This is a genomic window from Vibrio azureus (assembly GCF_002849855.1).
Lineage (GTDB): Bacteria > Pseudomonadota > Gammaproteobacteria > Enterobacterales > Vibrionaceae > Vibrio > Vibrio azureus.
Genome location: NZ_CP018616.1, coordinates 2,189,822 through 2,651,194, shown reverse-complemented (window position 1 = coordinate 2,651,194; position 461,373 = coordinate 2,189,822). Strand labels below are relative to the sequence as shown.

At 43.5% G+C, this 461,373-nt stretch carries 381 protein-coding genes, 27 tRNA genes, 4 rRNA genes, 1 other RNA gene and 6 pseudogenes (1 of these 419 running past the window's edge); 261 read left to right on the top strand and 158 right to left on the bottom strand.

The genetic code is table 11. The features are described 5' to 3' along the window. Nucleotides 1-780: 780 nt before the first annotated feature. On the top strand, nucleotides 781-1,197 hold the full coding sequence (gene rraB, locus BS333_RS12055; RefSeq protein ID WP_021709319.1) for a ribonuclease E inhibitor RraB: 417 nt from the start codon (nucleotides 781-783) through the stop codon (nucleotides 1,195-1,197). Between the two features lie 260 nt (nucleotides 1,198-1,457). Further along, a complete protein-coding gene (locus BS333_RS12050; protein WP_021709320.1) occupies nucleotides 1,458-2,261 on the top strand; it encodes a glycosyl hydrolase 2 galactose-binding domain-containing protein in 804 nt (267 codons plus the stop codon). Between the two features lie 15 nt (nucleotides 2,262-2,276). Here BS333_RS12050 and BS333_RS12045 read toward each other — a convergent pair whose 3' ends face one another. The 5 genes from BS333_RS12045 to pepA all read right to left on the bottom strand — a co-directional run bounded on the left by BS333_RS12045 (nucleotide 2,277) and on the right by pepA (nucleotide 8,978). Further along, the gene (locus tag BS333_RS12045; protein WP_021709321.1) at nucleotides 2,277-3,182 is read right to left on the bottom strand and encodes a bifunctional helix-turn-helix transcriptional regulator/GNAT family N-acetyltransferase; all 906 of its coding nucleotides are present in this window, start codon (nucleotides 3,180-3,182) and stop codon (nucleotides 2,277-2,279) included. 165 nt (nucleotides 3,183-3,347) lie between these two features. Further along, a complete protein-coding gene (locus tag BS333_RS12040; protein WP_021709322.1) occupies nucleotides 3,348-3,746 on the bottom strand; it encodes a DUF2061 domain-containing protein in 399 nt (132 codons plus the stop codon). A 209-nt stretch (nucleotides 3,747-3,955) separates the two neighbouring features. Beyond that, nucleotides 3,956-6,844 (bottom strand): valine--tRNA ligase, encoded by a 2,889-nt coding sequence (locus BS333_RS12035; RefSeq protein ID WP_021709323.1) that lies wholly within the window; start codon nucleotides 6,842-6,844, stop codon nucleotides 3,956-3,958. Between the two features lie 94 nt (nucleotides 6,845-6,938). Next, complete coding sequence (locus tag BS333_RS12030) at nucleotides 6,939-7,388, bottom strand: DNA polymerase III subunit chi (protein WP_033003604.1); 450 nt, start codon at nucleotides 7,386-7,388, stop codon at nucleotides 6,939-6,941. A gap of 81 nt (nucleotides 7,389-7,469) precedes the next feature. Beyond that, nucleotides 7,470-8,978, bottom strand: coding sequence for a leucyl aminopeptidase (pepA, locus tag BS333_RS12025; protein WP_021709325.1), 1,509 nt, complete (start codon nucleotides 8,976-8,978; stop codon nucleotides 7,470-7,472). 200 nt (nucleotides 8,979-9,178) lie between these two features. Between pepA and lptF the strand changes: the two genes are divergently transcribed. Together lptF and lptG are read left to right on the top strand one after the other, a co-directional pair. Beyond that, nucleotides 9,179-10,279 carry an LPS export ABC transporter permease LptF gene (gene lptF / locus BS333_RS12020; RefSeq protein ID WP_033003605.1) on the top strand — a complete coding sequence of 367 codons (1,101 nt, stop codon included), beginning with the start codon at nucleotides 9,179-9,181 and terminating at the stop codon, nucleotides 10,277-10,279. A 3-nt stretch (nucleotides 10,280-10,282) separates the two neighbouring features. Next, nucleotides 10,283-11,353, top strand: coding sequence for an LPS export ABC transporter permease LptG (gene lptG / locus BS333_RS12015; protein WP_021709327.1), 1,071 nt, complete (start codon nucleotides 10,283-10,285; stop codon nucleotides 11,351-11,353). A 79-nt stretch (nucleotides 11,354-11,432) separates the two neighbouring features. Here lptG and BS333_RS12010 read toward each other — a convergent pair whose 3' ends face one another. Then, nucleotides 11,433-11,909, bottom strand: a complete 477-nt coding sequence (locus BS333_RS12010; protein WP_021709328.1) for an RDD family protein — start codon at nucleotides 11,907-11,909, stop codon at nucleotides 11,433-11,435. A gap of 299 nt (nucleotides 11,910-12,208) precedes the next feature. Between BS333_RS12010 and BS333_RS12005 the strand changes: the two genes are divergently transcribed. Beyond that, nucleotides 12,209-12,293: transfer RNA gene (locus BS333_RS12005), tRNA-Leu, on the top strand. A 128-nt stretch (nucleotides 12,294-12,421) separates the two neighbouring features. Here BS333_RS12005 and BS333_RS12000 read toward each other — a convergent pair. Then, nucleotides 12,422-12,892: a TetR/AcrR family transcriptional regulator gene (locus tag BS333_RS12000; RefSeq protein ID WP_021709329.1), complete on the bottom strand. Its 471-nt coding sequence runs from the start codon at nucleotides 12,890-12,892 to the stop codon at nucleotides 12,422-12,424. A gap of 428 nt (nucleotides 12,893-13,320) precedes the next feature. Here BS333_RS12000 and BS333_RS11995 point away from each other — a divergent pair, with 428 nt between their 5' ends. From BS333_RS11995 to BS333_RS11940, 12 genes are all read left to right on the top strand, one after another. Further along, entirely contained in the window at nucleotides 13,321-13,815 is a 495-nt protein-coding gene (locus tag BS333_RS11995; protein WP_021709331.1) for a hypothetical protein, read from the top strand. 247 nt (nucleotides 13,816-14,062) lie between these two features. Then, nucleotides 14,063-14,452, top strand: a complete 390-nt coding sequence (locus BS333_RS11990) for a hypothetical protein (protein ID WP_021711938.1) — start codon at nucleotides 14,063-14,065, stop codon at nucleotides 14,450-14,452. Beyond that, entirely contained in the window at nucleotides 14,449-14,838 is a 390-nt protein-coding gene (locus BS333_RS11985) for a hypothetical protein (RefSeq protein WP_021711939.1), read from the top strand. Before BS333_RS11990 ends, BS333_RS11985 begins: the two co-directional genes overlap by 4 nt. 580 nt (nucleotides 14,839-15,418) lie before the next feature. Beyond that, nucleotides 15,419-16,986 (top strand): 16S ribosomal RNA (locus BS333_RS11980). Between the two features lie 104 nt (nucleotides 16,987-17,090). Next, a tRNA-Ile gene (locus tag BS333_RS11975) sits at nucleotides 17,091-17,167 on the top strand. Nucleotides 17,168-17,209: 42 nt separating this feature from the next. After that, nucleotides 17,210-17,285, top strand: a tRNA-Ala gene (locus BS333_RS11970). 336 nt (nucleotides 17,286-17,621) lie between these two features. After that, nucleotides 17,622-20,512 (top strand): 23S ribosomal RNA (locus BS333_RS11965). A 110-nt stretch (nucleotides 20,513-20,622) separates the two neighbouring features. Next, nucleotides 20,623-20,739, top strand: a 5S ribosomal RNA gene (gene rrf / locus BS333_RS11960). Nucleotides 20,740-20,825: 86 nt separating this feature from the next. Further along, nucleotides 20,826-20,901: transfer RNA gene (locus BS333_RS11955), tRNA-Thr, on the top strand. Nucleotides 20,902-20,957: 56 nt separating this feature from the next. Next, nucleotides 20,958-21,074: ribosomal RNA gene (gene rrf / locus BS333_RS11950) — 5S ribosomal RNA — on the top strand. Together the 16S, 23S and 5S rRNA genes with 4 tRNA genes alongside form the textbook arrangement of a ribosomal RNA operon. A gap of 67 nt (nucleotides 21,075-21,141) precedes the next feature. Then, a tRNA-Asp gene (locus tag BS333_RS11945) sits at nucleotides 21,142-21,218 on the top strand. Between the two features lie 583 nt (nucleotides 21,219-21,801). Next, entirely contained in the window at nucleotides 21,802-23,244 is a 1,443-nt protein-coding gene (locus tag BS333_RS11940; protein WP_021711367.1) for an NAD-dependent succinate-semialdehyde dehydrogenase, read from the top strand. Nucleotides 23,245-23,339: 95 nt separating this feature from the next. On the opposite strand, the gene BS333_RS11935 is transcribed toward BS333_RS11940, so the two are convergent. The 16 genes from BS333_RS11935 to mutY all read right to left on the bottom strand — a co-directional run bounded on the left by BS333_RS11935 (nucleotide 23,340) and on the right by mutY (nucleotide 29,436). Then, nucleotides 23,340-23,415, bottom strand: a tRNA-Asn gene (locus BS333_RS11935). Between the two features lie 11 nt (nucleotides 23,416-23,426). Continuing rightward, nucleotides 23,427-23,502: transfer RNA gene (locus BS333_RS11930), tRNA-Thr, on the bottom strand. Nucleotides 23,503-23,540: 38 nt separating this feature from the next. Next, a tRNA-Asn gene (locus BS333_RS11925) sits at nucleotides 23,541-23,616 on the bottom strand. Between the two features lie 20 nt (nucleotides 23,617-23,636). Then, nucleotides 23,637-23,712, bottom strand: a tRNA-Thr gene (locus tag BS333_RS11920). 57 nt (nucleotides 23,713-23,769) lie between these two features. Next, a tRNA-Phe gene (locus BS333_RS11915) sits at nucleotides 23,770-23,845 on the bottom strand. 247 nt (nucleotides 23,846-24,092) lie between these two features. Next, nucleotides 24,093-25,718, bottom strand: coding sequence for a methyl-accepting chemotaxis protein (locus tag BS333_RS11910; RefSeq protein WP_021711368.1), 1,626 nt, complete (start codon nucleotides 25,716-25,718; stop codon nucleotides 24,093-24,095). A gap of 279 nt (nucleotides 25,719-25,997) precedes the next feature. Continuing rightward, nucleotides 25,998-26,073 (bottom strand) — tRNA-Asn (locus tag BS333_RS11905). A gap of 41 nt (nucleotides 26,074-26,114) precedes the next feature. Then, nucleotides 26,115-26,190: transfer RNA gene (locus BS333_RS11900), tRNA-Phe, on the bottom strand. 7 nt (nucleotides 26,191-26,197) lie between these two features. Then, nucleotides 26,198-26,273: transfer RNA gene (locus tag BS333_RS11895), tRNA-Thr, on the bottom strand. 64 nt (nucleotides 26,274-26,337) lie between these two features. Continuing rightward, a tRNA-Asn gene (locus BS333_RS11890) sits at nucleotides 26,338-26,413 on the bottom strand. Nucleotides 26,414-26,454: 41 nt separating this feature from the next. Beyond that, nucleotides 26,455-26,530 (bottom strand) — tRNA-Phe (locus BS333_RS11885). A 7-nt stretch (nucleotides 26,531-26,537) separates the two neighbouring features. Continuing rightward, nucleotides 26,538-26,613 (bottom strand) — tRNA-Thr (locus BS333_RS11880). A 58-nt stretch (nucleotides 26,614-26,671) separates the two neighbouring features. Beyond that, nucleotides 26,672-26,747: transfer RNA gene (locus BS333_RS11875), tRNA-Phe, on the bottom strand. A gap of 109 nt (nucleotides 26,748-26,856) precedes the next feature. After that, nucleotides 26,857-27,987: a membrane-bound lytic murein transglycosylase MltC gene (gene mltC, locus BS333_RS11870; RefSeq protein ID WP_021711369.1), complete on the bottom strand. Its 1,131-nt coding sequence runs from the start codon at nucleotides 27,985-27,987 to the stop codon at nucleotides 26,857-26,859. Nucleotides 27,988-28,067: 80 nt separating this feature from the next. Beyond that, nucleotides 28,068-28,340: an oxidative damage protection protein gene (locus tag BS333_RS11865; protein WP_021711370.1), complete on the bottom strand. Its 273-nt coding sequence runs from the start codon at nucleotides 28,338-28,340 to the stop codon at nucleotides 28,068-28,070. A 19-nt stretch (nucleotides 28,341-28,359) separates the two neighbouring features. Beyond that, nucleotides 28,360-29,436, bottom strand: coding sequence for an A/G-specific adenine glycosylase (mutY, locus tag BS333_RS11860; protein ID WP_021711371.1), 1,077 nt, complete (start codon nucleotides 29,434-29,436; stop codon nucleotides 28,360-28,362). A gap of 208 nt (nucleotides 29,437-29,644) precedes the next feature. Here mutY and trmB point away from each other — a divergent pair, with 208 nt between their 5' ends. The 3 genes from trmB to glsB all read left to right on the top strand — a co-directional run bounded on the left by trmB (nucleotide 29,645) and on the right by glsB (nucleotide 32,414). After that, the gene (trmB, locus tag BS333_RS11855) at nucleotides 29,645-30,364 is read left to right on the top strand and encodes a tRNA (guanosine(46)-N7)-methyltransferase TrmB (RefSeq protein ID WP_021711372.1); all 720 of its coding nucleotides are present in this window, start codon (nucleotides 29,645-29,647) and stop codon (nucleotides 30,362-30,364) included. A gap of 11 nt (nucleotides 30,365-30,375) precedes the next feature. Further along, on the top strand, nucleotides 30,376-31,404 hold the full coding sequence (locus BS333_RS11850; protein ID WP_021711373.1) for a TRM11 family SAM-dependent methyltransferase: 1,029 nt from the start codon (nucleotides 30,376-30,378) through the stop codon (nucleotides 31,402-31,404). An 89-nt stretch (nucleotides 31,405-31,493) separates the two neighbouring features. Further along, complete coding sequence (gene glsB / locus BS333_RS11845) at nucleotides 31,494-32,414, top strand: glutaminase B (RefSeq protein WP_021711374.1); 921 nt, start codon at nucleotides 31,494-31,496, stop codon at nucleotides 32,412-32,414. 34 nt (nucleotides 32,415-32,448) lie between these two features. Here the strand turns inward: glsB and hemW are convergent, their stop codons facing one another. From hemW to BS333_RS11815, 6 genes are all read right to left on the bottom strand, one after another. Further along, nucleotides 32,449-33,624, bottom strand: a complete 1,176-nt coding sequence (hemW, locus tag BS333_RS11840) for a radical SAM family heme chaperone HemW (protein ID WP_033004382.1) — start codon at nucleotides 33,622-33,624, stop codon at nucleotides 32,449-32,451. Between the two features lie 17 nt (nucleotides 33,625-33,641). Further along, a complete protein-coding gene (locus tag BS333_RS11835; protein WP_021711376.1) occupies nucleotides 33,642-34,244 on the bottom strand; it encodes an XTP/dITP diphosphatase in 603 nt (200 codons plus the stop codon). Between the two features lie 152 nt (nucleotides 34,245-34,396). Next, entirely contained in the window at nucleotides 34,397-34,828 is a 432-nt protein-coding gene (locus tag BS333_RS11830; protein WP_021711377.1) for a DUF4426 domain-containing protein, read from the bottom strand. Nucleotides 34,829-34,850: 22 nt separating this feature from the next. Continuing rightward, complete coding sequence (locus BS333_RS11825) at nucleotides 34,851-35,408, bottom strand: YggT family protein (RefSeq protein ID WP_021711378.1); 558 nt, start codon at nucleotides 35,406-35,408, stop codon at nucleotides 34,851-34,853. Between the two features lie 167 nt (nucleotides 35,409-35,575). After that, a complete protein-coding gene (gene proC / locus BS333_RS11820; protein ID WP_033004383.1) occupies nucleotides 35,576-36,394 on the bottom strand; it encodes a pyrroline-5-carboxylate reductase in 819 nt (272 codons plus the stop codon). Between the two features lie 92 nt (nucleotides 36,395-36,486). Further along, on the bottom strand, nucleotides 36,487-37,200 hold the full coding sequence (locus BS333_RS11815) for a YggS family pyridoxal phosphate-dependent enzyme (RefSeq protein ID WP_021711380.1): 714 nt from the start codon (nucleotides 37,198-37,200) through the stop codon (nucleotides 36,487-36,489). A gap of 28 nt (nucleotides 37,201-37,228) precedes the next feature. Here BS333_RS11815 and BS333_RS11810 point away from each other — a divergent pair, with 28 nt between their 5' ends. After that, on the top strand, nucleotides 37,229-38,269 hold the full coding sequence (locus tag BS333_RS11810) for a type IV pilus twitching motility protein PilT (protein ID WP_021711381.1): 1,041 nt from the start codon (nucleotides 37,229-37,231) through the stop codon (nucleotides 38,267-38,269). A gap of 19 nt (nucleotides 38,270-38,288) precedes the next feature. Further along, nucleotides 38,289-39,395 carry a PilT/PilU family type 4a pilus ATPase gene (locus BS333_RS11805; protein ID WP_021711382.1) on the top strand — a complete coding sequence of 369 codons (1,107 nt, stop codon included), beginning with the start codon at nucleotides 38,289-38,291 and terminating at the stop codon, nucleotides 39,393-39,395. 92 nt (nucleotides 39,396-39,487) lie between these two features. Here the strand turns inward: BS333_RS11805 and ruvX are convergent, their stop codons facing one another. The 8 genes from ruvX to metK all read right to left on the bottom strand — a co-directional run bounded on the left by ruvX (nucleotide 39,488) and on the right by metK (nucleotide 46,418). After that, nucleotides 39,488-39,913, bottom strand: coding sequence for a Holliday junction resolvase RuvX (gene ruvX / locus BS333_RS11800; protein ID WP_021711383.1), 426 nt, complete (start codon nucleotides 39,911-39,913; stop codon nucleotides 39,488-39,490). Nucleotides 39,914-39,966: 53 nt separating this feature from the next. Continuing rightward, complete coding sequence (locus BS333_RS11795; RefSeq protein ID WP_021711384.1) at nucleotides 39,967-40,530, bottom strand: YqgE/AlgH family protein; 564 nt, start codon at nucleotides 40,528-40,530, stop codon at nucleotides 39,967-39,969. Nucleotides 40,531-40,630: 100 nt separating this feature from the next. Then, nucleotides 40,631-41,596, bottom strand: coding sequence for a glutathione synthase (gene gshB, locus BS333_RS11790; RefSeq protein WP_021711385.1), 966 nt, complete (start codon nucleotides 41,594-41,596; stop codon nucleotides 40,631-40,633). Between the two features lie 13 nt (nucleotides 41,597-41,609). Further along, the gene (gene rsmE, locus BS333_RS11785; protein ID WP_021711386.1) at nucleotides 41,610-42,341 is read right to left on the bottom strand and encodes a 16S rRNA (uracil(1498)-N(3))-methyltransferase; all 732 of its coding nucleotides are present in this window, start codon (nucleotides 42,339-42,341) and stop codon (nucleotides 41,610-41,612) included. A gap of 178 nt (nucleotides 42,342-42,519) precedes the next feature. Beyond that, a complete protein-coding gene (locus tag BS333_RS11780) occupies nucleotides 42,520-43,218 on the bottom strand; it encodes an endonuclease (protein ID WP_021711387.1) in 699 nt (232 codons plus the stop codon). A 256-nt stretch (nucleotides 43,219-43,474) separates the two neighbouring features. Beyond that, nucleotides 43,475-43,972 carry a SprT family zinc-dependent metalloprotease gene (locus BS333_RS11775; RefSeq protein WP_021711388.1) on the bottom strand — a complete coding sequence of 166 codons (498 nt, stop codon included), beginning with the start codon at nucleotides 43,970-43,972 and terminating at the stop codon, nucleotides 43,475-43,477. Between the two features lie 67 nt (nucleotides 43,973-44,039). After that, complete coding sequence (locus BS333_RS11770; protein ID WP_021711389.1) at nucleotides 44,040-44,837, bottom strand: DUF2189 domain-containing protein; 798 nt, start codon at nucleotides 44,835-44,837, stop codon at nucleotides 44,040-44,042. Between the two features lie 426 nt (nucleotides 44,838-45,263). Then, nucleotides 45,264-46,418, bottom strand: coding sequence for a methionine adenosyltransferase (gene metK, locus BS333_RS11765; protein ID WP_021711390.1), 1,155 nt, complete (start codon nucleotides 46,416-46,418; stop codon nucleotides 45,264-45,266). Nucleotides 46,419-46,862: 444 nt separating this feature from the next. On the opposite strand from metK, the gene tkt reads away from it, so the two are divergent. The 5 genes from tkt to mscS all read left to right on the top strand — a co-directional run bounded on the left by tkt (nucleotide 46,863) and on the right by mscS (nucleotide 53,988). Then, nucleotides 46,863-48,872 (top strand): transketolase, encoded by a 2,010-nt coding sequence (tkt, locus tag BS333_RS11755; RefSeq protein ID WP_101903898.1) that lies wholly within the window; start codon nucleotides 46,863-46,865, stop codon nucleotides 48,870-48,872. Between the two features lie 206 nt (nucleotides 48,873-49,078). Next, entirely contained in the window at nucleotides 49,079-50,131 is a 1,053-nt protein-coding gene (epd, locus tag BS333_RS11750; protein WP_021710279.1) for an erythrose-4-phosphate dehydrogenase, read from the top strand. 154 nt (nucleotides 50,132-50,285) lie between these two features. Continuing rightward, nucleotides 50,286-51,446, top strand: a complete 1,161-nt coding sequence (locus tag BS333_RS11745; RefSeq protein ID WP_021710280.1) for a phosphoglycerate kinase — start codon at nucleotides 50,286-50,288, stop codon at nucleotides 51,444-51,446. Nucleotides 51,447-51,600: 154 nt separating this feature from the next. Beyond that, nucleotides 51,601-52,677 carry a class II fructose-bisphosphate aldolase gene (fbaA, locus tag BS333_RS11740; RefSeq protein WP_021710281.1) on the top strand — a complete coding sequence of 359 codons (1,077 nt, stop codon included), beginning with the start codon at nucleotides 51,601-51,603 and terminating at the stop codon, nucleotides 52,675-52,677. A 444-nt stretch (nucleotides 52,678-53,121) separates the two neighbouring features. Next, complete coding sequence (gene mscS / locus BS333_RS11735) at nucleotides 53,122-53,988, top strand: small-conductance mechanosensitive channel MscS (RefSeq protein ID WP_021710282.1); 867 nt, start codon at nucleotides 53,122-53,124, stop codon at nucleotides 53,986-53,988. A 148-nt stretch (nucleotides 53,989-54,136) separates the two neighbouring features. Here the strand turns inward: mscS and BS333_RS11730 are convergent, their stop codons facing one another. After that, the gene (locus tag BS333_RS11730; RefSeq protein WP_021710283.1) at nucleotides 54,137-54,766 is read right to left on the bottom strand and encodes a LysE/ArgO family amino acid transporter; all 630 of its coding nucleotides are present in this window, start codon (nucleotides 54,764-54,766) and stop codon (nucleotides 54,137-54,139) included. A 210-nt stretch (nucleotides 54,767-54,976) separates the two neighbouring features. Between BS333_RS11730 and BS333_RS11725 the strand changes: the two genes are divergently transcribed. Further along, nucleotides 54,977-55,873 (top strand): LysR family transcriptional regulator ArgP, encoded by an 897-nt coding sequence (locus tag BS333_RS11725; protein ID WP_021710284.1) that lies wholly within the window; start codon nucleotides 54,977-54,979, stop codon nucleotides 55,871-55,873. Between the two features lie 340 nt (nucleotides 55,874-56,213). Then, nucleotides 56,214-56,909, top strand: coding sequence for an oxidative stress defense protein (locus tag BS333_RS11720; protein WP_021710285.1), 696 nt, complete (start codon nucleotides 56,214-56,216; stop codon nucleotides 56,907-56,909). Between the two features lie 62 nt (nucleotides 56,910-56,971). On the opposite strand, the gene serA is transcribed toward BS333_RS11720, so the two are convergent. The 5 genes from serA to BS333_RS11695 form a co-directional block, all read right to left on the bottom strand. Beyond that, nucleotides 56,972-58,201: a phosphoglycerate dehydrogenase gene (gene serA, locus BS333_RS11715; protein WP_021710286.1), complete on the bottom strand. Its 1,230-nt coding sequence runs from the start codon at nucleotides 58,199-58,201 to the stop codon at nucleotides 56,972-56,974. A 353-nt stretch (nucleotides 58,202-58,554) separates the two neighbouring features. Then, nucleotides 58,555-59,211, bottom strand: coding sequence for a ribose-5-phosphate isomerase RpiA (gene rpiA, locus BS333_RS11710; protein ID WP_021710287.1), 657 nt, complete (start codon nucleotides 59,209-59,211; stop codon nucleotides 58,555-58,557). Nucleotides 59,212-59,269: 58 nt separating this feature from the next. Next, complete coding sequence (locus BS333_RS11705) at nucleotides 59,270-59,863, bottom strand: 5-formyltetrahydrofolate cyclo-ligase (protein ID WP_021710288.1); 594 nt, start codon at nucleotides 59,861-59,863, stop codon at nucleotides 59,270-59,272. A gap of 5 nt (nucleotides 59,864-59,868) precedes the next feature. Further along, nucleotides 59,869-60,053, bottom strand: a non-coding RNA gene (gene ssrS, locus BS333_RS11700) — 6S RNA. An 8-nt stretch (nucleotides 60,054-60,061) separates the two neighbouring features. After that, nucleotides 60,062-60,370, bottom strand: a complete 309-nt coding sequence (locus BS333_RS11695; protein ID WP_021710289.1) for a cell division protein ZapA — start codon at nucleotides 60,368-60,370, stop codon at nucleotides 60,062-60,064. A 238-nt stretch (nucleotides 60,371-60,608) separates the two neighbouring features. On the opposite strand from BS333_RS11695, the gene BS333_RS11690 reads away from it, so the two are divergent. From BS333_RS11690 to BS333_RS11680, 3 genes are read left to right on the top strand one after another with little or no spacing between them, the layout of a single operon-like run. Then, entirely contained in the window at nucleotides 60,609-61,187 is a 579-nt protein-coding gene (locus BS333_RS11690) for a YecA/YgfB family protein (protein WP_033003973.1), read from the top strand. 24 nt (nucleotides 61,188-61,211) lie between these two features. Beyond that, nucleotides 61,212-62,390: a 2-octaprenyl-6-methoxyphenyl hydroxylase gene (ubiH, locus tag BS333_RS11685; protein WP_021710291.1), complete on the top strand. Its 1,179-nt coding sequence runs from the start codon at nucleotides 61,212-61,214 to the stop codon at nucleotides 62,388-62,390. A gap of 29 nt (nucleotides 62,391-62,419) precedes the next feature. Next, entirely contained in the window at nucleotides 62,420-63,631 is a 1,212-nt protein-coding gene (locus tag BS333_RS11680; protein ID WP_021710292.1) for an FAD-dependent 2-octaprenylphenol hydroxylase, read from the top strand. Between the two features lie 46 nt (nucleotides 63,632-63,677). Here BS333_RS11680 and BS333_RS11675 read toward each other — a convergent pair whose 3' ends face one another. The 3 genes from BS333_RS11675 to ygfZ form a co-directional block, all read right to left on the bottom strand. After that, nucleotides 63,678-63,884, bottom strand: coding sequence for a DUF1107 domain-containing protein (locus tag BS333_RS11675; protein ID WP_021710293.1), 207 nt, complete (start codon nucleotides 63,882-63,884; stop codon nucleotides 63,678-63,680). A gap of 699 nt (nucleotides 63,885-64,583) precedes the next feature. Next, nucleotides 64,584-65,063: an aminoacyl-tRNA deacylase gene (locus BS333_RS11670; protein ID WP_033003970.1), complete on the bottom strand. Its 480-nt coding sequence runs from the start codon at nucleotides 65,061-65,063 to the stop codon at nucleotides 64,584-64,586. Then, nucleotides 65,056-66,021, bottom strand: coding sequence for a tRNA-modifying protein YgfZ (gene ygfZ / locus BS333_RS11665; protein ID WP_021710295.1), 966 nt, complete (start codon nucleotides 66,019-66,021; stop codon nucleotides 65,056-65,058). The genes BS333_RS11670 and ygfZ overlap by 8 nt, the downstream gene beginning before the upstream one ends. A 156-nt stretch (nucleotides 66,022-66,177) precedes the next feature. Here ygfZ and BS333_RS11660 point away from each other — a divergent pair, with 156 nt between their 5' ends. Both BS333_RS11660 and BS333_RS22295 read left to right on the top strand, forming a co-directional pair. Continuing rightward, a complete protein-coding gene (locus BS333_RS11660) occupies nucleotides 66,178-66,438 on the top strand; it encodes an FAD assembly factor SdhE (protein ID WP_021710296.1) in 261 nt (86 codons plus the stop codon). Next, nucleotides 66,407-66,832, top strand: a complete 426-nt coding sequence (locus tag BS333_RS22295; RefSeq protein ID WP_227739119.1) for a protein YgfX — start codon at nucleotides 66,407-66,409, stop codon at nucleotides 66,830-66,832. The genes BS333_RS11660 and BS333_RS22295 overlap by 32 nt, the downstream gene beginning before the upstream one ends. Before the next feature lie 51 nt (nucleotides 66,833-66,883). Here BS333_RS22295 and nadB read toward each other — a convergent pair whose 3' ends face one another. Further along, nucleotides 66,884-68,491, bottom strand: coding sequence for an L-aspartate oxidase (gene nadB, locus BS333_RS11650; RefSeq protein WP_021710297.1), 1,608 nt, complete (start codon nucleotides 68,489-68,491; stop codon nucleotides 66,884-66,886). 498 nt (nucleotides 68,492-68,989) lie between these two features. Here nadB and rpoE point away from each other — a divergent pair, with 498 nt between their 5' ends. The 11 genes from rpoE to acpS all read left to right on the top strand — a co-directional run bounded on the left by rpoE (nucleotide 68,990) and on the right by acpS (nucleotide 78,167). Then, the gene (gene rpoE, locus BS333_RS11645; protein WP_021710298.1) at nucleotides 68,990-69,568 is read left to right on the top strand and encodes an RNA polymerase sigma factor RpoE; all 579 of its coding nucleotides are present in this window, start codon (nucleotides 68,990-68,992) and stop codon (nucleotides 69,566-69,568) included. A 26-nt stretch (nucleotides 69,569-69,594) separates the two neighbouring features. Continuing rightward, on the top strand, nucleotides 69,595-70,218 hold the full coding sequence (locus BS333_RS11640) for a sigma-E factor negative regulatory protein (RefSeq protein WP_033003972.1): 624 nt from the start codon (nucleotides 69,595-69,597) through the stop codon (nucleotides 70,216-70,218). Then, nucleotides 70,215-71,180: a sigma-E factor regulatory protein RseB gene (gene rseB, locus BS333_RS11635; protein ID WP_021710300.1), complete on the top strand. Its 966-nt coding sequence runs from the start codon at nucleotides 70,215-70,217 to the stop codon at nucleotides 71,178-71,180. Before BS333_RS11640 ends, rseB begins: the two co-directional genes overlap by 4 nt. Continuing rightward, nucleotides 71,177-71,647, top strand: a complete 471-nt coding sequence (locus BS333_RS11630) for a SoxR reducing system RseC family protein (RefSeq protein WP_021710301.1) — start codon at nucleotides 71,177-71,179, stop codon at nucleotides 71,645-71,647. The genes rseB and BS333_RS11630 overlap by 4 nt, the downstream gene beginning before the upstream one ends. Nucleotides 71,648-71,773: 126 nt before the next feature. Next, nucleotides 71,774-73,567: a translation elongation factor 4 gene (gene lepA / locus BS333_RS11625; RefSeq protein ID WP_021710302.1), complete on the top strand. Its 1,794-nt coding sequence runs from the start codon at nucleotides 71,774-71,776 to the stop codon at nucleotides 73,565-73,567. Between the two features lie 105 nt (nucleotides 73,568-73,672). Next, nucleotides 73,673-74,575: a signal peptidase I gene (lepB, locus tag BS333_RS11620; protein ID WP_021710303.1), complete on the top strand. Its 903-nt coding sequence runs from the start codon at nucleotides 73,673-73,675 to the stop codon at nucleotides 74,573-74,575. A 20-nt stretch (nucleotides 74,576-74,595) separates the two neighbouring features. Further along, nucleotides 74,596-75,273 (top strand): ribonuclease III, encoded by a 678-nt coding sequence (gene rnc / locus BS333_RS11615; protein ID WP_021710304.1) that lies wholly within the window; start codon nucleotides 74,596-74,598, stop codon nucleotides 75,271-75,273. Beyond that, the gene (gene era / locus BS333_RS11610) at nucleotides 75,266-76,228 is read left to right on the top strand and encodes a GTPase Era (protein WP_021710305.1); all 963 of its coding nucleotides are present in this window, start codon (nucleotides 75,266-75,268) and stop codon (nucleotides 76,226-76,228) included. Before rnc ends, era begins: the two co-directional genes overlap by 8 nt. 92 nt (nucleotides 76,229-76,320) lie before the next feature. Next, on the top strand, nucleotides 76,321-77,046 hold the full coding sequence (recO, locus tag BS333_RS11605) for a DNA repair protein RecO (protein ID WP_021710306.1): 726 nt from the start codon (nucleotides 76,321-76,323) through the stop codon (nucleotides 77,044-77,046). Continuing rightward, a complete protein-coding gene (gene pdxJ / locus BS333_RS11600; RefSeq protein WP_021710307.1) occupies nucleotides 77,043-77,774 on the top strand; it encodes a pyridoxine 5'-phosphate synthase in 732 nt (243 codons plus the stop codon). Before recO ends, pdxJ begins: the two co-directional genes overlap by 4 nt. Before the next feature lie 12 nt (nucleotides 77,775-77,786). Continuing rightward, nucleotides 77,787-78,167: a holo-ACP synthase gene (gene acpS, locus BS333_RS11595; protein WP_021710308.1), complete on the top strand. Its 381-nt coding sequence runs from the start codon at nucleotides 77,787-77,789 to the stop codon at nucleotides 78,165-78,167. A 120-nt stretch (nucleotides 78,168-78,287) separates the two neighbouring features. Here acpS and barA read toward each other — a convergent pair whose 3' ends face one another. Then, nucleotides 78,288-81,077, bottom strand: coding sequence for a two-component sensor histidine kinase BarA (gene barA, locus BS333_RS11590; RefSeq protein WP_021710309.1), 2,790 nt, complete (start codon nucleotides 81,075-81,077; stop codon nucleotides 78,288-78,290). Between the two features lie 190 nt (nucleotides 81,078-81,267). Here barA and rlmD point away from each other — a divergent pair, with 190 nt between their 5' ends. The 14 genes and pseudogenes from rlmD to rpoS all read left to right on the top strand — a co-directional run bounded on the left by rlmD (nucleotide 81,268) and on the right by rpoS (nucleotide 95,270). Continuing rightward, complete coding sequence (rlmD, locus tag BS333_RS11585) at nucleotides 81,268-82,590, top strand: 23S rRNA (uracil(1939)-C(5))-methyltransferase RlmD (RefSeq protein WP_021710310.1); 1,323 nt, start codon at nucleotides 81,268-81,270, stop codon at nucleotides 82,588-82,590. A 117-nt stretch (nucleotides 82,591-82,707) separates the two neighbouring features. Next, nucleotides 82,708-84,927, top strand: coding sequence for a GTP diphosphokinase (relA, locus tag BS333_RS11580; protein ID WP_021710311.1), 2,220 nt, complete (start codon nucleotides 82,708-82,710; stop codon nucleotides 84,925-84,927). A gap of 171 nt (nucleotides 84,928-85,098) precedes the next feature. Further along, entirely contained in the window at nucleotides 85,099-85,902 is an 804-nt protein-coding gene (gene mazG, locus BS333_RS11575; RefSeq protein WP_021710312.1) for a nucleoside triphosphate pyrophosphohydrolase, read from the top strand. Between the two features lie 143 nt (nucleotides 85,903-86,045). After that, a complete protein-coding gene (locus BS333_RS11570; protein ID WP_033003975.1) occupies nucleotides 86,046-87,686 on the top strand; it encodes a CTP synthase in 1,641 nt (546 codons plus the stop codon). Nucleotides 87,687-87,764: 78 nt separating this feature from the next. Then, entirely contained in the window at nucleotides 87,765-89,066 is a 1,302-nt protein-coding gene (gene eno / locus BS333_RS11565; RefSeq protein WP_021710314.1) for a phosphopyruvate hydratase, read from the top strand. A gap of 240 nt (nucleotides 89,067-89,306) precedes the next feature. Beyond that, nucleotides 89,307-89,588 (top strand): cell division protein FtsB, encoded by a 282-nt coding sequence (gene ftsB / locus BS333_RS11560; protein ID WP_021710315.1) that lies wholly within the window; start codon nucleotides 89,307-89,309, stop codon nucleotides 89,586-89,588. Next, nucleotides 89,589-90,296 carry a 2-C-methyl-D-erythritol 4-phosphate cytidylyltransferase gene (gene ispD, locus BS333_RS11555; RefSeq protein ID WP_021710316.1) on the top strand — a complete coding sequence of 236 codons (708 nt, stop codon included), beginning with the start codon at nucleotides 89,589-89,591 and terminating at the stop codon, nucleotides 90,294-90,296. It abuts the gene before it with no gap. Nucleotides 90,297-90,309: 13 nt separating this feature from the next. Beyond that, nucleotides 90,310-90,786, top strand: a complete 477-nt coding sequence (gene ispF, locus BS333_RS11550; RefSeq protein WP_021710317.1) for a 2-C-methyl-D-erythritol 2,4-cyclodiphosphate synthase — start codon at nucleotides 90,310-90,312, stop codon at nucleotides 90,784-90,786. Nucleotides 90,787-90,828: 42 nt separating this feature from the next. Then, nucleotides 90,829-91,872: a tRNA pseudouridine(13) synthase TruD gene (gene truD, locus BS333_RS11545; protein ID WP_021710318.1), complete on the top strand. Its 1,044-nt coding sequence runs from the start codon at nucleotides 90,829-90,831 to the stop codon at nucleotides 91,870-91,872. After that, on the top strand, nucleotides 91,872-92,648 hold the full coding sequence (gene surE, locus BS333_RS11540; RefSeq protein ID WP_021710319.1) for a 5'/3'-nucleotidase SurE: 777 nt from the start codon (nucleotides 91,872-91,874) through the stop codon (nucleotides 92,646-92,648). Before truD ends, surE begins: the two co-directional genes overlap by 1 nt. Beyond that, nucleotides 92,648-93,274, top strand: coding sequence for a protein-L-isoaspartate(D-aspartate) O-methyltransferase (locus tag BS333_RS11535; RefSeq protein WP_021710320.1), 627 nt, complete (start codon nucleotides 92,648-92,650; stop codon nucleotides 93,272-93,274). The genes surE and BS333_RS11535 overlap by 1 nt, the downstream gene beginning before the upstream one ends. Before the next feature lie 14 nt (nucleotides 93,275-93,288). After that, nucleotides 93,289-93,622, top strand: a pseudogene (locus BS333_RS22620) (LysM peptidoglycan-binding domain-containing protein); the annotation flags it as partial. A 110-nt stretch (nucleotides 93,623-93,732) separates the two neighbouring features. Then, nucleotides 93,733-94,212, top strand: a pseudogene (locus tag BS333_RS22615) (peptidoglycan DD-metalloendopeptidase family protein); the annotation flags it as partial. A gap of 74 nt (nucleotides 94,213-94,286) precedes the next feature. Further along, the gene (rpoS, locus tag BS333_RS11525; protein WP_101903896.1) at nucleotides 94,287-95,270 is read left to right on the top strand and encodes an RNA polymerase sigma factor RpoS; all 984 of its coding nucleotides are present in this window, start codon (nucleotides 94,287-94,289) and stop codon (nucleotides 95,268-95,270) included. Between the two features lie 141 nt (nucleotides 95,271-95,411). On the opposite strand, the gene mutS is transcribed toward rpoS, so the two are convergent. Further along, a complete protein-coding gene (mutS, locus tag BS333_RS11520) occupies nucleotides 95,412-98,003 on the bottom strand; it encodes a DNA mismatch repair protein MutS (RefSeq protein ID WP_050567990.1) in 2,592 nt (863 codons plus the stop codon). 795 nt (nucleotides 98,004-98,798) lie between these two features. Between mutS and BS333_RS11510 the strand changes: the two genes are divergently transcribed. The 27 genes from BS333_RS11510 to luxS all read left to right on the top strand — a co-directional run bounded on the left by BS333_RS11510 (nucleotide 98,799) and on the right by luxS (nucleotide 127,095). Further along, nucleotides 98,799-99,416, top strand: a complete 618-nt coding sequence (locus BS333_RS11510) for a hypothetical protein (protein WP_021710325.1) — start codon at nucleotides 98,799-98,801, stop codon at nucleotides 99,414-99,416. Between the two features lie 29 nt (nucleotides 99,417-99,445). Beyond that, nucleotides 99,446-101,599: a hypothetical protein gene (locus tag BS333_RS11505; protein ID WP_021710326.1), complete on the top strand. Its 2,154-nt coding sequence runs from the start codon at nucleotides 99,446-99,448 to the stop codon at nucleotides 101,597-101,599. Between the two features lie 67 nt (nucleotides 101,600-101,666). Beyond that, nucleotides 101,667-106,547: a DNA repair ATPase gene (locus BS333_RS11500; protein WP_021710327.1), complete on the top strand. Its 4,881-nt coding sequence runs from the start codon at nucleotides 101,667-101,669 to the stop codon at nucleotides 106,545-106,547. Next, on the top strand, nucleotides 106,540-107,595 hold the full coding sequence (locus tag BS333_RS11495) for a toxic anion resistance protein (protein WP_021710328.1): 1,056 nt from the start codon (nucleotides 106,540-106,542) through the stop codon (nucleotides 107,593-107,595). Before BS333_RS11500 ends, BS333_RS11495 begins: the two co-directional genes overlap by 8 nt. Nucleotides 107,596-107,671: 76 nt before the next feature. Then, nucleotides 107,672-108,169, top strand: coding sequence for a CinA family protein (locus BS333_RS11490; RefSeq protein WP_418369071.1), 498 nt, complete (start codon nucleotides 107,672-107,674; stop codon nucleotides 108,167-108,169). Nucleotides 108,170-108,398: 229 nt separating this feature from the next. Beyond that, a complete protein-coding gene (recA, locus tag BS333_RS11485; protein ID WP_021710330.1) occupies nucleotides 108,399-109,442 on the top strand; it encodes a recombinase RecA in 1,044 nt (347 codons plus the stop codon). Between the two features lie 444 nt (nucleotides 109,443-109,886). Next, nucleotides 109,887-110,351 carry a recombination regulator RecX gene (gene recX / locus BS333_RS11475; RefSeq protein WP_021711900.1) on the top strand — a complete coding sequence of 155 codons (465 nt, stop codon included), beginning with the start codon at nucleotides 109,887-109,889 and terminating at the stop codon, nucleotides 110,349-110,351. A gap of 138 nt (nucleotides 110,352-110,489) precedes the next feature. After that, entirely contained in the window at nucleotides 110,490-113,087 is a 2,598-nt protein-coding gene (gene alaS, locus BS333_RS11470; protein ID WP_021711901.1) for an alanine--tRNA ligase, read from the top strand. A gap of 372 nt (nucleotides 113,088-113,459) precedes the next feature. Next, nucleotides 113,460-114,647 (top strand): aspartate kinase, encoded by a 1,188-nt coding sequence (locus tag BS333_RS11465; protein WP_021711902.1) that lies wholly within the window; start codon nucleotides 113,460-113,462, stop codon nucleotides 114,645-114,647. 93 nt (nucleotides 114,648-114,740) lie between these two features. Continuing rightward, nucleotides 114,741-114,938, top strand: a complete 198-nt coding sequence (gene csrA / locus BS333_RS11460; RefSeq protein WP_004415691.1) for a carbon storage regulator CsrA — start codon at nucleotides 114,741-114,743, stop codon at nucleotides 114,936-114,938. A gap of 241 nt (nucleotides 114,939-115,179) precedes the next feature. Continuing rightward, nucleotides 115,180-115,271, top strand: a tRNA-Ser gene (locus BS333_RS11455). 32 nt (nucleotides 115,272-115,303) lie between these two features. Continuing rightward, nucleotides 115,304-115,380, top strand: a tRNA-Arg gene (locus BS333_RS11450). A gap of 26 nt (nucleotides 115,381-115,406) precedes the next feature. After that, nucleotides 115,407-115,498: transfer RNA gene (locus BS333_RS11445), tRNA-Ser, on the top strand. A gap of 84 nt (nucleotides 115,499-115,582) precedes the next feature. Beyond that, nucleotides 115,583-115,659 (top strand) — tRNA-Arg (locus tag BS333_RS11440). A gap of 57 nt (nucleotides 115,660-115,716) precedes the next feature. After that, nucleotides 115,717-115,793, top strand: a tRNA-Arg gene (locus BS333_RS11435). 64 nt (nucleotides 115,794-115,857) lie between these two features. After that, nucleotides 115,858-115,934, top strand: a tRNA-Arg gene (locus tag BS333_RS11430). 64 nt (nucleotides 115,935-115,998) lie between these two features. Continuing rightward, nucleotides 115,999-116,075, top strand: a tRNA-Arg gene (locus tag BS333_RS11425). Between the two features lie 64 nt (nucleotides 116,076-116,139). Continuing rightward, nucleotides 116,140-116,216: transfer RNA gene (locus tag BS333_RS11420), tRNA-Arg, on the top strand. Between the two features lie 304 nt (nucleotides 116,217-116,520). Then, nucleotides 116,521-116,772, top strand: coding sequence for an oxaloacetate decarboxylase subunit gamma (locus BS333_RS11415; protein ID WP_021711261.1), 252 nt, complete (start codon nucleotides 116,521-116,523; stop codon nucleotides 116,770-116,772). A gap of 32 nt (nucleotides 116,773-116,804) precedes the next feature. Then, nucleotides 116,805-118,595, top strand: a complete 1,791-nt coding sequence (gene oadA / locus BS333_RS11410) for a sodium-extruding oxaloacetate decarboxylase subunit alpha (protein WP_021711262.1) — start codon at nucleotides 116,805-116,807, stop codon at nucleotides 118,593-118,595. A gap of 9 nt (nucleotides 118,596-118,604) precedes the next feature. Then, nucleotides 118,605-119,735 carry a sodium ion-translocating decarboxylase subunit beta gene (locus tag BS333_RS11405; protein WP_021711263.1) on the top strand — a complete coding sequence of 377 codons (1,131 nt, stop codon included), beginning with the start codon at nucleotides 118,605-118,607 and terminating at the stop codon, nucleotides 119,733-119,735. A 147-nt stretch (nucleotides 119,736-119,882) separates the two neighbouring features. After that, complete coding sequence (locus BS333_RS11400; RefSeq protein ID WP_021711264.1) at nucleotides 119,883-120,833, top strand: NADP-dependent oxidoreductase; 951 nt, start codon at nucleotides 119,883-119,885, stop codon at nucleotides 120,831-120,833. Beyond that, nucleotides 120,827-121,288 carry a YqaA family protein gene (locus tag BS333_RS11395; RefSeq protein ID WP_021711265.1) on the top strand — a complete coding sequence of 154 codons (462 nt, stop codon included), beginning with the start codon at nucleotides 120,827-120,829 and terminating at the stop codon, nucleotides 121,286-121,288. The genes BS333_RS11400 and BS333_RS11395 overlap by 7 nt, the downstream gene beginning before the upstream one ends. A 10-nt stretch (nucleotides 121,289-121,298) precedes the next feature. Then, the gene (locus BS333_RS11390) at nucleotides 121,299-124,139 is read left to right on the top strand and encodes a M16 family metallopeptidase (protein ID WP_021711266.1); all 2,841 of its coding nucleotides are present in this window, start codon (nucleotides 121,299-121,301) and stop codon (nucleotides 124,137-124,139) included. 155 nt (nucleotides 124,140-124,294) lie between these two features. Next, the gene (gene gshA, locus BS333_RS11385; RefSeq protein WP_021711267.1) at nucleotides 124,295-125,860 is read left to right on the top strand and encodes a glutamate--cysteine ligase; all 1,566 of its coding nucleotides are present in this window, start codon (nucleotides 124,295-124,297) and stop codon (nucleotides 125,858-125,860) included. Between the two features lie 45 nt (nucleotides 125,861-125,905). Then, a complete protein-coding gene (locus BS333_RS11380; protein ID WP_033004336.1) occupies nucleotides 125,906-126,490 on the top strand; it encodes a transglycosylase SLT domain-containing protein in 585 nt (194 codons plus the stop codon). Nucleotides 126,491-126,576: 86 nt separating this feature from the next. Then, nucleotides 126,577-127,095 (top strand): S-ribosylhomocysteine lyase, encoded by a 519-nt coding sequence (luxS, locus tag BS333_RS11375; protein WP_021711269.1) that lies wholly within the window; start codon nucleotides 126,577-126,579, stop codon nucleotides 127,093-127,095. Nucleotides 127,096-127,226: 131 nt separating this feature from the next. Here the strand turns inward: luxS and BS333_RS11370 are convergent, their stop codons facing one another. Together BS333_RS11370 and BS333_RS11365 are read right to left on the bottom strand one after the other, a co-directional pair. Continuing rightward, nucleotides 127,227-128,501, bottom strand: a complete 1,275-nt coding sequence (locus BS333_RS11370; RefSeq protein ID WP_021711270.1) for an HlyC/CorC family transporter — start codon at nucleotides 128,499-128,501, stop codon at nucleotides 127,227-127,229. Between the two features lie 318 nt (nucleotides 128,502-128,819). Beyond that, complete coding sequence (locus BS333_RS11365) at nucleotides 128,820-129,617, bottom strand: cytochrome C assembly family protein (RefSeq protein WP_021711271.1); 798 nt, start codon at nucleotides 129,615-129,617, stop codon at nucleotides 128,820-128,822. Nucleotides 129,618-129,831: 214 nt separating this feature from the next. Here BS333_RS11365 and ffh point away from each other — a divergent pair, with 214 nt between their 5' ends. The 5 genes from ffh (at nucleotide 129,832) to rplS (ending at nucleotide 133,408) form a co-directional block, all read left to right on the top strand. Further along, entirely contained in the window at nucleotides 129,832-131,211 is a 1,380-nt protein-coding gene (ffh, locus tag BS333_RS11360) for a signal recognition particle protein (protein WP_021711272.1), read from the top strand. Between the two features lie 208 nt (nucleotides 131,212-131,419). After that, complete coding sequence (gene rpsP, locus BS333_RS11355; protein WP_005438039.1) at nucleotides 131,420-131,668, top strand: 30S ribosomal protein S16; 249 nt, start codon at nucleotides 131,420-131,422, stop codon at nucleotides 131,666-131,668. Between the two features lie 26 nt (nucleotides 131,669-131,694). Continuing rightward, nucleotides 131,695-132,243: a ribosome maturation factor RimM gene (gene rimM / locus BS333_RS11350; RefSeq protein ID WP_021711273.1), complete on the top strand. Its 549-nt coding sequence runs from the start codon at nucleotides 131,695-131,697 to the stop codon at nucleotides 132,241-132,243. A gap of 26 nt (nucleotides 132,244-132,269) precedes the next feature. Next, nucleotides 132,270-133,013, top strand: coding sequence for a tRNA (guanosine(37)-N1)-methyltransferase TrmD (trmD, locus tag BS333_RS11345; RefSeq protein WP_021711274.1), 744 nt, complete (start codon nucleotides 132,270-132,272; stop codon nucleotides 133,011-133,013). 41 nt (nucleotides 133,014-133,054) lie between these two features. Beyond that, nucleotides 133,055-133,408: a 50S ribosomal protein L19 gene (gene rplS, locus BS333_RS11340; RefSeq protein WP_021711275.1), complete on the top strand. Its 354-nt coding sequence runs from the start codon at nucleotides 133,055-133,057 to the stop codon at nucleotides 133,406-133,408. Nucleotides 133,409-133,559: 151 nt separating this feature from the next. Here the strand turns inward: rplS and yacG are convergent, their stop codons facing one another. The 9 genes and pseudogenes from yacG to nadC all read right to left on the bottom strand — a co-directional run bounded on the left by yacG (nucleotide 133,560) and on the right by nadC (nucleotide 140,724). Continuing rightward, nucleotides 133,560-133,754 (bottom strand): DNA gyrase inhibitor YacG, encoded by a 195-nt coding sequence (yacG, locus tag BS333_RS11335; protein WP_021711276.1) that lies wholly within the window; start codon nucleotides 133,752-133,754, stop codon nucleotides 133,560-133,562. 143 nt (nucleotides 133,755-133,897) lie between these two features. Further along, on the bottom strand, nucleotides 133,898-134,638 hold the full coding sequence (zapD, locus tag BS333_RS11330; protein WP_021711277.1) for a cell division protein ZapD: 741 nt from the start codon (nucleotides 134,636-134,638) through the stop codon (nucleotides 133,898-133,900). Nucleotides 134,639-134,659: 21 nt separating this feature from the next. Next, the gene (gene coaE, locus BS333_RS11325; protein WP_021711278.1) at nucleotides 134,660-135,280 is read right to left on the bottom strand and encodes a dephospho-CoA kinase; all 621 of its coding nucleotides are present in this window, start codon (nucleotides 135,278-135,280) and stop codon (nucleotides 134,660-134,662) included. Continuing rightward, complete coding sequence (locus BS333_RS11320; RefSeq protein ID WP_021711279.1) at nucleotides 135,281-136,150, bottom strand: prepilin peptidase; 870 nt, start codon at nucleotides 136,148-136,150, stop codon at nucleotides 135,281-135,283. Nucleotides 136,151-136,209: 59 nt separating this feature from the next. After that, nucleotides 136,210-136,659: pseudogene (locus tag BS333_RS22610) on the bottom strand (type II secretion system F family protein); the annotation flags it as partial. A 104-nt stretch (nucleotides 136,660-136,763) separates the two neighbouring features. Further along, nucleotides 136,764-137,433, bottom strand: a pseudogene (locus tag BS333_RS22605) (type II secretion system F family protein); the annotation flags it as partial. Between the two features lie 26 nt (nucleotides 137,434-137,459). Then, a complete protein-coding gene (pilB, locus tag BS333_RS11310; protein WP_021711281.1) occupies nucleotides 137,460-139,148 on the bottom strand; it encodes a type IV-A pilus assembly ATPase PilB in 1,689 nt (562 codons plus the stop codon). After that, nucleotides 139,145-139,591, bottom strand: coding sequence for a pilin (locus BS333_RS11305; protein WP_021711282.1), 447 nt, complete (start codon nucleotides 139,589-139,591; stop codon nucleotides 139,145-139,147). Before BS333_RS11305 ends, pilB begins: the two co-directional genes overlap by 4 nt. A 245-nt stretch (nucleotides 139,592-139,836) precedes the next feature. Next, complete coding sequence (nadC, locus tag BS333_RS11300; protein WP_021711283.1) at nucleotides 139,837-140,724, bottom strand: carboxylating nicotinate-nucleotide diphosphorylase; 888 nt, start codon at nucleotides 140,722-140,724, stop codon at nucleotides 139,837-139,839. Between the two features lie 92 nt (nucleotides 140,725-140,816). On the opposite strand from nadC, the gene ampD reads away from it, so the two are divergent. The 5 genes from ampD to lpdA all read left to right on the top strand — a co-directional run bounded on the left by ampD (nucleotide 140,817) and on the right by lpdA (nucleotide 148,902). Then, entirely contained in the window at nucleotides 140,817-141,365 is a 549-nt protein-coding gene (ampD, locus tag BS333_RS11295; RefSeq protein ID WP_021711284.1) for a 1,6-anhydro-N-acetylmuramyl-L-alanine amidase AmpD, read from the top strand. Nucleotides 141,366-141,794: 429 nt separating this feature from the next. After that, nucleotides 141,795-142,562, top strand: coding sequence for a pyruvate dehydrogenase complex transcriptional repressor PdhR (gene pdhR, locus BS333_RS11290; protein WP_021711285.1), 768 nt, complete (start codon nucleotides 141,795-141,797; stop codon nucleotides 142,560-142,562). Nucleotides 142,563-142,617: 55 nt separating this feature from the next. After that, nucleotides 142,618-145,281: a pyruvate dehydrogenase (acetyl-transferring), homodimeric type gene (gene aceE, locus BS333_RS11285; protein ID WP_021711286.1), complete on the top strand. Its 2,664-nt coding sequence runs from the start codon at nucleotides 142,618-142,620 to the stop codon at nucleotides 145,279-145,281. A gap of 30 nt (nucleotides 145,282-145,311) precedes the next feature. After that, nucleotides 145,312-147,216 (top strand): pyruvate dehydrogenase complex dihydrolipoyllysine-residue acetyltransferase, encoded by a 1,905-nt coding sequence (gene aceF, locus BS333_RS11280; RefSeq protein WP_021711287.1) that lies wholly within the window; start codon nucleotides 145,312-145,314, stop codon nucleotides 147,214-147,216. 255 nt (nucleotides 147,217-147,471) lie between these two features. Further along, nucleotides 147,472-148,902 (top strand): dihydrolipoyl dehydrogenase, encoded by a 1,431-nt coding sequence (lpdA, locus tag BS333_RS11275; RefSeq protein WP_021711288.1) that lies wholly within the window; start codon nucleotides 147,472-147,474, stop codon nucleotides 148,900-148,902. Nucleotides 148,903-149,393: 491 nt separating this feature from the next. On the opposite strand, the gene BS333_RS11265 is transcribed toward lpdA, so the two are convergent. Continuing rightward, complete coding sequence (locus BS333_RS11265; protein WP_021711943.1) at nucleotides 149,394-150,005, bottom strand: LuxR/HapR/OpaR family quorum-sensing transcriptional regulator; 612 nt, start codon at nucleotides 150,003-150,005, stop codon at nucleotides 149,394-149,396. A 322-nt stretch (nucleotides 150,006-150,327) separates the two neighbouring features. Between BS333_RS11265 and hpt the strand changes: the two genes are divergently transcribed. After that, the gene (hpt, locus tag BS333_RS11260; protein WP_021710582.1) at nucleotides 150,328-150,858 is read left to right on the top strand and encodes a hypoxanthine phosphoribosyltransferase; all 531 of its coding nucleotides are present in this window, start codon (nucleotides 150,328-150,330) and stop codon (nucleotides 150,856-150,858) included. Nucleotides 150,859-150,944: 86 nt separating this feature from the next. Here the strand turns inward: hpt and can are convergent, their stop codons facing one another. Beyond that, complete coding sequence (gene can, locus BS333_RS11255) at nucleotides 150,945-151,613, bottom strand: carbonate dehydratase (protein WP_021710583.1); 669 nt, start codon at nucleotides 151,611-151,613, stop codon at nucleotides 150,945-150,947. Nucleotides 151,614-151,939: 326 nt separating this feature from the next. On the opposite strand from can, the gene BS333_RS11250 reads away from it, so the two are divergent. The 3 genes from BS333_RS11250 (at nucleotide 151,940) to BS333_RS11240 (ending at nucleotide 155,576) form a co-directional block, all read left to right on the top strand. Further along, a complete protein-coding gene (locus BS333_RS11250; protein WP_021710584.1) occupies nucleotides 151,940-153,613 on the top strand; it encodes a SulP family inorganic anion transporter in 1,674 nt (557 codons plus the stop codon). 272 nt (nucleotides 153,614-153,885) lie between these two features. Further along, the gene (locus BS333_RS11245; RefSeq protein WP_021710585.1) at nucleotides 153,886-154,806 is read left to right on the top strand and encodes an ABC transporter ATP-binding protein; all 921 of its coding nucleotides are present in this window, start codon (nucleotides 153,886-153,888) and stop codon (nucleotides 154,804-154,806) included. Then, a complete protein-coding gene (locus BS333_RS11240; protein ID WP_021710586.1) occupies nucleotides 154,806-155,576 on the top strand; it encodes an ABC transporter permease in 771 nt (256 codons plus the stop codon). Before BS333_RS11245 ends, BS333_RS11240 begins: the two co-directional genes overlap by 1 nt. Before the next feature lie 69 nt (nucleotides 155,577-155,645). On the opposite strand, the gene panC is transcribed toward BS333_RS11240, so the two are convergent. The 7 genes from panC to sfsA form a co-directional block, all read right to left on the bottom strand. After that, complete coding sequence (gene panC, locus BS333_RS11235; protein WP_021710587.1) at nucleotides 155,646-156,551, bottom strand: pantoate--beta-alanine ligase; 906 nt, start codon at nucleotides 156,549-156,551, stop codon at nucleotides 155,646-155,648. 11 nt (nucleotides 156,552-156,562) lie between these two features. After that, nucleotides 156,563-157,357, bottom strand: a complete 795-nt coding sequence (gene panB, locus BS333_RS11230) for a 3-methyl-2-oxobutanoate hydroxymethyltransferase (RefSeq protein ID WP_021710588.1) — start codon at nucleotides 157,355-157,357, stop codon at nucleotides 156,563-156,565. A gap of 23 nt (nucleotides 157,358-157,380) precedes the next feature. After that, complete coding sequence (gene folK / locus BS333_RS11225; RefSeq protein WP_021710589.1) at nucleotides 157,381-157,866, bottom strand: 2-amino-4-hydroxy-6-hydroxymethyldihydropteridine diphosphokinase; 486 nt, start codon at nucleotides 157,864-157,866, stop codon at nucleotides 157,381-157,383. Next, a complete protein-coding gene (gene pcnB / locus BS333_RS11220) occupies nucleotides 157,863-159,230 on the bottom strand; it encodes a polynucleotide adenylyltransferase PcnB (protein ID WP_021710590.1) in 1,368 nt (455 codons plus the stop codon). Before pcnB ends, folK begins: the two co-directional genes overlap by 4 nt. 100 nt (nucleotides 159,231-159,330) lie before the next feature. Further along, complete coding sequence (gene gluQRS, locus BS333_RS11215; protein ID WP_021710591.1) at nucleotides 159,331-160,194, bottom strand: tRNA glutamyl-Q(34) synthetase GluQRS; 864 nt, start codon at nucleotides 160,192-160,194, stop codon at nucleotides 159,331-159,333. 78 nt (nucleotides 160,195-160,272) lie between these two features. Then, on the bottom strand, nucleotides 160,273-160,719 hold the full coding sequence (dksA, locus tag BS333_RS11210) for an RNA polymerase-binding protein DksA (protein WP_021710592.1): 447 nt from the start codon (nucleotides 160,717-160,719) through the stop codon (nucleotides 160,273-160,275). A 124-nt stretch (nucleotides 160,720-160,843) separates the two neighbouring features. Beyond that, nucleotides 160,844-161,572: a DNA/RNA nuclease SfsA gene (sfsA, locus tag BS333_RS11205; protein ID WP_021710593.1), complete on the bottom strand. Its 729-nt coding sequence runs from the start codon at nucleotides 161,570-161,572 to the stop codon at nucleotides 160,844-160,846. 66 nt (nucleotides 161,573-161,638) lie between these two features. On the opposite strand from sfsA, the gene hrpB reads away from it, so the two are divergent. The 10 genes from hrpB (at nucleotide 161,639) to BS333_RS11155 (ending at nucleotide 177,924) form a co-directional block, all read left to right on the top strand. Continuing rightward, nucleotides 161,639-164,107 carry an ATP-dependent helicase HrpB gene (hrpB, locus tag BS333_RS11200; protein WP_021710594.1) on the top strand — a complete coding sequence of 823 codons (2,469 nt, stop codon included), beginning with the start codon at nucleotides 161,639-161,641 and terminating at the stop codon, nucleotides 164,105-164,107. Further along, the gene (mrcB, locus tag BS333_RS11195; RefSeq protein ID WP_021710595.1) at nucleotides 164,100-166,481 is read left to right on the top strand and encodes a penicillin-binding protein 1B; all 2,382 of its coding nucleotides are present in this window, start codon (nucleotides 164,100-164,102) and stop codon (nucleotides 166,479-166,481) included. Before hrpB ends, mrcB begins: the two co-directional genes overlap by 8 nt. A gap of 96 nt (nucleotides 166,482-166,577) precedes the next feature. After that, a complete protein-coding gene (locus BS333_RS11190; protein WP_021710596.1) occupies nucleotides 166,578-168,890 on the top strand; it encodes a patatin-like phospholipase family protein in 2,313 nt (770 codons plus the stop codon). Between the two features lie 284 nt (nucleotides 168,891-169,174). Continuing rightward, the gene (acnB, locus tag BS333_RS11185) at nucleotides 169,175-171,763 is read left to right on the top strand and encodes a bifunctional aconitate hydratase 2/2-methylisocitrate dehydratase (protein ID WP_021710597.1); all 2,589 of its coding nucleotides are present in this window, start codon (nucleotides 169,175-169,177) and stop codon (nucleotides 171,761-171,763) included. Nucleotides 171,764-171,868: 105 nt separating this feature from the next. Beyond that, the gene (locus BS333_RS11180; protein ID WP_021710598.1) at nucleotides 171,869-172,237 is read left to right on the top strand and encodes a YacL family protein; all 369 of its coding nucleotides are present in this window, start codon (nucleotides 171,869-171,871) and stop codon (nucleotides 172,235-172,237) included. Between the two features lie 171 nt (nucleotides 172,238-172,408). Then, nucleotides 172,409-172,747 carry a P-II family nitrogen regulator gene (locus BS333_RS11175; protein ID WP_021710599.1) on the top strand — a complete coding sequence of 113 codons (339 nt, stop codon included), beginning with the start codon at nucleotides 172,409-172,411 and terminating at the stop codon, nucleotides 172,745-172,747. A 24-nt stretch (nucleotides 172,748-172,771) separates the two neighbouring features. Beyond that, nucleotides 172,772-174,001 carry an ammonium transporter gene (locus BS333_RS11170; RefSeq protein WP_021710600.1) on the top strand — a complete coding sequence of 410 codons (1,230 nt, stop codon included), beginning with the start codon at nucleotides 172,772-172,774 and terminating at the stop codon, nucleotides 173,999-174,001. A gap of 146 nt (nucleotides 174,002-174,147) precedes the next feature. Then, entirely contained in the window at nucleotides 174,148-175,161 is a 1,014-nt protein-coding gene (locus tag BS333_RS11165; RefSeq protein ID WP_021710601.1) for a Fe(3+) ABC transporter substrate-binding protein, read from the top strand. A gap of 100 nt (nucleotides 175,162-175,261) precedes the next feature. Then, entirely contained in the window at nucleotides 175,262-176,887 is a 1,626-nt protein-coding gene (locus BS333_RS11160; RefSeq protein WP_021710602.1) for an ABC transporter permease, read from the top strand. Continuing rightward, the gene (locus tag BS333_RS11155) at nucleotides 176,887-177,924 is read left to right on the top strand and encodes an ABC transporter ATP-binding protein (protein ID WP_021710603.1); all 1,038 of its coding nucleotides are present in this window, start codon (nucleotides 176,887-176,889) and stop codon (nucleotides 177,922-177,924) included. Before BS333_RS11160 ends, BS333_RS11155 begins: the two co-directional genes overlap by 1 nt. Before the next feature lie 148 nt (nucleotides 177,925-178,072). On the opposite strand, the gene BS333_RS11150 is transcribed toward BS333_RS11155, so the two are convergent. The 14 genes from BS333_RS11150 to hemL form a co-directional block, all read right to left on the bottom strand. Then, entirely contained in the window at nucleotides 178,073-179,488 is a 1,416-nt protein-coding gene (locus BS333_RS11150) for a phosphoglucomutase/phosphomannomutase family protein (protein ID WP_021710604.1), read from the bottom strand. 115 nt (nucleotides 179,489-179,603) lie between these two features. After that, on the bottom strand, nucleotides 179,604-182,012 hold the full coding sequence (locus tag BS333_RS11145) for a glycoside hydrolase family 94 protein (RefSeq protein ID WP_021710605.1): 2,409 nt from the start codon (nucleotides 182,010-182,012) through the stop codon (nucleotides 179,604-179,606). An 81-nt stretch (nucleotides 182,013-182,093) separates the two neighbouring features. Then, on the bottom strand, nucleotides 182,094-184,013 hold the full coding sequence (locus BS333_RS11140) for a beta-N-acetylhexosaminidase (protein ID WP_021710606.1): 1,920 nt from the start codon (nucleotides 184,011-184,013) through the stop codon (nucleotides 182,094-182,096). Nucleotides 184,014-184,015: 2 nt separating this feature from the next. Beyond that, nucleotides 184,016-184,912 (bottom strand): glucosamine kinase nucleotide-binding domain-containing protein, encoded by an 897-nt coding sequence (locus tag BS333_RS11135; protein ID WP_021710607.1) that lies wholly within the window; start codon nucleotides 184,910-184,912, stop codon nucleotides 184,016-184,018. Further along, nucleotides 184,909-186,654, bottom strand: coding sequence for a glycoside hydrolase family 9 protein (locus BS333_RS11130; RefSeq protein WP_021710608.1), 1,746 nt, complete (start codon nucleotides 186,652-186,654; stop codon nucleotides 184,909-184,911). Before BS333_RS11130 ends, BS333_RS11135 begins: the two co-directional genes overlap by 4 nt. Before the next feature lie 63 nt (nucleotides 186,655-186,717). Continuing rightward, on the bottom strand, nucleotides 186,718-187,713 hold the full coding sequence (locus BS333_RS11125; protein WP_021710609.1) for an ABC transporter ATP-binding protein: 996 nt from the start codon (nucleotides 187,711-187,713) through the stop codon (nucleotides 186,718-186,720). Between the two features lie 49 nt (nucleotides 187,714-187,762). After that, a complete protein-coding gene (locus BS333_RS11120) occupies nucleotides 187,763-188,746 on the bottom strand; it encodes an ABC transporter ATP-binding protein (protein ID WP_021710610.1) in 984 nt (327 codons plus the stop codon). Nucleotides 188,747-188,748: 2 nt separating this feature from the next. Further along, nucleotides 188,749-189,774 carry an ABC transporter permease gene (locus BS333_RS11115; protein ID WP_021710611.1) on the bottom strand — a complete coding sequence of 342 codons (1,026 nt, stop codon included), beginning with the start codon at nucleotides 189,772-189,774 and terminating at the stop codon, nucleotides 188,749-188,751. 2 nt (nucleotides 189,775-189,776) lie between these two features. Continuing rightward, nucleotides 189,777-190,763, bottom strand: coding sequence for an ABC transporter permease (locus BS333_RS11110; RefSeq protein ID WP_021710612.1), 987 nt, complete (start codon nucleotides 190,761-190,763; stop codon nucleotides 189,777-189,779). 163 nt (nucleotides 190,764-190,926) lie between these two features. Continuing rightward, nucleotides 190,927-192,609, bottom strand: a complete 1,683-nt coding sequence (locus BS333_RS11105; protein ID WP_021710613.1) for an ABC transporter substrate-binding protein — start codon at nucleotides 192,607-192,609, stop codon at nucleotides 190,927-190,929. A 659-nt stretch (nucleotides 192,610-193,268) separates the two neighbouring features. Beyond that, nucleotides 193,269-196,655, bottom strand: coding sequence for a hybrid sensor histidine kinase/response regulator (locus BS333_RS11100; protein ID WP_021710614.1), 3,387 nt, complete (start codon nucleotides 196,653-196,655; stop codon nucleotides 193,269-193,271). A 242-nt stretch (nucleotides 196,656-196,897) separates the two neighbouring features. Further along, the gene (gene rsmC, locus BS333_RS11095) at nucleotides 196,898-197,923 is read right to left on the bottom strand and encodes a 16S rRNA (guanine(1207)-N(2))-methyltransferase RsmC (protein WP_021710615.1); all 1,026 of its coding nucleotides are present in this window, start codon (nucleotides 197,921-197,923) and stop codon (nucleotides 196,898-196,900) included. A gap of 72 nt (nucleotides 197,924-197,995) precedes the next feature. Next, entirely contained in the window at nucleotides 197,996-199,081 is a 1,086-nt protein-coding gene (locus BS333_RS11090) for an AI-2E family transporter (RefSeq protein ID WP_021710616.1), read from the bottom strand. Between the two features lie 356 nt (nucleotides 199,082-199,437). Beyond that, nucleotides 199,438-200,733: a glutamate-1-semialdehyde 2,1-aminomutase gene (gene hemL / locus BS333_RS11085; protein WP_021710617.1), complete on the bottom strand. Its 1,296-nt coding sequence runs from the start codon at nucleotides 200,731-200,733 to the stop codon at nucleotides 199,438-199,440. Between the two features lie 375 nt (nucleotides 200,734-201,108). On the opposite strand from hemL, the gene erpA reads away from it, so the two are divergent. The 3 genes from erpA to BS333_RS11070 all read left to right on the top strand — a co-directional run bounded on the left by erpA (nucleotide 201,109) and on the right by BS333_RS11070 (nucleotide 205,820). Then, nucleotides 201,109-201,450 carry an iron-sulfur cluster insertion protein ErpA gene (gene erpA / locus BS333_RS11080; RefSeq protein WP_021710618.1) on the top strand — a complete coding sequence of 114 codons (342 nt, stop codon included), beginning with the start codon at nucleotides 201,109-201,111 and terminating at the stop codon, nucleotides 201,448-201,450. A 137-nt stretch (nucleotides 201,451-201,587) separates the two neighbouring features. Beyond that, on the top strand, nucleotides 201,588-202,703 hold the full coding sequence (locus BS333_RS11075; protein WP_021710619.1) for an efflux RND transporter periplasmic adaptor subunit: 1,116 nt from the start codon (nucleotides 201,588-201,590) through the stop codon (nucleotides 202,701-202,703). Nucleotides 202,704-202,712: 9 nt separating this feature from the next. Continuing rightward, nucleotides 202,713-205,820: an efflux RND transporter permease subunit gene (locus BS333_RS11070; protein ID WP_021710620.1), complete on the top strand. Its 3,108-nt coding sequence runs from the start codon at nucleotides 202,713-202,715 to the stop codon at nucleotides 205,818-205,820. A 410-nt stretch (nucleotides 205,821-206,230) separates the two neighbouring features. On the opposite strand, the gene BS333_RS11060 is transcribed toward BS333_RS11070, so the two are convergent. Continuing rightward, nucleotides 206,231-207,520: a peptidoglycan DD-metalloendopeptidase family protein gene (locus tag BS333_RS11060; RefSeq protein WP_021708128.1), complete on the bottom strand. Its 1,290-nt coding sequence runs from the start codon at nucleotides 207,518-207,520 to the stop codon at nucleotides 206,231-206,233. A 129-nt stretch (nucleotides 207,521-207,649) separates the two neighbouring features. Here BS333_RS11060 and tyrS point away from each other — a divergent pair, with 129 nt between their 5' ends. After that, a complete protein-coding gene (tyrS, locus tag BS333_RS11055; RefSeq protein ID WP_021708129.1) occupies nucleotides 207,650-208,837 on the top strand; it encodes a tyrosine--tRNA ligase in 1,188 nt (395 codons plus the stop codon). A gap of 144 nt (nucleotides 208,838-208,981) precedes the next feature. Here the strand turns inward: tyrS and dacB are convergent, their stop codons facing one another. Both dacB and BS333_RS11045 read right to left on the bottom strand, forming a co-directional pair. Further along, entirely contained in the window at nucleotides 208,982-210,406 is a 1,425-nt protein-coding gene (dacB, locus tag BS333_RS11050) for a serine-type D-Ala-D-Ala carboxypeptidase (RefSeq protein ID WP_021708130.1), read from the bottom strand. Between the two features lie 115 nt (nucleotides 210,407-210,521). Beyond that, entirely contained in the window at nucleotides 210,522-211,535 is a 1,014-nt protein-coding gene (locus BS333_RS11045; protein ID WP_021708131.1) for a porin, read from the bottom strand. Nucleotides 211,536-212,068: 533 nt separating this feature from the next. Here BS333_RS11045 and greA point away from each other — a divergent pair. After that, nucleotides 212,069-212,542 carry a transcription elongation factor GreA gene (gene greA, locus BS333_RS11040; protein WP_021708132.1) on the top strand — a complete coding sequence of 158 codons (474 nt, stop codon included), beginning with the start codon at nucleotides 212,069-212,071 and terminating at the stop codon, nucleotides 212,540-212,542. Between the two features lie 75 nt (nucleotides 212,543-212,617). On the opposite strand, the gene yhbY is transcribed toward greA, so the two are convergent. Beyond that, a complete protein-coding gene (gene yhbY, locus BS333_RS11035; protein WP_021708133.1) occupies nucleotides 212,618-212,914 on the bottom strand; it encodes a ribosome assembly RNA-binding protein YhbY in 297 nt (98 codons plus the stop codon). Between the two features lie 138 nt (nucleotides 212,915-213,052). Here yhbY and rlmE point away from each other — a divergent pair, with 138 nt between their 5' ends. From rlmE to BS333_RS10950, 17 genes are all read left to right on the top strand, one after another. Continuing rightward, entirely contained in the window at nucleotides 213,053-213,682 is a 630-nt protein-coding gene (gene rlmE, locus BS333_RS11030) for a 23S rRNA (uridine(2552)-2'-O)-methyltransferase RlmE (protein ID WP_021708134.1), read from the top strand. A 108-nt stretch (nucleotides 213,683-213,790) separates the two neighbouring features. Beyond that, nucleotides 213,791-215,737 carry an ATP-dependent zinc metalloprotease FtsH gene (ftsH, locus tag BS333_RS11025; protein WP_033003187.1) on the top strand — a complete coding sequence of 649 codons (1,947 nt, stop codon included), beginning with the start codon at nucleotides 213,791-213,793 and terminating at the stop codon, nucleotides 215,735-215,737. A 115-nt stretch (nucleotides 215,738-215,852) separates the two neighbouring features. Beyond that, on the top strand, nucleotides 215,853-216,692 hold the full coding sequence (gene folP / locus BS333_RS11020) for a dihydropteroate synthase (RefSeq protein ID WP_021708136.1): 840 nt from the start codon (nucleotides 215,853-215,855) through the stop codon (nucleotides 216,690-216,692). A 29-nt stretch (nucleotides 216,693-216,721) separates the two neighbouring features. Next, complete coding sequence (glmM, locus tag BS333_RS11015) at nucleotides 216,722-218,062, top strand: phosphoglucosamine mutase (RefSeq protein WP_021708137.1); 1,341 nt, start codon at nucleotides 216,722-216,724, stop codon at nucleotides 218,060-218,062. A gap of 197 nt (nucleotides 218,063-218,259) precedes the next feature. Next, nucleotides 218,260-218,598: a preprotein translocase subunit SecG gene (gene secG / locus BS333_RS11010; RefSeq protein ID WP_021708138.1), complete on the top strand. Its 339-nt coding sequence runs from the start codon at nucleotides 218,260-218,262 to the stop codon at nucleotides 218,596-218,598. 17 nt (nucleotides 218,599-218,615) lie between these two features. Continuing rightward, nucleotides 218,616-218,699, top strand: a tRNA-Leu gene (locus BS333_RS11005). A 56-nt stretch (nucleotides 218,700-218,755) separates the two neighbouring features. Then, nucleotides 218,756-218,832: transfer RNA gene (locus BS333_RS11000), tRNA-Met, on the top strand. A gap of 219 nt (nucleotides 218,833-219,051) precedes the next feature. Next, nucleotides 219,052-219,507, top strand: a complete 456-nt coding sequence (gene rimP, locus BS333_RS10995) for a ribosome maturation factor RimP (RefSeq protein WP_021708139.1) — start codon at nucleotides 219,052-219,054, stop codon at nucleotides 219,505-219,507. Nucleotides 219,508-219,543: 36 nt separating this feature from the next. Further along, on the top strand, nucleotides 219,544-221,031 hold the full coding sequence (gene nusA / locus BS333_RS10990; protein ID WP_021708140.1) for a transcription termination factor NusA: 1,488 nt from the start codon (nucleotides 219,544-219,546) through the stop codon (nucleotides 221,029-221,031). Between the two features lie 21 nt (nucleotides 221,032-221,052). Continuing rightward, on the top strand, nucleotides 221,053-223,740 hold the full coding sequence (infB, locus tag BS333_RS10985; RefSeq protein WP_021708141.1) for a translation initiation factor IF-2: 2,688 nt from the start codon (nucleotides 221,053-221,055) through the stop codon (nucleotides 223,738-223,740). A 109-nt stretch (nucleotides 223,741-223,849) separates the two neighbouring features. Further along, entirely contained in the window at nucleotides 223,850-224,257 is a 408-nt protein-coding gene (gene rbfA / locus BS333_RS10980) for a 30S ribosome-binding factor RbfA (RefSeq protein ID WP_021708142.1), read from the top strand. Next, nucleotides 224,257-225,201 (top strand): tRNA pseudouridine(55) synthase TruB, encoded by a 945-nt coding sequence (gene truB, locus BS333_RS10975; RefSeq protein ID WP_021708143.1) that lies wholly within the window; start codon nucleotides 224,257-224,259, stop codon nucleotides 225,199-225,201. Before rbfA ends, truB begins: the two co-directional genes overlap by 1 nt. Nucleotides 225,202-225,352: 151 nt before the next feature. Further along, the gene (rpsO, locus tag BS333_RS10970; protein WP_021708144.1) at nucleotides 225,353-225,622 is read left to right on the top strand and encodes a 30S ribosomal protein S15; all 270 of its coding nucleotides are present in this window, start codon (nucleotides 225,353-225,355) and stop codon (nucleotides 225,620-225,622) included. Nucleotides 225,623-225,940: 318 nt separating this feature from the next. After that, entirely contained in the window at nucleotides 225,941-228,049 is a 2,109-nt protein-coding gene (pnp, locus tag BS333_RS10965) for a polyribonucleotide nucleotidyltransferase (RefSeq protein ID WP_021708145.1), read from the top strand. A 173-nt stretch (nucleotides 228,050-228,222) separates the two neighbouring features. Beyond that, nucleotides 228,223-229,125 carry a lipoprotein NlpI gene (gene nlpI, locus BS333_RS10960; RefSeq protein WP_021708146.1) on the top strand — a complete coding sequence of 301 codons (903 nt, stop codon included), beginning with the start codon at nucleotides 228,223-228,225 and terminating at the stop codon, nucleotides 229,123-229,125. 74 nt (nucleotides 229,126-229,199) lie between these two features. Further along, complete coding sequence (locus tag BS333_RS10955) at nucleotides 229,200-229,613, top strand: MarR family winged helix-turn-helix transcriptional regulator (RefSeq protein WP_021708147.1); 414 nt, start codon at nucleotides 229,200-229,202, stop codon at nucleotides 229,611-229,613. A 57-nt stretch (nucleotides 229,614-229,670) separates the two neighbouring features. Continuing rightward, nucleotides 229,671-231,017 (top strand): MATE family efflux transporter, encoded by a 1,347-nt coding sequence (locus BS333_RS10950; protein ID WP_021708148.1) that lies wholly within the window; start codon nucleotides 229,671-229,673, stop codon nucleotides 231,015-231,017. A 122-nt stretch (nucleotides 231,018-231,139) separates the two neighbouring features. Here the strand turns inward: BS333_RS10950 and BS333_RS10945 are convergent, their stop codons facing one another. The 4 genes and pseudogenes from BS333_RS10945 to BS333_RS22600 all read right to left on the bottom strand — a co-directional run. Beyond that, a complete protein-coding gene (locus tag BS333_RS10945; protein ID WP_021708149.1) occupies nucleotides 231,140-232,015 on the bottom strand; it encodes a U32 family peptidase in 876 nt (291 codons plus the stop codon). Between the two features lie 14 nt (nucleotides 232,016-232,029). Beyond that, nucleotides 232,030-233,043 carry a ubiquinone anaerobic biosynthesis protein UbiU gene (ubiU, locus tag BS333_RS10940; protein ID WP_021708150.1) on the bottom strand — a complete coding sequence of 338 codons (1,014 nt, stop codon included), beginning with the start codon at nucleotides 233,041-233,043 and terminating at the stop codon, nucleotides 232,030-232,032. Between the two features lie 126 nt (nucleotides 233,044-233,169). Continuing rightward, nucleotides 233,170-234,672, bottom strand: a pseudogene (locus BS333_RS10935) (putative bifunctional diguanylate cyclase/phosphodiesterase); the annotation flags it as partial. 126 nt (nucleotides 234,673-234,798) lie between these two features. After that, a pseudogene (locus tag BS333_RS22600) lies at nucleotides 234,799-235,317 on the bottom strand (PAS domain-containing protein); the annotation flags it as partial. Between the two features lie 472 nt (nucleotides 235,318-235,789). Here BS333_RS22600 and ubiT point away from each other — a divergent pair. From ubiT to deoD, 12 genes are all read left to right on the top strand, one after another. Further along, a complete protein-coding gene (gene ubiT / locus BS333_RS10930) occupies nucleotides 235,790-236,317 on the top strand; it encodes a ubiquinone anaerobic biosynthesis accessory factor UbiT (protein ID WP_021708152.1) in 528 nt (175 codons plus the stop codon). Continuing rightward, complete coding sequence (locus tag BS333_RS10925) at nucleotides 236,301-236,804, top strand: GNAT family N-acetyltransferase (RefSeq protein WP_021708153.1); 504 nt, start codon at nucleotides 236,301-236,303, stop codon at nucleotides 236,802-236,804. Before ubiT ends, BS333_RS10925 begins: the two co-directional genes overlap by 17 nt. 195 nt (nucleotides 236,805-236,999) lie before the next feature. Then, the gene (locus BS333_RS10920) at nucleotides 237,000-237,419 is read left to right on the top strand and encodes a DNA polymerase III subunit psi (protein WP_021708154.1); all 420 of its coding nucleotides are present in this window, start codon (nucleotides 237,000-237,002) and stop codon (nucleotides 237,417-237,419) included. 11 nt (nucleotides 237,420-237,430) lie between these two features. Further along, the gene (gene rimI / locus BS333_RS10915) at nucleotides 237,431-237,889 is read left to right on the top strand and encodes a ribosomal protein S18-alanine N-acetyltransferase (RefSeq protein ID WP_021708155.1); all 459 of its coding nucleotides are present in this window, start codon (nucleotides 237,431-237,433) and stop codon (nucleotides 237,887-237,889) included. A 179-nt stretch (nucleotides 237,890-238,068) separates the two neighbouring features. Then, entirely contained in the window at nucleotides 238,069-239,658 is a 1,590-nt protein-coding gene (gene prfC / locus BS333_RS10910) for a peptide chain release factor 3 (protein ID WP_021708156.1), read from the top strand. 124 nt (nucleotides 239,659-239,782) lie between these two features. Then, nucleotides 239,783-239,950 (top strand): DUF5363 family protein, encoded by a 168-nt coding sequence (locus tag BS333_RS22055; RefSeq protein ID WP_021708157.1) that lies wholly within the window; start codon nucleotides 239,783-239,785, stop codon nucleotides 239,948-239,950. Next, on the top strand, nucleotides 239,937-240,716 hold the full coding sequence (locus BS333_RS10905) for a TatD family hydrolase (protein WP_021708158.1): 780 nt from the start codon (nucleotides 239,937-239,939) through the stop codon (nucleotides 240,714-240,716). The genes BS333_RS22055 and BS333_RS10905 overlap by 14 nt, the downstream gene beginning before the upstream one ends. Nucleotides 240,717-240,913: 197 nt before the next feature. After that, nucleotides 240,914-242,197, top strand: coding sequence for a NupC/NupG family nucleoside CNT transporter (locus BS333_RS10900; RefSeq protein ID WP_021708159.1), 1,284 nt, complete (start codon nucleotides 240,914-240,916; stop codon nucleotides 242,195-242,197). Nucleotides 242,198-242,729: 532 nt separating this feature from the next. Then, complete coding sequence (gene deoC, locus BS333_RS10890; protein ID WP_021708160.1) at nucleotides 242,730-243,506, top strand: deoxyribose-phosphate aldolase; 777 nt, start codon at nucleotides 242,730-242,732, stop codon at nucleotides 243,504-243,506. Nucleotides 243,507-243,597: 91 nt separating this feature from the next. Further along, the gene (deoA, locus tag BS333_RS10885) at nucleotides 243,598-244,926 is read left to right on the top strand and encodes a thymidine phosphorylase (RefSeq protein WP_021708161.1); all 1,329 of its coding nucleotides are present in this window, start codon (nucleotides 243,598-243,600) and stop codon (nucleotides 244,924-244,926) included. 67 nt (nucleotides 244,927-244,993) lie between these two features. Continuing rightward, nucleotides 244,994-246,214 (top strand): phosphopentomutase, encoded by a 1,221-nt coding sequence (locus BS333_RS10880; RefSeq protein WP_021708162.1) that lies wholly within the window; start codon nucleotides 244,994-244,996, stop codon nucleotides 246,212-246,214. 149 nt (nucleotides 246,215-246,363) lie between these two features. Beyond that, nucleotides 246,364-247,077, top strand: a complete 714-nt coding sequence (gene deoD, locus BS333_RS10875) for a purine-nucleoside phosphorylase (protein WP_021708163.1) — start codon at nucleotides 246,364-246,366, stop codon at nucleotides 247,075-247,077. Nucleotides 247,078-247,175: 98 nt separating this feature from the next. Here the strand turns inward: deoD and BS333_RS10870 are convergent, their stop codons facing one another. Beyond that, entirely contained in the window at nucleotides 247,176-247,781 is a 606-nt protein-coding gene (locus BS333_RS10870) for a YtjB family periplasmic protein (RefSeq protein WP_033003190.1), read from the bottom strand. Between the two features lie 90 nt (nucleotides 247,782-247,871). Between BS333_RS10870 and serB the strand changes: the two genes are divergently transcribed. Then, the gene (serB, locus tag BS333_RS10865) at nucleotides 247,872-248,855 is read left to right on the top strand and encodes a phosphoserine phosphatase (protein WP_021708165.1); all 984 of its coding nucleotides are present in this window, start codon (nucleotides 247,872-247,874) and stop codon (nucleotides 248,853-248,855) included. A 109-nt stretch (nucleotides 248,856-248,964) separates the two neighbouring features. On the opposite strand, the gene BS333_RS10860 is transcribed toward serB, so the two are convergent. Beyond that, complete coding sequence (locus tag BS333_RS10860) at nucleotides 248,965-251,307, bottom strand: PilZ domain-containing protein (protein WP_021708166.1); 2,343 nt, start codon at nucleotides 251,305-251,307, stop codon at nucleotides 248,965-248,967. A 127-nt stretch (nucleotides 251,308-251,434) separates the two neighbouring features. Here BS333_RS10860 and radA point away from each other — a divergent pair, with 127 nt between their 5' ends. Both radA and fusA read left to right on the top strand, forming a co-directional pair. Further along, complete coding sequence (radA, locus tag BS333_RS10855) at nucleotides 251,435-252,814, top strand: DNA repair protein RadA (RefSeq protein WP_021708167.1); 1,380 nt, start codon at nucleotides 251,435-251,437, stop codon at nucleotides 252,812-252,814. A 215-nt stretch (nucleotides 252,815-253,029) separates the two neighbouring features. After that, a complete protein-coding gene (fusA, locus tag BS333_RS10850) occupies nucleotides 253,030-255,117 on the top strand; it encodes an elongation factor G (RefSeq protein WP_021708168.1) in 2,088 nt (695 codons plus the stop codon). 97 nt (nucleotides 255,118-255,214) lie between these two features. On the opposite strand, the gene BS333_RS10845 is transcribed toward fusA, so the two are convergent. From BS333_RS10845 to BS333_RS10835, 3 genes are all read right to left on the bottom strand, one after another. Beyond that, a complete protein-coding gene (locus BS333_RS10845; RefSeq protein WP_021708169.1) occupies nucleotides 255,215-256,930 on the bottom strand; it encodes an AMP-binding protein in 1,716 nt (571 codons plus the stop codon). Between the two features lie 242 nt (nucleotides 256,931-257,172). Further along, complete coding sequence (locus BS333_RS10840) at nucleotides 257,173-257,511, bottom strand: helix-turn-helix domain-containing protein (RefSeq protein WP_101903891.1); 339 nt, start codon at nucleotides 257,509-257,511, stop codon at nucleotides 257,173-257,175. A 74-nt stretch (nucleotides 257,512-257,585) separates the two neighbouring features. Beyond that, nucleotides 257,586-257,918: a hypothetical protein gene (locus tag BS333_RS10835; RefSeq protein ID WP_101903890.1), complete on the bottom strand. Its 333-nt coding sequence runs from the start codon at nucleotides 257,916-257,918 to the stop codon at nucleotides 257,586-257,588. Nucleotides 257,919-258,343: 425 nt separating this feature from the next. Between BS333_RS10835 and BS333_RS22180 the strand changes: the two genes are divergently transcribed. From BS333_RS22180 to BS333_RS10770, 14 genes are read left to right on the top strand one after another with little or no spacing between them, the layout of a single operon-like run. After that, a complete protein-coding gene (locus BS333_RS22180; protein ID WP_021708171.1) occupies nucleotides 258,344-258,517 on the top strand; it encodes a Flp family type IVb pilin in 174 nt (57 codons plus the stop codon). An 8-nt stretch (nucleotides 258,518-258,525) separates the two neighbouring features. Beyond that, nucleotides 258,526-259,014 carry an A24 family peptidase gene (locus BS333_RS10830; protein ID WP_033003191.1) on the top strand — a complete coding sequence of 163 codons (489 nt, stop codon included), beginning with the start codon at nucleotides 258,526-258,528 and terminating at the stop codon, nucleotides 259,012-259,014. Between the two features lie 44 nt (nucleotides 259,015-259,058). Then, the gene (locus tag BS333_RS10825; protein ID WP_021708173.1) at nucleotides 259,059-260,384 is read left to right on the top strand and encodes an ATPase; all 1,326 of its coding nucleotides are present in this window, start codon (nucleotides 259,059-259,061) and stop codon (nucleotides 260,382-260,384) included. Further along, entirely contained in the window at nucleotides 260,381-261,136 is a 756-nt protein-coding gene (cpaB, locus tag BS333_RS10820; RefSeq protein ID WP_021708174.1) for a Flp pilus assembly protein CpaB, read from the top strand. Before BS333_RS10825 ends, cpaB begins: the two co-directional genes overlap by 4 nt. Nucleotides 261,137-261,141: 5 nt before the next feature. After that, nucleotides 261,142-262,614: a type II and III secretion system protein family protein gene (locus tag BS333_RS10815; protein WP_021708175.1), complete on the top strand. Its 1,473-nt coding sequence runs from the start codon at nucleotides 261,142-261,144 to the stop codon at nucleotides 262,612-262,614. 12 nt (nucleotides 262,615-262,626) lie between these two features. Beyond that, nucleotides 262,627-262,848, top strand: a complete 222-nt coding sequence (locus BS333_RS10810; protein WP_021708176.1) for a hypothetical protein — start codon at nucleotides 262,627-262,629, stop codon at nucleotides 262,846-262,848. Between the two features lie 21 nt (nucleotides 262,849-262,869). Next, on the top strand, nucleotides 262,870-264,114 hold the full coding sequence (locus BS333_RS10805; protein ID WP_021708177.1) for a TadE/TadG family type IV pilus assembly protein: 1,245 nt from the start codon (nucleotides 262,870-262,872) through the stop codon (nucleotides 264,112-264,114). Then, a complete protein-coding gene (locus BS333_RS10800; RefSeq protein ID WP_021708178.1) occupies nucleotides 264,115-264,564 on the top strand; it encodes a TadE/TadG family type IV pilus assembly protein in 450 nt (149 codons plus the stop codon). It begins immediately after the preceding gene. After that, nucleotides 264,561-265,109, top strand: a complete 549-nt coding sequence (locus BS333_RS10795; protein ID WP_021708179.1) for a TadE/TadG family type IV pilus assembly protein — start codon at nucleotides 264,561-264,563, stop codon at nucleotides 265,107-265,109. The genes BS333_RS10800 and BS333_RS10795 overlap by 4 nt, the downstream gene beginning before the upstream one ends. A gap of 15 nt (nucleotides 265,110-265,124) precedes the next feature. Then, nucleotides 265,125-266,330, top strand: coding sequence for a nucleotide-binding protein (locus BS333_RS10790; RefSeq protein ID WP_021708180.1), 1,206 nt, complete (start codon nucleotides 265,125-265,127; stop codon nucleotides 266,328-266,330). Nucleotides 266,331-266,348: 18 nt separating this feature from the next. Next, the gene (locus BS333_RS10785) at nucleotides 266,349-267,797 is read left to right on the top strand and encodes a CpaF family protein (RefSeq protein WP_021708181.1); all 1,449 of its coding nucleotides are present in this window, start codon (nucleotides 266,349-266,351) and stop codon (nucleotides 267,795-267,797) included. A gap of 11 nt (nucleotides 267,798-267,808) precedes the next feature. After that, nucleotides 267,809-268,777 (top strand): type II secretion system F family protein, encoded by a 969-nt coding sequence (locus tag BS333_RS10780; protein WP_021708182.1) that lies wholly within the window; start codon nucleotides 267,809-267,811, stop codon nucleotides 268,775-268,777. A gap of 42 nt (nucleotides 268,778-268,819) precedes the next feature. After that, a complete protein-coding gene (locus BS333_RS10775) occupies nucleotides 268,820-269,767 on the top strand; it encodes a type II secretion system F family protein (RefSeq protein ID WP_021708183.1) in 948 nt (315 codons plus the stop codon). A gap of 15 nt (nucleotides 269,768-269,782) precedes the next feature. Then, nucleotides 269,783-270,793, top strand: coding sequence for a tetratricopeptide repeat protein (locus tag BS333_RS10770; RefSeq protein WP_081638499.1), 1,011 nt, complete (start codon nucleotides 269,783-269,785; stop codon nucleotides 270,791-270,793). A 62-nt stretch (nucleotides 270,794-270,855) separates the two neighbouring features. Here the strand turns inward: BS333_RS10770 and chrA are convergent, their stop codons facing one another. Beyond that, a complete protein-coding gene (gene chrA / locus BS333_RS10765) occupies nucleotides 270,856-271,995 on the bottom strand; it encodes a chromate efflux transporter (RefSeq protein WP_021708185.1) in 1,140 nt (379 codons plus the stop codon). 181 nt (nucleotides 271,996-272,176) lie between these two features. Further along, nucleotides 272,177-274,090 carry a penicillin-binding protein 2 gene (mrdA, locus tag BS333_RS10760; RefSeq protein ID WP_021708186.1) on the bottom strand — a complete coding sequence of 638 codons (1,914 nt, stop codon included), beginning with the start codon at nucleotides 274,088-274,090 and terminating at the stop codon, nucleotides 272,177-272,179. Between the two features lie 426 nt (nucleotides 274,091-274,516). Here mrdA and BS333_RS10755 point away from each other — a divergent pair, with 426 nt between their 5' ends. Further along, nucleotides 274,517-275,701 (top strand): NnrS family protein, encoded by a 1,185-nt coding sequence (locus BS333_RS10755; RefSeq protein ID WP_021708187.1) that lies wholly within the window; start codon nucleotides 274,517-274,519, stop codon nucleotides 275,699-275,701. Nucleotides 275,702-275,783: 82 nt separating this feature from the next. After that, nucleotides 275,784-275,960: a hypothetical protein gene (locus BS333_RS22050; protein WP_021708188.1), complete on the top strand. Its 177-nt coding sequence runs from the start codon at nucleotides 275,784-275,786 to the stop codon at nucleotides 275,958-275,960. Nucleotides 275,961-276,030: 70 nt separating this feature from the next. Here the strand turns inward: BS333_RS22050 and glpD are convergent, their stop codons facing one another. From glpD to BS333_RS10735, 4 genes are all read right to left on the bottom strand, one after another. Further along, nucleotides 276,031-277,590, bottom strand: a complete 1,560-nt coding sequence (gene glpD, locus BS333_RS10750; RefSeq protein ID WP_021708189.1) for a glycerol-3-phosphate dehydrogenase — start codon at nucleotides 277,588-277,590, stop codon at nucleotides 276,031-276,033. Nucleotides 277,591-277,835: 245 nt separating this feature from the next. Beyond that, nucleotides 277,836-278,603 carry a DeoR/GlpR family transcriptional regulator gene (locus BS333_RS10745; RefSeq protein ID WP_021708190.1) on the bottom strand — a complete coding sequence of 256 codons (768 nt, stop codon included), beginning with the start codon at nucleotides 278,601-278,603 and terminating at the stop codon, nucleotides 277,836-277,838. 301 nt (nucleotides 278,604-278,904) lie between these two features. Then, a complete protein-coding gene (gene glpK, locus BS333_RS10740) occupies nucleotides 278,905-280,422 on the bottom strand; it encodes a glycerol kinase GlpK (protein WP_021708191.1) in 1,518 nt (505 codons plus the stop codon). A 48-nt stretch (nucleotides 280,423-280,470) separates the two neighbouring features. Beyond that, nucleotides 280,471-281,325 (bottom strand): MIP/aquaporin family protein, encoded by an 855-nt coding sequence (locus tag BS333_RS10735; protein ID WP_021708192.1) that lies wholly within the window; start codon nucleotides 281,323-281,325, stop codon nucleotides 280,471-280,473. A gap of 730 nt (nucleotides 281,326-282,055) precedes the next feature. Between BS333_RS10735 and glpT the strand changes: the two genes are divergently transcribed. Then, nucleotides 282,056-283,423: a glycerol-3-phosphate transporter gene (gene glpT, locus BS333_RS10730; protein WP_021708193.1), complete on the top strand. Its 1,368-nt coding sequence runs from the start codon at nucleotides 282,056-282,058 to the stop codon at nucleotides 283,421-283,423. A 52-nt stretch (nucleotides 283,424-283,475) separates the two neighbouring features. Next, nucleotides 283,476-284,534, top strand: a complete 1,059-nt coding sequence (gene glpQ, locus BS333_RS10725) for a glycerophosphodiester phosphodiesterase (RefSeq protein ID WP_021708194.1) — start codon at nucleotides 283,476-283,478, stop codon at nucleotides 284,532-284,534. Between the two features lie 160 nt (nucleotides 284,535-284,694). On the opposite strand, the gene dapD is transcribed toward glpQ, so the two are convergent. The 3 genes from dapD to BS333_RS10710 all read right to left on the bottom strand — a co-directional run bounded on the left by dapD (nucleotide 284,695) and on the right by BS333_RS10710 (nucleotide 287,374). After that, nucleotides 284,695-285,726 carry a 2,3,4,5-tetrahydropyridine-2,6-dicarboxylate N-succinyltransferase gene (gene dapD, locus BS333_RS10720; protein ID WP_021708195.1) on the bottom strand — a complete coding sequence of 344 codons (1,032 nt, stop codon included), beginning with the start codon at nucleotides 285,724-285,726 and terminating at the stop codon, nucleotides 284,695-284,697. Between the two features lie 294 nt (nucleotides 285,727-286,020). Next, a complete protein-coding gene (locus BS333_RS10715) occupies nucleotides 286,021-286,326 on the bottom strand; it encodes a YebG family protein (protein WP_021708196.1) in 306 nt (101 codons plus the stop codon). A gap of 163 nt (nucleotides 286,327-286,489) precedes the next feature. Continuing rightward, on the bottom strand, nucleotides 286,490-287,374 hold the full coding sequence (locus BS333_RS10710; RefSeq protein ID WP_021708197.1) for a LysR family transcriptional regulator: 885 nt from the start codon (nucleotides 287,372-287,374) through the stop codon (nucleotides 286,490-286,492). A 109-nt stretch (nucleotides 287,375-287,483) separates the two neighbouring features. Between BS333_RS10710 and BS333_RS10705 the strand changes: the two genes are divergently transcribed. Next, a complete protein-coding gene (locus BS333_RS10705; protein ID WP_021708198.1) occupies nucleotides 287,484-288,452 on the top strand; it encodes a TDT family transporter in 969 nt (322 codons plus the stop codon). Between the two features lie 68 nt (nucleotides 288,453-288,520). Here BS333_RS10705 and BS333_RS10700 read toward each other — a convergent pair whose 3' ends face one another. Continuing rightward, on the bottom strand, nucleotides 288,521-290,344 hold the full coding sequence (locus BS333_RS10700; protein ID WP_021708199.1) for a DUF3413 domain-containing protein: 1,824 nt from the start codon (nucleotides 290,342-290,344) through the stop codon (nucleotides 288,521-288,523). Between the two features lie 299 nt (nucleotides 290,345-290,643). On the opposite strand from BS333_RS10700, the gene recC reads away from it, so the two are divergent. The 3 genes from recC to recD all read left to right on the top strand — a co-directional run bounded on the left by recC (nucleotide 290,644) and on the right by recD (nucleotide 299,978). Next, nucleotides 290,644-294,129 carry an exodeoxyribonuclease V subunit gamma gene (gene recC, locus BS333_RS10695; protein ID WP_021708200.1) on the top strand — a complete coding sequence of 1,162 codons (3,486 nt, stop codon included), beginning with the start codon at nucleotides 290,644-290,646 and terminating at the stop codon, nucleotides 294,127-294,129. A gap of 69 nt (nucleotides 294,130-294,198) precedes the next feature. Next, nucleotides 294,199-297,837 (top strand): exodeoxyribonuclease V subunit beta, encoded by a 3,639-nt coding sequence (gene recB, locus BS333_RS10690; RefSeq protein WP_021708201.1) that lies wholly within the window; start codon nucleotides 294,199-294,201, stop codon nucleotides 297,835-297,837. Then, nucleotides 297,837-299,978, top strand: coding sequence for an exodeoxyribonuclease V subunit alpha (recD, locus tag BS333_RS10685; protein WP_021708202.1), 2,142 nt, complete (start codon nucleotides 297,837-297,839; stop codon nucleotides 299,976-299,978). The genes recB and recD overlap by 1 nt, the downstream gene beginning before the upstream one ends. Here the strand turns inward: recD and argA are convergent. Next, nucleotides 299,975-301,321, bottom strand: coding sequence for an amino-acid N-acetyltransferase (argA, locus tag BS333_RS10680; RefSeq protein ID WP_418369070.1), 1,347 nt, complete (start codon nucleotides 301,319-301,321; stop codon nucleotides 299,975-299,977). The genes recD and argA overlap by 4 nt on opposite strands. Nucleotides 301,322-301,573: 252 nt before the next feature. Here argA and BS333_RS10675 point away from each other — a divergent pair, with 252 nt between their 5' ends. The 5 genes from BS333_RS10675 to csdE all read left to right on the top strand — a co-directional run bounded on the left by BS333_RS10675 (nucleotide 301,574) and on the right by csdE (nucleotide 305,834). Next, nucleotides 301,574-302,386, top strand: a complete 813-nt coding sequence (locus tag BS333_RS10675) for a hypothetical protein (RefSeq protein ID WP_021708204.1) — start codon at nucleotides 301,574-301,576, stop codon at nucleotides 302,384-302,386. A 261-nt stretch (nucleotides 302,387-302,647) separates the two neighbouring features. Next, nucleotides 302,648-303,031, top strand: coding sequence for a DUF2850 domain-containing protein (locus BS333_RS10670; protein ID WP_418369078.1), 384 nt, complete (start codon nucleotides 302,648-302,650; stop codon nucleotides 303,029-303,031). A gap of 177 nt (nucleotides 303,032-303,208) precedes the next feature. Beyond that, nucleotides 303,209-304,327 carry a murein transglycosylase A gene (gene mltA, locus BS333_RS10665; RefSeq protein WP_021708206.1) on the top strand — a complete coding sequence of 373 codons (1,119 nt, stop codon included), beginning with the start codon at nucleotides 303,209-303,211 and terminating at the stop codon, nucleotides 304,325-304,327. Nucleotides 304,328-304,527: 200 nt separating this feature from the next. After that, a complete protein-coding gene (gene tcdA / locus BS333_RS10660) occupies nucleotides 304,528-305,337 on the top strand; it encodes a tRNA cyclic N6-threonylcarbamoyladenosine(37) synthase TcdA (protein ID WP_021708207.1) in 810 nt (269 codons plus the stop codon). Nucleotides 305,338-305,357: 20 nt separating this feature from the next. Continuing rightward, a complete protein-coding gene (gene csdE / locus BS333_RS10655; RefSeq protein ID WP_021708208.1) occupies nucleotides 305,358-305,834 on the top strand; it encodes a cysteine desulfurase sulfur acceptor subunit CsdE in 477 nt (158 codons plus the stop codon). A 241-nt stretch (nucleotides 305,835-306,075) separates the two neighbouring features. Here the strand turns inward: csdE and csdA are convergent, their stop codons facing one another. From csdA to BS333_RS10635, 4 genes are all read right to left on the bottom strand, one after another. Then, nucleotides 306,076-307,287: a cysteine desulfurase CsdA gene (gene csdA, locus BS333_RS10650; RefSeq protein ID WP_021708209.1), complete on the bottom strand. Its 1,212-nt coding sequence runs from the start codon at nucleotides 307,285-307,287 to the stop codon at nucleotides 306,076-306,078. After that, nucleotides 307,281-307,886, bottom strand: a complete 606-nt coding sequence (locus BS333_RS10645) for a DJ-1 family glyoxalase III (RefSeq protein ID WP_021708210.1) — start codon at nucleotides 307,884-307,886, stop codon at nucleotides 307,281-307,283. Before BS333_RS10645 ends, csdA begins: the two co-directional genes overlap by 7 nt. After that, nucleotides 307,879-308,772: a 2-dehydropantoate 2-reductase gene (gene panE / locus BS333_RS10640; RefSeq protein WP_021708211.1), complete on the bottom strand. Its 894-nt coding sequence runs from the start codon at nucleotides 308,770-308,772 to the stop codon at nucleotides 307,879-307,881. The genes BS333_RS10645 and panE overlap by 8 nt, the downstream gene beginning before the upstream one ends. 106 nt (nucleotides 308,773-308,878) lie before the next feature. Beyond that, nucleotides 308,879-309,673: a nucleoside-specific channel-forming Tsx family protein gene (locus tag BS333_RS10635; RefSeq protein ID WP_021708212.1), complete on the bottom strand. Its 795-nt coding sequence runs from the start codon at nucleotides 309,671-309,673 to the stop codon at nucleotides 308,879-308,881. Between the two features lie 320 nt (nucleotides 309,674-309,993). Between BS333_RS10635 and BS333_RS10630 the strand changes: the two genes are divergently transcribed. The 3 genes from BS333_RS10630 to BS333_RS10620 all read left to right on the top strand — a co-directional run bounded on the left by BS333_RS10630 (nucleotide 309,994) and on the right by BS333_RS10620 (nucleotide 312,043). Further along, nucleotides 309,994-310,578, top strand: coding sequence for an LON peptidase substrate-binding domain-containing protein (locus BS333_RS10630; RefSeq protein ID WP_021708213.1), 585 nt, complete (start codon nucleotides 309,994-309,996; stop codon nucleotides 310,576-310,578). A gap of 224 nt (nucleotides 310,579-310,802) precedes the next feature. Then, on the top strand, nucleotides 310,803-311,387 hold the full coding sequence (locus BS333_RS10625; protein ID WP_021708214.1) for an RNA polymerase sigma factor: 585 nt from the start codon (nucleotides 310,803-310,805) through the stop codon (nucleotides 311,385-311,387). Next, nucleotides 311,384-312,043 (top strand): ChrR family anti-sigma-E factor, encoded by a 660-nt coding sequence (locus BS333_RS10620; protein WP_021708215.1) that lies wholly within the window; start codon nucleotides 311,384-311,386, stop codon nucleotides 312,041-312,043. The genes BS333_RS10625 and BS333_RS10620 overlap by 4 nt, the downstream gene beginning before the upstream one ends. Nucleotides 312,044-312,141: 98 nt before the next feature. Here the strand turns inward: BS333_RS10620 and BS333_RS10615 are convergent, their stop codons facing one another. From BS333_RS10615 to BS333_RS10600, 4 genes are all read right to left on the bottom strand, one after another. Continuing rightward, complete coding sequence (locus BS333_RS10615; RefSeq protein WP_033003194.1) at nucleotides 312,142-313,494, bottom strand: AmpG family muropeptide MFS transporter; 1,353 nt, start codon at nucleotides 313,492-313,494, stop codon at nucleotides 312,142-312,144. A 157-nt stretch (nucleotides 313,495-313,651) separates the two neighbouring features. Continuing rightward, nucleotides 313,652-314,197 (bottom strand): peptidylprolyl isomerase, encoded by a 546-nt coding sequence (locus BS333_RS10610; protein ID WP_021708217.1) that lies wholly within the window; start codon nucleotides 314,195-314,197, stop codon nucleotides 313,652-313,654. Continuing rightward, the gene (locus tag BS333_RS10605) at nucleotides 314,197-314,766 is read right to left on the bottom strand and encodes a YajG family lipoprotein (protein WP_021708218.1); all 570 of its coding nucleotides are present in this window, start codon (nucleotides 314,764-314,766) and stop codon (nucleotides 314,197-314,199) included. The genes BS333_RS10610 and BS333_RS10605 overlap by 1 nt, the downstream gene beginning before the upstream one ends. 44 nt (nucleotides 314,767-314,810) lie before the next feature. After that, nucleotides 314,811-315,968, bottom strand: coding sequence for a methyltransferase (locus BS333_RS10600; protein WP_021708219.1), 1,158 nt, complete (start codon nucleotides 315,966-315,968; stop codon nucleotides 314,811-314,813). Nucleotides 315,969-316,241: 273 nt separating this feature from the next. Here BS333_RS10600 and bolA point away from each other — a divergent pair, with 273 nt between their 5' ends. The 13 genes from bolA to dinB all read left to right on the top strand — a co-directional run bounded on the left by bolA (nucleotide 316,242) and on the right by dinB (nucleotide 331,825). Further along, nucleotides 316,242-316,559 carry a transcriptional regulator BolA gene (gene bolA, locus BS333_RS10595; RefSeq protein ID WP_021708220.1) on the top strand — a complete coding sequence of 106 codons (318 nt, stop codon included), beginning with the start codon at nucleotides 316,242-316,244 and terminating at the stop codon, nucleotides 316,557-316,559. Nucleotides 316,560-317,024: 465 nt separating this feature from the next. Further along, nucleotides 317,025-318,365 (top strand): Na(+)-translocating NADH-quinone reductase subunit A, encoded by a 1,341-nt coding sequence (locus BS333_RS10590; protein ID WP_033003213.1) that lies wholly within the window; start codon nucleotides 317,025-317,027, stop codon nucleotides 318,363-318,365. Nucleotides 318,366-318,371: 6 nt separating this feature from the next. Next, the gene (locus BS333_RS10585) at nucleotides 318,372-319,619 is read left to right on the top strand and encodes an NADH:ubiquinone reductase (Na(+)-transporting) subunit B (protein ID WP_021708222.1); all 1,248 of its coding nucleotides are present in this window, start codon (nucleotides 318,372-318,374) and stop codon (nucleotides 319,617-319,619) included. After that, nucleotides 319,609-320,397 carry a Na(+)-translocating NADH-quinone reductase subunit C gene (locus tag BS333_RS10580; protein ID WP_021708223.1) on the top strand — a complete coding sequence of 263 codons (789 nt, stop codon included), beginning with the start codon at nucleotides 319,609-319,611 and terminating at the stop codon, nucleotides 320,395-320,397. The genes BS333_RS10585 and BS333_RS10580 overlap by 11 nt, the downstream gene beginning before the upstream one ends. Then, entirely contained in the window at nucleotides 320,397-321,029 is a 633-nt protein-coding gene (locus BS333_RS10575; RefSeq protein WP_021708224.1) for an NADH:ubiquinone reductase (Na(+)-transporting) subunit D, read from the top strand. The genes BS333_RS10580 and BS333_RS10575 overlap by 1 nt, the downstream gene beginning before the upstream one ends. A 7-nt stretch (nucleotides 321,030-321,036) precedes the next feature. Next, complete coding sequence (gene nqrE, locus BS333_RS10570; protein WP_021708225.1) at nucleotides 321,037-321,633, top strand: NADH:ubiquinone reductase (Na(+)-transporting) subunit E; 597 nt, start codon at nucleotides 321,037-321,039, stop codon at nucleotides 321,631-321,633. Nucleotides 321,634-321,668: 35 nt separating this feature from the next. Then, nucleotides 321,669-322,892, top strand: coding sequence for an NADH:ubiquinone reductase (Na(+)-transporting) subunit F (nqrF, locus tag BS333_RS10565; protein ID WP_021708226.1), 1,224 nt, complete (start codon nucleotides 321,669-321,671; stop codon nucleotides 322,890-322,892). A gap of 189 nt (nucleotides 322,893-323,081) precedes the next feature. After that, nucleotides 323,082-324,092: an FAD:protein FMN transferase gene (locus BS333_RS10560; RefSeq protein ID WP_021708227.1), complete on the top strand. Its 1,011-nt coding sequence runs from the start codon at nucleotides 323,082-323,084 to the stop codon at nucleotides 324,090-324,092. 13 nt (nucleotides 324,093-324,105) lie between these two features. Beyond that, nucleotides 324,106-324,339, top strand: coding sequence for a (Na+)-NQR maturation NqrM (gene nqrM / locus BS333_RS10555; RefSeq protein WP_021708228.1), 234 nt, complete (start codon nucleotides 324,106-324,108; stop codon nucleotides 324,337-324,339). Nucleotides 324,340-324,814: 475 nt separating this feature from the next. Further along, nucleotides 324,815-326,152, top strand: coding sequence for an MATE family efflux transporter (locus BS333_RS10550; protein WP_021708229.1), 1,338 nt, complete (start codon nucleotides 324,815-324,817; stop codon nucleotides 326,150-326,152). Between the two features lie 154 nt (nucleotides 326,153-326,306). After that, nucleotides 326,307-327,446 carry an efflux RND transporter periplasmic adaptor subunit gene (locus BS333_RS10545; RefSeq protein WP_033003198.1) on the top strand — a complete coding sequence of 380 codons (1,140 nt, stop codon included), beginning with the start codon at nucleotides 326,307-326,309 and terminating at the stop codon, nucleotides 327,444-327,446. Between the two features lie 9 nt (nucleotides 327,447-327,455). Further along, on the top strand, nucleotides 327,456-330,593 hold the full coding sequence (locus tag BS333_RS10540; RefSeq protein ID WP_021708231.1) for an efflux RND transporter permease subunit: 3,138 nt from the start codon (nucleotides 327,456-327,458) through the stop codon (nucleotides 330,591-330,593). A 167-nt stretch (nucleotides 330,594-330,760) separates the two neighbouring features. After that, on the top strand, nucleotides 330,761-331,825 hold the full coding sequence (gene dinB, locus BS333_RS10535) for a DNA polymerase IV (RefSeq protein WP_033003200.1): 1,065 nt from the start codon (nucleotides 330,761-330,763) through the stop codon (nucleotides 331,823-331,825). On the opposite strand, the gene BS333_RS10530 is transcribed toward dinB, so the two are convergent. Beyond that, nucleotides 331,822-333,747, bottom strand: coding sequence for a RecQ family ATP-dependent DNA helicase (locus BS333_RS10530; RefSeq protein ID WP_021708233.1), 1,926 nt, complete (start codon nucleotides 333,745-333,747; stop codon nucleotides 331,822-331,824). The genes dinB and BS333_RS10530 overlap by 4 nt on opposite strands. Nucleotides 333,748-333,823: 76 nt before the next feature. Between BS333_RS10530 and BS333_RS10525 the strand changes: the two genes are divergently transcribed. Beyond that, nucleotides 333,824-334,303: a GreA/GreB family elongation factor gene (locus tag BS333_RS10525; protein ID WP_021708234.1), complete on the top strand. Its 480-nt coding sequence runs from the start codon at nucleotides 333,824-333,826 to the stop codon at nucleotides 334,301-334,303. A 156-nt stretch (nucleotides 334,304-334,459) separates the two neighbouring features. Continuing rightward, on the top strand, nucleotides 334,460-335,203 hold the full coding sequence (locus BS333_RS10520) for a YggN family protein (protein WP_021708235.1): 744 nt from the start codon (nucleotides 334,460-334,462) through the stop codon (nucleotides 335,201-335,203). Nucleotides 335,204-335,373: 170 nt separating this feature from the next. On the opposite strand, the gene BS333_RS10515 is transcribed toward BS333_RS10520, so the two are convergent. Then, nucleotides 335,374-337,917, bottom strand: coding sequence for an Ig-like domain-containing protein (locus tag BS333_RS10515; protein WP_021708236.1), 2,544 nt, complete (start codon nucleotides 337,915-337,917; stop codon nucleotides 335,374-335,376). Between the two features lie 365 nt (nucleotides 337,918-338,282). On the opposite strand from BS333_RS10515, the gene BS333_RS10510 reads away from it, so the two are divergent. After that, nucleotides 338,283-339,647, top strand: a complete 1,365-nt coding sequence (locus BS333_RS10510) for a sodium-dependent transporter (RefSeq protein ID WP_033003218.1) — start codon at nucleotides 338,283-338,285, stop codon at nucleotides 339,645-339,647. 90 nt (nucleotides 339,648-339,737) lie between these two features. Here BS333_RS10510 and BS333_RS10505 read toward each other — a convergent pair whose 3' ends face one another. The 4 genes from BS333_RS10505 to tsaA all read right to left on the bottom strand — a co-directional run bounded on the left by BS333_RS10505 (nucleotide 339,738) and on the right by tsaA (nucleotide 342,840). Next, entirely contained in the window at nucleotides 339,738-339,929 is a 192-nt protein-coding gene (locus BS333_RS10505) for a DUF4250 domain-containing protein (RefSeq protein WP_033003203.1), read from the bottom strand. Further along, nucleotides 339,929-340,135, bottom strand: coding sequence for a YaeP family protein (locus tag BS333_RS10500; protein ID WP_033003205.1), 207 nt, complete (start codon nucleotides 340,133-340,135; stop codon nucleotides 339,929-339,931). The genes BS333_RS10505 and BS333_RS10500 overlap by 1 nt, the downstream gene beginning before the upstream one ends. Before the next feature lie 184 nt (nucleotides 340,136-340,319). Further along, on the bottom strand, nucleotides 340,320-342,035 hold the full coding sequence (locus BS333_RS10495) for a proline--tRNA ligase (protein WP_021708240.1): 1,716 nt from the start codon (nucleotides 342,033-342,035) through the stop codon (nucleotides 340,320-340,322). A 109-nt stretch (nucleotides 342,036-342,144) separates the two neighbouring features. Next, a complete protein-coding gene (gene tsaA, locus BS333_RS10490) occupies nucleotides 342,145-342,840 on the bottom strand; it encodes a tRNA (N6-threonylcarbamoyladenosine(37)-N6)-methyltransferase TrmO (RefSeq protein WP_021708241.1) in 696 nt (231 codons plus the stop codon). A gap of 379 nt (nucleotides 342,841-343,219) precedes the next feature. Here tsaA and BS333_RS10485 point away from each other — a divergent pair, with 379 nt between their 5' ends. Beyond that, the gene (locus tag BS333_RS10485) at nucleotides 343,220-344,812 is read left to right on the top strand and encodes an AbgT family transporter (protein WP_021708242.1); all 1,593 of its coding nucleotides are present in this window, start codon (nucleotides 343,220-343,222) and stop codon (nucleotides 344,810-344,812) included. A 216-nt stretch (nucleotides 344,813-345,028) separates the two neighbouring features. Here BS333_RS10485 and BS333_RS10480 read toward each other — a convergent pair whose 3' ends face one another. The 5 genes from BS333_RS10480 to BS333_RS10460 all read right to left on the bottom strand — a co-directional run bounded on the left by BS333_RS10480 (nucleotide 345,029) and on the right by BS333_RS10460 (nucleotide 349,165). Further along, the gene (locus tag BS333_RS10480) at nucleotides 345,029-346,384 is read right to left on the bottom strand and encodes a hypothetical protein (protein ID WP_021708243.1); all 1,356 of its coding nucleotides are present in this window, start codon (nucleotides 346,382-346,384) and stop codon (nucleotides 345,029-345,031) included. Nucleotides 346,385-346,927: 543 nt separating this feature from the next. Next, nucleotides 346,928-347,371 carry a YaiI/YqxD family protein gene (locus BS333_RS10475; protein WP_021708245.1) on the bottom strand — a complete coding sequence of 148 codons (444 nt, stop codon included), beginning with the start codon at nucleotides 347,369-347,371 and terminating at the stop codon, nucleotides 346,928-346,930. Beyond that, nucleotides 347,368-347,661 carry a hypothetical protein gene (locus BS333_RS10470; protein WP_021708246.1) on the bottom strand — a complete coding sequence of 98 codons (294 nt, stop codon included), beginning with the start codon at nucleotides 347,659-347,661 and terminating at the stop codon, nucleotides 347,368-347,370. Before BS333_RS10470 ends, BS333_RS10475 begins: the two co-directional genes overlap by 4 nt. A gap of 151 nt (nucleotides 347,662-347,812) precedes the next feature. Next, complete coding sequence (locus tag BS333_RS10465) at nucleotides 347,813-348,112, bottom strand: DUF3301 domain-containing protein (protein ID WP_021708247.1); 300 nt, start codon at nucleotides 348,110-348,112, stop codon at nucleotides 347,813-347,815. A gap of 15 nt (nucleotides 348,113-348,127) precedes the next feature. Beyond that, nucleotides 348,128-349,165, bottom strand: a complete 1,038-nt coding sequence (locus BS333_RS10460) for a DUF3549 family protein (RefSeq protein ID WP_021708248.1) — start codon at nucleotides 349,163-349,165, stop codon at nucleotides 348,128-348,130. Nucleotides 349,166-349,241: 76 nt separating this feature from the next. On the opposite strand from BS333_RS10460, the gene BS333_RS10455 reads away from it, so the two are divergent. Both BS333_RS10455 and truC read left to right on the top strand, forming a co-directional pair. Then, nucleotides 349,242-349,556 (top strand): YqcC family protein, encoded by a 315-nt coding sequence (locus tag BS333_RS10455; RefSeq protein ID WP_021708249.1) that lies wholly within the window; start codon nucleotides 349,242-349,244, stop codon nucleotides 349,554-349,556. Between the two features lie 10 nt (nucleotides 349,557-349,566). Beyond that, nucleotides 349,567-350,346, top strand: coding sequence for a tRNA pseudouridine(65) synthase TruC (truC, locus tag BS333_RS10450; RefSeq protein WP_021708250.1), 780 nt, complete (start codon nucleotides 349,567-349,569; stop codon nucleotides 350,344-350,346). Nucleotides 350,347-350,412: 66 nt separating this feature from the next. On the opposite strand, the gene glnD is transcribed toward truC, so the two are convergent. Both glnD and map read right to left on the bottom strand, forming a co-directional pair. Further along, the gene (glnD, locus tag BS333_RS10445; RefSeq protein WP_021708251.1) at nucleotides 350,413-353,028 is read right to left on the bottom strand and encodes a bifunctional uridylyltransferase/uridylyl-removing protein GlnD; all 2,616 of its coding nucleotides are present in this window, start codon (nucleotides 353,026-353,028) and stop codon (nucleotides 350,413-350,415) included. A gap of 99 nt (nucleotides 353,029-353,127) precedes the next feature. Further along, nucleotides 353,128-354,006 carry a type I methionyl aminopeptidase gene (gene map, locus BS333_RS10440; RefSeq protein WP_021708252.1) on the bottom strand — a complete coding sequence of 293 codons (879 nt, stop codon included), beginning with the start codon at nucleotides 354,004-354,006 and terminating at the stop codon, nucleotides 353,128-353,130. Between the two features lie 660 nt (nucleotides 354,007-354,666). Here map and rpsB point away from each other — a divergent pair. The 21 genes from rpsB (at nucleotide 354,667) to BS333_RS10335 (ending at nucleotide 377,469) form a co-directional block, all read left to right on the top strand. Continuing rightward, nucleotides 354,667-355,395 (top strand): 30S ribosomal protein S2, encoded by a 729-nt coding sequence (rpsB, locus tag BS333_RS10435; RefSeq protein ID WP_033003687.1) that lies wholly within the window; start codon nucleotides 354,667-354,669, stop codon nucleotides 355,393-355,395. Nucleotides 355,396-355,525: 130 nt separating this feature from the next. Then, nucleotides 355,526-356,368, top strand: coding sequence for a translation elongation factor Ts (tsf, locus tag BS333_RS10430; RefSeq protein WP_021709610.1), 843 nt, complete (start codon nucleotides 355,526-355,528; stop codon nucleotides 356,366-356,368). 150 nt (nucleotides 356,369-356,518) lie between these two features. Beyond that, nucleotides 356,519-357,250 carry a UMP kinase gene (gene pyrH, locus BS333_RS10425; protein WP_012128697.1) on the top strand — a complete coding sequence of 244 codons (732 nt, stop codon included), beginning with the start codon at nucleotides 356,519-356,521 and terminating at the stop codon, nucleotides 357,248-357,250. 98 nt (nucleotides 357,251-357,348) lie between these two features. Then, the gene (gene frr, locus BS333_RS10420; RefSeq protein WP_021709609.1) at nucleotides 357,349-357,906 is read left to right on the top strand and encodes a ribosome recycling factor; all 558 of its coding nucleotides are present in this window, start codon (nucleotides 357,349-357,351) and stop codon (nucleotides 357,904-357,906) included. Nucleotides 357,907-357,999: 93 nt separating this feature from the next. Beyond that, nucleotides 358,000-358,755 carry an isoprenyl transferase gene (locus BS333_RS10415; protein ID WP_021709608.1) on the top strand — a complete coding sequence of 252 codons (756 nt, stop codon included), beginning with the start codon at nucleotides 358,000-358,002 and terminating at the stop codon, nucleotides 358,753-358,755. Nucleotides 358,756-358,767: 12 nt separating this feature from the next. Continuing rightward, complete coding sequence (locus BS333_RS10410; RefSeq protein ID WP_021709607.1) at nucleotides 358,768-359,610, top strand: phosphatidate cytidylyltransferase; 843 nt, start codon at nucleotides 358,768-358,770, stop codon at nucleotides 359,608-359,610. A gap of 49 nt (nucleotides 359,611-359,659) precedes the next feature. Then, nucleotides 359,660-360,865: a 1-deoxy-D-xylulose-5-phosphate reductoisomerase gene (gene ispC, locus BS333_RS10405; protein ID WP_021709606.1), complete on the top strand. Its 1,206-nt coding sequence runs from the start codon at nucleotides 359,660-359,662 to the stop codon at nucleotides 360,863-360,865. Then, nucleotides 360,865-362,223 carry a sigma E protease regulator RseP gene (gene rseP / locus BS333_RS10400; protein ID WP_021709605.1) on the top strand — a complete coding sequence of 453 codons (1,359 nt, stop codon included), beginning with the start codon at nucleotides 360,865-360,867 and terminating at the stop codon, nucleotides 362,221-362,223. The genes ispC and rseP overlap by 1 nt, the downstream gene beginning before the upstream one ends. Nucleotides 362,224-362,266: 43 nt before the next feature. Beyond that, on the top strand, nucleotides 362,267-364,681 hold the full coding sequence (bamA, locus tag BS333_RS10395; protein WP_021709604.1) for an outer membrane protein assembly factor BamA: 2,415 nt from the start codon (nucleotides 362,267-362,269) through the stop codon (nucleotides 364,679-364,681). A gap of 13 nt (nucleotides 364,682-364,694) precedes the next feature. Further along, on the top strand, nucleotides 364,695-365,204 hold the full coding sequence (locus BS333_RS10390; RefSeq protein WP_021709603.1) for an OmpH family outer membrane protein: 510 nt from the start codon (nucleotides 364,695-364,697) through the stop codon (nucleotides 365,202-365,204). A gap of 5 nt (nucleotides 365,205-365,209) precedes the next feature. After that, nucleotides 365,210-366,241, top strand: a complete 1,032-nt coding sequence (lpxD, locus tag BS333_RS10385) for a UDP-3-O-(3-hydroxymyristoyl)glucosamine N-acyltransferase (protein ID WP_021709602.1) — start codon at nucleotides 365,210-365,212, stop codon at nucleotides 366,239-366,241. A gap of 160 nt (nucleotides 366,242-366,401) precedes the next feature. Further along, on the top strand, nucleotides 366,402-366,854 hold the full coding sequence (gene fabZ, locus BS333_RS10380) for a 3-hydroxyacyl-ACP dehydratase FabZ (RefSeq protein ID WP_021709601.1): 453 nt from the start codon (nucleotides 366,402-366,404) through the stop codon (nucleotides 366,852-366,854). Nucleotide 366,855: 1 nt separating this feature from the next. Then, entirely contained in the window at nucleotides 366,856-367,644 is a 789-nt protein-coding gene (gene lpxA / locus BS333_RS10375; RefSeq protein WP_021709600.1) for an acyl-ACP--UDP-N-acetylglucosamine O-acyltransferase, read from the top strand. A 207-nt stretch (nucleotides 367,645-367,851) separates the two neighbouring features. Continuing rightward, nucleotides 367,852-368,994, top strand: coding sequence for a lipid-A-disaccharide synthase (gene lpxB, locus BS333_RS10370; RefSeq protein WP_021709599.1), 1,143 nt, complete (start codon nucleotides 367,852-367,854; stop codon nucleotides 368,992-368,994). A 9-nt stretch (nucleotides 368,995-369,003) separates the two neighbouring features. Further along, on the top strand, nucleotides 369,004-369,654 hold the full coding sequence (gene rnhB / locus BS333_RS10365) for a ribonuclease HII (RefSeq protein WP_021709598.1): 651 nt from the start codon (nucleotides 369,004-369,006) through the stop codon (nucleotides 369,652-369,654). An 89-nt stretch (nucleotides 369,655-369,743) separates the two neighbouring features. Continuing rightward, nucleotides 369,744-373,223, top strand: a complete 3,480-nt coding sequence (gene dnaE / locus BS333_RS10360) for a DNA polymerase III subunit alpha (protein WP_021709597.1) — start codon at nucleotides 369,744-369,746, stop codon at nucleotides 373,221-373,223. Between the two features lie 44 nt (nucleotides 373,224-373,267). Beyond that, complete coding sequence (accA, locus tag BS333_RS10355) at nucleotides 373,268-374,227, top strand: acetyl-CoA carboxylase carboxyl transferase subunit alpha (protein ID WP_021709596.1); 960 nt, start codon at nucleotides 373,268-373,270, stop codon at nucleotides 374,225-374,227. 85 nt (nucleotides 374,228-374,312) lie between these two features. Next, complete coding sequence (gene tilS / locus BS333_RS10350; RefSeq protein WP_021709595.1) at nucleotides 374,313-375,671, top strand: tRNA lysidine(34) synthetase TilS; 1,359 nt, start codon at nucleotides 374,313-374,315, stop codon at nucleotides 375,669-375,671. A gap of 35 nt (nucleotides 375,672-375,706) precedes the next feature. Beyond that, on the top strand, nucleotides 375,707-376,021 hold the full coding sequence (locus BS333_RS10345; RefSeq protein WP_021709594.1) for a c-type cytochrome: 315 nt from the start codon (nucleotides 375,707-375,709) through the stop codon (nucleotides 376,019-376,021). A gap of 147 nt (nucleotides 376,022-376,168) precedes the next feature. Continuing rightward, complete coding sequence (gene glnB, locus BS333_RS10340; RefSeq protein WP_021709593.1) at nucleotides 376,169-376,507, top strand: nitrogen regulatory protein P-II; 339 nt, start codon at nucleotides 376,169-376,171, stop codon at nucleotides 376,505-376,507. Nucleotides 376,508-376,623: 116 nt separating this feature from the next. After that, complete coding sequence (locus BS333_RS10335; protein WP_021709592.1) at nucleotides 376,624-377,469, top strand: endonuclease/exonuclease/phosphatase family protein; 846 nt, start codon at nucleotides 376,624-376,626, stop codon at nucleotides 377,467-377,469. Between the two features lie 66 nt (nucleotides 377,470-377,535). Here BS333_RS10335 and BS333_RS10330 read toward each other — a convergent pair whose 3' ends face one another. From BS333_RS10330 to gloB, 3 genes are all read right to left on the bottom strand, one after another. Further along, nucleotides 377,536-378,231, bottom strand: coding sequence for a YIP1 family protein (locus BS333_RS10330; protein WP_021709591.1), 696 nt, complete (start codon nucleotides 378,229-378,231; stop codon nucleotides 377,536-377,538). Further along, nucleotides 378,228-379,808, bottom strand: coding sequence for a lytic transglycosylase (locus tag BS333_RS10325; RefSeq protein WP_021709590.1), 1,581 nt, complete (start codon nucleotides 379,806-379,808; stop codon nucleotides 378,228-378,230). Before BS333_RS10325 ends, BS333_RS10330 begins: the two co-directional genes overlap by 4 nt. Nucleotides 379,809-380,329: 521 nt before the next feature. Then, nucleotides 380,330-381,088, bottom strand: coding sequence for a hydroxyacylglutathione hydrolase (gloB, locus tag BS333_RS10320; protein ID WP_021709589.1), 759 nt, complete (start codon nucleotides 381,086-381,088; stop codon nucleotides 380,330-380,332). A 35-nt stretch (nucleotides 381,089-381,123) separates the two neighbouring features. Between gloB and BS333_RS10315 the strand changes: the two genes are divergently transcribed. Beyond that, the gene (locus BS333_RS10315) at nucleotides 381,124-381,879 is read left to right on the top strand and encodes a class I SAM-dependent methyltransferase (protein WP_021709588.1); all 756 of its coding nucleotides are present in this window, start codon (nucleotides 381,124-381,126) and stop codon (nucleotides 381,877-381,879) included. 87 nt (nucleotides 381,880-381,966) lie between these two features. Here BS333_RS10315 and rnhA read toward each other — a convergent pair whose 3' ends face one another. After that, nucleotides 381,967-382,431 (bottom strand): ribonuclease HI, encoded by a 465-nt coding sequence (rnhA, locus tag BS333_RS10310; protein WP_021709587.1) that lies wholly within the window; start codon nucleotides 382,429-382,431, stop codon nucleotides 381,967-381,969. 59 nt (nucleotides 382,432-382,490) lie between these two features. Between rnhA and dnaQ the strand changes: the two genes are divergently transcribed. The 3 genes from dnaQ to BS333_RS10295 all read left to right on the top strand — a co-directional run bounded on the left by dnaQ (nucleotide 382,491) and on the right by BS333_RS10295 (nucleotide 385,035). Further along, entirely contained in the window at nucleotides 382,491-383,210 is a 720-nt protein-coding gene (gene dnaQ / locus BS333_RS10305) for a DNA polymerase III subunit epsilon (RefSeq protein WP_021709586.1), read from the top strand. An 8-nt stretch (nucleotides 383,211-383,218) separates the two neighbouring features. Continuing rightward, nucleotides 383,219-384,472: a TIGR03503 family protein gene (locus BS333_RS10300; protein WP_021709585.1), complete on the top strand. Its 1,254-nt coding sequence runs from the start codon at nucleotides 383,219-383,221 to the stop codon at nucleotides 384,470-384,472. Nucleotides 384,473-384,618: 146 nt separating this feature from the next. Then, complete coding sequence (locus BS333_RS10295; RefSeq protein ID WP_033003696.1) at nucleotides 384,619-385,035, top strand: GNAT family N-acetyltransferase; 417 nt, start codon at nucleotides 384,619-384,621, stop codon at nucleotides 385,033-385,035. 79 nt (nucleotides 385,036-385,114) lie between these two features. On the opposite strand, the gene fadE is transcribed toward BS333_RS10295, so the two are convergent. Then, nucleotides 385,115-387,559, bottom strand: coding sequence for an acyl-CoA dehydrogenase FadE (gene fadE / locus BS333_RS10290; protein ID WP_021709583.1), 2,445 nt, complete (start codon nucleotides 387,557-387,559; stop codon nucleotides 385,115-385,117). 357 nt (nucleotides 387,560-387,916) lie between these two features. On the opposite strand from fadE, the gene lpcA reads away from it, so the two are divergent. From lpcA to BS333_RS10275, 3 genes are all read left to right on the top strand, one after another. After that, nucleotides 387,917-388,492: a D-sedoheptulose 7-phosphate isomerase gene (lpcA, locus tag BS333_RS10285; protein WP_021709582.1), complete on the top strand. Its 576-nt coding sequence runs from the start codon at nucleotides 387,917-387,919 to the stop codon at nucleotides 388,490-388,492. Between the two features lie 55 nt (nucleotides 388,493-388,547). Further along, on the top strand, nucleotides 388,548-389,393 hold the full coding sequence (locus BS333_RS10280; protein WP_021709581.1) for a class II glutamine amidotransferase: 846 nt from the start codon (nucleotides 388,548-388,550) through the stop codon (nucleotides 389,391-389,393). Between the two features lie 305 nt (nucleotides 389,394-389,698). Further along, on the top strand, nucleotides 389,699-390,583 hold the full coding sequence (locus BS333_RS10275; protein WP_021709580.1) for an AraC family transcriptional regulator: 885 nt from the start codon (nucleotides 389,699-389,701) through the stop codon (nucleotides 390,581-390,583). 74 nt (nucleotides 390,584-390,657) lie between these two features. Here BS333_RS10275 and BS333_RS10270 read toward each other — a convergent pair whose 3' ends face one another. From BS333_RS10270 to purM, 3 genes are all read right to left on the bottom strand, one after another. Continuing rightward, a complete protein-coding gene (locus tag BS333_RS10270) occupies nucleotides 390,658-391,812 on the bottom strand; it encodes a hypothetical protein (RefSeq protein WP_021709579.1) in 1,155 nt (384 codons plus the stop codon). Nucleotides 391,813-392,065: 253 nt separating this feature from the next. Next, a complete protein-coding gene (gene purN, locus BS333_RS10265) occupies nucleotides 392,066-392,710 on the bottom strand; it encodes a phosphoribosylglycinamide formyltransferase (protein ID WP_021709578.1) in 645 nt (214 codons plus the stop codon). Between the two features lie 193 nt (nucleotides 392,711-392,903). Continuing rightward, the gene (purM, locus tag BS333_RS10260; protein ID WP_021709577.1) at nucleotides 392,904-393,944 is read right to left on the bottom strand and encodes a phosphoribosylformylglycinamidine cyclo-ligase; all 1,041 of its coding nucleotides are present in this window, start codon (nucleotides 393,942-393,944) and stop codon (nucleotides 392,904-392,906) included. 180 nt (nucleotides 393,945-394,124) lie between these two features. Between purM and upp the strand changes: the two genes are divergently transcribed. Next, complete coding sequence (gene upp, locus BS333_RS10255; RefSeq protein ID WP_021709576.1) at nucleotides 394,125-394,751, top strand: uracil phosphoribosyltransferase; 627 nt, start codon at nucleotides 394,125-394,127, stop codon at nucleotides 394,749-394,751. A gap of 205 nt (nucleotides 394,752-394,956) precedes the next feature. Here the strand turns inward: upp and BS333_RS10250 are convergent, their stop codons facing one another. Then, nucleotides 394,957-396,198 carry a uracil-xanthine permease family protein gene (locus tag BS333_RS10250; protein ID WP_021709575.1) on the bottom strand — a complete coding sequence of 414 codons (1,242 nt, stop codon included), beginning with the start codon at nucleotides 396,196-396,198 and terminating at the stop codon, nucleotides 394,957-394,959. A 441-nt stretch (nucleotides 396,199-396,639) separates the two neighbouring features. Here BS333_RS10250 and BS333_RS10245 point away from each other — a divergent pair, with 441 nt between their 5' ends. After that, a complete protein-coding gene (locus tag BS333_RS10245; RefSeq protein ID WP_021709574.1) occupies nucleotides 396,640-397,806 on the top strand; it encodes a DUF2066 domain-containing protein in 1,167 nt (388 codons plus the stop codon). 196 nt (nucleotides 397,807-398,002) lie between these two features. Here BS333_RS10245 and BS333_RS10240 read toward each other — a convergent pair whose 3' ends face one another. Genes BS333_RS10240 through bepA form a run of 4 tightly spaced genes read right to left on the bottom strand, consistent with a single transcriptional unit; the run spans nucleotide 398,003 to nucleotide 400,854 of the window. Beyond that, entirely contained in the window at nucleotides 398,003-398,443 is a 441-nt protein-coding gene (locus tag BS333_RS10240) for a DUF2069 domain-containing protein (protein ID WP_021709573.1), read from the bottom strand. 25 nt (nucleotides 398,444-398,468) lie between these two features. Beyond that, complete coding sequence (wrbA, locus tag BS333_RS10235; protein WP_021709572.1) at nucleotides 398,469-399,035, bottom strand: NAD(P)H:quinone oxidoreductase; 567 nt, start codon at nucleotides 399,033-399,035, stop codon at nucleotides 398,469-398,471. Further along, the gene (arsC, locus tag BS333_RS10230; protein WP_021709571.1) at nucleotides 399,036-399,386 is read right to left on the bottom strand and encodes an arsenate reductase (glutaredoxin); all 351 of its coding nucleotides are present in this window, start codon (nucleotides 399,384-399,386) and stop codon (nucleotides 399,036-399,038) included. Between the two features lie 16 nt (nucleotides 399,387-399,402). Then, nucleotides 399,403-400,854, bottom strand: coding sequence for a beta-barrel assembly-enhancing protease (bepA, locus tag BS333_RS10225; RefSeq protein WP_021709570.1), 1,452 nt, complete (start codon nucleotides 400,852-400,854; stop codon nucleotides 399,403-399,405). 346 nt (nucleotides 400,855-401,200) lie between these two features. Between bepA and BS333_RS10220 the strand changes: the two genes are divergently transcribed. Further along, nucleotides 401,201-401,437, top strand: coding sequence for a sulfurtransferase TusA family protein (locus BS333_RS10220; protein ID WP_021709569.1), 237 nt, complete (start codon nucleotides 401,201-401,203; stop codon nucleotides 401,435-401,437). Continuing rightward, entirely contained in the window at nucleotides 401,437-402,510 is a 1,074-nt protein-coding gene (locus BS333_RS10215; protein WP_021709568.1) for an AI-2E family transporter, read from the top strand. The genes BS333_RS10220 and BS333_RS10215 overlap by 1 nt, the downstream gene beginning before the upstream one ends. Before the next feature lie 97 nt (nucleotides 402,511-402,607). Here the strand turns inward: BS333_RS10215 and BS333_RS10210 are convergent, their stop codons facing one another. The 8 genes from BS333_RS10210 to BS333_RS10175 all read right to left on the bottom strand — a co-directional run bounded on the left by BS333_RS10210 (nucleotide 402,608) and on the right by BS333_RS10175 (nucleotide 410,504). Beyond that, nucleotides 402,608-403,753, bottom strand: a complete 1,146-nt coding sequence (locus BS333_RS10210; protein ID WP_021709567.1) for a UDP-N-acetylglucosamine 4,6-dehydratase family protein — start codon at nucleotides 403,751-403,753, stop codon at nucleotides 402,608-402,610. Nucleotides 403,754-403,827: 74 nt separating this feature from the next. Further along, nucleotides 403,828-404,661 (bottom strand): glycosyltransferase, encoded by an 834-nt coding sequence (locus BS333_RS10205; protein ID WP_021709566.1) that lies wholly within the window; start codon nucleotides 404,659-404,661, stop codon nucleotides 403,828-403,830. 1 nt (nucleotide 404,662) lies between these two features. Beyond that, nucleotides 404,663-405,829: an MFS transporter gene (locus BS333_RS10200; RefSeq protein ID WP_021709565.1), complete on the bottom strand. Its 1,167-nt coding sequence runs from the start codon at nucleotides 405,827-405,829 to the stop codon at nucleotides 404,663-404,665. Nucleotides 405,830-405,843: 14 nt separating this feature from the next. Then, nucleotides 405,844-407,085 carry a DegT/DnrJ/EryC1/StrS family aminotransferase gene (locus BS333_RS10195; RefSeq protein ID WP_021709564.1) on the bottom strand — a complete coding sequence of 414 codons (1,242 nt, stop codon included), beginning with the start codon at nucleotides 407,083-407,085 and terminating at the stop codon, nucleotides 405,844-405,846. A 194-nt stretch (nucleotides 407,086-407,279) separates the two neighbouring features. After that, a complete protein-coding gene (locus BS333_RS10190) occupies nucleotides 407,280-408,266 on the bottom strand; it encodes a hypothetical protein (protein WP_021709563.1) in 987 nt (328 codons plus the stop codon). 6 nt (nucleotides 408,267-408,272) lie between these two features. Next, the gene (locus tag BS333_RS10185) at nucleotides 408,273-409,148 is read right to left on the bottom strand and encodes a phytanoyl-CoA dioxygenase family protein (RefSeq protein ID WP_021709562.1); all 876 of its coding nucleotides are present in this window, start codon (nucleotides 409,146-409,148) and stop codon (nucleotides 408,273-408,275) included. 330 nt (nucleotides 409,149-409,478) lie between these two features. Beyond that, nucleotides 409,479-409,946: a thioredoxin-dependent thiol peroxidase gene (gene bcp / locus BS333_RS10180; RefSeq protein ID WP_021709561.1), complete on the bottom strand. Its 468-nt coding sequence runs from the start codon at nucleotides 409,944-409,946 to the stop codon at nucleotides 409,479-409,481. Between the two features lie 15 nt (nucleotides 409,947-409,961). Then, nucleotides 409,962-410,504, bottom strand: a complete 543-nt coding sequence (locus tag BS333_RS10175) for a glycine cleavage system transcriptional repressor (RefSeq protein ID WP_021709560.1) — start codon at nucleotides 410,502-410,504, stop codon at nucleotides 409,962-409,964. 281 nt (nucleotides 410,505-410,785) lie between these two features. On the opposite strand from BS333_RS10175, the gene dapA reads away from it, so the two are divergent. Together dapA and bamC are read left to right on the top strand one after the other, a co-directional pair. After that, nucleotides 410,786-411,664 carry a 4-hydroxy-tetrahydrodipicolinate synthase gene (gene dapA, locus BS333_RS10170; RefSeq protein ID WP_021709559.1) on the top strand — a complete coding sequence of 293 codons (879 nt, stop codon included), beginning with the start codon at nucleotides 410,786-410,788 and terminating at the stop codon, nucleotides 411,662-411,664. A gap of 51 nt (nucleotides 411,665-411,715) precedes the next feature. After that, the gene (bamC, locus tag BS333_RS10165; protein ID WP_021709558.1) at nucleotides 411,716-412,735 is read left to right on the top strand and encodes an outer membrane protein assembly factor BamC; all 1,020 of its coding nucleotides are present in this window, start codon (nucleotides 411,716-411,718) and stop codon (nucleotides 412,733-412,735) included. An 87-nt stretch (nucleotides 412,736-412,822) separates the two neighbouring features. Here the strand turns inward: bamC and BS333_RS10160 are convergent, their stop codons facing one another. The 8 genes from BS333_RS10160 to BS333_RS10125 form a co-directional block, all read right to left on the bottom strand. Beyond that, nucleotides 412,823-414,127 (bottom strand): retron St85 family RNA-directed DNA polymerase, encoded by a 1,305-nt coding sequence (locus tag BS333_RS10160; RefSeq protein WP_021709557.1) that lies wholly within the window; start codon nucleotides 414,125-414,127, stop codon nucleotides 412,823-412,825. 5 nt (nucleotides 414,128-414,132) lie between these two features. After that, nucleotides 414,133-416,010, bottom strand: coding sequence for a hypothetical protein (locus BS333_RS10155; RefSeq protein ID WP_021709556.1), 1,878 nt, complete (start codon nucleotides 416,008-416,010; stop codon nucleotides 414,133-414,135). After that, complete coding sequence (locus tag BS333_RS10150) at nucleotides 416,007-422,285, bottom strand: HEAT repeat domain-containing protein (protein WP_021709555.1); 6,279 nt, start codon at nucleotides 422,283-422,285, stop codon at nucleotides 416,007-416,009. The genes BS333_RS10155 and BS333_RS10150 overlap by 4 nt, the downstream gene beginning before the upstream one ends. Next, on the bottom strand, nucleotides 422,285-425,335 hold the full coding sequence (locus tag BS333_RS10145) for a BRCT domain-containing protein (protein WP_021709554.1): 3,051 nt from the start codon (nucleotides 425,333-425,335) through the stop codon (nucleotides 422,285-422,287). The genes BS333_RS10150 and BS333_RS10145 overlap by 1 nt, the downstream gene beginning before the upstream one ends. 770 nt (nucleotides 425,336-426,105) lie before the next feature. Beyond that, nucleotides 426,106-426,303: a DUF2897 family protein gene (locus BS333_RS10140; RefSeq protein WP_021709553.1), complete on the bottom strand. Its 198-nt coding sequence runs from the start codon at nucleotides 426,301-426,303 to the stop codon at nucleotides 426,106-426,108. Next, nucleotides 426,300-426,998 (bottom strand): M15 family metallopeptidase, encoded by a 699-nt coding sequence (locus BS333_RS10135; protein ID WP_021709552.1) that lies wholly within the window; start codon nucleotides 426,996-426,998, stop codon nucleotides 426,300-426,302. The genes BS333_RS10140 and BS333_RS10135 overlap by 4 nt, the downstream gene beginning before the upstream one ends. A 151-nt stretch (nucleotides 426,999-427,149) precedes the next feature. After that, nucleotides 427,150-428,286: a succinyl-diaminopimelate desuccinylase gene (gene dapE / locus BS333_RS10130; RefSeq protein ID WP_021709551.1), complete on the bottom strand. Its 1,137-nt coding sequence runs from the start codon at nucleotides 428,284-428,286 to the stop codon at nucleotides 427,150-427,152. Between the two features lie 18 nt (nucleotides 428,287-428,304). Continuing rightward, on the bottom strand, nucleotides 428,305-428,652 hold the full coding sequence (locus BS333_RS10125) for an ArsC family reductase (protein WP_021709550.1): 348 nt from the start codon (nucleotides 428,650-428,652) through the stop codon (nucleotides 428,305-428,307). A 288-nt stretch (nucleotides 428,653-428,940) separates the two neighbouring features. Here BS333_RS10125 and BS333_RS10120 point away from each other — a divergent pair, with 288 nt between their 5' ends. Continuing rightward, entirely contained in the window at nucleotides 428,941-429,228 is a 288-nt protein-coding gene (locus BS333_RS10120) for a winged helix-turn-helix domain-containing protein (RefSeq protein ID WP_021709549.1), read from the top strand. Nucleotides 429,229-429,261: 33 nt separating this feature from the next. Here the strand turns inward: BS333_RS10120 and BS333_RS10115 are convergent, their stop codons facing one another. After that, nucleotides 429,262-429,618, bottom strand: a complete 357-nt coding sequence (locus tag BS333_RS10115) for a DUF2956 domain-containing protein (protein WP_021709548.1) — start codon at nucleotides 429,616-429,618, stop codon at nucleotides 429,262-429,264. A 255-nt stretch (nucleotides 429,619-429,873) separates the two neighbouring features. Here BS333_RS10115 and BS333_RS10110 point away from each other — a divergent pair, with 255 nt between their 5' ends. The 30 genes from BS333_RS10110 to BS333_RS09955 form a co-directional block, all read left to right on the top strand. After that, nucleotides 429,874-430,335 carry a DUF2919 domain-containing protein gene (locus tag BS333_RS10110; protein ID WP_021709547.1) on the top strand — a complete coding sequence of 154 codons (462 nt, stop codon included), beginning with the start codon at nucleotides 429,874-429,876 and terminating at the stop codon, nucleotides 430,333-430,335. A 125-nt stretch (nucleotides 430,336-430,460) separates the two neighbouring features. Continuing rightward, nucleotides 430,461-431,366 carry a Dyp-type peroxidase gene (locus BS333_RS10105; protein ID WP_021709546.1) on the top strand — a complete coding sequence of 302 codons (906 nt, stop codon included), beginning with the start codon at nucleotides 430,461-430,463 and terminating at the stop codon, nucleotides 431,364-431,366. A 224-nt stretch (nucleotides 431,367-431,590) separates the two neighbouring features. Next, nucleotides 431,591-432,724: a flagellin gene (locus tag BS333_RS10095; protein ID WP_021709545.1), complete on the top strand. Its 1,134-nt coding sequence runs from the start codon at nucleotides 431,591-431,593 to the stop codon at nucleotides 432,722-432,724. 408 nt (nucleotides 432,725-433,132) lie between these two features. Next, the gene (locus tag BS333_RS10090) at nucleotides 433,133-434,266 is read left to right on the top strand and encodes a flagellin (protein WP_101903858.1); all 1,134 of its coding nucleotides are present in this window, start codon (nucleotides 433,133-433,135) and stop codon (nucleotides 434,264-434,266) included. Nucleotides 434,267-434,760: 494 nt separating this feature from the next. Continuing rightward, the gene (locus BS333_RS10080) at nucleotides 434,761-435,894 is read left to right on the top strand and encodes a flagellin (RefSeq protein ID WP_021708899.1); all 1,134 of its coding nucleotides are present in this window, start codon (nucleotides 434,761-434,763) and stop codon (nucleotides 435,892-435,894) included. A 78-nt stretch (nucleotides 435,895-435,972) separates the two neighbouring features. Continuing rightward, complete coding sequence (flaG, locus tag BS333_RS10075) at nucleotides 435,973-436,383, top strand: flagellar protein FlaG (RefSeq protein WP_021708898.1); 411 nt, start codon at nucleotides 435,973-435,975, stop codon at nucleotides 436,381-436,383. 20 nt (nucleotides 436,384-436,403) lie between these two features. Then, complete coding sequence (gene fliD / locus BS333_RS10070; protein WP_021708897.1) at nucleotides 436,404-438,248, top strand: flagellar filament capping protein FliD; 1,845 nt, start codon at nucleotides 436,404-436,406, stop codon at nucleotides 438,246-438,248. Next, nucleotides 438,249-438,554 (top strand): flagellar protein FliT, encoded by a 306-nt coding sequence (locus BS333_RS10065; protein ID WP_021708896.1) that lies wholly within the window; start codon nucleotides 438,249-438,251, stop codon nucleotides 438,552-438,554. Between the two features lie 12 nt (nucleotides 438,555-438,566). Continuing rightward, a complete protein-coding gene (gene fliS, locus BS333_RS10060) occupies nucleotides 438,567-438,977 on the top strand; it encodes a flagellar export chaperone FliS (protein WP_021708895.1) in 411 nt (136 codons plus the stop codon). A gap of 286 nt (nucleotides 438,978-439,263) precedes the next feature. Then, nucleotides 439,264-440,730 (top strand): sigma-54 dependent transcriptional regulator, encoded by a 1,467-nt coding sequence (locus tag BS333_RS10055; RefSeq protein WP_021708894.1) that lies wholly within the window; start codon nucleotides 439,264-439,266, stop codon nucleotides 440,728-440,730. A gap of 198 nt (nucleotides 440,731-440,928) precedes the next feature. Further along, nucleotides 440,929-441,957 (top strand): sensor histidine kinase, encoded by a 1,029-nt coding sequence (locus tag BS333_RS10050; RefSeq protein ID WP_021708893.1) that lies wholly within the window; start codon nucleotides 440,929-440,931, stop codon nucleotides 441,955-441,957. 38 nt (nucleotides 441,958-441,995) lie between these two features. Beyond that, the gene (locus tag BS333_RS10045; RefSeq protein ID WP_021708892.1) at nucleotides 441,996-443,402 is read left to right on the top strand and encodes a sigma-54-dependent transcriptional regulator; all 1,407 of its coding nucleotides are present in this window, start codon (nucleotides 441,996-441,998) and stop codon (nucleotides 443,400-443,402) included. A 135-nt stretch (nucleotides 443,403-443,537) separates the two neighbouring features. Then, complete coding sequence (fliE, locus tag BS333_RS10040) at nucleotides 443,538-443,849, top strand: flagellar hook-basal body complex protein FliE (RefSeq protein WP_021708891.1); 312 nt, start codon at nucleotides 443,538-443,540, stop codon at nucleotides 443,847-443,849. A 15-nt stretch (nucleotides 443,850-443,864) separates the two neighbouring features. Beyond that, on the top strand, nucleotides 443,865-445,607 hold the full coding sequence (gene fliF, locus BS333_RS10035) for a flagellar basal-body MS-ring/collar protein FliF (RefSeq protein WP_021708890.1): 1,743 nt from the start codon (nucleotides 443,865-443,867) through the stop codon (nucleotides 445,605-445,607). After that, nucleotides 445,600-446,655, top strand: a complete 1,056-nt coding sequence (gene fliG, locus BS333_RS10030) for a flagellar motor switch protein FliG (protein ID WP_021708889.1) — start codon at nucleotides 445,600-445,602, stop codon at nucleotides 446,653-446,655. The genes fliF and fliG overlap by 8 nt, the downstream gene beginning before the upstream one ends. An 88-nt stretch (nucleotides 446,656-446,743) precedes the next feature. Further along, on the top strand, nucleotides 446,744-447,544 hold the full coding sequence (gene fliH, locus BS333_RS10025) for a flagellar assembly protein FliH (protein WP_021708888.1): 801 nt from the start codon (nucleotides 446,744-446,746) through the stop codon (nucleotides 447,542-447,544). 3 nt (nucleotides 447,545-447,547) lie between these two features. Further along, nucleotides 447,548-448,867, top strand: coding sequence for a flagellar protein export ATPase FliI (fliI, locus tag BS333_RS10020; RefSeq protein WP_021708887.1), 1,320 nt, complete (start codon nucleotides 447,548-447,550; stop codon nucleotides 448,865-448,867). Between the two features lie 24 nt (nucleotides 448,868-448,891). After that, nucleotides 448,892-449,320, top strand: a complete 429-nt coding sequence (gene fliJ / locus BS333_RS10015; protein ID WP_418369077.1) for a flagellar export protein FliJ — start codon at nucleotides 448,892-448,894, stop codon at nucleotides 449,318-449,320. A gap of 284 nt (nucleotides 449,321-449,604) precedes the next feature. Further along, nucleotides 449,605-451,395: a flagellar hook-length control protein FliK gene (locus BS333_RS10010; protein ID WP_021708885.1), complete on the top strand. Its 1,791-nt coding sequence runs from the start codon at nucleotides 449,605-449,607 to the stop codon at nucleotides 451,393-451,395. A 39-nt stretch (nucleotides 451,396-451,434) separates the two neighbouring features. Further along, complete coding sequence (gene fliL, locus BS333_RS10005) at nucleotides 451,435-451,923, top strand: flagellar basal body-associated protein FliL (protein ID WP_021708884.1); 489 nt, start codon at nucleotides 451,435-451,437, stop codon at nucleotides 451,921-451,923. A 7-nt stretch (nucleotides 451,924-451,930) separates the two neighbouring features. Beyond that, the gene (gene fliM / locus BS333_RS10000; protein ID WP_021708883.1) at nucleotides 451,931-452,977 is read left to right on the top strand and encodes a flagellar motor switch protein FliM; all 1,047 of its coding nucleotides are present in this window, start codon (nucleotides 451,931-451,933) and stop codon (nucleotides 452,975-452,977) included. 52 nt (nucleotides 452,978-453,029) lie between these two features. Further along, nucleotides 453,030-453,446, top strand: a complete 417-nt coding sequence (gene fliN / locus BS333_RS09995; RefSeq protein ID WP_021708882.1) for a flagellar motor switch protein FliN — start codon at nucleotides 453,030-453,032, stop codon at nucleotides 453,444-453,446. Between the two features lie 36 nt (nucleotides 453,447-453,482). Then, nucleotides 453,483-453,863 carry a flagellar biosynthetic protein FliO gene (gene fliO, locus BS333_RS09990; RefSeq protein WP_033003465.1) on the top strand — a complete coding sequence of 127 codons (381 nt, stop codon included), beginning with the start codon at nucleotides 453,483-453,485 and terminating at the stop codon, nucleotides 453,861-453,863. Continuing rightward, entirely contained in the window at nucleotides 453,850-454,713 is an 864-nt protein-coding gene (gene fliP / locus BS333_RS09985) for a flagellar type III secretion system pore protein FliP (protein WP_021708880.1), read from the top strand. Before fliO ends, fliP begins: the two co-directional genes overlap by 14 nt. A 27-nt stretch (nucleotides 454,714-454,740) precedes the next feature. Further along, a complete protein-coding gene (gene fliQ / locus BS333_RS09980) occupies nucleotides 454,741-455,010 on the top strand; it encodes a flagellar biosynthesis protein FliQ (protein ID WP_009842533.1) in 270 nt (89 codons plus the stop codon). Between the two features lie 8 nt (nucleotides 455,011-455,018). Beyond that, on the top strand, nucleotides 455,019-455,801 hold the full coding sequence (gene fliR, locus BS333_RS09975; RefSeq protein ID WP_021708879.1) for a flagellar biosynthetic protein FliR: 783 nt from the start codon (nucleotides 455,019-455,021) through the stop codon (nucleotides 455,799-455,801). 9 nt (nucleotides 455,802-455,810) lie between these two features. Then, the gene (flhB, locus tag BS333_RS09970) at nucleotides 455,811-456,941 is read left to right on the top strand and encodes a flagellar biosynthesis protein FlhB (RefSeq protein ID WP_021708878.1); all 1,131 of its coding nucleotides are present in this window, start codon (nucleotides 455,811-455,813) and stop codon (nucleotides 456,939-456,941) included. A 359-nt stretch (nucleotides 456,942-457,300) separates the two neighbouring features. Beyond that, nucleotides 457,301-459,400, top strand: coding sequence for a flagellar biosynthesis protein FlhA (gene flhA / locus BS333_RS09965; RefSeq protein WP_021708877.1), 2,100 nt, complete (start codon nucleotides 457,301-457,303; stop codon nucleotides 459,398-459,400). 29 nt (nucleotides 459,401-459,429) lie between these two features. Next, entirely contained in the window at nucleotides 459,430-460,947 is a 1,518-nt protein-coding gene (flhF, locus tag BS333_RS09960; RefSeq protein ID WP_021708876.1) for a flagellar biosynthesis protein FlhF, read from the top strand. Nucleotides 460,948-460,961: 14 nt separating this feature from the next. Further along, nucleotides 460,962-461,373, top strand: the 5' end (the start) of a protein-coding gene (locus BS333_RS09955; RefSeq protein WP_033003472.1) for a MinD/ParA family protein. Its footprint extends 476 nt past the window's final position; the window shows 412 of its 888 coding nt (coding positions 1-412); the start codon lies at nucleotides 460,962-460,964; its stop codon lies beyond the right edge, outside the window.

The window sequence follows — 461,373 nt, the reverse complement described above, 5'->3', positions numbered from 1 at the left end:
GTATTAGGTATATGTTGCTAATTTAGAAATTTTCAGATTAATATTCTGAATTTATGAGTTAATTATTTTTTATCTGAAGTTTTATTTTTCTTGTTTAGGCTTTTGAAAAATGCGTTTTTATTCTTTTTAGCCCTAATAAATAACATTGCATTCAAAGCGAGAGTCAATGAACATACCCAAGTGAGCTCTAGATGCTTGATTTAGAGCGAGGTCAGTGAGTCAAATTCAAGGAAGACAACAAAAGCGGAATCGTCCTCTATTTTTAGGCTGCCTGATACAAGAAGCTGGCTCAGTAACACGCCCCTAAAGGGCTGGCGTCCATAGCTTTTAGACTCTGTACACTCGGACTATGCTAACAATTCTTAGTGTGGAGCTACGATATCTCAGTATCGTTGTCGTCTCTATGTGCTAAGACTGTCTTGCAGCACACGGTACCTGAAGGTGATTTAGGTATATTTATTAATAACAATTACATAAATTCGTCATATTATGCGTTGTTGAGTGATTTAAGGTGGTTATCGCATTCATTATTAAATCATAAAAATGCACTCTCTTGCTTAATTCTGCTTGATATATTTTAGTTAGGATCTTCTGAATATTAACAGCTGTGACGTTTTGTTAAATTTTTGTGTTTCGCGGGGGTTTTTCATTTTTAGATAGCAATAATTACCCAGAATACTCGGGTCGATTGTGTTTGTATGTGGCTTTTTAATGCGATCCATGCCATATTTCATCGCATCAATAATGTTTCAATCAAGTCACTAATCTGGAGTTAAAAACATGTCTCACGAAGATGAATATCTATCAGTAGAAGAATTAATTGAGATTCAAAAGGAAGAGACTCGCGACATCATTGCAGCATTGCTTGAAGATGGTAGCGATCCAGATTCACTTTATGAAATTGAGCATCATTTATTTGCAGAAGACTTCGACACATTAGAGAAAGCCGTGGTTGAAGCTTTCAAAATGGGTTTTGAAGTTCTTGAAGCAGAAGAGACAGAAGATGAAGATGGCAACAAACTGCTTTGTTGTGATGCCACTATGGAGTCTGCATTAAAGGCTGAAGCGATTGATGCTCAAGTAGAAAAGCTGGTTCACCTTGCAGAGAAATATGACATCATTTACGACGGTTGGGGCACGTACTACGAAGGTGAAGATGCGCTTTATACTGACGAAGATGAAGACGAAGAAGCGTAATCTGCTGCGTTTGAGCGTTAAGCTTTATCGATTTTTTCTCAGATAATGTGCCACATTACGTGATGAATAGGCCTCAAATCATTGGGGCTTTTTTATTGCTAGCTTCTCTTTGTTGTCTGAAGGCCCATCAATTCATAATGGCTCCAGAGAGTTTAAATCGTCCCTCTTCCATTCTTATATCATGAGATGAAAACTTCTCATTGAAGTGGGAAGCCAAATCTTCCTATAATGAGTGAAAATCGTTCACATTCAAGGTTGTTATGCAATTCTCACTCGCCGGCTTATGGCAAGTTTCTCCACTGACTGACCTTTCTATTCCACAAGATGACATTATTTTTCCTGCGCCTTTGAGTCAGGTGTTGCCTGCTGAATTGACAGAAGAAAAGATTTGTCAGCAAGAATGGCATTTGATGCACGATATCGAGGTCGATGAGTCGATGATGGCATTTCCTGCGGTTGATCTGGTGTTAGGTGGTGTGGATTACCATGCTGAAGTGCGTTTAAACGGCGTCGCTTTATTTGATTGTGATGGAAAACAAGCGACATACAAGAAAGATATTCGCCCATACATGCAATTGGGGCGTAATCGCTTCGAAATTTTATTTGTCGCAGAAGAAGAGGAAGAGCTGCTCCTAGATGAAGATAAATCAGAGGAAGGCTTACCTGTACAAGTTCAATATCGTAAAAACGATCAACGATTAGGAATATGGCAAGAACCTTACCTACAATTTATCCGCAATGTGCGTTTAGAACGTGTAGTAACAGAACAGATCTGGCACCACGGTGGGGGATGTGAGTTTAAAGTCGATATGTATTATCAAACGGTAGCACCAGGTTTAGTATCAGCATCGGTGAGTTTTAATGCAATGACTTATTCCATTCCTATTGATGTACGTTCGGATCACGCCAGTGCGTTGTTTCAGATTGAAGCACCAAAGTATGCGGATCCTGATAGCCCCGCCCAAAAAGACCTTTACCAATTATCTATCGATCTCGATGGGCAACAGCAATCATTTTCGATCGCGTTAAATCAAACTCTTTGTATCAGTCATTCAGAACAATAATTTTTTGTTCGTTGCTTAGAGAGCTTTTATCATCACGATTTCACACGCATCATGCCCCGTATTTCCCAGTGGGGCATCTAAATAGTCAAAACCAAGCTTTTCATATAGGCTTACCGCTTCTTTAAGGCATGCAGTACTCTCCAAGTAACACTGTCGATAACCAAGCTGGCTGGCCAATTGTAAACTCAATGAAACGATACGTTTTGCAAAGCCATTCCCTCGAGCCTGAGGTAAAAAGTACATTTTTTGTAGCTCACATATGCTAGGTTCCCCCGCAAGTGGTGAAAAACCACCGCCACCGATTATCTCTCCTTGGTGCTCTATTACCCAATATGCGGCCCCTGGTTGATTATAAACAGAGTACATGTCATTCAGAGTCGGATCCGCAACGCCATAGCCCTTGTCTGCAGTTAAACCATATTCAGCAGAAACTTGGCGGATGACTTGCGCTATTTGTTGATTGTCGCTTTCGGTGAGAGGACGTAAGACTAATACATCTGCTTGACATACTTTGGTCAGTCCTTTTAGGTAATGCTCCATACCGCGTTTCAGTTGTTGCTGTTCTTCACTGGTTAACTGAGTAAGCAGTTTTTCAAAAAAGGCATTTTGTTGAAGATCGAGCTCAAGTAGGGTTGTTTGGCCTAATGGAGTGATCATGATGAGCTGGCTACGTTTATCTTTTGGATTTTCCAAGCTTTTGACCAAGCCTAATTTTGTTAGGCTAGTAATGGTGCGGCTCGCATTAGATTTATCGACATTAAGATGTTGAGCCAGTTGATTGATCGTCAAGGGTTGTAGCTTTATTTCCCCCAGCGCATGAGCTTGAACGGGTGTAAGGGCAATATCACCGCACTGTTTTTCCAACATTCCTAGTAGTCGAACAGCTTGGCGTGAGTAGTGACGAAGTTGACGAGCATTCATTATTGTTACCTCAAATAAAGTTGCGTAGCGCAATTAAATTAATTGCGCTACGCAACCTTGTCAAGGTTTTATCGTTTTAACAGTGTGTTGTTATAGCATGATTAGCTAGAACACAAACGTATGAATGTTTATTTAAGGCAAAACCATGGCATCAATTGGAAGAGTTTAAGCGTGATTATGGGCGCAAAATTTTGCTGAGATTGCCCCCGTTTTGCGCAGCCATACTTTTTCGTGAAAGTAATAAGCAATGGTATTCAAGCTCGGCTCTAGCATTGCCATAACGCCGCCAACAAATGCATTACCAGTTAGTAAGTAGACGACAGTAAAAGCGACACTAAAGTGAATCGTAGCAAAACTTGCTGTTTTTATTTTGGTTTTAGACTGGTGGGAACGAAGTGCTGGAATGACTGACCATGCTTTCTCATGAAAATAGAATGCGACTGTATTAACTGAAGGTTCAATCATAGCAATTAAGCTACCAATCAAAATATCACCAGTCAGTAAGTAAGCGACACTAAATGCGATAGTAAAATGGAGTGAGGCGAAAGTGAGTGTCTTTTTCATGGTTATACTCTCATGATTCAGTTTGATGCAATCATTATTGATAATCATTCTCATTTAATCAAGTAAAAAGTTAAGATTAATTTGATAGGTATTAACTATTAATCACAGGGCTAATGATGGAGCAGGGGTTGTTGGTAGGATTTGATAATAAAAAAGGTTGGCCATCAGGGCCAACCTTTGCATGTAGGAAGCTTTCTTTTTAAGCGAGTTTAGAGTGCAGCAATCGTTGTTTTCTGCTCTTCCAGCTTAACTAGCGTCTCTTTGTAGCCTTCAAGTTTCTCACGCTCTTTAGCAACAACGGCTTCAGGTGCTTTCGCTACGAAGCCTTCATTACCTAGTTTGCCTTCGATACGCTTGATTTCGCCATGAGTTTTCTTGATTTCACCATCTAGACGAGCAAGCTCTGCATTTTTGTCGATCAGACCTGCCATTGGGATCATCAGTTCAGATTGACCCACTAGCTTAGTCGCACATGCTGGAAGTTCTTTATGATCAAGAGCAGCGTCATCAGCAAGAACGGTTAGGCTGTCAAGTTTAGCAAGAGAGTTCAGAACTACCTTGTTCGCTTCGATACGCGCAGCGTCTTTCTCGTTAGCAACCTTGATCATTACTTCTAGACCTTTGCTCGGTGCAATGTCGTATTCTGCACGTAGGTTACGGATAGCAGTAATGAACGTCTTAACCCACTCGATGTCTTCTACGATCTCAGCGTTGAAGTTCTCTTCGTTAAACTGAGGAAGCGCTTGAAGCATGATAGTGTCACCTTCAACACCGTCTACTAACGGCTTAACGCTCTGCCAGATAGACTCAGTGATATAAGGCAGTACTGGGTGAGCAAGACGTAGCGTCTTCTCTAGTACTGTGATCAGCATGTAGCGAGTTGCTTGTTGCTGAGCTTCAGTACCTTTCCAAAGAACGGGCTTAGTTAGCTCTAGGTACCAGTCACAGAATTGGTTCCAGATGAATTCGTAAAGCGTGTTTGCTGCCATGTCTAGACGGAAGTTGTCTAGGTGAGCATTAAACTCTTTCGCTGCTAGCTCAAACTGAGATTCAATCCACTTATCCGCTAGAGAGAATTCCATGTTTGTACGCTCGGTTGCAGACAGTGACATACCACAATCGTGCTCTTCTGTGTTCATCAGTACGTAACGGCTTGCGTTCCATAGCTTGTTACAGAAGTTACGGTAACCTTCAAGACGCTTCATATCCCAGTTGATGTCACGGCCAGTAGAAGCCATAGCAGCAAGAGTGAAACGTAGTGCGTCAGTACCGTATGGTTCGATACCGTTTTCGAAAGTCTTACGTGTGTTCTTCTCGATCTTCTTCGCTAGCTGAGGCTGCATCATGTTGCCACAACGCTTCTCTACTAGAGACTCAAGGTCGATACCGTCGATCATGTCGATAGGGTCAAGTACATTACCTTTAGACTTAGACATCTTGTCGCCGTTTTCGTCACGGATGAGACCCGTTACGTAAACTGTCTTAAATGGTACTTGAGCTTTACCATTTTCATCTTTGTTGAAGTGCATGGTCATCATGATCATACGCGCAACCCAGAAGAAGATGATGTCGAAACCAGTTACTAGTACATCTGAAGGGTGGAATGTCTTCAGATCTTCTGTTTGCTCTGGCCAACCTTGAGTACCGAACGTCCAAAGCGCAGAAGAGAACCATGTATCAAGTACATCGTCGTCTTGGCGTAGAACAACGACTGGAGCAAGGTTGTTGTTTGCACGTACTTCTTCTTCAGTACGGCCTACATATACGTTGCCGTCGTTGTCGTACCATGCTGGGATACGGTGACCCCACCAAAGCTGACGAGAGATACACCAGTCTTGAATGTCACGCATCCAAGAGAAGTACATGTTTTCGTACTGCTTAGGAACGAACTGGATCTCGCCATCTTCAACTGCTTTCATAGCAGGTTCAGCAAGAGGTGCAGCGCGCACGTACCATTGGTCAGTTAGCATTGGTTCGATAACCACGCCACCACGGTCGCCGTAAGGTACCGTTAGGTCGTGATCTTTGATTTCATCAAGAAGACCGAGTTCTTCAAACTCAGCAACGATCGCTTTACGTGCAGCAAAACGCTCCATGCCGTGGTATTTAGCAGGTAGCTCAGTCGAGTAAACATCGCTAGCTTCACCGTTGGTAGTGAAGACTTCAGCCGCATCACGGATGTCTGCGTTGAAAGTTAGGATGTTGATCATTGGTAGGTTGTTACGCTTACCAACTTCGTAGTCATTGAAATCGTGCGCAGGCGTGATCTTCACACAACCTGTACCTTTTTCCATATCTGCGTGCTCATCGCCTACGAGAGGGATCAGACGGTTAACGATAGGAAGTAGGATTTCTTTACCGATAAGATCTTTGTAACGTGGATCTTCTGGGTTTACAGCAACACCAGTATCACCAAGCATTGTCTCAGGACGCGTCGTCGCAACAACAATGTAGTCTTTACCTTCAGCCGTTTTCACGCCATTTGCTAGCGGGTAGCGGAAGTGCCACATGTGGCCTTTTTTGTCTTTGTTTTCAACTTCAAGATCAGAAATTGCAGTGTGCAGTTTAGGATCCCAGTTTACTAGACGCTTACCGCGGTAGATTAAGTCTTCTTCATACAGGCGAACAAACACTTCTTGAACAGCGTTAGATAGGCCGTCATCCATTGTGAAACGCTCACGGTCCCAGTCAACAGATGCACCAAGGCGACGAAGCTGTTTAGTGATAGTACCGCCAGATTCGTTTTTCCATTCCCAGATTTTGTCGATGAAAGCATCACGACCGTAATCGTGCTTAGTTTTGCCTTCTTCTGCTGCGATCTTACGCTCAACAACCATCTGAGTTGCGATACCAGCGTGGTCAGTACCTACTTGCCAAAGAGTATTTTTACCCTTCATACGTTCAGCACGGATTAGAGTATCCATGATCGTATCTTGGAACGCGTGGCCCATATGTAGGCTACCAGTGACGTTCGGTGGCGGGATCATGATGCTGTATGATTCTTTAGTAGTGTCACCGTGTGGCTTAAAGTAGCCTTTCTCTTCCCAAGTCTGATACAGAGCTTGTTCAATTGAAGTTGGGTTGTATGTCTTTTCCATGGCGCTCTTTTAATGGATACGTTGATGGTTGAAACTTAAGTCAATCTTTATAAGTGAACTCTCTTAATAAGGAGAGCTTAACTATAAGGATTGACTACGGGTGTTGAATATCGACGGTTTGTAGTTGATAACCAGCCTGTCGATAAACTTTATATCTTTCTCTTGCGAGTTGCTTCGCTTTTTCCTCGCAAGGCACGAAGTCTACCACCTCTGCAAACTTATTCGCAAAGGTTGTCTCATTTTCCGCCAAATTAATTACCAGTTGACGGTTCCAATTAGGTTTAACTCCGGAAAAACCGATTTCAATGGGTGTTGCATACTTAGGCCCCTCGCCAACGAGATTATGAGCGATGAACTTATCTGCATCGACTTGCCAGAAAGCTTCTGCTAATTGCTCTGCATGAGATTTATCGTTGCAGTTCAGATAGACCTTAGCACCTTGACGGGCAAAATGCTGGGCAAGGAAGACAATGTAATCTTCAAAGCCTGTTTTATCGGCCTGAGGGCTGTCTGGTTTGACGATATAGAAAGTTGCTCTTTGCATCACGATCTTGGCCTTTGTTATCCTAAGCGATGTGATTACTAATAAAAAAGGGCCCTTAGGCCCTTTTTTATGATTCAGAATTTATTCTTCTGTCTCTTGGCCGCTACGGTTTAGCAGGAATTGGACCAGCATGGAGACCGGACGACCTGTTGAGCCTTTCGCTGCCCCTGACTTCCAGGCGGTGCCTGCAATATCAAGGTGCGCCCAGTTGTACTTTTTCGCAAACTTAGACAAGAAACAACCCGCTGTGATTGTGCCGCCTGGGCGACCACCGATGTTAGCCATATCTGCGAATGGGCTCTTCAGTTGTTCGTGGTACTCATCTGCCATTGGTAGACGCCAAGCACGATCACTTGCTTGCTCAGAGGCATTAATAAGCTCATGAGAAAGAGGATTGTGGTTAGAGATAACGCCGCTGATGTGGTGGCCTAATGCGATCACACAAGCACCAGTTAGCGTTGCAACGTCTACGACGCAGTCCGGTTCGAAACGCTCTACGTAAGTTAAGGCGTCACAAAGAACAAGACGACCTTCCGCATCCGTGTTCAGTACTTCTACAGTTTGACCTGACATGGTTGTTAGGATGTCACCTGGGCGGTAAGCGTTGCTGCCAGGCATGTTTTCACAGCCTGCTAGGACACCAATAACATTGATTGGTAGGTTTAGCTTCGCTAGCGCTTTCATTGTGCCGAACACAGATGCTGCGCCACACATGTCGTACTTCATCTCATCCATACCTTCGCCAGGTTTTAGAGAGATACCGCCTGAATCGAACGTCAGACCTTTACCAACGAGCACAATAGGCTTAGCTTCAGAGTCTGGGTTGCCTTTATATTCGATGACCGACATCATTGACTCATTTTTTGAGCCACGGCCTACAGCTAAGTAAGAAGTCATGCCTAGCTTTTGCATTTCTTCTTCGCCAATGATCTTAGTCGTCACTGTCTCGTAGTCATCGGCCAAGCGACGAGCTTGTGAAGCTAAATAGGCTGGATTAGCAATGTTTGGTGGCATGTTGCCTAGGTCTTTAGATGCTTTAACACCTGACGCGACAGCAAGGCCATGGGTGATTGCTTTCTCACCGAGGTTCAGTTCACGGCGTGTTGGTACGTTAAATACCAGCTTACGTAGAGGTCGGCGAGTTTCTGGTTTCACACTTTTGAACTGATCAAAGGTGTACAGGCCATCTTTGGTTGCTTCTACTGCCTGACGTACTTTCCAGTATGTGTCTCGACCTTTAACATGCAGCTCGGTTAAGAAGCAAACCGCTTCCATTGAGCCTGTTTCATTGAGTGTGCTGATCGTTTTTTGGATGATTTCTTTGTATTGACGTTCACCCAACTCACGTTCTTTGCCGCAGCCGACCAAAAGAACGCGTTCTGATAACACGCCTGGTACCTGATGCAATAGAAGCATCTGACCTGGCTTTCCTTCTAAGTCACCACGACGAAGTAGTGAACTGATGTAACCGTCACTGATTTTATCAAGTTGCTCGGCTACTGGAGAAAGGCGACGTGGTTCAAACACACCAACAACGATACATGCGCTACGCTGTTTCTCTGGACTGCCACTTTTTACACTAAACTCCATGCGTACTCCTACATCCTGAAGACAAATTGCTATAAATGTTAGATAATGCTTACTTGCTGTTGAATTTTAGCTCAGGTCTTGACAAAAGAGCTGATTTTAGCGCTAACATTTAGTTTATAATTTTGAAAAAAAATAAATGGTTCAACGGGAAACTATAGTGATTCGAGCAAAAAAACAAGTTTTGTATAGGTAATTTCAGCGTGATTATTGTTAGATATTTGATCCGCGAAACACTCAAGAGCCAATTTGCGATTTTCTTCGTGCTCTTTTTGGTCTTTATTAGCCAGACTTTTATCAGTGTTTTGGCGGATGCTTCGAACGGGGAGATACCGGCAGGGCTTATTTTCTCGATTGTTGCTTTAAACATGCCTTCAATGGGGCTGTTGATGCTGCCATTAAGTTTGTATATCAGTATTTTGATTACCTTTGGCCGTTTGTACGCAGAAAGTGAAATCGTGGTGATGAATGCTACGGGAATTGGGAATAAGTTCCTGATACAAGCAGCCCTGTGGTTAGCATTGCTGACTTCGGCTTTAGCTGCGTTTAATGCGTTTTGGCTGTCCCCTTGGGCACTGGATCGCGTAGAGCAGGTCTATGAGCAAGTTGCGGCTGATAGTAGTGTTGACTTATTAACACCCGGTAAATTTCAATCATCGCCAGATGGTTCCTCGGTTATCTTTATCGATAATGTTGAAGACAAACAGTTAGACAGTGTGTTTGTTGCTCAAATTCGCCCACGTGATTCTATTCTACCTAGCGTCATGTTTTCTTCATCAGGTGAAGTGCAAGAGTTATCGGATGGTCGCCAAGTGATCAAAATGCATGATGGATCTCGCTATGAAGGCGTGCCAACACGTGTTGAATATATGGTGACAAAATTTGAAGAATATGAGGGTGTTATAGGGCAACGCGACGTAAAACAAAAAGGCCGAGCTTGGGATGCCTATCCAACCTCTGCTCTAATTGGTAACCCTAATGTTGAAGCTCAAGCGGAGCTACAGTGGCGTATTTCATTGTTTGTGTGTATCCCATTATTGACCATGTTGGTCATTCCATTGTCGGCGGTGAATCCTCGTCAAGGTCGATTTGCCAAAATGGGGCCTGCGATTCTAATTTATCTCGCCTATTTCCTTGCAATCAGTGCGATGAAGTCGGCTTTAGAAGACGGTGATGTGCCTGCAGTTGTGGGGATGTGGCCAATTAATGCAATGCTATTTTTAGCGGCCATTATCGCTAATATGATGGACAGTGTTGCCGTCCGACGGATAAAAGATAAATTTCGTAAGAAGAGGCTCGTATAAACTGTGTTTAAGATTTTAGACCTCTACATTGGTAGAACCATTGTTTCTACTATCGCTCTGGTACTCGCGACACTTATTGGTTTGTCAGGGATCATTAAATATATTGATCAGCTTGGCAAAGTAGGGCGAGGAACCTTTGATTTAATGCAAGCGCTTTACTACGTCTTGCTGAGCATTCCCCGTGATCTGGAGATATTTTTTCCAATGGCGGTGCTGCTCGGCTCCCTTATCGGTTTAGGAATGTTGGCTTCAAGCTCAGAGCTGGTGGTTATGCAAGCGGCTGGCTTTTCAAAACTTGATATTGGTTTATCAGTACTAAAAACAGCGGTGCCTTTGATGGTATTAGTCATGATATTAGGCCAGTGGGGAGCGCCTCAAGCTCAAAAACTTGCGCGTGATATGAAAGCATTTGCCTTATCTGGGGGGAGCCTCGTTTCGGTTCAAGCGGGAGTTTGGGCAAGAGATGGCAACGACTTTATTTTTATTGGTAAAGCAGAAGAGGGCACGCTTTATGGTTTAAATGTTTGGCATTTTAATCAAGACAAGCAGCTTGAAACGGTCACGTTTGCTGAACAAGTTGATTATCAAAAAGAGAGCATGTGGCTGATGAAGCGTGTTCAGGTGACGGACTTAACGGATCCGAGCGTGATCACCAAGCGTGATGTTGAGAGTTTAGATTGGGAAACGTCTCTAACACCTGACAAACTTGCTGTGGTTGCGACAAGACCAGAAGAGCTGCCTCTAAGTGGTTTGTATGACTATCAACGCTATTTGAAAGAATCAGAGCAAGACGCATCCCGTTACGAGCTTGCTTTTTGGCGTAAGCTATTTCAGCCTGTTTCCATTGCCGTCATGATGTTGATGGCCTTGTCCTTTGTTTTTGGGCCGCTGCGAAGTGTAACAATGGGAGCAAGAGTGCTATCAGGGGTGATCGCGGGGTTTGTTTTTTATATATCGAGTGAATTCTTTGGCCCGCTTACACTGGTGTACAACATCCCGCCTGTTTTTGGAGCGCTTGCCCCAAGTTTAGTCTTCTTAGCTATTGCGATCATGTTATTGAGACGCAAACACTAGTCTTTAATCAATTGTTTGCCTTGCGAATGGGGCGACAAAAAACGAGCAAATCGAAGGAGGTTTGATACCTCCTTTGATTTTATTTGGCGACAGGTAGCACAACCACTTCCGTTTTCGCCAACATATCATGCAGACCGCGTTTTTTGGGATCGATGATAGCGGTCAAATTGGCGACGCCAAAACAGGAGACTAAGAGGCGTAAAAGTGCTTGTTGGATAGTAATCGTCTTTGCATCCTTTTGATTCCTAATTTGTATTTTCCACGCTCGCATTCCCAGAGTTTGCCCAGCTCGTGTCCAGAAGAAAACGAAAAAGTAGATAGCTATAGCAAGCAGATAAAAGCTAAATAGAGGGCTTAAAATAGGGTGTTTACTGAGCATCTCAGCAGCATCACGATAAAGGCCGTAATCAACAATGCCTGCTGCTTTGAGTGCAAAAACAATCGCGATGACAATTCCTGCAGCCATCATTTCAATCGCTAAGATAATTAAAGAGTCGTAGAACAGAGCCCCGCATCGTCGGAGAAAACCAGCGGGTGGAAGGGTAGTTGAAGTCATGAGCGCGCCATTACTGCTGATTAAATAGTAGTTTTCAGAATATCGATAACCGTTCGTGGTGAAAAGAGAGCGAACCCACAGTCTTTCATGTTGGTATCAATTTAGAGTCATTCACTCAACCTCGGAGCGTTCTAACCGTCTCAAGATGAAGGATTTGCGAGCTTTTTTTGTTCATGATGGCTTTAAATGCATTGCTTTGGTGAAAATATCGACAAACAGAAGTTATTTAAGGATTTTTTCTTGCGTAGACAAAAAGCATACGTATAATGCCAAGCATCAAAGGGATAACATCCCAAGATGCCGGTGTGGTGAAATTGGTATACACGACGGATTCAAAATCCGTTGCCTTCGGGCGTGGCGGTTCAAGTCCGCCCACCGGTACCATATTAAAACAAAAAAGCCTCGACTTACGTCGAGGCTTTTTTGTTTGTTGCAATATCAAAGCTGCTCACCGCGATATTGTGCTGGGAATCTGTGATTTAAGCACAAGGTCAGGCTGTTGTACTTTAGCGTTATTGTTGCATTTGTATATAAAGGGTTTCCCCTAAAACTATCTTGATAGTCTTACCTGCCTCTTCTTCGCCAATATTTTGAGCTAATAAATTTTGTAATCTCATTATGGCTTTCAGTGAGTGGGGGCTTGTGCTGCTTTTTATTATGTTATTCAGCAACATTTTTACTACTTCTTTAAATATATGACATTGTTCATCACTGTAGGCTGCTAACCAAGATTCAATGAATTGCTGTTTTGATTTGAAGTTGAGTTTTTGGATTACGATAGGAAAAATTCTACCTTGCAGGGCTGTAGCAAAAGCAATACTTTTGGGGTAGTAGGATTGGATACTACTCTTACGTAAGTTCAGCTCTTTTGCTAACCGATCGTAAGTGACAGCCTCCCAGCCTTCTGATAGAAAAAGTTGGAAGATCCGCTCATCCATCATCTTCTTTTTTTGTTCTTTTTCTTCAGTAGTAATTCTAGCCATGTGTTATTACGTCTTGTAAATTTATACTTAAGCTAACATTTTTACATAGCTGGGACTAGACGACTAGAGTAAATGCTATGGTTAGGTTGAAAGTGTTGTTTGAATGCTATTCATGATGTTTGTTATGTAAGGGATTGTAACAATCATCAATCAATTTAAATTCTTTTATTTCTTCAATATAATCAGTTGTTTATATGGGTTATCCTTGAGTATTTATGGCGTAAGGAGTCTCACGGGCATAAGCATTTTCATGATAGTTGATGATATTTTCTAATAAACCCTCTGATACACATTGCGTACCCAGTACGTAATGTGTATATTGTGCACGTCGATAAGGTTCATATTCGGCATTCAAAATAGTACGAGGGCAATCTGTTTCTCTTATTAGTACTAGTACTTAATAATGGGTAATCACTTAAGGGTAAAACATGAAACGCAATGTCATTTCATTTTTCGCGTTAGTCGCTTCATTTAATGCGATATCGGCATCAGAGACGAAGCTGCAATTTTCTGAAACTATTCCACTTACATGTGGCTTTGTAATGGAAAACGCCGACTTAGAAGGTTCTATTCGTTTCTCTGACGAAAAAAACTCACATTTCAATAATGAAGCGCCAGCAAAATTTAAGGTTATCAATAATGGAAACGATGGCTATGCGACGATAACTATGAGTGACTTTAGTGTTTGGGATGAACAAAACAATTTCGGCACCAGTGGTAACAAAACCGATGTTGAAGCCCGTTCAAGTTTTGACATTGATAACGGTCTTGTTGGGATACAGTCTGTTGAGCCGAATGATTCATTTCAAGTAGTTAGTGGTATTGATACCAATGTACGTTTGAATTTGGACATCCCATCATTTCGATTTGAAGCAGGTAGTACACTGCGTGTTACAACTATTTTGAATATAGATTGTGGCTAATTTCAATAGAGACTTTTTGCTAAAAAATATTGATAGTCAAAATTAATAGGGCACTTGTATACCCAAGTAACCTCAAGATGCTGCGTTCAGCGAGATGACCTTAACCCTCAGGCGCGGCAACGATTCGAAGATATAGTCGTTCTACATTGAGAATCGTTAACAAAGTCTGAGAGTTAAGGTCGCTCTGAATCAAGCACCTTGAAGTCACTTGGGTATAGAGTGCCCTCAAAAACTTTCTGAGAGCAATATGAAGTATATATCAATTACTCTAACGCTTCTTTCATCAATGTTTTATTCCACAATGTTATTTGCAGTTACTTCTCATTTTCAAATGCCTATTCGCTATGGTGGTGTAGATAATCTAGATGCTTGGAATCTAACTACGGAAGCTTTTGTCCCGATCACAGTTCGTCACTATGGTGAAGAAACGCGTTACTACATTGAGGTAAACAATAGACCAGTGAGTGACATTTTTTTAATGGAAGGTGATGAAGAGATAAGCATAGACGTACCCGTTGAATTAGAACACAAACATGGAGCACAAAATTTCAAGGTTTGTTCGGTTGCCTTACATGGAAGTATAGGCTCAAGGATTTGCACAGATGCTGAGTTATTTTTAATAGAGGCTATCAAATGAAATTTTTACTTGTAAGCACGATACTTTTTACTTTATGTCTTCAACATGTATCTGCAAATGAGATTCGATCTGCAAATAGTGCTTCCTGTGAACAGTCTGATTTCCAACCATGGGAAATTAGTACTGGGATAGGACAAGGACTCTACGAAGGCTTTCAAGCCAGTGATAGTATCGTAAATATTGATGAGGGTGATCAGACCCAATTTGGAGTCAGAATTACGTATCGCTTTGGTGGTGCTAGGCCTATAGATTGTTCACGCTTTCAGAATCTAGTAGAGAGAGAGCAAGCAGCGTATACGAAACAGTTAGAGTTGAAGGTAGCACAGCTTGAAGCAAAACTAGCTAAGCAACATTCTGTTGATACTATGCGGGTTAAATTTAAGTAATAATTGATATCACTTCCTTTGGAAAGTTGCATAAGCTCTAGAGGGTTATCCACAGTTTTTTGTGGGTAAATTGTGATAAAGCTGAGTGCGATTTGTTATTAAAATAGCATTTGAATGAGTTTTGGTCACTTAAGTACTTTTTTTAGATAAATAGTGTTTTTTTTCTTGCTAAAGATAAAGGACTCTCTATAATGCGCATCCACTGACACGGCAGAGGCAACAAGGCTTCAGTCGAGTTAGAGAGGGTAAGAAGTTCTAAAGAAAATAAATGAAAAAAGTGTTTGACACTTTCAATTATCTCGCTAGAATTCACCTCCGCTTTAAGAGAAAACTTCTCAAAAAGCCAAGCTCTTTAACAATATAGACCTATCAATCTGTGTGGGCACTCGTTGATGATAATCCAATTAGAAGCTTTAGCTTCAAATTAGGTTTCAGTGAACTGAGTGACCAAACGAGTCGAAAGACTTGGCACAGTCAATTCATTATCATTCTGTTGGAATGGTAATAGCTTTAAAATTACTTCTTACTTTTAAGTAAGGATGAGTTTTGAAGTCAGTATTCATTGAGCCGAAAAAACTTTAAATTGAAGAGTTTGATCATGGCTCAGATTGAACGCTGGCGGCAGGCCTAACACATGCAAGTCGAGCGGAAACGAGTTATCTGAACCTTCGGGGAATGATAACGGCGTCGAGCGGCGGACGGGTGAGTAATGCCTAGGAAATTGCCCTGATGTGGGGGATAACCATTGGAAACGATGGCTAATACCGCATAATGTCGTTTTCTATAAACGAAGGGGACCAAAGAGGGGGACCGCAAGGCCTCTCGCGTCAGGATATGCCTAGGTGGGATTAGCTAGTTGGTGAGGTAAGGGCTCACCAAGGCGACGATCCCTAGCTGGTCTGAGAGGATGATCAGCCACACTGGAACTGAGACACGGTCCAGACTCCTACGGGAGGCAGCAGTGGGGAATATTGCACAATGGGCGCAAGCCTGATGCAGCCATGCCGCGTGTGTGAAGAAGGCCTTCGGGTTGTAAAGCACTTTCAGTCGTGAGGAAGGCAGTATCGTTAATAGCGGTGTTGTTTGACGTTAGCGACAGAAGAAGCACCGGCTAACTCCGTGCCAGCAGCCGCGGTAATACGGAGGGTGCGAGCGTTAATCGGAATTACTGGGCGTAAAGCGCATGCAGGTGGTTTGTTAAGTCAGATGTGAAAGCCCGGGGCTCAACCTCGGAATAGCATTTGAAACTGGCAGACTAGAGTACTGTAGAGGGGGGTAGAATTTCAGGTGTAGCGGTGAAATGCGTAGAGATCTGAAGGAATACCGGTGGCGAAGGCGGCCCCCTGGACAGATACTGACACTCAGATGCGAAAGCGTGGGGAGCAAACAGGATTAGATACCCTGGTAGTCCACGCCGTAAACGATGTCTACTTGGAGGTTGTGGCCTTGAGCCGTGGCTTTCGGAGCTAACGCGTTAAGTAGACCGCCTGGGGAGTACGGTCGCAAGATTAAAACTCAAATGAATTGACGGGGGCCCGCACAAGCGGTGGAGCATGTGGTTTAATTCGATGCAACGCGAAGAACCTTACCTACTCTTGACATCCAGAGAACTTTTCAGAGATGAATTGGTGCCTTCGGGAACTCTGAGACAGGTGCTGCATGGCTGTCGTCAGCTCGTGTTGTGAAATGTTGGGTTAAGTCCCGCAACGAGCGCAACCCTTATCCTTGTTTGCCAGCGAGTAATGTCGGGAACTCCAGGGAGACTGCCGGTGATAAACCGGAGGAAGGTGGGGACGACGTCAAGTCATCATGGCCCTTACGAGTAGGGCTACACACGTGCTACAATGGCGCATACAGAGGGCAGCCAACTTGCGAAAGTGAGCGAATCCCAAAAAGTGCGTCGTAGTCCGGATTGGAGTCTGCAACTCGACTCCATGAAGTCGGAATCGCTAGTAATCGTGGATCAGAATGCCACGGTGAATACGTTCCCGGGCCTTGTACACACCGCCCGTCACACCATGGGAGTGGGCTGCAAAAGAAGTAGGTAGTTTAACCTTCGGGAGGACGCTTACCACTTTGTGGTTCATGACTGGGGTGAAGTCGTAACAAGGTAGCGCTAGGGGAACCTGGCGCTGGATCACCTCCTTATACGATACGGATAGTTTGCTTTCACTTTTTAAAAGTGAAGACAAATGAGTCACGACAAGTGTCCACACAGATTGATACGGTTTATAAGTAAAAGAGACGATACTGGGTCTGTAGCTCAGGTGGTTAGAGCGTTCGCCTGATAAGCGAGAGGTCGGTGGTTCGAGTCCACTCAGACCCACCAATTCTTCCCCAAAAGAATTGGCAAGAGTATCGACACCTTAATGGGGCTATAGCTCAGCTGGGAGAGCGCCTGCCTTGCACGCAGGAGGTCAGCAGTTCGATCCTGCTTAGCTCCACCATCTTTAAGCGTACTTTCTTGAAAAAGACGAGTGCTTTTAAAAATGGTTACTTTATCTTAAGTAATTAGCTCTTTAACAATTTGGAAAGCTGACAGATAACAATTTGATTGATTGTTATCTAATAAAAGTTCTCAAATCCTATGTCTTTTAAAGATGTAGGTACCAATACACATTCAAGTGTTCTTGGGTTTTACTTCGTTCTTAACGAATGGAGCAAAACATATTTGAGTCCGGCAAAATCGAACGCTATCTCGCTCATTCAAATAATGAGATAGCAAACTTTGGTTGTTTAAACAACAAACTCAAGATTTCTTCTGAAACTCTTTGGGGTTGTATGGTTAAGTGACTAAGCGTACACGGTGGATGCCTTGGCAGTCAGAGGCGATGAAAGACGTAGTAACTTGCGATAAGCCCAGATTAGGTAGTAACAACCATTTGAGTCTGGGATTTCTGAATGGGGAAACCCACGTGCATAAGCACGTATCGTTATGTGAATACATAGCATAACGAGGCGAACCGGGGGAACTGAAACATCTAAGTACCCCGAGGAAAAGAAATCAACCGAGATTCCGAAAGTAGCGGCGAGCGAAATTGGACTAGCCCTTAAGCTTTTTATGCGTTAGACGAACGGTCTGGAAAGTCCGGCGATACAGGGTGATAGCCCCGTAGTTGACAACGCACATTCAGTGAAATCGAGTAGGGCGGGACACGTGATATCCTGTCTGAATATGGGGGGACCATCCTCCAAGGCTAAATACTACTGACTGACCGATAGTGAACCAGTACCGTGAGGGAAAGGCGAAAAGAACCCCTGTGAGGGGAGTGAAATAGAACCTGAAACCGTGTACGTACAAGCAGTAGGAGCCCACTTTGTTGGGTGACTGCGTACCTTTTGTATAATGGGTCAGCGACTTATATTCAGTGGCAAGGTTAACCATCTAGGGGAGCCGTAGGGAAACCGAGTCTTAACTGGGCGCTCAGTCTCTGGATATAGACCCGAAACCAGGTGATCTAGCCATGGGCAGGTTGAAGGTTGAGTAACATCAACTGGAGGACCGAACCGACTAATGTTGAAAAATTAGCGGATGACTTGTGGCTAGGGGTGAAAGGCCAATCAAACCTGGAGATAGCTGGTTCTCCCCGAAAGCTATTTAGGTAGCGCCTCGGACGAATACTACTGGGGGTAGAGCACTGTTAAGGCTAGGGGGTCATCCCGACTTACCAACCCTTTGCAAACTCCGAATACCAGTAAGTACTATCCGGGAGACACACGGCGGGTGCTAACGTCCGTCGTGGAGAGGGAAACAACCCAGACCGCCAGCTAAGGTCCCAAATTACTACTAAGTGGGAAACGATGTGGGAAGGCTCAGACAGCCAGGATGTTGGCTTAGAAGCAGCCATCATTTAAAGAAAGCGTAATAGCTCACTGGTCGAGTCGGCCTGCGCGGAAGATGTAACGGGGCTAAGTAGTAAACCGAAGCTGCGGCAATGCACTTTTGTGCATTGGGTAGGGGAGCGTTCTGTAAGCCGTTGAAGGTGTGTTGTAAAGCATGCTGGAGGTATCAGAAGTGCGAATGCTGACATGAGTAACGATAAAGGGGGTGAAAAACCCCCTCGCCGGAAGACCAAGGGTTCCTGTCCAACGTTAATCGGGGCAGGGTAAGTCGACCCCTAAGGCGAGGCCGAAAGGCGTAGTCGATGGGAAACGGGTTAATATTCCCGTACTTCTTACAATTGCGATGGGGGGACGGAGAAGGCTAGGTGGGCCTGGCGACGGTTGTCCAGGTTCAAGTGCGTAGGCTGAAGAGTTAGGTAAATCCGGCTCTTCTTAAGGCTGAGACACGACGTCGAGCTACTACGGTAGTGAAGTCATTGATGCCATGCTTCCAGGAAAAGCCTCTAAGCTTCAGATTGTAAGGAATCGTACCCCAAACCGACACAGGTGGTCGGGTAGAGAATACCAAGGCGCTTGAGAGAACTCGGGTGAAGGAACTAGGCAAAATGGTACCGTAACTTCGGGAGAAGGTACGCTCTCGACGGTGAAGTCCCTCGCGGATGGAGCTATTGAGAGTCGCAGATACCAGGTGGCTGCAACTGTTTATTAAAAACACAGCACTGTGCAAAATCGTAAGATGACGTATACGGTGTGACGCCTGCCCGGTGCCGGAAGGTTAATTGATGGGGTTAGACTTCGGTCGAAGCTCTTGATCGAAGCCCCGGTAAACGGCGGCCGTAACTATAACGGTCCTAAGGTAGCGAAATTCCTTGTCGGGTAAGTTCCGACCTGCACGAATGGCGTAATGATGGCCACGCTGTCTCCACCCGAGACTCAGTGAAATTGAAATCGCTGTGAAGATGCAGTGTACCCGCGGCTAGACGGAAAGACCCCGTGAACCTTTACTACAGCTTGGCACTGAACATTGACCCTACATGTGTAGGATAGGTGGGAGGCTTTGAAACCAGCACGCCAGTGTTGGTGGAGCCGTCCTTGAAATACCACCCTTGTAGTGTTGATGTTCTAACGTCGACCCCTTATCGGGGTTGCGGACAGTGCCTGGTGGGTAGTTTGACTGGGGCGGTCTCCTCCCAAAGCGTAACGGAGGAGCACGAAGGTGGGCTAATCACGGTTGGACATCGTGAGGTTAGTGCAATGGCATAAGCCCGCTTGACTGCGAGAATGACAATTCGAGCAGGTGCGAAAGCAGGTCATAGTGATCCGGTGGTTCTGTATGGAAGGGCCATCGCTCAACGGATAAAAGGTACTCCGGGGATAACAGGCTGATACCGCCCAAGAGTTCATATCGACGGCGGTGTTTGGCACCTCGATGTCGGCTCATCACATCCTGGGGCTGAAGTCGGTCCCAAGGGTATGGCTGTTCGCCATTTAAAGTGGTACGCGAGCTGGGTTTAGAACGTCGTGAGACAGTTCGGTCCCTATCTGCCGTGGGCGTTGGAGAATTGAAAGGGGCTGCTCCTAGTACGAGAGGACCGGAGTGGACGAACCTCTGGTGTTCGGGTTGTGTCGCCAGACGCATTGCCCGGTAGCTAAGTTCGGGATCGATAACCGCTGAAAGCATCTAAGCGGGAAGCGAGCCTTGAGATGAGTTCTCCCTGATACATTAAGTATCCTAAAGGGTTGTCGGAGACTACGACGTTGATAGGTCAGGTGTGTAAGCGTTGTGAGGCGTTGAGCTAACTGATACTAATTGCCCGTGAGGCTTAACCATACAACACCCAAAGGGTTTTGATGGACTCAAAAAGAACATTGAATGTGTAAGAACTGAAACAGCTTTCCAGATTATTTAAATCCTGATAGCAGGATTTAAAACAGAATTTGCTTGGCGACCATAGCGATTTGGACCCACCTGATTTCCATCCCGAACTCAGAAGTGAAACGAATTAGCGCCGATGGTAGTGTGGGGCTTCCCCATGTGAGAGTAGGACATCGCCAGGCTTTAATTTATTTCTCTAGCAATACAAACGGAGAAATTTAAAGGCCTGCTCGAACAACGGGCTTTTAGTCCGAAAGGACACCTTGATGCTGATATAGCTCAGGTGGTAGAGCGCATCCTTGGTAAGGATGAGGTCCCCAGTTCGAGTCTGGGTATCAGCACCACTTAACACTTTGCTTTAAGTTTTTTCTAAGTTTAAAGCAAAGTGAAAAGAATTTTACTTGGCGACCATAGCGATTTGGACCCACCTGATTTCCATCCCGAACTCAGAAGTGAAACGAATTAGCGCCGATGGTAGTGTGGGGCTTCCCCATGTGAGAGTAGGACATTGCCAGGTTCATTTTATGTTCTCAGCATTAATAATGCTCAGAACAAAAAATTAGACTCAAGAGTCTAACCAGTGCGGAGCGGTAGTTCAGTTGGTTAGAATACCGGCCTGTCACGCCGGGGGTCGCGGGTTCGAGTCCCGTCCGCTCCGCCACTTATTCCAGACCTCAGCAGAAATGCTGAGGTCTTTTCGTATTTGCGATATTATTTTGGCCTATGACCAACGAGTCCCGGTTGCCCGCAACCCCGGCCGCTCCGCCATTTATTCCAGACCTCAGCAGAAATGCTGAGGTCTTTTCGTATTTGCGATATTATTTTGGTCTACGACCAACGAGTCCCGGTTGCCTGCAACCCCGGCCGCTCCGCCACTTATTCCAGACCTCAGCAGAAATGCTGAGGTCTTTTCGTATTTGCGATATTATTTTGGCCTATGACCAACGAGTCCCGCTTGCCCGCAACCCCGGAAGCTCCGCCACTTATTCCAGACCTCGGCAGAAATGCTGAGGTCTTTTCGTATATACGATGTTATCTTGGTCTATGACCAACGAGTCCCGCTTGTGTGGGAGTCTAATTGAGCGCAAGCTTAGCCATTTATTTTAAAGAAATAACCCGGCATGTGGGAGACCCTTAGTCTGGTCACGATTTCTTCCCTTCTTACTGAAGTTCACTTTGTTTTCGTTACAATGGCTTGTTAGAAAAATAGACTCAAATGAATTTCTTTTTAGGGGTGCGAATTAATGCTGCAACAGATACAAAGTGAAACGTTAAAAGCCTTATTTAAAAGACTGTCTTTTCTCGGTGGAAATGGAATCGCGATTACTAATCCTGCTACAGAGCAGGAGTTAATTCGCTTGAAACCGAGCACGCTAGGTGAACTCGACGCACAAATAGAAGCGTGTGAGGCTGCTCAAAAAGAATGGGCTAAATATAGTGCCAAAGCTCGTTCAGTATCTCTTAAGAAATGGTATCAATTACTTATGGAGTATATGGAGGACATTGCCCATATTATTACTTTAGAACAAGGAAAGCCCCTTGCTGAAAGCCGTAGTGAGGTCGCTTATGGAGCCTCATTTGTCGAGTGGTTTGCAGAGGAAGCTAAGCGAGCTTATGGGGAAGTGATTCCCACTCCTTCGTCGGATAGACGCCTTTCTACTATCAAGCAGCCCGTAGGTGTATGTGCGGCGATTACACCGTGGAACTTTCCTATGGCAATGATCACGAGAAAAGCAGCGCCTGCTTTAGCAGCTGGTTGTGGGATGATCATCAAACCTTCAGAACTAACACCTCTAACGGCTTTGGCAGTAGTGGAACTGGCTTACCAAGCAGGTATTCCAAAAGCGTTACTGTCTACCGTGGTGTCTGAACAGTCTGCAGAATTTGGTTTAGTGTTGAGCTCAGACTCTCGGATCAAGAAGATCTCCTTCACTGGTTCAACTCGTGTCGGCAAGATCTTAATGAAACAAGCAAGTGAGACGGTTAAAAATGTATCGATGGAGCTTGGTGGCAATGCACCATTTATTGTTTTTGATGATGCTGACCTGGAAGCTGCAGCTGATGGCTTAATTGCATCTAAATTTCGTAATACGGGGCAAACCTGTGTTTGTACTAATCGACTGTATGTTCATCGCGATGTAAAAGAAGCATTCCTAACAACGTTGTTAAACAAAACGAGACAGTTGAAAGTCGGTAATGGTCTTGACGCTGGGACATTGTTAGGCCCTTTAATTAATATGACTTCTAAGCAACGTCTGGAGTCTTTGATCGAACAAGCAACCCGAGATGGAGCGGTATTGCTTAATCAACCACAGAGCCTCTCTGGGCGCTTTATGGAGCCTGTTATCCTAGATAATGTCGAACAAAGTATGGCGATCGTTCAACAAGAATTATTCGGTCCAGTTTTACCCGTTATAAGTTTTGAAGACGATGATCAGGTTATTGAAATGGCTAATGATACCGAGTATGGTCTAGCGGGTTACTTTTATACCGATAGCTTAAAGCGCATCATTAAATTTAGTGAGTGTTTGGAGTATGGCATGGTTGGCATTAATGAAGGCATTATCTCTACAGAAGTGGCTCCATTTGGTGGAATGAAAGAGTCAGGCATTGGGCGAGAGGGAGCAAGGCAGGGGCTAAGTGAGTACTTAGAGTCTAAGTATATTTGCCTTGGTGGTATAGACTAAAGCCAAAGAGTTTACCCAAGCTATTTAAAATGCTTGGGTATATGAGCTTATTTTAGATAAAAAAAATCCACATCATGTGATGTGGATTTTTAATGTGGCTCCTCCTGCTGGGCTCGAACCAGCGACCTGCGGATTAACAGTCCGTCGCTCTACCAACTGAGCTAAGGAGGAATAAATTTTTATGGTGCCGACTACCGGAATCGAACTGGTGACCTACTGATTACAAGTCAGTTGCTCTACCTACTGAGCTAAGTCGGCTCACCTGATTGATAAGTATTTCTTATCAATGCCAAATATGGCTCCTCCTGCTGGGCTCGAACCAGCGACCTGCGGATTAACAGTCCGTCGCTCTACCAACTGAGCTAAGGAGGAATTGTTTTTTTAACAAAGAATGGTGCCGACTACCGGAATCGAACTGGTGACCTACTGATTACAAGTCAGTTGCTCTACCTACTGAGCTAAGTCGGCATGCCGAATATCTTTGTTTTATCATTGTTCGTGTTAGCACCAACAATTTAAATTTTGTGGTGCCCGGAGGCGGAATCGAACCACCGACACGAGGATTTTCAATCCTCTGCTCTACCGACTGAGCTATCCGGGCGACGAGGTGTATTAAAAGGCTTTTCGCTCTTTAGGTCAACAAGAAAATGAAAAAAAAATCCTGTTTGATGATTTTGTGTTCGGAGTGGGCTGTTTTTATACGTTTTTATCAGTGGAACTCGATTTTGTAAGTGTTGGGCTATTTATAAACAAGGCAAGTGAATAGGAAAAAAGCGCTTTAATAGCAAGAAAGCACGCTTAAAAACGTGCTTTCAATAGGGCAGCTTGGTTGAGCATATCGTCTTAGGCTAGTGTTTTATCGAAAATCGTTTGACCCAACTTTCAAGTTCATTAGCTAAAGAAGTCAAAGTTTGTGTGCTTGATTGGCTTTCAACCACTACATGGTTGAGCTGGCTACCACTTTCTTCAATGAGGTTTATTCGGTGAGAGATATCATCACTGACTTGTGTTTGTTCTGCGGCAGCGGTGGCGATTTGTTGGCTCATCGAAGTAATTGACTCTAATGCTGTAACAATTTGTCGTAGTGCTTCAGAGGCATTCATGGATTCAGTCACGGTACTTTCACTTGTTTGTGCACAAATCTCCATAGTGTGGATGGCGTTACGTGAGCCTTCTTGAAGTTTGGAGATCATTTGCTGGATCTCTTTCGTGCTATCTTGAGTGCGTCCTGCTAGATTGCGTACTTCGTCAGCGACGACAGCAAATCCACGACCTTGTTCACCCGCTCTGGCTGCTTCTATAGCGGCATTGAGTGCTAACAAGTTTGTTTGTTCCGCAATATCTCCAATGACATCAAGAACTTTGACAATACTATTGACTTCCAGATCAAGGTCAGCAACGGCCTGGCTAGCGGTATTAAGTTGGCTTGCTAGACCTTGAATATTGTCAACAGTGCTGTGAATTAGAGATTGAGTATGCTGACTTTGTTGGTCGGCTTTATCAGTATTATGGGCGGTGTCGCTAGCTGAACTTGCAACGTGATTGGCCGATGAAGCCATTTCTGTCATTGCAGTGGCGATCATCGCGGTTGATTGTTGTTGAGAGCATGCTAGGTCGGTCAGAGAATGAGAACGTGACTCTAGAGCGGAGAGTTCTGTGCGTAGTGCATTCATCGAATATTCAAGGTTATTGACCATTTGAGCAAGCGACAGGCTCATTTCTTGGACAGCTTTATAGATGCTGCCTTGCGATGCCGGTTGCTCGAAGCTGGCTTGAATACGCCCTTCAGCAATCGCTTGTACCGCTTCTCGCACATCTTTAGGTTCGCCACCCAATAGGTTTAAAATTTTGCGAATAGCTATGATGAGGCCACTAAGAATGGCACTTGCGATAATTAGGCATAAGGTTAATTGCCATTGAGCCGTTGACCAGAAACGGGCATTCACTTCATTTGAGCCGATTCCTGTTCCGACAACCCAGTTCCAATGAGGTGTTTTTTCTGCGATTGATTGTTTTTCTTCAATGGTTCCGTCTGGCAGTTTTTGTGTCCAAGAGTATTCCACCACTTGGCCTGTTTTATTGCCCAGGACATCTAAAATCAGTTGACCAACGCTGTCGCCATCACCATCACGAAAGTCGTGGAAGCTGGTGCCATGTAAATGTGGATCAAGAGGTGCAGCTATGAATTGCATGTTTTCATCAGCTACATAAACGTATTCATTGTCTTTATAGATATTATTACGTAAGAGACGGGTAGCGAGGGCTTTGGCTTCTGCTTCTGGTATCTTTCCTTCGACCGACATTTTTTCGACTTCAGTTAGAATACTGTAAGCACTATTGAATAACTCTGTGACTCTAGCTTTGTTGTCCAGATTGCTTGCGTGGCGAAGTGTCCAGAGGCCTGAAACAGTAAGAGCGAGTAGAGCAAGCAAAATAATTACGGCTAAGAAACTCGCTTGAGTTTTTAATTTCATAATAGGTGATGACTCGATTGAAGTGTTACATGATGCATAATATTTACGGTGTGCCGTATGATAATTTCATACCGTTAATTTTGTATATAGTTAGTTGATATACTCGAGTCGAAATTATGATTTAGATTAAGTTTCTTGACTGATGACCAGACAGCGCTATGGTTCAATTTGAGCTTAAATGGTGAGAAGGTTGGTTGGGGAGAAATTCGGAGTTTTCGCACTGAGTTCTAATGTGATTAGAAAAGAAAAAAGCCAAGTCATGTGACTTGGCTTTGAAAGTGGCTCCTCCTGCTGGGCTCGAACCAGCGACCTGCGGATTAACAGTCCGTCGCTCTACCAACTGAGCTAAGGAGGAACTATTCTGTTTGTGTCTTGCTATGCAAGTGCACCAAATTGTGGTGCCTCGAGGCGGAATCGAACCACCGACACGAGGATTTTCAATCCTCTGCTCTACCGACTGAGCTATCGAGGCAAAAGAATGGTGCCGACTACCGGAGTCGAACTGGTGACCTACTGATTACAAGTCAGTTGCTCTACCTACTGAGCTAAGTCGGCACATCTTATTCTGCTTGAAGACGTTACTCTTTGTTTTAGAGCCTTACATAAGACTCATAGAAAGTGGCTCCTCCTGCTGGGCTCGAACCAGCGACCTGCGGATTAACAGTCCGTCGCTCTACCAACTGAGCTAAGGAGGAACTATTCTGTTTGTGTTTTGCTAAGCAAATACACTAAATAATGGTGCCTCGAGGCGGAATCGAACCACCGACACGAGGATTTTCAATCCTCTGCTCTACCGACTGAGCTATCGAGGCAAAAGAATGGTGCCGACTACCGGAATCGAACTGGTGACCTACTGATTACAAGTCAGTTGCTCTACCTACTGAGCTAAGTCGGCACATCTTATTCTTTGCAATGGTTGCTCGTGAACATTTAACACCAACAACATTTAATTGTGGTGCCCGGAGGCGGAATCGAACCACCGACACGAGGATTTTCAATCCTCTGCTCTACCGACTGAGCTATCCGGGCAACGGAGCGCTATTAAACGGATTTTCCTGCATTGCGTCAACCACTTTTTTTAAATAATTTCAAAAAAGTGTTCGTTCGGATGCTTTTTATTCAACTGTCATGATGAAGTTTACTGAGCGTTAAATTCCTTTTTGAATTTTGTGACTTTTTCTAAGTAACGTCGAGATTCACTATTGGGATGTTTTTTGGTCAGAGCCCAGTAGACTTGATTCGGCTTGAGTGAATTTAAATCTCTCATCGCTCGTTGTCTATTGCTCGAATGAAATGTATTTAGAACACCGCCAGTGCCACCGTTGTAAGCTGAAATCATACTGTATTCTAGAGACGTTGGATTCTTCACCTCTTTTAGGTAGCGATTTTTTAGCAAGTAAAAGTAAGCCGTGCCAGTATCGATGTTGTTCTCTGGATTAAATAAATATTCAGGTGTTGGTTGGCCAGAACGTTTTTTGACTAATTTGAATACATCTCGCCCAGCTGTTTTAGGGACCACTTGCATTAATCCGTAAGCATTGGCCCAGCTCACAGCGTAAGGGTTAAAGCTGCTTTCAGTTTTGATGATGGCGTAGATAAGGTCTTCAGGTATGCCGTATTTTTTCGATGCTCTTTGCACTATATCTGCATACTGATAGCTGCGTTGAGAAAAATGGTCCTCAACCATTGGTATTTGAACGTAATAAGCTTTTTTAAAATCTACTTGCTTTGTTTTGATTTTATTTGCGATTAAGTAATCAGCGAAACGATTGGCTCGCCATGTCCATTGAATTGGCTTTTGGTCTTGATCCACGACTTGTTTATAGAGAAACGGCTGACCTTCCAGTTTGATTTCTTTTGAAGAAAATAAATCGACATTGGCGGGATCGTCCGGAGTTAATACGGTAGTGATGATCGCATTCTTTAGGTGTTTTTGAGGCTCTGTTGAAGAAACGGTTTCAATGGTGATTAATCCTTTTTGAAAATCGACTTCCGCACGACTTAAGTAATTATCAATGTACTTAACGTAGTTGCTTTTACCTGCAAACTTAATTTCACGTTGCCCCCAGCGTTTTTTGATATTTCCTGAAAAGCTGCTGATCAGGGTATCTAATGCTTCGGTATCTTTTTCGTATTGGCCGGGCAGTTCGGCAAGGTTGACCGCAAAACGGTTAGTTGGCTCGTAATTCACGTCATAGAGTTGTTCAACGAATTCTCGACTACAGCCAGTAAGAAGTAAAGTTGCAGCAATAAAAGCAATTCTTTTCATAGATCTTTTGGAGGGTCATAAAGGACGATGTGAGAAATGACGCCGTATCATCTACGGCGGCATCATGATGAGAAGGGGGGTTACTCACTCGGAGGTGTGTAGCCTTCAATATGAACTTCCTTGCCTTCAAAGAGGAAGTTCACCATTTCAGTTTCGAGAAGCTTGCGATGCTCTGGATCCATCATGTTGAGTTTCTTTTCATTAATCAACATGGTTTGCTTGTGTTGCCACTGGCCCCATGCTTCTTTTGAAATGTTATCAAAGATGCGTTTACCGAGTTCACCTGGGTAAAGTTGAAAGTCGAGGCCTTCAGCTTCTTTGTTTAGTCGAGCACAAAAAACAGTACGGCTCATAGTGATTCCTTATAAGTAATTAACGAAGCTCGTGAGGCAGGGCTTCCAGTAGTAATTTTACTGGTGCTGCTAAACCGATGGCTTCAGGTTTAGATAAGTTATACCAAAGACCAGAGTTACCTTCCATGACCATATTGGGTTGCTTGGATAATTCAATCAAAATGGGCGTGATTTCGAGGTGGTAATGGCTGAATGTATGACGAAAAGTAATCAATGTCTGCTGACGCTCAATATCGGCTTCTTTGATACCTCGTTGTTCAAGCAAGTGCTCGATATCACTCTCTTGCTCGACATGATCGGTTTGCGGGAAGCAAAATAACCCTCCCCAAATCCCCGTTTGTGGCCTTTGTTCTAGCCAAACCTCATCACCAGATTGGTCTTTATAATGCAGCATGACGAATCGGGTTTGCTTTATTGGTTTGTCTTTTTTGGGTTTTTTCCCTGGGTAATCGAGTACATTCCCCTGTTTATTTGCAGTACAAAGTGTGCTCACAGGGCATAGGGTGCACTTGGGTTTACTACGGGTACAGACCATTGCCCCCATGTCCATCATCGCTTGATTATATTTATCAACATCAATGTGCGGTGTATGTTGCTCAGCGATTTGCCACAATTGGTTTTCTACTTTTTTTTGTCCTGGCCACCCTTCGACAGCAAAACATCGGGCAAGAGTACGTTTGACATTGCCATCTAAAATCGCGTGCGGCTGTTTGTGCACAGAAGAGAGAATGGCAGCAGCAGTAGAACGACCAATACCAGGCAAAGCATTCATTTGCTCTATATCGAGAGGGAATTCTCCCTGGTGATTTTGCACGACTTCTTGAGCGGCTTTGTGAAGATTGCGTGCTCGAGCATAGTAGCCAAGCCCAGTCCACAGGTGCAGCACTTCATCTTGCTTGGCATTGGCAAGGTCGGCAACGGTTGGGAATCGTTCTAAAAAACGCTGATAGTATGGAATGACGGTAGCAACTTGAGTTTGCTGAAGCATAATTTCAGATAGCCAAACGCTATAAGCAGTTTTATTTTGCTGCCACGGAAGCGTTTTTCTGCCATAAGCGTCATACCATTTTAAGATGGCTTGAGTGAATGAGGTCACGACTTGCTCTGTATTCTATTCTTTATTGGTTAGGCGTAAAATTGCACCACAAATAGTAGTGTAAGTAAAACAGATAAACTGTAGGGATATTGATTCTCAATGGTGTGATTGTTTGACCGTTAATGGCGAATGACTAAACAAAAACTTGCACCTAAGTGAATTCTTTGGATAATCCCCGCTTTGATTAATCAATGTGCAGGCAAAATCAATGAGTGAAGTAACCACTAACGAGTACAACGAAGACGGTAAAATGATCCGAAAAATTCGCAGTTTCGTGCGTCGTGAAGGCCGTTTAACGAAAGGCCAAGAAAATGCGATGAATGAATGCTGGCCAACGATGGGAATCGATTACAAAACGGAACTTCTTGATTGGAAAGAAGTCTTTGGTAATGATAACCCAGTTGTGCTTGAGATCGGTTTTGGTATGGGTGCTTCATTGGTTGAGATGGCAAAGAATGCGCCAGAGAAAAATTTCATTGGTATCGAAGTGCATAGCCCAGGCGTTGGTGCTTGTTTGGCGGATGCTCGTGAGGCTGGCGTTACTAACCTACGGGTGATGTGTCACGACGCAGTGGAAGTTTTTGAGCATATGATTCCTGATGCGAGCCTAGCAACGCTGCAGTTGTTTTTCCCTGACCCTTGGCATAAAAAGCGTCACCACAAGCGTCGTATCGTACAGTTAGAGTTCGCTGAAATGGTTCGTCAGAAGCTTATCCTTAATGAAGGTATCTTCCACATGGCGACTGACTGGGAAAACTACGCTGAACACATGATTGAAATCATGAATCAAGCTCCAGGATTTGAAAATATTGCTTCAGAAGGTGATTTTATTCCTCGCCCTGAAGAGCGTCCATTGACCAAATTTGAAGCTCGCGGCCATCGTTTGGGTCATGGCGTGTGGGACATTAAGTTCAAAAGAACGGCGTAAGGAGTCAGTTGATGTACCATTACGCGATATTAGCGAATCCGGGGCATAACCGAATTTACTTTGATAGCGCTATGACCATTGCATGTTCTGAGCTAAAGGCAATATTAGTATCGGAAGGCGTGCAAGTTGAGGAGATCGGCAACAAAGATGTGGGGCTACCTGCGGCACTTGTGTTCTCTTGCAACACAGAGTTGAGTGAAGCTCAGGCTGGTAGGATTGCCGCATCGTCTATCTATTATGCGCTATTTGAAGTGTGTGCAGATGGCTTGCTACGTCCAATTAAGGCACCTGCATTCAATACTTTCCCTGAGAGCATGAGCCAGATCTTGCGTTATACGGGTAAAACAAACGAGCAGTTTACGCGTTTGATGGTGAACCTAGGCGTCAGTGCTGCTAACACGGGCAGTGCGCAATTAACGCTGATGGATCCTATGTGTGGTAAAGGTACAACACTGTTTGAAGGTTTGATCCACGGTTTGAATGTTGTGGGTGTTGAGATCAACCAGAAATGGGTTCAAGAAATCCAAACTTTCATCGTTAAGTTTATGAAAAATGGTCGCTTTAAACACAAGGTGAGCAAAGAAAAGCGCACTTCTGGTGGTAAAAAAGTCGCCGATGGTTTTGTCGTTGAGGCCGCTGCAGATAAGAACGATTACACCAAAGGTAATGTTCAGGTAATGAAGCTGTACTCGGCAGATACGCGTATTGCTGACCAAGTGGTTAAGAAAAACTCGGTTGATGTGATGGTGTCTGATTTGCCCTATGGTGTGCAACATGGCAGTAAAAATGCCAAAGACAGCAAATTAAATCGCAGCCCACTAGAGCTTTTGCAAGAAGCATTACCCGCATGGAAAGTGGTATTGAAGAAGCAAGGTTCGGTCGTATTATCCTTCAACGAATTTACCTTAAAGTGGAAAGATGTGGCGGCATTATTTGAAGAACAAGGGTGGCAGGTTTTGTCACAAGAGCCTTACATTGGTTATCTTCATCGAGTCGATCAGTCGATAAACCGAAATATTATTGTGGCCATCAAGGCATAACTAACCGTCGCCTGAATGACCGCAGAGTAAGCCAGCGTCCGCGTTGGCTTTTTTTTCCCCTCTGAACCTAAATGACAAGAAGATAGAAAATGAAACCGACAGCAAAAATTTTGACAGATATTCTGGCGGAAGTTCGTCCTTTGATTGGTCAAGGTAAAGTGGCCGATTACATTCCTGCTTTGAGTAAAGTGGCGAACACAAAGTTAGGTATCGCTGTTTATACAAACGACGGTGAGGTGATTCAAGCGGGAGATGCACAAGAGCCTTTCTCTATTCAATCTATCTCTAAAGCGCTAAGTTTGACTCTCGCAATGTGCTTATATAAACAAGAAGAGATTTGGTCTCGAGTAGGAAAAGAGCCATCAGGGCAAGCATTTAATTCATTAATCCAGTTGGAGATGGAGCAAGGTATTCCGCGTAACCCATTTATTAATGCTGGTGCCATTGTGGTGGCCGATTTACTGCAAAGCCGTTTATCAGCCCCGCGTCAACGCTTATTAGAATTTGCTCGTCAGCTTTCAGGTGATACTCATATTGTGTATGACAAAGTCGTTGCGGCATCGGAAATGATGCACGGTGATCGCAATGCTGCCATTGCTTACTTGATGCGCTCATTTGGTAATTTTGATAATGAAGTACTCCCTGTACTCCAAAATTATTTTCACGCCTGTGCACTTAAAATGAGCTGCGTGGATCTGGCTAAAACATTCAGCTATTTAGCCAACAAAGGCACATCTGTACATACGGGTAAACAAATAGTATCAGCAACGCAAACAAAGCAGCTGAATGCGTTATTGGCTACTTGTGGTTTGTACGATGGCGCCGGTGAATTTGCTTATCGTGTTGGTATGCCGGGGAAATCTGGCGTGGGTGGCGGGATTATTGCGATTGTCCCAGGTGAAATGACGATTGCCGTTTGGTCACCAGAGCTTGATCCTTCTGGTAACTCTCTTGCGGGCACAAAAGCACTGGAGTTACTTGCTGAACGTATTGGTCGTTCGATTTTTTAGAATAAGGGAGCCTGATGCTCCCTGTTCGATTCTTTTACTGCTCTTCTTCCACCATAAATGCTTCTAGAAGATCATTGAGAAACAGTTTGCCTTTCTCGGTAATCTTCCAATGATGGTCTGTTTCGCTTAGGTAACCCATTTCAATTGCCCAATTAATGGTGCTCTGAATGGAACTTAATGGTAGACCAGTTGTATCAACATAATCTTGCTTAGGACATGCTTCCATAAGTCGAAAGCGATTCATAAAAAATTCAAACGGACGATCTTCATCGGCGACCCATTGTTCGTTATCGAGATAGGGTTTTACCATATTCTGGTATGCCATGAGGTAGCCACGAGGGTGTTTGATCTTAGTGGTTCGAATAATACGACCATCAGCAAAGCTCAGTTTACCGTGAGAACCACAACCGATACCAAGGTAGTCGCCAAAACGCCAGTAGTTAAGGTTATGCTGACACTGATAACCAGGTTTACTGTATCCCGAGATCTCATATTGAACGTAACCGGCTGCTGCAAGTTTTTCATGACCTTGTTCGAAAATATCCCACAAGTCATCATCATCAGGAAGAGTCGGTGGTTTGTAGTAGAACATGGTGTTTGGTTCAATGGTGAGCTGATACCAAGATAGGTGTGGTGGATCCAACTCGATGGCTTTGTCTAAATCCGCCAGAGCCTGTTCAATACTTTGATCAGGTAGACCGTGCATTAAATCCAGATTAAAGCTGTTTAAACCAATCTTATGAGCTAAATGCGCGGCGTTCACGGCTTCATCTTGGCCATGAATTCGGCCTAATCGTTGCAGCTTTTGCGGTTCAAAACTTTGTACACCGATCGAGATGCGTGTTACCCCTGCTTTTTGATAGCCTGCAAAGCGCTCTGCTTCAATTGTACCTGGATTGGCTTCCATGGTGATTTCGATCTCAGGCTTGAATGGGATACGAGCTTCGATGCCTTTAAGCAGTCGTTCGATGCCTTCGGCTGAAATCAAACTGGGTGTCCCACCACCGATGAAGATCGAATGCAGTGGGCGGGGGGCATCATTGAGTTGATATTTATCAATGTCGCTGTCCAAATCTTCAAGAAGGGCATTGATGTAGGCCTCTTCAGGAATATCGGCTTTGAGCTCGTGAGAGTTAAAGTCGCAATAAGGGCACTTTTGTACACACCATGGAATGTGGACATATAAACTCAGTGCTGGTGGCATTAACATGATCGATTCACTCGTCATTACTGAAAGGTTTGTTCAGACAGTTGAGCAAACAACGACTTGAGGGCTTTACCGCGGTGAGACAATTGTTTCTTACGTGCAGGTTCAAGTTCGGCTGACGCGCAGTTGTCCTCTGGCACAAAAAAGATCGGGTCGTAGCCAAAGCCATTCTCGCCATGAGCCTCTGTCAGGATGCGACCTTCCCATTTACCATGGCAAACAATCGGTGTTGGATCGTTCTCGTGGCGCATTAAAACCAAAACGCAGTGAAAGCGGGCAGTCCGTTCTGTTTCAGGTACGCCTTCCATCGCTTGTAGGAGCTTTTCTAAATTCTCTCTATCTGAGGCTTGTTCACCAGCGTAACGTGCTGAGTAAATACCGGGTGCCCCCTTTAAATAATCCACTTCTAATCCAGAATCATCGGCAATAGCAGGTAGGCCTGTTTGCTGAGCTGCGTGGCGAGCTTTAATGATGGCATTTTCAATGAAGGTAGTGCCCGTTTCTGCAACTTCAGATACGTTAAATTCACTTTGCGCCAATACATCAAAGCCAAAGTTTGACAAAAGATCTGCCATTTCTCTCACTTTGCCCTGGTTGCCTGTTGCTAGCACTATCTTTTTCATGATTGTCTCTTTCTGTAGCGATTAGGGAAGAGCGTCTTGCTCTCCCTAGTTAAATAGGTTGGAGTGCTCCATAGCTTCTCAAGGTTAATGAGACTTTCGGATGCTAAATTGGGTTTTTGGAGATGCAACGCTTTTGACCTACTGCAACCCAATTACTCTTCGACATAAAAGGTTTGGGTGAATTTTAACTTCCCAGTGCCTTTATTACCTGCATTAATGTCGATATCGAAGGTAAACGTTTCTTCATTGGTAATCGGTAATTGTGCCAAGTAATAGATAGCTTTGCCTTCTTTCACGGTTTGGAACGTCAGTTTACGTGTTTGCCCAAGTAAGTTTTTGGCTTCTCCAGTGATACTGGCTTCGATCGCTGGTTTGTTCAACCCTTTATTATCCAGCACACTGATATTCACTACGGCATTGTAACCACTACGCTTAATATCATTGTTACGAGCGATCTCCGGCGTCAGAAAGGTTGAGTTAAATGCAATGTAGTGAACTTCAGCATCTTTGATGGTTTTGAATTGTTCAGCCATGCAGGATAAAGACAATAGGCTAAACACTAGGGCATTAATCCATTTACTCATCAGTATTTCCTCGCTTTTGACTTTATAGTTGCAGCCAAATTGGGCCAATTAGATCGCCCATTAGGAAGTTGGCAAACTGTAAGGCAATAAACAGCACAAGCACACTTAAATCAATGCCTCCCATTGCTGGGATGACACGACGGATGGGAGCAAGCATAGGCTCTGTGAGTTGATGAAAAACATATTCGATAGGACTACGGCCTTGGCTTACCCAACTTAGAATCGCACGGATGAGCAACACCCAAAAGATTAAACCACCGGCCGCTTTGATCAGAGACAGTAAGCCAAGGAAGATAAAACTGCTGCTGAAAGCGAAGGCCCCTTTTGATGCGATCAAACTCAGTGACACGAATTTTAGTAAACATAGAGCATAGGCAAATAAGACGGTTGCTAGGTCAATGCTGCCTAAAGGTGGAATGACACGTCGTAATGGGCCGACAACCGGTTGGGTTGCTTTGACAATAAATTGCGAGAATGGATTGTAGAAATCTGCTCGTGCAGCTTGCAACCAAATCCGCAAAATCACGACCATAATGTATAGGTCAAATAGGGTTGAGATGAGAAAACTCATTGAATTCATAAGGCAACCTTAACAAGTAATGATTAACACTAATCGGTCAGTACAACCCAATTAGCCAATAAAATCCATTAGTAATTAAACGAATAAGTAATGAAACGTGCCCGTAATTAGGCCAATTAATCCGTTACGACTTTTGCTGTTGAGACACGGTTTCATTGCTCTATGACTTAAAATAACTGCTCCATTTCTTCAGCACGTTTTACTGTAGCTTGCATGGCTTTAGCGACAATATCAGAGAGTTGGTGCTCATTAAAGGTGCGCAGTGCCTCTGCGGTCGTCCCCCCTTTTGAGGTGACATTTTCGCGTAAGGTAGCCAATTCAGTATTTGGGTTTTCAATCACCATGCTTGCAGCTCCGAGAGCCGATTGCTCAACCAGTAAACGAGCGGTGTCTTTATCAAACCCTTGAGCGATGGCTTCTGCTTGCATGGCCTCCATAAACAGGAAGAAGTAAGCTGGGGCGCTGCCAGCTGCTGCAATCACATTATTAATGCCAGACTCTTGTTCAACCCAGCATACCTTTCCTACCGCTTGCATGAGCTGAGTGGCAAAGTTTTTGTCTTGCTCTGACACACGATTAGGCGCATACAATCCGCTCATGCCTAAACCTAACTGAGAGGGGGTGTTTGGCATCACACGAACTAAATTGAGTTTTGTTGCCAGCATGTCATCTAAACGAGAACAACTGATGCCCGCAGCAATAGAAATAACAAGCTTGCCATCAAAGTTGACGGCTTGAAGTGGTTTACATACTTCGGCCATCATCTGGGGTTTGACCGATAAAACAACAATATCTGCCTCAGAGGCGGCCGCGAGATTATCACTGGTGGTACGGATACCAAAGGTGTGCTCTAAAGGCAAACGTCGAGTCTCTGAGGGGGCTGTTGCGGTTATATTTTGCGCTGGGTAGCCACCAGTAATCAGGCCAGAGACAATGGCTTTGACCATATTGCCCGCTCCGATAAAGGCTATTTTTTTATTTTCCATATACCTAATGTCCAAATCTCAATGGTTAATTATTGTTTTTATACCCAAGCATCTCGACAATACTGAGGCACACATGGCCTAGAGCTTACAGACTAAAGGCGCTTTTGGCTGTAGTCACGTTGGCCAAAAATGGCCGTGCCGATACGAACCATGGTACTTCCTGCTTCAATTGCAGCGGTCATGTCACCACTCATTCCCATTGAAAGCGTGTCGACATCTGGGTAGTGCTGGGCTAATTTTTGTTGTAGTTCTGCTAGCTGCTTAAATGCTTCAAGTTGTGCATGGTAGTCTGAGACGTTAGCAGGAATTGACATCAACCCTCTTAACGTGAGGTTGGGTAAGTGAGAAATCAACTCAGCTAACTCGAACAGTTCGTCGTGATTAACACCGGATTTGGAGGCTTCATTACTGGTATTGACTTGGATCAGGACTTGTAATGGTGCTTTATCAACGGGTCTTTGGTCATTAAGGCGAGTGGCTACTTTTGCGCGATCAATGGTGTGAACCCAATCGAAATGTTCGGCAATAGGGCGTGTTTTATTGGATTGAATTGGCCCGATAAAGTGCCATTCAATGCGATTGTTTGGATAATGGTCGGTAAAATACTGAATTTTATCGACGCCTTCTTGGACATAGTTTTCGCCAAATGCGATTTGTCCTGCTTGATATGCTTCGAGTAAAGCCTCTACTGGCTTTGTTTTACTGACGGCAAGAAGTTGGACAGACTCAGGAGCACGCTGGCATGCTTGCTCATCGTGACGGATTTGAGAGGTGATGTGCTCAATATTTTGTTGAATACTACTCATAACTGTACTTTAGATTTAAGGACTGTAAATGGATATCACTGAGTTACTGGATTTTAGTGTAAAACATAATGCTTCAGATCTACATCTTTCTGCAGGCGTATCTCCTATGGTACGCATTGATGGCGACGTTAGAAAGTTAGGTGTTCCTGCCCTAACACACCAAGAAGTTCATAGTTTGGTGTTTGAAATCATGAACGATGCTCAGCGTAACGAGTTTGAAGAGAAGCTGGAAGTCGACTTTTCATTTGAGTTACATAATGTTGGCCGTTTTCGTGTCAATGCTTTTAATCAATCTCGTGGTTGTGCTGCGGTCTTTCGTGCCATTCCAGGTACCATCCCCACATTAGAATCTTTAGATGCTCCGGACATTTTCAAAAAAATTGCCAATGCAGAAAAAGGGCTTGTTCTAGTAACTGGCCCCACAGGATCAGGTAAATCAACCACCTTAGCTGCTATTGTTGACTACATTAACCGCAATCACAACAAACATATTCTAACGATTGAAGATCCGATCGAATTTATCCATCCAAATATTAAATGCTTGATCAACCAGCGTGAAGTTCATCGAGATACTCGCAGTTTTGCCAATGCGTTACGCAGTGCGTTACGTGAGGATCCTGATGTGATTCTGTTAGGTGAGATGCGTGATAAAGAGACCATCAGTTTGGCATTGACGGCGGCTGAAACCGGGCACCTGGTACTTGGGACCTTACACACAAGCTCAGCGGCAAAAACCATTGATCGGATTATTGATGTGTTCCCCGGCAGCGATAAAGATATGGTGCGCTCGATGCTTTCAGAATCTTTGCGGTCGGTGATTGCACAAAAGCTTTTAAAACGTAACGGTGGCGGTCGAGTCGCCTGCCATGAAATTATGATGGGAACACCAGCGATACGTAATCTTGTTCGTGAAGATAAAATTGCTCAGATGTACTCAATCATTCAAACAGGGGCGGCTTACGGGATGCAAACGATGGAGCAACACGCACGTCAATTGCTGTCTCAAGGCATTGTGTCTCGAGAAGAGGTGGATCAAAAAGTCGAACTTGAAGCACAACACTTCTCATAACCTAAGGACAAAAGTATAAATGGACTTAGATATCTTTCTCGAAAGGATGCGAGATTTAAATGCGTCCGATCTCTATATCACGGTCGGCGCTCCCATATTATTTCGTGTGGATGGAGAACTGCGTCCACAAGGAGAGGCATTAACTCAGCCTGAAGTTGAATATCTCCTTGATAGTACGATGGACCCTGAACGTAGGGCTTCTTTTCGTCGTAGTTATGAATCAAATTTTGCCATCGTGCGAGAAAGTGGTCGTTTCCGAATCAGTGCTTTTTTTCAACGCGAATTACCAGGGGCGGTGATTCGCCGTATCGAAACTAAGATACCGACATTTGAACAACTGCAATTACCGGCTATTTTGCAAAATCTTGCGGTTGCCAAGCGGGGATTAGTCTTGGTGGTTGGGGCGACTGGCTCGGGTAAATCAACCACAATGGCGGCGATGACGGGGTATCGTAACAGCAATAAATCCGGGCATATTTTGACAGTGGAAGACCCTATCGAATTTGTCCATCAACACCAGCGCTGTATTGTCACCCAACGAGAAGTTGGCTTAGATACCGAAAGCTATGAGGTTGCGCTGAAAAACTCGTTACGCCAGGCACCTGATATGATCCTGATTGGAGAGATTCGTACACGGGAGACCATGGAGTATGCCATGACTTTTGCCGAAACGGGGCATTTGTGTATGGCAACGTTGCATGCAAACAATGCTAACCAAGCCTTAGAGCGTATTTTACATCTTGTACCCAGTGATCAAAAACAGCAGTTTCTATTCGATTTATCCATGAACTTAAAAGGGGTGGTGGGGCAGCAATTGATCCGCGATAAAAATGGTCACGGACGTCACGGTGTGTTTGAAATATTGTTAAATAGCCCACGGGTTGCAGAACTGATCCGGAGAGGGGATTTATATGAGCTCAAATCGACCATGGCTCACTCGAAAGAATTTGGTATGCAGACTTTCGACCAATCACTCTATAAGCTAGTTATGCAAGGAAAAATCAGTGAAGAAGATGCGTTGTACAGTGCTGACTCATCGAATGACTTACGTTTGATGCTAAAAACACAACGTGGAGACGGGATATCCTCGGGGTCGTTGACGAATGTTAAAATCACCATGGACTGAGAGAAGTGATACCCAAGCATTTTGAGGTTACTTGGGTATCAATATCTTTGGAATTTTTGGAATCTTTGGAAAGTTGATGACCCGGCAGATACTTATTCTGCCCAAAGGTTTTCAAACCAGCTTTCTAGAATGATGACGGCGGATTGGCAATCAACATTACCTTTTGATAGGGCTTTGTAGCCTCCCATATCAAAGAGTTCAGCGCGAGCTTCTGTGGTTGATAAACGCTCGTCATGCAGTTCAACAGGCAAACCAAAGCGACCTTGAAGGCGATTGGCAAACTTTTTTGCTCTGGGGGTGATTGTTTCAAGCGCTTTGCCGTGTAGGTCGGTGGGTAAGCCGACAACCAGTAAATTAGGCTGCCATTCCTTTATCTGTTTTTCGATATCATCCCAGTTTGGAATACCATCATTGGCTTTAAATGCTTTTAAAGGTGAAGCGGTACCGGTAATTTCTTGCCCGATAGCGCTACCGATACTTTTGGTGCCAAAATCAAAGGCCATAACTGTACGTGACATAGGGTGTTTCGAATCTCAATTAGGTGGAAAATGTAATCTGTTAAACAAACCTATTATGCATGACCTGCGTCTGAGGATAATTGGCTTGGGTTGATACCGAGCTTTTCGACGGCTTTTGTCCAACGTTCAGTAATTGGTGTATCGAAAATGATCTCTGGTGTTGCTTCAATCGTTAACCATGAGTTTTCTGCAAGTTCCATTTCGAGTTGGCCTGGGCTCCAACCAGAGTAACCCAGAGCAACCAGATAATCACTTGGCTCTGCTTCTGTTCCGAGCACAGAAAGAATATCGCGTGATGTGGTTACGGCTAACTCATCGGTCATTTGGATGCTTGATTCATAATAATCTTTCGGTTTGTGCAGGATAAAACCTCGATCTTCTGAAATCGGTCCGCCATTGTAAACGGGCTTATCTAAGCTGTCCTCAAAGAGACGTGGATGCACTGGCTGAACTTCGACCTGTTTAAGCATATTGCCGATCGTAATGTCGACAGGAGCGTTAATCATTAGACCCATTGCCCCTTCTTCATTGTGTTCGCACACATAAATGACTCTATGTTGAAAGTAAGGGTCTTTCATTCCGGGCATGGCAACTAAAAAATAGTTCTTTAGGTTCATTCCATTTCAGCCTTTTTGTTGTCACTCAAGCAAGCGCAGCACTTGTTAAGTTGTGATTACGCCAGCTTAAGCTAATTGATGGGCCTCTCTATTAACTGTACTACAATTTGGCGAGCTGTTCGCCTTTAATACGACGTTCAATCGCATCCATGAGTTTTCCAGTAATAGAAATATCAAAGGCGGCTTCGATTTCGCGAATGCAGGTTGGGCTGGTGACGTTGATTTCGGTCAGTTTATCACCGATTACGTCAAGACCGACAAAGATAAGTCCTTTCTCTTTCAGAGTCGGAGCAACAGCTTGTGCAATCTTCATATCCGTTTCACTAAGAGGTCGAGCTTCGCCTGTGCCGCCAGCGGCTAAATTACCGCGAGTCTCTCCTTTTGCAGGAATGCGTGCTAGACAATAAGGTATCGGCTCACCATCTACGACAAGGATACGTTTATCGCCATTGCTGATGTCCGGCACAAAAGTTTGCGCCATCGCGTAGTTTTGACCGTGGTTCGTCAGGGTTTCGATAATCACTGAGACGTTCGGATCGCCTTCTTTAACACGGAAAATGGATGCGCCACCCATACCATCGAGGGGTTTTAAAATTACATCGCCGTGTTCTTCACGGAAAGCTTTAATTTTTTCTGCTTTGCGAGTCACAATGGTGGTCGGTGTGAGCTCTGGGAACCAAGCAGTGAACAGCTTTTCGTTACAGTCACGTAGGCTCTGTGGTTTGTTGACAATCAGAACGCCTTGCTCTTCAGCTCGCTCAAGAATGTAGGTCGCATAGATGTATTCGGTGTCGAATGGAGGATCTTTACGCATGAGTACAGCATCAAGTTCAGAAAGTTCGATAGTCTGCTCTGATTTGAATTGGTACCAACCGTTGGGATCTTCTTGGAGTTCAACTATTTTGGTGTCGGCGATGGCTTTACCCTGGTCTAGGTGAAGGTCGCTCATTTCCATATAGTGAATTTCGTAGCCACGACGCTGTGCTTCAAGCATCATGGCAAAACTAGAATCTTTTTTGATATTAATGGACGAGATTGGGTCCATTACTATTCCGAGTTTAAGCATTGTATTTCTCCATTTAACCAAGGTCGCCAAAACGAACTTGTAAAGCGGTAATTGCGGTTAAAGCGGCCGTTTCAGTTCGAAGCACGCGAGGACCTAATAAGGTTTCTTCGAATTGATGCTCACGAGTCATTTCTATTTCGCCTGATGATAATCCACCCTCTGGACCGATTAAGAGGCGCACTTTTTCAATCGGAGTAGGCAGCGTGTTGATTGAGTATTTTGCTCGCGGATGTAAATTTAATCTCAAACCGTCGAATGACTCTTGGCACCATTGCTCTAGTGTCATGACAGGGCGGATTTCTGGGATACGGTTACGGCCACATTGTTCACAAGCGCTGATCGCAATTTTTTGCCATTGGGCGAGCTTTTTCTCAAAGCGTTTTTGATCGAGTTTTACACCGCAGCGTTCAGAAATAAGTGGGGTAATGCTGTTGACGCCAAGTTCTACCGATTTTTGGATGGTGAATTCCATTTTGTCACCTCGGGAGACGACTTGGCCAAGGTGCAGATCGAGCGGTGATTCAATGTTATGTTCTACACGCTCAGAGAGCTCAACCATTACACTTTTCTTTGTGACTTGGCTGATGACGGCTGGGAATTCCGCACCACTACCATCAAACAGAAGGACGGCTTGACCTTCTTTCATACGTAGCACTCGACCTATATGGCCAGCGGCATCTTCGCTTAAAGCGAGGGCTCCAAGTTGTTGAATGGTTTCTGGGTGATAAATTCGAGGGATACGCATCGTGTTGTTTTTTCCTGCATACGCGAGTATTGAGACACTAACATGGATGCTTTTTATCGAAAAAACAAGGGGCAGCTAAGGGCTTTCTCTTGAACAACTCGTCCCTTCCTCCATGTCATGGTGAAAGGGATTGGTCAATGTTCGACGTTATCGAAAGCCCTGAAAGAGATAACCGTGCTTAAAGAACCGTTTTGCAAGCGGCTTGTACGTATGGATTATGGTTACCTTGAATGTGTGCAATTCGCTGATCACGCTCGCATTCCCATTTATCAGCAGGATACGTTTTGTTCCAGGCACTCATCAATTGATTTTGTGATTTAGAAAGCTTGAAGCCGTAATGCTTACTCATATACAGGTATGTTCTAGCGATTGAACCACGAGCTCGATCGGGTGGCATGACTCTACGCTGTTTGAAGTTAACTTGCATGTCACAGCGGCCATAGCTTGCGCCATCTTTTCCTTTCCACTGACTGAAGTTGTAGTTAGAACGGTCACCATTCACTTCGCCAATTGCAGGGGTTAGGTTGTGCAAATCCGCTTCCATTAAACGAAATGTTTTGTCGCTACGAGAACAGTTCTTGCGTCCACCTTTTTGCCAACATTGACGTTGATGACCAAATTGCCAAGCTGGCACCACGTGTTCCCACTCTATGCGAGAGGCCCGTTTTTGTTGTTTGCGAATTTGGTATCCACAGGACGAAAGATCTGGAATCCCCTTTTTACCTTGCCATTGGATTTGGCAACCACAGTAAAAGCTGGTGGGATGATCTTGGTAAATTTTGACCGCTTCTCTTTTAGCGGCAGAAAAAGAACTGGGTGGAACGGCAAGAGTTGAGGTTGAGAAAACAAATAGTGATAAATAGAATAGATATTTCATAAGTAAAAGTACTAGAAAAGTATGAAGTTATCCATTCTAACACGCAAAAATCAAATTTTATGCTCGAGAGGGTTGACCTGTTGATATGATCGCTTTTTATAACCAAGTTTTTGGTTTGTTCAATAGGCAAAATACCAAAGGCTGCGTGTTATCAACAACGATTTACCATCAAAAGCGATGACTCATAAAATCTATGAGCCATTAGAGTGAGGGAATTTTTTGGGGGGCTTTAGAGGCCACTCTGGTGTTGCTTAAACTAGGAGAGCTGGACACCGGTAAATGCTAATAAGCAGCGACATTTTTGACAAGAATAAGTCGCTTGATTGCGTTGGACCTTATTATGGCGACGAATTGAAAGCGGGTAGGTCGTACAATGGCAACGGTATTCAAAGGTTTTACCTTGTACTGAAGCAACATCGAAGCTGTGAGTGGTTTTAGCGGGTACCTGAAACACATTCTCCATAATGTTTTGCCATTCTTTACCGTGTGGTTGAACACGACCGTAGATCTGATAAGTGATCAAGTGAGCGACTTCGTGAGGGATCACTTCTTTAAAGAAAGCCGTTGGGTTTTCGTCAAAAAGAATGGGGTTGAGGCGAATTTCATTGCGTTGTAAGTAGGCTTTTCCTGCTGCTTTACCACGAACATTGAAGTGACAAGAAGGCACTGGAAAAGTACGTTTAAATGCTTGCTCAGCTTTGATGACGCAATTGACGATCACTTGTCTGACTTTGTCACTTTGCTGATGTTTCACTCTGTACCTCATTAATCACAAAAAAAGCCCCCGCAGTTGCGAGGGCCCAAATCATACCATTTGTTATTTAAGGTGTGTGCTTTTTCTTAATCGTTGCATGGTAAGCGTGCCATGTTCCGTAGCCTAAGATAGGCATAGTAAACAGCATACCAATACCGTAGGTCGCAAAGCCAATGAGTATGCCCGCACAAATAATAATGGCCCAAACAATCATTGCGGGAATATTCGATTTAACAGCGTTAAAGCTTGTAAATACGGCGGTCATCATATCGACTCTTCTTTCCATCATTAAGGGGATCGAAAAGGCTGAGATGCTAAATACGACACAGGCCAAAACAAATCCAACCACAGAACCAATGGCTAAAAATGGTAAAAACTCACTCAAAGGTGCACCTTGTACAGCAGGGTATATTGCATGCAGAAGAGCAGCAATGCGCATCCAAAAGATCATGCTGATCGCCAACAGCACTGCAAATGCCCATTGTGATGTTGAATTTCGACTGATGGCTTTCATTGAATGCAGTAAACTTGGTCTGTGGCCACGTTCTCTCTCCCAACTCGCATCATAGAGCCCAAGAGCCAAGAAGGGGCCAATCAGCATATAGACAACCAAGCTGGGCATCACCACCAAGTGTGAGCCTTGCCACTCAACTAACAGAACGATGCCGACAGCTGCAGCCATAAAACACATGCCATAAAAGGCACTAATAAAGGGCATTCTAACGAAATCATGGCAGCCTAACGCTAGCCAGTGGAAGGGAGAGGTCACGGTGACTTTATTGCAGGGAATGGTTCTGGCGTAGTGTTGGTCAGACTGCGATTTGTGTTTATTTTGGATCTCAGATGGATTCACTGTTCGAGGCATAATTCCTCCTTGATTTATTCCATGATGTCGATCTGTACCAAACGAAACAAGCTGTAACCCATCTCATTATTTGTCTTACTTGTAGACTGAGTGTGTCGCTGTCATTCGTGTAAAGCGACATAAATGCTCATTCGTTTTTGTTTACGTAAAACCTTTCCAACTGCTCGCTGTGTTTGGTATCAAGCCGTAAATGAGTGCTGTATTAGTGAAGGTGATTCACCAATAGAACACAAAAATGCCCTCAGTGACAAAACGCCTTTGAGCATCATCTTTAACTATCGGTGGGGATGGTGAAATTTACAAATAATTGCTGTCTTTTTGTTCAATTTAAGTGTTCAAATTTAGGAGGAAGTAGTATTACACCAAAAATGAGAGGCATAAAAAAACCCTCGCAATAGCAAGGGTCTTTGTTGCTCCGTGCTGATGTTATTTGATACCAGCGAAGTCTCTTAGCAGATGTGCTTTGTCTGTGGCTTCCCAAGGGAACTCGTCACGACCAAAGTGGCCATATGCTGCTGTCTTCTTGTAGATTGGTTGCAGAAGGTTCAGCATTTCTTGTAGGCCGTATGGGCGTAGATCGAAGTGCTGACGTACAGCTTCAATGATGATGTCGTGTGATACTTTTTCTGTACCAAATGTTTCCACCATGATGGAGGTTGGATCAGCAACACCGATTGCGTAAGAAAGTTGGATTTCACAACGATCAGCCATGCCTGCAGCGACAATGTTTTTCGCTACGTAACGTGCTGCGTAAGCGGCAGAGCGGTCTACTTTCGATGGATCTTTACCAGAGAATGCACCACCACCGTGACGAGCAGCACCGCCGTACGTATCTACGATGATTTTACGGCCTGTTAGACCACAGTCACCCATAGGGCCACCGATTACGAAACGGCCAGTTGGGTTGATGAAGAAATTGGTTTCTTTGTTGATCCACTCAGAAGGCAATACTGGTTTAATGATCTCTTCCATTACCGCTTCGCGTAGATCTGGCGTAGAGATGGAATCACAGTGCTGAGTTGAAAGAACAACAGCATCAATACCAACAATTTTGCCTTGGTCGTACTGGAAGGTTACCTGAGATTTTGCATCTGGACGAAGGAAATCCAGTTTACCGCTCTTACGAACTTCAGCTTGCTTTTTCACTAGCAGGTGAGAGTAAGTGATTGGAGCAGGCATTAGGATCTCAGTTTCGTTGGTTGCGTAACCAAACATGATACCTTGGTCACCAGCACCTTGCTCTTTAGGATCTTCCTTATCAACACCTTGATTGATATCTGGAGACTGTTTACCAATGGTGTTTAGAACAGCACAAGAGTCTGCATCAAAACCCATGTCAGAATGAACGTAACCAATTTCACGAACGGTTTCACGAGTGATTTCCTCGATATCAACCCATGCAGAAGTGGTTACTTCACCGCCAACCATAACCATACCGGTTTTGACGTAAGTTTCACAAGCAACACGTGCCTTCGGGTCTTGCTCAAGAATTGCATCAAGAACGGCGTCAGAAATTTGGTCTGCGATTTTATCTGGATGGCCTTCTGAAACAGATTCAGAAGTGAACAGGTGCTTAGCCATGATAGCTCCAATCTTAAAGTTTACTCACAGTGCGCTTACATTAGCGGACTCTGAAAATACAATACGTTTTGTAGGTGTTTCTACATCTAGACGTCTATTTTAAATTTACACGTTCAAATTACAAGCTCTTTTTATAAAGGGATGAGCAGTTTTGATCTATTAATTGTTTGCTTGATAGTCATGAGCCAGAGTACATGCTGCTTGGCGGGTCAATGTCGCCATTGAGAGCAGAACAAAATATATTTTGGGCAGATAAATTCGTTTCACTGGTTTTTTGCTTCGGTATCGTTGAGAAAGCAAAAATTTGCAGCAAAATAATGCGTAAAACCCTTAAAAATCTGGAGTAAACGTTTGCAGTCATAATTTTGCTTTGAGAGAATGTCATGTGCACTCAATGTGCTTACATCTCTTTATCAATTTGCTTTCATGCACTCAGGAGCAGACATGTCTTCTCATAACCATCTTTCGAACAAACAGCTCGCTAATGCTATCCGTGCTCTCAGTATGGACGGTGTACAACAGGCCAATTCTGGTCACCCAGGTGCACCTATGGGCATGGCTGACATCGCTGAAGTTCTTTGGCGTTCTCACTTAAACCATAATCCAGCAAACCCTGAGTGGGCTGACCGTGACCGTTTTGTGCTTTCAAATGGTCATGGCTCTATGCTGATTTATTCGTTATTGCACCTAAGTGGTTATGAGTTGTCGATTGACGATTTAAAAAACTTCCGTCAACTGCATTCTAAAACCCCAGGCCATCCTGAATACGGATACGCACCTGGTGTGGAAACAACAACGGGTCCTCTCGGCCAAGGCATCACTAACGCTGTTGGTATGGCAATGGCTGAAAAAGCGCTAGCCGCTCAGTTCAACAAAGAAGGCCACGAGATTGTTAATCACTTTACTTATGCTTTCATGGGTGATGGCTGCTTGATGGAAGGTATTTCGCACGAGGCTTGCTCTCTTGCAGGTACACTAGGCCTTGGCAAACTGATCGCATTCTGGGATGACAACGGCATCTCTATCGACGGTCACGTTGAAGGTTGGTTCTCTGATGACACACCTAAACGTTTTGAAGCTTATGGTTGGCACGTCATTCCAGCGGTAGATGGTCACGATCCTGAAGCAATTAACGCTGCTATCATTGCTGCAAAAGCAGACCCACGACCTACGCTTATCTGTACTAAAACGATCATCGGTTTTGGTTCTCCAAACAAATCGGGTTCACACGACTGTCACGGTGCGCCACTCGGTGCTGAAGAAATTGCAGCGACACGTAAAGAACTAGGTTGGGAACACGGTCCTTTTGAAATTCCGCAGGAAGTCTACGCAGAATGGTCAGCAAAAGAAGCAGGCGCAGCTAAGGAAGCTTCGTGGAACGAGAAACTTGCAGCTTATGAAGCAGCGTACCCTGAGCTGGCCGCTGAATTCAAACGCCGCGTAAACGGTGAACTGCCTGCTGAATGGGAAGCAAAAGCAAACCAAATCATTGCTGACCTTCAAGCAAACCCTGCAAACATCGCATCACGTAAAGCTTCTCAAAACGCACTAGAAGCGTTTGGTCAAATGCTTCCGGAATTCATGGGCGGCTCTGCTGACCTAGCGCCGTCTAACCTAACCATGTGGTCTGGCTCTAAATCTCTAGAAGCAAACGACTTCTCTGGTAACTACATCCACTATGGTGTACGTGAATTCGGTATGACCGCGATCATGAACGGTATCGCGCTACACGGCGGTTTCGTGCCTTACGGCGCTACATTCCTAATGTTCATGGAGTACGCTCGTAATGCAATGCGCATGGCGGCTCTGATGAAAATTCAGAACATCCAGGTGTACACGCACGACTCTATCGGTCTTGGCGAAGATGGCCCAACTCACCAACCGGTTGAGCAAATGGCCTCTCTGCGTCTTACTCCAAACATGAGTACATGGCGTCCATGTGACCAAGTTGAGTCTGCAGTAGCATGGAAACTGGCGATTGAACGTAAAGACGCACCAACGGCACTGATTTTCTCTCGTCAAAACCTAGCGCAACAAGCACGTACAGCAGAGCAAGTCGCTGACATCGCGAAAGGTGCATACATCCTGAAAGACAGTGACGGCAAGCCAGAGCTGATCCTAATCGCGACAGGTTCTGAAGTTGAACTCGCAATGAAAGCAGCTGAGCAACTTACCGCTGAAGGTAAGAAAGTACGCGTTGTTTCAATGCCATCTACTGATGCATTCGACAAGCAAGATGCTGCTTACCGTGAATCTGTACTACCATCAGACGTCACCGCTCGTATCGCAATCGAAGCGGGTATCGCTGACTTCTGGTACAAGTACGTAGGCTTTGACGGTCGCATCATTGGTATGACGACATTTGGTGAATCTGCGCCGGCAAGTCAGCTGTTTGAAATGTTTGGCTTTACGGTAGAAAATGTCGTGAATACAGCAAACGAATTATTAGCGTAATTAAAGCCGATTAACACAGTAAACCGAGTCACATGGCTCGGTTTTTTGATCAGGTCTCCTGCCATTTTTTCTGCTGTGAAGCACGACGATTGATTTGGCAGAAGGCAGTGGCGTGTTTTGAAGCACGTATGAAACTAACTTAATGCGATTTATGTTGCTATCGGTTACTATCGTGTAACACGAAAATCATGTAAGGCGATGGAAGAATGCTAAGAGTTGCGATCAATGGATTTGGACGTATCGGTCGTAATGTACTGCGGGCAGTATATGAAAGTGGTAAGCAAAATCATATCAAGATTGTTGCTGTGAATGAATTGGCTAAGCCGGAAGCGATGGCACATTTGCTACAGTATGACTCTAGTCATGGCCGCTTTGAAAAAAAAGTGTCTCATGATCAGGGATACCTCTATATCCACCATGACTCCAGCACACAAAATAGTGAATCGTGTGATCGCATACGAATTCTGCAGTGTGAGGAGATTGCGCGGTTACCATGGCATGAACTTGAGATAGATATTGTACTGGATTGTACTGGAGTATTTGGTTCTCAGGCAGATGGTCAGGCTCACATTCGAGCCGGAGCCCAAAAAGTACTCTTCTCTCATCCCGGTGCTCATGATGTCGACAATACGATCATTTTTGGAGTCAATCACCAGACCCTAAAAGATGAACACCGTGTTGTGTCCAATGGTTCATGTACGACCAATTGTATTGTGCCAATTATAAAAGTTTTGGATGAGGCCTTTGGCATTGAATCGGGTACGATTACGACGATTCATTCTGCCATGCATGATCAACAAGTGATTGACGCATACCATGATGATTTGCGCCGAACCCGTTCTGCCAGCCAATCGATCATTCCTGTTGATACCAAACTTCATAAAGGTATTGAAAGGATTTTTCCGAAATTTTCCAACAAATTTGAGGCTATTTCGGTTCGAGTTCCGACCATAAATGTCACAGCAATGGATTTAAGTGTCACAATCTGTTCAAATGTGAAAGTTAATGACATAAATCAAACCATTGTTAAGGCATCTCAGTGTACATTACGTGACATTGTTGACTATACTGAAGCGCCGCTTGTTTCCATTGACTTTAATCATGACTCTCATAGTGCCATAGTGGATGGAACGCAAACCCGAGTGAGTAATGGGCACCTCGTGAAAATGTTGGTTTGGTGTGATAACGAATGGGGTTTTGCCAATCGTATGCTGGATACCGCTTTAGCCATGCAAGCGACTTCACATACGGCTCGTTAATCACGAAGCAGCGATGGAGAAAATCTTTATTTCAGGCCTTGAAATAAATAAGATGTATCTCCATATCTAAAACCAGTTTGAAGAATTAACAGGCTTGGCAGGATTGCCAAGTTTTCAAAAACTTTTAATGATTAAATAATTGAGAGGACACATCATGTCTGTAATCAAGATGACTGACCTGGATCTTGCAGGTAAACGTGTATTTATCCGTGCTGACCTAAACGTGCCAGTAAAAGACGGTAAAGTAACTTCAGATGCACGTATCATCGCATCTCTTCCAACTATCAAGCACTGTTTAGAAGCAGGCGCGAAAGTGATGGTTACATCTCACCTAGGTCGCCCAACTGAAGGTGAATACGCTGAAGAGTTCTCTCTACAACCTGTCGTTAACTACTTAAACGATGCTCTTGATTGTGAAGTTAAACTAGCGAAAGACTACTTAAACGGTCTAGAACTCAACACTGGTGAACTGGTTGTTCTTGAAAACGTTCGCTTTAATAAAGGCGAGAAGAAAAACGAAGAAGAACTATCTAAAGCATACGCTGCGCTATGTGACATCTTTGTAATGGACGCATTTGGAACGGCTCACCGTGCTCAAGCATCTACTCACGGTGTTGGTATGTTTGCTCCTATCGCTTGTGCTGGTCCTCTTCTTGCGGCTGAACTAGAAGCACTAGGTAAAGCAATGGATAACCCAGAGCGTCCACTAGTCGCTATCGTTGGCGGCTCTAAGGTATCGACGAAACTAACGGTGCTTGAGTCTCTATCTAAAATCGCTGACCAACTTGTTGTTGGGGGTGGTATTGCTAACACATTCATTGCAGCTGAAGGTCACAATGTAGGTAAGTCTCTATACGAAGCAGACCTAATTGAAACAGCTCAGAAACTAATGAAAGAGTGTGCTATTCCAGTAGCAACGGACGTGGCATGTGCGAAAGCATTCGACGAGAACGCAGAAGCTGAAATCAAGCACGTTTCCGAAGTTCAAGATGACGACATGATTTTCGACCTAGGTCCAGAGTCAACGGCTGCTCTAGCTGAAATCATTGGTAATGCAAAAACGATCCTTTGGAATGGTCCTGTTGGCGTATTCGAATTCAAAAACTTCGAAGCGGGTACGGCTGGTATCTCTAAAGCAATCGCTGAATCTGCAGGTTTCTCTGTAGCTGGTGGTGGTGACACGTTAGCCGCTATCGATAAGTTCGGTATCAAAGCCGATGTTTCATACATCTCTACGGGTGGCGGTGCTTTCCTTGAGTTCGTAGAAGGTAAAGTACTTCCTGCAGTAAAAATGCTAGAAGCACGCGCAAAATAATTGCTTATAAAGCGGGAGAGGATTCTCCCGCTTTCTGTTTGCTGCAACGAGAAACGAACTCTGATAAAATAGGGTATGTTGTGAGCAAACGTTTGCTAGATTGTTAATTTAATAAGTTTTGTTTAAAAAACGACAGATAAATAGGATGACCTCCATGTCTAAGATCTTCGACTTTGTAAAACCAGGTGTTATTTCTGGCGATGACGTACAGAAAGTATTTGAAGTAGCAAAAGAGAACAATTTTGCCCTTCCAGCTGTAAACGTAGTAGGTACTGACTCTGTAAACGCAGTACTGGAAGCTGCGGCAAAAGTGAAAGCGCCAGTTGTGATTCAATTCTCTAACGGCGGTGCGGCTTTCTTTGCTGGTAAAGGCGTAAAACTTGAAGGTCAAGGTCCTCAAATCCTTGGTGCTGTAGCAGGCGCTAAATACGTTCACGCGGTTGCTGAAGCTTACGGCGTACCTGTTATTCTTCATACTGACCACGCTGCAAAGAAGCTTCTTCCATGGATCGACGGTCTACTAGATGCGGGTGAAGAGTTCTTCGCTCAAACTGGTAAGCCTCTATTCTCTTCTCACATGCTAGACCTTTCTGAAGAGTCTCTAGAAGAGAACATCGAGACATGTGCTAAGTACCTAGAGCGCATGGCTAAAATGAACATGACAATCGAGATCGAACTAGGTTGTACTGGTGGTGAAGAAGACGGCGTAGATAACTCTGATATGGATGCATCTGAGCTTTACACTTCTCCAGAAGACGTTGCTTACGCATACGAAAAATTAAGCGCTGTGAGCCCACGCTTCACTATCGCTGCTTCTTTCGGAAACGTACACGGTGTTTACAAACCAGGTAACGTTGTACTAACGCCAACTATCCTACGTGATTCTCAAGCATACTGTGCTGAGAAGTTTGGTATTGCACCTAACGCTCTAAACTTCGTATTCCACGGTGGTTCTGGCTCAACTGAAGCTGAAATCCAAGAGTCTATCGGCTACGGTGTGATCAAAATGAACATCGATACTGATACACAGTGGGCAACATGGGATGGTATCCGCAAGTACGAAGCAGAGAACCACGATTACCTACAAGGTCAAATTGGTAACCCAACTGGCGAAGATGCGCCAAACAAGAAGTACTACGATCCACGTGTATGGCTACGTGCTGGTCAAACTTCAATGGTTGCTCGTCTAGAGAAAGCATTCGCAGACCTAAACGCAGTTGATGTACTGTAATCGTCTGATTCGAGATTAAAAGTTAGCCCGCTCTTTTGAGTGGGCTTTTTTTTATTGTTTTCAAGCTACTTTGGGGGGCCACTTGAACAGAATGTTTAATTGAATTTCGTAAGAAATTTTATTGCTAAGCTTTATTTATAATCTTATTACTTTTTTCTGCTTTCAATGTGCTAAGTCATCAATAAAGAAGAATAAAATTTAGTCAACTTGGTGGAAAAATGTAAAAGCATTGCATACCCTTTAACAGGACGGTGTCGGAACTATTGGATAACGCACTGTTTTGCCATTCTTTACTCACGCCTATGTACCAGAGCTCTGGCATAACAAGCGCCACAAAAAACAATGACCGTTCACCAATTTAAGCGAGGAGTAGTGGTAAAGAAAGAGCGAACAGGTTTTCCTTTATGGCTGCTCAATGATTGAGTTAATTTGAGGGTAGGAATTATGGCAGGAGATTCGACGGGGTTGGAAACCTCGATTTCCGGAGGGGTGGATAAAGCATCAGCTTGGCTGAATGATAACTCTGACCTTATCGTGCAGTATGGTGTGAATATTATTTCCGCAATACTGATTCTTTTTATCGGTAACATTATTGTCAAGGCTATTGCAGGCAGTGTTGCAAAAGTGCTTGAAAAGAAAAACATGGATAAGGCGGTTGTCGAATTCGTCCATGGTCTAGTTCGTTATCTTCTGTTTGTTATTGTGTTGATTGCAGCACTAGGGCGTTTAGGCGTTCAAACGGCTTCTGTTGTTGCGATTATTGGTGCTGCTGGTTTAGCTGTCGGTTTGGCTTTACAGGGGTCTCTATCGAACTTTGCCGCAGGGGTTCTTATTGTGGCTTTCCGTCCGTTTAAGTCTGGTGATTATGTTGAGGTCGGCGGAACCGCTGGTACGGTAGACTCGATCCAAATTTTCCAAACGGTTTTGAAAAGCCCAGACAATAAAATGATCGTTGTTCCTAATTCTGCTGTTATTGGTGGGGCGATCACGAACTACTCTCGCCATGATACACGCAGAGTTGATATGATGATTGGTGTTTCATACAACGCTGATTTACAGAAAACTCAACAAATTATTCGTGAAACGCTAGAAAAAGATCCTCGTATTCTTAAGGACCCGGATATGACGATAGGTGTTGTTGAACTCGCAGATTCTTCCGTTAATATTGTCGTGAGGCCATGGTGTAAAACCGGCGATTACTGGGGAGTTCATTTTGACTCGACTCAGGCGTTGAAAGAAGCATTAGATGCGGCAGGGATTGAAATACCATATCCACAGATGGATGTGCATGTAAATAAAGTGAATGCATAATTTTATCTAAGTATATTCATACATTGACTAAGCGAGGCAATAGCCTCGCTTATTGTTAGAGATAAATATATTTTTAGCCAAATACGTTTAGGCTCAATCAACGATGTGATTCAGTCGGTAACTTGAGAAGTCTGGATAAAATGCGAGACTAAATATTACTCTTAAGTAACTCGTTGACCAGCAGTGATGCGATCGTGAACATCATACAAGCAATCGCAATGTCCAAGCCTTTTTTCACCTTCGGTTTTGATAGAGTCGGTCCAAGTTTAGCTGCACTGATTGACAGAGTGTAAAACCAGACGAAAGAAGCCATGATAGTACCGATAGCGAAGGATAAACGCTCATCGCCTTCAAACTGGCCACCGATAGAGCCAAGTATAACTACAGTATCCAAATACAAGTGAGGGTTTAGAACTGTGACAGCTAAGGCACCTAAAATCACAGTCTTACGTCCTCGGGTAGCGATCTCTTGCTGCGAGGTTGCTGTTTGTGTGGAGCTAAAAGCATTTTTTAAAGACAGTAGCCCATAAGCAGTAAGAAAAAGGATTCCGCCGAGTGTGACTAAATTGAGTAGCATTTCATTTTGAGATAATAGCGCTCCACCGCCAAAGATCCCCAAAGATATAAACACGGTGTCAAGCAAACTACAAATGGTTGCCGTAGTAAGGTGATGGTGGCGTTTGATCCCTTGGTTCAGGACATAAGCATTTTGTGCACCGATCGGGATAATCATCGAAGCCCCTAAACCAAACCCTTGTAATAAAACGCCAAGACTCACTATGTTTACCTCAAATAATGATGTTTAAAATATATACCCAAATGATTTCAAGATGCTGTGTTCAGCGAGTTAAGGGCACTCGCTCTGAATCAAGTATCTTGAGGTCATTTGGGTACAAACTAGGGCGGTAAGGTAACGATTTTATTTGAATAAGTATAATTAATGATATTAATATTATATAAGTTTTGCTTATGAAGGGTTGGAGTTATTGTGCGAGGACTGGATTATAAATGGTTAGAAGCGCTTGATGCGGTGATCTATCAAGGCAGTTTTGAGAGAGCGGCTGAACACCTATTTGTCTCTCAGTCTGCGGTGTCCCAAAGAATTAAGCAGCTCGAAAAATACATTGCTCAATCGGTTTTAATTCGCGGGCAACCTCCTCAACCTACAGTCATTGGTAAAAAGTTACTTGGGCTATATCGAAGAGTACGTTTATTAGAAAATGATATTCTTCCGGAACTGAAAAATGACAGTGAAACTCGCCCTGTTCAACTTTCTTTAGCGACTAATGCAGATAGCTTGGCGACTTGGTTATTACCTGCTTTAGAGAATATTATGAAGCAAAGACAGGTTGAGCTGAAGATGACTATTTATGGTGAATCGCGGTCGCTTGAAAAATTAAAAAGTGGTGAGGTTGCTGGGGCTATTAGCCTTGAGCCACATGCCATTGCGGGCTGTCGTGCCGATTATCTTGGCCGTATGGACTACGTGTGTGTGGCAAGCTGCGATTTTTATCAACGTTTCTTCAGTCATGGTGTTAATAGGCAAACATTATCTCTGGCTCCAGCAGTCTCATATGATAAATACGATGATTTGCATAAAAAGTTTTTGACCGAGCATTTCGATGTAAGGTTAGACAGCATCATTCATCACAATATTAGTAACTCAGAAGCATTTTTAAAAATGGCTTTGGCTGGCGTTGCTTACTGTTTGATCCCGTTTATACAGGTTAAAGATGAATTAGAACAGGGCAGGCTGATAGATATTACCCCGGGGCTTGTGATGTCTTATCGAATTTACTGGCATCATTGGCAGCTTGAAACGGGAGTACTTCAGGAAATCTCTCAAGCAATCGTGCATTATGCACAAGATCATTTACCGCAGTAAGGTTGTTGGCTAAAGGTCTGCTTAAAGTCAGGATTGTGTCAAGTCTTGTGCGGGGGGCTTAGATCCTACAGATATATTCCTATAATAGCATATGCCTGAGTGGCCCCAAGATGCTCTTGAAAGTACTCTTCAGGCACTTAGGAGATAAGCTCAAGCTATGCGTAGTCTAAAGGTTGCCTAAACCGAGCAGTTTGGTGCCGTGTTTAGTTTCCTAGATAATTGAGAACGATGTAAAAAGCTCTTTTTATCCAAAAGGGTTATTCGGTCATTTTAGTCTAGTCTCAAGGTCAACTGACTCAGAGTTTGAGCTGTGAATATTTATTATGGATGGGTTTATTAAATGAAATGGTTTTCAAGTTTGTTGGTTACTACGTTAAGTATTTGCTGTGTTTCTGTTTACGCTGATGAAGGGCTTAACTTTCCTCATGTCACAACAACAGGTTATGGTGAAATTTCAGCAAAGCCCGATATGGCAACATTTTCGGTTAGAGTAGTCGAGACAACATTAACAGCGGAGCAGGCAAAACAAGCAGTAGATGGTGTTGTCGAGCGTTTCCTAAAAAGCTTAGAAGATATTGGTATTTCCAAAAGCAATATCAGCAGTTCAAATTTGTACATTTCACCTCAATATCATTATCCGAAATCGGGCAGCTCTGAACTTGTCGGTTACCGTGCATCACGAACGGTAGATGTTGTGGTTATGGATTTAGCCAAACTAAACCAATATCTTGATATGGCACTAAAATCGGGTATTAACCAAGTGGATAATATCCAATTGAAAGTTTCAGATCAGACGAAATATCAGCAAAAAGCACGTTTAGCCGCGATCCAAGACGCAAAAAGCAAAGCAGACTTTTTGGCGCAAGGTTTTGATAAAAAATTGGGTGATATTTGGTTGATTAATGATGATAGGGCTCCCTCTCAGCCTGTAATCATGCGTTCAATGATGATGGATACAGAGCAAAACTCGAATGGATATCAGGATTCCAACTTGATTATTCGTGATCAAGTGGATGTGATTTATAAGCTGAAGTAAAGCGAGAAGTGAGACAGCAGAGGGGATGCTATGATTCCCCCTGCTTTTTTATATGCTTACTTTTAGTGAAGGATGCGCGCTCGTATTGTGCCTTCAATTCCTTTTAATTTAACTAATGCTTCTTCTGAGCGATGTGTTTCAACATCAATGACCACATAACCAATCTCAGCTGCTGTTTGTAAGTACTGACCTGCGATGTTAATGCCTTCTTCAGCGAAGATAGTGTTGATTTGAGTTAGGATACCTGGGCGATTTTTGTGAATGTGTAATAAGCGAGAGCACTCACGATGCTCAGGCAAAGACACTTCTGGAAAATTAACACTGGATAACGTTGAACCATTATCTGAGTATTTGGCTAATTTTCCTGCCACTTCTACACCGATATTTTCTTGAGCTTCTTGTGTTGAGCCACCCACATGCGGAGTTAAGATGACATTATCAAATTGCTGCAGTGGAGACTCGAAACGATCGGCATTAGTTTTGGGTTCTACTGGAAAAACATCAATCGCAGCACCGGCAATATGGCCGGATTCTAAGCTGTGACATAGGGCTGGAATATCGACAACAGTGCCACGAGCTGCATTAATAAAAATGGCACCCGGCTTCATGCGGGCAAACTCTTCACTGCCCATCATATTTTTTGTTTCTGGTGTTTCGGGAACATGGAGAGAAATTACATCACATTTATTCAGTAAGTCACTCATGGTAAAGACTTGGGTTGCGTTACCAAGTGAGAGCTTATTCTCGATATCGTAGTAGTAAACACGCATACCTAAGTTTTCAGCGATGATACCCAACTGAGTACCGATATGACCGTAGCCGATAATACCCAGTCGTTTTCCACGTGCTTCGTAGGAATGGTCAGCACTTTTCTTCCAAACTCCTCGATGGGCTAAGGCATTTTTCTCTGGAATACCTCTTAATAGTAGAAGGATTTGGCCAAGGACGAGTTCTGCTACACTGCGAGTATTAGAAAAGGGCGCATTAAATACTGGAATTCCGCGATTGGCGGCAGCAGTGAGATCGACCTGATTGGTGCCAATACAAAAACACCCAATCGCAACAAGTTTATTGGCAGCGCTAATGACTTTTTCAGATAAATGAGTACGAGAACGGATACCGATAAAGTGGACATCTTTTACTGCTTTGAGCAACTCTTCTTCAGAGAGCGAGCCTTTATGATAATCAATATTGCTATAACCTGCCGCTTGGAGTACTTCAACAGAAGAAGGATGGAGGCCTTCGAGTAAGAGAATTTTTATTTTATCTTTTTCTAATGAAATTTTTGCCATTTTATCGTCCTTAACATGGGAAGTGAGCTAAATGAACGCAGGTGAGAAAAACGATTAAACGAATACGTTTATGAAGGAAGCAATCGTTTTCCTGTGCGATATCTATCAATAAAGTAACAAAAAAAATTGCTTTGGGTAAGAAAATTATGTTTTAAGGTATGCTTTTCTTGGTCGGTATAAAAAACGGTGCATTTCGGCACCGTTTATACCCAAATAACCTCAAGATGCTGCGTTCATCTTGAGGTTATTTGGGTATATATATTTTGTATATAGTATTTTGACACTGCTATACCCAAGTGACTTTGAGAGCGTCTCGCTGAACAAGGCACTTTACGGCTACTTGGGTAAAGTCATTACTCTTCTATATGGGCACCTTCTGGAGTGCCTGTGATAACAATATCGGCGCCACGGTGAGCAAACAAACCGACAGTTACTACACCAGCAATGGCGTTGATTTTGTCTTCTAATTCTTTTGGATTAGTAATTTGCATATTATGGACATCGAGAATGACGTTGCCGTTATCGGTGATAACACCTTCACGATATGCAGGATCTCCACCTAGTTTTACCAGTTCACGAGCAACGAAAGAGCGTGCCATTGGAATCACTTCAACAGGGAGTGGGAATTGGCCAAGTACATCGACAGCTTTGGTACCATCAACAATACATACGAATTTATCAGAGATGGCAGCAACGATCTTTTCACGAGTTAGGGCTGCACCGCCACCTTTGATCATGTCACGTGTTGCGTTAATTTCATCTGCACCATCGACATAGACATCTAATTTGATCACGTCGTTGCACTCAAAGACTTCAATACCGAGTTCTTTGAGGCGTTCAGTAGAAGCAACAGAGCTAGACACTGCACCTTTGATATCATCTTTGATACTGCCTAAGGCATCGATGAAGTGATTGACGGTCGAGCCGGTACCCACACCGACAATGCTGCCTTTCTCAACGTATTTGAGAGCTGCCCAACCAGCCGCTTTTTTCATTTCATCTTGGGTCATACCTATCTCCTGATTGAGGGTTCGTTGTTATTTTCGGCGTGATTATAACGAGTCAGCTTTATTTTTCCCATCGCCAGATTTTGCTGGGTGTCACGATCTTAGGCAGAGGGATGTCCCAAGCTTCGCTAGGAAGTTGTTCTACTTGCTGGCAGTCATACGCTAAGCCAATGGGCTTGGCACCTTCTCCGCTATTAAACCAACCGGAAAGTGTGCGGTCGTAATAGCCTCCACCCATACCAAGCCGCTGGCCATTATTATCGAATGCAACTAATGGGGTGAAAATGATGTCCAGTTCTTTTAGAGGCTTTAAGTCAGTAATGTCTAATTTGGGCTCTAAAATACCATATTGGTTTGGAACTAACGATTTTTGTTTGTCATAAAGGAGAAACAGTAAGTGGCCCGGAGAGAAAGGATGAAGGACAGGTAGGTAAACCGATTTATCTTGTTGCCATAACCAATCAATAAGTGGTGCTGTGTCAAGTTCACCATCTGCGGCAAGGTAAAGAGCAATATGTTGCGCGTGTTGGATTTCTGGCAACAGTGCACATTGCTTAACCAGTGTCTTACCCGCGTGAATTTGTTTTTCGCGCTCTAGAGATAAGCGCAGTTGTCGAATTGTTTTGCGTAGTGTTTGTCGAGATAAATCTGACATATTGAGGATACCCCAGGGTGCCGTTGAGGATTGTGGCCCTTGAACCAGCTGGTTCAAGGCGGATCAGCAATGATAACCGTAGGCTTCTCGGTGCATGCCAAGCTTGCTCAATAGTTATCAAGTACTAACCCTTAAGGATTGCTTATCGGCTCAGGGACTTAAATCCGTCTGACAAACACCCCAGGGTAAATTTGGTTCTTATTGCTGTCCTTGCATCGTCTTTGTCAGCGCTTGTTCTAGAGAGTTATTGAGCTTTTCCATTCGCTCGGTTATCTCTCGCTGCTGACCATTTGCTTCATAAGATTTTGTTTGCAGCTCGTGACAAATATTTAAAGCAGCAAAAGTCAGTAGTTGAATCTCATTGGTTACCTTAGTACGTTCAGCCATCTCTTTCAATCGTCGATCGAGATCTTTTGCTGCGGCGATCAGTGACTCTTCCTGTCCACTTGGACAGTTTACTCGTGTCATTTTGCCAAGGATTTCAACCTCAACCGCTTGATTACTCATAATGAATAGACTCTACACTCGCGATATCTAAGGCATTGCTCAATGCAACTACCGAGGAGGAAACTATAGGAAAACCGCCATTAAGATTCAAGCATTTCCCATAATAGAAATGGAAATGGTTGAGTGATCACACAGGAATTGGACAAATTGAGCAAATGGTGTTCAAAATTGGCAGGGATAGTCGTTTCAGACAAGTGGGCTTGATGATAGGATATAGCGATACATAATGATGCAAGAAATGAGTGAAATCATGCTTCCAGAATACCAATCTATTGCTAATGAATTAAAATCGGCCAATCTAGCTGTTACCCCTGCTGAACTGCATGGTTTATTGACGGGGATGCTCAGTGGTGGTATCGCAACAAGTGATAACACATGGCAACCGATTCTATTTGATTACACCAATGAAGGAATGGGCTGGCCGACAGCCGCTCTGGCGCTTGCTCAACAAGTGTTTAAAGTAACTGCTGATGAGTTAACAGGCACGTCAATGGAGCTCTCTTTATTGCTTATCGAGGAACCTGGAGATGAAGGCATCTTTACTTTAGCCGATAGCCTTTCTGATTTTGTAAATCACTTTATTTCAGGCTTAGGTTTGGCGGGCATTACTTTAAGTAAAGCGTCGGATGACGTCAAAGAGGCTTTGGCTGATCTTGAAGAAATTGCCAAATTGGGTATTGATGAGGAAGATGATCTTACTGAACAAGCGCAACTACTTGAACAAGTGATTGAGCATGTAAAAGCGTGTGTCCTGACCATTCATGCTGAACATGGCCACCGTCCTAACACCCCTCAAACCCCACCAACTATCCATTAATCTTAGGCAGCGTTTGAGGTAAATATGACTCAATATGATGTGGTTATTGCTGGTGGAGCGATGGCTGGAGCGACGCTGGCCCTAGCACTCGATCATTTGTCTGAGGGCAGCCTGACAATCGCGGTAGTCGAGCCTTTTAAAGCACAATCGGGCCAGCACCCTGGATTTGATTCTCGTTCAATTGCTTTGTCCTATGGCACGATTAATATCTTACGCCAACTCCAGCTTTGGTCTGAACTAGAACCTTATGCTACATCAATTGAACGTATTCATGTTTCGGATCGTACTCATGCGGGTATGACCGAAATAACTAAGCAAGAAGTTGGCGTTGAAGCATTAGGCTACGTTGTGGAATTGGCCGATGTTGGCAAGATTTACCAAAAGCTCTTAGCTGAGCGGAATAATATCTCTTTATTTTGTCCCGATTCGGTGATGAAAATTCACCGTGAACAGGATAACGTCAATATTGAGCTTGAAAGTGGAGAGTGCCTTGAAGCTAAGCTACTTGTTGCTGCGGATGGTGCAGTGTCGCAGTGTTGTCAGCAAATTGGAATGACATACACCGAACATGACTTTAACCAAATGGCAATCATTGCCAACGTTGTTACCAATGAAGCTCACTGTGGTCAGGCATTTGAACGCTTCACAGAGCATGGACCGATTGCTCTTTTGCCAATGAGCAATAACCGTATGTCTTTAGTATGGTGTCTTCGCCCTGATGAAGCTCGTTCTATCATCAAGTTATCCGATGCTGAGTTTTTACAGCGGTTGCAAAATGACTTTGGGTGGCGTTTAGGTCACATACATAAAATCGGCCAACGCGCGCATTATCCTCTGTTACTTCGTCATCGCCAGCAGAATATTTCCCATCGATTTGCAATTATTGGCAATGCAGCACAGACGCTTCACCCTATTGCTGGACAAGGGTTTAATTTAGGTATTCGTGATGTCGCTTCTTTGGCGGAAGAAATCATTAAACAGCGGCATGATGCTGGTTGCTTTAAAGGCTTAATGCGCTTTCACCAGCGTAGAGAAAAAGACCGAAATGATACGATTTGGTTAACCAGTTCTTTGGTGCATACTTTTTCTAATGACCTTCCTGCGATGCGAATTGGGCGTAATTTTGCTCTGGCTACAATGGATAACCTTTCTGTTTTTAAGCAGCCCCTTATACGCCAGACTTTAGGCGTAGTTACTCGATGAACGATACAAAAAATTAGGTACAGATACTCATGATGCAAAGCGTGGATATCGCTATTATTGGCGGTGGTATGGTTGGGTTAGCTCTTGCAGCTGCTTTTAAAGACAGCGACTTACGTGTTGCGGTGATTGAAGGTTCAGTTCCAGATAGTACGTTGGCCGATTTAGCAGACGTGCGTGTGTCGGCTTTAAGCCGTGCGAGTGAAATCATCCTACGTAATCTGGGAGCTTGGCAAGGCATTGAGCAGCGCCGCATGTTTCCTTACCATTCAATGGAAGTTTGGGAGCAAGATAGCTTTGCTAATATCGAGTTTGACGCCCAGAGTTTAGCTCAACCCAATCTTGGTTACATCGTGGAAAATCGTGTTATTCAGTTGGCTCTTCTTGAGCGAGTTCAGCAGCTGGAAAATATCATGCTATATATGCCTGCTCGTTGTACTCACTTAGCGGTTGGTGAACAAGAAAGTTGGTTGACCTTAGATAATGGGCAATCCATGACAGCTAAGTTAGTCGTTGGCGCTGATGGGGCTCAGTCATGGGTACGTAACCAAATGGAAATTCCGTTAACTCATTGGGATTATGGTCATCATGCTTTGGTCGCAAATGTGACAACTGCAGAAGAGCATGGTGGCGTCGCGCGACAAATCTTTACACCTCAGGGGCCGTTAGCCTTTTTACCTCTTTCTCAGCCTAATCAATGTTCTATTGTTTGGTCTACGGCACCAGAAAAGGCGGAACAGTTGCTAGCCATGAGTGAGCAAGACTTTAATAAATCGCTTACAAGTGAGTTTGATGGTCGACTTGGTCTTTGCAAAGTGATGAGTGAGCGAAGCGTGTTCCCATTAAAGATGCGCTATGCTCGCGATTTCGTCGTCGATCGGGTTGCGCTCGTTGGCGATGCTGCACACACCATTCATCCTTTGGCTGGGCAAGGCGTGAATTTAGGTTTACTTGATGCCGCGAGTTTAGCTCAGGAAGTGTTGTCTCTTTGGAAACAAGGACACGATATTGGTTCTAAACGTAATTTACGGAGTTATGAACGCTGGCGAAAAGCAGAAGCTGCGAAGATGATTGCAACCATGCAGGGATTTCGTGACCTATTTTCTGGTGCAAATCCAGCTAAAAAGCTGTTCCGAGGCGTTGGAATGAGTCTTGTCGGGGTCGTGCCTGGCGCTAAACATGAAGTGCTTAAGAGAGCTTTAGGCCTGAAAGGTAACTTGCCTGACCTTGCTCAGCAAAAGTAATGAATAGGCTGAGATTGTTCAGCCCATTCAGCATATTAATATTACATTAAGCATAGGCACATCTGAGCTTCATTATTTCTTGATTGATTTCTTTTACTGCTCGGAAGTGTCGCTTTTCAGCCTTCTCTGGCAAGATAAGTTTCCCGTTATCGAATTCGAATTTACCGACTCCGTAAATATAAATTCTACCTTTAAAAAGACGACTGATGTGTTTAGCAATCATACTGGGTGTATAGCGCTTAAACAGTCTCATGATTATTCTTCCTTATTTCATACTTCGCCAGGCCATATTATCTTCCTCACTCAAGCATTACTGTGACAAAAACAATATTCATTGAAGATGAAACTCTTGGCTATGAAAATTTGTGCTGCCAAGAACGTTTTTACCTGGCTTACACCAAAATGATGTGATTTTCCCCAAAAACAGCAACCTAAATTAAGTGGATCTCTACTTACTTATTTAGTTTTAAACTAACAATTTTAACAACTGTGTTACATAAGTAAGAATAGAAAAAGAAATGATAATTTGCTAATTATTTTACTAATATTTTTAAAAATTAATCCTAGTGCTAATGAAGCTAAATATCTGCTTTAGTTAGAATATACCTTATAGCTCATTGCCGTAGCAGAAAAGTAAAAAAAAGCCCGCTACCAGCGGGCAAATAGTCACAGATGCATTACACAAAAAGTAGCCAACTGACATTCGATTTGCTCATCTTTTCAGTTAAGGCTCTTTTCGTTGAGTACGCATTTTCCAAAAAAGCGTACCAACAAATTCAGCATATAGAAGCTTTCGATTCCTGACTATGTATGTTTGGTATTTGATTTAAAATACATTCATTCACTGTTGATAATACGAGTGATATCGCGAAAATATGAGATAAAATCACAAGTTGCATCAAACTTTTTGAAAGTATCAAGTCTTAGGTAACCTCAAGTACATCGAAGAACACTATTCTTCACGACATATATCAGCAATGGTTGGTTGGCAAAGCTGTATTAAATCATGAATGGATAAGGCAAGCCCAGCCATTCTGTCTCCACTACTTATTGTCACTTCTGACTCATTTAATAACAGAGGGTCTAAGACGATGGGCATGTAACGTTTAAGCATCAAAGGTGTTACGGTGCCTACCTTATAGCCAGTAATACTCTCTACTTCTGACTGATCTGCACAGGTCATACGCCGCCATTGGAGAGCTTGACGCACTTTTTTTGGGTCAATACTACGATCACCAGGAGCACAAGCAAGCGCATATTGTTTTCCCATATCACGTAAAAGCAGTGTTTTAACCATTTGTGATGGGCGGATACCGCGCTGTTCTGCAGCATCCTCAATGGTTGTTGCTGGCCTCTGATGTTCGAGCAAGCGAAACTCAATGTTTTGGGTGGTTAAAAACTGCATCAATGGGGTTTGCATCGTACTATTCATCGTCAAGAGTGTATGGCAAGGTCGTGATTTCCCATTCACATTCTGGTTGAGCAACCAGCCTTAGGCGAGTGTCCTCGTCTAGGTTATTTGGCAAGACGATTAATCCAATAGCATTCCCGTCACAAAATGAATAGTGAGTTAACAGAGAACCGACTGAGCGCCAATTTTCACCGACACTGCGTTCCAGCTCTATCACTTCTGGGAGAGATGACTTGAAAGGCCCTTTAACGATAAACATTGCACGTTTGTTGATGCCTCTATACTTTGCTCTCGCGACGGTTTCCTGTCCGGTGTAGCATCCTTTCGTAAAACTGATCCCGTTTAATGCTTGTAGATTAAGTGCTTGAGGAATAAATTCATTCTGTGTTGTCGCAGTGACGTACGGTAGGCCAGCTTCAACATCAAAACGTTTCCAAAGCTCGTGAGTAGTGAGAACGGCTTGGCTTTGGGCAACTAAGTTTTGGGCCACCTGCTCGGTTAATACAATCAGCCAGCGGTTGTCGTTGATTTTTATGGCAGTGCCACCGTCGACAGGGCGAACATCTCCTGTTTCTTGACTTAAACTTGAGATAAAGTGGTCAGCTTTCTCGCCTGACACCCCAAGAATGATATCGCTCGATTCCTCAATGGTGACTTTAGAAAATACCGCATATTTTTTGATTTCTTTTAATTCAACATCAATCGCAGATTTCGGTTGAATCATGGCGTAACTTTGGTGATGGTGGAAGAGGCGGAAGACACTCCAGACTTTACCTTTTGCATCACAATGGGCGCCAAGTGTCGAATGCGTGTCATCCAATGAGACAACATCACAGGTCACTTGGCCGTGTAGGTACGATTTTTTATCATCTCCTGTAACGGTGATCATTGCTAAGTCGTCTAGCAAAGAAAGAGACAGCTCTGGCAAAGCGTCTTGTGTCGATAACATGAGAGGAGAGAATTGAGTTTGCCATTCCATGATTACAGTGCCTTTTTAAGATATTTTTTGCTATGTTAATTCCAGAACTGGCATTTGTCAGCTTTCGCTGTCGGATTGTGAGCCACACACTAGTGGTGCAGCATATCCCTTGTTACACTTCTGGCTAACAATAAAAAATAAATTAAGGAATACCAAATGTACACTACGGAAGAAAAAGCACGTATTAAGTGGGCTTGTCGTCGAGGTATGCTTGAGCTTGACGTGGTGATTATGCCGTTTTTTGAGGAGTGCTTTGACACTCTGTTAGAGCAAGAGCAGTGCGACTTTGTCTCTTTACTTGAATGCGATGATCCTGATTTGTTTGCTTGGATCATGGGACATGGACGCAGTGAAAACCTGAGCCATGCGGCAATGGTAGATAAAGTTGTCGCACACAACCTCAGTAAGGTTCGTTAACCTAAAAGTTAAGACGTCACGCATCGCCCTAGCAATGAATCGCTTTCTTTTGTTGGTTTTTGCTTGGGCGCTTCTATTGTTTAATATTCCACTGATTCTGTCTGTATACCTCTTCTTATTACTGATTACACAATATCGTCGCGATGGTTTGGTTGAGGTTTCTTCTTGTGGCTATTGGTACATCCATCGAGATGGTGTGGTTCGTCATCAAGAGCGAACATCGCTTGTGGAACAGGTGGACTTATCGACAGCAGGCTTAAAAGTGTCTTTTCGATTAGGTCATGGACAACGGGTAACGATTTGGCGAGATAGCTGCGATGATAGGGAATATCGCCATTTATGCTTGGTGTTAAAGCAGTGGAAAAAGGGAGCAAGAGCCCCCTACACTACATGATCAATAATTTTGTTTGGCCAATAATTTTATATGCTCAACGACGTTATATGATCAGTGCTTTGGCGATAAGATCGTAGGCCCACTATTTTCTAATTGGTCTGGGTAATCCAGCGTATAGTGCAGTCCTCGACTTTCTTTTCTTTGCATCGCACATCGCACCATAAGCTCCGCTACTTGCAATAAATTACGTAATTCGAGCAAGTTGTTTGAGACTCGGAAATGGCTGTAATATTCATGGGTTTCTTGCTGGAGCAACTGAATCCGCCTCAAAGCTCGTTCTAAGCGTTTGTCTGTACGAACAATGCCCATATAGTCCCACATGAATAAACGTAACTCATGCCAGTTATGCTGAATAATAACTTCTTCATCACTGTGCGTGACTTGGCTTTCGTCCCAGCAAGGCACAGTCGGAGCGATCTCAACATTTTGATGATGCTGCAAAATATCCTTCGCTGCCGACCAAGCATAAACGACACACTCCAATAGTGAATTTGATGCCATACGGTTCGCGCCATGTAAACCGGTATAACTCACCTCACCAATGGCGTAGAGATTTTTTAAGTCAGTCTGGCCACTTTGATTGACCATCACACCACCACAAGTGTAATGGGCGGCAGGGACGACAGGAATCGGCTCTTGGGTCATATCGATACCCAGATCCATCAAACGTGAATAGATAGTAGGGAAGTGCTTGGTGATAAAATCTGCAGGCTTATGGCTAATATCAAGGTACATACAGTCTGCACCAAGGCGCTTCATTTCAAAGTCGATAGCACGAGCGACCACGTCTCGAGGGGCTAATTCTTTGCGCGGATCAAAGTCAGGCATGAAGCGAGTGCCATCAGGCCTACGTAGATAAGCCCCTTCTCCACGTAATGCTTCCGTAAGGAGGAAATTGCGTGCTTCGGGATGATATAAGCAAGTTGGGTGGAACTGATTAAATTCCATATTGGCCACTCGACAACCTGCACGCCAAGCAATGGCAATACCATCGCCTGATGACACGTCAGGGTTAGAGGTATATTGGTAAACTTTTGAAGCTCCTCCCGTTGCCAGAACAACAAACTTTGCCCTGACTGTCTCAACTTGCTCTTCATTGCGATTCCAAATATAAGCGCCGATGACTTTGTCTTTGGCACCACTTACTTTGTCTTCGGTAATCAAGTCTAGAGCGTTATGGCGCTCTAATACCTTAATATTTGGGTGATTATGAACGTTGTCTTGCAGTGATGTTTGCATCGCCATGCCAGTAGCATCAGCAGCGTGTAATATACGCCGACGACTGTGGCCACCTTCTCGAGTAAGATGGTATCGAGGCTCTTCATCGGAATCATCATCTTCGCGATCAAAAGGGACACCTCCATCAATAAGCCATTGGACGCACTCTTTTGAATTTTCCGCGATGAACTTGACGGTTTCTTCATTACAGATACCATCGCCAGCAATTTGAGTATCTTCAACATGAGACTCGATAGTATCTGATTCATCGAAAACAGCGGCGATTCCGCCTTGAGCATAGAAAGTCGCGCCTTCGCTTCGTTGGTCTTTACTTAACACAATGACATTACATTGTTTGGCAACTCGTAAGGCGAGCGAAAGACCAGCAGCGCCGCTCCCAATGACAAGTACATCACATTCGTGTTGACGATTTGTGTTCATTTTTATTTTACATTCCTGCTATACAGTGCTGAAAGCACCTTAACTGTATTTTTCAATTTGTACATCTATAAACAACGTTATACGGATGATCATGATAGGTTGCTTTTAATTAAATAGATGAAAGCATGAGCATTTTGTTGGGTAGTGGTCTGGCATTGACTGGTTTTGTGGCCTGCAAAGGAACAGTAATAGTTTGTCAATACCATTGCTTTTCTGCTTTCTACCCAGCACAATCTAAAAAAGTAACCGTGATTATACCTGTTTACCGACTACTATGCTCGTTTGTCGGCCGCAGACAATTTGTGAGTAAATAGTCGAGAGGTAGATCACATGATTCCGGGTAAACCAAAGATAAAAATCGATTGGATACGGAACTTTTTATGGCTATTGGAGTCACATTAAGTGCTCAAGTAAGCAGTGGTGTCAATACTACATTTTGCAGAAGTAGCTCTTTCCTGTACCAAGTTAAGGGCATAAGAAATAGGAGTATCCGCTCGAATGAACGAGCAACTGACCGATCAAGTATTGATTGAGCGTGTTCAGAATGGCGATAAGCAAGCATTTAATTTGTTGGTAACAAAATATCAAAACAAAGTATGTAACCTTATTTCCAGATACGTCAGTAATCCTGGTGATGTACCCGATGTAGCACAAGAAGCATTTATTAAAGCTTATCGAGCGATTCCCACCTTTCGTGGTGAGAGTGCTTTTTACACTTGGCTATATCGTATTGCCGTGAATACTGCGAAAAATCACATTGTTGCCCAAGGGCGTAGACCTCCAGCAACCGATGTTGATGCTGAAGAAGCTGAATTTTACGAAACTGGTAATGCGTTAAAAGAAATATCGAACCCTGAGAACTTAACGTTGTCAAAAGAATTACAACGGATAGTCTTCAGTGCCATTGAGGCGTTACCAGAAGATTTAAAAACGGCAATGACTTTGCGAGAGCTCGATGGCTTAAGCTATGAGGACATCGCTGAAGTGATGGATTGCCCTGTAGGAACGGTGCGTTCGCGTATCTTCCGTGCTCGTGAGGCGGTGGAAAAGAAAATCAAACCTCTTTTGCAACGCTAGTACAAGTAATAACTATGGTGAAAATAATGGCTGACAAAGAGAAACTTTCAGCGCTCATAGATGGAGAATTGGTCGATAAAGCGCTAATACAAGAATTAGAGCAAGATCGAGAAGGCCTGGAGTCCTGGCAGAACTACCACCTTATTGGTGATGTAATGAGGGGCGAGGCTGCGGCAAAACCAGAATGGAATATCGCTGAAAGCGTAGCGTTAGCATTAGAAAGTGAGCCTGCGCACCGCAAGGTGGATGTCAGCAGCGACAATGTAATCTCTATAAACCGTGTTGCTAAAGAGTCACAGCCTGAACCTTATCAAGCGAAACGTATGCTACCGAGTTGGTTGACTCAATTAGGTCAGGTGTCGGTCGCAGCATGTGTGTCTCTGGTTGTTATTTTAGGTGTTCAGCAATATGGTGGTGATTCGGCATCTTCGCCTGTTGAACAGTTGCCTGTTTTACAGACTGTTCCGTTCTCAGGTACTGCTGAGCCAGTAAGTTTGACTCGTGAGTCTGTTGAACGAGCGCCTAATGAAGTGAACATACAAGAGCAACGTAAACGAGTGCAAGCCATGTTAATGGATCATGAATTGCAGCTTAGAATCAACAAAGATGCTCATATACAAGAAGCCTCTTTGACTTCGGAAATTGAATGAAAAAACGTCTGTTCAGCGCTTGCGCTTTGCTCAGTTTGATGACTTCTCAGGCCTTTGCTGGTGATAAGCCAGCAGAGGCTTTGTTGCACCAAATGAGCCAAGCAAGTAAGAATTTGAGCTATGAACTCTCTTACATTCTGATCAAAAAGAGCAGTATCGAACCTTTGCTCTATCGTCATGCTAAACATGATCACTCTCAATATGCCCACTTAATGTATTTGAGTGGACCTGTGCGAGAAGTGATTCAGCGTGACAGTGAGGTCAGTTATATTGAGACAGGTACGGAGCCTTTTACTATTGAGTCCGGTAAAATGGTTGCACCGATTATGCCGATGCTTAATACCAATATCGATGAACTGAACTTGTATTATGACTATGTTAATGTAGGTCGAGCTCGAGAGGCAGGTGTCGCGACTCAAGTGTTACGTATTGTGCCAAAAGATGGTTTGCGTTATTCCTATGTTTTATGGGTTGATGAAAATACAAAACTGCCTTTACGTGCTGACTTAGTTGATCGGGATGGCGAGATAATTGAGCAATATCGAACTATTTCTTATTCGGTAACGCCAAAAATTGCAGATTTAATGAGTGCATTGCATGATGTCCAATTGCCCGAAGTCTTAACCATGCCAAAAACTGACATGGGTACGAGTCGTTGGGAGGTAAGTTGGGTTCCTGCTGGGTTTGAGCCTAATGAATTGAATCGTTACCGGATGGCTGTGACTGACCAACTTGTTGAAAGCCAGCTCTATTCTGACGGTCTATTCAGTTTTTCGGTCTATGTTGCTCACAAAGATGAAAACTCTTTGAAAGGCCAGCTCGTACGACAAGGTCGCCGAACTTTACACAGTGCTATCAGCGGTGATCATGAAATCTCGGTTGTGGGAGATATTCCACCCGCAACGGCCCAGCGTATTGTTCAATCTGTGCACTTTCATAACACCAAGAGTAATACACAATGATGACGGCTTTAGCGACGATTTCAGAGGTAAATCGTCGTGGTTCACAATACGAGGTTATGCTGAGTTGTGAGCAACAAACCAGTTGTAGTAGCTGTTCATCGCAAAAAAGTTGCGGCACTGGTGTTGTATCTAAGGCTTTAGGGAACAAGACGTTATTATGGCATTTAACGACAGCTCAACAAGTCAAAGTCGGCCAGAGCGTAGAAATTGGTTTTCCAGAATCAAGCCTGATTCAATCAGCAATGATTGTTTATCTTTTACCTTTGTTTGGTCTGATTTTAGGGGCGCTTGTTGGGCATTTGTTTTTTGCTCCCCTCTTTTCTGCCGGAGAAGGTGCCGTTATTATTGTTTCTGTCATTTTTGCTGGTGTGGGTATTTGGCTAGCGAAGCACCTTTCGCGCTTTCAAGAAGAAAAAACCAAGCATCAAGTAACATTAGTTCGAATCCTTGGCGAATCCATCCAATAGGCTGTACTCTTTAAATAAGGTGCGCCCGCCAATGAAATTGGGTAGAATCTGTCAACTTAATTGAAATGCTGTCACTGAACGGCTTTCTACTGTCCCTATTTTTAAAGAGTTAGTCACCCTAAATCTATGAAGCACATTCGTAACTTTTCGATTATCGCCCACATCGACCATGGTAAGTCGACCCTTTCAGACCGTCTGATCCAAGTTTGTGGCGGATTAAGCGACCGTGAAATGGCCGCACAGGTTCTCGATTCTATGGATCTTGAGCGTGAGCGTGGTATCACTATCAAATCTCAGAGTGTGACGCTGAATTACACGGCGAAAGACGGTGAAACTTATCAGATGAACTTCATCGATACGCCGGGGCACGTTGACTTTGCATACGAAGTATCGCGTTCTCTAGCTGCTTGTGAAGGCGCGTTGCTGGTGGTTGATGCTGGCCAAGGTGTAGAAGCTCAAACGCTTGCTAACTGCTATACCGCGATCGAAATGGACTTGGAAGTTGTTCCAATCCTAAACAAGATTGATTTGCCTGCGGCAGACCCTGAGCGTGTCGCGGAAGAAATTGAAGAGATCGTTGGTATTGATGCGATGGAAGCAACGCGTTGTTCAGCGAAAACAGGCATCGGTGTTGACGATGTCTTAGAGAACATCGTTTCCGCTATTCCGGCTCCAGAAGGTGATCCTGATGCACCATTGCAAGCGTTAATCATTGACTCGTGGTTTGATAACTACTTAGGCGTTGTTTCCTTGGTTCGAATTAAAAATGGTTCGCTCAAGAAAAACGACAAAATTAAAGTCATGAGTACAGGCCAAACTTGGGGTGTTGATCGTTTGGGTATCTTTACTCCAAAACAAGTGGATACTGACGTTTTACGTACTGGTGAAGTAGGTTGGGTTGTCTGTGGTATTAAAGATATTCTTGGCGCTCCTGTTGGTGATACGCTAACACTGGCTAAAAATGGCAGTGAAAAGCCGTTGCCAGGCTTTAAGAAAGTTAAGCCTCAGGTTTATGCTGGATTGTTCCCTGTTTCGTCAGATGATTACGAAAACTTCCGCGATGCTCTTGGTAAGTTGAGCTTAAATGATGCCTCTCTCTTCTATGAACCAGAGAACTCTGCAGCATTAGGATTTGGCTTCCGTTGTGGTTTCCTTGGTATGTTACACATGGAAATCATTCAAGAACGCCTTGAACGTGAATACGATCTTGACCTGATTACGACGGCCCCAACTGTAGTTTATGAAGTAGTGCAAACCGACGGCACTATGCTGTATGTCGATAGCCCTGCAAAACTACCAGCCGTTAATGATATTGAAGAGATTCGTGAACCGATTGCTCGCTGTAATATTCTGGTACCATCAGATTATCTCGGTAATGTCATTACACTTTGTGTTGAGAAACGTGGTACTCAAGTTGATATGGTGTACCATGGCAACCAAGTTGCCGTCACGTACGACATTCCAATGGCAGAGGTAGTACTAGACTTCTTTGACCGTTTGAAGTCGACTTCTCGTGGTTACGCGTCACTAGATTACAATTTCCAACGTTTTGAAGTATCGAATATGGTTCGTGTTGATGTTCTGTTGAATGGTGATAAAGTGGATGCATTAGCATTGATTACGCATAAAGATCAGTCGCAAATGCGTGGTCGCCAGCTAGTCGAGAAAATGAAAGAGTTCATTCCTCGTCAGATGTTTGATATTGCGATACAGGCTGCTATTGGTAACCATATTATTGCACGTTCTACTGTAAAACAGTTACGTAAGAACGTTATCGCTAAGTGTTACGGCGGTGACGTGAGTCGTAAGAAGAAACTTCTGAAGAAGCAGAAAGAAGGTAAGAAACGCATGAAACAGATCGGTAATGTCGAGCTGCCTCAGGAAGCGTTCCTAGCGATTCTTCACGTAGGTAAAGATTAGGGTTGAACTATTTCATACTCTTGTCTGTCGTAAAGATATTACACAGTTAAACAAGTGAAAGGGTTTCGGCTCTTTCACTTTCGTATTTTTAGATAAGGGAATTTAATGGCCGCTATATTTTCAAAATTATTGTTTTTTGCCACTTTAATCACGGGCATTGTCTGGCTACTAGAGAAGTTAGTTTTTGCTAAAAAACGCCAAGCAAAAGCAGACCAAATCGAAGCCCAAACAGAAAGCGGCCTTGATCCAGAGACATTGGAAAAAGTGACAAGACAGCCTTGGTGGATCGAAAACAGCGTATCCATTTTTCCGGTTATCGCATTTGTTTTAGTATTACGTTCTTTTATTTACGAACCTTTTCAAATTCCATCAGGCTCAATGATGCCAACATTGTTGGTGGGTGACTTTATTCTGGTTGAGAAGTACGCATACGGTTTGAAAGATCCGGTTTGGCGTACCGAATTGGTTGAAACAGGTAAGCCTGAGCGTGGCGATATTGTAGTCTTTAAGTATCCACCAAACCCAAGCATTGATTACATCAAACGTTTTGTAGGCTTACCTGGTGATACGATTCATTACTCACAAGACAAGCAATTATGTATTCAGCCAAAAGGCGAGTCATCTTGTACAAAAGTTGAATTGAGCAATGCGGAAAAAAGTGAATTCTTAACTAATATGGGTATCCCGCACATCCAAGTGGATGAAAAGTTAGGTGATGTGGAACACAAGATTTTGCTGAATGCACAGGCACCAAATCGAGTACAGGGTTATTTCCCTCGTCCTGGCACAACACAATGGGTGGTGCCACAGGGACAATACTTTGCTATGGGGGATAACCGTGACAACAGTTCAGATAGTCGTTTTTGGGGTTTTGTTCCTGAAGCGAACTTAGTCGGTAAAGCTGTTGCTATCTGGATCAGTTTTGAATTTGACCGCGATGCGGATAGTATTCTACCTTCATGGGTACCTACTGGTGTGCGTTTTGAACGCATCGGTGGTATTCAATAACCATTAAATATCGAGAGAGTATGAATTCTCCAATAGATAAATTAGAGAGAAAACTCGGCTACCAATTTCAGGATGCCGAGTTTATCCACTTGGCGCTGACACACCGCAGCGCCAACAGTAAACATAATGAACGTCTTGAGTTTCTGGGCGATTCAATTTTAAGTTTTGTCATCGCTGATGATCTTTACCATCGATTCCCTAAAGTGAACGAAGGTGATATGAGCCGTATGCGTGCGACTTTGGTCCGCGGGCACACATTAGCGGAGCTGGGTCGTGAATTTGGCCTCGGAGATTATTTAAAATTAGGTCCAGGTGAATTGAAAAGTGGCGGTTTTCGTCGCGACTCGATTTTGGCTGATGCAGTAGAAGCCATTATCGGTGCAATTTACCTTGATAGTGATATGGAAGTTGTCCGTGGCATCATACTTAGCTGGTATCGCTCTCGTCTTGATGCCATCCAGCCTGGCGTATCGCAAAAAGATCCTAAAACTCGCCTACAAGAGTTCTTACAAGGCAGAAGAAAACCTCTCCCTTTGTACACAGTGACTAATATTAAAGGTGAAGCACACAATCAAGAATTCACGGTTGAGTGTGACGTAGCAGGTGTGGATGAGCCTGTGATTGGTAAAGGTACCAGCCGCCGCAAGGCAGAGCAAGCGGCTGCGGAAATAGCACTTGAGCAACTGACACATGGCTGATAATGAATTCGACATTGATGCATTCTTTGCATCGCACGGTGAGGCAAGTTCTCCGGAAAACCAACATTGTGGTTTTATTGCCATTGTTGGTCGTCCAAACGTAGGTAAATCGACACTTCTAAACAAAATTCTGGGGCAGAAAATCTCGATCACATCACGTAAACCACAAACAACGCGTCACCGCATTATGGGCGTAGACACGGATGGAGATTATCAAGCAATCTATGTTGATACTCCAGGTTTACACATCGAAGAAAAACGTGCTATCAACCGTTTAATGAACCGTGCAGCTAATTCATCATTAAGTGATGTTAATTTAGTTTTCTTCTTGGTTGACGGCACTCATTGGACAAAAGATGATGAGATGGTTCTGACTAAGTTGCAAAAGTCGAACTTCCCGGTCGTACTTTGTGTTAATAAAGTCGATAATGTTCAAGATCGTAATGAAGTCATGATGCACATGGCGGATATGTCCAAGAAAATGGACTTTGTCGATGTTGTCCCAATTTCTGCCAAACAAGGTAAGAACATCGACGTATTACGTAAACACGTTAGAGATCACTTGCCAGCAGCAACCCATCATTTTCCAGAAGAGTACGTTACTGACCGCTCTCAGCGTTTCATGGCATCTGAGATTGTCCGTGAAAAGCTGATGCGCTTTACCGGTGAGGAACTGCCTTACTCGGTTACGGTTGAAATCGAACGCTTCGATTACAACCCTGATACAGATGGCTTCCACATCAACGCATTAATTCTTGTCGAACGTAACGGCCAGAAGAAAATGGTGATCGGTAAAGGTGGAGAGAAGATCAAAACCATTGGCCGCGAAGCACGTCTTGATATGGAAGAGTTGTTTGGCCGTAAAGTTTATTTAGAAACATGGGTGAAAGTAAAATCAGGCTGGGCTGATGATGAGCGAGCGCTTCGTTCATTGGGTTACATTGACGATCTATGATCGTGTTTCGCTGATTTTTCACAATATGTATCAATAAAAATAGGGAGCCAGCGGCTCCTTATTTTTTAATTCTACTGGTATGTTAACCGTTAATGAGCAACTTATCTTCTGAAGGTTTTCAACGCTGTTTTGTTTTACATCGGCGTCCTTATAGCGAATCGAGCCTCATTCTCGATGTGTTCAGTGAAGAATATGGGCGCATGACTCTGATGGCAAAGGGAGCTCGTGGTAAGCGCTCCAATTTGAAGGGGGCATTGCAAGCTTTTACCCCTTTACTTTTGAAGTGGTCTGGTAAAGGTGCGATGAAAACTTTGCGTCAAGCTGAGCCCATCAGTCTGGGGTTACCTCTGACTGGCATTAATCTTTATTCTGCTATGTACGTCAATGAACTTATTGGCCGAGTATTGATGTCAGAAGTGCCTATGCCTGCGCTATTTCATGATTATTTGCATGCATTAACCGAACTAGCACAGTGTGATAATCCAGAACCTGCCTTACGCCGTTTTGAGTTAGCGTTGCTATCTGCTATGGGGTATGGCGTTGATTTCCTTCACTGTGCAGGGACGGGCGAGCCTGTCGAGTCAGAAATGACCTATCGTTATCGAGAGCAAAAAGGGTTTATTGCATCAGTGAGGCGCGACAACCTTACTTTCTTGGGCAATGAGCTTATTGCAATCAGTGAACGGCGTTTCATCACTAAAGAACAGTTAAAAGCGGCAAAACGCTTTACACGACTAGCCCTAAAGCCGTATCTTGGCGGCAAACCTTTAAAAAGTCGAGAATTGTTCATTCAGACAGCACGGAGTAATGGAAAATGAGCTCAATTTATTTAGGCGTTAACATCGACCATATTGCTACTTTACGCAATGCGCGTGGTACCAAATACCCTGATCCTGTGCATGCAGCAGAAATTGCCGAGCGTGCTGGAGCTGACGGTATTACTATTCATTTACGTGAAGACCGACGTCATATCCTAGATCGTGATGTACGTATCCTTCGTGAAACGATTCAAACACGTATGAATCTTGAAATGGCAGTAACGGACGAGATGGTTGAGATCGCGCTAAAAACTCAGCCTGAATTTGTTTGTTTAGTACCAGAGAAACGTGAAGAATTAACCACAGAAGGCGGGTTAGATGTTGTAGGGCAATTAGACAAAGTCAAATCTGCAACACAAAAGTTGACTCAAGCTGGGATTAAGGTATCTCTCTTCATTGATGCTGATCGCCAGCAAATTGATGCGGCTCACGCTTGTGGTGCGCCCTATATTGAGCTTCATACTGGTCATTATGCTGATGCAGTAACAGAAGAAGAGCAGCAGGATGAATTAAAAAAGATCGCAGCAGGGGCAAGTTATGCTGATGACCTCGGGATCATCGTCAATGCTGGACATGGTTTGACTTACCATAATGTGGCTCCAATTGCAGCCTTACCAGAAATCTACGAACTGAATATTGGCCATTCCATTATTGGTCGAGCCGTTTTTGATGGTTTAGATAAAGCGGTTGCTGACATGAAAGCAATCATGCTAGCTGCGCGAAAGTAATCAGGTTTTGTTATGGCGATCTTAGGTTTGGGTACAGATATTGCGGAGATTGAACGCATTGAAACTGCGCTTGAACGCACAGGGGAAGCGTTTGCAAAACGTATTCTTTGCCCGCAAGAAATCGTGACATTCTCTAGTTTAAAGCAAAAAGGACGCTATTTAGCGAAGCGCTTTGCAGCTAAAGAAGCGGCGGCTAAAGCTTTGGGAACCGGGATTGCAAAAGGCGTGACTTTTCATGATTTTTGTATTGCTAATGATGAACTGGGGAAACCCATCTTGGTGCTATCAGGCAAAGCAAAAGAGCTTGCTTCTTCTAAAGGCGTTCAATCTACGCATCTTTCGATTTCTGATGAACGTCACTATGCCGTTGCAACGGTCATTTTTGAATCATAGCGCGACGATAAAAGGCACAGTTTGGGTGACTGTGCCTATTTCGTATCATGCTTTTTATACGAGTGCTGCTGTTTTCACGACTGGACTCCTAACCGCCGAAGCCTGAAGTATTACACCCTACTAGGGGTTAATGTAAAGCTGGGCCGCGGTGACTACTTTAGTCATTTCATCTTGAAGTTCGAACATTTCTGGTTCGATATCATCCAATTGAGCACCTGAGCGTAAGGCGTGTTCTAAAGTGGCGCATAAGGCTTTTAACCTAGGTACACCACAATAAGAACAACTACCGTGCAGTTTGTGTATCACATGCAATAATTCCTCAGATGAAGAGGAATCTTGCTCAAGTGTTTGAGAGACCACGCTCTCGACTTCAGGGATAAAGTCGACCAGCATGGCTAACATTTCTTGAGCTAACTCTTCTTTATTGGCACCTTGTTTTAAGGCTGTAGGCCAGTCGATAATGACTTCCTGAGGCTTATCTTTGTCTGAGGGTAACTCCTGTTCGACACTCACAGCGCTTGTGGGTGTAGGCAAGTCGACAGAGTTGGGCTTTTTACTCCAATGCAATAGAGTGTGTTGAAGGATGTGTTCTTCAATAGGTTTGGTTAAGTAATCATCCATTCCTAAATTGAGTAAGCGATCTCGTTCGCCAGCCATAGCATGAGCCGTGACGGCAATAACAGGAGTGTGATTATTCAGTGGTAATTCTTTGATGTGCTGACAAGCCGTGACGCCGTCCATTAAGGGCATTTGTATGTCCATAAAGATCAGGTCATATTTATTCAGCCTTGCTAGGTTCACGGCCTGTTGACCATTAGTACAAGCGGTGACATTCTCGACGTGCTCTTTTAATAAAGCCGATATCAGCTTCAAGTTGGCTGGATTGTCGTCAACAGCCAACACACTTAAAGGCAGGCGTTCATTCTCTATGACTTCGAGTAGCTTGGGTGTGATTTCAGGTGATTCTACATGTTCAGCGATCAAGCTTTGCAGTAATCGACGTCTTGAAAGAGGTTTGGTTAAACACTGGATATGATGATCGTGCATTACTTGATCGGCGAGGGCCAGCTCTGTACTTGGCGTACCTAAAATAACACTCGGAGCGAGGCGTTTGGCATGCTCAACCCAGTTGTTTACCATATCCAAGTCATAGTTTTTATTCGCAGTTAAGTTCAATAACACGTAATCATAATGCTCTTGGCTATCAGGTAAAGATGAGCGGTACGTAATCATGATGCCTTCTTGGCTTAGCACTTGCTGTGTCACCGAGGCTGCTTGCATATTGGGTTCAATTAGGAGTAGTTGCTTACCAGCGAGCAGATCAAGATCGAGCAATTCACCCATTGGCATTTCGGTTGAATCTAAGCGCAAGGTAAACCAGAACGTTGACCCTTGGTGCAAGCGACTGGTTAAGCTAATTTCGCCTCCCATTTGGCTGACCAGCTTTTGAGTAATGACAAGACCTAAGCCCGTTCCGCCATAGCGACGAGAAATGCTGGCATCGGCTTGACTGAAGGCTTGGAATAACTGTGCTTGCTGGCGTTCAGAGATACCTATACCAGTATCTCTGACCATGAATTGCAGTTCCACAGAATCGCTGGTTCGGGATCGCATCTCCACACTGATATCAATATTGCCATATTCTGTAAATTTGATTGAGTTGCCAACAAGGTTGGTGAGAATTTGTTGAATACGTAATGGGTCACCTACTAAGCCTTGTGGAATCTTTGGATCGATTTTAAGAGTGACTTCCAAGCCTTTTTCATGAGCAGTGGTGGCTTGTAAGTTGATGACTTCCTCAAGGTTTTCTCTGAATTCAAATGGAATGTTTTCCAGAGCCAGTTTACCCGCTTCAAGCTTTGAAAAATCCAGAATGTCATTAATGATGTTTAATAAGTTATTGGCTGATTTCTCAATAGTTTCTAAGTAGTCCGTCTGACTGTCAGATAAGTGTGTTTTGAGCATTTGACGGGTAAAGCCAATCACTCCATTTAATGGTGTGCGTAACTCATGAGACATGTTGGCTAGGAACTCAGACTTAACTCGTGCAGCTTCCTGCGCCCGCTTTTTGGCGATGTCTAATTCGACGTTTTGTATTTCAAGTTGCTCTAATGTTTCACGCAGGTCAGATGTTGCTTGGTCGATGCTGTGTTGCATCTCAACGTGATACTCAGAAAGGGAAACCGCCATGGCATTAATGCCGTGTTTTAATTGAGCTAACTCACCGTGCATTTTGCCTTCAATTCGAACATCAAGATGACCACGACGGATACGGTCAACGACATTTTTCATATGGGTAATGGGCTGAGTGACATCGTGGACTAATCGGGAAGCAAAGATGCTCGCTAGGCCTAAACCAAGCACTAGGACTAAGAAGGCTGAAAATACTTCTTGATATTGCTGTAATCGTAGCGAGGAGAGATCCAGCTCTACGGCCACATAACCTACCGCTTTTGTGCCTTGATTATCGATAGCAAGCTCAGATAGGTAGTGCCCTTCTGATAAAATAGGGACGCGCAGGATCAAGGTGTTTTCAAACACTTCAGAATTTCCCAATTGAGGGATAGGCTGATCTTTGGGAAACATTAATGTTTCAAAGTTGGGGTGGAAGTTTGACGTTACGAACAGCTCATGATTTTCACCAAAAACCGCGATGCTTCTCACCAGTTTAGAATTTTTTCGATGTGCGTAGCTGATCAAACGGCGCACCGCTTCGCGACTTTCTGCCAATAAGTGAGTTTCACTGGCGATCGCGAGGGGTTCAATAATACTATTACCAGTAGTGATAACTTGGGTTTCTAGGTCTTGGTAGCGGTTAAAAGAGAAAAAGCCGCTCAATAATAAGCCAATAATCAGTGTTGGGGCGAGGGTTAAGGCAATTACACGTGCTCGTAAGCCATATCTGGTCATGTTATCTAATTACATCGGGGTCGGGATATGGGAAAATAACGCCTTAGTACTCAAACTGACGACAAAGTCAGCGTAAAGGTGTGACGTTTCCGGATTTATCATAAGCATAATCAACTCACTCGAATCACACAACGACTGCGAGCAATATTAGTGAGCAGAAAGGCAATTAGACAAAAATCAGGCACAAAGCATGGCACGAATTTTTCAACCAAAAAAGAAAACACAATTGAATACTCGTCATCAAGCCGTTCAGGTTGAGCGTTTAGATCATCATGGTGCAGGGATCGCTTACCTCAATAAAAAACCATTATTTATTAATGGGGCGTTACCGGGTGAAGAAGTAGTGACTCAGCTGGTCGAAGAAAAGAGTAAATTTGCGCGTGGAAAACTGATTAAAGTACTGACACCAAGCGAGGCGAGAGTCGAACCATTTTGCCCGCATTATCAACAATGTGGAGGCTGTGACCTTCAACATATGAATTACGCGCAGCAACTGACCCATAAACAACAGACATTGCGCCAATTAATGCAAAAGTTTGCTGGACGTGATATCGAGCTCACACCGCCTATTCTTGGACTAGAACGTGACTACCGTCGTCGTGCTCGAGTGAGTGTGTTTGTCGACAAAAAAACGCGCCAGCTTCATTTTGGCTTTCGCCAAAAACAAAGTAAGCACATCACTCAAATCACAAACTGTCCAGTACTTGCGCCTGAACTTAACCAATTATTGCCCGAGATTTATGCACTATTAAAGACCTTTAAAAAGCCGGAACAATTGGGTCATGTTGAATTGGTATTAGGAGATAACGGTCCTTGTATTACGTTACGTCATATGGGCAAACTTTCTGCCAATGAACAGGGCAAGCTAGACGAATTAGCTAAAAGTCACCATGCGACTTTGTATTTGATGCCCGAGACTGATCAGTTGCTCCGAGTGGAAGGAGAGGTGCCATTCTATAAGGAAACCGGGGTTAAGGTACTGTTCGAACCAAACAACTTTATTCAGGTCAATCAAACCGTTAATCAGAAAATGGTTGAGCAAGCGATCGACTGGCTAGACTTACAAGCGAACGAGCGTGTGTTGGATTTATTTTGTGGTCTCGGTAACTTTAGCCTGCCTATCGCAAAACAGGTTATGTCGGTTGTTGGTGTTGAGGGTGTGCCGGAAATGGTGGTAAAAGCGGCGAACAATGCAACGCTAAATAACATTGATAATGCTCAGTTTTATCATGCTAATCTAGAGCAAGACTTTGCAGGACAAGTTTGGTCTAAGGAGCAATTTGATAAAGTATTGCTCGATCCTGCCCGCGCCGGAGCAAGTGGGATCATTGATCAAATTTCCTCTCTTGGCGTACAGCGTATAGTTTATGTTTCCTGTAATCCTGCTACCCTAGCGAGAGACAGTCAAAGCTTATTAGAACAAGGCTATCAATTAACTCGATTAGGGATGTTGGATATGTTCCCTCATACTAGCCATCTTGAGTCGATGGCATTATTTGAAAAATCTTTATAAGTGAACCATTAACCGAGCAATGCCATGAGCTATTGCTCGGATAAGAGTGTTGAGTTGAACTCACATGGGCGGTGTAGGTCCAACTAAACGAACAAATATAATAATTAGGATGATGAGATGGTTGCGGTAAGAAGCGCGCATTTGAACCAAGATGAACAGTTTGAACTTGAAAGTTGGGTGGCTAGCTTAGGACAAGAAACAGCGATTTCTCAACGTTTAATGGACGTCTATCGTGATTGCCAGGCACTTCTTGTTGATCATGAGCAAGCAGAACTTCTGCTATGGCGTGGGCGCGAAATGATCGAGATCTTGCTGACGCTTTCTATGGATGAAGCCACTTTAGTGGCAGCCCAACTGTTTCCTTTAGTTTCTAGCGGCGCTTTTGAACGAGAATTACTCGAAGAAAAGTACAGTAAAGAGATCATCAAATTGATTGATGGCGTTGAAGAAATGGCGGCCATTGGACAATTGAACCTGACAATGGAAGGCAGTGCCGCGTCTTCTCAAGTTGATAACGTACGTCGAATGCTATTGGCTATGGTCGATGACTTTCGTTGCGTCGTGATCAAACTTGCCGAACGTATTTGTAATTTAATTGAAGTAAAAAAAGCGCCAGATGAAGTGCGCCGAACTGCGGCCAAAGAGTGCGCAAATATTTATGCACCATTAGCTAACCGCTTAGGGATTGGTCAATTAAAGTGGGAAATTGAAGATTATGCCTTCCGTTACCAGCAGCCAGAAACCTACAAACAAATCGCAAAACAATTGGCTGAACGTCGGATTGTGCGTGAGCAATACATTAAAGATTTTGTTGATGACTTAACTCAAGAGATGTGTGTCTCTGATATTTGTGCTGAGGTCAGTGGTCGACCTAAACACATTTATAGTATTTGGCGCAAAATGCAGAAGAAAAGTTTGGCGTTCGATGAGCTTTTTGACGTTCGAGCGGTGCGCATTATCGCTGACAAGCTGCAAGATTGTTATGCCGCATTAGGACTTGTTCACACAAAATACAAGCATTTGCCTAATGAATTTGACGATTATGTTGCTAACCCGAAGCCAAATGGTTATCAGTCAATTCATACCGTTATTCTGGGGCCTGAAGGCAAGACGATTGAAATTCAGATTCGCACTAAGGAAATGCACGAAGATTCCGAGCTTGGTGTGGCCGCGCACTGGAAATATAAAGAAGGTGCCAGCAGCCGTAGTGGTTATGATGAAAAAATTACTTGGCTACGTAAACTGCTTGATTGGCAAGAAGAAATGTCTGATTCGGGTGAAATGCTTGATGAACTTCGTAGTCAGGTATTCGACGATCGTGTCTATGCGTTTACCCCGAGAGGTGATGTCGTTGATTTACCTATGGGTGCTACGCCATTGGACTTTGCTTACCATATCCACTCAGAGGTTGGTCATCGCTGTATTGGTGCCAAGGTCGCTGGACGCATCGTTCCTTTTACGCACAAGCTGCAAATGGGTGATCAGGTTGAGATCATTACCCAGAAAGAACCTAATCCCTCGCGTGATTGGCTCAATCCTTCTCTCGGATTCGTGACTTCTGGGCGAGCGCGAGCCAAGATCAATGCTTGGTTTAGAAAACAAAGCCGTGAGAAAAACTTAGAAGCTGGGCGTGAGATCTTAGAGCAAGAGTTGGCCAAGATTGGTGCGTCGCTGAAAGATGCGGATCAATACGCATTGAAACGCTTTAACATCAATACGACTGATGAACTTTACGTTGGGGTTGGCAGCGGTGATCTGCGAATTAATCAAATCATTAATCATATTAATGCACTGGTCAATAAACCAACGGCAGAAGAAGAAGATCAGCAGGCGCTCGAAAAACTTCAAGAGGCTGAAAACAGAGCCCCGGCACAAAGTCGACCGAAAAAAGATGCGGTGGTTGTTGAGGGCGTTGATAACCTGATGACACACTTGGCTCGTTGTTGTCAGCCAATCCCAGGCGATGAAATTTCTGGATACATCACTCAAGGCCGAGGGATTTCTGTGCACCGGAGTGATTGTGAGCAGTTAGAGGAACTTCGTCACCATGCTCCAGAGCGCATTATTGACACGGTTTGGGGAAGTGGCTTTGTTGGTTCTTACATTTTGACTGTTCGAGTTGAGGCGATGGAACGTGGTGGATTGCTTAAAGACATTACGACTTTGCTTGCGAACGAGAAAATCAAAGTGACCAGCATGAAGAGTCGAGTGGATTATCGTCGACAAATGTCGGTAATGGATTTTGATCTTGAAGTGACTAACTTGGAAGTCTTTGCCCGTGTGTCTAAGCGCGTTGAGCAAATAAAAGATGTGATGTCAGTCAAGCGATTAGGTTAATCAGTGGCCAGCGAATAGAGCTGACAACGAAAGCCTTAACAGAAAGTTAGAGAAGGTGAGCGCAGGTGTCGCTCACCTTTTTATTTACAGAACTTCAGGCAATGTTTAGACGAGGGCCTCAGCGGCTCTGCGCGCCAAATAATATTTTGTGCCGAATAAAAGGATAGAGAAATGAAACATCCGATTGAAAAACTCGAAAGCATCATGGCTCAGTTACGCGATCCCGAGGCGGGTTGTCCCTGGGACATCAAGCAAAACTTCGACACAATAGTGCCGCATACCATTGAAGAAACTTATGAAGTTGTGGACGCGATTCAACAGAGAGATTGGCCCAATTTACAAGAAGAATTAGGTGACCTCCTTTTTCAAGTCATTTTTTACAGCCAGCTTGCTAAAGAGCAGGGATTGTTTGACTTTTCTGATGTAGTGGAAGGCATCAATGGCAAGTTGACCCGACGTCATCCTCATGTTTTTTCGGATGAGCCCTTGCAATCAGAAGACGAAATAAATGCACGCTGGGAGCAAGAAAAAGCAAAAGAAAAAGCACAATCAGGCAAAGTAGAAAAAAGTGTTCTAGACTCAATACCGAATTCACTTCCGGCACTTTCTCGGGCAACAAAAATCCAGAAAAAGTGTGCTCAGTACGGCTTTGATTGGGACACATTAGGGCCTGTTGTTGATAAGGTGAAGGAAGAGATAGATGAAGTCATGGAAGAAGTATTGCAAGTGACACCTGATGAGGACAAGGTTGAACTCGAACTTGGTGATTTGCTGTTTGCCACTGTGAATCTGGTTCGGCATTTAGGTAAAGACCCAGAGGTTGCACTTGCAAAGGCCAATATTAAGTTCACCAAGCGTTTTAATGGAGTGGAAACTAAAGTTGCGCAGCACGGAAAAGGCTTAGCAGACTTTACTCTAGATGAACTCGATGCGTTTTGGGATCAAGTTAAACAAGAAGAGCGTGTAAAATCATAGGCAAACGCGACTTTGATTTGAAGCAAAAAATAAAAAATGGCAGTGTGATAGATTTCACGTTGTGGCGGTTAGGAGCTTCTGGTATATTTATGTCCCGTCCAGAAGAAATCCATTTCCCTCATTCAACCAATTTCAGGTTAAACATGACGACAAACTACATTTTTGTTACTGGCGGGGTCGTATCCTCTCTAGGTAAAGGTATTGCAGCTGCATCTCTTGCGGCTATTCTTGAAGCTCGTGGCCTTAAAGTCACGATGATGAAACTTGACCCATACATTAACGTTGACCCGGGTACAATGAGCCCAACTCAACACGGTGAAGTATTCGTTACAGAAGATGGCGCAGAAACTGACCTTGATCTTGGTCACTATGAGCGTTTCATCCGTACCAAGATGACAAAGCGCAACAATTTCACTGCTGGTCGTGTTTACGCTGATGTTCTACGCAAAGAGCGTCGTGGTGACTACCTAGGTGCAACGATTCAAGTTATCCCGCACATCACTAATGCCATCAAAGATCGTGTAATTGCAGGCTCTGAAGGCCACGATATCGCTATCGTTGAAGTGGGTGGCACTGTTGGTGATATTGAATCTCTACCGTTTATGGAAGCTATCCGTCAGCTAGCGGTTGAGCTAGGCCGTGAACGTGCAATGTTTATGCACCTAACGCTCGTTCCTTACCTAGCAGCCGCAGGTGAAGTGAAAACTAAGCCAACTCAGCACTCTGTAAAAGAGCTACTGTCTATCGGTATTCAGCCAGACATTCTTGTTTGCCGCTCTGATCGCATGATTCCTGCGAATGAGCGTAAGAAGATTGCCCTATTCTGTAACGTTCAAGAGAAAGCCGTTATTTCAATGAAGGACGTAGATTCAATCTACAAAATCCCTCAATTGATTAAAGCTCAAGGTCTTGATGATCTCGTCTGTTCACGCTTCGGTATCACAGCTAAAGAAGCGGATCTTTCTGAGTGGGAACAAGTTATCTACGAAGAAGCGAACCCAACAGGTGATGTCACGATTGGTATGGTCGGTAAATACATCGAACTACCTGACGCATACAAATCAGTGAATGAAGCGCTTAAACATGCAGGTTTGAAAAACCGCTTGAATGTCACAATCAAGTACGTCGACTCGCAAGATGTCGAGACAAAAGGCGTAGAAGTTCTTGAAGGTCTAGATGCAATCCTAGTACCTGGTGGCTTCGGTGACCGTGGCATCGAGGGTAAGATTCGCGCGGCACAGTTCGCTCGTGAAAACAAAGTCCCTTACCTAGGTATCTGTTTAGGTATGCAAGTCGCTCTCATTGAGTACGCGCGTAATGTAGCGGGTATGGAAGGTGCGCATTCAACCGAATTTAACAAAGAGACGAAGTACCCTGTTATTGGTTTGATTACCGAATGGGTAGACGGTGAAGGTAAAGTCGAAGAACGTACTGAAACATCTGATCTTGGCGGGACAATGCGTCTTGGTTCTCAGCTATGTCACTTAGAAAAAGGCACCAAAGCCCGTGAGCTTTACGGCAGTGCGACAATCCACGAACGTCACCGCCATCGTTACGAAGTGAACAACGTGCTTCGTCCGAAAATTGAAAAAGCAGGTCTGAAAGTATCAGGTCTGTCTTCTGATAAGAAGCTTGTGGAAATGATTGAAAACCCAGCGCACCCATGGTTCGTTGCGGCTCAGTTCCACCCAGAATTTACCTCGACACCTCGTGATGGTCACCCATTATTTGCAGGTTTCGTTAAAGCTGCGGGTCAAAATGCTCGCGGCGAATTTGAGAAGTAAAAGGATACGGGCGGTAGATTAAGTCTGTGCTACTGCCCTTTCAAATTGACATTTATATTTGAACGAGAGGAAACATCAATGTCTAAGATCGTTAAAGTTCTAGGTCGTGAAATCATCGATTCACGTGGTAACCCAACTGTAGAAGCTGAAGTACACCTAGAAGGCGGTTTCGTAGGTATGGCGGCAGCACCATCTGGCGCATCTACTGGTTCTCGCGAAGCTCTTGAGCTACGTGACGGTGACAAAGCACGTTTCCTAGGTAAAGGTGTTCTTAAAGCTGTTGAAGCTGTAAACGGTTCAATTGCTGAAGCTCTAATCGGTAAAGATGCAAAGAACCAAGCAGCTATCGATGCAGTGATGATCGACCTAGACGGTACTGAAAACAAGTCAAACTTCGGTGCGAATGCTATCCTAGCTGTTTCTCTAGCGAACGCTAAAGCAGCTGCAGCAGCAAAAGGTATGCCTCTATACGAGCACATTGCTGAGCTAAACGGCACAGCGGGTCAATTCTCAATGCCTCTACCAATGATGAACATCATCAACGGTGGTGAGCACGCAGACAACAACGTTGACATCCAAGAGTTCATGATCCAACCAGTTGGTGCTAAGACTCTTAAAGAAGGTCTACGTATCGGTGCGGAAGTATTCCACAACCTAGCTAAAGTTCTTAAGTCTAAAGGCTACAGCACAGCAGTGGGTGACGAAGGTGGTTTCGCTCCTAACCTTAAATCTAACGCTGAAGCTCTAGAAGTTATCGCAGAAGCGGTTGCAGTTGCTGGTTACGAGCTAGGTAAAGACGTTACTCTAGCTATGGACTGTGCTGCATCTGAGTTCTTCGACAAAGAAGCGGGCATCTACAACATGAAAGGTGAAGGTAAAACGTTCACTTCTGAAGAGTTCAACCATTACCTAGCGGCTCTCGCTGAGCAATTCCCAATCGTTTCTATCGAAGACGGTCTAGATGAGTCTGATTGGGCTGGCTTCAAGCACCAAACAGAACTACTAGGTAACAAGCTTCAACTCGTTGGTGACGACCTATTCGTTACTAACACTAAGATCCTTGCTGAAGGTATCGAGAAAGGCGTAGCTAACTCTATCTTAATCAAGTTCAACCAAATCGGTTCTCTAACTGAGACTCTAGCTGCAATCAAGATGGCTAAAGATGCAGGTTACACAGCAGTAATCTCTCACCGTTCTGGCGAAACTGAAGATGCAACTATCGCTGATCTAGCGGTAGGTACAGCTGCAGGTCAAATCAAGACGGGTTCTATGAGCCGTTCTGACCGTGTTGCTAAGTACAACCAACTGATCCGTATCGAGGAAGCGCTAGGTGAGCGTGCTCCTTTCAACGGTCTTAAAGAAGTGAAAGGTCAAGCTTAATTCTTGGTTGAATTGATCGCTTAGATTCATTTCTTATTTTAACGCCCCGCACTTGCGGGGCGTTTTATTTTTATCAGGATAAGTTTATATTCACTGTCATTTATTCTTTGTTATTGAATCTTTTGCACTTTTGTTAGCTTATGTACCGAGAGCCACGTTTATCCCCTAGAGGCAAACGTACATTTATGCTATATATGTCAACTTATCTATTCCCTTCTGGTACAGAATGTTAGCAATGATATGCGAATCTTTGTTTTAGCCCTCATGTTACTGTTTGCTTGGCTTCAATACACTCTATGGTTTGGTAAAAACGGAGTGTCAGATTTCTATGCAGTAAAAGATGAAATTGAAGCTCAGCAACAAGTAAACAGCAAATTGCAATCTCGTAACAATGAGATGTTTGCTGAAATCGATGATTTACGTCAAGGTCTGGATGCGATTGAAGAGCGGGCACGCCATGAGCTTGGTTTAGTCAAAGATGAAGAAACGTTTTACCGAATCGTTGGAGAGGAGTCGCATTAAATGTTAGAGCCGAACGAGTCGTTTATTGCCATTGTTCCAGCCGCTGGAGTGGGCAGTCGTATGAAGGCAGACCGACCTAAGCAATATCTATCGATTGGGGACAAAACGATTCTTGAACACACGGTAGAGAAGCTCCTTAGACACCCAAGAATTTCCAAGGTTGTGATTGCAGTAACGGAAGGGGACCCCTATTTTTCTGAACTGACGATTGCTCAGCACCCTGATGTTATTCGTGTTGCTGGCGGCAAAGAAAGAGCAGACTCTGTCTTATCGGGGCTAAAATATATAAGTCGTCACTTTGAAAGTGAGTGGGTTCTTGTTCATGATGCTGCTCGCCCTTGTCTACTTGCTGCAGATCTTGATCGTTTAATCGAGTCATGCCTTTCACAGCCGTGGGGAGGGCTACTTGCTTCGCCTGTACGAGATACGATGAAACGTTCTAATTCACAACAACAGATCGAGCATACCGTGGATAGACAGTCGTTATGGCATGCTTTAACACCGCAAATGTTCAAAACCCAGAGCCTGACAGATGCATTAGACGATGCCCTGAACCACAATATTGCCATCACCGATGAAGCATCAGCATTGGAATATGCAGGCAAACAAGTGGCGTTAGTTCAAGGCAGCGCCAGCAATATAAAAATTACTCAACCTGAAGATCTGCTTTTAGCTGAATTTTATCTTAGTCTTGAGTGCAGTGAGTAAATAAGGATACAAAATGATTCGAATTGGTCATGGCTTTGATGTGCATAAATTTGGTGGTGAAGGCCCAGTTATCATCGGTGGCGTCGCGATCCCTTACCAGCAAGGTTTGATTGCGCATTCTGACGGCGACGTGGCGCTGCATGCTCTTGCTGATGCGCTACTCGGTGCGATTGCTGCAGGCGATATTGGTAAGCACTTTCCTGATACGGATGAAAAATGGAAAGGGGCAGACAGCCGCGAATTACTCAAAGATGTTTATCGCCGAGTACAAGAGCAGGGTTATCGCCTAGGTAATGCCGATATTACTATCATTGCACAGGCACCAAAGATGGCCCCCTATATTGATGCGATGTGTGCGGCAATTGCTGAAGATTTAGCAACCGACATCAGCAACATTAATGTAAAAGCAACGACGACAGAGCGTCTTGGCTTTACAGGACGTAAAGAAGGCATTGCAACGGAAGCCGTTGTACTTCTGTTCAAACAATAACAAGTAATGTGCTTCCCTAAGCGGCAGCAGCGGAAAATAGACATGTCAGATATTTTATCCTCATTGGCTTACTTGACAGGTAAGCCAGTAGCCTCTGCAAAAATCAAAGTGCAACCCGAGCATTTTCAGGTACGCGAAGATTTAGGATTTGCCTTTACAGGTGAAGGTGAGCATTTAATGGTTCGAATCCGTAAGACGGGTGAGAACACCAGCTTTGTTGCTAACGAATTAGCAAAAGCTTGTGGCGTTAAGTCGAAAGACGTGAGCTGGGCAGGCCTTAAAGATCGTCATGCCGTAACTGAACAATGGTTAAGTGTTCACTTACCAAAAGGTGGCACCCCTGACTTTTCAGCATTTTTGGCTCAATACCCAAGTATCGAAATTCTAGCAACGGCTCGTCATAATAAAAAGCTGCGCCCAGGCGACTTAGTTGGGAACGAATTCGTTGTTACTTTGTCTGAAGTGACTGATTTAGAGGATGTTGAGCAACGTCTTCAGCAAGTGAAACATCTTGGTGTGCCAAATTACTATGGCAGCCAGCGCTTTGGCAACGATGGCAACAACCTTGAAGAAGCGCGTCGATGGGGACGCGAAAATGTTCGTACTCGTAATCAAAATAAGCGTAGCATGTATTTATCAGCCGCTCGCTCGTGGATCTTTAACCGTATTGTGTCAGCTCGTTTAGAGCAAGGTATCTTTGATAAGTTTATCGAGGGTGATATTGCCAAGAAAAGTACCGATCTTGAGTCAGTTGATATAAGCAATATTGCAAAACTGCAAGCGCAATTTGCTCAAGGCGAAGTGGCCATTACAGCAGCGCTTGCCGGTGATAATGCATTGCCCACTCAAGGGGATGCACTTAATTTAGAGCAGCCATTTTTAGATGATGAACCTGATTTGATGGCGCTTATTCGTGGTAACCGCATGCGGCATGAGCGTCGTAACATTGCATTGAAACCCAAAAATTTATCTTGGTCTATCGATGGCCAAAATATTACGCTAACGTTCTCACTGGATGCAGGGTCATTTGCGACTTCAATTGTTCGTGAGTTGGTCATAGAAGAAAAGGTAGAAAGAGAATATTAATGGAAATGGATTCACAAAACGCGAAGCCATTAAGAATACTGCTCAGTAATGATGATGGTGTTCATGCGCAGGGAATTCACGCGCTTGCTGAAGAGCTGAGAAGCATTGCTGAAATTATCATTGTTGCACCAGACAGAAATCGTTCTGGTGCTTCAAACTCTTTGACGTTAGAGCAACCGCTCCGAGTGAACGAGATCGCCCCAAATATATTTTCAGTGCAAGGGACCCCAACGGATTGTGTCCATTTTGCCCTGAATGAACTCATGAAAGATGCTTTGCCTGACCTTGTTCTATCTGGCATCAACCATGGTGCTAACCTTGGGGACGATGTCTTATACTCCGGTACGGTAGCGGCTGCAATGGAAGGGCATTTTTTAGGGGTGCAGTCTATCGCATTTTCCCTAGTTGGTACTCAACACTTTGCTTCTGCCGCGAAAATTGCTCGTCAACTTGTAGAGCAGCACTTACTTAACCCTATTCCAACCAACCGCTTATTAAATGTGAATGTGCCAGATCGCCCACTTGATCAACTAGGCCCAATCGAAGTCACACGTTTAGGCGCTCGTCACCATGCTGAAAACATGATTAAGCAGAAAGACCCACGAGGTCATGATATTTACTGGCTTGGTCCTCCGGGCAAAGAACAAGATGCTGGTGCTGGAACCGATTTTTATGCGATCGAGAATGGCCGAATTTCAATGACACCACTGCAAGTGGATCTCACGGCTCATGAATCACTTGGTGCAATGGATGGTTGGTTAAAGGAAGAGAAGTGATGAGTAACCCCCATGCAGATAGGTTGATCGAATTTCTTATCGCCAATGGTATCAAGGATCAGCGTGTTCTAGATGCGATTTACCATTTACCGCGCGAACATTTTGTATCGCAAGCCATGGTGCACCAAGCTTATGATAATAATGCGCTGCCAATAGGGCATGGACAAACGATTTCTCAGCCTTATATTGTGGCAAAAATGACCGCTTTACTGGAGTTGACGGCAGAGTGTCAAGTGTTAGAAATTGGTACTGGGTCAGGATATCAAACGGCAGTGCTCGCTCAAATGGTCGCTCATGTCTATTCCGTTGAAAGAATAAAATCTCTTCAATGGGAAGCAAAGCGTCGCCTCAAACAGCTGGACCTTTATAATGTGTCTACTAAACATGCTGATGGTTGGTTAGGCTGGAAAGCAAAAGGACCCTTTGATGCAATCATTGTTACGGCAGCGGCAGAAACGATTCCTCAAGCACTTCTAACCCAATTAAAAGTGGGAGGCAAAATGGTGATACCCGTCGGGGAGCAACAGCAGCAACTCATCAAAATAGTGCGAACCGAGGAGGGGTATCTCTCGAGTATTGTTGAGACGGTACGTTTTGTTCCATTGGTAGCAGGTAATTTAGCTTAAGGGTAACAAGTTTGGTGATTAGGTTATTGCAACGTCTGGGTATTATCTGTTTATTAGCTACGGGGTTGGTTGGCTGTGCGGCTCGTTCTCCTGCCCCTGTATCTAGCTTAAACAAGGATTACTCCTTGGTAGAAAGAGGCAGTTACAAAGGCAGTTACTACCAAGTTAGAAAAGGTGACACACTTTACTTTATAGCGTACGTCACAGATAAAGATGTAAATGACCTTATTCGTTACAATGATTTAAGCCTGCCTTATACGATTTATCCCGGTCAAAAGATCAAACTTTGGGCGCCAAAATATGTTGCCCCGAAATATGGCCATAAAGCGGAACCTGTTGTTTTAGCAGCCGTGGTGCCACCAGTTCCCCCTATTACGAAAACCGTGGTTCCTGCACCATCCACTAAACCGATTAGACCTTCTAAGCCTAAAGAAACAACAGTAAAACCTCACGAGATTAAAAAAGAACCACCCAAGAAGGTTGAACAATCGAAACCAAAGGAGTATGTTGGGACAAAAGGTAATCAGAATGTTAAACCGAAACCGCCAACACCACCTAAGCAAAATGACAAGGTCTCTAAGTGGTTATGGCCAACAAAAGGGAGAGTAATTAGGAATTTTTCTGCGGGTGAACAGGGAAATAAAGGCTTAGACATCGCAGGAAAGCGTGGTCAGCCAATCGTATCTACCGCAGCAGGCACCGTTGTTTATTCAGGTAATGCGCTACGAGGTTATGGCAACCTTATTATAGTGAAGCATAACGATAATTATTTAAGCGCATACGCACATAACGATAAACTGCTGGTGTCGGAAGGGCAAAGTGTGAAAAGCGGACAAAAAATCGCCACCATGGGCAGTTCCGGCACGAAATCCGTTAAGTTACATTTTGAAATTCGCTATCAAGGTAAATCGGTGAATCCAAAGCGCTATTTGCCTTAAATTAATATTACTTGCGACATATTTAGCGACATATAGAGTTGTCATGTCTTGCTAACTCGCCAGGGGGAGGCGTTATGAGTATCAGCAACACAGTCACCAAAATGGATGAATTTGACTATAATAAAGACCAAGATAACGGTTCTGACATTGAAGTCAATAAGACATCATCAGAAACCAAAGCCGACGCTCGAGAGGAATTCGATGCGAGTACGAAAAGCTTAGATGCTACCCAGCTTTATCTAGGCGAAATTGGTTTCTCTCCTTTACTTACCGCAGAAGAAGAAGTGCTTTACGCCCGTCGGGCTCTACGTGGAGACGAAGCGGCTCGTAAACGTATGATTGAAAGTAACCTACGTCTAGTGGTTAAGATTTCACGCCGATACAGTAACCGCGGTTTGGCCCTTCTTGATCTTATTGAAGAGGGTAATCTAGGTCTGATCCGTGCTGTAGAGAAATTTGATCCTGAGAGAGGTTTCCGCTTTTCAACTTATGCGACGTGGTGGATTCGTCAAACCATCGAACGAGCGCTAATGAATCAAACACGAACGATCCGTTTACCTATTCATGTCGTTAAAGAGCTGAACATTTACCTGCGAACGGCACGTGAACTTTCTCAGAAGCTTGACCACGAGCCAACCGCTGAAGAAATCGCATCGCAGCTGGATATTCCTGTTGAAGATGTGAGTAAAATGTTGCGTCTCAATGAGCGTATCAGTTCCGTTGATACACCGATTGGTGGTGATGGTGAAAAAGCACTTCTCGATATCATTCCAGATGCTAACCACTCTGATCCTGAAGTCTCCACACAGGATGACGATATTAAATCTTCTTTGATCCATTGGTTGGAAGAGCTTAATCCAAAGCAAAAAGAGGTCCTTGCGCGTCGTTTTGGTTTGCTAGGTTATGAACCATCAACACTTGAAGAAGTTGGTCGAGAAATTGGGTTAACACGTGAGCGAGTGCGTCAAATTCAGGTAGAAGGGCTGCGCCGCCTAAGAGAAATCTTAATTAAGCAAGGTTTGAACATGGAAAACCTGTTTAACGTAGAAGAAGATTAACTTTATTCAATCAGTGCTTAAATAGTCAATCATTGGTCATATAGCTTGCTGTTAAAAGCTATTTAATCACTACCTTACTTCTACTGCAAAAAGTATAAAGGCTATGGGTTTAACCATAGCCTTTGTTGTTTACGATGCTTACTAGAGCATACTCTTTAAGCGATAGAGTTCCTCTAACGCTTGACGCGGAGTCAACTCATCTGGAACCAGATTAGATAGCGCTTGTTCTACCTCACTCGGTTCAGGAATCAGACTCAACTGATTCGCAACATCAACACGATTCACTTTAGTAGAGTCTTGCCCCTGTCCAAGTTGTTCTAACTGAGAAAGTTTGTTACGAGCATTTTTTATGACAGCTTTAGGCACTCCAGCTAGGCCTGCGACGGCTAAACCATAGGATTTACTGGCCGCTCCCTCTTGGACAGCATGCATGAAGGCGATACTGTCGCCATGTTCGACCGCATCTAAATGAACATTGGCTAGGTTTGGCAGTTGATTCGGCAACTCAGTTAATTCAAAGTAATGCGTTGCGAAAAGCGTCATCGCTCCAATTTTTGTTGCAAGCCATTCTGCGCTAGCCCAAGCAAGAGACAAACCATCATACGTGCTGGTTCCTCTGCCGATCTCATCCATTAAGACTAAGCTATTTTTCGTTGCGTTATGCAGAATATTGGCTGTTTCTGTCATTTCAACCATGAACGTAGAACGCCCTGATGCCAGATCGTCAGAAGCACCGATACGAGTAAAGATACGATCAAGTGAGCCAATGTGAGCAGCCTCGGCAGGAACGTATGAGCCGATGTGTGCCATCAGTGCGATTAAGGCGGTTTGACGCATGTAAGTTGACTTACCACCCATGTTTGGACCCGTAATAATGAGCATTTTTCGTGTGGTACTCAGCTCGATTGGGTTCGCTATAAACGGGTCACTGGTCACTTGCTCAACGACAGGGTGACGACCCGCTTGAATTTTTATTCCGGCCTGCTTATCTAGAACAGGGCGGCAATAGTCGAGGGTGTCGGCGCGTTCTGCGAGGTTTTGTAACACATCCATCTGTGAAATCGCGGAAGCAAGGTTTTGCAGCTGTTCAAGGTGTGGTAATAACAGATCAAACAATCCTTCCCATAGCTTTTTCTCTAGAGCAAGCGCTTTTGATTTCGAGTTAAGTACTTTATCTTCATGCTCTTTTAGCTCAGGGATAATATAGCGTTCTGCATTTTTGAGCGTTTGACGACGGATATAATGTGGAGGCACAAGGTGGCTTTGACCACGGCTAACTTGAATATAAAATCCGTGAACATTGTTATAACCCACTTTTAGCGTATCGATACCATGACGATCACGTTCATCGGCTTCTAACTTATCAAGATACTCAGTGGCGCCATCGGCCAGCTTACGCCACTCATCGAGTTCGGTATCATAACCTTCAGCAATCACACCTCCATCACGAATAACAACGGGTGGATTCTCTTTAATTGCCCGTTCTAGTAAGTCACATAGTTCATCCATTGGAGAGGCATACTGCGCAAGCTTGACAAGATATGGGTGGTTTAAAGTAGCGGTCACCGAGGCTAACTCAGGCAATTGTTGCATCGCATGGCGAAGACGTGCCATGTCACGAGGTCGAGCAGAACGAAGCGCGAGTCGCGCCAAAATACGTTCAATATCGCCGATTTGTTTGAAAACAGGTTGAAGATCGATAAATAGGTTTTGCTCTTTTACTTCACTGATTGCATCTAAACGGTTGTTCAAAGTTTCAATACAGCGCATAGGCTGATGCAACCAACGTTTCAGCATACGGCTGCCCATTGGTGTGGCACAGTGATCTAAAACATCGGATAAAGTATTGTCTGTGCCGCCCGAAAGGTTTTGGGTAATTTCTAAATTACGACGCGTTGCAGCATCGAGAATCACCGAGTGATCTTGGCGATCGAACGTCAGAGAACGTATATGAGGGAGCGCGGTACGCTGCGTGTCTTTAACATATTGAATCAAACACCCTGCGGCACATAATCCTAAAGAAGCGTGTTCGACGCCAAAGCCAACCAAGTCACGAGTGCCAAACTGCTGATTCAATTGTTGCTTAGCGGTATCCAGTTCGAACTCCCATACCGGGCGACGACGATTACCGTTACGACTAGACATCAAATCTACGGGTTCAAAGTCCTCAGGGAACAGTAACTCTCGTGGTGCGGTACGTTGCAGTTCTGCCGCCATGGCCTCACTGGTTTCTGGTTCGGTCAGTTGGAAGCGTCCAGAAGTGATGTCTAAGGTTGCGTAACCAAACTTGCCATTGTGATGATAGATAGCAGCAATTAAATTATCGATGCGCTCAGAGAGTAATGCTTCGTCTGTGACTGTACCCGGCGTGATAATCCGGACGACCTTTCGTTCAACGGGACCTTTGCTGGTGGCTGGGTCACCAATTTGTTCACATAAAGCGACGGACTCTCCCAACTGAACGAGTTTTGCTAGGTAACCTTCTACTGCATGAAATGGAACACCTGCCATTGGAATAGGTTCACCTGCTGAAGCTCCTCGTTTAGTTAACGATATTTCCAGCAGTTGTGAAGCTCGCTTGGCATCATCGTAAAACAGCTCGTAAAAATCCCCCATCCGATAGAACAGCAAAATATCGGGGTTCTCAGCCTTAAGCTTGAGATATTGCTGCATCATTGGAGTATGTTTTTGCGTCAAGGTAGTGGAGGTCACGAGGTTTTCCTTGTTGTTCATTTTTATGCTTAAGAAGCCTTACAGCAGGGTATACCCAAGCAACCTCGCACTTTGGTTGCGGGTTACCGAATCAAGCGCCTTAAGGTCACTTGGGTATACAAGGTAGGGTGAATGATATTAATCAGGCCGCCAGAAAGCAACGATAGTTTTGTGTTGAAGGCAATGCCGCTTTGAATTAAAGGGCGAGCGGCTTTAACTCTAAGACTTTGTTAATGATTCTCAATGTATACCCAAGTGACTTCAAGATGCTTGATTCAGAGCGAGGTCACTGAATCGAATTCAAGGAAGACAACGAAGCGGAATAGCCGGCTCTTTCCAAGTTGTCTGACGCAAGAAGTCGGCTCAGTGACACGCTCCCAAAGGGCGAGCGGCCTTAACTCTCAGACTTTGTTAACGATTCTCAATGTAGAGCCACTATATCTTCGAATCGTTGCCGCGCCTGAGAGTTAAGGTCATCTCGCTGAACGCAGCATCTTGAGGTTACTTGGGTATAGAACCACTTTATCTTCGAATTGTTGCCGTGCCTAAGAGTTAAGGCTATCTCGCTGAGCAAAGCATCTTGAATTTACTTGGGTATATTGTGAAGTTAATGCACTTTGAAAGGCGGTTTGAATTTATTTTGTATGATTAATTTTGTATCCTAATCAAAAGCAAGTTTTTATCAGAACGCTAGGTTTTCTATAACGCGTCTCTTTTTATCTTTATTTGTAAAATAACAATCAAACGAAGCTGTCATGGCGGTGGCTTTGTCATTTCTTATTATTTATATAGTGCGATTTATAGTTGGACAAAAGTATGAGCTTAAGTGATTTCCTTTCCATTTTAATATCATTTCCTACAAATGTATTTTTTATTCCATTTGTTGTCTTTTTTATCATTATGCTAATTGACATGCTATTTGATATATTTGACGGCGTATTGGGTGAATTAGACGTCGTTGACCTAGATAATATGAATGGTGGCGTATTCATTTTGCCACCTATATTAACGAAAGTGCCTCTTCCTATAGCTTTGTGTGTCAGTTTCTTTTGGGCTACTATATTCGAATATTATTTGGATACTTATTTACTAAGCAATTTTACATCGACAATTGCTCTTGTTTCGGGAGTGGTCTCGTTACCTATCATTGCTTACTTAGCGCTGTTAGTCTCAGCGTTTCTGCTTAAGCCTTTGGCGCCTTTTTTCAATAAAGAGAACTCTTTTGCAACGATTGATTATGTTGGCTTAAGGGGAAAAGTGCTCAGTAGTACTGTCAATGCAGACACGGGCGGCGAAGTCACTGTCATTCACAATGGCAATGAAGTGCTTTTGGATGTGTTCTCTGAAGGAGAGCAAGAAATACACTATGGAGACGAAGTTGTTATCGTTTCTCAAATTAATGATTCGCAGCATTACCTTGTTGCAAAAATATAAAATAAATGAAGCCCTTTAAGGAGTTGGTTATGGTTTTCTCTCCCAGTCTGATATTCATTCTCGCTGGAATCGGTTTGTTTTTGTTGGTTCTTGTGTTTTTGACCAGTCGCTATAAAAAAGTGAGAGTAGAAGGTGAAGCTCTTATTGTGAATGGTGTGGATCGCACACGTGCATCATTGACAGGTACTTTTGTTTGGCCAATTGTCAATCGCTATGAATATATGGATATTACTCGTAAGAAAATTTCAGTTGTTCGTAGTGGAAGCAAAGATCAAGAAGGTGAAGAATATGAAGGCCTTCACTGCCGAGATAACATTCGTGCCGATTTAAAAGTAGATTTTTATATCGGTGTTAATCATGAAGAAGATGATATTGTTCGTGTAGCAAAACTGTTTACGGCTTTTGATGCTTCTAATATTGAACGTCTAAAAGAGCACTTCCAACCAAAATTTTCTGAAGCATTGAAAACGGCGGTGAAACAGTTTGACTTTGAAGAGCTGTTGACCAACCGTCGCGCATTTCGTGATGCAGTTGTGCAAGTTATTGGCAGTGAAATGGACGGTTTTAAAATTTATGATGTGGTAATTGATAAGATCGACCAAACCTCACTAGAAGCACATAACCCAGATAATATTCTGGATGTTGAAGGTATCCGTAAGATCTCATTAATCACAGCACAAAAAAATACGGAAACCAATGCGATTCGCCAAGATGAACGCACTACGATTAAAAAGAAAGATGTAGAAGCAGAAGCTAACCGTCTACAACTGGTAAAACAAGAAAAAGAGAGCATCGCTCGTATCAAGAGAGAAGTCGACATTATCGAAGCTCAGGAGCATGCTCTTTCTGAAGAAAAACGCCAAGAATACGAGCGAGTTGCATCCATTGCCAAATTAGACACTGAAGAAGAAGTCGCGAAAAAACGTGAAAGTGTTGAAATGGAAATAGAAATGACGCGTATTGCTAATCAGCGTCAAGTTGCGATTCAAGGTGAAGAGTTAAGCCGAGCTGTTGAAACAGAGAAGGTTCGTACTTCTTCAGAAGTCGCGCAACGCGAAATGGAAAAAGAAACCGTTGTTGAAGAAGCGCTAAAATCTGTCGCTGAAACTCGTTCTCAACGTGTGGAAATTGAACGTAAGATTGCTCGTGAAGAAGAAGAGACAGAAAACTTACGTGTTAACGAACAGGTTAACCGTAAAAAACGCGTTTCTATGGTTGAAGCAGAAGCCGTAGCCGAAGCGAAGCAACTAGAATTACTGGTTGCAGCAAGAGCAGAAAAAGAGGCGGCAAAAGAACAAGCTGAACGTTTGCTGATTGAAAAAGATGCTGAGCTTAAAGTGAAAACACGCGATGCTGAAAATGAATTAGCCGTGAAAACTCGAGAAGCGGAAGCGGCGCATATTGTCGTGACCAAGAAAGCGGATGCAGATAAAGTGGCTCGTCAACGTTATGCTGAAGCGGAACTTGAAGCCTCTTCGAAAGAAGCTGAAGCGCAATACCTGTTGAAAGAGCGTGAAGCGGCAGCAAAAGAGCGTATGGCTCAAGCTGAAAAAGAGCATATTAGTGCTACTGGCCTTGCTCAAGTTGAAGTAGACCGTGAGCGAGCACTTGCCATCAGAGAAACGGGTGAAGCCGAAGCTTACACGTTACAAAGCGCGGGTGAAGCCGAAGCTCAAGCATTACGTGCCAAAGGGTTGGCTGAAGCAGAAGCCCAGACAGCTCGTTTTGAAGCGGCTCAGCAATATGACGATCAAACCCGTGAACATGACAAGTGGGTTATGCAACTGCAACAAGAAAAAGAGCTTGATTTGGCACGTATTGATGCACAAAAAGCAGTGGCAGCAGAAAGTGCGAAAGCGTTGGCACAAGCACTCGCAGCGGCTGATATTAAACTCTTTGGTGGTGACGGTATGGAACAAATTCGTCGCACAGTTCTTGACTCAGCGACAATGGACGTGAAGTTTGAAGAGTCTAAAGTACTCAACCCACTGGTTTCTGAGTACGTTGATGGTAGTCGTAGCCTACCTCAAGACATCAAAGACATTCTTGAAAACACTGAATTAAAGAGCAGTGATTTAAGTAATGTTGCTTTGGCTGGCTTACTGAACTCACAAGGCGGAGCGGCAGAGCTTCTAAAGAAAATTCAACAGTCAGTTGGCAACGTGTCATCGACTGAATCTTAATTCTCTCCAATCTCGAGTCAAACACCCGCACTGACAGCCTGTTAGTGCGGGTTTTAAAGGTATAAGCATGTCAGAAAATACTCAGCAAGCTGTCACCGAGAGCGGTGCATACGAAGTTCTTAAATCCCGACTCTCACAGCAAGGCAATACTCTTAAAACCCTCTCACAGCAATTCAATCAGCAACGTCAATCTGTTTTTGGAGGACAGGAGCTTTCTCTAATCGGTAAGACCAATGTTCAAACCGAATCTCGCTGTATTCCTGTCGATATGGCGCAAGTGAATCAACAATTGTTGTTTGGCTATGAAGTGCGTGTGGGGATGAAAGCACAGCCGTCATTGGAAGATGTTTTCGGCCTTTATCAATTGCATGAAAACGATGGTTCGTTTCGTGTTGAGCCACTCGGTTTAGACAACAGCTTCCTTTCTGATGACTGGTTCTTACATGAATTCACGGAACTCTTTACTTACTACCATGATGCGAGATTGTCACAAATTTCGCGTAAGGAAAACACGCTCTACATTGCATTCCAAATTGGTATGCGAGCGGAAGATCGTAAGGTGTTTCGTTTTCAGATCAACAAAAATTCGATCGAGTATCTTGATTCATTAGGTCATCAGTCTCTTACATCTGCTAATCAGCATGATTTTGAATGGACGGAGACAACTCGAGAAGATCATGTGCTGGGTAAACACCCTCATGTGTCAATCCAAGATAAGTTATTTGTTGAATGTATTGGCGGTGACTTAACCATTAAAGTTGAAGACAATACTGAAGATGGCAAAGGCGTCTATCGAGAAGAAGTGGAAGATCCTCATCAAAGTGTTGCCGATGCAAAGATCTCGTATGCATTTATTGGTGAATTAATTGCATTACGTATTACTCCAAATCGAGAAAAAAACGCGCGCTACTTCTTGTATAACCCTTTGAATCAATCGGTGGCTCGGATTGCTGCTTTAGAAACGAGCGCGAAAACATTACCAGAGGACCATGGTGTTCTTTACTCTCATGGTTACGTTTTGGCCAATGGTGAAAAAAAAGAGTTTGATTTACCTTGGACTAACTTAAGGTTCTTTAAGAAAATCGTTTCACCAAATGGTGAAGACGTCATGTATTTCTTTTTTGATGTATTGAAAGGGTATTACGTTATCTACACCTACAATATGATCGAAAAATCGTTTTCTGCACCGATGGAAAGTCATGGCTATAGCTTGTATCCAGATGGTCGCATGTTAGTGTTTCAGTCGTCTGAAAACGAAGAGGCGTCAACAGTTCATCCGTTACGTATTTGGGAAACCCCTTTCTCTACAACAGAGTTCTACAGTCGTAATAATGCGAGCAATGATGCTTCTAGCCCACTATTTAACCTTGGTAATGCGGAATTAGTACGCGCGCTTTCTTCTGTTCTATCGATTTGTCATTTTGCTTCGACTGAAGAAGTGACTCAAGCGGCGTATGAAGCACTACTTAAACAGTGTCAAAGTACACTGGATCATTACCATTGGCTTGCTCATGATTATGCACTAGGACTCGGCGATGCAATTCAACAAGTCATGGGAACGGCTGATCATATCATTGATGAATTTGCCAAAGTACAGCAGTTGCAGTTACATGCACAACAAGCATTAGACGCTGAATCCAGTGAAGTTGCTGCTTTGATTAGCCAAGTTAAGCTTGCCGCTAAAGATCAAGCCGCCGCATTGCTTACTTTGTTAGCGAACGTCAAGGCCCAAGTTGGCAGGGTCATGGCTTTGCGTCAGCAGCATTATATGGACATCCCAAGAGTGGATGAGCTATGTGAACGCTTAGATCAACAACGGCAATATTTAAATCAGCAGTTGCTTGAATTATTGCAAGATGAAAAAGCCTATCTGCCATTTAAAAACCAGATCCAATTGGTCGAAGAACAGTTAGAAACCGTTGATAAAACATCGGTCATTCAAGAGTTGCAAGTTCAGATTGATTCCCTGAGAGAGGAATTACAATTAGTCACAGAAGAAGTGACAGATATTGAAACTGAAGATCCCACTCAATCGACAAGAATCCTTGATTTGACGACTGAAGTCTCTTCCATGCTGAATGCTGTAGCGGCAAAACTACGTAATAAAAATAGTGGGTTACGTAGCGATGAGGCCAAAGCTGAGTTTAGTGCGCAATTTAAATTGCTCGCACAGTCGGTTAACAGTGCAATGGAGCAGGCAACCACGCCGGATGAATGTGACAATCAATTAGCAAAACTGATTACTCAACTGGAAAAGTTGGAGTCACGCTTCGCAGACTTTGATGAATTTCTTGGCGAAATTTATACCAAGCGAGATGAAATACAGTCGACATTAGAGAACCATAAACAACAATTGGTGAGTGCACAGCAACGACGGATTCAAAACCTATTGCAAGCGGCCAATGTGACGTTCAGCAGCATCGAAAAGAGAGTGGCAAGGTTTGATGATGTCGCGGCGCTCAATAGTTATTTTGCAACGGATACGATGGTCCTGAAACTGCGTCAACTGTCTGACTCTATTCGGGATCTAGGTGATAGTGTTAAAGCAGATAGCCTCGATGCAAAATTAAAGTCTGTACAGGACCAAGCGTTACGTTCTCTACGCGATAACCAAGACATTTTTGAAGAGGGAGGGACGATTCTTCGCTTAGGTAAACATCGTTTTAGCGTTAACCAGCAAGCTCTCGATATTACTTTGGTTGAAAACAATAATGTATTAAGTACTCATATTTCAGGCACGGATTTTTATCAGCCGATTGATGACGAATCTTTCTTGGCCTTACAGAATATTTCCAAACTCGATATTGCCTCGGAAACGGAGACCCTGTATCGGGCTGAATATCTCGCCTACTTAATGCTGTATGCTGCAATGAATATGGTCGATGGCGTTGATATTCCGGCTTTATTACAAGCTAGAAAAAACGGCGAGCTACTTAGCCTCGTTCAGCGCTTTGCTGCACCAAGATACAAAGAAGGATATGTGAAAGGCATCCATGATCACGATGCAGAAAAAATCCTTAACCAGTTACTTCCGGTGTTTGAGCAAGCGGGTCTACTTCGCTTTAGTCAACAAGCTCGAGTGACGACATGGATTTGGCTCATGGTACAACCTAACGATGTATTAGAGCAGTGGAAGAATAAAGCCCATAATGCCCATTTACTCAAGTACCATCTGAAATCCACTGAAGCGTATCAGGCACTACAAACTCAATTAGAGCAATCTTTGCATGCGGTCGAAGGGAGTGCGCTATCTGAAGCCAGCGATTATTTGATTCAGCTTTTAGCCCAAACGGCTTACCAAATTGAAGTGAGCCGAGATGGCCTAGAGTTATGTGAAGAGTACCTTCAATTTAGGCGCAGTTTGGGGTGGAAAAGTGAATCCCTATCTCCTGCAGTGAGTTTAGCCGACCATTCTCAATGGTTAAGAGCCTATGTTGAACAAAATCAGTTAAGTCAGGCCTTTGTCATCGAAGCTGCGGCCATTGCAGTATGGAAAGAACAGCAAGAGGCATCACTGAGCCCTGTCGGCTTTTCACTCACCTGCCAAGTTGAAGGTTTATTAGGTGAGCACGCCAAGCTTGAAAAAGGAACGTTGAACTTAGTCTTAGATGATTTCTTGCAACGCTGTGAATATCACCGCAGTCAAACGATTCCACAATTTGAAGCTTACCTTGAACAGCGAGCATCTTTATTACAACAGGCCAAATCATCTTTTAGATTGAATGAGTTTAAGCCTCGACCACTGACCTCTTTTGTGCGAAATAAGTTGATCAGTGAAAGTTATTTACCTTTGATTGGCGATAACTTTGCAAAGCAAATGGGCACGGTTGGAGACAGTAAACGAACTGACTTGATGGGTATGCTATTACTGATCTCTCCACCTGGTTATGGTAAAACCACTTTAATTGAGTATGTGGCGCATAAACTCGGCCTTGTTTTCATGAAGATAAATGGCCCTTCTCTTGGCCATAATGTGACGTCTTTGGATCCAAAGGAAGCGCCTGATCAAAACGCAGCTCGAGAAGTCGAAAAAATCAACCTTGCTTTGGAAATGGGCAACAATGTTTTGCTCTACTTGGATGATATTCAGCATACTAACCCAGAGTTTTTGCAAAAGTTTATTTCGCTTTGTGATGGAACTCGACGTATTGAAGGTATCTGGAATGGGGAAACCAAAACCTATGACATGCGAGGTAAAAAGTTTGCCGTCGTAATGGCCGGAAACCCTTATACTGAATCTGGTGATATGTTCCGAATCCCAGATATGTTAGCTAACCGAGCTGATATTTATAACCTAGGCGATATGCTCTCTGATCAAAAAGAGGCATTTGAGTTGAGCTTTATAGAGAATGCTTTAACTTCACACCCTGCGCTTGCGCCTTTAGCTACTCGTGACCTTAATGATTTATATCGTTTTGTCCGCATGGCAAATGGTGAAGGATTACCGTTAAGCGATATGTCTCATTCTTATTCTGCGACAGAGTCTGCTGAAATTGTTTCAACGTTACAGAAATTACTTACAGTTCAGCAAACCGTGCTTAAGGTAAACCAACAATATATTGCTTCTGCAGCTACGGCCGACCAGTATCGTGTAGAGCCACCGTTTAAGTTACAAGGCTCTTATCGGAATATGAATAAACTGACCGAAAAAATTTCGTCAGTGATGACGCCTGAAGAGTTACAAACTTTACTTCAGGACCATTATCAAGGTGAAGCACAGACCCTCACCAATGGTACAGAAGAGAACTTACTCAAATTGGCACAACTTCGCGGCGAAATGACCGCTGAGCAGCAGGCTCGTTGGGGTGAAATTCGTGAAAGTTACCAGCGTAACCAACTGATGGGAGACTCAGAGGATAGAGCCGGTCAAGTGGTGCAGCAATTGGCAGCCCTGAATCAAACCATTAATCGAGTGACACAAAAATTTGGAGATAATCCCCATGACTGATCTGACCCAAACAAGTGAACTTGTTGAACCTGAACTTTCTCCACGTGTGATCGAGTTAGCTCAAAGCTTTGACCCATTTGATAGTGTAGCGACCATCACGTTCGGTAAGGAGGCTTTGCAAAATATTACGGCATTTTCTGATAATGTTCTGCAGCAGATTCGAGTGCGTGAAACGGGTGAAGCGGGAGAAATCTTACAATCTATGGTTACGGCCATGAGTCGTTCAGAGTTTAATTACTTAAAAGATAAAAGTTTCCTCGCCAGTTTGCCTTTAATTGGTGAACTGTTTGATTCATTCAAAACATTTGCAGAAAGCTTTGATTCTGTAAAGAAGAGCCTTGATAAACTGACCAGTCAGTTAGAAGCACAAGAGGCGGTATTAGCGCATGATATCCAGAGGCTGGATACGCTTTACGAAGAAAACCTGCAACTCTTGAATGGGTTGGATGATTTCATTGCGGCGGGTAAATTTAAGTTGCAGCAGATAGAGCAGCAAGTATTACCTGCTTTGCTCGAACAAGCAGAGCAGTCTCAGGATCCACTGGCTGCTCAGAAACATCGCGATGCTATCCAAGCGCAGGCTCGTTTAGAGAAACGCGTCCATAACCTTGAGTTGACACGTATGGCTGCGATCCAATCTGCGCCACAAATTCGCCTTTCTCAAGAAGGCAATAAAATGTTGATGGAAGATATTCAAGACATCGTGCATAACACTTTTCCACTTTGGAAACGTCAATTTTTAATTGCAATCTCAAACTATGAAAAAGAGAAAGCCTTAAAAGTCACTCGCGCTGTTAAAGACTATACCAACCAGCAATATGTGAAGAATGCAGAAAAACTGAAAGTGCTTGAAACACAAATTTCTGAAAACTATCAGCGTGGTATTCTCGATTTAGAATCTTTAGAGACGGTCAACAAACTGACGATAGAGACGCTCAACAGCACGTTATCTCGTGTCAAAGAAGGTCGAGAGCAAAGAGAACAGGCTCAAAAAGTGATCCAAAAAGCAGAACATGAGTTGAAAGAAGCGTTATCACAAACTCTTTAAAGTTAAGCCTTGTTGTTCTAATAGTAAAAGCTGAGAATGTATACATTCTTGGCTTTTTTATGGCGATGTATTGGACATGATGGAAGTAAATTCAAAATCAATCGGTCAAATAAGTGCTCTTTTAGGTGAAGCCTTAGGTAAAAAAGGCTTGAGTATGACGACGGCTGAGTCTTGTACAGGGGGAGGCGTTGCGAGCGCCATCACCGATATTGCCGGTAGCTCAGCATGGTTTGACCGGGCCTTTATTACCTATAGCAATCAAGCCAAAATGGAGATGCTTGACGTAAACTCAGTGGTTCTTGAGTCTCATGGAGCAGTCAGTGAACCTGTCGTGAAAGCGATGGTTGAGGGAGCATTGAGGCACTCTGATGCACATATCGGCGCTGCCATCAGTGGTATCGCTGGCCCTGGTGGAGGGAGCGTTGATAAACCCGTTGGTACGGTCTGCTTCGCCTTTGCTGACCAAGAGGGATGGCTAAAAACAGAAACGCTTCACTTTGATGGTGATCGTAGGCAAGTACGTCAACTGGCAATTCAGCATGTGTTGGTACGCTTATTAGAGCACCTTCGTTAATCTAAAGAAATCTTTGCTTCTTGTTTTTCTACTGAAAGTGATTGTATCTAATGAAAAAATTGAGTCAGAGATACAGGCGGTATGAGAACCTAAGCGAGTTTTTTTTCATACAGTGCTGGACACTGTATGAATCAACAGTATAATAATGATTATTGTTGAGTGGCTCTGCTACTCAAAAAATCTAAATGACTATTCGTCGCCCAAAGAGATGAATCAATCGGAGAAAGTAATGGACGATAACAAACAGAAAGCGCTCGCCGCTGCGCTAGGTCAAATTGAAAAGCAATTCGGTAAAGGCTCTATTATGCGTCTTGGTGATAACCGTGCGATGGACGTGGAAACAATTTCAACTGGCTCTCTTTCTCTTGATATCGCTTTGGGTGCTGGAGGTCTACCGATGGGCCGTATCGTAGAAATTTACGGTCCAGAATCTTCAGGTAAAACAACGTTAACTCTTGAGCTGATTGCTGCTGCACAACGTGAAGGTAAAACTTGTGCGTTTATCGATGCAGAGCACGCACTAGACCCAGTATACGCTAAGAAACTGGGTGTTGATATCGATGCACTATTAGTTTCTCAGCCAGACACTGGTGAGCAAGCACTCGAAATCTGTGATGCATTGGCACGCTCTGGTGCTATCGATGTTATGGTTGTCGATTCTGTCGCGGCACTGACTCCAAAAGCAGAAATTGAAGGTGAAATGGGCGATAGCCACATGGGTCTTCAAGCTCGTATGCTTTCACAAGCGATGCGTAAGCTAACAGGTAACTTAAAGCAGTCTAACTGTATGTGTATCTTCATTAACCAAATTCGTATGAAGATTGGGGTAATGTTTGGTAACCCTGAAACCACAACAGGTGGTAACGCACTGAAATTCTATGCTTCTGTTCGTCTTGATATTCGTCGTACTGGTGCGATCAAAGAAGGTGATGAAGTGGTGGGTAACGAGACTCGCATTAAAGTTGTGAAGAACAAGATTGCTGCACCATTTAGAGAAGCGAATACTCAAATCATGTATGGCCAAGGTTTTAACCGTGAAGGTGAATTGGTTGATTTAGGTGTAAAACACAAACTGGTTGAAAAAGCGGGTGCATGGTACAGCTACAACGGCGATAAAATTGGTCAAGGTAAAGCGAATGCCTGCAACTATCTCCGTGAACATCCAACTGCAGCGCAAGAAATCGATGCGAAATTGCGTGAAATGTTGCTTTCTCCAGCTAAGCCTGAAGAAGCTGAAGTGGGTGAAATGCCAGAGCAAGAAGAAGAGTTTTAACCTTCTCACTGATTACGTTTTAACAAAGCCCTGTTTCGCAGGGCTTTGTTATATCTGGTAAATGTTATATCTGGTAAATATTTTCAAGCGATATACCCAAGTGACCTCAAGATGCTTGATTCAGAGCGAGGTCACTGAGTCGAATTCAAGGAAGACAACGAAGCGGAATAGCAGGCTCTTTCCAAGTTGTCTGACGCAAGAAGTCGGCTCAGTGACACGCTCCCAAAGGGCGAGTGGCCTTAACTCTCAGGCTTTGTTAACGATTCTCAATGTAGAACGACTATATCTTCGAATCGTTGCCGCGCCTGAAAGTTAAGGTCATCTCGCTGAACACAGCATCTTGAGGTTACTTGGGTATATTATCTATTAGTTATAACGATAGATATAAATATAGCCATGGCATGATGGGCTATTACCCTGAGCAAAAGTAACTTTAGGACAACCATGTACCAAAAGCGCCAAACGCCTTCATTATCGAGTAAAGAAGCCGCAATTCATTTATTAAGCCGCCGTGATCATGGGCAATACGAGCTGTATCAAAAACTGGTACAGAAAGGCTATGAAGCCGCTGATGTAGAATCCGCGATTAATTTTTGTTTGGACCACAACTATCTGGATGATTTGCGTTACGCTAAAAGCCAGGTTCGTCAGCATGTTTATAAAGGTCATGGTGAACGTCGCATTCGACAAGAATTAAATTTAAAACGTATCTCTGAAGCTGTTATTGACCTTGCTCTACAACAAGAACCGCAAGATTGGTTTGAGTTAGCTAAAATGACTGCTGAGAAAAAATTTAAAGGGAGCAAAGCCAAAGATCAAAAAGAGTATGCTAAACAAGTCCGTTTTTTACAGTATCGAGGGTACAGTTTTGAGCAGATCAGTTATGCGCTAAACGACGAGAGCGAATAACTAAAATAAGTACCGGATATGAGTTTTACTGTTATTTTTCTCTTCTAAAGCCTCTTTTCTATAAGAAAACTAGTCGTAGCTGATTGCTTGATCTACAATACGGCAAAATTCTAACTCGACTATTTCAGGAAGAGCTGCATGTACATGAGCACTGATGAGGTTCGTAACGCGTTCCTTAAGTTCTTTGAAAGCAAAGGACACCAAATCGTAGAAAGTTCATCGTTAGTTCCACATAACGATCCAACCCTGTTATTTACTAACGCAGGCATGAACCAATTTAAAGATTGTTTCTTAGGCTTAGAAAAACGAGCCTACACCCGAGCGACTACGGCTCAACGCTGTGTACGTGCTGGTGGTAAACATAACGATTTGGAAAACGTCGGTTTTACTGCTCGCCATCATACCTTCTTTGAAATGCTGGGTAACTTCAGTTTTGGTGACTATTTCAAAGAAGACGCCATCGCTTTTGCTTGGGAGTTTTTAACTGAAACGCTTAAACTGCCAGCAGACCGTCTACTGGTTACCGTTTACGAAACTGACGATGAAGCATTTGATATCTGGAATAAGAAAGTAGGCGTTCCTGCCGATCGTATCGTGCGTATTGGTGATAAGAAAGGCGGTAAGCCATATGAGTCAGATAACTTCTGGCAAATGGGTGACACTGGTCCTTGTGGTCCATGTACAGAGATCTTCTATGATCACGGCGAACATATCTGGGGTGGCCGTCCTGGTACACCTGAAGAAGACGGTGACCGTTTCATCGAGATCTGGAACAACGTATTCATGCAGTTCAACCGTCACGCTGACGGCACAATGGAACCGCTACCTAAGCCATCGGTAGATACGGGTATGGGTATCGAGCGTATCTCTGCCATCATGCAGGGCGTGCACTCAAACTACGAAATCGATGTATTCCAAGCGCTTATCAAAGCTGCAGCAGAAGTGATCGGTTACCAAGACCTATCCAACCAATCGCTACGCGTGATTGCCGACCACATCCGTTCATGTTCATTCTTGATTGTAGATGGTGTTATGCCTTCAAACGAAGGTCGTGGTTATGTTCTACGTCGTATTATCCGTCGTGCCGTTCGCCACGGTAACAAGCTAGGCGCACAAGGTGCATTCTTCCACAAATTGGTTGGTGTACTAGCGGACATCATGGGTACGGCTGGCGAAGAGCTGAAGCGTCAACAAGCTGTGGTTGAAAAAGTATTGCGTATCGAAGAAGAAAACTTCGGTCGTACACTTGAGCGCGGTATGGCGATTCTAAACGAAGCGTTAGATAACATTTCTGCTCAAGGAGCGGATGGCAAAGTGCTCGATGGCGAAACAGTATTCAAACTTTACGATACTTACGGTTTCCCAGCTGACTTAACGAACGACGTTGCACGTGAGCGTGAGTTCGCTATCGACGAAGAAGGTTTCGAGAAAGCGATGGAAGAGCAGCGTCAACGTGCACGTGAAGCAGGTAACTTCGGTACTGACTATAACGCTGCAATCAAAGTTGATGCACAAACAGAATTCTGTGGTTACGCAGGTACTAAAGGTTCTAGCTCTGTAGCAGCGATGTTTGTTGAAGGTAACGAAGTCGATTCGCTATCTGCAGGCGACAAAGCAATCATCGTACTTGGAGAGACACCATTCTACGCTGAGTCAGGCGGTCAATGTGGTGATGCTGGTGAAATCCGCACTGAGTCTTGTGTATTCCGTGTTGAAGACACTCAGAAACTAGGCAACGCAATTGCGCACCACGGTGTAATGGCAGAAGGCGTGCTAGCGAAAGATGACGAAGTAGCAACGATTGTTGATGCAGAGCGTCGCGCAGCTATCTCTCTAAACCACTCAGCGACACACTTGCTGCATGCTGCACTGCGTCAAGTGCTTGGTGAGCATGTCACGCAGAAGGGCTCTCTAGTAAAAGCGGACAACCTTCGTTTTGACTTCTCACACCTCGAAGCGGTAACCGCAGCAGAACTGAAGGAAGTTGAGCGTTTAGTGAATGCACAAATTCGCCGTAACCACACGATTGAAACTAACGTCATGGACATTGAGTCTGCGAAGCAGAAAGGTGCAATGGCACTGTTCGGTGAGAAGTACGATGACGAAGTACGCGTACTTTCTATGGGCGATTTCTCGACAGAGCTTTGTGGTGGTATCCATGCTTCAAATACCGGTGATATCGGTCTATTCAAGATTACTTCTGAAGGTGGTATCGCAGCAGGTATCCGTCGTATCGAAGCGGTAACGGGCGAGGGTGCACTCGACGCAATCGAAGCTCAAGCAGCTAAGTACGAAGAAAAACTGGTTGAGTCAGCGCAAAAAGCGAAATCTCTAGAGAAAGAAATCCAAAAACTGAAAGACAAGATGGCAGCAGCAGAAAGCGCGAACATCATGGGTAAAGTACAGGATATCAACGGTACTAAAGTACTGATTGCAGCTCTAGAAGGTGCGGATAGCAAAAACCTACGTACTATGGTTGACGACATTAAAAACCAAGTTGGTAGCGGTGTTGTCCTACTTGCAAACGTAAATGATGACAAGATTGGTCTCATTGCTGGTGTGACTAAAGACCTTATTTCTAAAGTGAAAGCAGGTGACTTAGTTAAAATGGTAGCTGAGCAAGTCGGCGGTAAAGGCGGTGGTCGCCCAGATATGGCACAAGCTGGTGGCACCGATGTGGATGCACTACCTGAAGCCATAGCCTCTGTACAGCCTTGGCTTGAAGAACGTTTATAATAGTGAGCTACAATAACGCTCAATTCATATCATGTATTGAGCGTTATACTCTAATGACTTCAAGGTGCTTGATTTAGAGACAGATTCCAAAGGGCGACCATGTTTAGTGTTCAGACTGTGGTGGCGACCCTTAAGGTAGAATCGCTCTATCTGCATATCTTTGTTGCGCCTGAATGCTAAGGCTACCCTTGCTAAAGTGAGTATCTTGAGGTTACTGAAGTAGATTTTAATGTTAACCAAGTGGTTTAAGAACGAAGTCCATGGCTTGGTTGTTAAATTACTTGGTTTTTGTCGTAAATACCACTCACAAAGTGCAAGGTTTTGCATAAGAGTGGCTTGAAAGAGACTTTGGTCTTGGGAAGGTGAAGACTGGTGAAAAAGCCCCTTATCGTGCAAAAGTTTGGCGGAACATCAGTGGGTTCTATTGATAGAATTTATCAGGTGGCTGAACACATCATTAAGGCGAAAAATGATGGTAATCAAGTTGTTGTTGTTGTGTCTGCTATGTCGGGCGAAACAAACCGATTAATGGATCTGGCTCAACAAGTGGACAGTGTTCCAACTGCGCGAGAACTTGATGTTTTGCTCTCTGCTGGTGAGCAGGTGTCTATGGCACTTTTGGCAATGACACTCAATAAATTGGGTTATGCTTCCCGCTCACTTACCGGAGCACAAGCGAATATTGTGACTGATAATCAGCACAATGACGCTACGATTAAGCACATTGATACCACAACGATCTTTGAGATACTCAAACAAGATCAAATCGTGATTGTCGCAGGTTTTCAAGGTGTGAATGAAAATGGGGATATCACGACATTAGGCCGAGGTGGCTCAGATACCAGTGCTGTGACCCTAGCCGGGGCACTTAAAGCCAATGAATGTCAAATCTTTACCGATGTGGACGGCATCTATACCTGCGACCCACGTATCGTAAAAAAAGCTCAAAAGCTTGCCATTATTGACTTTCCTACGATGGCAGCAATGGCACGTCGAGGTGCTAAAGTACTGCATTTACCTTCGGTACAATTTGCGTGGCAACATCAGGTACCATTGAGGGTCTTATCTACCTTTGAGATCAATCAAGGCAGTCTAGTTAAAGGTGAAATTGGTACAAAAGCCATTTCTGGTATCGCTATTCAGCGAGAACTTGCCATAATTGAAGTTGATAATGAAAATTTATCTAGCATTAAGAAACAATGTCAGATGCTGGGCATCGATATTTGGAATGTGATCGAGGAAGCAGAACGTACAGGTATTGTGATAAAACAAGAAGCTTGTGCCAAGCTGGAACTGGTGTTCTGCGATGATATTCTTAAAAGTGAAATAGTCAGTTTATTGACTGTAGTTGGTGAAAAAGCCCATGGAATGGTTGAACATGCTTGTAAGTTGCTTGCTCAACACAAGATAGTGATCAATTTCTCCACTACAGACCCACTTGCTATGATGCTGGGTTTATCGTCAGAAAATGTTGAGGCTGCAGCAAATATTCTGCATGATGCTTACGTTATATCTAGTGAATCATTGCAAATTCAACAAAAACATGCCTTTTTAGGCTAATTTTCGATAACAAGGTAGTTTACGGAAATATAGCTTTTGTTGGATAATAGTTTTGTAAAAAATGAAATTTAGAAATTATTCAAGGAGCAAAGAATGCTAATTTTGACTCGTCGCGTAGGCGAAACACTAATGATTGGTGATGAAGTAACGGTAACCGTATTAGGTGTAAAAGGTAACCAAGTACGTATTGGTGTTAACGCTCCGAAAGAAGTTTCGGTTCACCGTGAAGAAATATACATGCGCATTCAAGCTGAAAAAGGTAATGGTAACGTTGCTTCTGGCAACTACTAACTCACTGCATTTTTTTGTGTGCTGTTTGAATGAAAAAGGCTAACTAAGGTTAGCCTTTTTGGTTTCTTAATTAATGTTATTTCAAACGATAACAACGTTTTTTTTCCTCCTAAGAGAATGATAAAGTTGCTTTAAGCAGCACTTTGATTAAATCCACACCAGTTAAGAGATTTTTGTGTTTTTTTTCAAAGAAAGTGTTTGACATATTTTTGGTAAAACGTAATATGTGCCTCCGCAAGACGGTGAGGTGGCCGAGAGGCTGAAGGCGCTCCCCTGCTAAGGGAGTATACGGTTTATCCCGTATCGAGGGTTCGAATCCCTCCTTCACCGCCATTTCTTGCAAAGTTGAGAAATCAACAAAATGTGCGTCCTTAGCTCAGCTGGATAGAGTACCTGGCTACGAACCAGGCGGTCGGAGGTTCGAATCCTCCAGGACGCGCCATCTCTTTTGAGATAAATAATGAAAACGGTGAGGTGGCCGAGAGGCTGAAGGCGCTCCCCTGCTAAGGGAGTATACGGTTTATCCCGTATCGAGGGTTCGAATCCCTCCTTCACCGCCATTCATTATCTGGCCCGGTGGCCTTTTTTTGTTTTGTATAAAACAAATGTGACCTTGTTCACAAACTCTTCTTTAGAAGAATCGCGCGTCCTTAGCTCAGCTGGATAGAGTACCTGGCTACGAACCAGGCGGTCGGAGGTTCGAATCCTCCAGGACGCGCCAATTATTCCAATAATCGATTGGATAAATCGGTTATTCAAAGTAAAATAGATTTATTGCGCGTCCTTAGCTCAGCTGGATAGAGTACCTGGCTACGAACCAGGCGGTCGGAGGTTCGAATCCTCCAGGACGCGCCACTCTTTAGGGTTTCTTGTTATAAACGGAAATCCAGATATTGGTTAACACTGATGTCAAAACTGCGCGTCCTTAGCTCAGCTGGATAGAGTACCTGGCTACGAACCAGGCGGTCGGAGGTTCGAATCCTCCAGGACGCGCCACTTTTCAGGGTTTCTTGTTATAAACGGAAATCCAGATATTAGTAAACACTGATGTCAAAACTGCGCGTCCTTAGCTCAGCTGGATAGAGTACCTGGCTACGAACCAGGCGGTCGGAGGTTCGAATCCTCCAGGACGCGCCACTTTTTAGGGTTTTTTGTTGTAAACGGAAATCCAGATATTAGTAAACACTGATATCAAAACTGCGCGTCCTTAGCTCAGCTGGATAGAGTACCTGGCTACGAACCAGGCGGTCGGAGGTTCGAATCCTCCAGGACGCGCCACTTTTATAAACCTCGCTTAGGCGAGGTTTTTTTATGGCTTTTATTTCTGTCTTAAGGTCTTCAAATCTCTCTTATCTCCACAAACCATTCTCTTTGCGCCGTGTATTGCTTCTGCTGTTCACCGAATAATTAAAACAATAATCTGTGATCTGCCTAGTGAATAAATCATCAATATAAGAGATTTTCTAAAAGCTGTATTCATCAAAATTGACAAATTTTAATCAATCGAGATAATCGATTGGTCGGGATTTGCGCGATTAACGCCCTGTACCGTGTCAGGATGACAATGAAAGGAAGCAATAAGATGAATATAGGAAGTTTACTCGGAGAAGCAGCTACCCTGATGATGACAGGGATGGTTGTTGTATTTATTTTCCTTACCATTCTCGTTTACCTCGTGCGGCTATTATCTAAATTAGTCCCTACAGAGAAGCCTGAGCCCATTGCGGCAACAACAAACACTAACACACCATCGACCTCTTCCACTGTTAGTCCACAAGTTGTGGCAGCGATCTCGGCAGCGATCCATAAACATCGCGCTTCTGTCGTCAAGTAGTCGAAAAGAGAATGAAAAAGGAGTTTAAGAGCATGTTTAAGCCGTTAGCTATTACTGATGTTGTCCTTCGTGACGCTCATCAATCCCTGTTTGCTACGCGTATGCGTATTGAGGATATGCTGCCGATTGCGTCTGAGTTGGATAAAGTCGGCTATTGGTCGTTAGAGACTTGGGGGGGAGCGACTTTTGATGCATGTATTCGTTTCCTTGGCGAAGACCCATGGGAGCGTTTGCGTGAGCTAAAAAAAGTCATGCCCAATACGCCGATGCAAATGCTACTAAGAGGGCAGAACTTGCTGGGCTACCGTCATTATGCTGATGACGTAGTCGAGAAATTTGTTGAACGTGCGCATATGAATGGGATGGATGTATTTCGTATCTTTGATGCGATGAATGATGTACGTAACTTTCATACTGCGGTGAAAGCGGCCATCGACGTTGGTGCTCATGCACAGGGAACCTTGTCCTATACAACCAGCCCTGTTCATAGTGCAGATGCTTGGGTGGATTTGGCAAAGCGTCTAGAGGATCTTGGTTGCCACTCTTTGTGTATTAAAGATATGTCAGGTTTACTCAAACCTTATGAGGCTGAAGAACTTATTACTCGTATCAAAGCGTCATGTGATGTGCCATTAGCATTGCACTGTCATGCGACGACAGGGCTCTCGATTGCAACGGCAGTGAAAGCTGCTGAAGCGGGGGTTGATATTCTTGATACGGCGATCTCTTCTATGAGTTGTACCTATGGCCACACACCAACAGAAACCGTGGTCGCAATGCTACAAGGTACCGAGCGCGATACTCAACTGAATCTTGCTCAGTTAGAACCTATTGCTGCGTATTTCCGTGAAGTACGTAAGAAATATGCGAAATGGGAAGGTCAGTTAAAAGGGGTCGATTCACGTATCTTGATTGCTCAAGTTCCAGGTGGAATGTTGACAAATATGGAAGGCCAACTCAAAGAGCAAGGTGCTTCTACACGTCTTGATGAAGTATTAGAAGAGATTCCTCGTGTGCGTGAAGATCTCGGTTTTATTCCATTAGTGACTCCAACGTCTCAGATTGTTGGTACTCAAGCGGTGATCAATGTCCTAACGGGAGAACGCTATAAGAGTGTTACCAAAGAAACCGCTGGCATTCTTAAAGGAGAATACGGCGCTACTCCTGCTTTAGTCAATGCTGAACTACAAGCGCAAGTGCTTGGTGGTCAGGAAGCGATTACCTGTCGTCCAGCAGACTTGCTTGAAGCCGAAATGGAGACACTGACCGTTGAACTTATGGAAAAAGCCCAGGATGAAGGCATTAAATTAGCCAGTGAACGGATTGATGATGTTCTGACTTATGCATTATTTCCGCAAGTAGGTCTGAAATTCCTGAAAAATCGTGGTAATCCTGATGCTTTTGAACCTGTTCCCAGCCTAGAAGCGGCAGAATCCAAACGTTCAGATGTTGTTCAAACACAGACAACGCAGGTTGAAACCTACAGCGTACGAGTTGAAGGGCAAGTATACGATGTTGAAGTTGGGCCGAAAGGTCAACTTACTTCAGTCACTTCAAGCAATGTTGTTGCCTCGGCTAAGCCCATTGCAACAGAGCCTGTAAACACTCACTCAGAGGAAATACCTGCACCACTGGCTGGTAATATTTTTAAGGTCAATGTGCAATTAGGCAGTGAAGTCTCTGAGGGTGACGTATTACTCATTCTTGAAGCGATGAAAATGGAAACTGAAGTAAGGGCAGCCCGCGGAGGCATTGTGCAGGTGTTAAATGTCAAAGAAGGCGATGCTGTAGCGGTGGGCTCACCATTGTTGAGCTTGTCGTAAGGAAAGATCATGGATGGATTATTGACCTTATGGTCTGAAACAGGGATTGCTAACTTTGAGTTTGGCCAAATCTGTATGATGTTGGTTGGTTGTATTTTACTTTTTTTAGCCATTTGTAAGGGGTTTGAACCGCTACTTTTACTCCCAATCGGGTTTGGTGCAATTTTGGCTAACATTCCCAATGCAGGGTTTACCGAGCCGGGAGGTTTGCTGTATTACGTTTATTACATTGGGATCGAATCTGGTGTCTTCCCACTACTGATCTTTTTAGGTGTCGGAGCAATGACGGATTTCGGCGCTCTGATCGCTAACCCTAAAACATTATGGCTTGGAGCCGCTGCACAATTTGGTATTTTCGCGACCTTATTTGGGGCGATATTACTTAATTATGTGCCAGGGATGGAGTTTTCCATGGCCGATGCTTCATCGATTGCGATCATCGGTGGTGCAGATGGGCCTACTGCTATCTTTTTAGCCAGTAAACTCTCTCCTGATTTACTTGGTGCGGTAGCGGTAGCGGCTTACAGCTATATGGCTCTGGTGCCGATTATTCAGCCACCCATCATGAAGGCACTTACAACACCGCAAGAACGACAGATCAAAATGGCACAGTTGCGTCATGTTGGTAAATGGGAAAAAGTTATTTTTCCATTAGTGGTGCTTTTGATGACGATTTTATTCCTCCCGTCTGCGACTCCTTTAGTTGGGATGTTCTGTTTGGGCAACCTAATGCGTGAAGCGGGTGTTGTTGATCGCTTATCCAAAACTGCTCAAAATGAGCTCATTAATATTGTGACGATTTTCCTAGGTTTAGGGGTGGGTTCTAAATTACAAGCCGAGCAGTTTTTGAATGTAGAAACGCTGGGCATATTGGGTTTAGGGGCCGTTGCTTTCAGTATTGGTACTGGTGCTGGGGTATTAATGGCTAAATTATTGAATAAGTTTTCTAAAGAGGACATTAACCCGCTTATCGGTGCCGCGGGAGTGTCGGCTGTTCCAATGGCGGCACGAGTGGTGAATAAAGTCGGCCTAGAAGCGAACTCACAAAACTTCTTGTTGATGCATGCCATGGGGCCTAATGTCGCTGGTGTTTTAGGTTCGGCGGTGGCTGCAGGTATTTTACTTGCTTTAGTTGGCTAATGGATGAAAATGCGCTTACTTACCGTCACACTTTATTCTATTTGACTCGTTTTAAACGCTGAAGAGCATAACTTAACCTTTGTAAAAAAAATGGTTTATAGTCACTGGGATGCATTCGCATCCCATTTTCTTATTTGGGGATAAAGTATGGAACACAAACGGATTGCAATAACGGATTTTGGCAGTGTGGATGTCATGGCATTACAAGTGGTCTCTACAAGTTTGCCGAAGGAAGGAGAGGTGTTGATTAAAGTTGCATTTGCTAGCGTGAATCCAATTGATGTTAAAACCAGAGCTGGGCTTGGTTGGGCAGCAGCACACAATATAGATCATTTACCTTGGGTGCCTGGCTATGATCTCTCTGGCCAAGTTGTTTCCTGTGGTGCCAATACCTCACGTTTTAAAGTGGGGGATAAAGTCGCGGGCTGTATTGGTTTCCCTTTTCGAGGTGGTAGCTATAGCCAATATGTTTGTGTACCAGAGACGGAAGTGATTCAGGTCCCCTCTTCGGTAAGTTTAGAATCTGCAGCCGTTTTACCATTGGCTGGCCTAACCGCATTGCAAGCGTTACAAAAAGCCCATTTAATCGCAGGAGAGCGAGTATTAATTCTTGGCGGTGCAGGGGGCGTTGGGCATTTCGCAACTCAAATTGCTGTTACTTATCAGGCCGAAGTCTTTGCAACGTGCCGTGCTCATAATATTGATTTCATAAACAGCCTAGGAGCCCGAGCTCTGAACTATCAATCTTCACCAGTGTCTGAATGTGTTAGAAACATTGATGTACTGATTGATCTTGTTGGTGGTGACACCGCGCTCGCAGCTTTGCCATGTTTAGCTCCTAATGCCAGAGTGATTACCTTACCAACGCTTTCTGCGGAGTTCGTGTGCGAGCATGCCAAGGAGTTGGGGTTTACTGCTCATGGTATGTTGGTAGAGCCTGAGCGGAAGCAGTTGCAACAGTTGCTCGATATGCTACAGCGAGGAGAGATGAAAACAGAAATACAACAAATCTATTCGATGTACGATGTGAGTTACGCTCATAAACAGGTTGAATCTGGCCGAACGAGAGGGAAAGTGTTGTTGGATATGGAATGCTAGAGTCGTTTTATTCATTTTTAGAACCCATTACCTCTTGGTTTTCTGACTCAGCATTATGGGTTCTCTTTTTTACGGGCTTTTTGAGTGCCACTCTATTGCCCGGGGGATCGGAAGCAGGGCTTATTGCCGCGCTTTCCCTTAATCAGTACTCAGTTATCTCCATCATCATAGTTGCTACTGTGGGTAATACACTAGGTGGAATGACTAACTTTTGGTTAGGGTTATGGATTCCAAATAAGTCTCAGCAAGAGAAACACAGCCATACGGCACTCAAATGGCTTGCTAAGTATGGTTATTGGGGGTTGCTTTTTAGTTGGCTGCCCATTATTGGCGATCCATTATGTTTGGCGGCAGGGTGGTTAAGGATGAAGTTCCTACCGTGCTTACTCTTGATTTTTTTAGGTAAAGCAGCAAGGTATAGTTTATTGACTGCTATTTATCTCGGTTTATTTTAAGGAAAAACACATGAGAATGTTTTGGCTAAGTACGTGCTCATTGATGGTGATTACAGGCTGCTCTTCCGTAGCACCAGTGCCACTACCAAAGGGTGTTAAGTTTATTGAGGCTTCACAAGCCGAAGAGGGAAAGGTCAAAATCCCTTACCAAAAATATCAACTCGATAATGGTCTAATGGTGATCTTGGCTCCTGAAGACTCTGATCCTCTGGTGCACGTTGATATGACATATCATGTTGGCTCTGCTCGAGAAGAAATCGGAAAATCTGGTTTTGCGCACTTTTTTGAGCACATGATGTTTCAAGGTTCTGAACACGTTGGCGATCAAGAGCATTTTAAAATCATTACCGAGGCGGGTGGTACTCTAAATGGCACCACGAACAAAGATAGAACGAATTACTTTGAAACCGTACCTGCTAATCAGCTTGAGAAAGTCCTTTGGTTAGAATCTGATCGTATGGGCTTTTTGTTGGATGCTGTCTCACAAAAGAAATTCGAAATTCAACGTTCGACGGTTAAAAATGAGCGAGCACAACGTTACGACAATCGACCTTATGGCTTGATCAGTGAACGCATGGGAGAGGCGCTTTATCCAGAGGGGCATCCATATTCTTGGCAAACTATTGGCTATGTAGAAGATCTCGACCGAGTCGATGTTAATGATCTCAAAGCATTTTTCCTACGTTGGTACGGGCCTAATAATGCAGTTTTGACCATCGGCGGTGACATCAATGTAGAACAGACGCTCAAATGGGTGAATCAATACTTCGGCTCAATACCTCGTGGCCCTGAAGTGGAAAATGCACCGAAGCAACCTGCGACACTGACAGAGAGCAAGTTCATCACTCTCGAAGATCGAATCAAGCAGCCAATGGTAATGATTGCTTGGCCAACCACTTATGATGGTGAAGCAAGCCAAGCATCCTTAGATACTCTAGCCAGTGTGTTAGGTGATGGCACCAACAGTGTGCTTTACCAAGATTTGGTGAAAACACAGCAAGCAGTACAAGCAAGCGCTTATCATGAATGCTCGGAGCTATCATGTAACTTTTATGTTTACGCGATGGGTGACTCTGGCGATAAAGGCGATTTAGCGAAGCTCTATGAGCAACTGATGAATTCATTGGAAAAATTCGCCCAAAAAGGTGTGACGCAAGAGCGACTTGCCCAGCTCAAAGGGCAAGCAGAAGCTGGGGCTATCTTCGCTTTGGAGAGCGTGCAAGGTAAAGTGACGCAACTGGCCTCTAACCAAACGTTTTTTGGTCAGCCGGACTTACTAGAGAAGCAACTGCAACAGATTCGTGCTGTGACACCACAATCAGTAGAGAAAGTTTACCGTGACTTTATTGAAGGGAAAAACAAAATTACGTTAAGTGTGGTGCCAAAAGGAAAAACTGAACTTGCAGTCAAACCTGCGACTTTTGTTACTCCAGAGCGTACTTTGCCTGAATATAAAAAAGTCACTGATGATACGTTGGCTTATCGTCGAGCCGTGGATAATTTTGAACGCTCGGTACAGCCTCCAGTGGGAGCGCCAGTAGAAGCCAATATCCCTGATCTATACAACATTCATTTCAACAATGGCTCTGAGCTACTGGGCACTATCAGTAGGGAAACGCCAACGGTCATGATGCAATTTAGTTTGCCTGCTGGGACTCGTTTTGTATCTAAGGGGCAAGAAGGATTAGCTCAATTAACCGCGGCCATGATGCAAGAAGGGACCACTAAGCATAGTGTAGAGTCGATTCAAGCAGAATTGGATAAACTGGGGAGCGTGATATCAATTGATGCTTCAAACTATACTACCAACATAAGTGTTTCTGCGCTTGAGAAAAACCTAGCACCAACATTGAAAATTGTTGAAGAAATGCTCTTGTTTCCAGCGTTTAAGCCGCAGGACTTTGAACGCGTGAAAAACCAAGCTTTGGAGTCACTCATTTATGAACATCAAAGGCCAAACTGGATGGCGATGCAAGCAACTCGCCAAGTATTGTTTGGTGAATCTGAGTTTGCTAGACCTAAAGATGGCACAAAAGAAAGCTTAAAGGCGCTAACCTTAAAGGATGTGAAACAATTCTATGCACAACATTATACGCCGCAGAGTGCACAAATTGTGGTTGTTGGTGATATCGACAAAGCGAATGTAGAGCAGCAGTTATCTTTTTGGATCAATTGGAAAGGAGCTGTAGCTCCTCAATACGCTGAATATCAATCTATGTCTTTGGGCTCGCAAAAGATTCACTTGGTTGATAAGCCTGGAGCACCACAAAGTGTGGTAATGATGGTTCGTCAAGGTATGCCATATGATGCAACGGGTGATTTTTATCTCAGCCAACTGGCCAACTTTAACTTATCCGGCAACTTTAATAGCCGTATCAATCAAAACCTACGTGAAGATAAGGGCTACACTTACGGTGCTTATGGTTATTTCTCTGGTAATAAAGAAATGGGCTCCGTCGTCTTTACTGCTCAAGTGCGTGCTGATTCAACGGTGGCCTCAATTACTGAAATGGAGAAAGAGCTGAGTAATTATGCTCGCCAAGGTATGACGGATGAGGAATTGGCGTTTATGCGCCAAGCAGTTGGTCAGAAAGATGCCCTAAAATACGAGACACCGACACAAAAAGGGGCGTTAATTCGTGATATCTTAAAGTATGATCTTGACCATGATTACTTACAACAACGTAATAAACTGGTTGAAAGTGTTGATAAGCAGGTCCTAAATGGTTTAGCCCAACAGTGGTTTAATCCAAAGGATTATCAAATTGTGGTAGTCGGTGATGCAAAGACTCTACGCCCTCAGTTCGAAAAGCTAGGAAAAGACGTAGAAATGCTTGAAATCATTCGATAGAGCACACATGTAATAGCGGAGGAATCACCCTCCGCTATTCGTTTCTAGTGACGCTGAATATCTATACAGAAAGAGCGACTTGATTCGTTGACCAATAACTTAGCTTCACTTGCTTTCATGCAAGTGCCTTGCTCTCAATAGAAGTGAATCTGATTTTGACTGAATTTGCTGCGCGACTAAAGCAAGTTGCATTACACCCTGAAGTATTTAAGCAGTTTGGACGCGGTGTAGAGCGTGAAACCTTACGCTACCGCCAAGATGGTTATATCGCGACAACCCCTCATCCGAAAGGTCTCGGTTCGGCGTTTACCAACCAATGGGTTACAACCGACTTTTCAGAATCGTTATTAGAGTTCATCACTCCTGTTTCCCATCAAATACCAGAATTAATGGGTCAACTTAAAGATATTCATCACTTTGCCCAGACTCAAATGGGTGAAGAGCGGATGTGGCCTTTATCAATGCCATGTTATGTCGGGCATCAAGACGACATTCAATTGGCTCAGTATGGTTCATCCAATGCAGGAAAAATGAAAACGCTCTACCGTGAAGGACTTAAGCGCCGTTATGGAAGCCTGATGCAGATTATTTCAGGTGTTCACTTCAACTTTTCTTTTCCTGAGTCTTTTTGGGATGCGCTGTATGGGGAACAAAATGAGTCAGAACGCCAAACGACAAAATCAGAGGCTTATTTTGCTTTAATTCGTAATTATTATCGTTTTGGTTGGATGATCCCTTATTTCTTTGGCGCTTCCCCCGCATTGTGTGGCTCTTTTATTCGCGGGCGTGAAACGGATCTGCCTTTTGAGAAAATAGGTGGTACTTTATTTTTGCCCAAAGCGACGTCATTACGCCTCAGTGATCTCGGATATACTAATAGTGCTCAAAGTGTGCTCAAGATTGGCTTCAACAGTTTAGAGCAATACCTCGACGGTGTCAGTGATGCTATCCGTCGTCCTTCAGAAGAGTTTGCCCAGATTGGGGTGAAAGTCGATGAAGAGTACCGTCAGCTTAATTCTAATATCCTGCAAATCGAGAACGAGCTGTATGCGCCTATTCGCCCTAAACGCGTGACGAAAAATGGAGAAAAACCATCAGAAGCTTTAAAACGCGGAGGGGTGGAATACATCGAAGTGCGTTCTTTAGATGTTAATCCATTTAGCTCTGTGGGCTTGACAGAGGATCAAATTCGCTTTTTAGATTTATTCCTAACTTGGTCGGTGCTCTCTGATTCGGAACCAATGGATAATTGTGAACTTGAGTGCTGGCGTGATAATTGGAATAAAGTCATTGTTGCAGGAAGAGAGAAAGGCTTACTTCTCACTATTGGTTGTCATGGCGAGCAATTATCCCTTCAGGAATGGGCTCATCAAGTTTTTGCTGATTTGCGAGCGATCGCAGTTGAAATGGATAAATCTGTGGGAGGTGATGCTTACCAGATGGTGTGCGACAAGCTAGAATCATGGATAGATGATCCGGAGTTAACCGTATCTGGCCAGCTGTTGGAGCAAACCAAATCTCATGGTGGACTGGGTAAACTGGGCTGTGCTTTAGGTGGACAGTACCGAGAGGAAAACTTAGCTCATCATTATCAACAATATACACAAGAGATGATGGAAGCCGAAGCAACGCAGTCGGTGGAAAAGCAAATCTTGGCAGAGCAAAGTGATACATTGTCATTTGATGAGTTTTTGGCAGACTATTTTGCTTATCTTAAATAAATCAATCATTTATTGAGGTGTTGTGTGGATTTTAAAGTATTCACCATGTCAATGATTTGGTGTATATTATTGACAGGTTGTGCAACAGCACCGCCAAAGCAACAAGAGAACATTTGCGAGATATTCCGAGAAAAATCCGATTGGTATGATGATGCCAAGGATATGGAGGAAGAATGGGGTACGCCGATTCACGTAGCAATGGCGATCGTAAAGCAAGAAAGTAGCTTTCGTCATGATGCTCGTCCACCAAAAGACTACTTACTCGGGTTTATTCCTTGGGGTAGGGTTAGCAGCGCTTATGGTTATGCTCAGGCTCAAGATCCGGCTTGGGAAGATTTCCAAAAGGCAACAAGTCAAGGTGGATCGCGCACGCAGTTTGATGACTCAATGATGTTTGTTGGTTGGTATACGCATGAAACACGTCGACAGCTAGGGATTTCTTTGTGGGACCCCTATAATCAATATTTGGCTTACCACGAAGGGAGAGGTGGCTATAAGCGTGGGACATATAAAGCGAAACCAAGCTTATTAAAAGTTGCAAGGCGGGTTGAGAAGACAGCAAAAAATTATGGCTGGCAGCTGAAGCAATGTCGTCAGGAACTGGAGGACAACAGCGGCTGGTTTTTTTAACCTTCTAGCTTGAGGGTTGAACAGCAATCAATCCTACTTGCAATATTTCAGGTATTGCATAGGTCGTTACAATAAGGAAATACGTAATGCCATTATTAGACAGTTTTACCGTTGATCATACTCGCATGAATGCACCAGCTGTGCGAGTTGCTAAAAAAATGCAAACTCCGAAAGGAGATACCATTACGGTATTTGATTTACGTTTTACTGCTCCAAATAAAGACATCCTTTCTGAACGTGGTATCCACACATTAGAGCATTTGTATGCGGGCTTTATGCGTAATCACTTAAATGCAGAAAATGTCGAAATTATCGATATTTCGCCAATGGGATGTCGTACTGGTTTCTATATGAGCCTCATCGGTACACCTTCAGAGCAGCAAGTCGCGGATGCATGGATTGCTGCAATGGAAGATGTGCTTAAAGTAGAAAACCAAAACAAAATACCGGAGTTGAATGAATATCAATGTGGCACAGCATCGATGCACTCGCTTGAAGAAGCGAAGCAAATTGCTAGGGATATTATTGAGGCCGGAGTTTCGGTTAACCACAATGATGAGCTTGCCTTGCCTGAATCAATGTTGAAAGAGTTGCGTATTGATTAATCGACAGCACTAATCAATAAGCCTTATACGAAAAGAGCCTGAACATGGTCAGGCTCTTTTTTCGGTCAGTTGACGCTGCTTTTTTGCAATAGCGTTAATAAGATGTTAGAAACTCGGTTCTTTAAAAGGCATCAATTGTTTTTCTTTAGCCTTGGATACACCTTGACGAGTTTGATCCGGTTCTCTTCCACTTGAATTATCTCCATCGGATGCCCTGATACCTGCACACTTAAATGGCTTTGAGGGATGTCTTCGAGGTGTTCAAGGATTAATCCATTTAATGTCCTTGGTCCATCTGTTGACAGTTTCCACTTCAAGCCTTTATTTATATCTCGAATATTAGCACTGCCTTCGATCAGGAAGCTTCCATCATCTTGTGGGGTAATTTCTTCTGACAAACTTGGAGCAATTGAAGTGGTGAATTCACCGACAATTTCTTCCAGAATATCTTCTAAGGTAACCAAACCATTGATGTCGCCATATTCGTCAACAATTAAGCCAATACGCTGTTTATTACGTTGAAATTTCAACATTTGTACATTAAGTGGCGTACCTTCTGGAATGTAATACACTTCATCGGCTGCTCGAAGTAGCGTCTCTTTATTAAATTCGTTTTTCTCTAACATTAAACGATAGGCTTCTCTTAAGCGAAGCATACCAACGACTTCATCGATCTGATCGCGATATAGCACGATACGGCCATGAGGAGAGTGCGTTAACTGGCGTACAATCGATTTCCAGTCATCATTGATGTCGATACCAGTAATTTCGTTACGTGGCACCATAATATCGTTCACCGTGACGTGTTCAAGATCCAAAATCGAAACCAGCATGTCCTGGTGGCGGCGAGGAATTAAAGCGCCAGCCTCATTAACGACGGTTCTCAGTTCTTCAGAACTTAAATGATCTTCGTTGGAATGGTCGGCTTTTACGCCGAGTAAACGAATAAACCCATTAGTGATGAAATTCACCAGCAATACAAGTGGTGACAAAATCTTCATTAAGAGAGTAAGAAGAATGCTGCTGGCGTAAGAAACTCGTTCAGGATAAAGGGAAGCAATGGTTTTGGGGGTAACTTCTGCAAAGACAAGTACAACGAGGGTGAGGGCACCGGTAGCAATAGCAACCCCTAAATCACCGTAGAGTCGCATACCCAAGATAGTCGCAATCGCTGAAGCAAGGATATTAACAAGGTTGTTACCGATAAGAATTAGGCCAATTAATCTATCTGGGCGATCGAGCAGTTTCTCTACTCGTTTGGCGCCCTTATGGCCGTTATTGGACAGGTGCTTTAAACGATAACGGTTTAAAGACATCATTCCTGTTTCTGAACCAGAAAAATAACCTGATATGACGATAAGACACGCGAGTAGCGCAAATAAGATACCCGTAGATATGTCGTCCAAAACGCTGCGATTCCTTTTTAAATGTTTTGTTAATTTATGGCTTAGCTTGACGCTTAAGTCAATTGAGCTCTACTTAGTCTATTTTATTTGATTGTTAATATAAAGGGTGGATGACATCAATTTATCATTCAAATTAGATGAACTCATTTCACTTCAGTTTATTAGATAAATATAAACATCAATGGTGGCTGGTTTGTCGCACTAAAATAAGTCTGAGTGATACCCAAAGAGTATTAAGGGCAGAATGTCGTTTCCAAAGTGGTGTCTGCTCCTAAGACCGAGCCGACACCAGTAATATAGAGTAAGCGGTATGGCTTATTAATGACTTAATATGATCTCTTTTACAAAGCGGCTACCGAAGTAAGCCAGGGTTAGTAATGTTGCACCTGCAACAGCAAACCATGTGACCTTTTTCCCTCGCCAACCTTGCTGGTAGTGTCCCCAGAGTAAAATCGAGTAGACGATCCATGCCATAAAGGACAGGATGGCTTTGTGGGCTTTTCCTTGGGCAAACATATCTTGCACAAAGAGGATGCCAGTAAGTAATGTTCCCGTTAAAAGCAGATTACCGATAAGGATAATATTAAATAGCTGTCTTTCGACTCTCATGAGAGGTGGGATATTAGGGTTAATGGCGACGGCTTTTTTAGCTTTTAACTTGTGGTCAAGCCACGCTAGCTGTAAGGCATATAATGCCCCAATGGTGAGTGTTGCATAGGAAAATAATGCTAAAGAAATATGGATCAGAACTTTAGGGTCATTTTCTAAATGTTTGATAAAAGTACTTGGTAAAAAGGTAGCAGCGGTTAAATTGAGTGCAGCAAAGCTATATACAACTGGAAGAAGGAACCAGAGACGGTTTTTAAGCATGGATAGACTCATGACCAAAGAAATAATAAAGCTGATCAGAGAGGCAACATTTAAGATGCTGAGGTTTTGTCCTGAACCATCAAAGATTAGATCACTCAGTAGCCAGGCATGAAACACTAACGCGCTAACAGCACAGCTAAAGACTGTTTTAACTTTGATTCCCGATTGCTGAGAGAGTCCTGGAACAATGGCCGCAATCGCCAAAAGATAAAAAATGGCGGCGGTGATGGCAATGAAGCTATCCATGAGTAATTAATCGTTTCTGTGCACAATATTGAAAATTATACCTTGCATTAGACTCTGGGGCTACGATTGATGCCGCACAATCGCAACCCTTTAGGTATTGAAAAAATGAATGTTGCCCTCGATATAGTAATAGACAGGTACAACGGGTATGACTGGGACGTTGGCTAAGGTATACTTACAGTAATGAATCGCCATTTTTAGCGAAGAGACAAAGATGTTTGAGAATTTAACGGATCGATTATCCAAAACGCTGAAAAATATCAGCGGAAAAGGTCGTCTTACCGAAGACAACATTAAAGAAACCCTACGTGAAGTACGTATGGCATTACTTGAGGCCGATGTTGCTCTGCCTGTTGTACGCGAGTTTGTTAAACGCGTCAAAGAAAATGCGGTGGGTGTAGAAGTTTCTAAATCTTTAACGCCAGGTCAAGAGTTTATCAAGATCGTTCAGGCTGAGCTTGAAGCGGTCATGGGTGAATCTAACGAAGCGCTCAACTTAGCGGCACAGCCGCCAGCTGTTTTATTAATGGCGGGTTTACAAGGTGCGGGTAAAACCACATCGGTAGGTAAGCTATCTAAGCTCCTTAAAGAGCGCGACAAAAAGAAAGTCTTGGTAGTGTCTGCAGACGTTTATCGTCCTGCGGCGATCAAGCAGCTTGAAACGTTAGCATCAGATATTGGTGTTGATTTCTTCCCATCATCCGCTGATCAAAAGCCGATTGATATCGCTAACGCAGCCATCGATCATGCAAAGAAGAAATTCTATGACGTTTTGATTGTTGACACCGCTGGTCGTTTGGCCATCGATGAAGAAATGATGGGTGAAATTAAAGATCTTCACTCAGCGATTAACCCGGTTGAGACGCTGTTCGTTGTTGATGCAATGACAGGTCAAGATGCGGCGAACACAGCAAAAGCATTCGGTGATGCGCTACCGCTAACTGGTGTGATTCTGACTAAAGTGGATGGTGATGCACGTGGTGGTGCGGCGCTATCGGTTCGCCATATCACGGGCAAACCGATCAAATTCCTCGGTGTGGGTGAAAAGACCGATGCACTAGAACCTTTCCATCCTGAGCGTGTCGCATCGCGTATTCTTGGAATGGGTGACGTTCTGTCATTGATCGAAGATTTGCAGCGTAATGTTGACCAAGAGAAAGCCGAAAAGCTTGCGAAGAAATTCAAAGAAAAGAAAGGTTTCGATCTTGAAGACTTCCGTGAACAGCTGGGGCAAATGCAAAATATGGGCGGCATGATGGGCATGTTAGACAAGCTACCAGGCATGTCTCAGCTACCGTCTGACGTGAAAGACAAAGTCGATGACAAGATGTTCAAGCAAATGGAAGCCATCATCAGTTCCATGACAATGAAAGAACGTCAGCGTCCTGAAATCATCAAAGGGTCACGCAAAAAGCGTATTGCAGCGGGCTCTGGCGTTCAAGTACAAGATGTTAACCGTCTGCTCAAACAGTTCACTCAGATGCAGAAAATGATGAAGAAAATGCAAAAAGGTGGCATGAAAGGCATGATGCGTAATATGCAGGGTATGATGGGCGGAATGGGTGGCGGCGGCTTCAACCCATTTGGCCGTTAGACGGTTTCCTAGACTTTATTTTCAGGGTGTTAGCCCCATCACATACTTAATTTTTAATTTATGTTGGTGAAAAAGTAGCTAAACCCCTTGCATTGCTTCGGGATAAGAGTAAAATTCCGGAGCTTTATTTTGGCACGAGACCCCAAGTTACTCCAATTAGAGGAACTACTGGGGTTAATTTTATTATTGAGAAAGCAAAGAGGACGACATGGTAACCATTCGTTTGGCACGTCACGGCGCTAAGAAGCGTCCATTCTATCAAATCGTAGTAGCGGACAGCCGCAACGCTGCAACTGGCCGTTTCATCGAGAAAGTTGGTTTCTTCAACCCAACTGCTAAAGGTCAAGAAGAAGGTCTACGTCTAGACCTAGACCGCGTTAACCACTGGGTTGGTCAAGGCGCGTCTCTATCTGACCGCGTTGCTAAGCTAGTTAAAGACGCTCAAAAAGCGGCTTAATTCTTTTAAGAAGAAGAAACTAGTTTATGTCGATGAAAGGTAAAGAAACAATGAGCAACGAAAAGATTGTTGTAGGCAAGTTTGGTGCTACTTACGGCATTCGTGGTTGGCTTAAAGTTTTTTCCTACACAGACAATGCTGAAAGCATTTTTGATTACAGCCCTTGGTTTATTAACCAGAAAGGCTCGTGGGTTGAGTTTAAAGTGGAAAGCTGGAAGCGCCATAACAAAGGTATGGTGGCTAAGCTGGAAGGTCTGGATATTCGTGAAGACGCGCATCTCATGACGAACTTTGAAATCGCAATTGACCCTGCGGTACTACCTGAATTGTCAGAAGATGAATTCTACTGGCGTGAATTGTTTGGTATGCAAGTGGTAACTAACAAAGGTTACGATCTAGGTGTTGTAAGTGACATTCTAGAAACAGGCTCAAATGATGTTCTGGTAGTGAAAGCAAATCTAAAAGATGCTTTTGGGCAAAAGGAACGATTAATCCCGTTTCTTGAAGAGCAAGTGATCATTAAAGTAGATCGCGAAGCTCAACGGATCGAAGTTGACTGGGATCCTGGATTCTAAACTCCATACTACAGAGCGAGATTAACATGTGGGTTGGCGTAATTAGCCTTTTTCCAGAAATGTTCCGTTCTGTTACTGATTATGGAGTAACAGGTCAAGCGGTTAAAAAAGGTCTTTTGTCGATAGAGACTTGGAATCCTCGAGATTTCACTCACGACAAACATCGCACTGTCGATGACCGACCTTACGGTGGTGGCCCTGGTATGTTAATGATGGTTCAGCCTTTGCGCGATGCCATTCATGCAGCCAAGAAAGCCTCACCGGGTAAGACGAAAGTGATTTACCTCTCTCCTCAAGGTCGTAAGCTCGACCAGACTGGAGTAGAAGAGCTGGCAACAAACGAGAACTTGCTTCTTATTTGTGGTCGTTATGAAGGGGTAGATGAGCGCATCATACAATCTGAAGTCGATGAAGAATGGTCGATTGGAGATTTTGTGATGACAGGTGGTGAAATACCAGCCATGACGTTGATTGACTCAGTCTCACGGTTTGTTCCGGGAGTACTTGGGGATTTCGCTTCAGCAGAAGAAGATTCTTTTGCTAATGGCTTGTTAGATTGCCCCCATTACACGCGTCCGGAAGTCTTAGATGATAAAGCTGTTCCGACAGTATTATTGTCAGGTAACCATAAGGACATTCGTCGTTGGCGACTCAAACAGTCGTTAGGCCGTACCTGGATAAGAAGACCAGAGCTCCTGGAAAACCTAGCTCTGACTGACGAACAGGAACAATTACTTGCCGAGTTCATTAATGATAGCAAGGCAAAGTAACCTAATTTATTTAGTATCAGTTTATTCTAGGAATTTATAAAATGAGTAACATCATCAAAGCTCTTGAAGAAGAGCAAATGAAACAAGACCTACCTAAATTTGCACCAGGTGACACTGTTGTAGTTCAGGTTAAAGTAAAAGAAGGTGAGCGTGAGCGTCTACAGGCTTTTGAAGGCGTTGTAATCGCTATCCGTAACCGTGGTCTTCACTCTGCTTTCACTGTACGTAAAATCTCGAACGGTGAAGGTGTTGAGCGTACGTTCCAAACGCACTCTCCAATCGTTGATAGCATCGAAGTTAAACGCCGTGGTGCAGTACGTCGTGCCAAGTTGTACTACCTACGTGAGCGTTCTGGTAAGTCTGCTCGTATCAAAGAGAAGCTTGCTAAGAAGTAATGCTATAACTAGCGTTCTCATAGTAAACGGAGTCCAATCGGGCTCCGTTTTTTTATTGACTATGTAAATAATCTTAAAGTGGTGCGTGCTGCGAGATAAGTTTGGTGATCAGGTAGGGTATTTTCTTTTGTTAGTCTTTTTCTTTTAGTACTTAGTACTGTTCTTCAGACCAGCCATCGCTATCGGACATATCGGGTGCACCTGCAATGGTATTTTCTTCATCGGCCCATTCACCAAAGTCAATCATTTGGCATTTTTTACTGCAGAACGGTCGATGTGGACTTTGCTCTCCCCATTCAACGTCGGCTCCGCATTGAGGGCATGGAACGATGGTTATTTTAGCCATGATGTCTGTCCTGTTTTATTTCAAGTGTTGTAACGAAAAGGTAAATTGGCTGCAAGGTCATATTGTTTGACGCTTTACGATTGAGAGCACTTTATTCTAAATTGCGTGGCTGTTTAATGAACAGAGTGAGCAAATATAGGTGATTAGCTACAAACCGCGAGTTTAAAATCGATATCTTGTATGCAAGCTTGACCACTTTCAAATGACATGAATTTAATCGCAAAGCGGTTTTTGTGGCCAGAAATCATCGGGTAGACACCGAACTCCATTGGAATATGTAAGCGCAGAATATTCGCTTCATCAGCATCACTTTGAAAGAACCCTGCACGAGCTATTTGATCTTTAAACTGGCCTGTCTCTCGAGTTAACTTCAGCCATAGCCCAAGAGCATCAGATAAAGGTTTTAAGCTTGCTTGCCATTTAGCTGCATCTTGCACTTTGCGTTGAATCGGAAGATGCAGCCAATAGTACAATGCAGGCAAATCAAAACAACATGCACCACCCGGTAAGTTGAAACGTTGACGAATCGAACTCAAAAAACGGTCTTCTTTTAATGCCTGGCCAAAGCGTTCAGCGGTCATGAGTTGGCCATGTACGAGATCAATCTCTTGCAACAGTGCTGTCAGGGCATTTTGATCTACACCATCGACATTAAACCAACTACGGTAAGCGAGACGCTGTTTTTCTAGATCTTTGGCAAGCTCACTTTTTAATTGGATCTGCTCGAAGATTTCCACCATATCAAACAAAGCACGGAAGAACAGCTGGTACTGATGATTATCGGTGAAACTTGAGGCTAAATTGGCTTGACGCAACAAAGACTCTATTCTGAGATAGATCCGCGTTTTTTCATTAAGTGGATGTTCAAATTTATGCGTGCTCATTAATATTAGCCTTTGAAAATATTAAGATGATTGTCGCAGATTTGCCTTAGCCATGGCTAGATACTTTTGATGTAAATCTGCAACTTGAAGTAAAAGATCGGGATCATCTGAATTGTTTTTGACCACATCATCGGCGATTTGAAGCCGCTCTTCCCTTGAGGCCTGAGACATAAGAATGGCTTGGACTTGTGATTCACTGACATTATCGCGTTTCGTCGCTCTAAAGATTTGTGTATCAGGGGCCGCGTCGACAACCAAAACACGCTGACACAGGCTATTTAGGTTGTTTTCGATCAAGAGTGGCACGACAAGTAATGCATAGTCGGAATTGACCTGTTGTAGGTCCTCTAGCATCTTTTCTCGTATTAAAGGGTGCAGTAAGGCATTCAACCAAGCTTTATCTTCTGGAATGGAAAAAATCCGTTCTCTAAGTTTGGCCCTATCTAACGTTTGATCCTGTTTCACAATATCTGGACCAAAACGCTTAATGATCGCTGTTAAACCTGCAGTTCCAGGCTCGACAACTTCACGTGCTACAATATCGGCATCGACAATATCAATATTAAAATGTTGTCTAAATAAATTTGCGACAGTGGTTTTTCCACTGGCTATACCGCCTGTAAGACCAATAACGAAAGCCATTTATGCTCCTAAGATCGAAGATAAGTACCAGTCTAAAATTCGGTTACCCCAGATGAGGCTTATCCACCCAGCTATTGCTAAATATGGTCCAAAAGGAAATGCCTTATTTATGCCTTTATTTTGCAGTCGCAGTTGAATAAGACCAAATAGGATTCCTACTATTGATGATAGCAAAATTATCATTGGCAGGGATTGCCAACCAAGCCAAGCTCCTAAAGCGGCCAGTAACTTGAAATCACCATATCCCATCCCTTCTTTACCAGTGACTAACTTGAATAGCCAATAAACGCTCCAAAGACATAAATATCCAGCCATGGCACCGATGATGGCGTCTTGTAAACTGACAGGGCTTATACCTGAAAGGGCTAAGATGATCCCTGACCACATGAGTGGTAACGTGAGTTGATCGGGTAATAGCATGGTATCAAGATCAATGAATGTGGCAGCGATCAAGACGAAAGTAAATAACACTAGAGAGATCGTGTAGATACTGAAGCCAAAGTGATAGGCGATAAATCCAGCGCAAGCGGCGGTAAGGCATTCAATCAGCGGATAGCGTGCTGAGATTGCTGTCTGGCAGAAGTGGCACTTACCCTTGAGCATTAACCAACTGATGACAGGAATGTTATCTCGGATACGAATTGGATTGTGACATTTGGGACATGAAGAGCGTGGAGTGCTTAACGTGAGGGTTTCTTGTGGTGGCGTAATGTTGTACTCAGGAAACGACTCAGCACAGTCGCGTCGCCACTCATTTTCCATAATTCTAGGCAAACGATAAATCACAACATTAAGAAAGCTGCCGACAATGAGGCCAAAGATAGTGGCAAATAAAATAAAGAGCCACGGGTAGTAATGAAAGACTTCCATATTTTTCTCTTGAGGAGTGATCAAACAAACTGCTGTTTTGATGGAACTGTATTGCCATTCTATCCTAAGACACTCATTAAGTTAAAGATAGGTAAGTACATTGCGGTAACTAAACTGCCAACGATGCCTCCAAGCAGCAAGATGATAAGAGGTTCTAAGATTTTACTGAGATTGTCGACGGTATTATCGACCTCAAACTCATAAATGGCTGCGATTTTGTTGAGCATATCATCCAATCGGCCAGACTCTTCTCCAATCATCACCATTTGCAAAACTAACTCAGGAAAAGCGTTACAGTTTCTAAGAGCAACATAAACAGGCATCCCTGCGGCCGTATCACGGTGGACGTTTTCGATTGCACGTTGATAATAGAGATTTCCAGTGGTTTTAGATGTTGCTTTTAAAGCACTCAGTATCGGAACGCCAGCACTGAAACTCGTGGCTAAAGTTCGGCTAAATTTAGCTATCGCGGCTTTGGATAGAATCGCGCCAACAATAGGGCCCTTGAGGCTAATACGGGCGATGAACAAACGTAATGTTTCTGAGTGGGACATGGCCAGCTTGGTGAAGATGATGCTAACCCCAAAAAGGCTGATAATCATGCCCCCCCAAGATTGTGCCCAAGCGGAAAGGTTGAGTATCACTTGAGTGAACGCTGGTAATTGGGTGCCAAATCCTGCAAACATAAGCTCAAATTCAGGAATTACCTTGGTCAGCATAAGGTAAGAGACGCTGAGAGAAACAAAGACAACCATGCTTGGGTAAAGCAAAGCTTTAATGACTTTGGCTTTGAGCTGTTCACTTTTCTCTCTGTAATTGGCAAGACGCTCAAATATTTGCGATAAATTTCCCGATTGTTCTCCGCTTGCGATTAAATCTGTGTAGAGGGCGTCAAAATGATGGCTGGCTGAACGCATGGCTTTAGATATGGGAACTCCACTTTCCACGGCTCGCGTGATAGACATTAAGATCGACTTCATTTCCGCTTTTCGGTGATTTTCAGACACTAATTTTAGTGCTTGAACAATAGGGACTCCTGTCATCAGCATGGTTGCAATTTGACGAGTAAAAACGGTGATGTCTTTGCTTTTGACCCGATGATTTAGTTGAGTGAGAAGAGAAAGGCGGCCCTTTTTTAGGTTTTTGATTTGAATGTGTTGTATTTTAAGGCGTTCTTTTACTTCCAGGTCACTCATGGCAAGTAACCTTCCTGACACCTTTTTACCTAAACTATTGATGCCTTTCCAGTGATAATTTTTAAGTTGAGGTAGGTGAGGCTTCATACTGTTGGGACTCTCGTAAGCGGTGTTTAGAAATAAAGAACACGTTGCAGCTCGGCCAAACTGGTGATGCCTTGTTTGAGTTTTTCGAGTCCAGACTGTTGCAAAGTTTGCATACCATTAGCGATAGCAAGCCTTTCTAATTCATCGGCACAGGCGCCTTTGAGCAGGGCGGTTGAGAGTTGGCTATCAAAGCGCATCACTTCATAAATTCCCGTTCTGCCACAATACCCATGTGTGCATTGGTCACAGCCATTTGGATTCGCTTGAAAAATCTGATCGATTGGACTGAGGCCGACTTGGCTAAGCTGAGTACAAATCTCCTGAGGTTGCCTGCAATGAATACATAATTTTCGGGCTAATCGCTGGGCCACAATGAGGCTGAGAGAAGAGGCAAGATTAAACCTTTCTATTCCCATATTAGAGAGCCGAATCACGGTTTCTGCTGCAGAATTAGTATGTAGCGTTGATAACACTAGATGACCGGTTTGAGCCGCTTTTATTGCAATGTCTGCGGTCTCAAAATCACGAATTTCTCCGACCATCACTACATCAGGATCTTGACGGAGAAAAGAACGCAATGCTTGTGAAAAACCAAAGCCAATTTTGGGCTGAATTTGAACTTGATTAATACCGGGTAAATGAATTTCAACTGGATCTTCAGCTGTTGCAATATTAATTTCGGGTTGATTAAGCAAGCGTAAACCAGAATATAAAGATACTGTTTTACCGCTACCTGTTGGCCCTGTCATCAGGATCATGCCTTGTGGACGTTTTAATGCTTCTAGATAGCACTGCTTCTGGTACTGATTATAGCCCAGCGTATTGATATCTAATGATGCAGAATTGCTGTCAAGAAGACGAAGAACGATCTTTTCTCCGAATAATGTTGGCAGGGTTGAGACCCGCATGTCGATCGCTCTGTCGTGACTTAACCTCAACTTGATTCTACCATCTTGAGGCAAACGCCGTTCTGCAATGTCCAGTTTAGACAGGATTTTTATTCGAGAAGATAATCGCCGGCTTAGGTGCTTAGGTGGCTGTTGAATTTCGACTAAGATACCATCACAACGCAGGCGGATTCGATACATCTCTTCATAAGGCTCGAAATGAATGTCGGATGCACCTTTGTGCACGGCATCAAGTAAAATTTGGTTGATATAGCGGCTGACAGGAGAATTATCCTGACTAAGATCTTCGAGGCTTTCACGCTCTTCAGAGCTGACTTCGACTAAATCGGCTAATTCGTCTTGATGAATGTCTTTGAGTTGAGACTTTTCTTGCTTGCATGTTTGGCCATATAAGCGCTTGATAGCGGTACGAAGTTCTAAAAAGTCTGCAAGAACCAGCTCAATGGGTAAGCCCGTTGCGAAGCGAAAGTCATCTTCTACTTGTAAATTAGTCGGGTCGGCGACCGCTAAAGTCAACGAAGTGGCGTTGCGCTCAACAGGCAGAGCATGGTGGCGCGTGATCAGTTTGCGCAGACCTAAAGACTGACACAATGGGATATAGTCATATTGGGTCAGTGAAATACACGTTAGTCCAAAATGCTGACTGAGTAACTTAGTTAACTCTTGAGATTGAAGATGGCCTGAACCTATCACTGCTTCGGGAGTAGAAACACCCGAAGCTTTCATGTGTTCATACAAGGTTTCTTCTTGAGAAGCACTTAACTGTTCTGTTTGACGAAGAAACGTTGCCAAGCTGCTTAAGGTCATTGACAGTTTTTCGGTCTTAAAGTGCTTTCAACAGCCGTTGCACCTGAGGCGGTACATCGCCAGCCTCCGTCACTATCTCGTTTCAGAGCAAATGTCTTGTTTGACAACAGCGCGCTAACATTGCTGCTTGAAAAAGTGAAGATAATATCACCAGCAGAAGAGGTACCTTGAGAAAAAGCCATGCTTCCCTGAGGTATACTGCTTGGGACACCTAAAGCAGACGATTGTGAAGCGGCAGGGAAAATACCGTACTCAATGGTATAAGCTTCTACGTTGGTTTTAACACCAGTCATGGAGGCAAGAGCGGCTGCAACTTCGGCTTTGGCAACGTATTTTTGATATTGAGGAATAGCAATCGCTGCGAGTACGCCGATCACGGCAACGACAATCATAAGTTCAATAAGAGTGAAACCCTTTTGGCGTTTCTGTTTCTTGCTTGTCATGTGTTTCCTTAACAATAAATGGGGCTGGTGGCAATTATCGAGTACAGAAGGGTAAAAACTGTTTAAAAAACAAGAAACAAATAATATGGCAGGGTTCGAGTGAGGTTGGATTGTTTGTATTTTTGTTGCAACAGTAATACAAAGTTTTGCGAGGGAGTGGATTCAGCGGGAAAGAAAGAGTTCAGTCGCTGAGTGATTGGCAGTGAAGTTAGCTCCTGCTGATTGGCAGGAGCATAAAGTATGTATTACTGAAAACGCATCGAAAGATCCATTGCTTTCAGGTGCTTGGTTAACGCGCCTACTGAGATGTAATCGACGCCTGTTTCAGCATATTCAGCGATGGTTTCTAGAGTAATGTTACCGGAGTTTTCCAATGCTGCTCGACCGGCATTGATTTTGACCGCTTCACGCATCATATCTTTGGTGAAGTTATCTAACATAATGATATCGGCACCGGCTTCGATCGCTTGCTGGAGCTCTTCTAAACTCTCTGTTTCAACTTCAACGGGTTTTCCAGGGTTGAGGTGTTTAGCGGTTGTAATGGCTTGTGTAATGCCACCACAAGCGATGATGTGATTTTCCTTAATGAGATACGCATCGAACACACCGATACGATGGTTGAAACCACCGCCGCACGCGACAGCGTATTTTAAAGCGCTACGCAAACCCGGAATCGTTTTGCGGGTATCTAGCAGGCGGCACTCGGTATGAGCAATTTTTTCTGCGTACTCTGCGGTGATGGTCGCGCAACCTGAAAGGGTTTGAATAAAGTTCATTGCATTGCGTTCGCCCGTCAGTAAGTCACGAGCAGGGCCTGTTAATGTACACAAGGTTTGATTAGGCTCAACCTTATCACCGTCTTTTACGTGCCATTCAATGGTAACTCTGCCACCGAGCTGCTTAAACACTTCTTCTGCCCAGGCCTGTCCACAAAACACGCCATGTTCACGGGTAATGATAGTAGCAGTGTTTATCGCGTCAGCAGGGATAAGCGATGCGGTGATGTCTTTGTCAGCATCCAAACAGCCACCAAGATCTTCTTTTAGTGTCTCGGCAACTGCTCGAGTGATTTCTAGAGGCAGTTGTTGTTTCAGGTAGGCGAGGCGTTCTTGACTATTATGTGTATGGTTCATCGCAATTCTTATCTTGAAAGGTCGGTGGCAACGAATGATACTCTTCGGTGTTAATAATTTCAGCAGTTAATTTACAAAGTAGAGAGGTTGATATGTGTCTAATAATTGAAAAGGGCTGGCTGCAACAAATAAAACACGTACCTTCGCCATTTTTTGATGCTCGACCTGAACAAGATGATATTTCTCTGCTGGTCATTCACAATATCAGTTTACCGCCGGGCCAATTTGGCGGCTCACACATAGAAGACTTTTTTACTGGGCAGCTTGATGCCAAAGCCCACCCTTTTTTCAATGTCATTCACAATATGGGCGTGTCTGCACACTGCCTTATTAAGCGTGATGGGGAAATTGTTCAATTTGTCTCCTTTTTAGACCGAGCTTGGCATGCGGGTGTATCCAGTTTTGCAGGTCGGGAGCGCTGTAATGATTATTCGATAGGCATTGAGCTGGAAGGAACTGATTTTATTGCTTATACCGAGGCTCAGTACGAATCCCTAGTCAAAATAGCACAGGTACTGATGTTGACTTACCCAAACATTAATGCCGAAAGAATAACCGGGCATCAATTTATTGCTCCCTTGAGAAAAAGCGATCCTGGTCTAAGCTTTGACTGGAAAAAGTTCAGGTATCGTATGGAGTAAGACTTCAAATGATAAGCGGCACAACAAGGCATGCGTTAAGGTATGCCTTTTTTGTGATTTGGACATAGGTTAGTTGTCCAATAAGTTGACGCAGTGATGGCAAAACGTACCAAAAGTACATTTTTACGAACACAGTATTCTAAGGTTGTTGTATCTAACTTGTTGAAATGTAATTGAATGAAATCGCTCTCCTGTTGATTTTTTATGGCTAGTGCTTTTCCTGATTCAGCCTTTCTATTTTATTAATGTAATTGGTCATACCAATTTATTGCTGTTTTTTTAGCCAGGTGTTATCAGGCTGTAGCAACTGGTACGGTTCCATGATTTGGGTCAACTTTTGGCTGGACATTTAGCGCTTATTTATGTTAATTTTAGGTTTATATAAAATTGGTATGACCAATTACCTGCAAAAGTAGAAGAACAATAATTATGGCTTATCAAAGGATTCGTCAGCCAAAACTCTCTGATGTCATCGAACAAGAGCTTGAGAGGCTGATAGTGGAAGGCACCCTATCTCCAGGTCAGCAGTTGCCGCCTGAGAGAGAACTGGCAAAACAGTTTGAAGTGTCTCGCCCTTCCGTTCGTGAAGCTATTCAGCGTTTGGAAGCTAAGCGTTTACTCACTCGACGCCAAGGTGGCGGAACGTTTGTGAGTGAAAATATTTGGAAAAGCTTTTCCGATCCTTTGTTGAACTTATTGTCCAGCCACTCCGAAACGCAGTTAGACCTTTTAGAATCGCGTCATGCGATGGAGGGATTGTGCGCTTATTTTGCAGCATTGCGTGGTACCGAAGAAGATTTTGAACGTATCCAAGCTTGCTTGGTTCAGATCAGTGAAGAGCAAAAAAGCAATAACGTAGAAGCAGAAGCAGCCGCTGTAATGCAGTTTCTTATTGCTTTAACAGAAGCTGCGCATAATGTTGTGTTACTACATATTGTTCGTAGTCTTGCCCCTTTACTTGAACAAAACGTTCTCCAGAATTTGAAGTTACTTCATCGCCGAGAAGAGGTGGTGGATAAAGTCAGTAAACACCGAGCTAATATTGTGGATGCGATTGTTTCCGGTTTGCCTGAAAAGGCGCGTGAGATGTCACATTCCCATTTAGCTTATATCGAAGAAACATTGTTGGATTTGACTCGAGAAGAGTCTCGACGAGAGCGTTCTCTGCGTCGAATTCAGCAAGGTAACGATTCTTAAATCAAGAACCGCTTACTTAAATAAGTAGATCCAACCAACAGAAGGATAGATCGCCATGTCTGACATGAAGCATGACGTAGATGCACTGGAAACTCAAGATTGGCTACAAGCCCTTGAATCAGTTGTTCGTGAAGAAGGTGTAGAGCGTGCACAGTTTCTATTAGAAACCGTTCTAGAAAAAGCACGTCTAGACGGCGTTGATATGCCAACTGGCATCAACACAAACTACATCAACACTATTCCAGCAGCACAAGAACCAGCTTACCCTGGTGATGTAACTCTTGAGCGTCGTATTCGTTCGATTATTCGCTGGAACGCAATCATGATCGTATTGCGTGCTTCTAAGAAAGACCTAGACCTTGGTGGTCACATGGCTTCTTACCAGTCAGCAGCAGCGTTCTATGAAGTTTGTTTTAACCATTTCTTCCGTGCTCCAAACGAGAAGGATGGTGGCGATCTTGTTTACTACCAAGGTCATATCTCACCTGGTATCTACGCTCGTGCATTCGTTGAAGGTCGTCTAACTGAAGAGCAGCTAGACAACTTCCGTCAAGAAGTAGACGGTAAAGGTATCCCATCATACCCGCACCCTAAATTGATGCCTGAGTTCTGGCAATTCCCAACAGTATCTATGGGTCTTGGTCCAATTTCGGCGATCTACCAAGCGCGTTTCCTTAAGTACCTAGACGGTCGTGGTCTAAAAGATACGTCTGCACAACGTGTATACGCGTTCCTAGGTGATGGTGAGATGGATGAGCCAGAATCACGTGGTTCACTGTCTTTCGCTGCACGTGAGAAACTGGACAACCTAACGTTCCTAATCAACTGTAACCTACAGCGTCTAGACGGTCCTGTAATGGGTAACGGTAGCATCATCCAAGAACTAGAAGGCCTATTCAAAGGCGCTGGTTGGAACGTTGTTAAAGTTATCTGGGGTAGCAACTGGGATGCTCTACTTGCTAAAGATACAACAGGTAAGCTTCTACAGCTGATGAACGAAACTGTAGATGGTGACTACCAAACATTTAAATCTAAAGATGGTGCTTACGTACGTGAACACTTCTTTGGTAAATACCCAGAGACAGCTGCACTAGTTGCAGACATGACTGACGACGAAATCTTCGCACTTAAGCGTGGTGGTCACGAGTCTTCTAAACTGTACGCAGCTTACAAGAACGCAGCAGAAACCAAAGGTCGTCCAACAGTAATCCTAGCGAAGACGGTTAAAGGTTACGGCATGGGTGAAGCGGCTGAAGGTAAGAACATCGCGCACCAAGTTAAGAAGATGGACATGACTCACGTACTTCACTTACGTGATCGCTTAGGTCTTCAAGACATCCTAACTGACGAAGCAGTGAAAGAACTTCCATACCTGAAACTTGAAGAAGGTTCAGCGGAATACGAATACCTGCACGCTCGTCGTAAAGAACTAAAAGGTTACACGCCACAGCGTCTACCTAAGTTCACTCAAGAATTCAAAACACCTGAGCTAGAAGAGTTCGCTCCGCTACTAAGCGAGCAGAAGCGTGATATCTCTACAACAATGGCTTACGTTCGTACTCTTAACATCCTGCTTAAGAATAAGAACATTGGTAAGAACATCGTTCCTATCATCTGTGACGAAGCTCGTACGTTCGGTATGGAAGGTCTGTTCCGTCAGATCGGTATCTACAACCCGCACGGTCAGAACTACACACCTCAGGATCGCGACATCGTTTCTTACTACAAAGAAGCAACGTCAGGTCAGGTTCTACAAGAAGGTATCAACGAACTAGGTTCAATGGCATCTTGGGTTGCTGCTGCGACTTCTTACAGCACAAACGATCTGCCAATGATTCCGTTCTACATCTACTACTCTATGTTCGGTTTCCAACGTGTTGGCGATATGGCGTGGATGGCTGGTGACCAACAAGCTCGTGGTTTCCTACTAGGTGCTACTGCAGGTCGTACAACGCTAAACGGTGAAGGTCTACAGCACGAAGACGGTCACTCGCACATCATGGCGAATACCGTTCCTAACTGTATCTCATACGACCCAACATTCGCTTACGAAGTTGCAGTAATCATGCAAGACGGTATCCGTCGCATGTACGGTGAGAACCAAGAGAACGTGTTCTACTACCTAACTGTAATGAACGAAAACTACGCAATGCCAGCAATGCCAGAAGGCGCTGAAGAAGGCATCCGTAAGGGTATTTACAAGCTTGAGTCTTACTCAGGTGATAAGTCTAAAGTTCAGCTAATGGGCTCTGGTACTATCATGAACGAAGTACGTAAAGCAGCGACTATCCTAAGCGAAGAGTACGGCATCGCATCTGACGTGTTCTCTGTAACATCGTTCAACGAGCTAACTCGTGACGGTCAAGACGCAGAACGTTACAACATGCTTCACCCAGAAGCAGAAGCGAAAGTACCTTACATTGCACAAGTAATGGGTACTGAGCCAGCAATCGCAGCGACTGACTACATGAAGAACTACTCTGAGCAAGTTCGTGCATTCATGCCTTCTGAGTCTTACAAAGTACTTGGTACTGATGGTTACGGCCGTTCTGACAGCCGTGAGAATCTACGTCGTCACTTCGAAGTTAACGCAGGCTACGTAGTCGTTGCAGCTCTTACTGAGCTAGCGAAACGTGGTGATGTTGAGAAATCAGTCGTCGTTGAAGCGATTGCTAAGTTCAACATCGACACTGAAAAAACTAACCCACAATACGCTTAATACAGCGCTTAACTAGAAGGTAAATAAGCAATGGCAATCGAAATTAATGTACCTGACATCGGTGCGGATGAGGTTGAAGTTACTGAGATTCTTGTAAGCGTTGGTGACAAGGTTGAAGAAGAGCAGTCTCTGATCACTGTTGAAGGCGACAAAGCTTCTATGGAAGTTCCAGCGTCTCAAGCAGGTATCGTTAAAGAAATCAAAGTAACTGAAGGCGATTCTGTTACGACTGGTTCTCTTATCATGATTTTCGAAGCTGAAGGTGCCGCTGCAGAAGCGGCTCCTGCAGCAGCTCCAGCAGTTGAAGCAGCACCAGTTGCAGCTCCTGCAGCGGCAGAGCTTAAGGAAGTTCACGTTCCAGATATCGGTGGCGACGAAGTAGAAGTGACTGAAATCATGGTTGCAGTTGGCGACAGCATCGAAGAAGAGCAATCTCTTCTAACGGTTGAAGGCGACAAAGCATCAATGGAAGTTCCAGCCCCATTCGCTGGTACGCTAAAAGAGATCAAAGTTGCTGCTGGCGATAAAGTAACAACGGGTTCTCTAATCATGGTTTTCTCTGTAGGTGGTAGCGAAACTGCCGGTTCAGGCGCAGCAGCGGCTCCTGCTGCAGTAGAAGCTCCAGCGGCGGCTCCAGCGGCAGCAGCTGAGAAAGAAGTAAACGTTCCAGATATTGGCGGTGACGAAGTTGAAGTTACTGAAGTAATGGTAGCGGTTGGCGACACAGTAGAAGAAGAGCAATCTCTAATCACTGTTGAAGGCGACAAAGCTTCAATGGAAGTTCCGGCACCATTCGCTGGTACTGTAAAAGAAATCAAGATTGCAGCGGGCGATAAAGTAACGACTGGCTCTCTAATCATGACTTTCGTTGTTGAAGGCGCGGCTCCAGCTCCTGTAGCGGCACCTGCACAAGCAGCAGCTCCAGCACCTGCGGCGGCTCCTGCTCCAGCAGCAAAAGCTGAAGCGGCACCTGCAGCGAACGATTTCCAAGAGAACAACGATTACGCACACGCATCTCCAGTTGTTCGTCGTCTTGCTCGTGAATTCGGCGTTAACCTATCTAAGGTCAAAGGTACAGGTCGTAAGAGCCGTATCCTAAAAGAAGACGTTCAAGCTTACGTTAAAGATGCTCTTAAGCGTCTTGAGTCTGGCGCAGGTGCAGCAGCATCTGGTAAAGGCGACGGTGCAGCGCTTGGTCTACTACCTTGGCCAAAAGTTGACTTCAGCAAGTTCGGCGAAACTGAAGTTCAGAAGCTCTCTAAGATCAAGAAGATCTCTGGTGCTAACCTACACCGTAACTGGGTAATGATCCCTCACGTTACACAGTGGGACAATGCTGACATCACTGAGCTAGAAGCATTCCGTAAAGAGCAGAACGCAATCGAAGCGAAGAAAGACACTGGCATGAAGATCACTCCTCTAGTGTTCATCATGAAAGCGGTTGCTAAAGCACTTGAAGCATTCCCAGCGTTTAACTCTTCACTTTCGGAAGATGGCGAAAGCATCATTCTTAAGAAGTACGTAAACGTAGGTATTGCAGTAGATACGCCAAACGGTCTTGTTGTTCCTGTATTTAAAGACGTGAACAAGAAAGGCATTTACGAGCTATCTGAAGAGCTAATGGCTGTTTCTAAGAAAGCACGTGCAGGCAAGCTAACTGCGGCTGACATGCAAGGCGGTTGTTTCACTATCTCTAGCCTTGGTGGTATTGGCGGTACAGCATTTACACCAATCGTAAACGCACCTGAAGTGGGTATCCTTGGTGTGTCTAAGTCTGAAATGAAACCTGTATGGAATGGTAAAGAATTTGAACCTCGCTTACAGCTTCCACTGTCTCTATCATACGACCACCGTGTGATCGATGGTGCTGAAGGTGCGCGTTTCATTACTTTCCTAAACGGTGCACTATCAGACATTCGTCGTCTTGTTCTTTAATTAAGAATAAAGATTCAGAGGCGGCAATTAAGCCGCCTCTATTACTAGAATTACCGAATGGTTTGGTGGGGAAGCAGACGCTTTCAATGCCGAACTGTTGTCTAGCTCACAGGCTAAATTGATTTACTTTTCACACCATTAACATCTCTGTAAACTGATGCGGTCTGAAAATAACGGTTTAAAACAAAACAGACGTTAATCATATAAATCAATACTTACTCAGCCTGTTAGGGATAATGACTACAAGAGGTCACAATGAGCAAAGAAATTAAAGCCCAAGTTGTTGTACTTGGTTCTGGTCCTGCTGGTTACTCTGCAGCATTCCGATGTGCAGATTTAGGTCTTGAAACGGTACTTATCGAGCGTTACAGCTCGTTAGGTGGTGTATGTTTGAACGTGGGTTGTATCCCATCAAAAGCACTATTACACGTTTCAAAAGTAATTGAAGAAGCGAAAGCAATGGCTGAGCACGGCGTTGTTTTCGGTGAACCGCAAACTGACATCAACAAAATTCGTATCTGGAAAGACAAAGTTGTTACCCAATTGACTGGTGGTCTTGGTGGTATGGCTAAGATGCGTAATGTGACTGTCGTTAATGGTTACGGTAAGTTCACAGGTCCTAACTCGATCCTTGTAGAAGGTGAGGGTGAAGCAACAACGGTAAACTTTGACAATGCAATCGTAGCGGCAGGTTCTCGCCCTATTAAACTGCCATTCATTCCACATGAAGACCCACGTATTTGGGATTCTACAGATGCACTTGAGCTGAAAGAAGTTCCTGAAAAACTTCTGATCATGGGTGGTGGTATCATCGGTCTAGAAATGGGCACAGTTTACCAATCTCTAGGTTCTAAAGTTGATGTTGTTGAGATGTTCGATCAGGTTATTCCTGCAGCGGATAAAGACATTGTTAAAGTTTACACTAAACGTGTTAAAGACAAGTTCAACTTGATGCTAGAAACGAAAGTAACGGCAGTTGAAGCGAAAGAAGACGGTATCTACGTTTCAATGGAAGGCAAAAAAGCACCAGCAGATGCTGAGCGTTATGATGCGGTTCTTGTTGCTATCGGCCGTGTACCAAACGGTGCACTTATCGATGCTGAAAAAGCGGGAATTGAAGTGGATGAGCGCGGCTTTATCAACGTTGATAAGCAAATGCGTACGAACGTTCCTCATATCCATGCAATTGGTGACGTAGTTGGTCAACCAATGCTAGCTCACAAAGGTGTGCATGAAGGTCACGTGGCAGCAGAAGTTATTTCTGGTAAGAAACACTACTTCGATCCTAAAGTTATTCCTTCAATTGCTTACACTGAGCCAGAAGTGGCATGGGTTGGTAAGACTGAGAAAGAAGCGAAGGCAGAAGGCATTAATTACGAAGTTGCGACATTCCCATGGGCGGCTTCAGGTCGTGCGATTGCGTCTGATTGCTCAGATGGTATGACTAAGCTGATCTTTGATAAAGAATCTCATCGCGTAATCGGTGGTGCTGTTGTTGGTACTAACGGTGGTGAATTGCTTGGTGAAATCGGCCTAGCTATCGAGATGGGTTGTGATGCTGAAGATATCGCGCTAACGATTCATGCTCACCCAACTCTACATGAGTCTGTGGGTCTAGCTGCTGAAGTATTTGAAGGTTCAATCACTGACCTGCCAAACAAAAAAGCAGTAAAAAAGAAAAAGTAATGTCTTAAAGACTTTATGAAAAAACCGCTGGCTTTTGTCAGCGGTTTTTTTATTCCTTGTGGCCTATTGGTTTGTATTAGTCGTGCTATACCCAAGTAACCTCAAGATGCTGCGTTCAGCGAGATGACCTTAACTCTCCGGCGCGGCAACGATTCGAAGATATAGTGGCTCTACATTGAGAATCGTTAACAAAGTCTGAGAGTTAAGGCCGCTCGCCCTTTGGGAGCGTGTCACTGAGCCGACTTCTTGCGTCAGACAACTTGGAAAGAGCCTGCTATTCCGCTTCGTTGTCTTCCTTGAATTCGACTCAGTGACCTCGCTCTGAATCAAGCATCTTGAAGTCACTTGGGTATATCAATAAAGTTTTAGATTGGCAGTGTAGTTTGCGAGTAGACGGCTTAGTTTTAATTAACAGCTTGTTTTTATTTATTCTAGGCATAAAAAAGCCCACTACTTTTAGTGGGCTTTGATATTAATTTAAAGACTGAGAATTAATCGCAGTTGTAGATGCACAGCATATCTAAGTAAGAACTGACTAAGTGCGATAATTCTGCTTCATTTTTAGAGCGGTTTGCTTGAACAAAGATAGAGTAGCAAATACCGTGGAACAGATTACCCAGAACTTCAGGGTCAAATTGTTCACGTACTTCGCCACGTTCAATAGCTTTGATGAACATATTTTGAACCAACAGTTGGTTGGTGCGGTTTGTCGTTACGAACAATGGCCATACTTCATCACGAGTTGAAGCACTCCATTCAAACCAAACTTTGAGCCAGTAACAATTTTGGCTGACAAGTTCAATCATTGCATTAGTTATATTCGCAATGTTGTCGCGAGCATGAAGATCTAGGTCGATGTTATCAGATAAGAAGTTGGAAAATTGACGTACAACGTGGTTCAACACTTCATCGACTAAATCTTCACGAGTTGGGAAATAATTAAAAACGGTTGCAACAGAAACTTGTGCAATCTCTGCAATATCAGCGTGACCACCACGGCCAATGCCACGACGAGCGAACACTTCTAATGCAATTTCCATTAGTTGCTGTTTACGTTTTAGAGGAGAAAGCCTTGTGCGGGGTCTCTTAGCTATTGAGTCCATATTTATATTCCTTGCCATTTGAGTTGATATTATTGGGGTATATTCCCCTAATTAATTATTTTAATAATTGCTTTTAAGCGTCTATGAGTGTAATGGTGCATATGGCTGAGGTCAATATGTGATGTGCATTTTATAGACACAAATGTTACAACTAATGACCAATTCAACTATGAAACTTCTAAAAATAAGACATACATCAAAATAATGAATGTTTTATTGTGCAACTTCTCAGTTGAAAGGCGGAGTGTTACACTTATGGGCAGAAATAAGTTGCTCGTTTACGTACGATCAACCTCGACCCACAAGGAAAATTGAGTACAGTATGAAACATACAATAGAAGTAATGATTTCTGAGCAAGAAGTTCGCGACCGAATTTGCGAATTAGGTAAGCAAATTACGGATCGCTATCAAGGCAGTGAAGATCTGGTTTTAGTCGGTTTACTGCGAGGCTCATTTGTATTTATGGCGGATCTAGCACGTGCTATCGAATTGACTCACCAAGTCGACTTTATGACAGCTTCTAGCTACGGTAATACAATGGAAAGTTCACGTGATGTACGTATCTTAAAAGACCTTGATGATGATATTAAAGGTAAAGATGTTCTGATTGTTGAAGATATCATTGATACTGGTAATACATTAAACAAGATTCGTGAAATTTTATCTTTGCGTGAACCTAAATCGATTTCTATCTGTACGTTACTTGATAAACCATCTCGCCGAGAAGTAGAAGTGCCAGTTGATTACGTTGGTTTTGCGATTCCTGACGAGTTCGTTGTTGGTGTGGGTATCGACTACGCTCAAAAATACCGTCACCTACCATTTATCGGTAAAGTGGTACCACAGGAGTAAGCGTTACTTTTGTTTAAAGAATACAAAAACGCCCGTTAAGAAATTAACGGGCGTTTGCTGTTGTTCAGTCTGGTTAAGCTTATTACTTAGCGGCAGAGTAATTTATTATCTGAGTTTAGAATCGTTGAAAGTGCTTTTTGGTAAGAAGCTTCCACGGTCTCTTTTGAGTTAGAACGAATGCCTAGGTATTCTAATCGACCGTCTTCAATACCATAAACGACACCGTGGATTTCTACATCTTGTCCTCTTTCCCAAGCATTTTGCATGATGGTTGAGTTACCTAAATTATAGACTTGCTCGGCCACGTTTATCTCACCAAGTTTATCTGCTTTATCTATTTCTGGAAGTTGGTCTAGATAGCTACGGTGTTTAAAATATAAATCGCGAATATGGAGTAACCAGTTATTGATTAAACCAAGTTGTGGATTATCAATGGCGGCTTTAACGCCCCCACAACCATAATGCCCACAAACGATGATGTGTTTGACTTTGAGAACATCAACAGCATATTGGACGACAGATAAACAGTTTAGATCAGTATGAATGACTTGGTTAGCAACGTTACGGTGAACGAATAACTCACCAGAATATAACCCTGTTAAGCGTTCTGCTGGTACTCGGCTATCAGAGCAACCGATCCATAGAAAGTCTGGTTTTTGGCCTTCGGCAAGTTTGGCAAAATATTCAGGGCGATCAGATTTAATTTCATCTGACCATTTTGAGTTATTTTCGAATAATTGTTTAATTTCTGGCATCTGAAACTCACTTCCCTAGTCATGAAAAGAATGTTACCTAATAAATCACAAGGTTCTTATAGATAGTGCGATCTCTAAGTATTTATACCCAAGCAACTTGAGACTACTCGGGTATAACTATACACAATGTTACAATTTCAATCCTGTTAAATATTCACCTAACATGACTCATCTGACGAGTTCTAGCGCTGAAATCCATAGATTATGCAGTCATTATTCAACTTGTAGATAATCACTTTCTGTGGTCTGTGCTTTTGTTTCGGTGTTGATTGAAATATTTGTTAGATTAAAAGCATTTTTGTTTTTATATGCAGGAAGCAGAGCTTATGTTTGGTCATCGATTTAAGGATATCAATTTAAAAGGGGATGCCTTCGGGGGGGTCACCACCGCTATCATATCACTGCCTTTAGCGTTAGCATTTGGCGTCGCTTCAGGAGCAGGAGCTGAAGCAGGATTATGGGGCGCGATCATGGTCGGGTTATTTGCTTCACTATTTGGTGGCTCCAATACTCTTATCTCTGAGCCGACTGGCCCGATGACAGTCATTATGACAGCAGTCTTGACCAGTATGATGGCCAAATACCCGGAAACCGGGATGGCGATGACATTCACAGTCGTGATGATGGCTGGTGCATTTCAAGTATTGCTCGGTACACTTAAGTTGGGCAAATATATTACCCTTATGCCCTACAGCGTTATCTCGGGTTTTATGTCTGGCATTGGCGTTATTTTGATCATCTTGCAGCTCTCTCCTCTGCTGGGGCACCCAGCGCCTTCAGGTGGAGTCACTGGAACGTTATCAGCACTGCCAGAAACCATTTCAAACCTTAAGTTCAGTGAGTTATTCCTAGGGTTACTCACATTAGGGATTTTATTTTTCTTTCCAAGGCAATACCGTAAATACGTTCCAGCACAATTGGTTGCATTAGTCATTGTCACGGTTTTGTCGGTAATGTTGTTTGATGTCGATGATATACGCCGGATCGGTGAGATTCCAGCAGGCCTGCCTTCATTAGTGGTTCCTCATATCGAGCCAGCTATATTCATGGAAATGGTGATCGATGCACTTGTGCTGGGAACCTTAGGTTGTATTGATACCTTGTTAACTGCGGTTATTGGCGACTCGCTGACACGCAAAGAACATAACTCAGACAAAGAATTACGTGGTCAGGGTTTTGCAAACATGATTTCTGGTGTGTTTGGGGCACTTCCTGGTGCTGGTGCGACTATGGGAACGGTCACCAATATTCAAGTGGGAGCTCGCTCACCGTTATCTGGAGTGATCCGTGCCCTGATTTTGGCGTTAGTGGTGTTAGTAGCAAGTGGGTTAACGGCTCCGATTCCGATGGCTGTACTGGCAGGAATTGCCGTCTATGTTGGAGTGAATATTCTTGACTGGAGTTTTATTCAACGAGTACATAAAGTGAGTTTTCCTGGTATGGCGGTGATGTATGGGGTGATGTTGCTGACCGTATTTGTTGACTTGATTGTTGCCGTCGGACTCGGCGTATTTATTTCAAACATTATTATTATTGAACGGTTGAGTCGTGAGCAAGCGCGACAAGTAAAGGCGATCAGTGATGCTGATGAAGATGATGTACCGCTCACTGATAGTGAAAAGAACCTGCTCGATCGAGCTAATGGAAAAGTCCTCTTTTTCTATTTATCTGGCCCGATGATCTTCAGTGTCTCGAAAGCGATTTCTCGTCAGCACTCCAGTATCAGAGATTACGAAGCGATGATCCTTGACCTCAGCGATGTCCCCATGATCGATGTGACAGTTGGTCTTGCTCTTGAAAATGCCATTAAAGATGCACTCGAAGCGCAATGTTCGGTGTATTTGTTGTGCCCCAATGAACGGACTCGTGAGCAATTAGAGAAATTTCATGTGCTTGATTTAGTTCCAGATGAAAATACCTTCAAATTCCGTTATGAAGCTTTAAATGCAGCGGTTAAGCAAGTAGAACAAGATGACTCTCTTGTTCTATTAACAACGTAACCTCTATTCGCTCATGTAATATTATGTGAATATACCCGAGTCTCTAAGGTCACTCGGGTATAAGTTTACCCAGTTTGAGTCGTTCTACCTGTCTTTTGTGAGTTTATTCTTGAGCTGTCATTAACGCATCAGGTCAATTGGTTTGAAAGCCATGGAAATAATAGGTTTGTTTTAATCGTCATTTGGCGATAAACTCATTGGGAAATTGATAACCCATTAAGAGTAAAAGCTGAATGGGTTTAAATGATTAACTCACAGATGGCAGTGATGAAATGACATATGCATTAGAAATAGAACAGCTGCGTAAGACATACGCTGGAGGTTTTGAAGCGCTAAAAGGGATGAGTTTAACCGTCGAAAAAGGGGACTTTTACGCACTATTAGGGCCTAATGGCGCAGGTAAATCGACGACGATAGGGATTATATCTTCCTTAGTGAATAAAACTTCAGGAAGCGTCAAAGTGTTCGGCTATGACATGGATACACACCTTGAGTTGGCGAAACAAAACTTGGGCTTAGTGCCGCAGGAATTTAATTTCAATCAGTTTGAGACGGTTGAGCAAATTGTTATTCAACAGGCAGGCTATTATGGTGTTTCTAAGGCTTTAGCCAAGCAGCGAGCTGAAAAGTACCTCACTAAACTCGACCTTTGGGAGAAGCGTAAAGAGCGTGCGCGTAATTTATCGGGAGGCATGAAACGCCGCTTGATGATTGCTCGAGCATTAATGCATGAGCCACAGTTACTGATCTTAGATGAACCGACAGCGGGTGTTGATATTGAGTTGCGCCGTTCGATGTGGGATTTCCTGAAGGAAATTAATCAAGAACAAGGCATTACGATTATTTTGACGACCCATTATCTTGAAGAGGCGGAAATGCTTTGTCGTCATATCGGTATCATTAACAAAGGTGAGTTGATTGAAAATACCACGATGAAAGCCTTGCTTAACCAATTACACGTTGAAACTTTCATCTTAGATTTTGAATATCAAGGTACTTTGCCTCAATTAGCTGATGTGAACAAACAAACGCTGGTGAACGGTTCGTTAGAAATTGAAATCGAAAAAAGCCAAGGGCTGAATAGTGTGTTTACTCAGTTGTCTGATTGCGGTGTGAAGGTCACATCGATGCGTAATAAAGCCAATCGACTAGAAGAGTTGTTTGTCAGTATCGTTCGAGGAGGATCGCAATAATGTACAAACTCTATTGGACGGCATTTTGTAGCCTGTTAAGCAAAGAAATTAATCGTTTTACACGAATCTGGGTGCAAACACTGGTTCCACCAGCAATTACGATGACACTGTATTTCATTATTTTTGGCAGCTTGATTGGCTCTCGCATCGGAGATATGGGGGGCTTTAGCTACATGGAATACATCGTACCCGGCTTAATCATGATGTCGGTGATTACGAACTCCTACTCGAATGTCGCGTCTTCATTCTTTAGCTCTAAATTTCAAAGGAACATTGAAGAGTTGCTGGTTGCTCCAGTCCCTAACTATGTCATTATCCTTGGCTTTGTGATGGGAGGCGTTGTGCGTGGTTTGTTGGTGGGCACCATAGTGACTGGCGTTTCTCTGTTTTTTGTGGAACTTAACGTTGAGCACTGGGGGATCATCATTGCAACCGTCTTTATGACTTCCGTTGTGTTTTCACTAGGAGGTTTGATTAACGCTGTATATGCAAAAACATACGATGATATTTCGATTATCCCGACCTTTGTCTTGACTCCACTGACTTACCTTGGCGGTGTATTTTACTCTATCAGTCTTTTGCCTGAGTTTTGGCAAGATGTTTCGAAACTCAATCCAATTGTCTACATGGTTAACGCCTTCCGTTATGGCTTTTTAGGTGTATCTGATGTTGGCATTGTGACATCTTTTAGCGTGTTGACGGTATTCGTTATTGCACTTTATGCAGTGGCGCATTACTTAGTGACGAAAGGAATTGGCTTGCGTTCATAAGCAGGGCGCTTCAATTTGATATAAAAAAGGTCGACCCAGCGTCGACCCTTTTTCATTTGAGCGTTTTGTTTACTCTACGCTTGTTGAATTCGCCTCGTTTGATTCTGCTTCTTCTTTGTTTTCTATCACCATATCAAGTGTTTGATTATCAATCAGACGAACCTTGCCTAGGAAAGCAGACATAAGAATGACTGCCTGTGTCGTCTCGGTATTAATTTCTTGTAAGGTTCTTGCATCACGGATAAAAATCTCATCAGGGTGGAGGCCCGCAGCGCGCAGCTGATCGCTTGCATCTTCAATCACGGATGCGTAATCATCTCGACCACCTCGGATAGCGCTGCTAATCCAACGCATCGTACGTGCTAGAACTGGTGCACGTTGACGCTCATCAATAGTCAAGAGGCCGTTGCGGGAGCTCATGGCAAGGCCATCCATTTCACGTACGGTGGGAACACCAATAATATCGATATCAATGGCGAGGTCGCTGACCATTTTTCTAATCACAGCAAGTTGCTGAAAGTCTTTTTCCCCAAAGCAGGCTACGTTAGGCTGGATGATGTTAAATAACTTATTAACGACGGTAGTGACACCACGGAAATGACCAGGACGAGAGGCGCCCTCTAGCATAGTCGATAATCCAGGAACATCGACGTGGGTTTGCTTATCGAGTCCTTCCGGGTAGATAATGTCAGGTGTCGGTGTAAAAACGACGTCGACTTTTTCTCCAACCAGTTTGTTTAAATCGTCTTCGAGAGTTCTTGGGTAGCTATTTAAATCATCGCTACGTTCGAATTGCATTGGGTTAACAAAGATGCTTACCACGACGATGTCGGCATATTCGCGCGCTTTACGTACTAAGGTTAGGTGCCCTTCATGTAGGTTGCCCATCGTAGGAACAAAAGCGATGTTACGCCCTTCACGTTTAAACGCTTTGATTTGTTCGCGAATTGCTGAGATAGCGGTAAAAGTTTGCATGCAAGAATCCTTTAGGCAATGGTGTGTTCAGCGTCAGGGAAAGCACCGTTCTCAACTTCAGTGATGTATCGAGCTACGGCTGTGCGAATATCACCAGTCTCTTGGAGGAAGTTTTTCGAGAATTTTGGCATGTAGTTAGCTGAAATTCCGAACATATCGTGCATAACAAGGATTTGACCATCAGTAACATTACCAGCACCGATACCGATTACTGGGACATCAAGAACTTGGGTGATACGTGCTGCAAGATCGGCAGGCACACATTCAAGTAGCACAATTTGAGCTCCAGCTTCTTGAAGAGCGAGTGCATCTTTCACCATGCGATCGGCTTTTTCCTGCTCGCGGCCTTGCACTTTGTAGCCCCCAAAGATGTTGACAGATTGCGGTGTTAGCCCTAAGTGTGCACATACAGGGACAGCACGTTCTGTCAGCATTTTAACGGTGTCAATTAGCCACTCACCACCTTCAATTTTTACCATATTTGCCCCAGAACGCATTAAGACTGCGGCATTTTCACAGGCTTGTTCGGGAGTGGTGAAACTCATAAAGGGCATATCAGCCATCAATAAACAGTTTGGACTACCAGCACGCACGCAGCGTGTATGGTAAGCAATATCCTCAACTGTAACAGGCAATGTGTCTGGTTTGCCTTGTAACACCATACCTAGTGAGTCACCAACCAGCAGTACTGGCATTTCTTGGCTCTCGAAAAGTTGTGCAAAGCTTGCATCGTAGGCGGTTGACGTTGCAAATTTACGACCTTCTTGTTTCCATTTCATTAGATCGTTAATGGTGATTTTTTTCATGTTATTATCCTGCTAGGCGCTGGCTATGATGGCCAACTACTCAACCCGTTTTGATCCACTTGTGCTAATAATGATGAAAGTTCTGTTCCGTCAGGGAGACAGAGATTTGGGGCGATTTCCGCAAGAGGGTAAAGAACGAACTCTCGCTCTTTCATTCCATAATGAGGAATGGTTAATCTCGGAGAATCTATGGTTTGATTTCCGTAAAGAATGAGATCGAGATCCAAGGTTCTTGGCCCCCAGCGTTCCTCTTTACGAACCCGTCCTTGTTCCAGTTCAATCGCCTGAGTGCAATCAAGTAACTCTAATGGAGCTAAATCGGTTTTAATGGCAATGACCGCATTAACATAATCCGGTTGATCTGTCGGGCCCATTGGTGCGCTGCTATACAACGAAGAAGCTTGCAAAAACTCGGATCTTGGTAGCTTTTTTAGGGCTTCTATTGCTTGTTTTGCTTGGCTGACAGGATCAGCCAAATTGCTGCCTACCGCAATGTAAGCTGTTATCATGTTGTCGGTTTACTCTTTTTCTTACGAGAAGGTTTACGACGACGCTGGCCTGGTTTTGGTGCTTGACCGTCGACATCGTTAGCCATTGCTTGGCGCATTTCTCGCCCTGCATTCTGGAAAGTTTCCCACCACTTGGCAAGCTTCTGTGTTTCACCACCTTCAATTTCTCCACGCATTTCAAGAAAATCGAAGCCAGCTCTAAATTTATTGAGCTCCATAAGACGGAAAGCACGTTTGCCACTGCGGCGAGGAAGTCTAAGCTGAAGTTGCCAAATTTCTCGGATGGTGGCGGTATGACGGCGGGGAATTGCGATCGTCTTGACTTGGTCATCAAGAATGATATTACTCGCTTCCATAATTGCGTCGTAGTGGCTTAGCTTACGTTGTTCCATAAGTTTATCTGCGAGTTCACACAACGGGTACCAAAGCATTGCTGCGAACATAAACGCTGGATTGATGCGCTTGCCGTCTTCGATACGCATATCAGTAGAATCTAAAACTAAGTCAAGCATTTGCTCAGTGTGAGATTCATAGTCTTCCGTGAAGTATTCAGAAATCGTAGGAAATAACTGTTGGAATAGGTTGTATTCACGCATTAGGTGATAGGTTTCTAGTCCATAACCTGATTGAAGTAACTTCAGGGACTCCTCAAACAATCGGGCAGATGGGATGTCACGTAATAGTGGTGCCATATGTTCGATGGGAGCTGCGGTATCTTCTTCAATATCGAAGTCTAATTTGACCGCAAAACGCACAGCACGCAGCATGCGAACAGGATCCTCACGATAACGAGTTTCAGGATCTCCGATTAGGCGAATCAAGCGGTCTTCGAGATCTTCCACGCCACGTGCATAGTCATGAATGGAGTAATCTGCGATGTTATAATACATCGAGTTAATGGTGAAATCACGTCGCTCTGCATCTTCATCAATGGTGCCATAGACGTTGTCACGTAGCAGCATGCCTTCTTTTGATTGCTGGGAGACGTTTTTGTTCTTTTGCTCTTGATGGTGACCACGGAAAGTAGCCACTTCAATGATGTCTCGGCCAAACATAATATGAGCGAGACGGAAACGTCGACCAATTAAACGGCAGTTTCTGAACAATTGTTTGATTTGTTCGGGGGTAGCATTAGTTGCGATATCAAAGTCTTTTGGATGTTGTCCAAGTAATAAATCGCGAACGCCACCACCAACAAGATAAGCTTCGAAACCAGCACCGTTGAGTCGGTATAGCACCTTTAGGGCGTTATCACTGATCTGTTTGCGCGAAATGTTGTGCTCTTCACGAGTAATGACATTGAGAGCGAGTTCTGGGATCATAGTCGATTCGCTTGGTGTATAGTCGTTTTTATTCATGTGCATCTGGCAGCCTCTGGTTTTCACCATGCCTGCTTTAGTTAGTTTCTATGCCTCAAGGGCGGATTTTGCGGCTAATGATAGCCTACACTGTGCCATTTGAGAATCATGTCGTGATTTCTAGCGACATTGGCAACTGATTTAAGCACCAATTTTGGCAACCCCACTCTAAAATACGACTCATTTTATCGGCTTGAACATCATCAGGAATGGCAAAGCCTAAAAACTTCATCGCCTTAATTAAAGTCGGTTTGGGGTCATCGACATCAATGGCTGTCGCATGATTTTGCTTTGAAAGTTTATTACCGTTTTTATCCATCGCTAATGGTAGGTGGACGTAACTTACTTCCGGGTGATTCAGTAACCGATACAAGTGAATTTGTCTGCCAGTGGGTTCGATAAGATCGGCACCACGGACCACTTCTGTGACGCCTTGGTAAATGTCATCTAATACTACCGCAAGATTGTAAGCAAATAACCCATCACGACGTTTGATAATGAAATCTTCATGGCTTAACGCCCGTGGGAGAGTGACTTTGCCATGTTTACTGTCAATGAAATCTATAACAGGTTGAATCACTTTAAGACGGATTGCGCCTTCTGTTAGGCCTTTATCTCGGCAGGTGCCGGAGTAAAAGCCTCCATGCTCTTTGATCTGCTTACGTGTACATTGGCAATAATAGGCGTCACCATTAGCGAGCCAAATATCGATTTGTTTCTGGTATAAATCATGACGCTTACTTTGGTAAACCACCTCGTCATCCCAATTTAATTGATAAGCGTGTAACGCTTGTAAAATTGCTTGGGCAGCACCGACGACTTCTCTCGGTGGATCAAGGTCTTCAATTCGAACCAGCCATTTACCTTGATTGGCCTTCGCTTGAAAATAGCTGCCTAAGGCGGCAACAAGAGAGCCAAAATGTAATGGGCCAGAAGGGGATGGAGCGAATCGCCCCACATAGCGCGTCATGTGTATATCTCGGAATTAATAGCAAACCACAAATAAAAAGGGAGCCTTCGCTCCCTAGTAAAACAGTAGGCAGGGTAATTAGCCTTGCATCTGCTTTTCTTTTATTTCAGCCAGTGTTTTACAGTCAATACAAAGATCAGCTGTTGGTCTTGCTTCTAAGCGACGTACACCGATTTCAACGCCACAAGACTCACAGAAGCCAAAATCATCTTCAGTGATCTTATCGAGTGTTTTTTCGATTTTTTTGATTAGGCGGCGTTCACGATCGCGGTTGCGCAGCTCTAAGCTGAATTCTTCTTCTTGAGAAGCACGATCAACAGGGTCAGGAAAGTTTGCAGCTTCGTCCTGCATGTGGTGCACAGTACGGTCGACTTCTTCTCTAAGCTGGTTACGCCAAGCGGTTAAAATCTTTGTAAAGTGTTCAATTTGTTCTGGTGACATGTACTCTTCACCAGGCTTTTCCTGATATGGTTCCACACCAGCAATGGCAAGAATGCCAATCGTTTTTTTCTTTGTTTCTGGCATAAAGCATCTCCTACTTACACCTAGTCAACTGCTCGGCAGTCAATTTAAGGCGGGTATCTATAGCAAAAAGAGGCGTTGGAAGCAATGAATGAATCACAAACTTATTGTCAATATGAAAGCAACGTCATACTTCTCCGTTATTGATGAATTCAATGGCAGAGATAAGTGTGATTTCAGTACTGTTTAATTCTGCCTTATAGCAGAGAACTTCCACTCCCGCGTCCTGTGCTTGTTTTAATAACAACGAGTATTTGGCGTCTATATGGTGTGCTGTAGAGACTTTTTCAATACCTGAATGTAAAACAACGAACAAAAGTATAGATCTATTTTCATCAAGGGCCATTTCTGTGAGCTCTCGCAGGTGCTTTTGGCCACGAGTTGTGACCGCATCTGGAAAATAGCCTTGGCCTGGTATGGTACTTTCATCCAATAGAGTGACACTTTTCACTTCTACATAGCAGTTTTTCTTATAAGGAGAACTGAGTAAAATGTCGATGCGGCTATTTTCTTGTCCATATTTTACTTCAGTCTGAAGTTTGTCGTAGCCTTGGAGTTCAGCGATTACATTATTTTTGATGGCTTCAACAGCGAGTTGGTTTGCCCGTGCTGTGTTGACGCAGATTCTATGTCCCTGCTTTGTCTCACTGATTTCCCAACTGTTTGGGTACTTCCTCTTTGGGTTGTCAGAGGTTGAGAACCAGACGGTATCTCCTGGGGTGGCACAGCCCGTCATGGCACCAGTGTTAGCACAATGAATGGTTCGAATTTCGCCATCAGGAAGTTCAATATCAGCGAGAAAGCGTTTATAACGTTTGAGCAGTGTGGCTGACTCTAATGTAGGGGTAAAATGCATTTGTTGATTTAGACCATTTGGTTTTTATGTACAATGTTGGCCTGATTACAACATAAGGAATGTTCTTTGTCACAATTGCCGATTGAGGCCGTGATGCCATCATTGCTCACCGCGGTCAAGCATCAACATCAAGTGATTCTAAAAGCTGCCCCAGGTGCAGGTAAGTCAACGTACTTCCCTTTGCAATTGCTTAAGAGCCAAGTGGTGACGGGTAAAATTATCATGTTGGAACCTCGACGTCTGGCTGCTCGAAATATTGCGCGTTATATCGCAAAGCAACTTGGTGAGTCGGTGGGGGAACGAGTCGGTTACCGTGTTCGTGGAGAAACTAAAGTCAGTGAAATCACTCAACTGGAGATCGTGACTGAAGGGATCATGACGCGCATGATTCAAGCTGATCCCGAGTTAAGCGGGGTTGATTTGCTGATCTTCGATGAGTTTCATGAACGCAGTTTGCACGCTGATACGGCGTTGGCTTTTAGCCTTGAAGTTCAGGAAGCACTGCGTGATAACCTTAAATTGGTTGTGATGTCGGCAACATTAGACCAAGAAGCCTTGCAAACACTATTGCCTGAGGCGACTTATATCGAGTCTGAAGGCCGCAGCTTTGACGTAGAAACACGTTATCTTCCCATGGGAAGGAACGAACAACTTGCCCCAGTAATGGCGAAAACCATCACTCACCTTCTTGAGCATGAATCTGGGTCTTTACTGGCTTTCTTACCCGGTATGGCTGCCATAAAACGTGTTGAGGAACTGCTCTCTAGTTTGTCTCCTGAAATTGAAGTGTTACCGCTTTATGGGCAATTGAGTGTTGAAGCGCAACAGAAAGCGATCAATCCGGTCCAAAAAGGCAAGCGTAAAGTGGTTTTGGCGACCAACATTGCTGAAACATCTCTGACCATAGAAGGGATTCGCTTGGTCGTTGACTCCGGTTTAGAGCGCGTCGCACGTTTTGATTTAAATAACGGGTCTACACGTTTAGAACAAGTGCGTATTGCACAGTCATCTGCAATTCAACGGGCCGGCCGAGCTGGACGTCTAGAAACGGGCGTTTGTGTGCGCCTCTATTCTGAAAGTCAGTTCAAACAGCAGCCCCTTGTTCCGCAACCAGAGATTTTACATTCTGATCTTGCTAGCTTGGTGATGGAATTATCTTATTGGGGGACAACCCATGCGTCGGATTTGTTGTGGTTAAACCCTCCGACACCAGCAGCTTTGAAACAAGCCCAACAGTTACTTATCTCTCTGGCTTTAATGACGCCACAAGGTCAATTAACACAACAAGGAAAAGCCGCGCACCAGTTGGGTGTTGAGCCTCGCTGTGCCGCCATGCTGATTCGAGCATCGGAACATAGCCAAACGATGCTCAATACCGCGTTGGCGGCTGTGGCGTTAATAGAAGAGCCTGAGCGCCATGTCACTCACTTAACAGATAGCCTGCACCATTGGAAAACTGGGGGGCATCCGAAAAGAACATTATTATTACAGCGGGCGAAAAGACTGGCTCAGAGCTTAAAACACGATTTTGATTTACAGGCCGTTGATGAGAGGTTACTTCCACTTGCGGTCAGCATTGCTTTTCCAGATAGAATTGGACAACAAAGACCGAATCAACCGGGGAGTTTTATCTTAGCCAACGGCCATGGAGCAGTATGCCAAGAAACTGATGTATTAGCGTCGAGTGAGCATCTGGTTGTGATTGACTTGATGCGTTCACACTCTAACGCAAGCCAAATACACTTAGCGTGTGAGTTAGAGATAGAGGATCTTAACCGGACATTTGGCGATGTATTTTCATCTCACGAGATCGTAGATTGGGATGAAAGCAAAGGCCGCTTGATTGCTGAGTGCCAGCTCAAAATTGGTCAACTTATCATTAAACGTGAAAAGTTGCCTCAGCCTAGCCAAGATAAAATGACTCAAGCCCTGCTCACTTTTGTTCGTCGTAAAGGCTTACAAAGTCTAAATTGGTCAGCATCAGCGCAAGCACTATTGGAAAGAATTCGCTGTGCGATAGAATGGCTGCCGGAGCAAGCTTGGCCAAGTTTTGATGATGCGAGTTTGTTAGCAGAGTTGGAACAATGGCTAGAGCCTTATATGAGTGGTATATCATCGCTTAAACAATTGAACCAACTGAATTTAACCGAAGCGTTAAATGCTCGTTTAGGTTGGCCATTGAATCAACATCTTGATGAGTGGCTCCCTCAATATTATCTGTTGCCGACAGGAAACAAAAAAGCCATTCGTTATCAGTTTGGTGCCGATCCCATTTTATCGGTTCGCATGCAGGAAATGTTTGGTGAAAGTCATTCTCCTTTGGTCGCACAAGGACGAAAAAACTTGGTATTGGAACTGCTTTCTCCAGCACAACGGCCACTGCAAGTAACCAGTGATCTTGCTGCTTTTTGGGCGGGCAGTTATAAACAAGTGCAAAAAGAGATGAAAGGACGATATCCTAAACACCCTTGGCCTGATGATCCAGCAACGCACCGAGCAACAACGAAAACAAAAAGACAATTGAACAATGACTGATACGAAAAAGCCAACCCCTAAAAAAGTCCCAGCGAAAAAGAGTAAACCGAAGTCATCATCAAACGGCAAAAAGAGTGGTTCTAAGCGCCCTAAACGAACAGCATCGAAGAAAAATAACCATTCTTGGGTGAAAAGTTTGCTGTCATTAAGTTGGAAAGTGGGGCTCGCCATTGCCGCTGTGCTCGTCTTTGTTGGCGTGTATCTCGACAGCGTTGTCAAAGCGCGCTTTGATGGTCAATTATTTGAATTGCCAACGGTAGTGTATGCGCGAATTTTGGATTTGACCCCGGGCAAAGCGATTTCAATTAAAGAGATGCGTAATGAACTGGATGTCCTCAATTATCGTAAGGTTAGCCAGCCGCGTTATCCCGGGGAGTACTCGGCCTCTTCAAGTCGTATCGAATTAATACGACGCCCTTTTGAATTTGCTGATGGTCCAGAGCCTGATCGTCATGTGATGCTGTACTTCTCAGATAGTGGTTTGACAAGAGTCCAATCTTTGGAATCAAAAGGGGATTTAGGCTATTTACGTATTGATCCGAAGATGCTTGGCATGCTTGAAAAAGATCAACGTGAGCAGCGATTGTTTCTGCGCCGTGATCAATTTCCTGAAATTTTGGTCGATGCGCTCTTAGCGACCGAAGATCGTGATTTTTATCAACACGATGGTGTTTCTCCCTTAGCAATAGGTCGAGCGCTTGTCGCCAATGTTCGTGCAGGGCGTACGGTACAAGGTGGGAGTACGTTAACTCAGCAGTTGGCCAAAAACTTATTTCTGACCCGAGAGAAAACGATCTGGCGTAAGGTACGAGAAGCCTACATTGCACTGATTTTAGACTATCGCTACAGCAAAGACCGCATTTTGGAAGCTTACCTTAATGAAGTCTACCTTGGCCAAAGTGGCGGTGATGCGATTCATGGTTTTGCATTGGCATCGCGTTACTATTTTGGTCAACCCATCCAAGAACTCAGAATTGATCAGTTAGCGATGTTAGTAGGGTTAGTCAAAGGACCTTCCTACTACAATCCTATACGCAAACCAGAACGAGCTAAAGAACGTCGTGATTTAGTTTTGCGATTACTTATGCAGCAAAATATGCTGACATCTGCTCAGTATGAACAAGCAGTAGAGCGTCCACTCGATATCCAAAATCACCCTAAGATTGCCAGCCGACAACCTGCGTATTTTCAGCAATTAGCCAGAGAGCTGAAAGAAAAAATGGGCGACAGTTTTAAAGCCGACACGGGCTTACGCTTATTTACATCGCTTGATCCTGTTTCTCAAGATACTTTAGAAAAAGCCATTGCTAAAAAAATCCCAGAACTGGCTAAACGAGGGGGGAAAGAGCTGGAAGGTGCAGCGATTGCTGTCGATAGGCACAGTGGTGAAATTCGTGCCATGGTGGGAGGCAAGCGTGTTGGCTATGAAGGCTTTAATCGTGCTTTGAATGCGAGTCGACCTATTGGTTCATTGGTAAAGCCGGCCATTTATTTAACGGCATTAGAGAACCCAGAAAAATATAACTTAGCCACAACGTTACACGATACTCCGTTGAGTCTGAAAGGCAGTAACGGAACGGTTTGGGCGCCGCGCAATTTTGATCGGAAATTCCGCGGTGATGTCCCTTTATATCTTGCTTTAGCAAAATCTCTCAATGTCCCTACTGTGCGATTGGGGATGGAATTAGGTATTCCAGCAGTATCGGAAACTCTAGAACGCTTAGGGGTGGATAAAAAAGAGATTCGTCCTGTCCCATCAATGTTCTTAGGTTCTTTTTCTTTAACGCCATTTGAAGTGGCGCAGATGTACCAAACGCTCACCAATTCAGGCAAACAGGCTAAACTGTCAGCGCTGCGTTCTGTGATTGATATGGATGGAGAAGTGCGCTACCGCTCAATACTTAGCGCATCTCAAGCGGTCGATGAACAAGCCGCTTGGCTAACGACATATGCAATGAAACAAGGTGTTGCACAGGGGACAGGCCGCTTTCTACAAAATCAGTTCTCTTGGGCAGCGTTGGCCGGTAAAACCGGAACAAGTAATGATAGTCGTGACAGTTGGTTTGTCGGGGTTGATGGTCGAGAAGTGACTGCGATCTGGGTAGGGCGAGATGATAACCAACCAACTAACCTGACGGGTTCTAGTGGTGCGTTGCGAGTGTATGCTCAATATTTGCAGCAACGTATTCCAGAAAGATTAGAGTTACCTTGGCCAAAACAGGTCACCACATTGGGCTTTGAAAAAACTGCACAAGGTGCATTGAAAGTTGATTGCAGCAGTCAATACAAATTACCTGTATGGGATAAAACAGGTCAAATTAAAGCCGAATGTGAGAAGAAGAAAAACTGGTTACAAAGCTTCTTTGATTGGTAACCTTGGCAACGCCCTGAAAGTAACACTGAGCAAGACTTGCTGTGTATGGCTCTCATCAGAGCAAGTCTTTATCTAATGGAATGAAGGAAGGTGCTCATGCAACGTAGTCTGAGCTTATTAAAATGTGCATTGGGATTATGGTGTGGCGCTGTTTTGACAGCACATTGTTCGATTGCAGCAGTAAACTCAGCTGATGATGAACAACGACCCAAAGTTGCTGTTGTACTTGCTGGTGGAGGAGCAAAGGGAGCCGCACATATTGGCGTGTTAAAGGCTCTTGAAGAGATGCAGATCCCGGTTGATATCATTACGGGCACCAGCATGGGTGCTTATGTCGGCGGCCTGTATGCTTTGGGTATGAGTGCCGATGAGATTGAGAGCTTGATTTACAGTGTCGACTGGAACAGTGGTTATCGAGATCGTGTGGACCGCAGTCAGCGACGCGTAAGAGATAAAGAGTATGAAGACCGTTACCAAGTCAATACTGATCTTGGTTTGAGATTGGGGGAAGTCCGTTCACCTACTGGAGTGGTTCAAGGGCAAAACATGCTGCGGATTCTGCGTGAAACCACGGGAAACCTTGGCCAATTTGAGTCTTTTGACCAATTAGCTATCCCATACCGTTCTGTTGCAACCGACATTGTTGAACTTGAAGAGGTGGTGCTTGATAACGGCTACTTAGTCGATGCCATGATGGCCAGTATGTCAGTGCCTGGCGCATTGCCTCCTTATGAACTCAATGGTCACTTATTGGTCGATGGCGGCGTCGTCAATAATATGCCCGTAGAAATTGCACGGGCGATGGGAGCAGATGTTGTCATCGCTGTTGATATCAGTACCGACTACAAAGACAAAGATGAATTTACGGGCTTATTAACCGTCGCCGATCAGCTATCTAACTATCTTGTGCGTCGTAGTACTCAAGATCAAGCCGAAAAATTGCAGAGCAATGATATCTATATCCGGCCTAACGTTGGTCAGATGGAAACTGTGGAATTCGATAAGATGCCTGAAGCTTTTCAGGCTGGCTATGGTGTTGCTAATCAAATGGCCTCTAAGTTAGCGCCTTTACGGTTATCCAGTGCCGATTACCAAAAATACATCGATAAAAAGCAACACAAGCGGCAAACTCTTCGCTATGGTGATGAGCGCGTTGTCGATCAAATCATGATCATTAATAATACTCACTACAGTGATGTGTTACTGACTAACCGATTAGAGCTAGAAACGGGACGCCCATTGCAAACGGCTGAAATTGAAAAAGCAGTGGAAAATTTGTATGCACTTGATCGATTTGAGCTGATCAGTTACCACTTCGAAGAAATTGGAGGGGCAACCTTATTGGTATTTGAGGTGAATGAAAAGTCGTGGGGGCCTAATTATCTTGACTTTCGTTTTTTCCTAGAGGATGACTTTAGTACTGTCAGCCAATATGGCATTGGTATGTCGGCCAACTTTACTAATCTGAATTCTCATGGTGCTGAGATGACACTTAATGTCGAAATGGGTACCGATAAATTAATTGAAGCTGAAGTCTATTCTCCGATCTTATCCAGCCAAGAGTTGTTTGTGGCCGGAAAACTTAACTACAACACGCAAAACAGACATTGGCCAGAAGGGGACTTTGAGCACCCTGATATTGATTCTGTGTACGACTTTATGCCGGTTTCCTATGCTGAATCCATTGCAGAAGTCTCTTTTGGTGTTCAACCAACATTATGGCAAGAACTGCGTCTCACGAGCCGATATACTCGAGGAGACATTGAAGCCTCAACGAATGCATCCGCAGGGCACTTTCAGTACGACCGTCTGGGGCTTTTAGCTCGTTATCGCCTTGATACTTTGGATGACTTTGCTTTTCCGACTCGTGGTCTTTTGATTGATCTGGAGTATTTATTGTCTAAGGATAAAAGCCCAGAAAGCTTGCTGCAAAATCAGTCTGTTCAATATATAGAAGACACAGTTTCAGAAGTGTCAGCGCATTTTAAAGGTGCTGTGACTCATGAGCGACATACACTCGTTGGACAAGCGGAATACAGCTTTGTTGATAGTGACAAACTCTCGATACCTCTTGATCCTCGCCAGTTGGGGGGCTTTTTGAATTTATCCGGTATTCCGCGTAATAGTATTATCGGAAAAAACTTGTTCTATAGCAGTCTGGTTTATCGCTATAAGTGGATGGATAATGACTTTGGCTTGTTCGAGGCTCCAGTATACGTCGGGACTTCGCTAGAATATGGTGGCGTTTGGTCTGACAATGAGGTGAAGTTTAATAAAGTGCCTCTTTACACCGCAGCATCAGTGTTCTTCGGTGTCGACTCTCCTGTTGGGCCGATCATGCTCGCTTATGGCAAAACGGAGCGAAACTTAGACGCGGTTTATTTGATCATAGGCACTTCATTTAAGTAAATGTCTTTTTTCATTGTGACGCGTGCATGGTGTGCAAATAGCACATTTAACCATGAATAACCTGACTTTAGTCGTAAGTTGCTATGTTGGTCAAAGTGATGAGATTTTAATTTAAGGTTACATTTGCTATTCTGACGGCCACAGTTTGGCCTCTACGGCGCTGTTTCTCAATCAGAATTGAATGAAGACATGGGCAATGGAGAGCCAAGTTTCCAAGGATGTTCACTCCTTTACTTTGAACAATAGTAATTAAAAAGGAGGAACCGCAATGAGAGGAAAAAGTCGTGCTTGAAGCCTATCGTAAACACGTCGCAGAGCGTGCTGCTGAAGGGGTTGTCCCTAAACCATTAGACGCTGAACAAGTTGCTGGACTTGTTGAGCTATTAAAAACCCCCCCTCAAGGTGAAGAAGCATTTATTCTTGACCTGTTAGAGAACCGTATTCCACCGGGCGTAGATGAAGCTGCTTATGTAAAAGCGGGTTTCCTAACGGCAGTAGCAAAAGGTGAAGTAGAATCACCATTAGTAAGCCGTGAAAAAGCCGCTGAGCTTTTAGGAACGATGCAAGGTGGTTACAATATTGCACCGCTGGTTGAGTTTCTTGATGATGACTTGCTTGCACCTATATCAGTAAAAGCATTATCTCATACTCTACTGATGTTTGATGCTTTTTATGATGTGGAAGAGAAAGCCAAAGCAGGCAACGTGTTCGCGCAACAAGTCCTACAATCATGGGCGGATGCAGAATGGTTCACCTCTAAGAAGAAAGTCGCGGAACAGATTACTGTTAAAGTCTTTAAAGTTACTGGTGAAACCAACACCGATGACTTGTCTCCAGCCCCCGATGCTTGGTCTCGTCCTGATATCCCAGTACACGCAAAAGCGATGCTGAAGATGGAACGCGATGGCATCGTGCCAGACCAACCAGGCAGCGTTGGTCCTATCAATCAAATTGAAGAATTGCAAAAAGACGGTATTCCACTTGCCTACGTAGGTGATGTTGTTGGTACGGGTTCTTCTCGTAAATCAGCAACTAACTCAGTGCTTTGGTTTATGGGCGAAGATATCCCATACGTACCAAACAAGCGTACGGGCGGTATCTGTTTAGGCGGTAAGATTGCTCCTATCTTCTATAACACAATGGAAGACTCTGGCGCACTCCCAATCGAACTCGACGTACAGAACATGAACATGGGGGATGTGATTGATATCTTCCCATACGAAGGTGTTGTACGTAAAAACGGTGAAGAGATCTCTAGCTTTGAACTGAGCAAAGTACTGCTTGATGAAGTTCGTGCTGGTGGTCGTATTCCACTTATCATTGGTCGTGGTCTAACAAGCCGTGCTCGTGCATCACTGGGCCTAGAAGAAACAGACCTGTTTGCTAAGCCAGTTGATCCTTCAGCGTCTGATAAAGGTTACACACTCGCTCAGAAGATGGTAGGTAAGGCATGTGGCGTTGAAGGTGTACGTGCAGGTCAATACTGTGAGCCTAAGATGACCACTGTTGGCTCTCAAGATACAACCGGTCCTATGACTCGTGATGAGCTAAAAGACCTTGCGTGTCTGGGCTTCTCTGCTGATCTTGTGATGCAGTCATTCTGTCACACGTCTGCGTATCCAAAACCAGTCGATGTAAACACGCACCATACTCTACCTGACTTCATCATGAACCGTGGCGGTGTATCACTTCGTCCGGGTGATGGTGTCATCCACTCATGGCTAAACCGTATGCTTCTGCCTGATACTGTAGGTACAGGTGGTGACTCGCATACTCGTTTCCCTCTGGGTATTTCGTTCCCAGCGGGTTCTGGCTTGGTTGCGTTCGCAGCGGCGACAGGTGTGATGCCACTGGACATGCCAGAGTCAATTTTGGTGCGCTTTAAAGGCGAAATGCAGCCAGGTATCACACTACGTGACCTTGTTCATGCGATTCCTTACTACGCAATCCAACAAGGTCTGTTGACGGTTGAGAAAGCAGGTAAGATTAACGAGTTCTCTGGTCGCGTATTAGAAATCGAAGGCGTTGATCACCTAACGGTTGAGCAGGCATTCGAACTATCCGATGCTTCAGCAGAGCGGAGCGCGGCAGGTTGTACCGTTAAGCTGTCTCAAGAATCTGTAGAAGAATACCTAAACTCAAACATCACCATGCTTAAGTGGATGATCTCGGAAGGCTATGGCGATCGTCGTACTATTGAGCGTCGTATCACAGCGATGGAAGAGTGGTTGACTAACCCAGAGTTGATGGAAGCCGATGCGGATGCAGAATATGCACACGTTATCGAAATCGATCTGGCGGATATTCACGAACCAATTCTATGTGCACCAAACGATCCTGATGACGCGCGTCTTCTGTCTGAAGTTCAAGGCACACAGATTGATGAAGTGTTCATCGGTTCTTGTATGACCAACATTGGTCACTTCCGTGCAGCAGGTAAACTGCTAGAGCAATTCGGTGGTCAACTCGACACTCGTCTATGGGTAGCACCACCAACTAAGATGGACCGTGACCAACTGACGGAAGAAGGTTACTACGGTATTTACGGCCGCGCCGGTGTTCGTATTGAAACTCCTGGGTGTTCGCTATGTATGGGTAACCAAGCACGTGTAGCAGACAAAGCAACCGTCATGTCGACTTCAACACGTAACTTCCCGAATCGTCTAGGTACTGGTGCTAACGTATACCTGTCTTCAGCAGAGCTTGCTGCAGTAGGCGCTATTCTAGGGAAGATCCCAACGAAGGAAGAATACTTAGAATACGCTAAGCAAATCGATGCGACAGCCGCCGATACCTATCGCTACTTGAACTTCCATAAGATGGAACAGTACACCAAAAAAGCCGATGAAGTCATTTTCCAAGAACCTGTTTAATCTGGCGTGATTGGATGACTTATTCTAGCACCTCGTTCGAGGTGCTTTTTTTATTGGTGCAATTCGTTATACTCCGCAGCAAATGAATATCTGGGAGCGAGCTCGATGGAGTTTGAATTTATCCGCAATACTTTAATGGGCGAATACTACGTTAAATGCAGTATGGGCCATGAGATTGTAGGTCGTTGGTTACAGGAAGAAATTGGTAAGGAACCAGCTAACATTGCAAACGTAGAAGCTCTCATTACTCAAGCGCTCGCTTCACCCTCTCAAGAACAGCGCTTAACAGGAGCAGAAATCAGTATTGTGATTCATGGTGATGAAGTATTAATACAAGAAAACGTACTGGATCACGAATATGGCGTTGAAATGGAAAGTGAATTTGATTTTTACGACGCGGAAAGTACAGCAAGTTGTGGGCTTGAAGACTTTTGCCTCTTGATCGAACAATGGAAAGATTTTTTGCAAAGATAAACCTTACACGCATTGCTGCATATTTGTGAAATTAACGCACCTAAATGGTGCGTTTTTTTATATCTCCATATTGATTTTTTAACATTTTTTAGATAATTCAGTAGCTTATGTTTTTGGCACATCATTTGGATTGTTCTAAGTGTTCCAAAAAAGAAGCTGCGGAGAGAAGCCATGAAAATCATTAATGCCATTATCAAGCCGTTTAAATTAGACGATGTACGCGAAGCCCTCGCTAAATTAGGCGTCGAAGGGATGACTGTATCAGAAGTGAAAGGATTCGGTCGGCAAAAGGGGCACACTGAGCTTTATCGAGGTGCAGAATATCAAGTCGACTTTCTGCCCAAGGTAAAACTGGAGATTGCAACCCACGCCGATAACGTTGATAGCGTTGTCGAAGCGATTACCGCTGCTGCTCAAACCGGAAAAATTGGTGATGGCAAGATTTTTGTGTACGACCTTGATCAAGCCGTGCGTATCCGAACGGGTGAAATGGACGCAGAAGCACTGTAACAACGCAAGGATTGGAGAAATATTATGGAAATAATGACAACAGTAACTGAATTACGCTACGCACTTGATACTTTTTTCTTTCTTATCTCTGGTGCATTAGTTATGTGGATGGCGGCGGGCTTTGCGATGTTAGAAGCAGGCTTGGTGCGTTCAAAAAACACCACAGAAATCTTAACCAAGAATATTTGTTTGTATGCGATTGCTTGTACCATGTTCTTATTAGTTGGCTACAACATTATGTACGTCGATAACAGCGAAGGGGGATGGTTACCATCACTTGGAGCATTGATCGGTACTCAAGCAGAAGGTGCTGATCACTCTTTGGAGTCGGATTTCTTTTTCCAAGTTGTCTTTGTTGCGACTGCGATGTCCGTTGTTTCTGGGGCTGTCGCAGAACGTATGAAACTTTGGTCTTTTCTGATTTTTTCCGCGGTACTGACCGCCTTTATTTATCCCGTTGAAGGTTATTGGACTTGGGGTGGTGGTTTCTTATCTGAGGCAGGATTTAGTGATTTTGCTGGCTCTGGTATTGTACATATGGCGGGCGCCGCTGCCGCATTAGCTGGCGTATTGTTACTTGGTGCTCGTAAAGGAAAATACGGTAAAAATGGCGAAGTCTATCCCATCCCTGGTTCTAACATGCCATTGGCAACATTAGGTACATTCATCCTTTGGTTTGGTTGGTTTGGGTTTAATGGTGGTTCTCAACTGATGATTTCAGATTTTGAGAATGCGACTGCGGTAGGACAAATCTTTCTAAACACCAATGCGGCCGCCGCTGCAGGTGCGATTGCCGCTTTACTGGTTTGTAAGACAACATGGGGAAAAGCGGATTTAACCATGATCCTTAATGGTGCATTGGCTGGGTTGGTTGCGATTACGGCGGATCCATTGTCACCATCCCCTCTTTATGCTGTTGCGATTGGTGTTGTGTCTGGCGCGCTTGTTGTATTTAGTATTGTTGGTTTAGACAAACTTAAGATTGATGATCCTGTTGGTGCGATTTCTGTTCATGGTGTGTGTGGATTCTTTGGACTTATGGTTGTTCCATTCAGTAATGGCGACGCGAGCTTTGTTACTCAATTATTTGGTGCAGCTGTGATTTTTGCTTGGGTATTTGGTGCGAGTTTGGTTGTATGGATGGCACTCAAAGCCACGATTGGTATTCGAGTTTCTGCTGATGAAGAGCTCGAAGGGATGGACGTTCACGATTGTGGTATAGGGGCTTATCCGGAATTTGTTTCAATAAAGTAAATAAGAAATAATTACTTACAAACTTAGTACCCAAAAACCTGCTTTAATCAGCAGGTTTTTTTATTGGGTGATTGTTTTCCTATTGAACATGCATATAATAACGCAACTGAGAAATATTATCATTAGCATGCCCAAAGGATTTTACCATGAAAAAATTGCTAGCTCTTTCAGCGATGACTTGTGCAACGTTTGCTTCTTCAGCAATGGCGACAGAAGAAGTCAACGTTTATTCTTATCGTCAACCATTCCTTGTTGAGCCAATGTTTGATGAGTTTACAAAAGAGACCGGCATTAAAGTAAATGTGAAATTTGCGAAAAAAGGCTTGGCTGAAAAGTTAGCACAAGAAGGGGAGTACAGTCCTGCAGATGTCATCCTGACGACCGATATTAGCCGTCTTGCTGAATTGACGGATAAAGGGCTTGTTCAGAAAGTGGATAGCAAAACAATTGAAGCTAATGTGCCACCACAGTATCAAGACAAAGAGAATGAGTGGTTTGCCCTGACGTTACGTACTCGTAACGTTTACTCTTCCCGTGATCGTGTAGGTAAATTGGGTAATGAATTCAACTACATCGATCTTGCTAAACCAGAATACAAAGGCAAGATCTGTACTCGCAGCGGTAAGCACCCTTATAACGTTTCTCTTGTCTCTTCTATGATTGCTCACTACAGTGAAGCGAAGACAAAAGAGTGGTTAGAAGGCGTTAAAGCAAACTTGGCTCGTAAACCACAAGGCAACGATCGTGCTCAAGTTAAAGCTATCAAAGAAGGACTTTGTGACGTGTCTCTAGGTAACAGCTACTACCTAGGTAAGATGGTCAACGACAAAGAACAAAAAGCATGGGCAGATGCGGTTTACATCAATTTCCCGAATCAAGACACCTTAGGTACCCATGTCAACATTTCTGGTATGGCGATGGCTAAGTACTCTCCAAACAAAGACAATGCCATCAAATTGATGGAGTTTTTGACTGGTGACAAAGCTCAGCAAATGTACGCAGAAGTCAACTACGAGTACCCAGTCAAAGAAGGCGTTAAACGCTCTGAGTTGGTAGAATCTTGGGGTGATTTCAAAGCTGATAAGCTTTCTCTTGACGATATTGCATCACATCACGAACAGGCAATTAAACTGTTAGATGAAGTCAAATTTGACCTTTAATTCCATATGGGGGTATAACTACACCCCATTTAATTAAAGCGTATGAGATGTATTTGTAAATGCATTTGTATTTCATAAAGCCTGCACTCTTTAGGCCATAATGAAGAATAAACATCCTGTTTGGAAAACCAGTAGTGGTATGATTACCTTGCTACTGGTTTTGCCGATCTTAGCTATTTTCTATACTGCAATTGGTGATACAGATGGTTTGTTTGCCCATTTGATGTCAACCGTCATGCCAACCTATATCTTCAACACCGTGGCGCTAACGGCTGGTGTGATGGTACTCACTTTAATCTTTGGTATTCCCAGTGCTTGGCTGATGGCGATGTGTAAATTGCCATCTGAGAAATGGCTGCAATGGGCATTGGTACTGCCATTGGCAATGCCTGGCTATATCATTGGCTATATATTTACCGATTGGTTCGACTTTGCCGGTCCAGTGCAAATCTTTCTACGCGACTTAACCGGTTGGCAAGCTAGAGAATATTGGTTTCCAGATATACGCACACTAGGAGGCGCGATGCTTGTCTTAGCTTTAGTGCTGTATCCTTATGTTTATCTTCTATGCCGAGCGGCCTTCATGGAGCAAAATGTTGCCTTACTGCAGTCTGCGCGTCTACTGAAATGCTCGCCATGGCAAAGTTTTGTGCGAGTGTCTCTTCCACTTGCGCGCCCTGCGATTGCGGTTGGCCTCTCTTTAGTGGCAATGGAAACCATTGGTGACTTTGGCACGGTCAGTTACTTTGCTCTTAATACGTTAACCACTGCCGTCTATGATACTTGGTACGGCTATGGGGAGCTTTCTGCTGCTGCGAAGATCTCAAGCATTATGCTGATTTTTGTTATCGTGCTACTGTCTGCAGAGCGCTATAGCCGTCGCAAACAGAAGCTTTTCCAAAGTCAATTTAGTCGAGGTGAAGACGTACGTTATGAACTCAGTGGTTGGAAAAAGTGGCTTGCACTTGCATGGTGTTGGGGTTTGGTCTCAGCGGCCTTTATTTTTCCTCTTGGTCAACTGTGCATTTATATTTATCACTATTTTTCGCAAAGTTGGACAGATGAGTTTCGTCAGTTTACCGTCAATAGTTTGTATGTTTCGATTATCGCTGCATTAATAGCTGTGGGCATCGCATTAATTGTTAACTTCTATTATCGTTTGCGTTCAGCACCTATTGCATTGGGGTTCATGCGTTTATCTTCTATGGGTTATGCTGTGCCTGGAACCGTGTTAGCGATTGGGGTTTTAGGCGCTAATTCAGCAGTTGAACATTGGATCAATGACACAGTGAAAGCGATTGGCTGGACACCGCCTGGGCTGTTCTTATCCGGAACAATGTTTGCCATCATTTTTGCTATGGTTGTGCGCTTTTCTGCGGTAGCTATTGGCAGTATTGAAAGCAGCCTTGCTAAAGTTTCGCCTTCTCTAGATATGGCTGCGCGCACGATGGGATGTAATCCCAATAAAATGCTATTTAAAGTTCATTTACCTTTGATTCGAAGAGGAGCATTAATTGCTGGGTTGTTAGTCTTTATCGAATCAATGAAAGAGCTGAATGCAGCGCTTTTATTGCGTCCATTTAACTTCGAAACCTTGGCGACGTACGTTTATAACTTTGCCTCGGACGAACATCTTGAATTAGCGGCTTTGCCAGCTGTCTTATTGGTTATTGTTGGATTAGTCCCACTTATTGTCGTAAATCGTTCACTGGAGCAAAGTCACTGATGAGTAGTGCATTATCGATTAAAAACCTCACTTGTCAGTACGAGGCTCAAACCGTTTTAGAATCGCTGTCACTGGATGTTGAACAAGGGCAAATCGTTTGTTTACTTGGTGCCAGTGGATGTGGCAAAACAACCTTGTTGAAAGCCATTGCTGGTCTATTACCGTTAAGTTCTGGTCAGATGCTACTGAATGGGATAACCATTGATGATGGACAACATTGGCTCCCCCCAGAAGATCGAAATATTGGTATGATTTTTCAAGATTATGCCTTGTTCCCCCACCTAACGGTGGCCGAAAATATCGCATTTGGCTTGAAAAGTGAGACAGCAGCAGAAAAACGCAACAAAGTTGAACAAATGCTAGAGCTTGTGCATTTAAAAGGCTATGCCAGACGCTATCCACACCAATTGTCGGGTGGCCAGCAACAGCGTGTGGCGATTGCTCGTTCACTGGCTTATAAACCGGATCTTTTGTTGCTTGATGAGCCTTTTTCTAACATTGACACCCAAGTTCGTCACGAATTGATTCATGAGATCCGTAAGCTGTTCAAAGAACAAGGTGTGACGGCCATCTTCGTTACCCACAGTCGTGAAGAGGCCTTTGCTTTTGCCGATAAAATGGCGGTCATGCATCATGGCGTGATAGAGCAATACGGTACGGCTTCTGAGCTTTACTTCGAGCCTTCAAGTCAATTTGTCGCTGACTTTTTGGGTGGGGGAAGTTATTTATCCGCCAAACGTATTTCAGCAACGGAGTATGAAACTCACTTGGGCATTGTGGAAGCTAAAGCACAGCAAGTGATTGAATTAGGTGGTGATTGTTCGTTATTGCTTCGTCCGCAGCAAGTACAGATTGAATCCAGTGAAGAAAGTGGTGTACAGATATTGGAGCAGCACTTTATGGGGGACCACTGCCGTTATGTTATTGATGTCAGAGGCAACCGTTTGTTGGCGACTGCCAGTCAGGCATTGAATGTGGGCGATTGTGTGGCAGTGAATATTGAAACACATGGAGTGTTAGCTTTTACTCGTGTGTAAGCAATATCTACTTGGTGTATATATTTCACGCGTCTCTCAAGAATGCCTTGTCGCCGAATCAAGCACCTTAGAATTAACTTGTGCATATAGCCCAGCGTTTAGCTGGGCTCATTCTCTTAGTTAATAGAACCAACGGCTCAATCAATGCTCACGATAAAGATAAAAAGTCTTTAAATTGCTGTAAGACCTCTTCAGCCGTGGCTTTGTCTTGCATTTCTGCAAAGATCCGCAGTAATGGTTCGGTGCCTGAAAAACGAGCGATGATCCAGCCACCATTTTTAAAGTACACTTTAGCACCATCTTCATAACTGACTTTTTCAATCTCAAACGCAAACTTTGGTAATTGCTTTTCGACATAAATCTTGTTGAAAATTTGCTCTTTTTGCGCAGGTTTAAATGTGCAATCGCCTTCTGCCATGTAGGCATAACCGTACTTGGTGTAAATCTCATCCAGTAACTCAGACAGCTTTTTACCAGTGACTGAAATCATCTCAACAAGTAGGCTGGAGGCAAATACGCCATCTTTGCCTTTGATGTGGCCACGAATGGTTAAACCACCTGAGCTTTCACCACCAATGAGTGAATCATCGGCTTCCATTTGTGAACTGATGTGTTTGAATCCGACTGGAACTTCAAAGCAGGTTTCACCATAGTCTTGCGCAATTTTATCCAGAAGATGCGTCGTTGCGATGTTGCGTACGACCGAGCCTTTCCAACCTTTGTATTCCAGTAAGTAGTAATAGAGAAGGATTAACACTTCATTTGGATGAATAAAATGGCCCTTTTCATCAATGATCCCTAAACGGTCAGCATCTCCATCAGTACCAATGCCGATATCGTAGCCTTCTTGTTTGACAAGGTGCATTAAGCGATAAAGAGTGGCAGCACTAGGCGATGGCATTAGACCACCAAAGTCTGGATTTTTACCATCGTTGATCACATCAACATCACAACGACCATTGATTAAAACAGTTTGTAGCGCATTCTTGGCAACGCCGAACATAGGGTCAATAAGCACGCGCAGATTGGCTGTTTTAATCGCATCGATATCAATAAAGTTAATGATGGAATCAACAAAATCGTTCATTGGATTGATGACTTTGATGAGTTTATCGGTTATCGCCTGTTCAAAATCGACACTTTTTACATCTTGTAATTTGAGTGTGGCGATTTGTGATTCAATTTTTTGAGTGATGATCTCATCAGCGTCACGACCACCTTCAATAAATACCTTGATACCGTTGTAATCTGCGGGGTTATGCGAAGCGGTAATGCAAGCCGAGTAGGCACAATTCATTTCTTTGGCTTGAAACATCACGATAGGGGTAGGGACAAATTTGTCGATAAAGCTGACAACAATGCCATTGGCAGCGAGTACTTCTGCAAACCAACGGCCTGCTTTATCTGAAAGAAAGCGCCTGTCGTAGCCAATCACAAAGCCACGCTCAGCGACGGACTCTTCATTTGTAATGTTTGCTACCGCTTGTGCGACTAAGCGTACATTGTCTTTAGTGAATTCTTCACCAATGAATGCGCGCCAGCCACCAGTACCAAATTTGATCATGATTAGAACCTCGATAAGGGCAAAGAAATCATTGCCCTTTGTTGTTGGCAAACCGATGTATCGAGATCAAGCTGACCATACATCGGATAAACGTACGGGAATATTCCCAGCTTAATTAACCTAACGTTACGATCACTTCATTGACGGAGCCTTCACTTTGGATCGGAACCGCATTGCCATGAATCGCTTGACCATTTAGGGTGATTGACTTGACGCCTTTACTGACAGAATCTGGGTTATTGACGGTGATGTTATAGGTCGCTCCTAACCATTGACGCGTCACTTCAAAGCTTGGCCATTGAGTTGGAATGCAAGGATCAATGGTTAAGCTATTGAAACCTGTACGAACGCCTAAAATAAAGTTGGTTACGGCAAAGTAGGCCCAACCAGAGGTTCCCGTTAACCATGGGTGGTTAGCTCGGCCATAATCTTGATGATCTCTACCCATGATGAATTGCACGTAAGAGTAAGGTTCTGCGATGCGTTTTTCGATCATATCGTTTTGGTTGTATGGGTTCAGTGCATCATAGAACTTCATGGCACGATCGCCTCGTCCTAACTTCGCTTCAGCTACCCATGCCCAAGGGTTAGGGTGAGAGAAGATTGCCCCATTTTCTTTTACGCCTTGGTAAACTCGAGTGACAAACCCGATATCATCATTAGGAGTAGAGAATGATGGTGAGTTGAGGTGAAGGCCATATTCGGAGAACAGGTTTTCATCAACTGCATCCATGGCTTTTTCACCACGCTCTTGAGAAACAGCCCCAGAAAGGACCGCGAGTGTATTTGATTCAAGATGAACACGGCCTTCTTTTTGCTGCGCGGTACCAATTTTGTCCCCATCTTTAGTTAAACCACGGATGTACCAGCCACCTTCTTCATCCCATAGGTGCGTTTCGCAAGCTTCACGTACATTGGCGGCCATTTCGGTATACTTTTCTACATCAGCATGTCGGCCTAAATATTTCGCTAAGTCGATGAATTCTTGTAGCGCCCAAAAATGAAGGAAAGATACCATGGCCGATTCGCCACCGCCTAAGTTTAAGCAGTCATTCCAGTCGGCACGCAAGCCTTTACAAATCCCTGTTTGACCAACGTATTCTGCTGAGAAATCAAGTGCTGCTTTCATATGATCGTATACACTTGCTTCGCCACCATCGGCATAAGGGATAACTTTGTCGAAGAAGTCGTATTCGCCCGTTTCCATAACGTATTTACAAATGGTTGGGACAATCCAGAGGTGATCATCAGAACATGTGTCTTCGATACCATGAATTTTATCTTCATCCGATGGTGTTGGGACTACCGTAGGAGACTTTGAAGGCTTAACGTCTGCTTTTTCTGGATCAAACCAATCTGGATCGAAGAGGTGCAGACCGTAGCCAGCTTTGACTTGTCCACGTAGCAGATCAATGATGCGCTTTTTCGTCATTTGTGGGTTGGCATGAGGAACGGAAATGGCATCTTGCGCTGTATCTCGATAGCCGAGGCCCGTTCGACCACCGACCTCAACAAAGGAAGCAAAGCGCGACCAAACTACACATGTCTCTGCTTGGTATAATGTCCAAGCGTTAATCATGGTGTCTAGACCTTGATTCGGAGACTTAACTTGGAATTTACCACAGCGTTCATCCCAGTGAGCCTTGATACCAGCAAAAGCGTCGTCAATGGCGGTGATATCTTGATACTTAGCACGTAAACGCTCACCATTGCCTTTACCTACACCCAAGATGTAGGCAAAACGGACTTCTTCTCCTGGTTGCAGGGTAAATTGCTTGTGTAGAGAGCCGCAATGGTTATAACACGTTTGTGCGCTGTTGGAACACTTCCCTTTTTCAACGGCAATTGGATTGGCTTCATCACGATACAAACCAAGGAAACTGTCGCGTTGACCGTCGTATGAATCAGGGTCGAACGTCGAAGCTAAGTAATAGAAACCCTCGATGTCACTGGTGTTGTAGTACAAATCATACTCAATAACGCCATCGTTGTATGACGTGCCAGCCGAGTATAAAGACATTTGATGGTTTTGGTTATCAGATTGAATATGGCTAAATGAGAATTCCACAAACGAAAATGCGCTAATCGTACGTGGTTTGTCAGACGTATTTTTGATGACAACATCCCAAACTTCAGCGTCTTCCCCTTTGGGTACAAAAAGCGTTTTGGTAGCGATAATGCCATTGTACTCACATTTAAAAGTAGAGTAAGACAAACCATGGCGAACTTCATAACTTGCTTCGTCTAAACTCTTTGCAACAGGTTGCCATGAAATAGACCAGTAATCGCCGCTTTCATCATCACGAAGATAGACGTAATGTCCCGGACGGTCAAAGGTCGCATTCGGGCGGAATTTGCTAACACGGTTATATTCTGGAGAGTTATAAAATGAGTAACCACCAGCATTGTGTGAGATAACCGTACAGAACTTTTCAGTCCCTAAGTAGTTAGTCCACGGAGCGGGAACATCAGGGCGAGTGATAACGTATTCACGATTCTCATTATCGAAGTAGCCGTATTTCATTGGTATTTTCCTTTTTTACCAAAGCTGCCTTTGCAGCCAAAATTCATAGTCGTAGTGTGTAATGCATGCATCAGTGAGTGATTACTTCCAAGGTTTTCGGTAATTCACGCCTTGTAAATCCAGTAAAGGAAGATGTGCTTTTAAACGTGATAAATAATCTTCCCAATTACGATGTTGCTGTTTTGTCCAACAAGTCTCGGCAAGAGCAGTAATACGAGGAAAAATCATATAATCCATTCGGGATTGATTATTGATAATTTCACACCACAGTGCGGTTTGAACGCCCCAAATGCGTTTTCTGCTAGGGTCATTTATGGGAATATCAGACAAAGGTTCATAGCGATAGGCCGTCTCTAAAGGCAGAGTATTTGCCCAATCGACTCCGGGTTCTTCTGGGGCATAATCTTGTGTCATATCAAGGTAAGTGGTTTGGGCTGGCTGAAGAACGACATCAAAGCCTTGGCGAGCACAGTTCAACGCCGCTTCCTCACTAAGCCAAGAATAAATAACGGTATCTTTACTGACTTTATTACCATGATGGGCTTCTTCCCAACCCAGCATGCGTTTGCCCAATTTGCGTAATGTGTTTTCTGCATGACGAAGGAAGTGGCCTTGTAGCTCTTTGTGATCAGAGTAGCCATATTGCTCCATCAGAGCTTGGCAAGCTGGGCTGTTTGACCAAACACCGTTAGGCACCTCATCAGCACCAATATGGACGAAAGGGGCTGGGAAAAGTGCAGATATTTCCTCTAAAACTTTATCGATAAACTCATAACTGCCCGGTAATCCTGGGTTAATTACATTGTCATGATAGTGCTGGATGCTTCGATATTGTGTGGCATCTTCATGCTCAACTAATAGGTGCGGTAAAGATTTAATCGCAGCACGGCAGTGTCCAGGGACATCTATTTCTGGAATGATGGTGATACCACGTTGTGTCGCGAATCGAACCACTTCCCTGATTTCATCTTGAGCGTAGTAGCCTCCGTAGCGCTGCCCAAGGTGGCTATATTGAGGCTCAATAATTTCATCAATACCTCGCCAAGCGCCGATTTCTGTTAATTCTGGAAACGCTTTTATTTCAACTCGCCATCCTTCATCATCACTGAGGTGCCAATGAAAAGTGTTGAACTTGTAGTGAGCAAGTAGGTTGATCAACCGCTTTACCTGATCAATAGAATGAAAATGACGAGCACAATCAAGCATCATTCCACGGTAGCGGAAACGTGGGCTGTCATGAATAGAGCAACAGTTGACTTTAAATATCTGAGGATTGTTCGTTGGCTGAACGAGTTGCAATAATGTTGCACAGGCATGGGTAAACCCAGAAGATGATCCTGCTTCAATTTTGAGGGACTCTTCAGTGACTTTGATCCTATAAGCTCCATCATCAAGAGTTGGGTTACTCTTAAATAATATGGTGCCACTGTTGGAGCAGCTCAGTGCAATGTGATGGAGACGTTGGAGTTCTTCCAGTAGCCATGCTCTAGCAGAAAGCGCCAAATCCGTGTGCACAGCCACCCCTGAATTTTGCTCAAAACAGAAGCTGAGGCCATGCATTTCAATATGATTAGGTTTTGGGATTAAGGCAGGCTCACTGCAATCTACGACTGGAATCACACTTCGCTCACGATAAGGTGAGGCTAAAACAATAGGGGTAACTGCAACAGAGTTGCGTTTAGGATGACCATCGACCATAAAATCGACGATGGCTTCTTTAAAACCATCCGAGTAGTAGCGAAGTGGGTTTGAGCCAATACTGAACTCACAGTAGTAGTGATGATTAGCAAGAAGGATCATGCTTTGAGGCGTTAAAGTGCAGAAGCTGCCAATCTGTTGCAATTGCCCATGAGAAATACTGTTGGGCAAAATATAACGATCAAACGCAAAAGAGATCGACCAGTTATGAAGATCGAAATCGCTTAAATTATGAAACGTTAAGCCAAAACGGCAGCTTTGCTTTTGCTCTGAGAGTACAACGAGATCGATGCGATATTCCATACTTATTTCCCTCCGCTCTGAAAAGCATAAAGGTTGTGTTCTGGCTTACCGGCAAACATCAAAGCTCCCTCGATAGCGTCAAATTGTGGAGAGACGATCCAGTTTTGGATTGGTGGAGAAAGCCAAGGCAAAATGCGCTCTGCGATACTGCCCATCAAGCAAATACGTTTGGCGCCTCGTTGATGAAGTGCAACAAGAAACATTTCGATATCGGCGGCGGTCTGTTTGAGTAATTCAATCGCTAGTGCATCACCTTGCTCTGTATATTGAAAAATAGCAGGCGAAAATTGTCCATAGTCACGAGGTAAAGCCTGTTTAGACCAAGCCACGATATTGTCAATGTCATGGTCAAAGTAAGCCATTACATGTTCAGTTAATGGTGTTGTTGGGGTGAGACCGTCTTGAGCTAAAACGACTTGCTGAATAAGGCGTAACCCCATAACGGCGCCGCTGCCTTGATCCGATATTGGAAACTCTCGTCCGCCAACCACATGCTGTTTCAATCCTTGGATAAATAGCCCACACGATCCCGTACCTGCGATCATGATCGCACCGTCTTGACCATTATGTGCGCCTTTACAGGCACCATAGGCATCAGTGTTTAAGGTGAGGCTGGCAAAGGGATGCTTGAGTGCCATAAAAGCTTGCCATGATGCCTTATGTTCTGCGCCAGCTAGAGCAAGACCGACATGCATGGAAGCAAAATCATGTTGCGTTAATCCTGCTTGTTCAGCAGCAGAGGCGATCGCATCCTGTACTGCTTGCATGGCAACCTTCGCTCCTAGCATGATGTTCGCGCTACTGCTTTTGGCTTCACCAATGACTTGTCCTTGTGCGTTTTTGATACGAGCGCGGCAGGAAGTGCCGCCTCCATCAATGCCGACGAAGTACATGCTCATGAATGCGTCTCCTTTGTTGTTTGCTGAGACGACAAAGTTGAGATGTAATTTGCTTGACTCATAATGGCGAGCAGATACCAAGCTGCATGGGGTATCCATTGTTCTCCCCAGCGCCAGCTTTGTAATAGATCATCTTTTTGTTGAGCAGGGTTGAAGGCAATATCTTCTTCATCTTCGAAGCCTGCGGTAATGCCGTTACAAATCCCGCCTTTTGCGTTAAAAAAGCCTTTTTGAGGTAGGTAATCTGGGTTGTTATGACCATGTCCATCAAGCATGCACATATCATAAGGATTTAAGCCGACAATCCAGTTTAATGCGTTGTTTGCATAGTCAGAAAGTTGTTGTCTCATGGATGATGAGTCGATGTAGGGCTGTGCGAGATATGCCATCGAAGATAATGAAGCCAAACGTGCGTTCTCACCTTGCCACCAATAGCCAGACTCATTGTTATGGGCGATAAAAAAAGCATCTTTCTTGGCTTGAGATACAGCTTTAACGTATTGGCGTGGATAGCCGAAAGGGTTGTTTACCTTATTGGTGATTGTGAGTTCAAACTGGCAGGCTTGTTGGACGACTTTTTTGTACTTAACGATAAGGTCAGAATCGTCTTCAATGTTGAGATATTCACATAAAGCGATAACAGGTAACCCTGCTTCTGCGGCATGTGAGTAGGGACGGCTGCCATCATGGTTCGCTGCCCAGAAATGATAGAAAGACTCATCACTGGTTTGGCGAGTACTCAAACGTTCTGCCCAAAAACGACTTTCAGTTAGATAGCGTGCAGACTGAGTAGCTTTAAATAATTCAACACTGGCTAGTAGGGCACAATATTCATCGATAATATTTTCTTCACCATCGTTAAGATACTGCGTATTACATTCCTTAAGATGCCAGTAGCCCTTTTCAGCAGCACTTAAATATTGTTGCTGATTGTATTCTCCATGCGTTTCTAGTTGAGCGGCTGCCGCTAAAGAAGCGATCGATACACCTCCACCTTGTCGAAAGCCAGCTTGATAGTCGTCAAACTTATGTCCGAGTTGAGTCTCATAGGCGCAGATCTCTCGTTGTGAGGTATCTTTACTCCACTTATCAAAAACGGTCATGTAGAAGAAACCCTGTGCGCTTTGCATACGAACAAGAAAATCTGCACCGAAAAGTGCTTCTTCGATTAATCGGATTGAAGTAAATGGTGCCAAATGCTGATGAGTTTTGAGCAGAGACAAACCTTTCAGCATATTCCACACAACCATCGGAATTTGTTGTGGATTGAGGTAATTGGCATAAGATAGGTGACTGAGATATTTACTAACGTCACCAGAGGCGTCGTACCACCCTCCATGGACATCAATGGTTTCTGAACTATTTAGGACAGGGACTTGTTTGTCTTTTTGATCAAAAATGCCACCACAGCGCTGAGATTTAAAGTAGTGTAGGACATCAGATAAGGTCCGTTGTAGCAAAACACCCTCGTTAATCTCGAAACAAGCGGAACGGATATGATCAAATCGAAGATAGTACTTTCCAGGGGTTTGGAAAGAGGAAAAATCAATGGTGTAGAAGTGGCCTTTATGCCAATTGGCAACTCTACCTTGCTTCTCTACGTTGAGTGATGCAACTGTTTGATGGCTATCGGCACATACCAATAACGCATGATAGGAAGATAAACGGGGTTGTCTGGTTTGAATGATGGCTTGTTTAGAGCTTAGGCATTCGTAACCAATATGGTTAATCAGCAGCAGCATTTCATTTCTCCGAGGAAACAAGACACAAGGTAAGGGTAGGCGCAGACCTACCCCTTACTTTGATTAATTTTCAAATAAGTAACAGCGAACAAAGTGATTCTCAGATAATTGAGTGACACCCGGTAATTGCTCGCGACATTTATCGCTAGCATGAGTACATCGACCTGCAAAAGGGCATCCGACTGACTCAGGAGTCCACAACGGGATTTCACCTTTATTGCCCTTTAACTTTTCATGAATGGACTTGGCAGGATCAGGCACCGCTGACACTAAAAGTTGAGTATAAGGGTGCTGTGGATCATGGATGATCTCTTCAGTGTCTCCCCATTCAACCATGTGTCCGACATACATTACCGCTAGGTCTTCTGCGATGTAACGTGCAGTAGCAATATCATGTGTGATGTAAAGAAGAGACATTTGTTTCTCGAACTTCATCTCTTCCATTAAGTTGAGGACACCCGCTCGGATTGAAACGTCCAGCATAGAGGTTGGTTCATCAGCTAAAACAACCTCCGCACCTACTGCAATATTACGGGCTAAGTTGACGCGTTGACGTTGACCGCCCGAAAGTTGGTGAGGGAACTTTTGGGCGGTTTCTTTAGGTGGAATCAGGCCAACTTGTTCCAGTAAGCTATAGACTCGATCTTCAAGTTCCTTCTTATTACTCGGCGAGACTTTTTTATGAATCAGTAACGGACGAGCAATATGATGGAAGATATTGTGTGTTGGGTTGAGTGAGCCAAATGGGTCTTGCCATACCATTTGTACCCCTTCACGGTAGGACATGAGATCCTGCTTGGAAGTAATGTCCTGAATGTCACGGCCCTTATATTCGATCAGACCATGAGTCGGTGCGTACATCTTTGCGATCATTTTCGCCGTGGTTGATTTGCCCGAGCCCGATTCTCCAACAACAGATAAACCACGGCCTTTGTACATTTTGAATGATACGTCGTTGATTGCACGCATCTTCGATTGCTTAATTGAGTTACTGTTTAAAGGGAAGTCTTTGACGACATTCTTACCTTCAATCAACAGTTCGCCGAGCTGTTTGCTCATAATTCTCTCCAATGTCATTTCTTATTAGCCAGCTTTACTGCTTTTTAAATTAAACCTTCGCTTGAGCAATCATATCGCTATACAAATGGCAGTTTGATAGACGGCTTGGTTCAACTTCACGCAGCTTCGTTGGTATTCTTGTGCACGCTTCGTGGACTCGATCACAGCGAGCTTGGAAACGGCAACCTTTAGGAACTTCCAATAAGTTCAATGGGTTGCCAGGAATACCCGTGAGTTTTGTTTTAGGGCCAGTAAGAGGAGGGAAAGAGCTACCCAAACCTTTTGTGTAAGGGTGGTAAGGACTTTCCAATATTTGCTTAGAAGGTGCGACTTCAATGAGCTCACCTGAATACATGATGCCGATACGGTCTGAGAATTCGACCATCAAAGATAAATCATGTGTAATGAAAAGGATGGAAAAACCAAACTCTTCTTTCAGCGCATAAATCTTTTGTAAAATTTCGCGTTGAACGACAACATCAAGTGCTGTGGTCGGTTCATCCATGATGATCATTTTTGGGTTAAGCGCCAAAGCAATCGCGATAACCAAGCGTTGTCGCATGCCCCCAGAGAATTGGTGTGGGTAATCACTTAAACGGCTTGGGTGAATATCAACGATTTCCAGTAGACCTTCAGCACGTACTTTCGCTTGAGCTCGAGTCATGTTGGTATGACGCATGATCACATCACAAAACTGCTCTTCCATTGTTAGAACAGGGTTGAGTGCGTTCATTGCACTTTGAAAAACCATCGACATCTCACTCCAGCGGAAAGCTTGCATACGCTCGTCGCTGTACTTAAGAATATCTTCACCGTTGAAGATAACTTGTCCACCGGTGATAAATGCTGGTGGCTTATGTAAACGCATCAATGAGAAAGCGACCGTTGATTTTCCACAACCTGATTCACCAGCAAGGCCGAAGACTTCTCCTGGTGCAATATCAAAGCTGACGTTATTACAGGCACGGACATCGCCAGCATCTGTAATGTAGTCTACGCATAGGTTACGGATAGAAATGAGAGGTGCAGTCATGATTATTTATCTCCGCTCCATAGTGCATTTTGTGGTGCCAATTCTGGCTCGCGTTCTTGTTTGTCTTGCTGAGCGAGTTTTTTCCAACGCTTCATACCTTTGTGAGAACGAAGTTGTGGGTTAGCAATTTCATCAACAGCAAAGTTCAGTAGAGCAAGACCTGTGACCAGCAAAGTGAGGGCTAGACATGGTGCTAAGACTTCCCACCAAGCGCCGATCAGCATAGCTGACGAGGTTTGAACGTTGTACAGCATGATGCCCCAACTTACGGTATTTGGATCACCCAATCCGAGGAAAGAAATTACGGCTTCGGTATTGATTGCCAGCATGACAGAACCAATAAAGCTCGCGCCTACGATTGGAATAAGGTTTGGTAAAATCTCAACAAAGATGATGCGGAATGAAGATTCGCCTAATACTTCTGCGGCTTTAACGAACTCTTTTTCACGCAAGGCCATGGTTTGGGCTCGAACAACCCGAGCACCCCATGCCCATGAGGTTCCGGCAATGATTAAGGCGATAGTGACAGGGCCTGCTTGACCAATGAAAGCAGCAAGTACGAACAGCAATGGGTATTGTGGAATGACCAACATGATATTCATTGCAGCACTGAGTACATCATCTACTCGGCCGCCAAAGTAACCTGCAGAAATACCAATGACCGTGGCGAGGAAACACACGATGATCCCTGCACCGAAGCCAACACCTAGTGACACTCGTGCACCATAAACCACCTGTGACCATATATCGCGTCCCATACGAGAGGTACCCAATGCGTGGTCAGCTTCTTTAGACATAATCATTGTACGGCGATCGTCTGCAAGGTTATTGGCTACCCACCCATCAGGATTATTTTGGGCTTGTTTGACTATTAAGCCTGGATACTCGTGTGGGTTACCGGTGCGTTTGTCAGGTGCGTGCTTGGTTATCCAAGGTGCAGCGAGTGCAGCGAAGACAAACAGAGTAATGATGGCTAAGCCGACACGGGCGAAAGCGTTACCTAAAATCAGTTTCAATAAATTTTTCATGATTATTTGCCTCCCTTACGTAGGCGAGGATCTAAAATCATGTACAGCATGTCAGCCATTAAGTTAAAGCACAGCATAAACATCGTCATGATAATGAGCTGACCTTGAAGTACTTGGTAGTCACGAGCGTGAATCGCATTTAAAAGAACGGTGCCTAGACCTGGGTAGTTGAAGATCATTTCAATGATAAGTTGACCACCAATGGCCATACCTAAAGACATTGAAAGGGCCGTGACACTTGGTAATAGTGCATTTCGAGCTGCGTAATTGAATACAACGCGGTTTTCGCTTAATCCCTTACCTTTGGCCATCGTGATGTAATCTTCTGCCAGTAAGTTGATCATGTTATTGCGCATGTTGACGAGGAAACCGCCGATTTGAACGACAGTGGCACAAAATAGAGGCAGTACAGCGTGGTAACCCACGTTTTTTAAGAACTCCCAGCTTGTCCAATCAGGCACGGTACCTGGAGTGTATGCGTAACCAGATGGGAACCATTTGAGGCCAATGGCAAACACAAAAAGTGCCAGCATTGCGATAACCATTTGCGGGATAGCTTGAATGATCAGTGTGCCTGGAGTCACAAAGACATCGTATTTACTGCCGCGTTTCCAAGCGGCGAAAATCCCCAAGATTGAAGCTAGAGAGAATGACAGGATAACCGCTGTTCCCGCAAGGAAGAGTGACCAACCAAATGCACTTCCCAGTAAAGAGTTAACGGAAAGAGGATAGAATTGGATGGATGTTCCCAATTCCCAGCTAAGAATATTTTTGATGTATGACAGATATTGAATGTAAATAGGACCATCGACGAATCCCAACAGCTCTTTCATAGCTGCAATTCGCTCTGGTGTTACCTGAACCGAGGCGTTAGCAAACATCATGGTAACTGGGTCACCAGGCATTGCTCTTGGAATAATGAAATTTAACGTCGCAGCAACCAAGAGTGCGACTAAATAGAATGACAAACGTCTTAAAAAATAACCCATAACTCATACCTTACTTACCCAGATTTTTCCCTGTTTCTGGTTTCAGGTCGCCTCAATCAAATTGAGAGCGAAAAATCCCCTGACGACGGGCGCCATACTGGTGTAGTCACAAGGGAATTTTTATAAGCGGCACATGATTGTGCCGCGAGACATGAACTTCTACTTATTCAACTGGTTTTAAATCCAATACGTGTAGTAGACGCTCAGGAATACCAGCCCAAATGTTTGGACGGCCTTTCGGGTTCTTTTCATCCCACCAACCAGTAAAGCGAGTGGTATTGTATTGGTACATGTAAGCACCAGACAGAACTGGAACAGTCACTTGATCCTGAGCAATGATTTGCTGGATACCATGAGCAATCTTTAACTGCTCTTGTTTATCTGCAGTTTTGTAGAAGCTGTTGAGTAGGCCATCTAGCTTATCATTTTTGTAGAAGTGCATTGCAAAACGAGGCATACCATCACCAGCTTGCAGAGCTGAGTTGTAAGCGCTGTTCCAGTATGTGAATGGGTCTGCACCGTGGAAGTAGTTGGTATAAGCGACGTCGTACGTACCTTCAAGCATTGCTTGGTTGTAGACTGAGAAGTCAGGTGTACGTGCACGTGCTTTAATGCCGACTTCTGCTAATTGCTCAACAGCTAGTTGGACGGTGTTGTTGAAGTCAGTCCAGCCATTTGGAGACTGAATAAGCAATTCGAAAGACTTGCCTGATGGCGTATCAACAAAGCCGTCTTTGTTTACGTCTTTGAAGCCCGCCTTAGAAAGCAGTTTCTTAGCACCTTCTACGTTGTAAGAGTTGTAGCCTTTGTACTTGTCATGAGTTTTTTCATCAGACCATGCTTCAAACGCATAGCCAAGACCTGATGCGAAGTCATTGACAGTACCGCCACCATAGAAAGCGATATCGATAATAGTCTGACGGTCAAGCGCCATTGAGAATGCACGACGGAACTCTACATTGTTCAGTGCTTCATTTTTAGCCGCATCCGGGTTTTTGAAGTTTACGACAAAAGCCTGTGTGCCTGACGGCGGGTACCAGTAATGGTGTTTAGGGCTAGATGCTGCGTACGTGCGGTCAATATCAGGAATGAAAGAAGATGACCAGTCAAGCTCACTGTTAACGACCTTACCTAAGAATTGATCGTTGTTAGCGATTTGTGGAACTCGTAAACAATCTACATCTAGGTTAGCGGCATCCCAGTAATTTGGGTTTTCACACTGGAGGTAAAGTTGTGGTGTGAAGGTTGCGATTTCAGTGAATGGACCTGAGCCTACTGGATTTTCATTAGTGAAAGTCGCTGGGTTTTTGACTTTACTCCAAATATGCTTCGGTACAACTGGAACTTTAGCAATTTCGTAAGGAACGTTTGAGTTTGCTTCACTCAAAGTAAACTTAACAGTGAAATCATCCACTTTTTCTACGCCAGTAACCCAAGAATTGATACCGGATTGATCAAGCTCTGGTTTTTCTTTAACGAGATTGAAAGAGTAAACCACATCATCAGCGCTAAATGTTTTACCGTCAGACCATTTTACGCCTTTACGAATATCAAAAGTAACGCTTAAAAGGTCGTCTGACATTTTGTAATCTTCAGCAAGACGAAATACCGGTGTGTTACCATGCATTTCGTTGAAGATAACGAGGGGTTCATAAATAAAATCTGTTGTAGTGTGTAGGTTTGTTGCACCCAAGAATGGGTTAAAGTTACGCACTAAAGTAGAATACTCTTTTGGGTGTACTGTAAGTACATTGCGCTCTGCAGCGTTCGCTACTGCGGCAAAACCAGACGTAGCTGTGGCAATCATTGCTGTTGCTAGTGCTGTTTTTTTAATATTGGCAAGCATAGCTGTTCCTTACTATTTATTTGCTTTCATTTCACTAATGGATTGGCGTGTCGTCAATTTGACTCACCCACTAAGATTTACCTCTTCTGCCTGTGAAATTTCAGTCATAAGACATCTACGAATCAGGGCTAAGAGTGGCCTGTAAACCTTAGCTAAGCGTAAGAAAACACTTTATCCATAAATTAATCAAATACGTTACCCGTTAAAAACGTTAAAAGTGGGGCTAACTCCGTAACAAACGTCATTTTGCTGTATTTTTACTCGATTCTATTGTGTCGATAAATTTTGATATGTGTCGCAACTGCTGTTGTGAATGATTTTTTATGTTAGTACTTACTTATCTTTTTAGCCTTTAAAATCTTAGCTTCTGTGTACTTTAGATACTTTGTCGATCTGGCTCACATCGATATTCTACAAGGATTAACATGTTTATATTCAATATGTCGTTCTGTTGTGATTGGCTTCGCAATCTCTATCAATAGTTAGTGTGGGTTTGGTAGTGATAGTTTATTGATTTCAAAATACTGTATTTATATTGGTGTCAATATTCATAATCTGAATTAAATATCTTGATGTCAATTAGGTAGGCATTGGTGAAAACAAAGCCCTACCGTATGGCAGGGCTGGTGGTTTGAAATTCGAGCGGTTTTTACAAAGGTTTAATTGGTGAGCAATCTTTGTAACTTATTCTTTTGTGCTTCAATATAGCTTCGTTCAGGGCTTTGCTCTTTGCAATGTTCAAGGATAAACTCAATCGAACTAAGCACCGTTCGCCAACGTGGTGTTTTAGGTAAGGTCTCTAGGCGCATGTATTTGTCCAGTGTCCGAGTTTGCAGTGTGCTTCGGTCAAGATAGACTCGCCATAGGCCACTTTGTTCGGCAAAAGCAAATTTGCTCTCTCCAGTACTTGATTCCCAATAAGCCAAAGCATGTGTAATTGTGTCGACGAGAATTTCTCGTAAAAGTTCTTGTTTGTCTTTTTTGCTACCCAGTGCTTTATCAGCCAGGCGGGTGAATTCCCCACCCAGTTCCTTGAGCTTTTGTAACTGCTCTTTGTCTCCGTCGAAGGCGTAGCATGATAAGACTTCAACAGCGGTTTCTAAATTATGGATTCGGGTTGCATTAATGCCACCACCTATATTAAAGATGTACATAACATCCAAGCCCGACTCTTCAGGCAATTTAAGAATATCAGCTTCAATACTTTGGCGGATATCTTCAATGTAAATATCAATATTGCCGCAATAATGGGATTGAGTAACGGTTAAGTATTTTGGCGCAATAAGTTCATCTGCAGATGAGCGTTTCAATTGTTCCAGATTGCGTTTAAACAGTTTGCATGCGGCTTCGTTAGCAAAACGAATACGATGGTCTTCACGTAAGCAGATGATCGCTTCTGGAGCCGACTCAAGTTGTTCCAGCAAACGCCCTTGGGTTTCAAGTAAGCTTGCTTCCACTTCTGCGCGTTTACGCAACTCCGATTCTAACAGTTGATTTTCAACATGGCGCATCTCTGCTTTACTGGCGGTTAAATGAGCTTGAATGCGCGCTGCTAATTCATGTTTGCTAAAGGGTTTTGACAGATAATCATTTGCTCCTGCTTCAAAGCCTTTTAAGCGCTCTTCTGTTTGGCTGAGTGCCGTTAACATAATTATAGGTAGCTCGGCGTGGTCATACATATTACGTAATTGACTGCAAACCTCATAGCCACTCATGCCTGGCATCATCACATCAAGCAGGAGTAGATCGGGTTTCTCTTTTTCGACTAATTCGATGATATCGGGTCCATCGCAAGCGGTTCTGATCCTGTAGCCTTCAATGCGAAGAAAGCTCTCCAAAACTCGTAAGTTGACCGGCTCATCATCCGCAATATAAAGCAATGGTCCATCTGAAGATTCAGGTAACGTTAATGGTTGAGCAGTTTCTAAATAGACCTCAGGAGCTTGGAAATGATCATATTGGTCTAAATGTCGTGTTGCTTGAATCTCATCTTCACTCGCTCGTGGCAAAGTAAAACTAAAGGTTGTCCCTACCATGGGCTGGCTGCTGACATAGAGTGAACCGTCCATAAGCTCAATTAACTGTCGGCTGATAGAAAGCCCTAACCCTGCTCCCTGACGATAGCGACCAGTATCATGACTAGCTTGAATAAGTGGTTCGAAAATATGTTCTAGGGCCTCTGCAGGTATACCTTGCCCTGTATCAACCACTTGTACACGAATTTGTTCATCAACCACGGTCGCGGAAATGACCACTTTCCCTTCCGGTGTGTATTTGATCGCATTACCAATTAAGTTATATAAAACTTGTTCTAATCGTTGCGGATCGGCTGAAACGGGAGGTAAATCAGCGGGGACTTGATTGATGATACGAATGGTTTTGTTGCCCAGCAAATGATTCGATAACTCAAGCACTAAACGTGTCGCACTCGCCAGGCTAACGGCAGACTTCTGAATTTCCATATTGCCATAACGCATTTTATGATAATCCAATAAGTCGTCGACCAAGTTAGCTAAGCGTTGACCGCTTTTTATGATGATATCAAGTTGGTATTGCTGATGCTTTGGTAACACGCCATTAGCGCCAGACACCAGCGTCTCGGCAATACCGATCATGCCGTGCAGTGGCGTTCTCAGCTCATGGGAAGTGGTGGCCAAAAACTCATCTTTTAGCTTATTCGCCAGTTGCAGATCTTCGTTTTGTTTTTTGATGAGAGTGAGGTTGCTTTCCAACTCTTCATTCTGCTGCTTTATGGTTTGAATTTTTTCTCTGATAGAGCGTTGCATGCGTTGAAAGCTTTGAGCAAGACGGCCTATTTCATCTTTTCGATGAGTATCAAAAATCGTGTCATCAAGATCACCCGCAGAAACTTTTTCTGCTCCCCAAGTTAATTGTAATAGTGGTGCTGTGATGAAATTTGATAAATAGTGAGAAGCAATGACCACTAATAAAATCGCGACCACCATGGCTATTACAAACAGCTTTTGTAGCTGGTGAACACGTGCAAATGCTTCTTTCTCAGGAAGTTGAATAATCAGAGCCCAAGTGACACCGTGAGTTTTTATTGGTGTGAAGGCGGCGATTATCTCTTCTTGTTGACCATTGCCGTAGGTCATAACGTCAATATTGCCTGAGAGCGACTGAGCGATGACTTTAGCGCTATTTTCAATCTCTTTAGGCTTAATGTTACTCGTAATAGGATTGTTGTTATTACCGACTAATAAAGCTTCAATCGACACATTGTGTTTGTTGTCTGCAAGAAGTTTGGTGATGCCATTATTAGGCAGCCTAAACATAGCGTAGCTGTGTAGGTAACCTTGTTGGATGATAGGTGCGCCCATCCAAGCCACAGACTCGCCGTTTTCTGGAGTAAAATCTGAAAACACCACAGGAGTGTAATCTTCGTTACTCTTGCGATTTTTGCTGACATCTTCAGTAAGGCGTTTAAACGTCTGTCCTAAAATGCTGTCTTTGTAGTGGCCTGTCAGTAAGTTGGTGCCGTAGTTATCATCTTTATTCGCTGAATAGGTTACATTACCATCCAGATCGACTAAGAGAATATCGGTGAAATCAGAACGTTTGAGTAACTCTAAATAAGCCCAATGATAGCGCTTATGTAGTAATCGGTAGCGTTCACTACCTAGGTAGTTGTTCGACTCCGGAAGGGTAGAGGTTTTAATTTGGTCGCCACTGCTGGTGATATAACGTTGTTGGGCATTTTCTCTTGCTTCATCCATATTTTGCCCTAATTGGCTGAAAGCATTGACAAGGCCATAGAAGCGACCGCCACTTGCATAAGCTAATTCCGAACGTACAAACCCCATGACTTCGGTTTCTTTTGTGGTCAAATAGTCAATGATTTGCTGCTGTTTAGTGTCTCGAACAGACAGTAAATGTGATGTGCTTTGTTCTTGCAAATCTTGGCTGTGAGAATGAAGGAAAAAAATCGCAATGATGGTCAGAGGCGTAATACTCAGCACCAAAAATGCGGACATTAAAGTGCTTTGTAAACGCTTAAATTTCTGATTTTTATAAAACTTAAACATGGATAAGATTACAACTCATAAAAGGCTGATGCCTAAAAGAGGCATCGGCAAGACTCTCGTCAAAATAGACAGAAGTTAAACCAGATAGAATTGACAAAATTAACGAGTTTTTTTTCTTTGACAAGAAAGTTGGTTGTAAAGCGTGGTGAATGACGCAGTTTTTATCGAATGACAGATGGTTGAGCGCTTGCTCAACCACGTTGTTTATCGCGAGTTTGTTTTATTAACCCGAGGTCGCTCTACTAAGCTTTCTTGGCGTAATAAATAGCAAACTTATTGGTTTTGTTTAGAGTGTCACATTGTTTGAAGGCTCGTTCAATGATCGGAGGATATTGTAAGAAGCTATTCGCTACAATGATGAGCTCTCCTTCTCTTGTCATATAGTTTGGTGCTTGCCCTAGTAGTGTTTCTGCTGCGTTGTAATTCGTGTCTAAGCCACTATGAAAAGGTGGATTACTAATGATAAAGCGGTAATCTTTACTAGTATCAGAATAGATATCTGAAGCGAAAACATGTCCAGATAGGCCATTTGCGATGAGTGTTTCTTGGCTGGACGTTATCGCGTAGGCATTGATATCACACATTTCAATGCTGATACCTGGGTTGGTTTTAGCCATGAAAGCCCCTAACACTCCTGCGCCACAGCCAAAATCAAGCACTTTGCCCGAGAGAGCCGGGAGTGTTTCTAATAATAGGCGACTACCAAGATCAAATTCACCGTGGCTAAAAACGCCAGGTAGACTTTTAACGGTAAGTGATTGCTCACCGAGCGTGACGTTATAAGATTTAAACCAATCGGCTTGTATGAATGGTTGAGCTTCGTTAAGACAGCTTCCCCAGTAGAATGAACAGCGACGAGCAGAGTCATACTTTTTGACTATGCCGTAGGGGGTAAACATTTTTTCAACGCTTTTTATTCCTGAGCGGTTTTCACCCACGATGACGATTTCTGTGCCGACACCGAGTTTTGCCATCAACATCGCAAGCAAATACTCGGCTTCCGCCTTCGCTTTTGGCCAATAAAGTAAGATCATGTCCGCTTGCGTTGGGAGATCGAATTGGGAGCCAAAGTGGCTTTTAATCGATTCAATGTCACGGACTTGACGATAATAGCTGTAATTAGATGTAAAGATCTCAACCGACTCACAGTAGTTTGCTAATTCGACAGGGAATAAATCTTCTACCTCACCGGCAACTAATACGTGTTTGCCTTTAAAGTACTCGATTTGACGTTGAGCTATTTGGCTTGGAGCAATGTAAGCAGACATAAATTTGGTTCATCAGAAAGCATTTGGGCCTGATTTTCTCATAATCTGGCCCAAGCATGAAGAGGGAGATTCTTAGCTGTTGTCTTGTTCATCGAGGAAGTCTTTAAATTCCTCTTCGTAGATATTAAACAGCACCATAGTGATAGCAAAGATCAAAGGCCCGTAGATTAAGCCGATCAAGCCGAATAAATGAATTCCGCCTAAGAGCGAAAAAAAGATCATTAATGTATTCATGCCTGCCCCGTTTTGCATTAAAAGCGGGCGGAGTAAATTATCGATGGAGCCGACTACGACAATACTCCAAATCGTCAGGAAAATTGCCCAAGTAGTGTCACCAGTAAGGAATAAGTAAGTCGCTGCTGGGATCCAAATTAAAGCAGTTCCAACCACTGGAATGAAAGAAGCAAAACCGATCATCGTCCCCCAAAATAAGCCAGGAAAGCCAGCAACCCACATGCCGAATCCGCCAGCAAAACCTTGTGCAATGGCGGTTAAAAATGAGCCCATTACCGCTGATTTTGAGACTTGTTCTATTTCAGTAAGAATCTTGTCTTCTTGGCTGCGTGAAAGGGGCAAGATGTGTCGAATAGCTGAAATGATCTTATCGTGATCGCGTAATAAAAAGAATAACACGAACAGCATTAAGAAAAAGTCCATCAAGAAGTTCGTAGCGTCACCCAGAATTTTTGCACTGATAGCAACAAGGTTTGTTCCAAATGTTGTTGCAAACTGGCCAACCTTTTCTGCAATTTCTTTTGGTTCAATTTTATCAAATGGGAGGTATTCATTGATGAATGCTAACCCTTTGACAACCCAAGGGTGTTGAAAAACATCTTGAATACCACCACTGGCAACCCATTTATAGGTGTTTTGTGAAAAAACCGAACCTTGTTGAACTAAAGCCGCAAAGACGAAGAGTAGCGGGATCACAATAATAAAGGTGAGTACAATGCAAGACAGTAATGAAACCACATTTTTATGCCGTGGTAACTTTTGTTCTATCCAACCATGAATAGGGAACATGAGGAGAGAGAGAATAAATGCCATGACGATAGAGTTGATGTAAGGCTCTACCAAGAAATAACAAGCTAAACCTGCACCGAGTAATGCCGCGACAAGGACTCGGTGGCTTGAATTGATTTTTAGATTATTTTGCATGCGATGAATCCAACTTACGGATGATTGAGATGTACGCTGATATCACAGCGTCAAATCGTAACGACTTTGCACCAACGACTTTTTCAAGCCTATGATAAAGCTGAATTGGGAAGGAGCAACTGACCTTGTTATAATGGCCATAAATCAGGTTGTTATCAATCAAGAGATAGAAAAATGGGCTGTTGTAACGATGATAAAAAGTGCCAAGGTCAAAGCAAAACCAAACGTATACCATGGTTTGGTATTGTTATTGGTGTACTCGCCATTCTCGTGATTTTTCATTGGCAAACATAGTTGAGACTATAAAAAAGGACCCTGAAGGTCCTTTTTTTGCTTTTGGTCGTCAAGTAAAAAGCTTACTTAGATTCTTCTGCTAGAATCGCGAAACAACGATCGGCGGCTTCTAGTGTTGCGTCAATCTCTTTTGAGCCATGAGCCAGAGACGTGAAGCTTGCTTCGAATGCTGATGGGGCAAGGTAGACACCATGATTTAGCATGAGGTGGAAGAAACGTTTGAAGCGCTCGATGTCACACTTGGCCACGTCTTCGTAGCAAGTGATGACTTCTTGGTCAGTAAAGAAGAAGCCGAACATGCCACCAACTTGGTTTACTACCATTGGTATTCCGTGTTTTTCAGCCAGCACTTTGAAGCCTTCGGCAAGCTGTTTTGTTTTAGCTGCAAGACGTTTTTCATTACCTTCCTGTTTAAGAAGGTTCAAACATGCAAAGCCCGCAGCCATAGCTACAGGATTACCTGAAAGTGTCCCTGCTTGGTAAACTGGACCTGTTGGCGCAACGTATTGCATGACTTCTTTACGGCCACCGAAAGCCCCCACAGGCATACCACCACCGATTACTTTACCTAGCGTTGTTAGGTCTGGTTTGATGTTGTAGTGAGCTTGTGCGCCACCCAGAGCCACACGGAAGCCTGTCATAACTTCATCAAAAATCAGTAGTGCGCCTTCTTGATCACAGATTTCGCGCAGACCTTCGTGGAACCCTTCTACTGGAGGGATACAGTTCATATTGCCCGCTACTGGTTCAACGATGATACATGCGATTTCACCTTTGTTTGCTGCAAAAAGCTCACGTACTGAATCGAGATCGTTAAATGTTGCTGTTAGAGTATGCTTAGCAAAATCAGCAGGGACACCAGGTGAACTTGGTTGACCTAGGGTTAACGCGCCGGAACCTGCTTTGACGAGTAAGCTATCAGCATGGCCATGGTAGCAGCCTTCAAATTTCATGATCTTGTCGCGACCCGTAAAGCCACGTGCTAGACGGATTGCACTCATGGTAGCTTCAGTACCAGAGCTGACCATGCGAATTTGTTCCATAGAAGGGACTAGCTCTGAAACAAGTTCAGCCATGGCGATTTCCATTTCTGTTGGTGCGCCAAAGCTGAGACCGCGTTGAGCGGCATCAATCACAGCTTCACGGATCACGACATGGTTGTGGCCAAGGATCATGGGACCCCAAGAGCCAACATAGTCGATATAGGCTTTACCATCGGCATCAAAAATTAAGGCACCATCGGCACGTTCAATAAATAGTGGAGAGCCACCCACTCCATTAAAAGCACGAACTGGTGAGTTGACGCCACCAGGAATGGTTTGCTGAGCTTTTTGGTATAGCTCGGATGATTTGGTCATGGGGGATCCTCTTTTTATTGTTCAGACCTGTCTGTGCCCAAGTATTTTTGCGACCATTTGGGCATCTACCTAACGGTTTGAGGTAAGTTAGGTGTATGTATTGTACCTAGCAAAATCATAGTTAGAAACGTTTTGGTTAATTTATCTTGTTATATACCCAAGTGTTCTCAAGGTTACTTGGGTATATATCATTATATTGGGCAACGAGATATTCGGTTTTTATCGTGAGTGCTTGATATAAAAATATGCTGAGCGGGCAAAGAATCATAGGTGAATACTTGAACGAACTGGTCAGGTATTAGATAATCGAGTTAATTAGGATAAATTTGACGTTTTGCCTTGAGGCGGACGCATGACACGAGTGAGAGGTATTTCGTGAGCGAAGTAAATGTACCATTGTCTTTTTCTGATGCCGCAGCATTACGCGTTAAAACGTTGATTGAAGAGGAAGAAAACCCAGAACTAAAATTGCGTGTCTACATAACAGGTGGCGGATGCAGTGGTTTTCAATACGGTTTTACCTTTGATGAGAATGTCAACGAAGGTGATACTACAATTGAAAACAGTGGCGTTACCTTGGTGATAGATCCAATGAGCCTGCAATACCTCATTGGTGGCGTGGTTGACTATACAGAAGGCCTTGAAGGGGCGAGATTCTTTGTGAACAACCCAAATGCTACCACGACCTGTGGCTGCGGTGCCTCTTTCAGTGTGTAACTAAATCGAGTAGGGCAACCAACAAAGGTTGCCCTATTTGTATCTTGGCGGTCATTTTTATTACCTGCATACGTCTAATTTAAACAAGATACACTCGGCCATTGAATCATAGGCCGTATAATGCAAAAGGATTTTGTATGTCTATCGCTTCTCTTCGGCAGCACTTCGCTGAACGGCCGTGGCTGGCTTCTCTCGTTTTTATCATTGGACTCGTGGCATGGTTGTCTTTAGGTCAGCTTCAAGCCGAAGAACCTTCATCGTCTGTTGCTACTTCGTCTGAATCACTCCCGGTGGCCAAAGTGGTTTACGATACGTTTAAGGCGCAGCCTACTCATAAAACCATCGAGCTCTACGGCCGAACGGCACCTAATCGACAAGTCAAATTGGCAGCAGAAATCGCAGGTAAAGTTATTCGCTTAGATGTGAAGAAAGGGCTAGCGGTTAAAAAAGGGCAAGTGATCGCCAAGATTGATGAGCGTGATCTAGACAGTCAGCTCAGACGAGCGCAAAGTTTATTGAGTGTTAAAGAGAAAGAATTTAAAGCGGCTCAATCCTTGAGAAAACGAGGCTTGCAAGGTGAAGTGGCCTTTGCAACAGCAGAGGCAGCTTTGATTGATGCTCGCGCTAATTTAACCAATGTGCAAACCGCGCTTGGTAACACCACAATCAAAGCCCCTTTTAATGGCATATTGGATGATAGATTTGTGGAAGTTGGTGATTTTGTTGCTGTTGGCGATCCGGTAGCGACTGTTATTGACCTTGATAAATTAGTGATTGAAGCAGATGTCAGTGAACGTCATATTCAGTCTCTTCGTTCGGGTCAACATGCTGAGGTTCGTACGATTGATCAGGTACAACATCAAGGTAACGTCCGTTACATGAGCCGTATTTCTTCTCCTGCAACGAACACGTTTCCAATCGAAATTGAAATTGATAACCCTAATGGGACTACGCCAGCCGGAATGAGCGCTGAAGTGGTGTTAGCACTTGATCAGATCCCTGCCATTAAAGTAACTGCTGCGATGTTAGCGCTGGACGAACAAGGAAACTTAGGGATAAAAACGTTACGTGATGGTCGTGTTCATTTTGTTCCTATTCAACTGGTGAAAGCAGAAGAAGATGGGGTATGGTTAACGGGATTAGGTGAGCAAGTGGATATCATTGTTTTGGGGCAGGGGTTTGCTCGAGATGGCGATATTGTCGCAGCAACGAAAGCAAACCATGAGAGCACGACAACGGCGAACACTCAGTAAGGGAACATTATGTATACGTTAATTGATGCGGCCTTATCTCGTGTTCGGACGATGCTAACTTTGCTGGTCATGATCCTTATCGCAGGTGTGATCACCTATATCACCATTCCCAAGGAGTCCAGTCCAGACATTACTATCCCGATTATTTATGTGTCTGTCGGGCACCAAGGGATATCACCTACGGATGCAGAAAGGCTTCTTGTCCGGCCGTTAGAACAAGAGCTGCGTTCGATTGAAGGCGTCAAAGAAATGACCTCAGTGGCATCGGAAGGTCATGCCTCGGTCACTTTAGAATTCAGCGTGGGCGTCGATCTCACTTCAGCAATGGCGGACGTGCGTGATGCGGTAGATTTAGCAAAACCCAAATTACCAGAAGGCAGTGATGAGCCTACGGTTAATGAGGTGACACTTGCTTCTGAAGAGCCCGTATTAACCGTTGTGCTATACGGAACAACACCAGAGCGAACGACGGTACAGATTGCTCGTGCACTTCGCGATAAGCTGGAAAGCTATCGGCAGGTGTTGGAAGTGGATATTGCTGGTGACCGTGACGATATTGTAGAAATTATTGTCGATCCACTATTAATGGAAAGCTATGGCCTAGATCAAGCGGACATTTACAACCTTATCGCTTTAAACAACCGGGTTGTTGCTGCAGGCTTTGTTGACACAGGCTATGGGCGTTTCTCAGTGAAAGTCCCTTCAGTATTTGACTCTTTGAAGGATGTTTTAGAGTTACCAATTAAGGTGAATGGTAAAGAAGTTGTGACATTCGCTGATGTGGCGACGGTGCGCCGTTCATTTCGTGATCCAGAGAGTTTTGCTCGCTTAAATGGAGAAACCGCTGTTATTTTAGATATCAAAAAGCGTGCTGGAGAAAATATTATCGACACGGTTGATTTGGTCAAACTTGTTCTTAAAGAGGCGCAAAATAGACAAGATTGGCCGTCTAATCTTCAGGTGCGGTATACCTGGGATCAATCTGATGATGTTAAACAGATGCTGACAGATCTCCAAAATAATATCTTGTCCGCGATTATTCTGGTTGTGATCGTCATTATTGCAATTTTAGGCGTTCGTACAGCATTGCTTGTTGGTATTTCAATTCCCGGTTCATTTCTTACCGGACTATTGGTGCTGTCAGTATTTGGGCTGACGATTAATATTGTGGTTCTTTTCGCTCTTATTATGGCTGTAGGGATGCTGGTGGATGGGGCCATTGTTGTCACCGAATTTGCTGACCGACGAATGCAAGAGGGGGTGGCGCGCAAAGAAGCCTACCGTGATGCAGCGAAACGTATGGCGTGGCCGATAACCGCTTCCACCGCAACGACACTTGCGGCTTTCGCGCCACTTTTATTTTGGCCAGATATCACCGGTGAGTTTATGAAATACTTACCGCTAACATTAATTGCGACTCTCACCGCCTCCTTGGTCATGGCATTACTTTTTGTCCCTGTTATTGGCAGTTTAATTGGAAAACCGCAAGCGATGGGGGCGACGCAACGACAAGAAGCGGTTGACCTGCATAACGGTAAGTTCGATAAGGCAACAGGAATCACCAAGTTTTATTATCAAACTTTATCGATAGCGATACAGCACCCTCTAAAAGTACTGTGTTGTGCCTTTATACTGGCAGGAGGCGTTGGGTTTACCTACAGTAAGGCCGGACTTGGTGTCGAGTTTTTTCCTGAAGTGGAACCACCGAACTTTACTGTAAAAGTTCGTTCATACGGTGATCTATCGATTAACGAAAAAGATATCGTGATGAAAGATATTGAAGCGGTGATGTTAGGGCATGATGAGTTTGAAAGCGTCTATACACGCACTGGGGGCAGTGACGAAATTGGTCAAATTCAAATAACCCCTGTTGATTGGCAAGAGCGCCGCAAGATAAAAGACATTATTGAAGAATTGAAACAGGTCACTAACCAGTTTGCTGGTGTTGAAATTGAATATAAATTTCCAGACGCAGGCCCCCCTGTTGAGCATGATTTAGTGATAGAAGTATCTGCTCAAAACTCCAGCATCGACCAGTTAGATGGGGCGGCAAAGGTGCTGCGTTATTGGGCAGATAGAAACCCAGCTTTAACCAACCTAAGTGATACCACGAACAAAGAGGGTATTGATTGGCATATTGATATTCGTCGTGATGATGCCTCTCGATTTTCCGCAGATGCAACCTTGGTTGGTAATACCGTTCAGTTTGTGACCAATGGCTTAAAGATTGGTGATTATTTACCTGATGATGCTGATGAAGAAGTGGACATATTAGTTCGTTACCCACATGACAAGCGCGATATCGGTCGCTTTGATCAATTACGTGTTAAAACGCAAAGTGGGTTAGTTCCCATTACTAACTTTGCTGATATTAAGCCTGACCATAAACAAGACACGATTCGACGAATTGACGGTCGAAGGATCATCAATATCAAAGCTGATATGGCTGAAGGATATAACTTAGCGCTTGAATTGCCTAAGATTACTGAGCAGATTCAGCAGCTCGATTTACCGACTGGAATTGAATTTAAGATTCGAGGGCAGAACGAAGAGCAAGAAAACTCGTCGGCATTTCTACAACAAGCATTTCTCATTGCTCTTGGCGTCCTGGCGTTGATCCTGATTACTCAATTCAACAGTTTTTACCAAGCTTTTTTGATTTTAAGTGCGGTTCTATTTTCTACGGTCGGTGTGTTTGCTGGGCTACTGATCTTTCAAAAACCGTTTGGCATCATTATGTCTGGGATTGGTGTGATTGCGCTAGCAGGTATCGTTGTGAACAATAATATTGTATTGATCGATACCTATAATCAGATGCGTCGACGAGGCTTAGACAAGCAAGAAGCGATTCTTCGTACTGGCGTACAGCGTTTAAGACCAGTATTGCTCACGACCGTCACCACGATTTTGGGTTTATTGCCAATGGTATTGGAGATGAACGTCGATCTAATTAATCAAAAGATTGAATTTGGCGCCCCGAGCACGCAATGGTGGTCACAATTAGCGACCGCCGTTGCTGGTGGCCTTGCTTTTGCTACCGTACTCACTTTGGTTTTGACCCCTTGTTTATTGATGTTAGGGCGAGAACACAGCCGCGAGCATTTTGAAGCTGACTAAAAAAATAACTATACCCAAGTGACCTCAAGATGCTTGATTCAGAGCGAGGTCACTGAGTCGAATTCAAGAAAGACAACGAAGCGGAATAGCAGGCTCTTTCCAAGTTGTCTGACGCAAGAAGTCGGCTCAGTGACACGCTCCCAAAGGGCGAGTGACCTTAACTCTCAGGCTTTGTTAACGATTCTCAATGTAGAACGACTATATCTTCGAATCGTTGCCGCGCCTGAAAGTTAAGGTCATCTCGCTGAACACAGCATCTTGAGGTTACTTGGGTATAAGAGGCATCATGTATGCCTCTTAGTATGATTAGACTAGTTTAGAAAAGCTAAGGCAAGGAGAGATATCCAAGTAGCCAGCTCAGTGACCTCGCTTGGAATAAAGCATTTTGAGGTCACTTGGATACAAATGGTTTAATGCATTGCCATTAAGCGTTCAAAACGGTCCATTTTATCCATAGTTACTTTGGCATTGGCTAAGAAGGTTTGTTTGGCTTTACCTGTTAACGATTTTGCTTGTGGCAGTTTTACCGTTCTCGCATTTTTATGTACACCGTTAACCAAAAACTCATAGTGTAGATGCGGCCCCGTTACGCGGCCGGTGCCACCCAATGTTCCGATTGTCTGACCTTGTTTGACTCGTTGTCCTGTTTTAACCGTTCTTTTGGTTAAGTGAAGATACTTGGTGATATAGGTGTTACTGTGTTTAATAAACACATAGTTACCATTAAATTTGTTATAGGCTGATTTTTGAACGACACCATCACCCGCGGCCCAAATTGGTGTGCCAACGGGCGCTGCGTAATCTGTCCCTCTATGGGGCCGGACTCTTCCTGTCACGGGGTGCAGGCGGCGAGGGTTGAAGTTGGAGGTTACTCGACGGAAGTCCAATGGTGCTCTGAGAAAGGCTTTTTTCATTGCTCGTCCATTCTCATCAAAGTATTTGCCAGACTTTTCATCTAGGATGGCTGTGAATTTGTCACCTTGGTTGTGAAATTCAGCAGCAATGATTTTTCCACGCCCAATCACTTCACCTTCTACGACTTCTTCTTGGTAAAGTACTCTAAAGGAGTCATCTTTTCTAATGTCTAACGCAAAGTCGATATCCCAACCAAAGATACCCGCTAACTCCATAATCTGATTGGCATTTAGGCCAGAGGCTATCCCAGCATTCCAAAAGTTGGATTTGATGGTTGCTTCGGCATAATTCAATTGATGGTCTACTTGCTTTTTATCCACGCCCGTAAGGTATTTATCGCCTTGCTTTTCGACATAAAAAGTTTCAAACGTGCTTAGTGGCAGTTTGAGGTGGACAAATTGATTATTTTCATCGAGACCAAAATGCAGAGCATCTCCAGGTTGCAAACGAGTCAGCCGCTCTTTGATCTTTTTATTCGATGATAGAAGTTCTTGAAGAAGGCGAGGCGAGAGGCCTGCTCGCTGGAATAAAATCGCGGCACTTTCGCCATGAGCGACTTTGTCTTTTTTCCATGTAAGCGCTTTTGATACGGATGCTGGCACTGCCCGTTCCGGTGAGCTTAGAGAAAGCGGGATCGGATAAGATTCGCCGACTTGTAGTCTTTTTTGTTGGGGATCGAGCTCTTGCGGATCTGGCAAAAAGAAAAAAGCGACAATGATAAGAACACCAAACAAGCCGATAAGGACTTTATGCAACAGTGGTAAGCGGACTAAAATCGAATGCATGAGGTACTTGATTACCCAATTAAACGTAAAAATTCACAATCACTAGTCTAACGTGTTTCAAAATGCATCGCTATTCAAGTAATATGTTCGACTATTATATTTTTGCCAAATTTGTGGGAGTGAACAATAATGGCGAGCATTGAAGCTGCACTGGCCGAGATTAAGCGTGGTGTCGAAGAACTGATTCCAGAAGAAGAGCTGATCGCAAAACTGAAAGAAGGCCGACCTTTACGTATAAAACTGGGTGCTGATCCAACTGCGCCTGATATTCATCTTGGCCATACGGTCATTTTTAATAAACTTCGTTTATTCCAAGAATTAGGTCATGAAGTCACCTTTTTGATTGGTGATTTTACTGCGATGGTTGGTGACCCAACGGGTAAGAATACCACTCGTCCACCACTGAGCCGTGAAGATGTAATTCGCAATGCTGAAACTTATAAAGAGCAAGTATTCAAAATTCTTGATCCAGCAAAAACAAAAGTTCAGTTTAACTCGGAGTGGTTGTCGGAACTTGGCGCTGAAGGCATGATTCGTCTTGCTGCTAACCAAACCGTTGCACGAATGTTAGAGCGTGATGATTTCAAAAAACGTTACGCAGGTGGTCAACCTATTGCTATCCATGAGTTTATGTACCCGCTTTTACAGGGATGGGACTCGGTTGCGATGGAAACGGATGTTGAGCTTGGCGGTACAGACCAAAAATTCAATCTTCTTATGGGACGTGAACTGCAAAAGTCGCATGGTCAGAAACCACAAGCTGTTTTGATGATGCCGCTTCTCGTTGGCTTGGATGGCGAGAAAAAGATGTCTAAGTCTGCCAATAACTACATTGGGATCAACGAGGCGCCAAATGAAATGTTTGGTAAGATCATGTCGATCTCTGATGACTTGATGTGGAATTACTATGATCTCCTGTCATTTAGACCAATTGAAGAAATAGCTCAATTTAAGGCAGATATTGAAGCGGGTGCTAACCCTCGTAATATCAAAGTACTACTAGCAAAAGAAATTATTGCTCGTTTCCATAGTGAAGCAGATGCAGATGCAGCAGAGCAAGAATTTGTGAACCGTTTTGCTAAGAACCAAATTCCTGACGAAATGCCGGAGTTTGATTTTGAAGCAGGCACGCCAGTTGCAAACCTACTGAAAGAAGCGGGCCTATGTGCTTCAACGTCGGAAGCCATGCGCATGGTTAAGCAAGGCGCTGCGAAGATCGAGGGTGAGAAAGTCGCGGACGCGAAGTTTGCGCCTGAGGCGGGTACTTACGTATTCCAAGTGGGTAAGCGTAAATTCGCACGTATTACTATCAAATAATACATAATTGCTTAAGATCAAAGCGCCCACTGGGCGCTTTTTTGATCTAAGGCGTTCATTTTATTCGCTGGTCATTTAACACAGCTCATTCACAATCACGGTGGTCTGGATAGTTAAGCCTTTCGAGGCTGCTTGAGCTTCAAGTTACTGGTTCGCAGTTGTTTGACTGAAGCGGATTACATCTTGATAAAAAAGCTTCTCAAATTGTGTTATCGGCGGGAGTGACGCTCGTTTTCCAGAGTTTTTATCTGGGAAGTAGTCTGATACAAACTGTACAAATACCGTGTTTGGCTGCCCATTCTTATCAAGGCCATATCCTGCCATGTTATAAGTACCGTAGATTGAGCCACTCTTGGCGATTAATTGCCCTTTAATCGGTGCTTTACGCATGCTTTTCCGGTAGTGCAGCGTGCCAGATTCACCCGATTTAGGCATGATAGCAATTAAGTTAAGTTTGTGTTCATTCCGCCAGATATAACGCAGTATCGCAGCCATTGAAGGTGCAGAAAGGCGATTACTTCGTGATAAGCCTGAGCCATCCTCCAATCGAGCGCTTTGAATATTAATCCCAGTATGAGCAAAGATAATCTGTTTTATTGCTTGAGTCCCGTTAGCAAAGCTGCCTGGTTGGATAAAAAACTTTGCGCCAAGCGTTTTAGTTAAAGCATCGGCAATTAAGTTATCGGAGCGCTTTAACATGACATCTAATAACCGTGGTAAAGGTTTAGATTGGTGGAGCGCTTGTAACTGACGTTTTTTATCAGGCGGGGTTCCAATTCTTATCTTTCCTCTTAGGACAATCCCCGTCTTTCTCAATAAATGTTCAATTTTTTTACTGGTATAACGTTCTGGATCCTGAACGGCTATTTTCAATGGTAGAGGTTTATCACCTCTATCAACGATACAACCCGTTAATTCATAATGATTACTTGGCTTAGCAATTAAGCCAAGTTCGCAATGACGGCTTTTCTTTGTACTACTTGAGACGGTTTGTGCGCGAGTGGTGACTTGAATCGGTTGGTGCTCAGGAACATAAGCTCGGGTTTTACCATTTTTCTGGGTGTAAAGTGAGGCTTGAACACAGTTATCATCAAGGCTGATTGCAGAAACTGGTGCACTATAGCACACGCCCAAAATATCCCACGGCCAACCAAGTGCACGATCGTAACCTGTGAAGGCACTATTATCTAACCAAAGGTCACCATTGATTTTTCTCAAGCCATTTTTTTGGGCGCGAGTGAGCATTTTTTGCAGATCACTGGTTAAGAGGGTCGGGTCACCGGAAAAGGAGATAACAGTATCAGAGTCTGAACTTTCTAGTTTCGTGTTAAAAGTAAATCCATCGCCTAGTTCAAGTTTAGCCGCAAGTGCAGTAACAATTTTTAGTGTACTGGCAGGTGGGAAAAGCTGATCAGTGGGATTGATATCGGTTAATCCAGTTTGAGAGTCTAGCTTTTGAGCAACCAAGCTGACACGAGCTCCATTAGGAAGCACCTCTTGATGAGGGTAGCTGAGCACTGTTGAGGAGAAAAGGTTAGCGATGAAGAAAAGGGGCCAACGTAAGCGCATAATAGACGTTCATAAAAACAAAGAGATACCAAGAGTATATATGGAAATCCTTTCAGTGAGCATAAAAAATGCCTGCATATGCAGGCATTTTTATCATTCAATCAATGAGATTGGCTTAGAAGTCGTAACGTAGACCTAGAGCCACTTCATCTTCTGCATCAATCTTAGTTGCTTTGTAGTTAGCTGTCTCTGTCGAACCCATTTTATCGCCAGCATCAATTAGGTTGAAGTTGTACGATACGTAACCACGGAAGTTAGGTTTGAAGTAGTAAGTTGCATCTACAGCAAAGTTATTTGCAGAAGTTTCGTTGTTTGTTTCTGCGTTGTTGTATGTAGAGCTGAATACAGTTTGGCCCATGGTGTATGCGCCTGCAAGCTCGTAACCTGTGTAGTCTACAGATTTGTTAGACATAGTGCTGTCTGCGCTAACAGCCTTTTCACCGTCAGTGAGTACACCTGCGAAGTATAGGTTATTCATGGTGTAAGAAGCGGCTAGCATGTATTCGTTAGCTTCGTCTTGGTCTGCATAACCAGCACCAAGCTCAAGGCCAGTATCAGCAACAGCGTAAGTTGCGGCTAGAGAGTAACCATCGTTGCCGCTGTCTGTATATTCAGTACCCGTTTCATCACGGTCAGCAAAGCGGTAGCTTGCTTTTAGCGATAGGTTGTCAAATTGGCCTTTGTAAGAAACCATGTTGCTTGAACGGTCAGCTGCTTCTAGTTTATCAGCAGCAGAGTTGCCGTGGTAAGCCATAATATCAGTAAAATCAGTTACGATGCCAAGAGCGCCATCATTTTTACCGTAAGTGACTTCACCGAATGCACCACCTAGACCTGCGTATACATAGCGTGTATCTAAGCCATCATTTTTAGCATCTTCATCTGCTGAAGTGAATTCGCCTTCCCAGAAACCAACACCGTAAAGTTCGTCAGTGATCGCTTGCTTACCAAGAACATTCACACGTGCGCGTGATTTATCAGCTACATCACCATCTTTCATTGATAGACGAGCTTCTGCGCGGCCACCGATTTCAAAAGAAGCGCCATCTTGGTTGTAAATTTCTGCGGCATTAACGCCTGTTGCCATCGCTGCTGCTGAAACAGAAAGTGCAATTAAAGTCTTTTTCATTTTATTTTGTCCTAGTTAGTTTTCCATAAACTGATATGGCAGAGATGCTCTCTCTCACAAGTCATTACTTCGCTTATGGTTTATCTGACGAGAATCCCCCCTGCGTCAGAAAAGCTATTGAGTTAAAGCTTGCAGGACATGTTTTACTGCTAAAGTTTCATTAGAGGTTAGTAAAATGATATAAATGAAAATAATGCACACCGTTCAATTGTGGTTCTTTTCTTTTGATGTTAATGATTGATAAGCGTTTTTTTATTTTATTGGTTATTTTTATTTTTTGTTGTTTTTATCTTTTTTTATGTTTATTTGGGTTGGATGAGTCATGTTTTACAATCACTTACCTAGAAATACCCGGGACAACGGCGCTTAATTACGTGGCTTTAAGCACACTATGGCAGGGCGGATGGAATTTAAGGTGATTTCATTCACCAGTTTGTTTAAACTAACCAAACAACATTTTTGAACGTCTTGTCTAACCAAGTATTAGGTAAGGTTTTTTTGTTCAGAGACTCCTTTGATCTTGAGGTTATATAATGGAAAAGGTTCCAATGACACTGCGTGGAGAACAATTACTGCGCACTGAACTCGATCGTCTACTAAAACTACGCCCACAAATATCTGAAGCAATAGCAGAAGCTCGTGAGTTAGGCGACTTAAAGGAAAATGCTGAATATCATGCAGCACGTGAAGAGCAGGGAATCTGTGAAGCTCAAATTCGTGATATCGAATATAAGTTATCGGTCGCTCAGGTTATTGATGTCACAAAAATGGAAAATAATGGCAAAGTCATTTTTGGTTCTACCGTCACATTGATTGATTGCGATACCGAAGAAGAAAAAACGTATCAAATTGTCGGCGATGACGAAGCTGATATTAAAGCGGGTCGTATTTCTGTCAGCTCACCGATTGCCCGAGGTTTGATTGGCAAGATGGAGGGCGATGAAGTTGTCATTCAAACTCCTGGTGGTGCGAAAGATTTTGAAATCGACAGCGTTGAATACCTCTAATTCTTGATGAATTGTTGAATGAAATACAAAAAAGGTCGCCTAAGCGACCTTTTCTTTTCATCCAAGCGAATATAATTACTTGCGAGGAATGTCGATTTTGCGCTCTTCAGATTGACGGAACAGTACAAGTACTTTACCGATAGTCTGAACTTTCTCTGCGCCTGTTTCACGCACGATAGCGTCGATAATCAGCTGTTTTGTCTCACGATCTTCTGATGCTACTTTGATTTTAATCAGTTCATGGTGATTCAGAGCAATTTCAATTTCCGCTAGTACGGCTTCGGTAAGTCCATTTGCGCCCATTAGCACAACAGGTTTTAAACTGTGAGCTAGGCCTTTAAGGTGCTGCTTTTGTTTGGTGCTTAGGTTCATTACGCGGCCAATTTTCTTTAAAATAAGGGTTGAAAAAAGCTATTTTAACGCCATCTATTGCTGAAGACTATAATTTATTGAGCAATAGGCTGGACCTATCTAAACAATAGCTGCTATTTACGCCTTGTTAGGATTAAAATGAGTAAACAAAAACATTCAGCGAGCTCTGGCCGTTGGTTGAAAGAACACTTTGACGATAAGTATGCGAATGAAGCTCGCAAGAAAGGCTACCGTTCCCGCGCTTACTTCAAAATTGATGAGATCCAAACCAAAGATAAATTGTTAAAACCTGGAATGACTGTGGTCGATTTAGGTGCGGCACCGGGTGGTTGGTCTCAATATGCTGCTAAGATAGTGGGTGATGATGGGCAAATTATTGCATGTGATTTGCTACCGATGGACCCTATTGCTGGTGTGAGCTTTCTTCAGGGGGATTTTCGAGAAGATGCGGTATTAGAAGCGTTACTAGACAGAATCCAACCATCTATGGTGGATGTGGTGATGTCTGATATGGCACCTAATATTGCAGGTAATAACTCTGTTGATCAGCCTCGTGCTATGTACTTGGTTGAATTGGCATTAGATATGTGTCGACAAGTTCTAGCTCCTAATGGTAGCTTTGTCGTAAAAGTTTTTCAGGGTGAAGGCTTCGATCAGTATGTTAAAGAAGTCAAGAACCTGTTTAAAGTTGTAAAAACAAGAAAACCGGACTCATCGCGGGCTCGCTCTCGAGAAGTCTTTATTGTAGCCACTGGTTACAAAGGTTAACCATTTCGTTCCTTTATAGGATGGTTAACACTATGGCTACGGTTTGCAAACTGTAGTACCCTACCTTTAATTACAATCAGTTATCGAGAGGCTGACACCTTGAGTGACATGGCAAAAAATTTAATTCTGTGGCTTGTTATCGCAGTTGTGTTGATGTCGGTATTTCAGAGCTTTGGCCCTGGGGAAAGCAACGGCAGAACGGTGGACTACACCACATTCGTACAAGAAGTTGGCAAAGGCCAGATTCAAGAAGCAACATTTAAAGATGGCGAAATCAGTTTTGTTCGTAACAGCGGTGGTGCCAAGATGGTCACTTATATGCCAGTGTACGATCAAAAACTACTGGATGACCTAATCTCACATAATGTAAAAGTTCAAGGCACACCGCCAGAAGAACAGAGCTTACTTGGCACTATCTTTATTTCTTGGTTCCCAATGATCTTACTGATCGGTGTGTGGATTTTCTTCATGCGTCAGATGCAAGGCGGTGGCGGTAAAGGTGCCATGTCTTTTGGTAAGAGCAAAGCTCGAATGATGAGCGAAGAGCAAATTAAAACAACTTTTGCCGACGTTGCAGGTTGTGACGAAGCAAAAGAAGACGTGAAAGAGCTGGTCGATTACCTCCGTGACCCAAGTCGTTTCCAGAAGCTAGGTGGTAAAATCCCTACTGGTGTGTTGATGGTTGGTCCTCCTGGTACTGGTAAAACATTGCTTGCTAAGGCAATTGCGGGTGAAGCTAAAGTACCGTTCTTTACGATCTCTGGTTCGGATTTTGTGGAAATGTTTGTTGGTGTCGGTGCATCTCGTGTGCGTGACATGTTTGAGCAAGCCAAAAAAGCAGCACCGTGTATTATCTTTATCGATGAGATCGATGCTGTAGGTCGTCAACGTGGTGCTGGTGTAGGTGGTGGCCATGACGAACGTGAACAAACCCTTAACCAGATGCTGGTTGAAATGGATGGATTTGAAGGTAATGAAGGCATCATCGTCATTGCGGCAACTAACCGTCCAGACGTTTTAGACCCTGCATTACTTCGTCCTGGTCGTTTTGACCGTCAAGTGGTGGTTGGGCTGCCAGATGTTCGTGGTCGTGAGCAGATCCTTAAAGTACACATGAGAAAAGTACCGTTAGCGGATGATGTAGAGCCTTCTCTAATCGCTCGTGGTACCCCTGGTTTCTCTGGTGCTGACCTTGCTAACCTTGTTAACGAAGCCGCATTGTTTGCAGCACGTGGCAATAAACGTAATGTTTCTATGGTCGAGTTTGAACTTGCTAAAGATAAAATCATGATGGGTGCAGAGCGCCGTTCAATGGTAATGTCTGAAGAAGTTAAAGAATCAACGGCTTACCATGAAGCTGGCCATGCTATTGTTGGTCGATTGGTACCTGAGCATGATCCTGTATATAAAGTTTCTATCATTCCACGTGGCCGCGCTCTTGGTGTGACAATGTACTTACCAGAGCAAGACCGAGTGAGTATGTCTCGTCAACACCTTGAATCAATGGTGTCGAGCTTATATGGTGGTCGTTTGGCAGAAGAGCTTATCTACGGCGCTGATAAAGTGTCGACAGGCGCTTCTAACGATATCGAACGAGCAACAGATATTGCACGCAAAATGGTCACGCAATGGGGCTTTTCTGAAAAGCTGGGTCCGTTACTCTACGCAGAAGAAGAAGGTGAAGTTTTCTTGGGCCGTAGCGTAACGCAAACCAAGCATATGTCGGATGACACAGCGAAGCTCATTGATGATGAGATCCGTACTATCATTGACCGTAACTATGACCGTGCTAAGCAAATCCTAGAAGAAAACATGGATATTATGCACGCGATGAAAGACGCATTGATGAAATACGAAACAATTGATGCTGGTCAGATTGATGATCTGATGAACCGGAAAACTGAGATTCGTGAGCCTGCAGGTTGGGGCGATAAGCCAACTGCCAAGCCGGCTTCGGAAAGTTCCTCAGAAGTTAAATCAGCAGAAAGCTCATCAGGTCAGGCTTCTCAAAATGCTTCGTCAAATGAAGCGCCTGAGAGCAAAGATGTGGAATAAAAATAACAATATCAATAAAACCCCGGGCTTAGCTCGGGGTTTTTGTATTTATAAAGAAAAATGCCGTCAAGGCGGACAGTTACGTCAAGGCGAATAGTTATAATGAGGCTAAGGTATGATCACAGCTACGATTGAGGCTAATAATAAAACGTTAGATATGACTCGCTCACATGTTATGGCGATCCTCAATGTCACACCGGATTCTTTTTCTGATGGAGGGAAGTTTAACTCTATCGAATCAGCATTGGCTCAAGTGGATAAAATGATTCAAGCTGGGGTAACCATCATTGATGTTGGTGGTGAATCAACAAGACCGGGCGCTCCTGATGTTGCACTGGAAGAAGAATTAGAGAGGGTTATTCCAGTTATTAAAGCGATCAGAGAACGTTATGATGTTTGGATCTCTATCGATACAAGTAAAGCCGAAGTAATGCGTCAAGCGGTTGAAGCAGGGGCAGATTTAATTAATGATGTGAGAGCATTACAAGAGCCAGGTGCACTTAAAGTCGCTGCGGAATCTAACTTACCTATTTGCCTTATGCATATGCAAGGTCAACCTAGGACTATGCAAGAAGCACCTCATTACGACGATTTAATGGGAGACGTTGCGGCTTTTCTTCAAGAGCGAGTGGCGGCTTGCGAAGCGGTTGGTATTGATAAATCAAAACTTATTTTAGATCCGGGTTTTGGTTTTGGTAAAACGATCGAACATAATTATCATATGCTGGCACATCTTGATAAGTTTCATGAGTTTGGTCTGCCTTTGTTAGCTGGAATCTCTCGTAAGAGTATGATTTTTAAGCTTCTAAATAAGCAAGCATCGGAATGTACCAATGCGAGCGTGGTCTGTGCCACAATAGCCGCCACGAAAGGTGCGCAAATTATTCGAGTTCATGACTTCGAAGAAACCATTGAAGCAATGAAAATTGTTGAAATGATGCACAATAATAAATAGATATTGAAAATAAATATTGAGGAAGTTTTATGTCTGATAAAAGACGTTATTTTGGTACCGATGGGGTACGCGGAAAAGTGGGCCAATATCCTATTACTCCCGACTTTGTCCTCAAATTGGGTTGGGCTGCTGGTCGAGTTTTAGCTCAGCAAGGCACTAAAAAAGTCATTATCGGCAAAGATACCCGAATTTCAGGCTATATGTTGGAATCGGCATTAGAGGCAGGGCTTGCAGCTGCAGGACTTAAAGCTACTTTTACAGGGCCAATGCCAACTCCTGCTGTTGCTTACCTCACTCAGACCTTCCGTGCTGAGGCAGGAATTGTTATCTCTGCGTCGCACAACCCATATTATGATAATGGTATTAAATTCTTTTCATCGGAAGGGACAAAGTTACCAGATGACATCGAATTAGCCATTGAAGCCGAATTAGATAAAGATATAGAGTGTGTTGAATCAGCTGAATTAGGCAAAGCAACCCGTTTGCATGATGCGGCAGGTCGCTATATCGAATTCTGTAAGAGTACATTTCCTTCAGAACTCAGTTTGGCTAACCTTAAAATTGTTGTGGATTGTGCTCATGGGGCGACTTATCACATTGCTCCAAATGTATTTGCCGAGCTAGGTGCAGAAGTCATTGCGATGGGGGTTGAACCAAACGGTATCAACATCAATGAAAAAGTAGGAGCGACGGATGTTCGTGCTTTGCAAAAACGTGTTGTTGATGAGCAAGCTCATTTAGGATTGGCATTTGATGGTGATGGCGATCGTATCATTATGGTTGACCATTTAGGTAACAAGATCGATGGTGATCAAATTGCTTATATTATTGCACGCGACGCACTTCGTAGAGGCGAGTTGAAAGGTGGTGTCGTCGGTACACTCATGACCAATTTAGGTATGGAAAATGGTCTAAAGCAATTAGGTATCCCATTTGTACGTGCTGCTGTCGGTGATCGTTATGTGATGGAGCAGTTGCTCGCTAAAGGTTGGAAAATTGGCGCGGAAAACTCTGGTCATGTGATTTTATTAGATAAAGTGACCACTGGCGATGCAATTGTTGCTGCACTCCAAGTACTGGCTTCTATTGTTGGTAGTGATATGTCTCTTAATGATTTATCTCAAGGAATGACTCTTTACCCTCAAGTTCTAGAAAATGTTAGATTTGCTGGGCAAAGCAATCCTTTAGAAGCAAAAAATGTACTAGACTCAGTAACGGAAGTTGAATCAGAGTTGGGTGATAAAGGCCGAGTTTTACTCCGTAAATCTGGCACTGAACCACTTATTCGAGTTATGGTTGAGGGTGAAGATGCTGAATTAGTTCAACGCTCTGCCCTTAAAATTGCCGACGCAGTCAAAGCAAGTTGCTAAAAGTACCCCAAAGGGCATCTATTGCCCTTTTTTTGAGCGTTTGGCTTGTTTGTGGCGGTTTTTTGTTATTTTTTCCTTGTCAGCGCTACTGGCATTCGCTAGTATTGCTCCGCTCCTGCTAAGGGAGACGCTAGCCTTGTTCATTAAGCTATTTTTGAACGGCGCTGGCTCAACAATTTGGAACATAGGTGGAAAAAATGTTTTCAGTTCTACTTGTGATTTACCTGTTGGCTGCGCTTGGTGTGATTGGCCTTGTGTTGATTCAACAAGGTAAAGGCGCAGATATGGGAGCTTCGTTCGGTGCTGGTGCTTCAAACACAGTGTTTGGTGCTAGCGGCTCAGGTAACTTCTTAACCCGAACAACTGCTATTTTAGCAACCGTATTTTTTGTCGTTAGCTTGCTGCTTGGTCGTATGTCTACACATAAAACTGAGTCACAGTGGATTGACCCAACGCTTGGTCAACCAGTGGTAGAACAAGTTAAAGACGCAGTGAGTGAGATTCCAGCACCTAAAAGTGATGAAATCCCACAATAAGCTGTAAGGTTTATGTAGCCGAGATGGTGAAATTGGTAGACACGCTAGCATGAGGTGCTAGTGCCTTAGGTGTGAGGGTTCGAGTCCCTCTCTCGGCACCATGAGTTTACAAACTTGTAAAACACTTAGTTGAAGGTATAATATTCACTAAGTCGGACGCGGGGTGGAGCAGCTTGGTAGCTCGTCGGGCTCATAACCCGAAGGTCGTCGGTTCAAATCCGGCCCCCGCAACCAATCTAATATAAATTCAATTTTTATTAGGGTTGGCAAGTTTGCACAGTGCTAACCACACTGTGAGTTAAAAGGTACTTTACTGTACTTTTTAACGTATCAGGGTCCAGCAGCATAAAACCCCGACTTTCGGGGTTTTTTGTTATCTGAGTTTTTTACTCGGGTAATGCTTGGTTTTTTGATTGGGCTCTGAGCCCTTTTTTTGTTTCTGGAGTGGTTAAAATGACTGGTTTAGAAAGACAACTTACTGAAATGCTTGAAGCTCCAGTAGAAGCGTCAGGCTACGAGTTGGTTGGATTAGAATTTATTCGAGCAGGTGCTTACTCAACGTTAAGAATTTACATTGACCATGAAAATGGCATCAATGTGGACGATTGTGCAGAAGTCAGTCGTCAGGTGAGTGCAGTACTTGATGTCGAAGATCCAATTTCTGTTGCTTACAGCCTAGAAGTTTCTTCACCAGGCTTAGAAAGACCACTTTTTAAAGCAACACATTATGAGCAATTTATTGGTCACGAGGTCAGCGTCGTTTTGAAAATGGCCGTTGCTAACCGTCGCAAATGGAAAGGTATTATCCATAGTGTTGATGGTGAAACAATAGCGTTAAATGTTGATGGGCAACAAGAAGAGTTTGCTCTTAGTAACATTTCAAAAGCTAACCTGATCCCTAAATTTTAGTTCCCTAAAAAAGTTTAAGCTTAGAGGCTAAATACAATGAGTAAAGAAATTTTAGCGGTAGCAGAAGCGGTATCGAACGAAAAAGCGGTACCTCGTGAGCGTATCTTTGAGGCACTTGAGATTGCTCTAGCAACGTCTACAAAGAAAAAGTACGATATCGAAATTGATGTTCGAGTCGAAATCGACCGTAAAACGGGTGAGTTTGAAACGTTCCGTCGTTGGTTGGTGGTTGAAGAAGTTGAAAACCCAACAAAAGAAATCTCATTTGAAGCTGCACAGTATGAAGATGCAGACATCCAATTGGGTGATTTTGTCGAGGATGATATCCCTTCTGTTACTTTTGACCGCATTACGACACAAACTGCAAAACAAGTTATCGTACAAAAAGTACGTGAAGCTGAACGTGCTCAAATTGTCGGTCAATTTATCGACAATGAAGGTGACTTAATCACCGGTGTCGTGAAGAAAGTAAATCGTGAAACTATCGTTTTAGATTTAGGTAATAATGCTGAAGGTGTGATTCTACGTGATGATCAACTTCCGCGTGAAAACTTCCGCCCAGGTGATCGCGTTCGTGGCCTTCTATACAAAGTGGCCCCAGAAGCGCGTGGTTTCCAACTATTCCTAACTCGTTCAAAACCTGAAATGTTGGAAGAGTTGTTCCGAGTTGAAGTTCCAGAGATCGCTGAAGAAATCATCGAACTAAAAGGTGCCGCTCGTGACCCTGGCTCTCGTGCAAAAATTGCAGTGAAAACGAACGACAAGCGTATTGACCCTGTTGGTGCTTGTGTTGGTATGCGTGGCGCACGTGTTCAGGCTGTTTCTGGCGAACTTGGCGGCGAGCGTATCGATATTGTGCTTTGGGATGACAACCCTGCTCAGTTCGTTATTAATGCAATGGCGCCAGCAGATGTTGCTTCAATCATTGTTGATGAAGATGCACACGCGATGGACATCGCAGTTGAAGCGGATAACTTAGCACAAGCAATCGGCCGTAATGGTCAAAACGTTCGTTTAGCCTCTCAACTAACGGGCTGGGAACTGAACGTAATGACGGTTGCTGATCTGCAGAAGAAACACGCGGAAGAATCTCAAGCTTCTATCGAAAACTTTATGAAGTACCTCGATATTGAAGAAGATTTTGCCCAGATGCTGGTCGAAGAAGGCTTCTCAACATTAGAAGAAGTTGCTTATGTACCAGTGAATGAGCTGCTTGAAATTGACGGCTTGAATGAAGAACTTATCGAAGAACTTCGTAACCGTGCAAAAGATGCATTAACAACGATTGCACTTGCACAAGAAGAATCTTTCGAAGGTTTAGAGCCAGCAGAAGACTTGTTGTCTTTAGAAGGCCTAGAGCGTGAAATGGCATACAAATTGGCAGCGAAAGGTGTGGCAACACTAGAAGATCTTGCTGACCAAGGTATCGACGATTTAGAAGGTATTGAAGGCCTAACTGAAGAACGTGCTGGTGAACTAATCATGGCTGCACGTAATATCTGTTGGTTTGGCGAAGAAGCATAATATCAGCAAGGAGGAAGCGGCATGACACAATTAACAGTTAAAGCTCTGAGTGAAGAGATTGGTACTCCAGTCGACCGCTTAATGGAACAACTTGCTGACGCGGGTATGAACAAGGCAAGTTCTGACCATGTCTCAGATGAGGAAAAGCAAAAGCTTTTAACTCATTTGAAAAAAGAGCACGGCGATACGTCGGGTGAATCTGAACCCACTCGTTTGACGCTTCAACGTAAGACTCGCAGTACGTTAAGTGTTGCAGCAGGTGGCGGCAAAAGTAAGGATGTTCAAGTAGAAGTGCGTAAGAAGCGCACCTATGTGAAGCGCAGCACTATCGAAGACGATGCAAAACGTGAGGCTGAGGAAGCAGCAAAACGTGAAGCTGAAGAGCTTGCGAAACGTGAAGCTGAAGAACAAGCTAAACGTGAAGCTGCAGAGAAAGCACAGCGCGAAGCCGATGAGAAAGCAAAACGTGAAGCGGATGCAAAACGTGAAGCTGAAGAACAGGCAAAACGTGCACAAGCTGAAAAGGCCAAGAAAGAAATGAATGCAAAAAACGCTGACGTGAACGCGAAAGCTAAAAAAGAAGCTGATGAGCTAAAAGCTCGTCAGGAGCAAGAAGCTCAACGTAAAGCAGAGCAAGAAGCAGCAAAACTTGTTGAAGAAGCTCGTAAATTAGCAGAAGAAAATGAAGCTCGTTGGTCTGAACAAGAGACTAAAAAGAAAGAGCTTGAAAACTCTGACTATCATGTAACGACTTCTCGCTATGCTCGTGAAGCAGAAGATGCAGCTGACCGTCAGCAAGAAGGTGGCGGTCGTCGTAAGAAGAAGAAAGCAACCAAAGAAGAAGCACCTCGCGGTGGCCGCAATCAGCGCGGCGGTAGGGGTGGTCGCAATAAAACTAAACTTGCGAAGCCTTCTTCAATGCAACATGGTTTTGATAAATCAGCAACGGTTGCAAAACAAGACGTAATGATTGGTGAGACAATCGTTCTTTCTGAACTTGCTAACAAGATGTCGGTTAAAGCGACAGAAGTTATCAAAGTCATGATGAAGATGGGTGCAATGGCGACCATCAACCAAGTGATCGACCAAGAAACAGCGGCACTTGTGGCTGAAGAAATGGGTCACAAAGTGGTTCTTCGTAAAGAAAACGAGCTGGAAGAAGCCGTACTATCTGACCGTGATACAAATGCAGACGCAGTACCACGCGCACCAGTTGTAACAATCATGGGTCACGTTGACCATGGTAAAACGTCTACGTTGGACTACATTCGTCGTACTCACGTTGCGTCTGGCGAAGCGGGTGGTATTACACAGCACATCGGTGCTTACCACGTTGAAACTGAAAACGGTATGATCACTTTCCTTGATACTCCTGGACACGCGGCGTTTACCGCTATGCGTGCTCGTGGTGCTCAAGCGACAGATATCGTAGTCCTAGTTGTTGCAGCAGACGATGGTGTAATGCCACAGACAGTTGAAGCGATTCAACACGCAAAAGCGGCAGGTGTGCCACTGATCGTTGCAGTGAACAAGATCGATAAAGAAGATTCAAACCCAGATAACGTTAAAAATGAGCTGGCTCAATACGATGTTATTCCTGAGGAGTGGGGCGGTGAGAACATGTTCGTTCACATCTCTGCAAAACAGGGGACAAACATTGATGGTCTTCTAGAAGCTATCCTCCTTCAATCTGAAGTTCTTGAGTTGACAGCGGTAGCGGAAGGCATGGCATCTGGTGTGGTTGTTGAATCTCGTCTAGATAAAGGCCGTGGTCCAGTAGCAACAGTGCTTGTTCAATCTGGTACGCTGAACAAAGGTGATATCGTCCTTTGTGGTCAAGAATACGGCCGTGTTCGTGCAATGCGCGACGAACTAGGTAAAGAAATTACTCAAGCTGGTCCATCTATCCCTGTAGAGATCCTAGGTCTTTCAGGTGTACCATCTTCAGGTGACGAAGCAACAGTAGTACGTGATGAGCGTAAAGCGCGTGAAGTTGCAAACTACCGTGCAGGCAAGTTCCGTGAAGTGAAACTTGCTCGTCAACAGAAATCTAAACTAGAGAACATGTTCTCTAACATGACGGCTGGTGAAGTTGCTGAACTTAATGTTGTTCTGAAAGCGGACGTACAAGGTTCTGTGGAAGCGATTGCTGATTCACTACTGAAACTGTCTACTGACGAAGTGAAAGTAAACATTGTTGGTTCTGGTGTAGGTGGTATTACTGAGACTGACGCAGTTCTTGCAGAAGCTTCAAACGCAATCATCCTTGGCTTTAACGTACGTGCGGATGCATCTGCTCGTCGTGCGATTGAAGCAGCAAGCGTTGACCTACGTTACTACTCAATCATTTACCAATTGATTGACGAAGTGAAACAAGCAATGGGCGGTATGCTTGCTCCAGAATTCAAGCAAGAAATCATTGGTCTTGCTGAAGTACGTGACGTATTTAAGTCACCGAAGCTTGGTGCAATCGCTGGTTGTATGGTAACTGAAGGTCTGATTAAGCGTAACAACCCAATCCGTGTACTACGTGATAACGTTGTTATCTACGAAGGTGAGCTTGAATCACTACGTCGCTTTAAAGATGATGTTCAAGAAGTTAAAAATGGTTACGAGTGTGGTATCGGCGTTAAGAACTACAACGATGTTCGCGTAGGCGACCAGATCGAAGTATTCGAAATCGTTGAAATTAAACGTACTCTAGACTAATTGACGAAAATGACTAAATGTCGAGAAGACAAATAGTGATTGGTTGTTGAATACACCATGGGGGGCTGGCTTGACCATCCCCCCATTCTTTCTATATAAGAGAATAATTATGTCAAAAGAATTTAGCCGCACGCAGCGTGTTTCTCAGCAGCTGCAAAAAGAACTGGCGATGATCCTTCAACGCGAAGTTCGTGATTCTCGCCTAGGTATGGTTACCATTTCAGATGTTGAAGTGTCTCGTGACCTTGCTTATGCCAAAGTATTTGTTACTTTTTTGTGTGTCGGTGAGCAAACGCCAGAATCATGCCTAGCAGCGCTTCGTGAGCACGAAGTTCATATTCGCATGATGTTAGGCAAACGCATTCGCTTACGTCTAACGCCAGAGGTTCGTTTCCATTACGACAATACTTTGGTTGAAGGTATGCGTATGTCTAACTTAGTCTCTGAAGTTGTCAACGAAGATAAACGTAGACAGCAAGGTTCAGGGCGTGAAGAAGATCAGGCAGGGGAAGAGTAATGGCTCGTCGTCGTAAAGGTCGTCCAATTAATGGTGTCATTCTGTTGGATAAACCAACAGGCATTTCCTCCAATGATGCACTGCAAAAAGTAAAGCGTATCTACTTTGCTGAGAAAGCGGGTCATACGGGGGCATTGGATCCACTCGCGACGGGTATGTTGCCGATCTGTTTAGGCGAAGCAACCAAATTTTCTCAGTTCTTGTTGGACTCAGATAAGCGCTACCGTGTAATTGCAAAGCTTGGTGAGCGCACGGATACGTCTGATTCTGACGGTGAGGTGGTAGAGACGCGTCCTATTGACGTAAACTTAGAGAAATTAGAAGCGTGCATTGATACTTTCCGTGGAGAATCCGATCAAGTACCTTCAATGTTCTCAGCTTTGAAATACCAAGGTAAGCCGCTATACGAATACGCCCGTAAAGGTATTGCCGTACCGCGTGAATCTCGTAAGATCACGGTATACGAAATTGTACTTCACCGCTTTGAAGGTGATGAAGTTGAGATGGAAGTGCATTGCTCGAAAGGCACTTATATCCGTACTATCGTTGATGATCTAGGTGAAATGCTTGGTTGTGGCGCACACGTGACCATGCTTCGTCGTACTGGTGTTGCTAAGTATCCATATGAAAAAATGGTGACACTAGAGCAGTTAAATGAACTGTTAGAACAAGCACACCGTGATGAAGTCGCACCGAAAGAATTGCTTGACCCACTTTTATTGCCAATGGACACTGCGGTTGAAGATTTACCTGAGGTGAATTTAAACGCTGAACTCACTCATTTAGTCCAACACGGTATGCCAGTACAGGTTTTGGGTGCACCTGAAGGTACGCCAATTCGTATGACTTCTGGTGAAGACAAGCAGTTTATTGGTGTCGCTGAAGTGAACGATGACGGCAAAGTTGCGCCCAAGCGTTTGGTGGTTTTTCGCGACGAAGAATAGCTTCACAACGTTCAACCAAATACCAGCCTGAATGCTGGTATTTTTATATTGCGTGAATAGAGAAACTTCCTTATAATTCGCGCTTCGCGTAGCGGCTGAATCAGAGATTGGCTGCTACAAATTTAAACTTTACTCTTATTAGGAGAGAATTATGTCTCTGAATGCAGAAACTAAAGCAGCAATCGTTGCAGAATACGCGCAAGTTGAAGGCGATACAGGTTCACCAGAAGTTCAAGTAGCTCTACTTACAGCTTCTATCAACCACCTACAAGGTCACTTCAAAGCACACAAAGGCGATCACCACAGCCGTCGTGGTCTTCTACGTATGGTTTCTCGTCGTCGTAAGCTTCTAGATTACCTAAAAGGTAAAAATCTAGCTCGCTACCAAGACCTAATCAAGCGTCTAGGCCTACGTCGCTAATCAGCGACTGCATAGCAGTTTGTAAAAAAAAAGGGGCATTATGCCCCTTTTTTTATTGACTAAATTTAGCCAAATAGCGCTTATACCGTTATACTACACGCGATTAAATCTCGTATTAGAGGTTTACATTAAACTCATTGCATTACAGTCAACCACGTCGACCAAAAGGTCGCGACTATTAAAAATGAATTGCTTCAGTGGGCATAGCCGCTTACTTAGTTTATTTTTACTAGTCGCGATTCGTAATGCCTTGGGGTTCAATTCACAGACCTTAAATATTTTTGAAATACAGAAAATATTTACAAACAAGGAATAACAATGTTCGAAAAACCAGTTGTTAAAACGTTCCAGTACGGTAACCACACCGTTACTCTAGAAACTGGCGTTATTGCACGTCAAGCTACGGCTGCAGTTATGGTTACTATGGACGATACAGCAGTATTCGTATCTGTAGTAGGTAAGAAAGAAGCGGTAGAAGGTCAAGACTTCTTCCCTCTAACCGTTAACTACCAAGAGCGTACTTACGCAGCAGGTAAAATCCCTGGTGGTTTCTTCAAGCGTGAAGGTCGTCCTTCTGAAGGCGAAACGCTAACGGCTCGTCTAATTGACCGTCCAATCCGTCCTCTATTCCCAGATGCATTTAAAAACGAAGTACAAGTTATTGCAACAGTAGTATCTGTGAACCCAGACGTTCAACCAGACATCCCAACAATGATTGGTACGTCTGCTGCACTAGCTATCTCTGGTATTCCGTTCAACGGTCCTATCGGTGCTGCGCGTGTTGGTCACATCGACGGTCAACTAGTACTTAACCCAAGTAACACTGAGCTAGAAGCATCTAAGCTAGACCTAGTTGTTGCGGGTACTGAATCGGCAGTACTAATGGTTGAATCAGAAGCTGACAACCTAACTGAAGAAGAAATGCTATCTGCGGTTGTATTCGGTCACGATCAACAACAAGTAGTGATTAAAGCAATCAACGAATTCAAAGCTGAAGTTGCTACTCCTGCTTGGGATTGGGTTGCACCAGCAGAGAACACTGCGCTGGTTACTAAGATCGCTGAACTTGCTGAAACGAAACTGGTTGAAGCTTACCAAATCACTGAGAAGATGGCTCGTTACGACCGTATCCACGAAATCGCTGGTGAAGTTAACGAAGTGCTGCTTGCTGAAGATCCAGAAGCAAACACAAAAGAAATCCACACTATCTTCCACGATCTAGAGAAGACAGTTGTACGTCGCAGCATCATCGCTGGTAACCCACGTATCGATGGTCGTGAAAAAGACATGGTTCGTGCGCTTGACGTACGTACTGGTGTTCTTCCTCGTACTCACGGTTCTTCACTCTTTACTCGTGGTGAAACTCAGGCGCTAGTAACGGCGACTCTAGGTACGCAGCGTGACGCTCAAATCATCGACGAGCTAACAGGTGAGCGTAAAGATCACTTCCTACTACACTACAACTTCCCTCCATACTGTGTTGGTGAAACTGGTTTTGTAGGTTCTCCTAAGCGTCGTGAAATCGGTCACGGTAAACTGGCTAAACGCGGTATCGCAGCAGTAATGCCTTCTGTTGATGAGTTCCCATACACAGTACGTGTTGTATCGGAAATCACAGAATCTAACGGTTCTTCTTCAATGGCTTCTGTATGTGGTACTTCTCTTGCTCTTATGGACGCAGGTGTGCCAATTAAGTCTTCTGTTGCGGGTATCGCAATGGGTCTTGTTAAAGAAGGCGACGACTTCGTTGTTCTTTCTGACATCCTTGGTGATGAAGACCACCTAGGTGACATGGACTTTAAAGTAGCAGGTACTAACACTGGTATCACTGCACTTCAAATGGACATCAAGATCGAAGGTATCACTAAAGAGATCATGCAAATTGCGCTTAACCAAGCTCAAGGTGCACGTAAGCACATCCTATCTGTAATGGATGAAGCGATCTCTGGCGCTCGTGAAGATATCTCTGAATTTGCACCACGTATTCATATGATGAAGATCAGTGCAGAGAAGATCAAAGACGTCATTGGTAAAGGTGGCGCTGTTATCCGTGCTCTAACCGAAGAAACGGGTACAACAATTGAAATCGAAGATGACGGTACAATCAAAATTGCAGCAACGGAAGGCGCTGCAGCGAAAGAAGCGATCCGCCGTATCGAAGAAATCACTGCTGAAGTTGAAGTAGGCCGTATCTACACAGGTAAAGTTGCGCGTCTAGCGGACTTTGGTGCGTTTGTCACTATCCTTCCTGGTAAAGATGGTCTGGTACACATCTCTCAAATTGCTGAAACACGTGTTGAGAAAGTGTCTGACTACTTAACTGAAGGTCAAGAAGTACAAGTAAAAGTACTTGAAATTGATCGTCAAGGTCGTGTTCGTTTGAGCATGAAAGAAGCAGTAGAAAAACCTGAAGCAGCAAGTGAGTAGAACTTTACAGGTTTCATTCACTGATTAGCTTATTACATGATATAAAGGGGAGCGTTTTTCGCTCCCTTTTTTTTGGGTTGATTTTAGGAGATTTTTATCCTAATAACTGATATTTTCTCAGGTAGATATAACACATACTCAGACCATAGGTGGTCTATAAAGGAGTTCTCATTGTGAAATGGTTGCAAACCGCAAGTATTGGTATGGCGTTGGTTCTGGCTGGTTGTGCTAATGTAAATCAGTCCTCTTCATCAAACTTTCTGTATCCACCAATGGCGGTAGCTCTTCAGCCGAATGTACAACAGGAAGTGCAGATTGCTCGACTTTCGCAGCTTTTACAACGTCCTGATTTGCAGCCAGCAGTTCGAGCCAAGATGCATTACGAGCGCGGAAGTTATTATGACAGTGTTGGCTTGCGTGACCTTGCTCGATTGGATTTCAATCAGTCATTACAATTGAATCCTGCTCAGCCAGATATTTTTAATCTTTTAGGCGTTTATTTCACTCAAGTAGGGGAGTTTGATGCGGCTTATGAAGCCTTTGACTCGACATTAGAGCTTGCTCCTGATAACTCCTATGCTGAGAGAAACCGTGCGATTGCACTTTATTATGGAGGTCGGACCGATCTCGCACTTGAAGAAATGACGGCGCATTATCAGGCCATGCCAAGTGACCCTTTCCGGGCTCTATGGCTGTATATTATTGAAGCCGAAAAAAATCCTGAGCAAGCCAAAGCGAGTCTTCAACAACGTTATCAACGTGATCGAAGTGAAGAGTGGGGTTGGGCTCTAGTGGCGATTATGCTTCGAGATGTCAGTGACCAAGCTGCATTTCAAGCAATAATGGCAGGCTCTAATGAAAACTACCGTCTGGCTGAGCATTTGACAGAGGCCTATTTTTATTTAGGTAAACGTTCTCAGCTAGAGGGAAAGACCGCCGAAGCAGTCTCTTTATACAAGCTGGCGATTTCGTTTAATGTATACGAGTACATTGAGCACCGTTATTCATTCTTAGAACTTGCACAAATCTTTGAGCGATTACAAAAAGATGCACTAGAGAAAAATAAACCGTCATAAGGCGGTTTATTTTTCTTGAGGGCTTCGAAGTTCGAGGTTAAAATAGTTAGCCTAGCTAACCAATGGGTGATGTAATGGCATTAGAAGAAAGCTTAATCGACTTAGAGCGCTTTTGTGCAAAAGCGTGGAGGGTTTACGCAAAAGAAGATCCACTCGCTCATCTAAGTTTTAACGAGTTCGATTATCTGCGAGTGATTCAACTTTATCCTGAAGGGATTCGAATTACTGATCTAGCAGAATCTCTTCAAGTGACTAAGCCTTCGGTCTCTAATATGGTGGCTCGATTAGTAAAAAAAGGTCTAGTTAAAAGAGTCAATTGTCATGAAGATGCACGTGCAAAACGCGTACTACTGACAGAAAAAGTGCTGCAAGAGATGTCCTTAGAAAAGGTTGTTTATAAAGATATCTCAACTCAGTTGATGTCTAAGCTCGATCAACAAGAAGTCAATCAATTACAAAGTCTGTTAGATAAGGCATTGAGTGGCTAAATTATAATTTATTTTTGTCTAATTAGTTAGCTTGGCTAACTATGTGTGGTGGAAGTGATGAAAAACGCTATCTATAAACAGTTTTGGAAGTATACGATTCCGACCGTTGCGGCGATGTTGGTTAATGGATTATATCAAGTTGTTGATGGTATTTTTATTGGTCGTTATGTGGGAGCTGATGGATTAGCAGGAATTAACGTAGCTTGGCCAATTATCGGCTCTATTCTTGGTATTGGTATGATGATCGGTGTCGGTACGGGGGCTCTAGCCTCAATAAAGCAGGGAGAAAAGGACAGTGAAGGTGCGAAACGCATTCTCACGACGGGCTTGATGATATTGATCGCTATTATGCCAGTAGTGGCGGTAATATTGCACTTTTTTGCCGATGATTTCATCCGTTGGCAAGGCGCCGAGGGACGAGTGTATGAACTTGGCTTGCAGTACCTAAAGGTTTTAGGTGTAGCATGTGTATTTTCGTTGGGTTCAATTGCGATTCCTTTTCTGCTGCGTAATGATGATAGCCCTAACTTAGCTACTATCTTGATGGTGATAGGTGCAGTCATCAATATTGTATTGGATTATGCATTCATTGCTTGGCTGGGTTGGGAGCTTACTGGAGCTGCGATTGCAACAGCGATAGCACAGATGGTAGTAACCGTATTGGGTGTTGGCTACTTCTTTACTTCGAGAGCGAATATGCGTTTGTCTTGGAGTCAACTTGATGTTCAGGTTAATGTAATTCCTAGAATCCTTGTCATCGGTACGTCGAGCTTTTTTATGTATGCTTACGGCTCGATGATGATTGCTTTGCATAACAGTTTATTTGCTCAGCATGGTAGTGCCTTATTGATTGGTGCTTATGCGATCTTGGGCTATATCGTTACTGTGTACTATCTGGTTGCGGAAGGTATTGCTAATGGCATGCAACCATTGGTGAGTTATAATTATGGTGCCCAAAATAACGAAAATATTCGCAAGTTATTGAAAATATCGTTGGGTACCTCAGTTCTGGGGGGCATCGCGTTTGTTATTTTGCTGAATATTTTCCCGTATGAATTTGTGTCTGTATTTAATAGCACGGATCAAGCTTTAATTGAAAGCACGGTTGTGGGTATTCGCTTGCATATGTTTGCTTTGTTCTTGGATGGTTTTTTAGTGGTCGCTGCGGCGTATTATCAATCCGTCAATAAGGGGAGCAAAGCCATGTTCGTCACGATTGGTAATATGTTAATTCAGTTGCCTTTCTTGTTTATTATGCCGAAACTACTGGGTGTTACTGGCATATGGATCGCCTTTCCACTGTCTAATATTGCCTTGACAGTGGTGGTTATGATTATGATGTGGCGTGATGTCCGCCAGCTTAACCGTCAGGATTCGTTTGAGTCTGTCGCCCAACCTTCTTAAGGCTGACGAAAATGCTAGGGTTTGTTGAATGCTATTATTGTGATGACAAAGTTCAATAAACCCTAAAATCTTACCCAAGACCTTTGAGGTGACTTGGGTATGTTTCGTTGTCCAAAGTGCGACTAACTTTTGACATCTAGACCTGATAGACGGTGCCAATATCCATTACATTCAAGTTTTGAAAGTCTTTGAGGAGCACTTCCTTGTTGATTAGCTCGGAACTGATTCAACTGAGATAAAGTACTTAGGCCGAGTGGACTTAAACGCACGACATCAACGACCCCCTGCATTGCTGGCAGCTCATTTACTAAGTTATAGCAATAGCCTGATTGAGTTTGAATACCATTAAGGTTAAAGATTTCCTGGCCTTCTTGGCTTTTAACTACCATACCGCTTGGGTACTTTATACAGCAGGTTTGGCATGCATCCTTGGCTCTATTTTCTGCACGAGCAGTAAAACAGCGTGCAGAGTAGGCGAGTGGAAGGTAACCATGGCTGAATACTTCCACTTCGAATTTGTGACGAATACCAAGCTCATCACACTGCGTCAAAATATCCACCAACCACTCCCGAGATAGCTCAACAGGAATGCACCAGCGGATCATACCTTTGTTTAGGAAAAGATTGAGAGTTTGGGCATTGTAGCTGTTAACCGCAGGACCAACGACAAATGGCACTTTTTTCTCATGGGCTAATTGAATGGCTGAAACGTCATTGGCTTCTATTATAAATTCGCCATTGTCGATCAGTGTTTTCATTATCGACAGTTCACTCGGGGCTTCCAATAAGGCCATGGTTGAGAGAACCACTTGTTTGCCTTCTTCTGCGAGAGATTTGGCAACCTCGAACCATTGTTTGGGTTTGAGTTCTCTCCTTTTTGAACATACGGTTTCGCCTAAATAGATGATATCGGCTGAGGACTGTTTTGCTTGCTGATAAAAGCTTTCCACTTCTTGTTTAGGCCAGAAGTACAGGAGTGGACCTAAGGAGTATTTCATTGCATTATTCTCTTTTATTGCCATTGACGATGGTAAGCACCTAAAGTGGTTTGTCTGCCTTCAGAGACATTCGCTAATGCAGTATTCCAGTCATTGTTCACTTGATACGCTTCGGGATTTGACTGATAGCTATCAATGGCAGCACGCCAAGCTCGTGTCACTTGTTCAACATAAGCTGGACTTCGTTGGCGTCCTTCAATTTTTACTGAGGCGACATTGGCGGCAAATAACTCAGGTAATATCGATAAGGTATTTAAGCTGGTAGGCTCTTCTAACACATGGTAGCGTTTTCTTTCTCCAGTAAGATCAATGTCGAAACGACCTTTGCATAGAGTCGGATAGCCGGATGATTCACTTTCTTGATAGCGATCAATCAGAATATTATTGAGTCGTGATTCTAAGCCTTGTGAGGTTTCTTGCCAGCGAACATACTGAGCCGGAGAGCATGCACCTGCGGTATTTGGGGACTCGCCAGTCAGATAGGACGAGAGGTAACAGCGTCCTTCTGACATGATACATAAACTCCCAAACCCAAACACCTCTAACTCGACATCACTCGGAATGTGTCGAGAAAGTTGCTTAACTTGATGGATAGACAGTACTCTCGGGAGAACAACGCGCTTAATATTAAAGTTTTCTTTATAGAAGTTTATCGCCGCAAGATTGGTTGCGGAGGCTTGAACGGATAGGTGTAATTCGAGATGTGGGTAGGTTTTTGATGCATACTCTAAGACAGCAATGTCTGCGATAATTAGGGCATCAATCCCTAATGCAGCAGCATGGTCAACGGCATTTGTCCAGCGATTAAATCCATTGGGATGCGCAAAAGTATTTAATGCAACGTGGATTTTTTTGTTTCTCTCATGGACATACTGTACCGCTTTCTCTAATTTTTTTGCGTTGAAGTTAAGGCCTGCAAAATGACGGGCATTGGTGTCATCTTTAAAGCCAATGTAAACGGCATCAGCGCCGCAATCAATGGCGGTTTTAAGCGCAGGCAAGTTACCTGCAGGACACAGAAGTTCCATATAATCACGATATTAAACAAATAAAAAGGAGCGAATATTTTATGGAGAATAGGCTTTGCTCAACTTGACCTAAATTATGTTTACTTTAGATCCTTAGTTGTTTTCGTCGAAGCCAATAAGAGTTCGCTAGCTTTTCTGGTAAAGACATTGGGCGAATAGGGTTTCCACATCATGTTTGGGCTGAGGTCGATAAAAATGAAAACCTTGAATGGAATGGCATTGCAGGTTGGAGAGTAAAGCTGCTTGTTGGTGGCTTTCGACGCCTTCGGCTACCACATTTAAATTCAGAGATTTACCTAGATTGATAATATTTTCAATGACGGTGACTTGTTTGGGTGACATATCGATATCGTTGATAAATTCACGGTCAATTTTAAGCTCATCAATCGGAAATCGAGCTAAGTAGGACAGAGAAGAGTAACCAGTGCCAAAGTCGTCTATTGATAAGGCAAAGCCTAATTTCTTGATTGAGTTAAGCATTTGTAATGTGTGCTGACTGTCACTCATTACGGCGCTTTCTGTTAATTCAAAAGTAATGCAGCTCGGATCAATTTCGGTAGTGCGAATCATCTTTTCGACATAATCGATCAAATGTGGGTTTTGGAACTGTTGCGCAGAAAGGTTAATCGCAATACGTCCGGGAAGAATACCCTGGTGTTTCCAATGTTTAACATTAGCAAAAACTTCTCTCATTACGATCCGGCCTAACTGCTCTATCAGGCCTGCCTGCTCAGCAACTGGAATGAAGACACTGGGGCTGATGTAGCCTTCCACTGGGTGCTTCCAGCGAACAAGTGCTTCGGCTCCATTGATGCTAAAGTCACGTGTTGTCACTTTGGGTTGATACCAGACTTCGAGGCTATTTTGCTGCAGAGCTTTCTGAAGTTCTATTTCAAGCCATAATCGCATACGAGCTTCTTTATTCATACGCTCGTTGAATTGACTTAACCGGTTGCAACCTCGTTTTTTAGCTTCATGCATGGCGGTATCGGCATTTTGCAATAGAATGCGAGCATTTTGTCCATCTTGTGGATAATGGACGCTGCCGACAGAGCAGGTTAATCGTTTAGTAAAGTGCTTTAAATCAAATGGTTGATTGATTAGAGAAATGAGTTGTTGAGACAAGATGTCTGCGGAATGAGTGGTTTCTGGGTTAGGCAAGAGTACCCCAAATTCATCGGCGCCTAAGTGACCAATAATACATTGATTAGGTAGCATCCGTTTCAGCCGTTTGGCAATTTCTTGTATGACGCTATCACCAATAAGATGGCCTAGAGAATCATTAATGTCTTTGAAATTATCGATGTCTAAGTAGAGCAATAGTTGTGGTGTTTTATCTTCAATTAATTGATCGACTTTTTTAGCAAACCCTTGGCGGCTAAGCAGCTTCGTGAAGTCATCAATGTCAGCATCACGGTAAAAGATGGGTAAGTTATGTGGTGTCGAATGATCTTCATCTTGAATAAGAATAAGCCTTGCAGACTCACCGAAGCTGATAAGTGTGTTACTTTGTAATTGAAGTCTTCTTGCTTGTCCATGCTTTGGGCTAGTTAGGCATCGATACGGCTTACTTGAGAGAAAATGAGAGAGGTTATGGCTGAATGATTTTTGACTGTCAGTTTCCACGAAGCTATCAGCACTCTTACAACTATCAGCACTCTTACAACTATCAGTACTCTCAAAGCTATCAGTACTCTCAAAGCTATCAGCACTCACAAAGCCATCAGCATCCATGAACCATGGGGTAAAGGCGGTACCAATTAATTCATCTTGTGTGTTTACATTCAGTAATCGAGCTGCTGAAGGGTTGGCAGTGACGATTATGCCTTCTTTTACTAGCAGTACACCATCTGACAGTGTTTGGGTTAATTGAGAGAACTTTTGTTCAGAAGCCTCTAAGGAGCGTGAAAGTATCTGTTGCTCCGACGTATCGATAGCATGGAAAAACACGGCATTGATTGCCTGCTCTTCATAAATAGGCGTCAAAGTGAAGTGTAATCTTGTTTCTAGCTGTGTTTCATTTAAGGTAATTTCAGCATTCAGATACTCGCCATTAAATGCCCGTTGATAGTATGGCGTCAGTTTTTGATAATATTGTGCGCCGAGGGTCTGTTCGTCAGTTAAGCCGACAAGCTGCTCTTGAGACAAACCAGCAAGCTCACAGTAGCGGTTGCTGACCATTTTATAATGGTAGTCTTTGTCAATAACGGCATAAAAAAAGGGGCTGTTTGCTGTTAGTGCGGTGAACCAATGTTGTAATTGCTGATAAGGCATCAATGTTAGACCTGCATTTCAAAACTTCCAATGTACCCCTGATAACTCTCAAGAGGCATTTATTCATTGAGGTGGCTTCGTGTATTCTCTTAAAGCCAGAAAGGTATTCTTACTTTCCCCTTGAACGATACAGCAAATCCTTAATATGCATTGAGTTTGGCACTTGGAAGGTATTATATCGGGGAATTTATAACTATAACTTTGAAACCTCTGTTGTGAAAGTACGAATCGCAATTGGTTTGATTTATGATTTGGTGTTTTAGGTATACCCAAGTATCTTGAGGTTAGTTGATTATACCCAAGTGACACGCCTGAGAGTTAAGGCTATCTCGCTGAACATAGAATCTTGAAGTTACTTGGGTATATATTGAATAACTGAACAATAAAGTGACCGTTTTTTGATTCATAACAGGTATCAAAGTAAGACGATTTCGTACCATGGTTTATCGAACATAACCGACGGAAACTAAGCGTGTTAAATAAAATTCGCCATCAACTTGTTACCAAAGCCGCATTCATTTTACGTTCGCCAATACAGTTACTTCCTCTAAGTGTGCAAAGGAAAGCATTATTAGATGGACTGGAAATGGTTTTTCAAGAGGCATTAGAAGATGGAGACTTTGAATTTCTAAAAGATAAATGGTTGAAAGTTGAGGTTAAAGATCTCAATTTAGCGTGGTATATCAGTTATCAAAATGACAAATTGATCGTTGCCGATAAATTGGTTCAGGAAAATGTGTGTTTTAGTGGTAATCTAAACGACTTAGTGCTAATTGCTGGTCGCAAAGAAGACCCTGATACGTTGTTTTTCCAACGTCGCCTCTCGATTGAAGGCGATACTGAACTGGGTTTAGAAGTGAAAAACTTAATGGACAGTGTTGATTTGGAGCAGTTACCCAAATCTATGCAGATTGCTTTGGAAATGCTAGCTGACTTTGTTCAAAAAGGTATCCAAGCACCTGTACAAAAAAACGGAGTTGCAAATGCTTATTCGAACTGAAGCACCTGCGGATATTCTCACTATTGACCGTTTGTTGAAAGCCGCCTTTCCGACTGATGCAGAAGCCAACCTTGTGATGAAATTGCGTGAAAACGGTAAACTTACTTTATCGCTGGTGGCTTGTACTGATGAAGGGGAAGTCATTGGTCATGCTTTATTTACCCCAGTGTTGGTTAATGGTGAAGATCTGTTATGGCAAGGCTTGGCACCTTTGGCTGTGGATGAAAAATATCGTCGACAAGGCATAGGGGCTGAATTAATAAAAGCAGGTTTTGAGTCTTTATGTGACTTTGGGTATCCAGTATGTGTCGTATTAGGTGACCCAAACTATTACTCACGTTTTGGCTTTAAAGCCGCAGATGAAATTGGTTTTGATTGTGCGTGGGAAGTTCCACCTGGTGCATTTCGTATTGCTGAGTTAATCAAAGGCCATTGCCAAGGACATTCTGGGCGAATTGATTATGCCAATGAGTTTTCAGAACTGTAGCGCTTTTAAATACTGAGCCTGTTTCAAGAACGCGGGCTTGGTGTTGGGAGCTTTGTGTTAGATAGCATGGTGTTTGGTTGTGCCGATTGGACGTATTCTAGTAACTTGATGTCAAATAATAACGAAAATGGGCATGCTTTCTGACGTTAGCGAGGAAGTCTGATAAGATAATGTCGTTCCAAGAGGTAGCAATCAATGTCCATCAAGCAAAATCACTATTTACAAGAAATGGGAATCAGTACATGGGAACTGATCCATCCAGAAAAAATACTTGGCTATCAAGCTCCGCCACTCAATTTACCTTGTTCTTGTAAATTACTGCTCGTCTCGCCGAAATGCCCAGAAGGCCAAACCGCATTGATGCTTGAGCGTGTATTGAAGAGTATTAAGCTCTCTCTGGATGATGCACTTCATCTGGAACCTCAGCAGCTTTCTCAACTGGGTACACATGACTTAGAGTGGATCTGGCTTGCAGGGTGTGAAGCAAGTGATAACGACTATGAAGCAATCAAGAACAGTGAGATAAAGCAACTTCATTCGCCGCTTTTACAAGATATTGATGGTAATACTGAGCAACGCCGCGCCTTGTGGTTGCAAATTTGTTCTTATTCATGATGGAGAAAGGCGTGACAATTCAAATAACCCCCATGACAGAAGAGCATTTAGATCAAGTTTGGCAAATTGAGCAGCAGGCTCACTCACACCCTTGGGCTGAATCGTTGATTAGAGACCTTTCCAGTCGAGGGGCTTGTCATCATGTATTGCTTAAAGAGAAGCAAGTGGTCGGTTACTTTTATGCCCAAAATATTGTTGGGGAAGTGACGTTACTGAATATTACTATTGCCACTGAGCAGCAAGGCAAAGGGCTAGGACGCAAGCTATTAGAGGCTTTCTTGGCGGTTTGTCAGCAAGCAAACGCTGAGAGTGCTTGGTTAGAGGTTCGAGAAAGTAACCTTTCTGCGATTCATATTTATGAGCAAGCTGGCTTCAATGAAGTAGATCGTCGTTATAATTATTACCCAGCCAAGAACAATAAAGGTAAAGAAGACGCACTTATTATGAGCTATTTATTCTTCTTCAACTGAGTTTTTTATACTTCTTCAACGGAGTGTTTTAAAAGCTTAGGTTATGCGACTTAGTCATTGGGAAGATATCATTGGTTGCCCCTAAAGCAATAATAAGCGAGAATATCGCGCAATATTGAATCGAATAAAGCTTGTTTGAATATTGAGCAAGCTATCAGACATCAAAGAAGACCAGTTTCATGTCAAATACACCTTTTCTAGGCGAAGTTTCTAAACGTAGAACGTTCGCTATTATTTCTCACCCGGATGCGGGTAAAACCACCATTACTGAAAAAGTACTGTTATTCGGAAACGCGATCCAAAAAGCAGGTACGGTTAAAGGTCGTGGTAACGCACAGCATGCAAAATCAGACTGGATGGAAATGGAAAAGGAACGTGGTATCTCGGTTACTACGTCTGTCATGCAGTTCCCGTACAACGATTGTCTGGTAAACCTACTTGATACTCCTGGACACGAAGACTTCTCGGAAGATACTTACCGTACTCTTACGGCGGTGGACTCATGTCTGATGGTGATCGATGCGGCGAAAGGTGTCGAGGATCGTACTCGTAAGCTGATGGAAGTAACACGTCTGCGTGACACGCCAATCGTAACCTTCATGAACAAACTTGACCGTGACGTTCGTGATCCAATGGAAGTATTGGATGAAGTAGAAAACGAGCTGGGCATGATGTGTGCGCCAATTACCTGGCCAATCGGCTGTGGTAAAGAGTTTAAAGGTGTTTACCACATTCATCGTGACGAAACGATTCTGTACGAATCAGGTCATGGGCATGAAATCCAAGAAGTGCGTATCATCAAAGGTTTGGATAACCCAGAATTGGATGAGAAGGTAGGTGAAAGCCTAGCCGCGAGCGTTCGTGAAGAGCTTGAACTTGTTATGGGCGCTTGCCCTGAATTTGATCACGAAGCATTCCTTGTTGGTGAACTCACACCAGTTTATTTCGGTACTGCACTAGGTAACTTTGGTGTTGACCACATGCTAGATGGCCTAACTGAGTGGGCGCCAGCGCCGAAAACTCGTCAAGCAGTAGAGCGTGATGTGGAAGCGACAGAAGACAAGTTCTCAGGCTTCGTATTTAAGATCCAAGCCAACATGGATCCAAAGCACCGTGACCGTATCGCATTCATGCGTATCGTATCGGGTACTTACACTCAAGGCATGAAGATGAACCACGTTCGTCTTGGCAAGCAAGTAAGTATTTCAGATGCGGTAACTTTTATGGCAGGCGACCGTTCTCGCGCAGAGCATGCTTACGCGGGTGACATCATTGGTCTTCACAACCACGGTACCATCCAAATTGGTGATACGTTCACTCAAGGAGAAGCGCTGAAGTTCTCTGGGATTCCAAACTTCGCGCCAGAACTGTTCCGTCGTATTCGTCTAAAAGATCCATTGAAACAAAAGCAGCTACTGAAAGGTCTGGTTCAGCTTTCTGAAGAAGGTGCGGTACAGGTATTCCGTCCACTGCAAAACAACGACCTGATCGTTGGTGCGGTTGGTGTGCTTCAGTTTGACGTGGTTGTGGCTCGCTTGAAGTCAGAATACAACGTTGAAGCGATCTACGAAGGCGTCAACGTAGCAACCGCGCGTTGGGTGGAGTGTGACGATGCGAAGAAACTGGACGAGTTCCAACGTAAGAACCAAACCAACCTAGCATTGGACGGTGGTGATAACCTAACGTACATCGCGCCAACTATGGTTAACCTAAATCTAGCGCAAGAGCGTTTCCCTGATATCGATTTCCGTGCGACTCGTGAGCACTAATCGAATCTAACTCGCTTTACATCGTAAACTAGATCATAAACCGCCGTTAGCTATACACTTATCGCTAACGGCGTTTTTTTATTTGGCGTAACGCGAATTCTATGAGTGAAAAAAAGGGTGTGTAATGAACTGGTTTAAGAAAGGACTCAAACGCTATGACGATTGGTGTAAAGAGATGGGGTTGACGCCTGATCAAAAGCGCAGTTGTGTTCCGTATAAACAAGACCTAGCTCATAAAGGTGTGCCTGCTAATAAAGCAGAGCAAGAGAAAGCAAACAATGAAACTGTTTGATACCCACTGCCATTTTGATTTCGATGTCTTTCAGCAGGATTTTGCTTACCAGGTTGACCTTGCTCGTGAGCAAGGGGTAGAGCGTATTTTGATTCCGTCTATTGGGCCAAGTAACTGGGCTCGTATTCAAGATCTGGCCAATCAATACTCTCAGCTTTATTATGCGCTGGGTTTTCATCCCTATTTTCTAAAACCAGAGTTTGAGCAGTTTGTCCCAGAACTGGAATCGTTACTTTCCTCAACCAACCGACAATGTGTTGCCATAGGAGAGTGTGGTTTGGACTTTGCTATAGATGTGCCTGTCGAGCTTCAAGAGCAGGCACTTGAATTGCAATTCGAACTAGCAAGACAGTTCGATCTGCCGGTTATTTTACACAGCCGAAAGGCGCACAACCGTCTTATCCAAATAGTTAAAGCCGCTAAATTGCCGAAAGGTGGCGTGTTGCATGCTTTTTCAGGCAGCTATCAGCAAGCGATGGAGTGGGTGCGATTAGGTTTTTTTATCGGAGTCGGAGGGACGATTACCTATCCGAGAGCCAATAAAACTCGTACAGCTATTCAAAAACTTTCCTTGAGTTGTTTGGTTTTGGAAACCGACGCACCAGATATGCCATTACTTGGGTATCAAGGGGAGCCCAATCACCCAGAAAAAGCGCGCTTAATTTTTAATGAACTATCCTTATTACGTAATGAAAGTGCGCAATCGATTGCTGAATCGCTGTGGCAAAACAGTCATTCTTTATTTGGGTTAATTAGGTCTAACTAAAAAATAAGTTAGAAGAAGCAGAAAATGTTCCGCTTTTTATTGTGACTTTTATCACAAAATTACATGAATCAATCATGAATGTTATAAGAAACTGTGAGACCCCCATTACTTTAATAGCGAGGCCATGAGTATAATTGCCCCGCTTTTATAGCTCCATTTTATTATACGCCAATAAACTTATAAGGAAGTCATAAACTATGAGCCTGTTTATGAGCCTAGTCGGTATGGTTGTGCTACTTGCTATTGCATTTGCCTTCTCATCTAACCGTAAAGCTATCAACTTTAGAACTGTGGGTGGCGCATTCGCTATCCAATTTGCACTGGGTGCATTTGTTCTTTACGTACCTTGGGGCCGTGATTTATTAAACGGTTTCTCAAATGGTGTTGCTAACGTTATCAACTACGGTAACGATGGCTCATCTTTCCTATTCGGTGGTCTTGTTTCTGACAAGATGTTCGAAGTCTTCGGCGGCGGCGGCTTTATCTTCGCATTCCGCGTTCTTCCGACACTGATCTTTTTCTCAGCACTGATTTCAGTTCTTTACTACATTGGCGTTATGCAGTGGGTTATCAAGATTCTTGGTGGTGCACTACAAAAAACGCTTGGTACTTCTCGTGCGGAATCCATGTCTGCAGCAGCTAACATTTTCGTTGGTCAAACTGAAGCTCCTCTCGTTGTTCGTCCTTTCGTTCCAAACATGACTCAATCTGAGTTATTTGCGGTAATGTGTGGTGGTCTAGCATCTGTAGCGGGTGGTGTACTAGCGGGTTACGCTTCTATGGGTGTACCTCTTGAGTACCTAGTAGCGGCATCATTTATGGCTGCACCAGGTGGTCTACTGTTCGCTAAAATCCTTATTCCTGAAACGGATAAGCCTCTAGAAGACATCAATGAAGCGCTAGAGAGCAGTGCTGACAAACCAACAAACGTTATCGATGCAGCAGCAGGCGGTGCAGCATCTGGTCTACAGTTAGCACTTAACGTAGGCGCGATGCTGATTGCTTTTGTTGGCTTAATCGCTCTTCTTAACGGCATGTTAGGTGGTATCGGCGCTTGGTTCGGTATGCCTGAATTGACTCTAGAGCTTATCCTAGGCTATGCGTTCTCACCACTTGCGTTCCTAATTGGTGTTCCTTGGGACGAAGCTGTGGTTGCTGGTTCATTCATCGGACAAAAAATTGTTGTTAACGAGTTTGTTGCTTACCTGAACTTTGTTCCTTACATTGTTGAAAATGCACAAGTTATTGCAGCGACTGGTGAAGTAATGTCTGATAAGACAACAGCGATTATCTCATTCGCACTGTGTGGCTTTGCTAACCTGTCTTCTATCGCCATCCTATTAGGTGGCCTTGGTAGCCTTGCTCCAAACCGTCGTAGTGATATTGCTCGTATGGGTATCAAAGCGGTATTAGCGGGTACTTTATCTAACCTTATGGCTGCTACCATCGCTGGTTTCTGCCTGAGCTTAGCTGCAATGTAATCTATCCCGCTTCTCTTTAGAGATGCTGAGTCAATGCCCTGAAGTGAGCAATCGCTTCAGGGCATTATTTTTTGTTCCATCGAAAAGAAAGCAACTAATTTTGAGATACAAACCGTTTGCGTCCTTTTTGTTGCTATAGTTCTCTTGTGAAACGCTATAAGGTACGGGCTGTTACTTTTATCAAGAGCTTGTATTTCGAGACAAGGCGACTCTTGAGTAAAAGTCTCAGGATGGATAGTCCCTTTCATACCAAATTGCACAAGCGTTTTACTGTGCGATGTGATATTAAAGACACGGCAATCATAGAGAGATTGTAGTGCCATAGACCAACTAGGTACTGTGCGGTGATAAGGATAGCAATCGGTTTGGGGAACGCTTTGTCCCAAGACCGAGTCTTCAAGGAAACAAGTCCGTTCATGAAAAGGCCACTCACAGAATTTTGCGGTTAGTTGAACTAGGGTCAACATACCCTAATTACTTAGCTCGGAAAAGAGTGGTCAATTTTTTTGAATATTGATTGGAGAAAATAGAAATGAGCGATCTAAAAGCGGCAGCGTTACGTGCTCTCAAACTGATGGATTTAACGACGCTAAATGATGATGATACGGATGCTAAAGTGGTTGCGTTATGTCATGACGCTAAATCAGCGGTAGGTAATACGGCAGCCATTTGTATCTACCCTCGCTTTATTCCTATTGCCAAGAAAACGCTTCGTGAACAAGGTACGCCGGAAGTGCGTATTGCAACGGTCACGAACTTCCCACATGGCAACGATGATATCGAAATTGCAGTTGCTGAAACGAAAGCAGCCGTTGCTTACGGTGCTGATGAAGTGGACGTTGTTTTCCCATACCGTGCTTTGATGGCAGGCGATGACAAAGTTGGTTTTGAATTAGTTAAACGATGTAAAGAAGCTTGTGGTGATGTGCTTCTTAAAGTGATCATCGAAGTGGGTGAACTGAAACAAGAAGCCTTGATCAAAAAAGCTTCTCAAATCTGTATTGAAGCGGGTGCAGACTTCATTAAAACCTCCACCGGTAAAGTACCAGTTAATGCAACCCCAGAGTATGCACGAATGATGCTTGAAGTGATTCGTGATATGGGAGTGGCTGAATCGGTTGGCTTCAAACCTGCTGGTGGCGTGCGTACTGCTGAAGATGCAGCGGCATACTTAGCCATGGCTGATGAAATCTTGGGTGATAACTGGGTCGATGCCCGCCACTACCGCTTTGGCGCATCAAGTTTGCTCACTAACTTGCTTAACACATTGGAAGTCTCTGATGACGTAGCGGATCCTGCTGCGTATTAATCCTTCAGGTATTGGGTAGTGTGATGAATTCATTCTACCCATTTTTTCCGTCTTATTTTCTCATAATTTGAAAAGGGCGTTAGAGGCTTTGATGTATCTACCACAAGAAATCATTCGTCGAAAGCGTGATGGAGAGGAACTCACGGCTGAGGAAATCCAATTTTTCATGCAAGGCGTCGCAAATGATAGTGTCTCAGAAGGCCAAATTGCTGCCTTCGCAATGGCTATCTTTTTTAATGAAATGACGATGCCAGAGCGCATTGCATTGACCTGTGCAATGCGAGACTCAGGTATGGTTATCGATTGGAGCCATATGAACTTTGGCGGGCCAATTGTTGATAAACATTCTACTGGCGGTGTGGGAGATGTCACTTCTCTTATGCTTGGTCCAATGGTCGCGGCATGTGGCGGCTTTGTACCTATGATCTCCGGTCGAGGTTTGGGTCATACTGGTGGAACACTGGATAAACTTGAATCTATACCAGGTTATAACATCACGCCAACTAACGAGGTTTTTGGTCAAGTAACCAAAGAGGCTGGTGTGGCGATCATTGGTCAAACGGGTGATCTTGCTCCAGCGGATAAACGCGTGTACGCAACTCGTGATATCACGGCTACCGTGGACAATATCTCACTGATCACGGCGTCGATTTTATCTAAGAAGCTTGCTGCAGGCCTTGAATCTCTAGTGATGGACGTAAAAGTAGGCTCTGGCGCATTTATGCCAACTTACGAAGCGTCTGAAGAACTTGCAAAATCTATCGTTGCGGTAGCAAACGGTGCCGGTACTAAGACAACGGCAATTCTCACGGACATGAACCAAGTATTAGCCTCTTCGGCGGGTAATGCTGTGGAAGTTCGTGAAGCGGTGCGATTCTTAACGGGTGAATATCGTAATCCTCGTCTACTCGAAGTGACCATGGCTTCATGTGCTGAAATGTTAGTCCTTGGCAAACTTGCTCAGAGCACAGAGAAAGCGCGAGCAAAATTGATGGAAGTGCTAGACAATGGTAAAGCAGCAGAGTGCTTCGGTAAAATGGTTGCGGGTCTTGGCGGCCCTACCGACTTTGTAGAAAACTATGACCACTACCTAGAAAAAGCAGAAATCATCAAACCTGTATTCGCAACAGAAACAGGCATTGTGTCAGCTATGGACACACGCGCCATTGGCATGGCAGTGGTTGCTATGGGAGGCGGTCGCCGTGTGGCAAGTGATGATATCGATTACGCGGTAGGATTTGATGGGTTTATTCGCTTGGGGGAAACCGCGGATAAAGAGAAACCCTTAGCGGTCATCCATGCCCGCACTGAACAGCAGTGGCAAGCTGCGGCTGAAGCACTGCGAAAGGCCATCAAAATTGGTGGAGAATATACACCAACACCAGAGGTTTACTGTCACATTCGTGCACAAGATCTTTAATTGAATACAAAAATAACAAGGCCAGCTCAACCATAATAACAAGCTATATAGGCCTAAGGGATAAGCAATGAAAAGAGCATTTATTTTAGTCTTAGACTCCTTCGGAATCGGCGCTTCAGCGGATGCTGAACAATTCGGTGATGTGGGTTCTGATACATTAGGCCATATTGCACAATATTGTGAACAAGGTCGAGCTGATAACGCACAAAGAACAGGGCTATTACGTTTGCCTAATTTGTCAAAGCTTGGTTTGGCGATGGCACATAAAGAATCAACGGGCAACTTTGCGCCTGGCCTTGATACTGATGTTGAAGTGATCGGAGCATACGGTCATGCTGCTGAACTTTCTTCAGGTAAAGATACACCATCTGGTCACTGGGAAATCGCAGGTGTTCCTGTCTTGTTTGATTGGGGTTACTTTACTGATAAAGCGAACAGCTTTCCTAAAGAGCTGACTGACCGTATTCTTGAGCGTGCAGGTCTGGACGGTTTCCTTGGTAACTGCCACGCTTCTGGCACTCAAGTTCTTGACGATCTTGGTGAAGAGCACATGACAACGGGCTTGCCGATCTTCTATACGTCAGCAGATTCAGTGTTCCAAATTGCGTGTCACGAAGAAACGTTCGGTCTAGACCGTCTACTAGAGCTGTGCCAAATTGCCCGTGAAGAGCTAGAAGATTACAACATCGGTCGTGTTATCGCACGTCCATTCGTTGGATCTGGTAAAGGTCAATTTGAGCGTACGGGCAACCGTCGTGACCTTTCTGTTGAGCCGCCATCAGCAACCGTGCTTCAGAAGCTAGTTGAAGAGAAGCAAGGCAATGTGGTGTCTATCGGTAAGATTGCGGATATCTACGCAAACTGCGGTATCACTAAGAAAGTGAAAGCAACGGGAATTCCGGCCTTGTTTGAAGCAACGCTAGAGCAGATCAAAGAAGCGGGTGACAACACCATCGTATTCACTAACTTCGTAGACTTTGACTCAGCTTACGGTCACCGCCGTGACGTAGCGGGTTACGCTGCTGCGCTTGAGTATTTCGATGGTCGCATCAATGAAGTGTTAGAGATGATGGAGCAAGATGACATTCTCATTCTTACTGCTGATCATGGTTGTGACCCAACGTGGCCTGGCACGGATCATACTCGTGAGCACATTCCAGTGATTGTCTACGGTAAGAATGTGCCTGCAGGATCATTAGGGCGTCGTGAAAGCTTTGCTGATATCGGACAAACATTGGCAAGTTACTTTGGAACCTCTGCCATGGACTATGGTAAGAATTTTCTATAATTGAAACTCGGACTGGTTAAGGGCAAAAGATTTTGTCCCTAGCTTAGCATTGGCTGTGAGTCTAGTGCGTGTTGAACGTTTCGATCATTCAATGATTAAGCCACGTAAAAGTGGCCTGAAAAATTAAATTAAAAGTAAGGAATCCATCTATGGCAACTCCACATATTAATGCAGAAATGGGCGCTTTTGCAGATGTTGTACTTATGCCTGGCGACCCTCTACGCGCAAAATACATTGCCGAAACTTTTCTAGAAGATGTTGTTCAAGTATGCGATGTACGTAATATGTTTGGCTACACAGGAACTTATAAAGGACGTCGTGTTTCGGTTATGGGGCATGGTATGGGGATTCCATCTTGTTCTATTTATGCGACAGAATTGGTCAAAGACTTCGGTGTTAAGAAATTGATCCGAGTTGGTAGCTGTGGGGCGGTCAATGAAGATATCAAAGTGCGTGATGTCGTGATTGGCATGGGTGCATGTACCGACTCAAAAGTGAACCGTATTCGTTTCAAAGGTCATGACTTTGCTGCTATTGCAGATTACAACATGGTACGCGCCGCGGAAGAAGCAGCGAAAGCTCGTGGCATCGATGTTAAAGTCGGCAACTTGTTCTCAGCAGAACTCTTCTACACGCCAGATCCAGAAATGTTTGAGGTTATGGATAAATACGGCATCGTTGGCGTTGAAATGGAAGCTGCAGGCATTTATGGTGTTGCTGCAGAATATGGGGCTAAAGCCTTGACGATTTGTACCGTTTCTGACCATATCAAAACGGGTGAACAAACAACCTCTGATGAGCGTCAAACAACCTTTAACGATATGATGCTTATCGCGCTGGACTCTGTCCTACTCGATGACTAAGCCTATTTAAAAGTGTCAATCGAAAAAATAGCCCGCTTGATGCGGGCTGTTTTTTGATAGTAACGCTTATTGAAGCTGACAGAACTTGATAAGGGTCGTTACTTGGTCAATAACAGATTTTCTTCTTTCTGTCGGCGTATCGGCTGTCTGCGCAAAATTAAAATAAACAAAATGCCGCAAATAAAGCCCATTAATACCATCATGTACATGTAGTGATCGCTTTTTCGATAATGATGATCAGAAAAAGCAGTAACACGCCCAGTCTCAAATGTGACACGGACAAAACCGATTACATTGCCGTCTGAGTAGACAGGCTCAACAAGTTGTTGGCGCCCTATAGATGCGGTAGAAAGTGGCGTGTCGAGGCCTAATACTTCCCTTACTGAAAGTGCTTTTTCACTGGCAGCCAAACGGACCCCAAGTGCGTCATAAACGGTGGCATCAAACACTAATTTATCCTGTGCAAGTTGTTCAGTTAACTTGAGAAGACGTTCTTGATCTTTATGTAAAATCATCTCGCTCGCCGATAAGGAAGCTTGAGAGATCAAGATTTTAGTGAGTGTTTCCAACTGCTGGGCCTGAATTTTTTCATTGCCTTTACTGATAATGACACTGTTTTTTACTGTAATGAATAGCATCACACCCAGTAAAACCAGGGCAATAATTCTTAGTGCATTTCTAATTGAGAACAAGGATTCATTCATATTGTCACTTATCCATTTTATCCTAAACAAAGACTTGCCTTTTTAATTTGATAAGGTAACGTTTTAGCAAAGTCAAAAGGGATTATATACATGGATGAATCAAAAAGCTTGCCTATCAGAAGGCACACCTCGCTTTTAAAACGATTACCAGAAACACGTTTTACTAGCCAGATGCAGAGAACGAAGGCGAATTGGATCGTCTTTACAGAGCACCTTGCCCCTCGATATTTTGAAGATATTGACTTTTATACAGGTTGCTTTAATCCTATCGCTGATGCTTGGAAAGTGGGGCAATATGAAGTTGCTTTGATGTCGGGCGAGCTCACACCTGAACACGAAAAGATTTTAAAAGGACTCAACTTGGATTATGCCTCCTTGAATGAAGTCCCTGAACTTGCGGTGCCAGGATTAGCCTTGTTTGATATGGACTCTACAGTCATTCAGATTGAATGTATCGATGAAATCGCTAAATTGGCTGGTGTCGGTGAAGAAGTGGCACAAGTGACTGAGAGAGCGATGCAAGGTGAGCTCGATTTTGAACAGAGCTTGCGTCAACGTGTGGGTCAATTAAAAGGTGCCGATGAGGCTATTTTAGAACAGGTACGCAGTCAGCTCCCTTTTATGCCTGACTTTGAAGCTCTGATCACGACCCTTAAAGCTCTAGGCTGGAAGACCGCCATTGCCTCTGGTGGTTTTACTTATTTTTCCGATTTCATCAAAGACAAGGTCGGCTTGGACTTCGCACAATCAAATCAGCTAGAAATTATTGATGGTAAGCTCACAGGCAAGGTACAAGGTGAAGTGGTTTCTGCGCAAAAGAAAGCGGATATCTTGGTTGAGCTTGCTGAAGAATATGACATTGAACTGCATAATACCGTTGCGATTGGTGATGGAGCCAATGATCTCGTGATGATGGCGGCAGCAGGTCTAGGTATTGCTTATCGTGCTAAGCCGACCGTCGAAGCTCAGGCGCAAACTGCGATCAGAGAAGTGGGGCTGGGGGGCGTGCTTTGTATTTTGTCTGCTTCTTTAGTTAAACAGCAAAAAATCAGCTGGGCATCGATACCTAAGTAATCTAAAGATGACCTAAGTCACCTCAAGATGCTTTGTGTAACGAGGTGAATTTAGCTTTATAGTGTGGCAACGATACCATAGATTCAGAGTCTTTAATTCTTTTGATGTGCTACGTTTCGGGTAACGCTAAACGTAGCACGACTTCTTCGGTTATATCTTGAATTTCACTGTAGCCAGTCAAGTGTGCCAATTCTTTTTCTAGCTTACTGGCTAAATGAATGCCTAACTGAGTCAGCTCATTTAATTCATGATGTAGCAAGGAGGTAAACGGATCACTGATTGGCATTATGGAAAGGCGTATTGCATAGAACTCACCGATGTGTCTAGCATGCTTAATAAAATCGATTCGATCACCAAGGCTTGTGAATTCTCGTGGTTCTTTTGATTCAATCGAGGTTATCTTATCTCCAATTTTCGTTACGCAAAGGTAGATGTCTAAACACTGCGGGTCGATGCTTTTCGTTTGTTCCAACGATTTCGGCTGTTGTTTTTCGAGGTGATTTTTAAACAAAGCTTCTAAAGCAAAGAATGGATGGTGACCCATTTTTGAAAAAAGTGCGACGTGTTTTGCTAAAGGGTAATGAACACCGATAACGCTGGTTCGGATTTTAGAGTTAACTTTGTTAATAAAGATCGGGGTACTCAAGCTGCGAGAAAAAACAATACTGCGCAAGGTGTCCAGTAAAGCCTGACTTGGAAGTGCCTCGCTTTTTTGTAACAGTTTATCTTGGTTATATTCGAGCATACGGCTAAAAAAGGCTGTAATGGGTGCGTTTTTGCTACTGTCTTCTATGGCAAGTTGAGCTTGTTTACCATCAGAGCTGAGCCGAATAATGTCATATTTAACATCGGATAATGGTAGTTTTTTATCGTAGAGCTGTAATTCACGAAAGAGAACACTGACTTTTTTTCCTATATTCCAATCAATAGGAGAGTCCAAACAAATGGACAGGCCTCTTTCTGAAATATCAACAGTAAAGCCAATACCATGACTTTCACCTTGTGAGACGACTAAAGGGGTTTTGAATTGATAGCGTGGTTCTCTTCGTCTTGGTTCTGCATCGAAATAAAAGCTTTTTGGACTACTAAATTTTGACTTAGGGTGTCGAAATATATTGAGTGAACTTGAAGGGATTGGAGGCCGTTCAGCAAGCCGATAATCTTGGCCAGAATCATAATTAGAGATCTCTTGCAAAAACCCAACATGGGTTGGGTTGCTTTTGGTTAAAACACTTGAAAATTCACTCAGAGAATCTCTTTCATGATTGGACAGTTCAAACATTGAGAGACGGAAGACCTTCCAACTTTTTCTTTTTGCACCTAGGTTCCAAAAAAGCTGGCGTTGTGCTTGAGTTGCCTCAGGCTGTAGCATGGAATAAAAGTAAATCTTGTTATTGTGCTCGTGGGTGAAAGAGTAAAGTGTGTTACTTACTTGTTGAGCCCCAGAAGTGATCAAAGAGGTCATTCTTGTGGGGTTAAACAAAGTACTTAGCATCTGTTGATTGCGTTCATCATGCCAATATTGCCAAAGTGATTGGTTATTACTGGTTAGCATCACAAATTTAAGTTCACTACCTTCAAAAAAAAGCGGTAAACCGAATTCATACTTAGAAGCAATGTGTTCGTAGCCCCGAGCTCGAGCCCGAATAATCTTATCTTGATTAGCATGGCGGGAGCGTTTAGAAGCGGTGTTGAGGGCTTTTTCGATAATTCGACCAATAATATTAGTCTCTGTTAATCGAATCGCTCTTAAATAACGAATGGCATTATTTTCGTAGCAATCATCTATGCCTAAAATGCGATAATTGATGGGACGATCTAGACCGATAACTTGCGAGTGATTGGCTAACTCACTAAAAGTGACTTGGATGATTTCTCCCAGCTTATAGTCGAGGGCTTTGGGCACCTTAAATTTTGCACCAGAGCAAGAGAGGTCGATACTTACCCCTTGAATTAATTGCCCCTTTGAACAGAGTATTTCAACTTGTGATTGAACTTTTAAGCGTTTTTCTTGGCGCTGTAGGTGATACCCTAAATGAATACTCTCTGCTAAGTAGGGATTGTGCTTCGTGGACAGAGAGTGGCCAGTGTCTGTTTTAGTGCTTTTTCTCATGATACGAAAGTTGTTTGGCGTATTGGCTAAAGCCTCCCAAACTCCTTCAGTATATGTGCCGTATTTTCGGACATTTTTATGATAAGCGTTAAAAGCGATATCATCTAACCAATGCGATATCCCATCGAGTTGATACTGCCTGCATTCTCCTTGTACTCGCCCGCGTAAATCGATGCTTTTTTTACATGGTGCCATGACACGGTTGAGCTCCATCTTAACTAATATTTTAGCAGATGGTGACTTTCCCTCTGTCAGATGTTCAAGAACATAGTCGAAGTCTTCTTCACCGTAAACAGGAATAAGTTTTTGTGCAAGTAAGAGAATATCGGATTGCTGCATCGTTTCTGTTAAAGTATGTGTTAGTAAGATGATATAAGCCAAGCAATGCAAGTATATCAATACTTTATGCAACAAGAGTCAACTCTTAGTTGTGCTTGGTCACATTTGTTGAAAATATTGAGGCATCATGGCGAAAGCAAAACGGGCGTATGTGTGTAATGATTGTGGCGCAGACTTTCCGCGCTGGCAGGGGCAGTGTAATGCATGTGGAGCATGGAATACGATTACAGAAGTACGTATTGCGGCTTCACCGACGGTTGCCCGAAATGAGCGTTTAAGTGGCTATGCTGGCTCAGCAACTGAAGCACAAGTCCAAACATTATCTGAGATTGATCTACAGGAAGTCCCACGTTTTACCAGCGGTTTTAAAGAGCTTGATCGTGTTCTTGGGGGAGGGATTGTCCCTGGTGCTGCGATTTTAATTGGTGGTAACCCTGGTGCAGGTAAATCCACTTTGTTGTTGCAAACCATGTGCTTGCTGTCTGCTCAAATGCCGACATTATATGTGACAGGTGAAGAATCACTTCAGCAAGTTGCAATGCGTGCATCTCGCCTTGGGTTGCCCAAAGAGCACCTAAAAATGCTCTCGGAAACCAATGTGGATAAAATTTGCCAAATAGCAGAGAAAGAGCAACCGCGAATTATGGTAATTGACTCGATTCAGGTAATGCATGTTTCTGATGTTCAATCTTCTCCGGGCAGTGTGGCGCAAGTTCGTGAATCCGCGACGGCTTTAACTCGTTATGCCAAACAAAATAATGTTGCAGTGTTCATCGTTGGTCATGTAACTAAAGATGGCACATTAGCAGGCCCAAAGGTCCTAGAGCATATTATTGACTGTTCTATTTTGTTAGACGGTGGTACAGACAGCCGTTTTCGAACTTTACGAAGCCATAAAAACCGTTTTGGCGCAGTCAATGAACTCGGTGTGTTTGCAATGACAGGTCAAGGACTAAAAGAAGTGAATAACCCTTCGGCGATTTTCTTATCTCGTGGAGAGGAAGAAACATCGGGCTCATCGGTTATGGTTGTCTGGGAAGGAACACGTCCGCTTTTAGTTGAAATCCAAGCCTTGGTGGATTATTCGCAATTAGCGAACCCTCGTCGAGTGGCTGTTGGTCTTGAGCAAAACAGGCTTTCTTTACTCTTGGCGGTGTTGCATAAGCACGGCGGGCTACAAATGGCTGATCAAGATGTCTTTGTTAATGTCGTCGGTGGCGTTAAGGTAACCGAAACGAGCGCTGATTTAGCATTGGTCATGGCGCTTTTATCAAGCTTTCGTGATCGTCCACTGCCAAAAGATGTGGTTGTATTTGGTGAAGTCGGTTTAGCCGGTGAGATTAGACCTGTTCCAAGTGGTCAGGAGCGACTCAATGAGGCGTTTAAACATGGCTTTAAAAAGGCCATTGTCCCTGCTGCAAATATGCCTAAAGGGGGAATTGCGGGGATGCAGATCCACGGAGTCAAGAAACTTTCTGAAGCTCTTGAAGCGTTTGATGAGTTGTAATTAGTAATAAGAGTCCCAATATTGACCATAAAGCGCATGTTAATTTTGCTTTTAAAGCGGGGAATTCCTACAAAGTTAGCTGAGGTTGACTATTATTTGAAAGCGGAAAATCGACGTTAAAATTTTTTTTAATCCAACGGCACGCAAGGGTATCAGTCTTTATGGATTGTGATATACTCTGCGCGCACTTTATACCTTATTAACAGAGTAAGACAATGACTGATTTATCAAAATACAGAAACATTGGTATTTTCGCGCACGTTGATGCGGGTAAAACTACCACTACTGAGCGTATCCTGAAGCTTACTGGTAAAATCCACAAAACTGGTGAAGTACACGACGGTGAGTCTACAACTGACTTCATGGAGCAAGAAGCTGAACGTGGTATTACAATCCAGTCTGCAGCGGTAACTTGTGAGTGGAATGGTCACCGTCTAAACGTAATCGATACTCCAGGACACGTTGACTTTACAGTTGAAGTATATCGTTCACTTAAAGTTCTTGATGGTGGTATCGGTGTATTCTGTGGTTCTGGTGGTGTTGAGCCTCAGTCTGAAACAAACTGGCGTTACGCGAACGATTCAGAAGTATCTCGTCTGATCTTCGTTAACAAACTTGACCGTATGGGTGCAGACTTCTACAACGTTGTTGACCAAGTGAAGAACGTTCTTGGTGCAAACCCACTAGTTATGACTTTACCTATCGGTCGTGAAGATGACTTCGTTGGTGTAGTAGACGTACTGAGCCGCAAAGCTTACGTATGGGATGATTCTGGCCTACCAGAAAACTACGAAATCCTAGACGTTCCTGCAGATATGGTTGACGACGTAGAACAATACCGTGAAGAGCTTGTTGAAACAGCTGTTGAACAAGACGACGATCTAATGGAAGCTTACATGGAAGGCGAAGAGCCTACTGTTGAGCAACTAAAAGCTTGTATCCGTAAAGGTACTCGTGAGCTAGCGTTCTTCCCAACGTTCTGTGGTTCTGCGTTCAAAAACAAAGGTGTTCAACTAGTACTTGATGCTGTTGTTGACTACCTACCTGCTCCAAACGAAGTTGATCCTCAACCTCTAACTGATCCTGAAACTGGTGAGCCAACTGGCGAAGTTGCGACAGTATCTGCTGATGAGCCACTACGTGCTCTAGCATTTAAGATCATGGATGACCGTTTCGGTGCTCTAACCTTTATCCGTATCTACTCTGGCCGCATGAAGAAGGGTGACACTATCCTTAACTCAGCGACTGGTAAAACAGAACGTATCGGCCGTATGTGTGAAATGCAAGCGGACGAGCGTAACGAACTTACTGAAGCTCAAGCTGGTGACATCATCGCTGTTGTTGGCATGAAGAACGTTCAAACAGGTCACACTCTATGTGATCCTAAGCACGAATGTACTCTTGAAGCTATGATCTTCCCTGAACCAGTAATCTCTATTGCTGTTTCTCCAAAAGACAAAGGTTCTACTGAGAAAATGGGCATCGCGATCGGTAAAATGGTTGCAGAAGATCCATCATTCCAAGTTGAGACTGATGAAGATTCAGGTGAAACTATCCTGAAAGGTATGGGTGAACTTCACCTAGACATCAAGGTAGATATCCTTAAGCGTACTTACGGCGTTGAGCTAGAAGTAGGTGCTCCACAAGTAGCTTACCGTGAAACTATCACTCAACCAGTTGAAGATAGCTACACGCACAAGAAACAGTCTGGTGGTTCAGGTCAGTTTGGTAAGATCGACTACCGCATCAAACCAGGCGAGCCAAACTCTGGCTTCACGTTCAAGTCAACAGTTGTTGGTGGTAACGTACCTAAAGAATTCTGGCCTGCAGTTGAGAAAGGCTTTGCGTCAATGATGGATACTGGTGTTCTAGCTGGCTTCCCAACTCTAGACGTTGAAGTTGAACTATTTGACGGTGGCTTCCACGCAGTTGACTCGTCAGCAATCGCTTACGAAATCGCAGCGAAAGGCGCATTCCGTCAGTCTATGCCTAAAGCTGGTGCGCAACTTCTTGAGCCAATCATGAACGTTGATGTGTTCACACCAGAAGATAATGTTGGTGATGTAATCGGTGACCTTAACCGTCGTCGTGGTATGATCAAAGACCAACAAGCTGGTACTACAGGCGTTCGTATCAAAGCAGACGTTCCTCTATCAGAAATGTTTGGTTACATCGGTCACCTACGTACTATTACTTCAGGTCGTGGTCAGTTCTCTATGGAGTTCGCACACTACTCACCTTGTCCAGCAAACGTTGCTGAGCAAGTAATCGCAGAAGTTAAAGAGCGCGATGGTAAGAAGTAATTCTTAATTAATATTTATAATTTAAAGCCCTGTTGATACAGGGCTTTTTTATAGGAATTGATCTTTGTAAGTACTTATGATTTATGGATATTTATCTTTATTGATTCGGTAAGTCTTCTTCCCATAAGACCAGTTCACCTTTAGGCCAATTATGGCCGATCTCATGATATTTTTGCTCTAATACATGACGTTTGATTTTTAATGTCGGAGTTAAAATATTGTTCTCGATACTCCAAGGTTCTTGGATCATTAAGACCCCTTTGATTTGTTCATGAGATTCCAGCTCTTGATTCATTTTCGCTATGACGTGGCGTGTGGTTCGAGCATAACGTTCTTTGTCAAAGTTAGGGAAATCATGGGGAACGACTAATAAAATCGGACCAGGTAACCCAAGCCCGATTAAGCACATCATTTCGACCCGACTGTATTCGAATAATTTCTTCTCAATAGGAACAGGGGCGACAAACTTACCTTTCGCTGTTTTAAATGTATCTTTTTTACGCCCTTGTATTATCAAGTAGCCTTCTGTATCGATATGACCAATATCACCAGTGTGTAGCCACCCCTCGGAGTTAAACGATTCCTGAGTCGCAGAATCATTTTTGTAGTAGCCAGAAAACAACCCTTTACTACGAACCATGATTTCGTCGTCTTGGGCAATTTCAAGTTCAATACCAGGCCCTGCGTACCCCACTGAGCCTATCTTATCTGCTCGAAATGGGTAATTGAGAGTACTGTATGCAAACGTCTCTGTCATTCCCCATGCCTCTGTAATATTGAGACCGATTTTTCGGTACCATTCAAGCAGGGCTGGAGAGACAGGAGCAGAACCACAACCAAGAACTCTTGCTTGATCAAGACCTAAGCCATCGGCCAGCTTCTTCTTAATTAAGGCGTTGAGTAAAGGAATTTTCAATAAAATATTCAGTTTCTTTTGCGGTAACTTTTCTTGAATTCGTTGTTGGAAAAGAGTCCATAAACGAGGAACGGAAATAAATAATGTTGGTCGATGCATTTTTACATCTTCAATAAAGGTGTCGAGAGACTCCGGAAAAGCGGTGAGCACTCCACTAGCAATAGAGGTACCTAAGATATAAACCCGCTCAGTGATATGTGCTAAAGGCAGGTAAGAAAATAGTCGGTCACCTTCTTGAATACCGATATGATCAATTAATTGCTTTACCGACCAGTTGAAAGCTCCATAAGTCAGCATGGCGCCCTTAGGTACACCAGAGGTGCCTGAAGTGTAGACAATCGACATGAGCTTATCGTCATGGTGTTGAGGGCGTTCACTACAGGGCTGTGCCGTTTCGACCAAGTCATGAAATTGGTATTGGCAATTTGGGGCACTCTCATACGGGAGAGCAATGCTAATGACTTCTGACAGAGTATTGATTACTTGCTGTGTTGCCGTGGGGTCGTCTAGCTTACCAGCAATTAATGCTTTGCTGCCACTGTGCGTGAGACAGTACTCTATCGTATCAGCACCAGCAGTTGGAAAGATGGGGACGCTAACATAATCGCCTAACATCATGGCTAAATCACAAATGAACCATTCGGCGCAGTTTTTGGAAATAAGGGCAACTTTTTCCCCAGGTTCTATACCTAATTGCCTCAGTGCGCTGACCAACTTTAAAGCTTTATCAGCGACATCTGCGTAGCTGAAGTCAACAAACTTACGATTGATAATCTGTCTTAAGTAAATTTCATCTGGACGTTCTACTGCCCATTTCAGGATAAGCTCATTAGGAGGAGGGAGAGTACAACCAGCGATATTATCTGCAATAGGCTGATTCATTGTCGATGAGTCCATATCTTCTCTCACTTATACTTTTGTTAAAATATTGTTAACTTTAGCATGTTGTTGGAGGATAGGAGAATCCATTTTAGTCAAATATGTGGGCACGGCGAGAGTCTGTTTGCCTATCTTGCTCATTGTTGCAGGATCATGAGAGGAGCTGAATAGAGTGATACCCAAGTAACGTGATATACAGTAACCGCCAGATGCTCTGTTTAGTGAGACAGCTTCAGATGTCTTAGTATTTCTGACTGATGCTAATTTGGGTTTATGAGCTTTTTCCTATAGTTTGCTGGTGAGAAGCCGGTCTTTTTCTTAAAAATACGCCCAAAATAAGAGGCATCTTTATAGCCACATTGATAGGCGATGTAGGAGACTTTAGTACTGTCTTTGAGTAGTAACTTTTTCGCTAAGGAGATGCGGAGTTCTGTGACGTAATCTCTAAAACAAATGCCAAATGTTTGATGGAATAGGCGAGAAAAGTGGTTCGGAGAGTAGTGGCATAATGCGGCAACTTGATCTTCTTTGAGTTTCTTTTTGATATTGTCATTGATGTATTTCGAAACCATCTTGGAATACTTATGGTTAAGTTGCATTATATCGCTACTTTCTTTACTTAAGTGTCTGTCTTTGCTTTCATAATCTAAAAAATATTCGTTGGCTATCCTTGTTACCCAATCTTCACTGATGTTTTTGTCGCTTTGGTTGAGTTCAGCAATAATATGTAATGGTATGAGTGATTTGCATTGGCTTCGGTTTTTTTTATCACAATAAGTTGTTTATTTTGTTTTTCACATAGCTTGATGATTTTTTGTAATTGAGAATCAGGTTTTTCACTAATGAAGTAAAAGAAGTAATTACTCGTACTACGACTTAAATATTTAATCTCATTGCCACATTCAATTAAGTTGAACTTACTCATTAGTAAGCTGTACTGCTTCTGGTTAAGATTTTGGAGAGCTTCTCCAAGCCAATAAATATTTTCTTTATCTGCTTTATTCATCGTTAAAACTTGCCTATTTGACTCGCTTTCTATTTATAACACTGTGAGATCTAAAATATTGTTCAATGTCTAATAAAAAGGATTGTTTGATCTTAATCATAGGTGAGAGTGGCAGAGCTTCAAGCTAAGCATCCATGAGTATGTTGTTAAAAATTACATTGCTTGAATACGAATAAAAACCAAGAAAAACTGAATTTTTTATATTTTAATCCTAAGTGCTTATTTTGGAAAAAGTAATATAATTAATTGTCAATTTCAATAATAAGAAAGTGCTATAGATTAATAAAAAAGTACCATAATAAAAATTGACAGTTTTATTTTTACTTGACTATGTTTTATGCGTTACCACAAAAAATTAGATGTAAAATTATGAAATTCTGCTTTTTATTGCAACCAGAATTATTCATTGTAAAAGGAGAACACTCATGGATAAGTTACGAAACCTGTTTGTAGACTTTGTTGAAGACGAAGAAGGATTGACTCTACTTGAGTATATTCTCGGTGCCGCATTACTTGTTGCAGCATTACTCACTTCGGGGTTTTGGGATACCATCGCAACTAAGTTCTCTACCGTTTCTACTCAAATTACTAATTCATGATATTAACCATGTTCATTAATATCATTATCTGGACCATATTATTTGCTATTGCTGTATCCGATGCACAAAAGCATCGGATACCAAATAAAGCAGTTTTAGGGCTTTTGCTTGCAGTCAGTGTAAGTTTATTACTTATACCCACCACCAACATATGGGAGCATATCTACGGTGGTGTGGTGACTTTTTCAGTGTGTTTTGTTTTGTATATGACCAAAATTATGGCTGGAGGAGACGTCAAGTTGCTGGCTGTCATTGGTGTTTGGCTAGGTTTAGATCATTTGTGGCAGGCTTGCGGATTTATCATTTTGGCTGGTGGCATTGTTAGCGTCTTTTATGTGGCGCTTTATGTATCTTTATCAGGGCATCAGTTTACTGAGCAAGTAAAATGTTACTGTTTTACTAAGGTATCAGCGATGCCAAAGTTAGATAACTCCATATCAATACCCTTTGCTCCTATTGTTGTGCTTGGTTTAGCTTACTTCTTTTATATTCAGTAAGTGAACTCTCTATCACAAATGATTTAATACTTTTGGAGGACGCTATGAGTTCAGAACATCATCAAGTCCTTACTCCACAAATTATACCCCCTTCTATACCTTCATATTGTGAAGAACTCGGAGTACCCACATCAGTTATTGACAGCCTGATTTTAAAATTTCTCGCTGTTTACCCCAAAATTGACTTAGTTGAATTAACCCAGCGCTTAGGTGTGGTTTCTTCTCTTGTCGAATGTTCATTAAGCCTATTGAAAAATCGTAATTTTGTTCAAGTTTTCAAGCCACATGATGATGGGCAGACCAGCAGTTATTCTCATCTTCGATACAGTTTGACTGAGCTGGGTGCTTTAGAAGCTGAACATGCTTTGAACAAAGATCCTTACGTAGGTGCAGTCCCTGTGTCGATTGAGGATTATTGGCGGGTTGTGCAACAACAGGATGTACGTGAAGCGCCAATCACGCGCACTGATATAGAGCGAGCCTTATCAGAAGTGTATGGCTCAGAAGCTTTGATACCTGTTTTGGGGCCCGCCATCAATTCTGGTCGAGCTTTGCTTTTATACGGTCATGCGGGAACAGGGAAAAGTTATGTGGCTTCTAAGGTTTTAAACGCAATGAACACCTCGGTTTTCATCCCTTATGGAGTTTATGTTGACGGACGTATTATCAAAGTCTTTTCCCAACATCATCACCAGAGAGTGTCGACTCCCCACTCAAACATGCTGATCAAACTCAAAGCGAATTACGACCAGCGCTGGGTATTATGTGAGAGGCCTAATATCCAAGTCGGTGGAGAGCTCACAATGAGTATGCTGGAAGTGCAATGTTCAAAGAGCAACCCTGTTTGGACCGCACCGCTGCAGATGATGGCAAATAATGGCATTTTAGTTGTGGATGATTTAGGTCGGCAACCCATGCCTGTTGAGTCGCTATTAAATCGTTGGATTGTCCCGATGGAATATCAGGTCGATCATTTATCGTTGCCTAATGGGCAGCAACTATCCATCCCTTTTGTTCTTACATTAGCATTTTCTTCTAATTTGGCACCGAGTGAAATTGCCGATCCAGCTTTTTTACGTCGACTGGGTTATAAAATTGAATTTCACCCTTTGCAGCAGCAAGACTATAAAGCGTTGTGGTTGAGTTTAGCCTCACGAGAGAAGCTGACATTACCTCCAGAGTTATTTGAGAGGTTATATCAACTGCATCGAGAATTTGAGACGGCTTATTTGCCCTGTTTAGCGAAAGACTTACTTGGGATTTGTCGAGATATTTTGGTTTTTGAAAGTAAATCGAACTTAATCTTACCGGATATTCTGCAGCGAGCCTGGGAACTGTACTTTACAGAAACGAGGTCGGAGGGAGCATGAGTAGACGACAGGTTGGGTTATTACTACTGCTCTCACTGATACTAGGCTTAGCTGCTGTTTTTATCGCGAAGCAATGGCTAGATGGAAAAAAGCAGCAAAAAGCCGTCGTTGAGGAAGTTGAACGCGTACCAGTGTTGATATCAACAATGGACCTTGAGCCAGGGACAGTACTGGAGGATAAACATATTGAATCCAAATTGATGGAAATCAGCTGGGTGAATGAACAAACATTAACGGAAGAGACGTTAAATGAAGGAAGCGTCGTTGCGGCCACCATTTATGCTGGTGAGATGATTCATAGGAGTCGATTGGCGCAACCAGGGGAAGGGGCAACGTTAGCGGCGCTGATTTCAGAAAATAAAAGAGCCATTACGATTCGTGTTAACGATGTGATTGGTGTGGCTGGTTTTTTATTACCAGGCAATAAAGTCGATATTTTAAACACAACGTTGACCCATCAAGGTAAACAGGCGGTAACGAAAACAATATTAACGAATATTAAAGTATTAGCCGTGGATCAAACGGCCAAAACCAATGATAACAAACCTGTTATTGTTCGAGCTGTGACGCTTGAGGTTTCACCTCAACAGGCGAAAAAGCTGCTATCAGCGAACAGTAAAGGGAATATCCAGCTTGCGCTACGGAACCCTCATGAAATAGACCAACCAACTTCAATCAGCAAGCCAGTATCTCGTCCTAAAGTGACTATTATCAAAGGAACGAATGTATCCAGTATTCGAGTAAGGGATTAACGTTGATGAAAAAGGTTTTATGCTTGTTTGTTTTGCTAATGTCATTGAGTTTTGTTGGCCAAGCCACTTCACGTTCATCGACAAATATTCTCACAGTCGCTCAACATCACTCCATACAAGTCCTGTTATCTGGCAAGGCCCAAAAAGTGACGTTAGGCGACCCTAATATCTTGGATCTCATGGTTTTACGTTCTAAGGAACTGTATATCATCGGTAAAAATAAAGGATCGACTAATGTATCGGTTTGGGATAGGCGTGGTCGAGTGATTGAAAAGTTTAATGTTGAAGTAACGCACGATTTAAACACGTTAAAATCCAAGCTCCATCAGTTTCTCCCTCATGATAATATCGAAGTTTATAGCGCTCAGAACACCGTAGTGCTTAAAGGGTTAGTAAGTAACCAACAGAACATGGATACCGCAATAAAATTAGCTAAGGCCTATGTGTCGAGTGAGCAGTCCGGCTACGACGCTCAGTCACAACAGAGGGATTCAAAAGATGCCTCTGATATTGTCAACTTGATGACAATTGGTGGAGCACAACAAGTAACGTTGGAAGTCACGGTTGCGGAAGTTCAACGTTCATTAGTGCGTCGCTTTGACTCAAATTTCCACTTCTTTCAAAAAGGTGGGGATTTCAGCTGGGGAGGCACGACCACGGGCGGAGGAGTCGAGGGTATTGCTCCAATTTTCCCCTCTCAGAATGTCGAAGAGTTTGGCTTTTTAGGGGCATTTATCGACAGCAATACGCTTTTCTCATTTGCTTTGGATATTGCTCGGCAAAATGGCGTAGCCAAAATTTTAGCAGAGCCTAGCCTCACGGCTTTAAGCGGCACTTCAGCCGAATTTGTCGCTGGTGGAGAGTTTCCAATCCCTGTCCCCAGCGCTGATGGTGTGACGATCGATTATAAGGAATATGGCGTTCAACTGGACTTTGTGCCTTATATCTTGAGTGATAAAAGAATCAACTTAAAAATGAACGTGAATGTCAGCGAGATTGCCAACTCTGGTGTGCTGACATTTAATCCAAATGAAGTGAACTCCACCTTTTTTATTCCTCCAATTACCAAACGCAGCGCGAAAACAACCATTGAATTAGCCGATGGACAAACAATCGGTATCGCAGGTCTGTTAAGTGAAAATGCTCGGAATGTTTCTGATGGTTTACCTGGCGCAAGTGATTTACCGATTTTAGGCCGTCTGTTTAAAAGCGAAGCCTTTACTTCAGGGGAAACAGAATTGGTCATTTTAGTGACGCCTAAGCTGGCGACACCTATCGACCGTCGTCGTATCACCTTACCAACAGATGGGTTTATCAGTCCCAACGATGTCGAATTTTATCTGCTAGGTAAAGGGGCAAAATTAGATATAGAAAAGTATCAACTTTATGGTATTGAGGAAGAAGTACCAAGCGAAAATTATCAGCTCTACAACATCTATGATGCAGGCTCGGAAGGTAAGTTTGGTCATAGTTTATAAAGGGGGAGGAGGATGTTAACAATAAAGTGGACAGCAGTTGGTTTGGCATTGGCTTTATGTGGGTGTGCACATCCTCCCCAATTAGGAACCTCGTTGAATCAGTTACGTTCTGAGCAAACTTTGGATCCAAACGCCTGGCATTCAAATCTGCACTTTTTACCTGAGGGTAATGGGCAAAGAACTCAAGTGAGCATGGAAATATATCAGCGCAATGGTGTCACTCAACAGCAATGAGGTCGTTGTTAAGGAGGGAAAGTGAGGCAGCATCAACGAGGTATTACCTTAGTTTTATTCAGTATGGTTTTGCTGATTTTATTGGGTGTCGCTGCTTTTGCTATCGACTTGAATCATCAAGTCTTGAATAAAACTCGTCTGCAAAATGCGGTTGATGCTGCAGCATTAGCTGGAGCATTAAGTGTCGATAGTACAGGAAGTGTATTCACTGCGGAGACGGTAGTACTCAGCACTCTCGACGGTATATCGGACTCAGCTGGAAATTCAGAATTAAATTTTATGGCTGACCATACTACGGTCTCCTTTTCTGTCGATCGCCTTAATTTTTATACGGCGACAAATTTCGTTCATTCCATTGAGCAAGACGATGTTTATGTTCGTGTTTCGGTCTCCAATTTAGCGTTGACGCAGTATCTAAGCGGTTTATTTGGCGTTGATAAATATATTTCTGCGAGTGCGATGGCTGGGCGAAGTGCGGGGATGCAGTACAGCTGTAATCTTACTCCCATTGCGATCTGTGGGGATACGACGAGTGATAGCGATCAGGCATGGGGTTATCAGCCAGCAGGATACGAGCCGATAACTGATAGAGCCCCTTCGTTAGTGCATGAACTTAAAGTCGGCGATCAAAATAATACGGATATGGGCCCTGGAAATTTTCAATTACTCGATTTTGGGCAAGAGACGGGTAATAGTGGGGCTGCGATGGTGAGAGAATCCCTTTCCGGTGCTTACAATGGTTGTGCCAGCATAGGTCAATTGATTCAAACCAAGCCGGGTAACAGCACGGGCCCTGTCGCTCAAGGGTTAAATGTCAGGCTAAATGACTTTTCTGGCCCAATAAAAAATGACGGAGAAGTTTTGCCAGATAAATACGTCAAGCAGCCTAATGTTCTTGCACAGTCAGGGAGTGAATACGCTGGTGATTGGTACTACGCAGATTATTTACAAGAGTTAAGAAATTGTGAACAGGGTGGGGTATGTGATGCGCAGCAGTATACTGGTGATGGCGGTGCAAACGAGCGGCGAATATTACGTATTCCTATTGTTGATTGTACCGCTTCAACTGGGCGTACAGAATTTGAAATTCTTGGGTTTGGTTGCTTTTTTTTATTACAGCAAGTGAACAAATCTGGTGATGCGGCGGTCTTTGGGCAATTCTTAAGTAATTGCTTGATTAACAATGGTTCGGCGGGGTTAGAAGCGAGTGATAAGGGGTTCTATCGGATACAGCTTTATAAAGATCCAATGAGTGGAGCGGCTTAGATGCCAACGCTATTACGTTCATCGTTCAAATCGAGAGGAATCGCCGCACTAGAGTTTATCATTGTGCTCCCGGTATTACTGATGTTGGTGGTATTAGTGATTGATGTCTGCAGAGTTTTTATTGAATACACTACGTTAAATAAAGCCTTACATGGCGGTGTTCGTTATGCCGTGATGGATACCTATGGGACATTGACATTAGATACCATTGCAGATGAAACAAAGATAAAAAACTTTGTTATGTATGGCCACCCAACGGCAAGTATCACCCCGATTATTGATACGATCACAGCTGAAGATATTTCGATAACGCCACCAACCGACAGTAATAAGGCGGTTGTTGTTTCAGCGACTTACCAGTACTCCCCTATTTTTGCCCAATTGCCTTTTACCGAGCAAAACCTGCAGTTTGATATTGTTGCGACGGCAACGATGAGGGTAAGCCCATGAGAGTTTGCCCAGCAAAAGTATCTTTGTCTAAATCCTTTGCTTCAAAGCAGCGAGGCGTGACGCAAATTGAATTCTCTTTGATTGCACTGGCGGTGTTGTTAATGATTTTTATGATTATCGAATTTGCGTTGTATTTCTTTTCTGTTCAAATGGTGAATGAGGTAACGCGTAGATCGGCACGTTTAGCTGCTGTTTGTTATATTGCTGATCGTGATGATATTCCTCAACTTCCCTCTATTGCAAACTTATATCCTACTGGTTTTACAGCGGATAATGTTGAAATTACCTATTTAGACACCGATGGAATAAGTGTTAATGTCTCGGGCTTTTTTACCTCACCGCCAGCCAATCAAAGCAGTTTATCCGCGACGCTTGCGGAGATTAAATATGTAAAAGCAGAAGCGGTTAACTATACTTTTCAATTCTTTCTCTTATCTATTTTGATTGATGCAGTTGGAGTAACCCCGGCTTTTGAAACCATTTTGCCGGCTGAAAGTCTTGGTATTTTAAGACCTGAAGGTGGGAGTACTATTGAAGATTGCTAATGAGGTTTTTACACGATGAAGCCAATCAAACATCCGGATGCAAAGTCTAATAAGCTCAAAACCAGCTTATCACTCATGATTGTCTATTCTTCTGTGGGCCTAAAAAATCATCTACAAGAGCTATTGTCCCGGTGCCCTAATATCCAATTAAACTGCATCGAATTATCTGAGTTTGAACTTGGTTGCATGAAGTCTCACGCTTTACCTGATCTTATCTATATTGAAGTCGGTGATCATTGGGCGCAAAAAGTAACGGATGTTTTCTCAAAAGAGAGCCACCTGCAAAATAGCCAGACAGCTTTGGTCGTATTTGGGCATGAAAATGACACCGATGCTCTGAAAATGGCCATACGTTTAGGGGCGACAGATTATTTTTCTTTGTTAGTGAAATTTGATGAACTCTATCCAATGTTACAAGAACTCGCGGAAGAAAAAGCCCAGACTTTTAATTTAGGTAATATTTCTTTGTTTATTAATGCTAAAGGAGGATCTGGAGCGACCACTTTAGCCATCAATACTGCGACGGCACTGAGTTCTTATTCCAAGCATAAGGTTCTTTTTATCGATCTTGACCCACAATTTAGCGATTCTTCCGATTATCTAAACTGCAACCCCAAATACAGCATAGAGGACGTACTGGGGGCAATGAATGATTTGGATGAATTGTCGCTAGATACGATGGTGCATCAACTTTCCTCTGGACTTTATTATTTAGGCTTCGAACAAGGCAGTGCTTTTGACAATAGCTGCGATGCATCCCAGATTTGTGAGTTGATTTTACATCTTAGACGTTACTACTCTCATATTATTATTGATATGTCACAAGGTGTTAGACAGGTTTTTCAGCCTATCATCTCTGTTGCGTCTTATGCCTTTCTCGTCATGCAACAAAATGTCACTACAGTTAAGCATGCTCTTCATTATTTGCGCACCTTAGAACTGAACTATGATTTAAGACGTGAGCAAATCAAACTGATCGTGAATCGTTTCAGTAAAAAAATGAGTATATCGGTTAAAGATATTCTTAACACGGTTGGGCAGCTCAACGTTTATGTCGTGCCGAATGATTTTTTAGCGATGGTCGAGAGCACGAATATGGGCACTCCTATAGTGAATTCGAAAAAGAGTAGACAAATAACATCCGTCTTATTCGACATGGCTCATTCATTAGAGTCTCCGGGGAATGCATCACAAGGTTGGTTGAAAAGGCTGTTTTCCTAATTGAATGAAGGGGGCGAGATGTTTTTTAAACGAAAAAATGTGGGCAGTGGGTTTCAGCCAGCAGAGAAAGGAAAACAACAGGAATTGCTTCAAAGGGAAGATAACTTGGTTACAGACGATGCCCCTGTCGTTGTTCAAGAGGAACCTTCTGTATCAGAGGCTCAATCAGTCGCCGTTGATAAGCAAAAGAAGCAGCTAGAAAATGATCTTGAGATAAAACATTATTACCACAAAAAACTGCTGGACACGCTTGATCTTGGTTTATTGGCTCATTTACAAGAGGAGAGAGCTAAAAAGGAATTAAAAGAAGCGATAGGGATTTTAATTGCTGAAGACCAAATGTACCCCTTAAGCTCCGAGGCCCGCTTGCGTGTTATTCATCAAATAGAAGATGAAGTTTTCGGCTTGGGACCTCTTGAACCTCTTTTAGCCGATTCAACCATTTCTGATATTCTCGTCAATGGCCCTAAGAATATTTATGTTGAACGTTTTGGTAAGTTAGAAAAAACCCATCACACTTTTCTGGATGAACGTCATCTACGTAATATTATTGATCGAATTGTAGGCCAAGTAGGACGACGGATTGATGAAGCCTCGCCAATGGTCGATGCCCGTTTGAAGGATGGCTCTCGGTTTAATGCCATCATCCCTCCTCTTGCAATAGATGGCCCTTCTGTGTCGATTCGGCGTTTCGCGGTTGAGCGACTCAATATGGATAACCTGCTTGCGATTCATTCACTCTCTCCTGAAATGGGGCAGTTTCTCAATGCTGCAGTTGTAGGTGAAATGAATATTTTAATTTCAGGTGGGACTGGTTCGGGGAAAACCACCACGTTAAACATTCTTTCCAGTTTTATTCCTAGTGATCAACGCATCGTAACCATCGAAGACTCAGCAGAGCTTCAACTTCAACAGCCACACATTATTCGTCTTGAAACACGCCCTGCCAACATTGAAGGTAAAGGTGAAATATCACAGAGAGAGTTAGTGAAAAATTCGCTACGGATGAGACCTGATCGCATTGTTATTGGTGAGGTTCGAGGTGCGGAAGCTGTTGATATGTTGGCTGCCATGAATACTGGACATGACGGCTCTCTTGCGACCATTCATGCGAATACTCCTCGTGATGCTTTGAGTCGTATCGAAAATTTATTCTCCATGGCTGGTTGGAATGTATCGACTAAGAACTTAAGAGCTCAGATTACCTCCGCCATTCATCTTGTGGTGCAAATGGAACGTCAGGAAGATGGTAAACGTCGCATGGTCAGTATACAGGAAGTGAATGGAATGGAAGGCGAAGTGATTACTATGTCCGAGATCTTTCATTTTCAGCGCACTGGTGTTGATAGTAAAGGTAATGTGCAAGGGAGTTATCAAGCAACAGGCGTGGTGCCAAGTTGCCATGACCGCCTCACCAAACGTGGTTTAGATTTGCCCTATGACATTTATCAGGATAAATCTCAATAGGAGTGCACTCTATGGATGGTGAGTTACTGTTATTTTTGGTTCTGCTGTTTTTTTCCATTTTCTTTGTTAGCCAGGCACTTATTTTTCCTTCTGCTAGAGAAAAAATAAAGCGTCAAAAAATTTTAGCTCGGATAGAGAATCAGGAAACAAAGAATACGGAAGAAAATATTTCTATTTTAAAAGGCAATACGTTAGAAAATGAGCCTTTTTTTGTTCGTTGGTTAAGTCATTTTCGATTTCTAGAACGATTGAGCAATATGCTCACTTTAGCAGGTCTATCACTAAGTTTAAGCCAGTTTCTGGGCTGGGTTTTGTTGCTATTTAGCGGTGTTACATTGGCCCTTTTTTTGTTTGGTCAAACTTGGTATATCAGTTTTGGTGGAGGAGGCGTAAGTTGTATTGTGGTATTCGCTTATCTCAAAAAAAGGATCAGTGATCGCTTAATGCAGTTTGAAGAGCAGCTTCCCGAAGCTTTGGATATTATCAAACGAGTTTTGCAAGCAGGGCAGCCGATTAACCATGCTTTTGGGGAAGTGGGTAGAGAAATGAACGCTCCCCTAGGCCCAGAATTTCTCAATACCTTTAATCTACTTAACTATGGCTATGACTTGCGCTTGGCGGTATTGCAAATGTCTGAACGTGTCCCTACGGTGTCTTTGCTTGCCTTTTCTAGTGCGGTTCTACTGCAAAAAGAAACCGGAGGAAACCTCGTTGAGAACATAGAAAAACTCTCTCAAATACTGCGGGCTCGATTTAAATTAGCACGTAAGATTAAAACCATTTCTGCAGAGTCTCGGATGTCTGCCTGGGTTCTGATGTTAGCGCCATTCGCCATGTATGTGGTGATTTCTCTCATTCGACCCGAATATATTGCCTTGCTTCATACGAGTCCTATGGGGGTCAAAATGATTATTGGCGGGATAGTCTCGCTATTTATTGGCTCGTTATGGATTCGTCGCATCATTAATATTGAGGTGTGATTATGAAGGGAAGGGCATAAGTATGGATGGTAAGTTTTAAGTATGAATAGTGATACTAGACGGTACTTATTGACCAATATTGTGTTGGAGAACGAGTACCTTTTACTGATTGGGCTCTTTATTTTTATCGTCTTACTTGTTGTGCTGCTTGGCGTTTTGAGTATAAAAAGGTCATCACCTGTAAAAAGGAAATTAGCAGAGTTAACAGACAAGAAAAGCCCTTCTGTTTCAAAGAAAAGCCACATTCCAGATTCACTGACTTCTTTAGCACCGCTGACATTGCCAAAGAGCGAAAAAGAAAGGCAAACTACGCGCGAGAAATTACTTCATGCTGGTTTTGATCAGCCTCATGCTTTGTCAATGTTTTATACTTTTAAATCGCTGACGATACTGTTCGGCAGTGCCATTATCGTTTGGCTATATTGGGCAATGCCAGAGGCCCAATATCTATATACCTATATGGCTGGGGTCGGGTTTCTTGGGCTTTTCTTACCCAATATTTTACTGCAAAAGCGAGTGAGCCAACGTCAACAACGCATTCGAGCTGGCATCCCTGATATGTTGGATTTGCTTGTAGTGTGTACTGAATCTGGCCTCGGATTCAATGCTTCATTACAACGTGTTGCCAACGAAATTTCTTTATCACACTTAGACTTAGCCAATGAGATGGACACCGTTTGCCAAAAAATTCAGGCGGGTAAGCCTATGGCCGATTCTTTGAAAGAGTTAGTCAACCGAACTGGGCTAAATGAATTAATGGGATTAGTCAGTATGTTAAGTCATGCCGCGAAAGTCGGAGGAAGCTTAGTGAACTCCTTACGTGAATATACGGAAGATTATCGTGACAGACGTCAACAAGCGGCCGAAGAGTTGGCCGCTAAAATACCGGTTAAAATGATGTTTCCAATGATACTTTTTATCTGGCCATGCTTCTTTATTGTGACGATTGGCCCGGCTCTTATATCTTTAGCGGATGCATTTTCTAATTGAAGAGTGAGGTAGAGAATCGTGATGAATAGGTACCTTATTTTGTTGCTCTGGTTGGTTGGATGTTCAACCACAGAGCCCCATGCTGATTTTAACTCTGATTTGTATTCAGGGGTGCCTGTTGCGTCTTTAGCAAGTGGTGAACCGCCTAAAAATGAGAGTGAGGCGATTACTCGTGGAGACAGAGCATTAAGCAACCAGCAATTTGATTTAGCCTTATATGAATATCTGCGCTCTCTGTCTTTCCCTGACGCAGAATATAAAGAACACACCTTTTACACTGTTGGCCAGATTCATCTCGCTCGTGAAAACTATGTTTTGGCTGAAAAGTCTTTTCAAGCGTCAGTAGGTGAAGACCCTAACCATATTGGTTCGCTACAGGCGTTGGGCACACTCTATACTAAGCGTGGTGAGCGGCAACAAGGTCAGCAGTATTACTTGAATGCTCTGAACGCGGATCAGCAGCGCCTCGGTCGTGATGTTAAAACGCGATTATCCCCACAGAGTCTCTCTACTTATCTTGTTGACCATCAGTCTCCAACAGAAGCCTATGCTGGGTTAGGAATACTTTATGATCTTGAGCAGCAGCATGCGTTTGCCCAACGCTTGTTTGACAAAGCATTAAAGATTAACCCGAGAGATGTGAAAGCACTGATTGGGCTGGGCTACTCTTATTATATGTCTGGAGAACTGAATAAGGCTGTGTACTTTACTCAAGCCGCATTAAAACAATCTCCCAATCAAGAACAAGCCATTAATAACTTGGCTTTAATCGCAATTGCTCAAGATCAACCTCAGCAGGCGCTCAGCATTTTTCGTCGCCATATGAGTGAGGAAAAAGCACTCAATAATGTAGGTTACTTTCTGATTTTAAATGGAAAACCGGATGAGGCGATTCCTTATTTGCAACGAGCGATTGATACTAAGCCGTCTTATTACGAGTTAGCGAATAAAAACCTAGTGCGTGCCTTGAGCTTAATCCGTAAAAACGGCGACACTTCTCGGGCTGTGATTACTACGCCCAAGTGACATCAAAGGCTGGATTCAGAGTACTTTGAGGTCACTTGGCTAAACATACACGCTAAAAAGTTTTAAATCATGCTGATGATTATCCCAGAGCCCACAAAAAATAAGATCATCCACAAAATAGAGAGTTTGAGCTTTTGGTGTAAATAGAAGCCAGTAATGACCAATGCAATATCGATAGGATCAACAACAGCACTGGTGAACACTGGCTGATACAGAGCGGCCAACAGTAGTCCGACGACAGCAGCATTGACACCATTGATGGCTCCTGCCACATTGGGTTTGCTGGCCAAAGCTTGCCAATTTTTTAATACTCCGAGTAGGAGTAAAAAGCCCGGTAAGAAGACGCCAGCTGTAGCAATGATGGCACCGAGCACAGGTAGGTCTGATAGCTCATAACCAATGTAGGTTGCAAAAGTAAACATCGGTCCTGGGACGGCTTGAGCGGCAGCGTAACCAGTGAGAAAGGTGTCTTGACTGAGCTGGTCACCCACAATATTTTGCAGAAGTGGTAGCACAACATGCCCACCGCCAAAAACGAGGCTACCAGCTTGGAAGAAATCACTAAATAGGCTAAGTAATGGCAGGCTTTGAGAAACAAAAGGTAAACCTATCAATAATATTGCGAATAAAATTAATGGAGCAAACGTGGGTTTAAAAGGTTGAGTGTGATCGCTTGAATGTTGCTTAAGCCAATGAGCACCGATTAAACCTGCAATCAGTAAAACCAGCATTTGAGAGGTGATACTGGGGACAAGAAGCAGAACAATGGCCGTCGTGACACACAAGCCCGCGGTGAGCTTTGTTTGGCAGAAATTCTTGTACATCCCCCATGTTGCATCAGCGACAACGACGACAGCCAGTAGCTTTAATCCATGAACAATATTTTGAAATAAATCGGTTTCGGTAATATGACTGCTCACCGTTGCCAGTAGCAACATGATTAAGATAGAAGGCAGGGTAAAACCTAAGAAAGCCAGACATGCGCCGAGTAACCCACCTCGCTTGTAGCCAAGTGCAAAACCGACTTGGCTTGAGCCGGGGCCGGGTAAAAACTGACTCAGAGCGACCAACTGGGCATATTCACTATCATCAATCCATTTGAGCTTTTCTACAAACGTTTGGCGAAAGTAACCAATGTGTGCTGCCGGGCCACCAAAGCTGATCCAGCCAAGCATAAAAAAGGTCTTAAAAATAGTAAACATAGGTTCCCTGTCTCTCTGCGATTGCTTTATGTGTTTAACCGATATCGTACGGACTGCGTTACTCTAAGCAATCACTGAGCAGGATTCAAATAAATAATTTTCTTTATAGTGTCGTCGTGATACCCAAGTAACTTATCCATTGGGAGGGGGTTACTTGGGGGGTGTTTATCTGGAGAGAGGGTTAGCCAGCGTTCTTTTTGATTAATTGAGGCTCACTTGATTTTGGCTCAACTAACAAGTGGTCAAAGACATTACGTATGAATGGAGCACCAACTTTAGAACCGCCATTGCCGTGTTCAATGACCACTGTTGCCACATATTTAGGGTTATTATAGGGCGCAAAAGCGGTAAATAGAGCATGATCAAGCAAGTGATTCGCCAGCTTTTTAGAGTTATAGACTTGGTCTTTCTTTAAACCAAAAACCTGTGCCGTCCCGGATTTGCCACCACTTAAATACTGTGCGCCTTTAAATGCTTTGCGTCCCGAACCATGTGCTCCGTGATTGACCTGACGCATAGCATTGATTGAGATGTTCCAATATTTATCAGAGACACCAGTAATGGATGGCAAAGAAGGTGGCTTGACAGGCACTTGGTTCGTAAAGTCTTCTCCGTGCTCAATCACTGCTTTGAGTAGATGAGGGGACTTCATGTGGCCATGATTGACGAGAAAGGAAGTCGCTTTTGCAATCTGTATCGGGGTGGCAGTCCAGTATCCTTGACCGATACCAATGGGAACGGTATCCCCTTGATACCAAGGCGTTCGGTGGCGAGCCACTTTCCACTCTCTGGTTGGCATATTCGCGCTACTTTCTTCGTGGATATCAATACCTGTCGGTAGGCCGAAACCAAACTTATTCATCCATGATGAAATTCGGTCGATACCTAAGTCAAACGCCATTTGATAAAAGAAGGAGTCAACCGATTCCTCTATTGCCTTTGTGACATCGACCGGACCGTGGCCCCAACGCTTCCAATCTCGCCAAGCTTTTGAATGAGCTTTTGAGCCCGGTAAACGCCAAATGCCATGATCGTTTCTGACGGTATCAGGTTGAATGACCTCTTCTTGCAGCCCGACAACCGCCATGAAAGGTTTGACGGTTGATGCTGGTGGATAAACGCCAAGTGTGGCCCTGTTGACCAGAGGGTGAGCTGGGTCATTAAGTAAAGCGCGATATGCTTTACCTGAAATACCATTGACAAACAGATTTGGGTCATAGCTTGGGCTCGATACCATTGCCATGATGCTGTTATCTTCTGGATCGAGCACAACGGCACTGCCTTGTCGGTTATTTAATTGCTCAAAAACGTACTGTTGTAATTCAATATCAAGGTTGAGCACAATATCTTTGCCTGCAATGGGAGGTACGTAGCGAATTGTGCGGATAATTCGCCCATGGCTGTTGACTTCAACTTCTTCATAGCCTTTGGTGCCGTGTAAGAGGTCTTCGTAGTATCGTTCTATACCTAACTTGCCAATGTTGCGCGTTGCTTGATAATTTTGTGCTTTCCCTTCTTCTTTAAGCCGCTTTAAATCACGATCATTAATATGTGCAACGTAACCTAAAACATGGGTAAGCTTTTCAGCAAATGGATAATAACGTTTAAGTTCGGCAGTGATGAAAACACCATTGAACTCATGTTGATGTACCGAAAATCGAGCAACTTGCTCATCATTTAATTCATTAAGAATGGTGACGCTGCGGAAGCGTCGGGTATGTTTATAACGCTTGGTAAAAGCAGTAATTTGTTCGGTGCTTAACTTAATATATTTATCAAGCTTGACAAGTAATTGCTCAGGATCACCCGCTTGCTCAGGGATCATTTCTAAGTTGTAGACGGGCTGGTTCTCAGCCAGTAAAACCCCATTTCTGTCATAAATAAGCCCACGGGTTGGGGCAATAGGTAATATCTTTATGCGATTATCATTAGAACGAGTTTGATAATCTTTGTAATGTTTTACCTGCAAAGTATATAAGTTGGCAACCAACACACCTAATAAGATGACAATGCCAATAAAGGCAACAAGAGCTCGGTTTTTAAATAACTTTACTTCTTTATTATGGTCTCGAAATTCGTTTCGCTTACGTAACATGAACGGCTCTTATATTGCGGTTTACAACTCGTTTTGCTTAAAAGGCACCAGGTAACGGTGTCTATTTTGTTACACATGGTTACAACTTGACCGGGCATTCTAGCAGCTTTTTTATGGTTTTGATAAGGGGAATTTTAATACGACAAGAAGAGATTAAATTTACTTATTATCTATATTCATAGGCTGTCCTTAATTAAAAAATGATATGCAACAGGTGTGGTCCACTTTTAACATTTATTTTTAATGCATGTTTTGGTAGAGTATCTTTATGCTTCAGTAATGGCGTGATGAATGACTCAATCGATACTATTCTGAATACATCTTTGCTTAACATAGCACCTTTATATCCAAGATGCTTGATTCAGAGCGCTGTCACTGAGCCGACTTTATTTGCATTAGGCGGGGAAGAATAAAAAAGGTATCAATATGCTTAATATTACCGATAAAAAACAGGAAGAAAAAATCCCCGCGTGGTTACGCTTGGGATTTAGGCCATTTTTCTTATGTGGTGCTATTTACGCTATGGTAGCCGTTGTTCTATGGGTATGGGCCTTTCAGACAGGGCAACCCAGTAGGCTGAGTGTTCCTGCTTTATGGTGGCATGTTCATGAAATGTTGTTTGGTTTTTCGATGGCCATTGTCGTCGGCTTTGTATTGACTGCGGTACAAAACTGGACCGGCATTAATGGCACCAAACATTACCCTTTATTAGTATTGTTTATTTTATGGTTGCTGCCACGGGTTCTATTGTGGCTGCCTGCCCCATTATGGTTAATCTGCTCCATTGAGATTGTCTTTTTATTGTTTGCTGCCTACGAAGTTGGGTGGCGAGTTTTCCGTTCCAAAGGTTGGCGTAATCTGTTTTTTATTCCCCTTTTTTTTCTCGCTATGTTAGCGAATGTGGTTAGCTATGTCGCAATAGACGGTTTGTATGGAATAACTCCTTCAGCGGTATGGCAGGCCATGCTGTGGTGGTTTGCTTTATTGCTTTCCATTATGGGAGGGAGGGTCATTCCCTTTTTTACTGCTCGTCGATTTCAATTTGATAAGGCACAACCCTTAGTGTGGCTTGAATGGTTGGCAACATTACCTCTCGCTCTATTATTTGTACTCAGTTTCTCCACAGAGTGGTTTAACTTGTTGGCCAAGCCACTAATGTTAGTTGCTGGCTTGGCTCAGCTAGTGCGCCTTTTACGTTGGAAGCCTTGGTTAACATGGAAGGAGCCAATGGTTTGGTCTTTACACCTTGCGTATGCTTGTTTACCGATCAGTTTAATTTTACGAGGTGGGTGGGATAATGCTTTTGCCAGCCATAACTTGATTCATTTATTTACTATTGGAGCTTTAGGTGGTTTGATTTTAGCGATGATCACCCGTGTAACGATGGGACACACAGGTCGAATGATTTATCAAGGACCGAATATGAGCCTAGCATTTGCCGCGGTGTTTTTCGCTGCCTTAACCCGCAGTTTAGGTGTGCTATGGGTACCGAGTGAAATGTTGCTATGGATCGAATTGAGTGGTGGTTTATGGGTGTTTGCTTTCGGGTTATTTGTGTGGCGGTTTGGTTTGATGCTGCTTAGCCCTAGACCTGATGGGCATCCAGGATAAATAATAATAAATTATTAGAATTATTCCCTAAAGTGGTTAAAACATAGCCTTACTGAGCAGTGGCTGTTAAGTAAGGAAATCTATGAAAGCTATGGATGAGTATTGGCAACGAGTGACCTTAAGATCCCAACAAGCGGAATCACTTAATGATTTGGTTGTGCGTAAGAAGAGAGTGAGGATTGGCAGGGACGGCTTAGGTCTAAGAGTCGTCAGTGGTCGGCTGTTTTATCGTCAATATAATCGTGAAGGAGAGCAGTAATGGCAACTTCATCACTAATGACAACCCCATATCGAATAATAACGATACGGGGTTATGAATTAATTGAAAACTAGCCAGCCTGAGACAGGCTTACAACGTTTGTTTGCATTTTGTCTTTTAAGTAAGCAGCTAATTCTTGTTGTTGATCTTCGGTCATATAAAGGCCCAGTTTTGTACGACGCCATAGGATATCTTCCTCATTACATGCCATTTCGTGGTTAATGAGGTAATCAATTTCACGCTGATAAACACCATGAGCTTGCTCGGAGAAGCAACGCCCCATGTCTTCGAGGCATGTGGTATCTTTGACGATCTGCCAAGTTAGGGTACCAAACAATGTGACATAACGGAGCAATAAAGCCTCTGGAATCCATGGGTAGTGAGTGTGGATCATGTTGGCTAATTGCTCTCGGCTGCAACTAAAATTACCACCAGGTAGTGCTTGGTTCGCAGTCCAGTCTTCTCCCATTTCAGGGAAGTAAGGAGCTAATTTATGCATGGCAGCTTGACCTAACTTACGGTAGGTCGTGAGCTTACCACCAAAGATTGATAGTAATGGAGCTTGATCCAAATCTGCATCGAGCTCTAATGTGTAATCACGAGTGATTGCTTGTGGTGAATCTGACTCGTCATCACACAAAGGTCGCACTCCACTATAAGACCAGACCACGTCTTCACGTTTAAGCTGTTGAACAAAGTGTTGATTGACAATATCGATCAGATAATCCACTTCCTCTTCTGAAATCGACACTTTACGTGGGTCGCCTTTATATTCGACATCCGTTGTGCCAATAATTGAGAATTTATCCAAATAAGGAATCATAAAGACAATACGGTTATCTTTGTTTTGCAGAATATACGCTTGCGGCTCATTATGGATACGAGGCACGACAATATGAGAGCCTTTAATCAAGCGGATATTGCGTGGAGATTGTTGTTCAAGACCGTCATCAAAAAATTGTTTTACCCAAGGTCCGGCAGCATTAACTAAGGCTTTTGCTGTTCGTTCGAAACGTTGGTCAGTGATTACATCGTGTATAGTGACATGCCACAAGCCACCTTCGCGTCGGGCTTTTTCAACGCGGCAGTAGTTACGTATTTCAGCATTATTTTCTTTAGCGGCCAGTACGTTGAGTAACACCATACGAGCATCATCAACCCAGCAATCAGAGTATTCGAAACCGATTTTGATCTCTGGCTTTAATAGACCTGATTGAGCAAGATTAATCGTCTTACTTGCAGGAAGCGTAGTTCGCTTACCCAAATTATCATAAAGGAATAATCCGCTACGTATCATCCATGCAGGACGTAAGAATGGTCGATGTGGCAGACGAAAACGCATTGGCCAAGCAATATGTGGCGCTTTTCTCAATAAGACCTCTCGTTCAGCGAGGGCCTCAGAAACTAAACGAAACTCATAATGCTCAAGGTAACGAAGCCCACCATGAATCAATTTTGAGCTTGCAGAAGAAGTCGCGGAAGCAAAATCTTGTGCTTCATATAAACCGACATTCAACCCACGTCCTGCCGCATCGGCAGCAATGCCTGCACCGTTAATACCACCACCAATTACAATCAAATCCATTGTTGGGAGTACATCATTTGTTATTTTATTGTGTTGTATACTCATAAATAAGACCTCTTGGTGAGCGAACGAGCATTTCCAAACGAAGTTATATCGTAGACTAAGTTTCGTTTTTGGTCATTATTTATTTTCGTTTTTGAGCGTTTTGTGTGATTGAAATACAAAAAAGCGCCTATTTTGTAAAAAAGCGCAAAAAATTAAGAAGGGTAAATGTTCTTTTCTGTATGAAGAAGTATCCCCATTGTGGTTCACCCACTATTTCGGTTTGGGTCAACCACAATGGGGATGTCTTAGGCTGTAACGACCTCTAATGGAATCGCAGACTCTTTTAAAATCGATAAGATCTCAGCGGGAGGTTGTTTGTTGGTAAAGACCATATTCAACTGAGCAATATTGCCGAGTTTGACCATGGCATTACGACCAAACTTGGAATGGTCGACGGCAAGAAACACACTGCGGCTATTATCAATGATGGCCTGTTTTACTCTCACTTCATGATAATCAAAGTCTAATAAGGAACCATCAAAATCGATACCACTGATGCCCAAGATGCCAAAATCGAGCCTGAATTGTTTGACGAAGTCCAAAGTAGCTTCGCCAACAATACCACCATCTCGGTTACGAACTTCACCACCGGCGAGAATCACTTTGATTTCAGGGTTGGACAATAAAATGCTCGCGACATTGATGTTATTGGTGACAACTCGTAACTGTTTATGATTTTTATTTAATGCTCGTGCAACCGCTTCTGGAGTGGTGCCGATATCAATAAAAAGCGTGGCTCCATCCGGGATATGTTTTACCAATTCTTCAGCAATGACGTCTTTTTCATTGAAGTTGAGCTCTTTGCGTGTGCTGTAGGAGGTGTTTTCTGAACTGAGAGGGACGGTTGCTCCACCATGGTAACGACGAATTTTATTTTCGTCGGCAAGCTCATTGAGATCGCGTCGGATAGTTTGAGGGCTGACATTAAATTTCTCAACCAGCTCATCAGTACTGACGTAACCCTGTTTTATAACCAATTCAACAATTTGTTGGTGTCTTGGTATTTGCTTCATTAAACACTCCCTGAGCATTGGTGTTGATAGCGTATTAAATTTAACTATTGTGCGTGAATTAGCATGATGTGAGAAGTCTAGAGGCAAGATAATTCGTCTCAAGACTTAAAAAGAGCGCTTTAAGCAGCGCTCTTATTGCTTATACCCAAATAATTTGTTTATGCCCAAGTAATGTTGTTTATACCCCAGTAATGTTGTTTATACCCCAGTGACCTCAAGTCATCGCGCTCAACACTGTATCTTGAAGTTACTAGGGGATATCTCTAAGTGGCTTCGAAATCATTGTTTGGGGCGATTGAGATTAATCTTCGTCGTCGTGAAGTTCTGACCATGTTTGAGCGCATTTCACCGCACGCTTCCAGCCTTTATAGCGTCGATTACGTTTTGCTTCGTCTTCATGTGGCTCAAAGGTTCGTTCGATAACTGCTTTGTTTTCCAACTCCTCAAGACTGCTCCAGAAGCCGACAGCTAAGCCTGCAAGGTAAGCAGCACCCAGAGCGGTTACTTCGGTCACTTTTGGTCGATGTACCTCGGTATCAAGGACATCTGATTGGAACTGCATGAGGAAGTTATTGGCGACAGCGCCACCGTCAACTCGAAGATTTTCTAGTTTAATGCCAGAGTCGGCTTGCATGGCATCCAAAACATCACGAGTTTGATATGCAATACCTTCTAAAGTGGCACGGATAATATGATTCGAGTTTATGCCTCGAGTCAGCCCCACAATGGTTCCCCTTGCATATGCATCCCAGTAGGGAGCACCAAGCCCCGTAAACGCTGGCACAACATAGACTCCGTTGGATGAGTCCACTTTAGTCGCAAAGTATTCCGAGTCTTCGGCTCCGGCTAAGATCTTTAATTCATCACGTAACCATTGAATTGATGCTCCCCCCATAAAAACAGCGCCTTCAAGTGCGTAGGCTGGTTCACCTCGCGGACCACAAGCAAGAGTCGTTAGCAATCCGTTTTTAGAGGTGACTTTCTCTTTACCCGTGTTCATTAGTAGGAAACAACCGGTGCCGTAAGTATTCTTGGCTTGGCCTGCTTGTACGCACATTTGACCAAAGAGAGCGGCTTGCTGATCGCCTGCAATGCCAGCAATAGGAATACGAATACCGCCTTTGCCTCCGATATTGGTTTGACCGTAAATTTCAGAGGAAGCTTTCACTTCAGGCATCATGGAGGCAGGTATATCAAGTGCATCCAGTAGCGTTTTATCCCAGCTCAGATCATTGATATTGAACAGCATCGTTCGAGAAGCATTGGTATAGTCAGTGACGTGCACGCGGCCTTGAGTCATTTTCCAGACTAACCAAGTATCGACCGTTCCAAAGAGAAGTTTACCAGCTTGCGCCTGTTCACGAGCGCCATCAACATTGTCTAAGATCCATTTTATCTTGGTACCAGAAAAATAGGGGTCTAGGACTAAACCAGTATTATCACGGACGTATTCTTCTAAACCATGTGCTTTCAGTTTTTCACAAATGTCAGCCGTGCGGCGGCATTGCCAAACAATGGCATTATACACAGGTTTGCCCGTTTCTTTATTCCAAACGATGGTTGTTTCACGTTGGTTAGTGATGCCGATACCTGCCAATTGGTCGCTACTGATTCCCGTTTTTGCTAGCGCTTCAACTAAGGTTGAGCTCTGTGTTGCCCAGATTTCCATTGGGTCATGCTCAACCCAACCTGCTTTGGGATATATTTGGGTAAACTCTCTTTGAGCGACACTTACAATATTAGCGTCATGATCCAAAATAACAGCACGAGAGCTTGTTGTTCCTTGATCTAGGGCAACGATGTATTTTTGCTCAGTCATAAGAAGAATCCTTATATTTTGTTATTTATATTTTATACCCAAGTGACCTCAAGATGCTTGAGCTTGTTCAGTCTCTGTCTGTTCACATTGATTAGGAATTGTGCATCCTTGGCCTTGCTGAGGTAAATAAGCGGCAATCGCTTTCGGATAAAGCCAAGCACCAAAACAAGCCCCAGCAATTGGCGCTAAAATTGGAATAATAAAGTATGGGATCTCTCGTGCTCCAGTAAGAGCATGTTCCCATCCAGCAAAGTAAGCAAACAGTTTAGGGCCAAAATCTCGTGCAGGGTTCATGGCAAAACCTGTCAATGGACCTAGAGAGCAGCCAATGACCGCAATGAGAATGCCAATAAGAAGAGGATTTAAAGCACCTCGTGAAGCTCCGTTGTTTTCATCACCAAGAGCGAGAATGACAAACAGTAACACGGCGGTAATAACGAATTCTACGGCAAAAGCACCCATCAATGATAATGAGGCATGGGGGTAAGTAGAAAAAATGCCAGCGGTGCTTAACGCTTCTTGGCTACTACGAGTGAAGTTATGCATGATTTCATAGTCCGTAAATAGATTGCTATACAAACTATAAACCAATGCGGCTGAGCAAAATGCGCCCAGAATTTGAGCAATAATATAGGGTAGCACCTTGTTTTTATTGAAACCATGGAACATGGCTAGGGCAATCGTTACAGCTGGATTAATGTGCGCACCTGATACGCCTGCAGTACAGTAGATGGCAATAGCAACTCCTAACCCCCAGACAATACTGATTTCCCACTGTCCAAACTCGGCGCCAGTTAAGACCAATGCGGCAACACAGCCGACACCAAAAAAGATAAGAATTGCAGTGCCGATAAACTCAGCTAAACATTCTCCAAGAAGAGAAGAGGGTTTGTTGGATGTCATATTCGTTGTCCTTTTCGTTGCAAATTCCACCTACAAGGTGCCTGATTGAAGGCTGCACCTTGAGACTATTAGTGTGTAGCACAAAGTTATTGTGCATGTATTGGCGATAACGAAAATAAACGAGCTATAAAATTGAGTGTTTGAGCATGTGTTTGCGTAAAACAGGCCAAATTTTTGTTAATCAACGCAGCTTTTTAAATATGGGTAAAATAACCTTAATTGCTGGAAATTAAGTTTTATTACATGACCTTTAGCCCGAAAACTCATCCATTAAATATGAGAGTGCTTTCACTTTTCAGAAACGTCATGTGCAAAAATTAGCCTAACCTTCATGGTTTTAGTAATAAAAATGCCAAATTTATATTTCTTGCAAGTAAGCTTTTTGTGATTTTGCTCATATTTAATTTTATAAGTAATGATTAATTTAATACTTTTAACCGTTGTGTCGCCCTTATCACAGAAATTGTCGCGTCATTTCATAAAATGCCGTCTAGTTTCGTACCCTTTCGTTTTCTTTCGTGCGAAATTGGGTGTTATGAAAACGGCTAATTTAGATAAGTGTACGTTCTCTTTATTAAAAAAATAAAAGCCTTTTTAATGTCAGCATATTCATTGTTATATCGAGTCGGAAAATTTTCTGAATATTAATAGTTATGAGTGTTGTTGATTAAAGTGCTGATGAACACGTTTATTTAAATGGGCTTTGTTGAAAATTATTAATGGGGTTCCTATGTTTGGAATATTCAAACCTAAGGCGCATATTGAACGCTTGCGAGAAAGCAAGATCGATCGCACTTATACAAGGTTACGATGGCAGTTATTTGCCGGCATTTTTTTCGGATACGCAGGTTATTACTTAGTACGTAAAAACTTCAGTTTGGCCATGCCTTACCTGATTGAACAGGGCTTTAGCCGAGGTGATCTCGGTGTTGCTTTAGCAGCTGTCTCTATTGCCTACGGTTTATCTAAATTTTTAATGGGAAGTGTTTCGGACCGTTCTAATCCTCGCTATTTCTTGAGTGCTGGATTGATCATGTCAGCGCTGGTTATGTTTTGCTTTGGCTTCATGCCATGGGCGACAGCCAGTATTCCTGCCATGTTTTGCCTGTTGTTCTTAAATGGTTGGTTTCAAGGTATGGGATGGCCAGCTTGTGGTCGAACCATGGTTCACTGGTGGTCGCGTAAAGAGCGGGGCAAGATCGTTTCAGTCTGGAATGTCGCACATAATGTCGGTGGTGGTCTGATCGGCCCAATGTTCCTATTTGGCTTATGGGCATTTAACGACGATTGGCACACTGCATTTTATGTTCCCGCCTTTTTTGCCACACTCGTTGCTGTCTTCATTTGGATCACACTGAGAGATACTCCTCAATCTTGTGGTTTACCATCGATAGAAGAATATAAAAATGATTACCCAGACAGCTACGATAAAGCTTATGAAAATGAAATGACTGCGAAGGAAATCTTCTTCAAGTATGTCTTTTCCAATAAGCTACTTTGGGCGATTGCAATTGCTAATGCTTTTGTTTATCTCATTCGTTACGGTGTGCTTGACTGGGCACCCGTCTATTTGAGCGAAGCGAAAGGTTTCAGCGTGGATAAATCGTCATGGGCCTATTTCTTATATGAGTGGGCTGGTATTCCAGGCACACTATTATGTGGTTGGATCTCTGACAAGCTATTTAAAGGGCGTCGTGCGCCTGCAGGAATTCTATTTATGGCGCTGGTCATGATCGCTGTGCTTGTTTACTGGTTTAATCCGGCAGGTAACCCAGAAGTTGACATGATGGCTCTCGTGGCGATCGGCTTCCTCATTTATGGTCCTGTGATGTTAATTGGTTTGTATGCTCTTGAATTAGCTCCTAAAAAGGCAGCTGGTACAGCGGCAGGTCTGACCGGACTCTTTGGTTATCTTGGTGGTGCCGTTGCAGCGAATGCGATTCTTGGTTACACGGTGGATCACTTTGGTTGGGATGGTGGATTTATCATTCTGGTTGGTTCATGTGTTGCTGCACTGTTATGTCTGGTATATGCGTATTTTGGTGAACGAGATTTCCATAATAAAAAACAACAAGAAAAAACCGCATTAGCGTCATAAAAAGTTAAAGAGGCAGTGAAATACTGCCTTTTTCATATCAAGGAAAATAACAATGAAAACAACCAAGTCATTAGGTATTACTTTTTTAGCGCTGAGCCTATCAGCGGGTGCAATTGCTAAGCCATTGGTCATTGCTCATCGCGGAGCGTCAGGATATTTGCCTGAACATACTTTAGAAGCAAAAGCTCTCGCTTATGCAATGAAGCCTGATTATATTGAACAAGATGTAGTCATGACAAAAGACGACCAGTTGGTGGTGCTACATGACCATTATTTGGATCGTGTTACTGATGTTGCTGAGCGTTTTCCTGAACGCGCTCGTGCTGATGGTCGTTATTACGCGATTGACTTTACTCTCTCTGAAATTAAAACCTTACGAGTAACGGAAGGGTTTAATATTGATGATAAAGGCAACAAAGTTGCAGGGTATCCAACACGTTTCCCAATGTGGAAATCTGATTTTAAAGTCCCCACTTTTGCAGAAGAGCTGGAGCTGATTCAAGGTTTAAACAAAACACTGGGTTACGACATTGGTATCTACCCAGAAATTAAAGCACCTTGGTTCCATCGTAATGAAGGTAAAGATATTTCAAAAGCCGTTTTAAACGTTTTAAAGCAATATGGCTATAATTCTCAAGACGATAAAGTGTATCTGCAATGTTTTGATGCAAATGAGCTACAACGCATTAATAATGAGCTTATGCCAGCCATGAAAATGGACCTGAAACTGGTTCAATTGATGGCTTACACGGATTGGAATGAAACCATGGTATACAAGGATGGAGAAGCCATTCCTTATAGCTATGACTGGATGTTTGAAGCTGATGGTATGAAAAAAGTGGCGGCTTATGCGGAAGGTATTGGCCCATGGAAGCCAATGTTAGTCGACGATAAGTCAACGCAAGACAACATTATTATTAAACCATTAATGAAAGCAGCTAAAGAAGCGGGACTGCAAGTGCATCCATATACTTTCCGAGCGGAGGCTGAGCGCATTCCAAGCTATACCAAGAGCTTTGACGGCATGTTAGACATTTTCTATAACCAAGTAAAAGTCGACGGGGTATTTACGGATTTCCCTGATAAAGCGGTAAACTTTTTAAATAAGTAATTTCCGCTTAAGCTTAAGTTGCGATTAATAACCAGATTCTAAAAAAAAAACCTTGGCATAAAATGCGAAGGTTTTTTTTTTAGAATCTGATTATCAAAAACAACTTTTCTAAAATACGTTCTTTAGCTTGATCTGTTTAGTTCAAAAGCCCTAGTGCATTTTAGTTGTTTTTGTGTAGTTCACTGTTTAACTCAACGGCACTCTTATTCGCTAAGCATTCAATTTGGCCTGTTACAGAGTTACGACGGAAAAGGAGGTCTGATACGCCAGCTAAATCACGAGCTTTAACCACTTCCACTTCTTGACCTTCAGAATCAAGCATGCGAACTTTTGAACCTGCGGTTACGTAAAGGCCAGATTCAATCGTACAGCGATCACCCATTGGAAAACCTAGGCCAGCATTGGCACCGAGCAGTGAATTTTCACCGATAGAGACCACTACTTTACCGCCACCTGAAAGCGTACCCATGATAGAAGCGCCACCGCCAATATCTGAGCCGTTACCTACCACGACACCGGCAGAAATGCGACCTTCAACCATGCTTACCCCAGTGGTACCTGCGTTAAAGTTGATGAAACCTTCGTGCATAACCGTCGTCCCTTCGCCCACGTGTGCGCCAAGACGAACACGTGATGTATCTGCAATACGTACACCTGATGGAACCACGTAGTCAACCATTTTAGGGAATTTATCCACACAATCGACACTAAGAATGCGACCAGCTAAACGAGCTTCTATTTGACGCTCAGCCAGCTCAGGGAGATCGATTGGACCTTCGTTAGTCCAAGCAATATTGTGTAGTAGGCCAAAAATGCCATCCAAGACAGTACCGTGAGGTTGTACTAGACGGTGAGAGATTAATTGAAGCTTCAGGAAGCCTTCTGCAACGCTTTGTGGTTGTTCGTCGTTGGCTAGCATAACAAGCACAAGAGGTTGAGAGGATTGAGCGGCTTTTGCTGCAAAATCAGCGTTTGCATTATCACCATGGGCTTCGAAAGCTGCGGCCAGTTCTGTGCATTGTGTTGCCGAGATCTCAATAGCTTGGTTACCTTGCTCGTAGCCGACTAGTGATGCCAATGCATTAACAAGTTCAGCACTTGGGTTTAGGATTGGATTTGGAAAAAATGCTTCGATGATTTTTTCATCGCGATTTTTTGTTGCCGTACCAAAGGCCAAAGAAAAGAAAGCCATAATTGATCTCCGTGTGTTGGGTCTATCTTGCCGGTTCAATAGCAAGAAAAAGCGAGTAGGGTTGTGCCTCGTCGGTTGAGGTCACATGCAAATCATCATAAAGAGAGAACTGGTTAGTTTAAAGAGCTGAGAGAGAGAAAGTCTTTCGATGAATACCCATTGTCTTTTAAACGATATATTTGTCTGATGAGAAATGTTCAGTAGAGGTTGGGCAAATAAACAAAAACGCCGCAAATTGCAGCGTTTTAATGTTCGAGAATATTTTGATCTCAACGTCATTAAAGAGGAGTCAGCTTACGCTGCGTCTTCTTCATCACTTTTTTGGCTCTCTTCTGGAACCGCTTGAGGTTTGGCTTTTTTCTCAGCGGGTTTGCGCTTAGCTCCTAGCGCATAAAGCACTTCTTCTTTGTTTTGTGCTAGGAACATCGCCAAGTCTTCTTGCTTGCCTTCATCTTCTAGCAGTTCACTTTTACCAAGCAGTGAGAATAACTCGTCTGCCATGTCTAACATTTTATCGTAGGCATCGGCTTCCGCTTTAGAGGTAAAAGTCATTTTTTCTTCTCCATTGCGCTCTACCACGTACTTAACTATTACAGCCATGGTTGGTCCTCTGATTTGATTAAATTATACTGGGTGCTTATACAGTTTTTAGCTTGAGAAGTCCAGTTGTGCTTCGCATTAAGATAGCAATTGCGGGAAATACCACCGAAACAGAGATGAGCTCTGTACTATTGAGACTTTGGCTAAACACGGCATGTTGAGGTTACTTGGGTACACAAAACTGAATAAATGTTCTTAGCAATAAACTTTGATATTTTTCTTTGTGAACGAGTAGCCAAAACCGGCGTTTCATATCCAGAGGGATGTTCACCACGCTGACGCGTCCATCCTGCATCGCTGATTGAGCGGCAAGACGAGACAAGCATCCAAATCCAAGCCCTGCTGAGACTGAGTTAATCAGTGCTTCCGTGGTATTTAGCTGGAAAGCCTCTTGCCAATTTTCTAATCTGGGAGCGATGGTTTTGAGGAAAAATGCCCTAGAACCAGAGCCTTCTTCGCGTAAAACCCATGGCTTGTTTTCTAGCACAGCAACAGAGGATGACGCTTGTACAGATTGTGCTTGATTAGGCGCACATATCACACACATTTCATCTTCGCTAAATGGTGTTGATATGAGGTCTGGGTGCGTCGATTTTCCTTCAATAAAGCCAACATCGAGCTCGTAAGCGAGCAACTTATTGCAAATCTGGGCCGAGTTTGAAATCAAGAGACTTTGTGAACGGTGCTGAGTTTGATGTCGAAAATCACTTAAGAGGTAAGGTAAGACGTGATTACCCAGAGTATCACTGGCACCAATACGGAGAAAACCTGCTAAGCTTTTGTCACTGTCAAATAAGCCTTCGATCTCTTGGCTTCTACGAATAATTTCATCGGCAACAGGCAGCATTTTTTGACCTTCCTGATTGAGAATAAGACGATTATTGACTCGATCAAATAAAGGATGGCCGATGTGCTTTTCAAGTTCAGACAGAGCCATGCTGACAGCCGCTTTAGATAAGAACAAAGATTGCGCTGCTGCAGTGAGTGTTTTGTTTTGTACAATTGAAATAAACACATGCAGTTGTTTGAGTGAGATACGAGGTGGCATTGGCTTTGTTAAGAATAATTGAACGCTGGTCTTAAATAATTGGATATATCGAAACAAAGTGCAAGGGTAAAGTAGTCTCTTCTACAGAATATTAAGCGTTGAGGTAGTGATGATTCGAACAACAAAAGCAAAAGTCATGGGCGCCCCTACACCGATGGCGGGACTTGCACTTGGGATTGCCAGTTTAGGTTGGAGCTGGGAAAATGTGACTGACCTACAAGGGTTTGGCCAGTGGATATGTGCCGGTATCGCTTTTGTTCTGCTGTTAGTTTTAGCGATTAAATTTCTTTTGCATCGACACTTATTGAAACAAGACTTAGCACACCCTGTTGTTGGCAGTGTGGTTCCTACTTTTGCAATGGCAAGTATGGTGATCTCCAATTCGCTAGGTCACTTTTTACCGTTGGCTGGTGATATCGTTTGGCTGAGTGCGGTCGTATTGCACATTGTCTTTCTGCTTTGCTTTTTATGGCACCGCGCACGTGATTTTGAACTGCATCATATGGTGCCCAGTTGGTTTGTTCCTCCTGTCGGTATTATTGTTGCAGACGTTTCCTTTTCAGGTAATCCTATTCTCGCTCCGATTGCTTATGGGACGTTAGTGTTTGGTATGGTGTCATACGCAATCATGCTGCCTGTGATGATCTACCGATTTATGTTTACCCATGAAATTCCGGATGCAGCTAAGCCTACTATGGCTATTTTAGCGGCTCCAGCCAGCCTCTCTCTCGCGGGTTACTTGACGGTAACCACAACGCCATCACCTGTGATTGTGGCGTTATTGTTTGGGATTGCCGTCTTGATGACAGCGATCATTTATTTGGCGTTTTTTAAGCTGCTGAGATTACCTTTCAGCCCTGGTTATGCAGCGTTTACCTTCCCAATGGTCATAGGGGCAACCGCTCTATTTAAAATGGCGCATTGGATGGAAGTCAGAGGCTTAGCTGAACATTACGTGCAACAAATTCACTGGCTGGCTATTTTAGAGTTAATGGTAGCAAGTATGGTCGTCGTCTACGTAAGCATACAATATATCCGTTATTTACTGATTCATCCTTACCGGGCACAACACAGTTAGTCAAAGCGAAAATAAAAATGCCACCTCACATTGAGGTGGCATCAAAGTATCATTAAAAGAAGCTAAGACTATTTTTGCTGATAAAAACGTGACATCTCATCAAGTGATCCTTGGATAACATAAACAGGGACCTTGTGATTTTTGTCTTTATGTAGCTGATTATCCAATTGTTCAGAATGACCGCCAGGATTAACAACAAGCATGGTATCTTTGCCGACTAGGGCGTAGTTGTAGTAACTGCCTGCGATAAACCAGTCTCGCGGTTTGAAGTTATCAAATAAGTTGCTTCCAACACTGTAGGACTCAGTCTCACCCTCTACATCAAATAGCATATTCATCAAGGTCGGTACAACATCAAAATGGGTCGTGCGGTAATCGATCTTTTGTGGTTGTCTGTCGGGAACGTACATGTAAAAAGGAACATGAATTTGGGTATCACTATAATTGCCAGTGTGGCCCCAATAGTTCATCTTATGATCGTTAAACTCCTCTCCGTGGTCTGAAGAAATAACGACGATCGTGTTTTCTAAGTCGATATTGTTAAGTACTTTGCTTACAAGGCTGTCGATAAAATACAGGGAATTCTTATAACGATTGTGGTAGAGCGAAGCATCAAAATCGTTATTTAGCAGAATATGATCAACACGTTCCCAGTATGGTTTGAACTTAGCAAACTCAGGTTCGGGGAAAACCGCACCGTGGGCAGCATCGTAGAATAGAAAACCAAAGTAGGGCTTATCATCTTTTTGTTGCTGAAATTGGATAAAGTCTTCTGTGATCTCTTTATCGCGTTCAACCGCTGATTTGCCCGTTTTTTTCAGCTCGAGGTCTTGTACTTGCTTGAAAACAGTACGAGATAAAGGAGGGCTGGTTAGTGGGGCGGAACCAAAAATACCCATTCGGTAACCTTGCGCTTGCAGAGTGTCCATAAAGATAGGTGAAGTCTGACTGGCGTAAAAGCTATCCCAGTAAGTGGCAGGTAAGCTGTAAAACAAACTAAAAATACCAGCTTGAGTGGAATTACCACCACTCATGTGCTGAGAGAATTGTGTTGTTCTTTCAGCAAATTTGCTGACGTTTGGCATGATATCAGCCGTTGCATCCGTGTGTCGCCATGCATCAATCAGAATGAATAATACATTAGGCTGCTTAGCTTTAGCTTTGACTTCAACTGGTGATAACGGGTAATTAAGCGTACTGCTTTTGACATTTTTTAATTCAACTCGATTTTGTGATGCGATGTCTTGGTCAACTAGGTTATGTCGGTAAATAAAATTACGGGCTGTCAATGGGTAGTACAGAGGCCAATTGTTAGAGAATTGACTGACTTCATCATCATAAAGAGCATTGGTGTAAGCATGAATGGCTTGTGTGCTTAGAAGAACACCGAACCAAACTGCGACAATAGCGTATTTAATTCGGTAGCGTGCTAATTTGTTACTGATCCAAACGGTCAGCATGAGGCCGGCAAAAAGCAAAAGAATATTGGCGAAGAAAAGCAACCAAGTCATCCAAGAAATTTCAAATACATCGCTACCACCTTCAAAAAACATCCGGATCAGTAGACCGTTGATATGCAGCTTATATTGCTCGAAGACAAGAATATCGACTTTGAGCATCATTAGCAGTGAAAGAGCGATGACGATAACGAGCGTTTTAAACATTCTGCTGGGAAGAAAGGCAAATAACGCACTGATCAACATAAAGGGCAGGACAATCAAGCCTATCCAGCCATATTGTGTGGCCAGCAAATAATACACTTGAAGAACAGAGAGAGTCTCATTCGCGCCGTTTGAAAGCAAAAAAGGATAGCAAGTAATGGAAATGTAAATAGCAAAGCAAGCAAAGAATGCTGTTAACCAAGCACAGTTGGTCGTGATTTTTCGAAACATATCTTGAATGGTTCCAATATTTATTTTTATTTGCGTAAACAGTTAGGCAGGGAGGTGGATTCCCTTTAACAACGAGTAAAAAGCAAGTGTTAACTAACTATTTAATGTGAATAATATCACATTTGTCTAATTTTAGTAGCATTGCTATCAATAAGGTTATTTGTGTCTCAAATTAGAGAAGGTGTTATCACCAAGCATCTTGAGTTCATATATGAACTTTTGTTCGGTAACGTTACAAGAACAAGCAAGTGCTGTGCTAAGCTTGCAAGCAGTTTTTATCGTCTTTTCGGTACTTTCATTTGTTTACTGTTTATCACTCCAATCAAGTTGATGTTCTCAAATCATTACTCGTTGAATTGATTCGTATTGATCCTTTAGATAATCCGTTTGAAAAAGAACAGATACTGGTTCAAAGCCCAGGTATGTCGCAGTGGCTGAAAATGGCGTTGGCAAAAGAGTTTGGTGTGGCGGCAAATATTGATTTTCCATTGCCGGCGACGTTTATTTGGGACATGTTCACTCAGATTCTGAACGATGTACCCAAACGTAGTGCGTTTAACAAAGAGTCCATGACCTGGAAACTGATGCGTTTGTTGCCGACTTTATTGGCCGATCCGCTCTTTGCTCCTCTAGCACAGTACCTAGAGGGAGATGATGATTGCAGTAAACTGTATCAATTGTCTGAGAAAATCGCTGATATTTTCGATGGTTACTTGGTTTATCGTCCTGAATGGATAGCAACTTGGGAGGCCGGAGACAATCTTATCGATTTAGAAGAATCACATCCTTGGCAACCCGTTTTATGGCGAGCTTTGTATGATTACACCGTTTCATTAGGACAGTCACCGTACCATCGAGCCAATTTATATGAGCATTTCATCCAAGTTCTAGATGGCTTTCATGGCAAAATTGAGCGTTTACCCAAGCGGCTATTTGTATTTGGTATTGCTTCTCTCCCCCCACGCTATATGGATGCATTGAGAGCCATAGGGCAGCATATCGATGTTCACCTGATGTTTACCAACCCTTGTCGTTATTATTGGGGAGAAGTGCGTGATAGGAAGTTCCTCGCTCGTTTGGCTGCCAAGCACCGCCAGCATTTGGTTTGGAAACAAGACCACTCTGAAATGGAGGGCGAAAGTGAACAGCTTAAGGGGTCGATTGAAGACAATGTCATCGACGAACTCCACACAGATGCTGTGGGCAATAGCTTACTGGCTTCGATGGGCAAATTAGGGCGGGATAATTTGTATTTATTGTCTCAATCGGAATCGCATGAAATTGAAGCGTTTGTTGATATTGATCGAGACAGCTTACTTCACCACCTCCAAGCCGATATTCTCAATTTAGAAGAACACCAAGATGATAGTTCGATTGATCATAGCCAGCATAAACAGATTATTACGCTTGATGATGAATCATTAAGCTTGCATGCCTGCCATAGCCCAATGCGCGAAGTTGAAGTGTTGCATGATCAATTACTCGCCATGTTTGATGCAGATAGCACATTGAAACCACGAGATATTATTATCATGGTGGCTGATATCAACGCATACAGCCCTGCGATTCAAGCCGTTTTTGGTAATGCCCCTGGTGAACGTTTTATTCCGTATTCGATTTCTGACAGAACTGCCGATCAAGAAAGTCCAATTTTAGCCGCTTTTATGCAATTAGTGAATTTACCTAATACACGGTGCTTAGCGTCTGAATTATTAGAACTTCTCGAATCTCCGGCGATTTTGAAGCGATTTGAACTAAGTGAAGAGGATTTTCTGCAAGCGAAACGCTGGGTGGAAGAATCGGGTATTCGCTGGGGGCTAGATAGCCACACCAGTTGTGAATTTGAATTACCGGAAACTCGGCAAAATACCTGGCAATTTGGCATTCAGCGTATGCTTCTTGGTTATGCTATGCCAGAGTCTGTGGGCTTGTTTAGCGGACAACAAGGCCGCTTATCTCCATTTAATGAAGTGCAAGGTATGGGAGCAGAGCTTGCAGGGAAATTGGCTTACTTTATCCAAAAAATAAGTGATTATCGTCGAAAGCTCGCAAAGGTTCAGGCTATTGATGCTTGGAGAGAAACGCTGATTACCATGCTGGATGACTTTTTCTTAGTCGAGCTTGAAGGAGAAATGGCGCTCAAGTCCATTCGAGACACATTAAGCCAGCTAAAAGAGCAATTAACGGATGCGAAATTCGACGACAATTTATCCCCATCAGTTCTAAGGCAATATCTACATAACAAGCTCTCCAGTACCCGTGTGAGTCAACGCTTTTTAGCTGGGCAAGTAAACTTTTGTACCCTTATGCCTATGCGGTCAATTCCGTTTCGAGTGGTGTGCTTGTTGGGTATGAATGACGGTATTTATCCACGTTCTATGCCACCTGAAGGTTTCGATTTGATGACTGGTCGAGCCAAACCCGGTGACCGATCTCGTCGAGATGACGACCGTTATTTGTTTTTAGAAGCGATGTTATCCGCTCAGCAGACACTGTATATCAGCTTTGTTGGACGCTCTATCCAAGATAACACTGAACGAGTGCCTTCCGTTTTAGTCTCTGAGTTGATGGAATATTGCCATCAAAACTACTGCTTAGAGGGAGATGAAGCGTTATCAGTTGATGCCTCAGGTGAACGGTTACTGAAATCATTAATCAAAGAGCATACCATGGTGCCTTTTAGTCCGGCAGCATTTCAAGGTAAGCAACGCAGTTATGCCAAAGAATGGCTGCCTGTAGCCTTGATGCAAAGTGGTCAAACTGAGCAACTGACTCCACCAGTATTTCATCGTGCTTTGGACAATTATTTGCTGGGTTTGACCTTCCCATTTGAGCTCGACTTAGTTGAATTACAACGATTCTGGCGTTTACCAGTACAGTACTTCTTTAATCGTCGGCTAAAAGTCATTTTTGAGCCGCCACTTCCTGTGATGGCTGATGATGAACCTTTTGCTTTAGGCGGGCTGGCCAGTTATCAAATGCGAGATGAACTGCTGGAGACGCTTTTAACCACGGAACTGACTCAACCGGAATTAAAAAGCGAGGTTCTTGAAGCTTTTATGCAACAGCAACGAGCTCAAGGAAAATTGCCCATTGGGGCTTTTGGTGACATTGAATTTGAAACGAATCGAGTTCAGACCGAAGAGTTGGTTGAGAAACTGGCGTATTTGTCCGGCGCTCCTCAAGATGATTTAGAAATTGATCTGACGTTCGAGGGATTGTTTGATCAAGAAGGTCACCCAGTTCGTTTAACGGGGTGGTTGACGCAATGTTACCAAGCCGGTTTGATTCGTTATCGGAGTGGTAAGATTCGCTCTCAAGATTATCTTTCGGCTTGGATTGATCATTTAGCGATGTCAGCGGCGGGCTATGCCCTGAAAACGCATATGGTGGGTTATGACCGAAAAGAAGGTGTTGTCCATCTGATTTATCCCGCGATGACCGATGCTCAACAAGCAAAAAACTACTTAAAAGAGCTGATACGCTTGTTTTTCGAGGGAATGACTCAACCACTGCCTTATTTTCCTAAGACAGCTCTAGCGAGTGTTGAAGCAGGGTTTAGTCGTGGTCAATGGGTTGAAGACGAAGAAAAATCGTTGAAGAAAATGATGGAAGCGTTCACCGATGGCTATATTACGACAGGTGAGGGAAAAAATAGCTATATTGCGCGAGTTTGGCCTGATTGGAACGAAGAACTGGCCGTGGAAGTTCGTTTACTTGCTTCTTTGGTTCTGCAAGGTGCTCGTTTGAGTGCGATTGAGAGTGAGCAAGAGAGCGAGTGTTGAGTAGATTGAAACGTTACTCAACAGGTATTCAAAGTATTATTGTCGATATGTTCGGAGATATGTAGCGATATGGCGCAAACGTCAGTACCCACTCCTTTGCAAACCATGGTTTTCCCTTTGCATGGTGCAAGACTGATTGAAGCTTCAGCTGGAACGGGTAAAACTTTTACCATTGCTGGCTTGTACCTGCGGCTTCTGTTAGGTCACGGTAATGCAGAAACAAAACACCGTGTGCCCCTGACGGTTGATCAAATCTTAGTGGTGACGTTTACCGAAGCCGCTACCGCTGAACTGCGGGATCGTATTCGTGCTCGTATCCATGATGCCCGAATTGCCTTTTCTCGAAATTGCAGTGACGACCCGGTTATTGCCCCTTTGCTCAATGAGGTGGAAAATAAAAAGCAGGCGATTGATATTCTATTGCAAGCAGAACGCCAAATGGATGAGGCAGCGGTATACACCATTCACGGTTTTTGTCAGCGCATGTTGACGCAAAATGCCTTTGAGTCTGGTAGCCGTTTTGATAATGAGTTCGTGACCGATGAAAGTCACTTAAAAACGCAGGTAGTCGCAGATTATTGGCGACGAAACTTTTATCCATTACCTTTAGATTTGGCTGTGGAAATTCGCCAGCTTTGGTCCGAACCAACCCAATTGTTGCAAGATATTGGGCCATATTTAACGGGTTCACCACTGACTTTATCGGTTCCTGCGATGGAAGGCTCGCTTGCGGAACTGCATCAACAAAACCTCAAGACGATTGATGCACTTAAAACGCAATGGCGTGAAAGCCAAGAGGATATGCTGGCACTGATATCAAACTCTGATATCAATAAGCGCAGCTACACCAAAAAATCATTACCTGCTTGGTTAGAAACAGTGGATGTTTGGGCTGCGACAGAAACTACCAGTTACGGCTATCCCGATAAATTGGAGAAATTTTCTCAACCTGTCTTAATCGAAAAAACACCTAAAGGTACAGCTCCAGAACATCCAGTATTTAGTGCGATCGAACACTTTCTTAGCCACCCTGTGAGTTTAAAAGCACCTCTTTTAGCCCATGCGATAGAGCAGTGTCGTTGGATGTTAATGAAGGCAAAGCAGCAAAAGCAATGGCTCTCTTTTGATGATCTTCTTACTCAGCTGTCGGCCTCAATTGATAATGACGAGCAAGCTTTACTGACCGATCGCATTCGGGCTTTATATCCGGTAGCAATGATTGACGAATTCCAAGACACGGATCCTTTGCAGTACAGCATATTCAGCCGTATTTATCTCAATAATCCTGAGTGTGGTTGGTTTATGATCGGAGATCCCAAACAGGCGATTTATGGTTTCCGTGGTGCTGATATCTTTACCTATATAAAAGCACGTAATCAGGTAAGCGCTCACTATACCCTAGGGACCAACTGGCGCTCTAGTGATGACATGGTTCAGGCTGTAAACCAGTTGTTTGAACGACCAGACAGCCCATTTATTTACGATAGTGATATTCCATTTTTACCGGTGAGTTCGAGCCCAAATGCAGCTCAGCGAGTGTGGACGCTCGATGAGAAAAAGCAGCCAGCTTTAACTTATTGGCTCCAGCCTGCTGAGGATAAACCGTTATCGAAAGGGGAGTATCTGAGTGCCATGGCCCAAGCCACAGCGAGTCAGATCCAAACCATTCTCACTGCGGCTCAGCAAGGTCAAGCATGCCTAGTCAATGGTGAAAAAAAACGGGCCGTACAAGCTGGGGATATTGCCGTTCTAGTCCGGACTGGGAGTGAGGGGCATCGAATCAAACAGGCTCTGGCACAGCAAGGGATTGCCAGTGTGTATTTATCCAATCGAGACAGCGTGTTTACCAGTTCAGTTGCCCAAGATATTCAGCGTTTATTACAAGCGGTTTTGACGCCAGAAAATGACAGAGCATTAAGGGCCAGTTTAGCCTCTGAGCTGTTTGCACTGGATGCTGGACGTTTAGATGCACTCAATAATGATGAAATTGTCTGGGACAATGCCGTCAGTGAATTTAAAGAGTATCGAAAGTTATGGCAGTTACGTGGTGTGCTACCGATGCTTCGCTCAGTGATCAGTAAGCGTCATATTGCCGAACGTTTACTGGGAGAGACGGCTTCATCACAGGATGAAAATGGTGAGCGCGTACTTACTGATCTTATGCATATTGGAGAGCTACTCCAACAAGCGAGTAATGAGCTAGATAGTGATCATGGTTTGCTACGCTGGTTAGCTCAATCGATCAGTGATGCCGAACATGGGCTTGGAGGCAGCGAAGAGCAAATTCAACGTCTAGAATCCGAGCGCAATCTGGTACAAATTGTCACGATTCATAAATCGAAAGGGTTAGAATATGACTTGGTGTTTTTGCCTTTTGTATTCAGTTACCGCGAAGCCAATGAAGCGAAATATTATGATGCGGCCAACGATCGAACCGTACTCGATATTACCAACAATGAGGCCTCACTGAAACAAGCCGATAAGGAACGTTTAGCTGAGGATCTTCGCCTGATTTATGTGGCATTAACGCGCGCAGTTTATGCTTGTTTTATCGGTGCGTCTCCACTTCGTAATGGACGTTCAACAAAAGAGCCGACAGGGGTTCATCATAGTGCTATTGGCCATTTAATCCAAAATGGGCAAGCCGGAGGAATTCATGATTTGTTGTTGGGTCTTACCGAGCAGCAAAAATCGTTAGAGGGAGTCGTGGTTTGTGATCCCCCTGAGCTGAATGATGAAAAATACCAACAACAGCAAGCAGACAGTGTTGAACTGAAAGCACAGCAAATCAATATGCCTATCGACAGAAATTGGCGCATAACCAGTTACTCAGGTCTGGTTAAACAAGGTACGCAACATGCGGCACATGATGCTACGATGGAAGTGACAGGGTTTGATATCGACTCATCTCAAGAGCATGATGAGGCGGAATTACTCGAACCTGCGCGCTCTATTTTCAGTTTCCCACGTGGTGCGCGGCCTGGTACTTTCTTACACAGTCTCTTTGAAGAAATTGAATTTACCCAACCGGCTACCAACGAAGCCAATACTCAAGTGATCATGGCCTTGATGGAAAGTGAGCAGTTAGACGAACAATGGCTGCCTATATTGCAAGTATTGATCGATACTGTTTTGTCGACACCGTTGGATGGAAAGGGGTTATTACTTAATCAAAAACAGCCCGCTCAGCGTTTGGTTGAGATGGAGTTTTTACTTCCGATAGAGGTGCTCACATCGCCCGCACTCAACCGTGTCATCCAGCGCCATGATCCGCTTTCTGCCAGAGCGGGGGACTTAGACTTTCAAACCGTACAAGGCATGTTGAAGGGCTTTATTGATTTGGTCTTCGAGCACCAAGGCCAATATTTTGTACTGGATTGGAAATCAAATCACTTAGGAGATGATGTTACTCATTATCACGGTGAGGCTCTGAAGTCAGCAATGGCTGAGCATCGTTATGACTTGCAGTATCAAATCTATGCGTTAGCTTTACACCGATTTTTACGTAGCCGAATGAAAGATTACGACTACCAACGTCATTTTGGTGGCGTTTATTATTTGTTTTTACGTGGTATGGATGGGCAAAGCGATCATGGCATTTTCACCGCCAAGCCATCTCTGGAGTTTTTACAAGATATGGATCAATTAATTGATGGTAAAGCCTTGGACCCACGTTCCAGTGATTCAGGCCAAATGGAGTTAATCTGATGAAAAGTCATGACGTTTTGTTAGAGCAAGGTGACCTTTTGACGGTGTTGTCTCATTTGGTGAGCCGTGGTGGAATTCGACCCGTTGATGAGCAGTTTGCTCGTTTTATCTACTCTCAATGTCAACAGCAAGCGGATGGACAACCCTTGGCTTTGATTGCAGCAGTGCTGAGTAGTGAATTAGGTAAAGGGCATATTTGTTTACCGCTCTTTGATCAACAAGGGCAACCGACTGACTTGATGAGTAAGCTAGGCTTATTTGGTGATGCTGCCCTAGCGTTGCATACAAAACTGCAATCTATCAATTGGCTTGAGCTTCTACAACAGTCTCCACTTGTTGGTCATGCTGGGGAGGCATTGCCAATGATGTTTGATGGGCAGCGCTTGTATCTGAGTCGTTACTGGTTTTATGAAGTTACATTAGCAAACAAGCTCAATCAATTGAGCGAAGTGAGTTCATTACCAGCGTCAGAATTGTCACGTTTATCTGAACTATTGAACCATTTATTTGCACGTCAATATCACTTTTTATTCCACGCTTTATCAGCATTAAACGAGACGGGCAGTAGCCATCAAGTGCAGCGTCAACAGCTGGTGTGTGACCATCTAGATATTGTTGATGAAACTCAGTTAGATTGGATAGCTATCGATCAGGCTGTCAGTCAATGTCGACATGTGCAAGACTTACAAGTGCTCGATGATCTCGTCCCACTTGCTGTATGTGTCAACTGGCAAAAAGTGGCAGCAGCAGTGGCACTCACCCGGCGTTTTGCGGTGATCTCAGGTGGGCCTGGAACTGGAAAAACTACGACTGTTACCAAATTGCTTGCCGCTTTGATTGAGCAAGCGGGAACAGAAAAAAATATCACAATTAAGCTTGTTGCCCCGACAGGTAAAGCAGCGGCCCGTTTGACTGAGTCGATCGGTAAAGCGGTACAAGCGCTACCCGTAGATCCAGATTTAAAAGCCAAAATACCGACTGAGTCGAGTACGTTACATCGCTTGCTTGGTGCCATTCCAAATAGTGTTGAGTTTCGCCATAACAAGCAAAACCCGCTGCATTTGGATATTTTAGTCATCGATGAAGCTTCGATGGTTGACCTGCCGATGATGTATAAAGTGGTGGAGTCGCTACCAAAACATGCGCGCTTAATTTTGCTGGGGGATAAAGACCAGTTAGCTTCCGTGGAAGCGGGCGCAGTATTAGGCGACATTTGCTCTTTCTATGCGTTTGGCTACTCAAAAGAGCAAGCGAAAGCAGTGGCTAAATTGACGGGTTTTACGACTTTAAGTCATAGCTCGACACACAAAGTCTTGATTGCAGACAGCTTGTGTATGCTGCAAAAAAGCTATCGTTTTGATGCGCGTTCGGGTATTGGTCAATTGGCGAAAGCGGTGAACGCAGGCTCTGCTGCTCAAGTCGACCATGTCTTTAACCAAGACTTCGCCGATATTGAGCAGTTTGCTTTGAGTAGCCAACATTATAATCAAATGATGCAAACGCTGGTCAAAGAGTATGGCCATTACTTAAAACGCATCAATCATCATTATAACCACCCAGAAACTGGCCACCCAGAGAGTGTTAGCGATAAAGCCAAAGCAGTGTTAGAAGCTTTTAATCGATGTCGCCTACTGTGTGCGGTTCGGGAAGGAGATTTTGGTGTAGCTGGCTTAAACCAGCGGGTTGAAAAAGCCTTGGCCGCTCGCAAGTTAATCCAAACGCAAGATGAGCTTTGGTATCATGGACGGCCAGTGATGGTGACTCGTAATGATCATAGTCTAGGGTTGTACAACGGAGATATCGGTATATGTATGCTCGATGATCGTGAAGAGGAACAGCGCTTGAAGGTATTCTTTGAATTGCCTGACGGCAGTGTCAAATCAGTCTTACCCAGCCGAGTGCCTGAACATGACACTGCTTATGCGATGACAATCCACAAATCTCAAGGGAGTGAGTTTGAGTTTACTTTGATGATACTGCCTCCGACTTATAGTCCAATTTTAACTCGCGAGCTGATCTATACAGGCATCACTCGGGCGAAAAAACGCCTAGCGATGTACACCGATATGAACATCCTCAAGCGTGGGATAAAAATTAAGACGTCACGAGCCAGTGGATTAGTTTCACGTCTGTCACCTTAAAGATCCAGCGCTAAGATTTTGGACTTCCTTTGAAAGTTGTATAAATCTTGCTTTGCATTAGGAAGATAATCCAGACTGACTTCGTAGAAACCTTGCTCGCGGAACCAGTGCAAGCTGCGTGTCGTCAAGACAAAGATCTGTTCGATATTGGTACTTTTAGAGCGATGCTTCATATGGTTTAACAGTAAGAGCCCTCGGTTACCATCACGGTAATCGGGGTGAATCGCAACGCAGGCCATTTCTGCTTTACGCTCATCAAAATAGGGATATAAAGCTGCGCAGCCGATGATCAAGCCATCCTTTTCAATAATCGTAAATTGGCGAACCTCTTGCTCTAGCTGCTCTCTAGAACGACGCACTAAGATACCTTGTTCTTCAAGGGGGAGAATCAGATCTAAGATACCACCAATATCATTTATGTTGGCTTCGCGAACTTGTTCGGCGCTTGCCACGACGATTTGAGTTCCAATACCATCGAATGAAAATAATTCTTGAATCAGGGCACCATCGACTTTGTAGCTGATCAAGTGACAACGTGGTACACCCGCTCGGCAGGCATGGATAGCAGCATTGAGAAAGCCAACGGCATCGGCATGAGCACCACAACCATCAGCTTGATCATCGGTAAGCTTTTGTATGGCTCGTTCTGCTTCTATCGGGAATAATTCTGCAACGGCATTGCCATGGTCATCGATGACGCCTTGCTCAGCGCAAAAGCCAATCAATTTATCCGCGCCAAGTTTAATCGCCAGTTCGGTGGCAACATTTTCAGAAAGTAAGTTAAAGCATTCCCCAGTCACTGAGCCTGCAACCGGACCAAAAAGTACGATGGAATTTTGCTCCAATGCTCGATGGATTGCATGAGTATCAATGCGACGAATGCGCCCGCTGTGACAATAATCCACACCTTCATCAATCCCCAGTGGTTGAGCGATGACAAAATTACCGCTAATAACATTAAGTTGTGTTCCTGCCATAGGCGTATTACCAAGGCTCATGGAGAGGCGTGCAGTAATCGCAAGCTGAAGTTGTCCTGCAACCTGCATAACCACAGAAAGTGCCGCTTCATCGGTAATGCGGATGTTTTTGTGATAGGGCGTAATCAGCCCATGTTTGACGAGTTGTTGGTTTATTTGTGGCCTTGCACCAAAAACAATCACGACTTTGATGCCCAAGCTATGCATCAAAGCTATATCGTTGATAATATTACCGAAGTTTTTATCAGCGACCGCTTCGCCACTGAGCATCACCACCATGGTTTTTCCACGGTGAGCATTGACATAAGGGGTAGATTGGCGAAATCCTTTGACCAATGCCGTACTACGAGTTTTCACGACATACATTTCCTTTTGTTTAAATATGCTTAATTATTGCTTTTTTATTTTATGCTGAGCAAGCTTTTTGTTGATTGTAAAAGGGACAAAACAAAGGAAATTATTTTTACCAAGGGCAATGGAACTGAATATAAAAATTCGACTTTTATGGATATAGAACAAGGCTGTTTCAATTTAGCCGGTTCTTAACGTTATGAAAGATACTCAGCTTTGTATCTTTCGAATCGTTTTTTAAACTTGAATGCAATAAGGTAAAATACAATGAAGATTGAAGGAAGTGCACCACCCCCACCACCGCCTCCAGTAACGAAAGTGGAAGCACCACAAACTAAGGCCATTTCAGCCTCAGAGCAAAACAGAAAAGAGGCCGCTGCTTTTAATGCTAAGTTTAAGCTTGAGTGGGCAGATGATAAAGTGCCGACACTGCCCTTTACAATGGCAGAGTATTCAATGAAGCTCCCTATTCCCAAAGATCAAACTGTTGCATTAGTTGATCATCCTAGAGCTCAAGAAATAAAAGATAAAGTGAAGTTTGCCCACTTTGCTGCTGGTGGTTTTGAGCAGGTAAAATCCAACTTTGAACTGAAAGTCATTGATGAAATTCCGACAAAATCGAATACAAACCCTAAAGATATAGCAAAGCTTGGAAATACTGGTTTTAGCTTCTTTTTGCCTGTTATTGGTACTGAAAATACGTCTGCATACCGAGGCTTTTTGAGTGATGCTCGTCAAGTGATGACTTTGGATGAATCACTGACAGCTCGAGGTGATGTATGGTTATCAAAAGACATGCTAGACATCGCCGGTGATGAAGAAAAAATGCGAGAGGCGGTCAGTCAGGGGATGAGGGGCCATATCGATAGCGTAAAAAATCATATAGCGAACCATATTTATGAGATTGAAAATGAGCATCAAAAGCCACTGAGTGACAAAGAAATGGCTGACGCAATTGATCAGCTTGTGGGTGGTTTAGCTGAACTTAAAGTACCGGGTTCAATGCCTGTTACCGGTGACGGTTGGAAGGACAACCCTAGCTTTGTCGATAAGTCTCAAATTTTTGGCCAGCTTGTCTAATAGTAAAAGCAAATAAAGAGTTCAGTGACCTCGCTCTGAATCAAGCATCTTGAAGTCACTGGGGTATAGGACTTATTGAACTCTATTTGATGGCAAGTAATGAAGGTGAGTATGCAGCGGTAGGATTCATTTTGTTTAATGACTCTTTACGCGTTATAATGTGTCCGTTTTTTGTTCAATACTGCTGTTGTTATGCCTTCTACCACCAAATCGATTCTTACTGACCAAGCCTCTGACTCAAACTCTGCAGGTAAAACCTTGATGCAAAAATGGCTCGAGCGTTCATTAATGCTTATTGCGTTAATTGGAACCTTGGTTGTGATAGTGATGTACCGAGACTTAATTATGCGTTATTTAAGTCCACCTTTGGCAAAATCGGCGGTATATGGAAAGTGGGTTGAGCAAAATGTCCCTTCCTATGCACGAGAAGAGTTTATCCTGAGTGCAAAAGGGGTGACTGTCCATGGTTCTGTTGTGGCAACAGATTTTTCTCTTGATGAGAAAACATTGTCATATAAAGTCGGTAGCTCGATTCGTCGATTTGATTTTGTAGACCAGCACCATACTGAGATTAAATTGAACTCGCATGACCATTACCTCCCAGTGTTTCATCTTGAAGGACGTTCTCATTTGAAAGTTCTTTAATTATTGATTTCTCATATTTTCCTCTATTATCCTAGTCAATTCCTAGCTAGGCTACTAGCAGTGAGGTTTATCTCGCTGCCGCCTTTGCCGGGATGAGCATGGATAACGGCTGTTTTCCATTGCACCACAGGCATTTGTTTGCCATCCTTTCGCTATCTTCTTTAATGGAAATAACACGTGTTTACAAAACTCTTTCCTATTGCGTCTCTAAGCATCCTCTTTGGCTGTGCCACAACTACTGAACCAGAGCAGCACGCACTTGCTCAACAATACGTAGATGGTACTTTTACGCATATTTTAAATAGAGTCGAGGTGGTTGAATCGAATAAACCTCAAGACTTTACAGAATTTCCTAAGCAAGCGGAACAAGTGGTCACTCATTCACCTTCGATGGCAAAAATGTACCAACCTTTGTATGAAAAACTGAAGGAATGGGCGTTGCAAAGTGGTGATACAACGGCTCTGGGTGATTATGGAATTAAGGTTGCCCAACTGGGTGGAGGTGATAAGCAAGGCAATGTTCTGTTTACTGGCTATTTTTCTCCGGTGATGGAGTTGCGTCATACTCCTAATCAAGAATACAAATATCCAGTTTATGGGAAACCTGATTGTCAAAGTCACTGTCCGACTCGTGCTGAGATTTACAATGGGGCTTTAGAAGGGCAAGGGTTGGTTTTAGGCTATGCCCCTAATTTGATTGATCCATTTATGATGGAAGTGCAAGGCAGTGGCTTTGTTCACTTTGAAGATGACGATACTTTAGAGTATTTCGCGTATGCAGGAAAAAATAACAAAGCCTACGTTAGTATTGGTCGAATCCTCATTGAGCGTGGCGAAGTGCCGCGGGAAAAAATGTCGCTGAAAGCCATTAAAGAATGGGTGGCTAAACACGATGATCAAACGGTACGTGAACTGCTTGAGCAAAATCCATCGTATGTTTTTTTTGAGCCTCAAGCGGATGCGCCTGTTACAGGTTCGGCAGGGATTCCATTATTGCCAATGGCTTCTGTTGCAGGGGATCGATCTATTCTGCCCATGGGTACCCCTATTTTGGCTGAAGTTCCATTATTGACTAAAGACGGCAAGTGGAGTGGAGCACACCAGTTGCGCCTGCTCATTGTCTTGGACACGGGCGGAGCGGTTAAGCAGAACCATCTGGATCTCTATCATGGTATGGGGCCAAGAGCCGGAACAGAAGCTGGCCACTATAAGCATTTTGGTCGAGTTTGGAAATTGGGTCTAGAAAATACACCGACCCAAGCTCCTTGGGCTTTATCGCCAGAAAAGTTACAATAAAGACACTCACTTCGCTCTGAATCAAGTATTTGAGGCCAATTGGGTATGCGTTGAGCTTTTTACTTATTGATTCATGATGTGTGCTGGGTTGGAATCGGCCTGATTCAAATGCAAAAGGCACACATGGTGTAGACATTTTTATAAAGAGTGCGTATAAAATCGCACTCTTTCTTTTTCTATTATTCATCTGGATTTTCGTTATGCGTGAACTTGATACTCCGGCTTCAGAAAATTACGACCAACGTTTTGGTGGAACTCGTCGTCTTTATGGTAATAATGAAGTTGAGATCCTGCGAGCAGCTCATGTCTGTGTCATCGGAATTGGTGGCGTTGGTTCATGGGCAGTCGAAGCATTAGCACGAACGGGTATTGGTGAGCTTACATTGATCGATATGGATGATGTGTGCGTGACTAACATTAACCGTCAAATCCACGCGATGACTGGGACAGTCGGCAAAAGCAAAATAGAAGTGATGGCAGAACGAGTAAAACTGATTAATCCAGAGTGTCAGGTGAACTTGATTGATGACTTTATTTCTCCCGATAACCAACACCAATATTTAAGCAAAGAATTTGATTACGTGTTGGATGCAATCGACAGTGTGAGAGCAAAAGCTTCTTTGTTAGCCTACTGTCGTAGCAATAAAATCAAAGTCATCACAACGGGTGGGGCTGGTGGACAAGTTGATCCAACACAAATAAAAGTCGCTGATCTAACGAAAACCATTCAAGACCCTTTAGCGAAAAAGATTAAAGATACTCTGCGTCGTCATCATAACTTCCCGACTAATCCGGCCCGTAAGTTCGGTATCGACTGTGTCTTTTCTACTGAGCAGTTGAAATATCCTCAAGCGGATGGTTCCGTGTGTGGAGTGAAGTCGACAGCAGAAGGACCAAAACGCATGGATTGTGCCAGTGGTTTTGGTGCTGCAACTGTCGTCACGGCAACATTTGGCTTTGTGGCGGTATCACGTATCGTTGAAAAGCTAATTCAAAAGCATAAGAAGTAAACCAAAGAGAACAGCACGTCATGATTGAGTTTCCTATTTCACCTTTTGGTCGTGATATTACCAGCGAAGAGATTGTTGCAACGATGCAGCAGTTTAAAGGTTGGGAAGACCGTTATCGTCAGGTCATTCAATGGGGTAAACAATTACCACAGATGCCTGAAGCACTTAAATCAGAGCAGGTTACGGTATCTGGCTGTGAAAGCCTAGTGTGGTTGGTGAGCAAAGAGCAAGAAGGTGTATGGTACTTCTGTGCAGACTCTGACGCACGTATCGTGCGTGGCCTGATTGCCTTAGTGATGGCGGCTTACGACGGTAAAACAGCAGAACAAATTCAAGCGTTTGATATCGATGCTTATTTTGACCAGCTTGGTTTAATTGCTCATTTAAGCCCATCACGAGGCAATGGATTGAAAGCGATTGTGGAGAAGATTAAGGACCTAGTTCCTAGGGACTTAGGTTGTGAGCGAGCCGAAGCGAGGCTGGGAATCGATTTGTAGCGAGTATTTAAGTTAGGAATTTAGGAATACAGAGCGCTTCGCTTACAGAATACGGAAGTGTTGACATCTATATGAAAGGCATGAAAAATAATCCGTAATCCGTAATCCGTAATCCGTAATCCGTAATCCGTAATCCGTAATCCGTAATCCGTAATCCGTAATCCGTAATCCGTAATCCGTAATCCGTAATCCGTAATCTAAAGTCCTAGGACCTAGGACCTAGGACCCTAGACCCTATCTCCTAAAGCATATCTAGCGCTTTTTCTACTGCGGCAATCAGCTTATCGACATCTTCTAAAGTATTGTAAATACCAAATGAGACACGTACTGTGCCTTTGACATTCAATGCATCCATCAATGGGTGGGCACAGTGATGGCCTGCGCGAACCGCGATATCTTGTTGATCCAGTAAAGTCGCGATATCTTGATGATGAACGCCATCAATGACAAAAGTTAGAACGGAAGCATGAGGTTGGTAGCCGAGAATACGAATATCCTCAAGCTGGCTTAAGGCGAGATAAGCTTTGTTTTGCAGGGTATGTAAGTGGGATTCTACCTCTTGTTGGTCAAAGCTTTGATACCATTCCACAGCTTTTGCTAGAGCGATCGCACCTGCTACATTCGGTGTACCTGCCTCAAATTTACCCGGCAAAGCAGAAAAAGTGGTGCGTTCGAAAGAGACTCTTTCCACCATTTTACCACCGCCGTGCCATGGTGGCATGCTTTCTAACAACTCAAGCTTACCATACAGTACCCCAACGCCTGCTGGAGCGTAGAGCTTATGGCCAGAAAAAACGTAAAAGTCAGCGCCTAATTCAGAGAGATTTAGTGTTTCATGAACAATGCCTTGAGCTCCGTCAATTACGACAACCGCGCCTACGTTATGGGCCAGAGTGATGATGCTTTCAATGGGTTGTCGAGTTCCTGTTACATTGGTGATCTGCGCACAGGCGACAATTTTACAGCGTTGTGAAAGTAACTCTTTGAAGGCTTCAAGATCAAACTGGCAGTCTTGAGTCATTGGGACTTTCACCACTTTTGCTCCGGTTTGTTCAGCGACAATTTGCCAAGGAACAATATTCGCGTGATGCTCCATTTCACTGATCAATATCTCATCGCCTGGTTTTAACGTGCTTCGAGCATACGTCTGAGCAATAAGGTTGAGCGCTTCGGTCGCCCCTCGTGTCCAAATGATTTCTTTTGAACTTGCGGCACCAATAAAGGTTGCGATTCTTTCTCGTGCTGCTTCGAACTGGCCTGTTGCTTGGGCTGTTAAGCGATGACTCCCACGATGCACATTAGCGTTCTGTGCACTGTAGTAGTGACTTATCGTATCAATCACACACTGTGGTTTTTGTGTCGTTGCTGCACTGTCTAAATAGATTAACGCTGGTTGGTCAGCAGCGTGGTTTAGAGCAGGAAATTGTTGGCGAATTTCGTCTACATTTAGCATGATGCTTCACCCAGCTTGTGATAGTGCAGTGTTGGTAAGGTAATCATCGGCTCTGCTACCGACCAAGCATGCGCTTTTCCTGACAGCTTAATAATGATCTCCATGGCAAACTCTAAGGCCGTGCCGGGGCCTTGGCTAGTGATCAAGTTATGATTGATATCGATAGTAACGCGTTTGGGACGCCATTTATCCTGTGGGATTTTATCTTGAAAACTCGGGTGACAAGTCATCAGTGCGTTTTGATAAAGCTGGTGGTGCTGAAGAACGAGAGCTGGGGCGGCACATATAGCAGCGACCAGTTTTCCTTCATACATATGCTGCTTTAGCATCTCCATCATGACCGTACTGTCGCGAAAAACTTCTGCGCCTTTCACGCCACCGGATAGCACGATAACATCAAACTCATCATCGGCAATGTCGACCAGCTTGCAATCAGCGGTCAGTGTTACTCCTCGTGAGGCTTGCATGGTTAACGAGCCATCGAAGTCAGCGCTGGCGACGGTGACATCATAACCTGCTCGTACCATCATATCGATAACCGTAACGGCTTCCATCTCTTCAGTACCAGGTGCGATAGGAACTAAGATTTTTTTATTCATTATTTTTCCAGCTGTGTTCAATTTGTTTGATGCGGCGATAAAGTTTGGCATTTTCTGGTACTGCAATTTGGTGTTGCTCAGCACAATGCATGACGTACCCTGTAATAAAGTCTATCTCGGTATCGCGTTGATGAAAAATATCTTGTCTCATTGACGAATAATTTTCAGCCGTAGCATGAATCACTTGCATGGTGATAGCGTGCAGCGAAGCAAACTCTACCTCAATCTCTTCTTTGCTCATGACTTCAACCAATTCTTGGATCAGATTGTTTATCATTGGCTGGAACTCTGGGGCTGCAAGCTGACCATTTTTGCATTGATGAATGGCCGTTAATGGGTTGATCACACAATTTATTGCAAGCTTGTTCCACAGGGCGGGTTGAATGTCGACCTGCCAATCAACGGTGGGTAAGGCATGGTTCATGACCGCTTGAAGAAAGTGACACTGAGTTCCTTTACTATTGAAGCCGCCCATGTGGGTAGTACCGAACCCAGTATGAAGAACATGATTGGGAGCAGGTTTGTATGCACCATGGGTGGTGGTGGCGATGACAATCGGGTTACTTGCCAGCTTCTTGGTTATGAATTTGGCAGTGCCCATTCCGTTGTGCATCAACATCACGATAGTTTCAGGCGGGATATGTTTCAACAACGGCTGAATCGCCAGCTCTACCTGGCAGGCCTTAACAGTGACTAGGATAAGATCAGCGTTTTTCAGAGCAGAAATGTTTTGATTAGCAAAGCTGATCTCAGGGTCTTGATCCAGTTTAATCGAGAGGCGTTTGTGCGAGTTTCTGGCCCATAACGAAACATTGTGGCCAGCAAGTTGCAATTTGGTTGCCCAGAGAGAGCCAATGGAGCCCGGGCCAAGGATAAGAATATTCACTAAACGCGCTTATAAAAAATACTTTACAGCAAGGATAATGAGAGAGAGAAGGAAAGCAAATAAAAAATGGCGCCAAATCGCGCCATTTTAAGAGATTTCAGTTCAATTAGAATTTGTAAGAGACCGCTACATAGTGAGCAATACCTGATGATTTGAAGCTGTTGCTGTCTTTGATACCGTAAACATCTTTATAAGCTTTTAAGCCATAACCAACAGCATAGCGATCAGAGTGCCAGTATAAGCCGTTAAACATTACGCCGCCTTTGCTTGCCGTTGCACCAAGTTCTTTCCTCATACCAAACTGGTAATCAATGTAGCCTTGGTAAGAGATAAACGAACCATTTTCGAAGAAGTAGAATGGCTTAAACCAGTTGGTTGATACTTGGTAGCCGTTCCAATCTTTTTGATTGCCGTCATAAGTTCCGTAAAGGTTTAGGCCAATTTTACCTAACCAAGGAACCATAACGTTTGAGCCAAGACCAATCTTTTGGTTGTTCACGCCGCCGTTTTTACCATCCCAAGTCATCTCAGAAGCAACAAATAATTCTTCGACAGGGCCAAAAGAGAGATCTTTACCTGTTAGAGCATCAATCGACATGCGTGGTGCAAACTTCATAAACATTTTTGAATTCGAGTCGCCAGCTTTATCACTGCCTTCATCGGTAAGCAGGTTGAATACATCAACGTAGCCGTACAGATCAAACATGCCAGAACGTCCACCAAATTCCATTTCTAGGTAGTCATGTGAGCTCTCACCTGGAAGCTCATCAAATGCACCCATTAGGTTGAACTGCAAAAACTTGAAGTCGTTCTTGTGGATGTCGCCATCTGAATAGTCAGCAGCAAAAACCGGTGCAGAAGTTGCAGCAAGAAGGCTTAATGTTAGAAGTGATTTACGCATAAAAGAGCTCTCTGTGATTAATATGGTTCAGAATGCATAGTCTTTGCTGTGCTTTCTAATCGCGGTGAATAATAGCGACAAAAATTGCAAATAAAAGGCTTTTCTAATTTAAATCTTGCCACTTTTTGTGATCAAAACCACATTTCCAGAATAATTGACGGAACTTATTACTTTATTGGTATTTTGAGCCACTCTGATGTTAGAAAACGTTTGCGTAAACGGTTAAATGAATTTTCTGTAGATGTTTTCACTGTGTAATGTGTTGGTGATCGCTCGTTAACAATATTCGTAGAAGTAAACACAACAAAGAGGTTTAACGAATGAACGAAGTGATGTTGTTTCCACTAACGTCGGTTGTGTTACCCGAAGGGAAAATGAAATTACGCATTTTTGAACCGCGCTATAAAAGAATGGTGAAAGAGTGCAGCCTAAATAACGTCGGCTTCGGGTTGTGTTTGGTTGAAAACACTGCGGCTAGTGATAAACAGAGCAAAATAGCGACTGTGGGTACCCTTGTTCAAATTGTTGATTTTGAGCAGTTGAGTGATGGACTGTTAGGCATTACTGTTGTTGGAATTAAACGATTTTCAGTTGGGCGTATGTGGACTGAATCCGATGGTTTGCGCAAAGCGCAGGTAGATTGGATGGAAAATTGGTCGTTGCCTAAGGATGTCCCTGATTTTTCTGGTCTGAGTGAACATCTCGCTGAGATTCATAATAGTTTGTCTCAGTTCAATGAGCTCTATTCCCATCGTTTTTACGACGATCCTAATTGGGTCACACAACGTTGGTTAGAGTTGTTGCCATTAGATTGTGCTTCCTTTGAACATCTGGCTGGGGGTAGTCATTGCATCACGGCATTAAATTTCCTCAATCATGCCATGGGATATAGAAAAACCATCTAGAGGTATGAGCTGTACTATCGGTGTTTAATCGTTGCACATGTGATCTGTTTGCTGGCTAAATACGTATGATTTAGACATGGTTAATTTGTTTTAGCGAACGTTTCCGTTTCAGTCATAATTATGTCTCAAACGGCTCATTGAAATAGTTAAACAACTTTTCGACTTTTGAAACACTTACGTTGGACCACCAGTCAGGCATGCTCCTGACTTGATTAAGGCTGATTATGATGAGTGAAAGCCCACAAACGTTAGGGCGGAGTGAATGGATAGTGTACATGGATAAAGTGAAAGCAAGAGATAAAGATGCTTTCGCTTTCGTTTTCCGTTTTTATGCGCCCAAACTCAAGCAATTTGCCTTCAAGCATGTCGGCAACGAACAGATAGCAATGGAGATGGTTCAAGAAACCATGGCGACAGTATGGCAGAAAGCCCATCTCTATGACGGTAGCAAAAGTGCATTGTCTACTTGGATTTATACTATCCTTCGTAATCTTTGTTTTGACATGCTTCGTAAACAAAAAGGAAAGGAACTACATATTCATTCAGATGACATATGGCCAGCTGAATTTTATCCACCCGACTTAGTTGACCATTATTCTCCTGAACAGGACATGCTAAAAGAACAGGTTTTGAAGTTTTTGAATATTTTACCCAAGAATCAGAGAGAGGTACTTCAAGCCGTTTATCTTGAAGAATTACCCCATCAGCAGGTTGCTGATATGTTTGACATCCCTTTAGGAACAGTGAAGTCCCGTTTGAGGCTTGCCGTAGAAAAATTAAGGCATTCAATGCATACGGAGCAATTATGAACAGTCATCTAGATACTAATTTGTTGGAAGCTTATGCAGCTGGTGATATCGATGCTGTTTCTGGTTTGTTGGTTGCGACTCATCTGGATATTTGTCAGCAATGCCGCTCCTTGGTCAATCAACTTGAAGATAAGCACGCGAATCAAGCATGCGAACCTTTGTTCGAGTACTCAGATGATTTCGAACAAATGCTAGACGATATCGTTTCCCAGCCCGCTGTTGGCGACCATTTTGTCTTACATGATCTCCGCTCAGTGAAAGTTGCAGGTAAAGAGTTTGCTCTTCCTAAACCTTTATATCGCTTTGCTGACTTGATCGGCGATTGGAAAAGCTACGGTGGCAAGGTTTTTAGTGCCCCCATTGACTTCGGTGAAGATGAAAGGGTGAACCTGATGTACATCAATGAGGATGTCAAAATTCCTCAGCACACTCATAAAGGCTTGGAGACAACGTTAGTTCTTCATGGTGGTTTCAGCGATGAACATGGTCACTATGAAGCCGGTGATATTATCGTCAGAGACAGTCAGTGCACTCATACTCCGTTTACTAAAAAAGGTGAGGATTGTCTTTGCTTAGCGGTATTGACCGAGCCAATGCTATTTACTCAAGGTGTCGCGAGAATATTCAACCGCTTTGGCAAGGGGATTTATCCATAACTTTTAACTGCCTTACTTGCTGAGTTTCTTCCGAAGTTTAGCGCAGCAGATTTATCTTAAAATAAAGGGAGCTTGATAGGCTCCCTTTATTTTTGTTTTTATTTTTGCGCGCTGGCCTGTTTGAGTAACTTAGTGAAATAATGCCTCAAAGAAAACAGCATAAGTAAACTTGGTATGACCATTAATGTGGTGATAATAAAGAACATACTCCAGTTATCAAGGTAATCAATCAGTTCCCCGCTAAACCCAGCTAACGTTGTCCGCCCAAAGCTGCCGAGGGATGCAAGCAAGGCATACTGAGTGGCTGAGAAAGCTTGCCCTGTCAGAACCGTTAAAAATGATACGAATGCTACAGTGGAGAAAGCCGCAGTAAAGTTATCAACGATGATCGTCGCTAAGAAAAGGTCAGTATTTGGGCCAACAGCGGCAATTCTAGCAAACATCAGATTACTGGCGGCCATCGCTATCCCCCCAATCATAAGGCCACGGACAATACCAAATTTCACATTGAACATACTGCCGATAAGGGTAAATAGCATGGTAAAGCCCCAGCCGATAAGCTTCGAATAGTAGCCAATTTCCTCATTACTGAAGCCGATTTCTTTGTAAAAGGTGATCGACATTCGACCTAAGAACGCTTCGCCAATTTTAAACAGGAAGACGAATAACAGCAGAGTGAATGCAACACGGGTCCCATTGCGTCTAAAGAAGTCAATAAAAGGTTCTGCAACGGTCACGGTAAACCACGCCAAGGCTTTATCTTGTGTTAGCCACTCATGGCGTCTCTGAGCTTCGGCTTGTAATTTCTCTCGTTGAGTGATTGGCTCGTCGACAAAAAGAGTGAATGACATCAGTAAGACAATAACAACGGCCATTCCATAATATACCCCACTCCAGCCGATACTATCGGCGTTGATGAAGGCAAAAAAACCAGGGAGAGAATAACCTGTCCACCAACCAATCACCCCCATTGCTGCCGCTTGTGGTAGCTTCGATTCTTCACTTTTTGGGAAAGTATCGATACGAAATGCATCGATAGCAATATCTTGAGTCGATGAAGCGATCGCAATTCCTAGCGCTAAGGCAGAGGTAAACATCAAGTCTTCACGCGGGTCAATGCCCGCAATATAGAGCGTTGCAACAAGAATGATGGATTGGCATAAGAAGATCCAACTACGTCGTTGGCCTAATAAGTGATACAGCACCGGTAATTTCACACGGTCGACTAAGGGAGCCCACATGAAGTTGATCGAATAGACAGCAAACACACTGCCAAAGTAACCAATCGCCGTTCTTGTAAGGCCTGCATCGGTGAGCCAGCCTGACATGTTGGATCCAATTAAGACCCACGGAAAGCCACTTGCACAACCTAACATGAGAATCCATAGTAGACGTTTGTCCAGATAGCTGCGAAATGTTTCCAGCCATGTCTTCGATGGGGATGAAAGCATAATAAATCCCAAATTGAGCAAAAAGAATAGCCCTTTTATTTACTTAGGTAGATCAATACGAATATATCGGTAAAATCAATAGTAAGGGCTATGAAGAGTTTCAAGTAACCGATATCTCTTTGATACGAGGTTACTTGAGGTGATTTAGGTTTCGTTATTATTTTAGTAATGTCACGTTTTTTATGATAATTGGCTTAGTCGGAACATCACTTAAGCGACCAACTGACTTGGTTGGTATTGTGGCCATCTTCTGTACGACAGGGAAACCAGACACCACTTTACCAAATACGGCATAACCTGCTGAGCGCGCATTTGCGTTAAGATAATCGTTATTGACATAGTTAATAAAGAACTGGCGCGTTGCAGAGTTAGGATCGTTGGTGCGAGCCATCGCAATGGTTGCCATATCATTTTTTAAACCGTTATTCGCCTCGTTTTTTATAGGGGCAAAGGTGTCAACTTTTTGCATATCTTGGTTAAAACCACCACCTTGGGCCATAAAATCAGGGATAATACGGTGAAAAATAGTGCCTTTGTAGCTGCCATCTTTGACGTATTTCAAGAAGTTTTCCACAGTAACGGGGGCTTTCTCTTGGTTTAGTTCGACAGTGAAATCACCTTCAGAGGTTTCAAATAAAACATTCGGTCCGGCGAAAACACTAGCGCTGAATAAAGTGAGAGAGAGAAGTATTTTTTTTAGCATTAGAAACGTTCCTGCATGTATTGGCGAAGTTCATTGTCATTGGCAATTTCTTTCAGAGTGAGAGCAAGCACATCATTTAATGTTTGCTCGATGTCTTCATCTGAGGCGCTGAGCGTACCAGAACGTTTCGCCGTACCGTTGTAGGTTTTGACTAACTTACCTTGTGGTGTTTCTGCTGTGATTTCAAGGACAACGTTCGCATCCATTTCTTTTTTCATCACAGAGTGTTTAACATTGACCAGTGCTTCCTGTACAACCAACTTCAACGTATTGTTGCTGTTGAGATCTGCTTGAAACCCCTGAGAAGACAACTGTTTCGCTAAGGCTTCTTCAAGAGAAATCCTTAAGTTCTGCTTTGCATGTAGTGGTAAAATATTGGCTCTGCCACTGTCAACTAAGGCTACATATTGTGCAGGACGTACATCTTTGCTCGATAGGCGGTAAGTTTTACCTTGTACAATAGGGTTGGCACTTAATGTGGTTGCAGGCATAAGGTTAAGTTGAGCTTGTTGTGGTGCCGAGCATGCCGTGAGTAAAGCAACGGAGGCAGCCAGTAGCATTTTTTTCATTTAATTTTTCCTTTATCAATAATATTGGCAATGAGAATCAGACTCTATTGCTTTGTAATTAATTTAGCAGGGTTTTTTGTTGCTTGTAAAATGATGAACTTATTATTAGTGGCAATCTGTTTGACGTTTTGACGGCCAAAAAGACGCGTCAACTTAGCATCATAACCAAGGTGGCGATTACCAATCACAAGAAGATGACCACCGCCTTTCAAGACTTGCTTAGCATCACAGAACATTTGCCATGCGATATGGTCGGTAATGGCTTGTTGTTGGTGGAATGGAGGATTACACATAATGAGCTCCGCACTTTCGGGAGCGAAGTTATCTAAGCAGTTGTTGGCAATGCACTCTGTGTTTTGTGATGCCACTAAATTATTGGCGAGATTCTGTTTCGCAGACGCCACCGCCATAAAGCTCTCATCGACACACGTCAGCTTAGCTTGTGGGTTCATTTGTCCAATTTTAACGGAGAGAACGCCGTTACCACAGCCTAGGTCAATAATGCTGGTTAAATTCGAATCTTGGGGAAGGTGTTGCAACATAAACCGAGCACCCAAATCCAAACTTTCACCCGAGTAGACATTGGGCAGGTTGTCGAGTTGAATATTTTCACCGTCCACTTTCCATGAGGTGATGGGCGAAACTTCTTGAATCGGAGACGCATTGGCTTGGGAGAAAACCAAACGATGTTTTTTCCACGCTAATGAAGTCGTGGTTTCACCTAAATATTTGTCAAATAGTTTCAACGTTGAAGTATGGATCTCTTTCGCTTTATTGACGGCGATAACAGGGCATGACGTTGAAAGAGATTGCCGCAATTGGCTCAAGAGCCAGATAAGATGGCGATTACTTTTGGGCAGTTGGAATAAAACGAGATCAGTATTGCTAGGGATCTTATCCATTGTCGTTAAGATACTGATTGAGCGGCAGTGGTTTAATTGTAAATTTTGCTCAGTACCTTTACGTGAAATAAACGAATCACTCATCAATGTCACGTTGTGTTTTGCGGAGAACCAACATGATAGAGCCCCAAAATGGTCATTAATAACGACAATATTTTGGTTATCGGGTAAATTCAGGTCCTCAACATGATTGATAAGATATTCATCACCTGCATCCCAAGCTTGAAGTGTTTCATTACTGCGTTGAGGAAAGCGGTGGAGGGTGAGGCTTTTGTCATGAAGAGTGAGTTCAGTTTTCATAGTCAGTGTTGGTTATTAGCCTGTTTGTGCGCATTGTCGCAAATGATGGCGTTGCAAGATACAACAAAAAGCTACAAATTTATCAATTATGTATTTTCTTAAACAGAGAGAATCTGCTATTCCGCTTCGTTCTCTTCCTTGAATTCGACTCAGTAACATCGTTCTGAATCCATCATCTTGAGAGCACTTGGATATACCCTTATATGGGTATAGCATCTTAAAGCTACTTCAGTATACTTTGTGGTATCTGATTAATGACGCTAAAGGCAAAATATGATTCAAGATATCATAGAACAGAAACTCCAAACTGAGTTACAACCTACGTATTTAAAAGTGATTAATGAAAGCTACATGCACAATGTTCCGCCAGGTTCTGAAAGTCATTTTAAGGTTGTAGTGGTCAGTGATTGTTTTAATGAGCAACGATTGATTACACGGCATCGTCAGGTTAATACAGTATTAGCGGAAGAGCTTGCAAATCATATCCACGCGTTGGCTATTCATACTTATACGGAAAAAGAGTGGCAAGCGAATCTAGAGCAAAACCTTGTACCAGACAGTCCTAAATGTCAGGGTGGCAGTCAACGTTAATTATTACCTCCATCTGAGTTTGCCCAAAGTGATGATATCGTTTGGGCGATGTCAATGCGTTAAAGAAGACTGAAGATTCTCATCATCTTGTGAAATAGGCTTGGTTAACACACTTGTATGCAAGAAAAACAATAACGCTAATCGCGTAGTTTAAATTCTAATTAACCTTTTTGTTTTGATGGTTTTTATTTGTGCGTTTGGTCATAAATCTGACTATTCCCTGACCTTTTGCTCTCAGTTTTACGGAAATAAACGAACCTTTCTCTCGATTGATCATGGCATCAAGTTCCCAAAAAATGCTAGACTATTGCACCTGATAAATCTCGCACAAACCCTGTGACGAGATGTTTAAGAGGATGTTGCGATTTTGATGCTTTAATGGCATTGAAACCGGACACTTATGTCGTGTCTAAAAGTTACGCAATCAAAAGAATCTTTTTTCCGATAAAAGTAGTGCAAGTGCGTATGATTACAATAAAGAAGGGTTTGGATCTTCCTATTGCAGGAGCTCCATCCCAGGTGATTAATGATGGTAAAACCATCAAAAAAGTCGCCTTGCTTGGCGAAGAGTACGTTGGCATGCGTCCTACCATGCATGTCCGCGTTGGCGATGAAGTGAAAAAAGCGCAAGTTCTTTTTGAAGACAAGAAGAACCCTGGCGTGAAATTCACTGCACCCGCAGCCGGTAAAGTGATCGAAATTAACCGTGGCGCTAAGCGTGTACTTCAGTCTGTTGTGATTGAAGTTGCAGGTGAAGAGCAGGTTACCTTTGATAAGTTCGAAGCAGATAAACTAGCAGGTCTAGATCGTCAAGTGATCAAGACTCAACTAGTCGACTCTGGCCTTTGGACCGCTTTACGTACTCGACCGTTTAGCAAGGTTCCAGCAATCGAGTCTTCGACTAAGGCAATTTTTGTGACAGCAATGGATACCAATCCATTAGCCGCTCAGCCTGAGTTGATCATTAATGAGCAGCAAGAAGCTTTCGTTGCTGGTCTTGATATTCTTTCAGCATTAACAGAGGGCAAGGTTTACGTTTGTAAATCAGGTGTTACTCTGCCAAGTTCGACTCAAAAGAATGTTGAAGAACATGTTTTTGATGGCCCTCATCCAGCAGGTCTTGCTGGTACCCACATGCATTTCTTATATCCAGTAAATGCAGAGAATGTGGCTTGGAGCATCAACTACCAGGACGTGATTGCATTCGGTAAGCTTTTCCTTACGGGTGAACTATACACGACTCGTGTTGTTTCTCTCGCGGGTCCCGTGGTGAATAACCCTCGCTTAGTGCGCACTATCGTCGGTGCTGCGCTTGAAGATATGACTGATAATGAACTCATGCCTGGAGAAGTTCGTGTCATTTCTGGCTCGGTTCTTTCTGGTACACAAGCAAGCGGACCACATGCTTATCTTGGCCGTTACCATCAGCAGGTTTCTGTCCTACGTGAAGGTCGTGATAAAGAACTCTTTGGCTGGGCAATGCCGGGCAAAAACAAGTTCTCTGTTACTCGTTCATTCCTTGGTCACATCTTTAAAGGTCAGTTGTTCAATATGACAACATCGACCAATGGTAGTGATCGTTCTATGGTTCCTATTGGTAATTACGAGCGCGTAGTGCCGTTAGATATGGAGCCAACTCTGCTACTTCGTGATCTGTGTGCAGGTGATACTGATAGTGCTCAAGCACTCGGTGCCCTTGAACTGGATGAAGAAGATCTAGCATTGTGTACCTTTGTATGTCCAGGTAAGTACGAGTACGGTTTGTTACTGCGTGAATGCCTAGATACTATCGAGAAGGAAGGGTAATTTTTCATGGCTCTTAAAAAGTTTCTTGAAGACGTCGAGCATCATTTCGAACCGGGTGGTAAGCACGAAAAGTGGTTTGCACTTTACGAAGCCGTTGCTACCGTGTTCTATACACCTGGTCTTGTGACTAAGAAAAGCTCGCACGTTCGTGATAGCGTTGATCTAAAACGTATCATGATCATGGTTTGGCTTGCTGTATTTCCTGCGATGTTCTGGGGAATGTATAATGTTGGTGGTCAAGCGATTGCTGCACTTAATGACCTGCACCCAGCGGCTGATGCACTTAATAAAGCGCTCCAGGGTGATTGGCACTATTGGTTAACACAAGCTTTGGGTGGAACATTGTCCACTGATGCAGGTGTTGGCAGTAAAATGCTCTTAGGTGCGACTTACTTCCTACCTATCTACGCTACGGTCTTTATCGTCGGTGGCTTTTGGGAAGTTCTTTTCTGTATGGTGCGTAAGCATGAAGTTAATGAAGGTTTCTTTGTTACTTCAATCCTATTCGCACTTATCGTTCCACCAACACTTCCTTTATGGCAAGCCGCTCTAGGTATTACCTTCGGTGTGGTTGTGGCAAAAGAAATCTTTGGTGGTACGGGTCGTAACTTCCTGAACCCTGCTTTGGCTGGTCGTGCGTTTCTTTTCTTTGCTTACCCAGCACAAATTTCGGGTGACCTAGTTTGGACTGCTGCGGATGGTTTCTCAGGCGCAACAGCACTGAGCCAATGGGCAAATGGTGGTAACGCAGCTCTGGTTAATAACGTAACAGGCGATGCGATTACTTGGATGGATGCCTTTATTGGTAACATCCCAGGCTCGATCGGTGAAGTGTCAACATTAGCACTAATGATTGGTGCTGCAATGATCGTTTACATGCGAATTGCATCATGGCGCATCATTGCTGGTGTTATGATTGGTATGATTGCAGTCTCAACATTGTTTAATCTTATCGGTTCAGACACTAACCCAATGTTTGATATGCCATGGCACTGGCACCTAGTTCTAGGTGGTTTTGCGTTCGGTATGTTCTTTATGGCAACAGATCCAGTATCCGCTTCATTTACTAACAATGCTAAATGGTGGTACGGCATCCTTATCGGTGCAATGTGTGTCATGATTCGTGTAGTTAACCCAGCTTACCCTGAAGGTATGATGCTGGCGATTCTATTCGCGAACCTATTCGCACCTCTGTTCGACCATGTGGTTATCGAGAAGAACATCAAGCGGAGACTAGCACGTTATGGCAAGTAATAACGACAGCATTAAAAAAACGCTGGGTGTTGTTGTCGGGTTGAGCCTTGTTTGTTCAATCATCGTATCAACAGCAGCCGTCGGACTGCGTGATGAGCAAAAAGCGAACGCAGTATTAGACAAGCAGTCTAAGATCATCCAAGTTGCTGGTATTGAAGCTTCAAATCCAGCACAAGTGAAAGAGCTGTACGGTGAGTACATTGAACCACGTTTGATTGATTTCAAAACGGGTGAATTCGTTGAGAAAGCAGAAGATGGTTCAACGGCAGCGAATTACGATCAGCGTGCTGCTGCAAAAGATCTTAAAGAGTCGACCAAACTGACGCCAGAGCAAGATGTGGCTAAGATCATCCGTCGTGCGAATACAGGTATTGTATACCTTGTTAAAAAAGACAACAAAGTGGATCAGGTTATCCTGCCTATTCATGGTAACGGCCTTTGGTCAATGATGTACGCATTCGTTGCAGTACAAACTGACGGTAACACGGTTAACGGTATTACTTACTACGAGCAAGGTGAAACTCCAGGGCTGGGTGGTGAAGTTGAAAACCCAACTTGGCGTGCGCAGTTTGTTGCAAAAGAACTGTTTGATGAAAACCATAAACCTGCTATCAAAATCGTGAAGGGCGGTGCTCCAGCTGGTTCTAAACATGCAGTTGATGGCTTATCTGGTGCAACTTTGACCAGTGTTGGTGTTCAGCACACGTTTGACTTTTGGCTAGGTAATAACGGCTTTGGTCCGTTCCTAGAGCGAGTACGTGACGGAGGTCTAAACTAATGTCCAGTGCCCAAAATGTTAAAAAGAGTATCTTAGCGCCTGTATTGGATAATAACCCAATCGCGCTACAGGTACTGGGTGTTTGTTCTGCTCTTGCAGTAACAACAAAACTAGAGACAGCATTTGTTATGACTCTTGCAGTAACGTTTGTAACTGCATTGTCTAACTTCTTTGTTTCTTCTATTCGTAACCACATTCCTAATAGTGTACGTATCATCGTTCAAATGGCGATCATTGCATCTTTGGTTATCGTGGTAGACGAAGTACTAAAAGCTTACTTATTCGATATCTCTAAACAGCTATCTGTATTTGTTGGCCTCATCATTACAAACTGTATTGTAATGGGTCGTGCGGAAGCATTCGCAATGAAATCGGCACCAATTCCATCATTCATTGATGGTATCGGTAACGGTCTTGGCTACGGCTTTGTTCTTATTACGGTGGGTTTCTTCCGTGAATTATTAGGTAGCGGTAAGCTATTTGGTATGGAAGTACTACCTCTTGTGAGCAATGGTGGTTGGTACCAACCTAATGGTCTAATGCTACTTGCACCATCTGCATTCTTCCTAATCGGCTTCTTGATCTGGATTATTCGTACGTTTAAGCCAGCACAAGTAGAAGCGAAGGAGTAAGGACGTCATGGAACATTACATTAGTCTTTTAGTTAAATCGATTTTCATCGAAAACATGGCGCTGTCTTTTTTCTTAGGTATGTGTACGTTTCTAGCGGTATCTAAGAAAGTAAAGACCTCATTTGGTCTCGGTGTGGCCGTTGTTGTTGTACTAACCATCGCGGTTCCAGTAAACAACTTGGTTTACACACATATTCTGAAAGAGAATGCGTTGATTGAAGGTGTCGACCTTAGCTTCCTAAACTTTATTGCGTTTATCGGTGTTATTGCAGCACTTGTACAAATCCTCGAGATGATTCTAGACCGTTTCTTCCCGCCTTTGTACAACGCATTAGGTATCTTCCTACCGTTGATCACCGTTAACTGTGCGATCTTTGGTGGGGTATCGTTCATGGTGACTCGTGACTACAACTTTGCTGAATCTGTCGTATACGGTTTTGGCTCTGGTGTGGGTTGGATGCTCGCTATCATCGCACTAGCAGGTATTCGTGAGAAAATGAAGTATTCAGACGTGCCTCCTGGCCTTCGTGGTTTGGGCATTACGTTCATCACTGTTGGTCTTATGGCGTTAGGCTTCATGTCTTTCTCTGGTGTTCAACTGTAAGTCGGGTAAACCGCGCAATTAATAAGGAATAGTCAATGGACATTATTCTTGGTGTCGTGATGTTTACTCTGATTGTACTGGCTTTAGTTTTAGTGATTCTATTTGCTAAATCTAAACTGGTACCAACAGGTGACATTACAATCGCTGTAAACGATAACCCTGAGTTGTCGATCGTGACACAGCCTGGTGGCAAACTACTAACAGCACTTGCAGGTGCGGGCGTATTCGTCTCTTCTGCTTGTGGTGGTGGTGGCTCTTGTGGCCAGTGTCGCGTAAAAGTTAAATCAGGTGGTGGTGACATTCTACCTACCGAGCTTGATCACATTACTAAAGGTGAAGCTCGTGAAGGTGAACGTCTTGCATGTCAAGTTGCAATGAAAACGGACATGGACATCGAACTTCCTGAAGAAATCTTTGGCGTTAAGAAGTGGGAATGTTCAGTTATCTCTAACGATAACAAAGCGACATTCATCAAAGAGCTTAAGCTGCAAATTCCAGATGGTGAATCAGTACCTTTCCGTGCTGGTGGTTACATTCAGATTGAAGCTCCTGCTCACCATGTGAAATACGCAGATTACGATATTCCTGAGGAATACCGTGGAGATTGGGATAAGTTCAACCTTTTCCGTTACGAGTCTAAAGTAACGGAAGAGACGATTCGTGCATATTCAATGGCTAACTACCCAGAAGAGCACGGTATCATCATGTTGAACGTTCGTATTGCAACTCCGCCACCGAACAACCCAGACGTAGCTCCTGGCATCATGTCATCGTTCATCTGGTCTCTAAAAGAAGGCGACAAGTGTACTATCTCTGGTCCATTTGGTGAGTTCTTTGCGAAAGACACTGACGCTGAAATGGTATTCGTTGGTGGTGGTGCGGGTATGGCGCCAATGCGTTCTCATATCTTCGACCAGCTAAAACGTCTAAACTCTAAGCGTAAGATGTCATTCTGGTATGGTGCACGTTCTAAACGTGAAATGTTCTACGTAGAAGACTTCGACGGCCTAGCGGCTGATAACGATAACTTCGTATGGCATTGTGCTCTGTCAGATCCACTTCCAGAAGATAACTGGGATGGTTACACAGGCTTTATTCACAACGTTCTTTACGAGAACTACCTACGTGATCATGAAGCGCCAGAAGATTGTGAGTACTACATGTGTGGTCCACCGATGATGAACGCTGCTGTGATCGGTATGCTGAAAGATCTCGGTGTAGAGGATGAAAACATCCTACTTGATGACTTTGGTGGTTAATTCCGCTAAGCAGTAAAACTCATGGCTAGCTCCTTACGAGCTAGCCATTGTTTTTTTAGGGCTTAACGATATTCAACTGTTAGCATTTGGTCTGATCTTTGCATCACTGACCCGAGTTGATATAGATAAAAGGTTATTGGTTAATCGACCTGTTCTCTATGTTAATTTTGATAATTTAGGAGTAAGCAAGTGAAAAAATGGCTTGTTATGTTAGCTTCTGTTTTGATTTTGGCAGGCTGTGAAAAGTCTTCCGATCAAATCCATTTAAGTGGCCCTACGATGGGGACGACGTACAACATTAAATACATCGAGCAGGAGAATCTTCCATCCCCGGAAGCGCTTCAAGCTGAAATTGATAGACTTCTTGAGCAAGTGAACGATCAAATGTCGACGTACCGTAAAGACTCAGAGCTGAGCCGCTTTAATCAACATCAAACTAGCGAGCCATTTGAAGTGTCACCACAAACGGCGACGGTAGTCAAAGAAGCCATTCGTCTTAATGCTGTCACGTTAGGTGCGCTAGATGTGACAGTGGGTCCACTGGTTAACCTTTGGGGCTTTGGTCCAGAGGCGCGTCCAGATGTTGTACCAACGGCGGAAGAGTTAGCGGCTCGTAAAGCCAGTACGGGGATTCACCATCTCTCCGTTGAGGACAATAAAATGGTAAAAGACATTCCAAACCTGTATGTTGATCTTTCAACCATAGCAAAAGGTTGGGGAGTTGATGTGGTTGCAGATTACTTGCAATCAGAGGGCATTCAAAACTACATGGTTGAAGTCGGTGGTGAGATGCGTCTTAAAGGGATTAACCGTGAGGGAGTACCATGGCGCATCGCAATCGAAAAGCCCACAGTAGATGAGCGTTCTATCCAAGAGATCATTGAACCTGGTGATATGGCGATTGCAACCAGTGGTGATTATCGTAATTACTTTGAAAGCGAAGGTGTGCGATACTCTCATATTATTAATCCTCAAACAGGCCAACCGATCAACCACAAAGTAGTCTCGGTTACCGTTCTGGACAAGTCTTCAATGACGGCTGATGGTCTTGCAACGGGTTTGATGGTCTTGGGTGAAGAAAAAGGCATGGAAGTAGCGAATCAATATAATATTGCTGCTTTCATGATAGTGAAAACGGATAATGGTTTTCAAGAATTGGCTTCAGAGGCCTATCAGCCATTCATGAACCAACAACAGTAGAGAGCATGTCTTTATGAGTACATTCCTAATCACTTTTGCAGTCTTTTTATGTGTGATTGCAGCCATGGCTGTTGGATACATTTTTCAGAAAAAGGTCGTAAAAGGCAGTTGTGGTGGTCTTGGCGCGGTTGGCATTGATAAAGTATGCAACTGCCCAGAACCCTGTGATGCACGAAAAAAACGAGAGGCACGCGAAGCCGCTCGTGCAGAGAAACTCGCAGCCTGGGATAAAGATCGTATTATGTAACGATCGAAAGCCTTGGGATTTTCTCAAGTGCTCTGATTTTCTGGACTAATGAGAAATCCTTGAACTAGGTCAACAGACCCTAGGTTCGAGGATTTTTTGTATCCCCCAAGTAATCTCTCTGACTCCAGACAGGCTATTAACCTTATCTGAGCCTCAAATCCCTGTTCTCTCAGCAATACCTTATACCAAATGACCTCACGATGCTTGATGCAGAGCGACGTTACTTTAATTGAAACTACTTTTATTGAATTCACTTGGGTATAAAACTAATGGAGAGTTTAGTTACTGGAATATATCTAAGGTTAAATAGCAATATCGGTCAGGATTCAATATACGTGATGAATTAAAATATGCGCCTGCTCAACTGAACATTCCAAATCCTATACTTGTATATGAACGATGATTCCTGAGTGACTTGTTTTTAATAGCAATATCAGTTGCTTTACTGCGTTACTTTAACCAACAGGTAGCATATTTGAAAGACTTTACTTCTGGCCCAATACATAGACATATTATATCGATGGCGATTCCTATCGCTATTAATATGCTTGTGCAAACTTTGGCAAATCTTATTGATGTATTTTTTGTCGGAAGGCTAGGCGATAATGAACTTGCCGGAGTGAGTGCTGCGGGTAACTTTCAGTTTCTGAACATGCTTTTCACACAGGTTTTGTTTGTTGGAAGTATGACGCTTGTTGCCCATGCGATAGGTAAAAAAGATATAAAAACTGCAGAGAGTATTTACAGCCACGGTATGTTTTATGGGCTTATAGTGGCATTGCTTGTGTTTATGCTGGGTAATGTTTTTTGTGGTGATTTATTAGACTATGTTCTTAATGATGCCATTGCACAAAACTTTGCGTTGGACTACCTAAAGTGGTTTATTCCATTCTTGTCACTGCAAGTTATTTACACTGTGATTGTTGGCCCTTTGTATGGGGCTGGCATGGCAAAACCTTTTACCTCGATCCAGTTAAAGTCGCAATGCGTTAACGTGGTTTTATCCCCGACTTTAATCAATGGTATTCCTGGCCTGATCCCATCAATGGGAGTGGAAGGAGCTGCTTTAGCAAGCCTTATATCAGGAGTGGTTGCTATCGTTCTTGTCATAAAGTATCTGCGCAGCCAGCAAAATCAATTAACACTGCATTTAGATAAAATTCGCCCTAATTGGGATATATTCAAACGAACATTAAAAATAGGTTTGCCATCGGGTGGAGAGTTTTTGATTAGCTTTATATCTATGACGATGGTTTACTGGATGTTGAGCCGTTTTGGGGTGATGGGGCAAGCAGGGTTTGGCTTGGGAGCGAAAGTCGCTCAGTCGCTGTTTTTACCAGCAATGGCGATCTCATTAGCAAGTCCTGCTATTGCGGCTCAAAATTTTTCTGCACGCCAATTTGATCGAGTGAGAAAAACATATGTTGTCACGGCGTTGATGTCGATGAGTGCGATGTTTGTGCTCATGCTTGTGTGTGTGTTGTTACCCGACTCTCTTGTATACTTTTTTAGTCATGACGAAGCAGTGAGAGCGGTTGCTGCGGAGTATTTAAGTTATATTGGGTTTAGCTTTCCTGCTCTTGGTTTAATATTTACTATTTCTGGAATGCTGCAAGCTCTAGGTAATACATCGCCTTCTTTTATCAATTCAGCGATCAAGCTAGCGATTCTTAGTGCTTTGTTAAGTTACTTTGCTTATCAGCCAGATTTTGTTATAGCGGATGTCTGGTGGGCAGTAATAATAGCCACACTATTTCAATCAATATTAAATGTCATGATACTAAAGGTTTATTTTATAAAGAAGCTAAGATAATGGAATTATAAATAATATGTAATCAAAGATATATTTATCTAACTGATGCGTAATTATCGACTCTATTTAAATTATAATTAATACTTAATTAAGTTGCAGTAAGCTCTAATTCTTAGGCTTACAAACCAACTCATACTATTTTCGGGAGAAAATGATGCCTAAAATTTCTGATCTTATGGTTGTCATAGGAATGACGATGCTCTTGAGTGCTTGTAATGATAATCAGCAAGCGCAGGGTCCTGCAGGTCATGCTCAAGCAGTCCCTGTTGATTCTATGCTAATACATTCTCAAAATATTGATATTTCTCAACCTTTCTCTGGCAGAACCGTTGCTTACCGTATAGCAGAAGTTCGTCCTCAAGTAGATGGAATCATCACTCAACGTTTGTTCAAGGAAGGAGCAGATGTCCAAGAAGGTCAGGTGCTATATCAAATTGAATCTTCTTCTTACCAAGCTAAATTAGATAAAGCGAAAGGCGACTTACAGTACGCACAAGAGCAACTGCGTCAAAATAAACGTTTAGCCCAGCGTTACAAAGCGTTGCTTGCCAGCCGTGCAATCAGTAAAGAAAAATATGAAGAAGCGGATTCAAACTACCGTTTATCACTGGCCAATGTTGAAATTAACAAATCCTTAGTGAAATCCGCTCAAATCAATTTGGATCATACCCAAATTAAAGCGCCAATTTCGGGTCGAATCGGAAAATCGTTTTTTTCAGAGGGCGCGCTGGTGACCAATGCTCAAGGTAATTACTTAGCGTCTATTCAGCAAATTTCTCCTTTGTATGTTGAGTTACCTATGTCTAGTCAAGACGCACTGTCACTGAGTAACAATGTGGAACAGCAATCTGCGACTCAGGATATGATTAAGTTGATGTTAGATAATGGTGTTGAGATTGAATCACCGGCCAAACTGCAATTTGCTGATATGTCAGTTAATGAGAATACTGACACAGTGACCGTTCGCCTTGAAATCCCGAACACCAATACCGCTCTATTACCAAACATGTATGTGCGTGCGGAAATAAAAACAGAAACCGATGCGAATGCTTTGTTAGTCCCACAAAAAGCCTTGACGCGCAACCCTAAAGGAGAGGCGATGGTCATGGTTATCAATGCTGAAAATAAAGTTGAAGCGCGCCCAGTAACAACAGCACAAATAGTTGGTAACGAGTGGCGAGTGACACAAGGGCTAGCGGATGGTGATCAAGTCATTACCGCAGGGTTACAGAAAATTCGTCCAGGCGCATTGGTTAATCCAACCATTGTTAACGCTCCAAAAACAAATAAGTAGAGAAATAATATGGCTCGTTTTTTTATCGATCGCCCTATTTTTGCTTGGGTGATCGCGATAGTTGTGATGCTTGCTGGTGTCCTTTCTATCATTAAGCTACCAGTTGCTCAGTATCCAAGTATTGCTCCACCGACGGTGGTCATCAGTGCAAGTTATCCAGGCGCGAATGCTAAAACCATGGAAGATACGGTGACTCAAGTCATTGAGCAACGTATGACGGGGATCGATCATTTACGATACTTGTCATCGACCAGTGACAGCTTCGGTAATACACAAATCACCCTTACCTTCAATGCAGAAGCGGATGCTGATATTGCCCAAGTGCAAGTTCAGAACAAGCTACAATCTGCCTTACCCTTATTGCCCATGGAAGTACAACAGCAAGGGGTGAAGGTTAATAAAGCCAGTGCATCATTTTTGATGGTAGTGGGCTTGTATTCACAAGATAATTCAATGGATCAAAATGATATTTCTGATTACATCAGTTCAAATATTGCTGATCCATTAAGCCGCGTTCCTGGTGTAGGAGAGATTCAAGCTTTTGGTGCTCAATATGCAATGCGTATTTGGCTTGACCCACATAAACTGACGAAATATAACTTGACCACCGCTGACGTGATTGGTGCCATTAAACAACAAAATGCTCAAGTTTCTGCTGGTCAGTTAGGCGGTTCACCGTCGGTATCAGGTCAGCAATTGAATGCGACAGTATCGGCTCAGAGTCGTTTGAAAACGCCTGAAGAGTTTAGAGATATTATTGTCAAATCCGATGCTTCTGGCGCGTCAATTTTGTTAGCGGATGTCGCTCGAGTCGAGCTGGGTGCGGAAAACTACGCGGCCAAAGTCTTTTATAATGGTCAACCATCAAGTGGTCTAGGGATCAAGCTTGCCTCTGGGGCTAATGCCTTGGATACAGCGGAAGCGGTTAAAGCAAAAATTGATGAGTTGAAGCCCTTTTTCCCAGCAGGGTTAACCGCGGTTTACCCTTACGATACAACGCCATTTGTTGAAAAGTCGATTGAAGGGGTTGTGCACACGCTATTTGAAGCTGTGATCCTTGTTTTCTGTATTATGTATCTGTTCCTGCAGAATTTCCGTGCAACGCTAATACCAACCATTGCAGTACCTGTCGTTCTTCTTGGTACGTTTGCTGTCCTTTCTCTTGCAGGCTTCTCTATCAATACGTTAACGATGTTTGCCATGGTACTTGCGATTGGTTTGCTTGTTGATGATGCTATCGTTGTGGTTGAAAACGTCGAAAGGATCATGCATGAAGAGGGGCTTAGTGCCCTCGAAGCGACTCGCAAATCAATGGATCAGATCACCAGTGCTTTGGTGGGGATTGGATTGACGCTCTCAGCCGTATTTGTCCCAATGGCATTTATGTCTGGCTCAACAGGTGTTATCTATCGTCAATTCTCAGTCACCATTGTGACGGCCATGGCATTGTCGGTATTGGTTGCTTTGATATTAACGCCAGCTTTGTGTGCGACAATGCTAAAGCCAATCGATCATAATGCCGAATCAAAAGGTTTCTTTGGTTGGTTTAACCGTGGCTTTGAACGCTTAACTCAGCGCTATGAAGTGGGCGTTGCGGCGATGATTAAACGCTCGGTTAGAGTGATGTTGATTTTTGCCGCACTCACTGCTGCCGTTGGTTGGATGTTTACAAAAATGCCAACCTCATTTTTGCCTGAAGAAGACCAGGGTATCTTGTTTGGTATGACTATTTTGCCAGCCAACTCGACACTAGAGCAAACGGAAGAGGTGATGGGGAAAATTTCCGATTACTACCTAAATAATGAGAAAGAGTCAGTAAATAGCGTTTTCACTGTTTCAGGATTTAGTTTCGCGGGTAGTGGTCAGAACATGGGCTTGGCCTTCGTTAGTTTAAAAGATTGGTCTGAGCGTACTGAGCCAGGCACTGATGTTAACTCTGTTGTTGGCCGTTCTATGGCATATTTCCAGCAGATTAAAAACGCTTTGTCTTTTGCTTTTGCACCTCCGGCGGTAGTAGAACTGGGTACGGCGAGTGGCTTTAATTTCTACTTGCAGGATAGAAGTGGCCAAGGTCATGACAAACTGATTGCCGCACGAAATCAATTATTAGGGATGGCGGCTCAGAATCCAAACCTTGTTGGCGTGCGTCCAAATGGTCAGGAAGATGCGCCGATTTATCAAATTGATATTGACCAAGCAAAAGTAGGAGCTTTAGGGATCGATATGCAATCGGTCAATCAAGTTCTTGCCACGGCATGGGGTGGTAGCTACGTAAATGACTTTATTGACCGTGGTCGGGTGAAAAAAGTCTTCATTCAGGGTGATGCTCCATATCGAATGAAACCGAGTGATCTTGATACGTGGCATGTACGAAATAAAAACGGTGAAATGGTGCCATTCTCGGCCTTTGCTTCCGGTCAGTGGCAGTATGCGTCACCAAGACTCGAGCGTTTCAATGCGACGCCTGCAGTCAATATTAACGGTGGTGTTGCACCAGGTTATAGTACTGGTCAAGCGATGCTGGATATTGAAGAAATGGTGAAAAAATTACCACCAGGCTTTGGTATTGAGTGGAACGGTTTATCTTATGAGGAGCGCCTCTCAGGTAACCAAGCGCCAATGCTTTATGCATTATCTATTCTGGTTGTATTCTTAGTATTAGCGGCATTGTACGAAAGCTGGTCGGTCCCGTTTGCGGTTATTTTAGTCGTACCACTGGGTATTCTTGGTGCTGTTATGGCAATGAACGGTCTACATATGGCCAATGATGTCTTTTTCCAAGTTGGTCTATTGACCACGGTGGGACTTGCCACTAAGAACGCGATTCTGATCGTGGAGTTTGCCAAAGAATATTACGAAAAAGGCGCGGGACTGGTTGAAGCGACATTACATGCAGTACGTGTTCGCTTACGTCCGATTATTATGACTTCGTTAGCATTTGGCCTTGGTGTTGTACCGCTTGCGATCAGTACTGGTGTTGGTTCAGGCGGTAAAAATGCGATTGGTACAGCGGTACTGGGAGGCATGCTCAGTTCTACTTTCTTGGGTATTTTCTTTATTCCAGTCTTCTTTATTATTGTGGAACGTATTTTTAGCCGCAAAAAGAAACAACAAGATAAAGTAAACATAGAGCTAACTAAGAAATAACGGTTACCGCTCACCTGAATATGAATAACGCTACGGTAACGTGGCGTTATTTTTTATTGGGTCTTGTGCATTCACATGCCTTAAGGTTGATCGATTCTATTTGGATATACCCTCAGGCTTAAACTTGCGATATACTGTTTTTTTGAACAGTATTTTGTGTGTCGGACGTGCAGGAACAAGTCAGAAAAATCATTCATGTTGATATGGATTGCTTTTATGCCGCAGTTGAAATGCGTGACAATCCGAGTCTATGTGGCATCCCCCTTGCCGTAGGAGGGAATGAAAAACAACGGGGTGTGATCAGTACGTGTAACTATGAAGCTCGAAAGTTTGGGGTACGCAGTGCTATGCCAACCGCTAGGGCACGACAGCTGTGTCCTAATTTGCAAGTTGTCCCCGGTCGCATGGCAGTTTACAAGCAAGTTTCTCAACAAATCAGAGCGATCTTTGAACGTTATACGCTCATTATTGAACCTCTGTCTTTGGATGAAGCGTATTTGGATGTGACACACTCGATGGCTTGTCGAGGTTCGGCGACTTTGATTGCGGAATCGATTCGCGCTGATATTCAACGTGAGCTAGGATTGACAGCTTCAGCTGGTGTGGCCCCGATTAAGTTCTTAGCTAAAGTGGCTTCTGATATGAATAAGCCTAATGGACAGTTTGTTATCCCTCCGGATAGGGTACAAGAAGTCGTGGATAAGCTTCCATTAGAGAAAATCCCTGGGGTGGGGAAAGTCAGTTTAGAGAAGCTGCATAAAGCGGGCTTCTACCTTTGTGAAGACATTAAAAACGCCGATTATCGTGAGCTATTGCGTCAGTTTGGTCGTCAAGGTGCATCGCTGTGGAAGCGCAGCCATGGTATTGATGAGCGAGCCGTCGAGGTTGAACGCGAACGTAAATCGGTCGGTGTTGAGCGTACTTTTAGCAAAAATATTAAGACCTATGACCAATGTTGGCAGGTGCTTGAAGACAAACTGTACCCTGAACTGAAACTGCGCTTAGAAAAAGTCAGTCCGAGCAAGAGCATTATAAAACAAGGAATCAAGGTTAAGTTTGCTGATTTTCAATTAACCACAATCGAGCATGTGCATCCAGAACTTGAGCTAGAAGATTTTAAAATTCTGCTTAGTGCTATTTTGCAACGACAAAAGGGCCGAGAAATTCGCCTGTTGGGTTTAAGTGTGATGCTTAAACCCGAAGAGCAGGAAAAACAACTCAGTTTTTTTTAGGCTCGGGCTATTTCGACTTGTTGTATTACTTGTTCGAAAGAGACGTTAGCCATGGTCCCGTAGCCTTTTAATTTATTCGCCTTGAGCTTCGTGATCATGGGGGTACTAATGCCGCAAAGGAAGCGTGCTACGGCAGCATGACTGATGGTCGTGGGAGAGAGCTCAGTGTACTCATTAATCCAAGCGGCTAAATCGGTCGTTGAGGGCAGTTCAAGTTGTGGATGTGGGAAAGAAGCGACTTGTCCTCGACATACGGAGCAATGACCACACTTCGATGGTGCATTATGGTCAGCAAAATAGTGAGCAAGTTGATGGCTCAAACACGTTGAGGATTGGAATAGAGCCAACATAGCGTGGATGCGGCCAATGTCTTTCTTTTCTTTGGCCTGAAACAGTGAAATCAGATGTTGGCCAAGATCAGTAGTAGGCTTAACATCAGGTTGAACCGAGTATACGTCGGTCAGCTGTTTGCTTTCTAGTTCGATCCAACCGCGTTGATGAAAATAATCTAACGCAGTAATAACGCGACTTCGCTCTGCTTGAAATTGTTCCCACAAAGCATTCATGTCAACTTGGCACCAAACCTTTGCTTTGGCTGAACAATGAAAGATGGATTCAACAAAGTGGCGACGTTCTCCTTCAAATTGATGGACAATAAATGACTCTTCACGAAGGAACTTAAAGCGATATTCTGCAAAATAGCTGTATTTTGCCCGTATCACTTGTGCCAGTTCAAGGTAGACTAATAATGTCTTGAGGGGTAATTGTCTAATGTTACTGTCGCGCGATAAGCGCTGTGTCATCACTTCCCACTGGTTAGGGTGCTGATTGATTTGTTCTAATACGAAGTCGATCGAACTGGGTTCTGGCGTATCCCCATAAACAAAGTTTTCTAATACGGTTAAACCTGCAGTGTTACCCAACAGAATACACTCTGAGCGCAGCCCATCGCGTCCAGCTCGACCAATTTCTTGAGCGTAGTTCTCGATCGATTTGGGTAAATCAAAATGAATGACTCGGCGGATATCGGCTTTATCGACGCCCATCCCAAAGGCGATGGTTGCGACAATACAGTCAATTTGGTTGGTCATAAATTGTTGTTGAATTTTTTCCCGTATTTCATGCTTCATTCCTGCATGGTAGGCATGAGCACTGATGCCTAAATGGATCAGGAAACTGGCAATTTGTTCTGCGGTTTGTTGTTGTGTCACATAAACAATCGAAGGAAGCTTGGGTTCGCCTGTGATCAATTCACCAAGTCGAGTTTGCTTTTGAGCTTCTTCACATTGTATGACAGATATATCTAAATTTGACCGATAGAAACCGGTTATGGTCATATGTTCACTGGCGATATGAAACTTTTGCTGCATATCCTTGATCACATCGGGTGTAGCGGTTGCGGTGAGCAGTAACGCTTGCGGAATGTTTAACTCTTGCTGATATTGAGGCAATTTAAGGTAGTCTGGGCGAAAGTTATGCCCCCATTCAGATATGCAGTGTGCCTCATCAACAACCATCAAGGAGATGGGAACTTGGCGGATAAATTGGCGAAAGCGTTCATTCTTAAGCCTCTCGACTGAAATCATCAGAATTTTGATCTGTCCTTTTTTCACCGCTTGCATAATTTGCTGCGTTTCTTCTCTACTTTGCGCACTTTCAATCGCAGCAGCGGCAATTCCACGGCTTTGTAAGAATTGTAATTGATCCTTCATTAAGGCCAGCAGTGGTGAAATGACCAAGGTTAAATTGGGTAGATGGAGAGCAGGTAGCTGATAGCAAAGAGACTTCCCTGAGCCAGTAGGGAAAATAGCAGCAGCGGAGTGCCCGTTCATGACTGCTTCAATAACCGACTCTTGCCCTTTTTTAAGTGAATCGAAACCAAAAGTAAACTGGAGAGTCTGAAGGAGTAGGTTACTTTGCATTGTAAGGCAGCCTTAGTTTAATGGTAAACTTTGATACATTAACACAGATTTACTGCGGAACGCGTTTCTAAAAAGTATGAATAAAGTCGAGCTAGTGCAAAAAATTATTCAACACCTTGAGCATAAGCGGCAGGTTACTTACGCTTCGACTCAGCGTGCTGTTGATGCAGCAACAAATGAAGAGACAGTCCCTGAGCATAAATACGATACGCTTGCACTAGAAGCGGCTTATCTTGCTCATGGACAAGCAATGCGCTTACATGAAAATGAAGAAGAACTTCGCCAGTACCGTGCATTATTGGTGCGCTCATTTACTGATTTGGCCGTTTCTGTTGGAGCTTATGTTGAGCTACAAGATGAAGAGAATTGCGAAAAAGTATTTTTTATAGGACCATGTGCGGGTGGTTTGAAAGTTGAGCATGAAGAGAAAACCGTATTTGTGCTTACGCCTCATTCGCCGCTTGGCCGTGCTTTGATGGGCAAACGCGAAAGCGATGAGTTTGAAGTGAATATCGCAGGCGATGTCCATTTCTATGAATTGATTAAGGTTTGCTAAATAGTTCTATGATAGTGATAAGCGGCGAATGAAAGCAGTGCCCAGGTGTGAGTTTACGACCTTGGGTATACACAAATCAGTGTAGCGGTATCATTTAGGAGTGGGTCTTGTTGAGCTTGCTTTAATGTGCCACTCCTCTAAAAAAAAGAGAAATGAATGAATAAATTACTTACCCTTTCTTTATTGATGTTTAGTGCAAGTGGTTTAACCGCCCAGTGCCATGTGGATATTAAAAATGAAGTCCGTTTAGATGGTCAAGCGTTAGAAATCACTAAGAGCAATGGTGAGAAAGTTAGAGTGGATAACAACGATGATTTGCTCATTGATGGTAAATTGATCACTCTAAATGAAAGCCAGAAAGAAGCGATAAAAAGCTATCGTGAAAAGCTCAATTCGTATATTCCTCAAGCTAAGCATCTCGCTGATGAAAGTCTTGCATTAGCTAATGATATTATTGACGACATTGCACAGAGTATCGATTCCCCGGCTGCTTTTGATAACGTTAAAGTAGCCGCAAACAAGTTCTTTACGGATGTGGAAGCGCGTTATTTTAAAGACGGTGACTTTATCCTTCCAGCTGAAAGTTTCGATTCGATGATGCAATCTTGGTCAAAGGATTTAGAGAAGGCTCAAGCGTTGTTTAGCAGTGAGTTTTTGGGCAGTGCATTTGAAGCGCTATCGGTGAAAATGAAAGAAGATGGCGGTCTTAATTTAACGGAGCTGTCCAAAAGCTTGTCTTCTTTACAAGCAAAAGTAGAGCAAAGGCTATCGGAGCACTCAAAAGAAATGGAGCAGAAAGCAAAAAGCTTGTGTGACTCACTTGATGGTATCGCAGAACAAGAGCAGGAGTTACACAAGAAAATACCAGAACTGAAAAACTATCAAGTTTTCACTATCTAGTTCTGTATCGGTTAATTTCATTTTCAAAACATCTACCCAAGTGACTTAAAAACGCTTGATTCAGAGTGATATCACTGAGTTTAAGAAAGAGCGCCAATGATTCGGCGCTCTTTTTTTGTTTCGCGGTTATCTACAAGAGTTAGGTATTATTCTTTCAATGACCGTTCGTATTAGTCTTGGGCATTCATTTGAGTGAGCTTATCACCGACAGGTTGTGAAAAATTAAACCCATCATGCTCATCCCAATTAATGGACCATGTCATAACCCCGGCATAATTTGGATAGTTAAATGCAGGTTTCACCGTGCCGCATGACGTACCTTTGGTTAAACAATCTAGCGCATCGAGAATATTTTGAATAGGAGCTTGGCCTGAGTTGGCTGAGCTTGGGCCTGATGGCAAGCCTATCGCTACTTGGTCATCACGCAATGGTTCAAACATGGTGCCATCTGCCAATTCAAACCCTTCGATTAACATTTTTGATTGGGCAACCATCATATCTACAGAACCTTCAGGTGCTGAGCCAGACAAATATGGGTTGGGTAGTCCGCCATTGTTGTAAAGTTGAACGTGAAGCAGATCGAGCGTGCTGCGTGTTTCGTTAATTAGAGGAATGTAGGCGCCCCAAATACCACTGTAAGCCACATAACCACCTTGTACATAAGGATGTTCTGGTGCCATTGTTAGGTACATATCACCGCCCATGTTTTGCTCAATTTTCAGTAAAGCTCGGCCAAGACGGGCTTGAATCTGAGAACCGTGCAGAAGGTTTGAACCACTCTCTAGATCGACATCCAAACCATCAAAGCCCCATTCTGCAATAATATTGGTCAGACTTGAGATGAATTTTTCCTCATCTTGATCGGTATTTAAGGTAATGGTTCCCTCTGCACCACCAAGAGATAACACAAACTTTTTGCCTTTGGCTTGGAGTGCGGCCATATCTTGCTTAAATTGCGTAGGATCTAATGCTGGGCAATCACTATAGATATCACCAGAATAGAGATTAAAGTGAACCGTGCCATCACTATTACGGTCATTTTCTGCAAAGGCGATATCAATGACATCCCAAGCATCTGACATATCGGCTAATCGCATAGGGCAGCCAGCACCATTGACAAAATTGTGCCAGTAGCCGATCAGTTTATGGCGTTTCTCGGTTTGTTCAACCACCGTCAATGAAACAGCATCGGAGAGGGCAGTTGTATCAGCAAGATCGGTTGCTTGAGCACTAACTGTAAAGCTCCCAATAGCAGCGGGTGTCCAATTGGCTGAGTATGGCGCTGTTGTATCGGTTGCGATGATTGTCCCATTGACTAAAAAGTCGACGTGTTTGATACCAGAAGTCAGCGAGGTTGCGTCAGCGCTCAGAGCAAGATTTTTGCCTAAGCCCACGGTTTGGCCTGCACTGGGTGATGTTAATGAAACCACTAAGTCTTGGTCACTGACCGTCACGTTAACTAAAGATTCTGATGTGTTATTGTCATTGTCTGTTGCTACGGCTTTTAGTTGATTTTCACCAACTCGCGTTGCATTCCAAGTGACCGAATAGGGGGCTTGAGAGACGACCCCTAGGCTTGAATTATTTGCAAAAAACTCAACTTGAGTGATATGGCCATCGGCATCCTGAGCATCGGCAGTCAGTTCAATGCTTGTGCCTGCCAGCAAGATTTGTCCTGCTGCTGGTGAAGTCATGGTCACTTCGGGCGGGGTTGTGCATGCCCCTAGGCCAGTCCAAGCGTCTTGCCAATGCATACCAACGCCTGGTTCATAAGCCCAAGCGGCATCAGAAGAACACCAACCAGCGATGTCGCAGCGATATTTTTGGTTGAGGTTCGACACCAACGTTCCTGCTTCATATCGATTGCCTGAGGTGTAGGGGACAGCGTCGCTACAGCCACGAGAGTTTACCTCAGCCACGACGAGTGAGACTTCTTGGCTAAAGGTCGATAGCTGAGAGTCATCGGTTGCCTGTGCTTTAATCTGATTATTACCTGCTTGAGCTGTCCATAGAAATTCGTATGGCGCATCAGTATCAATAGCAACAGATTGGTTATTAACGAAAAATTCTACTTGTGTCACTAAGCCATCTAAGTCATCGGCTTGGGCACTTAATAAAATCGCCTCTCCTACTTTTGGTGTTTCACTGCCTGTAGGGCTCGTCAGGGAAATACTCGGAGGGGGTAATTCGGTTTGTGGTTGAACCACAATAGCGATATGGGCTTTGGTCATTGAGCCTTGGTCATCTGTCGCTATTGCCGTTAATTGAGAGGTGCCTTCGATGGCTGTCCAGTCAACACTAAAGGGGGTTTTAGTTACGACTGCAATCGACTGTTGGGCAGCCAAAAACTCTACTTGAGTGATTTGACCATCTTTGTCATCGGCATCGACGAGCAGCGTAATTAAGCTGCCCTCAGGAACAATGGCGTTGTTGGTTGGAGAGGAAAAAGAAACGCTCGGTGGGAGGTTTCCGCCTATGCCATCACATTGGCCAAGGTTTTTCCATTCGCCCCATTGCTCTGAATGCTCGACAGGATTTTTGCCTTTGGTCCAGTGCGCTGCTTCATAAGCATTACCCTGTATTTGGACTTTATCGCCAGAAGTATAAGTCTCAACTTTATCCCAATAAGGTAATGTGTCACAGGGATAGGCATGGACTTGGTAACTGGCGCTCAGTGCCGCAATTATCGCACCATGCAAGAACGTTAATTTCATTTTTCTCTCCCGAGCCAGTATGAGGCTCAATAACATCAAACAAACAAATAAATCGCTCAAGATAATTGCACATAGCAGGACAATATTGGAGTTAATAAAAGTGTCACTATGGTGAAATTGTTTGTTTTGAACCGCCCATCACACTGGGACTTAGAGGATTGTTATCTTTGCGGATTTTTCTTAGGTTAGAGTCACATTTGCTAGTTAACCTCTATAGCTGAGAAGAAAAGAATGAATTTAGATAGCTAGGCAGTAGCGTTTGATGGATTAAAACGATAATGAAGAATTAGTCACTATATAGTTGCGGCTTTATTGATATTAATGTACCGTACTAGCCAACTAGTTCATTGATGTGTGTAAGTGGTATGACACAACAAACTTCTTCTCAACCTCGTGAGCATTTTGGCTCGCGTCTTGGATTTATTTTAGCAGCAGCAGGCGCCGCAGTTGGTTTGGGCAATATTTGGGGCTTTCCTACCCAAGCCGCAAGTAATGGTGGTGGTGCCTTCTTATTGGTTTACTTAATATTAATCCTTATTGTTGCTTTTCCAATGCTGGTGGTTGAAATGGCCATTGGTCGCCATGGTCAAGCTAACCCAGTCGACAGTATGCATTCTCTGACGAACAATGCTGCGGGTAAAAAGCTTGGTGGTCTCGTTGGCTGGATAGGCTTAAGTGTACCGAGTGCAGTACTAGCCTTCTACTCGATAGTTGGTGGTTGGCTAATTTGCTTTATGTTGGGTGCCATTACTGATCTTATGGGGATGGAAGCGGCCACACAGTGGTTAAAAGGTTTCAGTGTTGAACGTAATGTATTTGGCACAATAAGCTTTTATGTCCTGACTATTTTGATTGTTCAAGGTGGGGTGAAGCAAGGAATAGAGAAGTGGTCCACACGTCTAATGCCTGCTCTTTTTGTACTGTTTGCTCTGTTGTTTGCTTATATCATGACGCAAAGCGGTGCCATGGAAGGTTTGAAGCATTACCTAGTGCCTGATTTCGAAAAAATATGGGATCGTAAGCTTATCCTAGCCGCTATGGGGCAAGGTTTCTTCTCTCTGACCATCGGTGGCTGTTCGATGCTTATCTATGGCTCTTACCTGAGTAAGAAAGAGAACCTGCCGAAGATGGCGATGAACGTAACAATGGTTGATACTGCCGTTGCCTTTATTGCTGGTCTAGTGGTGATGCCAGCGATGTTCGTTGCAATGCAAAAAGGTGTTCAAATCTATGCAGAAGATGGCTCACTATTAAGTTCAGACACCTTGGTATTTACCGTTCTACCACTGATGTTTGATAGCCTAGGTGTGCTTGGGCAAATCTTTTCCATTGTGTTCTTCTTACTATTGACGATTGCGGCCCTAACATCTTCAATCTCGATGCTTGAATGTCCGGTGGCGCTAGTTGGTGAACGATTCAATACCAAGCGAAGCACAACAAGCTGGGTATTGGGTGGCTTAATTGCGTTATTCAGTGTCGTTATTGTCTTTAACTTTGGGACTCTGTTTGGCATGGTTGCCACTATCGCAACCCAGTACCTGCAACCTATAGCTGCGTTACTGTTCTGCTTATTTGGCGGCTGGGTATGGAATCGTCATTCGAAAATAAAAGAGCTTGAACAAGGTTGTCCTGAGTTTACTCAAGGATGGTTTGGGAAAGTCTGGCCAGTATATGTAAAGTTTGTTTGTCCGATTCTGGTCGCGACAGTCATTTGGGCTTCGTTCGGCTAATAAGTTGACTCAAAACACAAAGGAAAGGGCTTGATGAATGCATCAAGCCCTTTTTCTATTCGTTGTGTATGTTGCCGTTGCGATGAACGATTAACGGAACTGGCCTGCCTCAGGTAAAAAGTCGAACCCTGCTGTTGCCAGTTTTGCTTCAAGAGCAGTACGTTCAAGATCAAAAAATGCAGCTAATTTATCCAGATCACCACCGAAGTCATCGCGTAATTTCATATTAACGATGCTCATCAGCATGATGGGGTCCATAGATTCAAAGTTAGCCAGATTCATCATTTATCCTCGAAATCAGAGATCAGGAGGTTTGCCGCAGCAAAGGCCGCCTTTTCTCTTACGTCTCTAGAGAGAGACTCGTCAGCCGCAACGTCGTTCAGTGCTTTCACTGCACATGAAATTGCGTGGGGAATGTAAGCTTGATCACCACTACCGATTTGAGCGTAGAGCTCACGAACCAAATCACAACAGCCGTATACTTGCATGACTAAACCTTTCATCAGTATTAAATGACGTCAACTATACACATTGCTGTTTTGAAACTCAAAGTAGGGAGTTGCTTGAGTTCAAACTTACGAGTGATTTGAGCGGTTTCAAACGATCAAAAAGGGCTGACCGAAGTCAACCCTTTTCATCGTTATGCATTCAGCCTTATGTGCTTGGCGCAGCTTACTGAAGTTGAGCCTTAACGTGCTCAACGATGTCTGCCATTGCAACGGCTGTCTTCTCACCAGAGCGGCGGTTCTTGTACTCGAAGTTACCTTCTTTCATTGAACGATCACCGATCACGATAGTGTGAGGAATACCGATAAGTTCCATATCAGAGAACATTACGCCTGGGCGCTCTTTACGGTCATCGAATAGTACTTCGATACCCATAGCTGTCAGTTCAGCGTACAGCTTCTCAGCTGCTTCTTTCACTTCTTCTGACTTGTGCATGTTCATAGGAACGATAGCCACTTGGAAAGGTGCTAGTGCGTCAGGCCAGATGATGCCGTATTTGTCGTGGTTCTGCTCGATGGCAGAAGCAACAACACGTGATACACCGATACCGTAACAACCCATCTCTAGGATGACGTTCTTACCGTCAGGACCAAGCACACCACAGTTCATTGCTTGAGAATAAACATTACCTAGTTGGAAGATGTGACCAACTTCGATGCCACGTTTAAGCATTAGCGTACCTTGACCACAAGGGCTTGGATCGCCTTCTACTACGTTACGTAGGTCTTCAACTTGGCCTAGCTCAACGTCACGACCCCAGTTGATACCGAAGTAGTGTTTACCGTCGATGTTTGCGCCTGCGCCGAAGTCACTCATTGCTGCAACAGAGCGGTCAACGATGAATGGCAGTTCAAGACTAACAGGGCCTAGAGAACCAGCGCCAGCACCGATAAGTGCGCGCATTTCCTCTTCAGATGCCATCTCTAGTGGAGAAGCAACTTGAGGTAGGTTTTCTGCTTTCACTTCGTTTAGTTCGTGGTCACCACGAACGATAAGAGCGATGATGTCCGCGTCTACTTCATCAGATGCTTTAACGAAAAGTGTTTTAACGGTTTTCTCGATAGGCATGTCGAACTGTTCAACAAGCTCAGCGATTGTTTTCGCGTTTGGCGTATCAACTAGCGTCATTTCTTGAGTAGGTTCAGCACGCTCACTTGCAGGCGCTGCCGCTTCTGCTTTTTCGATGTTCGCTGCATAATCAGACTCAGTAGAGAATGCGATTAGGTCTTCGCCGCTTTCAGCGAGTACGTGGAACTCTTGAGAGCCGCTACCACCGATAGCGCCAGAATCAGCAAGTACTGGACGGTACTCAAGACCCATGCGATCGAATGCTTTACAGTAAGCATCGTGCATCGCTTGGTAAGATTTCTCTAGACCTTCTTTGTCGATGTCGAAACTGTATGCGTCCATCATGCAGAATTCACGTGCACGCATGACGCCGAAACGTGGGCGACGCTCATCACGGAATTTAGTTTGGATTTGGTACAGGTTTAGCGGAAGCTGTTTGTAAGAGCTCACTTCGTTACGAACAAGGCTAGTGATCACTTCTTCAGCGGTAGGGCTAAGAACAAACGGACGAGTATGACGGTCAGTAAAGCGAAGTAGCTCAGGACCCATCTTCTCAGAACGGCCTGTCTCTTCCCATAGTTCAAACGGCTGAACAACGGGCATCAAAGTTTCGACTGCACCTGCATTGTCGATTTCTTGACGAACGATGTTTTCGACTTTACGCAGCACACGTAGACCAGTAGGCAGCCAGGTATAAAGACCTGAAGCCAGCTTACGGATCATACCCGCGCGAAGCATAAGCTGATGGCTTACTACTTCTGCGTCGTTTGGAGTCTCCTTTAGAGTAGAAAGAAGATAATTACTGGTACGCATTAAATTTATCCGTTTATTAAAGTGAATACTCAAGCCGGAATGGACAGGAGTATGAGGCCCCAGAGGGGGGAAACTGTTAGCCCGCTATAATATCAGTCAAATGCCTTTGTCAAAAGCTTTCGATTGCAGTTACTGTTATTAAGTTATCTCTCACAATGAACTTAACGTTGAGATCGAACAAATTTACTGCATATTCTTTGTCATCACGCGTCATTTTTTTATAAGCTGGGCGTGGGTCTTGTGCCAGAACTTGCTCAATGACAGCCGTGACATATTCAGCATCTTGGCGTTGTTCAAGCCTCGTTTGTGCCGATAATGAAAAAGTAACTTGTGTCTTTTGTGGTTCTTCTTCCGCATAGCCTCCCGCAGCCGCTTCAACAGCATCTGAGTAAGGGATATAAGGTTTAATATCGATGATAGGTGTTCCGTCAACCAAATCGACACTCCCAAGATCAAGATAAATCTGATCGCCTTTTTTGCTGATGCCCCTGACTTCTACAGCAGACATACCAATGCCATTGGGCCTGAAGGTTGAGCGAGAAGCAAAGACCCCGATGCGTTCATTGCCCCCCAATCTTGGAGGGCGCACTGTCGGTTTCCACCCAGCATCTAAATTTTGATCGAACAAAAACAACAGCCATACATGAGAAAACTGTTCCAAACCACGTACGGCTTCTGGACAATTTGCTCTGCCAATGAGTTTGACACGCGAGCGTGCAGCCGTCACCAATCGAGGTTGGCGAGGAACGGCAAACTTTTCTTTATAAGGGCTCTCAACCCATCCTATTGGCTCTACTGCGTACATAATTTGTTTCTTTTTCACTCTTGCTTTTGTTGAACTTCAAATAATAAATGCTCTTTCAGAGGATTGCTCTAATTTAAGACGACTCTTGTGATTTTCTCTTTTTCTTACGGCTCTCACTATAGTTTTGTTTTATTTGTTGCATAGGGCGGCCTTGTTGGTGTGGTTTGCTCATTTTTTATATTGATTGTTTAAATGATTATTTTTCCATTCATATCTAGATGTTTTATCTATTAAATTGCAATTTAAAGGTTAAAAAAACGCCTATGATTAATCAATTGTAACATTTGTGGCTTTGATTTAGTGTGAGGCTCAAGTACCCTGCAAAAGTTTGTGACATTTTGTTTACATTATGCAGTGGTAAATACCAAGGAGGGAACAAATGGGATCATCTGCTTCAATTAATAAACAACCTGCTCCGAAGAAGTCGCTATTTACACGCTTCCTTGATGCGGTTGAGTATTTGGGTAACCTTTTACCTCACCCAATCACACTTTTTGCGATTTTCTGTTTAGCGATTATTGTCATGTCTGGCATCGCTGGTTTTTTTGGGGTCTCCGTGGTGGATCCTCGTCCTGAAGGAGCGCCGGGTCGAGCCGCTAATGGCATGATTGAAGTTGTCAGCCTTTTAAATGCACAAGGCTTGGAACTTATCGTAACCAATCTTGTGAAAAACTTTGTCGGTTTTGCTCCGTTAGGGACCGTATTGGTTGCGATGCTTGGTGTGGCCATTGCTGAATACTCAGGCTTACTTTCGGCTGCGATGCGTGGGTTAGTGATGGGCGCTTCACAGCGCATGGTAACAGTAACGGTCGTTTTTGCCGGTATCATGTCTAATACAGCATCGGAATTGGGCTATGTGGTGCTGATTCCATTAGCTGCCATGCTATTCCATTCCTTGGGGCGTCATCCACTTGCAGGCTTAGCCGCCGCATTTGCTGGTGTGTCTGGTGGTTACTCAGCAAACTTACTGATTGGTACGGTTGACCCATTGCTATCAGGTATCACTCAGACCGCAGCACAAATGATTGACCCGACTTATACCGTTGGCCCAGAAGTGAACTGGTACTTCATGTTTGTTTCTACTTTCTTCATTGCGATTACGGGTGCTTTTGTTACGGAGAAGATCGTTGAGCCCAAATTAGGCAAATACAATGAAGAGGATGCGTCTGAAGATCTTTCAAAAGACAAGCTAGGTGGTCTTACCGCTCAAGAGAAAAAAGGTCTGAAAGCGGCAGGCCTTGCTGTTTTGGTTGTTTCAGCTTTAATTGCTTGGACCATTGTTCCTGCTGATGGTGTGCTGCGTTCGGCTACGGGTACGGTTTCAGGATCACCATTTCTGAAAAGTATAGTGGCGTTTATCTTTGTGTTCTTTGCTATACCTGGCTTCGTCTACGGTCGCGTTGTGGGCACGATGAAAAATGACCGTGATGTCATTAATGCCATGTCTAAATCCATGTCTTCAATGGGGATGTATATTGTTCTAGTCTTCTTTGCTGCTCAGTTTGTTGCTTTCTTTAAGTGGACCAACTTCGGTCAAGTATTTGCGGTAGCAGGGGCTGATTTCTTACAAACGATTGGTTTAACCGGACCTGCGCTGTTTTTTGCCTTCATATTGATGTGTGGTTTTATTAACTTAATGATCGGTTCTGCCTCTGCACAGTGGGCAGTAACGGCTCCGATTTTTGTGCCAATGCTGATGCTTGTTGGTTATGCACCAGAGACGATTCAAGCGGCATACCGTATCGGCGACTCTACGACCAACATTATCACACCGATGATGAGCTATTTTGGTCTGATTCTCGCTGTTGCAACTCGTTATGTGAAAAACTTAGGAATAGGAACGCTGATTGCGACAATGCTTCCTTACTCTATCTGTTTCATTATTGGTTGGAGTGTGCTGTTTTATCTTTGGGTGTTTGTATTTGGTCTACCTGTTGGCCCAGAAGCGGCAACCTATTATCCTGCGAGATAAAAATAGACTAGACATTGGTCGCCTCGGTGACAGCGTTTTAAATAAAGTCTCTATTTAAATAAAACACCTAGGTGTCACCGCAACAACCATTTAAAAAGCCTGCGTTTATAAGCGCAGGCTTTTTATGAGTATTAGGTTCCTAAATCACTACTATGCTGCATAGTGGGTAGGGTGTTGCACTTCATGTGGCGTAAGGCCAATTTATGCGTACAATGGTTATTGTGTTAAGTTATGTTTATTTAGTATACCTATGAGTCCGCTCTCATCATTACCTTCCTTTTGAAGTCTCAGAATAATACGCTCTATAACTGAACTTGCAGTGAAGTATGACTCAGGACTTGGATGGGATTCAATATAACCAGACTTTACAAATTCATGCATTAATTCATCTAGTGTTATGTCCTTATTGTCGAACCTTAATAGGGTATCTTTCTCAGCTTCAAAGAGTAGTTTTAAAGTTTCAACTCTATTTTCATTCCAATATTTATTTGGAAAATCGGACTCTCCTTGAAGTTCTTTTTTTACTATTCTTCCATCTAATAAAGATGTGTTAACATCATCCTTCATAAATTTATAATGTTTTGTCATGTACATATCTTCACCACCAGAAACCATCCATGCAGGATAAGCCCCGTCACTATTAGGTTTTCTATATGGAGCATTTATATCTACAAAAGCAGCGGTTGGGGCATTATAATTTTCATGTTCAGGTTTAGCTGTATTAGCAAATATTCCAGTAAAGCCTTCTCTGTTAGGAAATGGAACTCCATACCCAACTACTGGCATTCCAGCATTATGTTTTCGTTGTATTTCCGAATTAACACGAGGGTTTGTATGTCTTGTATCTTGCGTTTTAAGAAGATCCTGATCCATCATCATAAATCTCTTTGGTTTATATGTTAATGCATCAGCAAAAGCTACAGCTGCGGAGCGCGCTGCACCAAATCCTGTTAACTTTCCTGCATCCCATCCTATAATATGCAAGTTCTTATATTGATTCTTAAGTTCAGAAAATGCTTCATTATAAGGAATGTAATCTGCTTCGTGAACAAGTATATATACAGGACTTTCTTGCATATTGTTGGGGTGGAATGCGAGACTTAATTTATAATCCCTAGCCATCTCACTAGCTAATTTCTTTGCACTTCCTCCACTAATAACGATAGCTGGAATTGTATCTTCATTTAATTTGAGATTATCGTTTTCATTTGGGCGACCTTTGAACGAGACCCAATTCGAACTTCCTTTCCCTTTAGAAGCTAGATTTTGACATGCATCTACTCTAACATCCTTTACAACACCCATAGATTTAACGACTTGTTCGTCCTGATTTTTTGCTACAACTACTGGTGAATATTTACTACCAGGTCGTGTTTCTTTATTTGCCCAATTTTTGTTTACCTTGATACATATAGGTTTAAAATTTGCTGCGTCCATTTTGGGTTTGTATTTAGGTTCATGCTCACTTTTTTTAATACTTTGTATCATATCTGTAAGGTGGCTTTTATTTTTTGTTATATCATGCTCTTTAGTGCTTATATTATACATTGATAATGAACGATGGAGTTTCATAATATTTTTTCCTCTTAGCCCAAAAATATGGCTAGTTGTATTTTTTACAGCATTTCTAATTCTGTTTTTGTTGGGAAGTGTTAATATGAGAAAAAAAATGAAAATCTCGACCGTAGAGGTACGTGTATGATTTATTTGTTTTTTATTTTTTAGTTTACTTAAATATCAATGTTTTTTCTGCAAAAAACTTCGCTGTATTCAGGTATATTCTTAATAGAATTAGCACCATATGTTTTCGGAATCTGAAATTCTAAGACATTGAGAATCGTTAACAAAGTCTGAGAGTTAAAGTCGCTCACCCTTTGGGAGCGTGCCATTGAGCCGACTTCTTGCATCAGACAACCGTTCTTCATTAAAGATAACCCCATAGCTTTTTTCGGGGCATGACTCAGTTTAGTTTTTCAAAATCAGAGGAGATACATGAAAAGTGATAGGGATGTTTATAGAGCGGGAGTTTTAGTTGTAATTCAACCGCTCTGAGTCATGGCAGGCTTATTAATGTCGCTTTATTAATACGAGTTAATTAACGCTAGTTTACTAAGGCTAACGTTTGGCTAAAAGACGATCTAAGTGATTGGCGAACTCACGTCGTTCCGTTTGAGATAGGGCTGCAGGGCCGCCAGTTTGAATACCACTCGCTCGCATCGTATCCATAAAATCACGAATATTGAGCCGAGCTTTTATGGTGTCTTTAGTGTACAGCTCACCGCGAGAGCTTAAAGCCAATGCGCCTTTGGCGATCACTTCATCGGCCAAAGGAATGTCTGAAGTGATGACTAAGTCATTGGCTTCAACTCGTCTTACAATCTCATTGTCGGCAATATCAAAGCCAGCAGGAACCTGAAGAGAGTGAATATTTGCGCGCTTGGGAATAGGGATGAGATGGTTGGCGACAAAGGTACACTCTACCCCAGTCCGTTCTGCAGCACGGACAATGGTTTCACGGATGACTTTAGGACACGCATCAGCGTCTACCCATAATTTCATGATGCTTTCTCGTTCAGTTGTGCTTCAAGTTTTTCAATTCTGATCATTAAGCTGGCAACAGTAGCCTCAAGTTGGGCCAGTCTATCCTGCTCTGTTGAGTTAGGTTGGGCCACTTCGACTTTTGGCACGCGCTGAGCGTTTTTCCAACTTTTTATTGCGGTAATCAATGCTGGCATTGGAATGGTCGTTTTGAGTCGTGCTTTCACTAAGGCAACGGTGGGTTCTTTACCTTGCTGCTGTAATTGTGTCATCACTGTTTCTAGCTCATGGGTGACATCTTGAGTTAGCATATCGAATCCTTATTACTTCTTTATACCCAAGCATCTTGAGGTTGCTTGGGTATGTCTCTTAACTTTGCGTGAGGTGTGAAAAATTCAATACCTAATGCCTTGGCGCAGCTTACGCAAAGGGTACTCGCTTTATTTTAACCTTAAGTATGGCTTACATCCGGTGTGCTGGAAGATTAAAATTAACCGGCCTGAAGCCTATCATGGTCAACTCACCTTGGTAGCAATCATCGCCTAAAGATGAAAATTCAAATTGATATGTGGTATGCCAGCGTAATTTACCTGTGGGCGTTTTTATTTTATGAGCGCCGAAAGCGGTGCTGATCAGTTGCAGATCTAATTGTTCACACTTGCGAGCAATTGCTGCTTTTGCTAGCTCAGATTGACGTCGTTGTTGCCAGAATAGAAAACAGAACAAACATAAGCTAATAATCGCAAATAAATCTTCGATCACATCAAGCTCCTTGCCTTACTTTTTAGTGGCTTGTTGAAGGTTGGCGAGAGCCGTTGCCAACGTTTCTGATGGACTGGTATGAAGTAAAGGCAGCAACACCATACGTAATTCTGGTAGCATGACTAAATCAGCGAACAATTGGTTAAATAAGGCTTGATTACCTGTTTGTGCTAAACGAAGTAGGAACTGTTCAGCGGTATTTGCTTGTGCCAGTAAATGCCAAGTCCTACCTGCGATGCCAACCAGTACTTCCGGGTGACTTAAGCGAGGGCTGTCTAAGATGGCGTTAATGACAGGCAATGCCAATTCGCTTGGTGCACCAGCGAGGGCGCGAGTTAAGGCAGAAAGTAAAAAGAGATCGGGCTCTTGACTGTCAATTTCATGCTGGGCTCTTTGTATTACTGGCTCTGCGAGGCGCGCTGGAAGTGTAACATGCTCTAGCGCACCAAGCAGGGCATAAAGAGGTTCATTGGGTAACTGTTTGAATGCTTTGCAGAGCATGGCTGCATTGTGTTCTTGATTAAGGCGAGTGGCAATGTCGGCGATACCTTGCAGTCCAACCGTTTGCCAGTTATTCCACCCCAAACCACCACTAAAGTAATGCTGAGTATGTTCGTAGTACTGGCTGGATGGTAAATTCAGATTAGCACGGATCTGGCTATGAAAAACCGCCATTTTTTCTTCAGAAGGTTTGAACGTGTATGGGTTATTAGAAAGCTTTTGCTGTTGCTCTTCGGATAGCTCTCCACTCAATCGTGTTCCCATTGCTTCTACAACGTATTTAATGAAATTGCCAATGTCCGCTTGTTTTAATAAACCGCGTTCATCAAGCTCAAACTTTAAAAACCAAATCCAAGGCTGCTTCTTTTCATTCCAATAAGCAATGGCTAAGTGTGCTTTACGTTGCATTGGGAATGGGTAAGGTGATTGTCCTTGTTCAACACGAGAAAATATTTCAGGGTCGATGTTTTTCAGGCGACGACCAAGATCAAAGATTTGGTATTCACACTGGCTGTTGCTGAGTAACTGTGTGAGAGTTTGGATGTTTTCCATTTAATACGACGTCCTAACGTTCTTTTTAAAAGAAATGGTATCATTCTTGGCTAATTCAAGGTTTGAGGTGGAATTAATGGAAACAAACATCCAGTTAGGCCGTTTATTGGACCAACTCGAAAAGCAACTGCATCAGCAACAACTTTGGCAGACCAATGAGCCCGAACAGCAGGCGCTGTTGAGCGTGGAGCCTTTTGCTATTGATACCCTGCATCCACATGAGTGGTTACAGTGGATTTTTATCGCAAAAATGCGAAGCTTGGTCGAGGAAAAACAACCTTTGCCTAAAGGCTTTTTGTTAGAGCCCTATTTTTCAGAAGCGTGGAAGCAGGAAACTCATTACGCTGAGTTACTGATGACGATTCGTGCTATTGATCAACTATGTAAGTGATTTTAATTTAATGTTAGAAACAGAAACGAGCCCAGCCCCAGTAGAGTTAGATATTGTTTATCAAGATGCTTATTTGGTTGCCGTCAATAAACCTGCGGGGATGTTAGTTCATCGCAGTTGGTTAGATAAACATGAAACCCAGTTTGTGATGCAAACGTTGCGTGACCAAATTGGTCAACATGTCTTTCCGTTACATCGTTTAGATCGCCCAACTTCTGGTGTCTTGGTGTTTGCTTTATCGAGTGAAGTTGCTGCTAAGGTGATGCCTATGTTTGCGGAACATGAGATGCAAAAAACCTATCACGCAATAGTTCGCGGCTGGATAGAACAAGAAGGGGTGTTGGATTACGCACTCAAAGTTGAGCTGGATAAAATTGCTGATAAATTCGCGACTCAAGAGAAAGAAGCCCAACAAGCAGTAACGGCCTATAAGCCACTCGCCAAAGTAGAAGTGCCTTATTCTACGGGTAAGTTCCCAACCACACGTTATTGTTTGATGGAAATGCAACCTCAAACAGGTCGTAAGCATCAATTACGTCGACATATGGCACATCTTCGTCATCCTATTGTTGGTGATACCACACACGGGGATGGAAAGCACAATAAGCTCTATCGTGAGAAGTTTGATTCACGTCGTTTATTGTTACACGCTTCGGAACTTAGTTTTGTTCATCCGCTGACAGGCAAAGAAGTGATCATCCGAGCGCCAATCGATGATACTTGGCAACAGTTGTTTACCCGTTTTGGTTGGGACACGACGTTACTGAGTACTAAGACGGAATGTTCTTAGTGGTGAAACCGATCAAGGGGCGAAACATTCCGCCCCTTCGATTAGAGTAGAGTTTGTGGCCCCTTGTTAGGGTATTCGCAGCTTCTCTATGATCTTTGTTCTTAATTCCTCTTGTTGTTCTTCACTCAGTCTTCCTCCGGCCTCACTCGTAAGAATGAATAAATCCTCTGCTCTTTCACCGATGGTGGTGATTTTTGCTGCATGTAGATTAACCCCCAAGCTGGCAAAAGTATGCGCAATATTCGCTAAGAGTCCTGGAGTATCGAGTGCGACGAGCTCCATAAGTGTGCGCTTTTTACTTTTCGTTGGGAGGAAATCAACCGATGTTTTGACTTTAAAATGTTGTAACTTATGTGGAGTCCGGCGTGGTTTGAGTTGAGTCTGATGTTTCTCATCAAGGACTTGAACTAAATGCTTCCTAATGGCTTTGTGGCGATTTTGTACGAGAGCTTTGCCGTGTTGGTCAAGGATCATGAAGGTATCTAGGGCATAACCATCTTTGCTGGTCATGATCTGGGCATCATGAACATTAAGATTACGTCGATCCAGTTCACCTACGACTTTTGCAAATAGAGCGGGTTGATCTTTACAGTAAACAAAGACTTCCGTACCTCCTCTTGTTGCCTTTTTGCTGATCAAGATCAGAGGCTGGGTCAGGTCGCTCATCTTGAGGATATTGGCTGCATGCCAAGCGATCTGCTTATGGGTATGTCGCAAGAAATAGTCGGCTTTAAAGCGTTGCCACAAGACCTCTATTTCACGAGAAGTAAACCCCTGTTTACGAAGGAGCGCAGAGGCCATTTGTTGGTTGTGGCGAATGCGATCACGTACGTCGACTGGGTTCTCTAAACCACGCCGCAGGGCTCGTTGAGTCGAATAAAAGAGCTCAGCAAGCAGCGTGCGTTTCCAACTGTTCCACAATTCAGGGTTTGTCGCACAGATGTCAGCGACGGTCAAACAGACGAGGAACTCAAGAGACTCCTCATCGCGTACTTTTTTAGCAAACTCAGTAATGACGTCAGGATCATAAATATCACGCCGTTGAGCGGTGACTGACATGAGCAAGTGGTGTCTGACCAGCCAACTGACCAACTTTGCTTCTGGTTTAGATAGACCATGTTCAATGCAAAATTCGTAAGCTTCTTCTGCACCAATAATAGAGTGATCGCCTCCACGTCCTTTGCCAATATCATGGAAAATAGCGGCAAGGATCAGCAGTTCTTTTTTTTGAATTCTTGGATACACTTCACAGCATATAGGGTGCTTATCATGATTATCTGGGTTGCTGAATGTATTGATGTGCTTCAGTAAACGAACGCTATGTTCATCGACGGTATAAACGTGGAATAGGTCGAATTGCATTTGACCTACAATTTGGCTCCATTGCGGTAAATAGGCGGCAAGTACCCCCAACTTGTGCATTAACCCAAATGCTTTATGCAGTGCATTTGGATGCCGACATAGTGCCATGAATTTGTCACGCGCTTGTGGGATGGTGTGAAGAAATTTGTTTAGCCGTCGGCGTGCTGTACGAAGTTGCCGAAGTGTTGCAGGGCTGACTCCTTCAATCGTCGAATCATTAGCAATGTGTAGAAACATATCTAGGATGGTTTCTGGGCGAGCTTGAAATAGCGCAGGCTTGCGAGCTTCGATCAAATGGCCTCGGCGCTGAAAGTCTTGGCTGATGACTTTCGCTTCTTGAGTTGCACCACCATTAATAATGGCTTGATCAAATAACTTGAGCAGCATTTTGTTCAGTTCTGCAACTCGGCGGAGTGTGCGATAGAACTCTTTCATCATCATCTCGACACCTCGGTTTCCTTCACCGATATAGCCAAGATGCTCAGCCACTTGGGCTTGATGAGCAAACGTCAAGCGATTGTCATAGCGGCGTAGCTCAATATGCAGAGCAAAGCGTACTCGCCATAGAAAATCCTGACACTCGACCAGTTCACGGTATTCGGCATCCGTTAAAAAGCCATGTCGGCTCATTTCTAGTAAAGAGGTGGCACCAAAATGACGTCTAGCAACCCAACTTAAGGTGTGGATGTCTCTCAATCCTCCCGGTGTTGATTTGATGTCTGGCTCAAGGTTGTAGGTTGTATCATGATAACGAGAATGGCGTTCACGTTGTTCTTGTATTTTGGCCCGGTAGAAAGTTTCACTGGGCCAGAACGATTCGGATAAGACGATGCTTTGTAAAGATTGATAGGTGCCTTCACAACCACATAACAATCGTGCTTCTTGTAAATTAGTGGCTACCGTTAAATCAGCCCGGCCGATATCAGCACATTGTTCAACGCTCCGAACAGCATGGCCAACCTCAAGTCGTAGATCCCAAAGTAAGGTAATGAATCCACTGATCTTAGCTTCGATAGCATTGGGTAATGTTTGATTACACAAGATGAGGATATCAATATCGGATAAAGGATGTAATTCGCGTCTACCATAACCTCCAACGGCGACCAAGGAGATGTTGGGGAGCTCGTCAAAGCCAAAATACTGCCACAGTCGAGCGAGCAGTAAGTCCATATAATCAGAGCGTGATAAGACGAGGTTACTGACAGGGTGGTGATTTAAAAAATCTTGCTTTTGAGATAAACGGAACTCTTCGAGCGCTTGTTTGAGCTCGTCAATGTTGAGTTGTTGATCGGTAAAAGTAGTAGGCGACTGAAAGGGCATTTGGGCGATCCATGCGACAAGTTAGATTAGCCAATCTAACAAACTTTGCGCTGATAAAAAATATCCCCGCATTGGCGGGGATAGGGAAAAGTTGGATGATTAAATGTTTTTCATCAAGCGTGGAACCGTATCATCGCTACGGAGTGTGAGTACTTCACAGCCTTCTTTCGTCACAACAATTGTATGTTCCCACTGTGCCGAGTTTTTGCCATCACCAGTGTAAACAGTCCAATCATCTTCTGCGTCGATCGAACAACCAAATTTACCCGCGTTGATCATTGGCTCTATGGTGAAACACATTCCTTCTTTTAGTACGCGACGGTCTTTGTTCTTGTAGTGAACCACTTGAGGTTCCTCGTGGAACTCATCGCCGATACCATGTCCGCAGAAGTCTTTCACGATTGAAAACTTATTACGTGGGTTGTTCTTGTTATTTTCTTTAATGTACTTTTCGATCGCAGTACCAATGTCACCTACTGTTGCCCCAGGCTTCACTTGACGCATACCGATGTACAATGACTCTTGAGCGACCATGCATAGGCGTTTATTGGCAGGAGAAACATCACCGACTAAGAACATTTTTGAGGTATCGCCGTGGTAGCCTTGTGGACGAACACTTAGGTCCGCATTTTCATCGTTAGGGATAATCACAGTGATATCTACGTTGATGATATCGCCATCTTTAAGAACCGCTGGTTTCATTTGACCATTTGCACCGATCTCATCTTGTGCTGCAGGAATGCCGTGGCAAACGATGTGGTTGATCGATGTACAGATTGATTTAGGAAACCCATGGTAATCAAGCGGTGCAGAGTAAGCGCCTTTTTCTAGAGCGTAATCGTGACAGATTTGGTTGAGCTCATCTGTTGTAACCCCAGCTTTGATGTGTGGTTCGATCATTTCTAGTACGGATGCGGCTAACTTGCCCGCAATACGCATGCGTTCGATTTCTTCAGCAGTTTTAATCTTGATTGACATTGGCTTTCTCTATTTATTCGTAGTCTCGCAAATGTGCGAATGTTTTCATTCTATCAGACATCCAGCCCTTAACCCAGCCAGTTAAGGTGATGAATTGTATTTAAAGAGCTCTCATTTATGAGATTTTAATCAGAGTATGGTGCTTTGTGACGTCTTTAGAGGGATTATGATATACCCAAGTGACCTCAAGATGCTTGATTCAGAGCGAGGTCACTGAGTCGAATTCAAGGAAGACAACGAAGCGGAATAGCAGGCTCTTTCCAAGTTGTCTGACGCAAGAAGTCGGCTCAGTGACACGCTCCCAAAGGGCGAGCGACCTTAACTCTCAGACTTTGTTAACGATTCTCAATGTAGAACGACTATATCTTCGAATCGTTGCCGCGCCTGAGGGTTAAGGTCATCTCGCTGAACATGCATCTTGAGGTTACTTGGGTATAGATAATTTTTACTAGCCAATCTAGGCTGAATTATGTTATAAAGCGCGCCGGAGTAGAGGACTGTTCTCTTTGCTTTTGTTAAAAATGTAACGAGGCAGGCTTATCTCCGATAAACTTTTATCTTTAAATCACACACATTCCGTCACATGTTCCGGGGTGCTGAGCAGAAGCTTAGTCGGAGGTATGGGGAATGTGGAGGCCTAACCCCATAGAGGATTTTAAAATGGCAACTGTATCAATGCGCGATATGCTAAAAGCTGGTGTTCACTTCGGTCACCAAACTCGTTACTGGAACCCAAAAATGAAGCCATTCATCTTTGGTGCTCGTAACCGCGTTCATATCATTAACCTAGAAAAAACAGTACCAATGTTCAACGACGCTCTAGCTGAACTAGCTAAAGTTGGCGAGAAGAAAGGTAAAGTTCTTTTTGTAGGTACTAAGCGCGCTGCATCTGAAGCTGTTAAAGAAGCTGCAATTGCAAGCAACCAATACTACGTAAACAACCGTTGGTTGGGTGGTATGCTAACGAACTACAAAACAGTTCGTCAATCTATCAAGCGTCTAAAAGATTTCGAAGCACAAGCACAAGACGGCACTTTCGAAAAACTAACTAAGAAAGAAGCTCTAATGCGTACTCGTGAAATGGAGAAGCTAGAGAAGTCTCTTGGTGGTATCAAAAATATGGGTGGTCTTCCTGACGCTCTATTCGTAATCGACGCTGATCACGAGCACATTGCAATTAAAGAAGCTAACAACCTAGGTATCCCAGTATACGCAGTGGTAGATACTAACTCTAACCCAGACGGCGTAGACTACATCATCCCAGGTAACGATGATGCAATCCGTGCAGTTCAACTATACCTAAATGCTGCTGCATCAGCAGTAACTGAAGGTCGCAACAAAGACGTTGCAGTAGTTGCTGAAAAAGACGGTTTCGTAGAAGCTGAATAATCACGGCTCTGTGTCACACTTAGTCTATGTGAACGCTTGTTTTAGCATAGACTGAGTTATAGTTAGCAATGGGGGCCGACAATGTAGGCCCCTGTTTTTTACCTTATTCGAATCAAACGAGGAATAGAGAATGGCTGTTACTGCTGCTCTAGTTAAAGAACTTCGCGAGCGCACTGGCGCTGGCATGATGGAATGTAAGAAAGCGCTTGTAGAAGCAAACGCTGACATCGAACTAGCAATTGAAAACATGCGTAAATCTGGCGCAGCGAAAGCAGCTAAGAAAGCTGGTAACGTTGCAGCTGAAGGCGCAATCATCATCAAAGAAGAAAACGGCGAAGCTGTTCTTCTTGAAGTTAACTGCCAAACTGACTTCGTTGCTAAAGACGGCAACTTCACTGCATTTGCAGAAAAAGTAGCACTTGACGCTCTAGCGACTAAAGCTTCTGTAGAAGAACTTGTTGCTAAGTTCGAAGAAGAGCGTGTAGCTCTAGTTGCTAAAATCGGCGAAAACATCAACATCCGTCGTGTTGCATACGTAAATGGTACTGCAATGGCTTCTTACCGTCACGGTGAGAAAATTGGTGTTGTTGTTGCTGGTGAAGGCGATGCTGAAACACTTAAGCACGTTGCTATGCACGTTGCTGCTTCTAAGCCTGAGTTCGTTAACCCAGAAGACGTACCAGCTGACGTAGTAGCAAAAGAAAAAGAAGTTCAAGTTGAAATCGCTATGAACGAAGGTAAGCCACAAGAGATCGCTGAAAAGATGGTTATCGGCCGCATGAAGAAATTCACTGGCGAAATCTCTCTAACTGGTCAAGCTTTCATCATGGAACCTAAGAAATCTGTTGGCGAAATGCTAAAAGAGAAAGGTGCTTCTGTTGAGACTTTCGTTCGCCTAGAAGTAGGTGAAGGTATCGAGAAAGCAGCGGAAATGAGCTTCGCTGAAGAAGTTGCACTTGCTCAAAAAGGTTAATTCCTAGCGATTGCGCAAAAATTAGACCGTAGCCATGGCTGCGGTCTTTTTACGACAAGGGCGACAAAAATTAGCCGTGATCAATGACCATAAATTACTGTGCTCATTTATGACTGTTAATCAACAACTCTCTTTTGGAAGGTAAACTCCATGACTACGAACCCTAAACCTGCGTATCAACGTATTCTATTAAAACTGAGTGGTGAAGCTCTTCAAGGTGAAGAAGGTTTTGGTATTGACCCTGCGGTTCTTGACCGTATGGCTCAAGAAGTAAAAGAGCTGGTAGAGCTGGGTGTTCAAGTTGGTGTCGTGATTGGTGGTGGTAACCTGTTCCGTGGTGCTGGTTTGGCTGAAGCGGGCATGAATCGCGTAGTCGGTGACCATATGGGCATGTTAGCAACAGTAATGAACGGCCTAGCAATGCGTGATGCACTTCATCGTGCGTATGTAAACGCTCGTGTAATGTCTGCCATTCCTCTAAAAGGTGTGTGTGATGACTACAACTGGGCTGATGCTATCCGTGAACTTCGCCAAGGCCGTGTTGTAATCTTCTCTGCAGGTACAGGTAACCCATTCTTCACTACAGATTCAGCGGCATGCTTACGTGGTATTGAAATTGAAGCTGATGTAGTTCTAAAAGCGACAAAAGTTGATGGTGTATTTACCGCTGACCCGGTAGCAAACCCAGACGCAGAACTGTATGATAAGCTTTCTTATACAGAAGTACTGGATAAAGAGTTGAAAGTAATGGATTTGGCAGCATTCACTCTTGCTCGTGATCATAAAATGCCAATCCGTGTATTTAACATGAACAAACCAGGCGCACTACGTCGTGTGGTTATGGGTGAAGCGGAAGGAACGCTGATCAACGCTGACGCATAATTCAAGATGCCACCTAGAGCGACAGATTAGGTGGCGTTTCGCTCGACTCAACCCTTTTAAGCTTTCTTCGAGAAAGATGACATTTTTAAGGTGAAACTGTGATTAACGAAATCAAACAAGACGCGCAAGAGCGCATGGATAAAAGCGTTGAAGCGCTAAAAAACAACCTTTCTAAAGTTCGTACTGGCCGTGCTCACCCAAGCCTATTATCTGGCATTTCAGTAGAATACTACGGTGCATCAACGCCTTTAAATCAAATTGCTAACGTAGTTGCGGAAGACGCACGTACTCTAGCAATCACAGTGTTCGACAAAGAGCTGACTCAAAAAGTTGAAAAAGCGATCATGATGTCTGACCTTGGCCTAAACCCAATGTCTGCGGGTACTATCATTCGCGTTCCACTTCCACCGTTAACAGAAGAGCGTCGTAAAGATCTTGTTAAGATTGTACGTGGTGAAGCTGAAGGTGGTCGTGTTGCAGTGCGTAACATTCGCCGTGATGCTAACAATGATCTTAAAGGTCTTTTGAAAGAAAAAGAGATTTCTGAAGACGAAGATCGCAAAGCGCAAGATGAGATCCAAAAGCTGACAGACCTAGCAGTTAAAAAGATCGATGAAGTACTTGCTGCGAAAGAAAAAGAGTTGATGGAAGTTTAATACTTCACCCACATCACTATTGGAAAACGCTGTACTGACAGTGCAGCGTTTTTTTTGTTATTCTGTCCAATTGATGGAACTCGATTAACTCTTATGCAAAATTCTCAAGTCGTCTCTGACTCTCTTCCTCAACACATTGCCATTATTATGGACGGTAACGGGCGCTGGGCTAAATCCAAAGGGAAGCCACGTGTCTTCGGTCATAAAAAAGGTGTCAATGCGGTTCGTAAAACTGTTTCAACTGCGTCTAAACTTGGTATTAAGGCGATGACGTTATTCGCATTTAGCAGTGAAAATTGGCGTCGCCCAGAAGAAGAAGTCGGCCTACTCATGGAACTCTTCATCGCTGTGTTATCGAGTGAAGTGAAGAAGTTACATAAAAACAACCTACAACTACGGGTGATCGGTGATATCAGCCGATTCAGTGATCGACTTCAACGTAAAATTGCGGAAGCCGAAGCACTAACAGCAAACAACACCGGAATGGTGATTAATGTTGCTGCTAACTATGGCGGTAAGTGGGATATCACACAGGCAACCAAGGCACTGGCAGTAAAAGTGCAAAGTGGTGAAATTAGCCCAAAAGATATTAATGAAGAACTGATCACTCAGAATTTAACGATGGCGGATTTGCCAGAAGTTGATCTACTGATTCGCACCAGTGGTGAGTGTCGCATTAGCAATTTTATGCTTTGGCAAATGGCGTATGCTGAAATGTACTTTACTTCAGAATACTGGCCGGACTTTGACGAAGACAGTTTAGTTGAAGCTGTTACATGGTTTATCAACCGAGAGCGCCGTTTTGGCTGTACAGGTGAGCAAGTAAAAGCATTTATGGCTGCTCAATAAGGACCATTTAGTTTGAAACAAAGAATAATTACAGCGCTAATTTTAGCGCCTTTAGTCATCTTAGGTATTTTTCAACTGCCTTTGATTGGCTTCATTATCGCACTGACTGCGATTACCCTATTAGGTTTTTGGGAGTGGACTCAATTTACGCATAATCGCTCCCGTCTGCTTGCGCTCATTCCAGCGTTAATCATAACCGGCTTGAGCTTTTTTGTTATTCCATCAGATCCTGAGAGCCTCAATCAATTCTCTACCTCCCATTATGCAATATTAGCGTTTGGCTCTATGTGGTGGATCATCGCGAGTGGATTGGTTGTGACGTATCCTAAATCCACTTGTTGTTGGCAAAATAATAACCTGTTGCGACACATGTTTGGTTTTTTGACCTTATTACCTTTTTTATGGGCTGTTATTTTTCTTCGAGCGACTGATATCACAGTAGATCCATACCACGGCGCAAAACTTGTTCTATATGTTTGCTTCTTGGTATGGGCTGCAGACAGCGGTGCTTACTTTGCTGGTAAAAGCCTAGGTAAGCATAAGATGGCTCCCAAGGTTAGCCCAAATAAGACAATTGAAGGCTTAATTGGTGGCTTGATCGCGGCACTTTTGGTTGGTTATTTCTTTGCAGATTGGTTCAATATTCACTTTAGTAGTACAGTGAATATGATCGTTATTACCTCTGTGACCGTGGTGATCTCTGTTCTTGGTGATTTAGCTGAAAGTATGTTCAAGCGAGTATCCGGTATAAAAGACAGCAGCAATATTATTCCTGGCCACGGTGGAATTCTTGACCGAATCGATAGTCTAACAGCGGCATTCCCAGTATTTGCATTCCTTTATTACGTACTTTAATTTAGCGGGAGCGGCAAATCGCTCCCGAGCTTTTCTCACGGTTTGATACATGCAAAAATTAACGATTCTTGGTGCGACAGGATCAATTGGTGCAAGCACACTTAAAGTGGTTGAACAAAATCCAGAACGCTTTTCTATTTTGGCTTTGGCAGCGAGTACCAATGTTGAAAAAATGGCAATACTTTGTCGTCAGTGGCAGCCTAAATATGCGGTAATGGCAGATAAAGATGCGGCGTTGGCACTCAAAGCAGAACTCGCGACTTTATCGCCCACTACAGAAGTATTAGGCGGGGTTGAAGCGCTTTGCCATGTCGCTTCATTGGAAGAAGTCGATAGCGTTATGGCAGCAATAGTCGGTGCTGCAGGATTGCTCCCAACGATGGCCGCAGTTAAAGCCGGAAAGCGTATTTTGTTAGCTAACAAAGAAGCGCTTGTGATGTCCGGACAGCTGTTTATTGATGCGATAGAAGAGAGTGGAGCAGAGCTTTTACCTGTCGACAGTGAGCATAATGCGATTTTCCAATGCTTGCCCGAGCAAGCTCAGACCACGCTGGGGCGATGTCATTTAGATGATTACGGTATTTCTCAGATCTTACTTACTGGCTCTGGTGGACCGTTTAGATATACTGACATCAGTCAGTTGAGTAGTGTGACGCCCGCTCAAGCGATTGCTCATCCTAACTGGTCGATGGGGCCAAAAATCTCGGTTGATTCTGCAACCATGATGAACAAAGGCTTAGAGTACATAGAAGCGAAATGGCTCTTTAATGCGACCCGTGAGCAATTGAAAGTGGTCATTCATCCTCAATCTGTGATTCATTCAATGGTGCAATATCGTGATGGTTCTGTACTGGCTCAAATGGGTGAGCAAGACATGGCCACGCCGATTGCTCTTACGATGTCTTACCCTGAACGCATCAATGCTGGAGTCAAGCCTCTCGACTTTACTCAAGTTGGCGAGCTTACTTTTTTACAACCTGATTTTGCGCGTTACCCATGCCTGCAACTGGCCATGGATGCATGTTATGAAGGTCAGCATGCAACGACAGCGTTAAATGCTGCTAATGAAGTCGCTGTTGATGCATTTCTGAATCAACGTATTGGCTTTACAGATATTGCTCAGGTCAATGAGGCTGTTTTGAACAAAATTACTGCAAGCCATAACACAAAGAAAACGAATAGCTTGGAAAGCTTGATAGAGCTGGATAGAATGTCGCGAATGATTGCTTTAGAATTTTTGCGAGAGCGTAAATAATGTCGAGTATTTTGTGGAATTTGGCTTCTTTTATCGTTGCTCTTGGCATCTTGGTCGCTGTGCATGAGTTTGGCCACTTTTGGGTTGCTCGTCGCTGTGGAGTGAAAGTTGAAAAATTTTCTATCGGCTTTGGTAAGTCAATTTGGAGCAAAGTAGGTAAAGACGGTACAGAGTACAGTCTATCGATGATCCCGCTTGGGGGTTATGTAAAGATGGTCGATAGCCGAGTCGATGAGGTGCCAGAAAATGAACGTCATCTTGCTTTCGACCAAAAACCGCTTTGGAAGCGAACGGCGATCGTTGCTGCTGGTCCTATCTTTAACTTTTTGTTTGCTATTTTTGCTTATTGGTTGGTTTTTCTGATCGGGGTACCCGCAGTTAAACCTGTTATCGGTGAGGTAACACCAAACTCAATTGTTGCTCAGGCAGGAATTGAGTCTGGAATGGAACTAAAGTCAATCTCAGGTATCAAAACTCCAGATTGGGAATCGGTTAACATGGGCTTCGTGTCTCACATTGGTGATGACTCGATGACGGTGACGCTGTCTTCTAAAGATGAAGTCGGCTCAGATGTGACAAAAACGCTTGATATTCGTGACTGGAAATTTGATCCAGAAACACAATCAACAATGCAGTCTTTAGGTTTTAAGCCCTATACTCCTGAAGTTTATACCGAATTGGCGAATGTCACCCAGGGTGGTGCAGGGGACAAGGCTGGTCTTCAAGCAGGAGATAAACTGCTAAAAATTAATGGCGTTAGCATTTCCCATTGGAATGATGTGGTAGAGGCAATTCGTTCTCATCCAATGAAACCCATTGAACTGACAATCGAACGTCAAGGCAACCAACAACTGTTGAGCCTAACTCCGGACAGTCGTGAACTTGCAGATAAGCAAGTTATTGGCTTTGCCGGTATTGCGCCTGAAGTGGCTGAATGGCCTGAGCAGTATCGTTTTGAGTTGCAGTTTGGTGTATTTGAATCCATTGGTAAGGCCATTGATAAAACAGGCCAAGTGATAGGTTTGACAATCAGTATGCTGAAAAAGCTGATTGTCGGTGATGTAGGTTTGAATAACCTAAGTGGGCCAATATCGATTGCGAAAGGCGCTGGAGCGACCGCAGATTATGGTTTGGTCTATTTTTTAGGTTTTCTGGCCCTGATCAGTGTTAACTTAGGTATTATTAATCTCGTTCCTTTACCTATGCTAGATGGTGGACATCTTCTGTTCTTTGCAATAGAAGCGGTTATTCGACGTCCCGTTCCAGAAAAAGTACAGGAAATGGGATTCCGAGTTGGTGGTGCTATTATCTTCTCGCTCATGGCGTTAGCGCTATTTAATGATTTTACTCGTCTGTGATAGTTCAGAGACACAGTAGTAGCAAGGAATAATTAGAACAAGTATGGCGATTAAGCGAATTTTGTTTGCAAGTTTACTGGCAACCAGTGTATCTGCAAGCGGAGCAGAGAACTTCGTAGTTGAAGATATTGAAATCGATGGATTGCAACGAGTGGCACTTGGTGCTGCGTTGCTGAAAATGCCCGTTCGTATTGGTGATACTGTTGATCAAGGCGATGTGGCTGAGATTATACGTGCTTTATACGCATCGGGTAATTTTGATGATGTGAAAGTATTGCGTGATGGCGATGTGTTAGTCGTTCAAGTTAAAGAGCGTCCTACCATTGCTAGCGTTTCGTTCTCAGGCAACAAAGCAATTAAAGATGAACAACTGCAAGAGAACCTAAATGCTTCGGGCATCCGTGAAGGTGAAGCTCTTGATCGAACGACACTCAGCAACATCGAAAAAGGTTTGGAAGACTTTTACTACAGCGTTGGTAAGTATAACGCGACAGTAAAAGCGGTTGTGACTCCTTTGCCACGAAACCGCTCTGACCTAAAGTTTGTCTTTACCGAAGGGGTATCTGCCAAAATTCAGCAGATAAACTTTATTGGTAATGAAGTCTTTTCTGATGATCAGCTTCTTTCACGTTTTAACCTAAACGTAGACGTACCATGGTGGAACTTTCTAGCCGATGAAAAATACCAGAAGCAAGTTCTTGCTGGTGATATTGAAGCATTACGCTCGTACTACCTTGATCGCGGCTATTTAAAATTTAATGTCGACTCTACTCAAGTGGCGATCTCTCCTGATAAGAAGGGTGTGTATATCACGCTTGGCTTGGATGAAGGGGATATCTACACAGTAAAAGACGTAAAATTCCGCGGTGATTTAAACGGTCAAGATGCCGTCTTTGAGGAAATGATACCGTTTGCTGCTAATGAGGTTTATAACGGTTCCCAGGTTACTTCACTTGAAGAAGGGATTAAACGTGTTCTTGGTGAATCAGGCTATGCTTACCCTCAAGTGAATACCATTCCTGAATTCGATGACGAAGAAAAACAAGTTTCATTGCTTGTTAATGTCGACCCGGGTAACCGTATTTACGTACGCGATATTCGCTTTACCGGTAACAATGCCACTAAAGATGAAGTACTTCGTCGTGAAATGCGCCAAATGGAAGGCAGTTGGTTAAACTCTAAATCAATTGAAATGGGTAAGACTCGCCTTAACCGCCTTGGTTACTTCGAAAGTGTTGAAGTACAGACTGTTCGTGTACCAGGTACAGACGATCAAGTGGATCTTGTTTACGTGGTCAAAGAAGCGAACTCTGGTAGTGTCAACTTTGCTGTTGGCTACGGAACCGAATCCGGCGTGAGTTTCCAAGTTGGCCTTCAACAAGATAACTTTGCAGGAACGGGTAACCGCGTTGGCATTAATGCCATGATGAACGACTACCAGAAAAACCTGAGTCTAGATTACCGTGATCCTTATTTCACCTTAGACGGTGTAAGTTTAGGTGGTAAGATATTCTACGATGAATTCGAGGCTTCAGAAGCCGGTATCGTCGATTACACCAACCAAAGTTACGGCACTAGCTTGACCTGGGGTTTCCCTGTTAACGAATTAAATCGTCTTGAGTTTGGTATCGGTTATACCCATAACAAGATTGGTAATCTGTCACCTTACATGCAGATAGAAAAGTTCCTTGAAGCTTATGAAGACAAACGAGATTCAGATGGCTCGTTTAACGTCAATGACTTTGATATCAATCTCGCTTGGACGCGCAATAACCTAAACCGAGGCTATTTCCCGACCGCTGGTAACCTGCAAAATGCGTCATACAAAATGACGGTTCCTGGCTCTGATGTACAATACTTTAAAATGCAGTATGATGTACGTCAGTATATACCTCTGACTGAGAAGCACGAATTTACACTCCTATTACGTGGTCGTTTAGGATATGGTAACGGCTATGGAGAAACGAATGGGCACGATAACTTGTTCCCATTCTATGAAAACTTCTATGCTGGTGGCTTTAGCACATTACGAGGCTTCGGTTCCAACTCAGCAGGCCCGAAAGCGGTTTATCGTAATAACGTTAATACCAACAATGGTACATTTAGTGCGACCGATGATTCTGTTGGCGGAAACGCAATGGCATTGGCAAGTATGGAACTGATTGTACCGCTTCCATTCGTGTCTGAAGAAACACGCAGTCAACTTCGTACCAGTGTATTCTACGATATGGCAAGTGTTTGGGATACTGAGTTTGACTACAACAGCGCAGGTGCTGATTTTGGTAAACAGTATTACTACGATTACTCAGATCCAACCAATTACCGCTCATCTTATGGTGTAGCGTTACAATGGATATCTCCAATGGGGCCACTAGTCTTCTCGCTAGCGAAACCGATTAAGAAATACGATGGTGATGATGAAGAGTTCTTCACATTTACTATTGGTAGAACCTTCTAAGAGGAAAAATATTTTGAATAAAATGATGAAAGCAGCTGGCCTCAGCCTTGTTGTACTAAGCACGTCAATCTTTGCTCATGCTGCAGAAGCGGCACAGAAGATTGGTTATGTAAACACAGCTCAGGTTTTCCAAGCGCTTCCTCAACGAGAAGCTGTTGTGCAGAAAATGCAAAAAGACTTCAAAGGCAAAGCCGATGAGTTGAAGTCTATTCAGAAAAAAGCAAAGTCAAAAATTGAAAAGCTACAGCGAGATGGTGAGCTTTTAGGTCAAGATGAAGTTGAAAAACTTCGTATTGATATTGCTAAACTTGATAGTGAATATAAAGTAAAAGCACAAGCTCTTGAGCAAACAAGTGCTCGTCGTGAAGCCGAAGAAAAAGCTAAACTCTTTAAGACTATTCAACAAGCTGTTGAAAAGGTAGCGAAGAAGAAAGGCTACGATATGGTTGTTGATACATCAGCGCTGCAATACGCGAACGAAGAGTACAATATCTCAGAAGATGTGATTAAATCGCTAAAATAAAACTTATGAAGACACTTACATTAGCCGAATTGGCCAAAATTACAGGTGGTGAGCTTTTCGGCGACGACTCTGTCGTTGTCAGTCGTGTTGCCCCAATGGATAAAGCTCAGGAAGGGGATGTGACCTTCTTGTCTAACCCTAAATACGCAAAACACCTTGCTGATTGTCAAGCGACAGTTGTGATGGTGAAAGCCGATCACAAAGATCAATGTGTGGGTAACGCATTGGTTGTGGCTGACCCTTACATTGCTTTTGCTCGAGTAGTACAAGCAATGGACACGACGCCAAAGCCAGCTGACGAGATCGCGCCAAGTGCCGTTATCGCAGCAGACGTGAAGATGGGTGCTAACGTAACCGTCGGTGCTAATGCCGTAATTGAAACGGGTGTAGAGCTGGGCGATAACGTAAGCATTGGCGCAGGTTGTTTTATCGGTAAGAATGCCAAGCTTGGTAATAATACCAAGCTATGGGCTAATGTGACTGTCTATCATGAAGTGTCAATGGGCGATGATTGTCTCGTGCAATCTGGTACTGTTATCGGCTCTGATGGGTTCGGCTATGCTAACGATAACGGTGAATGGATCAAAATTCCTCAGCTGGGATCGGTACGTATTGGCAACCGTGTAGAAATTGGCGCGTGTACGACGATCGACCGCGGAGCGCTAGAAGATACGATAATCGAAGACAACGTGATCCTTGATAACCAACTTCAAATCGCTCATAACGTTCAGATCGGATATGGTACGGTAATGCCCGGTGGTACAATTGTCGCTGGCAGTACAAAAATTGGTAAGTACTGTCAAATCGGCGGCGCGTCGGTTCTTAACGGCCATATTTCAATTGCAGATGGTGTTGCGATTACTGGAATGGGCATGGTAATGCGAAGCATTGAAGAAAAAGGCTTGTATTCATCAGGTATCCCTTTACAGACCAATCGTGAGTGGCGTAAGACCGCCACCCGTGTTCATCGAATTGATGAGATGAATAAGCGGCTGAAAGCGGTTGAAAAACGGTTAGAACCGAAAGAAGAATCATAAATTCTGAACAAAGACTCGCGTAATGCGAGTCTTTTTCTTCTATAATAATGTGCTAAAAGTAGAATTATCACCAAGCGGCTAGACAATTTGCCTATTTTGATAGGTATAATCTACTTTTTAAGCCGTCTTGGTTTATAAGAATTGATATAGGAAAACGACTTTGACTACTGAAAAGAACACGATGAATATTTCTGAAATCCAAGAACTATTGCCTCATCGCTACCCATTCTTGTTGATTGACCGTGTGATTGATTTTCAAAAAGAGCAATACCTTCATGCGATCAAAAATGTATCAGTTAACGAGCCTCAGTTCACCGGTCATTTTCCACAACTTCCTGTTTTTCCAGGTGTGTTAATTCTCGAAGCAATGGCACAGGCAACAGGATTATTGGCATTTAAATCTTTTGGTGCTCCAAAAGAAAATGAGTTGTACTACTTTGCAAGTGTCGATGGTGCTAAGTTCCGCAAACCGGTAGTACCCGGTGATCAAATGGTTATCGAAGTCGAGTTTTTGAAAGAGCGCCGTGGCATTGCTGCATTTAAAGGTGTAGCAAAAGTTGATGGCGAAGTGGTATGTTCAGCTGAGTTGAAGTGTGCTCGTCGAGAGTTTTAATATGATTCATGAAACCGCTAAAATCCACCCGGCAGCGGTGGTAGAGGAAGGGGCAAAGATTGGTGCGAATGTTACCGTTGGCCCTTTTACTTACATTACTTCTACGGTGGAAATTGGTCAAGGCACTGAGGTTATGTCTCACGTGGTGATCAAAGGCCATACGACTATCGGCCAAGATAATCGCATCTTTCCTCATGCTGTGATTGGTGAAGAAAACCAAGATAAAAAATACGGTGGTGAAGAAACCACCGTTGTTATTGGTGATCGAAACGTTATCCGTGAAGCTGTGCAAATTCACCGTGGAACTGTACAAGATAAAGCGACGACGGTTATTGGTAACGATAACTTATTGTGTGTGAATGCTCACGTCGCACATGATGTTGTCGTTGGCAATCATACACATATTGGCAATAACGCTATTCTCGGCGGTCATGTAACGGTGGACGACTATGCAGGCGTGATGGCCTTATCGGCAATACATCCATTTTGTACTGTCGGCGCTTATGCTTACATCGGCGGTTGTTCCGCTGTTGTGCAAGACGTACCAGCCTATGTGTTAGCACAAGGTAACCACGCTTCTCCGTTTGGTTTGAATTTGGTCGGCTTGAAACGCAATGGGTTTGAGAAGCCTGAAATCCGTGCGTTGCAAAAAGCCTACAAAGAAATCTACCGCTCCGGTAAAACGCTTGAAGAGGTAAAACCTATTCTTGCTGAGATGGCTCAAGAGTGGCCTGCTGTGAAGCGTTTATCAGATATTCTGGAAACCACTGAACGTGGTATCGTACGTTAAACAACGTTACAGAGTTTAACTAAAAGAAAGATCGCTCCTTAATTTGGCCGCGGTCTTTTTGTGTTTTATGGATATGCCCAAGTAACCTCAAGGTGCTGCGTTCAGCGGGATGACCTTAGCCTTCAAGCGTGGCAACGATTCGCAAATATAGCCTTTCTATATGGAGAATCGTTATTCGTAGTGCACAAGAAAAATAGCGAAGTAAATATGGAACATAGACCATTACGTATTGGCATTATTGCTGGGGAACTATCTGGTGATACTCTCGGTGAAGGCTTCATTAAAGCGGTAAAACAGCAATATCCAGACGCTGAGTTTGTCGGTATTGGTGGCCCCAAAATGATGGCTCAAGGCTGTCAATCTCTTTTTGAGATGGAAGAACTGGCAGTTATGGGGTTGGTTGAAGTCCTAGGTCGCTTACCCCGGTTACTGAAAGTTAAAGCTCAATTAGTGAAGTATTTCACTGACAACCCACCTGATGTTTTTGTAGGAATTGATGCGCCTGACTTCAATTTGCGAGTGGAGCGAGAGCTGAAGCAAGCAGGCATCAAAACGGTCCACTATGTTAGCCCTTCAGTTTGGGCGTGGCGGCAAAAACGGGTTTTCAAAATTGGAGCAGCAACGAACCTTGTGCTGGCGTTCCTTCCATTTGAAAAAGCAGTTTACGATAAATTCAATGTGCCTTGTGAATTCATTGGTCATACCTTAGCGGATGCGATTCCGTTGCAATCGGATAAAGCACCTGCAAGAGCCTTATTAGGTTTAGAGCAAGATAAAAAATGGCTAGCTGTACTTCCGGGCAGTCGTGGTAGTGAGTTAAAAATGCTTTCACAGCCGTTCATCGAAGCATGTAAAAAACTACACCAGAGGTACCCTGAACTTGGCTTTGTTGTTGCGTTAGTCAACCAAAAACGCCGTGAGCAATTTGAAAGTGCGTGGAAAGAACATGCGCCAGAATTAGAGTTCAAATTGGTCGATGATACTGCAGGTAATGTCATCGCGGCTGCAGATGTGGTGATGTTGGCCTCGGGTACTGTTGCTCTAGAGTGTATGCTGATTAAGCGCCCGATGGTAGTTGGCTATCGTGTGAACGCGGTAACGGCTTATCTTGCTAAGCGTCTGCTGACAATCGAGCACGTCTCTTTGCCTAATGTGCTGGCCGATAAGGAACTGGTCAAAGAGTATCTCCAAGAAGATTGCACGCCAGACAACTTATTTAACGAAGTGTCTCGTTTACTTGAAACGGATAACCAAGCCATGTTGGATAAGTTTACAGAAATGCACCATTGGATCCGTAAAAATGCAGATCAGCAAGCCGCTAATGCCGTTCTAAAGTTGATAGAGAAATAGAGATTTATCATGGCTGTTACAACCAAAACAACGACACCCAAAAAGGCGAAGCCTAATAGTGAGCTCCCACCATTTGAATATCCGCAAGGCTACCAACTTATCGCGGGTGTAGATGAAGTGGGGCGAGGCCCACTGGTGGGCGATGTGGTCACTGCCGCAGTGATACTTGATCCTAATAATCCGATTGAGGGTCTGAATGACTCAAAAAAATTGAGTGAGAAAAAACGCATAGCACTGCTGCCAGAAATCAAAGCGAAAGCCTTAGCCTGGGCGGTAGGTCGCTGCTCTCCAGAGGAAATTGATCAGCTCAATATTCTACAAGCCACCATGGTTGCTATGCAGCGTGCAATTGCTGGATTACAGGTTCAACCTGATTTAGCACTTATTGACGGTAATCGCTGTCCTGATTTGTCAATGGATGCTCAAGCTGTGGTTAAAGGGGATTTGCGTGTCGCTGAAATCAGTGCTGCATCTATCATTGCCAAAGTCGTTAGAGATCAAGAAATGGAAGAGCTTGATCAGCAATATCCGCAGTTTGGTTTTGCTAAACATAAGGGGTATCCGACCAAGGCACACTTTGAAGCCATTGATCAGCATGGAGTGATTAGCGAGCACCGCAAAAGCTTCAAGCCAGTTAAAAAAGCTCTTGGTCTTGAGTAATAAACCTAAGTTATCCATTTAGCGCCTTAAGTTAGGGCTCTAAGTACTATATAGTAAGAAAATAAGAAAAAGTTAGACGGTGCCTGTTAATGTCAGATCCTAAGTTCGTTCACCTGCGTATCCATAGTGATTTCTCGTTGGTGGATGGTATCAACAAAGTCCCACCGCTGGTGAAGAAAGTTGCTGAACTCGGCATGCCAGCCATGGCATTGACTGATTTTACCAACTTGTGTGGCTTGGTTAAATATTATGGTGCTGCCCACGCTAATGGCGTTAAACCAATTATTGGTGCCGATTTCAAAATGCAGTCGGACGAGTTTGGTGAAGAGCTGACGCAATTAACCGTATTAGCGGCGGACAATATCGGCTATAAAAACCTTACTTTACTGATCTCTAAAGCTTATTTACGTGGACACATCCAACATCAACCCGTGATTGATAAAGCTTGGCTGGCGGACCTGTCTGAAGGGTTAATTGTTCTATCCGGTGCCAAAAATGGTGAGATTGGTAAAGGGCTACTGAAAGGCAATAAAAGTATTGTCCAAAGCTGTATCGATTTTTATCAGCAGTATTTCCCTAATCGCTTTTATCTTGAGCTGGTTCGGACTGGGCGCCCAGATGAAGAAACTTACTTGCACTTTGCGGTGGAGCTTGCTGAAGAGGCGCAACTTCCAGTGGTGGCCACCAATGAAGTTGTGTTCATTAGTGAAGGCTTATTTGATGCTCATGAGATACGTGTCGCCATCCACGATGGTTATACTCTTGAAGATCCACGCCGACCTAAAAACTACAGCCCAGAGCAGTATTTACGCAGTGAAGCCGAAATGTGTGAGCTGTTTTCAGACATTCCCGAGGCACTCGAAAACAGTGTGGAGATTGCCAAGCGTTGTAATGTTACTGTTCGTTTAGGTGAGTACTTTTTGCCTGCTTTCCCAACAGATGGCATGGCAGAGACAGACTTCTTGGTCATGAAATCACAAGAAGGTTTGGAAGAGCGCCTCGAGTTTCTATTTCCGGATGAAGCGTTACGTGCACAACGTCGACCAGAATACGATGAACGTTTGCAAATCGAACTCGACGTAATCAATCAAATGGGTTTCCCTGGCTATTTCTTGATCGTAATGGAATTTATCCAATGGTCGAAAGATAACGCTATCCCTGTTGGACCTGGTCGTGGTTCAGGTGCTGGTTCATTAGTTGCGTATGCACTTAAAATCACCGACCTTGATCCACTGGAGTACGATCTTCTTTTCGAACGATTCTTGAACCCAGAACGTGTCTCCATGCCCGATTTTGATGTCGACTTCTGTATGGATAAACGTGACCAAGTGATTGATCACGTAGCCGAAATGTATGGGCGTGATGCGGTATCACAGATCATTACATTTGGTACAATGGCAGCAAAAGCGGTGATCCGTGATGTAGGTCGAGTGCTAGGTCACCCATTTGGTTTTGTTGATCGCATTTCTAAGCTTGTTCCCCCTGATCCTGGAATGACGTTAGAGAAAGCATTTAAGGCAGAGCCTGCGTTACCTGAGCTCTATGAAGCCGATGAAGAAGTCAAAGAGCTGATTGATAAATGCCGAATCCTTGAAGGATGTACTCGTAATGCCGGTAAGCATGCTGGTGGTGTCGTCATCTCTCCGACAACAATCACGGATTTTGCACCGATTTATGCGGATGCGGAAGGCCATTTTCCTGTTACCCAATTCGATAAAAATGATGTTGAAACGGCCGGTTTAGTCAAGTTTGACTTTTTGGGGTTACGAACACTGACCATCATTGACTGGGCGTTAGGTTTGATTAATCCGCGTCTCGAACGTGAAGGAAAAGAACCGGTTCGTATAGAATCGATCCCATTGGATGACGCTGCTTCGTTCCGTTTACTGCAAAACTCAGAAACCACCGCAGTATTCCAGTTGGAATCACGGGGCATGAAAGAGCTGATCAAACGTCTGCAGCCAGACTGTTTTGAAGACATCATCGCTTTGGTGGCACTATTCCGTCCTGGTCCTCTCCAATCAGGCATGGTTGATAACTTTATAGACCGTAAACATGGTCGAGAAGCGATCTCTTACCCAGACGAAAAGTGGCAACACGAATCACTTAAAGAAATTCTCGATCCGACTTACGGCATCATCCTCTATCAAGAGCAGGTCATGCAGATTGCTCAAGTACTCTCTGGTTATACCTTAGGTGGAGCCGACATGCTGCGTCGTGCTATGGGTAAGAAAAAGCCGGAGGAAATGGCGAAACAGCGTGCGACCTTCGAAGATGGTGCAATTGACAATGGCGTTGATGGCGAGCTGGCGATGAAAATCTTCGACTTGGTAGAAAAGTTCGCAGGTTATGGCTTTAACAAATCGCACTCCGCCGCTTATGCTTTGGTATCGTATCAAACGCTTTGGCTTAAGATGCATTATCCTGCTGAGTTTATGGCTGCGGTAATGACGGCCGATATGGATAATACGGAAAAAGTGGTTGGCTTAGTTGACGAATGTTTTCGGATGAAACTGACCGTCCTTCCGCCAGATATTAATTCAGGCTTGTATCGATTCAACGTCGATGAGAATGGCGCGATTGTTTACGGTATCGGCGCAATAAAAGGTGTTGGTGAAGGCCCAATTGATGCGATTCTCGAAGCACGAAATAAAGGCGGTCACTTTAAAGACTTGTTTGATTTTTGTGCACGTATTGACTTGAAAAAGGTCAACAAACGAGTGATAGAGAAGCTCATATATTCCGGTGCCTTAGATCGCCTTGGCCCTCATCGAGCGGCGCTAATGGCTTCCCTTGACGACGCAGTGAAAGCGGCCAGCCAATACCATCAGGCAGAGGCATTTGGCCAAGCGGATATGTTTGGCGTTTTGACTGATGCACCAGAAGAAGTCGAACACAAATATACTCAAGTGACACCATGGCCGGAGAAAGTATGGCTCGAAGGTGAGCGAGAAACACTAGGGTTATATTTGACTGGGCATCCTGTAAATGCTTATATCAAAGAATTAAATAAATATACCAGTTGCCGATTAAAAGACGCGACACCCACACGTCGCGACCAATCGGTGACCGTTGCAGGTCTCGTTATTGCGGCTCGTGTTATGACGACCAAACGTGGCACTCGTATTGGACTGATGACATTAGATGATCGCAGTGGGCGAATGGAGGTCATGCTGTTCTCCGATGCGTTAGAGAGGTATGCAGAACTGCTAGAAAAAGATAAAATTCTGGTGGTTTCTGGACAGGTCAGCTTTGATGACTTCAATGGTGGCCTTAAAATGTCGGCACGTGAAGTCATGGATCTGGGAAGTGCTCGTGAAAAATACGCACGTGGTTTGTCAGTCTCGATTGATGCTAATCAGATTCGTAATGACTTTTTCGAGCAATTTACTCGAATTTTAGAGCCTTACAAAGCCGGAACCGTCCCTGTCCATGTATACTATCAACGTGCCAACGCCAGAGCGCGGTTAACTTTGGGCACTGAATGGCGAGTGACGCCAAGTGATACATTACTAGACGATTTAAAGCAGTTACTTGGCAAAGGCCAAGTAGAACTCGAATTTAACTAAAAATTCAGCACAGATTGTGTGCATGAATAAACAAGGATTCATCGATGAGCCTAAACTTTCTTGAATTTGAAAAGCCGATTGCAGAGCTAGAAGCAAAAATTGAAGCACTACGTGATGTTTCACGTCATGGCGGCGATTCAGCAATTGACCTTGATAAAGAAATTGAGCAGCTTGAGAAAAAGAGCCTAGAACTAAAGAAGAAAATCTTCAGTGATTTAGGAGCATGGGAAACCGCTCAACTGGCTCGTCACCCTCTACGCCCTTACACACTAGACTACATTCAACATGCATTTGAAGAGTTTGATGAATTGGCGGGTGACCGTGCTTTTGCTGATGATAAAGCAATTGTGGGGGGTATTGCACGTCTGGAAGGTCGTCCCGTAATGATTATCGGTCACCAAAAAGGTCGTGAAACCAAAGAAAAAGTAAAACGTAATTTTGGGATGCCAAAGCCAGAAGGCTACCGTAAAGCATTACGCCTAATGAAAATGGCGGAACGTTTTAATATGCCCGTGATTACATTCATTGACACTGCAGGTGCTTACCCAGGTGTTGGTGCTGAAGAACGCGGCCAGTCAGAAGCGATCGCAACAAACTTGAAGGTGATGTCAGGCCTGAAAGTTCCAGTGATTTGTAATGTTATCGGTGAAGGTGGTTCTGGCGGTGCTCTCGCGATTGGTGTAGGTGATTACGTTAACATGCTTCAGTACTCAACATACTCAGTGATTTCACCAGAAGGGTGCGCTTCTATTCTGTGGCGTGACTCTGATAAAGCTCCCCAAGCTGCAGAAGCAATGGGTTTGACGGCACCTCGTTTGAAGGAATTAGAGCTTATTGATGAGATCATTGAAGAGCCATTAGGTGGTGCCCATCGTAATCACGTTAAAATGGCTGAAAACATGAAAGCGAATTTACTTCGTCAACTTGAAGACCTAGAGCAGCTTGATCAAGAGACTTTACTAGAGCGTCGTTACCAACGCTTAATGAATTACGGTTACTGCTAATCGTCGGCTGATCTCTGACGATAGAACAGATACAATCAAAAGGTTGGCTTAGGTCCAACCTTTTTTAGTTTTTACGGGATAGATTATGGAATCGCTTTATCTGCACTTCGCTCATGTCCTTGAACGTCATTATCAAAGTCGAACTAGCCATGGCTCAAATGGAAAACTGGTCTTAGCTTTCAGTGGCGGAATTGATTCCCGTGTTTTGCTTGAATTATTGCGACACTATCAACAAACGCATTCAGTGCCTTGTCAGGCTGTTTATGTGCACCATGGTTTGAGCGATAACGCCGATGCTTGGGCAGACAAGTGTCTTCAATGGGCTAAGCAAGCGGACATCCCATGTGCGATTGAATACGTCCACCTTGATGTACATAGTGGAGAGAGCATTGAGCTTTTGGCAAGACAGGCACGTTACCAAGCATTACAGAAGTATATAGAACAAGACGATATACTGTTAACGGGCCAGCATGCTGATGATCAGGTTGAAAGCTTTTTGCTTGCTTTGAAGCGAGGTAGTGGCCCTAAAGGGCTATCTTCAATGCCAGAAAGCATGCCATTTGCTAAAGGAAGTTTAGTTCGGCCTTTGCTTACTATTCAACGACAACGCATTGAGACGTTTGCCCAAAAGTTTGGTTTGGAGTGGGTCGAAGACGAGAGTAATCAAGATACTCGCTATGACCGTAATTTCTTACGTCATCGTGTCATGCCTCAACTCATTCAGCGTTGGCCCAGCTTTCATCAAGCGGTTCAGCGAAGTGCTCATTTATGTGCAGAGCAAGAGCAATTACTGGATGAATTGTTAGACTCGGTCTTTCAGCAGGCTTTTCATCCAGATGGTAGTCTTTGTCTCTCCATATTGGGCACGCACAGTGAATTGGCACGGTCGCGTTTGATACGTATGTGGCTGTCTAAGATGGAAGTCATGATGCCTTCCCGTGTGCAACTTGGCCTCATTTGGAGTGAAGTTGCTCTAGCGCAACAAGATGCGAATCCAAAATTGCAGCTTAAGCAGGGAGAGATTCGTCGTTTTCAAAATCGACTGTATTGGTTAAGCCCTAGGACTGATTTAACGGATTGGCATGCTTCTTTACAGCTGGATATCCCATTATTGTTGCCTGATTCTCTTGGGGAACTGCTGCTCAGTTCCACTTCTGATAAAGCGAATTTGGTATTACCGGCAGAGCCTGATTTATTGAAAGTAACGTTTAATCCTGAAGGTTTATCGGCTCATCCGACAACACGAAGTCGAAGTCGCAAGCTGAAAAAACTGTTTCAAGAATACCATATTCCTAGTTGGCAGCGTCGGCAGTTACCGATTGTCATGTATCAAGGCCAGGTAGTGGCAGTTGCAGGGCTGTTTGTTGATCGTGCTTTTAGTGGCCACCAATGTGAACTGATTTGGCATCAAACTGACTCAGTTCGCTTGATTAATGAATCATAAAGAACCCCTCCAACTGGGGAGCATTAGGAAAAACCATGAATAGAGTAACTATGTGGGCTTTGGTCGTCATGGCATTGCTAAGTGGGCAAACATTTGCAGCAGGCGATGCGGCTGCTGGGAAGGCAAAATCAGGAGTATGTTCAGCTTGTCACGGGCAAAATGGTATTGCACCGATTCCTGGTTACCCCAATCTGAAAGGGCAGAAAGAACAATACCTAATTAATGCGATTAATGCTTATAAAAATGGTCAACGAACTGGGGGTATGTCGGCAGTCATGGCGGCACAAGCCAGTTTACTTTCAGAAGATGATATTGCGAATTTGGCTGCCTATTTCTCTCAATTGAAGTAAAGGTGTTTAATTTATTCAACTTACATGGGGGCATAACATCAACCGAGGTTTATTTTGGTATTTTGAACCTTGGGTTATGACAAGCATTGAATGTTGTGAGATGCTAAATGATAATACGCGCAAACGATTTAAATTTAAGGGATGAATATGAAAAAGATTGAAGCGATCATCAAGCCATTCAAATTGGATGATGTGCGAGAAGCATTAGCTGAAGTTGGCATCACAGGAATGACCGTGTCGGAAGTCAAGGGGTTTGGTCGTCAAAAAGGTCACACCGAGCTTTATCGTGGTGCTGAATATATGGTCGACTTTCTACCCAAAGTGAAGCTGGAGATTGTCGTGACAGAGGATGTTGCAGACAAGTGTGTTGATACTATTATTGAAATTGCTCAAACAGGTAAAATCGGTGATGGTAAGATCTTTGTGACGGATATTGAACGCGTTGTTAGAATTCGAACCGGTGAAGAAGACGAAGACGCAATCTGATCGTTTATGGTTTAAATTTGTTAGCAATGGATTAAGATTAAGGGGCCGTATTGGGCTCCTTTTTATTATAACTATCGGCACCTTGAGCTTTCGTGATGTTTTAATTAGGTAGTGCTATGTATCTTCGTTTATTTTTTGTTGTTGTTCTTGCTTCGATGACTTTGATTGTCGGCTTCAATATGGTTTTTACCATTCCGGACCAGCCCCAGCTTGTGACTATGACAGAGCTGGATACTCGGCAAAGTGTCCGATGTATGGATTTTGAAAACCCTAAAGCAATCGATAATAAAGGACAGTTGGATATTCTAGTGTGGAATATCTATAAGCAAAATAGAGATAACTGGCAACAAGCATTAGAAAAACTTTCCACAGGAAAACAACTGCTGATACTTCAAGAAGCCAGCATGACTGATGAGTTTAAGCATTGGTTGGTGGAGGGGCAATGGTTTGGTAATCAAGTTCGTGCTTTTAAAGCATTGGGCAGCGGTGCAGGTGTCATCAATATTGCAAAGCAAGCACCGATAAGAGCTTGCGCTTATACTCAAACAGAACCGTGGTTACGTTTGCCTAAATCAGCCTTGTACAGTGAATATAATTTGAGTAATGGTCAAGTTCTCGTTGTGATTAATATTCACGCCATCAACTTCACTTTGGGGACAAAAGAATATACCACTCAATTGACTCAGTTAGAGATGGCGCTGAATAAACACAAAGGGCCAATTTTGTTTGCAGGTGATTTTAATAGTTGGAGTGAAGAGCGGTTAAATGTTATTCAGCAGACCCTTAGGAAAGCAGAGTTAATTGAGGTCAAATATGACCCAGATCAGCGCACTCAGTTTTTAAATGGCTTGCCACTCGATCACGTGTTTTATCGAGGCCTGATATTGAAGAGCGCAGAAGCGCCAGAAAGTGACGCTTCCGATCATAATCCACTTTTAGTGTCATTTAGACTGATGGAGTGACGTTCTTTTGTTGGGATTTAAACGCTACTGGCAAGGGTGAGTAGCGTTTAACTTTTGAGTATCAGGCTAGTGGGTCAATAGAATGAACATGGCCCAGATGACATAGAACCCTACCCAAGGTAATGCAGAAAGGACCAGAGCTTGGCCTCGTTCCATACTGGTCCATGTCAACACGACACCATAACCGAGCGCGATATACCAAGGTAATAGCAAAGGGAATGAACTAGTAAACTGCGACCAGTCGTTTGTCAGAGGTAGTTTCAGTAGCCCATTTAATGAATTAAGGTCTGCGGCATAGCTCATAACTTGACCATGTTTGAGCAGTAAACTGGCATAGCTGGCAAAATCACCTAACACAGCAGGAAATAAGATCGCACAAGAAGCAGCAAACCATTTCCAGTAACCGATCGATGCTTGCGCTTGCGTTGTTTTTGTCGCCAAAAAGAACCACAATGCTAATAGCAACAATGTCGCCAAACGGTTAAATATGTTGTTAATCGTTGCTGTAGCCATCAAGGTATCTGGCTGCAATAAAGCGATTTGCTCTGGATTAATTTGTTGCAGCTGTACCGTGAGTTCGTGGCTTAACCAAGTAAAATCAACCTCTGAAAAATAAGCCCCCCAAAATAAAAATGGACTTAGCATCAAGACAATAAATGGTTGCCATCCCCATGTGCCTCGCTGATACAGGGCAAGAAAGCATGCTACAGGAGAACGAAAAATATCCAGTAGCATGATCAATGGATTACTAGATGGGCTCATACACCGACCTTAGTAACATCGACATACAATTTAAGCTTTTGACCCGGTTTCAGGTATTTTTGAGCTTTGAGTGCATTCCATTTGACGATGTCATTACTTTTTACTTTGAATTTATTCGCAATGCCACTAATAGTGTCACCAGAGCGTACTTGATAATATACGGTTCTGATCACTGCGCCTTTGTCTGAATTTTTCCAGATAACTAACTTTTGGCCAGCACGGAGTGTGTCTTTTGGACTCATACCATTCCATTTGGCCAAATGCTGATGTGAGACTTGATTGGCTTTAGCAATGGACCATAAACTGTCACCTGATTTTACGATATGAGTCAGCTTATATTTTCCACGTTCTTTGGCTTGTGTCTTGTTCAGGCGATTGGCAGCCGATAAAGCGTATTGAGCTTCATTTTTAGTTGAAGTCGGAATCAACAAGTATTGTCCGATACGAATATTATTGTTCGATAAGCTATTCGCTTTTTTGATGACGTTGGTGGTCGTACTGTACTTTCTAGCCAGCATGCTGAGTGAATCACCAGATTTCACTTTGTAGCGAACGACCTTCATGCCTTTGCCACGATTTTTTTCGACTTGAGCAAGGAATTGCTGCTTTTTCTCAATTGGAATTAGGAGCTGCTGTGGCCCTTCTGGGGCAGTTGACCATTGATTATAAGCCGGATTATAACCTTGGAGTTGCTTGACACTGATACCTGCGTAATCTGCCGCAATGGCCAAATCTAGCTGTTCGTTAGGGTCAACGAGAGTGAGCATTGGCTGATTCGGGATTTCAGGGATGTTGAGACCATACTTCTCTTGGTTGGCAATGATATCTGCTAAAGCCAGTAACTTAGGTAAATAGCTGCTGGTTTCTTTTGGCAGATCTAAAGAGAAGAAGTCGATAGGCTTACCAAGCTTATGGTTCTTACGAATCGCGCGTGATACTCTGCCACCACCACTATTGTAAGCTGCAATAGCATGATCCCAATTACCGTCAAAACGCTGATTTAGCTGCTCTAAGTAGTCCAGTGCCGCCTCTGTAGAAGCGTAGACATCACGACGGCCGTCGTACCAGTAGTTTTGATCTAACCCCATCATCTTCCCAGTACCGGGTACAAACTGCCAAAGACCAGCAGCGCTACCATGAGAATAGGCAAAGGCGTCAAATGAACTCTCTACCACGGGTAATAATGCCAGTTCCATTGGTAAGCCACGTTCTTCAATGCGCTTGGTGATCATGTACAAAAACGGTTTAGCGCGCTCTGATACGGTATAGAGGTGATTAGGGTGCTTTAAATACCAAGCGCGATAGTAATCGATTTTTTCATTGACTGGGATTGGCATGTTTAATTGCATACCAATGCGCTGCCACACATCTTCTTGCTCTTGAGGTGAAAGTACTTTTTCTGATGTAATCAGTTTAGTGTATTTCTGTGTAAGTCCCGAGTTGGGTTTAATTGGACCGGTTTGAGCCGTTTTATTGGTCGTATCGGTGTGTGTTTTTTCAGTGGTGCTTGGGCTTTGGGGTGTCAACTGACAGCCCGAAAGTAATAACATGAATGCCCAACTATACTTTAAACGCATGAATTCAGCCTATTTAGGACCTTGTTTTCCCTTTGCCGGTCGGTAACTTAGTAAGTCGCTAACTCAGCAGTAAGGTTATCAATATTTTTAACACTATTTAATTGTAGGGCATAATCACACTACAATATGCAACAGTTCGAGTTTATACCAAATGAGCGAGATTTTTGTCATGGTTTGGGGCGCTAATCGTTGTACATTATGCTAGACGCCCTGGTGTTAAAGCCGTTTTAGTGTTTTGGGCTTAACCAGTCACTGACCCCGCTTTCTAGGTAAGTGAGCTCTTATCTCATTGGTAAGGTTTAGGCTTCTTTATATCCTAAACCGATAAAAGCGCCGATGGCGCTTTTATATATACCCAAGCATCTTGAGGTTACTTGGGTATATTCAGGTAACAGCAACCTACTGATTTGTTTTATATTGTATTCAGTAGAGCGGAGTTTTATGGCCTGTATTGAAGTCACCTGAGTATAAATCAGCAAGAGATAATACTTGTGTGGTGTGAAGTTACAAGTAAAAAGTGGTTAAAATTCGTTCTTCCATTGACGTAACGCTGAAAAAACTGCACATGGTTCATGATGTTCAAGGCGGTTTGCGACAGATTTAATCACTTCAGGGTGGGTTGTCCGCAAAAAAGGGTTAATCCATTTTTCTTTACGCAGTGTGGTTGGCAACGTTGGGTGATTCAAAGCTCGTAGTCGATTTACCTCATCTCGGTATTGGTGTAATTGCTCGTTGTCGGGCTCAACGGCGAGAGCAAAAGCAATATTACTGGCGGTATATTCATGAGCGCAAAATACTTCAGTTTCTTCTGGAAGAGCCGCAATTTTGCTGAGGGATTCATACATTTGTTCTAGAGTACCTTCAAACACTCGACCACACCCAGCGGAAAAAAGGACATCACCACAGAAGAGTTTTCCGTCACCCACATAGCCTATGTGGCCCAGTGTATGGCCTGGCAAGCCGAGAACCAAAAAAATCTCATCGAACAGCTCAAGCTTGTCGCCTTCTTCAACAGGATTGGTTAAAGTGGGGATTGGCTCAGCTTTAGGTCCGACAACTGAAATGTGAGGGAAAGCATGCACGAGATCAGGTACCCCACCAATATGATCATTATGGTGGTGTGTAATTAAGATCGCTTCTAAAGTTAAGTCATGGGCCTGTAAGTATTCCAGTACCGGTTTTGCATCCCCCGGGTCAACAACAGCACAACGTTTATCGCTGTTTTGTATTAGCCAGATGTAATTGTCATTAAACGCAGGTATGCTTTTGATCTCTATCACGACTCTTTCTCCAATACCTTTTAGTTAGGTGGTTAATGAAACCAGCACTCAGTAATAAAACAATTCCCCACCCAGCAACTTGGTCTGCAATGAATAATGGCGCTTGGGTACTTGAATCCATTCAAACCCGATTCGATGAATGGTGCCCGAAATTATTTGGCTACCATATGCTTAAGTTGGGTGGTTTGAGCTGTGAGCTAACCAGTTACAACTCTAGTATTCAACACCAAGTTAACCTAGATATCCAGAACCCTTTGCATAATGTGATCGCAGATGGTTATGAATTGCCCTTTTTAGAAAAAAGCTTTGACGCTGTCGTTCTTGCTCACCAGCTCGACTATGCCAGTGATCCACATCGATTATTGAGAGAAGTGGACCGAGTCATGATGGATGATGGGTATTTGATCATAACGGGTTTTAATCCTTTTAGCTTAACCGGATTAGCAAGCTTGTTGCCATGGAGGAAGAAAAACTTACCTTGGTCTGGACGCATGTTTAGCTCCCATCGAGTAAAAGATTGGTTGGGCTTACTGAACTACCAAGTGGTGCATTGTGACCGTTACGCTTTGTTTCCGATGACGCGTTATACCACGTTATGGACATGGCTTGAAAACAGTATTGGTGGATGGGCCTTACCGGCTGGAAGTTTATACTTTATTGTTGCTCGAAAGCGGACTTACCCTTTAAAACCGATTAAGCCTCACTGGCATTTGAAGAAAAAACTAGCGCCATTGGGAGTGATGAATCGAGAGGGAAATCAAGTTAATAAAGTATCCGAAAGGTTAAAGTGACCCAAGGTTATGCCAGCTAATCGCTTGGGTCTTTTATTCTACCGATGGATGATGGATATACTTAACTCTGATTAGGTTCGGTTGCCTCTATCCGGCTTGGTAACCAGTATCTTCATCGGTTGGGTTTTCAGCAGCAGCACGCGCTAATTCATCGCACATTTCGTTTTCACGGTGACCCGCATGACCCTTTACCCAATGCCACTCGACTTGATGTCGTGCGGTTTCTTTATCGAGAGCTTGCCAAAGGTCTGCATTTTTTACAGGCTTTTTGTCGGCAGTTTTCCAACCGCGCTTTTTCCAGTTGTGGATCCATTGGGTTATGCCTTGACGAACATACTGGCTATCTGTAGTTAACGAAACTTTGCACGGCTCTTTTAGTGTTTGTAAGGCAACAACAGCAGCGAGCATTTCCATGCGGTTGTTGGTCGTTAATGTGTAGCCTTTTGCTAACGTTTTTTCCGTTTGCTTGTAGCGTAAGACAACACCATAGCCGCCAGGGCCTGGATTGCCTAAACAAGAACCGTCGGTGAAAATCTCAACGTGTTTGGTCATATTTTTTGGTACTATTAGCCTAAACATTTAATAAAGCATAGTCTGACATACATAACCTTATGAATACCAGTAGCAATTCTGAACATAATCGAATTATCGTTCTCGATACCGAAACCACGGGTATGAACCTTGAAGGTGGCCCGCACTACATGGGGCATCGCATTATCGAAATCGGTGCTGTGGAGATCATCAATCGTAAGCTTACAGGTCGACATTTTCATGTTTACCTAAAGCCCGACCGCCCGATTCAAGCAGAAGCGATTGAGGTTCATGGTATTACAGATGAATTCCTTGTCGATAAACCTGATTATGCCAGTGTGCATCAGGAGTTTCTTGATTTTATTAAAGGTGCTGAACTCGTTGCCCATAATGCTCCCTTCGATACTGGGTTTATGGATTATGAGTTTGAAATGCTCGATCCGACTATCGGTAAAACGGATGATTTCTGTAAAGTGACCGATACGCTTGCGATGGCGAAGAAGATCTTCCCTGGTAAGCGAAATAATCTTGATGTCTTGTGTGATCGATATGGCATTGATAACTCGCATCGAACGCTTCATGGCGCTTTACTCGATGCCGAGATCCTAGCGGATGTTTACCTGCTTATGACTGGTGGTCAAACTAAGCTGGAATTTAATGCTAACAAACAAGGTGGAGTTGAAGAGATTCGTCGTGTTGAAGGCAGAAAATCTCTAAAGGTTTTGCATGCAACAGCCGATGAAGTAGAGGCGCACCACAAAAGATTAGAGCTGGTGAGTGACTGTATTTGGCATCAATAGGAGAGGCTATGTTGAGAATGTTTGCGGTTGCTGTCTTGGCAATCTGGAATGGTGTGTCATTGGCTTCTAGTGAATCTGCAATGTCTTTGCTAGATAACCGCTTTAGAGTTGACCCAACCATTGAGCAGATCACCTTTGTGGTTTATCGTGAGCAGCCTTCTAAGCCTGTTGTTTTAGTACGTCCAGATGGTAAAAAGTATTACGCAGAAAGTGCTGATAATAAGCAGATTCGTTGGTATCAGGAGCCATCACTCGATATTATTTCTGTTGTTGATCCTATGCCTGGCCCATGGCAAGCGGTCGGCAAAGTCACGCCGAAAAATAACATTCGTTTGATTTCTCACCTCAAATTAGAAACGGATACTTTGCCTAAAACGCTTTATCATAATGAAGCATTAAAGTTTACTGCTCGCTTAACATCCAACAATCAACCTTTAGTGCTGCGAGATTTTCTAGACCGAGTCAATTTAAAAGTTTCCTTTACCAAGTTTGTCGATAACGAAGATGAGTTACCTAATGAAGACCGTCCGTTGCCGTTGATTATTGGGACATTCAATGACGATGGACGAGAACTGGATGAAAAAGCGGGGGATGGTATTTTTACTGTTCAACTGCCCGTGAGTGTTGAACCAGGAAAATATCGTGTACGGATTACCTCTGGAAATGGTGTTTTTTTGCGTGCGCAAGAACAAACCGTGCTCGTTTATCCCTCCCCAGTTGCGCGAACTTTTATTCAAGCACGCCACCCCGGTGAGGCCCATCAATTGATTATTCGAGGTGAACTAGGGACTATTGCACCAGGATCGATTGTGGCTAACATTATTGAAACTGCACCGGATGGTTCACATCATTACTCACAAGGTCAAGTGTCAGCCGAAGGAACCAAAACTACATTGCAGATGGGTAACAATCAGGAGCTTGGTAAGTACGCGTGGCACGGTGACATCTTTGCAACCGATCTAGCAACGCAGCGTTCGTTATCTTTTCCGATACCAGAACAAACTTTTAGTGTGGTTAAAGAAGTCGACATTGAAGCAGCCCGCTTAGCAAAGCAAGCGGAATTAGCGGAACAAAGACGCCTTGCCGAAGAGCAGCGTATTATCGCAGAGCGTGAGTCACAGCGTAAAGCCAGCCTGATTATGATTGCCGTTGGTAATGTCGTTGTTTTATTAATGATTGTTGGCTTTTGGCTGCTATGGCGCAAACTTAAAACAAAACGAGAAACAACCCCAGAAATGCAATTGGCGGTCCCTAAGAAATAAACTTGCCCCAGTCATGACGCAAAGCCAAGTTTGTCTCACTGAATCAAACAGCTTGAGGCTAATCGGGGATAAGGTGTCATTTTTATTGTTTATCAATGCATTATATTTTTGTACTCTTCAGTGGTTAACACAATGGAGAGTGCATGATGACGATCGTATTTGAAGAGAAAGTTCCTACCCCCGAAGAATACTGTGCGATGCGCATGAAGGCAGGGCTATCGGCAAAGTCTTTACAGGCTGCACAATCTGGTCTGCCCAATACGTTATATGCAATATCAATTAGGGAAGAGGGTGAATTAATTGCGATGGGGCGGGTCGTTGGTGATGGTGGCTGTAATTTTGAAATTGTCGATGTAGCTGTTTCTCCAAGCTATCAGAGGCAAGGGCTTGGCAGAAAAGTGATGGAATATATTGATGGCTATTTGTCTTTGGCCGTGATGGAAGGTTCTTATGTTTCTATGATTGCTGACGAGCCTTTGTTTTATGAAAAACTGGGTTATCGTCTTGTTTCACCAAAAAGCCATGGTATGACGAAAAAGTTCTTTGTACAGGCGAATCAATAATCTTATCTTTAATCAAAGAAAAACGGGAGCGATGACTCCCGTTTAGTAGTGGTACTTTTTGATTTTGTCGAGTGTTCCTCTAGGCAACGTTACCCATTTGAGGATATGGTGGCTTTGCCGCGAGCAACCCTGGCTCAAAGTCATCGACATTAATGGTATCTAAGCGATGTTGTTCTGCCTCTTTTAACAGAGCGGCCTCTTGTGGCGTAATGAGACCTTGCTCTAATGCTTCTTCTGCAACGTGATCTAGGCGCATAAATGGTAAGCGTTTTCCTTGAGCTTGACATACTTTTTCAAAGATAGGCTCAGCCTGTAGAATCACCGCGAGAGCGAGCTCAATTTTTCCTGCTGTATTGAATTCAGTCGGTTCTAGATATTGCCCTCTACCAAGTCGAGAGCGAGTTGCACAAGGTGTTTGTAAAATATGAGCAACCTGGCTGTCTAGCTTGTCGTCAGGCGCTTTACGCACTCGTCCAAATGGCATGATCATCACTTTCAGAACTCGAGCAATGACTTTATTCGGGAAGTTGGCTAGGAATTCATCAATCGCCGCTTCAATTTGTTTTAAGCTGTCCTGTAAGCCCCAATGAACCATAGGAAGGTCCTCGACTGGACGACCATCTTGTTCAAAACGTTTAAGAACCGCAGAACTCAGATAAAGTTGGCTGAGGATATCACCAAGACGGGCAGAAAGTCGTTCTTTACGCTTCAACGACCCCCCAAGCACAGCCATGGAGATATCTGATAGTAGCGCCAAATTAGCGCTGTAGCGGTTGAGTTGTTGGTAGTAGCGTTTGGTTACGTCTTTGGTTGGCGACTCTGAACCGAAGCCATCACTAAGCCCAAGCCAAACACTGCGCACAAAATTACTCATTGCAAAGCTAAGGTGGCCAGCCAGAGCTTTATCAAACTGTTCAACAGCGTTACTGGCATCGGAGTAAGCGGCGTTCATTTCTTGCAAGACATATGGATGACAACGAATCGCGCCTTGTCCATAAATGATCATTGAACGAGTCAGAATATTTGCTCCCTCAACCGTAACGGCTATTGGAGCACCTTGATATGCTCTGGCGATGAAGTTGGAAGGGCCCATACAAATGCCTTTACCGCCTACGATTTCCATTGCATCGGTGATACATTGTTGGGCGCGTTGTGTGCAGTGATATTTAACGATTGCTGAGATGACGGAAGGCTTTTCTCCGAGAACAATACCAGCCACAGTTAAGTTACTCGCCGCGTCCATAACGTAAGCATTACCACCTAATCTTGCTAGAGACTCCTCAACACCTTCCATATGACCAATAGGTTGTTTGAACTGACGGCGAATACGTGCATAAGCACCTGTTGCAAGTGCGGCTGTTTTAATGCCTCCAGTTGAGTTAGATGGAAGGGTAATGCCACGCCCGACGGACAGACATTCGACTAACATACGCCAACCTTGTCCTGCCATTTTTTGGCCGCCAATAATGAAGTCAATAGGCACAAAAATGTCTTTGCCGCAAGTTGGTCCATTTTGGAACGGGATATTAAGAGGGAAGTGACGATTACCAATATCAATCCCTTTGAGGTTGGTCGGAATTAGAGCACATGTAATACCAAGATCTTCTTTATCGCCAAGAAGGCCCTCAGGATCTCGCAGCTTGAACGCCAGACCTAAGACGGTCGCAACAGGGGCAAGTGTGATGTAGCGCTTGTTCCATGTCAGGCGCATGCCTAGAACTTCTTTACCTTCCCACTCACCTTTACAAACAACACCAAAATCTGGAATGGAACCCGCATCAGAGCCTGCTTCAGGGCTTGTGAGCGCAAAACATGGTATCTCAATGCCTTTAGCAAGGCGAGGGAGATAATAATTTCTTTGCTCTTCGGTACCGTAGTGTTGCAGAAGCTCGCCAGGACCTAATGAGTTTGGTACGCCAACGGTGGTTGAAAGTACGCCAGAAACACCAGTCAGTTTTTGCAAAACCATCGACTGTGCGAGTGCAGAGAACTCAAGGCCGCCGTATTTCTTTTTGATTATCATGGCAAAGAATTTGTTGTCTTTAAGAAATTGCCAAACCTCTGGTGGCAGATCAGCCAGCTCATGTGAAGCTCTAAAATCGCTGATCATCGCACAAACTTCATTGACAGGGCCATCGAGGAAAGCCTGTTCTTCCTCGGTTAAGCTAGGCATGGGTATCGAATGCAATTTTTGCCACTCTGGTTTGCCTTTAAATAACTCTGCTTCCCACCAAACGGTCCCTGCATCCAGAGCTTCTTTTTCAGTTTGAGACATTTCTGGTAGTACTTTTTTAAACATAACCAGTGCTTTACGACTAATCAAAGATTGTCGGATGTTGGGAACAGCAAACACGGCGACGGCTAAGGCAAACACTATCCAGCCTATAAAGCCTGTTAAGCCAGTAACAGTCAGCGCTAGCATAGTGGCAAACAGTAGGCTGACAGATTTAATGAGCGACGTTCTGTGGTAAAGCGTGATGCTTAACACTGAAGCCATCGCGATGATTGAGAGCAAAATATCCATACATTTTTCCTTCTCAGACTCTATAGCGTTATACGTCTGTGTTTTAGGTAAGAGGTCTAACCAGTTTCCCTAATTGTAATCAAAATATTAAATAAATGTAAAATGACATGTTGGTTAAAAAGTGATCTCAGTAGGGTTAAAATCGAAAAGTTGAGAGTTAAGTGGCGATTTCGTCAGCGATTTATCAAGTTTATTGTTGTCATCGATTTAAATATGTCGCTTCTCTATCGACACTAATTCTCATTTTTGGGTAAACTCTAATTAATGATGGGTTAATGTGAACAGCGCATTGGTCCCCCGTGTACAAGGCAATACCAACAAGTGTCTATGTAGCAGAATTATTGAAGAGAGCCCTTTATGTACCAAGATCTGATTAGAAGCGAACTAAACGAAGCCGCCGAAGTTTTGAATAAATTTTTAAGTGATGATCACAACATCGCACAAATTGAAGCTGCGGCGAAAATGATTGCGGATTCGTTCAAACAAGATGGCAAAGTGTTATCTTGTGGTAATGGAGGCTCTCATTGCGATGCCATGCATTTTGCTGAAGAGCTTACAGGCCGTTACCGTGAAAATCGTCCTGGTTATGCAGGTATTGCGATTTCAGATCCGAGTCATTTATCTTGTGTGAGCAACGACTTTGGCTATGATTTTGTTTTTTCTCGTTATGTTGAGGCTGTGGGTCGCAAAGGGGATGTGTTATTTGGTCTATCTACCTCGGGCAATTCAAGTAATATTCTTAAAGCGATTGAAGTCGCACAAGCCAAAGGTATGAAGACCATTGCTCTGACTGGTAAAGATGGCGGTAAGATGGCGGGCCTCGCTGATATCGAGATTCGTGTTCCACACTTTGGTTATGCTGACCGTATTCAAGAAATACACATTAAAATTATACATATCATCATCCAACTTATTGAAAAAGAAATGGAATGATAAAGATTAGCCTTAATGTTGACGATGATGTTTTTGGTAAGGAGTTTCGTTAGCTATGTGTGAATTGCTTGGCATGAGCGCTAATGTACCAACGGATATTTGCTTTAGTTTTACTGGGCTGATGCAACGTGGTGGACGTACGGGGCCACATCGAGATGGCTGGGGGATCACTTTTTATGAAGGTAAAGGATTTCGCACTTTCAAAGATCCCAACCCGAGTTGTGACTCTATGGTGGCTCAGTTGGTGCAAAACTATCCCATAAAAAGCCGTGCTGTTGTAAGCCATATTCGCCAAGCCAATCGGGGAGGAGTATGCCTTGAAAATACTCACCCTTTTACTCGGGAATTATGGGGGCGATACTGGACCTTTGCTCATAATGGTCAATTAACGGATTACCAAGATTTGTCTACTGGTCGCCACCGCCCGGTTGGACAGACAGACAGCGAACGATCGTTTTGTTGGTTGTTGAAAAAGATGGAAGACAGATTTCCTGAGCCGCCACAGGATATGCAAGCGGTGTTTGCTTTCATTGCTCAATGCTGTGATCAGTTGCGAGAGAAAGGTGTATTCAATATGTTGCTCAGTGACGGTGAGTTTGTGATGACTTACTGCTCAAATCATTTATATTGGATAACACGTCGCGCACCATTTGGAAAAGCATCATTGCTTGACGAAGATGTCGCGATTAATTTCCAAGAAGAGACAACGCCTGATGACATTGTGTCTGTTATAGCAACACAGCCACTAACGGGTGATGAAACATGGCAGAGGATGAAGCCAGGTGAATTTGGGTTGTTTCATGTCGGTAAGATGATTTTCAATAATGCTGCTGAGTTGGCAGATGTGCCATTCGCTGAACCTAAACCAGGAAATCAAGCCCCAACAGAGCCATTAATTTAGGGGTTTCCGAATTAATCTCACCTTACCCAAATAACCATTGCAAAGTTAGGGTTAATCGGAATCAGCGACTAAGTTTATAACCAAGTAACCTCAAGATGCTCTCAATCGCACCCTGAGGTTACTTGGGTATATACGCAAGTGACCATCTAAAAAATATAAAAACTTTGTGAATGTCATGTCCAATATTATTTATTTTTATGATGCTTATTTATTTTCAATATAAAATAATTAAAAGCGATAAAATGAAATTGCGGTAAAAATCGACAATGCTATAATTCTCACAATACTTTATAGTGAGTTAAAGAATGGCAACAAGCAGTGTCGAAGAAAAAATAAACAGAGTCTGTTACTTTATTGAAGAACAGCCATATGAAGACTTTTCACTACAAGATTTAAGCGAAGTTGCCGAACTGTCTAAATACCATTTTCAACGTGTTTTTAAATCGGTAGTCGGCGTTACACCACACCGATATATTTTGTTGTCTCGCTTACGCCGTGCTTCTTTTGAGTTACTTTATCGTCGAGATCTTAAAATTATTGATGTAGCGATATCAGCAGGGTTTGAAAGTCCAGAAGCGTTTACACGAGCTTTTACAAGAGTGTTCTCTCAGACGCCAAAAGCATTCAGAAATCGCCCAGATTGGTCAAAGTGGGCTCGTGAATTTGACATAACGATTCCTGTGAGGGACCGTCAATATAATGTTAATGTCTTTGATTACCCCTCAATAAAGTGTGCTGCTATTACCCATAGAGGATTTTATTTAGAAGGTTTGAAAACCTATGATGCGCTCTTTAATTTTATTGTTAAAAACCAATACCTTACTCGAGAGCAATTAAAGGCAACGCCATTACTCATCATCCCCAATGCTAATCCGCTAAAAATTGAAGAATCGGAGTACACTTGCGAGCACTGTATTCCCTTTGAGGGAGAAATCGCACCGAATGATGAAGGGGTCTCTTCCGTGATGCTTCCTGGCGGTAGCTTTGCTGTATTAACCTATGTGGGTCCTAGAGAGCCCAATGGTATCTCACATGCTATACAGTACATATTAAATGAATGGATGCCGCAAACGGAGTGGGAGTGGGGAGGTCGTCCAGCCGCTTTTGTATATGATAATTCACCCTTGCTGTTCCCTGATACGGAATTAATTACTCACATCTGCTTACCCATTGAGCCCAAAACTCAATAAATGAGTAACTTTTTGCCTGGTGCTGTTCTTAGCGAGTTTCCTTGGTTATTGAAACTCGCTGAGCAAAGCAGTAATTAGTCCAAAAATAACGGGTTATTTTGTAACCACTCAGGTTGAGTAGTGAAGCTCATTAGCTTCCATGTTTCAGCATCGGAACAAAATAAAATGCCTATGTTATCGACACCTCGTCCTATCTCTGGTTGGTGACTAGGAGCATTGAGTGGCTGGTGGCTGATATATGATACGTCTTGTCCTAAATTAAGTTGTTTATAATTCTGAACCCAGCTGGTCAGTATGGCCAACGTTTTTTCACCTTTAGGCTGGTCAATAAAATTAACCCAGGTTTCATGATTTTCAGGGTCGCTTTTATAACGTTCAAGAGCCCTACGCACATCTTGACTCTCTAAATCTTTACCTGATATGAATACAAGAAAAGATGTGTAATTTCCTACATCTATTTTCTTTAAGTATTCGAGGTGAGGTCTAGCATTAATAACATACAAAGAGAGATAGTTATTGACTGAATTAAAAAATATTGAAGATATAATATCATGGGTTGAGACCCAGCTATTTTCTAATGAAGTATTTACTTCTTTCTTTATTCTCTTTACTAAGTCTAAATTTATGGTCTTAATAAATGTTTGCTTATTCTTTTCTATCACCTCTTCTTGGTTATTCAACGGCATTCTAGAAAACTTATGATTTCTTTCAAAGTTCAATTTATTGACTTCTTGCTCAAAGCTTAGCATATTAAGAAGGTTGTAATAGCTTTCACCATCACCAACGACGTGACTCATGGAAAGTATAATAGCAAACTCGTTGTTAGGAATATCTTCAACTAAGCTGAACTTTATTAATGGCGTGTCTCGATCAATGCATTCATGAGTAGGGTAAACATAAAGTTTATCAATAACTTCCTGATTTATGCCTTTTTCAATGATACTGATAAGATTCGATATATTTCTTTCACTGCTAATGAGTGTTTCGATATCAAATATTTCAAAATATGGAAAGAGAGAGTCGATACTTTCTGGAGTTTTGAAGGCCAGCTGCTCGTTTCCATTATGAATTAATCTAGCCCCGATCCACGGGTTTAACTGTAATATTGTCAATATTCTTTGCTTGATTTTCTCGATTGGAGCTGAACCTTGAAATATAGAAATCGTACTAATGAGGCCCTCATGGATGGAATACTCAATCTCACTATCTAATAACTTACTAATAGGCATTACTTATCTCCTTTATTTATTTTTAAGCATTGTAACTTGAAATATAGTAGTGTTCCTGACTGATATTGCTCTGTAATGCCTCAATTAATTTGAAAGCTTGATTTGATTTTTTGGGGTGATATACCCAAGTGACTTCAAGATGCTTGATTCAGAGCGAGGTTGCTCGAGTATATGTGAAAGTTTAGGGAGAGAATAAAGATAAGGCGAATCATTTAACTCGCCTTGGGAGGTATGAATTCAATAATATTAAAGATTATTCTGCCTCTGCAGCGTAACCGTTGGCGCCTAACTCAGCATTGTCTAGACAAGCTTTACCGTCTTTCATTATTAATCGCTCATCGACTAACCATTTAACCACAAGAGGGTAGATTTGATGCTCTTGTGTCTGAACACGTGCGCTTAAGGAAGCAATATCATCGTCAGCAAAAATAGGCACTTTCGCTTGAAGAATGACAGGGCCGCCATCGAGTTCTTCAGTTACAAAATGCACACTGACGCCATGTTCTTTGTCCTTCGCATCAATGGCTCGTTGATGAGTATTGAGTCCGGGATATTTTGGCAATAAAGAGGGGTGAATATTGATCATTTTACCCGAGTAATGCGCAACAAATGGCTGGCTTAAGATTCGCATATAGCCAGCTAAAACAACCACATCGGGTTGATAAGTATCAATCTGTTTCATCAGTTCGGTATCAAAGTCTTCACGATTGTTAAACTGCTTGGGATCAATAAAGTGGCTGTCGGCGCCAGATTGTTTTGCTCTTTCAAGTCCGTATGCGTCAGACTTATTGGAGAAAACAGCGGAGACTTGGGCGTTTGGTATAGAGCTTTGACAAGCGTCTAAAATGGCTTGCAAGTTACTGCCACTACCAGAAATAAGGACGACAATTTTTTTCATGATGTTGAGTCTGCGGGTTATTATAATTGGTGCGAATTCATGATTAAAGATGACGATGAGTAGAGTAGGAGTTATTCCAGCGCCAAAGTTGAAAGTGGATACCCTCAACGACTTTTTGGCATGTCTCTAATAACCAATGATTGACTTAAGTTGATGAAAAAAGCCCCCAGAGAGAGGGCTTCTCAAAGAAGTATTATTGGATCTCAACTTGCTCTTCATTTGCTTGTGCGTTGGCAACTTCACCAATTACCCATGCATTTTCGCCTTCTTCTTGAAGCAGAGCAACTGCGGTATCAGCTTGTTCTTTAGGTAGAGCAACGATAAGGCCAACGCCACAGTTGAATGTACGATACATTTCATGCGTGGTTACATTGCCTTTTTCTTGTAGCCATTTGAAGATGATTGGCCATTCCCAGCTGTTACCATTGATGACAGCTTTGGTTCCCTCAGGTAGAACACGTGGAATGTTTTCCCAGAATCCGCCACCAGTGATATGAGAAATCGCATGGATATCGTGTTGTTCAATCATTTTTAGAGCAGACTTGATGTAAATTTTTGTCGGTTCTAGTAAGTGTTCACCAATGGTTCGTCCTGCAAGTTCTTCATTTTTGTCTGCACCTGAGACTTCGAGGATCTTGCGGATCAGTGAATAACCGTTAGAGTGTGGGCCACTTGAACCTACGGCAATCAAAGCGTCGCCCGCTGATACTTTGGTTCCGTCGATGATGTTTTCTTTTTCTACAACACCTACACAGAATCCTGCGACATCATAATCTTCGCCCTCATACATACCTGGCATTTCAGCCGTCTCTCCACCGATAAGTGCACAGCCAGCTTGAACACAACCATCAGCGATACCCGAAACCACATCCGCAGCGGTGTCTACGTCTAATTTACCCGTAGCGTAGTAGTCGAGGAAGAATAAAGGCTCTGCACCTTGCACGATAAGATCATTGACGCACATGGCTACTAGATCAACACCGATCGTGTCGTGTTTGTTCATATCCAGCGCTAGGCGCAGTTTGGTACCGACTCCATCTGTCCCTGATACCAAAACGGGTTGTTTGTATTTAGTCGGTAATTCACAAAGGGCACCAAAGCCACCGATTCCACCCATGACTTCTGGACGACGTGTGCGTTTGACAGCACCTTTAATACGATCGACAAGTGCATTGCCTGCATCAATGTCAACACCGGCATCTTTATAGCTAAGAGAAGAGTTATTACCACTCACTGGGAAGTCCTCGATTTGTAATGTTGGATATGAAATCGGCGCTATTCTAACAGTGCTTAAATACATATAGCAAACGTTTGCGTTGGTTTTTTTCTTTTGCAGTGACTCATGATATTAATTAGGAAATCATGTATAATCTGAAGGTTTATTTAAATACTGCCAACTAAGCCGGAGATGGAAATGAAAGTTGTTGAAGTGAAACACCCTCTAGTAAAACACAAAATTGGTCTAATGCGAGAAGGTGATATCAGCACAAAACGTTTTCGTGAGTTAGCGACAGAAGTCGGTAGCCTACTCACTTACGAAGCGACTGCGGACTTTGAAACGGAAAAAGTAACCATTGACGGTTGGAATGGTCCTGTAGAAGTGGATCAAATTAAGGGTAAAAAAGTTACTGTAGTGCCAATTTTGCGTGCAGGTCTAGGTATGATGGATGGCGTGCTTGAGCATATGCCAAGTGCTCGTATTAGTGTTGTGGGCATCTACCGTGACGAAGAGACTCTTGAGCCAGTCCCTTATTTTAACAAGCTTGCATCAAATATCGATGAGCGTATTGCTCTTGTCGTCGATCCAATGCTGGCGACAGGCGGCTCAATGATTGCGACGATTGACTTGTTAAAAGAGAAAGGTTGTCAAGCAATCAAAGTCTTGGTGCTTGTGGCTGCACCAGAAGGCCTTGAGGCTCTTGAAAAAGCGCATCCAGATGTTGAAGTTTACACTGCTGCGATTGATGAGAAGCTTAACGACAAAGGCTACATCGTTCCTGGCCTTGGGGATGCGGGCGATAAGATCTTCGGTACTCTATAACTTTTCGGTACTCCAATTAACTTTTAGTACTTTAATTACAGAGAATATACCCAAGCATCTTGAAGTCACTTGGGTATAAAAAAGGCTTGGTGCGAAACGACCAAGCCTTTTTTGTTGTTTCTGTGAAGCTCATACTTTTACACGGGGTTACTTAGCGTAAAGAGTACTTAGCGCAAAGAGTACTTCGTGTCTGAGCTCCTTAGAATTACTCTTCCATTTGAGCATTATCGACGACGTGGTTCTCACCTAAATCGTGTGGTAACACAATATTGAGCAGAATCGCGACAATGCCGCATAAGCTCACACCTTGTAGGCTGAATTCGCCAATACCAAATGCCATGCCACCAATACCGAAGACAAGAGTGACGGCGACAATAACGAGGTTGCGTGATTTATGCAGGTCAACGTTATTTTTGATCAGTGTATTAAGCCCAACGGTGGCAATCGAGCCAAACAACAAGATCATGATTCCGCCCATGACAGGAACAGGAATGGTTTGTAATATCGCGCCAAGTTTACCAACAAGAGCCAGAACAATGGCAGTAATGGCCGCCCATGTCATGATGACAGGGTTAAATACTTTGGTTAGCATAACCGCTCCAGTCACTTCGCTGTAGGTGGTATTGGGTGGCGCGCCCAGCATAGAGGCTGCCATTGTTGCCAGTCCGTCGCCTGCAATGGTACGGTGTAGACCAGGCTTTTTGAGATAGTCCTTACCTGTTACATGAGAGATCGCAAGCATATCACCAACGTGCTCTACTGCGGGTGCGATCGCAACAGGAATCATAAACAGGATGGCATTAATATTAAATTCTGGTGTGGTGAAGTTTGGTAAAGCAAACCAAGCAGCCTCAGCGACAGGGGTAAAGTCAACCACTCCATAAAATAGGGAAGTGACATAACCCGCAAGAATACCGCCAACAATAGGCACTAATTTAAGGAAGCCTTTCGCGAAGACACTCAGCGTTACGGTCGTGATCAGCGATATAGCAGAAATGACCATGGCTGCGTCACCATTGACCAATTGCGCTGCGCCATCTCCTGTTTTACCAATCGCCATATTAACAGCAGTAGGAGCGAGGCCGAGCCCGATCACCATAATTACAGGGCCGACAACAACAGGTGGTAAAAGCTTATGGATAAAACCGACGCCACGTATTTTGATGACGCAACCCAATATGATGTAGACAAAGCCAGCCGCCATCAGTCCACCCATAGTGGCACCAATTCCCCAAGTTTGAATTCCGAACATAATCGGGGCAATAAACGCAAAAGAAGAAGCAAGAAAAATGGGAACGGAGCGTTTAGTTAGGAGTTGGAAGAGGAGCGTGCCAATACCGGCACCAAAAAGGGCAACATTTGGGTCAAGACCGGTCAAAAGGGGGACCAGTACAAGCGCACCAAAAGCAACAAAGAGCATCTGAGCGCCTTGTAATGCATTTTTCATAATAAATTACCAAGTTAAAGATAAGCAGGAAAATCCGGCGAATATTATCGATGTTAATCAGCGATTGCAATCGATACTCTGAAGGTATTCGGCTAAGACAAAAGCTGAATTTCTGTGTTACGATTAAGTTGATTTTAGTATCAATAATTTAGAGTGTTTATAAACCTATTTACTCTTTGAGCATTTGACTTGGGGTTTGCTGTTCTTTCTTGGTTGAACTTTACTTGCGATAAAGTTGCTTGAGTTGATACCCAAATGAGATCGCTCTGAATCAAGCATTTTAGGGCACGTAGGTGTCAGCTATTTTCTTCTGGACTACCGAACTTAAACGCCTTGATGCCAACTCTGTATGATGGATTACGGTGTCTGACGTCCTCTTGCTTGTACTCGAGCAGATAGGTGCTTATCATGAAGTATCTCGTTTTAAGGGTCATAAAAACTATGCGCTACTTAGCTTTATTACTAATCAGTGTTCTATCTTTGCCTGTGTTTGCTTTAAGTCAGGTTGATATTTATCAAGCAGAGGTTGTCATTGATGGAGATCAGAAGGAAAGTGAAGATCTTGCTCGTCAGAAAGCGATGCAAGAAATCATTGTGCGTGCAACGAGCAGTGAGTCCTCATTGACGAACCCAGCGATTGTGAAAGCTTTGGAGTCCAGCTCCAGTTATGTCTCTCAACTTAGCTATGGTGAAATCAGCGGCAAAAGAAGCATGAAAATGCGTTTTAATGGTGACCAAATTCGTTCACTGCTTACACAAGCTAAACTGCCGCTGTGGTCAACAAATCGAGCTAATATTTTAGTTTGGATGGTGGAAGAAGATAACTACGACCGAGCTGTCGTCTGGGAACATTCAGAGTCAAAGAATGCTGCTGCCTTGCAAAAAGCGGCCATGGCGAGAGGGTTACCTGTTACCTTACCTATTGGTGATTTTGATGACGTGACGGGCATTAATGCTTCAGATATATGGGGTGGCTTTGTGTCACCGATTGGTCAAGCCAGCCAACGCTATCCAGTTGATGCGGTGTTAGTGGTGCGAGCCCAAGGTGATTCTCTTCGTTGGACTTTATATGATCAATTGCCAGAGCGTTTATCAGAATCCACTCAGTGGTCTAGAAGTGGCTCAGCTTCTGGTGAAAATGCAATGACGGCTGTCGTTGATAAGTTGGCCGATTACTATGCCAAGAAAACAGCGGTTGTTGTGACGAATGATGCAAAATCGATTGACGTGAAGGTGGTGAATATCTCCTCTGCAATGGACTTTTTCCGCCTAGAAAATGCCATGAAACAGCTGAGTTCTGTTTCCGACACAGAAATTAAACATGTACAAGATGATGGCATTATCTTAACGGTCGACCTGTTGGCTTCAAAACAAGCTTTTGAACAAGAAGTTTCAGCCATCGCGCAGTTGTCGATGATGGAGATGCCGCAACCTGCTGCTGATCAACCGCAACAGAACGTAACTTCAGAAGCCGTCAATAACTCAGAAACCATTGACACCTCAGAGCTGTCAGTTGATGAGGGGCTGACTGTTCCAGAATCTCAACCGTCAACTCAAATTCCTTATGATCTACTTTATCAATGGCAAACACTTTCAACAGCGTCATAACGCCGTAATGGTCAGTGTCGCTCTTTGAGGGGCCTCATTAAATTAAAGTGTAAAAAGGATTAAAAAAGTCGCATTATGCGACTTTTTTAATATTTTCGAGAGGTAATAACGTCATTCTCAAGCTCACGACTTTTTGCACTTATTAGTTACTTTTCTATTAAATATACCCAAGCATCTTGAAGTCACATAGGTATATTTACCTCAGGAATTTCTCTTTTTCTTCTTTTTCCACTTGAGAAAGCCGTTTTAAGCGTAGCCCTAGTTCTTTACCTCGTTCTCGCGTGAATAGAATATTACCGACAAAACTGAGTGAAGTAAGGACTAACTCAACAACGGCTAACCATCGCTCTCCTCCATCGAGGTAAAGGATGGTCAAAGCATGTAGGAAGTAGAGCATAAGAATAAAATTGGCCCAAGCATGGGTGTAAGGCTTACCCGCTAATATGCCGGGAAGTGGCAGTATCAAAGGCAAGCACCAAGCAATCGCGAGAGAAATTGAGTTGATGTGAGGGTGAGGTGATAGCCAAAGTTGCCAGGCGGCGACCCAAGACAGTAGCATTAAGTTACTGATGAGCGCTAAGTAACGGTAGTTTTGTGTCTGCTTTCCAAGTGGTATAAAGTCCATTTTCTTTGACATTGGTCGTCATCTTCCTGAGTTGTATTCAGCCCTTTAATTTTTGGGCGGCAATGGCCAGTCTTTTCCCTAACTGCTGAGCAAGGCGAATCTCTTCACTTGAAAGGCTTGACTCGTGCCCCACACTGCTTGCGCCATAAGGTGTCCCTCCGGAGCGTGTTGTATGAAGGTCTGGTTCAGAATAGGGGATGCCTAAAATCATCATTCCGTGGTGAAGAAGAGGGGTCATCATACTTTGTTGAGTGGTCTCTTGTCCTCCATGCATGGTGGAAGAGGACGTAAAAACACAAGCGGGTTTATCGATGAGGTCACCTTGAACCCAAAGAGTAGTGGTTTGATCCCAAAAGTGCTTTAAAGGGGCAGCCATATTACCAAACCAGACTGGGCTGCCGAGCGCGAGGCCGTCGCATTTTTTGAGCTCATCTAATGTGACTATTGGCTCCGATGCTGGTGTTGTATCTGGAGGTAAACTTTCTACAGTCCGTAACATGGCTTCGCAATGAGGGATTGATTCAACCCCTCTTGCAATCTGTCTGGCCAGCTGTTTTGTACAACCATGGCGGCTAAAGTACAAAATAAGGATCTGGCAGTTCATTTATAGGATTTCCAGTACTTGCTCTGGTGGGCGACCTATCCGAGCTTTGCCATTGGCCACAACGACAGGACGTTCAAACAGCTTTGGATGCGTTGCCATTGCCTCAAATAGTTGTGCGTCAGTCACAGATGAAGCGCCCAGTTCGAGTTCTTTATAAAGGGTCTCTTTTGTACGCATCATATCACGGACTTGAGTGAACCCCAGTTGTGAGAAAAGCGATTGAAGTTGTTCAACATTAAGCGGCGTATCAAGATATTTGATCACATCCGGTTGGACACCATTTTGTTCAAGAAGCTCTAAAGTCTGGCGGCTTTTGGAACAACGAGGGTTATGATAAATAACGACTGACATGGTTTTCTCCATAGGGTTATTGTAACGCCATAAATTGATCTCTTTGGATCATTAACTGATCGATACGAGCATCATAGCGTGCTTGTTTTAAGCTTCCTAGCTCGGCGATTTTACTGGCCTCGCTGTAGTATTGAATCGCTTTATTCCATCCTGCTTGTAGAGCTAAAATCTCTGCTCTTGCAGCCAGTTCTTCATCACTGTGACCAAGGGCATGGTTAGCCTTGGATAAGAGCTGCCAGCCATTGGTATCGTCAGGATGGTCATGAGTATAGCGTTGAAGCACTCTCAATGCTTTGGCATCTTGTTTGTCTTCGAGTAAAGCGTTGGCATAGTTGATAAGCAGCACTTTATTTTGTGGATTACTTTTTAGTGCGGTTTCAAGCATGTTGATCGCTTTTTCAGGATGTTGCTGAGCGAGGTATAAATCAGACATCGCATCAAGATAGAAAAGGTTGTTTGGATCTTGTTTTAACAAGTCTATTAATAATGGCTCAGCTTTGGTTAACTTTTTATTGTCCAGATGGACCAATGCTCGGCCATAATTGAAAGAGGGAGCTGCTTTAGCTGGTGCTTTCTTTTGTGTTCGCTCAAACCAACTTAGTGCTGCTTGGCTCTCTAAACCTGCGTATCGAGCGATGATTCTTGCGCGGGCAAGGTGATAATCGATTGAAGGCTGAAGACGCAGTGGAGGGTAGTCGCGTGCTCTCGCTCGACTATCGGTAATACGATCTTCTGGCAGTGGGTGAGTCAACAGCATAGGTGGTGGCTTGCTGGCATAGCGGTATTCATCAGCCAAACGACTAAAAAAGCGCGGCATGGCTTGAGCTTCGAAGCCGGCTTTGGCCAGAGTGGCGATACCAAATCGGTCAGCCTCTTTTTCATTTGCTCGGGTATAATTGATTTGGCTTTGCATGTTACCCGCGGTTGCTGCCGTGATTGCAGCGATGCCCGCTTCAGGTGCTGCGATAGCCAATAACAGGCCGCCAGCTAATGCCGCAATACTTGCAGGGGATCGGCGAGCCTGGTCTTCCATACTTCGAGCAAGGTGGCGTTGGGTGACATGCGCGATTTCATGGGCAATCACTGAAGCCAGTTCACTTTCTGTTTTTGCGTGAAGGAACAAACCAGAATGTAGTGCCACGTAACCGCCAAAAAATGCAAAGGCATTAATGTTACGGTCCTGAATCATAAAAAAATGAAAAGGTGTTTTTACGTCATCAGCTTTCAAGACCAAACGATGGCCTAAAGTATCAATATATTCATTGATGGTCGGATCATTAACAAGGGGTTTGCTGGACCTAAGCATACGCATATAGGCGTCACCATAAATCAGCTCCTGATCAATGGTCAATGTACTGGCCGCTGTTGTTCCAATATCGGGAAGATTAAGCGGATTGGCATGGGTTACTGGCGTACTCATTGCTAATGCAAGAGACAAAGTAACCAGAGTTCGGGAGCATTTTAGCATATAAAAAAAAGGTTCTCCAAAGTCCTGAGCGATAGGTGTGTACTCAAATTACCTCGCCGCACAGAAGCGTGTCAGTGATCTTGCTATAAATCAAGCATTGCAGCTATCTTGGCACTGATATTTTTGCATCAGCGTTCACTTTTAAGGGAGTGGTAAACGTACACCATGTGCTTCTAATAAGACAGGAAACATCTGGATTGGTTTCATGCTGAGCGATATGTATTGGCAAAAAGGGGCATTTGACCGCTTTTGACTGACGTTAAATTGTCTGAGAAAAGCTAGCACCAACTTAAAAAGCCGTTACAATACAACCCTATCACAAGTGCTGAGCAAGACAATGAGATCTATGTTACTTGATTTGAGTCAACAGCGTTGCCCTATGGCCTTGTTAATGGCTAAGCGTCACATAGTGAACCTGTTCCACTCTAAAACCGAAATTCATCAACAGCTGATGATAAAAATTGTGGACTCAAGTTCTAAGCGTGATATAGAAAACTATTTATTGGCTCAGGGCTACAAAGTTAGCTGTCACTCCGCATCTGGGTATTTCACACTGACAGTATTCAATAAGGAGCCATCATAATGCTTGATATGGTAAGTCGTTGGTATAAGAGACGCTTTTCAGATCCCCATGCTGTAAGTCTTGTTGCCATTCTCTTATTTGGTTTTATTACTATTTACTTTTTGGGTCATCTCATTGCTCCGCTTCTTGTTGCGATTGTGTTGGCCTATTTGCTTGAATGGCCAGTCACCCAAATGTGTCGTCTTGGCGTGCCAAGAACCTTCTCTGTTATAACGGTGATATTAATTTTTACTGGTTTGATGCTGGTTGCTATTTTTGGATTAGTACCAACGATCTGGACTCAGGTTGGCAACTTGCTGAATGATATTCCGAGCATGTACGCGGGGCTGCAAAAGTTTATCTCCACCTTGCCAGAGCGTTATCCTGAACTGGCCAACTTGCAAATTGTTGAAACCCTTGTCACCAATGCAAAAAACAAAGCGATTGGTTTAGGTGAAAGTGTTGTGAAAGGATCGTTGGCATCATTAGTGAGCTTGGCGACTCTTGGTGTTTACTTGATCTTGGTCCCTCTTTTAGTCTTCTTCTTGCTTAAAGATAAAGAAGAAATGCTGAATATGGCTAGCGGTGTGTTGCCGAAAAACCGCAAGCTAGCAAATAAAGTTTGGCATGAGATGAACGAACAAATCTCAAATTACATCCGTGGAAAAGTACTTGAGATCTTGATTGTTGGTAGCGTGAGTTACGTGACTTTTGCCATACTGGACCTTCGTTATTCTGCATTGTTGGCGGTCGCTGTGGGGCTATCTGTGTTGATTCCATATATTGGTGCAGCTGCGGTGACGGTTCCTGTTGCGATTGTCGGATTGTTTCAGTGGGGGTTAACACCTCAATTTTACTGGTTGCTTGTTGCTTATGGCATTATTCAGGCATTGGATGGCAATGTGCTGGTGCCAGTCCTTTTCTCGGAAGCGGTCAACCTTCATCCTGTCGCCATTATTGTTGCAGTATTAGTATTTGGTGGTTTATGGGGCTTTTGGGGCGTCTTCTTTGCCATTCCATTGGCGACCTTAGTTAAGGCGGTTTGGAATGCTCTGCCAAGTACAGAAGAGCAAGAGTCTATCGTAGAGCCATAAATGGCATGTTGCCATGTAGAGTGAGGCGAGACTCATTCTACATGGCCGCTCCTGTGATGACATACCCAACGGTTTGAGGTTAACTGGTATACTCGTCTCAATGAGCTTCGAGAGATTGTCCGTCGTGATGATGTGAACAAACTTGCTCTACTGTTTTTGTTGGTGATTTTTGATGTTTGGGAATTTTATAGCCTGTTGGAATTGCCAGGAGAATGGTTTTTAACATGTCTTTATCCATAAGGTGACAATATTTTTTCAAAGACGCTAGAATCTGATTTAAGCGTTCTGGCTTAATGTGCACTTCAGTCGCAGATTTAATTTTAGGATGAATGGTGTTACTGGCGTTTTCTCCAATTAACAACTCTTCAAACAGCTTCTCTCCCGGTCTTAAACCCGAAAATACAATCTGAATGTCTTGCTTTGTCTGGGTGAGCTTAATGATATTTTTAGCCAGGTCGTGAATCTTTATTGGCTCCCCCATATCAAGGACAAAAACCTGCCCGCTGTGGCCTATGGCACTTGCTTGAATCACCAGCTCAGAAGCTTCTGAGACCAACATAAAATACCGCGTTATATCAGGATGGGTGACAGTGAGTGGCCCGCCGTTTTGAATTTGATTTAAAAATAGAGGGATAACGGAACCTGAAGAGCCTAATACATTCCCAAAACGCACCATGGTGAAGCAGGTGGAGGACTGTTGTATCGACAAAGCTTGCAGGATTAACTCTGAAAGTCTTTTCGTCGCTCCCATGACATTGGTTGGTCTTACGGCTTTATCTGTGGAGATGAGTGTGAAATTGGCGACCTGATGTTCGATCGCAGCTTCAGCACAAGAAAGCGTACCAAATACATTATTTTTCACAGCTTCTACGATATTATTTTCTACCATAGGGACATGTTTGTGTGCCGCTGCATGATAGATGGTATGGACTTTATGCTTTTCTAAAACTGAGCCAAAGTGCGTTTTATTTTGTATGTTACCAATAATTGAAAATATGGGTGTTTGTTGCCCAGTTTGAGCTAAATATGCTTTAATTTCATGTTCAATTGAATATAAATTATATTCACTGAGTTCAAATAAAATAAGGCTCTTAGGGTTATAACTGAGTATTTTTCGACACAACTCGGAGCCTATAGTTCCACCTGCACCAGTGACTAAGACATTATGCTCGGCTATATTTTTAGACATTAAATAAGTGTCAGGTTCAGTAACATTCCTATTTAATAACTTTTCAAATTCCATTTTAAACTATCACCTTGATTATTCTTATATAATAAATTCAAATCAATGAACTATGGATCTTTCAGAAGGCGAACTTAATCCACTTCTGCGACTATTTCTTCCCATGTTTTTTGAGTCATAGTATGAGTAATATCTAGCTGATGTTTATTGTGTATATAAAAACAATTGTTTACCGTTGATTCTTTTGAGGCCGTATCCGCCTTCTTATGTGGAATATGGTAAGCATGTGCATCTAAGTTTAACGACATTTTAATTCCGCTCAGATGCAGGCGCAGGCCGAGCTCAACATCTTCCCCTCCCCAATGAGTAAACTTCTCATCAAAACCGCCTACTTGAAGGAAATGTTCCTTTTTGCCAAACAAGTGTCCACCCCAAAAGAACAACCATGGGTATTGTTCAAAACCTCTAAAGTGACCTATGTGTGTGAGTAATTTGAATCGGCAATCGCGGTTGTTTTCATCATTTAATAGATTCATGAAAAGGGTGTCAAATTGGTTCATAGCGATGTGCGATTCAAAATCGTTATTCATAACGCTGTGCTCATCAAAACCATGGCAAAACCCAATATTGATGGTTGCATCATCGTAATTCGATAAATGTGTTTCTATTAGATCGCTCTTTATTAATACACCACTATCAATAAAAAGAATAAATTCTCCTTGTGCAGCTTCTAACCCCATATTGCGAGCTTTCGCTGCTCTAAAACCTTGATCTTCTTGGTATAGGTAGCGAATGTTTATCATATTTTGGAATTTTAAACACATTGCTTTAGTGCTATCAGAGGAGCCGTCATCACAGATAATGACTTCAATATTTGAAGTATCAACACTTTGATTGATGATGGAATGTATTGTTTTTTCTAAGTCATTTTTATTGTTGTACGTAGGTATGATAATACTGACGGTCATTTTAAACTCCTTCGTTAGCTAAAGTGTTGCTCTGTTTCAATTTGAGTAGAAAAAATGCCATAAAAGAAATGCACAGAGATGAGAAAGAAATGAAATACATTCCATATAAAAGCGATGAATTTGATGAGATGAACCCAACGATAGGCGGACCCATAAAACCACCCACGGAGCTAAAAGTTGCAACAATAGAAAGTGAGCCTGTGCCCATTGACGCAGCCATGGCATAAATACTTGGCTGGACAAAAGAGATCGCTAAACCAACCACCGCAAAAGCAAGCCATGTTATCGTAATATTCATAATAAGCAGGCTGGTGGCAAGAGAAAATGCAACAATGAGGCCGGCGGAAAAGATAAGAATAAAGTCAGAGTATTTGCTTCTAAAGTTATCTGCGAACAGTCTGCCAACAAACATTGACAAAGAAAACACTAATAGTCCAGATGAAGCGATCGATTCTTCAATATGCAAAATATCTTTTAAGTATATTGTTGACCAATCATGCATAGAGCCTTCGACGATCGTGGCAAATAAGATTAGTCCACCGAGTGTTAGGGTTTTAATGTTTAATAAACGACTTCCTTCGTTATTCTCCTTATTACCTTCACTTGCTATTTCTGGTAGTTTTACTACTGATAAAATCATAATAGTGAGTATGATCAGACCAGAGATTAAGCTATGAACATAGAGCGCTTCAGAAACATATTTCATCACAATCATGGTTAATAGTGCTGCACTGGCTAAGCCTAGACTAAAGGTGGCATGGAATCGGGCCATAAATTTGATCTTATGCCTTTTTTCCATGTCATTACCAAACAGATTAATTGAGGTATTGATCCCTGCACAGCAGATACCTTCTAAAAACATAAAAAATAATGCTAGAAAGTAGTTCTGGGTGTTCATAATAAAATAAATCAGTAAAGATGCGGCGATACTCTGAACGACAACGGCTTTTCTTACACCTAAGTATTTTATTGTCGCGATGGTAATAGGGAAGGCAATAACCCCACCCAAACTCGCAGCAAGTAAGAAAAAGCCTAAATATGCGTCTGATATCAGCATATTTTCCTTTATTGATATTAATCGAGATGCCCATGTGCCTACATTAAAACCTAGAAGCCAAAACAATCCCATTGTAGGAATTAATGGCAAATATTTTTTAAGATTAAACATAATAATTCCTTTAATTACAGGGTGCTGGCTTCTAACTGATTCAAGAGCTCTTTAAATGCATGGGATATTCTTTCTATATGTTCAGGTTCCAAAGTCGGGTACAAGTGGAGGTTAATGGTTCTTTTTGATAGTGAATTTGCCATTGGGCATCTGGTTTCTGTATAGTTAACCGACTCTATACTGCGGTATTCACTCGAGTTAAACGGAAACTCGTGCTGGCCAAAGCCCTGAAGATTTCTATATACATTTTCTTTGAATGTTTCAGGCCATAGCACTTTTGTGACAGGAATCCCTAGTCCAACTAAGCTTTTATATAGTTGATGCGTTTGCTGCTCTGTAATCGAAGTCACTAAGGTGATGGGGTATAACCAATAGGCGTTTTCCCTTTCAGAAGAGTTAAAAGGTAAACTTTCAATCAAGCTGCAATCTTTCAAAATCTCGTCATAGATAAAGGCATTTCTTTTACGGTTTGCTAGATTCCAATCATCAAATCGATTGAGCTCATTAATGCCCACAATTGACTGCATTTCGGTCATTCGATAGTTATAACCAATTCTTTCATGGATATAGGGTTGCTTTTCTTCCATGTCTAGCAAGGCTAACTTTTGTTTGACATCAAAGCCATGATCACGGAATGATCGACAATGCCAAGCCAGATCCTCGTCATCAGTGACAATCATTCCACCTTCACCGCCTGTGGTGAAATGTTTACTTTGACAAAAACTAAATGCAGCAGCATCACCTAATGTACCGACTTTGTTACCTTTATATTTGCCACCGATACACTGAGCGGCATCTTCAATGACTTTTAATTGATACCTATCAGCGATCTCATTAATCGGGTCCATGTCGCAAACTACGCCATACAAATGAACGACGACGATCGCTTTAGTTCTCTCCGTTACTAGAGCTTCGATGCGATCTGGGTTGATAGTATGATCACTGGTGACATCACAAAACCTAGGTATTGCGCCAGCCTGTAATACAGCGTAAGACGTGGCTATAAAGCTATAAGAGGGAACGATCACTTCATCTCCAGGGCCAATATCCATACTACCAATTATGGTATGTAAGGCCGATGTGCCATTGGTGGTACTGATTGCAAAGTTGGTACTGCACCACTTGGCAAAGTTCGTTTCAAACTCTCTTCCTTTCGTGCCAGTCCAGTAATTAACTTTACCGCTTTTGAGGGTGAGTGCTATTTCATCCGCACTTTTTTGATCAAATTGTGGCCATTGAGGGTAACTAGGTTTCATAAAACGTCCTTGTTTAAATAATATACCCAAGCATGTTGAGATTATTTGGGCATAGTAGCTATGTTTGCGTAGTAATTATTTCAGCCTAGTAACCATTTCGTCGTAGTAGTTATTTTATCGTAGTAACTATTTCGGCGTAGTAATTATGTCAGCGTAGTAATTATTTCGGCATAGCAGCTATCTTGGTATAGCAACTATCTTGGCATAGTCATGATCTCGGACTCTAAATGCGTTAGGCCCTGTCCGATTTCTAGTTGCTCTAAGTTTTTAATGATGTGTGTTCTGTATTCTTTATCTAAAATTAACTGGGTAATCTTATGCTCGATGATGTCATCATTTATGAGTAACCCATTACCACAATATGGAAAATCAACCTTTCGATAAAATGTATGTAGGCACTCTCGTGCATTCGCAGAGATAATGACGGAGGGCAGAAGCATGAAGGCTGCTTCAAATACGGTTCTGCAATTGGCTAAAACCGCTATGTCGGCATGCGGCATTAAGGTTGCTAAGTCTATGTTGAGCTTGATATCTACCTTTAAGCGGTTTTCTTTGGTAAATGCCTCAACTTCATTCAGGCCTCTATATCTGCTACCCAGTGCCAAGGTATAATGAAACGTCTTTAAGTAATCGGAATTGGCGATGACTCTTAAAACTTTCATGGTGATATTATTGGGGTCTTCACCACCAAAATTAACCAACACTTTTTTAACGAATTCGGAATCTCTTTGGATAAACGGCTTATTTCGGTGAAATGCATCCCTTATATCCATATACTTTTCACCGTAAAGGGCATTGTGTTGACCACAGTCACTATAAACGCAGTTGATGACCTTGTCGGCTAAAAAACTCCCTTCTCCAATATCTTCAATATTTATGACTTTCGGGGAGATTTTTTTAAGCTCACGAATATAAAAAGCTTCATTATCTAAGCAGTCATTGATCACCGTGTCTGGCTGGATGCTTTTTATTAAGCTCAATGCCTCATCTTTATTATGTTTAAAATGGAGGGTAGCATTTAAACTTACCATTTCTTTTATAATTGCCTTCCCTTTATGACATAAAAAAATAGCATGAATATTTGAATGCTTTTTCAGCTTTTCTATTATCGATATTGAGCGGTAGACATGCCCCATGCCTTTACCTTCACGGGCTTCAATAACAAACAGTAAAGTACTCATTCAATATCACCAGCTATCTATACCAACTAATTTTTTACCCAGATCAGATAAAGGATAAGGTGAGTGTGGCTCTGGATCTAATTGACCGTTCCAACCTCTGAGCCACTCCGGTGGCCTTGACTGTTGATAGCACTCGATTCTTTGCTGTTTCGTTTGGTACAGTAATGCTGGGACATGTTCTTTGCAGTCCGCTTTATACATCGTGATAAATTGGACAAATCTTGGCTGAGTATGATGAGTACAGACGTTGCCGTGTGGCAATCGGCTATCAAAGATAATTAAGCTCCCTTTTGGTGCTGAGATACGCTCAATTTCACTGTCTTCAAAAGGATATACATCCTCTAAAAATAAGCCATTAACTTCACTTCTATCGAAAAAAGAGTTGTCATCAATTTGCTTGTTTACGATTTTTTTATAGATCTTAGGTATGCAGCCGAACGCGCCTTGTTCTTTTTCTGTATCGACGAGATAAATGAGCCCCTGGTAGCATGGCGCTTTTAATGTCCTGACATCGTAATCCCAATGCATTTTATTTTCGTCGTTACCATATTGTGGTAGATCATAACGACAAGGCACTTTAACTGCGGCACGATCCATGGTGACCCAGAGGTTGCTTTCTTCAAGTAAAGTGGCAAAGGCACGGTATATTTCTGGATGCTGGCGTACGGCCCAAAAAGCGGGGTGGTGGTGCATAGGAACAGAGCCACTGCTGTTGAGTGGTGTCTCCTTATACCAAGTTGCTCTATCATGAACATCCATTTGCATGAATTCACAAATAGCGTCTATAGAATCATCACATAAGCTTTCAGGTAATAACGATTCAATAACCGTGTAACCATTTTCTTTTAGCTCTTTTTTCTTTGCTAGCCAGTAGTTTTCCATATAGATAAATCTCACTTTTCTTATATGCAGGGCATTCTAGTGATATCGTTGTAGAAAACATGTCGCCAGCTATGAAAGACAGACGCACTTAAAGAAAAATGTCGGTTATTTCATGAACCTTCCAATTTATTTCGAAGTCATCCCTAAAAATTTTTTAAATTCAATGACTCTTATCTTTATTTAGAGCAATAAATTAATAAAAGATGAAGAATAATAGTAGTTATTTATTTTCTGAACAGTTTTAGCCCACATTATTAATATACCCAAGTACCTAGAGTAACTTGGGTATATTGCGAGCTAAGTTGGTATGAAAAGGGCAGTGCAAAGGGGTTACTTGCCATTCAGATAGTCTAAGACCACTTGATGATGGTCTTTAGTTTTAAATTTATTGAAAACGTGTTCAATGACGCCTTCTTCATTGATGAGAAAGCTGATTCGATGCAGGCCATCGTATACTTTGCCCATGAACTTTTTCTCGCCCCAAACACCAAATTGTTCTGCAACAGCATGGTCTTCATCAGAAAGTAGCGTAAAGTTTAGTTGGTCACGCTCAATAAATTTACCAAGACGCTTCACGGGATCAATACTCACCCCTAGGACCACGACATTATGTGCATCCAAATCAGACTTGATATCGCGAAGGCCTTGCGCTTGAGTCGTACAACCTGGGGTCATGGCTTTTGGGTAAAAGTAAAACAGAACTTTTTTACCTTGTAAGTCTGCTAGTGAGACGGTATTACCATCTTGGTCGAGCAAAGAGAAGGCGGGTGCTGGCGTACCTGCAGTCAGCGTATTCATACTTGTTTCCTTTTCTTATAAGGTGTTTTTAATAAAATTCAAAGAACCTTGTACATTTAGGGTGTGACAAAGCTGATTAAAGTCTTCCTGTAATTGCATTAAGTTACATTCAGCATTGACCGAGGCGGTAATGGCAATATGGAACTGATCTGCATCCAGTTGAACTTTGTTTTTATTGATGGTTTGTGCGCTGAGAGAATCGATACCAATTTGCTTATCTGCGAAAAACTGTGTGAATTTTTCAGTCAAGCCAATCTTGTCTTCTGATTCGATGAAGACTTCAAGGGTATAGCTGTTGTCGAGCACTTCATGCGCTGAAGTTCTCTTCATCATGGTGATCAGGCTATGCTCTTGACCTAGAAGAGGTAGTTGTGCTTCGACTCGGGCGATATGCATCGCATTCCCGGTTAATAGCATAATGAGGGTAAACTCATTACCAAATAAGGCAATGCGGCTATCGACAATATTACAGCCAGCTTGTGTGACCAGTTTGATAACGTGATTACAGATGCCTGGACGATCCGTTCCAACCGCTGTAAGTACCAGATGTTGCTTCATAAATGAGCTTCTTGTCCTTTACTACAATAACAAAGATGTTAGCACAGATATGTCTAATAAATGTGGTGAGGTTGGCTATTTTAAATTAAATCTAAATGTTTTGTTTATTAATTAGACAAATCAATACCCGACTTATATTACTCTCATTCATGGGCATGAGATCACTTTGGGAAGCGAAGAGAAATAATCACTCAAATAAACTTTGCAAACAGCGTTATACTCTTGTGTTCCTCAAGTGCATTACAGTACCATGCAGAGAGATTAAATTAAGGGAGAGAAACATGTTTTCAGGAAGTATCGTAGCACTGATTACACCATTTAAAGCGGATGGTGAAGTAGACTTTGATGGCCTGCAGAAACTAGTAGAACACCATGTAGCGGCTGGCACTGATGGCATTGTTGCCGTTGGAACAACCGGTGAGTCTGCGACTCTAACGATTGAAGAGCATGTAAAAGTTGTCCATAAAACTGTGGAATTTGCCACTGGTCGTATCCCAGTGATTGCGGGTACCGGTGCGAATGCAACTCATGAAGCGGTAACCTTCAGCAAATTATTAGCAGACTCGGGTATTTCTGGCTTTCTTAGTGTCACGCCATACTATAATAAACCGACTCAAGAAGGGTTGTTCCAACATTACAAAGCGATCTCTGAGGCAAGTGAGATTCCCCTAATTTTATACAACGTTCCTGGGCGTACGGCGGTAGACTTATTGCCGGAGACTGTCGCTCGATTGTCTAAGCTTGATAACATCGTGGCACTAAAGGACGCAACCGGTGATTTGAAGAGAGTTGCACTTCATCGTGAACTTTGTGGCGAAGATTTTATCTTACTAAGTGGCGATGATGCGACTGGCCTAGAGTTTGTTAAACTTGGCGGTCATGGCGTTATCTCTGTAACCAATAATATCGCGGCTAAAGACATGGCTGATATATTCCATTTGGCAAGCGAAGGTAAGTTTGAGCAAGCAGAAGCAATTAACCAACGTTTGATGACGTTGCATAAAATGCTCTTTATTGAATCAAGCCCTATCCCAGTGAAATGGGCAGCGAATAAGCTTGGGTTAATAGAAGATGGTGGTTTGCGTCTTCCTTTGGTCGAACTTTCGGATAAGTCGCAGCCAGCAGTGGAACAGGCGTTAACAGACGCAGGTATTTACTAGGATTGAGTTCATACTGAGGGCCAACGCGTTCTCAGTGTTTTAGGAGTTTAAATGAAGCTTTCAAGCCAGTTAGTGTTAAGTTCACTAGCTGTATTCGTATTGACTGCCTGTTCAGGTGGTGCAAATCAGCGTCGTCAAGCTAAAGATGACTTTGAATATTTGAACACACCCGCTCTAAAAGAGTGGAAGCTTGCGACAGGTGCTCAGCCACATTTCTATCCTAATTACCGTATTCCGCAAGGGAGCTTTACGGGAGGTACGGGTCAAGATGTTGATATTCGCCCACCTCAGCAAGTTTTAGAATTGATTCCGGGTGCGCGACTTGACCACAATAACGATGGTGAAGTGACACTTTGGCTGCTCAGTCAAGATGATCTTGATAAGGTTTGGTTGACAGCAAAAGAAATGGCAAGAGAGAAAAACATCTCTTTAACGAGTCAAGCGGACAATCGCCTAGAAACGGGCTGGATATCTTGGGACTCGCCGGACGAAGATGCTGAAATTGGTAGTCGATATGCACTGACTCGTATTGATCAACTTGGCCGCTATGGTTTCAAGGTTAACCTGATTGATTGGCGAGAAGGTAAGCAAATTAAACCAGTAACGCAGGTCAACCGTGAACGTTATAATGCATATATGACCAATTTGATCACTGCACGTTATGATCAAACTGCTCGCCAAGCCGCACAGCAAAAAGCGCAAAACTTGGTTAAGCAGATCCCGATTACAATGGGTAAAGATCGCAGTGGTTTGCCTGTGATCATTGCACGAGCTCCATACAATGTTGCATGGGATCGCATGCCAACGGTACTACCAAAAATGGGCTTCAGAGTTGAAGAGCGTCGTCAATCTCAGGGCATCATTACCGCTAAATACGCTTCTCCTGATGATGCGTTTTGGAATGATATTGGTGTTAAACCGATTGACCTAAAATCGGGCAAGTATACTTTCCAACTTGGGGACTTAGGTAACCGCACATCAATCAATGTTACGGATGCCTCTGGTAAACCTGTCGAAGAAGCATTCTTGAAGTCGTTAGTGCCTGTTTTGGCCGCAACGGTAAAACAATAGTACTTTGAGTTTTTAAGGCTAAAAAATATAAAAGGGATCGTATGATCCCTTTTTACTGCGCTTTTTATCTTCGAGAGTAGGTTTACTCTACGTACTTTCAGGCAAGCTCAGTTGGCATTCATTAAGCTTTGCTAGCATTTCCTGCCCTGTTTTAGGGTCACTCATTGCTATGAAAGCAGCATAACCTTTCAGTTGTTCCAAGCTTTCCCCATCTTGCAGTGGTTTGCCTTGTTGTAAATTATGAATCGCGGCACGCAGATGGCGTTTTGTTTTACGAGGTACTCGCGGTAAACCTTTCCCATTGACGACCAGGCCAGTCACCTGTTGGCTTCGGTGTGGATAAGTAATTCGTGTTTTTTCCGTATGAAGGACAAACCCCTCTGATTCGATGATATTTTTGATTGCGGCTTTTAATGCACCAATACTCATTGGCTTTTTACAGTCATTGAGTTGGCTAAAGGTGAGGTCATCCGCGTAACGCGTGTAGCGATACCCTAAGGATTCAGCTAACCCTTGTAAGCGACGATCAAGTCTTAAGCAGACCACATTAGAGATTGCTGGACTGGTTGGTGCTCCTTGGGGTAAACAACGTTCTCCCAAGGCGATGAAATACTTCTTACCATCTCGTTCAATGATTTTTCTTGGTGCTTCTGTGCACAACAATGCCAACAAAGTGGCGATTTGTTCCTGGTAACCGGCTTTTCTAAACAGGCCTTTAACGCGTTTGAAAGAAATAGTTGGGAAAAAGTCCTTCAAATCCATTTTCACAACGATTTTAGCATCAGTATGACGCAACGCATTTGAAAAAATGGAACGCCCCTGCATAAATCCATGGCTTGCATCATGCACCAGAAGTGAGCTTAAAATCTCGTCCAGAATTTGTCGCTGGACTTGTTTTAGTTCATGGTTTGGTGCCCAAATTGAGCGCATTCCACCACTGCGTTTCTCAATCGTAAAATGGCGATATTTAATCGATTCAGCACACTCTCTATGATACGTCAGGCCTCGTAATTGTGGCATGCTTACCCCAAGCCAAGCCGCGAGAGCCTGCGGGTTTTTAAAATCTGGGATCGCGTTTTCTTGCATGCGAACATGTCGATCATCGCAGTCAAATTTGTCACAAACATCTTGATCATTCCAATAAATATCGTCGCCTAAATGGACAATATTATAGGCTTTATAACCCTGCCAAGCTTCTTGTTGGAGTTTATGTTTTTCACTGGCTTCTTTTTTTAACGCTTGTTTATAAGCGCTAAGCTCTTTTTTAGAAAGGTCTGCGACATTTTTTCTTGTGACGGTAAAACCTTGCTTTTGCATTTGTTGTTTTACGTAAGCCTCTGGGCTCCCTGCTTTTTCGATCTCGAGGGCGAGTTGTTTGATTGATTTTGTCATTATGCTTATCCTGCATTCACCAAGAAGCCACGGTCTTTAAAGTGGTTTATTTTCTCAAAATAGGCATTTCTTGCCTGTGCAACTTCATTAAATTGAATACGTTGTGGGCGAAGTTTGCCTCCTGCGATGCCTTGACTGATGGTGAGTCGTTTTTGGTCTAGGCTAATTTGTACCATCAGTATTTGTTCGCCTTTACGGCGTGTGAGGGCTTGAGTTTCATGGGTAATGGCTTTACGGAGCTTGGGATTTTGCTTTCGCTCAATCGCCAATTTTTCTTGTTTGATCCTAGTTGCAATTAAGTGGGCACAAGGGCCGGACTTGAGTTGATGTTGTCTGAAATGACTGCAACTGCATTGCGCTTTTTTTACATAGCCATCCACATCAATAAGCAACACTGTTCTTTCGTTAAAATTCTGCTTATCGAGATGAATGTGAGCAATAATCTCTAATCCTTGCTCTGGAATTGGCTGTTCTTTTTCTATACGAACGGTGTCAGGCTTGGCTAAGAAATCATGAGCAAGACAGTGCTGGTGGTCGCGATAGGCCACACGTTCAGGCTGGATAGAATCCATAAGAATAGGCCGTAACCGGTAGCAATTGAGATTGAGGTCATAAATGATTTTTCCGAGTTGGCAGCCCATTTGTAATGCCGCGAGTAGCGCTGGTTTTTTTAGTTGTGTGGCTTTATGCAGTGCCTCGAAAGACATCACCCAATGGGTTTGTAGTTGATCAAGAACTTGGGATAAATCGTCAGTATTGGTTTGTGTATTAAGATTCGGTAACAACAAATCAAAACAGGCGCTTTGTGCCCAATCTTTCGCTGTAAATCCGGTTAACCCCAGAGTAAAACTAAAACCTTTCCCACGCATGATCCAAAAGCTAGGCATCGCACTGCCGAGTACTTGAACTTCAATCGAATCGATGAAAGGCAAAATACGTTTAAGAAGCATCAGGCGTCGGCGACCCCATAGGCGTAACACCATGCCTTCTTTGCCTTGAAATTGTGCCCCTTTGCTCTCAATCACGGTTTCCCAAGGCTCTAACACCAGACGAGTCGGTTGGTTAGGAGCGAGTTCTACTCGCAGTCCGCGTCTCTGGCGCTTTTTATCTGCATTTAAACGTAAATGGCGGAGTAAGTTGTATAAGTCCATTGGCTCGATGAAAAAGCGCTCTTTAGGTAAGGTTGCAGCAGCTTGCACTTGTAGCAACCCTCTGAGCCATGAATCGGGCAATTGAATCTTTTTTTCTAGCTGTGAAGCCAGTACTTCACCACCTTCAGTGATTTGTGTTTCAATCTGCCCCGCATCGATACGCAGTTCAGTGCTGCGGTGACTGCGGGCCATTTGCAAAGTCTGAACTAACGCTTCGCTAAAATTAATATTGGTCGTACCATACTGGATTTCAGATTTATTACTGTGAGTATGGAAAGCATGCATATCTAAACTCAGGCAGGCATAACTCGCTTCATCTTTGCTAAATACCTCAAACATGACTTGATCAGGGTGGACACTGACGATCGGGTCAAGTACACAAAAAGCATCAGGGTCGTTACGTAACAACCAATCGAAATACGCTTGCTGAGCTTGCCATGCGTTGGCGTTTGCATGCTCTTTTTTATGTTGCTGATAAGCTTGATACGCTGCTCTATCTTTAGGCTTATAACGGTGGTCACTGGCCACAACATCATAAAGGCTAAGTAATAAAGCCCGGGCTTTTAAAGGATCAGCAAGCTGCCCTTGAAAGTGCACTTGATGACGAAGGTTATCGGTGATGAGCTGGATGGCTGCCTCATCTTTGTCCATGTGCAAACGACTTTCTTGACGATAAGCCGCTTTGATCTGTTGACGGGTATTCGCTTCTTGTTGAGCGTTTGGATCGATCATGCTTGCGCCTTTTGAATCTTAACTAAACGGCGGCGAACTTTTTGTAAGCTACGCCATGCCAATTGACGATATTCGTTATCGAGACGGTCATCTTGACCTAATTGAGTAAAGTAGGTCTCAAGATCTGGAGAGGTGGAACCTTCTAATCCAATCAGCGCACCAAGACGCAATAATTCAGACGCTTGTGCATCTTGGATTTGTGTTATCAGTTCGGTTTCTTTGCCTTGGGCCAGCAAATGTTCAATAGCTGTCTGTTGAGTTTGACTTGAGTAAAGGGCTTGCTTAGCCGTTGCGTCATCCATGTTGGTTGCTGTGGTTCGCGCAGGTGGAGCAATATTGAGTAATGCTTTATTTAAAGACAAAATGACGGAGTCGATGTGAGCAAACGCAGCTTTCGCCTCCATGAGTGCGATATTATCCAGCTGCATTATGCTGAGCGCGTTTGCCAGTGCTGAAACTTGTTGACACCAGACGTCAAATTTCATGCTACCTACCGTACTCTTACTGCTGCTTAATCCGAAATGCTCTTTGCCTTCTTCAACGCGTTGATGCCAGTAGTGCATTAATGGTTTGCTGTATTTGGCTGTAAGTTGATTGTTCGACTTGGTAAATTGGCTGAGTAAGATTTCCAAAACGACAGTCAGTGTACGAGTCGAGATAGCTGGCTTGTGACACAAGGCGCTGATGAACTCGAGATCGATGTCCGTTCGCTCCGGCAAACTAAACAGGCAAGCTTGGTAAATCCCTCGGTGCATGTCATCCAATCGTTCAAACAAAACGTCAACTGGAGCATGTTTAATGCAGTGATCGACTTCTGCCTGACCGAATAAGTTTGCATGATGCTCAATGTTGACTCCACTAGCAAACAAGGCGGCGTAGACGGTATCCGCCGAAGATGGATGCAGGGCAAGTGCCGTGTCTAAAGTATTGCGTGAACAAGCGGTGTCGAAATAAAGCCTAACATTATTGAGGCCCCATTTACCCAAGTCATCACAAGCAAGCATGGCAAGGACCAGATCTTGTGCGAGTTCAGCGGGAGCATATCTTAGTAAATATATTGCCCGCTCTTGTACGTCACAATCATCATCACAAATTGCCTGTATAATGCTCTGCCAAGCTCGTGTATTCCCTAACCAACGACATCCCATCAGCGCATGATAGCGCACGAGCCAATCTTGATGTTGGCAAGCATTCAGCAGTTTACGCTCAATTTGTTTGTGCTGCTTGCTGTCACCATATTCTTGTGTGGCAGCAAATTGCCCGATGGCCTCACAGGCATGGGCGTGAAGTGCGTGCTCAGGATCGTTCACCAAGCTGAGTAAACGATCAAAGCTGGCTGCTTGATGACAATATCCCAGTGCAATGACTGCTCGCCCACGCATCTCAATATCTGAAAGGAGATCGATACTACTGAGTAGAATGGCTTGCCCTTGAGATCGGCCATGTTTTGCCAAGGTTTCAGCAGCAAAGAAACGAATGTCATGGTTAGCATGAGATAGCAAGTGCTCGAGCCCGTCGGCTGTCATACTACGGTAACGAATGCGCCACTCAATGTAGGGCATGACTCTCTTGACTAAATTATCATTTGCAGAGTGAGTGCACTGTAATAAGTTTGATTCCACATCATCACTGAAACATTGGCTTGCCATCTTAACCAGCGCAGGTAATTCGTAATAGTGGTGGTGAGCTTCAGGCTGCTCAACTAATATCGACAACAAAGAAATGATGATTTTCTCGTGACGTGGCACTGGATTGGTATCGAAGGGAAGTTGTCCATCTTCTGTGAGTGCTTGACGACAGTTGGACAACTCGATCAAAGCATCGATCAAGGGTTCACGAAGCGCCTTATCCTTAGAGGTGCGAAGGTAATGGTAGATTTCACTAAGACTTTCATCACGAACATCTTTGAGCTTGATTATCCAATCTTCAAGTTGATGCAAACTGTCGTGGTTGTAATGGTATTGAATGATGTGCGCATACAAAGACGTCGACAGTGGCTGAGTTTGAGATAGCTTGACCAGTAACTCAAAACACTGGCGCTTTAGCGATGCATCATCAGCGGATAAAAAGCGTTGTAGTATGGTTTCACTGGCCGTTTTATCACCTAACTCAAGCAAGACTTTCGCGACCTTAATAACCAGCTTAGTATCCGTTTGTTTGAGTAATGGATAAAGCGATGTAGGTGATTGATGTTTCAATAAATCAATCGCACTGTATTTTATGTTTTCATTAGGTGCATTTAGTGCTTGCTCAAGAAAAACTAGCTGTGTTTTCGTTTCACTTTGCAGACGCTGATTGACTACTTCAAAGGCATTGTAGGCAGCGTGACTCTTGATGGTCAGTGCGATTTCTTTCAAAGCGGCATCGGCGTGTTGAGCAATTAAGGCTTCTACTGCAAGTTGATGCCAGACTTGTGATGGCTCTGAGAGCAGTGCCATTAACCAAGCTGGAGAAGGCTGTTGCGTTTGCTCATAAAGCGCCTGATAAATTGGCATTAACTGTGCCGCAGCGTGATAAGAATCGATGCTTAATCGAAGTTGCTCAAAAGCGGGCAAGTACATAAGCCAAAGGGCTTCTTGCTGAGCTGTTGAGGCTTCCTGCCAAAGAGCATGGAGCTTTTTGCAGGCTTCGATTTGGTATTTATCTTTCTGATTAGCCAAACGTAAATAGGTTTGGAAACGACAAAAATATAAGGCAGCAACGTCGGACGTTGGCATATATCCCAACGGTGTCGTTTGAGTCGTTATGCTGAGCAAAGGACCTAATTTCTCTGCCACCATTCGATTGAAAGAAGCGGATTCATCAACATTGATAGGATGAGAAAGTAGCCTTTCAATCAATGCTAGCCCTTGCTGCATTAAGCCAATGTTGCTCCCGCTTAATGATTGCCACAGTTGTGCCCAAGTGTCTTCATGAATTGCATTTTCAACATGACCACCATCGCTTTGTTCATACAGAGTCTTTATGATGCTTGCTCCTGTCATATCGGGCTTTAAGATTTCCAGCGCGGGAAATGCGAAGCTATCATGAACTTTGTGCGCCATTTGCTGTAAATGAGCCAAGGCAGTTTTGGGGTGTTTTTCGGCATGCATGCAGAGTAATATCATGGCGAGCAATGCTTCCGGCTTAGTCGTTTCTGCGGTGGCGAGCAGGCGTTGAGTGTTTCCATGGTAAGCCGCTAAGACTAAAGTATTTGCTGTCGTCAGAGAGGTATTGAAGGTTTTTGCTAGGCTTTGTGTATCTCCTAAATACCCAAGTAGCAGATCAATTTCTGCTTGCAGATTTGCTTTCCATGAACCACCAAATGCAACAATTAATTGAGATTTATCTTGTGCGCTCAGTGTAGAGAGGTTCTCCAGATAAATATTAAGCAATCCATTAGTAAGCTGCTGATCTTGCGATTGTTGGGTTTGCTGATTTATCTCTTGCCAGATCTGAATAAGAGATATGAGCTCATCAACAGACAATTTATGATGACGTAACCCAAGGACTGACTTTACGCGATTTTCTTTCCAATCTCGGATTTGATTTGGCTTAGTTGGATGTGGTTCCAGAACGGTATCCAGTAAAATTCGAGTCGCCAGTGGCTCATCAGTACAATAAGTCGCGGCAGATAAACGAATATCCACATACTCACAGTTGAGAAGAGGGGCCAGAATGGCTTGAGTCTCTGTATGTGCTTGACTTGAAAGTAAGCCGATGAGTACTTGCATCGCTTTTTGTCTGAGTACAGTATGCTTTTCAACGGCAACAAGTGATGAAATGGCCAATTGGACACTGGGTTTGTGACGATGTTGGTGTAGCGACTCTAGAGCATTCGTTCGCAGCTCGGCGTGTATACTTTGTAAACAAGGTATAAGCAGGCTGATATTTTTGCCATTTTTGTATTGGCGTAAACTGCTAAAACACAACAATGCATTGTTTAGGACGGGGTCATCACAGCCGCTTATCAGAGTTTGACTTGCCCAAGATTGATGGATCGATGCATTGGATTCTTGATACGCACGAAGACGAACTCTTTGATTATCACACGTGGCGAGATATTGAACTTTGTCCTCTACTTTTAAGTGATCTTTTAAGCTAAGAAACCACTGAACGGCCTGTGTATTTACTTCTGCATGTTGGCTGTTCAAATATAGGGAGAACTGTTGCCATGCTTGACTGGACTGATCTTTTAGTTGTTCAGCATCAATGTGTTGTCGCCAATAGTCAAAGGCCCATTGTTGAACATCTTCATGTCCAGATTGCATAGCAAAATTCACTGGAACAAGAGAGGGTGATGGGTTGCGCTCACATAACAGTGTCCAAGCAATATGCCGAATTTCAAATTGTTTCGGTTCAGAAAGCTTCTCCACCAAAATATCAGAAACATCATCATACTTGAAACCATGAAGTGCTTTGAGTAAAGCGATCAGTTCTGCGCCTGACTGGCTTTGAATCGTTTGTTTAATCAGTGAATATACATGTTCATCTTTTAACAGTGCCCAATCGCACATGCCCCAAACGGCCACATGAGTATGTTGAGCATGGCAAGCGCGCACTAAAGGGTGCAATGCATTGGCTTTAGGCTTTGTTTTGCTCTTTTTAGGTCGCCAGCCTTCAGGGTACCAAGGTTTGAATTCCTTCAACTTCTCAACCCATGTCGCATTATGCTGCAAGACAAAACTCAGCAAACTCGGCTCTTGCGTAAGCATTAACAGATAACCGAGCAAATTAACTTCTCGTTCCTTATGGTTGAGTGCTTGTCCAAGAAGCTGCATATCAAGTAGTTGATGCTTAAATAAAAGCAGCAGTGTGTGTTCTACGACATCGGCTCGATAATGCTGCATACCGACGGTTGTCGCTTCGTTACGATCATATGCAAACCAAGTATCTAGGGTCCAAGTTCGTAAGTCGTGCTCTGCTGACTGTAAAAAATGCTTTAGATGATCATGCAGTTGTGTTGTTGCAAAAAGTTGTTGTGTCGTTAGCGAAATTAATTCACGCAAACTTTGTTGAATGATGTCCGGGTATTGGCTTTTAAGGCAGGCTTCATAGCTATCACTTAATGTTAAAAAATGCTTGGGTAGGGCATCAAATGCCTGAGCTCGGATAGAAGCGAGGGAATGATCGAGTAGAGATAATAGATGTTTCTTCGCTTTGGTATGCGTTGCATCCGCTATCACAGAGACTGCTGCTTGAACGGTTGCTGAATCACTTTTATTCTCATCGGCAAAATCGGCCAAGATCTTTAAGGATGTCCGATCTTGCCAAGCTCGCAAACAATCAATCGCAGTACGCTGATGCTCAACGGTCTCTTGCAGTTTTTCCAAACAGAAGTGATAACCATCATAAAACACATGACTGATGAAGGAAGCTTTATGATCATCTTTCAGTGGCAGAAAGTGAATAGTATTGTTTTCACTCACTGAAACTAACATTGGTTTGCCATTTCGTGCTGCTAATGAAAGTGCGACGGGTTTGAGCTGTTTGTGACTGAAACTGGCAGGCTTTAGTTTATTTTCTTTTGGCCAACTGAGAACGTTGCCATCATTGGAAGCAGAATAGAACCGCTGACCCAAAGAAATCGCGGTGATCGGCCCTTTATGCTGGGTTTGGTTGCGCTTCTGGGCGACCAATTTTCCTCGTGCATAGGTTTCAAATAGGCACTGGTCATCACCTACTGAATAAATACTTAGAGTATCGCTATCAATATTAAGTTCCGTGACTGCTGCCGAATGAATCTTGGCTTGATCAGAAAACTTCCAAGCATTATCAATCCATTGGTAAACTGCAATGCTGCCATCGTTCAACCCAACGGCGAGCCAAGTCTGAGTAGCATCGAGCGCGACTGATGTGATTTGTTTACTGCAATCAATTTGTTGTTGGTGCTGGGAAGTAAAGTATTGAATGATAAGGCAATGTCTTTGTGAATAAATCACACCAGAAATTTTTTGCTTACTTTCGATTAATGCTGCGCACGTAATTGGGAGCGGAGTATCAATGCAGGTATGTCCCTTTGCATCAAGAAAAACGTATTTTTTTAAACCCGCTGCGTCGTTTGGGTCATCACTGATACAGCCCTGAATTAACCAATCATCGCTTTGTTTTGCCATGTGCAATGTTGATGCACTCAGCAAATATTCTGCATTTAGATGTAGGACAAAATCAGTGGTATCTAATTGGTAAAGGTAAGTTTTACCTGTGTCTTCAATACATGTAGTAAAAAAGACCTGTTCCTCTTTGGCTGCTAGGCTTTTGATTTGACCACCAAAAGCTAAATTGTACTTAATCATTATTTTTCGTTTTCCTTCGCCATCAACTGATCTTCAATGCGAGTGATTGCCACCAGACAAGCGGCATATTCACTCTTGCCATGCGTTGCTATAAATTCTTCAAGCAGGGTGAGCAGTGCGTGGGCAAAATCAAATTTATGGTCTTTAATTTGTTCAATTGCGACATCGCGCAAGCTTTCTAATAGTTTTCTTTTTGCTTGCCGTGACGGCAAAGGTTTGATCTTGAGTTCTGCTAGATTTCCATTCGACATTTTGGGATGACGACCAGATGGAATGGTAAATAGCACTTGGCGGAACCACTCAATCACCGCCGTATTTGACGAAGGCTGATAAGAGGAGTCGTTGATCATGCAGTGAATGATTGCGGTTCTTACTTGATGATCTTCACTTTCAATCAAACTGACTAACGACTGGGTTTGCTGAAGGTGCGGATGCTTTTTGAGTAAGTAAATACCGATATTTCTTAATGCTTTAGAACGATGGTCACACAGGTACAGAACATCCTCAACACGGATGGACTCTGGATTAAGGTAAATTCCTTTCGTTTCGGGCGTAAGCTCGCAGGTAAAAGCCTGAGTGAAGATACGTGCGATATGGGGATCTCGGTGATCACAAAAGTCCAAAAAGTCAGGAATGGATTCCGTCCAAGCATGTAAGTGACAATGGGATAATGCTGAGCCTAATAAGCGTAAATCTGCCTCTTTGTGTTGCACGAGTGGCCTGATGCGTTCAAAAGTAAAAAATGATTCTGGTAAACCACCGCCTGTGGTTGCCTTGAAGTCTTTCGATTGTAATCGTAAGACAGGGTGATGATGCTGCACGTAAGAGGATAATACTCGACGCAAGTGCTCACTTTGGCTGTTGCAGAGCATATCCCAAAGGTGGAGGCAACCTGCTTCCACTTTTTTGTCATCGGCAGTCTCTACGCTCGCTTTACCTGAAAGCATAAGTAAAAAGGCAGCCTCAGAAATAATTTGAACACTGGCTCCATTCGCCGATAATTGTTCAGCTTTGAGTTGTTTACTGCCTTTTTTTCCTTCGCCATAAAGCGGGGAGCCCTTATCGCCAATCACCAAAAAGCTGAGTGTTTTAGTGACGCTTTTTGCAACACACCCCTGAGCTTTTTGGACTTTGTCGTGAGCTTCTGAGCGGGTCATCGTGGCGAGCTGGCCAGTAAATAAAAAGGTTTTGTGTGCAAGGTCAGCACTAATATCTTCTTCTTGTCCAGCTTGATTAGATGACTCTTTTGCAGGTAAAAACTCTTCAGGTTTGAAAGATTGGAGTAAGTATTCTGCCGCTTTTTCACTGATGGAATTATCGACCTGCTTAGGGCGCTCACATAAGCCTAAAATCCAATCCAAACTGAGCTCACTGGGGGTAAAGTAGCGAACATCTGTCAGCATCTTGAAGACACGCGATGTTAAAGAATAGCGAGAAGAGGATGACTCGATATGAGGGTATTTTGTGTTTACGTGTTGCCACCAATCCGTATTTTCCCAAGAAGAGCCGTCGACTAAGCTTTTCAAGAAGGGTAATGACCAAAAGGTAACGTGGAGATGGTTTTCTTCAATAAGACGCTGCAAAAAGTGAAAGTTATGGTCAAATTCAAGCAATAAGGCTTGCAACTCGATACTCTGATTTAAATCAGAAAGGTTGATTTTATGAAGACGTCCAAAGATAAATGAAACCAGATCATAAACGTCTTTCTTTTCAATTAAAAGGTCAACATAAGTGAGAGCGCCAAAATTAAATTTGTGTTTCTCAATCCACTTTTTAGCAAAGTTATAGCTGGGGCCATGCCCTTGCTTAAGTCGTTCAAGGAGCCAATCCGAGCTAAAGTGAGACTGAGGGTATTTTTCAATCAGGACGTCAGATGCCAGTTTATAGCCATGTCTTGTTTCTAATATTCTGCCCCATTGTTCAAAGCTTACTTCTTGTTTAGGGTCTCGACTTTGCAGCAAACTTAAGGCGAATTGATGTACTCGTGATTCAGAGTGATTGAGTAAAGGGAGCAAGGCTTCAGTTGCGAGATCTTTAGCGTAAACCGTCGCGTATTTGACCGAAAAATGATTGGCCTGTTGATCAGTTGAATGCAATAAGTTTAAACAGGTTTGGTGCAAATTCAGTGCAATCAGATTACTCGCTTCGAAGCGTGGGTCTTTTTCAAGAATCCAGGCAATCAAATGATCGATAGCGGCAGATTGATTGGGTTGGAGTGCTTTTACTTGTTCAATAGACAAATCACGGATTAAAAATTCACAATGCTTGGTGATAAATGATAATGCCGCTTGTCTGATGCGCTCATGCCGAGTGTTTTGAATAATATCGAACAATGCATTGAGATTCCGTTGCCATGCAAAGTGACGGTAAACAAAAGGCTCTTTGTGCTGTGAAGTGTGTTTGGTGCCGTAGATAACACGGTTCGTGAGGTGTGTTTGGTTAATGCGGTTCGTTGCTGGGAAATACCACAAAACCCATTTGACGGCATCGGCGTAAGTCAGATCAGAGCATTTTTTTAGTGTTCGCCAACCACGACGCAATAAATAAGTGATCGTATTTGGGCTGATTTCTGTTGTGTCACTCGGCGTGGAACGTTCATGATCAAGACGGCTGAGAATGAGCCCATAAATTTGCCAATCATCCTCAGATTCGGCTTGTTTGAAAATAGATTTAATTCCGCGCCAAGCGCCATATCTCAGAGGTATTTCAGCTAAGATATCGCAGAGCACAGTACGATCACCGGGCTCTTTACTGTGCCAAAGCTCGAGTAAAAATTGATATAGCTTTAATGACTCTGGGCATTGTGTGCCTTGCTGCTCAGATTCGATGAGCTCGAAAAGCTCTTGTCGTCGTTGTTCTTTTTCTTTTGGATTGTCGTTTTGGCAACTGTCTCTATACGCGATAAAAGTGGCGATAGTAGAGAGGGCTTCTTGATCAGGATTTTGGTGTTCAATTCGTTGAAAGCATGAGGTGCTGACAAGGGCAGGGATATTTGAGCTCTTTCTTGCTTTCGCTTGTTGTATCTGAGTTAAGCTGATTGGATTGATCATTTTTATTGTCCATTTTTTACACAATCCATATGAAGCGATTGAGCAATGGCACTCTTCCACCTTGTGTGGGAAGTTGAGTTGTCACAAGGTCAGAGAAGTGTGGCAAAGATGCGCGACTTCAGGATGACGGGTATAAAAAAACGGTCAGACATGCATCTGACCGTCCTCTTTCTTGCGTTAAATTTACAAGAAAACCTAAAGCGAAATTTATTCTACTACTAGACTTGGGACTTAGAAGATTCACCGCATCACACTCCCTATAGGGGTTAAGTTGCGAGATCGCAACCGCGTTCACGCGGTTGTTCCAGGCATCTCGTAACTTAACCCCTATAGGGAGTACACGTGATGCTGAAATAATCTTCTTGGTGTTATATGTCAGAGAATATACAGGAGTGGCGCAACGCCAATCACATCATTTTACGAACAGTAAAATGATATAAGCTAGACTTCATTCCCTTTAAGTTTTCTATATATTATAAAGGCTTATGTAGTATTGCAAGTGTTTTTAATTTCTATGTGTTTGAATTAAAAGAATAATTAAATATAAGAGCGATTTAATTATTACTACTAAATTTACTTTCACTGCTGATGGCCAAAATAAATTTAACACTTCCACTGAAATAATAGATTTAATGACCATCGCAATAGTTGAAATTTAATTTAAAAATGTGTTCAAAAAGAACTGATATATACCCAAGTGACCTCGATGAACACAGCACCTTGAGGTTACTGGGGTAGAGCACAGATCTTTGAACACTCCTGAATATGTCTCAATCTTTTGATTGCTGTTCGGTGTCTTCTTGACGCTGTTTATCGAGAGCGTTGAGTTTGTCCAACTTATCCTCACGACTTTTGTCCATATGATCAAACTTCATCTTAGCGGTATATTTTAGTGCCGCAATATTACCGATAACCACACTTAAGACAACGATGATGATGACCCAAGGATTAGTAAGTAGTTCTATCATAGTGCCTCCGGTGGGGTAATGTTAGTAATGAATTTACTGTAAATCTCATCTAAATGTTTTACGATAATGTCAAATCCACCGATAGGTTCCAACTGATTTTGCTGGTGGAGTTGCTGGGTCAAAAGTGCGGGGGTTAGAGATCTTAGGCACTGTTGTCCCACACTTTTATGGCTTATGTGCCAAGGTTCTTTGGCGACCCCCCCCTTGTCGGCTTTATAGGGCAGAAAGAAGCCAAATTGATTCAAATGAGCAGTGAGCCATTGATAGAAATCATGTTGATGGCCTTCAAGATACTCCCAAGGTTCCAGTTTTAGAGCTGTGCCTTGAGGTAACGTATTACGTGCATAGACATCAAAATCACACCCCCAATGATGGCGACTTGCACCCGGCAAGGCAGACCAACGTAGGATGGCCATGAGTTTCTCTTTATCACTCAAAGATGCTTTATCAAGAGGTTGTGCGTTGCCATCGAGAATTGGACGGTCACCAGAGAACTTACCATTCCAAATTCCTCTTTGTCGCTCAAAATTACGAAAGCCACTGGCAACTTCCATTTTAAACCCAGCTTTGTTAGCCGCTTCGATCATATTGAGTAAGTCGTGGCTAACAGCAGGATGCAACATAAAGGTTTTCTGATCGATTAAATAAGACTGCAAATGGGTATTGGTGATGCCGGTCAGTTGCTCTGGAGTCATGATAATCTCATTTCTATTAGGGCTTTGGGCTAGCCTTGATGGTGCAGATTTGTCTTCCATCGTCGCAATTTTACGTGGTTAGGTGGCCCATCGTTTGCGGCTCATTATTCGAGCCGCAAACTTTTACGATAATGGTTACGATTAACCGATCTTACTGAGCAAACAAGTACTGTAGAGTTTTTTCGTACATGTGAGTCAGCTTTTCAAGATCATCCATTTTTACACATTCGTTTACTTTATGAATGGTAGCATTAACAGGGCCGAGCTCGACCACTTGACCACCCATTCTGGCGATAAAGCGGCCATCGGATGTGCCTCCTGTAGTGAGTAACGCCGGTTGGGTGTGGTTGACTTCACTGACGGCGGACACAACTGCGTCAAGTAATGCACCTGTGTCGGTTAAAAACGGGTCGCCATTAAAGGTCCACTTGAGCTCATAATCTAACTGATGTTTATCTAGGATTTCAGTGATTCGGTTAACGATGATGTCATTATTCAGCTCTGTGCTGAAACGCAAATTAAATTGTACCTTAAACTCACCAGGAATAACGTTGGACGCCCCTGTACCTGCCGCAACATTTGGGATCTGGAAGCTGGTTGGTGGGAAGTACTCATTGCCTTTATCCCACTCCGTTGTCGTGAGTTCATGGATGGCCAATAAAGATTGGTGCACTGGGTTGTTGGCAAGGTGTGGGTAGGCGACATGACCTTGAGTCCCTTTAATTGTGAGATCGCCAGTGATTGAGCCTCTTCGGCCATTTTTGACGACATCGCCCACTTTATCTGTGCTAGAAGGCTCACCGACAATACACATGTCGATATTTTCCCCACGGGCCATTAAGGCTTCCACAACACGCACTGTACCATTAATAAATGGACCTTCTTCATCAGAAGTAATTAAAAAGCCAATTGAGCCCGTATGATTTGGGTTGGCCTCGATAAAGCGTTCTACCGCAACCAGCATGGCTGCTAGTGACCCCTTCATGTCTGCTGCTCCGCGCCCATAAAGGTAACCGTCTTTTACTGTTGGTTCAAAAGGGGGAGTTTCCCATTGCTCAATTGGGCCCGCTGGAACCACGTCTGTATGGCCTGCAAAAGCAAACAAAGGAGATTGTGTTCCACGTCGAGCCCAGAAATTGGTTGTGTCTTCAAATACCATCACTTCGATCTCAAACCCGAGAGCTTTGAGGCGCTCGATCATCACAGTTTGACACCCTGCATCTTCAGGTGTGACCGATTGTCTGCTGATTAAATCTTTGGCTAAGTTGATTACAGGACTGTCTATCATCCTTGAGTTTTCCTTTGATTAACTGTTAAAAATCGCGGCGTATTGTTCCGCTTTAAAACCGATGTGAAATTGAGCATCGACCTTTAGAATTGGGCGTTTAATCATTGCCGGGTGTTCGACTAACAGTGCCACGATATTGTCTTTATTTAGGCCGTCTTTCTGTTCTTGGGTTAATTGGCGGTAAGTGGTACCGCGTTTATTGAGCACTTGTTCCCAGCCAAGTGCTTGGCAAAACTCTGTCACCATAACGCTATCGATACCTTGTTTACGATAGTCATGAAATTCAAAAGATATGTTTTCTGCTTCTAACCACTTTTTGGCTTTTTTAATGGTGTCGCAGTTTGGGATACCGAACATGGTGATCATTGTCATCTTCCTATTAATTCCTTGCTTATGAACATTACGGTTCATTACACGACTTCTGTAGAAGAAAACATCCTACCAAGAAGCGGATACACTGACAAAATGATACAACAAATATTTCACAGCAAAGTACATAAACCTTGAGCTTTCATTAAAAGCCTTGTTGTTTTTTTGTTGGTATATTAGCAATAGTGTTAATAATTGGTGTGAGAAAGACCAGTTATTGATCGAACGCAAAATCTGCAGGCGCAAAAAGGAAATAATAAGTCATCACAACATGAGGAGAGATCAATGGAATTGAGTCCTGTTTTTGCTAGGCGCTTATATTTAGCCTTGCTGGTTGAAAATCTAGAGAGACCGAATGTGCCAAAATTGATTGAAACGACCGGCTGGCCGCGTCGAACAATTCAAGATGTTTTGAAAGCACTACCAGGGATTGGAATCGAACTGACTTTTATTCAAGATGGTCGACGCCATAATGACGGTTACTATCAATTATCTAATTGGGGTCCTTTTGATAGTCAATGGGTACTTGAAAGACAAGGGGCGATAGCAAACAGCCTTGTATCAAGAGCCTGAGCCAGCAATCGCTGGCTATTTTTTCTAAAACAGCTATTTGTTGATCCAAAAATAAGCCAAAAAGCCAATCCAGCTTAAGACGAGTAGGCCCCATGGAAGTAAAGTGGCGTTTGCTGAAGGACGTTGGTTTATTTCGATGGTTTCGGTTAAGGTCTGTTCTGCTTGCTGTTTTTGCTTATCTTTTTGTTGTTTTTTCTTCGCTTTATCTGCTTGGCGGTTACGCTCTTTCTGTTGCTTTTTGTATTGAGCAATCCCTTTTTCGATACCCTGCGCGATCAGTTTGGTTTGCTCTTTTGTTTGGCCAGGTTTTTGTGTCGACTTTGCAATGGCCATAGCCTCTGTTTGTGTTTCTGGGGAAGGGACAGCTGAAGTAGTGTTTTTCTTTTTCATATGATGCGCGACCTCGTGAGCAGCCTACTTTTGTTGTGACACCGTTTATTCATAGTCTCTGAATTCGGCGTATTTGGGTATACCCAAGTCACCTCAAGATGATGTGTTCAGCGACATTGCTCAGAATCAGGCATCTTGAGAATACTTGGTGACAGTGTACCTTTCTATGTTGAGGAAATGAATATAACATTCTTACTGATTTAAAACTCTGGTACGATTGCGCTTAATATAGATGTAAATATAGAAGGCAATATTGTGCGTTACGCGTTGGATGATTATGACGCCCATGGTTTTTTAAAAGCGCCAAAACTATTGTGGCTGGGCTGGATGTTTTTGGCTCGTTCTTGGGGTGTATTTGTCATGGCTGGTGTCAGCCGAGATAATGGAAGCAAAGTCCTGTCGATGGTGTATCCTGATTCAGGTACACTCTACCTTGGGTTAGCTATGGGTATACCCAGCGTATTATTAATGTGGTTAATGGGGTTAAGGCATTCAGACCGACAGTGGGTCAGTAAAATTACTCAGCATGGTCGTGCAATGACTTTGATCTTATGCGCGATTCAATTGGTGCAGACGGTGTATCATATCTATCTTGAGCATGGCGTTTTTAGTTGGCCTAATGCGCTTTCAATGATTTTGCTGAGTTGGTTTATGATCTATCTTCTGAGTGGAAAGTGGGTTAGAGACTGTTTTCGTGTACCACAGCTTGAATCCTAAAAACACTCATACCTAAGTAATCTCGTCCTTGTAAGCGGTCAATGAATCAAGCATCTGAGGTTACTTCGGTATAATAAAATTAATGATAAATTTCCCATATGGGGCAATGTAAAGAGGATTTTTAAATGTCACAAGCTCAAACGGCGATTGTGCCAGATGCAGGACCATTTGCACTTTATACTCAGCTAAAAATCAATCAAAACCATGCCACAGTGTTGGAGCAACTGAAATTGCTTCCTGATCTCGTCAGAGAACTCAATCACAATCAACCAGGTGCTGACTTGACGCTCTCAATCGCATTTTCGCGTTCTTTTTGGCAACATTTGAATGCTCCAATGCCTGATGAATTGATTGATTTCACTCAATTAGGTCAGGGGGAGGTGATTGCACCAAGTACGGATGTTGATGTGCTTATCCACTGCCATTCTACGCGCCATGATTTGCATTTTTATATCATGAGGAAGTTTCTTGCCGATACTGTAGATGATGTCACTGTTGTCGATGAGACATACGGTTTCCGTTACTTAGATGCCCGTGACATGACAGGCTTTATTGATGGTACAGAGAATCCTAAAGGCGAAGCTCGCGCAGAAGTTGCTTTGATAAAAGAGGGGGATTTTGCGGGAGGGAGTTATGTGATGGTGCAACGTTTTGAACATAGCATACCAGCCTGGAACCGCCTTAGTGTGTCGGCACAAGAAAAGGTTATTGGCCGAACCAAACCAGACTCTATAGAACTCGAAGACGTACCAGCGGCATCTCATGTAGGTCGCGTCGATATTAAAGAGCACGGTAAAGGTCTCAAGGTTGTACGCCACAGCTTGCCATATGGCAGCGTGACGGGGCCGCATGGTTTACTGTTTATTTCCTACTGCCATACGCTGCATAATATTAAAGTGATGTTAGAAAGTATGTATGGGGTAACGGATGGTAAAACCGATCAATTGCTGCGCTTTACCAAGGCAGTGACAGGGGCTTACTTCTTTGCACCTTCGCAATCGATGCTTGCTGAACTAGCGATTATAAAGTAAATCCATCCTACCCCCGAGCATCTTGAGGTCACTGGGTATATAAGCTTCATCTGTATTTCGGTGCAATGAAGCCCCGTTTCTTTCGACAAGACAATGATTTGTTTTTAAAGCCTTCCCGTCGGAGGGCTTTATTCTTTCTTCTGCAATATTGATGAAAAAATGGCTCAACTTCTATTCCGTTTGGCCGATATGGAAATAGTAACCTAATTTGGAACTTCTCTTCTGTGTCAATTACCGTCAATACCAATGTTGCCGCTCTTACGACTCAGCGTCATTTGAGTAAGGCAACGGATATGCTAAATCAATCCTTAGAGCGTTTATCTTCGGGGAAGCGTATTAATAGTGCTAAAGATGATGCAGCTGGCTTACAAATTTCTAACCGCCTACAAGCGCAGATGAGAGGCTTGGATGTTGCTGTACGCAATGCTAATGATGGTATTTCGATCATGCAAACCGCGGAAGGCGCCATGAATGAAGTCACCAATATTATGCAGCGTATGCGAGACCTTTCTCTGCAATCTGCGAATGGCTCAAACAGCCAAGCCGAGCGCCTTGCCTTACAAGAAGAGGCAACGGCTTTAAATGATGAATTGAATCGTATTGCGGAAACCACTTCTTTTGCAGGGCGGAAATTACTCAATGGTCACTTTGGTCGCTCAGCTTTTCAGATCGGTGCCAGTTCGGGAGAGGCAGTACAAATAGAGTTAAAATCAATGCGTACTGATGGTTTGGATATGGGAGGGTTTAGTTATGTTGCGCAGAAGAGAGCTAGCTCTAATTGGCGAGTTAGCGAAAGTACAAAGCAATTAAACGTCTCTTTTATCAATCGTACAGGTCAGCCTGAAACCCTATCAATACAAGCTAAAGCTGGGGATAACGTAGAGGAATTAGCCACCTTCATCAATGGTCAAACGGATAAATTAACCGCTTCAGTGAACCAAGATGGGCAGCTACAGCTATTCATGGCAGGCGAGGAAACTTCTGGCACTTTGTCTTTCTCTGGCACCTTGGCCAATGAACTCAATCTAGCGGCAAAAGGTTATGAAGTGGTTGATGATATCGATATTACTTCTGTTGGCGGTGCACAAAGAGCCGTGGCGGTTTTGGATACGGCAATGAAGTACGTCGATAGCCACAGGGCTGAGTTGGGAGCCTACCAAAATCGCTTTGATCATGCGATGAACAATCTCGATAATATCCATGAAAATTTAGCGGCATCAAATAGCCGTATTCAAGATGCAGACTATGCTAAAGAGACGACACAAATGGTCAAACAGCAAATCTTGCAGCAAGTCAGTACAACAATTCTCGCTCAAGCAAAACAGGCCCCCAATCTTGTTTTAAGCCTGCTTGGTTAACGCTCGCCCTTAGGGAGCGTACCACTGAGCAGACTTCTTGCGTCAGACAATCGTTCTTATTACAAAAATAAGAAATAGAATACGATTCGCATCATTGTCTTCCTTGAATTTGACTCAGTGACTTCGTTCGGAATCAAGCATCTTGAGGTTAATTGAGTATAGTGACCCCACTTAAACCCGCCTTTATCGACAGCATAAACAGAAGCTTTAGAAAAAAATGACGCTTTTTTCTTTTTTTAGTGCTTTAGTCACGATTTTCCCTAGATCTGACCTTTTTTTAAAAAAAGCTTAAATTTTTTCTCAAGAAATCAAAAATGACGCCGTTAATAAAAGTAACTTTGAGAGAACTACTTGGTTTTCCGAGACGTCGGAAACCGCAACACCGGAAAATCAATTGGAGAAATCACCATGGCAGTAAATGTAAACACAAACGTAGCAGCAATGACCGCACAGCGTTACCTGAATAATGCAAATAACGCACAGCAAACGTCAATGGAGCGTTTGTCTTCAGGTTTTAAAATCAACAGTGCGAAGGACGATGCAGCGGGTCTTCAGATCTCAAACCGTTTGAATGTTCAAAGCCGAGGCCTTGACGTTGCAGTACGTAACGCGAACGACGGCATCTCAATTGCACAAACAGCAGAAGGTGCGATGAATGAGACGACTAACATCTTGCAACGCATGCGTGATCTTTCTCTTCAATCTGCTAACGGCTCAAACTCAAAAGCAGAGCGTGTTGCTATTCAAGAAGAAGTGACAGCCTTGAATGATGAGCTTAACCGTATTGCAGAAACAACCTCATTTGGTGGTAACAAGCTGCTTAACGGCACTTACGGAACACAATCTTTCCAGATTGGTGCAGACAATGGTGAAGCGGTGATGCTGAACCTAAAAGATATGCGCTCAGACAACGAAATGATGGGTGGTCAAAGTTATATTGCAGCAACGCCTAAGGATAAAGATTGGGGAGTTGAGACTGGCAAAAACGATCTTACCATTGCTTTGACTGATACGTTTGCACAACCTCAAACCATTACGATTAATGCTAAAGAAGGTGATGATATTGAAGAGCTTGCCACTTATATCAATGGTCAAACTGACTTAGTTAAGGCATCGGTGGATCAAGATGGCAAGCTACAGGTATTTGCTGGTAACAATAAAGTTGATGGTGCGCTAAGCTTCGGTGGTCAGTTGTCGTCAGAATTAGGTCTTACGACAGGCACTGATGTTACGGTCAATACTATTGATGTGACTTCAGTGGGTGGCGCTCAAGAATCGGTTGCGATCATTGATTCTGCGTTGAAATACGTAGACAGCCACCGTGCAGAGTTAGGTGCATTCCAAAACCGCTTTAACCATGCGATTAACAACTTAGATAACATTAATGAGAATGTAAATACGTCTAAGAGTCGCATTAAAGATACCGACTTTGCTAAAGAAACCACGCAAATGACGAAGTCACAAATCTTGTCACAAGCGTCAAGTTCTATTCTTGCACAGGCGAAACAAGCGCCGAATGCAGCACTTAGCTTGCTTGGCTAAGACCAAATCTGCAGACAAATTAAATTAGCTCGTGGTGAGAGATGAGCGTGCAAACCCAGCTTCGGCTGGGTTTTTTTATGCTTATATACCCAAGTGACTTCAAGATGCTTGATTCAGAGCGAGGTCACTGAGTCGAATTCAAGGAAGACAACGAAGCGGAATAGTAGGCTCTTTCAAAGTGGGTTCACGGTGCTCGATTCAGCTTACCTTGGGTTTACTTGGGTATTTATCTTTCGAATTACTTACCACCAAAGTTTATTTGGCGATAAAAGGGTGAAATGCAGCCTATCTGGGATTGAGAATGGTTTCACTAGATAGGAGTTAAGAAGCTAAGTATCAGATTTTGCAATTTGTTCTACTAATTTAAAAAAAATGAAATTTATCGCTAAAGGAACGCTTTATATAGCCGTTAAAGGGATTGAGAGAAATGAGATGTGCCTAAGTGAGGTGAGAGACACGAAGGTGCATCAACGAAAGCCTTAAGGAGATCAATTATGGCGATTAACGTTAATACTAACGTTCCAGCAATGACCGCACAGCGTTACCTAAACCAAGCGGCTGAAAATCAGAACAAATCAATGGAGCGTTTGTCTTCAGGCTATAAAATCAATAGCGCTAAAGATGACGCAGCAGGTTTACAGATTTCAAACCGCTTGAATGCGCAAAGCCGTGGACTCGATATGGCAGTAAAAAATGCCAATGATGGTATTTCTATTGCTCAGGTAGCTGAAGGTGCAATGAATGAGTCAACCAACATTCTACAAAGAATGCGTGACCTTTCGCTTCAATCTGCTAACGGTTCAAACTCAAAAGCAGAGCGTGTTGCAATCCAAGAAGAAGTGACGGCGTTAAATGACGAACTGAACCGTATTGCGGAGACGACGTCATTTGGTGGTAATAAACTTCTTAATGGTACATACGGCACTCAGTCTTTCCAAATCGGTGCAGACTCAGGGGAAGCGGTTATGCTTTCTATGGGCAATTTGCGTTCTGATACGGCTACAATGGGCGGTAAAAGCTATGTTGCTGCGGCAGGGCAAGATCCTTCTTGGGTTGTAGATGCCAATACAGATCTTACATTAACATACAAAAATGTTAATGGTGATGATCAAACTATTGACATTACAGCTAAGCAAGGTGATGACCTAGAGGAACTTGCGACTTACATCAATGGCCAAAGTGAAGATGTAAAGGCATCGGTTGGTGAAGATGGCAAACTACAAATGTACGCTTCTTCACAAAAAGTACAGGGTGGTGATGTAACGATTACTGGTGGTTTGGCAACGGAAATTGGTTTTGGTGCAGGCACAGATGTTACTGTTAAAGACATTGATGTAACGACGGCTGCGGGTTCACAGCAGGCGGTATCTATCATCGATGGCGCTCTAAAAGCAGTGGATAGCCAGCGTGCGTCACTTGGTGCATTCCAAAACCGCTTTAACCATGCGATCAATAACTTAGATAATATTAATGAAAATGTTAATGCTTCTAAGAGCCGTATTAAAGATACTGATTACGCTAAAGAAACGACGGCAATGACCAAGTCTCAAATTCTTCAGCAAGCCAGTACTTCAATTTTGGCACAGGCGAAACAGAGCCCATCTGCGGCATTAAGCTTGTTAGGCTAATACAGTCGATATCAATTGAGCGATACTTTCACTCAATTGATACACTGATAAAGTCAATAAGTTGGAAGGGAGATGGTTATGGAAATATCCTCCTATACATCGAACATCCAGCCTTACGGCGATTCTAATGGCACAAAATTTGCTAAAGGAAATGACGTAGGTACGCCTAACACAGCAACTTTAAATGGGATTGAACAAATTGAGCGCCAGCCTGTAAGTCAATCAGCCTCAAAGATGGCAGAGAGCCATCAAGAGATTGATAACAAGCAGCGTGAGAAAATCGTTGAGCAAATGAATGAATTTGTCTCTTCGATTAACAAAGGTGTAGCATTTCGAGTTGATGAAGCATCAGGTCGAGATGTAGTGACGGTTTATGAAGCCACAACGGGCGAAGTAATCCGTCAAATCCCTGATGAAGAAATGCTTGTGGTATTGCGTCGTCTAGCTGAGCACACAGCTAGCCAAGGTTTGCTAGTGGAAAAAGTGTAAGTCGTTTTTGAGGTGAGTGAATGAGTATTGGCCCGATGGGTATCTCTGGTGGTATGGATATTAATGCAATGGTCAATAAGATCGTTGATGCTGAGCGTGTGCCCAAGCAACAACGTATTGATAATGAGCGTATGACGATCGATGCCAGCATCAGTGCTTATGGGCGACTCAGAGAATCACTGGATACAATGAAAGGTTTGATGACGAATTTCCGTCAGGCTGAAGCATTTGCGGCCCGCACGGTTAACACGACAGATGACAGCATTGTGTCTGCGACTGCAACAACCAAAGCCATTGCTGGTAAGTATGCTATCGATGTGTTGCAGCTTGCACAGAGTCATAAAGTGGCTTCAGAAACGTTCTCTGAAGATACCAAGTTTGGCCCTGGCAAGCTGCAGGTTTCGTTTGGCAATAAAAGTTTTGATGTTGACGTTCGTTCTAATTCAAAACTAGTGGATATCGTACGTGGTATTAATGGTACATCGGCAAATTCTGGTGTTAGAGCATCGGTCATTAACGATACCGAAGGACCACGTTTGATTTTGGCTTCTAATTTGCCAGGGGAAAAGCATCAGTTAAAGGTTTTGGTCGAATCTGCTACTGGTAACCCTCTGAAAAAGTTAGAGTATCAAACTTTACAAGATCGTACTAACGCGATAAACGCTGCACGTGAGGCGGTTGAGGCGGTGGTTGGGCCTCTAGCCATGCCAGAGTCTACTTTGCCGCAATCACAGCAGGTGGATGCAAACGGCAATTTTATACCCCCTGACGTCCAACAAAGTGCGGGTGATGATCAACGGCAATCACAGGTTGATGTTGGCGTTATCACCTCAGCAGCGACGGATGTACTCGGATTAAGTGATCCGACATTAAGTTTTCTTAAAGCTTCTTATGCAGTTATTAAAGAAGCACAACAGCTGTTTCAGGATGAAAAAGTCAATCTTGAACAAAAAATAGCACCAGAAAGAGCCGCCTATGAACAACAAGTTCAACGGGGCATTTTAACAGAAGAAGAAGCTCAGCAAAGAGCACTGGATGAATTAGAACCAACCGAACGTTCTCGGCTGGAGAAAATGTATTTGGCGGAGGAGCAGTTTGAGCAACTGCAGCCATTATTTGAAACAGAAGCAAGCATGATCCAGGTTCAAGCGGGTCAAGATGCCGTTGTTATACTGGATGGTGTGGCGAAACTATCGAGTTCGAATAATGTTATTGAAGATGCCATTGAAGGAGTCGACTTAACACTGAAAGGTCAGTCGCAGCCAGGTAAACCACCTGCTGAAATTGGTGTTGAGTATGATCGGCAGAGTGTACGCAGTGACATCGAAAACTTTGTCTCAGCTTATAATACGTTTTATCAAACCTCTAAAGCGCTCTCTAGCGTGGATCCTGTGACGGGACAAAAAGGGCCGTTAGCAGGCGACAGTACGGTGAGAAATGCTGATTCACGTTTAAAAGCCATCTTTTCTTCTGGTATTGAAGATGCTCCTGTTGGTCTTCAATCATTAACCGAGTTTGGCATTACGACCACTCGGCAAGGAAACTTAGAAGTTAACTATGATTTATTGGATCGTCAACTGAACAATAACTTCAATGATCTTGGTGATTTTTTTGGTGGGAATACGGGTTTTGCTAGACAAATAGAAGACGCTATTCATGGCTTCACTGGTGTCACAGGGAGCATCCGTACTCGAGAAAGAAGTTTATCAGAGCAAAATTACCGTCTTACAGATGATCAAGCGGCGTTAGATCGTCGTATGGAAAGTCTTGAGCAACGAACCCACAATAAATTCGCTGCGATGCAAGATGCAACCGGTAAAATGCAAGGTCAATTGGGAGCGCTTATGAGCGCAATGGGTCAGTAGATGACCTGTAGCTTTAGAAAAATAAGTGACATTGATCAACTCATTGCAAAAGAAATGGAAAAAAGCGAGATTAATAGTGAAGAAATTCTTCATCTCGTCGATACAAGGGAACAACTATTATCGACTTTGCTCTCAATGGTGGACAAGAATCCGTCGTTGAAGCAGCAGCCTGAGTGGCAAGAGCTACTCACTCGCACGAAGAGCATTGTTGAGCTGATGCAAATAGAAACGGACCATGTAGGAAAAGAACTCAATAAGTTCCGATATGGTCAACGTTCACTTCAGCAGTATAAAAAATTCACCTAAAAGAGGAATAGTATGCGCGGTTCTTTGCAAGCATATAAAAAAGTATCGGTTGATAGCCAGCTCAGTGCAGCGTCTCCACATAAAGTGATTCAAATGCTTATGGCAGGAGCGATTGAGCGCCTTATTCAAGGAAAAGCAGCGATGCAAGCGGGTAATATTCCTGTAAAGGGTGAACGCCTTGGTAAGGCTTTGGACATTATTATTGCTTTGCGTAGCTGTCTTTCAATGGATGATGGTGGTGATATTGCTTCCAATTTAGATGCTTTATATGAATTTATGATTACTCAAATATCAAACGCTAATCATAAAAATGATCCTCAGCCGATTGACGATGTTATCGAAATTATTCGTGATATTAAATCTGCGTGGGATCAAATTCCAAACGAATATCATAATCTGACGGCCAGCCAAGTTGGCCTATAACATCGTTTAAACCTCTTTATTAGATGCCACTGAGCGGTGGCATCGTTCTTAAAGTACTTTTTTGCGATTGATATCTCTAATATCGCCATCAAAGCTATCATAAAGCTCACCCTTTTTCCTTACTCAGTTGCCTTGTTATTTGATTAAAAATAAAATGAGTAAATTAATAGGCTTATAGCCTTATCATTGCTGCTAACTTTGCTGTCATCTATAATAACATTGTTATTAATTGGGTCTGGCGTAAATTTGTATGCGATGACCTCAAATAAAGGCGATCATTTTTTCTATGCAAGGCTTGGCCAAGATACTCGTCATTGATGACGATAATTCAAATTGTTTGAATTTGAGTAATATTCTAGAATTTGTTGGAGAGAGTTGTATAACTCTTAGCTCCGATAAGATAGGTAGTATTGAATGGTCTGAACCTTGGAATGGGTGCTTCATTGGCACAATCTCTTCACATCGGGCGGCACATCAACTACAGAGCTTTCTCGCTGAAGCTCACAACATTCCTTTAATTTCAATGTCTCCGTTACCTTTTTCAATAGAGGAATTGCCTAATTTTGTTGGAGAGTTACAGCAGCCTTTCAACTACCCTCAATTGAGTGAAGCTTTACGACATTGTAAAGATTTTCAAGGACAAAAAGGCATTCATACCATCTCGAGTTCACGCAAAAATACGCTGTTTCGAAGCCTTGTTGGACAAAGCCGAGGCATTCAAGAAGTCCGGTATCTCATCGAACAGGTCTCCAACACGGATGCGAATGTCCTGTTACTGGGTGAATCTGGAACAGGTAAGGAAGTGGTTGCTCGCAATGTCCATTACCATTCTGCTTATCGTGATGGCCCATTTGTTCCAATCAATTGTGGGGCTATTCCTCCAGAGCTTTTGGAAAGTGAGTTATTTGGTCATGAAAAAGGCGCTTTCACAGGGGCTTTAACTGCACGTAAAGGTCGATTTGAATTAGCTGACGGTGGTACCATTTTTCTTGATGAAATCGGTGATATGCCGATGTCGATGCAAGTTAAGCTTTTACGTGTGCTTCAAGAGCGTTGTTTTGAGCGAGTTGGTGGTAACACCACGATTAAAGTTAATGTCCGAGTCATTGCAGCAACACACCGAAACTTAGAAGAAATGATTCTTGAAGGTGCTTTCCGAGAGGACCTGTTTTATCGCCTCAATGTATTTCCGATTGAAATGCCTGCTCTTAAGCAACGCAAACAAGATATTCCTCTATTGATCCAAGAGTTAATGTCCCGTTTACAAGATGAAGGGGCACAACCCGTATGCTTTACACCTCGCTCTTTAGACTCACTTATGGAACATCACTGGCCAGGTAATGTGCGTGAATTGGCTAACCTGATTGAGCGAATGGTTATTCTGTATCCGAATGGATTAATTGATATCAACCACTTACCGACTAAGTATCGATACAGTGATATTCCAGATTTTCAACCTGAATGTAATACAACGCTCTCAATTGAAGAGCAAGAGCGCGATGCTTTTCAGGATATCTTTTCTGCAGATTTCAAAATGGAAGAACAAGTGGGTGTCATGAATGATATCAATGCCCCTCATGCTCTACCACCAGAGGGTGTTAATCTTAAAGAGTTATTGGCGGATATGGAGGTTAACATGATTAATCAAGCACTGGATGCTCAAAATGGCGTTGTGACTCGAGCGGCAGACATGCTGGGGATGCGCCGAACAACGCTGGTGGAGAAAATGCGCAAATACGACTTGCACCGGTAACGTTTGCTTCCTTATTGAGCTTACTAAGTAATCAGGGCTAGATTTTGATAGTGTCAATTCTTTGTCATATGATAGTATGCTGATAAATAAAAAGATAACGTTATGAAAATGTTGCTTTTAGGCTGATTTGTCGTTTCAAGAGCGAGCGCATATGCCCATTTCACATAACATAAAAAGCAACAACGCGACGGGCTTTAAATGGACAATAGTACTAACCAATCTCACTTAGACTCGGTTGAAAACCAAGTTGAGCGTTACAAGCAGGTTCTTGAGGTGATGCCCGCTGGTGTTATCTTATTGGATACGCATGGCGTAATCCGAGAAGCGAACCCGGAGGCTCATCGTGTCCTTGAAACTCCTCTTGTTAACGAGAAATGGTTTAACATTATTCAAACAGTGTTTGATCCACGTGAAGATGATGGGCATGAGGTTTCATTACGTAACGGTCGTAAAGTTCGGTTAGCTATTTCGGCCTCAGCGACGGGGCAGTTAATTTTGATTACTGACCTGACGGAAACCAGATTGTTGCAATCTCGGGTGAGTGACTTACAGCGGTTATCTTCCTTAGGCAGGATGGTGGCCTCCCTCGCTCATCAAGTTAGAACACCTCTTTCAAGTGCCATGCTTTACGCTTCGAATCTTGCCGCTCCTAATTTACCAGTAGTAACCCGAGACCGTTTTCAAAGCAAATTAATGGATCGGCTGCATGACCTAGAAAAGCAGGTCAACGATATGCTGCTGTTTGCAAAGGGTGGGGACAATAAGGTTATCAACGCTTTCTCTATCGCCCAACTTGTTGCGGAATACCAGCCAATGGTAGAAACCGCACTACAAAAAAGCAACATAGACTACGGCCTTGAAGTTGAGCAAGAGCAGGTAGAGCTTTTCGGCAATACCAATGCTATTGCTTCAGCATTGAGCAACCTTGTCATGAATGCGATCCAGATGTCCGGTAAGGAAGCGCAAGTCGACGTTTTCTTTCGTCCTGTCAACAATGAATTACGCATTTCGGTACAAGATAGTGGGCCTGGTGTTCCGAAAGAGTTACAAGCAAAAATAATGGAACCATTCTTTACGACACGTTCTCAGGGCACAGGCTTGGGGCTTGCTGTTGTTCAAATGGTATGCCGAGCACACGATGGCCGATTGGAACTGACTTCAGAGGAAGGTGATGGTGCTTGTTTTACTATGTGCATTCCATTAAAGGGAGCGTCAGTCGATGAGTAATCGTTGGTCATTATATTTATTAATACTGGAGAACCCAAATGGTGCAAAGTAAAGTGCTGATCGTCGAAGATGACGAAGGCCTTCGAGAAGCTCTCGTTGATACCCTAGCGCTAGCAGGGTACGAATGGTTAGAGGCCGATAGTGCTGAAGATGCGCTATTAAAACTTAAATCTAATTCGGTTGATATTGTCGTTTCAGATGTACAAATGGCAGGCATGGGTGGCCTAGCTCTGTTACGAAATATCAAGCAAAATTGGCCTAACTTACCCGTGTTATTGATGACAGCTTACGCCAATATCGAAGATGCCGTTTCTGCAATGAAGGAGGGTGCTATCGATTACATGGCTAAGCCATTTGCTCCAGAAGTGCTGCTCAATATGGTCAGCCGTTACGCACCGGTAAAAAGCGATGAAAATGGCGATGCGGTGGTGGCTGATGAAAAAAGCCAAAAGTTACTTTCGCTTGCCGATAAAGTTGCTCGTACCGATGCCAACGTTATGATCCTTGGCCCTAGTGGCTCGGGGAAAGAAGTGATGTCACGTTATATCCATAATGCTTCTAATCGTAAGGATGGTCCTTTTGTTGCGATAAACTGTGCTGCCATTCCCGATAATATGCTGGAAGCGACTTTGTTTGGTTATGAAAAAGGCGCGTTTACGGGCGCTGTTCAAGCTTGCCCCGGTAAATTTGAACAGGCTCAAGGTGGCACTATTTTACTCGATGAAATCAGTGAAATGGAGTTAAGTTTACAAGCGAAACTTCTTCGAGTACTGCAAGAACGTGAGGTTGAGCGTTTAGGTAGCCGGAAAAGCATCAAACTTGATGTCCGCGTGTTAGCCACGAGTAACCGTGACCTAAAGCAATACGTTAATGAAGGCAACTTTCGTGAAGACCTTTATTACCGTCTGAATGTTTTTCCTATTGCTTGGCCTGCGCTATGTGACCGTCCAGGCGACATTGTCCCTTTGGCTCAACACTTGGCTGAGCGACACTGTTGTAAACTTGGTATGCCTGTCGTCACATTCTCGCAAGCGGCGCTTAACAAGCTGCTGCAATACCCTTGGCCAGGTAATGTTCGTGAGCTTGATAATGTGGTTCAGCGTGCGCTGATTTTAAGTGAAAACAGTGATATTAGCGCAGATCATATTCTGCTTGAAGGTATTGATTGGCAAGATGCAGATAGTCTTCAATCTGTTGTGCAAGACTCTCACGCTGCTTCTCCCGATGTAAAACCAGTGGCACAAGTAGAGTCTAACCGATTATCGACAGGCAACGAAGGGCTGGGCGGTGAGCTGCGTGACCAAGAGTATGCCATTATTTTGGAAACATTGATTGAATGTAATGGAAGACGTAAGGAAATGGCAGAGAAATTAGGCATTAGTCCAAGAACGCTTCGTTACAAATTAGCTAAAATGCGTGATGCAGGTATCGATCTTCCGTCTTAGTTTATTTTGGTATCACGTTTCTGTTCGTGTAACAAAGAGAGAATAAAGCCAGCAAAGTAATTTTTTATGGCATGGTAGTTGCTTTATCTATAGACTATGATTTCTTGTGGTCAAATTTTTGACGTTGGAGTAAATATGAAAATTGATGCCATTCAGGCTGAAATGCGGACAATGATGGTTGAGGCAACGAACACCACTCCTGTTGCAACTGGTGCAAAGGTTGGAGCGGATTTTGGTGATTTGCTAACAAAAGCAATCAACAACGTTAACTCACTTCAAAAAACGTCTGGTGATTTACAAACTCGTTTTGACCGAGGTGATGCTGATGTTTCACTCTCAGATGTCATGATTGCCCGTAACAAATCCAGTGTGGCTTTTGATGCCACTGTTCAAATTCGTAATAAGCTCGTTGAGGCCTACAAAGACCTCATGAATATGCCAGTATAATATTAGGTAATCAATGTGGCCGACAAGTCTACAGATTTAACTGTCACGGAAGGTGGCACGGATGGCTCATTAGTCAGCCACACAGACTCAGATATACAAAGCCAAAATACCGATATCGAAGAGCGAAGTGCCTCAAAATTTGATATGGCTGTCGGCGATCTTGACCTTTTAAGGCAAGTCGTACTTGTTCTTTCCATCTCTATTTGTGTTGCTTTAATTGTGATGCTGTTTTTTTGGGTCAAAGAACCAGAAATGCGTCCATTGGGCGCTTACGATACCGAAGAGCTTATCCCGGTCTTAGACTATCTTGACCAACAACACATTGATTACAAGTTAGATGGTAATACGGTTTCTGTTGAATCGAGTGAATATAACTCTATTAAATTGGCGATGGTTCGTGCTGGTGTCAATCAGGCTACTGATGCCGGTGATGATATCTTGTTGCAAGATATGGGCTTCGGTGTCTCTCAACGTCTTGAGCAAGAACGTTTAAAATTGAGTCGCGAACGTCAGCTAGCAGAAGCCATTGAAGAAATGAAACAAGTGCGTAAAGCGCGAGTTTTGTTAGCGTTGCCCAAACGAAGTGTCTTTGTTCGTCACAACCAAGAAGCCTCTGCTTCGGTCTTTTTAACCCTATCAACCGGCGCAAATTTAAAGCAGCAAGAAGTCGACTCTATTGTTGATATGGTTGCCAGTGCAGTTCCAGGGATGAAAACCTCAAGGATAACGGTAACGGATCAGCACGGAAGATTATTGAGCTCTGGCTCTCAGGACCCTGCCTCAGCCGCGCGCCGTAAAGAACAAGAAATGGAGCGTAGCCAAGAACAGGCTTTGCGTGAGAAAATCGACTCTGTGCTTTTACCTATCCTAGGGTACGGCAATTATACCGCGCAAGTTGATATTCAAATGGACTTCAGTGCTGTTGAACAAACTCGAAAGAAATTTGACCCTAATACTCCAGCGACTCGCAGTGAATATGCATTAGAAGATTACAACAACGGCAATATGGTGGCAGGAATCCCTGGAGCGTTGAGCAATCAGCCACCTGCGGATGCTTCTATTCCACAAGATGTTGCGCAAATGAAAGACGGCTCCGTCATGGGCCAGGGCTCGGTACGCAAAGAGTCCACTCGTAATTTTGAACTCGATACGACCATCAGTCATGAGCGTAAACAGACAGGAACATTAGATCGTCAAACGGTCTCTGTCGCGATCAAAGAACGGCGTAGTGTTAATCCAGAAACGGGGGATGTCACTTATGCGCCTATGTCAGAAGCAGAGATTAACGCCATTCGACAAGTATTGATTGGTACAATTGGGTTTGATGAAAGTCGCGGAGACTTATTAAACGTTTTAAGTGTGAAATTTGCTGAGCCAGAAATGGAAACGCTTACCGAACCGCCTATTTGGGAACATCCTCAATTTGGTGAGTGGGTACGTTGGTTTGCAAGTGCACTGGTGATTATTGTTGTCGTATTGGTTCTGGTTCGTCCTGCCCTTAAGAAACTGCTCAATCCAGCAAGCGATGACGATGAAGAGATGTATGGTCCAGATGGTTTACCTATTGGAGCTGATGGTGAAACCAGCCTCATTGGCAGTGATATTGAGAGCGGTGAACTGTTTGAATTTGGATCTAGCATTGATTTACCAAATCTTCACAAAGACGAAGATGTGTTAAAAGCGGTTCGAGCCTTGGTTGCCAATGAACCTGAACTTGCTGCGCAAGTAGTGAAAAATTGGATGAATGAAAATGGCTAACGATATTGTATCACAAGAAGAAAATGGCGCAGGTACGCCAGTAGAATTTGATGCTTCAACCATGACGGGTGAAGAAAAAGCAGCGATTCTATTGCTTAGCCTAAATGAAAATGATGCGGCTGGGATCATTCGCCATTTGGAGCCAAAACAAGTTCAGCGTGTCGGCAGTGCTATGGCTCGAGCCAAAGATTTAAGCCAAAATAAAGTCTCGGCTGTGCATCGTGCATTTTTGGAAGATATTCAGAAATACACCAATATTGGCATGGGCAGTGAAGACTTTATGCGTAATGCATTAGTGGCGGCTTTAGGTGAAGATAAAGCGAACAATCTTGTCGACCAGATTTTATTGGGCACGGGTTCAAAAGGGTTAGATTCACTCAAGTGGATGGATCCTCGACAAGTTGCCACCATTATTGTCAACGAACACCCTCAGATTCAAACAATTGTACTTTCCTATTTAGAAGCCGATCAATCGGCAGAAATTCTTTCTCAATTCCCTGAGCGTGTTCGTCTCGATCTAATGATGCGAATTGCCAACTTAGAAGAAGTTCAGCCATCGGCTCTCGCAGAACTCAACGAGATCATGGAAAAGCAGTTTGCCGGTCAGGCCGGTGCGCAAGCAGCCAAGATTGGTGGCTTAAAAGCCGCCGCCGAAATCATGAACTACATGGACAACAATGTCGAAGGCATTTTGATGGAGCAAATTCGCGATCAAGACGAAGACATGGCAATACAAATTCAAGATCTAATGTTCGTGTTCGAGAACTTAGTCGAAGTCGACGATCAAGGTATTCAAAAATTGCTGCGTGATGTTCCGCAAGATGTGTTGCAAAAAGCACTGAAAGGTGCCGATGAGACATTACGTGAAAAAGTGTTCAAAAACATGTCTAAACGTGCAGCTGATATGATGCGAGATGATATTGAAGCTATGCCACCTGTCCGTGTGGCAGATGTCGAAGCTGCACAGAAAGAAATCTTATCCATTGCTCGCCGAATGTCAGACAGCGGAGAGTTGATGCTGTCTGGCGGTGCCGATGAGTTCTTGTAATTATTCTCTAATAATTTAAACCCAAGTATCTTGAGGTTACTTGGGTTTAAACACGACGTATTTGCTAAATTGAGAGGGTAGGTTGAACATGGCTGGCGATAGAAAACGCGGATTTATCCGTCCAGACGAAGATGATGCGATGATTGAGCCTAAACGTTGGGGGCTACCGGATTATGCTGATCCGAAAGCGAGTCAGGCCAAGGAAACAGCGTTCAACTACGACCCAAGTTGGGTCCCAGAAGCCGAGCAACCAGAAGAAGAGCAAGTACTCGCACTTACCGAAGAACAAATTGAGCTGATTAAGCAAGGTGCCTATCAAGAAGGGCTACATCAAGGCCAAGAAGCCGGATTTAAGCAAGGTTACGATAAAGGTAAAGAAGCAGGCTTGAAAGATGGGCATAGCGAAGGTTTTGAGGTAGGCAAAGAAGAAGGAGTCCAAGCCGGACAAGAAACGATTCAGCAGCAAGTTGAAGCGTTGATTAAATTGGCCGATCAGTTTGCTCAACCTTTAGAACTGATGAATGCACAAGTTGAAAAGCAGCTGGTAGATATGGTGTTGTGTCTCGCCAAAGAAGTTGTGCATGTTGAAGCTCAAACCAATCCACAAATCATCCTTGACACAGTAAAACAATCGGTAGACGCACTGCCTATATCCGGCCATCCAATCACACTGCATTTGCACCCTGAAGACATTGATATTATCCGCACTGCCTATGGTGAAAGTGAACTTGAGAGTCGCAGTTGGTCTTTAGTTTCAGAGCCTTCACTTAATCGAGGTGATGTTCAAATTGAAGCGGGCGAATCCAGTATCAACTACCGTATGGAAGATCGTATCAAAAGTGTGTTAAACAGCTTCTGTGAAGCTAACCGCCACCAAGGTAATGAGTAACTCATGATCGCGTTGGCTGAGCGACTCAAAAACTATAAAGTTGAAGGGTTAACGGTTCGTCCTGTTGCCTCTGGCAAATTGGTGCGTGTTGTTGGTTTAACCTTAGAAGCGACGGGTTGTCGAGCTCCTATTGGCAGCTTGTGCTTAGTCGAGACGATGTCTGGACAAATGGAAGCGGAAGTGGTTGGCTTTTCTGGCGAGAATCTGTTTCTTATGCCAAGTGAGCAAATTACGGGCATTTTACCCGGGGCGAAAGTGACACCATTAACCAGTGATGCCGGGCTTCCTGTTGGTATGGAGTTACTCGGTCGTGTCATTGACGGTGTGGGAAACCCGCTGGATGGTCTTGGGCCTATTTACACGGACCATCGTGCTTCATTTAACGCTGTGCCTATCAATCCATTGGCTCGTAAACCTATCTCTGAACCATTGGATGTTGGCCTTAAAGCGATAAACGGTTTATTGACGGTCGGCAAAGGTCAAAGAATTGGTCTGTTTGCTGGTTCAGGTGTGGGTAAATCGGTGACGCTTGGCATGATGACACGAGGAACGACAGCTCAAGTCGTTGTTGTTGGACTCATTGGTGAGCGTGGTCGAGAAGTCAAAGAGTTTATTGAAGAGATCTTAGGAGAAGAGGGGCGTCGTCGTTCGGTGGTCGTTGCCGCGCCAGCGGACGCTTCCCCATTAATGCGCTTAAAAGGGTGTCAGACTGCCCTTACCTTAGCAGAGTACTTCCGTGATCAAGGTTTAGATGTACTGTTATTGATGGATTCATTGACTCGTTTCGCCCAAGCTCAGCGCGAAATTGCGTTATCAGTGGGTGAGCCTCCGGCGACAAAAGGTTACCCACCCTCGGTGTTTGCTAAGCTACCAGCACTTGTTGAACGGGCGGGTAATGGTGGCCCTGAGCAGGGTTCGATTACGGCTTTTTTTACGGTCTTGACTGAAGGGGATGACCTACAAGACCCTATTGCTGATGCCTCTCGTGCCATTCTTGATGGACACATTGTATTATCTCGTGAAATGGCTGATGCAGGTCATTACCCTGCGATTGATGTGGAAAAATCGGTGAGCCGTGTGATGCCGCAAATTACCACTGAAGAACATGTGATTATGTCGAAAGCGGTACGCCAGGTTCTGTCGATTTGTCGTAAAAATCAAGATTTGGTGTCTATTGGAGCCTATAAGCCGGGAACCGATCCTGCGATTGATGGTGCCTTTACGCTTAAACCTAAATTAGATGAGTTCTTACAGCAACGCATGAAAGAGTCTGTGCCTTATGACATGTGCGTTAATATGCTCAAGAGCATTCTGAGTGGCTAGTTGAGGTGAATCGTGACTAATACCATGATGTTTTTACTCGAACAGGCTAAGGAGCGTGAGGAACAAGCCTTACTTGCTTTGAATAAAGCTCGTTCTGAGCTTGACGGTTATTATCTTCAGCTAAAGCAAATCGAACAGTACCGCTTGGACTATTGTCAGCAGTTGGTTGACCGGGGCAGAGAAGGCCTTACAGCAAGTCAATACAGTCATTTAAATCGATTTCTTACCCAGCTTGATGAGACGTTATCGAAACAAAAAGAAGCTGAGCAGCATTTCAAGGAACAAGTGGTGAATTGTCAGGATTATTGGCTCAGTATGCGTAAAGAGCGGAAATCTTACGAATGGATGGTTGAAAAACGCATCAAAAAAGAGCAAACGGAACAAGCCAAGATCGAACAGAAACAAATGGATGAATTTTCCACTCTTCTTTATAGCCGGAAACCTCGTGCTTAATGGCATATACCCAAGTGACCTAAAGATGCTTGATTCAAAGTGAGACCACTTAGACATACACCTTGAAACTATAGAGATAACTTAACTTGCTTTGATTGCACTCTTGGTTGGTTTTATAAGTTGGCGTGATTATTGCTTTAAATCTACTCAGATCTTTGCAAGAAAAGTAATTTATGCTGAGTCTTACGTTACCTCTTACTCTTTGAGTTTGAGTTTATATAACCTTTGACCTTAAACGTTATCTTAACGAAACGAGTTGTACGCCTGATAACAAGAGTTTTTATATGAATGTGAATATGTCGAATGCGTCTGCTACCACGAAAACATCAGGGTCTGATGCTGTAGCTAAAACTGTCTCTGAACCTACAGAAAAAAAAGGCTTTTTTGAGACTTTAGCGGGTGTGTTTAGTGGTTCGCAAGAAACAGAAAAAGTCCGAGCACATTCAAACCCGAGCTCTCAGCGTCCAGAATCGGTTAAGTCAGTTGAAGGGGATGAAGCTTTACACGCTGTAGATGAGCCTTCGGCAGAAAAGTCTATCACTTCAGAGGATAGCGATGAACTCGTAGCGGGCAAGAATACGAATGAGAATGTGGCATTTAGCCAAGATGAGCTCCCCGCCACGGCTCTAGAGGGGTCGGATACAGAACTTTTACCTTCAAGCTTGAGTTCAGCAGACGCTGAGCAAAATGCTGAATATTCAGCAAAAAGTGTAATGGGTGAAGGGAAGCAGTTGCTTGGTCAATTGCAACAAGCTTCACAGACGCTACAAAACAAGAAGCCTGTTATGAATGGCGGCAAGGCATTGCCTCTTGATCAAGATATGCCAGTAATGGATGGTGAAGCGAATCTAGAGACACTGAAAAGCGAAGAGCTCGATGATGACGGTTTGGCGGAAAATCTAAGTTTTGATGACGATGTCACACAGACACCACTTCCTATTGATTGGCACTCTCCGCTTGCTGCGAATAAAACATCAGAACTGGCTGCGGATGAACTGTCCGAAGGCCATGCTTCAAAGTCAGAGCAGGGTAATGTAGATAAATCCCTTTCTTTACCAAGTGCTACTGCGTTAAAGATGTTAGAAACAATTGATGCCAAACTAGGACAAGGCCAGCTTTTATCTGATCAAGAACAAGCAGTATTAGAGTCTATCAATAAGGGTGAACTCTCCATTGATGTTTCTGAACAAAACCTGTCCCAATTGAGTGCATTGCCAAATGAGACCAGATTGGCCCTGAATGATGCGTTAACTCGTCACGCTTCATCGGTTACTGTTTCAGGGGCACCTTCAAACATTCCTGGAAATAATGAATGGCAAACGTCTGCAAATCAGACAGCGCCAGTTGCAACCATGCAGGCTCAAGCAGATAAATCTGCGATGATGCCTTTGCCAGATTCGGTTTCATTCCCAGCCAATGCTCCATCATTAGAAGGGCTTAAGCTATCGACCGATATGATGAGTAAAAAATTAACCGCAGATGGCTTGGCAGCGAGTGGACTACAATCTTTATCAGAGGCCGCAGAGAAACCGGACTCTCAGTCGAACCTTGCTGGACAGCTACAGTCGCTTGTGAATCAACAAACTGGTTTAACATCGCCAGCAGTCAAAATAGATGCAGCAGGGCAAGTCCAATCACCACTCCTGCTGACGAAAGAGATGGCTGAAGATCAGGTCTCTGAAAAAATTCAAATGATGATGTCGAAAAACCTCAAAAACCTCGACATCAGATTGGATCCGCCTGAGTTAGGCCGAATGCAAATCCGTATGGCAATGAATAATGATTTAGCTAATGTACATTTTACGGTATCCAATCCACAGGCGAGAGAATTGATTGAACAAACATTACCTCGTTTGAGGGAGATGTTTGCTCAGCAAGGCATGCAGCTTGCAGATTCTTCTGTCCAGCAGCAAAGCAGTGGCCAGCAACAGAACGGCTATACTCAGGCAGATTCTCAACAAACAGGTGCTCAAGAGCGGCGCTTTTCTGGCCAGACGGATGAAAACTTTGAGGCCGAAGTCAATCTGGATTTGAATGTACCTTCAAACCGTGATGGAATTAGCTTTTATGCGTAACAATACTTCCCACGAACACAGAATTACAACGAGATAAACATGGCAGAGCAGCAAAAAGCAGGCGCTTCAAAAGGAAAACTACTGATCATATTAGCTGTGGTAGCGGTCTTGCTCATCGGAGGCGGTAGCGCCGCTTTCTTCTTGATGGGCTCTGACGAGACAGAAACCTCCGACTCTGTGCAACCCACGCAGGTGGATTCAGTTGGAGAGCCGATTGTTTATGTTAACCTGGCTCAGCCTTTTATTTTCAATGCAACGGGCGATAAACACGATAGATTAGTTCAAATTCATGCTCAATTGATGGTACGTGGTAGTGAGAATGAACAGCTAGCTAGATATCACTCCCCACTGATTGAAAGTGCCCTGTTGTCAACATTTGCTTCAGCGACTGTCGCTCAGTTGCGTTCACCAACTGGGCGAATTGAATTGCGCGACCGCGCCTCTGAAGACATTAAAGCTGCCTTAAATACCGCGGTGGGCAAGCCAGTAATTGAAAAAGTACTTTTTACAGATTTTGTAATCCAATAGGTAACACGTGACTGATTTATTAAGCCAAGATGAGATAGATGCGCTCTTACACGGTGTTGATGATGTTGATGACATTGACGAGGCCAGCGATGGGCAAAAAGAAGGTGCAATAAACTTCGATTTCTCTTCTCAAGACAGAATAGTTCGAGGACGGATGCCGACTCTTGAACTGATTAATGAACGCTTTGCTCGTCATATGCGCATTAGTCTGTTTAATATGTTGCGTAAAACGGCTGAGGTTTCGATCAACGGCGTACAAATGATGAAATTTGGTGAGTACCAAAACACGCTTTATGTACCTACTAGCCTGAATATGGTTCGCTTTCGTCCATTGAAAGGGACAGCGTTGATCACCATGGAAGCGCGGCTAGTTTTTATTCTGGTTGAGAACTTCTTTGGTGGCGATGGCCGTTTCCATGCCAAAATTGAAGGGCGTGAGTTCACCCCGACAGAGCGAAGAATCATCCAACTATTGCTTAAAACGGTCTTTGAAGATTACAAAGAGGCTTGGTCGCCAGTCATGGGGGTGGAGTTCGAATATCTGGATTCAGAAGTTAACCCAAGCATGGCAAACATCGTTAGTCCCACCGAAGTAATTGTGGTCAGCTCATTTCATATTGAAGTCGATGGCGGTGGTGGTGATTTCCATGTCGTGATGCCTTATTCGATGGTTGAACCGATTCGTGAATTGCTCGATGCGGGTGTTCAGTCCGATAAGATGGAAACCGATGTTCGTTGGAGTTCGGCTTTAAGAGAAGAAATTATGGATTGCCCGGTGAACTTCCGCGTCAACCTACTAGAAAAAGACATTTCTTTACGTGATCTCATGGAGCTGCAACCCGGCGATGTGATTCCAATTGACATGCCAGAGCATGCCACCATGTTTATTGAAGATTTACCGACCTATCGAGTCAAAATGGGGCGCTCTGAAGATAAGATGGCTGTGCAGATTTCTCAAGAAATTGAGCGTCCACACGTAGTGAAAACCGATTTAGCATTTTTAGGCAAAGATATTATGTCTGAGCTTGAGAATGATGATGAACCGAATGACTAATCAACACTTACGACGATTTAAAAAGTCGTAAGGTTTAATGCAGGATAGAAAAATGGCATCCAGTGATGATCAAAAGTTAGCAGATGAATGGGCAGCTGCGCTTGGTGAAGACCCATCCGCACCTTCAATTGATGTAGATGAAGTATTAGCAGCACCATTAGAGGAACTGAAAGATACCTCCAGTTCAAATCCAATTACCGATGATGAACGTCGAAAACTTGACACCATCATGGATATTCCTGTCACCATCTCAATGGAAGTAGGGCGTTCACAGATCAGTATTCGAAACTTGCTGCAACTTAACCAAGGTTCTGTGGTTGAACTTGACCGTTTAGCGGGTGAGTCGCTGGATGTTTTAGTCAATGGGACACTGATTGCTCATGGGGAAGTGGTTGTTGTGAATGATAAATTTGGTATCCGTTTAACGGACGTGATCAGCCAAACAGAACGAATTAAAAAGTTACGTTAGATGGATGATTCAAGGAATAGCCCCTGTAAAAAAGGGATGTATTTAGTATTAGCGAGTGTTCTGTCTTCACCCAGCGCAATGGCTGCAGGCGCCGATAGTTTGGACTTAGCAACGACCTTTGGCTCTCTTGTTCTCGTTATTGGTATTATTTTATTTCTTGCCTGGTTACTCAAGCGGATGCAAGTTCCCGCGCTTGGTCAGCAGAAAGGGCTGCGTATTGTGACTCAATTGCCTGTTGGTACCAAAGAGCGTATTGCTGTCGTTCAAGTGGGTGAAGAACAGTTTTTGGTTGGTATTACCAGTCAATCGATTCAAAATTTAGCTAAACTAGAATCACCACTCAAAGAAGAAGCATCTGAAACTGCTACTTTTGCCAGTCAATTTAGCCAGATCATAAAAAAACATGACAAAGGATAATTTAAGTCGCGTCGCTCTTAGTGTTTGGATTCTGCTGGCTGGGATGTTGTTCTCAGCTTGGTCGCTTGCCCAGCCGGATGTTGGAGCTTTACCGACTGATTTAGCGTCGGGTAGTAACGTGACGCTACAAACCATGCAAAGTGATACTGGGTCGAGTCGAGCGATGTCAGTCAATAATGGCATTCCTGCTTTTACGATGACAACCAATCCAGATGGGAGTGAAGACTACTCAGTCACACTGCAGATCTTAGCTTTGATGACCATGCTGGGCTTCTTGCCCGCAATGGTTATTTTGATGACCTCATTCACTCGAATTGTCGTCGTAATGTCCATACTAAGACAAGCGATGGGCTTGCAACAAACGCCTTCCAACCAAGTTATTATTGGTATAGCGCTGTTTTTGACTTTTTTCGTTATGTCACCGGTCTTAAATGAAATCAATGATAAGGCCGTTCAACCTTATTTAAATGAGCAAGTGACAGCACGTGAAGCGTTTGACGCGGCTCAAGTGCCCATGAAAGCCTTCATGCTTAAGCAGACTAGGGTTAAAGATCTCGAGACGTTTGTTAGCATGTCTGGTGAAGAAGTGGCGGCACCGGAAGAGGTGTCGATGGCTGTTTTGATTCCCGCGTTTATTACATCTGAATTAAAAACCGCTTTCCAAATCGGTTTTATGCTCTTTTTGCCGTTTTTGATCATTGACCTTGTTGTGGCATCGGTTTTGATGGCAATGGGTATGATGATGCTTTCTCCCATGATTGTGTCATTACCGTTCAAGCTGATGTTATTTGTCCTCGTTGACGGGTGGAATTTGATTCTCTCCACATTGGCTGGCAGTTTTGCTCTTTAGGTTGGCACAGAGATTAGAGGGGAACCTATGACTCCTGAAATGTTTGTCGAGCTTTTCCGTGATGCGCTGTGGATGGTGCTTATCATGGTTTGTGCCATTATTATTCCAAGCTTATTGATCGGTCTTGTCGTGGCAATTTTCCAAGCTGCAACTTCAATCAACGAGCAAACCTTGAGCTTTTTACCTCGTTTAATTATTACTTTGCTGACATTAATGTTGTTTGGGCACTGGATGACGCAAATGCTAATGGAATACTTCTTTGGCTTGATTGAACGCCTCCCTCAGGTACTGTATTAGAGTCGCGCATGGAGTATCCTACCCATATTATTTTGGACTGGTTGGCTAATTATTTTTGGCCCTATACTCGCATCTCCGCCATGCTGATGGTGATGACGGTGACCGGGGCTCGCTTTGTTTCACCCCGTATTCGACTCTACCTTGGTTTAGCCATTACTTTTGCCGTTACACCTTCAATACCTGCTGTCCCTGACACGATCGAGCTGCTCTCTTTTCGCGGCTTTATGACCGTGGTGGAACAGCTTATTATTGGGATTGCCATGGGTATGGTGACTCAATTTGTCATACAAACGTTTGTTTTGTTAGGGCAAATACTGGGCATGCAATCGAGTTTGGGTTTTGCCTCAATGGTGGACCCAGCAAATGGGCAAAGTACCCCACTACTTGGTCAATTATTTATGTTTCTTGCGACCATGTTTTTTCTGGCTACCGATAGCCATTTAAAAATGCTGCAATTGGTTGTCTTCAGCTTTAAGACCATCCCGATCGGTACAGGGTCGTTAAGTGCGATTGACTTTCGTGAAATGGCCAACTGGTTTGGCTTGATGTTCCAAACGGCATTAACGATGTCCTTATCTGGCATCATTGCTCTTCTCACCATAAACTTATCGTTTGGTGTTATGACGCGAGCCGCTCCACAGTTAAACATCTTCTCACTTGGATTCGCATTTGCGTTAATGGTGGGTCTATTGCTGTGCTGGTATATTTTGACGGGCTTATACAGCCATTATCAGCTGCTTTGGTCTGAAGGTGAGGCGCAAATTTGTCGTCTTATTCGGTTGGATTGCTAGGAGGTCGTTTTGGCGGAATCAGACGGTCAAGAACGTACCGAAGAAGCCACCCCCCGAAGGCTTCAGCAAGCCAGAGAAAAGGGGCAGGTAGCCCGTTCTAAAGAGTTAGCTTCTGCATCAGTATTGATTGTGGGTGCTGTTTCTTTGATGTGGTTTGGTGAGGCTTTAGCTCGCGCTTTATTTGAGGTTATGGGGCGCTTATTCTCACTACAACGCGAGGAAATCTTCGATGTTGGTAAGCTGCTTGATATCGCATTGGGTGCCATGACCGACTTGTTATTTCCATTGTTTTTGATTTTGCTAACCCTGTTTGTTGCTGCTTTGGTTGGAGCCGCTGGTGTTGGAGGCGTCAGCTTTTCCGTTGAAGCTGCGATGCCGAAATTATCGAAAATGAACCCATTGAGCGGCCTTAAGCGTATGGTTGGCATGCAAAGCTGGGTTGAGTTGATCAAATCGATTTTGAAAGTCTCTTTGGTGACTGGCGTCGCGATGTACCTTATCCATTCATCTCAAACAGATTTGATGCAACTGAGTATGGATGTTTATCCGCAAAACATTTTTCATGCTCTGGATATTCTACTGAATTTTGTTTTGCTGATCAGCTGTTCTTTACTTATTGTTGTTGCGATCGATATCCCGTTTCAAATTTGGCAGCATGCTGAGCAATTAAAAATGACCAAGCAAGAAGTCAAAGATGAATACAAAGAGACAGAAGGGAAACCTGAAGTGAAAGGGCGTATTCGGATGTTGCAACGCGAGGCCGCTCAACGAAGAATGATGGCAGATGTCCCCCAAGCTGATGTGATCATTACCAACCCGGAACACTTCTCGGTTGCATTACGCTATAAACAAAATACTGATAGGGCACCTGTAGTGATCGCTAAGGGAACCGATCACATGGCGATGAAAATTCGTGAAGTGGCACGTGAGCACGATATTATGCTCGTTCCTGCTGCTCCTTTGGCGCGTGCGCTTTACCACACGACAGAACTTGAACAAGAGATCCCAGACGGGCTTTTTGCTGCTGTGGCACAAGTCTTAGCGTTTGTTTTCCAGATCAAGCAATATCGTAAGAGAGGAGGGCGACGGCCTAGAATTCAGGACTACGATTTACCCATACCCCCAGAACATCGTTACTAAGGTCTGTCTTTTTTCGGAAATGCGAATGTGCACTTTATTCTCCTCGATTCAGTTGGCTTTTCGAGCAAAACTTAACCTTGAAAGATACACAAACTCTCGTATTTAACTTAAAAGTGACTCAGTTTAAAAAATAATTCGTGCAGTTAGAGGATAATAAATTTCATTCTGTTCAAGGGAGTGCGAATACTTTGAGCGAATAGTCATTATTTTGTCGTGAATCATGGTACATAGATTGCTTAAATGGTTCTAATCATCAACAATAGCAACACTGTTTGGCCACGTAGAAATGCGGATTCTGTCACTATCATCTCGTGAATGAAGCCACATGAACTACTCGACCGATTGAGATATCTCAACCTATGAAGTTAAACCTGCCGTTTGCAGATAAAATACCGCGAATTTCACCGCGCTCTATGCCAGCTATAGGAGCGCCAGTTATGGTATTGGCCACCTTAGCAATGGTCATATTACCCATACCTGCTTTTCTGCTCGATTTGTTCTTTACCTTTAACATTGCACTCGCCATGGTGGTGTTGCTTGTTACGGTTTATACACGTCGTCCCCTTGATTTTGCGGCTTTCCCGACTGTTTTGTTAATCGCGACATTGTTACGTCTAGCGCTAAACGTTGCCTCAACTCGAGTCGTGTTACTTTATGGCCATGAAGGCGATGCAGCGGCTGGTCATGTTATCGAAGCATTTGGTAGCGTGGTCATTGGTGGTAACTATGCGGTTGGTCTGGTGGTGTTCCTCATTTTGATGATCATTAACTTTATGGTTGTCACCAAAGGTGCTGGACGTATTTCAGAAGTCAGCGCACGTTTTACTCTAGATGCTTTACCTGGTAAACAAATGGCGATCGATGCCGATCTGAATGCTGGTTTGATTGATCAAGACCAAGCTCGTTTACGCCGCTTTGAAGTTACCAAAGAGGCTGATTTCTATGGTTCAATGGACGGTGCGTCTAAGTTCGTCAAAGGTGACGCCATCGCGGGTATTTTGATTCTATTCATCAATATTATCGGCGGCCTTTCGATTGGCATTATTCAATACGATCTCAGCTTTGCTGAAGCGATGCAGATTTACACTTTGCTTACGATCGGTGACGGTCTCGTTGCACAAATTCCTTCACTGTTGCTTTCTATCGCCGCAGCAATGATGGTGACGCGTCAAAATACAGATGAAGATATGGGCGAACAGCTGGTCTTTCAGATGTTCGACAACCCCAAAGCTTTGATGATTACTGCAGTGATCCTCGGTGTTATGGGAATCGTTCCAGGAATGCCGCATTTTGCCTTTTTGTCTCTCGCGGTGATTGCCGGAGCAGGTGCCTATTGGCTGGATAAAAAGCAAAAGCAGAAAGCCAAAGAGCCTGCGTTACCAGTGAAAGGTGAAGAAAGCGGCGAGGCGGCGTCTCAGCGTGAATTGTCTTGGGACGATGTGCAGCCGGTTGATACCATCGGTCTTGAAGTCGGCTATCGTCTCATTCCTTTGGTCGATAGAGACCAAGGCGGTGAACTTTTAGAGCGAGTGAAAGGGGTACGTAAAAAACTTTCCCAAGATTTTGGCTTCTTGATCCCAGCGGTTCATATTCGCGATAATTTAGAGCTGACACCGAACAGTTACCGCATCACATTAATGGGGGTTGCGGTTGGTGAAGCGGAAATTCGCCCTGATCAAGAACTTGCCATTAACCCAGGCCAAGTTTATGGCATGATTGAAGGTGAACCAACTATTGATCCTGCTTTTGGGTTAGAAGCCGTTTGGATTCGTGAAGAGCAACGAGAACATGCTCAGGCTCTTGGCTACACAGTGGTCGACTCTTCAACGGTATTAGCTACGCACTTAAGTCAGTTGCTGACGAATAATGCTTCTCAGTTGATAGGACATGAAGAGGTACAAAACTTACTAGAAATGCTTGGTCGTAGTGCTCCTAAACTAGTAGAAAACTTCGTTCCAGATCAATTGCAATTGGGTGTGGTAGTAAAAGTGTTGCAGAACCTTCTTAATGAAGCGATTCCTATCCGTGATATTCGTACTATTGTCCAAACATTGTCGGAGTATTCAAGTAAGAGTCAAGAACCTGACATTTTGACAGCCGCGGTTAGAATCAGTTTGAAGCGCCTTATTGTTCAGGAAATCAATGGGGTAGAGCCAGAGTTACCAGTGATTACCCTTATTCCAGAGTTGGAACAAGTTTTGCATCAGACAATGCAAGCTTCGGGAGGAGAATCTGCAGGCATCGAACCTGGACTCGCAGAGCGTCTGCAGTCATCTTTAAGTCAGGCCACGCAAGAACAGGAATTGAAAGGGGAGCCAGCGGTGTTGCTTACATCTGGGGTGCTTCGTTCCACATTGGCAAAATTTGTTAAGAACACAATCCCTAATCTTAGGGTGTTGTCTTACCAAGAAATTCCCGATGAAAAACAAATCAGAATTGTACAGGCCGTGGGTAATTAACCGCGCTTAGAACTGAATAGGTCCAGAGTTTGAAAATTAAACGATTTTTTGCCAAAGACATGCGAACCGCCTTACTGCAGGTAAAAGAAGAACTTGGTGCGGATGCTGTCATCATGTCTAATAAAAAAGTGGCAGGGGGTGTCGAAATTGTTGCAGCCATTGATAGCGATACTCAGGTACCAGAGGCGACTCCTATGGTTAAACAAACCAATCGTAACGTCGGTCAATCTCAGCGTTATGGTGACTATCGACAAATGTCATCTGCCGCAGAAGAGCGTTTTCAACAGCGTAACATAGGTGAAGATAAAATCAGCTTAAGTGGTGATAATCGGGATAAATCAGCTTCTATGACTCAGCGCTTTGCTAACATGCTCAAGCAATATAACGGAGAAACCTCTGCTGATGACCACACTGCTGAAAACGAAGACTCACTTTCTGCACTTTTAAATAGACAAAATAAGCATCGTGAAAATTACAACCATGATGACTCTCAGCCCGCTCGTCTTCAGCAAAACTCTCCGTTGGCCAAGTTGATTGCTCAGGACAGCCATTCGGAACGCCAAGCACCAAAACTAGACCCTACACGTTATGAGCGAGGCCGAAACAAAACTGAAACAGCTGGTTCTGCACCTGAATTAGAAAGCATGCACGAAGAAATGGTCTCCATTCGTCGACTATTAGAACATCAGGTTTCTGGTTTGATGTGGCAAGAAGTTGAACGAAGAGAACCATTACGGGCAATGTTGATCAAACGCCTAGAGCGTATGGGCATGTCTTCAGAGTTTGCTGATCAAATGGCATGCTACATTCCAGAAGACACAAAACCAGCCTTAGCTTGGAAAGCGTTATTATCGCTGGTGGCGGATCAAATTAGTATTCCTAAACAAGACATTCTAAAGCGTGGTGGTGTTGTTGCCCTACTTGGACCAACAGGAGTGGGTAAAACTACGACGGTGGCCAAACTTGCAGCTCGAGCGGCAATGGAATACGGTGCAGAGAATGTTGCGCTCGTAACCACAGACACTTATCGTATTGGCGCGCACGAACAATTATCTATTTATGGCAGAATTATGGGATGCCCTGTAAGAGTTGCTAAAGATTCTGAAGAACTGGCCGATGTAATATATCAGTTAAGGAACCGACGACTGATCTTAGTTGATACAGCCGGTATGGGGCAGCGAGATGTTAGGCTTTCTGAACAGTTAGATACGCTGATGCAAGAGAGCGGAGAAGTGATTCATAGCTATTTGGTGCTACCTGCCACTGCACAACGACGGGTACTTCAAGAAACGTTGGAGCACTTCAGGCGTATACCGCTTTCAGGATGTATTTTAACCAAGCTTGATGAATCACTCAGTTTAGGTGAATTCATTAGCGTTGTTATTCAGAATGCCATGCCTGTGGCCTATATTGCTAATGGGCAGCGTGTACCTGAAGATATTGTAATGGCTCAACCCAAGTATATGGTTGCGAAAGCAAATGAATTGTTAGAAAAGTCGGCTGAGAGTGAACCCCACTTTTGGAATAGTGATAGTGAAGGACTCTAGGGCGGCATATGACTATGACTGAGAATATGATACATGATCAAGCAAGCGGCCTACGTCGCTTAACGCAGCCCTCCTTGACAAAGGTAATTGCTGTTACCGGTGGTAAAGGCGGAGTGGGTAAATCAAACGTAACACTAGGTCTGGCGATTTGTATGGCTCGTCAAGGCAAAAAAGTGATGGTTCTCGATGCTGACTTAGGCCTAGCAAATGTTGATGTAATGCTTGGCATTCGCTCAAAAAGAAATCTCGGGCACGTTCTTGCGGGGCAATGTGAGCTGAAGGATGCGATTGTCGAAGGCCCTTATGGTATAAAAATCATTCCGGCTACGTCCGGAACGCAAAGTATGACAGAGCTTTCCCATGCTCAGCATGCTGGTTTAATTCGTGCTTTTGGTAGCCTAGAAGACGAAATGGACGTGTTATTAA

Excerpts from the sequence above, each read along its gene's own strand:
- BS333_RS11100 (WP_021710614.1), bottom strand. The coding sequence starts at position 196,655 with ATGTTTAAGTTTTATAAAAATCAGAAATTTAAGCGTTTACAAAGCACT.
- argA (WP_418369070.1), bottom strand. The coding sequence starts at position 301,321 with ATGTATGTCGTGAAAACTCGTAGTACGGCATTGGTCAAAGGATTTCGC.
- BS333_RS10175 (WP_021709560.1), bottom strand. The coding sequence starts at position 410,504 with ATGAAGCAACATCTGGTACTTACAGCGGTTGGAACGGATCGTCCAGGC.
- deoC (WP_021708160.1), top strand. The coding sequence starts at position 242,730 with ATGAGCGATCTAAAAGCGGCAGCGTTACGTGCTCTCAAACTGATGGAT.
- rlmE (WP_021708134.1), top strand. The coding sequence starts at position 213,053 with ATGAGTAAACAAAAACATTCAGCGAGCTCTGGCCGTTGGTTGAAAGAA.
- BS333_RS11170 (WP_021710600.1), top strand. The coding sequence starts at position 172,772 with ATGGAAATAATGACAACAGTAACTGAATTACGCTACGCACTTGATACT.
- metK (WP_021711390.1), bottom strand. The coding sequence starts at position 46,418 with ATGGCTAAGCACCTGTTCACTTCTGAATCTGTTTCAGAAGGCCATCCA.
- BS333_RS11415 (WP_021711261.1), top strand. The coding sequence starts at position 116,521 with ATGAATATAGGAAGTTTACTCGGAGAAGCAGCTACCCTGATGATGACA.
- coaE (WP_021711278.1), bottom strand. The coding sequence starts at position 135,280 with ATGGCTTTCGTTATTGGTCTTACAGGCGGTATAGCCAGTGGAAAAACC.
- glpK (WP_021708191.1), bottom strand. The coding sequence starts at position 280,422 with ATGACTGAGCAAAAATACATCGTTGCCCTAGATCAAGGAACAACAAGC.
- BS333_RS10585 (WP_021708222.1), top strand. The coding sequence starts at position 318,372 with ATGGCTCTTAAAAAGTTTCTTGAAGACGTCGAGCATCATTTCGAACCG.
- BS333_RS10140 (WP_021709553.1), bottom strand. The coding sequence starts at position 426,303 with ATGATAGAACTACTTACTAATCCTTGGGTCATCATCATCGTTGTCTTA.
- BS333_RS10155 (WP_021709556.1), bottom strand. The coding sequence starts at position 416,010 with ATGATCGATCCAAACGCTCAACAAGAAGCGAATACCCGTCAACAGATC.
- BS333_RS11835 (WP_021711376.1), bottom strand. The coding sequence starts at position 34,244 with ATGAAAAAGATAGTGCTAGCAACAGGCAACCAGGGCAAAGTGAGAGAA.
- rlmD (WP_021710310.1), top strand. The coding sequence starts at position 81,268 with ATGGCACGAATTTTTCAACCAAAAAAGAAAACACAATTGAATACTCGT.
- truB (WP_021708143.1), top strand. The coding sequence starts at position 224,257 with ATGGCTCGTCGTCGTAAAGGTCGTCCAATTAATGGTGTCATTCTGTTG.
- BS333_RS10080 (WP_021708899.1), top strand. The coding sequence starts at position 434,761 with ATGGCGATTAACGTTAATACTAACGTTCCAGCAATGACCGCACAGCGT.
- pdhR (WP_021711285.1), top strand. The coding sequence starts at position 141,795 with ATGGCTTATCAAAGGATTCGTCAGCCAAAACTCTCTGATGTCATCGAA.
- eno (WP_021710314.1), top strand. The coding sequence starts at position 87,765 with ATGTCTAAGATCGTTAAAGTTCTAGGTCGTGAAATCATCGATTCACGT.
- prfC (WP_021708156.1), top strand. The coding sequence starts at position 238,069 with ATGTCAAATACACCTTTTCTAGGCGAAGTTTCTAAACGTAGAACGTTC.
- BS333_RS11770 (WP_021711389.1), bottom strand. The coding sequence starts at position 44,837 with ATGCCTCGAACAGTGAATCCATCTGAGATCCAAAATAAACACAAATCG.
- rsmE (WP_021711386.1), bottom strand. The coding sequence starts at position 42,341 with ATGCGTATCCCTCGAATTTATCACCCAGAAACCATTCAACAACTTGGA.
- BS333_RS11135 (WP_021710607.1), bottom strand. The coding sequence starts at position 184,912 with ATGAGCATGTACTTCGTCGGCATTGATGGAGGCGGCACTTCCTGCCGC.
- chrA (WP_021708185.1), bottom strand. The coding sequence starts at position 271,995 with ATGTTTACTATTTTTAAGACCTTTTTTATGCTTGGCTGGATCAGCTTT.
- tsf (WP_021709610.1), top strand. The coding sequence starts at position 355,526 with ATGGCTGTTACTGCTGCTCTAGTTAAAGAACTTCGCGAGCGCACTGGC.
- BS333_RS10205 (WP_021709566.1), bottom strand. The coding sequence starts at position 404,661 with ATGACCGTCAGTATTATCATACCTACGTACAACAATAAAAATGACTTA.
- BS333_RS11380 (WP_033004336.1), top strand. The coding sequence starts at position 125,906 with ATGTCAATGATTTGGTGTATATTATTGACAGGTTGTGCAACAGCACCG.
- serB (WP_021708165.1), top strand. The coding sequence starts at position 247,872 with ATGGATGAATCAAAAAGCTTGCCTATCAGAAGGCACACCTCGCTTTTA.
- nqrM (WP_021708228.1), top strand. The coding sequence starts at position 324,106 with ATGAGTACATTCCTAATCACTTTTGCAGTCTTTTTATGTGTGATTGCA.
- BS333_RS11180 (WP_021710598.1), top strand. The coding sequence starts at position 171,869 with ATGGAGTTTGAATTTATCCGCAATACTTTAATGGGCGAATACTACGTT.
- epd (WP_021710279.1), top strand. The coding sequence starts at position 49,079 with ATGCTAAGAGTTGCGATCAATGGATTTGGACGTATCGGTCGTAATGTA.
- BS333_RS10605 (WP_021708218.1), bottom strand. The coding sequence starts at position 314,766 with ATGAAAAAAATGCTACTGGCTGCCTCCGTTGCTTTACTCACGGCATGC.
- recD (WP_021708202.1), top strand. The coding sequence starts at position 297,837 with ATGAAAAGTCATGACGTTTTGTTAGAGCAAGGTGACCTTTTGACGGTG.
- BS333_RS11675 (WP_021710293.1), bottom strand. The coding sequence starts at position 63,884 with ATGAGACTGTTTAAGCGCTATACACCCAGTATGATTGCTAAACACATC.
- BS333_RS10345 (WP_021709594.1), top strand. The coding sequence starts at position 375,707 with ATGAATAGAGTAACTATGTGGGCTTTGGTCGTCATGGCATTGCTAAGT.
- BS333_RS10950 (WP_021708148.1), top strand. The coding sequence starts at position 229,671 with ATGAAAAACGCTATCTATAAACAGTTTTGGAAGTATACGATTCCGACC.
- BS333_RS10115 (WP_021709548.1), bottom strand. The coding sequence starts at position 429,618 with ATGAAAAAGAAAAACACTACTTCAGCTGTCCCTTCCCCAGAAACACAA.
- pilB (WP_021711281.1), bottom strand. The coding sequence starts at position 139,148 with ATGACCTTAAGCAGCTTGGCAACGTTTCTTCGTCAAACAGAACAGTTA.
- deoA (WP_021708161.1), top strand. The coding sequence starts at position 243,598 with ATGTATCTACCACAAGAAATCATTCGTCGAAAGCGTGATGGAGAGGAA.
- BS333_RS10860 (WP_021708166.1), bottom strand. The coding sequence starts at position 251,307 with ATGCAGCAATCCGATATTCTCTTACTTGCACAAAAACTTATTCCTGTT.
- BS333_RS10635 (WP_021708212.1), bottom strand. The coding sequence starts at position 309,673 with ATGCGTAAATCACTTCTAACATTAAGCCTTCTTGCTGCAACTTCTGCA.
- recA (WP_021710330.1), top strand. The coding sequence starts at position 108,399 with ATGGACGATAACAAACAGAAAGCGCTCGCCGCTGCGCTAGGTCAAATT.
- BS333_RS10330 (WP_021709591.1), bottom strand. The coding sequence starts at position 378,231 with ATGAGCCCATCTAGTAATCCATTGATCATGCTACTGGATATTTTTCGT.
- BS333_RS10840 (WP_101903891.1), bottom strand. The coding sequence starts at position 257,511 with ATGCAACTTAACCATAAGTATTCCAAGATGGTTTCGAAATACATCAAT.
- BS333_RS10525 (WP_021708234.1), top strand. The coding sequence starts at position 333,824 with ATGAATAAAGTCGAGCTAGTGCAAAAAATTATTCAACACCTTGAGCAT.
- arsC (WP_021709571.1), bottom strand. The coding sequence starts at position 399,386 with ATGTCAGTCGTTATTTATCATAACCCTCGTTGTTCCAAAAGCCGCCAG.
- BS333_RS11125 (WP_021710609.1), bottom strand. The coding sequence starts at position 187,713 with ATGAGCAAACAGCTCGGCGAACTGTTGATTGAAGGTAAGAATGTCGTC.
- BS333_RS11810 (WP_021711381.1), top strand. The coding sequence starts at position 37,229 with ATGGATATCACTGAGTTACTGGATTTTAGTGTAAAACATAATGCTTCA.
- bamA (WP_021709604.1), top strand. The coding sequence starts at position 362,267 with ATGGCGATTAAGCGAATTTTGTTTGCAAGTTTACTGGCAACCAGTGTA.
- BS333_RS10185 (WP_021709562.1), bottom strand. The coding sequence starts at position 409,148 with ATGGAAAACTACTGGCTAGCAAAGAAAAAAGAGCTAAAAGAAAATGGT.
- BS333_RS10145 (WP_021709554.1), bottom strand. The coding sequence starts at position 425,335 with ATGATCAATCCAATCAGCTTAACTCAGATACAACAAGCGAAAGCAAGA.
- gluQRS (WP_021710591.1), bottom strand. The coding sequence starts at position 160,194 with ATGACGCGCTATGTGGGGCGATTCGCTCCATCCCCTTCTGGCCCATTA.
- mutS (WP_050567990.1), bottom strand. The coding sequence starts at position 98,003 with ATGAACAACAAGGAAAACCTCGTGACCTCCACTACCTTGACGCAAAAA.
- fliS (WP_021708895.1), top strand. The coding sequence starts at position 438,567 with ATGCGCGGTTCTTTGCAAGCATATAAAAAAGTATCGGTTGATAGCCAG.
- secG (WP_021708138.1), top strand. The coding sequence starts at position 218,260 with ATGTTTTCAGTTCTACTTGTGATTTACCTGTTGGCTGCGCTTGGTGTG.
- BS333_RS10870 (WP_033003190.1), bottom strand. The coding sequence starts at position 247,781 with ATGAATGAATCCTTGTTCTCAATTAGAAATGCACTAAGAATTATTGCC.
- BS333_RS10620 (WP_021708215.1), top strand. The coding sequence starts at position 311,384 with ATGAACAGTCATCTAGATACTAATTTGTTGGAAGCTTATGCAGCTGGT.
- BS333_RS10105 (WP_021709546.1), top strand. The coding sequence starts at position 430,461 with ATGTCACAAGCTCAAACGGCGATTGTGCCAGATGCAGGACCATTTGCA.
- fadE (WP_021709583.1), bottom strand. The coding sequence starts at position 387,559 with ATGGATATTTTGCTCTCAATCATCGCGATGGCTTCAGTGTTAAGCATC.
- BS333_RS10050 (WP_021708893.1), top strand. The coding sequence starts at position 440,929 with ATGGACAATAGTACTAACCAATCTCACTTAGACTCGGTTGAAAACCAA.
- folK (WP_021710589.1), bottom strand. The coding sequence starts at position 157,866 with ATGATAACAGCTTACATTGCGGTAGGCAGCAATTTGGCTGATCCTGTC.
- fusA (WP_021708168.1), top strand. The coding sequence starts at position 253,030 with ATGACTGATTTATCAAAATACAGAAACATTGGTATTTTCGCGCACGTT.
- BS333_RS10250 (WP_021709575.1), bottom strand. The coding sequence starts at position 396,198 with ATGAAAAATGCATTACAAGGCGCTCAGATGCTCTTTGTTGCTTTTGGT.
- rimM (WP_021711273.1), top strand. The coding sequence starts at position 131,695 with ATGTCGATGAAAGGTAAAGAAACAATGAGCAACGAAAAGATTGTTGTA.
- BS333_RS11660 (WP_021710296.1), top strand. The coding sequence starts at position 66,178 with ATGTACACTACGGAAGAAAAAGCACGTATTAAGTGGGCTTGTCGTCGA.
- BS333_RS12035 (WP_021709323.1), bottom strand. The coding sequence starts at position 6,844 with ATGGAAAAGACATACAACCCAACTTCAATTGAACAAGCTCTGTATCAG.
- BS333_RS10520 (WP_021708235.1), top strand. The coding sequence starts at position 334,460 with ATGAATAAATTACTTACCCTTTCTTTATTGATGTTTAGTGCAAGTGGT.
- BS333_RS22055 (WP_021708157.1), top strand. The coding sequence starts at position 239,783 with ATGAACTGGTTTAAGAAAGGACTCAAACGCTATGACGATTGGTGTAAA.
- BS333_RS10120 (WP_021709549.1), top strand. The coding sequence starts at position 428,941 with ATGGAATTGAGTCCTGTTTTTGCTAGGCGCTTATATTTAGCCTTGCTG.
- flaG (WP_021708898.1), top strand. The coding sequence starts at position 435,973 with ATGGAAATATCCTCCTATACATCGAACATCCAGCCTTACGGCGATTCT.
- rplS (WP_021711275.1), top strand. The coding sequence starts at position 133,055 with ATGAGTAACATCATCAAAGCTCTTGAAGAAGAGCAAATGAAACAAGAC.
- BS333_RS12000 (WP_021709329.1), bottom strand. The coding sequence starts at position 12,892 with ATGGCTAGAATTACTACTGAAGAAAAAGAACAAAAAAAGAAGATGATG.
- ruvX (WP_021711383.1), bottom strand. The coding sequence starts at position 39,913 with ATGTCACGTACAGTTATGGCCTTTGATTTTGGCACCAAAAGTATCGGT.
- BS333_RS12010 (WP_021709328.1), bottom strand. The coding sequence starts at position 11,909 with ATGACTTCAACTACCCTTCCACCCGCTGGTTTTCTCCGACGATGCGGG.
- BS333_RS10215 (WP_021709568.1), top strand. The coding sequence starts at position 401,437 with ATGCTTGATATGGTAAGTCGTTGGTATAAGAGACGCTTTTCAGATCCC.
- BS333_RS11395 (WP_021711265.1), top strand. The coding sequence starts at position 120,827 with ATGCTAGAGTCGTTTTATTCATTTTTAGAACCCATTACCTCTTGGTTT.
- BS333_RS10925 (WP_021708153.1), top strand. The coding sequence starts at position 236,301 with ATGCTTATTCGAACTGAAGCACCTGCGGATATTCTCACTATTGACCGT.
- hpt (WP_021710582.1), top strand. The coding sequence starts at position 150,328 with ATGAAACATACAATAGAAGTAATGATTTCTGAGCAAGAAGTTCGCGAC.
- relA (WP_021710311.1), top strand. The coding sequence starts at position 82,708 with ATGGTTGCGGTAAGAAGCGCGCATTTGAACCAAGATGAACAGTTTGAA.
- BS333_RS10515 (WP_021708236.1), bottom strand. The coding sequence starts at position 337,917 with ATGAAATTAACGTTCTTGCATGGTGCGATAATTGCGGCACTGAGCGCC.
- BS333_RS10065 (WP_021708896.1), top strand. The coding sequence starts at position 438,249 with ATGACCTGTAGCTTTAGAAAAATAAGTGACATTGATCAACTCATTGCA.
- BS333_RS10880 (WP_021708162.1), top strand. The coding sequence starts at position 244,994 with ATGAAAAGAGCATTTATTTTAGTCTTAGACTCCTTCGGAATCGGCGCT.
- ftsH (WP_033003187.1), top strand. The coding sequence starts at position 213,791 with ATGGCAAAAAATTTAATTCTGTGGCTTGTTATCGCAGTTGTGTTGATG.
- lepB (WP_021710303.1), top strand. The coding sequence starts at position 73,673 with ATGGCCGCTATATTTTCAAAATTATTGTTTTTTGCCACTTTAATCACG.
- BS333_RS10900 (WP_021708159.1), top strand. The coding sequence starts at position 240,914 with ATGAGCCTGTTTATGAGCCTAGTCGGTATGGTTGTGCTACTTGCTATT.
- BS333_RS11495 (WP_021710328.1), top strand. The coding sequence starts at position 106,540 with ATGACTGATCTGACCCAAACAAGTGAACTTGTTGAACCTGAACTTTCT.
- dapA (WP_021709559.1), top strand. The coding sequence starts at position 410,786 with ATGTTTTCAGGAAGTATCGTAGCACTGATTACACCATTTAAAGCGGAT.
- folP (WP_021708136.1), top strand. The coding sequence starts at position 215,853 with ATGATCACAGCTACGATTGAGGCTAATAATAAAACGTTAGATATGACT.
- BS333_RS11140 (WP_021710606.1), bottom strand. The coding sequence starts at position 184,013 with ATGGAATATCGCATCGATCTCGTTGTACTCTCAGAGCAAAAGCAAAGC.
- BS333_RS10945 (WP_021708149.1), bottom strand. The coding sequence starts at position 232,015 with ATGAAATACTCCTTAGGTCCACTCCTGTACTTCTGGCCTAAACAAGAA.
- BS333_RS11045 (WP_021708131.1), bottom strand. The coding sequence starts at position 211,535 with ATGAAAAAGACTTTAATTGCACTTTCTGTTTCAGCAGCAGCGATGGCA.
- BS333_RS11265 (WP_021711943.1), bottom strand. The coding sequence starts at position 150,005 with ATGGACTCAATAGCTAAGAGACCCCGCACAAGGCTTTCTCCTCTAAAA.
- BS333_RS10815 (WP_021708175.1), top strand. The coding sequence starts at position 261,142 with ATGAAAAAGGTTTTATGCTTGTTTGTTTTGCTAATGTCATTGAGTTTT.
- dnaE (WP_021709597.1), top strand. The coding sequence starts at position 369,744 with ATGTCAGATCCTAAGTTCGTTCACCTGCGTATCCATAGTGATTTCTCG.
- csrA (WP_004415691.1), top strand. The coding sequence starts at position 114,741 with ATGCTAATTTTGACTCGTCGCGTAGGCGAAACACTAATGATTGGTGAT.
- rpsP (WP_005438039.1), top strand. The coding sequence starts at position 131,420 with ATGGTAACCATTCGTTTGGCACGTCACGGCGCTAAGAAGCGTCCATTC.
- BS333_RS11670 (WP_033003970.1), bottom strand. The coding sequence starts at position 65,063 with ATGAATAGTACGATGCAAACCCCATTGATGCAGTTTTTAACCACCCAA.
- BS333_RS11720 (WP_021710285.1), top strand. The coding sequence starts at position 56,214 with ATGAAATGGTTTTCAAGTTTGTTGGTTACTACGTTAAGTATTTGCTGT.
- BS333_RS10245 (WP_021709574.1), top strand. The coding sequence starts at position 396,640 with ATGCGCTACTTAGCTTTATTACTAATCAGTGTTCTATCTTTGCCTGTG.
- dksA (WP_021710592.1), bottom strand. The coding sequence starts at position 160,719 with ATGCCAGAAACAAAGAAAAAAACGATTGGCATTCTTGCCATTGCTGGT.
- BS333_RS11815 (WP_021711380.1), bottom strand. The coding sequence starts at position 37,200 with ATGAGTAGTATTCAACAAAATATTGAGCACATCACCTCTCAAATCCGT.
- BS333_RS10335 (WP_021709592.1), top strand. The coding sequence starts at position 376,624 with ATGTATCTTCGTTTATTTTTTGTTGTTGTTCTTGCTTCGATGACTTTG.
- BS333_RS11150 (WP_021710604.1), bottom strand. The coding sequence starts at position 179,488 with ATGATCAAATTTGGTACTGGTGGCTGGCGCGCATTCATTGGTGAAGAA.
- BS333_RS10610 (WP_021708217.1), bottom strand. The coding sequence starts at position 314,197 with ATGCTAAAAAAAATACTTCTCTCTCTCACTTTATTCAGCGCTAGTGTT.
- BS333_RS11130 (WP_021710608.1), bottom strand. The coding sequence starts at position 186,654 with ATGCTGCTGCTGATTAACCATATTGGTTACGAATGCCTAAGCTCTAAA.
- BS333_RS11505 (WP_021710326.1), top strand. The coding sequence starts at position 99,446 with ATGGTTTTCTCTCCCAGTCTGATATTCATTCTCGCTGGAATCGGTTTG.
- BS333_RS12030 (WP_033003604.1), bottom strand. The coding sequence starts at position 7,388 with ATGCAAAGAGCAACTTTCTATATCGTCAAACCAGACAGCCCTCAGGCC.
- BS333_RS11850 (WP_021711373.1), top strand. The coding sequence starts at position 30,376 with ATGTACCATTACGCGATATTAGCGAATCCGGGGCATAACCGAATTTAC.
- BS333_RS10055 (WP_021708894.1), top strand. The coding sequence starts at position 439,264 with ATGCAAGGCTTGGCCAAGATACTCGTCATTGATGACGATAATTCAAAT.
- zapD (WP_021711277.1), bottom strand. The coding sequence starts at position 134,638 with ATGAGCACGCATAAATTTGAACATCCACTTAATGAAAAAACGCGGATC.
- BS333_RS10795 (WP_021708179.1), top strand. The coding sequence starts at position 264,561 with ATGAGAGTTTGCCCAGCAAAAGTATCTTTGTCTAAATCCTTTGCTTCA.
- BS333_RS11640 (WP_033003972.1), top strand. The coding sequence starts at position 69,595 with ATGGCTGACAAAGAGAAACTTTCAGCGCTCATAGATGGAGAATTGGTC.
- BS333_RS11320 (WP_021711279.1), bottom strand. The coding sequence starts at position 136,150 with ATGGAAGTCTTTCATTACTACCCGTGGCTCTTTATTTTATTTGCCACT.
- BS333_RS12045 (WP_021709321.1), bottom strand. The coding sequence starts at position 3,182 with ATGAATGCTCGTCAACTTCGTCACTACTCACGCCAAGCTGTTCGACTA.
- BS333_RS10210 (WP_021709567.1), bottom strand. The coding sequence starts at position 403,753 with ATGGAATTTGAAAAGTTATTAAATAGGAATGTTACTGAACCTGACACT.
- BS333_RS10675 (WP_021708204.1), top strand. The coding sequence starts at position 301,574 with ATGAAGATTGAAGGAAGTGCACCACCCCCACCACCGCCTCCAGTAACG.
- purN (WP_021709578.1), bottom strand. The coding sequence starts at position 392,710 with ATGAAAAAAATTGTCGTCCTTATTTCTGGTAGTGGCAGTAACTTGCAA.
- recB (WP_021708201.1), top strand. The coding sequence starts at position 294,199 with ATGGCGCAAACGTCAGTACCCACTCCTTTGCAAACCATGGTTTTCCCT.
- greA (WP_021708132.1), top strand. The coding sequence starts at position 212,069 with ATGGAAAAGGTTCCAATGACACTGCGTGGAGAACAATTACTGCGCACT.
- serA (WP_021710286.1), bottom strand. The coding sequence starts at position 58,201 with ATGGCAAAAATTTCATTAGAAAAAGATAAAATAAAAATTCTCTTACTC.
- BS333_RS10460 (WP_021708248.1), bottom strand. The coding sequence starts at position 349,165 with ATGGAAAACATCCAAACTCTCACACAGTTACTCAGCAACAGCCAGTGT.
- bepA (WP_021709570.1), bottom strand. The coding sequence starts at position 400,854 with ATGCTAAAATGCTCCCGAACTCTGGTTACTTTGTCTCTTGCATTAGCA.
- acpS (WP_021710308.1), top strand. The coding sequence starts at position 77,787 with ATGGCGATCTTAGGTTTGGGTACAGATATTGCGGAGATTGAACGCATT.
- aceE (WP_021711286.1), top strand. The coding sequence starts at position 142,618 with ATGTCTGACATGAAGCATGACGTAGATGCACTGGAAACTCAAGATTGG.
- BS333_RS11985 (WP_021711939.1), top strand. The coding sequence starts at position 14,449 with ATGAAATTTTTACTTGTAAGCACGATACTTTTTACTTTATGTCTTCAA.
- rsmC (WP_021710615.1), bottom strand. The coding sequence starts at position 197,923 with ATGTCTGCTTACATTGCTCCAAGCCAAATAGCTCAACGTCAAATCGAG.
- hemW (WP_033004382.1), bottom strand. The coding sequence starts at position 33,624 with ATGTTAATGCCACCAGCACTGAGTTTATATGTCCACATTCCATGGTGT.
- BS333_RS10615 (WP_033003194.1), bottom strand. The coding sequence starts at position 313,494 with ATGCTTTCATCCCCATCGAAGACATGGCTGGAAACATTTCGCAGCTAT.
- luxS (WP_021711269.1), top strand. The coding sequence starts at position 126,577 with ATGCCATTATTAGACAGTTTTACCGTTGATCATACTCGCATGAATGCA.
- BS333_RS10275 (WP_021709580.1), top strand. The coding sequence starts at position 389,699 with ATGGCAACAAGCAGTGTCGAAGAAAAAATAAACAGAGTCTGTTACTTT.
- BS333_RS11490 (WP_418369071.1), top strand. The coding sequence starts at position 107,672 with ATGATGGAAGTAAATTCAAAATCAATCGGTCAAATAAGTGCTCTTTTA.
- map (WP_021708252.1), bottom strand. The coding sequence starts at position 354,006 with ATGTCAATCAAGATTAAAACTGCTGAAGAAATCGAACGCATGCGTATT.
- BS333_RS10150 (WP_021709555.1), bottom strand. The coding sequence starts at position 422,285 with ATGATTAAGTACAATTTAGCTTTTGGTGGTCAAATCAAAAGCCTAGCA.
- glsB (WP_021711374.1), top strand. The coding sequence starts at position 31,494 with ATGAAACCGACAGCAAAAATTTTGACAGATATTCTGGCGGAAGTTCGT.
- ispC (WP_021709606.1), top strand. The coding sequence starts at position 359,660 with ATGCAAAAATTAACGATTCTTGGTGCGACAGGATCAATTGGTGCAAGC.
- tkt (WP_101903898.1), top strand. The coding sequence starts at position 46,863 with ATGTCTTCTCATAACCATCTTTCGAACAAACAGCTCGCTAATGCTATC.
- BS333_RS11510 (WP_021710325.1), top strand. The coding sequence starts at position 98,799 with ATGAGCTTAAGTGATTTCCTTTCCATTTTAATATCATTTCCTACAAAT.
- BS333_RS10645 (WP_021708210.1), bottom strand. The coding sequence starts at position 307,886 with ATGAATAAAAAAATCTTAGTTCCTATCGCACCTGGTACTGAAGAGATG.
- tcdA (WP_021708207.1), top strand. The coding sequence starts at position 304,528 with ATGCGTGAACTTGATACTCCGGCTTCAGAAAATTACGACCAACGTTTT.
- BS333_RS11995 (WP_021709331.1), top strand. The coding sequence starts at position 13,321 with ATGAAACGCAATGTCATTTCATTTTTCGCGTTAGTCGCTTCATTTAAT.
- BS333_RS11250 (WP_021710584.1), top strand. The coding sequence starts at position 151,940 with ATGTTTGGTCATCGATTTAAGGATATCAATTTAAAAGGGGATGCCTTC.
- BS333_RS11305 (WP_021711282.1), bottom strand. The coding sequence starts at position 139,591 with ATGACAAGCAAGAAACAGAAACGCCAAAAGGGTTTCACTCTTATTGAA.
- BS333_RS10955 (WP_021708147.1), top strand. The coding sequence starts at position 229,200 with ATGGCATTAGAAGAAAGCTTAATCGACTTAGAGCGCTTTTGTGCAAAA.
- BS333_RS22050 (WP_021708188.1), top strand. The coding sequence starts at position 275,784 with ATGAAAGCTATGGATGAGTATTGGCAACGAGTGACCTTAAGATCCCAA.
- BS333_RS10300 (WP_021709585.1), top strand. The coding sequence starts at position 383,219 with ATGTTGAGAATGTTTGCGGTTGCTGTCTTGGCAATCTGGAATGGTGTG.
- mrdA (WP_021708186.1), bottom strand. The coding sequence starts at position 274,090 with ATGTTACGTAAGCGAAACGAATTTCGAGACCATAATAAAGAAGTAAAG.
- pdxJ (WP_021710307.1), top strand. The coding sequence starts at position 77,043 with ATGAGCTCAATTTATTTAGGCGTTAACATCGACCATATTGCTACTTTA.
- truD (WP_021710318.1), top strand. The coding sequence starts at position 90,829 with ATGTCAGATATTTTATCCTCATTGGCTTACTTGACAGGTAAGCCAGTA.
- BS333_RS10580 (WP_021708223.1), top strand. The coding sequence starts at position 319,609 with ATGGCAAGTAATAACGACAGCATTAAAAAAACGCTGGGTGTTGTTGTC.
- BS333_RS10315 (WP_021709588.1), top strand. The coding sequence starts at position 381,124 with ATGAAACCAGCACTCAGTAATAAAACAATTCCCCACCCAGCAACTTGG.
- BS333_RS11500 (WP_021710327.1), top strand. The coding sequence starts at position 101,667 with ATGTCAGAAAATACTCAGCAAGCTGTCACCGAGAGCGGTGCATACGAA.
- BS333_RS11990 (WP_021711938.1), top strand. The coding sequence starts at position 14,063 with ATGAAGTATATATCAATTACTCTAACGCTTCTTTCATCAATGTTTTAT.
- BS333_RS10745 (WP_021708190.1), bottom strand. The coding sequence starts at position 278,603 with ATGAAGCAAATACCAAGACACCAACAAATTGTTGAATTGGTTATAAAA.
- BS333_RS10905 (WP_021708158.1), top strand. The coding sequence starts at position 239,937 with ATGAAACTGTTTGATACCCACTGCCATTTTGATTTCGATGTCTTTCAG.
- BS333_RS10475 (WP_021708245.1), bottom strand. The coding sequence starts at position 347,371 with ATGAAATTATGGGTAGACGCTGATGCGTGTCCTAAAGTCATCCGTGAA.
- BS333_RS10845 (WP_021708169.1), bottom strand. The coding sequence starts at position 256,930 with ATGGACTCATCGACAATGAATCAGCCTATTGCAGATAATATCGCTGGT.
- BS333_RS11390 (WP_021711266.1), top strand. The coding sequence starts at position 121,299 with ATGAGAATGTTTTGGCTAAGTACGTGCTCATTGATGGTGATTACAGGC.
- BS333_RS11240 (WP_021710586.1), top strand. The coding sequence starts at position 154,806 with ATGTACAAACTCTATTGGACGGCATTTTGTAGCCTGTTAAGCAAAGAA.
- BS333_RS10785 (WP_021708181.1), top strand. The coding sequence starts at position 266,349 with ATGTTTTTTAAACGAAAAAATGTGGGCAGTGGGTTTCAGCCAGCAGAG.
- BS333_RS11695 (WP_021710289.1), bottom strand. The coding sequence starts at position 60,370 with ATGAGTAATCAAGCGGTTGAGGTTGAAATCCTTGGCAAAATGACACGA.
- BS333_RS11680 (WP_021710292.1), top strand. The coding sequence starts at position 62,420 with ATGATGCAAAGCGTGGATATCGCTATTATTGGCGGTGGTATGGTTGGG.
- BS333_RS11910 (WP_021711368.1), bottom strand. The coding sequence starts at position 25,718 with ATGAAATTAAAAACTCAAGCGAGTTTCTTAGCCGTAATTATTTTGCTT.
- BS333_RS11780 (WP_021711387.1), bottom strand. The coding sequence starts at position 43,218 with ATGAAATATCTATTCTATTTATCACTATTTGTTTTCTCAACCTCAACT.
- trmB (WP_021711372.1), top strand. The coding sequence starts at position 29,645 with ATGAGTGAAGTAACCACTAACGAGTACAACGAAGACGGTAAAATGATC.
- BS333_RS10825 (WP_021708173.1), top strand. The coding sequence starts at position 259,059 with ATGAGTTCAGAACATCATCAAGTCCTTACTCCACAAATTATACCCCCT.
- BS333_RS10755 (WP_021708187.1), top strand. The coding sequence starts at position 274,517 with ATGCTTAATATTACCGATAAAAAACAGGAAGAAAAAATCCCCGCGTGG.
- BS333_RS10630 (WP_021708213.1), top strand. The coding sequence starts at position 309,994 with ATGAACGAAGTGATGTTGTTTCCACTAACGTCGGTTGTGTTACCCGAA.
- BS333_RS10710 (WP_021708197.1), bottom strand. The coding sequence starts at position 287,374 with ATGCCACCTCGTATCTCACTCAAACAACTGCATGTGTTTATTTCAATT.
- lpdA (WP_021711288.1), top strand. The coding sequence starts at position 147,472 with ATGAGCAAAGAAATTAAAGCCCAAGTTGTTGTACTTGGTTCTGGTCCT.
- BS333_RS10325 (WP_021709590.1), bottom strand. The coding sequence starts at position 379,808 with ATGCGTTTAAAGTATAGTTGGGCATTCATGTTATTACTTTCGGGCTGT.
- fliE (WP_021708891.1), top strand. The coding sequence starts at position 443,538 with ATGAAAATTGATGCCATTCAGGCTGAAATGCGGACAATGATGGTTGAG.
- BS333_RS11110 (WP_021710612.1), bottom strand. The coding sequence starts at position 190,763 with ATGGGTTATTTTTTAAGACGTTTGTCATTCTATTTAGTCGCACTCTTG.
- BS333_RS10590 (WP_033003213.1), top strand. The coding sequence starts at position 317,025 with ATGATTACAATAAAGAAGGGTTTGGATCTTCCTATTGCAGGAGCTCCA.
- yacG (WP_021711276.1), bottom strand. The coding sequence starts at position 133,754 with ATGGCTAAAATAACCATCGTTCCATGCCCTCAATGCGGAGCCGACGTT.
- BS333_RS10160 (WP_021709557.1), bottom strand. The coding sequence starts at position 414,127 with ATGACAAAATCAATCAAACAACTCGCCCTCGAGATCGAAAAAGCAGGG.
- BS333_RS10500 (WP_033003205.1), bottom strand. The coding sequence starts at position 340,135 with ATGCAAGTATACGGCTGTTGTGATTTGGTTCGTGAGCTCTACGCTCAA.
- rnhB (WP_021709598.1), top strand. The coding sequence starts at position 369,004 with ATGGCTGTTACAACCAAAACAACGACACCCAAAAAGGCGAAGCCTAAT.
- aceF (WP_021711287.1), top strand. The coding sequence starts at position 145,312 with ATGGCAATCGAAATTAATGTACCTGACATCGGTGCGGATGAGGTTGAA.
- BS333_RS10790 (WP_021708180.1), top strand. The coding sequence starts at position 265,125 with ATGAAGCCAATCAAACATCCGGATGCAAAGTCTAATAAGCTCAAAACC.
- nusA (WP_021708140.1), top strand. The coding sequence starts at position 219,544 with ATGAGTAAAGAAATTTTAGCGGTAGCAGAAGCGGTATCGAACGAAAAA.
- dnaQ (WP_021709586.1), top strand. The coding sequence starts at position 382,491 with ATGAATACCAGTAGCAATTCTGAACATAATCGAATTATCGTTCTCGAT.
- glpD (WP_021708189.1), bottom strand. The coding sequence starts at position 277,590 with ATGAGTATACAACACAATAAAATAACAAATGATGTACTCCCAACAATG.
- fliH (WP_021708888.1), top strand. The coding sequence starts at position 446,744 with ATGGCTGGCGATAGAAAACGCGGATTTATCCGTCCAGACGAAGATGAT.
- recX (WP_021711900.1), top strand. The coding sequence starts at position 109,887 with ATGTACCAAAAGCGCCAAACGCCTTCATTATCGAGTAAAGAAGCCGCA.
- BS333_RS10670 (WP_418369078.1), top strand. The coding sequence starts at position 302,648 with ATGCAAAAATGGCTCGAGCGTTCATTAATGCTTATTGCGTTAATTGGA.
- BS333_RS11120 (WP_021710610.1), bottom strand. The coding sequence starts at position 188,746 with ATGACTGCACCTCTCATTTCTATCCGTAACCTATGCGTAGACTACATT.
- BS333_RS10830 (WP_033003191.1), top strand. The coding sequence starts at position 258,526 with ATGTTCATTAATATCATTATCTGGACCATATTATTTGCTATTGCTGTA.
- gshB (WP_021711385.1), bottom strand. The coding sequence starts at position 41,596 with ATGCTTAAACTCGGAATAGTAATGGACCCAATCTCGTCCATTAATATC.
- infB (WP_021708141.1), top strand. The coding sequence starts at position 221,053 with ATGACACAATTAACAGTTAAAGCTCTGAGTGAAGAGATTGGTACTCCA.
- truC (WP_021708250.1), top strand. The coding sequence starts at position 349,567 with ATGTTAGAAACAGAAACGAGCCCAGCCCCAGTAGAGTTAGATATTGTT.
- rbfA (WP_021708142.1), top strand. The coding sequence starts at position 223,850 with ATGTCAAAAGAATTTAGCCGCACGCAGCGTGTTTCTCAGCAGCTGCAA.
- sfsA (WP_021710593.1), bottom strand. The coding sequence starts at position 161,572 with ATGCATTTTACCCCTACATTAGAGTCAGCCACACTGCTCAAACGTTAT.
- lpxB (WP_021709599.1), top strand. The coding sequence starts at position 367,852 with ATGGAACATAGACCATTACGTATTGGCATTATTGCTGGGGAACTATCT.
- BS333_RS11175 (WP_021710599.1), top strand. The coding sequence starts at position 172,409 with ATGAAAATCATTAATGCCATTATCAAGCCGTTTAAATTAGACGATGTA.
- glnD (WP_021708251.1), bottom strand. The coding sequence starts at position 353,028 with ATGCCCTTTCAGTCGCCTACTACTTTTACCGATCAACAACTCAACATT.
- wrbA (WP_021709572.1), bottom strand. The coding sequence starts at position 399,035 with ATGAACTGCCAGATCCTTATTTTGTACTTTAGCCGCCATGGTTGTACA.
- upp (WP_021709576.1), top strand. The coding sequence starts at position 394,125 with ATGAAAGTTGTTGAAGTGAAACACCCTCTAGTAAAACACAAAATTGGT.
- alaS (WP_021711901.1), top strand. The coding sequence starts at position 110,490 with ATGTACATGAGCACTGATGAGGTTCGTAACGCGTTCCTTAAGTTCTTT.
- BS333_RS11705 (WP_021710288.1), bottom strand. The coding sequence starts at position 59,863 with ATGTCAGATTTATCTCGACAAACACTACGCAAAACAATTCGACAACTG.
- csdE (WP_021708208.1), top strand. The coding sequence starts at position 305,358 with ATGATTGAGTTTCCTATTTCACCTTTTGGTCGTGATATTACCAGCGAA.
- oadA (WP_021711262.1), top strand. The coding sequence starts at position 116,805 with ATGTTTAAGCCGTTAGCTATTACTGATGTTGTCCTTCGTGACGCTCAT.
- pcnB (WP_021710590.1), bottom strand. The coding sequence starts at position 159,230 with ATGCACATGAATAAAAACGACTATACACCAAGCGAATCGACTATGATC.
- BS333_RS11795 (WP_021711384.1), bottom strand. The coding sequence starts at position 40,530 with ATGAACCTAAAGAACTATTTTTTAGTTGCCATGCCCGGAATGAAAGAC.
- rraB (WP_021709319.1), top strand. The coding sequence starts at position 781 with ATGTCTCACGAAGATGAATATCTATCAGTAGAAGAATTAATTGAGATT.
- lpcA (WP_021709582.1), top strand. The coding sequence starts at position 387,917 with ATGTACCAAGATCTGATTAGAAGCGAACTAAACGAAGCCGCCGAAGTT.
- glpQ (WP_021708194.1), top strand. The coding sequence starts at position 283,476 with ATGAAAACAACCAAGTCATTAGGTATTACTTTTTTAGCGCTGAGCCTA.
- BS333_RS10485 (WP_021708242.1), top strand. The coding sequence starts at position 343,220 with ATGGGATCATCTGCTTCAATTAATAAACAACCTGCTCCGAAGAAGTCG.
- BS333_RS10505 (WP_033003203.1), bottom strand. The coding sequence starts at position 339,929 with ATGAATCTGGCTAACTTTGAATCTATGGACCCCATCATGCTGATGAGC.
- rpsB (WP_033003687.1), top strand. The coding sequence starts at position 354,667 with ATGGCAACTGTATCAATGCGCGATATGCTAAAAGCTGGTGTTCACTTC.
- BS333_RS10800 (WP_021708178.1), top strand. The coding sequence starts at position 264,115 with ATGCCAACGCTATTACGTTCATCGTTCAAATCGAGAGGAATCGCCGCA.
- BS333_RS10090 (WP_101903858.1), top strand. The coding sequence starts at position 433,133 with ATGGCAGTAAATGTAAACACAAACGTAGCAGCAATGACCGCACAGCGT.
- BS333_RS10540 (WP_021708231.1), top strand. The coding sequence starts at position 327,456 with ATGGCTCGTTTTTTTATCGATCGCCCTATTTTTGCTTGGGTGATCGCG.
- bcp (WP_021709561.1), bottom strand. The coding sequence starts at position 409,946 with ATGAATACGCTGACTGCAGGTACGCCAGCACCCGCCTTCTCTTTGCTC.
- BS333_RS11745 (WP_021710280.1), top strand. The coding sequence starts at position 50,286 with ATGTCTGTAATCAAGATGACTGACCTGGATCTTGCAGGTAAACGTGTA.
- dapD (WP_021708195.1), bottom strand. The coding sequence starts at position 285,726 with ATGGCTTTCTTTTCTTTGGCCTTTGGTACGGCAACAAAAAATCGCGAT.
- BS333_RS10415 (WP_021709608.1), top strand. The coding sequence starts at position 358,000 with ATGCAAAATTCTCAAGTCGTCTCTGACTCTCTTCCTCAACACATTGCC.
- BS333_RS10600 (WP_021708219.1), bottom strand. The coding sequence starts at position 315,968 with ATGAAAACTGAACTCACTCTTCATGACAAAAGCCTCACCCTCCACCGC.
- nqrE (WP_021708225.1), top strand. The coding sequence starts at position 321,037 with ATGGAACATTACATTAGTCTTTTAGTTAAATCGATTTTCATCGAAAAC.
- fliQ (WP_009842533.1), top strand. The coding sequence starts at position 454,741 with ATGACTCCTGAAATGTTTGTCGAGCTTTTCCGTGATGCGCTGTGGATG.
- BS333_RS11165 (WP_021710601.1), top strand. The coding sequence starts at position 174,148 with ATGAAAAAATTGCTAGCTCTTTCAGCGATGACTTGTGCAACGTTTGCT.
- BS333_RS11105 (WP_021710613.1), bottom strand. The coding sequence starts at position 192,609 with ATGCTTGCCAATATTAAAAAAACAGCACTAGCAACAGCAATGATTGCC.
- fliR (WP_021708879.1), top strand. The coding sequence starts at position 455,019 with ATGGAGTATCCTACCCATATTATTTTGGACTGGTTGGCTAATTATTTT.
- BS333_RS10705 (WP_021708198.1), top strand. The coding sequence starts at position 287,484 with ATGATTCGAACAACAAAAGCAAAAGTCATGGGCGCCCCTACACCGATG.
- mrcB (WP_021710595.1), top strand. The coding sequence starts at position 164,100 with ATGACTGATACGAAAAAGCCAACCCCTAAAAAAGTCCCAGCGAAAAAG.
- BS333_RS11115 (WP_021710611.1), bottom strand. The coding sequence starts at position 189,774 with ATGAAAAATTTATTGAAACTGATTTTAGGTAACGCTTTCGCCCGTGTC.
- BS333_RS10220 (WP_021709569.1), top strand. The coding sequence starts at position 401,201 with ATGTTACTTGATTTGAGTCAACAGCGTTGCCCTATGGCCTTGTTAATG.
- BS333_RS10195 (WP_021709564.1), bottom strand. The coding sequence starts at position 407,085 with ATGAAACCTAGTTACCCTCAATGGCCACAATTTGATCAAAAAAGTGCG.
- BS333_RS22180 (WP_021708171.1), top strand. The coding sequence starts at position 258,344 with ATGGATAAGTTACGAAACCTGTTTGTAGACTTTGTTGAAGACGAAGAA.
- yhbY (WP_021708133.1), bottom strand. The coding sequence starts at position 212,914 with ATGAACCTAAGCACCAAACAAAAGCAGCACCTTAAAGGCCTAGCTCAC.
- BS333_RS10780 (WP_021708182.1), top strand. The coding sequence starts at position 267,809 with ATGGATGGTGAGTTACTGTTATTTTTGGTTCTGCTGTTTTTTTCCATT.
- BS333_RS11155 (WP_021710603.1), top strand. The coding sequence starts at position 176,887 with ATGAGTAGTGCATTATCGATTAAAAACCTCACTTGTCAGTACGAGGCT.
- ispD (WP_021710316.1), top strand. The coding sequence starts at position 89,589 with ATGTTAGAGCCGAACGAGTCGTTTATTGCCATTGTTCCAGCCGCTGGA.
- fliO (WP_033003465.1), top strand. The coding sequence starts at position 453,483 with ATGTATTTAGTATTAGCGAGTGTTCTGTCTTCACCCAGCGCAATGGCT.
- recO (WP_021710306.1), top strand. The coding sequence starts at position 76,321 with ATGAGCAACTTATCTTCTGAAGGTTTTCAACGCTGTTTTGTTTTACAT.
- deoD (WP_021708163.1), top strand. The coding sequence starts at position 246,364 with ATGGCAACTCCACATATTAATGCAGAAATGGGCGCTTTTGCAGATGTT.
- mscS (WP_021710282.1), top strand. The coding sequence starts at position 53,122 with ATGGCAGGAGATTCGACGGGGTTGGAAACCTCGATTTCCGGAGGGGTG.
- BS333_RS11190 (WP_021710596.1), top strand. The coding sequence starts at position 166,578 with ATGCAACGTAGTCTGAGCTTATTAAAATGTGCATTGGGATTATGGTGT.
- fliL (WP_021708884.1), top strand. The coding sequence starts at position 451,435 with ATGGCAGAGCAGCAAAAAGCAGGCGCTTCAAAAGGAAAACTACTGATC.
- ampD (WP_021711284.1), top strand. The coding sequence starts at position 140,817 with ATGTGTCTAATAATTGAAAAGGGCTGGCTGCAACAAATAAAACACGTA.
- BS333_RS10810 (WP_021708176.1), top strand. The coding sequence starts at position 262,627 with ATGTTAACAATAAAGTGGACAGCAGTTGGTTTGGCATTGGCTTTATGT.
- BS333_RS11160 (WP_021710602.1), top strand. The coding sequence starts at position 175,262 with ATGAAGAATAAACATCCTGTTTGGAAAACCAGTAGTGGTATGATTACC.
- BS333_RS11075 (WP_021710619.1), top strand. The coding sequence starts at position 201,588 with ATGTCTATCGCTTCTCTTCGGCAGCACTTCGCTGAACGGCCGTGGCTG.
- mltC (WP_021711369.1), bottom strand. The coding sequence starts at position 27,987 with ATGAAAAGAATTGCTTTTATTGCTGCAACTTTACTTCTTACTGGCTGT.
- BS333_RS10135 (WP_021709552.1), bottom strand. The coding sequence starts at position 426,998 with ATGACTCCAGAGCAACTGACCGGCATCACCAATACCCATTTGCAGTCT.
- rpoS (WP_101903896.1), top strand. The coding sequence starts at position 94,287 with ATGAGTATCAGCAACACAGTCACCAAAATGGATGAATTTGACTATAAT.
- pnp (WP_021708145.1), top strand. The coding sequence starts at position 225,941 with ATGTTCGAAAAACCAGTTGTTAAAACGTTCCAGTACGGTAACCACACC.
- BS333_RS11805 (WP_021711382.1), top strand. The coding sequence starts at position 38,289 with ATGGACTTAGATATCTTTCTCGAAAGGATGCGAGATTTAAATGCGTCC.
- BS333_RS11865 (WP_021711370.1), bottom strand. The coding sequence starts at position 28,340 with ATGAGCCGTACTGTTTTTTGTGCTCGACTAAACAAAGAAGCTGAAGGC.
- BS333_RS10200 (WP_021709565.1), bottom strand. The coding sequence starts at position 405,829 with ATGTTTAATCTTAAAAAATATTTGCCATTAATTCCTACAATGGGATTG.
- BS333_RS10775 (WP_021708183.1), top strand. The coding sequence starts at position 268,820 with ATGAATAGTGATACTAGACGGTACTTATTGACCAATATTGTGTTGGAG.
- rpsO (WP_021708144.1), top strand. The coding sequence starts at position 225,353 with ATGTCTCTGAATGCAGAAACTAAAGCAGCAATCGTTGCAGAATACGCG.
- BS333_RS10295 (WP_033003696.1), top strand. The coding sequence starts at position 384,619 with ATGACGATCGTATTTGAAGAGAAAGTTCCTACCCCCGAAGAATACTGT.
- fliI (WP_021708887.1), top strand. The coding sequence starts at position 447,548 with ATGATCGCGTTGGCTGAGCGACTCAAAAACTATAAAGTTGAAGGGTTA.
- BS333_RS10735 (WP_021708192.1), bottom strand. The coding sequence starts at position 281,325 with ATGACATCCAACAAACCCTCTTCTCTTCTTGGAGAATGTTTAGCTGAG.
- dacB (WP_021708130.1), bottom strand. The coding sequence starts at position 210,406 with ATGCGCTTACGTTGGCCCCTTTTCTTCATCGCTAACCTTTTCTCCTCA.
- mazG (WP_021710312.1), top strand. The coding sequence starts at position 85,099 with ATGAAACATCCGATTGAAAAACTCGAAAGCATCATGGCTCAGTTACGC.
- glmM (WP_021708137.1), top strand. The coding sequence starts at position 216,722 with ATGTCTGATAAAAGACGTTATTTTGGTACCGATGGGGTACGCGGAAAA.
- BS333_RS12050 (WP_021709320.1), top strand. The coding sequence starts at position 1,458 with ATGCAATTCTCACTCGCCGGCTTATGGCAAGTTTCTCCACTGACTGAC.
- glnB (WP_021709593.1), top strand. The coding sequence starts at position 376,169 with ATGAAAAAGATTGAAGCGATCATCAAGCCATTCAAATTGGATGATGTG.
- tilS (WP_021709595.1), top strand. The coding sequence starts at position 374,313 with ATGGAATCGCTTTATCTGCACTTCGCTCATGTCCTTGAACGTCATTAT.
- lepA (WP_021710302.1), top strand. The coding sequence starts at position 71,774 with ATGAAGCACATTCGTAACTTTTCGATTATCGCCCACATCGACCATGGT.
- BS333_RS10510 (WP_033003218.1), top strand. The coding sequence starts at position 338,283 with ATGACACAACAAACTTCTTCTCAACCTCGTGAGCATTTTGGCTCGCGT.
- BS333_RS10470 (WP_021708246.1), bottom strand. The coding sequence starts at position 347,661 with ATGCTAACTCAAGATGTCACCCATGAGCTAGAAACAGTGATGACACAA.
- BS333_RS10190 (WP_021709563.1), bottom strand. The coding sequence starts at position 408,266 with ATGAGTACTTTACTGTTTGTTATTGAAGCCCGTGAAGGTAAAGGCATG.
- BS333_RS10045 (WP_021708892.1), top strand. The coding sequence starts at position 441,996 with ATGGTGCAAAGTAAAGTGCTGATCGTCGAAGATGACGAAGGCCTTCGA.
- rnc (WP_021710304.1), top strand. The coding sequence starts at position 74,596 with ATGAATTCTCCAATAGATAAATTAGAGAGAAAACTCGGCTACCAATTT.
- BS333_RS10010 (WP_021708885.1), top strand. The coding sequence starts at position 449,605 with ATGAATGTGAATATGTCGAATGCGTCTGCTACCACGAAAACATCAGGG.
- bamC (WP_021709558.1), top strand. The coding sequence starts at position 411,716 with ATGAAGCTTTCAAGCCAGTTAGTGTTAAGTTCACTAGCTGTATTCGTA.
- glpT (WP_021708193.1), top strand. The coding sequence starts at position 282,056 with ATGTTTGGAATATTCAAACCTAAGGCGCATATTGAACGCTTGCGAGAA.
- csdA (WP_021708209.1), bottom strand. The coding sequence starts at position 307,287 with ATGCTAAATGTAGACGAAATTCGCCAACAATTTCCTGCTCTAAACCAC.
- rseB (WP_021710300.1), top strand. The coding sequence starts at position 70,215 with ATGAAAAAACGTCTGTTCAGCGCTTGCGCTTTGCTCAGTTTGATGACT.
- pyrH (WP_012128697.1), top strand. The coding sequence starts at position 356,519 with ATGACTACGAACCCTAAACCTGCGTATCAACGTATTCTATTAAAACTG.
- surE (WP_021710319.1), top strand. The coding sequence starts at position 91,872 with ATGGAAATGGATTCACAAAACGCGAAGCCATTAAGAATACTGCTCAGT.
- nqrF (WP_021708226.1), top strand. The coding sequence starts at position 321,669 with ATGGACATTATTCTTGGTGTCGTGATGTTTACTCTGATTGTACTGGCT.
- rseP (WP_021709605.1), top strand. The coding sequence starts at position 360,865 with ATGTCGAGTATTTTGTGGAATTTGGCTTCTTTTATCGTTGCTCTTGGC.
- radA (WP_021708167.1), top strand. The coding sequence starts at position 251,435 with ATGGCGAAAGCAAAACGGGCGTATGTGTGTAATGATTGTGGCGCAGAC.
- BS333_RS10240 (WP_021709573.1), bottom strand. The coding sequence starts at position 398,443 with ATGTCAAAGAAAATGGACTTTATACCACTTGGAAAGCAGACACAAAAC.
- BS333_RS10700 (WP_021708199.1), bottom strand. The coding sequence starts at position 290,344 with ATGTTTCGAAAAATCACGACCAACTGTGCTTGGTTAACAGCATTCTTT.
- BS333_RS10280 (WP_021709581.1), top strand. The coding sequence starts at position 388,548 with ATGTGTGAATTGCTTGGCATGAGCGCTAATGTACCAACGGATATTTGC.
- BS333_RS11060 (WP_021708128.1), bottom strand. The coding sequence starts at position 207,520 with ATGCATTCGATTTTAGTCCGCTTACCACTGTTGCATAAAGTCCTTATC.
- BS333_RS10920 (WP_021708154.1), top strand. The coding sequence starts at position 237,000 with ATGTCCATCAAGCAAAATCACTATTTACAAGAAATGGGAATCAGTACA.
- BS333_RS10125 (WP_021709550.1), bottom strand. The coding sequence starts at position 428,652 with ATGATCACCATGTTCGGTATCCCAAACTGCGACACCATTAAAAAAGCC.
- proC (WP_033004383.1), bottom strand. The coding sequence starts at position 36,394 with ATGGAAAATAAAAAAATAGCCTTTATCGGAGCGGGCAATATGGTCAAA.
- rpoE (WP_021710298.1), top strand. The coding sequence starts at position 68,990 with ATGAACGAGCAACTGACCGATCAAGTATTGATTGAGCGTGTTCAGAAT.
- BS333_RS11090 (WP_021710616.1), bottom strand. The coding sequence starts at position 199,081 with ATGCAAAATAATCTAAAAATCAATTCAAGCCACCGAGTCCTTGTCGCG.
- rpiA (WP_021710287.1), bottom strand. The coding sequence starts at position 59,211 with ATGACCCAAGATGAAATGAAAAAAGCGGCTGGTTGGGCAGCTCTCAAA.
- fliJ (WP_418369077.1), top strand. The coding sequence starts at position 448,892 with ATGATGTTTTTACTCGAACAGGCTAAGGAGCGTGAGGAACAAGCCTTA.
- BS333_RS10715 (WP_021708196.1), bottom strand. The coding sequence starts at position 286,326 with ATGGCTGTAATAGTTAAGTACGTGGTAGAGCGCAATGGAGAAGAAAAA.
- BS333_RS11535 (WP_021710320.1), top strand. The coding sequence starts at position 92,648 with ATGAGTAACCCCCATGCAGATAGGTTGATCGAATTTCTTATCGCCAAT.
- accA (WP_021709596.1), top strand. The coding sequence starts at position 373,268 with ATGAGCCTAAACTTTCTTGAATTTGAAAAGCCGATTGCAGAGCTAGAA.
- BS333_RS11690 (WP_033003973.1), top strand. The coding sequence starts at position 60,609 with ATGAGTGAAATCATGCTTCCAGAATACCAATCTATTGCTAATGAATTA.
- ubiH (WP_021710291.1), top strand. The coding sequence starts at position 61,212 with ATGACTCAATATGATGTGGTTATTGCTGGTGGAGCGATGGCTGGAGCG.
- fliG (WP_021708889.1), top strand. The coding sequence starts at position 445,600 with ATGGCTAACGATATTGTATCACAAGAAGAAAATGGCGCAGGTACGCCA.
- lpxA (WP_021709600.1), top strand. The coding sequence starts at position 366,856 with ATGATTCATGAAACCGCTAAAATCCACCCGGCAGCGGTGGTAGAGGAA.
- BS333_RS11570 (WP_033003975.1), top strand. The coding sequence starts at position 86,046 with ATGACGACAAACTACATTTTTGTTACTGGCGGGGTCGTATCCTCTCTA.
- ffh (WP_021711272.1), top strand. The coding sequence starts at position 129,832 with ATGTTTGAGAATTTAACGGATCGATTATCCAAAACGCTGAAAAATATC.
- BS333_RS11405 (WP_021711263.1), top strand. The coding sequence starts at position 118,605 with ATGGATGGATTATTGACCTTATGGTCTGAAACAGGGATTGCTAACTTT.
- fliN (WP_021708882.1), top strand. The coding sequence starts at position 453,030 with ATGGCATCCAGTGATGATCAAAAGTTAGCAGATGAATGGGCAGCTGCG.
- hemL (WP_021710617.1), bottom strand. The coding sequence starts at position 200,733 with ATGACCAAATCATCCGAGCTATACCAAAAAGCTCAGCAAACCATTCCT.
- ispF (WP_021710317.1), top strand. The coding sequence starts at position 90,310 with ATGATTCGAATTGGTCATGGCTTTGATGTGCATAAATTTGGTGGTGAA.
- fbaA (WP_021710281.1), top strand. The coding sequence starts at position 51,601 with ATGTCTAAGATCTTCGACTTTGTAAAACCAGGTGTTATTTCTGGCGAT.
- nadB (WP_021710297.1), bottom strand. The coding sequence starts at position 68,491 with ATGAACACAAATCGTCAACACGAATGTGATGTACTTGTCATTGGGAGC.
- tsaA (WP_021708241.1), bottom strand. The coding sequence starts at position 342,840 with ATGTACGCAGTAGAGCCAATAGGATGGGTTGAGAGCCCTTATAAAGAA.
- BS333_RS10575 (WP_021708224.1), top strand. The coding sequence starts at position 320,397 with ATGTCCAGTGCCCAAAATGTTAAAAAGAGTATCTTAGCGCCTGTATTG.
- pepA (WP_021709325.1), bottom strand. The coding sequence starts at position 8,978 with ATGGAGTTTAGTGTAAAAAGTGGCAGTCCAGAGAAACAGCGTAGCGCA.
- cpaB (WP_021708174.1), top strand. The coding sequence starts at position 260,381 with ATGAGTAGACGACAGGTTGGGTTATTACTACTGCTCTCACTGATACTA.
- tyrS (WP_021708129.1), top strand. The coding sequence starts at position 207,650 with ATGGCGAGCATTGAAGCTGCACTGGCCGAGATTAAGCGTGGTGTCGAA.
- BS333_RS11630 (WP_021710301.1), top strand. The coding sequence starts at position 71,177 with ATGATGACGGCTTTAGCGACGATTTCAGAGGTAAATCGTCGTGGTTCA.
- flhA (WP_021708877.1), top strand. The coding sequence starts at position 457,301 with ATGAAGTTAAACCTGCCGTTTGCAGATAAAATACCGCGAATTTCACCG.
- can (WP_021710583.1), bottom strand. The coding sequence starts at position 151,613 with ATGCCAGAAATTAAACAATTATTCGAAAATAACTCAAAATGGTCAGAT.
- rimP (WP_021708139.1), top strand. The coding sequence starts at position 219,052 with ATGACTGGTTTAGAAAGACAACTTACTGAAATGCTTGAAGCTCCAGTA.
- lpxD (WP_021709602.1), top strand. The coding sequence starts at position 365,210 with ATGAAGACACTTACATTAGCCGAATTGGCCAAAATTACAGGTGGTGAG.
- BS333_RS10270 (WP_021709579.1), bottom strand. The coding sequence starts at position 391,812 with ATGCCTATTAGTAAGTTATTAGATAGTGAGATTGAGTATTCCATCCAT.
- BS333_RS11245 (WP_021710585.1), top strand. The coding sequence starts at position 153,886 with ATGACATATGCATTAGAAATAGAACAGCTGCGTAAGACATACGCTGGA.
- BS333_RS11940 (WP_021711367.1), top strand. The coding sequence starts at position 21,802 with ATGCTGCAACAGATACAAAGTGAAACGTTAAAAGCCTTATTTAAAAGA.
- BS333_RS11365 (WP_021711271.1), bottom strand. The coding sequence starts at position 129,617 with ATGGATAGCTTCATTGCCATCACCGCCGCCATTTTTTATCTTTTGGCG.
- BS333_RS10495 (WP_021708240.1), bottom strand. The coding sequence starts at position 342,035 with ATGCGTACCAGTAATTATCTTCTTTCTACTCTAAAGGAGACTCCAAAC.
- BS333_RS10480 (WP_021708243.1), bottom strand. The coding sequence starts at position 346,384 with ATGAAACTCCATCGTTCATTATCAATGTATAATATAAGCACTAAAGAG.
- fliD (WP_021708897.1), top strand. The coding sequence starts at position 436,404 with ATGAGTATTGGCCCGATGGGTATCTCTGGTGGTATGGATATTAATGCA.
- dapE (WP_021709551.1), bottom strand. The coding sequence starts at position 428,286 with ATGATAGACAGTCCTGTAATCAACTTAGCCAAAGATTTAATCAGCAGA.
- BS333_RS11830 (WP_021711377.1), bottom strand. The coding sequence starts at position 34,828 with ATGAGTAAATGGATTAATGCCCTAGTGTTTAGCCTATTGTCTTTATCC.
- BS333_RS11070 (WP_021710620.1), top strand. The coding sequence starts at position 202,713 with ATGTATACGTTAATTGATGCGGCCTTATCTCGTGTTCGGACGATGCTA.
- BS333_RS10545 (WP_033003198.1), top strand. The coding sequence starts at position 326,307 with ATGCCTAAAATTTCTGATCTTATGGTTGTCATAGGAATGACGATGCTC.
- BS333_RS11400 (WP_021711264.1), top strand. The coding sequence starts at position 119,883 with ATGGAACACAAACGGATTGCAATAACGGATTTTGGCAGTGTGGATGTC.
- nadC (WP_021711283.1), bottom strand. The coding sequence starts at position 140,724 with ATGAACCATACACATAATAGTCAAGAACGCCTCGCCTACCTGAAACAA.
- BS333_RS10625 (WP_021708214.1), top strand. The coding sequence starts at position 310,803 with ATGATGAGTGAAAGCCCACAAACGTTAGGGCGGAGTGAATGGATAGTG.
- ygfZ (WP_021710295.1), bottom strand. The coding sequence starts at position 66,021 with ATGGAATGGCAAACTCAATTCTCTCCTCTCATGTTATCGACACAAGAC.
- rnhA (WP_021709587.1), bottom strand. The coding sequence starts at position 382,431 with ATGACCAAACACGTTGAGATTTTCACCGACGGTTCTTGTTTAGGCAAT.
- barA (WP_021710309.1), bottom strand. The coding sequence starts at position 81,077 with ATGACCAGATATGGCTTACGAGCACGTGTAATTGCCTTAACCCTCGCC.
- panC (WP_021710587.1), bottom strand. The coding sequence starts at position 156,551 with ATGCAAACTTTTACCGCTATCTCAGCAATTCGCGAACAAATCAAAGCG.
- era (WP_021710305.1), top strand. The coding sequence starts at position 75,266 with ATGGCTGATAATGAATTCGACATTGATGCATTCTTTGCATCGCACGGT.
- BS333_RS11145 (WP_021710605.1), bottom strand. The coding sequence starts at position 182,012 with ATGAAATACGGCTACTTCGATAATGAGAATCGTGAATACGTTATCACT.
- BS333_RS12040 (WP_021709322.1), bottom strand. The coding sequence starts at position 3,746 with ATGAAAAAGACACTCACTTTCGCCTCACTCCATTTTACTATCGCATTT.
- BS333_RS11825 (WP_021711378.1), bottom strand. The coding sequence starts at position 35,408 with ATGAATTCAATGAGTTTTCTCATCTCAACCCTATTTGACCTATACATT.
- bolA (WP_021708220.1), top strand. The coding sequence starts at position 316,242 with ATGATTCAAGATATCATAGAACAGAAACTCCAAACTGAGTTACAACCT.
- ftsB (WP_021710315.1), top strand. The coding sequence starts at position 89,307 with ATGCGAATCTTTGTTTTAGCCCTCATGTTACTGTTTGCTTGGCTTCAA.
- panB (WP_021710588.1), bottom strand. The coding sequence starts at position 157,357 with ATGAAAAAAATCACCATTAACGATCTAATGAAATGGAAACAAGAAGGT.
- BS333_RS10530 (WP_021708233.1), bottom strand. The coding sequence starts at position 333,747 with ATGCAAAGTAACCTACTCCTTCAGACTCTCCAGTTTACTTTTGGTTTC.
- fliP (WP_021708880.1), top strand. The coding sequence starts at position 453,850 with ATGACAAAGGATAATTTAAGTCGCGTCGCTCTTAGTGTTTGGATTCTG.
- BS333_RS10455 (WP_021708249.1), top strand. The coding sequence starts at position 349,242 with ATGGAAACAAACATCCAGTTAGGCCGTTTATTGGACCAACTCGAAAAG.
- BS333_RS10835 (WP_101903890.1), bottom strand. The coding sequence starts at position 257,918 with ATGAATAAAGCAGATAAAGAAAATATTTATTGGCTTGGAGAAGCTCTC.
- trmD (WP_021711274.1), top strand. The coding sequence starts at position 132,270 with ATGTGGGTTGGCGTAATTAGCCTTTTTCCAGAAATGTTCCGTTCTGTT.
- ubiU (WP_021708150.1), bottom strand. The coding sequence starts at position 233,043 with ATGGAACTTCTGTGTCCTGCAGGTAACTTGCCTGCGCTTAAAACCGCC.